Source organism: Chryseobacterium metallicongregator, assembly GCF_031324065.1.
Classification (GTDB): Bacteria; Bacteroidota; Bacteroidia; order Flavobacteriales; family Weeksellaceae; genus Chryseobacterium; species Chryseobacterium metallicongregator.
In genome coordinates, this window is record NZ_JAVIXS010000001.1 from 57,672 (window position 1) to 519,044 (window position 461,373).

The 461,373-nt window shown below is 35.1% G+C and carries 410 protein-coding genes, 3 tRNA genes and 1 other RNA gene (2 of these 414 running past the window's edge); 186 read left to right on the forward strand and 228 right to left on the reverse strand.

Going from position 1 to position 461,373, the window contains the following annotated elements; genetic code table 11:
- The 7 genes from REB14_RS00245 to REB14_RS00275 form a co-directional block, all read left to right on the forward strand.
- Positions 1 to 436, forward strand: partial view of a BspA family leucine-rich repeat surface protein gene (locus tag REB14_RS00245; RefSeq protein ID WP_309521185.1) — the 3' end only. Its footprint begins 1,058 nt before the window's first position; 436 of the gene's 1,494 nt are visible here — the last part of the coding sequence; its start codon lies off the left edge, out of view; it ends in the stop codon at positions 434 to 436.
- A gap of 147 nt (positions 437 to 583) precedes the next feature.
- The gene (locus REB14_RS00250) at positions 584 to 1,291 is read left to right on the forward strand and encodes a hypothetical protein (protein ID WP_145953236.1); all 708 of its coding nucleotides are present in this window, start codon (positions 584 to 586) and stop codon (positions 1,289 to 1,291) included.
- A gap of 393 nt (positions 1,292 to 1,684) precedes the next feature.
- Entirely contained in the window at positions 1,685 to 2,842 is a 1,158-nt protein-coding gene (locus REB14_RS00255; protein WP_309521186.1) for an alpha/beta hydrolase, read from the forward strand.
- 77 nt (positions 2,843 to 2,919) lie between these two features.
- A complete protein-coding gene (locus REB14_RS00260; RefSeq protein ID WP_309521187.1) occupies positions 2,920 to 3,912 on the forward strand; it encodes a phosphotransferase in 993 nt (330 codons plus the stop codon).
- 49 nt (positions 3,913 to 3,961) lie between these two features.
- Positions 3,962 to 4,711 carry a DUF2625 domain-containing protein gene (locus REB14_RS00265; RefSeq protein WP_309521188.1) on the forward strand — a complete coding sequence of 250 codons (750 nt, stop codon included), beginning with the start codon at positions 3,962 to 3,964 and terminating at the stop codon, positions 4,709 to 4,711.
- Between the two features lie 99 nt (positions 4,712 to 4,810).
- The gene (locus REB14_RS00270; RefSeq protein ID WP_309521189.1) at positions 4,811 to 5,725 is read left to right on the forward strand and encodes a DoxX family membrane protein; all 915 of its coding nucleotides are present in this window, start codon (positions 4,811 to 4,813) and stop codon (positions 5,723 to 5,725) included.
- A gap of 39 nt (positions 5,726 to 5,764) precedes the next feature.
- Positions 5,765 to 6,049, forward strand: a complete 285-nt coding sequence (locus REB14_RS00275) for a hypothetical protein (protein WP_309521190.1) — start codon at positions 5,765 to 5,767, stop codon at positions 6,047 to 6,049.
- A gap of 76 nt (positions 6,050 to 6,125) precedes the next feature.
- Here the strand turns inward: REB14_RS00275 and REB14_RS00280 are convergent, their stop codons facing one another.
- Both REB14_RS00280 and REB14_RS00285 read right to left on the reverse strand, forming a co-directional pair.
- Positions 6,126 to 6,533, reverse strand: coding sequence for a GNAT family N-acetyltransferase (locus tag REB14_RS00280; RefSeq protein WP_309521191.1), 408 nt, complete (start codon positions 6,531 to 6,533; stop codon positions 6,126 to 6,128).
- Positions 6,534 to 6,555: 22 nt separating this feature from the next.
- A complete protein-coding gene (locus REB14_RS00285; protein WP_309521192.1) occupies positions 6,556 to 6,900 on the reverse strand; it encodes an antibiotic biosynthesis monooxygenase family protein in 345 nt (114 codons plus the stop codon).
- An 85-nt stretch (positions 6,901 to 6,985) separates the two neighbouring features.
- Between REB14_RS00285 and pdxR the strand changes: the two genes are divergently transcribed.
- The 4 genes from pdxR to REB14_RS00305 all read left to right on the forward strand — a co-directional run bounded on the left by pdxR (position 6,986) and on the right by REB14_RS00305 (position 11,340).
- Complete coding sequence (pdxR, locus tag REB14_RS00290) at positions 6,986 to 8,443, forward strand: MocR-like pyridoxine biosynthesis transcription factor PdxR (RefSeq protein WP_309521193.1); 1,458 nt, start codon at positions 6,986 to 6,988, stop codon at positions 8,441 to 8,443.
- Positions 8,444 to 8,585: 142 nt separating this feature from the next.
- Positions 8,586 to 9,545: a DUF6624 domain-containing protein gene (locus REB14_RS00295; protein WP_309521194.1), complete on the forward strand. Its 960-nt coding sequence runs from the start codon at positions 8,586 to 8,588 to the stop codon at positions 9,543 to 9,545.
- Positions 9,546 to 9,682: 137 nt separating this feature from the next.
- Positions 9,683 to 10,291 (forward strand): hypothetical protein, encoded by a 609-nt coding sequence (locus tag REB14_RS00300; protein WP_309521195.1) that lies wholly within the window; start codon positions 9,683 to 9,685, stop codon positions 10,289 to 10,291.
- 590 nt (positions 10,292 to 10,881) lie between these two features.
- Complete coding sequence (locus REB14_RS00305; RefSeq protein ID WP_079241783.1) at positions 10,882 to 11,340, forward strand: hypothetical protein; 459 nt, start codon at positions 10,882 to 10,884, stop codon at positions 11,338 to 11,340.
- A 700-nt stretch (positions 11,341 to 12,040) separates the two neighbouring features.
- Here the strand turns inward: REB14_RS00305 and REB14_RS00310 are convergent.
- The 4 genes from REB14_RS00310 to REB14_RS00325 all read right to left on the reverse strand — a co-directional run bounded on the left by REB14_RS00310 (position 12,041) and on the right by REB14_RS00325 (position 15,173).
- Entirely contained in the window at positions 12,041 to 12,202 is a 162-nt protein-coding gene (locus REB14_RS00310; RefSeq protein ID WP_309521196.1) for a hypothetical protein, read from the reverse strand.
- Between the two features lie 62 nt (positions 12,203 to 12,264).
- Positions 12,265 to 12,534 (reverse strand): hypothetical protein, encoded by a 270-nt coding sequence (locus REB14_RS00315; protein WP_309521197.1) that lies wholly within the window; start codon positions 12,532 to 12,534, stop codon positions 12,265 to 12,267.
- Between the two features lie 196 nt (positions 12,535 to 12,730).
- Complete coding sequence (locus tag REB14_RS00320; RefSeq protein ID WP_309521198.1) at positions 12,731 to 14,299, reverse strand: hypothetical protein; 1,569 nt, start codon at positions 14,297 to 14,299, stop codon at positions 12,731 to 12,733.
- A gap of 4 nt (positions 14,300 to 14,303) precedes the next feature.
- A complete protein-coding gene (locus tag REB14_RS00325; RefSeq protein ID WP_309521199.1) occupies positions 14,304 to 15,173 on the reverse strand; it encodes an ABC transporter ATP-binding protein in 870 nt (289 codons plus the stop codon).
- Between the two features lie 982 nt (positions 15,174 to 16,155).
- On the opposite strand from REB14_RS00325, the gene REB14_RS00330 reads away from it, so the two are divergent.
- Together REB14_RS00330 and REB14_RS00335 are read left to right on the forward strand one after the other, a co-directional pair.
- On the forward strand, positions 16,156 to 17,040 hold the full coding sequence (locus REB14_RS00330; RefSeq protein ID WP_309521200.1) for an ABC transporter ATP-binding protein: 885 nt from the start codon (positions 16,156 to 16,158) through the stop codon (positions 17,038 to 17,040).
- Positions 17,033 to 20,731: a M1 family aminopeptidase gene (locus tag REB14_RS00335; RefSeq protein ID WP_309521201.1), complete on the forward strand. Its 3,699-nt coding sequence runs from the start codon at positions 17,033 to 17,035 to the stop codon at positions 20,729 to 20,731. Before REB14_RS00330 ends, REB14_RS00335 begins: the two co-directional genes overlap by 8 nt.
- A 132-nt stretch (positions 20,732 to 20,863) precedes the next feature.
- Here the strand turns inward: REB14_RS00335 and REB14_RS00340 are convergent, their stop codons facing one another.
- From REB14_RS00340 to REB14_RS00365, 6 genes are all read right to left on the reverse strand, one after another.
- The gene (locus REB14_RS00340; protein ID WP_425248761.1) at positions 20,864 to 22,045 is read right to left on the reverse strand and encodes an IS256 family transposase; all 1,182 of its coding nucleotides are present in this window, start codon (positions 22,043 to 22,045) and stop codon (positions 20,864 to 20,866) included.
- A gap of 831 nt (positions 22,046 to 22,876) precedes the next feature.
- Entirely contained in the window at positions 22,877 to 23,272 is a 396-nt protein-coding gene (locus REB14_RS00345; protein WP_309521203.1) for a hypothetical protein, read from the reverse strand.
- A complete protein-coding gene (locus tag REB14_RS00350; protein ID WP_309521204.1) occupies positions 23,259 to 25,340 on the reverse strand; it encodes a hypothetical protein in 2,082 nt (693 codons plus the stop codon). The genes REB14_RS00345 and REB14_RS00350 overlap by 14 nt, the downstream gene beginning before the upstream one ends.
- Positions 25,333 to 26,799: a site-specific integrase gene (locus REB14_RS00355; RefSeq protein ID WP_309521205.1), complete on the reverse strand. Its 1,467-nt coding sequence runs from the start codon at positions 26,797 to 26,799 to the stop codon at positions 25,333 to 25,335. Before REB14_RS00355 ends, REB14_RS00350 begins: the two co-directional genes overlap by 8 nt.
- Positions 26,789 to 27,946: a tyrosine-type recombinase/integrase gene (locus REB14_RS00360; RefSeq protein ID WP_309521206.1), complete on the reverse strand. Its 1,158-nt coding sequence runs from the start codon at positions 27,944 to 27,946 to the stop codon at positions 26,789 to 26,791. Before REB14_RS00360 ends, REB14_RS00355 begins: the two co-directional genes overlap by 11 nt.
- A 144-nt stretch (positions 27,947 to 28,090) precedes the next feature.
- Positions 28,091 to 28,291, reverse strand: a complete 201-nt coding sequence (locus REB14_RS00365; RefSeq protein ID WP_309521207.1) for a hypothetical protein — start codon at positions 28,289 to 28,291, stop codon at positions 28,091 to 28,093.
- A 533-nt stretch (positions 28,292 to 28,824) separates the two neighbouring features.
- Here REB14_RS00365 and REB14_RS00370 point away from each other — a divergent pair.
- The 3 genes from REB14_RS00370 (at position 28,825) to REB14_RS00380 (ending at position 31,259) form a co-directional block, all read left to right on the forward strand.
- Positions 28,825 to 29,220: a VOC family protein gene (locus tag REB14_RS00370; RefSeq protein WP_079241784.1), complete on the forward strand. Its 396-nt coding sequence runs from the start codon at positions 28,825 to 28,827 to the stop codon at positions 29,218 to 29,220.
- A 197-nt stretch (positions 29,221 to 29,417) separates the two neighbouring features.
- On the forward strand, positions 29,418 to 30,323 hold the full coding sequence (locus REB14_RS00375; protein WP_309521208.1) for a DMT family transporter: 906 nt from the start codon (positions 29,418 to 29,420) through the stop codon (positions 30,321 to 30,323).
- Positions 30,324 to 30,383: 60 nt separating this feature from the next.
- On the forward strand, positions 30,384 to 31,259 hold the full coding sequence (locus REB14_RS00380; RefSeq protein ID WP_309521209.1) for a YDG/SRA domain-containing protein: 876 nt from the start codon (positions 30,384 to 30,386) through the stop codon (positions 31,257 to 31,259).
- Between the two features lie 99 nt (positions 31,260 to 31,358).
- Here REB14_RS00380 and REB14_RS00385 read toward each other — a convergent pair whose 3' ends face one another.
- A complete protein-coding gene (locus tag REB14_RS00385; protein WP_309521210.1) occupies positions 31,359 to 32,141 on the reverse strand; it encodes a YdcF family protein in 783 nt (260 codons plus the stop codon).
- Positions 32,142 to 32,792: 651 nt separating this feature from the next.
- Between REB14_RS00385 and REB14_RS00390 the strand changes: the two genes are divergently transcribed.
- Complete coding sequence (locus REB14_RS00390) at positions 32,793 to 33,557, forward strand: class I SAM-dependent methyltransferase (protein ID WP_309521211.1); 765 nt, start codon at positions 32,793 to 32,795, stop codon at positions 33,555 to 33,557.
- Positions 33,558 to 34,258: 701 nt separating this feature from the next.
- Here the strand turns inward: REB14_RS00390 and REB14_RS00395 are convergent.
- Positions 34,259 to 34,498, reverse strand: a complete 240-nt coding sequence (locus tag REB14_RS00395) for a SymE family type I addiction module toxin (protein WP_034697863.1) — start codon at positions 34,496 to 34,498, stop codon at positions 34,259 to 34,261.
- 150 nt (positions 34,499 to 34,648) lie between these two features.
- On the opposite strand from REB14_RS00395, the gene REB14_RS00400 reads away from it, so the two are divergent.
- From REB14_RS00400 to REB14_RS00435, 8 genes are all read left to right on the forward strand, one after another.
- On the forward strand, positions 34,649 to 35,059 hold the full coding sequence (locus REB14_RS00400; protein ID WP_309521212.1) for a helix-turn-helix transcriptional regulator: 411 nt from the start codon (positions 34,649 to 34,651) through the stop codon (positions 35,057 to 35,059).
- A gap of 45 nt (positions 35,060 to 35,104) precedes the next feature.
- Positions 35,105 to 38,398: a hypothetical protein gene (locus REB14_RS00405; RefSeq protein WP_309521213.1), complete on the forward strand. Its 3,294-nt coding sequence runs from the start codon at positions 35,105 to 35,107 to the stop codon at positions 38,396 to 38,398.
- Positions 38,399 to 38,776: 378 nt separating this feature from the next.
- A complete protein-coding gene (locus REB14_RS00410) occupies positions 38,777 to 40,891 on the forward strand; it encodes a carboxy terminal-processing peptidase (protein ID WP_309521214.1) in 2,115 nt (704 codons plus the stop codon).
- 152 nt (positions 40,892 to 41,043) lie between these two features.
- Positions 41,044 to 41,370 carry an ArsR/SmtB family transcription factor gene (locus tag REB14_RS00415; RefSeq protein WP_309521215.1) on the forward strand — a complete coding sequence of 109 codons (327 nt, stop codon included), beginning with the start codon at positions 41,044 to 41,046 and terminating at the stop codon, positions 41,368 to 41,370.
- Between the two features lie 191 nt (positions 41,371 to 41,561).
- Positions 41,562 to 42,026 (forward strand): SRPBCC domain-containing protein, encoded by a 465-nt coding sequence (locus tag REB14_RS00420; protein ID WP_079241793.1) that lies wholly within the window; start codon positions 41,562 to 41,564, stop codon positions 42,024 to 42,026.
- A 217-nt stretch (positions 42,027 to 42,243) separates the two neighbouring features.
- Positions 42,244 to 42,822, forward strand: coding sequence for a YdeI/OmpD-associated family protein (locus REB14_RS00425; protein WP_309521216.1), 579 nt, complete (start codon positions 42,244 to 42,246; stop codon positions 42,820 to 42,822).
- 17 nt (positions 42,823 to 42,839) lie between these two features.
- The gene (locus REB14_RS00430; protein ID WP_079241795.1) at positions 42,840 to 43,238 is read left to right on the forward strand and encodes a DoxX family protein; all 399 of its coding nucleotides are present in this window, start codon (positions 42,840 to 42,842) and stop codon (positions 43,236 to 43,238) included.
- Positions 43,239 to 43,371: 133 nt separating this feature from the next.
- Complete coding sequence (locus REB14_RS00435) at positions 43,372 to 43,926, forward strand: DUF4256 domain-containing protein (RefSeq protein WP_079241796.1); 555 nt, start codon at positions 43,372 to 43,374, stop codon at positions 43,924 to 43,926.
- Positions 43,927 to 43,936: 10 nt separating this feature from the next.
- Here REB14_RS00435 and REB14_RS00440 read toward each other — a convergent pair whose 3' ends face one another.
- Positions 43,937 to 44,899, reverse strand: coding sequence for a hypothetical protein (locus REB14_RS00440; protein ID WP_309521217.1), 963 nt, complete (start codon positions 44,897 to 44,899; stop codon positions 43,937 to 43,939).
- A gap of 464 nt (positions 44,900 to 45,363) precedes the next feature.
- Here REB14_RS00440 and REB14_RS00445 point away from each other — a divergent pair, with 464 nt between their 5' ends.
- Positions 45,364 to 45,867: a hypothetical protein gene (locus REB14_RS00445; RefSeq protein ID WP_309521218.1), complete on the forward strand. Its 504-nt coding sequence runs from the start codon at positions 45,364 to 45,366 to the stop codon at positions 45,865 to 45,867.
- A 73-nt stretch (positions 45,868 to 45,940) separates the two neighbouring features.
- On the opposite strand, the gene REB14_RS00450 is transcribed toward REB14_RS00445, so the two are convergent.
- Positions 45,941 to 46,969, reverse strand: coding sequence for a threonine aldolase family protein (locus REB14_RS00450; RefSeq protein WP_079241798.1), 1,029 nt, complete (start codon positions 46,967 to 46,969; stop codon positions 45,941 to 45,943).
- Between the two features lie 85 nt (positions 46,970 to 47,054).
- On the opposite strand from REB14_RS00450, the gene REB14_RS00455 reads away from it, so the two are divergent.
- The 3 genes from REB14_RS00455 to blaIND all read left to right on the forward strand — a co-directional run bounded on the left by REB14_RS00455 (position 47,055) and on the right by blaIND (position 48,926).
- Positions 47,055 to 47,708, forward strand: coding sequence for a metal-dependent transcriptional regulator (locus tag REB14_RS00455; RefSeq protein ID WP_034697829.1), 654 nt, complete (start codon positions 47,055 to 47,057; stop codon positions 47,706 to 47,708).
- Positions 47,709 to 47,802: 94 nt separating this feature from the next.
- Positions 47,803 to 48,033: an Lrp/AsnC ligand binding domain-containing protein gene (locus REB14_RS00460; protein WP_262487992.1), complete on the forward strand. Its 231-nt coding sequence runs from the start codon at positions 47,803 to 47,805 to the stop codon at positions 48,031 to 48,033.
- Positions 48,034 to 48,197: 164 nt separating this feature from the next.
- On the forward strand, positions 48,198 to 48,926 hold the full coding sequence (gene blaIND, locus REB14_RS00465) for an IND family subclass B1 metallo-beta-lactamase (protein WP_079241800.1): 729 nt from the start codon (positions 48,198 to 48,200) through the stop codon (positions 48,924 to 48,926).
- A gap of 52 nt (positions 48,927 to 48,978) precedes the next feature.
- On the opposite strand, the gene REB14_RS00470 is transcribed toward blaIND, so the two are convergent.
- The 4 genes from REB14_RS00470 to REB14_RS00485 form a co-directional block, all read right to left on the reverse strand.
- Positions 48,979 to 50,154, reverse strand: a complete 1,176-nt coding sequence (locus REB14_RS00470) for an aminotransferase class V-fold PLP-dependent enzyme (protein ID WP_309521219.1) — start codon at positions 50,152 to 50,154, stop codon at positions 48,979 to 48,981.
- Positions 50,155 to 50,253: 99 nt separating this feature from the next.
- Positions 50,254 to 51,393 (reverse strand): hypothetical protein, encoded by a 1,140-nt coding sequence (locus REB14_RS00475; protein ID WP_034697821.1) that lies wholly within the window; start codon positions 51,391 to 51,393, stop codon positions 50,254 to 50,256.
- 26 nt (positions 51,394 to 51,419) lie between these two features.
- Positions 51,420 to 52,322, reverse strand: a complete 903-nt coding sequence (locus REB14_RS00480; RefSeq protein ID WP_034697817.1) for a TssN family type VI secretion system protein — start codon at positions 52,320 to 52,322, stop codon at positions 51,420 to 51,422.
- 54 nt (positions 52,323 to 52,376) lie between these two features.
- Positions 52,377 to 53,294, reverse strand: coding sequence for a type VI secretion system baseplate subunit TssG (locus REB14_RS00485; protein ID WP_238594413.1), 918 nt, complete (start codon positions 53,292 to 53,294; stop codon positions 52,377 to 52,379).
- 483 nt (positions 53,295 to 53,777) lie between these two features.
- On the opposite strand from REB14_RS00485, the gene REB14_RS00490 reads away from it, so the two are divergent.
- The 6 genes from REB14_RS00490 to REB14_RS00515 all read left to right on the forward strand — a co-directional run bounded on the left by REB14_RS00490 (position 53,778) and on the right by REB14_RS00515 (position 60,389).
- Entirely contained in the window at positions 53,778 to 54,569 is a 792-nt protein-coding gene (locus REB14_RS00490) for a S1/P1 nuclease (protein ID WP_047374592.1), read from the forward strand.
- Positions 54,570 to 54,907: 338 nt separating this feature from the next.
- A complete protein-coding gene (locus tag REB14_RS00495; protein WP_002979276.1) occupies positions 54,908 to 55,774 on the forward strand; it encodes a sigma-70 family RNA polymerase sigma factor in 867 nt (288 codons plus the stop codon).
- Positions 55,775 to 55,960: 186 nt separating this feature from the next.
- The gene (locus REB14_RS00500; protein WP_309521220.1) at positions 55,961 to 56,569 is read left to right on the forward strand and encodes a hypothetical protein; all 609 of its coding nucleotides are present in this window, start codon (positions 55,961 to 55,963) and stop codon (positions 56,567 to 56,569) included.
- Between the two features lie 15 nt (positions 56,570 to 56,584).
- Positions 56,585 to 57,085: a GNAT family N-acetyltransferase gene (locus REB14_RS00505; protein ID WP_079241804.1), complete on the forward strand. Its 501-nt coding sequence runs from the start codon at positions 56,585 to 56,587 to the stop codon at positions 57,083 to 57,085.
- Between the two features lie 78 nt (positions 57,086 to 57,163).
- A complete protein-coding gene (locus REB14_RS00510; protein WP_309521221.1) occupies positions 57,164 to 58,282 on the forward strand; it encodes an FAD-dependent monooxygenase in 1,119 nt (372 codons plus the stop codon).
- Positions 58,283 to 58,355: 73 nt separating this feature from the next.
- Entirely contained in the window at positions 58,356 to 60,389 is a 2,034-nt protein-coding gene (locus REB14_RS00515; protein ID WP_309521222.1) for a S9 family peptidase, read from the forward strand.
- A 300-nt stretch (positions 60,390 to 60,689) separates the two neighbouring features.
- Here the strand turns inward: REB14_RS00515 and REB14_RS00520 are convergent, their stop codons facing one another.
- The 8 genes from REB14_RS00520 to REB14_RS00555 all read right to left on the reverse strand — a co-directional run bounded on the left by REB14_RS00520 (position 60,690) and on the right by REB14_RS00555 (position 73,729).
- The gene (locus REB14_RS00520; RefSeq protein WP_309521223.1) at positions 60,690 to 63,347 is read right to left on the reverse strand and encodes a multicopper oxidase domain-containing protein; all 2,658 of its coding nucleotides are present in this window, start codon (positions 63,345 to 63,347) and stop codon (positions 60,690 to 60,692) included.
- 89 nt (positions 63,348 to 63,436) lie between these two features.
- On the reverse strand, positions 63,437 to 63,910 hold the full coding sequence (locus REB14_RS00525; RefSeq protein WP_079241807.1) for a DUF3347 domain-containing protein: 474 nt from the start codon (positions 63,908 to 63,910) through the stop codon (positions 63,437 to 63,439).
- A 116-nt stretch (positions 63,911 to 64,026) separates the two neighbouring features.
- On the reverse strand, positions 64,027 to 64,407 hold the full coding sequence (locus REB14_RS00530) for an HYC_CC_PP family protein (RefSeq protein WP_238594414.1): 381 nt from the start codon (positions 64,405 to 64,407) through the stop codon (positions 64,027 to 64,029).
- Between the two features lie 129 nt (positions 64,408 to 64,536).
- Positions 64,537 to 66,774, reverse strand: coding sequence for a TonB-dependent receptor plug domain-containing protein (locus REB14_RS00535; protein ID WP_079241808.1), 2,238 nt, complete (start codon positions 66,772 to 66,774; stop codon positions 64,537 to 64,539).
- Positions 66,775 to 66,817: 43 nt separating this feature from the next.
- On the reverse strand, positions 66,818 to 67,627 hold the full coding sequence (gene kdsA, locus REB14_RS00540) for a 3-deoxy-8-phosphooctulonate synthase (RefSeq protein WP_079241809.1): 810 nt from the start codon (positions 67,625 to 67,627) through the stop codon (positions 66,818 to 66,820).
- A gap of 367 nt (positions 67,628 to 67,994) precedes the next feature.
- The gene (locus tag REB14_RS00545; protein ID WP_079241810.1) at positions 67,995 to 68,522 is read right to left on the reverse strand and encodes a DUF1697 domain-containing protein; all 528 of its coding nucleotides are present in this window, start codon (positions 68,520 to 68,522) and stop codon (positions 67,995 to 67,997) included.
- Positions 68,523 to 68,660: 138 nt separating this feature from the next.
- Positions 68,661 to 70,154 carry an LTA synthase family protein gene (locus tag REB14_RS00550; protein WP_079241811.1) on the reverse strand — a complete coding sequence of 498 codons (1,494 nt, stop codon included), beginning with the start codon at positions 70,152 to 70,154 and terminating at the stop codon, positions 68,661 to 68,663.
- 89 nt (positions 70,155 to 70,243) lie between these two features.
- Positions 70,244 to 73,729 (reverse strand): glycosyltransferase family 117 protein, encoded by a 3,486-nt coding sequence (locus REB14_RS00555; protein WP_309521224.1) that lies wholly within the window; start codon positions 73,727 to 73,729, stop codon positions 70,244 to 70,246.
- 222 nt (positions 73,730 to 73,951) lie between these two features.
- Between REB14_RS00555 and REB14_RS00560 the strand changes: the two genes are divergently transcribed.
- From REB14_RS00560 to REB14_RS00570, 3 genes are all read left to right on the forward strand, one after another.
- Entirely contained in the window at positions 73,952 to 74,989 is a 1,038-nt protein-coding gene (locus REB14_RS00560) for a PLP-dependent cysteine synthase family protein (RefSeq protein WP_034697765.1), read from the forward strand.
- Positions 74,990 to 75,073: 84 nt separating this feature from the next.
- On the forward strand, positions 75,074 to 76,345 hold the full coding sequence (locus tag REB14_RS00565; protein ID WP_185117024.1) for an aminotransferase class I/II-fold pyridoxal phosphate-dependent enzyme: 1,272 nt from the start codon (positions 75,074 to 75,076) through the stop codon (positions 76,343 to 76,345).
- A gap of 65 nt (positions 76,346 to 76,410) precedes the next feature.
- Positions 76,411 to 77,289: a DMT family transporter gene (locus REB14_RS00570; protein WP_309521225.1), complete on the forward strand. Its 879-nt coding sequence runs from the start codon at positions 76,411 to 76,413 to the stop codon at positions 77,287 to 77,289.
- Between the two features lie 76 nt (positions 77,290 to 77,365).
- On the opposite strand, the gene REB14_RS00575 is transcribed toward REB14_RS00570, so the two are convergent.
- Both REB14_RS00575 and REB14_RS00580 read right to left on the reverse strand, forming a co-directional pair.
- The gene (locus tag REB14_RS00575) at positions 77,366 to 78,016 is read right to left on the reverse strand and encodes an NADPH-dependent F420 reductase (RefSeq protein WP_309521226.1); all 651 of its coding nucleotides are present in this window, start codon (positions 78,014 to 78,016) and stop codon (positions 77,366 to 77,368) included.
- A 130-nt stretch (positions 78,017 to 78,146) separates the two neighbouring features.
- The gene (locus REB14_RS00580) at positions 78,147 to 78,734 is read right to left on the reverse strand and encodes a Crp/Fnr family transcriptional regulator (RefSeq protein WP_309521227.1); all 588 of its coding nucleotides are present in this window, start codon (positions 78,732 to 78,734) and stop codon (positions 78,147 to 78,149) included.
- Between the two features lie 352 nt (positions 78,735 to 79,086).
- On the opposite strand from REB14_RS00580, the gene REB14_RS00585 reads away from it, so the two are divergent.
- Positions 79,087 to 79,848: a hypothetical protein gene (locus REB14_RS00585; protein WP_079241817.1), complete on the forward strand. Its 762-nt coding sequence runs from the start codon at positions 79,087 to 79,089 to the stop codon at positions 79,846 to 79,848.
- Between the two features lie 158 nt (positions 79,849 to 80,006).
- Positions 80,007 to 82,196: a B12-binding domain-containing radical SAM protein gene (locus tag REB14_RS00590; RefSeq protein ID WP_309521228.1), complete on the forward strand. Its 2,190-nt coding sequence runs from the start codon at positions 80,007 to 80,009 to the stop codon at positions 82,194 to 82,196.
- Between the two features lie 368 nt (positions 82,197 to 82,564).
- Here REB14_RS00590 and REB14_RS00595 read toward each other — a convergent pair whose 3' ends face one another.
- The 3 genes from REB14_RS00595 to atpD all read right to left on the reverse strand — a co-directional run bounded on the left by REB14_RS00595 (position 82,565) and on the right by atpD (position 85,352).
- Positions 82,565 to 83,383 (reverse strand): hypothetical protein, encoded by an 819-nt coding sequence (locus REB14_RS00595; protein WP_034697750.1) that lies wholly within the window; start codon positions 83,381 to 83,383, stop codon positions 82,565 to 82,567.
- 80 nt (positions 83,384 to 83,463) lie between these two features.
- A complete protein-coding gene (locus REB14_RS00600; RefSeq protein ID WP_034697749.1) occupies positions 83,464 to 83,745 on the reverse strand; it encodes a FoF1 ATP synthase subunit delta/epsilon in 282 nt (93 codons plus the stop codon).
- A gap of 98 nt (positions 83,746 to 83,843) precedes the next feature.
- The gene (gene atpD / locus REB14_RS00605; protein ID WP_034697748.1) at positions 83,844 to 85,352 is read right to left on the reverse strand and encodes a F0F1 ATP synthase subunit beta; all 1,509 of its coding nucleotides are present in this window, start codon (positions 85,350 to 85,352) and stop codon (positions 83,844 to 83,846) included.
- A gap of 285 nt (positions 85,353 to 85,637) precedes the next feature.
- On the opposite strand from atpD, the gene REB14_RS00610 reads away from it, so the two are divergent.
- The gene (locus tag REB14_RS00610) at positions 85,638 to 86,564 is read left to right on the forward strand and encodes a bifunctional riboflavin kinase/FAD synthetase (protein ID WP_034697746.1); all 927 of its coding nucleotides are present in this window, start codon (positions 85,638 to 85,640) and stop codon (positions 86,562 to 86,564) included.
- Positions 86,548 to 87,597: an acyltransferase family protein gene (locus REB14_RS00615; protein WP_309521229.1), complete on the forward strand. Its 1,050-nt coding sequence runs from the start codon at positions 86,548 to 86,550 to the stop codon at positions 87,595 to 87,597. The genes REB14_RS00610 and REB14_RS00615 overlap by 17 nt, the downstream gene beginning before the upstream one ends.
- 9 nt (positions 87,598 to 87,606) lie before the next feature.
- Here REB14_RS00615 and REB14_RS00620 read toward each other — a convergent pair whose 3' ends face one another.
- Together REB14_RS00620 and REB14_RS00625 are read right to left on the reverse strand one after the other, a co-directional pair.
- On the reverse strand, positions 87,607 to 88,098 hold the full coding sequence (locus REB14_RS00620; protein WP_079241820.1) for a hypothetical protein: 492 nt from the start codon (positions 88,096 to 88,098) through the stop codon (positions 87,607 to 87,609).
- A gap of 82 nt (positions 88,099 to 88,180) precedes the next feature.
- Positions 88,181 to 88,534, reverse strand: coding sequence for an MmcQ/YjbR family DNA-binding protein (locus tag REB14_RS00625; RefSeq protein WP_079241821.1), 354 nt, complete (start codon positions 88,532 to 88,534; stop codon positions 88,181 to 88,183).
- Positions 88,535 to 88,653: 119 nt separating this feature from the next.
- Between REB14_RS00625 and REB14_RS00630 the strand changes: the two genes are divergently transcribed.
- Positions 88,654 to 89,310: an NAD(P)H-binding protein gene (locus REB14_RS00630; RefSeq protein ID WP_309521230.1), complete on the forward strand. Its 657-nt coding sequence runs from the start codon at positions 88,654 to 88,656 to the stop codon at positions 89,308 to 89,310.
- A 49-nt stretch (positions 89,311 to 89,359) separates the two neighbouring features.
- On the opposite strand, the gene REB14_RS00635 is transcribed toward REB14_RS00630, so the two are convergent.
- The 13 genes from REB14_RS00635 to REB14_RS00695 all read right to left on the reverse strand — a co-directional run bounded on the left by REB14_RS00635 (position 89,360) and on the right by REB14_RS00695 (position 101,043).
- On the reverse strand, positions 89,360 to 89,875 hold the full coding sequence (locus REB14_RS00635) for a VOC family protein (RefSeq protein WP_309521231.1): 516 nt from the start codon (positions 89,873 to 89,875) through the stop codon (positions 89,360 to 89,362).
- Positions 89,876 to 89,954: 79 nt separating this feature from the next.
- Positions 89,955 to 90,530, reverse strand: coding sequence for a glutathione peroxidase (locus tag REB14_RS00640; RefSeq protein ID WP_079241824.1), 576 nt, complete (start codon positions 90,528 to 90,530; stop codon positions 89,955 to 89,957).
- 34 nt (positions 90,531 to 90,564) lie between these two features.
- Positions 90,565 to 91,227: a hypothetical protein gene (locus REB14_RS00645; protein WP_034697731.1), complete on the reverse strand. Its 663-nt coding sequence runs from the start codon at positions 91,225 to 91,227 to the stop codon at positions 90,565 to 90,567.
- A gap of 98 nt (positions 91,228 to 91,325) precedes the next feature.
- Positions 91,326 to 92,048, reverse strand: coding sequence for a 3-deoxy-manno-octulosonate cytidylyltransferase (kdsB, locus tag REB14_RS00650; protein WP_079241825.1), 723 nt, complete (start codon positions 92,046 to 92,048; stop codon positions 91,326 to 91,328).
- A 139-nt stretch (positions 92,049 to 92,187) separates the two neighbouring features.
- The gene (locus REB14_RS00655; RefSeq protein WP_079241826.1) at positions 92,188 to 93,174 is read right to left on the reverse strand and encodes a phosphatase PAP2 family protein; all 987 of its coding nucleotides are present in this window, start codon (positions 93,172 to 93,174) and stop codon (positions 92,188 to 92,190) included.
- Positions 93,175 to 93,302: 128 nt separating this feature from the next.
- Positions 93,303 to 93,893 (reverse strand): hypothetical protein, encoded by a 591-nt coding sequence (locus REB14_RS00660; RefSeq protein WP_309521232.1) that lies wholly within the window; start codon positions 93,891 to 93,893, stop codon positions 93,303 to 93,305.
- Positions 93,894 to 94,012: 119 nt separating this feature from the next.
- Positions 94,013 to 95,266: a pyridoxal phosphate-dependent aminotransferase gene (locus REB14_RS00665; RefSeq protein WP_079241828.1), complete on the reverse strand. Its 1,254-nt coding sequence runs from the start codon at positions 95,264 to 95,266 to the stop codon at positions 94,013 to 94,015.
- 22 nt (positions 95,267 to 95,288) lie between these two features.
- Positions 95,289 to 96,200: a tol-pal system YbgF family protein gene (locus REB14_RS00670; RefSeq protein WP_309521233.1), complete on the reverse strand. Its 912-nt coding sequence runs from the start codon at positions 96,198 to 96,200 to the stop codon at positions 95,289 to 95,291.
- 17 nt (positions 96,201 to 96,217) lie between these two features.
- Positions 96,218 to 97,933, reverse strand: coding sequence for a phospho-sugar mutase (locus tag REB14_RS00675; protein ID WP_079241830.1), 1,716 nt, complete (start codon positions 97,931 to 97,933; stop codon positions 96,218 to 96,220).
- 63 nt (positions 97,934 to 97,996) lie between these two features.
- Positions 97,997 to 98,698 (reverse strand): GIN domain-containing protein, encoded by a 702-nt coding sequence (locus REB14_RS00680; protein WP_079243930.1) that lies wholly within the window; start codon positions 98,696 to 98,698, stop codon positions 97,997 to 97,999.
- A 188-nt stretch (positions 98,699 to 98,886) separates the two neighbouring features.
- Entirely contained in the window at positions 98,887 to 99,276 is a 390-nt protein-coding gene (locus tag REB14_RS00685; protein ID WP_079241831.1) for a hypothetical protein, read from the reverse strand.
- 197 nt (positions 99,277 to 99,473) lie between these two features.
- Positions 99,474 to 100,424 (reverse strand): glycosyltransferase family 2 protein, encoded by a 951-nt coding sequence (locus tag REB14_RS00690; RefSeq protein WP_079241832.1) that lies wholly within the window; start codon positions 100,422 to 100,424, stop codon positions 99,474 to 99,476.
- A 16-nt stretch (positions 100,425 to 100,440) separates the two neighbouring features.
- Positions 100,441 to 101,043, reverse strand: a complete 603-nt coding sequence (locus REB14_RS00695; protein ID WP_079241833.1) for a DUF4199 domain-containing protein — start codon at positions 101,041 to 101,043, stop codon at positions 100,441 to 100,443.
- 130 nt (positions 101,044 to 101,173) lie between these two features.
- Here REB14_RS00695 and ffs point away from each other — a divergent pair.
- Positions 101,174 to 101,271, forward strand: an RNA gene (gene ffs, locus REB14_RS00700) — signal recognition particle sRNA small type.
- A gap of 117 nt (positions 101,272 to 101,388) precedes the next feature.
- Here the strand turns inward: ffs and REB14_RS00705 are convergent.
- The 6 genes from REB14_RS00705 to gyrA form a co-directional block, all read right to left on the reverse strand.
- Positions 101,389 to 102,075 carry a metal-dependent hydrolase gene (locus REB14_RS00705; protein ID WP_034697707.1) on the reverse strand — a complete coding sequence of 229 codons (687 nt, stop codon included), beginning with the start codon at positions 102,073 to 102,075 and terminating at the stop codon, positions 101,389 to 101,391.
- Between the two features lie 116 nt (positions 102,076 to 102,191).
- On the reverse strand, positions 102,192 to 102,638 hold the full coding sequence (locus tag REB14_RS00710) for an SRPBCC family protein (protein ID WP_079241835.1): 447 nt from the start codon (positions 102,636 to 102,638) through the stop codon (positions 102,192 to 102,194).
- Positions 102,639 to 102,654: 16 nt separating this feature from the next.
- Complete coding sequence (gene menA / locus REB14_RS00715; RefSeq protein ID WP_034697701.1) at positions 102,655 to 103,584, reverse strand: 1,4-dihydroxy-2-naphthoate octaprenyltransferase; 930 nt, start codon at positions 103,582 to 103,584, stop codon at positions 102,655 to 102,657.
- Positions 103,585 to 103,658: 74 nt separating this feature from the next.
- Positions 103,659 to 104,495, reverse strand: a complete 837-nt coding sequence (locus tag REB14_RS00720; RefSeq protein WP_034697698.1) for a 1,4-dihydroxy-2-naphthoyl-CoA synthase — start codon at positions 104,493 to 104,495, stop codon at positions 103,659 to 103,661.
- A 304-nt stretch (positions 104,496 to 104,799) separates the two neighbouring features.
- A complete protein-coding gene (locus tag REB14_RS00725) occupies positions 104,800 to 105,834 on the reverse strand; it encodes a tetratricopeptide repeat protein (RefSeq protein ID WP_079241837.1) in 1,035 nt (344 codons plus the stop codon).
- Positions 105,835 to 105,863: 29 nt separating this feature from the next.
- Positions 105,864 to 108,464 carry a DNA gyrase subunit A gene (gene gyrA / locus REB14_RS00730; RefSeq protein WP_309521234.1) on the reverse strand — a complete coding sequence of 867 codons (2,601 nt, stop codon included), beginning with the start codon at positions 108,462 to 108,464 and terminating at the stop codon, positions 105,864 to 105,866.
- Between the two features lie 150 nt (positions 108,465 to 108,614).
- On the opposite strand from gyrA, the gene REB14_RS00735 reads away from it, so the two are divergent.
- Positions 108,615 to 108,929, forward strand: coding sequence for a DUF4286 family protein (locus REB14_RS00735; protein WP_034697690.1), 315 nt, complete (start codon positions 108,615 to 108,617; stop codon positions 108,927 to 108,929).
- A 43-nt stretch (positions 108,930 to 108,972) separates the two neighbouring features.
- Here REB14_RS00735 and REB14_RS00740 read toward each other — a convergent pair whose 3' ends face one another.
- The 4 genes from REB14_RS00740 to REB14_RS00755 form a co-directional block, all read right to left on the reverse strand.
- On the reverse strand, positions 108,973 to 109,185 hold the full coding sequence (locus REB14_RS00740) for a hypothetical protein (RefSeq protein WP_309521235.1): 213 nt from the start codon (positions 109,183 to 109,185) through the stop codon (positions 108,973 to 108,975).
- A 125-nt stretch (positions 109,186 to 109,310) separates the two neighbouring features.
- The gene (locus REB14_RS00745) at positions 109,311 to 109,451 is read right to left on the reverse strand and encodes a quinol oxidase subunit 4 (RefSeq protein WP_407849198.1); all 141 of its coding nucleotides are present in this window, start codon (positions 109,449 to 109,451) and stop codon (positions 109,311 to 109,313) included.
- A gap of 185 nt (positions 109,452 to 109,636) precedes the next feature.
- Positions 109,637 to 110,128, reverse strand: a complete 492-nt coding sequence (locus REB14_RS00750) for a GNAT family N-acetyltransferase (protein ID WP_079241838.1) — start codon at positions 110,126 to 110,128, stop codon at positions 109,637 to 109,639.
- A 5-nt stretch (positions 110,129 to 110,133) separates the two neighbouring features.
- The gene (locus REB14_RS00755) at positions 110,134 to 110,646 is read right to left on the reverse strand and encodes a DUF421 domain-containing protein (protein ID WP_079241839.1); all 513 of its coding nucleotides are present in this window, start codon (positions 110,644 to 110,646) and stop codon (positions 110,134 to 110,136) included.
- A 122-nt stretch (positions 110,647 to 110,768) separates the two neighbouring features.
- Here REB14_RS00755 and REB14_RS00760 point away from each other — a divergent pair, with 122 nt between their 5' ends.
- Positions 110,769 to 111,311: a hypothetical protein gene (locus REB14_RS00760; protein WP_309521236.1), complete on the forward strand. Its 543-nt coding sequence runs from the start codon at positions 110,769 to 110,771 to the stop codon at positions 111,309 to 111,311.
- A 34-nt stretch (positions 111,312 to 111,345) separates the two neighbouring features.
- Here REB14_RS00760 and REB14_RS00765 read toward each other — a convergent pair whose 3' ends face one another.
- The 6 genes from REB14_RS00765 to REB14_RS00790 all read right to left on the reverse strand — a co-directional run bounded on the left by REB14_RS00765 (position 111,346) and on the right by REB14_RS00790 (position 119,301).
- Entirely contained in the window at positions 111,346 to 111,480 is a 135-nt protein-coding gene (locus REB14_RS00765; protein WP_079241841.1) for a bacteriocin-like protein, read from the reverse strand.
- A 114-nt stretch (positions 111,481 to 111,594) separates the two neighbouring features.
- Positions 111,595 to 111,999 (reverse strand): hypothetical protein, encoded by a 405-nt coding sequence (locus tag REB14_RS00770; protein ID WP_079241842.1) that lies wholly within the window; start codon positions 111,997 to 111,999, stop codon positions 111,595 to 111,597.
- Between the two features lie 247 nt (positions 112,000 to 112,246).
- Positions 112,247 to 115,078, reverse strand: a complete 2,832-nt coding sequence (gene uvrA, locus REB14_RS00775; RefSeq protein WP_034697674.1) for an excinuclease ABC subunit UvrA — start codon at positions 115,076 to 115,078, stop codon at positions 112,247 to 112,249.
- 305 nt (positions 115,079 to 115,383) lie between these two features.
- Complete coding sequence (locus tag REB14_RS00780; protein ID WP_309521237.1) at positions 115,384 to 117,267, reverse strand: type VI secretion system baseplate subunit TssF; 1,884 nt, start codon at positions 117,265 to 117,267, stop codon at positions 115,384 to 115,386.
- Between the two features lie 24 nt (positions 117,268 to 117,291).
- On the reverse strand, positions 117,292 to 117,732 hold the full coding sequence (locus tag REB14_RS00785; RefSeq protein ID WP_002979175.1) for a GPW/gp25 family protein: 441 nt from the start codon (positions 117,730 to 117,732) through the stop codon (positions 117,292 to 117,294).
- A gap of 156 nt (positions 117,733 to 117,888) precedes the next feature.
- Positions 117,889 to 119,301, reverse strand: a complete 1,413-nt coding sequence (locus REB14_RS00790; protein WP_309521238.1) for an APC family permease — start codon at positions 119,299 to 119,301, stop codon at positions 117,889 to 117,891.
- A gap of 142 nt (positions 119,302 to 119,443) precedes the next feature.
- Between REB14_RS00790 and REB14_RS00795 the strand changes: the two genes are divergently transcribed.
- Entirely contained in the window at positions 119,444 to 119,941 is a 498-nt protein-coding gene (locus REB14_RS00795; RefSeq protein ID WP_309521239.1) for a DUF4920 domain-containing protein, read from the forward strand.
- Between the two features lie 318 nt (positions 119,942 to 120,259).
- Here the strand turns inward: REB14_RS00795 and REB14_RS00800 are convergent, their stop codons facing one another.
- Entirely contained in the window at positions 120,260 to 121,369 is a 1,110-nt protein-coding gene (locus REB14_RS00800) for a M14 family zinc carboxypeptidase (protein WP_309521240.1), read from the reverse strand.
- A 967-nt stretch (positions 121,370 to 122,336) separates the two neighbouring features.
- Between REB14_RS00800 and REB14_RS00805 the strand changes: the two genes are divergently transcribed.
- Positions 122,337 to 122,873, forward strand: coding sequence for a helix-turn-helix transcriptional regulator (locus REB14_RS00805; protein ID WP_309521241.1), 537 nt, complete (start codon positions 122,337 to 122,339; stop codon positions 122,871 to 122,873).
- A 459-nt stretch (positions 122,874 to 123,332) separates the two neighbouring features.
- Here the strand turns inward: REB14_RS00805 and REB14_RS00810 are convergent, their stop codons facing one another.
- The 30 genes from REB14_RS00810 to REB14_RS00955 form a co-directional block, all read right to left on the reverse strand.
- A complete protein-coding gene (locus tag REB14_RS00810; protein WP_079241849.1) occupies positions 123,333 to 124,499 on the reverse strand; it encodes a proline dehydrogenase family protein in 1,167 nt (388 codons plus the stop codon).
- Between the two features lie 63 nt (positions 124,500 to 124,562).
- Complete coding sequence (locus REB14_RS00815; protein ID WP_079241850.1) at positions 124,563 to 125,492, reverse strand: UbiA family prenyltransferase; 930 nt, start codon at positions 125,490 to 125,492, stop codon at positions 124,563 to 124,565.
- Between the two features lie 10 nt (positions 125,493 to 125,502).
- Positions 125,503 to 126,429 carry a mevalonate kinase family protein gene (locus tag REB14_RS00820; protein ID WP_309521242.1) on the reverse strand — a complete coding sequence of 309 codons (927 nt, stop codon included), beginning with the start codon at positions 126,427 to 126,429 and terminating at the stop codon, positions 125,503 to 125,505.
- A gap of 203 nt (positions 126,430 to 126,632) precedes the next feature.
- A complete protein-coding gene (locus tag REB14_RS00825; protein ID WP_309521243.1) occupies positions 126,633 to 128,123 on the reverse strand; it encodes an MFS transporter in 1,491 nt (496 codons plus the stop codon).
- Between the two features lie 289 nt (positions 128,124 to 128,412).
- Positions 128,413 to 129,591, reverse strand: coding sequence for an acetyl-CoA C-acyltransferase (locus REB14_RS00830; protein ID WP_079241852.1), 1,179 nt, complete (start codon positions 129,589 to 129,591; stop codon positions 128,413 to 128,415).
- Between the two features lie 57 nt (positions 129,592 to 129,648).
- On the reverse strand, positions 129,649 to 130,059 hold the full coding sequence (locus REB14_RS00835; RefSeq protein WP_079241853.1) for a hypothetical protein: 411 nt from the start codon (positions 130,057 to 130,059) through the stop codon (positions 129,649 to 129,651).
- Positions 130,060 to 130,061: 2 nt separating this feature from the next.
- Positions 130,062 to 130,466 (reverse strand): hypothetical protein, encoded by a 405-nt coding sequence (locus REB14_RS00840; protein WP_034697646.1) that lies wholly within the window; start codon positions 130,464 to 130,466, stop codon positions 130,062 to 130,064.
- A 298-nt stretch (positions 130,467 to 130,764) separates the two neighbouring features.
- Positions 130,765 to 132,147 (reverse strand): nucleoside permease, encoded by a 1,383-nt coding sequence (locus REB14_RS00845; protein ID WP_079241854.1) that lies wholly within the window; start codon positions 132,145 to 132,147, stop codon positions 130,765 to 130,767.
- A gap of 22 nt (positions 132,148 to 132,169) precedes the next feature.
- Positions 132,170 to 132,769: a bifunctional nuclease family protein gene (locus tag REB14_RS00850; RefSeq protein WP_079241855.1), complete on the reverse strand. Its 600-nt coding sequence runs from the start codon at positions 132,767 to 132,769 to the stop codon at positions 132,170 to 132,172.
- A 184-nt stretch (positions 132,770 to 132,953) separates the two neighbouring features.
- Positions 132,954 to 133,901, reverse strand: a complete 948-nt coding sequence (locus REB14_RS00855; RefSeq protein ID WP_034697637.1) for an electron transfer flavoprotein subunit alpha/FixB family protein — start codon at positions 133,899 to 133,901, stop codon at positions 132,954 to 132,956.
- 41 nt (positions 133,902 to 133,942) lie between these two features.
- Positions 133,943 to 134,689 carry an electron transfer flavoprotein subunit beta/FixA family protein gene (locus tag REB14_RS00860; RefSeq protein ID WP_034697635.1) on the reverse strand — a complete coding sequence of 249 codons (747 nt, stop codon included), beginning with the start codon at positions 134,687 to 134,689 and terminating at the stop codon, positions 133,943 to 133,945.
- A gap of 199 nt (positions 134,690 to 134,888) precedes the next feature.
- Positions 134,889 to 135,596 carry an SDR family oxidoreductase gene (locus REB14_RS00865; RefSeq protein ID WP_079241856.1) on the reverse strand — a complete coding sequence of 236 codons (708 nt, stop codon included), beginning with the start codon at positions 135,594 to 135,596 and terminating at the stop codon, positions 134,889 to 134,891.
- 79 nt (positions 135,597 to 135,675) lie between these two features.
- Positions 135,676 to 136,599 (reverse strand): T9SS type A sorting domain-containing protein, encoded by a 924-nt coding sequence (locus tag REB14_RS00870; RefSeq protein ID WP_309521244.1) that lies wholly within the window; start codon positions 136,597 to 136,599, stop codon positions 135,676 to 135,678.
- Positions 136,600 to 136,811: 212 nt separating this feature from the next.
- Entirely contained in the window at positions 136,812 to 137,732 is a 921-nt protein-coding gene (locus REB14_RS00875) for a T9SS type A sorting domain-containing protein (protein ID WP_079241858.1), read from the reverse strand.
- Between the two features lie 200 nt (positions 137,733 to 137,932).
- Complete coding sequence (locus REB14_RS00880; RefSeq protein ID WP_309521245.1) at positions 137,933 to 139,312, reverse strand: dipeptidase; 1,380 nt, start codon at positions 139,310 to 139,312, stop codon at positions 137,933 to 137,935.
- 158 nt (positions 139,313 to 139,470) lie between these two features.
- Entirely contained in the window at positions 139,471 to 139,743 is a 273-nt protein-coding gene (locus tag REB14_RS00885; protein ID WP_047429856.1) for a hypothetical protein, read from the reverse strand.
- A 139-nt stretch (positions 139,744 to 139,882) separates the two neighbouring features.
- Complete coding sequence (locus tag REB14_RS00890; protein ID WP_079241860.1) at positions 139,883 to 141,028, reverse strand: class I SAM-dependent methyltransferase; 1,146 nt, start codon at positions 141,026 to 141,028, stop codon at positions 139,883 to 139,885.
- A 156-nt stretch (positions 141,029 to 141,184) separates the two neighbouring features.
- Positions 141,185 to 141,493: a GxxExxY protein gene (locus tag REB14_RS00895; protein WP_309521246.1), complete on the reverse strand. Its 309-nt coding sequence runs from the start codon at positions 141,491 to 141,493 to the stop codon at positions 141,185 to 141,187.
- A 278-nt stretch (positions 141,494 to 141,771) separates the two neighbouring features.
- Positions 141,772 to 142,935 (reverse strand): methylmalonyl-CoA mutase family protein, encoded by a 1,164-nt coding sequence (locus tag REB14_RS00900; protein WP_309521247.1) that lies wholly within the window; start codon positions 142,933 to 142,935, stop codon positions 141,772 to 141,774.
- An 84-nt stretch (positions 142,936 to 143,019) separates the two neighbouring features.
- Positions 143,020 to 143,376, reverse strand: a complete 357-nt coding sequence (locus REB14_RS00905; RefSeq protein WP_034697620.1) for an FtsB family cell division protein — start codon at positions 143,374 to 143,376, stop codon at positions 143,020 to 143,022.
- A gap of 3 nt (positions 143,377 to 143,379) precedes the next feature.
- Positions 143,380 to 143,994: a uridine kinase gene (gene udk / locus REB14_RS00910; RefSeq protein WP_034697618.1), complete on the reverse strand. Its 615-nt coding sequence runs from the start codon at positions 143,992 to 143,994 to the stop codon at positions 143,380 to 143,382.
- A gap of 209 nt (positions 143,995 to 144,203) precedes the next feature.
- Positions 144,204 to 144,509, reverse strand: coding sequence for an ATP-dependent Clp protease adaptor ClpS (locus tag REB14_RS00915; RefSeq protein WP_099049883.1), 306 nt, complete (start codon positions 144,507 to 144,509; stop codon positions 144,204 to 144,206).
- A 10-nt stretch (positions 144,510 to 144,519) separates the two neighbouring features.
- On the reverse strand, positions 144,520 to 145,878 hold the full coding sequence (locus REB14_RS00920) for a hemolysin family protein (protein WP_309521248.1): 1,359 nt from the start codon (positions 145,876 to 145,878) through the stop codon (positions 144,520 to 144,522).
- A gap of 272 nt (positions 145,879 to 146,150) precedes the next feature.
- On the reverse strand, positions 146,151 to 147,014 hold the full coding sequence (atpG, locus tag REB14_RS00925; RefSeq protein WP_034695417.1) for an ATP synthase F1 subunit gamma: 864 nt from the start codon (positions 147,012 to 147,014) through the stop codon (positions 146,151 to 146,153).
- A gap of 76 nt (positions 147,015 to 147,090) precedes the next feature.
- A complete protein-coding gene (gene atpA / locus REB14_RS00930) occupies positions 147,091 to 148,668 on the reverse strand; it encodes a F0F1 ATP synthase subunit alpha (RefSeq protein WP_034695418.1) in 1,578 nt (525 codons plus the stop codon).
- A gap of 16 nt (positions 148,669 to 148,684) precedes the next feature.
- The gene (atpH, locus tag REB14_RS00935) at positions 148,685 to 149,224 is read right to left on the reverse strand and encodes an ATP synthase F1 subunit delta (protein ID WP_034695420.1); all 540 of its coding nucleotides are present in this window, start codon (positions 149,222 to 149,224) and stop codon (positions 148,685 to 148,687) included.
- Positions 149,225 to 149,226: 2 nt separating this feature from the next.
- The gene (locus REB14_RS00940; protein ID WP_034695422.1) at positions 149,227 to 149,724 is read right to left on the reverse strand and encodes a F0F1 ATP synthase subunit B; all 498 of its coding nucleotides are present in this window, start codon (positions 149,722 to 149,724) and stop codon (positions 149,227 to 149,229) included.
- A gap of 82 nt (positions 149,725 to 149,806) precedes the next feature.
- A complete protein-coding gene (atpE, locus tag REB14_RS00945) occupies positions 149,807 to 150,001 on the reverse strand; it encodes an ATP synthase F0 subunit C (RefSeq protein WP_002979108.1) in 195 nt (64 codons plus the stop codon).
- 47 nt (positions 150,002 to 150,048) lie between these two features.
- Entirely contained in the window at positions 150,049 to 151,146 is a 1,098-nt protein-coding gene (gene atpB / locus REB14_RS00950) for a F0F1 ATP synthase subunit A (protein WP_079241864.1), read from the reverse strand.
- Positions 151,147 to 151,205: 59 nt separating this feature from the next.
- The gene (locus REB14_RS00955; protein WP_047374405.1) at positions 151,206 to 151,577 is read right to left on the reverse strand and encodes a hypothetical protein; all 372 of its coding nucleotides are present in this window, start codon (positions 151,575 to 151,577) and stop codon (positions 151,206 to 151,208) included.
- Positions 151,578 to 151,753: 176 nt separating this feature from the next.
- Between REB14_RS00955 and ffh the strand changes: the two genes are divergently transcribed.
- Positions 151,754 to 153,115, forward strand: a complete 1,362-nt coding sequence (gene ffh / locus REB14_RS00960; protein WP_034695428.1) for a signal recognition particle protein — start codon at positions 151,754 to 151,756, stop codon at positions 153,113 to 153,115.
- Between the two features lie 72 nt (positions 153,116 to 153,187).
- Here ffh and REB14_RS00965 read toward each other — a convergent pair whose 3' ends face one another.
- The 6 genes from REB14_RS00965 to REB14_RS00990 all read right to left on the reverse strand — a co-directional run bounded on the left by REB14_RS00965 (position 153,188) and on the right by REB14_RS00990 (position 158,146).
- Positions 153,188 to 153,856: a porin family protein gene (locus REB14_RS00965; protein ID WP_079241866.1), complete on the reverse strand. Its 669-nt coding sequence runs from the start codon at positions 153,854 to 153,856 to the stop codon at positions 153,188 to 153,190.
- 72 nt (positions 153,857 to 153,928) lie between these two features.
- The gene (locus REB14_RS00970) at positions 153,929 to 154,591 is read right to left on the reverse strand and encodes an outer membrane beta-barrel protein (protein WP_309521249.1); all 663 of its coding nucleotides are present in this window, start codon (positions 154,589 to 154,591) and stop codon (positions 153,929 to 153,931) included.
- A gap of 75 nt (positions 154,592 to 154,666) precedes the next feature.
- Positions 154,667 to 155,311: an outer membrane beta-barrel protein gene (locus tag REB14_RS00975; RefSeq protein ID WP_079241868.1), complete on the reverse strand. Its 645-nt coding sequence runs from the start codon at positions 155,309 to 155,311 to the stop codon at positions 154,667 to 154,669.
- A 460-nt stretch (positions 155,312 to 155,771) separates the two neighbouring features.
- Complete coding sequence (locus REB14_RS00980) at positions 155,772 to 156,272, reverse strand: hypothetical protein (RefSeq protein ID WP_079241869.1); 501 nt, start codon at positions 156,270 to 156,272, stop codon at positions 155,772 to 155,774.
- Between the two features lie 132 nt (positions 156,273 to 156,404).
- A complete protein-coding gene (locus tag REB14_RS00985; RefSeq protein ID WP_079241870.1) occupies positions 156,405 to 157,067 on the reverse strand; it encodes a porin family protein in 663 nt (220 codons plus the stop codon).
- 119 nt (positions 157,068 to 157,186) lie between these two features.
- The gene (locus REB14_RS00990; protein WP_002979097.1) at positions 157,187 to 158,146 is read right to left on the reverse strand and encodes a PhoH family protein; all 960 of its coding nucleotides are present in this window, start codon (positions 158,144 to 158,146) and stop codon (positions 157,187 to 157,189) included.
- A 133-nt stretch (positions 158,147 to 158,279) separates the two neighbouring features.
- Here REB14_RS00990 and REB14_RS00995 point away from each other — a divergent pair, with 133 nt between their 5' ends.
- From REB14_RS00995 to rplI, 7 genes are all read left to right on the forward strand, one after another.
- The gene (locus tag REB14_RS00995; protein ID WP_079241871.1) at positions 158,280 to 159,107 is read left to right on the forward strand and encodes an SAM hydrolase/SAM-dependent halogenase family protein; all 828 of its coding nucleotides are present in this window, start codon (positions 158,280 to 158,282) and stop codon (positions 159,105 to 159,107) included.
- A 63-nt stretch (positions 159,108 to 159,170) separates the two neighbouring features.
- Positions 159,171 to 160,478: a dihydrolipoamide acetyltransferase family protein gene (locus REB14_RS01000; RefSeq protein ID WP_079241872.1), complete on the forward strand. Its 1,308-nt coding sequence runs from the start codon at positions 159,171 to 159,173 to the stop codon at positions 160,476 to 160,478.
- Between the two features lie 270 nt (positions 160,479 to 160,748).
- Positions 160,749 to 161,372, forward strand: a complete 624-nt coding sequence (locus REB14_RS01005) for a hypothetical protein (protein ID WP_309521250.1) — start codon at positions 160,749 to 160,751, stop codon at positions 161,370 to 161,372.
- Between the two features lie 43 nt (positions 161,373 to 161,415).
- Positions 161,416 to 162,789 carry a chloride channel protein gene (locus REB14_RS01010; RefSeq protein ID WP_079241874.1) on the forward strand — a complete coding sequence of 458 codons (1,374 nt, stop codon included), beginning with the start codon at positions 161,416 to 161,418 and terminating at the stop codon, positions 162,787 to 162,789.
- A gap of 113 nt (positions 162,790 to 162,902) precedes the next feature.
- The gene (gene rpsF, locus REB14_RS01015) at positions 162,903 to 163,244 is read left to right on the forward strand and encodes a 30S ribosomal protein S6 (protein WP_034695444.1); all 342 of its coding nucleotides are present in this window, start codon (positions 162,903 to 162,905) and stop codon (positions 163,242 to 163,244) included.
- A 32-nt stretch (positions 163,245 to 163,276) separates the two neighbouring features.
- The gene (rpsR, locus tag REB14_RS01020; RefSeq protein ID WP_002979091.1) at positions 163,277 to 163,579 is read left to right on the forward strand and encodes a 30S ribosomal protein S18; all 303 of its coding nucleotides are present in this window, start codon (positions 163,277 to 163,279) and stop codon (positions 163,577 to 163,579) included.
- 110 nt (positions 163,580 to 163,689) lie between these two features.
- The gene (gene rplI, locus REB14_RS01025) at positions 163,690 to 164,193 is read left to right on the forward strand and encodes a 50S ribosomal protein L9 (protein WP_068945117.1); all 504 of its coding nucleotides are present in this window, start codon (positions 163,690 to 163,692) and stop codon (positions 164,191 to 164,193) included.
- 290 nt (positions 164,194 to 164,483) lie between these two features.
- On the opposite strand, the gene REB14_RS01030 is transcribed toward rplI, so the two are convergent.
- Positions 164,484 to 165,287 (reverse strand): helix-turn-helix domain-containing protein, encoded by an 804-nt coding sequence (locus tag REB14_RS01030; protein WP_114821331.1) that lies wholly within the window; start codon positions 165,285 to 165,287, stop codon positions 164,484 to 164,486.
- Positions 165,288 to 165,501: 214 nt separating this feature from the next.
- Here REB14_RS01030 and REB14_RS01035 point away from each other — a divergent pair, with 214 nt between their 5' ends.
- The 4 genes from REB14_RS01035 (at position 165,502) to REB14_RS01050 (ending at position 171,116) form a co-directional block, all read left to right on the forward strand.
- Entirely contained in the window at positions 165,502 to 166,758 is a 1,257-nt protein-coding gene (locus REB14_RS01035) for a TolC family protein (protein WP_309521251.1), read from the forward strand.
- A gap of 5 nt (positions 166,759 to 166,763) precedes the next feature.
- Positions 166,764 to 167,810, forward strand: coding sequence for an HlyD family secretion protein (locus tag REB14_RS01040; RefSeq protein ID WP_309521252.1), 1,047 nt, complete (start codon positions 166,764 to 166,766; stop codon positions 167,808 to 167,810).
- 281 nt (positions 167,811 to 168,091) lie between these two features.
- Positions 168,092 to 169,654 carry an MFS transporter gene (locus tag REB14_RS01045; RefSeq protein WP_309521253.1) on the forward strand — a complete coding sequence of 521 codons (1,563 nt, stop codon included), beginning with the start codon at positions 168,092 to 168,094 and terminating at the stop codon, positions 169,652 to 169,654.
- Between the two features lie 100 nt (positions 169,655 to 169,754).
- The gene (locus REB14_RS01050; RefSeq protein WP_309521254.1) at positions 169,755 to 171,116 is read left to right on the forward strand and encodes an aldehyde dehydrogenase; all 1,362 of its coding nucleotides are present in this window, start codon (positions 169,755 to 169,757) and stop codon (positions 171,114 to 171,116) included.
- Between the two features lie 103 nt (positions 171,117 to 171,219).
- Here the strand turns inward: REB14_RS01050 and REB14_RS01055 are convergent, their stop codons facing one another.
- The gene (locus REB14_RS01055) at positions 171,220 to 171,792 is read right to left on the reverse strand and encodes a thioredoxin family protein (protein ID WP_079241880.1); all 573 of its coding nucleotides are present in this window, start codon (positions 171,790 to 171,792) and stop codon (positions 171,220 to 171,222) included.
- Between the two features lie 81 nt (positions 171,793 to 171,873).
- Between REB14_RS01055 and REB14_RS01060 the strand changes: the two genes are divergently transcribed.
- From REB14_RS01060 to REB14_RS01070, 3 genes are all read left to right on the forward strand, one after another.
- Entirely contained in the window at positions 171,874 to 172,758 is an 885-nt protein-coding gene (locus tag REB14_RS01060) for a lysophospholipid acyltransferase family protein (protein ID WP_309521255.1), read from the forward strand.
- A 6-nt stretch (positions 172,759 to 172,764) separates the two neighbouring features.
- The gene (locus tag REB14_RS01065) at positions 172,765 to 173,745 is read left to right on the forward strand and encodes a glycosyltransferase family 2 protein (protein ID WP_309521256.1); all 981 of its coding nucleotides are present in this window, start codon (positions 172,765 to 172,767) and stop codon (positions 173,743 to 173,745) included.
- 226 nt (positions 173,746 to 173,971) lie between these two features.
- Complete coding sequence (locus REB14_RS01070) at positions 173,972 to 174,526, forward strand: 3'-5' exonuclease (protein ID WP_034695465.1); 555 nt, start codon at positions 173,972 to 173,974, stop codon at positions 174,524 to 174,526.
- Between the two features lie 72 nt (positions 174,527 to 174,598).
- On the opposite strand, the gene apaG is transcribed toward REB14_RS01070, so the two are convergent.
- The 7 genes from apaG to glgB form a co-directional block, all read right to left on the reverse strand.
- Positions 174,599 to 174,988 (reverse strand): Co2+/Mg2+ efflux protein ApaG, encoded by a 390-nt coding sequence (gene apaG, locus REB14_RS01075; RefSeq protein ID WP_034695467.1) that lies wholly within the window; start codon positions 174,986 to 174,988, stop codon positions 174,599 to 174,601.
- Between the two features lie 80 nt (positions 174,989 to 175,068).
- Positions 175,069 to 176,322: a 2-oxoglutarate dehydrogenase complex dihydrolipoyllysine-residue succinyltransferase gene (gene odhB / locus REB14_RS01080; RefSeq protein WP_034695469.1), complete on the reverse strand. Its 1,254-nt coding sequence runs from the start codon at positions 176,320 to 176,322 to the stop codon at positions 175,069 to 175,071.
- A 39-nt stretch (positions 176,323 to 176,361) separates the two neighbouring features.
- Complete coding sequence (locus REB14_RS01085; RefSeq protein ID WP_079241884.1) at positions 176,362 to 179,178, reverse strand: 2-oxoglutarate dehydrogenase E1 component; 2,817 nt, start codon at positions 179,176 to 179,178, stop codon at positions 176,362 to 176,364.
- A gap of 125 nt (positions 179,179 to 179,303) precedes the next feature.
- Positions 179,304 to 180,344, reverse strand: a complete 1,041-nt coding sequence (locus tag REB14_RS01090) for an SRPBCC domain-containing protein (RefSeq protein WP_079241885.1) — start codon at positions 180,342 to 180,344, stop codon at positions 179,304 to 179,306.
- Positions 180,345 to 180,597: 253 nt separating this feature from the next.
- Entirely contained in the window at positions 180,598 to 181,866 is a 1,269-nt protein-coding gene (locus tag REB14_RS01095; RefSeq protein WP_079241886.1) for a glucose-1-phosphate adenylyltransferase, read from the reverse strand.
- Positions 181,867 to 181,963: 97 nt separating this feature from the next.
- The gene (locus tag REB14_RS01100) at positions 181,964 to 183,370 is read right to left on the reverse strand and encodes a glycogen synthase (protein WP_079241887.1); all 1,407 of its coding nucleotides are present in this window, start codon (positions 183,368 to 183,370) and stop codon (positions 181,964 to 181,966) included.
- A gap of 3 nt (positions 183,371 to 183,373) precedes the next feature.
- On the reverse strand, positions 183,374 to 185,320 hold the full coding sequence (glgB, locus tag REB14_RS01105) for a 1,4-alpha-glucan branching protein GlgB (RefSeq protein WP_309521257.1): 1,947 nt from the start codon (positions 185,318 to 185,320) through the stop codon (positions 183,374 to 183,376).
- Positions 185,321 to 185,519: 199 nt separating this feature from the next.
- Here glgB and REB14_RS01110 point away from each other — a divergent pair, with 199 nt between their 5' ends.
- The 9 genes from REB14_RS01110 to REB14_RS01150 all read left to right on the forward strand — a co-directional run bounded on the left by REB14_RS01110 (position 185,520) and on the right by REB14_RS01150 (position 194,977).
- Positions 185,520 to 186,641, forward strand: coding sequence for an alpha/beta hydrolase (locus tag REB14_RS01110; protein WP_309521258.1), 1,122 nt, complete (start codon positions 185,520 to 185,522; stop codon positions 186,639 to 186,641).
- Positions 186,642 to 186,727: 86 nt separating this feature from the next.
- Positions 186,728 to 188,143 carry a M17 family metallopeptidase gene (locus REB14_RS01115; protein WP_309521259.1) on the forward strand — a complete coding sequence of 472 codons (1,416 nt, stop codon included), beginning with the start codon at positions 186,728 to 186,730 and terminating at the stop codon, positions 188,141 to 188,143.
- Between the two features lie 141 nt (positions 188,144 to 188,284).
- Positions 188,285 to 189,499 carry an ATP-grasp domain-containing protein gene (locus tag REB14_RS01120; protein WP_309521260.1) on the forward strand — a complete coding sequence of 405 codons (1,215 nt, stop codon included), beginning with the start codon at positions 188,285 to 188,287 and terminating at the stop codon, positions 189,497 to 189,499.
- 3 nt (positions 189,500 to 189,502) lie between these two features.
- Positions 189,503 to 189,781 carry a hypothetical protein gene (locus REB14_RS01125; RefSeq protein WP_079241892.1) on the forward strand — a complete coding sequence of 93 codons (279 nt, stop codon included), beginning with the start codon at positions 189,503 to 189,505 and terminating at the stop codon, positions 189,779 to 189,781.
- Positions 189,782 to 189,810: 29 nt separating this feature from the next.
- Positions 189,811 to 190,524, forward strand: coding sequence for an alpha/beta hydrolase-fold protein (locus REB14_RS01130; protein WP_079241893.1), 714 nt, complete (start codon positions 189,811 to 189,813; stop codon positions 190,522 to 190,524).
- Positions 190,525 to 190,577: 53 nt separating this feature from the next.
- Positions 190,578 to 191,531 carry an ATP-grasp domain-containing protein gene (locus tag REB14_RS01135; protein ID WP_079241894.1) on the forward strand — a complete coding sequence of 318 codons (954 nt, stop codon included), beginning with the start codon at positions 190,578 to 190,580 and terminating at the stop codon, positions 191,529 to 191,531.
- Between the two features lie 32 nt (positions 191,532 to 191,563).
- On the forward strand, positions 191,564 to 192,685 hold the full coding sequence (locus tag REB14_RS01140) for a carboxylate-amine ligase (RefSeq protein ID WP_079241895.1): 1,122 nt from the start codon (positions 191,564 to 191,566) through the stop codon (positions 192,683 to 192,685).
- Positions 192,686 to 192,718: 33 nt separating this feature from the next.
- A complete protein-coding gene (locus tag REB14_RS01145; RefSeq protein ID WP_079241896.1) occupies positions 192,719 to 193,552 on the forward strand; it encodes a type 1 glutamine amidotransferase in 834 nt (277 codons plus the stop codon).
- A gap of 246 nt (positions 193,553 to 193,798) precedes the next feature.
- Positions 193,799 to 194,977, forward strand: coding sequence for a hypothetical protein (locus tag REB14_RS01150; RefSeq protein ID WP_309521261.1), 1,179 nt, complete (start codon positions 193,799 to 193,801; stop codon positions 194,975 to 194,977).
- Positions 194,978 to 195,304: 327 nt separating this feature from the next.
- Here REB14_RS01150 and REB14_RS01155 read toward each other — a convergent pair whose 3' ends face one another.
- The 3 genes from REB14_RS01155 to cphA form a co-directional block, all read right to left on the reverse strand.
- Positions 195,305 to 195,724: an N-acetylmuramoyl-L-alanine amidase gene (locus REB14_RS01155; RefSeq protein ID WP_079241897.1), complete on the reverse strand. Its 420-nt coding sequence runs from the start codon at positions 195,722 to 195,724 to the stop codon at positions 195,305 to 195,307.
- A gap of 230 nt (positions 195,725 to 195,954) precedes the next feature.
- Positions 195,955 to 196,104, reverse strand: a complete 150-nt coding sequence (locus REB14_RS24185) for a bacteriocin-like protein (protein ID WP_425248757.1) — start codon at positions 196,102 to 196,104, stop codon at positions 195,955 to 195,957.
- Positions 196,105 to 196,507: 403 nt separating this feature from the next.
- Entirely contained in the window at positions 196,508 to 199,138 is a 2,631-nt protein-coding gene (cphA, locus tag REB14_RS01160; RefSeq protein ID WP_309521262.1) for a cyanophycin synthetase, read from the reverse strand.
- A 198-nt stretch (positions 199,139 to 199,336) separates the two neighbouring features.
- Here cphA and REB14_RS01165 point away from each other — a divergent pair, with 198 nt between their 5' ends.
- The 3 genes from REB14_RS01165 to REB14_RS01175 all read left to right on the forward strand — a co-directional run bounded on the left by REB14_RS01165 (position 199,337) and on the right by REB14_RS01175 (position 201,794).
- Positions 199,337 to 200,227, forward strand: coding sequence for a cyanophycinase (locus tag REB14_RS01165; protein ID WP_034695508.1), 891 nt, complete (start codon positions 199,337 to 199,339; stop codon positions 200,225 to 200,227).
- A 388-nt stretch (positions 200,228 to 200,615) separates the two neighbouring features.
- Positions 200,616 to 201,458 carry an isoaspartyl peptidase/L-asparaginase gene (locus REB14_RS01170; protein WP_309521263.1) on the forward strand — a complete coding sequence of 281 codons (843 nt, stop codon included), beginning with the start codon at positions 200,616 to 200,618 and terminating at the stop codon, positions 201,456 to 201,458.
- A 99-nt stretch (positions 201,459 to 201,557) separates the two neighbouring features.
- A complete protein-coding gene (locus REB14_RS01175) occupies positions 201,558 to 201,794 on the forward strand; it encodes a YtxH domain-containing protein (RefSeq protein WP_034695510.1) in 237 nt (78 codons plus the stop codon).
- A gap of 96 nt (positions 201,795 to 201,890) precedes the next feature.
- Here the strand turns inward: REB14_RS01175 and REB14_RS01180 are convergent, their stop codons facing one another.
- The 9 genes from REB14_RS01180 to REB14_RS01220 form a co-directional block, all read right to left on the reverse strand.
- A complete protein-coding gene (locus REB14_RS01180; protein ID WP_309521264.1) occupies positions 201,891 to 202,682 on the reverse strand; it encodes a class I SAM-dependent methyltransferase in 792 nt (263 codons plus the stop codon).
- Between the two features lie 20 nt (positions 202,683 to 202,702).
- Positions 202,703 to 203,230 carry a hypothetical protein gene (locus REB14_RS01185; RefSeq protein WP_145953241.1) on the reverse strand — a complete coding sequence of 176 codons (528 nt, stop codon included), beginning with the start codon at positions 203,228 to 203,230 and terminating at the stop codon, positions 202,703 to 202,705.
- A 197-nt stretch (positions 203,231 to 203,427) separates the two neighbouring features.
- Positions 203,428 to 203,967, reverse strand: coding sequence for a PH domain-containing protein (locus REB14_RS01190; RefSeq protein ID WP_079243933.1), 540 nt, complete (start codon positions 203,965 to 203,967; stop codon positions 203,428 to 203,430).
- A gap of 62 nt (positions 203,968 to 204,029) precedes the next feature.
- The gene (locus REB14_RS01195) at positions 204,030 to 204,677 is read right to left on the reverse strand and encodes a GNAT family N-acetyltransferase (protein WP_079241902.1); all 648 of its coding nucleotides are present in this window, start codon (positions 204,675 to 204,677) and stop codon (positions 204,030 to 204,032) included.
- Positions 204,678 to 204,695: 18 nt separating this feature from the next.
- Positions 204,696 to 205,544 (reverse strand): PH domain-containing protein, encoded by an 849-nt coding sequence (locus tag REB14_RS01200; RefSeq protein WP_309521265.1) that lies wholly within the window; start codon positions 205,542 to 205,544, stop codon positions 204,696 to 204,698.
- 11 nt (positions 205,545 to 205,555) lie between these two features.
- Entirely contained in the window at positions 205,556 to 206,419 is an 864-nt protein-coding gene (locus REB14_RS01205) for an SHOCT domain-containing protein (protein ID WP_309521266.1), read from the reverse strand.
- Positions 206,420 to 206,607: 188 nt separating this feature from the next.
- Complete coding sequence (gene hisS / locus REB14_RS01210; RefSeq protein ID WP_079241903.1) at positions 206,608 to 207,978, reverse strand: histidine--tRNA ligase; 1,371 nt, start codon at positions 207,976 to 207,978, stop codon at positions 206,608 to 206,610.
- A gap of 120 nt (positions 207,979 to 208,098) precedes the next feature.
- Positions 208,099 to 208,554, reverse strand: a complete 456-nt coding sequence (locus REB14_RS01215) for an HRDC domain-containing protein (protein WP_238594254.1) — start codon at positions 208,552 to 208,554, stop codon at positions 208,099 to 208,101.
- Positions 208,555 to 208,566: 12 nt separating this feature from the next.
- Positions 208,567 to 208,899 (reverse strand): single-stranded DNA-binding protein, encoded by a 333-nt coding sequence (locus REB14_RS01220; RefSeq protein ID WP_047429680.1) that lies wholly within the window; start codon positions 208,897 to 208,899, stop codon positions 208,567 to 208,569.
- A 350-nt stretch (positions 208,900 to 209,249) separates the two neighbouring features.
- Between REB14_RS01220 and REB14_RS01225 the strand changes: the two genes are divergently transcribed.
- Positions 209,250 to 209,627: a helix-turn-helix domain-containing protein gene (locus REB14_RS01225; RefSeq protein WP_309521267.1), complete on the forward strand. Its 378-nt coding sequence runs from the start codon at positions 209,250 to 209,252 to the stop codon at positions 209,625 to 209,627.
- Positions 209,628 to 209,697: 70 nt separating this feature from the next.
- On the opposite strand, the gene REB14_RS01230 is transcribed toward REB14_RS01225, so the two are convergent.
- From REB14_RS01230 to REB14_RS01240, 3 genes are all read right to left on the reverse strand, one after another.
- On the reverse strand, positions 209,698 to 210,483 hold the full coding sequence (locus tag REB14_RS01230; protein WP_309521268.1) for a GLPGLI family protein: 786 nt from the start codon (positions 210,481 to 210,483) through the stop codon (positions 209,698 to 209,700).
- A 593-nt stretch (positions 210,484 to 211,076) separates the two neighbouring features.
- Positions 211,077 to 212,102: a methyltransferase gene (locus REB14_RS01235; RefSeq protein ID WP_309521269.1), complete on the reverse strand. Its 1,026-nt coding sequence runs from the start codon at positions 212,100 to 212,102 to the stop codon at positions 211,077 to 211,079.
- Positions 212,103 to 212,246: 144 nt separating this feature from the next.
- Positions 212,247 to 213,038 carry a hypothetical protein gene (locus REB14_RS01240; RefSeq protein ID WP_309521270.1) on the reverse strand — a complete coding sequence of 264 codons (792 nt, stop codon included), beginning with the start codon at positions 213,036 to 213,038 and terminating at the stop codon, positions 212,247 to 212,249.
- Positions 213,039 to 213,356: 318 nt separating this feature from the next.
- Here REB14_RS01240 and REB14_RS01245 point away from each other — a divergent pair, with 318 nt between their 5' ends.
- From REB14_RS01245 to REB14_RS01310, 14 genes are all read left to right on the forward strand, one after another.
- Positions 213,357 to 214,262: an arginase family protein gene (locus REB14_RS01245; RefSeq protein WP_079241909.1), complete on the forward strand. Its 906-nt coding sequence runs from the start codon at positions 213,357 to 213,359 to the stop codon at positions 214,260 to 214,262.
- Complete coding sequence (locus REB14_RS01250) at positions 214,263 to 214,856, forward strand: HPP family protein (RefSeq protein ID WP_034695530.1); 594 nt, start codon at positions 214,263 to 214,265, stop codon at positions 214,854 to 214,856. It begins immediately after the preceding gene.
- A gap of 5 nt (positions 214,857 to 214,861) precedes the next feature.
- Positions 214,862 to 215,206: a hypothetical protein gene (locus REB14_RS01255; RefSeq protein ID WP_034695532.1), complete on the forward strand. Its 345-nt coding sequence runs from the start codon at positions 214,862 to 214,864 to the stop codon at positions 215,204 to 215,206.
- A 24-nt stretch (positions 215,207 to 215,230) separates the two neighbouring features.
- Entirely contained in the window at positions 215,231 to 216,136 is a 906-nt protein-coding gene (locus REB14_RS01260) for a TIGR01777 family oxidoreductase (protein ID WP_309521271.1), read from the forward strand.
- Between the two features lie 65 nt (positions 216,137 to 216,201).
- The gene (gene nudK, locus REB14_RS01265) at positions 216,202 to 216,783 is read left to right on the forward strand and encodes a GDP-mannose pyrophosphatase NudK (RefSeq protein ID WP_079241911.1); all 582 of its coding nucleotides are present in this window, start codon (positions 216,202 to 216,204) and stop codon (positions 216,781 to 216,783) included.
- A gap of 81 nt (positions 216,784 to 216,864) precedes the next feature.
- Positions 216,865 to 217,239: a hypothetical protein gene (locus REB14_RS01270; protein WP_079241912.1), complete on the forward strand. Its 375-nt coding sequence runs from the start codon at positions 216,865 to 216,867 to the stop codon at positions 217,237 to 217,239.
- Between the two features lie 40 nt (positions 217,240 to 217,279).
- Positions 217,280 to 217,738, forward strand: coding sequence for a DUF2750 domain-containing protein (locus REB14_RS01275; protein ID WP_079241913.1), 459 nt, complete (start codon positions 217,280 to 217,282; stop codon positions 217,736 to 217,738).
- Between the two features lie 14 nt (positions 217,739 to 217,752).
- Positions 217,753 to 218,415 (forward strand): DUF2306 domain-containing protein, encoded by a 663-nt coding sequence (locus tag REB14_RS01280; RefSeq protein ID WP_079241914.1) that lies wholly within the window; start codon positions 217,753 to 217,755, stop codon positions 218,413 to 218,415.
- Between the two features lie 284 nt (positions 218,416 to 218,699).
- A complete protein-coding gene (locus REB14_RS01285) occupies positions 218,700 to 219,080 on the forward strand; it encodes a VOC family protein (protein ID WP_309521272.1) in 381 nt (126 codons plus the stop codon).
- Positions 219,081 to 219,289: 209 nt separating this feature from the next.
- Positions 219,290 to 220,054 (forward strand): hypothetical protein, encoded by a 765-nt coding sequence (locus tag REB14_RS01290; RefSeq protein WP_309521273.1) that lies wholly within the window; start codon positions 219,290 to 219,292, stop codon positions 220,052 to 220,054.
- Positions 220,055 to 220,238: 184 nt separating this feature from the next.
- Positions 220,239 to 221,135: a retropepsin-like aspartic protease gene (locus REB14_RS01295; RefSeq protein WP_309521274.1), complete on the forward strand. Its 897-nt coding sequence runs from the start codon at positions 220,239 to 220,241 to the stop codon at positions 221,133 to 221,135.
- 149 nt (positions 221,136 to 221,284) lie between these two features.
- Entirely contained in the window at positions 221,285 to 221,731 is a 447-nt protein-coding gene (locus REB14_RS01300; RefSeq protein WP_079241917.1) for a KTSC domain-containing protein, read from the forward strand.
- Between the two features lie 176 nt (positions 221,732 to 221,907).
- On the forward strand, positions 221,908 to 223,590 hold the full coding sequence (locus REB14_RS01305; RefSeq protein ID WP_309521275.1) for an AAA family ATPase: 1,683 nt from the start codon (positions 221,908 to 221,910) through the stop codon (positions 223,588 to 223,590).
- A 1-nt stretch (position 223,591) separates the two neighbouring features.
- The gene (locus REB14_RS01310) at positions 223,592 to 224,539 is read left to right on the forward strand and encodes a hypothetical protein (protein ID WP_309521276.1); all 948 of its coding nucleotides are present in this window, start codon (positions 223,592 to 223,594) and stop codon (positions 224,537 to 224,539) included.
- A gap of 119 nt (positions 224,540 to 224,658) precedes the next feature.
- Here the strand turns inward: REB14_RS01310 and REB14_RS01315 are convergent, their stop codons facing one another.
- The 4 genes from REB14_RS01315 to REB14_RS01330 all read right to left on the reverse strand — a co-directional run bounded on the left by REB14_RS01315 (position 224,659) and on the right by REB14_RS01330 (position 230,962).
- Positions 224,659 to 227,847 carry an efflux RND transporter permease subunit gene (locus REB14_RS01315; protein ID WP_079241918.1) on the reverse strand — a complete coding sequence of 1,063 codons (3,189 nt, stop codon included), beginning with the start codon at positions 227,845 to 227,847 and terminating at the stop codon, positions 224,659 to 224,661.
- A 7-nt stretch (positions 227,848 to 227,854) separates the two neighbouring features.
- Complete coding sequence (locus tag REB14_RS01320) at positions 227,855 to 228,916, reverse strand: efflux RND transporter periplasmic adaptor subunit (protein WP_079241919.1); 1,062 nt, start codon at positions 228,914 to 228,916, stop codon at positions 227,855 to 227,857.
- A gap of 9 nt (positions 228,917 to 228,925) precedes the next feature.
- Positions 228,926 to 230,278 carry a TolC family protein gene (locus REB14_RS01325; RefSeq protein ID WP_079241920.1) on the reverse strand — a complete coding sequence of 451 codons (1,353 nt, stop codon included), beginning with the start codon at positions 230,276 to 230,278 and terminating at the stop codon, positions 228,926 to 228,928.
- Between the two features lie 90 nt (positions 230,279 to 230,368).
- Positions 230,369 to 230,962, reverse strand: coding sequence for a TetR/AcrR family transcriptional regulator (locus REB14_RS01330; RefSeq protein ID WP_034695556.1), 594 nt, complete (start codon positions 230,960 to 230,962; stop codon positions 230,369 to 230,371).
- Positions 230,963 to 231,252: 290 nt separating this feature from the next.
- On the opposite strand from REB14_RS01330, the gene REB14_RS01335 reads away from it, so the two are divergent.
- Positions 231,253 to 234,318: a T9SS type B sorting domain-containing protein gene (locus REB14_RS01335; RefSeq protein ID WP_309521277.1), complete on the forward strand. Its 3,066-nt coding sequence runs from the start codon at positions 231,253 to 231,255 to the stop codon at positions 234,316 to 234,318.
- 41 nt (positions 234,319 to 234,359) lie between these two features.
- Here REB14_RS01335 and REB14_RS01340 read toward each other — a convergent pair whose 3' ends face one another.
- On the reverse strand, positions 234,360 to 235,184 hold the full coding sequence (locus tag REB14_RS01340) for a CvfB family protein (protein ID WP_309521278.1): 825 nt from the start codon (positions 235,182 to 235,184) through the stop codon (positions 234,360 to 234,362).
- A gap of 135 nt (positions 235,185 to 235,319) precedes the next feature.
- Between REB14_RS01340 and REB14_RS01345 the strand changes: the two genes are divergently transcribed.
- On the forward strand, positions 235,320 to 235,766 hold the full coding sequence (locus REB14_RS01345; protein WP_309521279.1) for a hypothetical protein: 447 nt from the start codon (positions 235,320 to 235,322) through the stop codon (positions 235,764 to 235,766).
- Between the two features lie 29 nt (positions 235,767 to 235,795).
- Here the strand turns inward: REB14_RS01345 and REB14_RS01350 are convergent, their stop codons facing one another.
- The 10 genes from REB14_RS01350 to recQ form a co-directional block, all read right to left on the reverse strand.
- Positions 235,796 to 236,587, reverse strand: coding sequence for an SDR family NAD(P)-dependent oxidoreductase (locus REB14_RS01350; RefSeq protein ID WP_079241924.1), 792 nt, complete (start codon positions 236,585 to 236,587; stop codon positions 235,796 to 235,798).
- Between the two features lie 44 nt (positions 236,588 to 236,631).
- Positions 236,632 to 237,213, reverse strand: a complete 582-nt coding sequence (locus REB14_RS01355; protein ID WP_079241925.1) for a TetR/AcrR family transcriptional regulator — start codon at positions 237,211 to 237,213, stop codon at positions 236,632 to 236,634.
- Between the two features lie 59 nt (positions 237,214 to 237,272).
- Positions 237,273 to 238,193 carry a helix-turn-helix domain-containing protein gene (locus REB14_RS01360; protein ID WP_309521280.1) on the reverse strand — a complete coding sequence of 307 codons (921 nt, stop codon included), beginning with the start codon at positions 238,191 to 238,193 and terminating at the stop codon, positions 237,273 to 237,275.
- 17 nt (positions 238,194 to 238,210) lie between these two features.
- A complete protein-coding gene (locus REB14_RS01365) occupies positions 238,211 to 239,035 on the reverse strand; it encodes an SDR family NAD(P)-dependent oxidoreductase (RefSeq protein WP_309521281.1) in 825 nt (274 codons plus the stop codon).
- A gap of 126 nt (positions 239,036 to 239,161) precedes the next feature.
- Positions 239,162 to 240,016, reverse strand: coding sequence for a proline and serine-rich protein 1 family protein (locus REB14_RS01370; RefSeq protein WP_079241928.1), 855 nt, complete (start codon positions 240,014 to 240,016; stop codon positions 239,162 to 239,164).
- Between the two features lie 122 nt (positions 240,017 to 240,138).
- On the reverse strand, positions 240,139 to 241,542 hold the full coding sequence (lpdA, locus tag REB14_RS01375) for a dihydrolipoyl dehydrogenase (RefSeq protein WP_309521282.1): 1,404 nt from the start codon (positions 241,540 to 241,542) through the stop codon (positions 240,139 to 240,141).
- A gap of 130 nt (positions 241,543 to 241,672) precedes the next feature.
- Positions 241,673 to 242,059 carry a cupin domain-containing protein gene (locus tag REB14_RS01380; RefSeq protein ID WP_309521283.1) on the reverse strand — a complete coding sequence of 129 codons (387 nt, stop codon included), beginning with the start codon at positions 242,057 to 242,059 and terminating at the stop codon, positions 241,673 to 241,675.
- Between the two features lie 51 nt (positions 242,060 to 242,110).
- The gene (locus tag REB14_RS01385) at positions 242,111 to 242,461 is read right to left on the reverse strand and encodes a hypothetical protein (RefSeq protein ID WP_034695575.1); all 351 of its coding nucleotides are present in this window, start codon (positions 242,459 to 242,461) and stop codon (positions 242,111 to 242,113) included.
- Between the two features lie 79 nt (positions 242,462 to 242,540).
- Positions 242,541 to 243,623 carry a glycosyltransferase gene (locus REB14_RS01390; protein WP_309521284.1) on the reverse strand — a complete coding sequence of 361 codons (1,083 nt, stop codon included), beginning with the start codon at positions 243,621 to 243,623 and terminating at the stop codon, positions 242,541 to 242,543.
- 209 nt (positions 243,624 to 243,832) lie between these two features.
- Entirely contained in the window at positions 243,833 to 246,037 is a 2,205-nt protein-coding gene (recQ, locus tag REB14_RS01395) for a DNA helicase RecQ (RefSeq protein ID WP_309521285.1), read from the reverse strand.
- Positions 246,038 to 246,195: 158 nt separating this feature from the next.
- Here recQ and REB14_RS01400 point away from each other — a divergent pair, with 158 nt between their 5' ends.
- From REB14_RS01400 to REB14_RS01425, 6 genes are all read left to right on the forward strand, one after another.
- The gene (locus REB14_RS01400) at positions 246,196 to 247,155 is read left to right on the forward strand and encodes a KpsF/GutQ family sugar-phosphate isomerase (RefSeq protein WP_309521286.1); all 960 of its coding nucleotides are present in this window, start codon (positions 246,196 to 246,198) and stop codon (positions 247,153 to 247,155) included.
- A gap of 69 nt (positions 247,156 to 247,224) precedes the next feature.
- A complete protein-coding gene (locus REB14_RS01405) occupies positions 247,225 to 247,752 on the forward strand; it encodes a hypothetical protein (protein ID WP_309521287.1) in 528 nt (175 codons plus the stop codon).
- Between the two features lie 67 nt (positions 247,753 to 247,819).
- Positions 247,820 to 248,647 carry a twin-arginine translocase subunit TatC gene (gene tatC, locus REB14_RS01410; RefSeq protein WP_185116992.1) on the forward strand — a complete coding sequence of 276 codons (828 nt, stop codon included), beginning with the start codon at positions 247,820 to 247,822 and terminating at the stop codon, positions 248,645 to 248,647.
- Positions 248,648 to 248,874: 227 nt separating this feature from the next.
- Positions 248,875 to 251,835, forward strand: a complete 2,961-nt coding sequence (locus REB14_RS01415) for a reprolysin-like metallopeptidase (RefSeq protein WP_309521288.1) — start codon at positions 248,875 to 248,877, stop codon at positions 251,833 to 251,835.
- A gap of 135 nt (positions 251,836 to 251,970) precedes the next feature.
- Complete coding sequence (locus REB14_RS01420; RefSeq protein ID WP_309521289.1) at positions 251,971 to 253,602, forward strand: M1 family metallopeptidase; 1,632 nt, start codon at positions 251,971 to 251,973, stop codon at positions 253,600 to 253,602.
- A gap of 133 nt (positions 253,603 to 253,735) precedes the next feature.
- Positions 253,736 to 255,592, forward strand: coding sequence for a M61 family metallopeptidase (locus tag REB14_RS01425; RefSeq protein ID WP_079241937.1), 1,857 nt, complete (start codon positions 253,736 to 253,738; stop codon positions 255,590 to 255,592).
- 124 nt (positions 255,593 to 255,716) lie between these two features.
- Here the strand turns inward: REB14_RS01425 and REB14_RS01430 are convergent, their stop codons facing one another.
- The 4 genes from REB14_RS01430 to pepE form a co-directional block, all read right to left on the reverse strand.
- Positions 255,717 to 256,892 (reverse strand): sensor histidine kinase, encoded by a 1,176-nt coding sequence (locus tag REB14_RS01430; RefSeq protein WP_079241938.1) that lies wholly within the window; start codon positions 256,890 to 256,892, stop codon positions 255,717 to 255,719.
- 6 nt (positions 256,893 to 256,898) lie between these two features.
- Entirely contained in the window at positions 256,899 to 258,272 is a 1,374-nt protein-coding gene (gene dacB, locus REB14_RS01435) for a D-alanyl-D-alanine carboxypeptidase/D-alanyl-D-alanine endopeptidase (protein WP_079241939.1), read from the reverse strand.
- Between the two features lie 108 nt (positions 258,273 to 258,380).
- A complete protein-coding gene (locus REB14_RS01440; protein WP_309521290.1) occupies positions 258,381 to 259,232 on the reverse strand; it encodes a hypothetical protein in 852 nt (283 codons plus the stop codon).
- The gene (gene pepE, locus REB14_RS01445) at positions 259,232 to 259,924 is read right to left on the reverse strand and encodes a dipeptidase PepE (RefSeq protein ID WP_079241941.1); all 693 of its coding nucleotides are present in this window, start codon (positions 259,922 to 259,924) and stop codon (positions 259,232 to 259,234) included. Before pepE ends, REB14_RS01440 begins: the two co-directional genes overlap by 1 nt.
- A gap of 189 nt (positions 259,925 to 260,113) precedes the next feature.
- Between pepE and REB14_RS01450 the strand changes: the two genes are divergently transcribed.
- Positions 260,114 to 260,656 (forward strand): tetratricopeptide repeat protein, encoded by a 543-nt coding sequence (locus REB14_RS01450; RefSeq protein ID WP_034695599.1) that lies wholly within the window; start codon positions 260,114 to 260,116, stop codon positions 260,654 to 260,656.
- A gap of 123 nt (positions 260,657 to 260,779) precedes the next feature.
- Here the strand turns inward: REB14_RS01450 and REB14_RS01455 are convergent, their stop codons facing one another.
- Positions 260,780 to 261,268 carry a YdeI/OmpD-associated family protein gene (locus REB14_RS01455; RefSeq protein ID WP_309521291.1) on the reverse strand — a complete coding sequence of 163 codons (489 nt, stop codon included), beginning with the start codon at positions 261,266 to 261,268 and terminating at the stop codon, positions 260,780 to 260,782.
- Positions 261,269 to 261,472: 204 nt separating this feature from the next.
- Between REB14_RS01455 and fsa the strand changes: the two genes are divergently transcribed.
- Complete coding sequence (gene fsa, locus REB14_RS01460) at positions 261,473 to 262,126, forward strand: fructose-6-phosphate aldolase (RefSeq protein WP_309521292.1); 654 nt, start codon at positions 261,473 to 261,475, stop codon at positions 262,124 to 262,126.
- 72 nt (positions 262,127 to 262,198) lie between these two features.
- Here fsa and REB14_RS01465 read toward each other — a convergent pair whose 3' ends face one another.
- The 4 genes from REB14_RS01465 to REB14_RS01480 form a co-directional block, all read right to left on the reverse strand.
- Entirely contained in the window at positions 262,199 to 263,644 is a 1,446-nt protein-coding gene (locus tag REB14_RS01465) for a GLPGLI family protein (RefSeq protein WP_309521293.1), read from the reverse strand.
- A 161-nt stretch (positions 263,645 to 263,805) separates the two neighbouring features.
- Positions 263,806 to 264,696, reverse strand: coding sequence for a GLPGLI family protein (locus REB14_RS01470; RefSeq protein ID WP_309521294.1), 891 nt, complete (start codon positions 264,694 to 264,696; stop codon positions 263,806 to 263,808).
- 65 nt (positions 264,697 to 264,761) lie between these two features.
- Positions 264,762 to 266,645 (reverse strand): M56 family metallopeptidase, encoded by a 1,884-nt coding sequence (locus REB14_RS01475; RefSeq protein WP_309521295.1) that lies wholly within the window; start codon positions 266,643 to 266,645, stop codon positions 264,762 to 264,764.
- 5 nt (positions 266,646 to 266,650) lie between these two features.
- Positions 266,651 to 267,016, reverse strand: coding sequence for a BlaI/MecI/CopY family transcriptional regulator (locus tag REB14_RS01480; RefSeq protein WP_034695620.1), 366 nt, complete (start codon positions 267,014 to 267,016; stop codon positions 266,651 to 266,653).
- A gap of 499 nt (positions 267,017 to 267,515) precedes the next feature.
- Between REB14_RS01480 and REB14_RS01485 the strand changes: the two genes are divergently transcribed.
- The 8 genes from REB14_RS01485 (at position 267,516) to REB14_RS01520 (ending at position 274,024) form a co-directional block, all read left to right on the forward strand.
- The gene (locus REB14_RS01485; RefSeq protein WP_309521296.1) at positions 267,516 to 268,424 is read left to right on the forward strand and encodes a heme-binding domain-containing protein; all 909 of its coding nucleotides are present in this window, start codon (positions 267,516 to 267,518) and stop codon (positions 268,422 to 268,424) included.
- A gap of 3 nt (positions 268,425 to 268,427) precedes the next feature.
- Complete coding sequence (locus tag REB14_RS01490) at positions 268,428 to 268,901, forward strand: hypothetical protein (protein WP_309521297.1); 474 nt, start codon at positions 268,428 to 268,430, stop codon at positions 268,899 to 268,901.
- A gap of 55 nt (positions 268,902 to 268,956) precedes the next feature.
- A complete protein-coding gene (locus REB14_RS01495) occupies positions 268,957 to 269,850 on the forward strand; it encodes a hypothetical protein (protein WP_309521298.1) in 894 nt (297 codons plus the stop codon).
- A 104-nt stretch (positions 269,851 to 269,954) separates the two neighbouring features.
- A complete protein-coding gene (locus REB14_RS01500; protein ID WP_079241949.1) occupies positions 269,955 to 271,007 on the forward strand; it encodes a sensor histidine kinase in 1,053 nt (350 codons plus the stop codon).
- Positions 270,982 to 271,749, forward strand: coding sequence for a LytR/AlgR family response regulator transcription factor (locus REB14_RS01505; protein WP_309521299.1), 768 nt, complete (start codon positions 270,982 to 270,984; stop codon positions 271,747 to 271,749). Before REB14_RS01500 ends, REB14_RS01505 begins: the two co-directional genes overlap by 26 nt.
- 143 nt (positions 271,750 to 271,892) lie before the next feature.
- A complete protein-coding gene (locus REB14_RS01510) occupies positions 271,893 to 272,564 on the forward strand; it encodes a Crp/Fnr family transcriptional regulator (RefSeq protein WP_079241951.1) in 672 nt (223 codons plus the stop codon).
- Between the two features lie 35 nt (positions 272,565 to 272,599).
- Complete coding sequence (locus tag REB14_RS01515) at positions 272,600 to 273,166, forward strand: glutathione peroxidase (protein WP_079241952.1); 567 nt, start codon at positions 272,600 to 272,602, stop codon at positions 273,164 to 273,166.
- A 276-nt stretch (positions 273,167 to 273,442) separates the two neighbouring features.
- Positions 273,443 to 274,024 (forward strand): hypothetical protein, encoded by a 582-nt coding sequence (locus REB14_RS01520; protein WP_034695632.1) that lies wholly within the window; start codon positions 273,443 to 273,445, stop codon positions 274,022 to 274,024.
- Between the two features lie 346 nt (positions 274,025 to 274,370).
- On the opposite strand, the gene REB14_RS01525 is transcribed toward REB14_RS01520, so the two are convergent.
- On the reverse strand, positions 274,371 to 274,817 hold the full coding sequence (locus REB14_RS01525; protein ID WP_309521300.1) for a GNAT family N-acetyltransferase: 447 nt from the start codon (positions 274,815 to 274,817) through the stop codon (positions 274,371 to 274,373).
- 191 nt (positions 274,818 to 275,008) lie between these two features.
- Between REB14_RS01525 and REB14_RS01530 the strand changes: the two genes are divergently transcribed.
- From REB14_RS01530 to REB14_RS01550, 5 genes are all read left to right on the forward strand, one after another.
- Positions 275,009 to 275,722, forward strand: a complete 714-nt coding sequence (locus tag REB14_RS01530; protein WP_309521301.1) for a 2OG-Fe(II) oxygenase — start codon at positions 275,009 to 275,011, stop codon at positions 275,720 to 275,722.
- Between the two features lie 27 nt (positions 275,723 to 275,749).
- On the forward strand, positions 275,750 to 275,989 hold the full coding sequence (locus REB14_RS01535) for an Ada metal-binding domain-containing protein (RefSeq protein WP_079241955.1): 240 nt from the start codon (positions 275,750 to 275,752) through the stop codon (positions 275,987 to 275,989).
- Between the two features lie 209 nt (positions 275,990 to 276,198).
- A complete protein-coding gene (locus tag REB14_RS01540; RefSeq protein ID WP_309521302.1) occupies positions 276,199 to 276,711 on the forward strand; it encodes a hypothetical protein in 513 nt (170 codons plus the stop codon).
- A 35-nt stretch (positions 276,712 to 276,746) separates the two neighbouring features.
- Entirely contained in the window at positions 276,747 to 277,544 is a 798-nt protein-coding gene (locus REB14_RS01545; RefSeq protein ID WP_309521303.1) for a hypothetical protein, read from the forward strand.
- A 12-nt stretch (positions 277,545 to 277,556) separates the two neighbouring features.
- Positions 277,557 to 278,123: a DUF6705 family protein gene (locus REB14_RS01550; protein ID WP_309521304.1), complete on the forward strand. Its 567-nt coding sequence runs from the start codon at positions 277,557 to 277,559 to the stop codon at positions 278,121 to 278,123.
- Between the two features lie 223 nt (positions 278,124 to 278,346).
- Here the strand turns inward: REB14_RS01550 and REB14_RS01555 are convergent.
- The 3 genes from REB14_RS01555 to REB14_RS01565 all read right to left on the reverse strand — a co-directional run bounded on the left by REB14_RS01555 (position 278,347) and on the right by REB14_RS01565 (position 278,641).
- A tRNA-Met gene (locus REB14_RS01555) sits at positions 278,347 to 278,419 on the reverse strand.
- A 38-nt stretch (positions 278,420 to 278,457) separates the two neighbouring features.
- Positions 278,458 to 278,530: transfer RNA gene (locus REB14_RS01560), tRNA-Met, on the reverse strand.
- 38 nt (positions 278,531 to 278,568) lie between these two features.
- A tRNA-Met gene (locus REB14_RS01565) sits at positions 278,569 to 278,641 on the reverse strand.
- A 101-nt stretch (positions 278,642 to 278,742) separates the two neighbouring features.
- Between REB14_RS01565 and REB14_RS01570 the strand changes: the two genes are divergently transcribed.
- The 7 genes from REB14_RS01570 to REB14_RS01600 all read left to right on the forward strand — a co-directional run bounded on the left by REB14_RS01570 (position 278,743) and on the right by REB14_RS01600 (position 284,736).
- A complete protein-coding gene (locus tag REB14_RS01570) occupies positions 278,743 to 279,354 on the forward strand; it encodes an L-threonylcarbamoyladenylate synthase (protein WP_034696488.1) in 612 nt (203 codons plus the stop codon).
- 36 nt (positions 279,355 to 279,390) lie between these two features.
- Positions 279,391 to 280,092 carry a CPBP family intramembrane glutamic endopeptidase gene (locus REB14_RS01575; protein ID WP_309521305.1) on the forward strand — a complete coding sequence of 234 codons (702 nt, stop codon included), beginning with the start codon at positions 279,391 to 279,393 and terminating at the stop codon, positions 280,090 to 280,092.
- A gap of 4 nt (positions 280,093 to 280,096) precedes the next feature.
- The gene (yaaA, locus tag REB14_RS01580; protein WP_309521306.1) at positions 280,097 to 280,855 is read left to right on the forward strand and encodes a peroxide stress protein YaaA; all 759 of its coding nucleotides are present in this window, start codon (positions 280,097 to 280,099) and stop codon (positions 280,853 to 280,855) included.
- Positions 280,856 to 281,704 (forward strand): peptide chain release factor N(5)-glutamine methyltransferase, encoded by an 849-nt coding sequence (gene prmC / locus REB14_RS01585; RefSeq protein ID WP_309521307.1) that lies wholly within the window; start codon positions 280,856 to 280,858, stop codon positions 281,702 to 281,704. It begins immediately after the preceding gene.
- Between the two features lie 15 nt (positions 281,705 to 281,719).
- Positions 281,720 to 282,079, forward strand: a complete 360-nt coding sequence (locus tag REB14_RS01590) for a DUF4180 domain-containing protein (RefSeq protein WP_079241961.1) — start codon at positions 281,720 to 281,722, stop codon at positions 282,077 to 282,079.
- A 535-nt stretch (positions 282,080 to 282,614) separates the two neighbouring features.
- Complete coding sequence (locus REB14_RS01595; RefSeq protein WP_079241962.1) at positions 282,615 to 283,187, forward strand: hypothetical protein; 573 nt, start codon at positions 282,615 to 282,617, stop codon at positions 283,185 to 283,187.
- A 7-nt stretch (positions 283,188 to 283,194) separates the two neighbouring features.
- Positions 283,195 to 284,736 carry an L-type lectin family protein gene (locus REB14_RS01600; protein ID WP_079241963.1) on the forward strand — a complete coding sequence of 514 codons (1,542 nt, stop codon included), beginning with the start codon at positions 283,195 to 283,197 and terminating at the stop codon, positions 284,734 to 284,736.
- 17 nt (positions 284,737 to 284,753) lie between these two features.
- Here REB14_RS01600 and REB14_RS01605 read toward each other — a convergent pair whose 3' ends face one another.
- The 7 genes from REB14_RS01605 to REB14_RS01635 all read right to left on the reverse strand — a co-directional run bounded on the left by REB14_RS01605 (position 284,754) and on the right by REB14_RS01635 (position 293,560).
- On the reverse strand, positions 284,754 to 285,743 hold the full coding sequence (locus REB14_RS01605) for an NAD-dependent epimerase/dehydratase family protein (protein ID WP_309521308.1): 990 nt from the start codon (positions 285,741 to 285,743) through the stop codon (positions 284,754 to 284,756).
- A complete protein-coding gene (locus REB14_RS01610; RefSeq protein WP_309521309.1) occupies positions 285,740 to 286,525 on the reverse strand; it encodes an SDR family NAD(P)-dependent oxidoreductase in 786 nt (261 codons plus the stop codon). Before REB14_RS01610 ends, REB14_RS01605 begins: the two co-directional genes overlap by 4 nt.
- Before the next feature lie 158 nt (positions 286,526 to 286,683).
- A complete protein-coding gene (locus REB14_RS01615) occupies positions 286,684 to 287,772 on the reverse strand; it encodes a helix-turn-helix domain-containing protein (RefSeq protein WP_309521310.1) in 1,089 nt (362 codons plus the stop codon).
- Between the two features lie 31 nt (positions 287,773 to 287,803).
- Positions 287,804 to 288,445: a rhomboid family intramembrane serine protease gene (locus REB14_RS01620; RefSeq protein ID WP_034696498.1), complete on the reverse strand. Its 642-nt coding sequence runs from the start codon at positions 288,443 to 288,445 to the stop codon at positions 287,804 to 287,806.
- Positions 288,446 to 288,490: 45 nt separating this feature from the next.
- Positions 288,491 to 291,082, reverse strand: a complete 2,592-nt coding sequence (locus REB14_RS01625; RefSeq protein ID WP_309521311.1) for a DNA gyrase/topoisomerase IV subunit A — start codon at positions 291,080 to 291,082, stop codon at positions 288,491 to 288,493.
- Complete coding sequence (locus tag REB14_RS01630; RefSeq protein ID WP_238594258.1) at positions 291,057 to 291,563, reverse strand: hypothetical protein; 507 nt, start codon at positions 291,561 to 291,563, stop codon at positions 291,057 to 291,059. The genes REB14_RS01625 and REB14_RS01630 overlap by 26 nt, the downstream gene beginning before the upstream one ends.
- Before the next feature lie 110 nt (positions 291,564 to 291,673).
- Positions 291,674 to 293,560, reverse strand: coding sequence for a DNA topoisomerase IV subunit B (locus REB14_RS01635; protein WP_079241968.1), 1,887 nt, complete (start codon positions 293,558 to 293,560; stop codon positions 291,674 to 291,676).
- Positions 293,561 to 293,779: 219 nt separating this feature from the next.
- On the opposite strand from REB14_RS01635, the gene REB14_RS01640 reads away from it, so the two are divergent.
- From REB14_RS01640 to REB14_RS01655, 4 genes are all read left to right on the forward strand, one after another.
- Positions 293,780 to 296,608 (forward strand): sensor histidine kinase, encoded by a 2,829-nt coding sequence (locus tag REB14_RS01640; RefSeq protein WP_309521312.1) that lies wholly within the window; start codon positions 293,780 to 293,782, stop codon positions 296,606 to 296,608.
- Positions 296,598 to 297,329: a LytR/AlgR family response regulator transcription factor gene (locus tag REB14_RS01645; RefSeq protein WP_079241970.1), complete on the forward strand. Its 732-nt coding sequence runs from the start codon at positions 296,598 to 296,600 to the stop codon at positions 297,327 to 297,329. Before REB14_RS01640 ends, REB14_RS01645 begins: the two co-directional genes overlap by 11 nt.
- Positions 297,330 to 297,437: 108 nt before the next feature.
- Entirely contained in the window at positions 297,438 to 297,638 is a 201-nt protein-coding gene (locus REB14_RS01650) for a hypothetical protein (protein WP_309521313.1), read from the forward strand.
- Between the two features lie 117 nt (positions 297,639 to 297,755).
- On the forward strand, positions 297,756 to 299,471 hold the full coding sequence (locus REB14_RS01655; protein WP_309521314.1) for a hypothetical protein: 1,716 nt from the start codon (positions 297,756 to 297,758) through the stop codon (positions 299,469 to 299,471).
- Between the two features lie 59 nt (positions 299,472 to 299,530).
- On the opposite strand, the gene REB14_RS01660 is transcribed toward REB14_RS01655, so the two are convergent.
- The gene (locus REB14_RS01660; RefSeq protein WP_079243940.1) at positions 299,531 to 300,082 is read right to left on the reverse strand and encodes a DUF2867 domain-containing protein; all 552 of its coding nucleotides are present in this window, start codon (positions 300,080 to 300,082) and stop codon (positions 299,531 to 299,533) included.
- Between the two features lie 226 nt (positions 300,083 to 300,308).
- Here REB14_RS01660 and REB14_RS01665 point away from each other — a divergent pair, with 226 nt between their 5' ends.
- The gene (locus tag REB14_RS01665; protein WP_079241973.1) at positions 300,309 to 301,457 is read left to right on the forward strand and encodes a methionine aminotransferase; all 1,149 of its coding nucleotides are present in this window, start codon (positions 300,309 to 300,311) and stop codon (positions 301,455 to 301,457) included.
- A gap of 90 nt (positions 301,458 to 301,547) precedes the next feature.
- On the opposite strand, the gene cls is transcribed toward REB14_RS01665, so the two are convergent.
- The 3 genes from cls to REB14_RS01680 form a co-directional block, all read right to left on the reverse strand.
- Positions 301,548 to 303,014: a cardiolipin synthase gene (cls, locus tag REB14_RS01670; RefSeq protein WP_309521315.1), complete on the reverse strand. Its 1,467-nt coding sequence runs from the start codon at positions 303,012 to 303,014 to the stop codon at positions 301,548 to 301,550.
- A gap of 80 nt (positions 303,015 to 303,094) precedes the next feature.
- The gene (locus REB14_RS01675) at positions 303,095 to 303,859 is read right to left on the reverse strand and encodes an SDR family NAD(P)-dependent oxidoreductase (RefSeq protein WP_079241975.1); all 765 of its coding nucleotides are present in this window, start codon (positions 303,857 to 303,859) and stop codon (positions 303,095 to 303,097) included.
- A gap of 89 nt (positions 303,860 to 303,948) precedes the next feature.
- Positions 303,949 to 304,887, reverse strand: coding sequence for a helix-turn-helix domain-containing protein (locus REB14_RS01680; protein ID WP_309521316.1), 939 nt, complete (start codon positions 304,885 to 304,887; stop codon positions 303,949 to 303,951).
- A 279-nt stretch (positions 304,888 to 305,166) separates the two neighbouring features.
- On the opposite strand from REB14_RS01680, the gene REB14_RS01685 reads away from it, so the two are divergent.
- From REB14_RS01685 to REB14_RS01700, 4 genes are read left to right on the forward strand one after another with little or no spacing between them, the layout of a single operon-like run.
- On the forward strand, positions 305,167 to 305,355 hold the full coding sequence (locus REB14_RS01685) for a hypothetical protein (RefSeq protein WP_062675156.1): 189 nt from the start codon (positions 305,167 to 305,169) through the stop codon (positions 305,353 to 305,355).
- A gap of 30 nt (positions 305,356 to 305,385) precedes the next feature.
- Positions 305,386 to 305,583, forward strand: coding sequence for a hypothetical protein (locus tag REB14_RS01690; RefSeq protein ID WP_079241977.1), 198 nt, complete (start codon positions 305,386 to 305,388; stop codon positions 305,581 to 305,583).
- Between the two features lie 36 nt (positions 305,584 to 305,619).
- A complete protein-coding gene (locus REB14_RS01695) occupies positions 305,620 to 305,778 on the forward strand; it encodes a hypothetical protein (protein ID WP_167595391.1) in 159 nt (52 codons plus the stop codon).
- A 37-nt stretch (positions 305,779 to 305,815) separates the two neighbouring features.
- Positions 305,816 to 306,073, forward strand: coding sequence for a hypothetical protein (locus REB14_RS01700; protein WP_145953244.1), 258 nt, complete (start codon positions 305,816 to 305,818; stop codon positions 306,071 to 306,073).
- 160 nt (positions 306,074 to 306,233) lie between these two features.
- On the opposite strand, the gene ychF is transcribed toward REB14_RS01700, so the two are convergent.
- The 6 genes from ychF to REB14_RS01730 all read right to left on the reverse strand — a co-directional run bounded on the left by ychF (position 306,234) and on the right by REB14_RS01730 (position 312,552).
- Positions 306,234 to 307,325: a redox-regulated ATPase YchF gene (gene ychF / locus REB14_RS01705; RefSeq protein WP_034696517.1), complete on the reverse strand. Its 1,092-nt coding sequence runs from the start codon at positions 307,323 to 307,325 to the stop codon at positions 306,234 to 306,236.
- A 176-nt stretch (positions 307,326 to 307,501) separates the two neighbouring features.
- Positions 307,502 to 308,053, reverse strand: a complete 552-nt coding sequence (locus REB14_RS01710; RefSeq protein WP_079241978.1) for a ferritin — start codon at positions 308,051 to 308,053, stop codon at positions 307,502 to 307,504.
- Positions 308,054 to 308,294: 241 nt separating this feature from the next.
- Entirely contained in the window at positions 308,295 to 309,911 is a 1,617-nt protein-coding gene (locus tag REB14_RS01715; RefSeq protein WP_425248758.1) for a glycoside hydrolase family 10-like protein, read from the reverse strand.
- 128 nt (positions 309,912 to 310,039) lie between these two features.
- A complete protein-coding gene (typA, locus tag REB14_RS01720) occupies positions 310,040 to 311,845 on the reverse strand; it encodes a translational GTPase TypA (protein ID WP_079241980.1) in 1,806 nt (601 codons plus the stop codon).
- Between the two features lie 136 nt (positions 311,846 to 311,981).
- Entirely contained in the window at positions 311,982 to 312,188 is a 207-nt protein-coding gene (locus REB14_RS01725; RefSeq protein WP_079241981.1) for a bacteriocin-like protein, read from the reverse strand.
- A 109-nt stretch (positions 312,189 to 312,297) separates the two neighbouring features.
- Positions 312,298 to 312,552: a DUF1294 domain-containing protein gene (locus tag REB14_RS01730; RefSeq protein WP_309521318.1), complete on the reverse strand. Its 255-nt coding sequence runs from the start codon at positions 312,550 to 312,552 to the stop codon at positions 312,298 to 312,300.
- A 132-nt stretch (positions 312,553 to 312,684) separates the two neighbouring features.
- Here REB14_RS01730 and REB14_RS01735 point away from each other — a divergent pair, with 132 nt between their 5' ends.
- Entirely contained in the window at positions 312,685 to 313,041 is a 357-nt protein-coding gene (locus REB14_RS01735; protein ID WP_079241983.1) for a hypothetical protein, read from the forward strand.
- Between the two features lie 86 nt (positions 313,042 to 313,127).
- Here REB14_RS01735 and REB14_RS01740 read toward each other — a convergent pair whose 3' ends face one another.
- Together REB14_RS01740 and REB14_RS01745 are read right to left on the reverse strand one after the other, a co-directional pair.
- Positions 313,128 to 313,805, reverse strand: a complete 678-nt coding sequence (locus REB14_RS01740) for a YceI family protein (RefSeq protein WP_309521319.1) — start codon at positions 313,803 to 313,805, stop codon at positions 313,128 to 313,130.
- Between the two features lie 111 nt (positions 313,806 to 313,916).
- Positions 313,917 to 314,228, reverse strand: coding sequence for a hypothetical protein (locus tag REB14_RS01745; RefSeq protein ID WP_309521320.1), 312 nt, complete (start codon positions 314,226 to 314,228; stop codon positions 313,917 to 313,919).
- Positions 314,229 to 314,498: 270 nt separating this feature from the next.
- Between REB14_RS01745 and REB14_RS01750 the strand changes: the two genes are divergently transcribed.
- The 4 genes from REB14_RS01750 (at position 314,499) to REB14_RS01765 (ending at position 321,156) form a co-directional block, all read left to right on the forward strand.
- Positions 314,499 to 316,895 carry a hypothetical protein gene (locus tag REB14_RS01750; RefSeq protein ID WP_309521321.1) on the forward strand — a complete coding sequence of 799 codons (2,397 nt, stop codon included), beginning with the start codon at positions 314,499 to 314,501 and terminating at the stop codon, positions 316,893 to 316,895.
- Positions 316,896 to 317,012: 117 nt separating this feature from the next.
- The gene (locus REB14_RS01755; protein WP_309521322.1) at positions 317,013 to 319,136 is read left to right on the forward strand and encodes a Tex family protein; all 2,124 of its coding nucleotides are present in this window, start codon (positions 317,013 to 317,015) and stop codon (positions 319,134 to 319,136) included.
- A gap of 45 nt (positions 319,137 to 319,181) precedes the next feature.
- Complete coding sequence (locus tag REB14_RS01760; RefSeq protein WP_309521323.1) at positions 319,182 to 319,832, forward strand: HAD family hydrolase; 651 nt, start codon at positions 319,182 to 319,184, stop codon at positions 319,830 to 319,832.
- Between the two features lie 886 nt (positions 319,833 to 320,718).
- The gene (locus REB14_RS01765; RefSeq protein WP_079241989.1) at positions 320,719 to 321,156 is read left to right on the forward strand and encodes a transposase; all 438 of its coding nucleotides are present in this window, start codon (positions 320,719 to 320,721) and stop codon (positions 321,154 to 321,156) included.
- A 301-nt stretch (positions 321,157 to 321,457) separates the two neighbouring features.
- Here the strand turns inward: REB14_RS01765 and REB14_RS01770 are convergent, their stop codons facing one another.
- The 3 genes from REB14_RS01770 to REB14_RS01780 all read right to left on the reverse strand — a co-directional run bounded on the left by REB14_RS01770 (position 321,458) and on the right by REB14_RS01780 (position 323,662).
- A complete protein-coding gene (locus tag REB14_RS01770) occupies positions 321,458 to 321,706 on the reverse strand; it encodes a hypothetical protein (protein ID WP_309521324.1) in 249 nt (82 codons plus the stop codon).
- Between the two features lie 178 nt (positions 321,707 to 321,884).
- Positions 321,885 to 323,288, reverse strand: coding sequence for a tetratricopeptide repeat protein (locus REB14_RS01775; protein WP_158521360.1), 1,404 nt, complete (start codon positions 323,286 to 323,288; stop codon positions 321,885 to 321,887).
- A gap of 113 nt (positions 323,289 to 323,401) precedes the next feature.
- Positions 323,402 to 323,662: a hypothetical protein gene (locus tag REB14_RS01780; protein ID WP_309521325.1), complete on the reverse strand. Its 261-nt coding sequence runs from the start codon at positions 323,660 to 323,662 to the stop codon at positions 323,402 to 323,404.
- Positions 323,663 to 324,321: 659 nt separating this feature from the next.
- Between REB14_RS01780 and REB14_RS01785 the strand changes: the two genes are divergently transcribed.
- Positions 324,322 to 324,660 carry a transposase gene (locus tag REB14_RS01785; protein ID WP_079241993.1) on the forward strand — a complete coding sequence of 113 codons (339 nt, stop codon included), beginning with the start codon at positions 324,322 to 324,324 and terminating at the stop codon, positions 324,658 to 324,660.
- Positions 324,661 to 325,017: 357 nt separating this feature from the next.
- Here REB14_RS01785 and REB14_RS01790 read toward each other — a convergent pair whose 3' ends face one another.
- From REB14_RS01790 to REB14_RS01805, 4 genes are all read right to left on the reverse strand, one after another.
- Positions 325,018 to 326,589: a M28 family peptidase gene (locus REB14_RS01790; RefSeq protein WP_079241994.1), complete on the reverse strand. Its 1,572-nt coding sequence runs from the start codon at positions 326,587 to 326,589 to the stop codon at positions 325,018 to 325,020.
- Between the two features lie 189 nt (positions 326,590 to 326,778).
- Positions 326,779 to 327,927: a carboxypeptidase-like regulatory domain-containing protein gene (locus REB14_RS01795; RefSeq protein ID WP_309521326.1), complete on the reverse strand. Its 1,149-nt coding sequence runs from the start codon at positions 327,925 to 327,927 to the stop codon at positions 326,779 to 326,781.
- A 218-nt stretch (positions 327,928 to 328,145) separates the two neighbouring features.
- Positions 328,146 to 328,322, reverse strand: a complete 177-nt coding sequence (locus REB14_RS01800) for a histone H1 (RefSeq protein ID WP_002978882.1) — start codon at positions 328,320 to 328,322, stop codon at positions 328,146 to 328,148.
- Between the two features lie 307 nt (positions 328,323 to 328,629).
- A complete protein-coding gene (locus tag REB14_RS01805) occupies positions 328,630 to 330,045 on the reverse strand; it encodes an aminotransferase-like domain-containing protein (protein ID WP_309521327.1) in 1,416 nt (471 codons plus the stop codon).
- A 118-nt stretch (positions 330,046 to 330,163) separates the two neighbouring features.
- Between REB14_RS01805 and REB14_RS01810 the strand changes: the two genes are divergently transcribed.
- From REB14_RS01810 to REB14_RS01820, 3 genes are all read left to right on the forward strand, one after another.
- Positions 330,164 to 330,679: a hypothetical protein gene (locus REB14_RS01810; RefSeq protein ID WP_309521328.1), complete on the forward strand. Its 516-nt coding sequence runs from the start codon at positions 330,164 to 330,166 to the stop codon at positions 330,677 to 330,679.
- A 166-nt stretch (positions 330,680 to 330,845) separates the two neighbouring features.
- On the forward strand, positions 330,846 to 331,760 hold the full coding sequence (locus REB14_RS01815) for a helix-turn-helix domain-containing protein (protein ID WP_079241998.1): 915 nt from the start codon (positions 330,846 to 330,848) through the stop codon (positions 331,758 to 331,760).
- 88 nt (positions 331,761 to 331,848) lie between these two features.
- A complete protein-coding gene (locus REB14_RS01820) occupies positions 331,849 to 333,054 on the forward strand; it encodes an MFS transporter (RefSeq protein WP_079241999.1) in 1,206 nt (401 codons plus the stop codon).
- A gap of 12 nt (positions 333,055 to 333,066) precedes the next feature.
- Here the strand turns inward: REB14_RS01820 and REB14_RS01825 are convergent, their stop codons facing one another.
- Positions 333,067 to 333,426, reverse strand: a complete 360-nt coding sequence (locus REB14_RS01825; RefSeq protein ID WP_079242000.1) for a DUF488 domain-containing protein — start codon at positions 333,424 to 333,426, stop codon at positions 333,067 to 333,069.
- 211 nt (positions 333,427 to 333,637) lie between these two features.
- Between REB14_RS01825 and REB14_RS01830 the strand changes: the two genes are divergently transcribed.
- Positions 333,638 to 334,114: a MarR family winged helix-turn-helix transcriptional regulator gene (locus tag REB14_RS01830; RefSeq protein ID WP_309521329.1), complete on the forward strand. Its 477-nt coding sequence runs from the start codon at positions 333,638 to 333,640 to the stop codon at positions 334,112 to 334,114.
- The gene (locus tag REB14_RS01835; RefSeq protein WP_079242002.1) at positions 334,111 to 334,953 is read left to right on the forward strand and encodes a universal stress protein; all 843 of its coding nucleotides are present in this window, start codon (positions 334,111 to 334,113) and stop codon (positions 334,951 to 334,953) included. Before REB14_RS01830 ends, REB14_RS01835 begins: the two co-directional genes overlap by 4 nt.
- Before the next feature lie 28 nt (positions 334,954 to 334,981).
- Here REB14_RS01835 and REB14_RS01840 read toward each other — a convergent pair whose 3' ends face one another.
- Both REB14_RS01840 and REB14_RS01845 read right to left on the reverse strand, forming a co-directional pair.
- Positions 334,982 to 335,578: a Crp/Fnr family transcriptional regulator gene (locus REB14_RS01840; protein ID WP_309521330.1), complete on the reverse strand. Its 597-nt coding sequence runs from the start codon at positions 335,576 to 335,578 to the stop codon at positions 334,982 to 334,984.
- Positions 335,579 to 335,692: 114 nt separating this feature from the next.
- Complete coding sequence (locus tag REB14_RS01845; protein ID WP_079242004.1) at positions 335,693 to 336,049, reverse strand: winged helix-turn-helix transcriptional regulator; 357 nt, start codon at positions 336,047 to 336,049, stop codon at positions 335,693 to 335,695.
- A gap of 115 nt (positions 336,050 to 336,164) precedes the next feature.
- On the opposite strand from REB14_RS01845, the gene REB14_RS01850 reads away from it, so the two are divergent.
- Together REB14_RS01850 and REB14_RS01855 are read left to right on the forward strand one after the other, a co-directional pair.
- On the forward strand, positions 336,165 to 336,767 hold the full coding sequence (locus tag REB14_RS01850; RefSeq protein ID WP_309521331.1) for an FMN-dependent NADH-azoreductase: 603 nt from the start codon (positions 336,165 to 336,167) through the stop codon (positions 336,765 to 336,767).
- A gap of 156 nt (positions 336,768 to 336,923) precedes the next feature.
- Complete coding sequence (locus REB14_RS01855) at positions 336,924 to 337,340, forward strand: RidA family protein (RefSeq protein WP_309521332.1); 417 nt, start codon at positions 336,924 to 336,926, stop codon at positions 337,338 to 337,340.
- Here the strand turns inward: REB14_RS01855 and REB14_RS01860 are convergent.
- Positions 337,337 to 338,656 carry a M20 metallopeptidase family protein gene (locus REB14_RS01860; protein WP_309521333.1) on the reverse strand — a complete coding sequence of 440 codons (1,320 nt, stop codon included), beginning with the start codon at positions 338,654 to 338,656 and terminating at the stop codon, positions 337,337 to 337,339. The two genes, REB14_RS01855 and REB14_RS01860, sit on opposite strands and share 4 nt — an antisense overlap.
- A 470-nt stretch (positions 338,657 to 339,126) precedes the next feature.
- Here REB14_RS01860 and REB14_RS01865 point away from each other — a divergent pair, with 470 nt between their 5' ends.
- From REB14_RS01865 to REB14_RS01880, 4 genes are read left to right on the forward strand one after another with little or no spacing between them, the layout of a single operon-like run.
- Positions 339,127 to 339,573 carry a hypothetical protein gene (locus REB14_RS01865; protein ID WP_145953246.1) on the forward strand — a complete coding sequence of 149 codons (447 nt, stop codon included), beginning with the start codon at positions 339,127 to 339,129 and terminating at the stop codon, positions 339,571 to 339,573.
- A complete protein-coding gene (locus REB14_RS01870) occupies positions 339,570 to 341,645 on the forward strand; it encodes a GMC oxidoreductase (protein ID WP_079242009.1) in 2,076 nt (691 codons plus the stop codon). Before REB14_RS01865 ends, REB14_RS01870 begins: the two co-directional genes overlap by 4 nt.
- 4 nt (positions 341,646 to 341,649) lie before the next feature.
- The gene (locus REB14_RS01875) at positions 341,650 to 343,104 is read left to right on the forward strand and encodes a ferritin-like domain-containing protein (protein ID WP_309521334.1); all 1,455 of its coding nucleotides are present in this window, start codon (positions 341,650 to 341,652) and stop codon (positions 343,102 to 343,104) included.
- Positions 343,105 to 343,122: 18 nt separating this feature from the next.
- Positions 343,123 to 344,649 (forward strand): peroxidase, FMP-type, encoded by a 1,527-nt coding sequence (locus REB14_RS01880; protein WP_079242011.1) that lies wholly within the window; start codon positions 343,123 to 343,125, stop codon positions 344,647 to 344,649.
- Between the two features lie 67 nt (positions 344,650 to 344,716).
- Here the strand turns inward: REB14_RS01880 and REB14_RS01885 are convergent, their stop codons facing one another.
- The 5 genes from REB14_RS01885 to gndA form a co-directional block, all read right to left on the reverse strand.
- Entirely contained in the window at positions 344,717 to 345,355 is a 639-nt protein-coding gene (locus tag REB14_RS01885; protein ID WP_079242012.1) for a TetR/AcrR family transcriptional regulator, read from the reverse strand.
- A gap of 712 nt (positions 345,356 to 346,067) precedes the next feature.
- Positions 346,068 to 346,706: a TetR/AcrR family transcriptional regulator gene (locus REB14_RS01890; protein ID WP_079242013.1), complete on the reverse strand. Its 639-nt coding sequence runs from the start codon at positions 346,704 to 346,706 to the stop codon at positions 346,068 to 346,070.
- Between the two features lie 695 nt (positions 346,707 to 347,401).
- Entirely contained in the window at positions 347,402 to 348,112 is a 711-nt protein-coding gene (gene pgl / locus REB14_RS01895; RefSeq protein ID WP_309521335.1) for a 6-phosphogluconolactonase, read from the reverse strand.
- Positions 348,113 to 348,139: 27 nt separating this feature from the next.
- Positions 348,140 to 349,621 carry a glucose-6-phosphate dehydrogenase gene (zwf, locus tag REB14_RS01900; RefSeq protein WP_309521336.1) on the reverse strand — a complete coding sequence of 494 codons (1,482 nt, stop codon included), beginning with the start codon at positions 349,619 to 349,621 and terminating at the stop codon, positions 348,140 to 348,142.
- 13 nt (positions 349,622 to 349,634) lie between these two features.
- The gene (gene gndA / locus REB14_RS01905) at positions 349,635 to 351,053 is read right to left on the reverse strand and encodes an NADP-dependent phosphogluconate dehydrogenase (RefSeq protein WP_309521337.1); all 1,419 of its coding nucleotides are present in this window, start codon (positions 351,051 to 351,053) and stop codon (positions 349,635 to 349,637) included.
- 252 nt (positions 351,054 to 351,305) lie between these two features.
- On the opposite strand from gndA, the gene REB14_RS01910 reads away from it, so the two are divergent.
- Positions 351,306 to 351,665, forward strand: a complete 360-nt coding sequence (locus REB14_RS01910; RefSeq protein ID WP_034696561.1) for a hypothetical protein — start codon at positions 351,306 to 351,308, stop codon at positions 351,663 to 351,665.
- Positions 351,666 to 351,827: 162 nt separating this feature from the next.
- Here the strand turns inward: REB14_RS01910 and REB14_RS01915 are convergent, their stop codons facing one another.
- On the reverse strand, positions 351,828 to 352,553 hold the full coding sequence (locus REB14_RS01915; protein WP_079242016.1) for a response regulator transcription factor: 726 nt from the start codon (positions 352,551 to 352,553) through the stop codon (positions 351,828 to 351,830).
- Positions 352,554 to 353,334: 781 nt separating this feature from the next.
- Here REB14_RS01915 and REB14_RS01920 point away from each other — a divergent pair.
- Genes REB14_RS01920 through REB14_RS01930 form a run of 3 tightly spaced genes read left to right on the forward strand, consistent with a single transcriptional unit; the run spans position 353,335 to position 361,181 of the window.
- A complete protein-coding gene (locus tag REB14_RS01920) occupies positions 353,335 to 357,843 on the forward strand; it encodes a GEVED domain-containing protein (RefSeq protein ID WP_309521338.1) in 4,509 nt (1,502 codons plus the stop codon).
- Between the two features lie 50 nt (positions 357,844 to 357,893).
- Complete coding sequence (locus REB14_RS01925; RefSeq protein WP_079242018.1) at positions 357,894 to 360,716, forward strand: T9SS type B sorting domain-containing protein; 2,823 nt, start codon at positions 357,894 to 357,896, stop codon at positions 360,714 to 360,716.
- Between the two features lie 27 nt (positions 360,717 to 360,743).
- The gene (locus tag REB14_RS01930; RefSeq protein WP_309521339.1) at positions 360,744 to 361,181 is read left to right on the forward strand and encodes a hypothetical protein; all 438 of its coding nucleotides are present in this window, start codon (positions 360,744 to 360,746) and stop codon (positions 361,179 to 361,181) included.
- An 88-nt stretch (positions 361,182 to 361,269) separates the two neighbouring features.
- Here REB14_RS01930 and REB14_RS01935 read toward each other — a convergent pair whose 3' ends face one another.
- Positions 361,270 to 362,709, reverse strand: a complete 1,440-nt coding sequence (locus tag REB14_RS01935; RefSeq protein WP_309521340.1) for a helix-turn-helix transcriptional regulator — start codon at positions 362,707 to 362,709, stop codon at positions 361,270 to 361,272.
- An 832-nt stretch (positions 362,710 to 363,541) separates the two neighbouring features.
- Between REB14_RS01935 and REB14_RS01940 the strand changes: the two genes are divergently transcribed.
- Positions 363,542 to 366,544 carry a reprolysin-like metallopeptidase gene (locus tag REB14_RS01940; protein WP_309521341.1) on the forward strand — a complete coding sequence of 1,001 codons (3,003 nt, stop codon included), beginning with the start codon at positions 363,542 to 363,544 and terminating at the stop codon, positions 366,542 to 366,544.
- 352 nt (positions 366,545 to 366,896) lie between these two features.
- Entirely contained in the window at positions 366,897 to 368,132 is a 1,236-nt protein-coding gene (locus tag REB14_RS01945; RefSeq protein ID WP_309521342.1) for a PKD domain-containing protein, read from the forward strand.
- 100 nt (positions 368,133 to 368,232) lie between these two features.
- On the opposite strand, the gene REB14_RS01950 is transcribed toward REB14_RS01945, so the two are convergent.
- The 9 genes from REB14_RS01950 to REB14_RS01990 form a co-directional block, all read right to left on the reverse strand.
- A complete protein-coding gene (locus REB14_RS01950) occupies positions 368,233 to 369,399 on the reverse strand; it encodes an iron-containing alcohol dehydrogenase (protein ID WP_079242023.1) in 1,167 nt (388 codons plus the stop codon).
- Positions 369,400 to 369,466: 67 nt separating this feature from the next.
- Positions 369,467 to 370,342: a helix-turn-helix domain-containing protein gene (locus REB14_RS01955; RefSeq protein WP_309521343.1), complete on the reverse strand. Its 876-nt coding sequence runs from the start codon at positions 370,340 to 370,342 to the stop codon at positions 369,467 to 369,469.
- Between the two features lie 159 nt (positions 370,343 to 370,501).
- Entirely contained in the window at positions 370,502 to 370,909 is a 408-nt protein-coding gene (locus REB14_RS01960) for a DoxX family protein (protein ID WP_309521344.1), read from the reverse strand.
- Positions 370,910 to 370,972: 63 nt separating this feature from the next.
- On the reverse strand, positions 370,973 to 371,398 hold the full coding sequence (locus REB14_RS01965) for a nuclear transport factor 2 family protein (RefSeq protein ID WP_309521345.1): 426 nt from the start codon (positions 371,396 to 371,398) through the stop codon (positions 370,973 to 370,975).
- A gap of 9 nt (positions 371,399 to 371,407) precedes the next feature.
- On the reverse strand, positions 371,408 to 372,160 hold the full coding sequence (locus REB14_RS01970) for an SDR family oxidoreductase (protein WP_309521346.1): 753 nt from the start codon (positions 372,158 to 372,160) through the stop codon (positions 371,408 to 371,410).
- A 37-nt stretch (positions 372,161 to 372,197) separates the two neighbouring features.
- Complete coding sequence (locus tag REB14_RS01975; protein ID WP_079242027.1) at positions 372,198 to 372,683, reverse strand: DUF1097 domain-containing protein; 486 nt, start codon at positions 372,681 to 372,683, stop codon at positions 372,198 to 372,200.
- Positions 372,684 to 372,708: 25 nt separating this feature from the next.
- Entirely contained in the window at positions 372,709 to 373,449 is a 741-nt protein-coding gene (locus REB14_RS01980) for an SDR family oxidoreductase (protein WP_309521347.1), read from the reverse strand.
- A gap of 96 nt (positions 373,450 to 373,545) precedes the next feature.
- Positions 373,546 to 374,478: a helix-turn-helix domain-containing protein gene (locus REB14_RS01985; protein ID WP_309521348.1), complete on the reverse strand. Its 933-nt coding sequence runs from the start codon at positions 374,476 to 374,478 to the stop codon at positions 373,546 to 373,548.
- 174 nt (positions 374,479 to 374,652) lie between these two features.
- Positions 374,653 to 375,504: an SDR family oxidoreductase gene (locus REB14_RS01990; RefSeq protein ID WP_309521349.1), complete on the reverse strand. Its 852-nt coding sequence runs from the start codon at positions 375,502 to 375,504 to the stop codon at positions 374,653 to 374,655.
- A 207-nt stretch (positions 375,505 to 375,711) separates the two neighbouring features.
- Here REB14_RS01990 and REB14_RS01995 point away from each other — a divergent pair, with 207 nt between their 5' ends.
- The 5 genes from REB14_RS01995 (at position 375,712) to REB14_RS02015 (ending at position 379,793) form a co-directional block, all read left to right on the forward strand.
- Entirely contained in the window at positions 375,712 to 376,116 is a 405-nt protein-coding gene (locus REB14_RS01995; RefSeq protein WP_309521350.1) for a winged helix-turn-helix transcriptional regulator, read from the forward strand.
- A 105-nt stretch (positions 376,117 to 376,221) separates the two neighbouring features.
- Positions 376,222 to 376,809 carry a TetR/AcrR family transcriptional regulator gene (locus REB14_RS02000; protein ID WP_079242033.1) on the forward strand — a complete coding sequence of 196 codons (588 nt, stop codon included), beginning with the start codon at positions 376,222 to 376,224 and terminating at the stop codon, positions 376,807 to 376,809.
- Positions 376,810 to 376,904: 95 nt separating this feature from the next.
- A complete protein-coding gene (locus REB14_RS02005) occupies positions 376,905 to 377,711 on the forward strand; it encodes an SDR family NAD(P)-dependent oxidoreductase (protein ID WP_079242034.1) in 807 nt (268 codons plus the stop codon).
- A 276-nt stretch (positions 377,712 to 377,987) separates the two neighbouring features.
- A complete protein-coding gene (locus REB14_RS02010) occupies positions 377,988 to 379,286 on the forward strand; it encodes an epoxide hydrolase family protein (protein ID WP_309521351.1) in 1,299 nt (432 codons plus the stop codon).
- Positions 379,287 to 379,334: 48 nt separating this feature from the next.
- Positions 379,335 to 379,793 (forward strand): organic hydroperoxide resistance protein, encoded by a 459-nt coding sequence (locus REB14_RS02015; RefSeq protein WP_079242036.1) that lies wholly within the window; start codon positions 379,335 to 379,337, stop codon positions 379,791 to 379,793.
- Positions 379,794 to 379,904: 111 nt separating this feature from the next.
- Here REB14_RS02015 and REB14_RS02020 read toward each other — a convergent pair whose 3' ends face one another.
- A complete protein-coding gene (locus tag REB14_RS02020; RefSeq protein ID WP_145953247.1) occupies positions 379,905 to 380,474 on the reverse strand; it encodes a hypothetical protein in 570 nt (189 codons plus the stop codon).
- Between the two features lie 207 nt (positions 380,475 to 380,681).
- Positions 380,682 to 382,481 carry a hypothetical protein gene (locus REB14_RS02025; protein WP_309521352.1) on the reverse strand — a complete coding sequence of 600 codons (1,800 nt, stop codon included), beginning with the start codon at positions 382,479 to 382,481 and terminating at the stop codon, positions 380,682 to 380,684.
- 853 nt (positions 382,482 to 383,334) lie between these two features.
- Here REB14_RS02025 and REB14_RS02030 point away from each other — a divergent pair.
- Both REB14_RS02030 and REB14_RS02035 read left to right on the forward strand, forming a co-directional pair.
- Complete coding sequence (locus tag REB14_RS02030; RefSeq protein WP_309521353.1) at positions 383,335 to 385,728, forward strand: DEAD/DEAH box helicase; 2,394 nt, start codon at positions 383,335 to 383,337, stop codon at positions 385,726 to 385,728.
- A gap of 297 nt (positions 385,729 to 386,025) precedes the next feature.
- The gene (locus tag REB14_RS02035) at positions 386,026 to 386,511 is read left to right on the forward strand and encodes a hypothetical protein (protein WP_309521354.1); all 486 of its coding nucleotides are present in this window, start codon (positions 386,026 to 386,028) and stop codon (positions 386,509 to 386,511) included.
- Between the two features lie 57 nt (positions 386,512 to 386,568).
- On the opposite strand, the gene REB14_RS02040 is transcribed toward REB14_RS02035, so the two are convergent.
- The 7 genes from REB14_RS02040 to REB14_RS02070 all read right to left on the reverse strand — a co-directional run bounded on the left by REB14_RS02040 (position 386,569) and on the right by REB14_RS02070 (position 392,765).
- The gene (locus REB14_RS02040; protein WP_309521355.1) at positions 386,569 to 386,748 is read right to left on the reverse strand and encodes a hypothetical protein; all 180 of its coding nucleotides are present in this window, start codon (positions 386,746 to 386,748) and stop codon (positions 386,569 to 386,571) included.
- Between the two features lie 155 nt (positions 386,749 to 386,903).
- Positions 386,904 to 389,186 carry a catalase/peroxidase HPI gene (gene katG, locus REB14_RS02045; protein WP_309521356.1) on the reverse strand — a complete coding sequence of 761 codons (2,283 nt, stop codon included), beginning with the start codon at positions 389,184 to 389,186 and terminating at the stop codon, positions 386,904 to 386,906.
- Positions 389,187 to 389,280: 94 nt separating this feature from the next.
- A complete protein-coding gene (locus tag REB14_RS02050) occupies positions 389,281 to 390,087 on the reverse strand; it encodes a hypothetical protein (protein WP_079242043.1) in 807 nt (268 codons plus the stop codon).
- Positions 390,088 to 390,512: 425 nt separating this feature from the next.
- Positions 390,513 to 390,845: a transposase gene (locus REB14_RS02055; RefSeq protein WP_079242044.1), complete on the reverse strand. Its 333-nt coding sequence runs from the start codon at positions 390,843 to 390,845 to the stop codon at positions 390,513 to 390,515.
- A complete protein-coding gene (locus REB14_RS02060) occupies positions 390,821 to 391,240 on the reverse strand; it encodes a transposase (RefSeq protein ID WP_079242045.1) in 420 nt (139 codons plus the stop codon). Before REB14_RS02060 ends, REB14_RS02055 begins: the two co-directional genes overlap by 25 nt.
- Positions 391,241 to 391,271: 31 nt before the next feature.
- Positions 391,272 to 391,742: a hypothetical protein gene (locus REB14_RS02065; protein WP_079242046.1), complete on the reverse strand. Its 471-nt coding sequence runs from the start codon at positions 391,740 to 391,742 to the stop codon at positions 391,272 to 391,274.
- Between the two features lie 111 nt (positions 391,743 to 391,853).
- Positions 391,854 to 392,765, reverse strand: coding sequence for a hypothetical protein (locus REB14_RS02070; protein ID WP_079242047.1), 912 nt, complete (start codon positions 392,763 to 392,765; stop codon positions 391,854 to 391,856).
- 381 nt (positions 392,766 to 393,146) lie between these two features.
- On the opposite strand from REB14_RS02070, the gene REB14_RS02075 reads away from it, so the two are divergent.
- Positions 393,147 to 396,140, forward strand: coding sequence for a ligand-binding sensor domain-containing protein (locus tag REB14_RS02075; protein WP_309521357.1), 2,994 nt, complete (start codon positions 393,147 to 393,149; stop codon positions 396,138 to 396,140).
- On the forward strand, positions 396,133 to 396,771 hold the full coding sequence (locus REB14_RS02080) for a response regulator transcription factor (protein WP_079242049.1): 639 nt from the start codon (positions 396,133 to 396,135) through the stop codon (positions 396,769 to 396,771). The genes REB14_RS02075 and REB14_RS02080 overlap by 8 nt, the downstream gene beginning before the upstream one ends.
- A gap of 146 nt (positions 396,772 to 396,917) precedes the next feature.
- On the opposite strand, the gene REB14_RS02085 is transcribed toward REB14_RS02080, so the two are convergent.
- The 3 genes from REB14_RS02085 to REB14_RS02095 form a co-directional block, all read right to left on the reverse strand.
- Entirely contained in the window at positions 396,918 to 398,060 is a 1,143-nt protein-coding gene (locus REB14_RS02085) for a hypothetical protein (RefSeq protein WP_079242050.1), read from the reverse strand.
- Positions 398,061 to 398,630: 570 nt separating this feature from the next.
- Positions 398,631 to 399,140: an ankyrin repeat domain-containing protein gene (locus REB14_RS02090; protein WP_309521358.1), complete on the reverse strand. Its 510-nt coding sequence runs from the start codon at positions 399,138 to 399,140 to the stop codon at positions 398,631 to 398,633.
- Positions 399,141 to 399,145: 5 nt separating this feature from the next.
- Complete coding sequence (locus REB14_RS02095; RefSeq protein ID WP_185116993.1) at positions 399,146 to 400,669, reverse strand: catalase; 1,524 nt, start codon at positions 400,667 to 400,669, stop codon at positions 399,146 to 399,148.
- Positions 400,670 to 401,053: 384 nt separating this feature from the next.
- Between REB14_RS02095 and REB14_RS02100 the strand changes: the two genes are divergently transcribed.
- The 14 genes from REB14_RS02100 (at position 401,054) to REB14_RS02165 (ending at position 424,096) form a co-directional block, all read left to right on the forward strand.
- A complete protein-coding gene (locus tag REB14_RS02100; protein WP_079242053.1) occupies positions 401,054 to 401,467 on the forward strand; it encodes a lipocalin-like domain-containing protein in 414 nt (137 codons plus the stop codon).
- A 463-nt stretch (positions 401,468 to 401,930) separates the two neighbouring features.
- A complete protein-coding gene (locus REB14_RS02105; RefSeq protein ID WP_309521359.1) occupies positions 401,931 to 404,921 on the forward strand; it encodes a ligand-binding sensor domain-containing protein in 2,991 nt (996 codons plus the stop codon).
- Positions 404,914 to 405,549, forward strand: coding sequence for a response regulator transcription factor (locus REB14_RS02110; protein WP_079242055.1), 636 nt, complete (start codon positions 404,914 to 404,916; stop codon positions 405,547 to 405,549). Before REB14_RS02105 ends, REB14_RS02110 begins: the two co-directional genes overlap by 8 nt.
- A gap of 69 nt (positions 405,550 to 405,618) precedes the next feature.
- On the forward strand, positions 405,619 to 406,296 hold the full coding sequence (locus REB14_RS02115; protein WP_309521360.1) for a response regulator transcription factor: 678 nt from the start codon (positions 405,619 to 405,621) through the stop codon (positions 406,294 to 406,296).
- Complete coding sequence (locus tag REB14_RS02120) at positions 406,293 to 407,576, forward strand: sensor histidine kinase (protein WP_309521361.1); 1,284 nt, start codon at positions 406,293 to 406,295, stop codon at positions 407,574 to 407,576. Before REB14_RS02115 ends, REB14_RS02120 begins: the two co-directional genes overlap by 4 nt.
- An 84-nt stretch (positions 407,577 to 407,660) precedes the next feature.
- Positions 407,661 to 409,067: a hypothetical protein gene (locus REB14_RS02125; protein ID WP_079242058.1), complete on the forward strand. Its 1,407-nt coding sequence runs from the start codon at positions 407,661 to 407,663 to the stop codon at positions 409,065 to 409,067.
- Between the two features lie 11 nt (positions 409,068 to 409,078).
- Positions 409,079 to 410,365 carry an MFS transporter gene (locus REB14_RS02130; protein ID WP_309521362.1) on the forward strand — a complete coding sequence of 429 codons (1,287 nt, stop codon included), beginning with the start codon at positions 409,079 to 409,081 and terminating at the stop codon, positions 410,363 to 410,365.
- Between the two features lie 81 nt (positions 410,366 to 410,446).
- On the forward strand, positions 410,447 to 411,718 hold the full coding sequence (locus REB14_RS02135; protein ID WP_309521363.1) for a dicarboxylate/amino acid:cation symporter: 1,272 nt from the start codon (positions 410,447 to 410,449) through the stop codon (positions 411,716 to 411,718).
- Positions 411,719 to 411,907: 189 nt separating this feature from the next.
- Positions 411,908 to 412,414, forward strand: coding sequence for a TlpA family protein disulfide reductase (locus tag REB14_RS02140; protein WP_079242061.1), 507 nt, complete (start codon positions 411,908 to 411,910; stop codon positions 412,412 to 412,414).
- 166 nt (positions 412,415 to 412,580) lie between these two features.
- A complete protein-coding gene (locus tag REB14_RS02145) occupies positions 412,581 to 414,629 on the forward strand; it encodes a zinc-dependent metalloprotease (protein ID WP_309521364.1) in 2,049 nt (682 codons plus the stop codon).
- A gap of 997 nt (positions 414,630 to 415,626) precedes the next feature.
- Positions 415,627 to 416,097, forward strand: a complete 471-nt coding sequence (locus REB14_RS02150) for a hypothetical protein (protein ID WP_309521365.1) — start codon at positions 415,627 to 415,629, stop codon at positions 416,095 to 416,097.
- 449 nt (positions 416,098 to 416,546) lie between these two features.
- The gene (locus REB14_RS02155) at positions 416,547 to 420,929 is read left to right on the forward strand and encodes a choice-of-anchor L domain-containing protein (RefSeq protein WP_309521366.1); all 4,383 of its coding nucleotides are present in this window, start codon (positions 416,547 to 416,549) and stop codon (positions 420,927 to 420,929) included.
- 342 nt (positions 420,930 to 421,271) lie between these two features.
- Positions 421,272 to 422,579, forward strand: coding sequence for a hypothetical protein (locus REB14_RS02160; protein WP_309521367.1), 1,308 nt, complete (start codon positions 421,272 to 421,274; stop codon positions 422,577 to 422,579).
- A gap of 197 nt (positions 422,580 to 422,776) precedes the next feature.
- Positions 422,777 to 424,096: a reprolysin-like metallopeptidase gene (locus REB14_RS02165; protein ID WP_309521368.1), complete on the forward strand. Its 1,320-nt coding sequence runs from the start codon at positions 422,777 to 422,779 to the stop codon at positions 424,094 to 424,096.
- Positions 424,097 to 424,360: 264 nt separating this feature from the next.
- Here the strand turns inward: REB14_RS02165 and REB14_RS02170 are convergent, their stop codons facing one another.
- Entirely contained in the window at positions 424,361 to 424,543 is a 183-nt protein-coding gene (locus tag REB14_RS02170; RefSeq protein ID WP_309521369.1) for a hypothetical protein, read from the reverse strand.
- A gap of 248 nt (positions 424,544 to 424,791) precedes the next feature.
- Here REB14_RS02170 and REB14_RS02175 point away from each other — a divergent pair, with 248 nt between their 5' ends.
- The 11 genes from REB14_RS02175 (at position 424,792) to REB14_RS02225 (ending at position 444,462) form a co-directional block, all read left to right on the forward strand.
- Entirely contained in the window at positions 424,792 to 428,226 is a 3,435-nt protein-coding gene (locus REB14_RS02175) for a PKD domain-containing protein (RefSeq protein ID WP_309521370.1), read from the forward strand.
- A 568-nt stretch (positions 428,227 to 428,794) separates the two neighbouring features.
- Positions 428,795 to 431,947, forward strand: a complete 3,153-nt coding sequence (locus REB14_RS02180; protein ID WP_309521371.1) for a PKD domain-containing protein — start codon at positions 428,795 to 428,797, stop codon at positions 431,945 to 431,947.
- A gap of 72 nt (positions 431,948 to 432,019) precedes the next feature.
- Positions 432,020 to 432,664 (forward strand): MbnP family protein, encoded by a 645-nt coding sequence (locus REB14_RS02185; protein WP_309521574.1) that lies wholly within the window; start codon positions 432,020 to 432,022, stop codon positions 432,662 to 432,664.
- On the forward strand, positions 432,652 to 433,659 hold the full coding sequence (locus REB14_RS02190) for a cytochrome-c peroxidase (RefSeq protein WP_309521372.1): 1,008 nt from the start codon (positions 432,652 to 432,654) through the stop codon (positions 433,657 to 433,659). The genes REB14_RS02185 and REB14_RS02190 overlap by 13 nt, the downstream gene beginning before the upstream one ends.
- A 40-nt stretch (positions 433,660 to 433,699) precedes the next feature.
- Positions 433,700 to 434,554: an EboA domain-containing protein gene (locus REB14_RS02195; protein ID WP_309521373.1), complete on the forward strand. Its 855-nt coding sequence runs from the start codon at positions 433,700 to 433,702 to the stop codon at positions 434,552 to 434,554.
- A gap of 25 nt (positions 434,555 to 434,579) precedes the next feature.
- The gene (locus REB14_RS02200; RefSeq protein ID WP_309521374.1) at positions 434,580 to 435,485 is read left to right on the forward strand and encodes a TatD family hydrolase; all 906 of its coding nucleotides are present in this window, start codon (positions 434,580 to 434,582) and stop codon (positions 435,483 to 435,485) included.
- A 3-nt stretch (positions 435,486 to 435,488) separates the two neighbouring features.
- Positions 435,489 to 436,385 (forward strand): UbiA-like protein EboC, encoded by an 897-nt coding sequence (gene eboC / locus REB14_RS02205; protein WP_309521375.1) that lies wholly within the window; start codon positions 435,489 to 435,491, stop codon positions 436,383 to 436,385.
- A 15-nt stretch (positions 436,386 to 436,400) separates the two neighbouring features.
- Positions 436,401 to 437,573 (forward strand): 3-dehydroquinate synthase, encoded by a 1,173-nt coding sequence (locus REB14_RS02210; protein WP_309521376.1) that lies wholly within the window; start codon positions 436,401 to 436,403, stop codon positions 437,571 to 437,573.
- On the forward strand, positions 437,567 to 438,796 hold the full coding sequence (gene eboE / locus REB14_RS02215; protein ID WP_079242077.1) for a metabolite traffic protein EboE: 1,230 nt from the start codon (positions 437,567 to 437,569) through the stop codon (positions 438,794 to 438,796). Before REB14_RS02210 ends, eboE begins: the two co-directional genes overlap by 7 nt.
- 16 nt (positions 438,797 to 438,812) lie before the next feature.
- Positions 438,813 to 440,186 (forward strand): alkaline phosphatase family protein, encoded by a 1,374-nt coding sequence (locus REB14_RS02220; RefSeq protein ID WP_309521377.1) that lies wholly within the window; start codon positions 438,813 to 438,815, stop codon positions 440,184 to 440,186.
- A gap of 403 nt (positions 440,187 to 440,589) precedes the next feature.
- Positions 440,590 to 444,462, forward strand: coding sequence for an amino acid adenylation domain-containing protein (locus REB14_RS02225; RefSeq protein ID WP_309521378.1), 3,873 nt, complete (start codon positions 440,590 to 440,592; stop codon positions 444,460 to 444,462).
- Between the two features lie 249 nt (positions 444,463 to 444,711).
- Here the strand turns inward: REB14_RS02225 and REB14_RS02230 are convergent, their stop codons facing one another.
- The 16 genes from REB14_RS02230 to REB14_RS02305 form a co-directional block, all read right to left on the reverse strand.
- Positions 444,712 to 446,970, reverse strand: a complete 2,259-nt coding sequence (locus tag REB14_RS02230) for a reprolysin-like metallopeptidase (RefSeq protein WP_309521379.1) — start codon at positions 446,968 to 446,970, stop codon at positions 444,712 to 444,714.
- Positions 446,971 to 446,976: 6 nt separating this feature from the next.
- Positions 446,977 to 447,423, reverse strand: coding sequence for a hypothetical protein (locus tag REB14_RS02235; RefSeq protein ID WP_309521380.1), 447 nt, complete (start codon positions 447,421 to 447,423; stop codon positions 446,977 to 446,979).
- A gap of 113 nt (positions 447,424 to 447,536) precedes the next feature.
- Entirely contained in the window at positions 447,537 to 448,253 is a 717-nt protein-coding gene (locus REB14_RS02240) for a hypothetical protein (protein ID WP_309521381.1), read from the reverse strand.
- Between the two features lie 267 nt (positions 448,254 to 448,520).
- On the reverse strand, positions 448,521 to 450,194 hold the full coding sequence (locus REB14_RS02245; RefSeq protein ID WP_309521382.1) for an SGNH/GDSL hydrolase family protein: 1,674 nt from the start codon (positions 450,192 to 450,194) through the stop codon (positions 448,521 to 448,523).
- 254 nt (positions 450,195 to 450,448) lie between these two features.
- Positions 450,449 to 451,300, reverse strand: a complete 852-nt coding sequence (locus REB14_RS02250; protein ID WP_309521383.1) for an EboA domain-containing protein — start codon at positions 451,298 to 451,300, stop codon at positions 450,449 to 450,451.
- Between the two features lie 106 nt (positions 451,301 to 451,406).
- On the reverse strand, positions 451,407 to 452,249 hold the full coding sequence (locus REB14_RS02255) for a hypothetical protein (protein ID WP_079242083.1): 843 nt from the start codon (positions 452,247 to 452,249) through the stop codon (positions 451,407 to 451,409).
- Positions 452,250 to 452,301: 52 nt separating this feature from the next.
- Complete coding sequence (locus REB14_RS02260; RefSeq protein WP_079242084.1) at positions 452,302 to 452,883, reverse strand: hypothetical protein; 582 nt, start codon at positions 452,881 to 452,883, stop codon at positions 452,302 to 452,304.
- Positions 452,870 to 453,424, reverse strand: coding sequence for a hypothetical protein (locus REB14_RS02265; protein WP_079242085.1), 555 nt, complete (start codon positions 453,422 to 453,424; stop codon positions 452,870 to 452,872). Before REB14_RS02265 ends, REB14_RS02260 begins: the two co-directional genes overlap by 14 nt.
- A 27-nt stretch (positions 453,425 to 453,451) precedes the next feature.
- The gene (locus tag REB14_RS02270) at positions 453,452 to 454,006 is read right to left on the reverse strand and encodes a hypothetical protein (RefSeq protein WP_145953249.1); all 555 of its coding nucleotides are present in this window, start codon (positions 454,004 to 454,006) and stop codon (positions 453,452 to 453,454) included.
- Positions 454,007 to 454,035: 29 nt separating this feature from the next.
- Positions 454,036 to 454,626 carry a hypothetical protein gene (locus REB14_RS02275; protein WP_079242087.1) on the reverse strand — a complete coding sequence of 197 codons (591 nt, stop codon included), beginning with the start codon at positions 454,624 to 454,626 and terminating at the stop codon, positions 454,036 to 454,038.
- Between the two features lie 36 nt (positions 454,627 to 454,662).
- Positions 454,663 to 455,160 (reverse strand): hypothetical protein, encoded by a 498-nt coding sequence (locus REB14_RS02280; protein WP_079242088.1) that lies wholly within the window; start codon positions 455,158 to 455,160, stop codon positions 454,663 to 454,665.
- A 12-nt stretch (positions 455,161 to 455,172) separates the two neighbouring features.
- On the reverse strand, positions 455,173 to 456,033 hold the full coding sequence (locus REB14_RS02285; RefSeq protein ID WP_079242089.1) for a DUF4138 domain-containing protein: 861 nt from the start codon (positions 456,031 to 456,033) through the stop codon (positions 455,173 to 455,175).
- Complete coding sequence (locus REB14_RS02290) at positions 456,030 to 458,387, reverse strand: TraG family conjugative transposon ATPase (RefSeq protein ID WP_079242090.1); 2,358 nt, start codon at positions 458,385 to 458,387, stop codon at positions 456,030 to 456,032. Before REB14_RS02290 ends, REB14_RS02285 begins: the two co-directional genes overlap by 4 nt.
- A gap of 42 nt (positions 458,388 to 458,429) precedes the next feature.
- Complete coding sequence (traM, locus tag REB14_RS02295; RefSeq protein WP_309521384.1) at positions 458,430 to 459,587, reverse strand: conjugative transposon protein TraM; 1,158 nt, start codon at positions 459,585 to 459,587, stop codon at positions 458,430 to 458,432.
- 3 nt (positions 459,588 to 459,590) lie between these two features.
- On the reverse strand, positions 459,591 to 459,998 hold the full coding sequence (locus tag REB14_RS02300; RefSeq protein ID WP_158521364.1) for a M23 family metallopeptidase: 408 nt from the start codon (positions 459,996 to 459,998) through the stop codon (positions 459,591 to 459,593).
- A 135-nt stretch (positions 459,999 to 460,133) separates the two neighbouring features.
- A protein-coding gene (locus REB14_RS02305) for a type IV secretory system conjugative DNA transfer family protein (protein ID WP_425248759.1) crosses the window boundary here: on the reverse strand, positions 460,134 to 461,373 show its 3' portion. It continues 449 nt past the right edge of the window; the window shows 1,240 of its 1,689 coding nt (coding positions 450–1,689); its start codon lies off the right edge, out of view; it ends in the stop codon at positions 460,134 to 460,136.

Here is a 461,373-nt window from a genome sequence, read left to right on the forward strand (position 1 = left end):
CTTATCATGTACAAATTACAGCAATTTTCTCATCGCTCTGAATAATAATCCTACATGGACGAACTCAACAATAACATCCGGAACTATAGATGCAACAGGATTGGTTTATTCTACACCGCAAGCAATGCTGGCGAGAGCCCAACTGATCAACAAAGGCTTTAACATTATTGGAGATTCCTATATTTCCGGTTGTTATCTGTCAACAAGAGAAGCTTCACCAAAAACGAAAACTTCCGCTTATCCTAATCCAACGACAGGAGTGATCAATGTGGAATCCTCAGTAGACGAAAATGTTTATTTATATGATAATAACGGTAACCTCATTAAAAATATATTATTTAGAAAAGGGAAAAACACCATCGATCTGACTGAATATCCTGCAGGAGACTATATCTTTAAAGGTGATACTTTTTTCAATAAAATCACCAAGCAATAATAGGACAGCCGAAAGGTTAGCTATTTAAATTTAGCTCCAAAGTCATTGTACTTTGGAGCTTTATGGTTTTCCTCAATTTATATATAAATAAGTGTGTTATATTTGTGTAAAGTATGGATTGAATTCCAATATATTAAAATAACAATTATGAAAAAAACAATTACTTTTTTTACTATTCTTTTATCGATAGTACATATTCAGGCACAAGAAAATATTAATTTATTGACCTACGAAAACACTCAAGATATTAATTTTTTCAATACTATTAAAAACGGCGCTCAGGTTAAGGAATATCTTACAACGAGTAAAAATAGTGTGAAGGTGGGTGATACTTTAATATTAGGATCTCCTACCTCGGAAGAACTGAATACAAGAACTTATTCGGGGAGTTATGGTAATAAAGCAAGAGGGGGAATTTCACAATCAAGAAGTACTTCAAAAAAAACTTATGAATTTATACAAATGGGAAGACCCGCTGGATTTGGAAGTATTATGTCTGCTATGGGTGGTGAAGCACAAAATATGGCAGACAACAGCTTAAAAAACACTAAAGTTATTGTCAGAGAGATAAAAACATATCACAGAGGCAGTAAAAATAAGCCCTTGTATGTGGTAATGGTTTTGGGAGAAATAAATGACAGAGCTTTTGGAATCAATAAATATTTAAGCGTTATGGATACTGAGTTAGGAATTGAATCTGGTGAAATTCTTTTAAAAAACAGAAAAATGACCAGAGATGAAGCAATTGCAAAATTAAAAGAGGCAAAAGAGTTAGTGGAAATTGATATGATGAGCAAAGAAAAGTTTGAAGAATTAAAAAAAGAACTGGCTCCGATTATTAACAATAATAACTAAGAACATGTTTATCTTTTATAACAGGAGATCAACCTATAATCAATCTTATTGGCAATACAACTGATGATGAAGGATTTACTCAGTGAAAATTATTAAGTCCGCTTCCCGAAATTAATATTTCAGCCTGTGTGAAAATAACGATATAAATCAATCTCATTTCTGCACGTTAATAACTGCAGATTTTTTTAATCATACATGGACAAATTCAACAATAACATCCGGAATTATAGATGAAAGTAGGTCAGCCGAAAGACCAGTTATAAAATCAGCTCCAAAATCTACTGATTTTGGAGCTTTTTTGTGAATAAAATCGAAAAACATTATCATCATTGCAAATTTTATATAAACACAATCCGTACATTTGAGTCTTAACTGATATTTACACCAATTACCATGATAAAAAAGTATTTACTCTTTCTTTTAATTTTCACTTCAGTAAATTCTTCACTGCTTGCCCAGAACTATGAAAGATATAAAATACTAAAAGACACAATATTAAAATCAACGAGTCTTGGATTTGAGAAAAAAATTTCAGTAATGGTTCCCATAGAATGGCAGAAAAAGTCCGGGAACAAATTTCCTTTAATCATTATATTTGACAGGCAAAATAAAAGGAGTAATCATTATATTCTCAATACCATTGACTATTTAACGAGTAATGAACAAATTCCTTCCTCTATCATAATAAGCGTTGAATCAGAACAAAGATACCGCTATCTTGAAACACAGTATAAAATTTCTGATCCCAACGGCCTTGCCCTGGAAAATGAAAAATTTATTTTTGAACAACTCATCCCATTAGCTGAAAGAGAGTACAAAGCCTCTGCTTTTAGAGTGTTAATTGGTCATTCCCGATATGGGTATTTTACAACATCATTATGGAATTCAAGAATAAATGATTTGAATGCCATTATCTCTATGAGCCCGTTTTTTACTCAGAAAAATGTTGACTTAACAGATTCTATAAGCCAATTCAATAAGCGCTCTTTTCGTACAAAAAAATATTATCGTTTTGGAATCGGAAACGATTATCCTGAAGATTTCATGAAGATGGATTCTATCATTAAGAAAATTAACAATCCTTTTCTGGATATGAAAGGATATGAGTTTAAAAAAGCAGATCATAATGCAACGCCAGGCCTACTTATTAATACAGCTCTTTATGAAATATTTGAAGATTGGTCTGCCATTCAGTCGAAGTATATATCAAATAAGCAAACAGACTTGAGTATTAAATCATTATTGGATAAAGAAATACGATCCAATTACGGGGTTAATCTAAATTTTTCCCTGGGTATTTTAAATGGAAAAGGATGGGCATTTTATAATGAAAAACAATACGATAAAGCTCTTCAAGCCTGGAAAATCCTCACAGATTCTTATCCAAATTTTTCAGAGGCTTATTTGAATATTATAAAAGCTAAAATCTTACTACACCAGGATTATTCTGCAACTGTCAAAGAATTTAATATTTCCTTAGCAAATTCTGAATTTTATAAAGAAAAGGAAAAAAAGGATTTAGAAGTTGAATTGCAGGAAATAGTTAAATAAAAGGATTAATAGGTGTAAAATAGAAAAATGTTAACGAAATTGCACAAACTATATAACCAGCTACGAACGAGAATTAAATGACAGAGAAATTTCCGATCATAAACAGCACGCTTTCACCTGATAGACTTGGTCAACTTATTCAAGAAAAATATGGACTTACCGACAAAACGGAATGCAGCATCTTCCGGCTTGCAATGAACCATTTATACATTGTTCATGATGGCGAAAACAAATACGTTTTTAGAGTCTACACCCATCATTGGCGAACTGAATTAGAAATTCAAGAAGAATTAAGACTTCTCAACCATCTGAAAGAAGCAGACCGACAAGTTGCTTTTCCTATAGCAGATCAATCCAATAAGTTTATCCAGGAAATTGAAGCTCCGGAAGGAACAAGATTTGGGGTTCTATTTTCATATGCTAAAGGTATAAAGACAGCAAAATTCTCCCCAGAAACAAGCTTTCTGATTGGAAAAGCATTAGCGAAAGTTCATCAATCAACAGAACATGTCGAACTGATGAGAATGTCTTATAATTCTCAAAATCTGCTCAAGAACCCTGTTATAAGGACAAAAAATTTCTATAGTAAAAACACTGCCGAAATTGAATTTTTAGAGAACGTTTCCGATTTTTTAACGCTAAAAATGGAAAAAGCAGACCAACAGAACATGAGATATGGAGCGGTTCATCTTGACGTGTGGTTTGATAATTTACATATTGATAACGAAGAAGAAATCACATTTTTTGATTTTGATTTCTGTGGGAACGGTTATTTATGCTTTGATATTTCTTATTTTCTATTTCAGTTATTTACAACCCATTTGAACCAAGAAGAGTATGAGGCAAAAGCAGATCATTTCATAAGAGGCTATGAAACTGTCACTAAAATTAGTCATGAAGAGAAACAGTTTTTACCTTACGCATGTCTGGCCATTATGAACTATTATATAAGTGTTCAGTGCGACAGATTTGAATATTGGACCAATATTTTCCTGAATGAAGATCATTTAAAAAGAATGGTGGGCAATCTCAAACGATGGATTGCTTATCATAAAATTGAGGTAAAATAATGACAGAAAAATGTATACAATTAATTATCATTTTAGAAAACTAAACAACATGATAAAATATTTGACAATTATTATATTATCCTTATTCTCATTAACAACTTATGGACAAACAAAAATGCGCTCTATTGATGAATTAATAAACGATAAAGATCCAGGCTGGATTCTTGTAAAAGAATGGATAGACACCGCAAAAAATAAAGTGGAAATATTGCCAGTAGATAGCAACAAAGCAAAGGATGCTTTATATAAAACCCAAGTTACAACCAAATCTCCAATGGGTTCAATTGTATACATGACAGGGGGGCTTTTGGTTGATAATGGCTGGATAAGAATTCTTGGCTCAGGTAGTGAGAAGCTACGCAGGTCATTGCCGGAATGGAATAGAGGAAAAACATTTGAGGATTATGGGCAGCCCATTCCATATCTTTTAATTGCCGACGATGCAATAGGAGGTATTTTCATCCTTAATGGTGGAGGACTTGGAAACGATTTAGGGAAAGTGTATTATTTGGCACCAGATAATTTGGAATATGAACCTCTTGATATTACTTACACGGAATTTCTGAATTTTTGTTTTAATAAAAATCTTGATGAATTTTACAAAGAATACAGATGGGCAAATTGGAAAAAAGATGTAGCAAAACTTAAAGGCGACCAGGTATTCAGCTTTTTTCCTTACTTATGGACAGAACAAGGTAAGGATATTAGTAAAGGATCGAAAAAGGAAGTTCCAATTGAAGAAAGTTACAAGCTAACTCTTGAATTTAGAAAGAAGCTTGGATTTGATACAGAGAAATAAATGATAGAGCTTTTAAATTTTACCCAAAATATATCAAAAACGATCTAAAAATTTATATGATTAAAGCAAGCTTTTTTATCTTAAATAAATATTATTAATATGGATACAAAACCGATCAGTTTTCCCAATCAACGAAAGCACAATACTGTACTACGTTTCCTGCATTTGTTTGTTATTTCTTATGTGTATCTTTTTATTTTCACCTCCCAGTTTTCACCTTTAGCAGGAATATATAAGAGCGGAGTCTTGTGGTTGTGTAAAAATGTTTTTCAGCAAACACAGGTAGAATATATTATAATGACTGGCAGCGGCGATACTACATTAGATTATTGGGTAGTGATTGTCAATATTGGCTTAGCGCTGGTGGCTGCACTCATTATACTTCTTGCAGATAAAAAACAGCGGACATTTAAAGATCTTCATTGGTTTACGGTAGTAGTAGCACGCTATTACGTAGCTATGATAATGCTTTCATACGGTTTTGCAAAACTACACGACGGACAGTTTCCTCCTAATTCAATTGGCAGACTGGAAGAAAAGGTTGGAGATATGTCACCAATGGGCATGGTATGGACTATGATGGGAGCTTCCACTGGTTATACATTTGTTTCCGGATTGTTGGAAGTTATGGGTGGACTTTTACTTCTTTTCAGGAGAACCAAAACTTTTGGTGCGCTTTTTTCCATGACAGTGATGATTAATGTAGCTCTGTTGAATTTTTTTTATGATGTGCCGGTTAAAATATTTTCCAGTCATATTGTTTTGTTCTGTCTCTTTATTGTTAGCGGTGATACAATGGCGTTATATCGTTTTTTTATCTTGCATCAGCCATCGCAATTACGTTTTCAAAAAAGAACATTTGACAAAAAGTGGAAGAGTATTACCGTTATTGGATTCAAATGGCTTGTAATAGCTTTTTTCATATTGAGCTCTTCATCAGCACTGTTTTATACACCTCCTGCTGCTCCGATGGAGGGTGCGTATACTGTGGATAAATTTATCATAAACAACTAGGAAATACCATGCAATGATTCCATTGGCTGGAAAAAAATATTGATAAGCTCTCCAAGCCGGACAAAAGTAATCCTGAACAATGACAGTACTAAAGCGTTTCAGAGTGTTGTAGATACTGAAAAAAAGACACTTATGCTTCGTAAAGTGGATCAACAAGATCTCTATGCTTACCTGCATTACAATATTCAAAAAGATAGTATCATTTTTACGGGAAATAAGGGTCGTGATTCTGTAAAAATAAAAACAATAAGAAAGAAAAAGGAAGATTATCCTTTAAACAAGAGGAGTTTTCATTGGATTAATGAATATCCGTTTAACAGATAAGAGATATATCCAGGCTATTATACTTGAAAGAAGACATGTACTAAAATTACATGTCTTCTTATTTTCCGGGGTATTTTTATTTCAAATCCTCCACATTGTTCAGGATATAACACTGTTCCCATTGTTTCATCCCGATTTTAGGATAATAGCCTACAGCTTTTGGTGCTGCCAGTAGAATCAATGTAGCTTTTGGAGTGTGTTCTTTTGTCAATCGGATTAATTCTTTTCCAATACCTTTCTTTTGATAATTCTCATCTACAGCCAGATCTGAAAGATAAGTACAGAAGGCAAAATCAGTTAACGACCTTGATATTCCAATCAATTTACCATTATCCCGGGCTGTTGCAATAAGATTGGCATGCTGTAGCATCTGTGTAATTCTTTCCGGTTCGTTGACCGGACGTCTTTCTCCTAATGTAGAGTTTACCAACACCTGGATGAATTCTTCTATTCCAATGTTTTCTTCAATTTGGTACGTAATCATTTTTTATTTTTTTACTGTTATTTTAAAAGATATTATCTGTAGGTGCTTCCTGTCTTTCAGACATTCCATAATCCCGTATGACGGAAGCTACACGCAATCTGTAATCTTCAAATACAGAATTCCGTCCTGCCTGTTGTGCTTTCCTGTGCGTGGTTCTGTTGCGCCATTCTTTTATACTATATTCATCTTCCCAAAAAGACAGGGAGAGGATTTTCTTTGGATCTACAAGACTTTGAAACCGCTCAATCGAAATAAATCCAGGAATCATTTCCAGCTCAGATTTTAGTGATCTCGCTATATCCAGGTATTCATCTTTTTTTCCTTCTTCAGGAACGACTTCAAATATTACAGCTATCATACTTTTCATTAAAATTTATTGGGTTTGCAGGACAAAATTATAGGTAATTTGGACTACATTTGTATACCAGATTAAACATATAGAGTAGTCCAGAATGTTTCCTTTTGAACATATCATCAGTATTGATAAAGAAAAAAAGCTTCCTGTTTACAGACAGATAGCCATCTCTATTATTAATGCAATAAGAAATGGTAATTTAAAGGCTGGAATAGCTCTTCCCGGTACCAGAGAACTTGCAAAAACCCTGGGTGTGCATCGTAAGACGGTAATCGCTGCCTACGAAGAGCTCAATGCCCAGGATTGGATCTTGATTATTCCCCGAAAACAGGTCAGAGTATCTGAACATATTCCAATTCTACACCCTCAAAAGTGGAACGCTCAAGATTCATCTGTATCCTATGAAAATAATTTCGATCTTCTGCTTCATATCTCAAAGAAAGATCCGTCACAGCAGGAGCTGACTGTTCTTCCTGACGTTTTCATTGATGATGGACATCCCGATATTCGGCTTTCTCCTATAGATGAGCTGTTGAAAATTTACCGCAGTTATACATCAAAAAGCTTTACTATTAAAAAAGCAGTTGTCGGGACAACTCAAGGTACATTAAAACTAAGAGAAGAGTTATCGAGATATCTATCTGCAACAAGAGGACTGAATATTTCCGCTGATAACTTATTGATTACCCATGGTGCACAAATGAGTATTTATCTGGCGGCTCAATTGCTTTTACAGCCAGAAGACATTATTATTGCCGGAAAACCAGGATATCCTATGGCAAACAGTGCTTTTGAAAAAACAAAAGCGTCTGTGATAGAAATTCCTGTAGATGAAAACGGGCTGGACATTGATGTTCTCGAAAAAATATGTAAAAAGAAAAAAATAACTGCTGTATACCTCATTCCTCATCATCATTATCCTACAACAGTCACTTTGAGCGTTGAAAGGAGAATGAAACTGCTGGAGCTTTCCAATCAATATTCGTTTGCTATTATTGAAGATGATTACGATTATGATTACCATTATTCCTCCTCACCGTATCTACCTTTGGCAAGTGGTGCTCATAAGGGAAACGTCATTTATATAGGGTCATTTTCAAAAATATTGGGCTCTTCCATTCGTATTGGTTTTATGGTAGCTCCTAAAAATTTCATTCAGGAAGCGGTTCTTCTAAGAAAAGCAATTGATGTAGGAGGGGATGGATATATGCAGAATGCATTAGCAGAATTGATTAAAAGTGGTGATTTGGGAAGGTACCTGAAGAAAGCCAAAAAATCTTACCATCAACGCAGAGATTATCTGAATATACTTTTGCAACAACATCTGAGTCCTTATATCTCTTTTACTTTACCAGACGGAGGTCTGTCAGTTTGGATACAGCTCAAACATCCATACAGCGTTAATACATTGAAAACTCATTCACAATTGAAAATCAAGCAAATAGATAAAGAAGAGAATGCTTTTCGATTAGGTTTTGCTTCAAAGAATGAAAAAGAACTTGAAGATGCCGTTTTACTTATAAAGAAAATTCTTACAGATAGCTATTCAATATGATGATTTAATTTAAAAACAAAAAATTCGTCAATACAACGAAAAACTAGTATAATTTCTTTTTTGTGATCTCTTAACAATCCAATCATCAAAATAAATTTTATATTAGTAGAATAATAACCATAAAAATTTAAATACAGAAAACATGAGAAGCACTATTTATACTTTGTTATTATTATTTTTATTCGTAAACGTGAATGCTCAGGAATATTTAAAATTAATAAGTGAAGCTAATAAATTATATGAATCAAAAGATTATAAAATGTCTGCAGATTTATATAATAAGGCTTTTAAAATCGAAAGCGAAAATCCAAGTCATTTATACAATGGTGCATGTTCATCTTCTTTAGCAGGAAATGAAAAACAAGCATTTAAATGGTTGAACTTATCAATAGAAAAAGGCTGGACCAATCTAAAGCACTTAAATTCTGATACTGATTTAGAAAATTTGCATTCAAAAAAAGAGTGGGGGAAAACCATTGAAAAGTTAGAGAAAAAAATAGCGTCAATAGAAGCAAATTATGACAAGCCATTGCAGGCTGAATTATTGGCAATTCTTGAAGAAGACCAAAAATATAGAATGCAAATGAGTGAAACTCAAAAAAAATTCGGTCCAAATTCTAAAGAAATGAATGATCTTTGGAAAATAACCAATCAGAAAGACTCCATTAATTTAATAAAAGTAAAAAAAATACTAGATGAAAAAGGTTGGGTGGGTAAAGACAAAGTAGGCGCACAAGCCAATAGTACATTATTTCTTGTTATTCAACATTCAGATCTGGAAACGCAGAAAAAATATTTGCCCATGATGAAAGATGCAGTAACAAAAGGAAATGCAAGTCCAGGTTCTTTAGCTTTGTTAATTGACAGAATAGAAATTCGGGAAGGTAGAAAACAAATCTACGGAAGCCAGATAGGAATCAATCAAAGCAATAATACTTACTATGTTTTACCTTTAACTAATCCTGACAATGTAGATAAAAGAAGAACTGAAGTTGGCTTAGAGCCAATCTCTAATTATGTTAAAAATTGGAATTTAGTTTGGGACGTTGAAAAATATAAAAGAGAATTACCCGAATTAGAAAAATTAAATAAAATTAAATAAACAGAAAAATATCTGTTCATAGCAGTTTGTACAAGTGGCGGATTATGGCTTCATTTAAGATTTCTTAATCCGCCATTTATTTTGTAGGCTGTTTATACAATACCTAGATTTAATACATAGCTCAAAATTACACTAAAATGAAAAATATTATAATATTAACAATACTTTTTCTTTTTGTAGCTTGTGAACAAAAAGGAAAAAAAGCATTTAATCTGAAATATATTAACAGTAATAATGAACTGTCACTTATATTTGAAAATAATACTTCTCAAGATATTATTTTTCCCGCACCTAATACGCTTCAATTTAAAGATATAAATTTAAAAGATGATATGAAACATCGTGATCCAATTATAGTTTATGCAACAATAAAGGATAACCCATCTTCAAAATTTTATCAAAAAAAATTAGATAGTATTTATGATGGGTATTTGACTGAAATTGGTGATTCTGGTTTGATTACTTATAAAAAGCCTGATGAAGGCAATTCGATATTTTATTTAAAAGGAAAGGAAAAATTGAATATAAAATATAAGGTAACTGTCAAGAGATTTTATCCACTAAATTATTCTTCAAAATTTAAACAAAGTTATTATCCCTATGATAAAGGATTAAAGGGAAATTATTCTGAAACTGAATATTTAAGAAGGTTTTCAAAGCTAAATTTAGGTAAAGCAAAGTTTGTAGCACAACCTGAAATAGAGGATAGTTTGTTTTTGAATATCTCACAAAATGGTTATAAATAAATCTCACAACTCGGATTGATCAGAGCAACATTTTACAGGTATGCTAAAATTCTGGACCATCATACAGGTGAAGAAATTAATAATATAGCAGTCAAAAAATAATCAAAAAGATTTATTGTTTTTTTGAATATACCACAAAAGGGTTATTTCATATTGTAGATTTTGATTTTAACTTTAACAAACCTTTAAAATTATTTAATTGAATTTAAAACCAAATCCTTTTATTATAACCCACAGACCTTTTACCGTAGATCCTATTACAGGAAATTACAACTGAATACGCGAAGAAATAACATATTTGATATCTGTAATTTCGCAAACACTAGTTATTCATAAACAAATAATTGACGGCATAGGATCTCACTGCTACAGATTATACAGCTAAAGGCCTGGTAAAACCTGGTAAAAGTATCTGAAGAATATGCTGGAATCCTTAAACTAATAATACCAGATTCAATAGCTGATAGTGTTCGTGAAAATGTTTGTGAAAACCAATTAAATAAATAAGATAGATACGGTTTACCGTAAAGAAGTTTAATTTTTTAAAGATAATTTTAAAGACTAAAAATTAATACTAAATCTTAAAAAAGATGAAAAAACTAGAATTTATTTTAATTTTCTTTGCTTTTAATTTAGCACTAACTAATTCTAAAGCACAAACAAAGAAAATAATTTGTTATAATGTTCCTGTTCCTAAAGGTTATGTTATAATTGGAAATGCTATGGAAAGCAGTTGTCCCAATTTTGGTTCATATGCTCCAAATGCTAATGTAATTGATTTAGCGAAAGATAATCTCGAAATTTGTTATAATTCACCAATTCCCGAAGAATATGTTTTTGTTGCTTCTCTAAGAAGTTTATCTTGTAATACGTTAGGAACAGCAACAACCAACAATGCTATGATACTTAAAAAAGCTTTAGATAAAATGGAAATCTGTTATAATTCTCCAATTCCAAATGGGTTTCGTGTTATTTATTATGGAAATGGTATGCAATGTTCAAATTATACAGCAACAGGAAAAAACACAAAAATTATTTCAAATAAATAATCTCAAAAAATGATCAGAATAAAGTTTTATATTACTAATATAAATAGATTTACGAAAGTTATTAGATTACAATGAACAAATTATACACCATATCAAATTTAACAAATACACAGTGTTATTTGTTCATACTAACATAATAATTAATAGAAAAAACAGAAATAAAAGTTATTTAAAAACATTTTTCCATTTAATAAATTTCATTTCTGTTCATTTTGGGTGTTCATATTTATCAAAAAAATTTTTTCACAAATTAAAGTATTACAATTCGGTGGTTTTGTAAGATTTTATAATATGTAAATTTTCATATCTTATTTTTTTAAAATTCATTCAGAAGTTTTTGAAGATCAGAAAACAGAAGAAAAGATATATTTTACACATTTGGTGGGTCTAAAAGTAAAAGACATTACAACTTCAGAGCAGAGAACGAGAACCAAAGGAAGCTAGAAGAAACTATAATTCAATTTTAGCGTTCCAGAAGGGTGGGCTTTTCGCAGTCAATATTTTTTATATAGTAGCTTCAAACCAAAAATGGGACAAAGAAGTTGTTTAAAGTTTCCTGATTATAATATATACAAAAGCTAGAAGGTGTAAATCACGCCAGTGTATTTCCATTGTCTCATATCTTATTATTAGTGCTTTAAATCCGTCTATCCATACATTCATCCGCTCAATGACAAATCTTCTTTTGTAAAGTTCTTCATCAAAAAATTTCTTCTCTATCTGAGATATTGCCGTTTCTTTTATTGAAATCTCCATTAGCAAACAGCTCAAAGTTTCTCAATTCCCAAGCATCAAAACCTGCGTCTGCATTCAGAAAAAGGTAATCTGTCCTAATATTAGACATAATGTCTTTCAACATCATATCCAATTATTTCTCGATTTCAAAGACATCATGATGATTTCCGGAAATAACTTCCGAACAGCTTAATGGAAGTCCATTATTATCACAAATAAAAAGCATATTGCTTGTCTTCGCTTTTTTCTTTCCTGATAGCCAACGCTTTGACCTCCTCTTTTCGACAGGGTATGAAATCCATCTAACTGGCTCATATCCAAAAGTATTTTGTATTTTTCAAAAAGTTTCTGCTTGATCTTTTCCCAGCTTCCATTTTTACTCCATCTTGCAAAATGCTGGTAGACACTGTTCCAGCTATATTCAACATCAAAAAACTGCTTCAAAGGAAGGTCCGCCATTGACACTCTGTTTTTAATCTGTATAAAATGGTTCTTACAACATCTTCCAACAATACTTTGGCATAGTTTTTCTTTTCTCCTAATAATAAATACGAACAAATCTCTTTTTTATAATATCTTTATTTAACATTTTTTTTGAAAGAATGATACAGCTTTTTTACGAAGTTTTCATTCTTTTACTTTAAACAACTTCATATTATAAAGTTCTTATCTGATGTTTTCTGATCAAAAAGATCACAATCAAAAGTATTATATTGATGACCAAGAAAGTTGTGAGGAACGGATAACTGAAATTGCTTATTTTTCCAAGATAATGTGCATCAGGCATCTGAAAAGCAATATAAGTCAATAAGAAGAATAAAATTTCAAATAATTTTTTGCCACCGCTCAACAGACCCAAACAAACACTTAGGGCTACAATAAAAACAATTCCGTTTAACGCCTGCAAAATGAGGAGGAAATTATTAAAGTTTAGCAATAGACGTATGATAACCGGCAGCGCTAAAATTGTCAAAAGAGTAAATCCCGCAAGAATTTGTGCAGAAAGAAGTCTTCGCAATGGCTGGTACGATGCAAATGTGAAATAATGAAGACGGTTTGTTACTTCTTTAGTCGCCAAGTCTGATATTCTGTTAACCTGCAGAAAAAATAATGCAGGCAGCAAAAAAGAATATGCTACAAGCAAAGGGGAGAACAGGGTAGCAATCCACAATACAATATTGATTATCCAAAGCCATTTTGCATCTTTTCTGATCATTAACAACAGCTCTATTTTAATGAAAGGTATAATTCCGTAGGCTGGAATGATCTCAGGCAGCGCAGATCTTTGAAAACTGGAATAAGGGATTGAAGCAGTCTTTTCTTCTGGGGTTTTCAGAAGTAGACTTAATTTTACTGTTTGTTTGAAATCAAACCGATGAAAGAAAAATGATGAAATGTAGACTAATAAGCATATTAAACCAATCCAGACCAGTCTGCCGGCTACATAGTTAATGTTCCAAGACGGACCATTCCATTCAAAAGTTTTAAAATTTTTATCCTGCTGCATAATATAACCTACAGATACTTCTGTGATGTCTTCATTAAACTGTTTATTCACCTGATCCTTAATGCTGTTTGTTATAATTCCTAATCCTAAAGTGTCACCGGCGTAAGCTCCGAGGCTGTTAGCTTTTCTCATCATCCCTGTTATCATAAAAGTGAACATAAAAAAATAAATGACATTCTGAAGAATAGTTCTTTGGCTGAGAAAAACTTCTGCTGCTATTGCCAGTCCCGAAACAAGAATCACAGCAGGCACAACCATAAAAAGATAAGGACTCAGGAAATGTCCTATTTGAAAAGGATATCCCGAATTCTGGATAAAAAACATAATAATTCCTACTAATAGAGTAATACAGGAAATGGTAAACAGAATCATTATATTACCAAGGAATTTTACAAAGAGATAGCCGAAATTGGTAATAGGAGTAGCAGCGATAATCAGGCCTACCTCTGTATCAATATCCTTTTTGATCGCTCCGTTCACAAGATAGAATCCACATAGGGACAGCAATAAAGTAGCCATCAATGCACTGATGTGTCCTGCCCATGCAGAATTGTATACTCCTTTATATCCAGATAAATTGAGGGTAGAATAATTTGCTTCGGGTGGAGGAACAAAGGCATGAGCTACATACACCGCAATAGCTATAGTGATCAGGAAAGCATAGCTGCGGCTACGCTGAAGATAATCTCCTTTTAAGGTGTTGAATAATTTTCTCATGGCCTTAATGCTTATTTTTAGTTAAAAATAAATAAGCATCTTCCAAAGTTGCTGTCACAGGTCTTGAGTCTTGTTCATATCCTTCATGAGAAATATATCGGACCAATGTTTTATCTGAAAGCCTGGTGATATCTACCACCAGATATTTTGCTTTAAATTTTTCCAGATAGGTTTGTGGCAGGGAAATTTCAAATACTTTATTCTCTAATTTGCTGATAATGATGGGCGCAGTGTCCTTTTCAATAAGAGTTCCGTTTTTCATAATGGCTACCTGATCTGCTATCGTTTCTATATCGGATACAATATGCGAGGAAAGGATAACAATGGCATCACCGGCGGTTTCAGAGATCAGTTGTCGGAAACGCACTCTTTCTTCCGGGTCAAGCCCAACAGTGGGTTCGTCGAAAATTAATACTTTAGGATCGTTTAGTAATGCCTGCGCAATCCCTATTCTTTGCTTCATTCCCCCGGAGTAAGTGCCGATTGGTCGTTTTGCATCTGCGATAAGATTAACCCCTTCCAGGAGAATGTCAATCCGTTTACGAAGGCCACTTCCTCCAACTCCTTTCATTGCGGCAATATATTCCAGAAATTCATAGGCATTCAGATTAGGATATACACCAAAGTCCTGAGGAAGATAGCCCAGTATTTTCCGGATTGCATCCGGATTTTTCACAATATCTTCTCCATTCAAAAACAAATTTCCCTGAGTAGGCTTGCTTATGGTAGCAATAATTTTCATTAAAGTGGATTTTCCTGCTCCGTTTGGTCCCAGAAGTCCAAGAACGCCTTTTTCAATAGTCACGGAAAAATTGGATACCCCTATTTTTCCCCGATCGAATTGCTTGGTGAGGGTTTTGATTTCTAATTTCATTATATATGTTTTATTTACAAATGTAATAATTATGTCGAATATTATTTCATGCTAATATTAAATTTAAGTTGCTTTCTTTTGGTCGAGTAACCCCAGCAATATCAATACTTTTTTTAAACCTTAACTTCAAACCAAAAATAGGGTAAAATGTCCACTTCAGATGAGAATATTTTATTTAATAAAATCAATATTTCAATATTGTAATTAAATTATAGAAGAAACGAATGCAGATTAGTTGTACAAGCTATCAGAGCCAAATTACAATGATATCTAAATCTTGAAATATCCTGCAAGAATAACTTTCATAAAATACTTATTGAAAGTTAACACCTTTATAACCGAGATGTTGTAAATGAGCTGTAATTAGCAGAACCTAAACCTATAATGGAGCTGAATCTTTATTTGAATTAGCAAGATCTGTGTATACACTTCCTATAAAATTGTATTCATTCTGCCAGGAGAGTCCGATTCTAGTATCGAAATCTATTCCAACCAACAGTTTTGTTTTGGAGCTCCTACTACATTTTTATTATCATAAAGATTTACTATAGTGGCAGTTGCGTACTCTTTCAGATAGATACTGAACTTGGAATACTTAAAATCACTGTAGGTATAACTTATTAAAAGACGTATTTTATTATGAAGGAATTTTTAGATGTATAGGTATATCCTCATTCATTTCAAGTCCTTTATTTTTCTGTTCTCCACAATTGTTTCAGCTTGTCTTTAATATTAATGTTGAATAATGAGAACTAATAATCTATAGAAGTATTTCCGATCAATTACTAGATATTGAAATCCTACATGTTGCCCTTTTCTGCAATAAGATCATCATTGGTTAGATTAAGAGCTGTTGTATGTGAGTTAGCAGAGGTCGGTGCATTATAGCTTTCAGAGTAGCATAGATTAAAAATATTATTTTTTGTAACAAATAACAATAATAATTGTCTAATCAAATTATAATAATTCAAAAAATACAATTATGGAATTAAAAGTAAATAATATTAGTAAAACCTACATAAATGGTTTGAAGGCTTTGGATAATGTCAATCTTACGATTAGCAAAGGAATGTTCGGATTACTTGGTCCTAATGGTGCGGGAAAGTCTTCATTGATGAGAACGATTGCAGGCTTGCAAGCACCAGATAGTGGAGAAATTTTTCTGGGAGATCTAAATGCTTTGACCCAAAAAGAAGAACTTCGAAAAGTTCTGGGATATCTTCCCCAGGATTTTGGTTTTTACCCGAAAGTGAATGCCATAGAACTTCTCAATCATATTGCGATTCTTAAAGGAATTTCAAGAAAATCTGAACGAAAGGAAATCGTAGAAGGATTGCTTCATCAAACTAATCTCTTTGAAGCCCGAAAAAGAAACGTCAGCGAATATTCTGGTGGAATGAGACAGCGTTTCGGAATTGCTCAGGCACTTTTAGGAAATCCAAAACTGATCATTGTTGATGAGCCAACTGCTGGTCTAGATCCCATGGAGAGAAACCGTTTCCATAATCTCCTGAGTGAAATAGGAGAAAACACAATCGTTATTCTTTCCACTCATATTGTAGATGATGTGAAAAATTTATGTAATCGTGTGGTTGTTCTGACTTCAGGACAAATTATTTTAGACGGAACTCCGAAAGGCGTTATAAATGAATTCCAAGGAAAAATCTGGAAAAAACTAATTGATAAATCCGAAGTTGAAATTGCGAAAGAGCAATACCATGTTATTTCTACACACATTTCTGAAGGGAAAGTTGAGATTCGCGTCTTTGCGGAATCTCAACCAAATGCAGATTTCATTCCTGTAGAATCTAATTTAGAAGATGTGTATTTCTCCAGTATTACAAAAAAAATAACAAGCAATGTTTAAGGAACTATTCTCTTTCGAACTCAGAAGCGGTTTCAAAAAATGGAGTACGCAGATTTATTTTTTTGTATTTCTAACGCTTGGGGTGCTCTTAGGGTTGGCAAATACTGGTGCATTCGACACTTCTACTTCAGATTCTATTCTAACTAAAAATTCTTCTTTGGCAATCGCAAGATTAATTGTTGGGATGAGTGGCAATATTATGGTGCTTATTAATGGGATTATAATGATCAGTATTATGGCAACAGCCATCCAGAAGGATTATGAATATAATTTCCATGGTTTATTGTACACAACGCCGATTACGAAATCCGGATATTTCTTCGGAAGATTTTCAGCTAATTTTCTGATAGCAAATTATGTCTTTTCAGGAATATTGATTGGTTATTTTTTTGGATCTCTTTACGGAGTTGGAACTCCGCAGTTAGGCCCTATTAATATTATAAATTATATTTGGCCTTTTCTGGTTTTCACAGTAGCCAATACATTGATCATTGGATCCATATTTTTTTCATTGACAACCATTACCAGAAGTACTTTAGCAGGATATCTTTTCTGTGTTATTTTGCTTTTGTTATCCATATTGAGTGATAGTATTCTTTCTGATATTGAAAATAAAGATTTTGTTTCGCTTATAGATCCATTCGGGAATTTTGCATTGAGACAAGTCACTGAATATTGGACACCTTACGAACAAAATGAAAATACAGTTGCACTTTCTGGTGTTTTGCTTTGGAACCGTTTACTTTGGATAGGAATTGCACTTTTATGTGTTGGGGTAACGTATTTTAAATTTGATTTTAACCAGTTTTTACAGCCATTCTCTTTGTTTGGGAAAAAGAAAACAGTTTTAGAAGAAACATATGCCAATTCGGACAGGTCATTGCAGGAAATTCTCAATGTTCAAAAAGATTTTGGATGGATTGCGAAACTGAAAGAACTTTTTTATCTCTCCTTTTTCGAGGTAAAAAGAATTGTTTATACACCATTTTTCAGGATTATTGCTTTCATCTTTGGTGTTCTGTTGATTGTAATTTCTAATTATATGAAGTCAATGTATGATGCAGAATCCATCCCTGTCACTTTTTTAATGGCGGAACTGGGGCAGGATGGTTTATCTTATTTTCTGCTTTTGCTAATTGTTTTTTTCTCAGGAAATATCGTTGGGAGAGAGCGTGAAAGTAAGATTGATGAACTGATTAGCGTAACCACGGTTTCCAATTTCAATCTTATGTTTTCTAAGTTTTTGGGAATGGTTTGGATGGTGTTGATTATGCAGATTTTCACTAATTTAATTTGCGTAGGGATTCAATTTTATAAAGGATTTTATGATATTGAACCATTAACTTATTTGAAATTCGACCTTTATAATCTGCCTTATTATCTGGTTTTGATAGGCTTTAGTCTGTTTATTCAATTAATTGTCAATAACAAATATTTTGGATTCTTTTTAGCAATTTTCCCAGTTGTTTTCCTTCCGATTTTATATAATTATCTGGAAATGAATGACATTTTGTACAGGTTCAATTCCAATGGTCCAACACTTCCTTATTCAGCTTTGAACGGATTTGGACAAGTGCTTTACAGCTATTTCATTGTGAAATCGTACTGGATTCTGATGATGATGTTCTTATTATTCATTGCACTTTTAGTTTTTCCGAGAGGGAAGGAAAAAAGATTGTCCAAAAAATATCTTTTATCGAAAACATCATACAAATTAAAACATAAAGTTTTACTGTTTTTGTTCTTGTTCTCAACGGTTGGACTTGGTGCGTTTATCTATTACAATACCCACATTTTAAATTCACACTATTCAGAGGTCGAATCTGAAAAAATGAGATTTGAGTATGAGAAAAAATACAAGTATTTAGAAAAAATAGATCAGCCGAGAATCGTTTCTTCGAACTTAAAAATTGATCTTTCACCAGAAGATCAATCTTGGAAAGTGGATGGATATTACTACATAAAAAACAAGCATCAAAAAGCGATTGACAGCATTGTCATTAGATATCCGGATAATTTGGATGGTCATTATTCTTTCGAGAAAATACAAGTGTCGGGTGCAGGAAAAGAAATTTTCAATGATGAAAAATCGGGATTAAAACTTGTTAAACTCAATAATCCCATTCAGCCTGGAGATTCAGTTTCGATTCATTTCAAATACGAATTCAAGCTAAAAGGGTTTGCCAATGAAGCTATAACAGATATAGTGAAAAATGGTACGTTCTTTAATTCCGGTAATTTGCCTGGTTTGGGATATAATTCAGATGTTGAACTTTCGGAAAATTCTGCCCGAAAAAAATATGGTTTGAAACCAAAACCAAGATTGGCAAACGTGAACGACCAGACAGCTAGAATGAATAATTATATTTCAACAGATTCTGACTGGATTCGCTTCCAGACTCAGATTTCGACCGACAATAATCAGATAGCAATTGCGCCGGGCTATCTGCAAAAAGAGTGGAAAGCGAACAAAAGAAGGTATTTCACGTATAAAATGGATTCGCCGATTCTTAATTTCTATGCCTTTCTTTCTGCTGATTATCAGGTGAAAAAAGCAAAATGGAATAATGTGAATATTGAGATTTATTATCAAAAAGGACACGAATATAATTTGGACAAAATGATATTTTCCATCAAAAATAGTTTGACCTATTACACCAAAAATTTTGGACCATATCAGCACAGGCAAGTTAGAATCATCGAGTTTCCGAGATATGCTTCTTTTGCACAATCTTTCCCGAATACGATTCCATACTCTGAAAGTATAGGCTTTCTGACTAAAGTTGAAAGTGAAAAACCAGAAAAAATAGATGTTCCCTTCTATGTGACGGCTCACGAAGTAGCACACCAGTGGTGGGCACATCAAGTCATTGGTGGCAATGTGCAAGGAAGTGCTATGATGTCTGAAACATTCTCACAATATTCAGCTTTGATGGTCATGGAACATGAGTACGGTGCTCCAGTCATGAAAAAATTTCTGAGTTATGAACTCAATAATTATTTGAAAGGCCGAACCAAAGAAACGAAAAAAGAAATGCCTCTGATGCTGGTGGAAAATCAAGATTACATTCATTATAACAAAGGAAGCCTCGTAATGTATGCGCTCAAGGATTATTTAGGAGAAGCAAAGCTGAATTCTATTTTGAAAAAATATTTAAATCAAACCAAATTTCAAGAGCCACCTTACACCAATTCGGTTGAATTTGTAAATCTTCTGAAAAAAGAAACGCCTGACAGTTTGCAATATCTTATCAAAGATTTGTTTGAAACCATCACGCTGAACGAAAATTATATTAAGGATCTTTCGTACAAAAAAGTTGGGCAACAATATGAAGTAAAACTGACGGTTGGAAGTGTAAAGTACCGTGTTGATGGACAAGGAAAATCGAAGAAAATTCCTGTTAACGGCTATGTTGATATAGGAGTCTTTGGAAAAAAATCTATTAAGTTTCCTGAAGGTAAGGAATTGATTTTACAAAAAGTGAAAATAGATAAACCTGAGAAAAGCTTTACTTTCTTAGTGGATGAAGAACCTTTGCAAGCTGGAATAGATCCTTATGTAAAACTGATTGACCGGAATATGAAAAATAATGTTCACGACTTCAAATCGAAGCCAAACAAAGTAAATCTCGATGAAGATGAGAAATCTGGAGGCGTAGGAGTAGGCTTGACAGTGAGTTCTGATGATTAATTTCAGGACGGGACAATATAAAATAATAAAAGCCTGCTTTCTGACAAAGCAGGCTTTATTATTTGGGACACTATCCCACAAAGTGTGTAAGTTAAAAAGTTAGGGCTTGGATTTTATAATCTGAGCCTTTTTTCAAAAAATAAGCATAAACTGGTTGAGAACAATACCCCAATTTTGAATTGGCATGGTCCATTTTTTGGTAGCTTCTTTCAATGCAAGGTAAACAGATTTCAAAACCGCATCATCCGTTGGAAAAGACATTTTGTTTTTGGTGTATTTTCTGATTTTCCCGTTGAGATTTTCAATTAAATTGGTGGTATAAATGATTTTTCGGATCTCTAAAGGAAATTCAAAAAATACGGTCAGTTCATCCCAATTATTCCGCCAGGATGCAATAGCATAAGAATATTTGCTTTCCCATTTTGCTGCAAAATCACCCAGAGCAGCTTCGGCCGCCTGTTTTGTTGGGGCTGTATAAATATGCTTCATATCGGCAGAGAACTCTTTCCTGTCTTTCCAGACCACATATTTGCAGGCATTTCTGATTTGATGGACCACACAGATCTGGGTTTGAGATTCAGGAAAAACAGAACGGATGGTCTGGGTAAATCCGTTTAAATTATCGGTGGCGGTGATGAGAATATCCTCTACACCACGGGCCTTTAAATCTGTGAGAACGCCCATCCAGAAGGCTGAACTTTCATTTTTTCCAAGCCACATGCCCAAGACTTCTTTTCTACCGTCACGATTTAATCCCACAGCCAGATAAACTGTTTTATTAATGACTTTGGAATTTTCCCTTACCTTGAAAACAATCCCATCCATCCAAACGATCAGATACAGATCTTCAAGCGGGCGGTTTTGCCAGCTCACCACTTCACTGGCAACAGCATTGGTGATTCGTGAGATGGTAGAAGTAGAAACTTCAAAATCATACATTTCTTTGATTTGTTCTTCAATATCGCTTACACTCATTCCTTTAGCATAAAATGAGATGATAATATTCTCCAAACCTTCGATGATGTTGTGTCTCTTTGGGACTAATACAGGTTCAAAACTACCTTCTCTATCTCGAGGAACTTTAATTTCAGATTCGCCAAATGAGGATTTTATCTTCTTGGTCCCATGGCCGTTTCTGTAATTTCCAGTGATGGATTTCTGATGCTTTTCATTATCCAGATGGGTGTCCAATTCTGCATCAAGCATATGTTCTACAGCTCGTTTATGCATTTCTTTGAAGAAAGAGGTTAAATCTTCCCCATTTTTAAAGGACTTATAGAAATCCTTGTTGTTTAATAAGTCTTCTTTGTCTATCATAACTATGTAATGGTTAAAAATAATAAAAAGTTATTTCCGCAAAATTTTTTGAGCTATGAGGGCTCAAAATTTTCCAGAATAACTTTTTAACTTACACAGTTAGTGAGACACTACCAATTTGATTTTAAAAAATCATCTTTCTTCCTCTCTTTATACATATGCTTTTCTTTAGGTTTATTATTTTCATCCAACCATTCTTTTTTACCCCAAACAGTGTCTTTATATGCTTTAGAATATTTGTAACTTACTAAATTAGATATTGTTTTTTTCTTTTTATTAAGTATAATAGAGATCTTTCCTTTGTAGTCCTACAATATCATTGTGCTCCTTATTATACTTTAAAAAAAGTTGAGATATTTCTTTATTATGAAGAAATCTATTCTCCTTGTTTATTATAAAAAGTATCTGATCTAGATAATTGTTCTGAGGAAAAAGATGATGATCATTTTGCAAACTATTTTCATAGTTATACAAGTTTATTAAAATATCAATTCGTTCAATTATGCCTTGGTATAACTTTTTTTCATAATCTAAAAACTGAGGTACATCCATAGTAAATTTATTTAATATTAAATAAATAATATATTAAATAAAAAGCGTGGCACTAAGCACAGTCTGTGTAAGAGGTACCGCTAAGAACCCACAATCCAGAAAGACTTAGCCCACGCCGATATAAGGCACGGGCGTAAGTCTATCGAATTTGGATTGTTATGAAAATTAGCGGTTTTCTTACACCAATACGATAGCTTACGCTTGATATTAATTTCTTAAAAACAAAGATATAAAAAGATTTCGGTTTATATAAATTGAATAGGAGAGACAATTATATTAAATTCTCAATGGTATCATTATCTCTTCAACATCTAACCCCTTGGCATTTAGGTTATAAATTATTGCAGCCATTTTTAGAATTAAAACTTCTTTCTCTTTTTCAGATTCTTCAAGTCTTTCCTTATAATAATCAAGCTGTTCCTGTAAATTTTTCCTTTTTCTTTTACCTGTAGAATCTAACCCTATATTTTTCAGCTGCGTTATTCTGGCATTATCAATTAATTCGGCTCTATTATTTAACAACAATGTACTACGACTTTTTAGTCCAAGTTTTTTTAAAATAACTGAGCGTGAAATAGGAGAGAGAGCAAATCCATCATTTAGCATTTCATTTAAAATTTTCTTAAGATGAATATCAATTTCTTCTCCTCTTAACTTCTTATTTTTTTCCATTAATTAAATCCGTTTTTTTATTCGTATTCGAAAAATCAATTCCATTAGGAAATAATTGATGCTTTACACCCTTAGTTGCTAACTGCTGAACAAATTTCATATTTGACAATTTTTTTTCGATATCTAAAATCCAGATATCAGATCCAAAGTCTCCTTCACCTTGATTTTTCATTTGCTCTAAAGCTTTTTCAGTACTATCAATTAGCTTATTTAGATTATCAATTTCATGCTTAGATCCGGTCAAATTTAGATTATTACAACCATTCCAACACTGCAAATGTTTTGGACATGGACTTAGGCTAAAATCATTAGAGCATGCACCAAAAGGAGTAATATGTAATGCATTTGTATGGGTACTAATAAATTCCTCAGCTATTACCAGACCTTGACTTTGTTTTAGTTTATGATAAGTATCTGTTAAATCTCCAATAATTGTCTTATCTCTAATACCTGTACGGAGAAAATTAATTTTCTCTGCAACTGAATTAAACGTAATAAAGTCTTTATGTACTTGTGTTGTCTCTTTAACTGTTAAATGTTTATATACTGTATTTTGATCAATTAACTGCCTTCCTAATGCCAAAGCTTGGTTGATATTTGACATTCCTGCTAATTCATACAAAGTATTTCTCCAATGTCTTGGCTGGTGGCTTGTAATTTTTATTTTACTCCCATCTGCTTCTTTTAAACCACGTCTTTCAAAAATTGATTCTGTTTTAGAACCACTCCCTAATGCCGCATTTATATCTTCTAATGTCAACTTACAAGGAACAACTCGAAATGTGTTTGCTTTTCTCTTAAACCTAAATGCACCTTCAAATTTTATAGAAAGTAAATCTCCAACTCTAAGAATTACTTTATTATTATCTTTCAATATGATGTTGCTTTCATATTTTTTGAAAAATAAATTTTCAATATCACCTGCTAAATAATAATGCTGGCATATTCTTTTTCCAGAATTATTAATGGGGTGCTTAATCTTTTTATCAATAGAATGTATTGGAATATTATTCCTTTTTAAGTATAAACTAAGATTATACGTATTTTGAAATCCTAAATATTGCAATAATCTAACATCTGAAATAATTTCATCCTTGTCATATTTCCACATTCGATTATATTGCTCTTGAAACTTTGCAACTTTTCGTACTTCTTCTGTAAGCACTTTTAAATCATTGACTGCTCGATATGCAAATTGGATATCTTGCTCTGCAAGCCAGTGAACTCGTGATTCAAATTTCTTCTCAGCATAATATCTTATGCCTACATCTTTAATTGGTTTCTTTTTAGCATCTAATATTATTTTCCCATTCTCATCTTTTTTTTCTATTTCAACCCAACAATCATATGGAATATATGTTACCTCATTTGCTCTTTGTCCCATTGCAATTAGAAGGTCAATTGTTCTAAGAAGAATTTTTTCATCATTATTAATTGGTTTATTAGTACAAATTGCATAAGCAACCATTGCGTCATAAGAAGGAAGTTTTTCTTTACCTATTCTATCATCTTCAGAGTTTAATTCTGATAAACTTTTATAATCATGATAATAATGATTATTTTTCTCACAATTAATATAATTTATTGCTAGGGGAGTTATATTTAATTTGTCTAATAAGTCAGCTACTACTTTCAAATTAGCCGCTGCTTCATATATTTTTTTAAATTTATTTTCCTTTAAATCATCAATAACTTGATCGAAATGCCATTTTGTTAGCTGTACAGGGGAAACCTCATTTCTATTCTTCAAAACAACAGATAATTGTCTACATGCAATCACATAGTTTCTTATTGCCATAAATCCGACTTTTTTTGATCTATACAGATAGATTGCCAAAGCTTTTGTAAAATCACCAAATTCTTTCGGCATTTGAGAATCTAAAACTCTGGTTTTAAACTTATAAAGATTAAAATTAATGTGATGATCACTTCCTCTGTGAAACAGCCATTCTTTGGTATTCCATTGCATAGCATCCCAACTATCACTAATTGGGAGACTATTAAAGAATACTTTTTCTTTCTCTACAAAATTTACTAAGTTTTCATAACATACATTTATATTATTCATAATCTTTTATGTAGTTAATAATCTTTTTGACAGCAATAATTGTGTCTTCAAGCTGCCCAATTGTACGGTTATATTTTACATCCCCAGAACTAGTTCCTATATCAATAAATTTTTGGATATTTTCTTGTAATCCTTTTAATACTTTCTTATGTTCACCATCTTTAAAAGGATTAAATTTATCACATGTATAACAAGAATAAACTGGATTTTTGGGGCAAATCTTATCCAATGTACATCCACCTATTTCACCAATATATTGCATACCAGCAATGCCTTTGACCCATTTTTCTTTTTCAATATCAGATTTATTGATAATCTTCCCCGTGGTGAACATTTTCATTATATCAATATAATTATTATTTTTCCCTAAAGCTCTCGTTTTTATTTCAGCAATTTTGGGGGTAGCGGCAATGTATGCTCTTGCAGGAACAGTAGAGTTATGCCCCATTATATCGGCAATAATTTCAGCCGATGCACCTTGATCTGCTAATGACTGTGCAAGATTATGTCTAAGTGCTGTTGAAGTTAACTCTATATCTTTTAAACCTTGAATAATCAATGAACCTATTTTATTTGAAGAATACCTCTTTTTTGTTTTTAAATTAATGAATAGTGCATTAGAAGTGCTACCTAATTCTTTATTCATAGAAATCAATTTACTAATTTCAAATCCTAGTTTAGAACTAACTGCCCTTGTTCTTTTATCATACTTTTTTAATGATATTTTCTTTGTCATTGTTAAAGTAATAGAATAATATATATTTTCATTTTTAAAAATTTTCAAATCTTCGTTATTAAGAACATAAATTTGTGACGGTCTAGGAGCAAGTTCAAAACAAAGTCTCATAAGTATTCGAATTTGTAAATCAAATGCTTTAGTTAAATCAATAGGTTGATTTAACTTATTAATTATTATTTTAATTTTAGAATCCTCAATATAATTTTGCCTTAGAAAAATATTTTGATATGGTATTTTTTTTGAAGCTTTAAAATCACAAATTATTTCAAAAGTTTCTTTGGTAAAGTTTTTTATATTCTGTACAAGACACCATTTATAAAATAATTTTAAAGAACAAAGTATATCTTCACAAAGACCTAAATGATAAATTAACAATTCTTTTGACCATGGAAAATTCCGTAATTCCGAACATTTGCTTAAGTAACGTATAAAGTAAATATCCATACTTACAACCGTGTAAGGAGACTTATTTTGTAATCTATAAAAAATATAACCTTTCAGTAATTCTTTCAATTCATTAGAAAAATAGAACTTCCTCCAATCAAGCTTATAGATTCGTCCCTGCAAAGGCCACCTCCACAAGTCATCACGACAATAGCATTTATTATCAATATCTGCAGGTGTATTGTTAATAAATATATCTTTACAGGTATTAAATTCATAGTTTGTTACTTCTGGTAATTGATTTTGAGATGAAGCAATAATTTTATTATTTCCCATTATAATAATCATTTATTCTATTAATGTTATGACTATTTGCTATTTCCCAAATATATTTACCAGCATATAGTTCAGGCATTCGGGATGATGGTTTCCAGCCGCAAATTTGTTTTAGCTCATCTTTCGCTCTTTCTAGTTCAATATTTTTTTCTTCAACTAGATATTTTAAAAAATTATAAGCAAATGTATGTCTTAGCTTATGTGGTGTTAACTTCTCTATATCTAATTCATAATTCATTAATTCATTGTTTATTTTATTAAATAAATATTGAATTGAACTTTTTGATAAGGGATACCCGAACTTACTTATAAAAACAAAAGAGTGAATTATTTTTTTACTCTTAGTTTTATATACATTTCTTCTAAATGTAATTATGTAGTAATGCAGTAAATGTGATAATTCATCTGAAATATATAAAATTCGATTACTTTGTGAATTTTTTATCCGTGGCTTATCAAACCTTGTATCTAATAGAGTAGTGCCTTGTAAAATTTTAATATAAGAATTTTTTTTTCCAAAAATTATATCAGTTGTCTTTAAATTAAGTAACTCACCAATTCTAATACCCGTTTCTAATAATAATCTTATAATTAAGTAATCTTTAAATTTAGTACAATCTAATTTACTTTTATTTTCTAAAAAATTTAAAAGATCAACTATATAATTGTCTTCAATATTTTTAAATCCTAAATTTTTATGCTTTTTATTTCTTTCCAAAAAAGAAAAAGTATTCTCAATTTTATTATAATAAATAATATAAAATTCTTTATTATCAAAATAATTTAAGCTTCTTGATAAATATCTCTTAAGTGCCCATATAAAATATTCTTTTAAAAGTGAAACATGATTATTATAAGCCTCATTACTTAAGTTATATACCTGTAGATAATCAGTATAGAATTTTGATATTTTTTTTAACAAACAATCATAATCTCCATTGATTAACATTTCTTCTAAATTTAAGTTTTCCTCATTAAAGAAATTTATTGCTCGTCTTATGACAGTACAGATATACGAAAGTCTCTTTTCAGAAAGATTAATTTTAGAAGAAATAATATATAAATTAGGTAAAAAGGCCGGAGAGCCATCTTCATTTAAAAGTATTACTAATGACTTAGTTCCGATATTAATTACTCTGTTTTTCAATATATTAAATTTAGTAAATATTTATTAAATTTAAATACCTTATGAATATGAACAAAATAAACACTACATCTCATTTAACATAATATAAATTATAGGACTTTTATTATTATCCAGAAATAGAGTAATTAACCGCCTGAGAATCTCTTATTCTGTCATTTTCCCTATCAAATATTCTTTAACCGTTTCTAAGAACTCTTCCTGGGTCATAAAACGATCCAGAAACTCTTCCAGCTTTTCTTCATTCTCAATTTCCTGAAAATACATTTCATGATCCGTTCCGTAGATTTGTTGGATTATTCTGGTCAGGATCTGTTGTGCACACAAAAAAATGATCAGGATATCCATAAGAATAAAATATACAGATAAAATCCATCTCTTTACCTTGTACGATTTTTTTTACTTCATATTCCTCTACAAGTCCATCCAGTTCTTCATAATCCTCTGAGTTTTTTTTAAATGGCGTGAAAATCCAATCTTAAAAAAAATATTGACCGCACGGCAATTCATCGTCACAAAAATAATGTTCCAGTATGTTATTATAAAAACTTTTCTGATTCGCTGCATATAAATCTTTATACTCTTCATAATACTGTCTATACCATAGACATCCCAATCTTTGTCATAGAGATGATGACTAAAGCTGAGACTCTTCCAGTTTTCAACAAAACTTTGATCAAGATCTAAAGCCTCTGTATTTCCTCCTAACTGCTTAATCTTAATCTGCAATACTCTTATTCATGTATTATAATTTCATTATGTTATGTTAAATTGGAGCCGTTCAAAGTCTCTTACTGATCTTAAAATACAAAATCTTGCCACATGGCAGGTTTTCTTTTGTAAAAACAGAATACCTTTATCCTAACCAAAAATAAAATAGTATGAAACCTAAAATGATCTGGGCCAATCTGGCCGTAACCGACCTTGAACGCACGCAGAAGTTCTATACTGAGCTGGGATTCAAACCCAATAATCCTCACAGTTCCAATGAGCTGGTAAGTTTTTTTATGGCTGGAAATGAACTGATTGTTCACTTTTTCTTAAAAAATGTCATAGAAAACAACCTGAAAAGCATGAAATTTGGAGATCCGCAAAGCTCCAACGAAATTATATTCACCCTTTCTGCAGAAAGTAAAAATCAGGTGGATGAATGGGCTGAAGAAGTAAAAAATGCTGGTGGAACCATTGTTTCAGAGCCTGAGAGCTTTGGAGAAAACTACTATGGTTTTGTATTTGCAGATCCGGATGGACACAAATTCAATGTATTTTTTATGTAGACTTTCAACATATTTTTCCCTATATTTGACATTCAACAGATCAATATGAACCGCTCGAACTGTCTGCCTCCTCCGGCACCTTAATATTTTCAATCTAATTTGAAGCGTACTCATGTCGTTAACTTATTAACGACCTAGTTTTTCGTGCTTCACATTCTAACAAAAATATTAATTCCAATTTTACAGTTCATTCTCTAATGAAAAAATCATATTTATTATTACATCTGGCCGTAATTCTGGCCGGATTTACAGGTGTATTCGGGAAATTGATCACTCTTAACGAAGGTTTACTGGTCTGGTACAGACTCCTCTTCTCCTCTATTATTTTGTTCTTTATTGTAAGACTCTTGAAAATCCCAACGGATATTCCTTTCCGGTCGAAAATTCAGATTTCAAAAGCCGGCTTACTGCTTACGTTACACTGGCTTCTTTTTTATGCCAGTATAAAATATGCCAACATATCCATTGGTGTGGTATGCTACTGCCTGACAAGTTTTTTCACAGCCGTATTCAAACCTGTTCTTGATAAGGAGAAATTCAAACTTTCAGAATTGCTTCTCAGTACATTAACTATTGCAGGAATCAGTTTAATATTTCATTTTGATACTTCCTATCAGTTTGGGATTATATTAGGTGTCTTTTCATCGGCATTCGGGGCTTTGTATACGATTTATAACAAACGTCTGGTGAGTCATTTTGATACCAAAATCATCAACTATTATCAGATGATTGCCGGCACTTTATGCTGGGGAGCGTTTTTGCCCGTATATCTCCTCTATTTTAAGTCAGATAGCATAGTTCCTGACTTAAAAAACACAGCTTATTTGGGCGTTTTATCGCTTTTTTGTACCGTTGGCTTATATGTGATGTTTGCAGAGGTTTTGAAGAAAATTCCGGCATTTACCGTCAACTTAACCTACAATCTGGAGCCTGTGTATGCTATTATTATGGCGTTCTTATTTTTCGGAGAAAGCAAAGAAGTGAATCTTTCGTTTTACATAGGATTGGTATTTATTATTGCTTCCGTGGTTTTGCAGACGGTAATTTCTATTAAGAAAAAAAACATTAAACGTCGACATATAAATAAAAACATTCTAAAATAGTTTATATGCGGTTATTTTTTTTACCTAAAATTATAAATTTGTACTTAAATAAAAATAACCGTGAGTAAACCTATCATATTTGGTGAGATAGAAGGTATTGAAGAAGGATATCATTTTAAGAATAGAAGAGAAATGATGCCTACAAGTTTTCATAGAAATTGGGCAGCAGGAATTGATGGAAACTCAAACGAAGGCACTGCTGCTATTGTTCTTTCTGGTGGATATGAAGATGATTTAGATTTTGGAGAAGAAATTGTCTATACAGGAGCAGGCGGCAATGATAGTAATACTGGAAAGCAAATAAAAGATCAAGTCTGGGAAAAAGGAAATGCAGGACTAAGAATAAGTATGGACCAAGGATTACCCGTAAGAGTTATTCGAGGAGCATCTCATAAGTCTGAGCACTCACCTAAAGAAGGATATTTATATGCGGGGTTATATAGCGTTGTAGATGCATGGGAAGAAATTGGTAAAAGTGGCTTCAAAATTTGTAGATTTCGTCTAGAATATTCAGGTAATAATCAATCTAAAAAAACAGTACAGCAAATTGAATTAGACTATTCTGAAAGAGCCAAAAGAATTATAGAGAGTACTGTTCTAAGAATTGTACGAGATACAAAAGTCGCATGGCAGATAAAAAAATTATATGATTTTAAATGTCAAGTTTGCCAGATTTCTATTCCTACCAAATTAGGCCATTATGCGGAAGGTGCCCATATTAAACCATTGGGCAAACCTCATAATGGAGATGATAATCCTGATAATCTTATTTGCCTTTGCCCTAATCATCATATTATGTTTGACAAAGGAGTATTTTCGATTAATGATAACTTGCAATTAATTGGATGTTTATCAGGTCACTTAATAATTCACAATCATCATAAATTGAATCTCTCAAATCTAAAATATCACCGTCAAACCCACGGTTTGGAATAAAAAAATGGGCCACTCAATAAAATTATTGAGTGGCCTTTATATTTAATTTTTTATAAGATGTCTTATTAAACACCAGTCTTTATAAGCAAAAACATATAACTATCCATTCAATCCTAAACTATTATACAGCTGCACCTGCCATATTCCCAACACTTCTTTTAGCATCACAAAAGTAAATGCCGCATTATAGCTGTTAGGAAATACAGTAATTTCAGTATCTATAAAATCTGAGGCTTGTGGAACTGGGTTTAATCCAAATGTCTGAAACAAAGCCATAGACCTTTTCATATGAAACCCGGAAGTAACCAGGTATACATCAGAAGGAGCCATCTGTTGTAAGATCTTGCTGGAATATTTTGCATTTTCATACGTATTCATGCTTTTATCTTCTTTTATGATATCAGCATCTGATACGCCCATTCTTTTAAAATTTTCACTGAATAATTCTGCTTCACTTTTGTGCCCTCTTCCTTTTCCGGAAATCAGGATTTTACAAGTCAGATTATTGGCCTTGTATTCATGATACAGCTGATAAGCCATTACCATTCTGGAATAAGACATGGTATGCAGCTTTTCTGTATATTCAAAATCTACAACTCCACCACCCAATACAACAATAACAGGATTTTGAGGAGCTCTATTTTTACTCACAACCGTACTCACGTAATTTTTCTGCAGATATCTGGAAATCAGTTTTCCCAGAAAACCATTTCCTATAAACAGGACCATTAAAACAGCAAAAAAGCCAACTCCTATCCTCAGATTTTTGCTTTTGTTTTTTCTTTTGAGGAGAGCAATGATAACTACTGCAAGAAATACTAAAAAATAAGGTTCTGTAAAAAGCTGAACAACACGGAATAAAAGGTCTAATAAAAATTTCATTTTCGAATACTATTGATTAATGCCAGAAAGCATAGAAACCCCAAAGATAGGGCAATTTCCTGAGTATAGCTTTCCGCAGCCATAAACCCTTGAAAATTATCCTGATAATTTGGTCTCATTTTTCTTTCTGTTTATACAATTATTTTATACATTTGCAAACAACACACTTTTTAGTGTGTTAATGAAAAACAAAATACCTACCCCCAGTGAAAAAGCAGAATAGTATTGCCGTTTTTATGACCGTACTCCATATATTTTTGGACAGACATTTTTGTAAAGAGAAAAGCAAAAACTCTTCCTCCAATATAAAGAAATGATTTCTCCCTTAAACAGATGAGAATCAAAGAATACTATCTTTTGCGAATCAAAGAGATCCCGCAAGTTATTGTATAAACATCTGCCTAATCACCCAAATCTGCGAGCGACTCTCATAGCACGTTCACTTACCCATCATTAGTTTTTTTTAAACAAAGCAAATCAATGCTTTAAAACTTAATATTTATATCAAAATAAGATATTTCACTGATCTATTACCGGACTCTATTTATTAAAAAATCTTAAACAGATTTACTCTCAAAATTAATATTGCATCAATGTAATATGGTTTTTAATAGGATACATTTGTCTTGTAACTTTAATACAATCAATGAAATGTCAACAGTTCTCAAAACATTTGTAGCTTATCTTAAAAGACCTGCTCTTTATCCTGAACTGGGCAGAAAAATCATTAAAAATACGGTAAGCAGAAGAAGTCCATTCAAAGGAAAAGCAAAAACAAATTCATGGGCTGCCTCCATTGCAGTTTCCCAAAAAGAAGCAGTTTCCAGACTTTTCTCTATGAATACTGATCATTTCAGATCTACCTATGCTGATATCCTGGAAAAAGCCAACTCTAAAGAAAAAGAATGTCCTATTACAATGGGTGGACCTGGCGCTCTGGAGCTTATTTATTACGCCTGCGAATTTACCAAAGCACAAAACGTTCTGGAAACAGGTGTGGCTTATGGATGGTCTTCTTTGGCTATACTGCTTTCCCTTCAACAAAGAAATGGCACACTCTATAGTTCAGATATGCCTTATCTTGCTCAGGATGGTGATCAGTATGTTGGATATGTTGTTCCGGAAAGCCTTACAAAATATTGGCAGCTATTCCGTTTTGCAGATAGGGAATCCTTACCGAAGATTTTTAAAAAAGTTTCCTCTTTTGATGTTTTCCACTATGATTCTGACAAAAGTTACCACGGAAGAATGTGGGCTTATCAAAAAATGTATAAAAGATTGAAGCCTGGTGCTGTGTTTATTAGTGACGATATTGGTGACAATTCTGCTTATCAGGACTTTTGTATTAAAAAAAACATAGAAACAACTGTGGTAGAATACAATGGAAAATACATCGGTGTTTTTATAAAACAATAAAGAAAAACCACTCACATCTCTTCATCAGGCAAGTTCACTTGCCCATCCTTCGCCACCTTAAAATATAAAATCCTTCACTTGAAAACTTTGCGTTAAATTCAATGGTAATAAAATCTCCTGCAGATCAAGCAGATATCACAGATTATAACTCTAAAAAGATCAAAATCTACGAGAAACTATCATCCGCTTCATCAGGCAGGTTCACTTGCCCATCCTTCGCCACCTTAAAATATAAAATCCTTCACTTGAAAACTTTGCGTTAAATTCAATGGTAATAAAATCTCCTGCAGATCAAGCAGATATCACAGATTATAACTCTAAAAAGATCAAAATCTACGAGAAACTATCATCCGCTTCATCAGGCAAGTTCACTTGCCCATCCTTTGCTTCCTTAAAATATAAAATCCTTCATTTGAAAACTTTGCGTTTAATTCAATAATAGTAAAATCTCCCGCAGATCAAGCAGATATCACAGATTATAACTCTAAAAAGATCAAAATCTACGAGAAACTATCATCCGCTTCATCAGGCAGGTTCACTTGCCCATCCTTCGCCACCTTAAAATATAAAATCCTTCACTTGAAAACTTTGCGTTAAATTCAATGGTAATAAAATCTCCTGCAGATCAAGCAGATATCACAGATTATAACTCTAAAAAAATCTGCGTAATCTCCAAAATCTGCGAGAGACCATCAAAAAAATCATACTGATCCTTCATAATCCACTTCCCTTTCCAAAATAATCTGGTTTCTGCTCACCGTAACCAGTATTTTATCTCCTGCCTTAAAACCACATTGCTGTACCCACTTCCCTGCTATTCTTATTTCGGGGAAATAGACTATTTTGCCATACGCTCTTGAAAATGATTTGAGGAAAACCGTAAGGTAACGATTGTTCAGTTCATTATATTTGCTGCTGTTCATTCTTCTTTTTCTTTTCATAGGTGTTATTTTTCTACAAATGAAGGGATAATAAGAAGGATAAACCATCTCAGGAAAGGATATTTTATTCTGAAAGAGGGATATTTTAGAATAGTATTTATTTTAAAACAGCGCTTTATTTTTTTGATCTAAAGCTTTATATTTGTTATTATGAGTTACACAGATATGCAAAATAAAAAAATACACCAAGGTAGAAATATAAAGCGTTTCCGCGAAATGCTGGGCATCAAACAGGAAGCTCTGGCTTTTGAGCTGGGCGACGACTGGAACCAGAAGAAAATCTCCCTTTTAGAACAAAAAGAAACCGTAGAATCTGATATTCTGGCCCAGGTAGCGCAAATCTTGAAAGTTCCTGCAGAAGCGATTGAGAATTTTGATGAGGAACAAGCGGTGAATATTATTTCTAATACCTTCACAAGCAATGATACATCAACTTTAAATGCTATAAATGTACAACCCACTTTTAATCCTCTTGATAAGATGGTTGAGCTTTATGAGCGTATGCTTCAGCAGCAGAGGGAAATGATTGAGAAATTGGAGAGGTTGATTGAGAAGAAATGACTATAGTAATTCATAAATGATATAAAATTTAAAAGGTATATGTAAATGACCGACAAACAATTGAATATATATAAAGGTTTAAAATCAATTGGCCCTGAAATAGCTCAATTCTATATTGATGGTCTAGCAATAATAGATTCAAATTTAGGTACAAAATCAAACTTATTAGCACATACACTTAGAGAAATTGATGGAGGATTAAGAGATATTTTCGAACAAGAACAACTTAAAAAGGATATTCAAAAGAATCTCCAGTCAGAAGATCTCGAGAGGATTTTTCAGCAATTTAATGAATATTATAAAGATTTTGATTATTTAAGAGATCTCACATTTAATGAATTTAAAGAAGCTAAAGGTCATATCTCTTCAATATTAGTTTCATTTGGTTTCAGTATTGACCATCCTTTATCAATGCAATATATTAAAGCTGTAAGATGGTTAGCAAAATATGCACATAGAAGCGGAGCATACAATGAACCTCGAAATCCGAAAGATATTATTAATTTATGGAATGAATTTGAAGATGTCTTATCAAAACTTCTTGGTAATTACTATGCATTAACTGATAGAGTCGACTCATTATTAAGACACGAAGAACCTTCCTCTAGAATTCTAAAAACATTACCAAATTTACTCAATACACCCGCAATAATAAGTTATTTTTTCAACAATTTAAAATCCTATAAATGGTTGGTTCATTTAGAAAAAGAAGGTTACTTTGATGGCTCTAAAAATCCAGAACCCATTGAATTAGTAAACAATCCTAACCATTATTCTATTCCATACTGGGCAGCTCTTAGTTATTTAGAAAATATTACAGAAAATAGTCCCAATTCATCAGAAAAGGATACTTATGAATCAATAATAAAAATAATTGATAACATTTCTAATTTTAGAAATAAAAACGGGCAAAGAATTGAAAATTATCATACAGACTATGCAGTATTCAAAATAATATGTCATTTACCAGAACAATATCTTAATGAAAGGCATTTTTTATTTATCTATAATGCTTTAAAAAGCAAATGGCATGGTTTAATTGGTAGTAATTACGACAAATTTATTGATAGACTATTTACAATTGGGAATAATACCTTACTATTAAAGGGCATTGATTTATTATTAATGTATAAATTTCATGATGGTCCATTTTATAAAGTTGATTCAATTTTTACAAATTATGAACTTGAAAGAACTTTATCAGAATGTAAGTGTAAAATAATTTTAACGCTAGGATTGAAATTGCAGAAACTTACATTTGCAAGAATGAAGGAAGTAATAAATTTGGATGAATCCCTTTTTAATATTATATCTATTCAGACAATTGAAGATCATGAACAATCATTTGCTTGTGATCGATATGATTACCAACTAGTCCGTCTTTTAAGAGATATATTAGAAAATCTGGAAGCAAAAGATATAACTAAAATTATAAAAGAATTGCTTAATGAACAACATTCAATATTCAAACGATTGGCGATTCATATAATTCGTATAAGATACTCAGAATTACAAGAGTTATTATGGAGTTTAGAAGAAAATCCTTTAAACATGTCTTTTAAACATGAACTCTATGAGTTATTTCTTGAACATTCAATCAATTTTGATAATGAAAAAATTAAACAAACCATTGACTGGATAAATACAAAAGACTATTATATTAATGAAGATATTAAAGAAGATAAAGATATAATTGCTAAATCGATAGCTTATCAAAAAAAAGAATGGTTAACTTCACTTTTACCTAGCAATTCTGAAAATGTAAATAAATTAATTGCAGAAATGAATGCAATAAGTGACATTGAAATAGAACATCCCGGTTTTGACTCGTGGCACTCCACTCTTATAGGAACAATTTCCCCATTAACAAATGAAGAGCTTCAAGAACTTAGTATTAATGAACTTATTTCATATTATACTAATTTCAATAAGAAAGAATATTCTTTCATTGGTCCCTCAGTTGAAGGTTTAATTGATCAATTTACTTTAATTGTTCGTTATAATCCTGAAAAATATAATACCAATTGTAATCAATTTATTGATGCTCCGCCAGCCATTTTATATGCTTGGATAAGAGGACTTGAAGAAAGTTGGAGAAATGATAAAAAAGAATTTAAATATAATGAAATTATAAATGCAGTATTTAAAATCTTAGAAAAGGAAACGTTTTGGGATTCTTATAACTCAAATGGGGAATACAACAAATGGTTTGTTTCAAATTTCTTATTATTTATTGAAGGTGGCATTCGTGATGGTAATCAGGCTTTTGAGGTAAAATCATTACCTATAATAAAAAACATTTTATTCATCATCTTAGCGAAAGATTCAAATGACATATATGATTATCAAGATTTGTCAATGACCGTTTTGAATAATACAAAAGGAAAAGTCTATAAGATAATTTTCCAGTATTCATTAAGATTAGCTTGTATTGAAAATAAAAAAAATGAGAGATGGGATAATCAAATCAAAGAATTTATAACAACCGAGATTCAAAAAGATGAGAATAACCCATTACTTTTTTACATAATTGGTCAGTTTTTACCTGATATAAATTACTTAGATAAAAATTGGATGAATGAAGATTTATGTAGGTTATTTCCAATAGTATCAGAAATTAACTGGCTAGCCATTATGAATGGATACTTTTATTATCATAGACAACCTAATAAAAATTATTTAAAATTATTTACGTTAGAGAATCATCTTCAAAAAGCATTATCACTAGATTTACTAGAAAAACAATCAGTAAATAACATGGTTAGACAAATTTGTACTGCTTATTTATATAGCTTTGAGGGGATAAATTTAAAAGGTGAAATCATACAAATTTTAATCAAATCAAAAAGCAAAAAAATAATTTCTAATTTAATTTATTTTTTTTGGAGTCCAAATTTTCCATTTGAAAGTAAAGTAGTTAATAAAATAAAACTATTTTGGAAAGAAATTTATAATCATGCGATTAAGCTTGAAAATAAAGAAATTGATAAAGAAATACTTTCTGGTAGTTGCAAATGGTTAAACAGTATAGATATAATAGATGGAAAGATATATGAAATTTTACTTAATTCAATCAAGTATGTAACTCAAAGTGATAGATATTATGTAATTGAAGCTCTTTCAAACCATATATATAATTCACCAAAAGAAGTTGGATTAATTTTATTAGAACTATTTAAGATTGAAGTTACTTATGACATATCTCGTGGAAAATTGCAAGAAATAGTTCAAATTCTATATAAAGATGATTTTAAAGAAATAGCAGACCAAATTTGTATTTTGCACGGGGAAAAAGGATTCAATTTTTTACGAGACTTATACAATAAATTCAATAATTAATCCTTCTGAAAAGCTTCCACAATTCTATATTTAATTAATTATTCCACCTCTTTATTGGACATCAAAACTAATATATAATAAAAAACTTGTGTAAGCGAATAACCAAACAATAAACATAAGAAGAGGTGTATTTCAGACTATATTAGATTCTATAAAAAAATATACTTATTGAAGACAGACAAGCTATCAATCCTTAAACTTATCTTAAAATCCTCCTTCCCAACTCCTTATTATCAATATTTTTCATACATTCACATGATTTTATAAAAGCACATTGAAAACTCTTGTTTACTGCTATTTTCAATCATTACATTGAAAAAAGATCAATTAATGACAATAAAACAAGGATAGTTTTCAATTAAAAGCACAATCAGAGATATGTTGAAAAATTTTAGAACCGTTCGTTTATTACTTCTTCTTCCGCTTACATTTTTCGTGTTCGGTTTCCGTCCTCCCCTCAATGAAGAAGAAAAGATGCAGATCATTATGGTCAATACAAAGAATATTTTATCTTATCTGCATTACAGCCCCAAACCTATTAATGATGCGTATTCAAAAGAAGTGTATAAGCAATATTTTGAATCAATAGATCCTACAAAAACCTATTTCCTGCAATCTGATATGGATGAGTTTCGTAAATATGAAACCAAACTGGATGATTATCTGAACACCGGAGATTTGACTTTTTATAAACTGACAGTCGATAAATTGTACCAAAGGATTGATGAAATTGATAAAATGACGAAGGATATCTTCAGCAAGCCCATCAATCTCCAGGAGGATGAAACATTAACATTGGAACCCAAACTGAAAAATGCACCTGCCAACAAGCAGCAGCAATATAATGAATGGAGGAAATATGTGAAATACAATATTCTGCAGGAAATAGAATCCCTGAACAGGAAAAGCGAAGAAAAAAAGAAGGATGATTCTACCAATAAAGATAACAACAGCAAGCCCGAAGTACTGAGCCAGGATGAAAAGGTAAAAAAAGCGACAGAAAATGTGAAAGATCTTCTGGAAGAAAAATTTATCAGATTCAGGAAAAGACAAAAAATGGATTGGTTTACGGTCTATATGAATGCTTATACTCATATTTTTGATCCGCATACCAATTATTATTCGCCACAGGGAAAGAAAGATTTTGATATGGACTTCAAAGGAAAGATCATCGGGATAGGTGCAGTCATCCAGGAAAAGAAAGGAAACCTTTATATCGGTACATTATCCATTGGGGCTCCGGCATGGAAGACCAAGCAGCTGACAGAAGGTGATAAAATCTTAAAAATAAAATCTACCCCCGATACTGATCCTGTAAATGTTGTGGATATGCTTTCCAGTGAAGCCATCAAATTAATCAGAGGGGAAAAAGGAACTCCAATTACTTTAACGGTACAGAAAAAAGATGGAACGATTCAGGACGTAACCATGAACCGTGAAGAAATATCGATTGAAGATACTTTTGCTAAAAGTATTATCGTAAATGCGTCCGATAAAAAATACGGATTGATCAATTTACCCAAGTTCAATGCTGATTTTGAAGATAAGGACGGAAGAAATGCTTCTGATGATATTAAAAAAGAAATCATCAAACTTAAAGAACAAAATATCCAGGGAATTGTTCTGGATCTTAGAGGTAATTCCGGAGGTTCTTTAACGGAAGTTGGTGATATTATGGGACTTTTCATGGATGCAGGCCCGTATGTTCAGGTGAAGGATGGAAATGGAAAAATTACCACGTTAAAAAATAAAAATGAAGCGCCAATCTGGAACGGTCCGCTTGTGATTTTACAAAATGAATTATCCGCTTCTGCAGCAGAAATTTTAGCTGGCGTAATGCAGGATTACGGAAGAGCGGTTATCGTGGGATCTCCTGTATCCTATGGAAAAGGAACTGTGCAGGTATTTGTAGATTTGAACAGGTTTTTAAATACTGAAGAAGATTTCGGTTCGGTAAAACTAACTATTCAGAAATATTATAGAATCACCGGAGAGTCTACCCAGAGAAAAGGCGTAAGCTCAGATATCCAGATGAAAGATATCTTTTCTTATGCAGATATCGGGGAAAAATATGATGATTATGCATTAGCGTGGGATAAAATACCGGGAACGAGCTTCAACAAGCAAAACTTCCTCAATATTCAGGCTTTGCAGAAAGTAAGTGCAGAGCGAATTGCTAAAAATGATAATTATAAGCTGTTACTTGAGTACGCCCAATGGAAAGAAAATCTGGGTAAAGAAAAAACAGTGCCTTTGAGCATTCAGAAATACAGCGGCCTGATGAAGCAGAGAAAAACTCAGGATGACAAATTCAAAGTTTTAAAAACATTAGAAAGCGGTCTTACTTTCACTATGTATCCCAAGGATATTGAAAGAGAGAAAAGCGATGCAGCATTCAAAAACAAATCTGAAGTATGGGTGAAAAATCTTCAAAAAGATCTGTATCTGAAAGAAGCTATCAATATAGTTGAAGATTGGGAAATAAGATCTTAAGCATACTTCCTTATTCGAAATGTAAAAATTCAAAGCTCAACAATGTATTTCCTTACATTTTTGAGCTTTTTTTCATTAAAATCAAAAATTTATTACAAAATATTTGCGTAGCTAAATAACTACACATATATTTGTAGTCAAATAACTACACGATGAATTTAAGAAGAGATGTATTTCAGGCGATAGCAGATCCTACGAGACGATCTATATTGATGTTGGTGGCGACACAGTCGATGACAGCAGGAGCCATTGCCTCCAATTTTGATACGGCAAGACCCACTGTTTCAAAACATCTCCAGATCCTTACAGAATGTGAACTGCTGCGATCTGAACAAAACGGCAGAGAAATTATCTATCACCTAAATCCCAATAAAATGAAAGAAATAGCCGATTTTATAGAACCTTTCCGCAAGATGTGGGATGAAAAGTTCAACAAACTGGAGGATGTGATGAAAGCGTATCAGAATAGAGAAGCGTGATGCCAGGTGCGAGATACGTGTTTCGGGGTGCAAAGTTCCAAGATAAATTGGATAAATGAATTGCAATTTAAAAATCTACAATACCTCGAATTTCTTACCTCGAACCTCGCAAACACAAAACCCTGAAAACGTATCAAACTCTAACACTCTCAAACCCTCAAACCCTCAAACTTAAACACCAAACTCAAAATATGGAACTTAAAACAAAAATCCAGGCAGAAGACGGCCAGCAGGAAATCTTCATCATCAGAGAATTTGATCTTCCTGTAGAACTTCTTTTTAAAGCGTATACAGAAGCTGAACTGTTCGAACAATGGATGGGAACGAAAGTAACCCACTTCGAAAACAAACAACATGGAAGTTACCGCTTCGAAACCTCAAACCCTCAGGGAGATGTAGTTTTCAGTGCCAATGGAACTATTCATGATATTGTTCAGAATGAAAAAATTATAAGAACTTTCCAGATGGAAAATACTCCTTTTCCGGCTCAGATCGAGTTTTTAACATTTGAAAAATTAACGGATACCACCAGCAAGATTACCATCCAAACCATTTATAAATCTGTAGACTTCAGAGATCAGCATCTGAAAATGCCATTCGCACAAGGTATTAATATGGCGCATAATCGTTTGCAGGAATTGTTAGGTGGAAGGTAGCAGATTATAGATAAAAGATAATAGACGAAGAGATGATAGACGATACGAGTTTCGAGGTGCGAGGTTTATATACTACCCTGAATAACTTGCATCCCGAAACCCGAAACTCTCCCAATCAATACTCTCAAACACTCTAACCTGAATAACCCGAATCTCACATCCCGAAACCCCAAACTCTCTCACTCTAATACTCCCAAACCCCCAAACAAACCACACAATGAATCCAAAAGTTAATTTTTTCTTCGAAAATGCCGGACAGTGGCAGGAAGAATTTGAAAAGTTAAGAGCTATTGCCCTTCGTACTGAGCTTGTAGAAGATCTAAAATGGGGCTGTCCCTGCTATACCTATGAAGGGAAAAATATTTTCCTTATCCACGGTTTTAAAGAATACTGTGCACTTCTCTTCTTTAAGGGAGCTTTGATGAAAGATCCTGACAATATCCTGATTCAGCAGTCTAAAAATGTACAGGCTGCAAGGCAGATTCGTTTTACTGAGGTAGCGCAAATTAATGATTTGGAGGAAATTCTTCGGGCTTATATGTTTCAAGCTGTTGAAGTAGAAGAATCAGGTGCAAAAGTGGAAATGAAGAAAACAAAAGAGTTTGAAATGGCTGAAGAGTTTCAAGAGAAGCTGGATCAAAATCCTGCATTACAGGAGGCTTTTAAAGCATTAACTCCCGGAAGACAAAGAGCCTATCTACTCCACTTTTCTTCTGCAAAACAATCAAAAACCCGTGAAGCACGCATTGAAAAATGCATACCACAAATCATGGACGGAATAGGATTAAACGACTAATTATATAAAAAACAATCATGAACACACCACAACCATCACAAAAAAGAACAAAAATCATCTATTGGATATTCACCCTTTGGATGGCTTTGGGAATGGTTTCAACAGCCATCGTCCAACTAATGAAAAACAAAGATGAACTGGCCAATTTTACCAATCTCGGCTACCCTTCTTATCTGATGACCATCATCGGAGTCTGGAAAATTCTGGGCGTTATTGCCATCTTAATTCCTAAGCGTCTGCTTTTAAAAGAATGGGCTTATGCAGGATTTTTCTTTGTCATGTCAGGAGCTGTAATCTCTCATCTTATCGTGGGTGATACAGTTGGCAGAACTTTTCCGGCCGTATTATTATTGGTGTTGGTTCTTATTTCATGGTATTTCAGACCTGCAGACAGAAAAATCACTATTATTGATTAATAGTTTTAAAGAATAACAGTCAGAAATTTTATCGAAGATAAAATCTTTGCGTCTTAAGAAATATTCTCACTAAGAAAGTTGCGCCTTTGCGATTTCAAACAGCACAACACAATAAATTATAAAAAAATTTGACATGAAAAATAAACTAACCCAGGAACAAATCAACGAACTTTTAAAAACATTAAAAACCCGTTTCGAAAAAAATATGTCCCGTCATAAAGACATGAAATGGGAAAAAATCCAGCAAAAACTGGAATCCCACCCCGAAAAAATCCGGTCTTTACACGAAATGGAAGCCACAGAAGGTGAACCCGACGTGGTAGATTACAATAAAAAAACGGATGAATATTCCTTTGTGGACTGCTCTCCGGAAAGCCCAAAACGCAGAAGTTTATGCTATGATTATCATGCCTGGGATGCCAGAAAAGCCAACAAACCGGAAAGCAATGTCATTGATACCGCTTCCGAAATGGGTATTGAACTTTTGACAGAAGAACAATACCGCCATCTTCAGGAATTAGGAAAGTTTGATCAAAAAACTTCAAGCTGGATCAAGACACCCTCTCCAATACGAGAGCTTGGAGGCGCTCTTTTCTGTGACAGACGATACAACACTGTATTCACCTATCACAATGGTGCAGATTCTTATTATGCAGCAAGAGGCTTTAGAGGATTATTAAAAATATAAGGGAGAATTGTTAATTGGGATCTCTCAACCAGGGAGATTCCACACTCCAGAAAATAATGTTAACGCCAAGATAGTTTTCGGCATATTCTGTAAATTCTTCTTTGGTAAAAGGTTTCTTCGTTTTCGGATTTTTATAGGTCAACGTCGGCTCCTGAACGGCCATGGCTACCAAAGAAAGCTTTCCTTTGTATTGATTAAAAAAAGGATAAGAATTTTTCATTTGTGCTTTTTTATCCGGAACAATATCGGGTCCACCCAATCCGATATTATTTTTATAAGCAAACTCGAACAGCCTGGACATATACTGGTGATCATTTCCCCATTCACACGGAAAGAAATTGACATATTGCAAAACGTAAGAATGGTGGAAAGCAGTTCTTGCAAATTGTAAATTTTCCAATTCGGCCTGAAAATAACGGTCGCAGCTAAAACCTGTTTTATCCTTTTTCATATCAATATCGATCGCTGTTTCCGGAAGATTAATCCCCTGAATTTTTCCGTCAAATCGCTTTGCCAGCTCTCCTATCAGTTTCTGAAATCTCATTCGGACTGCTGGATTCCATTGCTGGGTAGCCCAGCCGTTTCCAACAGGTTTATTTTCACCCGGATTATCATACTGAGGAACCAGTCCTCCTGTATATTCTTTATCTTTCAACATATAGTCAGGGATATATTTTGCCTGTGGTTCAAAAAACCTGTCCTGAAGCTGGATAAATAGTTTTTTGTTGAGGCTCGTCAGATAATTCAGATCTTTCTCAATAACAGAAAAATCATACACATCTTTTGAAGTTTCCAAAGCCTTCCAGTTGTAAACAATCTGTACTCCGCCAATATCTTTGCGGGTAATCATCTTTTCAATTCCATGCAGATCTCCCGAGGACGTATAAATATAATTCTGAGGAGCCTGTCCTTGTACAAAGTATAAACCCAACATACATAATCCCAAGCCTAGTACTTTAGCGATCTTTTTCATTAAATCAATTTTAAAAAGTAGATCATTTTTCGTGCCTAAAAACATTAGACATTTTAAAGAGCATTAAAATAGTATTTCATTATGAGCAATATTTTTAAACATTGTTGTCCAATTAGATTAAAGTATAATTAACAGATCGCTCCTCTGGAGCTATAATTTTAAAGCGAATACGTACTATTAACAGTTAGCTCCTATTGGAACTGAATTTGATCCCATCGGAATCTACTGTTAATAGAAAAAATGAAGTCTCCGTAATAATAAAGCTCCGGAGGAGCGACCTGTTAATTCATGCCGTAAGTATTGATAATTTCAATGTATTTTTCAATTAATATTTTCCTTAAAATTCATTTTCTGAAATATTAATTTTCATCATAAAATCATTATCTCTTCATATCCTATTTTTAATATACAAATACTATTATTATTTTAGCAGAATAGAAATTTGATTTTTAACAATTAAGGATATGAAAAAATTAATCTTATTGGGCGCTGTATCAGCTTTTTTAATCAATTGTAATAAGAAAACTGAAGCACCGGCTCCCAAAGTGGAAGCAGATACCATTGCTGTGGAAGAACCTGTAATAGATACTCTTGGGCCAAAATCGTTCTGTTATATTGGCGCTACAGGAAAAGACAGTGTTTTTGCTTCTATTGATGACAATTTAGGAACAATCACCGGAAAATTATCTTATAAAAACAGTGAAAAAGACAGCTCAAAAGGAGATGTAACGGGTTTCAAATCCGGAGATACCCTGAAACTAACTTATGAATTCAGCTCTGAAGGAAAAAAGAGCAAAAGAGATATCTACTTCCTTCAAAAGGATAATGTTTTGACGGAAGGTATTGGTGATCATAAAGAAGAAGACGGACAGTCTAAATATGCTGATGAGAAAAAGATAAGCTATAAAGACGGACAGAAGCTAAGCCCTGCAGATTGTAAGGTCGTAAGTGAAGCTTTGAAAAAATAATCTGTTATAAAATAAAAAAAGGCTGTCTCAAAAGTTCTCTATTGCACTTTCGAGACAGCCTTTTCATTTTATATTAATTCTGTTCAATAATTTCAATAAAACGGTTTACAGCTTCATCTCCTGTGCTCCATGAAGTAATAAGACGAATGGCTGAAAAATTTTCATCTACTTTTTTCCAGACATAAAATTCAAAATTCTCTGATAATACCTCAATAAGATCATTATTTAAAATAGGAAAAATCTGGTTGGTATAGGTATCTGAAAGAAAAGCTGTTCCTTTTTCCTGCAAAGCCTTTTTAATTTTCATCGCCTGCTGATTGGCATGTCTTGCCAGATCAAAATACAGATTGTCTTTCATGAGTTCCATAAACTGAATTCCCAACAGTCTACCTTTTGCCAGTAACGCTCCTTTTTGTTTGATATTAAAAGCAAAATCTTCCTGCAGCACAGGATTATTTATTACAATTGCCTCTCCTATCAAAGCTCCGTTTTTAGTTCCTCCAAGATAGAAAATATCAGTAAGAGCAGCTACTTTTTCAAGGGTCAGATCACTGATCTCTGCTGTCAGTCCATGTCCCAGCCTTGCTCCATCCATAAATAGGTATAATTTATTTTCCTTACAAAATGCGGAGAGTTCTTCCAGTTCTTTTGCCTGGTAGATTGTTCCCAACTCTGTAGAATTCGAGATATATACCAGTTTAGGCATCACCTGATGCGGAACATTACTGTGCCCCTCTAAAATTGGAACAATATCTGAAGGTTTTATTTTTCCATCTGCTGTTTCAATACCCAATATTTTATGGCCTGTAGCTTCAATAGCTCCTGTTTCATTATTCAGTATATGCCCGGGAGCAGCAGAAATAACACACTGATAAGGTTTTAGAATGGCAGAAATAACAATTAAGTTAGCCTGTGTTCCTCCTGAAACCAAAAAAACTTCCGAATCCGGGTTGTTGATTTTTTCTTTAATTAATGCTTTCGCTTTTAATGAATACTCATCTTCTCCATAGCCAGCCTGCTGTACAAGATTATACTGTGAAAGTGCCTGTAAAATATTAGGATGGCAGCCTTCAGAATAATCGTTTTTGAATGAAAATTTCATAGAGTAAAAGTAAAAAAAGTTAAAATAACAAGAGTCAACTTTTCATTTTATTTTGTTAGATTTGTACTGAAAATCATCTAACATTTTGAAAACAACCCTAACAGAAGAGAATTACCTGAAAGCTTTGTTTCATTTAGTTGACAATGAAGGAAAGGTTACGATTAATGAGCTCAGCAAATTTTTAAATGTAAAAATGCCGAGTGTCAATAACATGATGAAGAAATTTGCGGAAAAAAAGTGGGTCATTTATGAAACCTACAAACCCTTAATCGTGACAGAAAGCGGGAGACGTGAAGCTGCCCTGGTTGTTCGTAAACACCGGCTTACCGAAATGTTCCTGGTTAAGAAAATGAATTTCGGCTGGGAAAACGTTCATGAGATTGCAGAACAGCTTGAGCATGTGCATTCTCAAATCTTTTTTGATAAAATGGACGAAATTCTGGATCATCCTAAATTCGATCCTCATGGAGAACCTATTCCTGATAAAGACGGTAATATTATCGCCCAGGATCTGCAGAAATTAAGCAGTTGTGAACCGGGAGAAAATGTAACTTTCGCCTCTGTTACCCTTTCCGATGATGCTTTCCTGACGTATCTGAACGACAGAAAATTACTTCTCAATACAAAAGTGAAAATTGTAAAAATAGAAAGTTTTGATAAATCAATGACGATAGAAATTGAGGGCAAAACAGAAATCTTAAGCAAAAAAGCGACTGAGAAAATACTGGTTAAGAAATAAGTCATTAAAACTGAGAAAATAAACCTCACACGTTTTTATAACCTGTGAGGTTTGTTATTTTACAAAAAGCATCATAAACAACTTAATTGACCAGATAGATCAAGCACAGACATTATTCACCTCTGCTCCTGAAGTTCAGCAATGTTACTACGTGACGGGAGAGTCAGATTTTGTATTGATTATTGTTGTTTCTTCTATGAAAGACTATGAACAGCTTACCCGCAGAATATTTTATGGTAATGATAATATCAAACATTTCAGAACGTTAGTTTCTATGAATACAGTAAAATCAGGACTTGAAATTCCTATTCATATGTTGTTGTAACATTATAAATGTGAAGAAGTAATTTTACCTGAAATCGTTAAAAAACGGTTAAACTCCCTTTTTACATTATCCGGAAAATTATTTTTAGTTAGGTTTGCAAAACAATCTACCGACTTTGTCTTTTCTGACAAATACAAACATTTTAATTATTACTTTAAAAAATTATGAAAAAAAGCATTCCGTTTTTTATTATTTCGATGTTGCTAAGCCCATTGGCAAATGCCCAAACCACTCAGATAAGAGACTTTGTAATTGAACCACAGATTCAACCCAATTTTTATATTTATAAAACTTTCGGGGTATTCGGAGGTAAAGAATATTCTACCAATGCCGTTTATCTGGTGACCAAAAAAGGGGTTGTTTTGTTTGATGTTCCTTGGCAGAAAACACAGTATCAAAGTCTTTTGGATACAATTCAAAAACGTCATCATCTTCCTGTGATAGCTGTATTTGCAACGCATTCACATGAAGACAGAGCCGGAGATTTAAGCTTTTATAATAAGAAAGGGATCAAAACCTACGCTACAGCGAAAACCAACGAGCTTTTGAAGAAAGATGGAAAAGCAACTTCTACAGAACTTATTAAAACAGGAAAACCTTACCATATTGGTGGAGAAGAATTTATAGTAGACTTTCTTGGTGAAGGACATACTGCTGATAATGTAGTGGTTTGGTTTCCAAAATATAAAATACTTGATGGAGGATGTCTTGTCAAGAGCAAAGCAGCCGTTGATCTTGGCTACACGGGAGAAGCCAACGTTGCACAATGGCCGCAAACCATGACAAAACTTAAAAACAAATATTCACAAGCTACCCTGATCATTCCTGGACACGATGAATGGAAAGGAGGCGGACATGTAGAACATACGCTTGATCTTCTGAACAAAAAATAAATTTGAAGCGCCCTGGCGAATGCCAGGGCGCTTCAAATTTTAAATCATCATATTAATAGTTACTATTTTCTAAAAGTTGTGATACTTTTTCAATTTCTTCCATCGTATTGAAGTAATGAGGGGATAAACGGATTGCATGATCTACATTTTTAGAGGTAAAATCTATTAAGGCATCCTGTCTGTGGTTTTCCTTAAAAAAAACCTTATGATCACTCAAAGCCTTATGGATTTTTTCTACATTTCCATCTGCCTGGCAAAAAGTCACAATACTGCCTAATCTGTTTCCTTTATCCAGAACTCTGAAACCATTATTCTGCAGATTAATTCTTAAAGTATTGGTCAATTTCCGGTTGTAATTTTCAATTTGATCCATTCCAATCGCATTGGCATAGCGTAAAGCCTCTGCAAATCCAGCTAGAGCAGCATAAGGTCTTTCAAAAAGTTCAAATCTTTTAGCTGTGTCATGAAGCTGAAAATCATCAAAAGCGGTCCATTGAGCACCAAAACTATCTAAAAACAGAGGATACAATTTCTGATTCAATACTTTATCCGAAACATATAAAAATCCAGTTCCTCTTGGTCCTCGCATAAATTTCCTTCCGGTTGCCGTCAAAAAATCACAATGAATTTTTTCTACATCCACCACGATCTGCCCTACAGACTGACAAGCATCCACAAGATACAGAACATCATATTGTTTACACAACTTCCCCACTCCTTCTACATTCTGAATTAAACCGGAATTAGTTGGAATATGAGTAACAGCAATTAATTTGGGATTATGCTTTTTGATCAGATTTTCAAAATCTTCAAGATCCAATTCATGGTCAGGAAGATTGGCAACCCGGATGATTTCAATATGATACCTTTTCTGCAAAGAAATAAAAGCAATCTGATTGGATATATAATCATCATTGGTTGTGATAATACAATCTCCTTTTTTAAAATCAATACTGGATAAAGCTTTTGCATATCCATCTGTAGAACTGCTTACAAATGCAATATGGGAAGGTTTTGTATTAATCAATTTTGCAGTCTCTTCATAAAACTGATTGATGATACCTGGGTTTTGCACCGCCGCTGCATACCCTCCTAATTCCTGTTCTTCATATAAAAACTTAATGGTAGTCTCCACAACAGATTTAGGCATTAATGAAGCCCCTGCACTGTTTAAAAATATCTTATCCGAACATCCCGGAGTATCCTGTCTTATAACCTCTAAATTCATTTTATCAATCCTTACAACAAATTTACTTTTAATTTTTCCTAAATAGGTCTATAAAAAATCCCGAATTTTCATCCGGGACACTATTTTTAATCAATAATTTTAATCTAAAACACTCCAACCTCTTTTTGGGTTCGTGTTCGTGGAAACTTCCTGCTCATTAACGATGATATTTTCTTTTCTCTGACCGATATAATCAAGCTCGCTCAGTTTAGAGAAGATAATTTCAAGACTTCTCAACATCTGTTGAATATAAAGCAATGGCTCTCCACAATTATGGTGATCATAGTTTGTTTCTGCTACAATAGACAACTGGTTCAATAAGGTATGAGGAGCAATCTCACTCCATTCCAAACTGTAGTTCAGCATTTCCTCCAATTCTGCAGGAACAAGAAGCTGGGTTGAATTGTATAAATGAAGCGCCAGTCTTGCAAAAGACTCAATTAAAAATACAGGTGGCTGCCAAGGCGTAATATTTCTGAACTGGAAATACATATCTCCAAAAGTATTCACCATGGTAGTACACAAGAACTTAACGTTTTGTGCCAACGCTGTATTCTGATTTTTATGAGATGCTTTCTGAATGATTTTAAAAGCATACTGCTGAAGATTTCCGATAGATTTCGCATAGCTGCTGTAATAATCTACCAAAGCCGGATGACTCTGTACAGAAGTACAGGGCGGAATAAAATTGGAATCCACCTGAGCAATATTTCCTTTTAAATCTACCTTACCAATGATAAGATAATTTCCACCTGAATAGCTGCTGTTTAAAGACGTTACAGGAAGAAGTTCAATATGGTGATTCGGTTGTGCACTTGGGTGGCGTGGTGGAATTTCCTCAGGATCAATATCTCCAAAAGGTACTTTATCAAAAGGATTTACAGAGATCAAAATATAATATTCCCCATCTGCCTGTTCTTCGTTCATTGATTTTGCCAATGATTTCACGCTGATTCGTCTGTCTGTCAACTCAATACGGTATCCTGCCATCGTAACAGCGCTGCAACGCTTAATGACAAGCTGTACATCATTGGTTGCCGTGTTATGAACATCAAAAATGGTACGGTCTGTAAATTCATTGGAAATAGGTAAAAGTCCGTAGTTATATGTAGTAATTCCAAGGGAATTGGAATCTCTGATGGTATCAATTAAGAAATTATCCTGATCATTAAGGTGCCTCTGGGAAACTTTCATCCCATCCACCCAATTGATTGCAAAATGTTTAATAGGCTGTATCATGTTTAATACTTTTTAATTTTTTGTGTTTATGATTTTCTTGTGACTCCCTCCTCTTCATGCTGAATAACTCTCTTACAAATCACCACTTCATTTTCAGAAATGTTGTTTGTCGTAATGTCGTGGTCGAAATCTATATATTTTCTAAAGCTGAAAAACGATTTTTTAGTGTAAAAGATCCAGTAGTAAGGCTCATTTCCTTCGTCTGAAAGGTGAATAATAGAACCTGGATTTTTGTGGTTGTAATCATCCACCACTCTGTAGAACCAATCTCCGAAAGTAACTCCTGTAGGAAGCGTTTTTGCTTTAATTCTGAAACGGTTGGTATCTTCTAATTTTTTGCTCAGTTCAACATTCAGTACCATCAATCTGTCAAAATCTGCACCTTCAAAATCAGGAAGTTTCTGCTCCGGTGAATATCTCCATGTTTTATAAATATCAAAAGGAATACTGATAAACTGAATATAGCAGTAATAAAATACCATCGGAACCACAAAGATGACCATACTTGTAGCTGCCATTACAGCATATCCTGTGCCTTTGCTCATCCAGTTAAAAATCAGAGTGAAAAGATATCCTCCCAAAGCCATACACGTTAATGAAAGAATAGACTCAAACAGAATACTCATTGCCAGAGAATCAATATGCTTTTTGAAATATTTATGTAACAGATTCACATGAATAATCCCAAAAATAAGATAAATAACCTGTGCAATAAGGTACCAGTACGGATTAAAAAGGTTTCCCGCAAATCCAAAAACACCCGGGATAGCCAGACATAAGCTGCAAAGCAGTACGTATATAATAATTACTTTAATTTTGATCGCAGGTTTATTTCTCCTGATTACACCGAGTATAACCATCATAATAATTGCGATTAAAGGCATTAAGATATACCTTAAAAAAATACCTTTTACTGAAGAAATTTCCATTTGTTTCTTTTCGAATTTATACTTTGTTGGTAGCTGTAAATATAATAAAATAATTTAGAGGAATGTAGAGTATCCAAGGCGGCTGGCATTTCTTTCATCGTCTTCAAGACTGAATGAATATTCCTCTTTTTCTGTAACAAAATTCTCTTCCACATCTACTGTTACAGGAAGAAAATAATCATACAGTGCCTGAAGCACATTTCTGAAAGGACTTCCAGGAATATACTTCTTCATATCCCCATAAGGAATAGGTCCAATGTTCACCACCCAATTTCGCTGTCCATCCATATGAGGCCCGCTTGGAATATAGGTGACTCCTAATCTCGAATTTCCCAATAACATGGAATCGTCATTTTTCTCAATTCCGTCAATAATATTAGGAGAAAAAGTAACTTGTACCGGTACCTGCAGAAAAGCAGTCATGCATCTTTCAAACCATCTTTTGTCTCCTCTTATCTGGTGGAAAAATGGTAAAATATGCATAAAAATATAGGCACTCTGCTTGTCCAGCATTTTGATCATAGGCCAAAGCTCACTTACTGTTTCCAGTAAAGAATCTGTACTGCTTGTAATATCAAATTCTGATTCTTTAAGCAAAGCACTGATTTCTGTAAAAAATACTTCCAGCTCAAAAGGTCGGAAAAACTTACGGGCATCATCTTCTACCCTTTTCTGTTTCCGGATTTCCCTTACCACAGTATCTACATTCTTTCTGGAAGCCCCGAGAGACGGCGGATGAAATAAACCTTCCGGAAGATAATCGTAAATACCTTCTCTGTAGCTCTCTATAGTAAAGACTTCCTCATCAAATCCTAAATAACTGCTTGAAATACTTTTAATGTCTTTCAGGTAAGCACGGTCGTTTACACCAACCCTCTCTATGAATATATTGCTTACCGCACGGTGGTATTTCAAAAGGTTAACAGCTACAGCTTCAGCCTTAAAGTCTGTCTGCAGCTTATTGTAATGCATATCTACAATATTACTCTCATACATAGTGTTTCCTCTGATTATGACTTGTAAAGATAATATATCTCATAAGTTTGAAAAAATATTTTTACAACAATTTTATTTTAAAAGTAGTAATTTATTGACATTAATAGGAATAATTTTCTACAAATTCCGTGAAAATACGGTAAATAGACTATTTATTTGTTTTTTAGAATTTAAAATTAACTATTCAGAACCAATTGTTTAGAGTGTGAGGTTCAAGGTTTAAGGTTTAAAGTTTAAAATTTAAAGTTCGGGAGTTAAGGTTTTAATTTAGGTTTATATAGAATATGAAGAGTTTTACACCTTTATCTTCAATGTTTTCTATTCTTTTCAAACCTAAGATTATTATGTATTTATTTACATTAAATTTTATTAACATTATCTTATAGAATAAATTCAGCATTATGTATGCTCATTCCGAAAGTGGGCCGTATCTTTGCAGACTGAAAATTGTTATTTAAAATGAAAAGTATTTATTCTAAAATTCTGATTTTAGCATTCATGGCCTCTTCACTTTATTCTTATGCGTGGGGATTAACGGGACACAGGGTGATTGCAGACATTGCACAAAACCACCTTTCCCGCAAAGCAAGAAGAGAGATTAAAAAAATCATGGGAAAAGAGCGTCTGGCTTATTGGGCGAACTGGCCGGATTTTATAAAATCTGACACTACAGGTGCATGGAAGCAGGCTTCTTCATGGCATTATGTAAACATTGATCCGATGACTGATTTTAAAGCTTTTGAACAAAATCTAAAAGCACAGGCAGGACCAAGCCTTTATACTCAGGTAAATACATTGTCCAGCCAGATCAAAGACAAAAACACTTCTGAAAAAGACAGAAAAATTGCCTTAATCTTCCTTATCCACATTATGGGAGACCTTGCACAGCCACTTCACGTAGGAAGAGCTGAAGATTTGGGTGGAAACAAAATCAATGTTACCTATTTCGGGGAAAAAACCAATTTACACTCTGTTTGGGATGGAAAATTAGTAGATTCTCAAAAATACAGCTACACTGAATATTCCAAGCTCTTAGATATCAAATCTAAAGAAGAAGTAGCACAGATTCAATCCGGAACACTGGAAGACTGGTTGTATGATTCTCATAAAATCGCCAACAAGATCTATGCACAGACTCCAAACGATTCTAAGTTATCTTATGATTATCAGTATAAATTCAATGAAACAATGGAAAGACAATTGTTGTACGGAGGATTGAGACTGGCAAAAGTATTGAATGAGCTTTTCTAAGTAGAATTTCGAGTTGCAGGTTTCGGGTTTTTAACCCAATACAATTTAAAATATAACTCTTAGAAATAAAAACGGGACTTCGGTTTCGTTTTTTTTGTTTAAAGTTTAAGGAATTGACAGGTTTCCCGAATGAATGCCAGGGTTTTAATTACTAATTTAAATTTTATTTTCAAAACAAGAAATAACATAAAACACTTTATATCAGTGAATTAAATTATTTTAAATGTACATTAATGTATTTTACTTTATATATTGTACAAAAAATATTGCACCTTGTGTAACCTTTTTACCTTTTCATACGTATATATTATAGTAACTCTTTTTTGAGGATAAAATAAATGAGACAATTAAAAATCACTAAGCAGGTTACCAACAGGGAAACTGCTTCATTAGACAAGTATTTGCAGGAAATTGGTAAAGTGGAACTGATCACTGCGGACGAGGAAGTAGAATTGGCACAAAGAATACGTGCAGGTGACAGAGCCGCACTTGAGAAATTAATCAAAGCCAACCTTCGTTTCGTAGTATCTGTATCTAAGCAATACCAAAATCAAGGTCTTTCTTTACCCGATTTGATTAATGAAGGTAACTTAGGATTAATGAAAGCGGCAAAAAGGTACGATGAAACTAGAGGTTTCAAATTTATCTCTTATGCAGTATGGTGGATCCGTCAATCAATCCTACAGGCATTGGCTGAACAGTCAAGAATTGTAAGACTACCATTGAACAAGATTGGTTCTATCAACAAAATCAATAAAGCATACGCTCACCTTGAACAGGAAAATGAAAGACCACCTTCTCCGGAAGAATTGGCTGAAGTTCTTGACATGAGCGAGGAAGATATCAAAGAATCTATGAAAAACTCCGGAAGACACCTGTCTATGGATGCACCTTTAGTAGAAGGTGAAGATTCTAATCTTTATGATGTATTACGTTCAGGAGAATCTCCAAGTCCTGATAAAGATCTGATGCTGGAATCTCTACAAATCGAGATTGAAAGAGCATTGAATACTTTGACGCCAAGAGAGGCTGATCTGGTAAGATTGTACTTCGGACTGAACGGAAAACACCCAATGACTTTAGAAGAAATTGGTGAAACTTTCGATCTTACAAGAGAGAGAGTTCGTCAGATCAAAGAAAAAGCAATTAAGAGACTAAAACACAATACCAGAAGCAAGATTCTTAAATCTTATCTGGGTAAATAATTTTAGCGTAAAAAATTTTATAGGCGGAGTCTGGTTTCAGGCTCCGTTTTTTTATTGATGTAACATTTTTCAAGGTTTGTTCAACTAATTAAAATCATATCCTTTAATCTCTTGTGTTAGAATTGAAATGATTAATTTTAGTTGCTTTGGATATGAAGCTGATTTTCAACCAAAACAAAACATACTATGAAAAAAATACTTTTCGCTTCTATTCTGGCTTTATCTCTGCTTTCCTGCGGAGAAAACAAATCGCAGCAGCCTCCTGGGGTAGAAAACGCAGTTGACAATGCTGAGTCTTCAGTTTCAGGAACTATTAAAAAAAATACCAGATACTCCTCACGTGAAGGAAACCTTGTTCATGAAATCTATCAGGAGCTGATAAAAAATGATAAAACTTTACAGGATCTTGATACAAGAATAGAAAATATTCAAAAGGAAGCTGAAAACTCCATTTCGGAATATGATGATATTATCGGTAAATCGGAAACCTACTATAATGATGCAATGGCACTATCAAATTCGGTAACCGATTCTGTTACAAAAAAACAAATTGAAAAAGAGATAAAAGCAAGCTCTGAAAAATACGATATAAAAACACAAACTATCCGAGACCTCATCGCCAAAATAAAAGCAAATAGGACCACACTTCATGATCAATACCTTGTATTCAAAATCAGAAAAACGCTTCCTGAAATTGAAAAATACCAAACCGCTCATCCACTGAAAGCAGACAACCTCAATCAATTTATCAATAAGCAGAATCAACTTCTAGAAGAATTGAAAAAATTAAAATAAAAACCATTACACCTCATGAAATATACTACCCAATGGCTTACCGATAAAAGCCGAGTGAAAGAACTCGTAGACTTTTTCATTACCCATAAAACAGATGCTTACATTTCTCATGGCGAAATGATGTCAGGAAGAGCTATAGATTCACACCACTGGAATCCAGATCTTGAACTGATTCTGACAGAACAACTAATCACTGATTTTAATTCTGACGGGAACTCCAAACTGAATATTCTGATCGCTGAAAATGAAAATGGAGAAATTGTCGGCATGATGGTTTTCAACGTCATCAACAGTCCTTTTAAAAAATACGCAATTCTGGAGGATATGCTCCTGGATCAGTCTGTGAGAGGTCAATCCCTGGGAAGTACTCTTTTGGAGAAAGCCATTCATGAATCTAAAAACTGGAATATCAGTTTCATTTTGCTGGAAAGCGGAGTCAATAATCATGGTGCTCACAACTTTTTCAGCCGATATGGTTTTAAAAAGGTATCAGAGAGTTATATTTTAACGCTATAAGTTACCATTAGACTGTCATAAAAAGATACACCAATAAGAATCTTTCACCTCTTTACGTTTTAAATAAAACTAAGCCTTATGAACACCATTTCAATCATCGGAGCCGGAATCGGAGGACTTACCCTCGGAAATGTACTGAAAAAGCATCAATATGATTTTACGATCTATGAATCTGCTCCCGAAATAAAACCTGTAGGAGCCGGAATTATGATGGCCGTCAATGCCATGCAGGTTTTTGATCGTTTGGGCTTAAAAGAAAAGATTGAAAATGCAGGTAATAAAGTTCATAGAATCGTTATCGCCAATGAATCTTTACAGACCATCACCAAAACAGAGATTATGGAACTGGAATTTCAGTACAATTCCTGTAACGTTGCCATTCACCGGGCTGAGCTTCAGAAAATTCTGGCTGAAAATTTAAATCCAGATTCTATACAACTGAACCATTCATTACAAAAAATAAGAAAAGAAGAAAACTATATTTTAGATTTTGAAAATGGAAAACGGATTGAAAGTACAATCGTTTTTGGAGCCGACGGTATAAAATCTCCTATCCGTAATCAGATCCTGAAAACAGGTATCATACGGAACTCTGGGCAGAAATGCTGGCGTGGCCTGGTAGATTTTGACCTTCCGGAAAAACACCATCAGGAAGCTTTTGAAATGTGGGGAAAAGGAAAACGTTTCGGTTTTGTAAAAATTTCTGATAAAAAAGTGTACTGGTATGCCTGTGTCAATGAAAAAAGCTTTGGAAAGGATTTGAAAATTGCAGAGATCTTTAAAGATTTTGATGCTTTGGTTTTAAAAATTATTGAAGCTACTACCAACGAAAATATTATCTGCAACACAATTTCTGACCTCGCTCCTATTCCTCAATGGTATTCTGAAAATCTTTGTCTGATTGGTGATGCGGCCCACGCTACAACTCCCAATATGGGACAAGGTGCCTGCCAGGCCATTGAAGATGCTTATATCATTGGAAGATTACTGGAAGATCATCAGGATTTCAATGCTATTTTCAAAAAGTTTCAAGGGATCAGAAGAAAAAAAGTTGACTCTATCGTCAATACAAGCCGTACCATCGGAAAGGTTTCTCAATGGGAAAGAGGAAATTCAATCCGGAATTTTCTGATGGGCTTACTACCGGAAAGTATGAATCAGAAAATGGCGAGAAAAATCATAGAACTGGAAATGTAGGTCATTATTGTTAGAATCGATAAAAATTAAAAAATCATAAACAATTTATTAATAACAACTAAAACTTAAAAACATGAAAAAAATCTTTTATGTATTGCTCCTGCTCATAGGAGTACATACAGCACGAGCACAGGAGGTCCCGGTACTGGACAGAGGTTTATTCTTTGGTAACCCGGAAATTTCAGGAGGACAACTGAGCCCGGATGGAAAATGGATTTCCTTTACAAAAGAATATGAGGGGATTATGAATATCTGGGTAAAAAAAATTGATGAGCCTTTTGAAAAAGCACGTCCTTTAACAAACAGCAAACGCCCGTTGAATGGATATTTCTGGACAGAAGACGGAAAATATATCCTGTATGTAAAAGATAATAACGGAGATGAAAACATGAATATTTTTGCAGTAGATCCTATGGCAAAAGTGACAAAAGGAGTTCCGGAATCAAGAAATATAACACCGCTTAAAGACGTTACTGCAAGTATTTATCTGGCAAGCAGAAAAGATCCTGATTTACTGATGATTGGATTGAATAACCGTGATAAAGCATGGCACGATTTATATTCACTGAAGATTTCTACAGGAGAGCTGAAAAAGATTTACGAAAATACAGACCGTATTACAAGCTATGAATTTGACTGGGATGAAAAATTGAGGGTTCTTTCTAAAACGGATGATAAAGGAACCACACAGTTTTTTTACAAAGAAGGCGATAAGCTGACTCCTATTTACGAAACACTGGTAACGGAAAGTGCTTATATATCAAACTGGAACGAAGACAATTCTAAGTTTTATCTGGTAACCAATAAAGGAGATCTGGATAAATCTGCACTATTCCTGATGGATCCGAAAACAAAACAGATTACAAAAATAGAAAGTGATCCTAAAGATAAAGTAGATTTTGGAGGACTGTTTATGGACAGAAATACAAGAAAGATGATTTATACGTCTTATACAGGAGATAAAACAGAATATTACTGGAAAGATAAAGCGTGGGAAGCTAATTATAAATTCCTGCAAAGTAAATTCCCAGGAAGAGAGGTTGGTTTTGCAAGTTCTACCAATGATTATTCTAAGTTTCTGGTTTCTGTGGGAGGAGATAAATATGCTTCAGAAGCGTATTTCTTCGATGCAAAGACAAAACAGCTCATATTCCAGTATACGCCAAGAACAGAATTGAAAAAGGTTGAGAAGTATCTGGCTGCAATGACTCCTATCAGCTATAAAAGCAGTGACGGACTTGAAATTCCGGCTTATCTGACTTTACCTGTAGGTTCATCTGGCAAGAATGTTCCTGTTGTTGTTTTGGTTCACGGAGGCCCAAAAGGTCCAAGAGATTATTGGGGATATAACTCAACAGTACAGTTTTTAGCCAACAGAGGGTATGCCGTGCTTCAGCCTAACTTCAGAGCAAGTGGCGGTTATGGTAAAAAGTTCCAGAATGGCGGAGACCTTCAATGGGGAAAACTGATGCAGGATGACATTACCTGGGGCGTAAAATACCTTATTGATCAGGGAATTGCAGATAAAAATAAAGTAGTCATCATGGGAGGAAGCTACGGTGGCTATGCAACACTGGCAGGTCTGGCTTTCACTCCGGATGTATATGCTGCGGGAGTAGATATCGTAGGACCAAGTAACTTATTTACGTTACTGGATTCAGTTCCTGCTTACTGGGAAGCTGCCCGTGCTTTCCTTTATGGGATGGTAGGTGATCCTAAAACGGAAGAAGGTAAAAAACGTATGCATGAGGCAAGCCCTTTATTCAGTGTAGATAAAATCAACAAACCTTTACTGATTGTTCAGGGAGCTAATGATCCAAGAGTAAAGCAGGCTGAGGCAGATCAGATTGTCATCGCGCTTCGTGATAAAGGTAAAAAGGTTAATTATATCTTAGCGGATGATGAAGGTCACGGATTCCGTAAACCGGTAAATAGTATGGCGATGTATGCTGAAACAGAGAAATTCCTCGCTGAAGTAATCGGAGGAAGATATCAGAAAGAAATGCCTGAAAATGTAGCAAAACGTCTGAAAGAAATGACGGTTGATATTTCGAAAGTTACTTATACACCAGCAAAGACTGAAAAAGCCGCAGGAGCTTCTAAATAAAAGCATTTGCATCAATTATATAAAGCCATCTCGTGAAAATGAGATGGCTTTTTTTATTGATTCCGGTCTATATAGAATATATCTTTAGGACCTATAAAAGGGAATAAACAAACTCTTTTTCTAAGCAAATGTATTACATAAAGCTTCTTCAGCGACGAAGTTGCTTCTTTGCCTTCTAAAATTAAACATTACAATTATCTATTCTTTGTGTTTATATACAGTTTGGCAATAACTAACATCTATTTGATCAAAAAAAGCTGCCTCAATGAGACAGCTTTTTTGAATATAATTTACTTGTAATTAATAAGTTAAAGTAACACCCGCACCCCAACCTATTTCTTTATCATAGTTTCCGGAAAAGGATAACCATTTCTGCACAATGTACCGAAGTCCTGTAGAAAACTCACCGTCCGAATTGATGCTAAAGTTCCCTCTCAGCCTTCTGGAAAGCGGTATATCTTCACGGCTAAGCTCCAATAAAACTTTTCCGTTTTGATCAACACTTGCGTCAGCAGTAATCAGCATTGGCAATACATACTGCATACCCACCATCAATGCAAATCTGTTTTTTGAAGCCTTCTGCTGTCCAAACCAGGTCTTTTTACCATGAAATTCCATTCCCAGATCTTCTGCCATCTGTCTCTCCATGATCTCATGATTTTTCTGCACTCTAATTCCTGCATAAGGTAATACCCATTGAAATTTACCTAAGAAACGCCCTACTTTTGCACTTCCTTCAAAATGATCAAAATTCCAGTTGGTATGAAATTCATTCAGATTGGCCCATCTCGGTCCAAACATCGTCATTGTTTCTGCATGGATCTTATTGCTTGCTATATCCAGCATTGCCATAGAACTGGTCATTTTATTATCCTGTATAAAGTTTTTCCAGGCCAGCTTTCTGTTCGGAAGCTGTGGATTGGGTTTCGAGTTTTCATAACTGAAAATTCTTCCCATCCCTGCCATCATATGGTATAGAATATGACAGTGGAAGAACCAGTCTCCGTCCTGGTTGGCCGCAAATTCTATGGTTACAGTTTCCATCGGCATGATATCCACTACATTTTTCAGCGGAGAATACTCTCCTTTTGAATTGATTAATCTGAAATCATGACCATGAAGGTGCATCGGGTGACGCATCATGGAATTATTATAGAGTTTAATTCTAAGGACTTCTCCTTTCTTGATCAGAATTTTATCTGTTTCTGTAACGGTTTTGTTATCCAGTGTCCACAGATAATGATTCATATTTCCTTCCAGTGTAAATTTCATTTCACGAAGACTGTCTGTGGGAAGAATTGTTTTCTCAGGAGATTTTAAAATATTATAAGAAAGTCTCTTGATTGTTTTCTCTTCCTTCATCTCCATTCCTGAGTGTTGAGAATGATCTTCTTTTTTATCTTCTTTGGTTTTCACTCCCATCATTTCATTGATATGCTTTGCTGTAGTTTTTCTTTGATTTTCAGATAATTCCGGATACATGACTTCGTTCATATCCATCACCTGATTTCCCATCGTCATATTCATCGGCTTCATATTTCCGCTCATCTCCATCATACCGTTCATCATTTTCATTCCTTCAAAAAGCATCAACCTTGGAAGATTGGGAGCTTCAACCTTTTCACCTGAACCCAGCCAGAAAGAAGCATGTCCTATTCTGTCTTCAGAAGTCGCTCTGAACTCAAAACTTTTGTTTTCTGGAATCGTAACTTCAATGTCATACGTTTCGGAAACTCCGACAATCAGACGGTCAACTTCTATAGGAACTACATCATTTCCGTCATTTCCCACTACTTTTATTTTTCCTCCGCCATAATTCAGCCAGAAATAGGTAGATGAACCTCCGTTCGCCACTCTCAATCTTACTTTATCACCCGCTTTTAAGTTAGAATAATCTGAACTTGGTGTACCATTGATCAGGAATTTATCGTAATACACATCACTTACATCCATGGCTTCCATTCTTTTCCATTCATTCAATGCCTTTGTTCCCAGGTTTCCCGACTTAATCGCTTCCCAGTAACTTTGTACAGCGTTTTTCTTTACCGCATACCAGTCTGTGTTGGCCATATGAAGTCTTCTTGCAATCTGCATGGGATCATCATCACTCCAATCTCCCAGTAATACCGGAATATCAGCATTGTATTCTGTTTTGGGTTCACCTTCTCTTTTCTTGAAAACCAGAATACCGTTCATTCCTATCTGTTCCTGAAGCGCTTCGTGAGAATGATACCAATACGTTCCGTTTTGAGAGATTCTGAATTTATATAAATGGGTTTCTCCAGGTTTTACAGGCTTGGTGGTAAGATACGGAACTCCGTCCTGTTCGTTGGGAAGAATCACACCGTGCCAGTGTAGTCCTGTATTTTCTTTAAGCATATTATGCAGATAGATCTCGGCTGTATCTCCTTCCGTAAAATATAGAGTCGGAGCCTGAAGCTTACCATTGATTGCAATTGCTCTTCTGTTTTTTCCTGTGAAATTCACAATAGTATCTTTTACATAGAGGTCGTAACGAACTGTTTTCCCTCCAAAGGTAATTCTCCCGTTTTCAGAGTTCCTTTTTAAAACAGAACCTTCTGCCTTCAGTTTATCTGTATGGGAATGATCCTCTTTCTCCTCAAGTTCCATCCCGCATTTAGGACATTTTCCCGGTTTGTCTGAAACTACTTCCGGATGCATCGGACATGCATAGGTAATTTGAGAATGGATTGTATTTATTTTTGTTTCTGAGGATTTTGCTTTTGCCTCTGTTATAGATTTCGCTTCCGGTTTGGTTACCGATTTTGACTTTACGGCAGCAGTTTTCTTCTCCAGAGTCATTCCGCATTTCGGACAGTCTCCAGGTTTAGAAGACACCACTTCAGGGTGCATCGGACAAGTATAAACGTTTTTTGTAGTTTGAGCGAAAGTTAATACAGAGAACAAAAGTATCAGAAACATTATCAGCTTTTTCATAATATTTCGAACTTCTTAGAAGTTGCAAAGCTTAAAGTTAATTATAGTTCAAGCCATGCAACTTATTATTTTAAAAAATAGTATGGTAATTATTTAATCTCCGACTTTACACTTCCACATGTAAGCATAGACTTTCCGTAATATGGATTAACGATCTGTTTTTCATCGCTTAGCCAGCTTCCGTCTGCCATTGGGCAATATTGAACATAAACTGGTTTTTCAGAAAGCTTGAACTGCTTGGTCAGAGCAATCATATTATCTGAAAGGTTTAAGAAAGTTTCTCTTTGTGCAGCAATAGTTCTTGCATCGGAAATAACAGAAGCATCTTTTCTTAGAACATTAAGATTTCCTTCTGAAACTACTTTATAATCAATAACAGAAGCTGTTTTAATGAATTCTGTTGCAGCTTTTGAAGTTTTATCCGCATCATCTGAAGCTAACGCTGATTTGATAGCAATATAATTCTGATATAGTTTAGAAACCTGAGCATCCTTTTTAGATTGTGCAGATAATGAAACGATTGAGAATAATGATAAAGCTGCTGTGATGATATATTTTTTCATTGTTTTAAATTTTAGAATTAATTTTTAATAAAGAATAATGGATTACGCATCAGTAAATGCGTCAGAACATGTCGCTCATAACAGTATATGCTTATACCGCAAACGACTGACAAATTCTAAATTCTAAAATTACAATGATTGATGTAGATAGCTATCAGACGGCCTTCAGGTGGTGCATTGATCTGAATTTGAGTAAATTTAGTGGCAGAAAAAGATTTATCAATGAAAGTAAACTGATGTTTCACCGGAATCTCTGAAACAGCACTTAAGAAATCAACATTCAGATAATCAGATTTCTGGGAATCGTCTACTTTTACGATTTTGATCTCCGTTTTGCAACATCCTTTCTTTTCTTTAACACCACATTTCGCACAGATGTCATCCGCTTTCTGACTTACAGAAATAAATTCTTTCATACAATAATGAATGCTAAAAGCTGCTCCGGAAGAAAATCCGAAGTAGAAAATAGAAAACAATATGGCAAGAATCTTTTTCATTAGTAAGACAAAGGTAAAAATATCTCTGAAACCGTTGTTATAGAATTTGGTAATGTTGTTATAAAATTCGGGTAAACAAAAAAGCTTCCGGATTTTCGGAAGCTTTTATTTTATTTTTTGATCTCAATTCTATAGTTTGAATTCCAGTTTCACATTAAAGAAACGCCCTGTAAGACGTACCGGAACAGGATACATATAATTGCTGTTATAGTCCGTGATCCATTGGTTAGCAACAGTGTTGTTGATGTTAAATGCATTGAAAACCTGAACACCTAATGTAAGTTCCTCGAAATTACCCCAGAAACCCGATCTCTTATTTTTTTCTTTCGGATCAATAAATACCTTTGTTAATCCTAAGTCTACTCTTTTATAAGAAGGCAGCGTCTGCTGATAATTATAAGCTGAACCAAAATCAGGTTGTCCGTTGCTGTTAAACATTACGGGAGCTCCTGTAGGCAATCCCATCGCATACACTAAGGTAAGGTTTACACGCATAGACGGAAAGCTTGGCATATAATCCTGATAGAACATCGCAAACCTCAACCTCTGATCTGTAGGTCTCGGGATATCTCCTCTTCCATCAATATTCTCATACACTCTTGCATAACTCGCAGATAGCCAAGAATCTACACCCGGAACAAATTCTCCGAATAATCTGGTATCAATACCATAAGCATATCCTTTAGAATTATTCTGCCCGGAATAACGGATCCTTACATTATCCATATAATATGGAATCAGGTTATCCATTTTCTTATAATAAAGTTCTGTAGTCAGCTTAAAGGGTCTGTCATACATCTGGAACTCGTAATCATTGGCAAGAATTACCTGGATAGAGCGTTGTGACTTTATATTGGAGTTAAAATTACCGTCCAAATCTTTGATCTCTTTATAAAAAGGAGACTGATAGTAAATACCTCCGGAAATTTTGAACAACATATCGCTGTCCCAATCCGGTTTGATCGCAAACTGTGCTCTTGGAGAAAATATTGTTTCTTTATTGAAACTCCAGTTCGCCACACGTACTCCCGCATTCACGAATACTTTACTGGCTCCCCAATAAAACTTCTGTGAATACTGTGCGTATGCTGAAAGTCTTGTAGGCTCAATATTATTTTGCCCGGCAATATAATAAGCAAGCTTAAGATCTCCTGTAGTTCCGGTTCTCGGATCAATGACTTCCGGTCTTGGAATGCTGTATCCTGCAGAATCTACTAATTTCCATTCATTGGTAAGATCTTTCAGATTTTCTTTTTCATATTTAAATCCAACCTCAAAGTCTGTATTAACATTGGGAGAGAATTTTGCTCTGAACTGTGTTCCGTATGTTCTTACAAACAAGTCATTTCTTGCATGTTCTATCTGCCCTCCAACATCGAAAGACGTTACAGGCTGCTGCGTCACAGGATCAAAAGTTTGAAGCTCGTAGGCTGACTGTATTGTGTAATACTCTCTTTCTCTGTTCTGATAAGCAAAGGCATCCAGTGTAAGCTTCCATTTGTCTGCAGGCTTATAGTTCATGGAAAATGTACCCATCATATTTTTATATTGGTCATTTTCCTGCCCTCCATAGCCAATATTTACAGTGATAGGCTGCTGAAGACTTCCAAACGTAACACTTTTCGCTTTAGGAATCATCTGATAATCATTCTTGGAATAATATCCGATGAATGACATCGTGAATTTATCACTCACATGATAATTCAGATAAGACTGAAAATCCCAATACGTCGGGTTAAAATCTGTATCTTCTTTTAAAGTATTAAGAACAAGATTGGTGTTTCTGTATCTTCCGGAAAATAAGGCTGTAAATTTTTTATTTTTGGAAGCCAGGCCTGTTGTCAGCCTTCCTCCAATTAAACTTGCCTCTCCTGAAACTTCAAATTTTTCAGGCTCACGGTAATAGATATTTAAAGCAGAAGACATTTTATCCCCATATTTGGCTTCAAATCCTCCTGCGGAAAAATTCACTGCGGAAACCATATCCGGGTTAATGATACTCATCCCTTCCTGCTGAGAGTTTCTGATCAGGAAAGGTCTGTAGATTTCAATATCATTAATGTAGATAAGGTTCTCATCATAGTTTCCACCACGAACCATATATTGTGAAGACAGCTCGGTGTTGGAGTTTACGGAAGGTAATGTTTTAAGCAATCCTTCAATTCCTCCATTAATAGAAGCTACTGATTTCGCTTCTTTCGCTGAAATTCTTACGTTGGTAAGGTCATTGGTTCTTCCTGTTGCTTTTTTCTGGAAGACAACTTCCTCTATATCGGTTACTTTAGTAGTCGCTGTATCTTTTTTCCTTTGTTGGGAGAAAAACAGTACAGGGACCATAAGGCTTAGCGGTAAAACTAGTTTTTTCAAAAGAAATGTTTTAGAATTTCTAAAATTAATGTTTTTTTAACAATTACAAAATCGATTCTCTAATTCTTGTCAATTTTTGTAACAAATCTTCTAATAAATCTAATCTTAACATGTTGGCACCATCAGATAATGCCGTTTCCGGTGTAGGATGCGTTTCGATGAAAATTCCGTCTGCTCCTACTGCAATTCCTGCTTTGGCAACGGTTTCAATAAGATCCGGTCTTCCTCCTGTAACCCCTGAACTTTGGTTAGGTTGTTGTAAAGAGTGAGTAACATCCAAAATCACTGGAGCGTATTCTCTCATCGTAGGAATTCCTCTGTAGTCCACAATAAGATCTGTATATCCGAAAGAATTTCCTCTTTCAATAATAGCTACTTTCTGATTGTTAGAATCTGTAATTTTCTGAACGGCAAACTTCATTGCTTCCGGTGAAAGGAATTGCCCTTTTTTCAAAGTCACACACTTTCCTGTTTGTGCTGCAGCCACCAATAAATCAGTCTGACGTACAAGGAATGCAGGAATCTGTAATACATCTACATATTGTGCTGCCAATGCTGCATGCTCATTCTCATGAATATCTGTAGTGGTAGGAATATTGAAGGTCTCTCCTACTTTTTTAAGGATTTCAAGAGATTTCTCTTCACCAATAGTTGTGAAAGAATCTACACGGCTTCTGTTTGCCTTTTTGAAACTTCCTTTGAAGATATAGGGAATATTATATTTATCTGTGAGACTGATTACTTTTTCAGCAATTCTTAATGCCATATCTTCTCCTTCAATGATACAAGGGCCGGCAATAAGGAAAAAGTTTTTTGAATCTTTGTGCGAAATATTATCTAAATACTGAATCATTTTGTTGTAATTAAAAAGTTCAGTAAAAATACTGAGAAAGTTTCACAAATGGAAATTATTTGTAGGGTTTAGGGTTTAGGGTTTAGGGTTTAGGGTTTAGGGTTTAGGGTTTAGGGTTTAGGGTTTAGGGAAAGTTAAGAAACAATAATCTGGGCAAAGTATTGCTTTGATTAATTTTTTACAATGCTTGTGGAATGCGAGATTAGATTCCTTCGGAATGACAAACTGTGAGTTTTATTCATTCCTTTATAAAAAATATACTATCTGTGGACTATTATTTATTCAATAGGAACGGGCTTTAGCCCGTTTAATAAAGATAAAATACTCAATTGGCTTTAGCCAAAACCTAAAATAAGCAGAAAATATTTTAATTCATCTTTTTCAAAACCTTCTCAAACGTATTCACATTCCTGCTGGTAAACTGATCTTTAAGACTTTTTTTGCCCAATACTTTTCCAAAGGTAGAATCTAAGGTATTGCCCTTCGGCACCTGCCAGTAAAATATATCATTGATAATCTCTGCCTTTTCATTTTCTGCCTGTGCAGCTTTCTGAAATTCTTCCATCAGAACTTTTTCAACCCCTGGAATTCCAACAAAACCATAAATATGAAGTTCATCATTTTTTTCGAAAGGAATACTGTTCCAGAAAACCTCAGTTTCTTCCTGAGATTTTACAAACAAAAAGGCTTCATAAGAAAAGTACTCTGACATTGCTTTTTCCAGAATGACCTTTAAATCTCCAATACTTTTATCTGAAGAAAATACAATATTTCCGGAAGCCAGTATTGAACTCACGTCTTTCATTCCGGCATCTTTAAAAACCTGGCACACATCAGCCATTTTCATATTGGTTCCTTTTACGTTGACACCACGGAGAAAAGCACAGTATTTCATTTTTTTCAGGGATTAGGGATTAGATGATAGGTTGCAGGTTGTAAGTTTGAGGGTTTGAGGGTTTGAGGGTTTGAGGGTGAAAAAATTATAAGAACTCCTTATTTTTTTAATCTTTAAATGCTTAAATATTTCAATCTTTTAATCAACTCTAATGTACAAATTATAGTCTGTTCCTGAAGGTTTCAGGTGGTAAATTTTTTCTAAAATCTTATTATTACTTTTCAGATGATCTTTCACCCGGAATTCTTTTAAAAGCCTGTAGTGAGTTTTATAATATTCTGAATTTGCCGTATTTCCTTCGTACAGATTCTGGTAAGAAAGAAGATATTTCGGTTTTCTTGTCTTTACGGTATTGATCCAGTAATTTACCTTATCTTTTTTTATTTCCTCCTGAATTTCTTTATCTACCAGCCCAACCTCATCAATCGTTTTTAACCCTGAAAAATAAGGAACATAACCTGCTGGTTCAAGCAAGATCCATTGATTTTTATCTTTTTCATATTGATGTAAAAAGGTACCAATTGTTCTGCGGTAGTTCCATTCCCCATTTCCTGTTGCGATACAGTGAACAGTCTGGAAAACAAGCATGGGGAAAATATAGAATATCACAAGCAATGACAGCCATAGATTTCTCTTTTCTTTCTGTTCCAATACAAAAATAAGAATAGGAACAAAAAGCAAAAGCTGCGGCACCCAGTAATACCAGTCGAACAAGCTTTTCTGAGAAATAAAAATGATTTGTTTTGCCCATCCGAAAAGAAAAATCATCCACAAGAAGTAGTTTCTCTTCTCTCGTTGTCTGATCAGATAAATAAAGCAAAGCAGTTCAAAAATCAAGACTACAATGGTGAGAGGATTAAAATCTCCCGGAACTTTCAGCATTCCCCAGAAGTTTCCGAAGCTCTTAAAAAAGTAACCAATATGCTGCTGGATCGTAAAGTTCTCGCTATAAAGAAGTTTTTTTGCAGTAATGGTATTATTAACCAGTTCGCCAAAGTAAAACCAGTTGAAGGCAACTGTGGCTAAGACTCCCAGCACTCCGCCAAAAATATAATTCCATCTGATTTTTCTGTTCCAGAATAGATCCACTAGAAATACAATTCCCAGGAAGATTACTGTATCAATCCTTGTAAACATGATTAAAACAGGAAGAAGTGTCACTACCCATTTTTTCCCTTTGTTAAATCCGTAGTACAGCAATGCCATCTCCAGAAAAAACAGAATTCCGTATTCCATTCCAAGAATTGAAATTTTAATGGATGGCGGCAAAATCCCTATCAAAAATATAAAGATAACTTTATGCCATGGATTTTTTAAAACCAAATGAGACAGCCATAACGTTCCTATGGTAAACAGTAAAGAATTAAAAATCAAAAGAGGTTCAATAAAGTTTTCTTTTCCAAAAACAAAATTGAAAATATAGGATACAAATACATACAGATGTGTGGTAGAGGCAGAAATCTTGGTATCTCCATTGAAGCCGATTACTCCATAATCCAACAGGTTCTGAGCAACCCTCCAGGTAATAAATGCATCTTCCTGAATGTAGTGCGTTAATAAAAAAAGAAGCTTAAAAAGAACCGTAGCAATGACGGCATAGATTGGGAATTTGCTATTTTGTGTTTCGGACATTATGTATTTTTACTTTCACAAATATAACCTTAATATTCAGGATTCCCAATAATAAAAAAACGGAACCGAAGTTCCGTTTTAAAGTATTTTTATTTTGTCGCTTTGATAATCGCGTTGGTAATCTGATTTTCCTTTTCTTTTGAATACGTAGAATCATATGGTTCCATGACATCAAATAAGTACTGATAGAACGGCGTGATCTGCTGAACATTTTCAGACTCTTTCATCGCCTTATCTCTGCCCATTTCCTGAAGATCTTTGATAAATACATTGAACTTCTTGTCAATCGGCTCTATGGATTTTACCAGATAAGCATAGGCTTTTTCTTTCTGTCCGATCTTTGTGTAAGCGTCTGTTACTGCAGAAACAACAAGAGAATATTCCATTGGTTTTGTTCTCATTTGTCTTCTCAGATAGCTTTGATCTGCTTTAGAAAGACTTAAATAATAATCATATTCTTCAAAGATCCCTTTCTTAAGTACCTCAGCAAGCTGAAGACCTTTCTGTTCCTGACCTGCAATGATGTATCCTGAAACAATTGAACTTAAAGAACGAGGATCATTATATTTCTCTGCTGGAATTTCTTTCGCTGCAAGATCCAGAATTTCTAATGCTTTAGCTTTCTGTCCGCTTAACGCAAGGGCTGCCGCCGCTCTGCTTGCTGACATTCTGTAGCTGATGATATTGGAAGTAGCCGTTTCATCAAAGTGAGCATTTAAATTCTTGAAGTTCCCCCATCTGAAGTTTTTCACTACATTATAAAGAGAATTAGTATCTACTCTTCCCATATCTCCATCAGCTGTCGGAGGCGTTTGGATAGGAATTAATCTGTAGCTGAATCCGTCAAACTGAAGGTAATCGTTCAGATAGAAAATATTCTCGCTGTCATAAATCCCTCCTGATGAGAAGTTGATCGGACGCTTCCAGTCGAAGTTCGCTAAAAGATCCATCAGAATAAGGTTGTTCTTATAAAGTGTATTTCCTTTGTAAGTAATCATGATTTGATTGGCTACATTCGGAAGATCTTCTTTGTTGATGATTCCAGCTTTTAAAGCATTTTCTTTATTTACAGGAAGGATGAATTTGTTTACCGGAAGGATATTGTATTTTTCGAATTTCTCTTCTCCAAAATACATTTTCAACAATTCGTCTTTTTCAGGAGATTTGAATTTAATGAATTCAATTGCTTGCTTCAATGTTAAAGAATCCTGAGTAAGATACTTTCTGAACGATTGGAATTCTGTTTCCGGAGCTCCCTGTTCTTTCAGCATAGAGAAAACACCTTCCCAATCTTCCTTCTTCATCATATAAATCTGGTCATTTACTCCATCTCTGTAATCATCGTGTGTCAACTGGCTAGGAATACCCATAGCGTTGTACGTTCTTCTTTTCACCTGATCCAGATTCCATGGCGTTGAAGCAAGGGTAAAGTTCACTACCTTCACATCATCTCTTAACTGCTCTGTTTCCTGAATAGCCCAAACCGGATAAGTATCATTATCTCCGTACACGAAAAGGATATCGTTTTTCGGTAATGATTTTAATACTGAATATGCATAATCATACGCTGTATATCTGTCGCTTCTGTCATGAACATTATAGTTTTGGAAGCCCATCATGAAAGGTACTCCTAATAAAACCACTCCTAAAGCAATGTTAGCTCCGTTTGATTTTATTTTAGACTGTAAGAACCATAGGATGGCTCCTGCTCCCAATCCAATCCAGATCGCAAACGCATAGAATGAACCTACCATTGCATAATCTCTTTCTCTCGGTTCAAAAGGTTTTACTCCTGTATAGAAAACAATCCCTACACTTGTCAAAATGAATAAAGATAACAAGGCATAGAATCTTCCGAAGTCTCTGTTCAATTGGAAAAAGAATCCGATCAAACCTAAAATTAATGGAAGGAAGAAGAATTTTACTGTACTTTCATTCTTGAATTTAGCAGGCATTTTATCCTGATTTCCTACAGTAGCATTATCAATGAAAGGAATACCGGAAATCCAGTTTCCTTTTGTGCTTTCCATGTTTCCTTCAAGGTCATTTTGTCTTCCTACGAAGTTCCACATCAGGTATCTTACAAAGTAATATCCGTTCTGGAAAGTAATAAAGTAATCCATATTCTGAAGTAATGAAGGCTTCTGAACATTGATCAGGTTATAAGGTTTTACTTTCAGATAATCTGAAGCGGTAATGGATTTGTCTTCATATTTAGCTCTCAGCTCATCAAAAATCTGCTTAGCCTGTGGATTGTCTGCCACATCTTCATTACCATAGTTGAATGTAAAATCAGGAGCACCATACATAGAAATATAGTTTGCCATTACATCCTTATCCTCATTAAACATTCTTGGCATTAAGCTCACCTGAGACTTGTTGAATACATAATTGAAACGGTCTCCGGTTTTTCTGTATGTTCCGGTTTTTTCGTCTTTTTCGTAGATCTCTCCGGTTTTTTGTGTTTTAAAACTTCCGTCTTCGTTCTTTTCAATTCCGTTAGCATCAAGGAATGCGGTGTAGTTTTGCCCGTAAATTGTAGGCCAGTCACCATACTGCTCTCTGTTATAATAATCCAGCATACCAATTGCTGTATCAGGATCATTAAGGTTCATCGGTGGATTTGCGTTGGCTCTGATAGGAATAACCATCCAGCAAGAGAACCCAATCATCATGAAAACTACAGATAATGCAGCGGTCTGATAGATATTTCTTTTTGCTTTTCTTGCATACTTAATTAAGAAATAGCAAATCGCTACCATTAAAATAAACGCTGCAATTGTTCCTGAGTGGAAAGGAAGTCCAAGACCATTCACAAAGAAAATCTCAAGTCTTCCGAACATCGTCATAATTAAAGGGAAGATAATTTTGAAAACAATAATCAAAATCCCCAGTGTAATAAGGTTTGCCCAGATAAAGTTTTTCCAGGTAAACTTATAATTTCTTGCATAGTAAACCAGACATACTGCAGGAATCGCTAGCATACACATCATGTGCACTCCCACAGAAAGTCCTAAAATAAAGAAAATAAGAATAATCCATCTTTCACTGTCTCCCGCTTGATACTCATTCTCCCATTTGGTGATTAACCAGACCAAAAGCGCAATAAACATAGAAGCCATAGAGTAAACCTCTCCTTCTACTGCCGAAAACCAGAATGTATCTGAGAACGTAAAGCAAAGTGCTCCTATCGCTCCGGCAAATAAAATAGAGATTTCCTGATGTTTTGTAATTTCTTCAAAATCTTTGTTTAAAAGCCTTCTCACAAAATGAGTGATCGTCCAAAACAAAAATAAAATAGTAAGCGCACTGAACAATGCAGACATCGCGTTGATCACGATAGAATAGTTTTCGCCTTTCCCTAATGCAAAAATGGCTGCCACGGCACCCACTATCTGGAACAAAGCAGCTCCGGGAGCGTGCGTTACTTCAAGTTTTACTGCAGAAGAAATGTACTCGCCACAATCCCAGAAACTGAAATTGGGTTCTATGGTGGACAAGTACGTGAAAAAAGCAACGACGAAAATCACCCATCCTGAAACGGTGTTCCATTGCCTAAAAGTCCAATTTTTCATAGTATTAAATCAATTATGCGAAAATAAGGCTTTTATCTTATTTTATGCGGGTTTTAACAAAATTTAAAAATTTTGGCGTAGTATTTGCGATTATACTCGTGTCAAAACTGAAAATACTAAAATATTTTTTTACAAACTATGCCCTAGAAATCAAACAAAAGTTTAGTAATTATTTATTTTTTTGTATTTTTGCAGTCAGATTTTTATTGAAAATAACAAATAATGAGTAATGTTTACGATAATATTCTTGGCCTAATAGGACACACTCCTATGGTGAAGCTAAATACTGTTACAAAAGATATTCCAGCAACCGTATACGCCAAGTTAGAATCATATAATCCTGGACATTCCACCAAAGACCGAATCGCACTTCATATTATAGAGAACGCAGAGAAAAAAGGCCTTTTAAAAGAAGATTCTGTAGTTGTAGAAACTACTTCCGGTAATACCGGGTTTTCTATTGCGATGGTATGTATCATTAAGGGATATAAATGTATTCTTGCAGTAAGTGATAAAACAAAACCTGAAAAAATTGCTTATCTGAAAGCATTGGGGGCCACGGTGTATATATGCCCGGCCAATGTACCGGCGGATGATCCCAGATCATATTATGAAGTAGCTAAAAGAATCGCTCAGGAAACCCCTAATTCTATTTACATCAATCAGTATTTTAACGAACTTAATATTGATGCACACTATCAGACGACAGGTCCCGAGATCTGGGAACAGACAGAAGGTAAGATCACTCACCTTTTTGCCTGTACAGGAACTGGTGGTACGCTGTCCGGTTCTGCCAAATTTTTGAAGGAAAAAAATCCTGATATCAAAATTATTGGTGTAGATGCTGATGGTTCTATCCTTAAAAGCTATCACGAGACAGGTGAAATTCATAAAGAAGATGTACATCCTTATCAGATCGAAGGAATGGGTAAAAACCTGATCCCTTCCGCCCTGCTTTTCGACAAGGTGGATGAGTTTGTAAGGGTAAATGATGAAATGTCCGCGTACAGAACCCGTGAAATTGCTTTGAAAGAAGCTATTATGGGAGGTTATACTACCGGAGCTGTAACACAGGGATTGATGCAGTATGCCCAGTCTCACGAGCTTACAGAAAATGATATAGTTGTTTTAATATATCCTGACCACGGTTCCCGATACATCACTAAAGTATACAGTGATAAATGGATGGCCGAACAGGGATTTGTCAACAACTGTGTTCACAATTACGACGAAGTTTTCAAAACAGAGTTTATCAAATAAGAACGAATAAAATCACGATACAAATAAAGCCTTTTGCGTGTTCAGACAAAAAAGGCTTTATTACTTAAAAATTACGATACAATGTTGGATATTTTTGAAAGAATAAAAGAAAATCCAGGACCACTTGGACAATTTGCAGATTATGGTGAAGGCTATTTTATTTTCCCAAGATTAGAGGGACCTATCGGCCCGAGAATGCAATTTCAGGGGAGAGAAGTAATTTTCTGGAGTGCCAATGATTATTTAGGGTTGTGTAATCACCCTGAAGTAATAGAAGCGGATGCAAAAGCGGCTGCAGAATATGGAATGTTCTATCCAATGGGAGCAAGAGCAATGTCTGGAGAAACAGATCAGCACCTTCAGTTGGAAAGAGAATTGGCAGACTTCGTAAAAAAAGAATCAGCATATCTATTGAATTTCGGTTACCAGGGAATGGTTTCTACCATTGATGCTTTGGTAAGCAGAAATGATGTTATTGTTTATGATATGGATTCTCATGCCTGCATCGTGGATGGAGTAAGACTTCATTCCGGTAAAAGATTTACCTACAAGCACAATGATATGGCAAGTCTTGAGAAAAACCTTCAAAGAGCAACCAAGGTAGCTGAAGAAACAGGAGGAGGTATTCTTGTGATTACGGAAGGTGTTTTCGGGATGAGAGGACAACAGGGAAAAATCAAAGAGATCTGCGACCTTAAATCAAAATATCAGTTCAGACTTTTAGTAGATGATGCTCACGGTTTCGGAACACTTGGAACAACAGGTGCGGGTGTAGGTGAAGAGCAGGACTGTAACGATCAGATTGACGTGTATTTCTCAACTTTTGCTAAATCTATGGCAGGTTTCGGAGCATTCCTTGCGGGTGACAAAGAAATCATCAGATATCTGAAATTCAACCTGAGATCACAAATCTTTGCAAAATCTCTTACGATGCCAATGGTAATCGGAGGATTGAAAAGACTTGAGCTATTGAGAACAAGACCTGAGATCAAAGCTAAACTTTGGGAGAATGTTTACAAACTACAGAACGGACTTACAGAAAGAGGATTCAATATTGGAGACACTAATACTTGTGTAACTCCGGTAATGATGCAGGGAACTCCGGTAGAGGCTACTCTATTGGTAAAAGATTTAAGAGAGAATTACGGTATCTTCACTTCTGTAGTGGTATATCCGGTCATTCCGAAGGGAATGATTCTTTTAAGGCTTATTCCTACCGCTTCCCATACGGATGCAGAGATCAACGAAACTCTGGCAGCGTTTGAAGCAATTCATGATAAATTAGTAGGTGGCTACTACAAAGAGCAGGAACAAAAATTACTGCAGGAACAAGGATTAAGTTTTAAACCGATTTAATCTTAAAAATAAAAAAAAGCCACTGATTGATTCAGTGGCTTTTTTATTTAATAACTATAAAGCAAATGAAACTTAGAGGTTACACACTGGGAATTTTATCAGCCGTTTCATATGGTTTGATTCCTATTTTTATCCTGCCTGTTAAGCAGGCATACTTTTCAATGGATATCACGCTGTTTTACAGATTTTTCTTTTCGGCTCTAATGGTGGGAGGATATTTGCTGTATTCCAGAGAAAGTTTTAAAATCAATAAAAAAGAAGCCTTAATTCTGGCCATCCTTGGAATCTGCTATGCCCTTTCTTCAGAGTTTCTGTTTTTAGGATATGATTTCCTCACGCCAGGAATTGCTTCTACCGTTTTATTTATTTATCCGATTATTGTAGCACTCATCATGCTTTTCTTTTACAAAGAGAGATTGACCAGGCTATCGGGAGCATCTTTACTTCTTGCTTTCGCTGGAGTCATTGTTTTATGTTTAAAAGGAAACGGACTGGAAATTAATTTTGCAGGATTGGGAATTGTAATGCTTAGTTCATTGTTCTATGCATTATATATGGTCATTGTCAACAAATCGAATATCAAGGTTTCCGGATTTAAGCTTACGTTTTATTCTATGCTTTTCACCTCAATGTTCTTTATGACCAAAGCTTTGATGGCAAATGAATCGTTTGCTATTCCTTCAACAGAAATTTTTATTAACTTCATTATTTTTGCATTTCTTACTACAGTTATTTCCAGCTTATGTTTGGTATTTGCGATCAAATATATCGGATCTACTCCTGTTGCTATTTTAGGAGCTTTGGAGCCTGTAGTTGCTGTACTGATCAGTGTCTTGATGTTTCATGAAAAATTTACGCCTAATTTGCTCATCGGGATTACTTTAATTCTTTTTGGAGTTACCCTGAATGTCATTGGTGATCAAAAGAAAATAGGTCATGCTTAACCTGATATAAAAAATAATATAAAAGCCGGGCTTCTTTAGGAGTCCGGCTTTTTGTATAACTTTAGCAAGTATTTTTCTATAATTTTGATTGAGCTTCTGCAAGACTTACCGTTTTTCCCAGTGCTCCAAATTCATGCAAATCTCCAAAAACTTCAATACGGATCGACTGATCAATTCCTCCTACTTTTAAAGGATCAAATCCTGCATTTCTAATAACATCTTCTATATCTTTGTCAACTGAGGTATCATCTGAAGCATAAAACAATACTGCTTTTTCAGGATTACTGTTGGAAGCTCCCGCAAGACTTCCTGCACCCAATGTTCCAAATGCCTTTACCAGCTTAGCTCCCTGAGGAAGCACAGCTCTGTTGAGTTCTCCTGCAGATTCTTTTTCTCCGATAATCTTTTTAAATCCTCCATTTCCATCCGGAGTAATAGGATTGGATACATCAATAATGATCTTCCCTTTCAGAATATTCCCATGATCATTGAAAAATTCTTTGAAAGCACCAAACCCTATTGCCGGAATAATAATATCTGCGGTATTGATTGCCTGATCAATATCCATACTTTGGGCAAAACCATTGGACTGTTGAGCAAAACCAGCGGACTCTTCATCATTTCTTGATGCTACAATCACGTTACGGTTATTATTAACCAAATCATCTGCAATTGCTTTTCCAATGTTACCAAGACCAATAACGGCCACTTTTTTTAATGTTTCCATTTTCTTTTGATTTTTAATAAATTATCTATGTCAAAATTAGTAGGAAAGCCATTCAAAAAAAGACAAACTAGTTTAAGAACTCATCTTGACATTTGGTAAGGCGAATGATGAAACTAGTTTCATATAAAAATTAGTTTTTTATTCTTCTCTGCCGGATTTTGCTTAAAAACTGTGGTGTGATTCCAAGATAGGAAGCAATCTGTGTATTGGGAAGCCGATTCGCCAGGTGAGGATAATGTTTGAGGAAAAACTCATATTTTTCTTCTCCCGTAGCACTTATATTTTGAAGCACCCGATTTTGCAGTTCAATAAATTTTTGCTCAATAATTACTCTGAAATTTTTGTCAAATTTAGGATAATAGGTGTAAAGAAACCAAAGGTCATTTTTTTCAATCTGTAGTACAGTAGAAGTTTCCAGTGCAGCAATGTATAGTTTACTGGGCTTTTTATTATGAAAACTGTCTATATCTACAATCCAGTCGTTTTCTACAGCAAACTGAAGATTGTGTTCTTCTCCGTTACCATGTATATTGTACATTTTTAAGCAGCCGGAGACTACAAATGTATAATACTGGCAAATCTCGTTTTCTTTAAGAATAAACTGTTTTCGCTTGATTCTTCTTTCAACAAACCGTTCATTCAATACCTCAATTTCATTCTTTGAAAGCGGAATATAGCTTTTAAAATATTCTATAAGCGGAGTGGTTTCTTTTGACATTGTAAATAAAATGTACTTGTTGTATAAATTTTTAGTAAATCATTATTACAATATATCAAAAAAACTGAACATTATAGGAATGAAAGACTCCCAAAAAACAAGTATCTAAAAATATTTTTACATTGTTCTTTTTTGTATCATAAATAATAAAATGCCACACAGGAGTTCGTAGAAGTGAGCTTATTGATAAAATAATATCATATTAAGCTAAAAAAATATTATGCTGGAAAACATTTAAGAAAATAAATCCTTTACTTTCTGGCATAACAAAATTTATCTGATTATATTGCATTGGTCTATTAATAGGTGTTTCCCCCACTGAACTGACCCATGTATATACTTTTAAAAGCCGATGAAAGAATTGCAAAAACTTACCAAAGATCAATTATACAAACAGCTCAAAGATAAATCGGAAAATCTATATAGCATCGCTCATGAAGCTTTGGAAAATAATTTTTTCAATGAAAGCTATTTAGATGAAGAAAGTCTTGCCGAATTTCTCGAAATGCTGGATGATGAAACAGCAGAAAAGATCAAAGATGCTTCTCTGTATATCAACAATGAGGATAATGCACCTGAAATTGTTCTCATAGAAAATGAAGACAGCATTTCTCTTGAATTAATTACCTCTGAAGATGAAGGATACAAAATAATTCTTATAGAAGGTGACCTTCGGTTATCCAAAAAACTGTTTGTGGAAGACTATATTGTTCTTATTGTTACCGGTAATATACAGGCTGAAAATATTATCGTCAACGGTTCATTATATTGCTCTGGAAATGTTACCTCAAAAGTATTGTTTGGTGCTTCAGGAAATGATAATGAAACATATATCGGAGGAAGCATTATGACTTCTCTCATTGCAGAAAACGGACATTACACGGTGGCCGAAGGAAATATTTATTCCAGATACTTAATCAGTTTTCATAATGAAATAATAGGGAAAACCGGAAAGTTTATTGAAAATATAAGCCTTGAAAGACCTGGTGAAATCGGATTGCTGAAAGCTGAAATTCTTGATGAAGACGGATATTTTGACGAAGATGCTTTCTTAACATTTATTGACAGCTATTCTCCGGATGCTTTGTTTAATAAACCTTCTAATTTATTCTAAAATAATTTGCTGCTTCTATGAATTGGAAATAAGAAGAATCAAGAAAATCGAATAGTAATAAAATGCAATATCTCTAAAGACTTTTCCTCACTGTTTATAATCAGGAGAAAAAATTTTTTTCTAAAAAAACTTTGGAATAACTTTGCAAAAAATTTCTGTTGAAAGACCTGCTTCTTATTACTCCGCCGTTTACCCAACTTAATACTCCTTATCCTGCAACAGCTTATATAAAAGGTTTTTTAAATACCAAGAATATTTCAAGCTATCAGGTAGATTTGGGGATCGATGTTATTTTGGAATTATTTTCAAAGGATGGAATTCAGAAGGTTTTCAATAAAAAAATTGACCTCCTGAACACCTCTGAAAACTCTCAGAGAATCTATGCCTTAAGAGAGGAGTATTTAAAAACAATAGATCAGGTTATTACTTTTTTACAGGATAAAACTCCTACACTGGCAAGACAGATCTGCAGCATGAACTTTCTTCCCGAAGCTTCCCGTTTCAACCAGCTGGATGATATGGAATTTGCTTTTGGAAATATGGGACTTCAGGATAAGGCCAAGCATCTGGCAACTCTGTACCTGGAAGATATTTCCGATTATATTGTAGAAAATATTGATGCTGATTTTGGCTTCAGCAGATATGCAGAACGCCTTGGAAAAAGTGCCAATTCTTTTGATGAATTATATTCTAAACTATCTGGTGAACCTACATTTATAGATGGGTTCACTTTAAAAATTCTTCAGGAAAAAATTGAAGCTGTTCAGCCAAAGCTTGTTTGTTTTTCCATTCCGTTTCCTGGTAATTTGTATTCCGGATTCAAATGTGCCCAATGGATCAAAAAGCATTATCCTCACATTAAAATTGCTATGGGAGGAGGATTTCCCAATACGGAATTAAGAGAAGTCAAAGATCAGAGAGTATTCGAATTTTTTGATTTTATTACTTTAGATGATGGTGAACTTCCTCTGGAACTTCTTTACCAGAATTTAGAAATTGCATCTGAGGAAGGTGAGTTTAAAAGAACTTTTCTTCTCGAAAATAAAGAAGTTGTCTACAAGAACAATTCTAAAAGACATGACTTCAAACAGTCTGAAGTAGGAACTCCTGATTATACAGATTTAAAACTTGATCAATATATTTCCGTTATCGAAATTGCCAATCCGATGCACAGTTTATGGAGCGACGGAAGATGGAACAAACTGACCATGGCACACGGATGCTACTGGGGGAAATGTACATTCTGTGATATTTCTTTAGACTATATTAAAATCTATGAACCTATCTCTGCTAAGATTCTGGTAGATCGAATTGAAGAATTAATCAAAACAACCGGTGAGACAGGATTCCATTTTGTAGATGAAGCAGCACCACCAGCTTTAATGAGAGAGGTTGCTCTGGAAATTCTCAGAAGAAATCTTGTGGTTACGTGGTGGACCAATATCCGTTTTGAAAAAAGCTTTACCCGTGATTTATGTTATCTCCTGAAACTTTCGGGATGTGTTGCGGTTTCCGGTGGTCTGGAAGTGGCCAGTGACCGATTGCTGAAGTTAATTGATAAAGGAGTTTCTGTGGAACAGGTTGCTAATGTAACCAGAAATTTTACAGAAGCAGGAATTATGGTTCATGCTTATCTGATGTATGGCTACCCTACCCAAACGATTCAGGAAACAGTAGATTCTCTGGAAATGATTCGACAGATGTTTGAGATGGGAATTCTTCAAAGTGGATTCTGGCATCAGTTTGCGATGACTGCTCACTCACCCGTTGGAATGAGCCCTGAAGATTTTGGGGTAGTTCCGGTAAAACAGGAAATTTTGTTTGCCAATAATGATATTGACTTTAAAGATAAAACCGGAATCGATCACAACAAGTTCAGCTTCGGATTAAAAAAATCTCTGTTCAATTATATGCATGGAGTAAATTTCGAGTTACCGCTTCAGGAGTGGTTCGATTTTAAAATTCCAAGAACAACCATTCATCCGGATTATATTCACGACTGTCTTTTGGAAGATGGACAGTTTAGTCTGAAAGCAAATTCAAAAGTTGTCTTTTTGACCAAAAATGTAATCGCTGAGAATCGCGTAAAAAATAAAAAGAAATATTCTGGTACGTATACGCTTCTTACATTCCACCTAAAAACCAATATTGTGAAGGTAGAGCTGGAACAGGAAAAGGCAGAATGGCTAATGAATGTATTGGAAGAGAATGCTATTGAAAACTCTAAAAAGCCTACAATTCAACAACTTAAGAGTCAATTTGAAGAAAATTTCGATGATTTTGAATTATTCTGGTTCTCAAAACCGATACAGCAGTTGAAAGAAAATGGGGTGATTTTAAGTTTATAAAAATTTCTGCTTTTTTCTCAGAGATTTTTAAAAAAACATAATTTTCTATAAATTTTTCTTTTTCTGAACGAATTACATCTGTTTCTATAGAATTATAATCTCCCACAGCTTACACGGATTTACACAGATTTTTATTTAAGAGAATAAAGTTTTTTTTCATTTCGAAAAAATCAAGTCCAAATTTTTAACTACTATATATAAACCGGCAAAATATTACCATCCTCTGGAGAGTGGCGAAAATTCAAAGAATTTTTGACGAGGTGGTTTAAAGTAAATTATATAAGTTTTGGCTAAAGCCAATGGAAATTTGATCCTTAATAAATAAACGGGCTAAAGCCCGTTTCTATTGATATAAAAATATATTTCTTTTAATTAGGCGTTTCTTTTGTTACAGTCCCCACTGATACTTTCTCCTGTATTTTAATAAAATTAGGATCCATAATCGCCATACGTTCAGCTAATGCTTTATAGGTTGGGAATTTTAAAATAGAAGCTCTCCCGGACATTTCCTTGTATATGGTAAATGACTTCCCTCCTGCTGTTTTTAATTGCTTTGTGGTCGTGATATATCTACCGATAAGTTTACTCTTAGCATCATAGATTTCAATGTCTATTGGAGTCTTATCCATGATGGTATCTTCTGAGCCAAAACTCACAGGAAGATTCGTAAAATATCCTACCGGAACACCATTACTAAGAATCTCTCCTACTTTATTGACCTCAATATTCATCTTATCAATTTTCTTTCTGATAGCATACGCATCTTTCGTTTTAGTATCCAGCTTTCTTTTGGGTACATTTGAAAAAAGTTCATCGAGATTTTTGACATTGATTCCTTTGTTATCAATGATTTTAAGATCTTTAACTGAAGTAAAGACGGCAGATTTTTCTTCTCCGGAAAATGCAGAAGGTGATGAATAATCAATTTCGATTGTTTTATCCCTGTTATATACTCTGTTGACACTGATATAGCTGTCGCGAACAGAATCAACGATGCTTTTATCAATGAATTTTATCGTATAGAGCGGAGTCTCTTTTAAATCCATAAAAGTATATTCGCTGGATTTGTTGGAGAGCTTAGCTACCGGAATACCGTCAAGATTAATAATTCCTCTCTTGGTTTTAATATTCTGAGCATGGAGGAAAACACCCAGAACTGTAAAGAATATGATTATGCCTTTCTTCATACCATCAGACTTTTACATAAATAAAAAAAGTGTAACACAAAGTTACACTTTCTTGAAAATATATTTAGCTTTTCATTTAATTATTCACAAAGGATAATACCTTTATTATGATTAAATTCTACAACACCGCTTTTGATAGCATAAGCAAAAACAGAGTCTTTTCCAGTTTCTTTAGTGAAGTTTTTAGCATAAGCCTCATCAATAGAATTAGCAAAAAGCTTTACATCACCTCCGATTAAAGAAGAAACAATTCCTGCGTGGTTTTTCATGATGTGAAATTCACCATTTTTTCCAGGCAATAATACTGAGTCTACTTCTCCTTCAAAAACTACGTATTCTGGTGTTAAAATTTTTATATTCATTTAATTTAGATTAAAAGATTAAAAGATTGAAGATTAAAAGATTTTTGACAAACATTATATGTCTCTCATCTCATGTCTAAAAATCTTATGTCTAATTATTAAGCGTTTTCAGCTAACATTTTTTGTCCTGCTTCGATAGCTTCTTCGATGGTTCCTTTCAAGTTGAAAGCTGCTTCTGGTAAGTGATCTAATTCACCATCCATAATCATGTTGAATCCTTTGATAGTATCTTTGATGTCTACCAATGATCCTGGGATACCTGTAAACTGCTCTGCTACGTGGAAAGGCTGAGATAAGAATCTCTGAACTTTTCTTGCACGGTATACAACAGCTTTATCTTCTTCAGAAAGTTCTTCCATACCAAGGATTGCGATGATATCCTGAAGAGCTTTATATCTTTGAAGGATTTCTTTTACTCTTTGAGCACAATTGTAGTGATCATTACCTAAAATTTCAGGGTTTAGGATTCTAGAAGTAGAAGAAAGTGGATCTACCGCTGGATAGATACCTAATGAAGCAATCTTTCTGTCAAGTACTGTAGTTGCATCCAAGTGAGCAAACGTAGTTGCAGGAGCCGGGTCAGTTAAGTCATCCGCAGGTACGTATACCGCCTGTACTGAAGTAATTGAACCATTTTTAGTTGAAGTAATTCTTTCCTGCATCGCACCCATTTCAGAAGCAAGTGTAGGTTGGTAACCTACCGCTGATGGCATACGACCAAGAAGTGCAGATACCTCAGAACCAGCCTGTGTAAAACGGAAGATGTTGTCTACGAAGAAAAGTACGTCTCTACCTTGTCCGCTTTCTCCACCATCTCTGTAGTACTCAGCCAATGTAAGACCAGAAAGTGCTACTCTAGCTCTTGCACCTGGTGGCTCGTTCATCTGTCCGAAAACGAATGCAGCTTTTGAATCTTTCATAGCTTCTAAGTCTACTTTAGAAAGATCCCAACCTCCGTTTTCCATAGAATGCATGAAATCATCACCATACTTGATAATACCTGATTCCAACATCTCTCTCAAAAGGTCATTTCCTTCTCTCGTTCTTTCACCTACTCCAGCGAAAACAGAAAGACCTCCGTGTCCTTTTGCAATATTGTTAATCAACTCCTGGATCAATACTGTTTTACCTACACCAGCACCACCGAACAATCCAATTTTACCTCCTTTTGCGTAAGGCTCAACTAGGTCGATTACTTTAATACCTGTAAATAAAACTTCTGCTGAAGTTGATAATTGATCAAATTTTGGAGCTGGTCTGTGAATTGGAAGACCACCATCCTTAGAAATATCTTGAAGTCCATCGATAGCATCACCAACAACGTTGAATAGTCTTCCGTTTACTGCCTCTCCGATAGGCATCATAATAGGATTTCCGTATCCAATTACGTCTTGCCCTCTTTTAAGACCGTCAGTAGCGTCCATTGCGATACATCTTACTGTATCTTCGCCAATATGTTGTTCTACCTCTAAAACTACTTTTTCACCGTTTTCTTTTGTAATTTCTAACGCGTCATAGATTGCTGGAACAGCTTCCACATCTGTGAAGACAACGTCGATTACCGGACCAATAATTTGAGAAATTTTACCTTTAATTTGGTTTGCCATTGCTAAATTTTTTCTTGGTGCAAATATAGTGATTCTTCATAAACCCGCAATTGGTAAAAAAAAGATTTTTATCATGCTTTTGAAGAGATGAATGAGTTTGTCATTTACTATGTAAAATTCAATATTTATCATTATATTTAACAGCAAATTTGCAATTCATTAAATTGTTATTATAGTATTATATAATGTAGGATTTTTTTCAAAATTTTTCATTTTCAAATTTTCAGATTCCCTCCGTTACATTAAAAATAAAGGTTTTATATTTGCAATCAAAATTTTTCCGTTTTGAAAGTTTTCAAGAATTTTACAGATTACTCCTCACAGAAGCCTTTAGCATTGTCTTTAGGAATGTTTGACGGGGTACATCTCGGGCACAAGAGTATTATCGATGAACTGACTAAAATAGGTACAGAAAATAATCTGGAAACAGCAATCCTTACGTTCTGGCCTCATCCAAGATTTGTTTTTAATCCTAATGAAGATTTAAAACTTCTGAATACACTGGAAGAAAAGAAACAACTGGTTGAGAAATATGGCATTGATAATTTGTTCCTGAAAGAATTTGATGAAGAATTCAGAAATCTGACCGGAGAAGAATTCGTACGCCAGATTTTAGTTGATAAACTTAATGTAAAGTACCTTATTATAGGATACGATCATTCTTTCGGAAAAAATAAAAGTGGAAATTTTGAGCTTCTTCAGAAATTATCAAAAGAACTGGATTTTGAAGTAGAACAGATGGAAGCGATTAATATTCATGAAAATAATATCAGTTCCACAAAAGTACGTAATGCCCTGTTAGCAGGAAATGTTAAAGAGGCCAATGAAATGCTGGGATATTCCTACTCTGTTTCAGGAACTGTAGTTCATGGAAAAAAGATTGGGAGAACCATCGGATATCCAACAGCCAATATTGACACTGAATCTATCAAGCTATTACCTAAAAAAGGAGCTTATATTGTAGAAGTATTCGTAAAAGGCAACCAATATAAAGGAATGCTGAGTGTGGGAACCAATCCCACGGTAAACGGAGAAAAACTAACTGTGGAGGTTTATATCCTTGATTTTGATGATGATATTTATGAAGAAAAGATTACGGTAAGTTTCAGGGATTTTCTTCATGATGAAATCAAATTTGAAGGTCTTGACAAATTGATTGAAAGACTGGATGAGGATAAAAGATTAACACAAATATATGAATTCAAGGAGTAATAATTTTGACTTTCTAAGGCTTATTTTTGCAAGCTTTGTTGTCATTTCCCATTCCTATGCTCTTTCAGGAGCGCCTCATGGTGATCTACTGTCACAACTTACCAACGGCCAGATGGAATTTTCTTATCTGGGAGTTCATGGTTTTTTTATTATCTCCGGATACCTGATTTTTAAAAGCCTGCTTCGCTGCAAAAGTCTTCCCGATTTTTACTGGAAAAGACTTTTAAGACTTTTTCCGGCACTATTAGTCGTACTTTTTCTTACGGTTTTACTGGCACCTGCAGTGTATGAAAATACTGTTCCTTACTTACAGAACAAATCTGTTTACACTTATATTCCTCAAAATATCACTTTATTTTTCCGTCAAAAAGGTATTGATGGAGTTTTTGAAAACAATCCTTACAAACACAGTATCAATGGGAGTTTGTGGACTATATGCTATGAATTCAGCATGTATGTCATGGTTTCACTACTCTTCTTTATCAGGGAAAAAACATTTGTGAAAACAGTTGTCATTCTGCTATTTATATCAAGTTATCTCTTAAGTCTTTTTCATCCCTATTTCCTTCACGGATTATTCATGAAAATGGAACTGGGAAGTAATCACTTTTACAATCTGATGTGCTTTTTCGTCGGAGGAATGATCATGACTTACCTGAATACCAATAAAAGAACAGAAAACATTCTTATTATTCTTTCTTTCACTGTTCTTATTGCCAGTGTATATTTAAATATTAATCAGTATACCTGCTATATTACCCTGCCTCTGCTGGTAATTCTTCTTGGGAAAAACTCTACCCGATATCTTAATAAAGTTGGAGATACTATCGGAGATACTTCTTATGGTATTTATATTTATTCTTTCCCTATACAGCAGACGCTGATGTATTTCTTTAAACTGGATACAGCTATGTTATTTATAATTTCATTACCGCTATCTATTCTGTTAGGATACGTTTCCTGGCATCTGATTGAAAAGAAAGCATTAGAATATAAAGATTTATTAACAAGAAAGGCTATTCTCACTGAATAGCCTTTTAGTTTATTTTAATACTTTTAAGTAGATTTTCTGGGTTTCATTGTTCAGTTTCACATTGGGGAACTGTTTGTCATAATCAATGAAGATATCACCCTTTTCATCTGCTTTTCCATTTCCATCTGAGTCCCAGCTTATGGTTACATAGTATTTTGCCGGACCAGCAGGTTTTGGATTGATTTTACTTTCAGCATCTTTTGGCACCGGAAGATCAATAGTGAATGGTACAGATTTCTGCTCAAATTCTTTCTCTGTAATTAAGCTGGCAGGAGCATCAGCCAGTTTTTCATCCATTCCGTACAGGCTAACCTTTAGTTTTGGATTTTTAATGGTAAAATTCTCCACTCCTGAAAATTCTATTTTAAGATTTTCAGAGGAAGCGGATGCTGCGGATGCTTCAGGAGTTGTAGTTTCTGTAGTACTTTTCTTTACCGGATTGGTACAGCTTGATAGCAGAAATGCACCTGCTGTTGCGAATAATAAAAGGTGGTTTCTCATTTGTTATTTATTTTATTAAGATTAAATATATTATTTCACCGGTAATAGATAACAAATTTCATACCTCAATTTATTTTATTTACTATAAAGAATTTACTTCATTTTGAGCCTTCTTGGTAAGAGATTTAAAAACCAGATCATAGGATTGGTCAATAAGTTTAAAGATCAAATCTCTTTTCAGTCCATCTACTGCCACGGAATTCCAGTGGGTTTTGTTCATATGATAAGCACCTGTGATCTGAGGATATTGCTCACGAAGCTCTGCACTCCACTCCGGATCTGTTTTTACATTGATTGCTAACGGCTGTCTTTCAAGACCCATCAGTAAAAACATTTTGGTATCTACTTTAAGTACAAGTGTTTCGTTATCAAACGGAAAACTTTCCGTAACTCCTTTTTTGGCAAGGCAATAGTCTAAAATTTCGTTGGCATCCATATTCAATATGAGTAATGAGTGATCAGTAATTCGTAATGATTAAATGATATAATTCTTTAATCTTTGATTCAAATTTAGTAAATTTAAGAAAGAAATAATCTCACAAAATCGCAATTATTATGAAAGCTCTGGTAATAGGTGCTACAGGCGCTACAGGAAAAGATCTGGTGAATCAGTTACTCAATGATAAAGAATTTGATGAAGTAGATATTTTTGTCAGAAAACCTGTCAATATTCAGAATGATAAACTGAAAGTTCATGTGGTGAATTTTGAAAAGCCTGAAGAATGGAAAAGTATGGTGAAGGGAGATGTGGCGTTTTCATGTCTGGGAACTACCTTAAAAGATGCCGGAAGCAAAGAAGCCCAGAAGAAAGTAGATTTTGATTATCAGTATGAATTTGCAAAAGCCGCAAAAGAAAATGAGGTGGAAGATTATATTCTGGTATCTGCTTATGGTGCAAATCCGCAGTCTAAAATTTTCTATTCCAAGATGAAAGGTGAACTGGAAGAGGCCGTAAAACAATTGCATTTCAACAAGATTACCATTTTTAAGCCAGGAATGCTTGAACGAAAAGACTCTGAAAGAACCGGAGAAGTATTGGGAAGCCGCATTATTAAATTTGCGAATAAACTTGGGCTGTTAGAAAGTCAAAAACCTTTGCCGACCGATATTCTGGCAAAGGCCATGATCAATTCTTCGAAAATAAAAAGTAATGGCTATTCGAGTATCAAGCTGGGGAACATTTTCTGCTTTGCAGAGAAGAGTAATGAATGATTCGGGATGCAGGATTCGAGGTAATACGTTTCGTGTTAAAAGGGATTACCTATTTTGTTGTTTTACTGCCCATTTTCTGTCCTAACTTTTCATATTCAATATCATTAGGTTCCCAAAGCTCTATTTTATTTCCTTCAATATCCATGATATGGACAAACTTTCCGTATTCATAAGTCTCTATCTTATCAACCACGCTTACATTTTCTTTTTTTAACTGTTCAACCAGTTTTTCAAGATTTTCCACTCGATAGTTAATCATAAAATCTTTCTCAGAAGGCTGGAAATACTTTGTTTTTTCACTGAATGGGCTCCATTGACTGAATCCTTTTCTAGAATTATCAGCACCCTGAAACCATTCGAATACAGCTCCGTATTCATTGGTATTGAGCCCAAGATGGTTTTCATACCATTCTCTCATTTTCTTAGGATCTTTACATTTAAAAAAGATGCCTCCAATACCGGTAACTTTTTTCGTATCATCAAATTTGTTTCCTGTAACAGCTTTAAAAGCAAATCCCAACATGAAAGAGGCTAAGACACAAAGGATAAAAATTATTTTCTTCATAAGATGAATTCATTGGATATAAAAATAAAAAAAGTGGATGTAAAACACACCCACTTGTAAAAATATATATTTTTTATCTTTATTTCAGATACTTTGTAATCGCCTGATCTGTAGGATTTGTAGTACTTACAAAAGAATCAATCAGTTTTCCGTTTTCGTCCACCAGGAATTTCGTAAAGTTCCAAAGGATACTTGTATTTTTTACTCCGTTTAATTCTTTCTCTGTTAAAAATTTAAAGATTGGTGCGGTATCATCACCTTTTACAGAAACTTTAGCAGCCATAGGGAATGTTACTCCATAGTTTTTCTGGCAGAAAGCTCCAATCTCAGTATTGGTTCCAGGTTCTTGTCCTCCGAAGTTATTAGCAGGAAAACCTATAACTACCAATTTATCTTTATATTGCTCATATACCTTCTCAAGATCTGCATACTGAGGGGTAAACCCACATTCTGAAGCTGTATTAACAATCAGGATTTTTTTTCCTTTGAAATCTGCAAAATTGATTTCTTTGCCATCAAGACTTTCTACTTTGAAGTCATATATTGTTTTTCCCATAAGTTCGTTGGTTTTAGCTTTTGAAATTTCACTTTTTTGATTGAAGCAGCTTTGCAGAAATGCCATGAAAGAAAGCAGCAGTAAAAAAATCTTTTTCATGTCTTATAAGTTTATGCAGAGAACTGCAGTTGAATTAAAACTTAAAAATATTAGCCGGGAATACTTTATTAATGTCTACTCTGTTTAATAACATCACATAATCTCCATCTTTTTTAGCACTTGAAGATTCAATTCTGAAAGGCATTACAATGTTTCCAACTTTTTTAAAATCAGAATAGATCAATGTTTCATCTTTTTTCACTTCTTTGATCAACATATAAGTTTTTGTATCAAAATAGTACATATTCTTATTCACATTCTTGGTAAGTTCTACCTTATGGCAGTAGATCTCTCCTACTTTTTCTTTTCCAAGGTATTTGGCATCAAATCCTTTATTTTCCCAATCAATGAAGTCATTATCAAAGCTTTCCGGCACATATTCAGGATATTCCTGAAGTTTGTTGGCCGCATAATTCATAGCATATCCTTTGGTACCATCAAAACCTTCAATTGCGGTTTCTTTTCCTCCGGTAGTAATCAATGTTTTAGTAAGATTTGGACGTTGCTGGAAAATTCTTATCGGATATTCATCTTTAATTCCCAGGATTACTTTTCCCTGAAGCAATACTGAATTTAACAGTTTCCAATTGGTTAACCCTCCGGATAATTCAATATTTTTGTCAATAATTTCCTTTGCGGTCTGTCCGAATATCACATGCGAAAATATCAGTCCAAATACTAATAATAACTTCTTCATTAATTTTATTTATAAATTCAAATATAGGGGGATTTATGTAAAATTGCAAAAACACAAAACAATTAAAAGGTCAATTTGTTTTGCTCATTCTTCTGATTTTAAATTAACTTCCGGGCTTTTTCCAGATCTTCCGGAGTATCAATGCCTACTCCTACAAAATTGGTTTCTATCATTTTGATTTTCATTCCATATTCAAGATAACGGATGCATTCAATCTTTTCTGCTATTTCCAATGGCTTCATAGCCAGCTTTGAAAATAGCAACAAGGCTTCTTTCCTGAAAGCATATACTCCAATATGTTTAAAATAACTTACATCATAAGAAACTTCTCTGTGAAAAGGAATTACGGAACGGCTAAAATACAAGGCAAAACCATTATTATCAGTAATCACTTTTACATTATTCGGGTTTTCAATTTCTTCTTTTTCATGCAGTTGTATTTTTAAAGAAGCTAAAGATATTTCCTGTTGGTTGTCATTTCTGAAAACTTCAATCAGCTGACATAAAGGTTCTAACTTAAGGAAAGGTTCATCTCCCTGAACATTGATCACGATATCACAATCTATATTCTGTACTGCTTCAGCAATACGGTCGCTTCCGGTCTCGTGCTGTCCTGTCATTACGGCTTTTCCTCCGTTTTTTACGATTTCATCAAAAATAATTTCAGAGTCTGTGGCGACAAATACTTCGTCAAACAGTCCGGTTTCCACAACATTCTGATAGGTTGTGGTAATTACGGTTTTTTCTCCTAAAATCTGCATTAATTTCCCTGGAAAACGGCTTGCTTCGTAACGCGCAGGGATGACAGCGATTATTTTCATTCAATACAATATTAAGTAATTCTTTTTAAATCAGGAGGTTCCATTCCGGCATTTATAAAAGCCAGGATAAACCTTTTATCCTGAGACCAAATGTAGTGAAAAGTATCTTATTTCCTCTACAAAACAGAGATTTCAGAGTTTAAAAAGAGAGTTTTACGCCTACCATATTGTATTCCCATTGGCGGGATGCAGTGAAGTTGAGACTATATTTTGTCTTTCCTATTGTTCCTTCTGAAGAAGTATATCTGCTTTTTGAGATTGTTTTTCCTATAAAATATCCCATTAATAAGGCTAACGGATAGTCTGAAGCCCAGTGAACTTTACTTTGCATCATTTGAAAGCATAATGCTCCTGCCAGTGTATATCCTACAGGTTTGATCCATTTGGCATCCGGATAGTTATCTGCAATAACTGTGATCCCAGCCATAAAGGTAGTTAAATGTCCTGATGGCATTGCATCATAATTCGATGTATTTTTACTGAATGCGGAGAAACTTGGAAATGGATTCCACGCGCCTCCTTTATGCCCATATTCTTCGGCAATAAATGGACTTTCTCTTCCGGTAATTCTTTTAAGGGTTTGAGTGAAAACTCCGGAAAGAATTAAACTTTCCATCAAACCACTCGCTGTAGCCTGTGCTCTGTAATCATTTTTAATCAATCCATAGGTACCAAAACCAATTCCTAGTAATACTAATGTGGAGCCATTTCCTATGAGATACAGAGTAGATCCGATATCTTTCGGAATTTTAAATACACCTCCGACTTTGTGGTAGTTATTATCCTTATCCATTCCCCATTGTTCTGCAAGCTCTCTTGAGTTGTCAATCAGTTTCTGATCAAATGGCAGAAGAATCAAAGTTGCCGCAACAGCACCTCCCAGATAATAAGCATGATCTTTGGCTACAAAGTCTTTATTGGTATCGATAAAGTTTCTGGGTAATTTGGTTACAAAATCTAATAATTTAGGTTTAGGATAGGTTCTGACAGATCCGTCTTTTAGGGTGTAAGTTTGTACTTTTGGCAATCCAAGTTCCTTTGGAAGCTCATTTACCTTCAATGTATCAACCTCTTGTGAGCATACCAATATTGAAACTGGTAAGAGTAGAAATCTCAGTTTTTTCATCGTGTAATTTTCGACTTTATTATATTCAGGTGTGTAAAAGTCTCAAAGATAATTCCTTGTTGTGTGTCGTACAAAGAGATTATTTAATTTTTAATATTTATTTAATTTTTTGATTAATAAACACAACTTCAATGCAAATATTTGATCAGAAAAATAATTCCATACATCCAGGAGATATAGAGAAAAGAATAAAAAAGTCCGAATCCAAAACTTTTTAGCAAATTGCCCTTGCATTTTCCTGAGTTTTTGAAAACCAACCTTAAAGCTCTGAAAAAAATCCAGTACAAGATAGCTCCTAATAATAATACAGACGACCAAAAGAAAAGACCAAAAAAGTAGGAAAGAAAAATGAGTAGAATTGAAACTACAATCCATAAAAGAATTGATAAAATAATACCTCCTATTCCATCACCAACAGCTGGTGGATCAAACTCAAAACCATCAAGTTTTGGTGTTTTATCAGCATATCTTTGTATTCTTTCTTTGTTTAAAATATTTCCGATATTGTCTTTTAGTTTCAACCCAAAATATAGTCCCAACGTAATAAATAGGAAAAATGCTCCAGCCAAAACAGAGGTTGATAAAATTGAATTCTGAAATAGTGAACGATGAGATCCTTTTCCTGAAAGCCAAACACTGAGAATCACTATTACAATGATTGCCAGCGTTGAAAAAAACACATATTTTGTTTTAAGAAAGAATTTCTGTGAAAGTTTCATGGTTTCATAAGGTGTGTAAAAAATGTTTCGACTTTGCTCAGCGTGACACAATTAAACTCATTTTGTTTTTAACAGTGTCATGCCGGACAGAGTCGAAGCATTTATATTTTATGTAAAGATTACTTTAATTTGTTCAAAGCACTTTCCAGTTTTGGAAGCATTACTTTAATCTCATCTACAGCTAATCCTCCTACAGAAGCACGGAACCAAGGTTCAGTTTTTTCTTCTCCGAAGGCTGAGAATGGCACTAATGCTACTCCTGCTTCATTAATTAAGTAGAATACCAGGTCTGAAGAGTTTTCAATTACTACGCCATCTGGTTTTGTTTTCCCGATATAATCTAATTTAATAGTAAGATAAAGAGCTCCCATTGGTTCAATACTGTCAACAGCCAATCCTTTTCCTTTTAAGTCCTGAACTCCATTGTGAAGTACTTTTAAGCTGTTTTCAAGTTTAGCTTTAAAATCATTCACGAAAGTATCTACATTCTCTGAATTTTCATAGAATTTAGCCGTCGCTTCCTGCTCTGGTTTTGGTGCCCATGCCCCAACGTGAGTAAGAAGCGCCTTCATTTTATCAAGGATATGAGCAGGCCCGAATCCCCATCCAACACGTACTCCTGTTGCTGCAAGGCATTTTGAAATACCGTCGATATAGATAGTGTAGTCTTTCATTTCAGGGAAAAGAGAAACTGGATCTACGTGCTCAGCACCGAATGTAAGGCAAGAGTAGATCTGGTCATACATTAAGTATAAAGGTTTTTGATTTTCCCCTCTTTTTTTGTTTTCAGCAATGACCAATTCGCAGATCTCAGAAAGCTGTTCTTTTGTAAACATGGTTCCTGTAGGGTTCAAAGGAGAACATAAAGCTAATAACACAGCTCCATCCAAATGAGGTCTTAAATCATCAGCAGTCGGAAGAAAATTGGTTTCAGGCTTTGTCTTTACTTCTACAGCATTGGCTGAAGTAAGGTAAGCATAGTGATTATTGTTCCAAGATGGTGTAGGATATACTACTTTATCTCCTTCATCTACGATCGTTTTGTATACAGCATAGATCAAAGGTCTTGATCCTGCAGTAATCAGGATATCTTCAGGAGAATAGTCAAGATTCCATCTTTTTTTAAGATCTTTGGAAACTTCTTTTCTTAAAGATAAAAGTCCGTTGGCAGGGGGATAGTTCGTCAGATTATTCTGATATGCTTTCTGAATCTCTTCCTTCAATAATGTTGGAATAGGATAGATATTAGAATTCAGATCACCAATAGTAAGATTGGCAATTTCTGCTCCTTTTGCTTTTAGATCATTTACTTCGTTACCAATTTTTACAATTTCAGAACCGATCAGGTTCGCTGCTAATTTTGAAACTTTCACTTTTTCTTATTTTAAATTTATATTATCGTTCTCCATGAATCTTCTCATATATTTGATCTACCGGTGTTTGTGCATCAAAAAGGGTGATTACTTCTTTTGCTTTTTTTGCCGTGTTGGAATTCGGATATTTTTTGATCATCCTGTTGAATTCCGCTCTGTTTTCATCGTTTAGTTTTCCGGTTTCTTTGTCTGGTTCTCTTTCGTAGGTTGGAGTATTATCCATTCCCAAAAGATAATCAGACAAATAGTAGTTATAGTCTTGTTTTACAGTCTTTATCAGCTTGCTTTCAGGATATTTATTCATAAAATTTTCCCAGAACATCAGCCTGTCGCCTAGTTGCTCCCAGCTGATTATCAATCCTGCATCTGCTGCATAATTAGCTTCACTTTCTTTATCCGTTTGTGAAATATAAGCTTCATAATCCGGAGTCAGTTTATTTTTAAAAAGAGAAGAATAATATCCCGGAATGGTCCATATTTCAGTCATTCCTTCTCCTACTTCTCTGAATTCAAGACCTGCTTTCTTTAGTTCTGAAGCTATTTTTTTAACGTTATCCGGAAAGTTGTACTGATCCTTATCATAGTTATAATAATTCGCATATTTATCCAAGACATCAGTATGAAGATTCATCAGACATTCTGTATACTTTCCTCTTATTTTTAAATAATCTTCGTATACTCTGTCATTCTGTTCCGGACTGTTAGCTGCCATCTCTTTTTCGATTTTGGTACGATACCATTGAAGAGATGTAATATAATCCTCCGTTTTGTTAGTGGATGAACAAGCTGTGTCTATGGGTTTGTACTGATCTTCTTCGGATTCAGTTTTGGTAATCGAATCGTTTACCTGTTTTACTTCTGAAACTGTAGTTTCCTTTTTACAGGAAACTACAGCTGCAGATAGTATGCATATTGCTATAACTCTTTTTATCATCTGCTGTTTTCAGCACATTAATCCAGTTTCAAATCTGTTTTAACGGCTCCTATTTTAACTTCCAATGATTTTAATTTGTCTCTGAAATCAGCTTCTGAAGTAACGGAATCCTTCACTGAAACATAGAACTTGATTTTGGGTTCTGTTCCTGAAGGTCTTACGCATACTTTTGTTCCATCCTGTGTGTAATAGATCAAAACGTTAGACTTCGGAATATCATTCATTACTTTTTTCTCGTTGGTAGAAACGGTAAGGCTTGTCTGTTCCTTAAAGTCTTTCACTTCTTCTACTAATGAACCAGCCAGTTCTTTTGGAGGATTCTCACGGAAGTCTTTCATCATATTCTGAATTTCTTCAGCTCCTTCTTTTCCTTTTCTTACGATATTGATCAATCCTTCATAATACATTCCAAGGTCTTCGTAGATCTCGATCATGTACTGATACATAGTTTTTCCATTGGCTTTGCACCATGCAGCAATTTCACAAGCTACAAGGATACTTCCGCAAGAGTCCTTATCACGAACAAAATCTCCGGTCATGAATCCGAAACTTTCCTCGCCTCCACACACAAATTTCTGTGTTCCTTCTGCTTCGCGGATCATTTTTCCGATCCATTTGAATCCGGTAAGACCTACTTTGCATTCTACCCCAAACTTCTGTGCAATATCAAAGAAGATATCTGAAGTTACGATCGTAGAACCAATAAATTCTTTTCCGGTAATTCTTCCCTGCTTTCTCCATTCATTCAGGATGTAGTAAGTAAGGATTGTATTGGTTTGGTTACCGTTCAGTAACTGCATTTCACCCTCAAGGTTTCTTACTGCAATACCTAATCTATCCCCATCCGGATCTGTTCCGATAACGATATCAGCATTGGTAATTCTTGCCAGATCCATTGCCATTTCCAATGCTGCAGGTTCTTCCGGGTTTGGAGAATCTACAGTAGGGAAATTTCCGCTTGGTATCATCTGTTCTCTTACAAGATCTATTTTTTTGAATCCAGCTTTTTCTAAAGCTTTTGGAATGGTCGTATAAGTTGTTCCGTGGATAGAGGTGAAAACAATATTTAGATTTTCTTTTCCAACATTCTGATAGGTAGAATTTTCAATACAGGCATCGATGTAAACATCATCCTGCTCCTCTCCGATCCACTCAATTAGATCGTCATTTCCGTTGAATTTAATTTCTTCAAATTTTACGGAATATACCTCATTGATAATAGCTTCATCATTAGGCGGAACAATTTGTGCTCCGTCGTTCCAGTATACTTTATAACCGTTGTATTCAGGCGGATTGTGAGACGCTGTCAATACAATTCCTCCATTACATTTTTTATCACGAACAGTGAAAGACAATTCCGGAGTCGGTCTGTGATCTTTGAAAAGTAATACTTTAATTCCGTTGGCTGTCAGAACATCTGCTACCAGTTTTCCGAATTCTTTTGAGTTATTACGAACATCATAAGCGATGGCCACTTTAATCTCTTCTCCTTTGAACTGCTGAAGCATATAATTGGCCAATCCCTGAGTAGCCTGTCCTAATGTATATTTATTCAAGCGGTTGGTCCCCACTCCCATTATCCCACGCATACCTCCTGTACCGAATTCCAGTTCTCTGTAGAAAGAATCTTCCAGGTCCGGAGAATTGCTGTCGATTAATGTCTGTACAGCATCTCTCGTTTCTTTATCGAAGGTATCACTTAACCAAAGTTTCGCTTTTTCTAGTGTATTCATATTCGTATCGTTGTTCTTTTATAGTTTGTAAAGTTCCTAGTTTCTGGTTTAAATAATACTGGTTTAATCCAGTTTTTTGTTTTCGACTTTCGTCGTTTTATCAATCTTAAATGCTCTGATTGGATCGTTATAGTAAATAAATTTTGCAGTATTCTGAATATGTCCTTTTAAAGAATCTTTTACATTTACTTCTGCATAATTTCCGTTTTTTGAATCAATATTCAGGTTGGTGATTTTCCAGTAAGGTGCAATTAAACTTGCTGTATCTGAAATCTTTATCACAGCATCTTTAGACAATCCCAAAAAGTTAGCGCGGCTTCTGTTGTGCATTTCCACTTCTGCCCTTCTTGTGTTGACAGACCCCATGAAGCTTGCATTATTCTTCATATTTAGCCTGAAATTGTCTGTTTTGATTTCACTTGAAATATTCACTTCCACAGAATCAGAAACAGCTACTTTTTCAAGATTATATTTGGAATAAATTGTCACATTATAAAAATCAACTCCTTTTGTCGCTCTTTTTTCTTTGATGAAAAGTGTTTTGTCTTTTACATCTACATCCAGATTACCCGCCACATTCGGATAGGTCTCTATTTCTACAAAATTCTTTGGACCTTTGGCATAAAATACACGGAATTTACCTTCCAGATCAAGGTTGACGAACTCCGAAACATCCACATCTTTCTTTTCAATATTTCCTTTTGGAGAAACTTTTCCACAGGAAACTACGGCCACCAGCATTAATGTGTATACAATTTTTTTCATATGTAATTTGAAATATTCAATATTATAATCGCAATCATTTTTACTGAAAATCTCTGAAAGCCTTTCTTCATGCATCTTACAGGATTTTCAATATTACTTTGAACAAAAATAGGATTAAAATTTCTAAAAATCTTTGTCTTTTGACAATAAAATACCTGATAATTTTCAATTTTTTGCTTTTCTGAAAACTATTTCTTATTCGTCTTTTCTTTTACTTTTTTATAAAACCACGTTTTAGGACTACCTGCCACTGAAAATAAAAGCAGATAATTTTTACTTACACCAGAAATTTTCATTGGGGTTACATTTTCATCATCATTATACTTCATTTTCAACAGATTATTTTCTATCTGATATGTCCCGTTGTTCCCCATTGAAGTAAAAGTTTTATCCTGATAAAAGGTCAGAATTCCTGTTCCATATCTGGAATTGTTTGTTTTATTTTTCAACGTATCTGTATTACAGATTTCTCCATCATAAATATCAATAAACTCCCATGAGCCGGAAAGTTTGTTGGATGAACAGGAAATGGTCAGGAATAAAAGAAAATAAAAAAGAATTGATTTGAGTTGAAACATTTAGATTAAAAGTTTTTATAAAATTACAAAAAAGCACCCTGTTGACAGAGTGCTTTTATTTATTAAGATGAAGTTATTATAATTGTGGTTTCCTATTATTTAGTTTAAAAACCACGAATCACACTAATTTTATCCACCAATATCACAAGCATACATAGTGCTATTTGTGAAACATTCGTGCCATTAGTGTTTAAAGATTATATCACTTCGTCAATATTATAGTTCTTATGTTCGCGGTTTGTTCTGATAATCATTTCTCCCAAGAACCCTGCTACAAACAGAAGACTTCCCAAAATCATCATGGTCAAAGCAATAAAGAACCAAGGATTATTGGTAATTAAATGTCCGTAAATTCCTCTTGCAACATCAATAAGTTTAGAAATTCCTAACCAAAGTGCTGAAAGAAAACCAACAATAAACATTAAAGTACCCACAGCTCCGAAGAAATGCATTGGTCTTCCTCCAAAACGGCTTACAAACCAAAGGGTTATCAGATCCAGAAATCCTCTGACAAATCTTTCTGTTCCAAATTTTGAAGTTCCGTAAGGTCTAGCCTGGTGCTGCACTTCTTTTTCCGTGATTCTTCTGAAACCAGCATTGGCAGCCAGTACCGGAATATAACGGTGCATATCTCCATAAACATCAACCGATTTTACCACCTGTCTTTTATAGGCTTTCAAACCACAGTTGAAATCATGAAGATAAACTCCTGAAACTTTTCTCGCTGCTGCATTGAATAATTTTGACGGAATATTTTTCGTCATGACATTATCAAAACGCTTCTTTTTCCAACCGGAAACGATATCATAATTATCATGAATCACCATATTATACAGTTCCGGAATTTCTTCAGGGAAATCCTGCAAATCGGCATCCATGGTAATCACTACATCACCGTTTGTTCTTTCAAAAGCGGCATGAAGTGCTTGTGATTTTCCATAATTTCTGGAAAATTTAATAGCGTGGATCTGAGGATACTGAACTTTCATATTCTCAATAATACTCCACGACAAATCCGTACTTCCATCGTCTACAAACCAGATTTCATAAGATAAATTACTGGTTGTGCATACTTTATCGATTCTTGAAAAAAGCTCTTCCAGAGAGTCTTCTTCGTTCAGTAACGGAATAACTATAGATAAATTCATTTAATTTTAATAAAAATTAGGCTTGATTTGTTTCTTCGGGTTGATGTATCGTTCTTGTTCTGAAAAACGCTCCGAAAAACACCGACAAAACTACGTAAAATATAAGAATTGCTGCAAAATATCCTGAAAAATGACTTGCGGTAAGCATATCTTTTCCTTTAACCGCCTCTGGTGTGAAGCTTTGCAATCTTTCTTTGTATTTCTGATCCAGCTCATCAATATCTTTCTGATGCTTCAGAATTTTTCTTGCTGAAGTATATTCTGTATCCAGTTCTGATTTTTGTCTTTGAACATATTGATAGTTCAACAGGCTTTTAGCTGCAGGATCTACAAAAGTTAAAAAAGCATAAATACTGAAAATGGAAAGAATTCCTCCGATGAACATCGGAACAAATGCTCTTTTGAAAGCTTCCTTGAATTTTACGACTCTATGGTTGTTCCAAAACGATTTTACAGACCAGAAAGCAACTCCGGCATATAAAAGAGGCAAAATAAAAGCGTTGGCTTTCAAAGAGATATCAAAATAATTGATTCCTGAGAAAAAAGTATACACTACAAAAAAAACAATCATTGTAGCGATAAAAAGTATAATTCCTAGTGTTGATGGACTTTTCGTCATATTTAAATTTTTAAAAAAAGTTGAAAATTTTTCCCTCTAAATGTCAGACGTTTAGCTTTACCACTGCATTTTTTCAACTAATTTTCTTTGATAAAGTTTTGAAGTTTATAAAATATTCCTACCTTTGCAACGGCAAGTCCTAAACAACCAGCTCCTGAGAATCCTCCAGGGTGGGAACGCAGCAAAGGTAATCGGTCGTAGCGGTGTGATTTAGGTAGCTTGCCATTTTTTTTTGGTTTAAAGTAAGAAGAGAGGTAATTTGATAATTATCTTTTTTTGTTTTTAATACCTTACGCATCATTTTCATTTTTCTAATTTTCAGATTACCTCCGGTTTCGTTATTGATTAAAATTCGAACGTCTCTCCTAATTTTGGTAAAACAAGTTCTACATTTTTATCAGCAAAATGTTGTAGTGCACTTTCATGATTGATTTCAATGGCAGGGAAAGTATCAAAGTGACATCCGATTACTTTCGGTGTTTTTAATAGCTCTGCTGCTGCAAAAGAAGCTTTTCTAGGGCACATTGTATAGTGGCTTCCGATGGGAAGAATAGAAAGGTCGATGTTTCCATATAGTCTCGGGAACAGCTCCATATCAGCCATTACTCCTGTATCACCTGCCAAATAGATGTTCTTACCTTCAGGAAGTCTGAAGATATACCCAACAGGAACTCCTCCATAGCTTCCATCCGGGAAAGAACTTGTATGGTGAGCCGGAACCATGGAAATTTTAAGATCATCGATTTTTGCTGATCCTCCTAAGTTCACATCGTCTCTATTTTTAGCCTGCTGGAAGTAACCGCATACTTCAGGAACTCCAATGATGGTAGCTTCCGGATAATGCTGTAATACTTCCGCTACATCGGCAATATGGTCACCGTGCGCATGGGTCAACAGGATGTAGTCGATTTTTTGAGCAGCGATATCAAAACCTGATTCTGCTTTTTTGTAGTTGTAAAAAGGGTCGCTCAAAATTGTTTTGTCCTTGTAGGTAAACAGGAAACAATTTTGCCCTAAGAATTGTATTTTCATTTTAAATTTTAGTTTAAATTTTTAAACACAAATGACTCAAATAATTTCACAAAGAGCACAATGAGATTAGTGACATTTGTGAAATTATTCGTGCCATTTGCGTTTTCTTTAATTTGTTATTTCGATGGGAATTTATCTTCAATTAATCTGAGATTAATCCCATGTTCCAAATAAGCTTTACACCCGTCTAAAACTGTCGTAAAACCTCCTGTATTGTCATTAATTACTTTAAGCAGATCTTCACCCGTTTGGCTAAATCCATAGCTTTTAACGATAACAAGAGTTCCTTTTTCCATGGTTTTGAATTCATAGTCCACGTTGGTTGAAGGCTCTCCCCATTCTGTTCTGATCAGCTGATTCGGAATGATCTCGTGAACCTTCACTACGTTTTTCACGCCGTACATTTCCCATTCCCAGGTAATAGTTTTACCTTCTTCCAATTTTCCGGTAGATTTTGTAAACCAGAAATGGGTGGTTACTTCCGGATTGATAAATGCTTCAAAAACATCTTCAATCGGTTTTCTGATAAGCATTTGAGCTTCAACATAGACATTAGAACTCATGATATAATATTTTGGATTAGTTAAATAAATTAAGTCCAGCTGCTGTAAGAATAGCCATCACAAAGGTCATGATTCCCACCTGCTTTAAATATTGATCTAATTCCTTCGGTTCTTTTACAGACAATATCTTTCTTCTTAATTTTGATAGTGGAAACAACAGAATCATTACGATGAAGACGTAATAGTTTTGCTGCTGCATAAATCCATTCATTCCTAAAAATACAAGAATAAGTAGTAAAGGAAGTTGCAAAAGAACCATTTCATAGATCATTGCATTTTTGAATCCGATCCTCAATGCAAAGCTGTTTTTCCCTGATAGTCTATCACTTTCAATATCTCTCATATTGTTCAGGTTAAGAACAGCCATACTCATCATTCCAACAGCTGTTCCTGGTAATAATATATCCCAGCTGAAAGTTTTTGTAAATAAGAAATAGCTTCCACATACAGAAACCAGTCCAAAGAAGATAAACACAAAAATATCTCCCAATCCCATGTATCCGTAAGGTTTTTTACCTACAGTATATCCAATTGCTGCAAGAATACATGCTACGCCCAGTCCTATGAAGATATAGAATTCATTCATATAGTTCGGAATGAAAGCTACGTATAGCAAAGCAATGGTAGCAATGAAAGATAATGCTGCGAAAAGGATTACCGCATTCTTCATTTGTTTCGCAGTAATTTTTCCTGATGCTACAGCTCTTGCTTCTGCTTCATTGATTCTTTTGGCGTCGGTTCCTTTTACTCCATCCCCATAGTCATTGGCATAATTTGATAAAATCTGGTATAAAAGGGTAACCAAAAGAGCAAGCGCAAGGATTTTCCAGTCCCAGATTCCTCCTTCTCCGTAAAGTCTCCATTTTGCAATGAAAGCCCCCATAATAATCCCGCTTAGGGAAAGCGGTAAAGTTCTTAGCCTTGCGGCTTTTATCCAATCCGTCATAAATTTATAAGTAATAGGCAATGGGTAATAAATAATGAAAAATATTGCTCATTACTTATTACTCATCACTCATGTTATGATATCCATTGATCTTCTCCGAAGTTGGGCTTTCTTTTTTCAAGGAAAGCATTTCTTCCTTCCTGAGCCTCTTCTGTCATATAGGCAAGACGGGTTGCTTCTCCTGCGAAAACCTGTTGCCCTACCATCCCATCGTCTGTAAGGTTCATGGCAAATTTCAGCATTCTGATAGAAGTTGGAGATTTAGCCAAAATTTCCTGAGCCCATTCGTAAGCAGTATCTTCTAATTCTGCATGAGGAACTACTTTATTTACCATTCCCATCTCGAAAGCTTCCTGAGCAGAATAATTTCTTCCTAAAAAGAAGATTTCACGGGCTTTTTTCTGTCCTACCATTTTAGCAAGGTAAGCAGAACCGTAACCACCATCAAAACTAGTAACATCAGCATCTGTTTGTTTGAAAATAGCATGTTCTTCACTTGCTAAAGTAAGGTCACATACTACGTGAAGTGAGTGTCCTCCACCAACTGCCCATCCCGGAACAACTGCGATTACCACTTTCGGCATGAAACGGATCAGACGCTGAACCTCAAGAATATTCAAACGATGCCTTCCATCTTCTCCTACATATCCCTGATGTCCTCTGGCTTTTTGATCACCTCCACTACAAAATGCCCAGCCACCGTCTTTAGGGCTAGGTCCTTCTCCTGAAAGTAATACAACTCCTATTGAAGGATCTTCATAGGCATCATAAAAAGCATCGTATAATTCTGAAGTTGTTTTAGGTCTGAAAGCATTACGCACCTCAGGTCTGTTGAAAGCAATTCTTGCTACTCCGTTAGATTTTTTATAGGTAATATCTTCGTATTCCTTGGCGGTTTTCCACTCGATCATCTTAAAAAAATTTTTCTCAAAGATACGGAATTACAGAGAAATTCTCAGGTTGAAATTTAAGGTTCATCTCTATAAAAAACAGAAATTTTGAATGCATGAATTCGGCATGAAGAATTTTCAACAGAAACTGCATAGCAGAGTTGAATAAATTAAACCTGTTAGGTTTATACATCATAACAGATCTAAAAACTCCTGCATAAAAAATAAAATCCGGATAAGAAGCTCAGTCAACACTTTCTGTTTACAATAAAAAAACCGGAACATTTCTGTTCCGGTTTTCATATCTGTTATTGTAAAAAAATGATTATTTTGCTCCAGCAGCTGTAAGTTCAGCTTCTTTAGCTTTCATTTCTTTAACTTTATCCACGTTTTTAGTTACTACATAAATTTCTTTTAGAGCAGTAACAGCTTCAATATTTTTTGGTGCTACTTTATACCATCCTTCTGCAAATGGTAATGCTTTAGCAAATCTTTCTCTTCTTGCATCAATTAATTTAGAAGCCTCGTCTGGCTTATCTTTTCTTAATGCATTAATATCTGCTACTACTTTAGAATCATCACCAATTGTAGTATAAACCAAATTCTGGTAAGCATCAGCAAAATCAGGTTTTAATTCGATTGCTTTCTTAAATGCTTCTAAAGCATCTGCAACTGTTTCAGGTTTTTTGCTCTGCATTACACCTAAATTAAACCAGCTTACTGCATCATTTGGGTTTTTAGCCAATTGTTCTTTCAATCCTGCAACAAATTTTTCTGTGTTTCCTGACTGAAGATATGCTGTAGTTTGAGCTTCTTTAAGCTTAGCATTGTTCGGGAATTTAGCTAATCCCTTATCAATAACCACAAGTGCTTCATTAGCTTTTTTAGCATTCAGAAGTAATGAAACTAAGGTTTCATACAAATCAGTCTCTATACTCTTAGATTGTTCAGTTTTGAAATCAGTATAGTCTGAATTTTTCTTCATCACCTCCCAAGTTGCTTTATCAAAGTTCACAACCTGACCACTTTTCTTTTCTTTTGCAGTATATGTAGTTTCTACACCTGTAAACCCTGAATTCACAAGATCTGTATATATTTTGATAGACTGGTCACTGTTATTAGCTAACGCGTGGCTAAGTCCTGCATAATACATATATATTTTATTGTCCTGACCGCTGGATTTTAATAAGTCATAAACTTCAATAAACTTAGGTGCTGCTGCTGCATAGTTTTTTGCATCATACGCAGCCATCGCTGCTTTGTTGGCTTCCTGAAGCTTTGCATTCAGAGCATTTGCATCTTTTTGTCCGAAAACAAAAGCAGACGCCACGATAGCCATTCCTAAAATTAGTTTCTTCATAATAACTATTCTATATTTAATTGTACAATTTATTCTTCAGAATCAGAATTCTCATTTTCCTCTGCCGAATTTTCATTTTCAGCCTGAGGTGTTACATTGTCATTTTCCTGGTTATCAAATAGCGATCCTACAACTCCTTCTTCTGTTTCTTCAAGTTCTTCAGAATCTTCTTCTACATCTTTATCCATTTCTACTTTTGCAATGGCTGCAATTTCGTCATTTTTCTTAAGGTTGATCAGTTTCACTCCCTGAGTATTTCTACCCATCACTCTCATTTCATCCATTCCCATTCTGATCGCAACACCGGATTTGTTGATAATCATCAATCCGTCTTCGTCTCTTACATTCTGAATAGCGATAAGATTTCCTGTTTTTTCAGTGATATTAAGGGTAATAACTCCTTTTCCTCCTCTGTTGGTAATTCGGTAGTCTTCTACTGCAGTTCTCTTTCCGTATCCTTTTTCAGATACTACAAGTACTGTTTCGTTCTCTACATCGTTCACAACAATCATACCAATAGCTTCGTCACCTTCTTCAAGCAAGATCCCTCTTACACCGATAGATCCTCTTCCTACTTCTCTTACTTTCTCCTCAGGGAAACGGATACATTTACCATTTTTAGTAGCAATCATAATCTGAGATTCTCCGTTGGTAAGGTAAGCACCTAATAACTGGTCATTATCTCTAATTTCGATAGCATTTACCCCGTTTACTCTTGGTCTTGAATATGCTTCCAATGATGTTTTCTTGATTGTACCGTTTTTGGTTACCATCACAACGCTCATTTGATTTACATATTCAGAATCCTTAAGGTTGTTCGTTCTGATATAGGCTTTAATCTTATCATCCGGTTCGATGTTGATTAGGTTTTGTACTGCTCTTCCTTTTGCTGTTTTAGAGCCTTCAGGAATTTCAAATACTCTTAGCCAATAACATCTTCCTTTTTCTGTAAAGAATAACATGTACTGGTGGTTGGTTGCAGAAACAATATACTCAAGGAAGTCAGAATCCCTTGTTGTTGCTGCTTTGTTTCCTACACCGCCTCTACTTTGAATTTTATATTCTGAAAGTGAAGTTCTCTTGATGTATCCTGCGTGAGAGATCGTAAGAACTACAGATTCGTTAGGGATGATATCTTCGATAGACATTTCTCCTCCTGAATAATCAATTTCAGTTCTTCTTTCGTCTCCGTATTTTTCTTTGATTTCGATCAATTCTTCCTTGATGATCTGGAATCTTCTCGGCTCGTTAGCTAAGATGTCTTCCAAATTTGCAATTTCTTTCATGATCGCATCGTATTCATCACGGATCTTATCAAGCTCCATTCCTGTTAAACGAGCTAATCTAAGATCTAGAATAGCCTGAGCCTGAATGTCTGAAAGTTCAAATGCTTCGATCAAGCCTTCTTTTGCAGCCTGAGGGTTTGCACTGTGACGGATAATAGAAATGGCTCTGTCCAGAGAATCCTGAGTTCCAATTACTTTCATGAATCCTTCAAGGATGTGCGCTCTTTCTTTTGCTTTTTTAAGCTCATACTGAGTTCTTCTTACGATTACCTCATGTCTGTGCTCTACAAAGTGATGAATGATATCTTTAAGGTTCAACTGCTCCGGTCTTCCGTGTACCAGTGCAATATTGTTTACACTGAAAGAAGTCTGAAGTGCCGTATATTTATATAATAAGTTAAGAACTACATTTGGGATTGCGTCATTTTTCAATTCGTAAACCACACGAAGTCCTTTTCTATCCGATTCATCTCTGATCTCGTGGATACCAGGGATTTTTTCGTCTTTAACAAGCTCTGCTGTTCTGGCGATCATTTCAGCTTTGTTCACCTGATAAGGGATTTCAGTAACGATAATCGCGTTTCTGTTTCCGATTTCATCAAAGTTAACTTTAGCTCTTAAAACAACTCTACCTCTTCCTGTATGGAAAGCATCTCTTACTCCGTCATATCCATAGATGATACCACCTGTAGGGAAATCCGGCGCAATAATGTGCTGCATCAGCTCATCAATCGTAATTTCTTTATTATCGATATAAGCACAGATTGCATCTACGGATTCTGACAGGTTATGAGGCGCCATATTGGTTGCCATACCTACGGCAATACCTGAAGTACCGTTTACCAAAAGATTTGGAACTTTAGTAGGCATTACTGTCGGCTCCTGTAAACTGTCGTCGAAGTTATTCTGAAAATCAACTGTTTCTTTGTCTAGGTCTGAAAGAACCTCATCAGAGATCTTTTTCAATCTTGCCTCGGTATAACGCATTGCTGCAGGCGGGTCACCATCCATAGAACCGAAGTTACCCTGTCCGTCTACCTGAGGATAACGCAAGCTCCAATCCTGTGCCATTCTTACCATAGCATCATATACAGAGGAATCTCCGTGTGGGTGGTATTTACCTAATACATCCCCAACAATTCTCGCAGATTTTAAATATTTTCTGTTAGAAAATACCCCTAATCCATACATACCATAAAGTACTCTTCTATGAACGGGTTTCAAGCCGTCTCTTACATCCGGTAACGCTCTTGAAACGATAACCGACATCGAATAATCGATATAAGACGACTTCATTTCATCAACAATGTTGATAGGAATCAGTCTTTCTCCTTCTTTTTGCATAAACAAATTTTATTGTAATGATATTCAAACTCTTAGCTGTAAGTCTGAAAATTATTTATTTCCAATTTTTATTAACGGGCTAATTTACGAAAAAAATGCCGATTTTTGCTGTAGAATTTATCCAAAAAAATCTTAAAAATTCATAAAAATATGAGCGTATTAAGTATAACTTTCCACTGCACGAAAGATAACCTAGAAGAATGGGAAAATTATATTGATGAAACACTGGTTTTAATGACTGAAAACCTGATGGATGTCAACAAGTATATTCTTTCTGAGGTGCACAGTGACTTTATCGAGGAAGGAAAAAATTATAATCTCCTGTTAATTTTTGATAATGAAGAATTACGTGAAGATTTCATTAAAAGTGAGCTTTTAAATATTTCTGAAAGAATTGAGAAAAAGTTTGGGCAGGAAGTGATGGTATTTAACACTTTCCTTAATCCGAAAAAATCGAGATTATAATTAGTCATAAAAAAAGCACTGAAAAATTCAGTGCTTTTCTTTTTTATCTGTGATGTCCATGACCGCGACCTTTGTGATGGTGACCACGATCATCATAAATATACACTTTCTTTACCTGGCCGGGTGCATAGTACCTTGCACTTCCGCCATAATACCTTTTGGCATGCCCGGGTGGCATTCTTCTCCCATGATGCTCATGTACCACGCAAGAGGACATCATTAAAACAACTACTGCTACCCCAGCAATTTTCAACATACTTTTCATTATTTTCACTTTTTCAATTTCGATAGCGAAATATATCAATGTTAATGCCAAAAGAAATTGAAATTAAGCTAATGTATGTTAAAACTAACGGCTCATGTTTTTATTTTATATGTTTATTAATAACCACTTCTCTTTTTCACCTGTCCCGGAGCATAATCTTTTGCACTTCCTCCAAACACTTTCTTAGCCTGTCCTGGAGGGATTGTATTTCCTCTGGCTCCATTGTCATGAACTACGCATGATGACAGCATAAACATCACAATAAGGACTCCTGTAACTTTAATCAAATTTTTCATTATTTCTATTTTTTCACTTATTAATATAACAAGGGTAATGCCAAAAGTTCAAAGTTTAAGGTTGGTCAATTTTGTTTCGCAAGTCAATTGTGAATTTTGTTATGAGACTAGTATGCTTATCAAACAAATTCATCATTTATAATTTTTTAAATGACTTCGCTTCTTTTTTCCATCAGAACAAGGTCTTTCCACTCACCATTAAGCTTTCCGATTTTTTTACGGACTCCTACCATTCTGAAACCGTTTTTCTGATGAGATTTGATGGCCATTTCATTTTCGGAGAAGATATTGGTCTGTAATGTCCAGAATCCGTGATCCTCGCTATCCAAAATTATCTTTTTAAGCAATACCGAACCCAATCCCTTACCTTGGTATTCGTTATCAAAATAAATGCTTACTTCTGCGACTCCTTTAAAACATTCTCTTTTGCTGACCGGTTTCAGGGCACACCATCCTACTACTTCATTATTTTCATTTTCCAGCACCCAGCGGCAGTCATTGAAATATTCCATGCTCCAGGCTTCAGCTGTGGGAACTTCTGTTTCTAAAGTTGCGATACCGCCATCTACACCCTGCTTGAAAATCTCAAGCACGCGGGCTTCATCACTGGGAAGCATTTCTCTTAATTCGTAATTCATTGTATTTAATGGTATTTTCTTTTAAGTTTTCTTTTAATTCTTGAATAGTGGGTCTGTTTACTTTTTTCGTCCTGAGAAACAACACTGATATTCCCATCCACTTCCAACACAGAAAGCTTTACATTGTGTATGTTTTCAATTCCATGTTCTCTTATGGCTTCTTCCAATTCGCTTTCTGTAATTTTAACCCGATTCAGAGCGGCCTGATCTGCTACTCCGTCTCTGATAAGAATTACCGGTTCATCTTCCATAAAAGCCTGAAAGGAACGACTTGAAAACATGATCCTTTTCAAAATAAAATTAGCAACAAACAAAACCAATGCCGCAATAATTCCTCCCTGAAGAGAAGTGTCCGGGCCAACCATTGCATTCTGAACGGCATTTGAAATTAATAGAAGCAGCACAACATCCCCTGCATTGAGCTGAGAAAGCTGATTTTTACCAAACAAACGGATAGCGATCACCATAAAAAGGTAAACGCAGAGGGAACGGATGGCAACGTTAAGAATAGGATCCACATTTTTTTTTATCTACTCAAATGTATCGATTTTTGCGATTCGTAAAAAATATTTTATGGACAGATTTTGGTATACATTTTGAGCTTGGGATTCTGATAAACACCACAAAAAAATAATATCAAATGAAAAAACTACTCCTCTGTTTAGGAATATTCCTGTTCTTTGTGTCTTGCAAAAAAGACAAACCACAGCCTGTCATATCTCCAGAGTCGGCCATCACTGAAAAAGTAAATGAGCTTTATACTCAATACGGTAAATCTAATGAAGCAATTTACAACCAGCCTATTCCGGATACTTTGTTTTCTCAGGATTTAAAAAAAGTTTTAGACAATGCTATAAATGCCTCAAAAGCAGATATTGAAAGGGTAAAAAAGAGTGATCATCCTGATGAAAAGCCATTAATTTTTGAAGGAGCTATTTTCTCCAGTTTGTATGAAGGATTTACCAGTTATACAATTAAATCTGTCAAGATACAGGATAAAACTGCTGAAGCATTGGTATCCTTTGAATATGATATGGGTTCACCTAAAGAAATCTGGATGGATACAGTACACCTGACCCATACAGAAAAAGGTTGGAGAATAGATAATGTTACTTTTGATAAAATAGGGAATTCTAAAGATCTTAAAGCAAGATTAACAGAATTTGTTGAAAGTACAAAATAATAGAAAAGCCGCTTATAAAAGCGGCTTTATTTTTTTAGGGGCACTGAACAATTGGAACGTCGCTGCAAATTACTTTATTTGCCCATTCGCAAAATGTACAGTATTTTACAGGTGCTCCTCCGTACACTGACTTCAAATCTGATTTTGTCAGCTTCTTTAAATTTTTCATATAGTTTTAATTTTATGGTAGCCCAAAACTAAAACTTTACGGTTTATTGTTTATTACAACTTAATCTGATAAGTTTTCATTATTCACACATTATTGAATAATATGCAATGAATACTATCTGCTGTGGATCTCTACTGTCACAGGCATTACGTAAGTATAGGCAACCATATTTTCAGTCAGTTTTTTACGGTCTACTTTATAATCAAGGTCGCTTAATACCATTTCAATTTCTTTGCTTACGGTTTTACAGTCTCCTGTGGAGTGTACATTTACAATTTTACCATTTTTTGCAATATCAAACTTCACCACCGAATTTACGGTTCCCTGTTTGTAATCAGGATTGGTAAGGTCAAAATTGGCTTCTAATTTATTTCTGATATCGTTAAACGTTTCACTTCTACTCAGTTGAATTTCCTGAATGGTATTATGATCTGTAGTTTGAGCTTTAGCAGTGTTCAAAACAGCAGCAAATCCGCAAACGAAAAGTGAAGCCATCAATATTTGAATTCTATTTTTCATAACTAACTGATTTTAAATATTATACTAACCTATTTTTGTATCTCTTACCCAAAGTTATTAAAAATAATTCATATTAATTTTACATTCGGTTAACATTGAGTTAACATTAGAATTTAATTAACTGATTATCAGCGAAATAAATTTTTAAAATAATTGAAAATTTAATATTGGAGAGTTATTTTAAGCATAAAAAAGGCTAAACTATTTAAGTTTAGCCAATAATTATCTCTATTTTTTATTCTGATATCTACTCCAATTCCCTCTTCAAAAACTTCCCGGTCAAACTCTTCTTAGACTTCACAATTTCCTCAGGGGTTCCCTGTGCTACAATCTGTCCTCCATATTTTCCTCCTTCCGGTCCAACATCAATAATATGGTCTGCTAATTTGATGACGTCCATATTATGTTCGATGATGATGAACGAGTTTCCAAGTTCTACCAATTGGTTAATGGCATCCATCAGGATTTTTACATCTTCAAAGTGTAATCCTGTAGTAGGTTCATCAAGGATGTAAAGGGTATTTCCGGTTTGTCTTTTTGCCAATTCGGTTGCTAACTTGATACGCTGTGCTTCGCCTCCAGAAAGGGTTGTTGATTGCTGTCCCAGGGTAATATATCCTAATCCAACATCCTGCAGAGTTTTCACTTTTGCAAAAATCTTAGGAATCGGCTGGAAGAAATCTACTGCTTCATCAATCGTCATATCCAGAACGTCAGAAATTGATTTGCCTTTGTAACGTACTTCCAGGGTTTCCCTGTTGAAACGTTTTCCGTTGCAGGTTTCACAATGAACGTATACATCCGGAAGGAAATTCATTTCAATCACTTTCAATCCTCCTCCCTGACAGGTTTCGCATCTTCCGCCTTTTACGTTGAAAGAGAATCGGCCTGGTTTATAACCACGGATTTTACTTTCCGGCAGCTCTGCAAAAAGGTTTCTGATATCGGTAAACATTCCGGTATAAGTAGCAGGATTCGAACGTGGTGTCCTTCCGATTGGTGTTTGATCTACATCTACAATTTTATCAATATTATCTAACCCTTCAATTTTTTTGTACGGTAACGGCTCCTGAACCGCTCTGTAGAAATGTTTGTTAAGGATCGGATACAATGTTCCGTTAATCAAAGAAGATTTTCCACTTCCTGAAATTCCGGTTACTACAACCAGTTTTCCAAGAGGAATATCCAGGGTTACGTTTTTAAGGTTGTTCCCTGTAGCTCCTTTTAAAACAATATTTTTACCACTTCCCGCTCTTCTTTCTTCCGGAATTGCAATTTTTCTTTTTCCATTGATGTATTGAGCAGTGATGGTATCTGCCTTCAATAAATCTTTCGGTTTTCCCTGCCAAAGGATCTCTCCACCGAACTTTCCGGCTCTTGGACCAATATCCAGTACCTCATCGGCTTCCAGAATCATGTCTTTATCATGCTCTACCACCAATACAGAGTTTCCGATATCTCTAAGGTTTTTCAGAGAATGGATCAGCCTTTCATTATCTCTCTGGTGAAGTCCGATACTTGGTTCATCAAGGATGTACAACACATTCACCAATTGAGACCCGATTTGAGTCGCCAGACGAATCCTTTGTGATTCTCCTCCCGAAAGGGTTTTCGAACTTCTGCTCAGACTTAAATAATCCAACCCTACATCCAGCAAAAACTGAAGTCTGGTTTCAATCTCTTTTAAGATTTCATGAGCAATGATTTTATTTTTTTCTGAAAATTTATCTTTAACGTCAGCTAACCAGTCTTTTAAATCTGCTAAGCTTAATCCATTGACCTCAGCAATATTTTTTCCGTCAATTTTAAAACTTAAACTTGAAGGCTGAAGACGGGTACCATGACACTCCGGGCATGTTTCTTCTGTGGTGAAATGTCTTTCCAACAAAATGGCTTCATAAGATTCTCTCTCATCGATAATTTCTTCCATGAAAGCAATAAGACCATCGAAACCAATCTTTATTTTCTTGGTAATTCCTGCGTATTTCAGGTCTTTATTAAATTCTTTGTGACAACCGTTGTAGATATAATCCAATGCTTCTTCCGGAATATCCTGCAAAGGAGTTGTTAACCCCAATCCAAAGATTTCAAGGATATTTTTAATTTGTGACAGAATCCATTTATTCGATTTGATATCTTCCAACGGCAATAATCCTCCCTGATTGATGGATAATTTTGGATTGTCTATGAAATAATCCGTATTGATCTTTTTGATTGTTCCCAATCCTTTACAGTTCGGGCAGCTTCCTTTGGGTGAATTGAATGAGAATGTGTTGGGTTCAGGCAACGCCAAAGAATGTCCTGTTTCAGCATCCATCAGGTTTTTAGAAAAGTATTCGATGTCTGTACTTCCCAGTTTCTGAATTCCAATAATACCTTCTCCCATTTCCATCGCTGTACGCAATGATTTTTCCATTCTTCCTTCCGAAGCATTCTCTCCGATAATCCAACGGTCGATCACAATATCGATGTCGTGGGTTTTATAACGGTCAAGTTTTAAATCATATTCAATATCCTGTAATTCACCATCAATTCTTGCCTGTCCGTAGCCTTTTTTAGCCATCTGGACAAAAAGTTCATGATAATGTCCTTTTCTGGAACGCACCACTGGCGCCAAAAGCATGATTTTTTCTTTTTTATAATTTTCTTTGATGGTTTCAAGGATCTGATCTTCGGTATAGCTCACCAACTTTTGCCCTGTAGACAAAGAGTAAGCATCCGAAACTCTTGCATACAAAAGACGCAGAAAGTCGTACAGCTCAGTAACTGTTCCTACAGTAGAACGTGGATTTTTATTGGTTGTTTTCTGCTCGATAGCAATAACCGGTGAAAGTCCTTCAATTTTATCTACATCAGGACGCTCCAGTCCGCCTAGAAACTGACGTGCATAGGCAGAGAATGTTTCAATATAACGACGCTGGCCTTCCGCAAAAATGGTATCAAAAGCCAATGACGATTTTCCACTTCCGGAAAGGCCGGTAATCACGACCAATTCATTACGTGGAATTTTTACATTAATATTTTTAAGATTGTGTTCACGTGCTCCGTAAACTTCTATATATTCTGTTGATTTGCTCATAATTTGGAGTGACTTTGCCTGAAAATCACAACGTGCAAAAATACGAAATTTTATAGACTTTTTTGGAATATAAAAGGGATAAAAGTTTCATAAAAAATTCTTAGGTTTTGTTAAGACACTGAACCCGATATTATTGCATTTTTCTCAAATCATTTCGGTATTTTTGGATCATTATGTTTGGGCTGAAGCCAATGGAAAACTCATTTATTAAAAAACATGCTAAAGCCCGTTCCTATTGATATCATTCAAAAATGCCGCAATTGATACGGCATTTTATATTTTAAACTGATTTATTTTTTAAAGAATTACATATCCTGGAAATCAACATCTTCATTGGTAATTCTTACAATATATTCAATTCCGTCAATGGCTTTGGCAATAATCTGGTTTCTGATGATATTGGCCATATTCTCCCAATAGGCTCTTCCATAAAAAGAATAGTTTTGAGGAACAATTTCTACCTCAACAGTTCTTACAAATCCTTCTTTTGGTTTATTGCTGATCATGGTTCCTCTTCTTACTCTTACTTCTCTTACCTCATCTTTCAGAATCATGCGGCAATAATTTTTAACGTCTTCCAAAGAAATGATCTTATCTCTGGTCGTCAATGCATATTTGTAAGCCTGAATACTATCAGTTCCTTTCTGCTCTTCAGATCCTCCTAATGTTTCTGTAAGCAATACCACAGTCTGAGATTTCAGCTGATTGGAAAGTTCTGTTCCTGGTCGCATATGATTAGCCAGCGTACAATGTGTTACCCAGAAAGAAGCGTAAGTATGATCTGTTTTTTCTACAGGTTCCATGATGACATAATTCAGTTCCTGTCTGATATTCCTTTTGGCATTGTTTACTTTCTGCACCATAGTTTTCATTTTATCAGACATTTCGCTGAGAACTCCTTTTACATTATCTCTGTTCAAAAGGGAAAATGCAGCAATTTCGTCTCTGGTCAGTTCCAGAACATTGGCTATCATATCGACTGCATTTCTGCTGGTGAATCGTTCCATTCCTCCTTTTCTTACGGTATACAATCCTTTTTTAAGATCATCAGCAGGAGTAAAAGGAATTTCAGTATATTTTCTTCCGTCACCATCCTGTACTTCATCTACATAAAGGAAATGTTCTCCTTCGTCTGTTACTAAAGGAATATTATTTCCCATGATATCAAGGCTGTACTCTGTTTTTTTCCAGCCTCTATTGTAGACTGGAAAGGCATTCAGAACAAAAGAGAAGTTATCCAGGATTTCTGCGGAAAATTGTGGCGGAAACTCAAAAGTAAGCCACAAATAACTTTTATTGTCCAGGAATTTAGTAATTTCTTCTTTTCCTGCAAGAAAATCAAGATTCTGAGGAAGCTGTCCCGGTTCTGAAAAAAGACTTTGAGAAATTCCTGTTACTTCAATAAATTTATGGCGATAGATACTTTTAATATCCTCAATTACTTTATTTCTGATGGATTGTTCTTTGAACATCTGTTCATAACCATCATTCTGACTTTCTGCAAGATAGCTTAATCCTTCTCTTACAAACAGAGGATTACCATTACTTGATACAGAGATATAAGGCAATAATTTGTATACGAAATCAAGATGCTCAAAAGCAGGATTGGAGCAGAATATGCTCAGATATTTCGGAAAATTTTCACTTACATATTTGCTTACATCTACTCCGATTGTAATTTTCCTGTAATCTTCTGGTTTTCCCTGAAATCTTGCAATAGGAATTTTATTGAATCTATCATCGATGCTGTAGCAGGTATTTCCTACAAACATGATAGAAGTATGAACTTTATTGATTCTTACATTTCCTACCGGAGTAAAAGGAATGTTCAGCTGCTTATCTGATTCTGATTTTACAGTGGAAGTCATCTGTTTACGGAAAAAGAATTCCGTGTGCTCCAATAAAATTTCAGAAGACTCATAAGGTTGTGTAAAAGCTACGGAATGAGCCGGAATAGGATGTGTATAGATGGACGGTGTAAGTAATTTTGCCAGTTTTTCCAGTATACGGGCATTGACCGTCTGTATTTCATTATTCGCTTTAAAAACTTCTGTACTGAATGCATCTATCAACAGTTTAACAAAAGGATCCAAAGACTGCGGACTTCTCAATCCCCATACCTTTGTTGCATTCTGCAGCATTCGTGCTTTTACAGATTCTTTGGAATAAATATTCTGATCTAAATTCATAATTTTCTTTCGCTGTTAAAAATATTAATCAATAGACATTGGACTTAGAAACAATTCTGTTGAAAAACTAAAGCGTTCTCCTGTTTCTTCCATTTTTGCATTGATGGCAATTCTTACTTTCTTTTTAATTTCGGTGTGTTCTTTAGTATCATAACTGTGCTCTACAAATTGTATATGAGCATCAATCTGCGGGTTTACGATTCTTGGTTCATATTCCTGAATCTGTCTCCTTAAGCTTTTGATAAAAACGCTTTCCCAGATGGCACTTGTAACTCCATTATCGAATTCAAGGTTCCAAACATCATTTCCATAGTTTTCATCATATCTGTTCTCCCCTTTTTTGGTGGTGATCAGCAGCATAATATTGTGGGCAATACTTTCTCCCATATCGCAGGTATCGATACTTCCGCCTTCGGTCATTAAAGTAGACGGTACGAAAGGCATTCTGTAATTTGGTGTATCCATAGCTTATTGTTTTTACTTCATGGTCCTGTTTTAAAAACGAAATACCAAATTACACATTTTCGACAAATAATGATTACAATACTTTAAATATTATTCAAAAATAAGGGCCTTCAAACTGAATTGAAAGCCCTTTAATCTGTTATATTTTTATGTTATTTAAGAATTTGCTTTTTTTCGGTTGATAAAATAGTACACGGGAAGTCCCAGTAATACCAAAACAAAACCAGGCCATGTATACTGCTGTTTGTAAATAAGCAACAGGATGCAGAAACAAGTTCCGATGACAAGGTAAATAACAGGTGTTACCGGATAAAACCATGTTTTATAAGGTCTTTCCAGTTCCGGCTGTTTCATTCTTAAATAAATAACTCCAAAAACCGTAATCATATAGAACAGAACGATCACGAAAGAGATCATATCCAATAAATTTCCATACTGTCCGCTCAGACATAGAATTGAGGCCCAAACTCCCTGCATCCATAAAGCATTTTCAGGAACTTCATTTTTATTATTTTTTTCTGCTGACTTAAAGAACATTCCGTCTTTTGCCATCGTCTGGAAAACTCTTGCTCCTGCCAGAATCAATCCGTTATTACATCCAAATGTAGAGATCATGACCAATAAAGCAATGATGATAGTTCCCGCACTTCCGAAAATATTCTGGGATGCTGCTACTGCTACCCTGTCATTGGCTGCAAATGCAATCCCCTCTCTGTCCAGTGCATTTAAGTAGACATAATTCACCGCGATATAAAGAATCATTACAGCAGAAGTACCGTAAATCATAGACTTTACTACATTCTTTTTAGGATTTTCAATTTCTCCGGAAACGAATGTTACACTTTCCCAGGCAACGGAACTGAAAACAGAACCTACCATTGCAGCAGCAATTCCTCCTAAAAGAGTCATTCCTCCGATGGGTTTCCAACCTTCTTTAAGGAAATTACCAGTTAAATCTTTTTTAAGATTATTGAAAGAATCTGTTCCCCAGCTGAAATTTTCTGCTAAATGAGAAACGTCTACCAATATAAAACCGGCAGCAATCAAACCTAATAATGCGATAATTTTGGAACCGGTAAAGATATTCTGAAGGATTTTTCCACTCTCTACTCCTCTGGTATTGATGTACGTAAGCAACAGAATTACAGCAATTGCCAGAATCTGTATCCAGGTAATTTTAAATTCACCGCTCTGAAAAATAGGGGCAGCATCGTTTAATGAAGGAATCAGATATGCTGTAAATTTACCAAAAGCCATTGCTACAGCAGCAATTGTTCCGGTTTGTATTACGGTAAACAATCCCCATCCGTAAAGGAAACCCATTCTTTTACCGAAGATCTCTTTCAGGTAAGTATATTGCCCTCCGGCTTTCGGAAACAGTGCGGACAGTTCTCCATAGCTTATGGCTGCGGCTACTGTCATTATTCCTGTGATGACCCACACCACAATGAGCCAGTATCCTGATCCCAGGTTTCGCATCATATCAGCACTTACAATAAAGATCCCGCTTCCGATCATAGATCCCATCACAAGCATGATGGCATCCCATAGTTTCAGTTTTTTTTGCATAGTCAAGTATAGGGGTCAAATATAATCAAATCTGCCTTTGATTTTCAATTTTGTTGAAAATTCATCAAAACACCTGTTTTTTGTTATTTTTTATTCCTTTATGATTCAATTTTAATTAGTATTTTTGAGAAAAATATTAAACATGAAATTTAAAGTTTTATTATTTGCTGCCGCTTTAACAGGTTCTTCATTAGCATTTGCTCAATCCGGACCGCCAGAAGGGAAAGCTTTGGTAGGTGATACTTATGGAAGTCAGGTAACTTCATCTGCTGAATCCAAAGCGATTACCGTAGATAAATTGAATAAGCAGCTTAAAAAAGACAACAAAAAAGTTGAGAATGTATCTATTAAAGGAAAAGTAACTGACGTATGTGACAAAAAAGGTTGCTGGCTTACGATCCAGACAGAAGATAATTCTAAGTTTTTTGTAAAAATGAAAGACTATGCTTTCTTCGTACCTACAGCGTTAAAAGGAAAAAATGTAGTATTGGATGGCAATGCAGAAAGAAAAGTAATTTCTGTAAATGAGCAAAAGCATTATGCAGAAGATGCTAAACAGCCTCAGTCTGAAATTGATGCTATCACTCAGCCTAAAGAAGAGATCAGATTTGTAGCGAATGGAATTAAAGTGGTTAAGTAAACTTTAATTATTGAATAAAATTTATTTATAAGATTAGGTTTTGGCTAAAGCCGGATGAATGTTTATTTAAATTAAATGGGCTAAAGCCCATTCCTATTGATATTAAATTAGTTTATATTTTCAATTGGGTATGAACCAGAATAAGAAAATATAGAAAACAATAAAAAAGCCGATAATTTAAATTATCGGCTTCATTTTTAGAGTTGTGTTGGAAATATAATAAAAACATTAAGGAAGACTTTAAGATACAAAGGATAGTTAAGCTTAAAGCGAAGCTTCTCTTAATACTCTTATTACATCTTAATGGTTTTAAGTTTTTTAATCTTCAATTTTAAATTCTACCACAGCATCCAGTTTCGGATATTTAGTTGCAGAAATAAATTTCTTTCCCGTACAGTCAATTTCCAGCCAGCCCTTCTTTTGTTTTACATCACCTGCTTCCATTACAAAAGGAATAAAAGAGATTTCATTTTTCCCTTCTTCTTTCGTCTCCCTGTACTGAACTGCAATATCCAGGATACATTCATGCTCTGTATTTAGCTTTACATTTCTGTAAATAATATCATAATGCGTTTCCTGATTCTCAGGAATTTCAAGGTAAGTTTCCCAGCCTGCAATATCAGAGTTCAGTTCACTGATTGCTTTCAATGCATAATAAAGAGCAATTGTATAATATTTTCTTGTTCCTGTTCTGGTATAATCTTCTACAAAGTGCCCACCTTCGAATAAGATGGTTGGCATTCCCGCTTTGATAAAATTATCTCCGGTAGAAGTCGGATAAAATTCATCAGAATATCTTCCGATCTGGTTGGGAATCATTTCTTTTAAATGATTGTATACGCTTCCAATTACTGCCATACATTTTTTTCTGTTTTCAGTAACGGTACGTTCTACATTTTCTGAAGGTGCCAAAAAGGAAAGCGTAGCAGGATGAATTCCATCTGTAGTAAATATGGTTCTCTGCTCATGAAGGTTGAGTGCATAATCATATTTTTTTGAAGCGGCTGCTTTCTTCAGAAATTTAATCTCTTTACTGGCTTCGTTATGAAAATCTCTGTTCAGGTCAATATCGGATGCATTCAGTCTGGTCCATCTTTCAGATCCGTCCGGATTCAGCATGAATATAAAATCAAGCTTTATTTTACTGAATAAATCCTCTTTCATTTCGGGTACTTTATCAAGACTTACCAAAAGGTCAAGCATAGCATGAGTAGCATTGGATTCATTTCCGTGCATTTGTGACCAGGCCAATACCTGAATGTTTCCGGTTCCGATGCTTAACTGATAAATAGGTTTATCTAAATAGGATGTTCCGATCTCTTGAATATAATCGCTGAGATTGGTCTGTAGATAAGAAAATAATTTTTCAGGGGAAATATAGCGATTTGAGAAATCGGGGTTTTGAGAATAGATCTGTTCAAAATTCATTTTAGGAATAGTTTACAAGAATCAAATTTAGCCATTTTTAGCCAAAAACTTAAATTAACATTTGTAAATATGACTAAAATTAACAAATTTACATTTGACATCTGATTTTGAGATTGTTTACAAAGTTTAAATTAGGCAATTTCAGAGTTATGCAGACAAGTTAACACTTGTAACATTGTTAAACATTACTGAAGGACAAATTGTCTGTGGATAAAATTGTGGATTGCGAATAATTTAATTGTATATATTTAAACAACTGTAAATCATATATTTATAAAATTTATCTCAATTGTATTTGTAATAGTACTTTAAGTGCATAAAAAGGCTTTTTTTACTAATTGAGAGTTATTTTATTAAACATAAAAATTGTAGAAAACATGGATGTTTAATGAAATATACATATGTAAAACGAGTAAAAATCAAATGGATCTCTGAAAATTACTCAAATTGCACTTTTTTTAGGATCCTTAATCTTCGATAAAAAGAGTTGTTTAACAGAAACACAATTTTCACCTCAATTTAGCCAAATATGGGCTTAAAATGGTGTGTTTACATCAGTAATTTACCTATGTAATTCTATTAAAAGTGCTTTTATATGCGTTTTATGAGGTATTTATCGATAATCTTATTTCTGAAAATGATTTAAGTAGTTTAATAATGTATATTCTATTTTTAAAGATATCTAATGGACAAAATAGCTCATAAATGGGCTGAATTTACATTTTTAAACCAATATTTTGGAAAAATATAAGTCCTTTAATAGATATAAACTACTTGTGCAGAACTTTAATGATGGATAAGTATTATAAGTAAATACAATTGTAATTTAACTGTAAATAATTGATTTTAAAATAATTAAAATAAAGTTACAAATGTATACAAAGAATATTTTCAATTGTTTACATTTGTATTTTGCATTTGTAAATTATATATATTACATTTGTAAAATAATTAATGACTTATTTTTATGAGTTTAAATGAAAGAATTTCCAAAATTATAGAGTATTCTCATCTTACTCCTTCCGAGTTTGCTGATGAGATTGACGTACAACGTTCATCCATTTCACATATCACATCAGGAAGAAACAAACCGTCTCTTGAGTTTATCATAAAAATAAAATCCCGTTTTCCGGAACTTCTTTGGGACTGGCTGGTTACCGGTGAAGGTGAAATGTTGAAATCCCAGCTACCTGAATCAGAAACTAACGAAGAACATCCCGAAGAGGAAAAAATAAAGACAACTCCACTACCCGACCTTTTTACGATGATGAATGATGATGATGAATTCGGAAGTGATGAAACGGAAACACAACCTTCAATATCAAGTCCTGGAGAATCGGTTATACCAACCCATGATAAAGCTCAGGAAAAAATATCGGATTCTCAGCGATTAGAAAATTCTGGCGATCATATTTTTGGTCAACTATTTGGTAATCAACAAAGTAAAATAAAACGTATTGTTCTGTTCTACGAAAACGGAAAATTCGAAAGTTTTGAGCCTTAAAAAAACCTGATCAAAAAAAAATGATCAGGTTAAAAAATATTTGAAGAAGAAAACTAAAGCTATTGCTTTATTTTATTTTTAAAATTTTTACAGGATACCAGTTGATAGAGTTTTTTTTTTATGATCATCTGTTCCTATAATTTAATTATAGTTTTTACAATTTGGGCTATTTAAAAGGATAATATAGTACTGGGTTATTATATGGTTAGGATTCTATTCTAAGACAGAATTATAACAGTAATTGAAAATATTTTTTTTCATTAGTTTTTATGGTTCTATCAAATATAATTATTTAAAATTAAATCAGCAATAAAAATAAAATTATTTTACTATATAATCACAACAACAGACAATTGTTTCGATTATTATTAATTATCATATTTCCCCAGTCGCTTAGTTCCAATAAAAAAGACCCACACAACTGCAGGTCTAGTAATAGATATATTGAGAACAATATTATTATTTCTTTCTTCTTTCAAGTTCTTTTTTGATCAGTCCAAGCTCTCTTCCGGTTTGTCCGGCCACAGAGGTATTTTCCTGGGCTCTTCTCGTCAAATAAGGCACAACATCCTTTACAGGTCCATATGGAAGATATTTAGCCACATTATAGCCTTTATCTGACAAATAGAAAGTAATATTATCACTCATTCCGTAAAGCTGTCCAAAATAAACGTGTGGATTACTGCTTTCCAGAGATTTTGCTTTCATTTTATCCATGATCAGCTCAGAAGAGATTTCGTTATGGGTTCCGAAGAACGCTGAAACTTTATCCAAATGATCCATTACGAAGTCAATTCCTGCATTATAATTTTTATCTGAAGCCTCTTTGGTTGGCTGAATAGGATCTGCATACCCTTTTTCTGCAGCTCTGGCTCTTTCTTTTTCCATATAAGCACCACGAACGATCTTGTAACCAATGAAGTAATTCTTTTCTCTTGCTCTTTGAAGGTTGGCTTCCATATACTCCAGTCTTCCGGTTCTGTACATCTGGATGGTATTCCAAACAATAGGTTTCTGCTGGTTATATTTCTCCATCATCTCTTCGCAAAGATGGTCTGCTGCGTCCTGCATCCAGGTTTCTTCAGCATCTACCATTACTTTTTTATCATGTTCATGGCAAAGACTGCATACTTCATCAAATCTTTTTACGACTCTTTCCCATTCTTCTTTCTGGCTGGTAGTAAGCTCCGCTCCTTTTCCAACAGCTTCATAAAGATCAATTCTTCCGAAAGCGGTAGGTTTAAATACAATAAAAGGAATCGCCGGATTTCCTACTGAGAATCTTACAATGTCCTTAATTTCTTTGCAAACCGCATCAAAGGTTTCTTCATCTTCTTTCCCTTCAATGGAATAATCAAAAATACTTCCGACTCCTCTTTTGAATAGCTGCTTTACAACTTTCATACTTTCTTCACGGGTTTCACCACCACAAAACTGCGCAAATAAAGTATTTTTTACAATTCCGGTTACGAAAGGAAAATTATTGTGTACTGTGAAATTCAGAACAGATGTTCCAAGGCTTGTAAGAGCGGGCTGTTCAATCATTTTAAACATCCAGTAAGCCTTTCTCAATTGTGCATCAGACTTGTCTGCAAATGCAATTTTAGTATCATTAAAAATGGGCATTCCTATTTATTAAATTTAGTTATGCAAAGGTAATAATAACCTCAGTTTATTTAAAGATTTTTTTTACAATTTATGCTCTATTCCATTTAAAAGCATTGCTATGATTCCAACGAAAACCCAGAATCGTAATATATTTAATGTGAAGATGTTACTTCTTCGGGAAGCGTTTAACAGGAGATAAATGCATACGATCATGACAAAAAGCCCTCCGGCAAAATAATAGGCCATGAATCCGGTGATACCGGTTTTTGTAATAATCTTCATGGAAACTACCATGGTAAATATCAGTAAAGAAGTCAGAATAATTTTTGTATTTCTGCTTTTAAAGTAATTGGGAATTGTGGTATATCCGAATGTTTTATCCACACTTCTGGTAAGTGTATCTTTCACAATATCAATACATAGCAGGATAAGAAACAGAAAGACAGCCATCAGGAAAACCTTTTTGGAAAAGGTTTCGTAATACACCATCATTCCAAAGAACGGATACAAAGTGAGACTAACAAAAGTAAGATTGTTCAGGATCAGTATTCTGCTCAATTTATGGCTATAAAACCACATAAAGAATTGATAGACCACAAAAAAAACAAATACATTGTGAGAAATCATCCAGGCGACGCCTAAAGAAATAGCACTGAGTGCCAGATAGGCATAGAGAAAATATTTCTGTTTGATGAAGCTCTGAACTCGTGTTCTGAAAGGTTTTACTACATGATCTTTTTCCAGATCGTAGAATTGGTTGATAATACCACCGGCCAGAATCGTAAGGACGGTACAAAAAATAATACCGTGAACTTTAAAATCAAAGACAAATTTTCTGAAAGATTCATCCTGATTGAACAGGAAAAAAGTAGAAACATAAAGAGCAAACGTCAAAAGAGCAGCTACAAAAAAACGTGCTCCAAGCAAAAAGCCCACGAATTGTGAAAATCTGTAAAATAGAGATTTTGAGAGATAGTTTTTAGATTGGAAAGGTTCTTTTTCAGAATTCATTCCAATCTATTTAAAATCTGTAAATCACTTCTTTTTGGAAGCCATCAAGCATTTTTTCTGCTTTTGCATAATCTTTGGTAAATCCTAAGATATAGCCGCCTCCACCGCTACCACACAGTTTCAGATAATAAGCGTTAGAATCCAGTCCTTTTTTCCAGATATTAAAAATACTTTCAGGAATCATAGGACGGAAATGTTCATAAGCCCAATGAGAAAGCTTTTTAAGATTTCTGAAGAATGGGTTCATGTCTTTTTTAAGGAAAGATTCGATACATGCGTTGTTGTAACGGATGAACTCTTCCTTCAGGGTTTTACGGAAACCTTCTGTTTTCATTTTTTCGAAGAAAATCTGGATCATAGGTCCTGTTTCACCTGTCATTCCGGAATCAATCAGGAAAATAGCTCCTTTTCCTTCTTCACCTTCCGGAATATCTACCCTGCCTAAATTTTCTTTATTTTCGATAAGAATTGGCAGATTCATATAACAGATCAGTGGATCCATTCCCGAACTTTTTCCATGGAAATAACTTTCCATTTCACCAAAAACAGCTTTTAATTTTTTAAGATTATCTTTTGAAATGTTTTCAGGGTTCAGTTTGCTGACTGAATATTTTTCAAAAATAGCAGCTACCAAAGCCCCGGAACTTCCCACTCCATATCCCTGAGGAATATTGGAATCAAAGAAAAGTCCGTTTGAAATATCATTTTTGAAGCTCTCGATATCCAACTTAAAGTCGTCAGAAAGATCAAGTGCTGTAAGAAATTCAGAATACTTCTGCAGATGTCTGTTGGAATTAAGTTCAAATTCAGAACTCAAATCTGAAAATTTTAAAGTTCCTTTATAGAAGCTGTAAGGTACTACAAGCCCCTGGGAATCTTCAATCATTCCATATTCTCCAAACAGGATTATTTTTGCATAAAATAAAGGGTTGGTCATATTGACAATAAATCTTTTTGCAAAGTTAAAAATTATTCCGCTGAATATAAGCAAAACTCAGGCCGAATTGTCTTCTATTTTACTTTATTCAATTCTTCTATTAAAAATACGAAAAAAATATTGTAAATAAATATAATTTTATAGATAAAATTCAATGAATTACCTTGATAAAAAAAGACGTTAAAAATAACGTCTTTTCAATTTTATAATGTTTCTCTGTCTTTTCTCATTTTAACGTTCAGGAAGCGTATTAAAATTAATCCTGCTCCAAAAAATATGGTCATTGATAAGGCTGCAATACGCATATTATTGAAATGTTCAATCAATGTTGCAAAGATGAATGTTCCGATAATAATGGCAATTTTCTCCAAAACATCATAGAAACTGAAATAAGTAGTATTTTCCATTGAGTTCTCCGGAAGCAGTTTTGAGTATGTGGATCTGGACATCGCCTGAAGACCACCCATTACCAAACCTACTACTGCTGCCACTCCATAAAACTGATATTCTACGGTTGGATTTTCTTTATTCAGGAAATAAGCCCAAAGACAAGCTATAATCCAAAGGATGATCGCAATTGAAATAACATTTCTGTTTCCGATTCTCTTTGATAATCGGGAGAAAATAACCGCCCCAATGATTGCTTCAATCTGAATCACCAAAAGAGTTCCGATCAGTTTATCCTGAGCAAGATTAATTTCACTTTTTCCAAATAATGTAGCCATCAGGAAAATCGTCTGCATTCCTACACTGTAAAAGAAGAAACTGGACAGGAAGAATTTCAGATTTCGATCTTTGAAAAGTTCTCCTCCTACTTTAAACAGTTCGTGGAAACTTTCTTTGGCTATATCTTTATAGAAGCTCAGATTATCTTTAAATACTTCAAAGAAGCCACCCTGCTCTTCATGTTTTTTGAAGATATTCTTATAGTTCAGTAGTACTAAATCTTTAGGAAGTTTATCTTTCACATCCCCAAATTGAGGAAGATGTTTGAATGTATATTGAGAAAACCCGAACCACCATGCTCCTGTTAAAAGGAAACTGATTCTTGTAAACAGGAGCTGCTGGGCTGCTCCTTTGGCAAAAACCTGAATCAGCACCAAACAAATCACCACTAAAACTACAGAACCAATATATCCGTAAACATATCCTCTTGCAGAAAGTGCATCCTGCCTGTCTGGTGTGGCAATATCCGGGAGGAAAGAGTTGTAAAACACTAAACTTCCCCAGAAACCGACACTGGCTGTAATACTGAATAAAAGTCCTAAAAATACATTATGCATTCCTGTAAACATGGCCAATCCCATACAAGATGTGGCACCAAGATAACAGAAAAACTGCAGGAAAGATTTTTTGTTTCCAATAGTATCCGCTAATGAAGATAAAAATGGAGACAGTAATACCACAACAAAGAATGATATGGTAAGGGAATATCCATACACCGCATCCGGCTGATATTCTTCGCCAAAAATTTTAATCATATGCCTTACCGGAACATCAATCCAGGTTTTTGTTTCCGCTACATATTCTTTTTTCTCGTAAGCGGTGGTCAGGATAGAGTAATAAATGGGGAAAATGGTAGAGGTAATCACCAGGGAATAAACAGAATTTGCCCAGTCATATACCGCCCAGGCTTTCATAATTTTCGGATTATTCTTTATGTTTTTAGGCTGTCGATTCTCAGTTTCAGACATTTCAAATATATATTAGTAGCACAAAAATAGAAAAACTACGGAATATTCTACGGTTTTTAATGTTATTTTGAAAATAATAATTGTAGGGTATTGAAATCATTCAGCAAAGTTTTAATCTTATTTTATACTTTATAGGGGCTGAAAATCCTTAATCTATGTTGGTAAATAATGTGTTGACCAATCTGAATATATGATTGAAGATCTCATCATTCTATTCTGTAACGAAAAAATCGGGGTACAAAGACCCCGATTTTTATATTTTAAATACACAATGTGTTTGTATGTGTAATTATAAGTTTTCAATCACAATTGCAGAAGCACCACCACCACCATTACAGATAGCAGCAGCTCCATATTTCGCATTATTTTGCTTCAATACGTTGATTAATGTAACGATGATTCTTGAACCTGAACTTCCCAGTGGGTGTCCTAATGCTACAGCACCTCCGTTTACGTTTACTTTAGCAGCATCTAATCCTAAGATTTTGTTGTTAGCTAATCCTACTACTGAGAAAGCTTCGTTGAATTCGAAGAAATCGATATCTGAAACTTCTAATCCTGCTTTTTTAAGAGCGATAGGTAAAGCTTTAGCCGGAGCAGTTGTAAAGTTTTCAGGCTCATGGGCTGCATCAGCGTAAGAAACGATTTTTGCTAGAGGTTTCAATCCCAGTTCCTCCATTTTTTCTTTGGAAACAAGGATTAATGCAGAAGCTCCATCGTTCAAAGTAGATGCATTAGCTGCAGTTACTGTTCCTTCTTCTTTTTTAAATACAGTAGGAAGTGTTGAAATTCTGTCGAAGTTTACCGCTTTATATTCTTCATCTTCAGCAAAGATTACAGGTTCACCTTTTCTCTGAGGAATAGAAACCGGTACAATTTCTTCGTTGAATTTACCTTCGCTCCAAGCTTTTGCAGATCTTTTGTAAGATTCTACAGCGAAGTTATCCTGATCTTCTCTTGTAATATTATAGTCTACAGCACATTTTTCTGCGCATACTCCCATATGTACTTTGTTGTATACGTCTGTAAGACCGTCAAGTACCATTCCGTCAAGCATTTTGATATCGCCTAATTTTGTAGCGACTCTTGCATTGTAATAATGAGGAACTAAAGACATATTCTCCATACCTCCTGCAACTATTACATCAGCATCACCAGCTTTGATAGCCTGAGCTGCCATTGTTACAGCTTTCATTCCTGAAGCACAAACTTTATTTACTGTAGTAGAAGGTGTATTGATTGAAAGACCTGCTCCTAAAGCAACCTGACGAGCCGGCGCCTGGCCTTCTCCTGCCTGAAGAACATTTCCCATATAGATTTCCTGAACATGATTAGGATCTAAACCAATTTTATCTAATGCTCCTTTTACGGCAGTTGCTCCCAGTTTTGTAGCCGGAACTGTTGATAAGCTTCCCATAAAACTCCCCATAGGTGTTCTTACTGCGGAAACAATGAATACTTCTTTCATGTATATAATTTTATTTTAGCTAAAACGGAATAAAGATTCCATTTTTATAGTTAGAATTTATTTCACTTTTACGTATACCAGATCAAACTGAGTCCCTTCAATTTTGGTATTCACTTTCAGAAGATTATCCTGAGTGGCTACTATTTTATTATTGAAGACATCTCCAATCTGTGCGGGATCATTTTTATCGGATTTTTCCATCACGATTGCTTTATAATTGCAGTCGTCCACAAAAACCAATGTTGACTTGATATAATCTTTTCCATTATTGAAATATTCAGTTTGAACATTATCTTTAATAGTCATATACCATATTGCTTCCGGGTAATTGGGTCTTGTAAACTTCCCTTCTTTTATATTCACACATTTAGGCGGATTATCCGGTTTTTTCTGTTCTGTTGTCTGAGCATGCATCTGTGTAGCTGCTGTCAACAAAATACCTGCTGAAAATATTTTTAAGAAGTTCATATTTATATTTGTGTTCTGTTGTTAACTTTTTTATTTCCTCCGGCAAAAACCATCAGAAAAGCGCCTAAAAACTCTACAGCCCAACCCCATTTCAATTTAACAATTCCTGCAAAAGTTTCCTGCCAGGATTTGAAAGGTAAAAAGCTAAAGTATTGCAGTGACTGCATTTTCACGGCAATCAGGGTGAATCCGAATAAAAGAATAAGCAGAATACCAAAGAATCTGACAATTTTAGCACTGTTATTTACAATTCCAAAAACTGCACATGCCGAAAAAATCCAGCACGCAATAGCAAGATAATGATCAAGCTTCCAATAGTTCCAGTTCCCGATAACAGGCACATGCACCAAGGGTAAAAAGCTGCCTACAATTACTAACAGTAATCCTAATAACTGAATATTTTTCATATTTACTAAAGTGCCAAAATACAAAAAAAAACACACTTTTAAGTAGTGTGTTTTAAAAATAGAAATTCCATACCCGAACACTTGTTAGTTACAAAAAAGCTCCGGAGTTTTTGATTATTATATAAATAAAAATGGAATTTATTATCAAATTAAAAATCACCACCTGAAGTTTCTATCACGATGGAAGTCCATATTTTTCTTCTGCAAAGCTTTATTGTATAAAAGGATATCTCAAAATAAAAAAATTGCATTTTTTTTCAAAAATGCAATTTAATATCTTAATAAATATACGTTTCAATTAGTGTTTCACTGATGAAACATCTTCCGGGTTATGTTTATGTTTAAACAGTACGGCAAAGAAAACCGCCAGTATTAACGCATAGATTGCAAAAGAAAGCCAAATCTGCTGCCAGTCTTTTACCATCACAACAGAGGAAAGAGTTCCGTCTGAATTGACAGCAGCATTAAAACTCTTCTTTAAAATATTCAGGAAAGTAGGATTATCAGGGGTTGTCTGCAGGTAAGCAGAAAGATCTGAAGCTGTAGAAAACTTATGCGTAAAGAACTTATCAATAGCCCAACCTGCGGCATAACTTCCGAAAACCGCTCCAAAACCGTTGGTCATCATCATGAATAATCCCTGAGCCGAAGAACGTATTTTTTTATCGGTAGTCGTTTCCACGAAAAGTGACCCTGAGATATTAAAGAAATCGAAAGCCATTCCGTACACGATACATGAAAGAATGATTAAAGAAAGGCCAAATCCGTCCGGCACCCCATAAGCAAAGAATCCGAATCTTAAAACCCAGGCCAGCATCGATATCAACATTACTTTTTTAATTCCAAATTTCTTCAGGAAGAAAGGAATTGCCAAAATAAACAGGGTTTCTGAAACCTGAGAAATTGACATAATGATGGTAGATCTCTTTACTACAAATGAGTCTGCATATTTAGGAAAATGAGCAAACTCACTTAAAAATACATCACCATATGCATTGGTAAGTTGAAGTGCTGCTCCCAAAAGCATTGAAAACATAAAGAATAAAGCCATTTTATAGTTTCCAAAAAGCTTAAATGCATTCAAGCCTAACTGCTCAGATAATGGTGAATGTTTGTCAATCAGTTTTTGTGGGGGACATTTTGGAAGTGTAAGGGCATAAATTCCTAAGAAAATTGCGACAACACCTCCGATATAAAACTGACCTTCTGTTTCTTTATTCCCACTAAGGTTTGTGATCCACATCGCAACAATAAAACCAATAGTTCCCCATACACGAATCGGTGGAAAGTCTTTCACCACATCCAGATTGTTATTTTTCAGGATCGTATAAGAAATTGAATTGGCAAGTGCAATGGTAGGCATGTAGAAACACATGGCCAGAAGCATTACTGAAAAGAAGGAATTCGGGTCTGTAGAATGAGGTAAAATAAAAAGAATAACCCCATAAAGGATGTGTAATACTGAAAATATGCGTTCCGCATTTACCCAGCGGTCAGCAATAATTCCAGTAATGGTTGGCATAAATATAGAAGCAATTCCCATTGTTCCGAACACAGCTCCAAACTGAGTTCCATCCCAATGTTTTGTGCCAAACCAGAAGTTTGCCATCGTAATCAGCCAAGCTCCCCAAACGAAAAATTGGAGAAAACTGAGGATGGTCAGTCGTAATTTTAAATTCATAGTTTATATAAAAAGTATCTCTTTAATCAATTTTCTTTTTCCTCCTCTTGATTTCTTCCTGGATTTCAAGGGCGGTATCATAGTCTTCTTCTTTAACGGCTTCATCTAGTAATTTCTGAAGCTCTTCCATAGAAAGAGATTTTAAGTTATCTTCTGTTTGTACAGTTTCTGAGAATGATTGTTCTTCTTTTGAAACATCTTCCAGTTCCAATAAAATCCCGGCTTCATTTAAAACCTGCTGCGTTGTAAATATGGGCGCATCAAATCTTACAGCCATTGCAACAGCATCGGAGGTTCTGGCATCAAGGATCAGTTCTTCGTCTGTTACTTTATTTTTAAAGTTGATATTTGAAAAGAATACTCCGTCTACAATCTGATAGATAATGACAGAAATCAGCTCATAATTGGCAGAAACTATAAATTTTGTAAATAAATCATGAGTAAGAGGACGCGGTGGATGAATATCTTTCTCCAATCCGAGAGAGATAGACTGGGCTTCGAAATTTCCTATAACAACAGGTAATTTTATGTGTGTTTCTTCATGCTCCAGTAACAATGCGTACGCCCCCGACTGGGTCTGACTGTACGATATTCCGCGAATAATTAGCTGCTTATAATCCATAGCTACAAATATAGATTAATTTTTTGTTGTGTTTTCACTTTTTTACGCAAAAATAAAAGCCCGGAAAGCCGAGCTTTTATCTGTATTGTTGATGATTGTCAAACGTCAATAGTGAATTTTGCTTTGCAAGTATTTACTTAAAAATTGACGAGCAAAGCGAATTGACTATTCACAATTCACTTTCTTATCCTTTAATTGCTTTAATTTTCTCTGTTAGTGCAGGAATAATCTGGAAAGCATCTCCTACTACTCCATAATCAGCAGACTTGAAGAACGGTGCTTCAGGATCACTGTTGATTACTACGATTGTTTTTGAAGAGTTTACTCCGGCAAGGTGCTGAATAGCTCCTGAAATTCCTACTGCAACGTAAAGATTAGGGGCAATTGCTTTACCTGTTTGTCCTACGTGCTCTGTGTGAGGTCTCCATCCGATATCAGAAACAGGCTTAGAACATGCTGTAGCTGCTCCTAAAACGTTTGCCAAATCTTCGATCATTCCCCAGTTTTCAGGTCCTTTCATCCCTCTACCAGCAGAAACAACAACTTCTGCTTCTTTAAGGTCTAATTTACCTGAACTCTGCTCGTGAGAAATCACTTTAGTATCTTCATTAGCAACAGATAAGTTTTTCACTTCTTCTGAACCTGATACTGCGTTTTCTTTAACACCGAAAGCATTTTGAGAAACAGTAACAATTACTCCGTTTCCTTCCGCTTTTGCATGCATGAAACCTTTTCCTGAGAATGCTCTTCTTTTTACCTGGAAAGGAGAAAGGCTTTCAGGAGCTTCCAATGCATTAGTAATTAAAGAATAGTTCTTCATTACCGCAAGCATAGGAGCAATGGAAGAAGCGTCAGTAGTGTGAGGGAAAACGATGATATTTCCGTCTGCTACTTCACTTACAGCCTGAGCGAATGCTTTTGCTGAGAAATTTTTAAGACCTTCGTCTTTGATATTGATAACATTTGATGCTCCATATTTGTATAATAAATCTGAAGAATCTGTTGGGTTTACAGAGATTGCTGTAACGGTATCTCCTGCTTTATCAGCGATAGCTTTAGCATAAGAAACTGCTTCAAAAGCTGCTTTTTTGTAAACTCCGTTTATATTTTCTGCGTATACGAATACTGCCATTGTTTTAAATTTAAAAATTAAAAGATTGAAAAATTTAAAGATTAGATTACTTTAGCTTCTTCGTGAAGTAATCTTACCAATTCATCAAGATTATCCGGAGAAACCATTTTCACAGCAGCTCTTGGCGGAACGCTGTCATAAGATACTCCCTGAACTTTTACTTCTGAAGAAGAAGGTTCTACTACCTGCAAAGGTTTTGTTCTTGCAGACATAATTCCTCTCATATTCGGGATGATAAGATCTTTCTCATCTACTAATCCTTTCTGACCTGCAATAATTGCCGGTAATTTTACAGAAATAGTTTCTTTTCCTCCTTCAATTTCTCTTACTGCAGTAGCTTCGCTTCCGTTTACGTCTAATCCTACTGAAGCGTTTACGAAAGGTTGGTTTAATAACTGAGCTACCATTCCAGGAACAGAACCACCGTTATAATCGATAGATTCTTTTCCGCAAAGGATAAGATCATATCCTCCGTTTTGAGCTACAGCTGCAATTTCTTTTGCTGTAGAATAGCTGTCTTTTGGATCAAGATTTACTCTTACTGCATCGTTAGCACCAATTGCTAAAGCTTTTCTGATTACAGGTTCTGTAGCAGCATCACCTACGTTGATTACTGTTACTGTTGCTCCCTGAGATTCCTGAAGTTTAACCGCTTTTGTCAACGCAAATTCGTCTAGAGGGTTAATTACCCACTGAATTCCGTTTTTGTCGAAAGCAGATTTGTCTGCTGTAAAGTTAATTTTGGAAGTAGTATCCGGAACACTACTAATACAAACTAATATTTTCATATGTTGTTCTTAATTTTTTTATGGGTCATATGTAACCTTAAGGTTTCATGTGTACTATTTTATTTTTTCCCTTTTGGCGCATAAAATCATGACAGTTTATGCAGAGATTTTGTTTGAATTAATTTTTGCTAATATAAATAAAAAATATATTATGCATGCATAATACTTATTAAATTATTATTCAATACATTAGATGTAGTTACTTAGCTGGTTTCGTTGCCCTAAACTCTATTTTACTTGGCAAAACTCTTGGATTCATCTTTAAAATATCCAATATAAGATTCCCCATATCTTCAGGCTGGATCTTCCAACTGTCCTTTTCAGACGGAATATTTCCGTTAAAATGAGTGGCTACAGAACCCGGCATGATCACAGTAGATTTAATATTGTATTTCCTTAGATCAATCATGGCAGCCTGTGTAAAACCTACCACTCCGAATTTTGAAGCATTGTATCCTGTCCCATTTTCAAAGAAATTCGCCCCTGCGAGACTGGAAATGGTAATATAGTAGCCTTCTGTCTTTTTCAGTTCTTCCACAGAGGCTTTCAAGGTATAAAAAACACCTGTAAGATTCGTTTCTATCATATCATTCCACTCCTCTGCCGTCAACTCATCTACGGGCTTAAAAATGCCCAATCCTGCATTGGCAATAATATAATCCAGTCTTCCGAACTTTTCAACGGTATATTTTACAGCTTCCTGTTCGCTTTCCAGACTTCTTACATCAGAAACAATCCCCAAAACATTTTCTGAATATTGCTTAAGTTCTTCTTCTGCCTTCATTACATCTTCTCTTTTTCTTCCTGAAAATGCTACAGAAATGCCATTTTCAAGTAAAATTTTCGCAATCCCGAAACCTATTCCTTTGGTTCCTCCTGTTATATAAGCTGTTTTATTATCTGACATATGATTGAAATTTTTAATTCTCTAAAATAACAAAAACGCTCCAATTGGAGCGTTTTGCTGATACTAAGATTTATCAGTATTATTTTTTGATGAACTTCTCTGTGAAGTTTCTTCCTTCTGTTTCTACATTCAGTAAATAAGCTCCGGCAGACAGGCTTCTGACATTTACCTGATCTCCGTTTAATGTTACATCTACTCTCTTTCCAGACATATCATATGCTTCAACATGTTTGATTTTGTTTGGTGTTGTGATTTTTATAACATCAGTAGCCGGGTTTGGATAGATAGACAGTTTTATGTCATTTTTAACGGCGTCTTTTGTAGATAAGGCTGCTTCATTATTAATTTTGATATTATCGATATAAGCAGAACCTCCATAGTTATCATGTACAAAATCCATCCTGTTAATATTATTGTTACTGAATGGTTGTCCTGTGTAAATGAGAGCATCATTCAGGTAATATTGGATTCCCGTAGCCGTAGAAACTATTTTTACCCTGTACCAGGTATTGGCATTCCAGGTTTGATTGGTATTGACTAAATTATTTGAACCTGCTGTTGCAATCAGAATGCTTCCATCATAAGAGAAGTCAATATAAGTAACGATTCCTCCTGTACCTACTGTATTTACAGTTCTAAAAACAAAGTCTGAACTTGATGTACTTTTTTGAGTCAGTCTTACATCAAATGATTGTGTAAAGCTATTATACGTTAATGGTGTCGTAAAGGTATAAAAACCACCCATTACAGGACTTTGCTGTGGCCCATAAGGGGCATCTGTTGTTATTTTAAAACTGTTTGATCCCTGGCTTGCCATTTCACCTGACACCAATTGACTTGTCAGATATACTGGCGGTGTTGCTCCATTATTAGTCGTAACCCAGCCCTGCTGTCCATTAATGTTTCCTGCTGTATACCCTTCACCGGCTTCAAAAGAAATAGTCTGCTGAGCAAAAGATGATATTGAAATCAACGAAATTGCGAAAATGTAAAGTTTCTTCATGATATTTTTTTAGTTTCGAACAAATATATACGTTTTAAATCTAAAAAGCAAAATATATGAATATTTTACACCTATTAACAAATTAACATAATATTTTTAATCAAAAATAATGAAGATATTAAATCTAAGAAAGAATAGTAATTCCGAAAAAATCATCCATAAATATATCAAAACACTAAACAGAGCACATGTTTTCAGCGGTGTGAAATAATTTATCTGACGATCACTTTTTCTGTAAAATTTCTTTCTTCAGTTTTTACATTGACCATATATACTCCTTTGGGTAAGCCTTTTACCTCTATTTTATTATGGTTTATTTCAGTCTTTATAAGCTTACCTGTTTCGTCATAGAGTTCTATACTTTTTACTTTGGCAGCAGTATTGATATTGATAAAATCAGTTGCAGGATTAGGATAAAGAGATATTTTTTTAGTATTTGCATTGGAATCCTGAACACCCATTGTTCCCAACTCGCTATTAATTTTAATATGATCAATATAAGCTGATCCCAGCGAATTATTATGAACAAAACGAAGCTGGTTTATATTCAATGAACTTGCTGCTGTACCTGTATAGATCAGCAAATCATTAAGGTAATACCGTACATCTGTGGCGCTTCCTACTACTTTTAACCGATACCAGGTATTCGACAGCCAGGCGGAAGGTGTAGAAATAAGATTCTGTATGCCAGATAACATATCCAGGATCTTTACCGACCCGGTTTTTCCAAAATCCAATCTTACTACAAACTGGTCATCCATATTGTTTACAGCCTGAAAACCAAAATCAGAACCGTTGAGCTGTGACATATTAATATCGAATGATACAGAAAAATTATTGTAAGCAAGAGGAGCCGACAGATTATAAAAACCTCCTATGATTGGCTCAGCCTGCGTTCCATAAGTATTTTCTTTGACAATTCTCAGGGAACGGCTTCCATCACTGGCTTTATCAAAACTGATGCTTTGATGGGTAACATTTTCCGGCACCCCTCCGGTAGGAGTACTGATCCAACCAGCCTGTCCATTGATATCTCCAACGTTGAATCCTTCAATAGGCTCAAATGATATGGCTTGTTGGGCGAAAAAACATATTGATGATAGCAAAAATGCAATTGAGTAGTATTTTTTCATAGTAAATCAAGTTTTGTATTAAAAATATAAACTTTCAATGAATAGTGAAATAACTTATTGCAAATAAAAAATTAACCCATTTATTTTCAGCGAATTTAATTTTCAAAACCTTGAAAAGACTTCGTTAATAATTGATAAAAGAGCAAAAAAATAAGGTATTTCTTTGCAGAAATACCTTATCATATCTTGTTTTCGATTAATTATTTTGAATAATTCTCAAAGAACAAAGGAATACTTTCAATCCCTTTATAGAAATTAAATAGTCCATAATGTTCGTTTGGAGAGTGGATCGCATCAGAATCCAATCCGAAGCCCATTAATACAGACTTAGCTCCTAAAATCTGCTCAAACATTGCTGTAATCGGGATACTTCCTCCACCTCTGTAAGGGAGAACTTCTTTTCCGAATGCTGATTCCATTGCTTGTTTTGCCGCAGCAAATTCTTTTGTATCCGTTGGTAAAACGTAAGGCATACCTCCGTGGTGAGGGGTTACTTTAATTTTTACCGTATCGGGAGCAATCTTTTCAAAATATTTTGTGAATTTCTCCGTAATTTCCTGAGGAGTCTGGTAAGGAACCAAACGCATTGAAATTTTAGCAAAAGCTTTTGAAGGAATTACTGTTTTTGCTCCTTCTCCTGTATAACCGCCCCAGATTCCGTTGCAGTCTAAAGTAGGGCGAATAGAAGTTCTTTCTAAAGTTGTATATCCTTTTTCCCCTTCGATATTGCTTAATCCGATTGATTTTTTGAATTCTTCCGGATTATCTTTCAATTTGTTCATATCAGCTCTTTCAGCATCTGAAACAGTTTCTACATTGTCGTAGAATCCGTCTATAGTGATATGCCCGTTTTCATCAATCAGATTGGCGATCATTCTTGAAAGAACATGAATAGGATTCGGAACTGCTCCACCGTAAAGGCCTGAGTGCAAGTCTCTGTTTGGACCTTCCACTTCTACTTCTACATAACTTAAACCTCTTAAACCTGTTGTTACAGTAGGTTGTTCATTACTATAAATGTGAGTATCAGAAATTAAGATACAGTCGCAAGCTAATTTCTCTTTATTTTCATTGACCCAGTCTCCTAAGCTTACAGATCCTACTTCTTCTTCTCCTTCTAAGATAAATTTAACATTGCAAGGAAGAGCATTGGTCTTCATCATCGCTTCAAAAGCTTTCAAATGCATAAAGAACTGTCCTTTATCATCAGCAGAACCTCTTGCGAAGATAGCTCCTTCAGGGTGTAATTCAGTTTTTTCAATATAAGGCTCAAAAGGTGGCTTTGTCCATAATTCCAATGGATCTGCCGGCTGAACATCATAGTGTCCATACACCAAAACTGTAGGTAAATTTTTATCTAAAATCTTTTCCCCGAAAACAATTGGATATCCTTTTGTGTTGCAAACTTCCACATTATCAGCGCCTGCATTTTTAAGATGTGCTGCCACTACATCTGCGCATTTCAAAACGTCATCTTTATACGCCGGATCTGCAGAAATAGAAGGAATTCTCAATAACTCAAATAATTCATCCACGAAACGCTGTTTGTTTTCGTTAATGTAATTTAATGTCTCTTGCATTGTAAAAATTTATTTTGTTAAAATTAAAAAAAATGCCCGGCAGGAACAAACAAAAAGCAAGGATTTTACGAACCTCCTGTTAATGAACCTCGTAACCCTCTTTTTTAATAAAAAAATGCCCTGCAGAAACAGGGCACTTATATATTTTGTACTTCTAATTAGTGTTCAGCTTTTGGTGCTTTATCAGCTTCAGCAGGTTTCGCAGCTGCAGTACTGTCTGTTTTTGGAGCAGCAGCTTCTGGTGTTGCATGAGCCTCTTCTTTATGCTCTGCAGCTCCAGCTTCATGTCCGTGAGCTTCTCCCTGAGGGTCGTCAGAATATCTTTCTACTCCTTCTTCAAGTTTCAAAGTACCTCTGTTTCCTCCTTGTGGAACTTTCTTACAGCTTACCGCTACCGTTGCAATCGCTAAACATATAACTAATTTTTTCATATGTAAAATTATTTTTTTTAAAAGGTAATATGAAACCGCACTATTTTTAACTTATTTGATCCTCCAAACAGCAAGCGATTTCATGCTTAAATTTTTGATTGCCCAAAAGTAAGAAATCCTGCTTTTTTCGGCAACATTTTTATACTGATTTTAATATTATTTTCCCTTTTTTGGATTGGGTAAAAATAAGATACTGATCTCCTCCGTCTTTTAAACCATATTTCTTTTTGATTTCTTCAGGTTTTAGAGGATAATTTTTTGTTATAATATTAAACTGACCTTTCTTTTTAATGCTTTTAGAATCAACAGATTCCATCTCTAAAATTCTTCCCGGGAAGTTTTCAATTCTTTCGCTGGAAGTATAAAGATGACTATTGGGATGAAGTTTTTTTAATCCAAATTTCTGAGAGATCAGATTAAAGACTCCAGCCTTTAAAATGGAATGATTGGGGATGTAAATGTATCTTTCGGGTTCAGAATATTCGGATTGGGCAGTTTCTTCTTCCCCAAATGTAAAGCTAAAGACAGATTCTTTGCTTTCAAGGTTCACACAATTACAGATGATTTTATCCGTATTTTCGTTGGAAAGAAATACTACAACTTCTTTCACATCATTTTTCAGAGCGATAATATCCATTCTTGAAATACCCGGCAATACTGAAACAAGATACTTAAGATCAATAAGCGGGGAAAGCTTTATCACCACAAGATCGGATATAGAGCATAATTTTTCCTGAATTTCAAGAATATCAGGAGAGAGATCTTCCAAAAGAAAAACTTTGTTTTTTTGCTCGTCTCTTCTGGCCGGATCAAGATAAATGACATCAAAGTGTTCCTGATTTTCATTCAAAAAATCTTCAAGCTTTAGATTGATAAATTTCGCCTTACGATTTAAAATACCCCAGTTATTTTCAACAATCTCTAAAAGCTCTTTATTCTGCTCTATTAAAGTGATATTATCAAAATTTTGAGACAGATAAAAGGCATCAATCCCGAAACCACTTGTAAGGTCAATGAATGTTTTCCCTTTCAGTATTTCAGATTTATAAAGTGCCGTTTTTTCTGAAGAAGACTGTTCAAGATTAAGCTGTGGTGGGAAGAGAATGCCTTCTTTTAAGAGAAATGGAAATTTCCTTTCCGCTACCTGTTTTCCTTTGATCTGCTGTACAATTTCATGCATGGAAACTTCTGGAAACGGAGATTTTTTTAATAACAATGAGTGCAGATCTGTTTTTAGATTTGCATTGATATAATTTTGAATTTCTTTGTTTAGTAATTTAACCACAGATTTTCACAGAATTACACAGATGATTATGTTTTATATTTTAAAGGATGCCAAATAAATTATGTGCAATCATCTGAGGAAATCCATGTAATCTGTGGTGAAATTAAAGTATCCTACAGTTTTCATAAACTTTCGAAGATGATTATTCTTTATTTTTTAGTCTAACTTTCCATTTATCTTTCTAAAAATACTTTTATCAATATAGTCTGTATTAAAGTTAACCAAAATCCCTAATTTCAAATTTGTTAGTTTTAAATATGTTAATAATTGCTGATGATGGATATTTGATATTTCAGTAACTGCCTTAACTTCTATGATTACTTTATCTTCAACAATTATATCTGCTATAAAACCTGAATCAATAAATACATCTTTAAATTTAATATTCATTGAAACTTGGGTCAGTACTCTTAAACCATTATTTTCCAGTTCATAAGCTAAGGCTTTTTCATAAACTTTCTCCAAAAGACCTGGACCTAGTTCGTTGTAAACAGAAAATATAGATTTTCTGATATAAAACTTATCTCATTTTCTTTCATTACATTGTATTTGTATCAAAAGTACAATATTATGAGATACACTATAGTTTCTTAATTTAACCAAAATTCAAATAGAATTTATATTTCAACTTAAACTGGTTTTAATTTTATATAATTGTTCGTATTTAAACTTTTGATAAAAAAATTCACAGAATATTATGAATAATCATCTGTGAAAATCTGTATAATCTGTGGTTAAAAATATTATTCAAACATTTCGGCCCAACGAACGGCTTTTATTTCTTTTTCGTTGTAAAGATCTGCAATAGACTTTTTAATGTCTAATTTAGGGTACAGATTCACTCCGATAAGCTTTATTTTCCCTTCTTCAATCCATTGCTGCTCTTCAATAGCATGATCATAGATTTTTTTCTGAACGACTCCCTGTTTCAAAAGCTCTAAATATCCTCCCGCTTCTTCAATTTCAACGAACAAAGCCCATGCTTTTTCAGCAAACTGCTGAGTAATATCTTCAACATAGTAACTTCCGTTAGAAGCATCTTCAAATACATTGATAATACTTTCGTAAGCCAGAACGATCTGTTGTTTGAAAGAGATCTCTTCTGAATTATCGGTACTTCTGTCAACAAGATAATTGTTAGAGAAAACAGCATCTGCCCCACCAATCATGGCAGAAGCAAGCTCCAGTGTAGAACGGATAAGGTTATTTTCGTTATCAGCAACCGCTTTATTTCGCAGCGAAGTTTCGGCAAAGATGTAAGGAACTTCGTCCAGTCCGTATTCTTTAGAAAGCTGATTAAAAATGATTTTAAAAGCTCTCAGTTTGGCCATTTCAAAGAAATAACTTCCTCCTACAGCTATTCTGAAGATCAGTTTGTTTAAAACTTCAGCACCATATATCTCTGCCAGCTCCTTAGCTTTTGCAAGGGCAATTCCCAGCTGTTGGTAAATAGCAGCTCCAGCATTCTGATGAAGTGAAATATCTATACAAATATTTCTTTTAAAATCTTTTGACAGCAATTCTTTTACCATCTGATCATCAATACTTCCTTCTTTTTCATTAAAGACATCAATCAGCGAAAAATACTGGTCTTCTTCTTTAGGACTTATATGCCCTGCAAGATCTTTATTATTCACAAAAAGAGTTTTCTGATCAAGATTTTCGACATTCTGATCAAGGATGAATGCAAATACTTCTTCTTCCAGACTTTCATGGTATCTAGCTACCAAATGGGTGCTTTCTTCCACTCTGGGCAGGTTTACCAAAGGTTTCTGAACCTCTGTATAAAAAGGCTTTACCTCTACTCCTTCCAGATTCTGTTTTTCTAAAACAGGGTAAATATCTTCTGTTTTAAGCTGTTTTTTGACTAGATTTTCCCAGTTTGAAAGTATATCTGTATTTGACATTAGTTTTTTATTTGTGAATGGTCAATGTGAATTTTTAAATATTCAAAATACATTTCCTCATTGACGTCATTCTATTCAACTTTATTACTTTTTAGCGACTTTTGTACTGTCTACTACCAGAATGAAGATCTCTTCATTTGGTTTTTTCATAAAATAATTTTCTCTTGCGTACTTTTCTTTTTCTGACTTGTTGTTCATCAGTTTTTTATAAAAAGCATCATTTTTCTCATATTCTTTTTTATAATAATCCAGCTGATCTTCATATTTATGAATCTCACCATTCAGTTCATTAATTACAAGAAATGAGGTTTTATCGAAAAAAATCATCCATACCAAAAACAGACAGATCGTAATGGTATACTTATTCAAAACATATTTCTGGATAAGTTTGAATGTTTCAGATTTCGGCTGAATGTCTTTGATAAGGTTGTTTTCTTCCATTTTTTAATGTTTTTTCAACGAATTTTTAATAACGGTAGTTAAAAAATCAATCGCTACGGAATTCTGCTTCATATTGGGGATAATAAGATCGGCATCATTTTTAGACGGCTCGATGAATTCCTGGTGCATTGGTTTCAATGTGGTCTGATAACGGTGTAATACTTCGCTCAGATCTCTTCCTCTTTCCTGAGTATCTCTTCTGATCCTCCTGATCAGTCTTTCGTCAGAATCTGCATGAACAAATACTTTCAAATCAAATTCCTTCAGCAATTCTTTGTTGGTTAAAACAAGAATTCCTTCTACTACCAATACGTTTTTAGGTTCTACAGTAACATGATCTCCTGTTCTGGAATGAGTAACAAAGCTATAAATCGGCTGTTCAATAGACTCATTGTTTTTTAAAGCTTTTACATGTTTTATCAGTAAGTCAAAGTCTATAGATTTCGGATGATCATAGTTTAAAGCTTCTCTTTCCGTCAGTGTAAGACCCTGGTTGTCGTGATAATAATTATCCTGAGAGAGGATATTCATTCCCTCAATATCAAGCTGCTGAAGTATCTTATCAACAACTGTAGTTTTGCCGGATCCTGTACCACCGGCAATTCCTATTACAAGCATTGTTTTTTTGTTTCTTTATAGTTGGTACAAATATACTATTTTAGATAAAATATGGCAATGTAAGTGTATTGAGAAATTAAAAGATTAAAGCATTTAAATATTAAAATATTTTCGGGAAAGCTGCCAGTCTTTATGATTTATTGTTATTACTCAAATTTACTCTCTTGATTTAATAAAAAAATCCGACAATTAATTTGTCGGATTTTATTTTATACGATTTCGCTTGTTAATTCACGCGAAATTAATTTTTCATGCATAGGCTTCAAAACATCCATTGAGCCGGTTTTTACGGTACACTTGCCTTTGTAATGAACCAGAATCGTACATTGCTCAGCTTGTTCCAGGGTATGCTTACATATTTCGATCAGACAGTCTATGACATAATCAAAAGTATGAATATCGTCGTTATGCAATACCAGTTTATAAACTTCATCCGTATCATCTAAAACGAGAACTTCTTCTTCGTACTGACGTTTCGGATTTTCGTAATCTTTTATGCTGTTATAAAAATTCATTCTCATTCTTTTAAACTTCTCCTATTTTATCTGCCAGATGATCTATAGCATTAGGTTCCTGATAAATCAATTCCACAAGTTCCACACTCTTGTTGTTCATTTTCAGAATTTTGAAGTGATAATCCTCAAGATCAAATTCCTGGTTTTCTTCAGGGATTTCTTCCAGCTCATAAAGAATGAATCCTGCCAGTGAGTTGTACTCGCTTTCTTCGGAAAGAGGAAGCTTTTTAGGCAGAAACTCATTGATTTCGTCCAACGGCTGTGTAGCCTGCACCCAATAGGTATTGTCCGCTATTTTATCAACGATTTTTTCTTCATCGTCTTCTTCATCCTGAATTTCTCCTACAAGTTCTTCAAGAATATCTTCTAATGTAATAATACCTTCTGTTCCTCCAAATTCGTCGATAACAATGGCGATATGTTGTTTTTTAAGCTGGAAAGTCTTCAGTAAGTCTGAAACTTTTTTGCTTTCCACCACGAAAAAGGCATCACGCATTAGATCTTTAAGGTCTTCATGATCCAGATCTCCTTTTCTCTTCACAAATTCTCTTATAATTTCCTTTGTGTAGAAAATTCCGATCACGTTGTCAATAGAATCAATATAAACAGGAATACGGGAATAACCGCTGTCCATAATTTTATTGATGATATCATTAACATCTTCTTCAAAGTCTATGGAAGTAATATTCTGTCTTGGAACCATGATCTGCTTGGCAGAATGATCGGTAAAATCAAATGCATTTTTGATGATCTCATAGTTTTCCTCCTCAATTTCTCCACTGTCTGCACTTTGTTTTACCAAAAGCTGAAGTTCTTCCGTAGAGTGAATTTCCTGTTCGGAAGCAGGGTGAATTTTTACAAGTCTTAAGAAACCATTTGACATGGAGTTCATCAACCAGATAAACGGTTTAAAAATAGTATAGAAAACTCTCAACGGAACCGCTGTTGCCATTGTAGTTGCTTCAGATTTTCTGATAGCGATTGATTTTGGAATAAGTTCACCAAACACAATATGCATGATGGTAATCAATACAAAACTTGTCACTACTGAAATGGTAGTAATGGTTGTCTGAGTCAAATTAATGCTCAAAGACGTAAAAATATTTTCAACAATATGATGCAGGGCGCTTTCTCCTACCCAACCAAGGGCAAGGGATGCTAATGTAATTCCTAATTGTGTAGCGGAAAGATATTCATCAAGATGTTTGATGATATGTTCTGCCTGCTTAGCCATAGAGTTTCCTTCTGCGGCTTTTAACTGAATTTGTGAATAACGAACTTTAACAATTGAAAATTCTGCGGCTACGAAGAAGCCATTTAGTAAAACAAGAAATAAGGCCAGCAAAAGCCTGACTATGTCCGAGTCCATTTAGAGGTTGTATAAATTTTATTAGCTACAAAGATATGTAAAATAAAAATAACCTGCCTGAATCCGGGATTGATTATTTCGATGAAGGAATTTTCTTACAAAAATATGGCTTGATATAACATGGCTATTTTTAAATAAAAACAATAATTGGAACAACTGCTCATTTTCTGATGGAAACGGGATTTTTGAATAACCAATGACTGTTTCATCACTATGTAAACAAAAAAGCACCGATAATTTCGGTGCTTTTATTTGTATAATAAAATAATTCTTTATGAATTTTTCAAAGCTTCTGCTCCGGAAACAATTTCCAGGATTTCGTTGGTAATTGCAGCCTGTCTTGCTTTGTTATAGAAGATCACTAGATCATTCTTTAAAGCTTGAGCGTTGTCTGTTGCTTTGTGCATTGCAGTCATTCTCGCTCCGTGCTCAGATGCTACTGAATCTAAGATGGCTTTGAAAACCTGAGTTTTGATAGACTTTGGAATCAAATTATCAAGAATCTCAGTTCTGTTAGGTTCAAAGATATAATCTGTTTCAACCTGTGGCTCAGTGTTTTCCGGCATTGAGATAGGAAGAAGTTTTTCTGTAGTTACTTCCTGAGTAGCAGCATTAACGAATTTGTTATAGATAACATAAACTTCGTCAAATTTACCTTCTCTGAAGCTTGTCATTACCCCTTCAGTGATATGAGCAACTGCATCAAAGTTCAGATTATCATACACAGAACTTCCATTAGCATATACCGTACGGTTTCTTCTTACAGCATCAAATGCTTTTTTACCTACAGGTAGAATTTCAATCTCATATTGAGAATTATTCTGAGACTGAAGGTTAAGCTCTTTTACGATAGAAGAGTTAAAAGCTCCCGCAAGACCTCTGTTTGAAGTAACAGCGATGAATAGTACTCTTTTAACCTCTCTTTTCTGAGCATATACAGAAATCTGATCAGGGTCAGAGCTAGAATTTACATTCTGGATAAGCTCCTGTAATTTTTCAGAATAAGGTCTTAACATTACGATTGCGTCCTGTGCTTTTTTAAGTTTCGCTGCGGAAACCATCTTCATAGCACGTGTAATCTGCATCGTAGATGAAATTGACGTAATTCTGCCTCGTATTTCTTTTAAGTTTGCCATTAATTTGGGTTCAAAGTTTAAGGTCTAAAGTTTAAGGTTTAAAACACTATATTTCAAACCTTAAACATTGAATTTTTTAGTTGTATTTAGAAGCTAAATCGTTAGCTGCCTGCTTAAGAACACCTGTAATATCGTTATCGATTTTTCCAGACTTAATAGCAGCCATTGTATCAGGGTGCTTAGACTTAAGGAACTCGATATATTCGTGTTGGAATTCTTTAATCTTGTTCAATGGAACGTTTCTCATTAAGTTTTCTGTTCCAGCGTATACGATCGCTACCTGACTTTCTACAGGAAGTGGTGCATTTACCGGCTGCTTAAGGATTTCTACGTTTCTTTCTCCTTTAGAGATAACTGCTAAAGTAGAAGCATCAAGGTCAGAACCGAATTTAGCAAACGCTTCTAGTTCTTTATACTGAGCCTGGTCAAGCTTCAATGTACCAGAAACTTTTTTCATTGATTTGATCTGAGCGTTACCTCCTACCCTTGATACAGAGATACCTACGTTGATTGCAGGACGAACCCCTGAGTTGAATAGATCAGACTCCAAGAAGATCTGTCCGTCTGTAATAGAGATTACGTTTGTAGGGATATATGCAGAAACGTCACCAGCCTGAGTTTCGATAATTGGAAGGGCTGTTAATGAACCACCACCTTTTACGATTGGCTTAAGAGACTCTGGCAAATCGTTCATTTGCTTAGCAATTTCGTCATCAGCGATTACTTTTGCAGCTCTTTCCAATAGTCTTGAGTGAAGGTAGAAAACGTCTCCAGGATAAGCTTCACGGCCCGGTGGTCTTCTCAATAGTAGAGAAAGCTCACGGTAAGCAACAGCTTGTTTAGATAAATCATCATAAACGATAAGTGCTGGTCTACCAGTGTCTCTGAAGAACTCACCGATAGAAGCTCCTGCCATTGCAGAATATACCTGCATTGGAACTGGATCTGATGCGTTAGCTGCAACGATTACCGTATAAGCTAAAGCTCCTTTATCAGAAAGAGTTTTAACGATTTGTGCTACAGTAGAAGCTTTCTGACCGATAGCAACATATATACAATATACTGGTTTACCAGCATCAAAGAATTCTTTTTGGTTGATGATCGTATCGATAGCAACAGTCGTTTTACCTGTTTGTCTGTCACCAATGATAAGCTCTCTCTGACCTCTTCCTACAGGGATCATCGCATCAATTGCCACGATACCAGACTGTAAAGGCTCAGTTACCGGCTGTCTGAAGATAACTCCAGGAGCCTTTCTTTCCAATGGCATTTCGTATAAATCCCCAGTAATAGGACCTTTACCATCGATTGGGTTACCAAGAGTATCTACTACTCTTCCTAACATACCTTCTCCTACTTTGATAGAAGAGATTCTGTTTGTTCTTCTTACTGTATCACCTTCTTTTACTAATTTACTTTCACCAAGTAGAGCAACACCCACGTTGTCTTCTTCAAGGTTAAGTACAATACCTTCTACATCACTAGAAAATTTCACCAACTCTCCGTATTGTACGTTTTCTAACCCGTATACACGAGCAATACCATCACCGATGGTTAAAACTGTACCTACTTCCTCAACGTTTGATTGAGTATCGAAGTTGGCCAATTGCTGTTTTAAGATCGCAGATACTTCTGCCGGATTTATTTCTGCCATTGTATGGTTGTTTTTCTTAATTTAATTGGAAATCTTTTTTAACTTGGTTCAATTTTGTCTTCACAGACGCATCTACCTGCTGGTCACCTACTCTCAGAACATATCCTCCAAGAATTTCAGGCTTCACATTTACTTTCAGATCAAAGTTTGAATCAGCATTTACAAGATTGGTAGATCTTAAAATCTGATCAAGGTTTTCTTTTGAAAGCGGAGTTGCTGTTGTAAGTGTTACTCTCTGTACACCACTAAGGTCTTCAACTTTGTTGATGAATTCCTGAGCGATATTTTTCAATTGGTTTTCACGTCCGTGCTTAATAACCAATCTGATCAGGTTCTGAGAAGAGACAGATAAACCTTTGAAAATTTCGTTTGCTACTTCTATTTTCTTTTTAGAATCGATGTAAGGAGTCATGAAAAATTTATTTAAGTCCGCAGACTCTTTCATGATCTTTACTACATCTTTCATTTCAGAAAATACAGTAGCCGTTTGACCTGATTCGTTGGTGAAGTCAAGTAAACCTTGTGCGTATCTTTTAGCTACTTTAGATGTAAGCATTCTTAGTTAAGGTTTGATTTGTTTAAATAATTTTGAACTAATTCGTTTTGAGCTTCGCTGTTGTCTAGCTTTTGCTTCAAGATAGACTCAGCAATGTTTACAGATAAAGTACCAATCTGAGTTTTGATGTCTGCCATTGCAGCATTTTTCTCAGCGTTGATAGTCTGTTTAGCAGCTTCGATCATTTTGTCTCCTTCAGCTTTAGCAACATCTTTAGCTTCTCCTACGATTCTGTCTTTAATTTCTCTGGCTTCTTTAAGGATAGCATCTCTTTCGATTTTAGCTTCACGAATGATTCTTTCGTTATCCTCTTTTAAAGTTTCCATTTCTTTTCTAGCTAATTTAGCTTGATTAAGAGCGTCAACAATAGATGTTTCTCTGTCATTGATAGACGTTAAAATAGGTTTCCAAGCGAATTTACCTAACAAAAATAATAATGCTAGAAAAATTACAGACTGGATAATAAATAACCCTGATGAAAACTGATGAATTAATTCCATTATATAAATGTATAAATAATTATTACTTTTTTAAAGAACCATTACCTGTAACCAACCGTCACAGATAATGGTTTGAATTTAATTAGTTTACTGCGAATAGAGCAGCAAACGCAACACCTTCTACAAGTGCAGCTGCGATAAGCATAGCTGTTTGGATTTTTCCAGATTGCTCAGGTTGTCTAGCGATAGCTTCAAGAGCAGCAGCTCCGATTTTACCAAGACCGATACCTACACCTAGTACTACGATACCAGCACCTACAATTTTAGGGATTTCCATAATATATAATTTTAAAAAATTTGTTTTACTTTAATTTATAATTTCAATTAGTGAGCTGCATGATGTTCGTGCTCGTGCTCTTCTACTGCCATTCCGATAAACAGTGCTGATAACATTGTAAAAATATAAGCCTGTAGGAATGCTACCAATACTTCCAGTAAATAAATTACTAATGTTAAGAATGGGAATGCAACACCTGCGATGAAATTCTTGAATACATAGATCAATCCGATCAAACTCATTACTACGATGTGTCCTGCAGTCATGTTTGCAAAAAGTCGGATCATCAATGCGAATGGTTTAGTGATTGTTCCCAACAATTCGATAGGAAGCATGATCAGTTTCATTGGAACCGGCACTCCTGGCATCCAGAAGATGTGTTTCCAGTAATCTTTGTTCGCTGAGAATGTTGTAATCAAATACGTAAGGATAGCCAGGAAGAATGTCATTGTAATATTACCTGTAACATTGATTCCGAAAGGCATTAATCCAAGAACGTTAAGGAAAAGGATAAAGAAAAACACTGTTAATAAATAACCCATGAATCTCTTATACTTGTGCCCGATATTAGGAATAGCAACTTCGTCTCTCACAAAGATGATTAGTGGCTCTAAGAATCTTGCTACACCTGTAGGAACTGCAGACTTCTTATAAGATTTAGCCATTCCAACAAATAATACAAACATAAAGATTGACACTAATAAAATGATCAATACACTTTTTGTAATAGAAAGATCTAAAGGTTTTACGTTAGTTGGATGACCGTCTTCACCAAGTGTTAAAGTTCCAGCTGCATCAGTCTTGTAGATTTTCTCATGGTGCAATACATAAAAAGAACCGTCTACTTCAGTAGGCTCTCCGTGCATGAACCCTTCTTTGTTACTCATGAAAGAGTGGAAACCGTTATCATAGATAATAACAGGAAGAGGGAAACCGATGTGGTGACCATCTTTATCAACCATCAATGTGAAATCATGTGCATCTAATAAGTGATGATCGATGAACTCTTTGTTTTCTTTGCTTACTTTGTCTTTCTCTGAAAGCTCTTGAGCAGGAGCTGCGCCAGCAGTAGCCTCACCGTGCTGTGCAGACACTAAGTTTAATACAAAAATACTGTAGAATAAAACTGCGAATTTCTTAAACATTGATAGGTTTTTTTCGTTGTGCAAAAATATGATATTTTTTCTAGTTTCAATAAATTATTTTACTGTTTTTTATCATGATTAATCAGCTTGATGGCATAGTATGTAAGCAGGGCTGTCAGGACAAAATAGGGTATAATAAAATGAAATTTATAGCCGGGAATCACTTCAAAGTTCAGTTTTTTTCTGATTAAGTACATCAAACCGAATTTTAAAAGGATCAAACCAATAACAGACAATCCTAAAAATTCCGGTGCTACTCTATTGATTAAGATAATAAGAGTGATCATCATCATAAACATGACGCTTAGAAAAAGGTAAAATTTAATGATCACAATTTCATCCAGGTGAAAAACAAATTTCCAAAGGGAAAAATGCACCAGGAAAGTCAGAAAGAATAAAATGACAACAAGAATATTGGGATTGATTTTCATTCTATATTTTAATTGATCGCAAAAATAGACTTTTTCTATCGGATTATACCATGATTTGATATTTATCATTTTTCTTGTCTATAATAATATTACGTATATATATAATATTACGCGATCAAACACTTTAGATATGCTAAAAATTCCTTATTTTTGCAAACCTATAATTTACAATAAATATGTTTAATAGTTTACAGGATAAATTAGACAAGGCATTACATAATATTTCCGGAAGAGGAAAAATTACTGAAATCAATGTTGCGGAAACCGTAAAGGAGATCCGTAGAGCATTGGTGGATGCCGACGTTAACTATAAAGTTGCCAAAGATCTTACAAAAAGAGTTCAGGATAAAGCATTAGGAGAAAACGTTCTTACTTCCCTTACTCCGGGACAATTGATGACAAAAATTGTTCATGATGAATTGGTAGACCTGATGGGAGGTTCTCAGGAAGGAATTAACCTTTCAGGAAAACCTACTGTAATCCTTATTGCGGGTCTTCAGGGTTCTGGTAAGACAACTTTCTCAGGAAAGCTTGCTAATTATTTACAGACAAAAAGAAATAAAAAACCTTTATTGGTAGCATGTGACGTATACCGTCCTGCAGCAATTGACCAGCTGAAAGTATTAGGAGGACAGATCAATGTTCCTGTTTTTACTGAAGAAGGCTCTACAAATCCTTCTACCATTGCTGAAAATGCAATTAATTTTGCAAAATCAAACGGTCATGATGTAGTAATTGTGGATACGGCAGGTCGTTTGGCCATTGATGAGCAGATGATGAACGAGATTAAATCTGTTCATTACTTCATTAAACCCAATGAAACGCTATTCGTAGTAGACTCCATGACAGGTCAGGATGCTGTGAATACAGCAAAAGCATTCAATGATGCTTTGAACTTTGACGGAGTTGTTTTAACGAAATTAGATGGTGATACAAGAGGTGGTGCTGCACTGACAATCCGTTCTGTTGTTGAAAAACCAATCAAATTTATCTCTACAGGAGAAAAAATGGAAGCTTTAGATCTTTTCTACCCGGAAAGGATGGCAGACAGGATCCTGGGAATGGGAGACGTTGTTTCCTTAGTAGAAAGAGCTCAGGAGCAGTTTGACGAAGAAGAAGCTAAAAAACTTCACAAAAAAATTGCTAAAAACGAATTCGGTTTTGACGATTTCCTTAAGCAGATCAATCAAATCAAGAAGATGGGTAACATGAAGGATTTGATGGGAATGATTCCCGGAGTTGGAAAAGCGATTAAAGACGTAGAAATCAGTGATGATGCATTTAAGCACATTGAAGCGATCATCTACTCTATGACTCCTGAAGAAAGAAGAAGACCTTCTATCATCAATACACAGAGAAAAGGAAGAATTGCCAAAGGTGCCGGAAGAAAAATCGAAGACGTGAATCAATTGATGAAACAGTTCGATCAGATGGGTAAAATGATGAAGATGATGCAGGGACCTCAAGGAAAGCAAATGATGCAGATGATGAGCAAAATGCCAAATATGCCTGGAATGGGTGGAATGTTTGGAAAATAAGAAAGACAAAAATCATTCATAAAAAAACTCTCAGAAATTCTGAGAGTTTTTTGTTTTTATATTGAGATCTGTTTATTTAAACTTATACCCTACTCCTAACTGAAAGAAATTCATTTTTAATGTTTCACCATCCACAGGATTCTTGATCATATTTGTAAGACCAAAACTATAGCGTGCATCTACAAAGAATCCTTTGTATACTTTATAATCTGCCCCTAAGAACAAACCGAAATCAGTAGATTTCAACCCGTCATTCAATTCTCTTTCTAAATAACGCTCCCCTTCTTTAAGTCCTGAAGGATCTACCATACCGGCATTAGGACCACTTATTTCAAATTTTACTTTATTATTTGTTTTAAAGCTTACATAAGGACCTGCGTAAATTCCCAGCTCCGGAGTTGCGTAATACCTTGCGGATACAGGAATTACAATTCTGTTAAGATTCATCTTTTCAGTTACAGTAATGCCTGTGCCTGGTATTCCAACCTCTGCCTTTCCTCCAAGATTAGCATATTCTACTTCTCCCTGAACCGCAAATTTAGCTGTGAATTTGTGCTCAACCAAACCTCCGATATAAAACCCTGATTTTGATTTTAAATTTGCTTCTACCCCTCCCAATTCAAGATCTCCTTCACTGGAATTTAATTTTGATAAAGCATATCCTGCTTTTACACCGAATGTCGTTTGTGCATTCAAACCTGCAAATAAAGCAATTGCAGATGCCAATAAGATTTTTTTCATGATTATTAAATAGTTTTATAGTAAAGAAGCCCTAAGGTGGCTATCTCAGGGCTAATATATCTATTTTATTTATTATTTTGCAAATACATATTTAACTCCAAAAGTCACGGACGTTAAACTGATACCAAATTTGTAATCATCAGTTCTTTTTGCCCCGTCAATATCTCTTTTGTGAGTATTGTACCCGAACTCTCCTATTGTAGCTTCAATTGACCAGTTCTTCGTGATGAAATAGTCCAGCCCTGGCTTGATATTCACCCCAATATTAGTATAGTTATTTTCTCTGTTCAAAGCAGCTGTAAGTAATGGATCCGCATCGTTAATATTACTGTTTGCATTCATTTTTTCCTTACCAAACTCTAATGGAACCTGTAACTGCCCGAAGATGTATAATTTATCCGATAAAGTCCAGTATTTTCTCACGAATGGAGCTACCACAAAAGCATTATCTGTATATTTAACTTCAAATACATTACTGATGGCAGGATTGCCCAATTTGTATTTTGTAACAGCACTTTTATAGCCTATACCAAGTCCCACAGCCAGATTATTAGTAACGAAATACCCCGCTGTAGGAAGGATTCTGATCACATCATCCTTTCTATTGGTTTCAAATTCGTTTTTCTCATTGTGATAATATCCTACCTGACCTGAAAGATAAGAAGTTCCTTTTGCAATCTGTGCATTTGATAAACCGAAAAGCACCACAGCGCCCATCAATACGATTTTTTTCATGATTATTATATTAGTTTTATATAGAAAAAAAGCCCTAAGAGTTTCTCAGGGCTTTCTTGCTATATGCTTTGTTTATTATTTTGCAAATACATATTTAACTCCGAAAGTTACAGAAGATAAATTCAATCCGAAGTTGTAGTTGTTTGTAGCATCACCATCTTTTGGCTTGTAGTTGCTATAACCGAACTCACCGATAGTAGCTTCAATAGACCAGTTTTTGTTTAAGAAATAATCTAAACCTGGTTTAACAGTAACACCGATTTTAGTGTATTTAGCTTCAGTTGAAGTTGAAGTTGAAACTGTATTGTTTCCTATTGTAGTTACAGAGTTAGTTTCAGTTTCAGTTTTTCCAAATTGCATTGGCACTGCTAATTGACCGAAGAAATATAACTTGTCAGATAAAGTCCAGTATTTTCTTACGAATGGAGCAACAACAAAAGCTGGTTGCTTAGTGATGCTTTCCCCTACTGTGTTACCAAGAGTAGTTGTTATAGTGTTCTTTTCAGTTTGGTATCCAACTCCTAATCCAATTGCTAGGTTAGTGTTTACGAAATATCCAACTGTAGGTAATACATTGAAATTTTCTTTTTTATCGTTACCGTTGTTAGATTCTACCTGAGAATAACCAACAGATCCTGATAAATATGTAGTTCCTTTAGCAATCTGAGCGTTTGATAAACCAAAAAGTGCAACAGCACCCGCTAATAATATTTTTTTCATTTTAAAAAATTTTAATACTTTCTGAGGGCAAATTTACAGTGGTCCCCACTAATATTAAAATTTGTTAATGTGATTAATATCATTGTTAAAATTTGGAGTTTTATAAAAATAAATCCTAGTTAAGAGAACTTATTAAGTTTTTCACAAGATTATGAATAAAAAAATCACTTTTTTTCAACAAGAGACAAATATATTTAACTTTTTAAATTTTGCGATTTTTTGCAAAACCCCACCAATTCTGGAGAAATGCTAAAATTAATTAACCTAAACCATTAATTTTAAAGTTATTAACTCTTAAAATTTAAACAAATGTTTATTATTCAAAGCTGTTTTTCCTTATTTCTAATCGTTATACATCCACTCTATTAAAAATTCATGATCAGAAATCCGTACAGTCTATATATAAGTAATCAAAAAACTCCGGCCTTCGGCCGGAGTTTTCATATACAATTGCTTTTCCTTATTTCAAGAAGAAATTATAACCAATGTTAACAGCTCCTACATTCCAGCTATAGCTTCCCCATCCTGGCAGGTCACGCTTGTTGCTGATAGATTGGTAACCGATGTACAACTCCCCTTTAGACATTTGATATCCAAATTTAGGCTGTGCATAGAAACCACCATCTACACCATCTTTTGTAGAAATACCGTATCCAAGGTCTAATCCTACAAAGATAGGAGCTCCTTTAAATCTATATTTCCCGGAAACAGCTACAGGAACAAATCCGAAATCATCAAAGTGATCTTTTCCGAAGAAATGAGAATATCCTGTGGTTACCCCAAGATCAAGACCTTTAGCAATATTCCACATATAAGCTGCATCTACTCCTAATGTAAACGAAGATACATCACTTGCATCTGATACGGGAACACCAATATGTCCACCGATTTTAAAACCTTCCTGCGCTTGAGCAGCACCTCCTAAAAGTGCAAAAGCACCTAGTAATAATAGTTTTTTCATTTTTTTAGTAGCTTTGAATTACCGTGCAAAAATACTAATTATTTTTATTATTAGAATAAACCATACTACAACAGGAAAAGCAGGACAAAATTTGTCCTGCATTATATTATTTGATAGTAAAAAATTTCAGAATTAGTTTCCTCCGAATTTGAAACCCACACCCACCTGAGCAAAGCTGTTCTTTACAGTACCTCCGCTGTTGTCATTGGATAGGTTGGATACTCCTAAGCTGTATCTTGCATCAAAGAAAAGACCGTTTTCCAGCATATATTCAACACCTAAGAACGGAGCAAGGTTCAATGATTTGATATCTTTTTTAATATCTACATCACCGCCTTCACCTTCCATTTCTACATCAAGGAAATCTGAACCGATGACAGTCTTTTGTTTAGCGGTAAGAATAATTCCCACGTTAAGACCTGCAGCTACAGAGAAGCCTTCTGTAATAAAGTATTTTGCAGAAACAGGAACCAAAAGAGTCCCGAAAGTCACTTTAGTCGACTCCCCGAAATACATTCCTCCGGCGTTTACTCCATCAATCTTTTCTTTAGCTCCAAGTGGTGAATACAACACCTCTCCCTGAACAGCAAAGTTATCATTGAATTTGTACTCAGCCATTCCACCGATATAGAAGGTATATTTAGGAGACATTTTTCTTCCGTCAAGATCATCTTGCTTATCGTCTAGTTTAATGGTAGACATTGCGAAACCGGCTTTTGGACCAAATCGAAATTCTTGTGCGTTGGCACAAATTCCCATAGCAGCGACTGCCGCAACAAGTAAAAGTTTTTTCATGTTTAATTAGTTTTTACATTTAAAGGTCTGCAAAACTAATTATTTTTTTCAAATTAACAAATTTTAACTAACCAATTTAAGGTTAATAAAAGGTTAATGGAAACTTTTACTCATTCTCCCTAGTCGTTTCTTAGTCTTTTTTCCTCATCGTTATAAGCCAGGATAATCTTTCTTACTACCGGATGCCTTACCACATCCTCTTCTGTAAGATGTACAAATCCTATTTCTTTCACTCCATTTAAAATTCTCATGGCTTCTTTCAATCCGGACTGTTGATTTTTAGGAAGGTCAATCTGACTTGGATCTCCTGTAATAATGAACTTGGCATTCATCCCCATTCTGGTAAGGAACATTTTCATCTGAGCATGAGTGGTGTTCTGTGCTTCATCAAGAATCACAAAAGCATCATCCAAAGTACGTCCTCTCATGAAAGCCAATGGTGCTACTTCAATCACTTTCTTCTCCATGAAACCTTCCAGTTTCTCATGCGGAATCATATCACGAAGTGCATCATACAAAGGTTGTAAATACGGATCAAGCTTTTCTTTAAGATCACCAGGCAGAAATCCCAGACTCTCCCCTGCTTCTACAGCCGGTCTTGTCAGGATAATTCTTTTCACCTCTTTATCTCTCAAAGCTCTTGCCGCCAATGCCACACTGGTATATGTTTTTCCGGTACCTGCAGGTCCAATGGCAAAAACCATGTCCTTTTTCTCCGTCTCTTTTACCAGCTTTTTAAGATTGGTTGTTTTAGCTTTAATAACTTTTCCGTTAACTCCTTTTACAATGATATCCTGATCGAATACCAGTTGCTTCTCATTTTCGTCTTTAATATTCAATATATTTTCAACATCTTTCAGCCCTATTGAATTGTTTTTGGAGATAAAACTGACAATATCATCCAGTTTTTGTTTCAGTATGTCTAAAGCTTCCTGATTTCCCATGGCAAAGATAAAATGATCTCTTCCTGTAATTTTAATGGTTGGAAAGCTTGATTTTATTAAGTTGAAATATTGGTTATTAACTCCATAGAAGATTTTCGCATCGATATCTTCCAAATCATATGTTAATTCAAACATGCAGTATTTTTATTTTTAGATTTTAAAATTAAAGCTTTTTTTCAAATTTATATCAAATTCTTTTCAACAATCTTTCGGGCTTTCTTTTTATTTTAAATAACTTTGCAATACTACACTATTCTATAAATTGCTCATGTCAATTATTACCCTTACTTCGGATTTCGGAAATTTAGATTACAGAGTTGCCGCTGTGAAAGGCAAAATTCTGTCCCTAAACCCTGAGGTTAATATTATTGATATAACCCACGATATCCAGGCATTCAACCTTATACAGACTTCGTATATTGTAAGAAATGCTTATAAATATTTTCCTAAAGGAAGCATTCACATTCTTTCTGTAGACAGTTTTTACAACAAATCAAGAAAGAATCTCATCTATAAAGCAGACGGATCTTATTTCCTGGCAGCAGATAATGGTCTTTTAAGCCTTATATTTTTTGATATTAAACCGGAAGCGATCTACGAACTTACGCTGAACAATCGTTTTGACGACGTTATCAACTTTACTTCTACAGACATTTTTGTTCCTGCAGCAGTACATCTTGCCAATGGCGGACTTCCTGAAGTCATAGGAAGGAAAATAAGCACCGCAAAACAACTGATGTTTCCACGAGCGGTTTATAATGAATCGGAAGGGATGATTATTGGTGAAGTGACTTATATTGACAATTTCGGAAATATAATATCAAATATCAATAAAGATTTTTTTGAAAACATCAGTAAAGGTTACAGTAGTTTTACTATAAAATTCAGAAATTTAAGCCTTTCAAGAATATTTTCAAGTCATACAGAAGTCGTTTCAGACTGGAAAAGGGAGACTGAATTCCACGGACAGTCTGCTGCAATCTTCAATGATAGCCAGTTATTGGAGCTTACCATCTACAAAGGAAGCAAGAAAAACGGTGCTAAAAGCCTGTTTGGCCTGAATGTAGGTGAAAATATTTATATCGAATTCAGCTAAGATTATATATTTCTTAAAAAAACCGATTTTTTTTATATATTTGTCAAAATCTAAAAATCAAAAATGGCAGAATACAAATTATTGCTTCCATCCATGGGAGAAGGGGTTATGGAAGCGACAATTATCACTTGGTTATTCAATGAAGGTGATAACGTAAAGGAGGATGACTCCGTAGTAGAAATTGCAACAGATAAAGTAGATTCAGATGTACCGACACCAGTTTCGGGGAAAATTGTAAAAATTTTAAAGCAAAAAGATGAAGTTGCAAAAGTAGGTGAAGCCATTGCTATTTTAGAAATTGAAGGAGAAGGTTCAGCTTCTGAAGAAGTAAAAACTGAAACTCCGGCAGCTACTCCGGATGCTGAAACTTTAAAAGCGATTGAAGAACCTCTACAAACAGTAGCTGCTTCAAACGTAGAATTCTCAGGAGACCTTTATCTATCTCCACTGGTAAAATCTATAGCACAACAGGAAAATATTTCTGAAACTGAACTGAAATCTATCAAAGGAAACGGTTTAGAAGGAAGAATTACCAAAGAAGATATATTAGCGTATGTTGCTAACAGAGGAAGTAAGCCAGCTCAGCAAGCGGCTCCTGTACAGGCAGCTTCTACTCCACAACCAGCAGTATCTGCTCCTGCAGCTACCATTCCGGTAAATGCAGGTGATGAAATCATTCCAATGGACAGAATGAGAAAGATCATCGCTGAAAACATGGTAAAAGCGAAACAAATTGCTCCACACGTTACTTCATTCATTGAAACAGACGTTACCAACGTTGTAAAATGGAGAAATAAAAACAAAGCAGTATTCGAAAAACGTGAAGGTGAAAAACTGACTTTCATGCCTATTTTCGTAAAAGCTGTAGTGAAAGCAATCCAGGATTTCCCAATGATCAATGTTTCTGTTAATGGTGAAAACATCATTAAAAAGAAAAACATCAATATCGGTATGGCTACTGCTCTTCCGGACGGAAACCTTATCGTTCCTGTCATCAAAAATGCAGATCAGTTATCTCTTTCAGGTCTTGCAAAAGCAATCAATGACCTGGCTTACAGAGCAAGAAACAAGAAATTGAGACCAGAAGATACTCAAGGGGCAACTTATACAATTTCTAACGTAGGAAGTTTCGGAAACCTGATGGGAACACCGATCATTCCTCAGCCTCAGGTAGCTATTTTAGCCATCGGAGCAATCGTTAAAAAGCCTGCAGTTCTTGAAACAGCTGACGGAGATGTAATCGCAATCAGAAACTTAATGTTCATGTCTCACTCTTATGACCACAGAGTGGTAGACGGTTCTCTCGGAGGAATGATGCTGAAGCACGTTCACGACTACCTTGAAAACTGGGATCTGAACACAGAAATATAAGTAATAAATAATCAGTAATAAGTAATTTTGCTTATTGCAGATCATATAAAATGAAAACCTTCGATTAAATCGGAGGTTTTTTGTTTTTTACCAGTTAAGTTTGATAAACTTTCAAAAGACCAAATATTTCACAAAATAAATATCAAATACTCAATAAAAACAACAATTACCAAACAAATCAACAATTATCAAAATCATTTATATACTATACTAACTTTTTTGGAAATTAGATTGATTAACATTATTTTTAAACAAATATTATTTGAGAAAATGGATCCGGATTACAGAAAATATGACGTTACACGATTTTTTGATTTCACAGAGGAAGATGAAAAATTAATTACTGAGGTTTTTGATCTGCTTTCTGAGTCATATGATATTTCAGTAATTGATAGTAAAGAATCCCCTTATGAACAATTCAGCTCTCATGATATATATTCATTGTTTATCCCACAAATCTGCTATTTAGTAAAAGGCAAAACCCAAAAAAGTTCTTTCTATCTTTTTATTGTCAGTAAAGTTGGAATAACTTCCAGAGGTGGGCGTTTAGGACGTAAATATGACACTATTCAGCTTTGGGGATTAAAAGAATTAGATGAAAATTTTGGATATATTTTTCTCAATAAAAAGAAATTAATGGATAAAATTGCAGGAATTTTCAGCAGTTTCAATGTCAATTTTAAAGACCGTGATTTTAAAGACTTTTATGTAGTAGGAAATGATCAATTTAAAGTCATGAACTTTTTAACCCAGCAAAGAAAAAATACCATCAAAAGTTTCCCCAACAAGGATTTTAAACTTGAAGTGAGAAACACTATTTTAAGTTTTGGCATTCCTGATATTCTTACGGTTGAAAGTGCTGAAATCATTTCAAAGTTTTTAAACGAAATATAATTTCCAAAAATTTTACCGTAATTTCATCCCTCAAAACCTGCAAATGCTGAAAATTTTCGCCCTAATAAAAAGATCTCTCAAAAATTCCTTCGATAACATACGGAATGAACAGCTGAAACACAACCTGCTTCAGGCCATCCCTTTTTGGATAGGATCTGTAATTACAGGCTTTTTTGCTGTAATGTATGCACAGGTATTTGCATGGGGTGAACATCTCATGAATTTTATTTTCGACTGGCATGCATGGATGATTTTTATTATTGCTCCCCTTGGATTTGTTTTATCGTGGTGGTTGGTGAAAGAATTTGCTCCCAATGCCAAAGGAAGTGGTATTCCTCAAGTGATGGCAGCTGTAGAACTGGCCAATCCGAAAGAACATAGGAAAATCCGGAATCTATTAAGTATTAAAATTATTTTTTTCAAAATACTTTCTTCCGTGATCCTCGTAATCGGAGGAGGTGCTGTGGGGCGTGAAGGCCCTACCATTCAGATAGCAGGTTCAGTTTTCAGAAAAGTGAATGAATATCTTCCGGAATGGTGGCCGAAAATTTCCAAAAAAAATATGATTATGACAGGAGCAGCAGCCGGACTTGCAGCTGCGTTCAATACTCCGCTTGGAGGAATTGTGTTTGCAGTTGAAGAATTGTCAAAAACCCATATCAATTACTTTAAAACGGCTTTATTTACAGCAGTAATCATTGCAGGTCTTACCGCTCAAACATTGGCAGGATCTTATTTATATCTGGGATACCCCAAAACCAATGATGTTTCTTTAATGGTTATGTTTCCCATTGTATTGGTTGCTGCTACTGCTGGCATTATGGCTAGCCAACTATCTGTTACCATGCTTAAAATCAATAGCTGGAAGAAGAAAAAACTGAAAACGGATAGAGCCAATGTTGTTTTTCTTATTGCTTGTGCTTTAATTATTGCTTCCATCGCTTATTTCATCAACAGAGAAGTTCTGGGATCAGGAAAAGAAATCATGGAACGCGTTCTTTTTACTAAAGACAAGCACGAAGACTGGTATGTTCCTATCCTCAGAATGCTTGGCCCTGCACTTTCCTTTACTTCAGGAGGTGCTGGCGGAATTTTTGCTCCAGCTCTTACTGCGGGTGCAAGTATAGGTTCTGTTATTTCAGGAATTATTCATTTAACACCTAACGAAACCAATGTGGTGATTCTGGCGGGAATGGTAGCTTTTCTTACCGGTATTACAAGAGCTCCGTTTACTTCAGCCATTATTGTGCTGGAAATGACGGACAGACATTCCCTGATATTCCATCTGATGCTTGCCGGAATGGTATCTTCTATTGCCTCTATTCTGGTGAGCAGACATTCTTTGTATGATGTTTTGAAGGTGAATTTTCTGGCGGAAATCAGATCCAAAGATGAAACTGAATCCAGAAATCAATAAAAAGATGAATAAACATTCTCAGGAAACGTCAACTATTTCACCGATACTCTTGCATATAAGAAATATATTTTCTACTTTTGCACCTCGAAATAATTAACAAATTTTTTAACATTATGAACAATTACGAAACTGTTTTCATTTTAACTCCCGTTCTATCTGAGGCACAGGTAGAGGAAGCAGTGAACAAGTATGTAGATCTAATCAAAGAAAAGAACTGCGAAATCGTTGCTAAAGAAAACTGGGGATTAAAAAAATTAGCTTACCCAATTCAATTGAAAAAGAATGGGTTCTATACTTTAATCGAATTTAAAGGAGAAGGTACTGTAGTTGCTGATTTAGAATTAGCATTTAAGCGTGACGAAAGAGTAATCCGTTACCTTACTACAAAACTTGACAAGCACGCTGTAGAGTACGCTGTAACAAGAAGAGCTAAAGTAAAAGCAGCTAAAGCTTAATTATTAACCCTATTTTTTAAAAAAGACAAGACATGGCAATAGATGAAATGGCTAAACAAGCCTCAGCAGGAGGAGAATCAGAAGTAAAATTCCTTACTCCACTTGATATCAATACAAAATCTGAAAAGAAATATTGTAGATTCAAAAAATACGGAATTAAGCACGTTGATTACAAAGATGCTGATTTCTTATTACAATTTGTAAACGAGCAAGGTAAAATTTTACCAAGAAGATACACTGGAACTTCTTTAAAATACCAAAGAAAAGTTTCTGCTGCTATCAAAAGAGCAAGACACCTTGCTTTACTACCATACGTAGCTGACTTATTGAAATAAGACAAAAAATAAATAAAAGAAGAGGTCTCCTCTTCTTTTGTTGCTGAATACATCATTAATTCTAACTTGATTTTAGATATAAAACTAAAATCTTAAAAAGGACAACAACAATGGAAATTATCCTAAAAAAAGACGTAGAAAACTTAGGACTTGAGTTTGATACAGTAAACGTAAAGCCAGGTTATGCTAGAAACTTCTTAATTCCTCAAGGAATTGCTCTTTTAGCTACCCCTAAAAACAAAGCTGCTTTAGAAGCTACATTAGAAGCTAGAAAAGAAGAAGAAGCTAAATTAATCGCTGCTGCTAACGCTGTAGTTGAGCAATTGAAGAAAACTTCTATCACGATCCCTGCAAAAGTAGGTACTGGTGACAAATTATTCGGATCTATCAACAATGCTGATCTATCTGCTGCTTTAGAAAAAGCTGGTGTTTCTGTAGAGAAAAAATACATCAAAATTCCTGGTAACACAATCAAGAGAACTGGTAAATTCGCAGCTCTTATCAGACTTCACAGAAATGTAGAGTACAACTATGAGTTTGATATCGTATCTGACGCTCCAGTTGTAGCTGCTCCTGCTGCTAAGAAAGAAGAAGCTAAATCTGAAGAAGCTTAATATAAGCAACTGAGATTTTCTCACAATACAAAACCACTTCAATTTATTGAGGTGGTTTTTTTATGTAATTTAGAAAGAGTTACGCAGAGACTACCCCGTACTTTTGCTTGGCAAAAATCCACCTCTTCTGAGAAGGGGAATGTAGGAGATCTTAACTGCTATTACTCGTTACATTGGCTTTTTAACAACCTTATATGTAAGAACAGGCAAGAAAGTTTATCCCGTATTATAAAAACCTGTTACCACGCAACACGCAACCCGAATCTCAAACTCTCAAACGCTCCTACTCACTACTTATCCCCTCTCAATTTGTGCTGATACTCCGTAGGGGCAATACCGATTACCTTTTTGAAAATATTACTGAACGACGAGAGGCTGTTGTACCCTACCATCATAGCAATTTCGTACATATTATATTTTCCTTCCAGCATCAGCTCAAGGGAGCGGGTAATTCTCAACGCTCTTAGAAAACGAATGTAATTCATGCCCAGAATCTCTTTAAATTTCCTGGAAAGGGTTCTCGTACTCATTCCAAATTCTTTTGCCGTAGATTCGATTGTAAGAGGCTTCTCAAGGTTAGCATGAATATATCTTGCAATTTTCAGTAAAGTTTCATCTTTGGGAAACGGATGCTGTATGGGAAAGGCAAGGTGTTTGTGTTTTTTCTCTTGCAAGACACCTTTAAGAGCTTTGAGAAAAAAATATTTAGACGTGTCATTTTTTGTGATTTTCCCATCCCATTCTTTAGTATACAAAATCATCTCCCGCAGTAAATTATTTACAGAATAAATATTGATTTCATCAAAAAAGCCACTTTCATTTTCTTCTTTTTTAAAATAAAAGTTATATAAATCAACCTTTGGACTGGTAGAAAAGATATAGTGAGGAGTTCCGGCTGGAATCCACATAAAACATCTGGCAGGAAGATACCAGTGTTTCTGATCTGTAAAAACATGTACAATACCGCCTTCTGCATAGACTAACTGTGCAGAACTGTGATAATGAATTTCCGTGGTTACATTTCCGGTAAGTACATGATAAACGTAAAATTCGGTATCATCTTCTTCTACTTCTTTAAAATGGCTGTTGTTCATCCCATAAAGGTAAGAAGAATTTCTAAATTGGCGTAAATGAGCAAATCTTTTTCTGTTTTCACAAATAGGGTCTGTGGCTTCTCATCGTAACTTTGCTGCATCAAAATCATTTTAGCAAAAATCTTTTAATTAATTTATGAATATCATATTTAACGCATGCCGGTATATGTGCATTGCGTTGTGCTTATTATTGAGCAATTTTTTACACTCACAGATGATCGATTACCAGCATCTCGGCTTACAACAAGCTGTAGAGATTGGTCTGAAAAACAATAAAAACATACAGATAAGTCATCTCAAACAGGAAATGTCCGTTACCAAAGAAAAAGATCTCAAAATGGAAAAGCTTCCGGACATTGAGTTTCATACAAGCTACAATCAGGTAACGAACCTGTTTCAGCATCAGAATGGTGTATTTAATAAAGCCACCAAGTACGATGTGATTAATGGAATGTACGATTTTACATTATCTGCTTCAATCCCGGTTTACATGGGAGGAAAAATTAAAAATACAGAGAAAAAAGCGGCTATAGATACTGAAATTTCAGCTTTAAAAACCCATCTGGACGAAAGACAGCTTAAAATGGCCATCATTACTGCTTTTCTACAAATCCATCATTTAAAAGAGCAACAGAGTCTTATTAATGATAAAATGAAAGAAGATTCTGTAAACATCAAGCAGGTAAAAGCTTTGAAAGCTAATGGTGTTGTAACGGTAAATGAAGTCTTAAGAACTTCACTGCAGCTGTCAAACCATAAAATGAGCTGGACGGAACTGGATAATGATATTCAGATCGCAGAACATAAATTGAAGACGATTCTTTCTCTTCCTGAAAATCAGGAAATGCATGTGAATACAGAAGATTTGATTTCAGACAATGCAACGATTCCCTATGTTGATGAACTGACAGAAACTGCTTTAAACAAAAATGAGTCTGTTGAAATCACTCATAAGAATCTTTCTCTTAAGGAGCTAGATCAAAAGATTATCAAAGCGAATTATTTACCCAAAATTACAGCTGGTGGAGAATATTTTTTAAAATATCCGAATATGATGTTCTTTCCTCCTGAACCCTATGCATATCGTTTGGGAATGGTAGGTGTAAATCTTACCTATCCTATCGAAAATCTGTACAAAAACAAATACAGAATGCAGGAAGCACGGGAAAATATTGATCTTGCCAAACTGCAGATTGAAGAAAACGAGGAAAATCTAAGACATAATGTTTATGAGGCTTATAAAAAGTTTGAAGAGACAGACCAGAAGGTGAAAATTGCTGAAGAAGCGATTAATCAGGCTAAAGAAAATTACCGTATTGTAAGAACTAAATACGCTAATAAACTAAGTCTTATCACTGAACTGATAGACGCCGATAATACTTATCTGGAAGCTGAATCTAATCTTATTTCCGTAAAAATCAACAGACAACTTAAATATTACCAACTCCAATATACGATTGGAAACTTATAAAAACTATGGCACAGAAACAATTGACACAAAAGGAAAAAAGAATCAACAAATCCATTACTTTACTGGCCTGGATCCTTATTATCAGCGGAATCACAGGAATGGTAAGCTTTTATCTTTTTTCTAGAAAAAATGTGACGACGAATGATGCGCAGATCGAGCAATATATAACGCCTGTATCCAGTAAGGTATCGGGTTTCATCAAAACGATACGATTTAACGAAAATCAGTTTGTACATAAAGGAGATACTTTAATTGTCATTGACAACAGAGAGTTTGTGAATCAGGTACACATGGCTGAAGCGAATCTTCATGCCAATACGGCAACCATCAGTACCATTGAAAGTGGTGTCAGCACCAAAGAAAGTGACACAAAAATTATTGATGCTAAAATTGCTTCCGCAAAAATTGATATCTGGAGAACAGAACAGGATTACAAAAGATATAAAAACCTTTTGACAGAAGATGCGGCTACAGAGCAGGAATTTGAAAATGTAAAAGCATCTTATGAACAGTCAAAAGCCAACCTTTTAGCATTGGAACAGCAGAAAAATGCAGTAAAAGCCGGAGCGAACGAACAACAGACGAAAGTTGCTCCTGTAAAAAGCCAGATCCAACAGAGTTCTGCAAGTCTTAATAATGCGAAACTGTATCTTTCTTATACTGTCATTACGGCTCCTTATGACGGGAGGGTTGGAAAAAAGACCATTCAGGAAGGGCAGTTGATTAAAGAAGGTCAGGCCCTGGTTCAGATTGTCAGCAAAGAAAAATGGATTATTGCTAATTATAAAGAAACACAGCTTGGGCAGATTGACCAAAGCCAGGAAGTAATTATTACTGCAGATGCTTATCCCGATGTTGAGTTTAAAGGAAAAATTCTTTCCGTTTCTCCAGCTTCAGGTTCTCAGTTTTCCTTAGTAAAACCTGATAATGCAACGGGAAACTTTGTGAAAATTGAACAGAGATTTCCTGTGAAAATTATTCTAGATAACAATAAAGACAACGAAAAACTGCTTTCCGGAATGAATGTTCTGGTAAGTGCGAAGAAGATATGAGTTTGAGTGTGGGAGGGTTTAGAGTATTAGAGTATAAAAATATCCGGTTTTATTATCATTTTCAAATTCTCTCATTTTCAAATTTTCAAATTAAATTATTTTTTTAGCGAAAAGACAAACTGCAAAATAGCGAATCTGCAAATTTTTTCGTACGCATATTTGCCATTTTACCTTTTACTTATTTACACCTTTGCCCTTTGTCTTTTCGCATTTTTAAATCTGGTTCAATGACAATTTGTTCATGTGCCATCTCCTTTTTCTAAGCTTAATGCTTACAAATTATGCAACATAATACAGTTTATCATAAATGGGTACCACAATGGCTGAAACTGCCACTTCTTATACTGGCATTGTTTCCCCACCTGATGTTGTTGTCGCTTTTACATTCGAACAGCGCCTTCACATCTTCTTTTATGGATGTAGATTCAGATGACATCCAGTATTTAATGATTTTGATGTATGGGACATTTGTGGTTACCCTTTTAGTTTTACAGCGGTTTATGGCCTATTTCAGTGTCAAATATTATGTACTGTTGATGGCTTCCATTTCCGTTATTATTCTTTACGTTTTATCAGTTACCCATGATTATCATGTTATATTGGTGATTCGGTTTTTAGAAGGAATTTTCGGGCTGCTGGAAGGGGCTATTTTCCTTCCTTTAATTATTGCTGAATTAAAAACAAAACACGCCAAAGTTTTAGCATACCTCTTCATGTATACGATCATGCTGACAGGAGGAACAATTACCACTTCCCTGCTAAAATCAAGCATTGAAGATTACGATTTTCAGCATATGATTCTGATGATGGTGTATTTTCATGTATTTGTACTGATTATAGGCATTGCTTTATTCAACAGAAACAGATTCTTTCCTAAAAAACCTTTATACCAATTGGATATTACAAGCTGGTTTTTGCTTTGGGTTTGTCTGCAGGCTGGTGGTTATGCCATTATTTATGGGAAAAGACTCATGTGGTTTGAATCTGATATCATTATTATGTGTCTGTTTATATTCCTGCTTTCAGGAGGCTTATTTATGCTTAAACAAAGAAATTCTAAGAGACCTTTGTTTCATTTTGAAGTTTTCAGCTCCAAAAATGTCATTGCGGGAATGATTCTGTTTTTTATTTTTTATTTGATCCGTTCAGGGCTAAATAACGTCTACAGCATTATGGCTACGGTATGGAAATGGCCCTGGGATTATATTGTGAACATCCAGTACTGGAATGTGGCAGGAACTCTTGTGGGAATACTATTATCAGGAATCTGTCTGGTTCGTGGAATATCTTCAAGAATTGTTTTCTTTACCGGATTTCTTTTACTAGCCATAGATTGTGCCTGGTTTACCTATACTTTTTATCCTGACACTACCCTTTCCACCATCTGTCCGCCTTTATTTCTGCAGGGAGTAGCTCAGGGATTATTATTTACGCCGCTTGTTTTCTTTTTAATTTCAGGAACTCGTGAAGAATATGTATCCAACGCTACGGCACTGGGAACGACAACCCGTTTCTGGACAACTGCGATCGGTTACGCTTTGATGCAGAATCTGATGTTATTTTTAACATTAAAACATTCTGATACCCTCAGTGCTAATCTTACAGATACCAATCCCGTTTTTTACAGTCAGTGGAATCAAATTTTCGGAGCTCATATTTCCAAACTGTCAGTGAATGATTCTTTATCCATGACAGCAGGAGCTTTTAAGGCTAAAATAACAGCCCAATCTATTCTCCTTTCCAATATGGAAATTTTCACAGGATTGTTCTGGCTGGCGCTTGTTACCGCAATTGGTCTGTTGCTTTACCATCCTGTAAAAATAGCAGTGAGGAATATTATGTAAAAGAAAGAAGTTTCGCTTAAAATTTTTTGGCCGATTTATTGTTCGTATTTTTAAACCGCAATATTGCGCAGATGACTACGTTTAACACAAAAGCCTACCCATGGAAATTGAAAGTATTTTACTGAAGCAAAGAGATTTTTTCACTACCCAACAAACCAAAAGCCTTGCTTTCCGGAAAATGTATCTTGAAAAGCTTAAAAAGCTTATTATTTCTAATGAAAATATGCTGTGTGAGGCGATTTATAAAGATTTTGGAAAATCGAGATTTGATACCTTCACAACAGAGCTGTCTTTCATTGTGAATGATATTAATTACTATATTAAAAACTTAAAGTCCCTTTCAAAACCTAAAAAAGTAAGCACCAACCTTGTCAATCAGCTGGGAACCAGTAAAGTTTATGCTGATCCGCTTGGCTGTATACTCGTCATCGGAGCCTGGAATTATCCTTATCAATTATCACTTTCTCCTATTATTGCCGCAATGGCTGCCGGAAACTGCTGTATTCTTAAGCCCAGCGAAATAGCCGAAAATACAATGAAAGCTATGGCATCCATGATCAATGAAAATTTTCCCCCTGAATATCTTTATGTGTATGAAGGAGGAATTGAAGAAACAACAGCTCTTTTAAGATTAAAATTTGACAAAATATTTTTTACAGGAAGTACAAAAGTTGGAAAGATTGTTTATAAAGCGGCTGCAGAACATTTAACTCCCGTAACCCTTGAACTGGGTGGAAAATCTCCGGCTATTGTTACAAAAAATGCGAATCTCGAAATGGCTGCCAAAAGAATTGTGTGGGGAAAATTTCTCAATGCCGGGCAGACCTGTGTAGCTCCCAATTATCTGTTGGTGGAAGAAACTATTCAGGAACAGTTTCTGGAAATGTTGAGAAAATACATCAAAGAATTTAAATATGATCAGGATTCTGAACAATATACAAGAATTATTAACCTAAAGAATTTCCAGCGCCTTATCCGCCTTATTGATCAGGAAAAAGTATACTCAGGAGGTCACTTCAACGAGGAAAAACTGTATATAGAACCTACTATTTTGAATCCAGTAGATTGGAATGATGCAATCATGCAGGAAGAAATTTTCGGACCGCTGCTTCCGGTCATCAGTTTTCAAAATTATAATGCTGCACTCAACTCTATTGTAGAACTTGAAAAACCACTGGCAGCTTATCTTTTCACCAACGATTCTGAGGAAAAAGAGAACTTTACCCGTAAATTGTCGTTCGGAGGAGGCTGTATCAATGATACGGTGATGCATTTAAGCAATGATCATCTTCCGTTTGGAGGAGTGGGAAGTTCCGGTATGGGAAATTACCATGGGAAATATGGCTTCGAAACCTTTTCTCACGCAAAATCAATTCTTGAAAAAGCGACATGGGGAGAACCGAATATTAAATATCCACCTTATTCTGAGAAAAAATTAAGCTGGATCAAAAAATTAATGTAATACTGAAGTCCCTATTTACAGATTACACTCATTGTATGGTAATTATATAAATCAACTCAATAGAAATAAAAAACTGCCTCATTGCTGAAGCCGTTTTTATATTTTATCCTTTTTTAGGAGCCCAGGTTGTAAAGAATTCTTTCACTTTTTCTTTACTATATCCTTTCCCTTCTTCTAAAACATCACTTTGCTGAACTTTGATCATTTTCCCATCTTTATCTAAAACAATAAAAACCGGATAACCAAATTTATCCCCTGGATTGCCATATTGGGCAAAAACCTTTTCATTCTTGTTATCAGGAGAAAAGTTTAAATGATAGTAGACATAGTTCTTATCTACAATTTCCTTCAGTTCAGGGGTAGTCTGAACGTAATTATTAAAACGAAGACACCAGATACACCAGTTTCCACCAGCCTGGATCATTACATTCTTGCCTTCTTTCTTAGCCTGAGCAACTAATTTATTAATATCAGCCTGAGCATCCGCTTTTGGATCATATGGCTTTGGAAGCTTCGCTTTTTCTTCAGCGGCCTTTTTCTGAGCTTCTAATTTAGCTTGCTCTGCAGGCACTATAAGAGCTGTTTTTTGTTTTCCTTTATCGGGCGAATTCTTTACATCTTGCGAAAAAGCGAAAACACTTAATCCCAAGGAAGCGAATATTATCAATTTTTTCATAATATAAAAGTAAAAAAAATAACATATATCCCTCTGCAAAAATAGAACCATAATTTTATTATCACTAAATTTGCGTGTTTTATGAATTTTCTAATCAAAATATTAACTCTGATCTCTAAGCTTCCGCTTAAAATATTGTATATTTTTTCGGACGTTATCTTTTTCCTGAATTATTATATTGTAGGATACAGGAAAGAGGTTATTACTCAAAACCTTAGAAAGTCTTTCCCTGAAAAATCCGAAGAGGAAATAAAAGAAATCCGAAAGAAATTCTACCTTAATTTTTCAGATTATCTGGTAGAAACTATTAAATCTTTCACTATTTCAGAGACAGAATCCAGGGTGAGAATGCAGCATATCAATCAGCATTTATTTCACGAAGCTAAAGAAGAAGGTAAAAATATTATCCTTTTGGCAGGGCACGTTTTCAATTGGGAATGGATCAATGCATTAGCAAGAATTATCCCTCAGGCACATTGCCATCCTGTGTACAGAAAGGTAAACAGTGATTTCTGGGAAAATCAGATGAAAAAAGTCCGAAACAAATTTGGAAACGAAGCACTGGAAGCCAATGAAGTTATTCTGAATATTTTCAGATCTAAAAACAACGGAGATTCAGCCTATATGTTTGTAGCTGATCAAACACCTCACCATGCTCATGTCACTTACGGACTGGAATTTCTGAATCAGCGTACTCCTGCTTTTATAGGCTATGACAGGCTTGCCACAAGGATGGATCTTGTCTTCATCTATTGTGAAATGAAAAAGGTAAAACGCGGTTATTATCAGGTTAATTATCACAGAATATATCCGGATGGTGAAAAGTTTACAGAAAATGAAGTAGTGAGAAAATTTCATAAATTATTGGAAAACACTTTACACAAATATCCGGACAACTATCTTTGGTCACACAGAAAATGGAAATACCAGGATTCTATTAAAAATTTTGATTCTGAAAAAAAATAAATTGACATGCAGAAAAAACTGGCAGTAGCCATCTTAAACTGGAACGGCAGAAATTGGCTTGAAAAATTTCTTCCGGGAGTGGTTCAATTTTCTCAGAATACAGATATCTATGTAATAGACAACCTTTCTACAGATGATTCCATTGAATTTCTACAAAAGAACTTCCCAACAGTAAACATTATTAGAAATGATAAAAACTATGGGTTTGCAGGAGGTTACAATGAGGGATTGAAAGCAATCAAACATGAATATTACTGTCTTCTCAATTCAGATGTGGAAGTTACAGAGAACTGGACAGAACCTGTGTTGGAATTATTGGAAAAAAATCCTTTAATTTCAGCAGTACAACCTAAAATTTTATCTTATCATAACAGAAGTCATTTCGAATTTGCCGGGGCTGCCGGTGGATTGATTGACAACCTTGGATATCCTTATTGCAGAGGAAGGGCTTTTGATGATCTGGAAGAAGATAAAGGCCAGTATAATGATGAAACAGAGATCTTCTGGGCATCAGGATGCTGCTTTTTTATCCGTTCAACAGATTTTTGGGATCAGAATGGTTTTGACGCAAGATTTTTTGCTCATCAGGAAGAAATTGACCTTTGCTGGAGACTTATCAACTCAGGAAAAAAGATTTATTATACCGGAAAAGCCAGTGTTTATCATGTAGGTGGTGGAACGCTCAACAAACAGAGTGCACAAAAGACTTATTTAAACATCAGAAATAATCTTTCCATGATGCTTAAAAATCTTCCTTTTCCACAACTGATCTGGCTGATTTTTTTCAGATTATGTCTGGATGGTGTGGCTGGAATTTATTTTGGATTAAAGCATGGTTTTCCACATCTGTGGGCTGTAGTAAGAGCTCATTTTGGATTTTATGCTCAGCTTCCCGGAACATGGAAACTTCGCCAGAAACATCAGAAGAATGACTTCTACCAATCAAAATGGTTGATTTTTAAACACTTTTTGGGAGGAAGGGAATAGGTGGCAGATGATGGGTTATAGGTTGCAGGGATTAGGGATTAGGGAAAATTGCCACTTTCTATACCTATTTTGAGCTAAGACGCATTAGAGTAAAATTTCATAACTTCAATTAACCTTAAACTTTAAACCCAAAACCTTGAACCTCCAATTCTAAACAAGAGAACCAGTAACCAGCAACAAAAACAACCAGCAACCAGCAACAAAAAACAATTTATAATTTAAAACAATGGATTTCTGTGCAATAGATTTTGAAACGGCCACTCACGAGAAAAGCTCAGCTTGCGAGATGGGAATTTGTGTCGTACAGGATTCTAAAATTGTAGAAACAAAGACCTGGCTGATAAAACCACCAAGTTTTCCTTATTTCAGTAAATTCAATATTGCTGTACACGGTATTCATCCTGAAGATGTAAAAGATGCACCTACCTTTGATGAAGTATGGTATGAAGCTCAGGATATGATGTATGGAAGTCTTATGATTGCTCACAATGCAGGGTTTGACGCTTCTGTTTTAAGAGGATGTCTTGAGCATTACGGAATGTTTACCCCAAAATTGAACTATCTCTGCAGCATACAGCTTGCTAAGAAGTCCTGGAATTATCTTCCGAAATATGGTCTGAAGCCATTAGCTGAATACCATAAAATTGATTTTACCCACCACAGAGCCGGGGCAGATGCTGAAGTATGTGCCAAGATTTCTTTACTGGCATTTGAGAAACTCTTCCTCACCAGTAATGATGAAGTAAACGAGTATATGAAAGCAAAAATTAAAAGGCTTTAGTAATTTTATAAACAAATAAACCCGGGTTTTTATTGATCTGTAAAACCTGTACTTTTTACAGGGCATCAGTTTTTAATTACTCAACACTTCAGACAACAAATTGAATTTTGGAATATCAATCTCAAAAGTTTCCTGTGTCTCCATGTTTTTAACCAGGTATTTTCCGCTCATATTTCCTACTCCGGAACGAAGCATTACATTGGAGAAATAAGCAAAATTTTCACCAGTTCCTATCTCAGGGGTCAATCCAATCACCCCGTCGCCTATAATTTCTGTGTATCCGAATCCGACATCGAAGATCAACCATTTTCTTTTCAATACTTTGATAGGAAAGCTTCCGTCATTTTCTATCGTGATATTGTATTTAAAAACGTAACGGTTTTCGGAAGGATAACTGTTTTTACTATCATATTCAGGTATAACTGAAACTTTGATATTGGAAGTCATTTTTGAAAACATCATTGTAGCATTTTCTTAATAAATACAAAAATCTCGCCTTTTTTGAGGCGAGATTATATATTATGTTATAATTTCATTAAAAACTATAATCCAAGGCCTTTTCTTTCGTCACCTCCCATTAGAATTTCAACAGGATTGTCGATACCTTCTTTTACCGCTACAAGGAATCCTACAGATTCTTTACCGTCGATAATTCTGTGGTCATAAGACATTGCAACGTACATCATTGGTCTGATTACTACCTGTCCGTCAACAGCTACTGGTCTCTGGATAATGTTGTGCATTCCTAAGATTGCAGATTGTGGAGGGTTGATGATTGGTGTAGACATCATAGATCCGAAAGTACCACCATTAGTAATAGTGAAAGTACCACCAGTCATTTCATCAACAGTAATTTTACCGTCTCTTACTTTTACAGCAAGATCTTTAATGTTGGCTTCAACACCTGCAAAAGACATATTTTCAGCATTTCTCAATACCGGAACCATTAATCCTTTAGGACCTGAAACGGCAATTGAAATATCACAGAAATCATAGTTTACTTTAAAGTCTCCGTCGATAGATGCGTTTACATCCGGATACATTTGTAATGCTCTTGTTACTGCTTTTGTAAAGAAAGACATGAAACCAAGTCCTACTCCGTGTTTTTGAGCAAATTCTTCTTTATATTGCTTTCTTAATCTGAAGATTTCAGACATATCCACTTCGTTGAAAGTTGTCAACATTGCTGTTTCGTTCTTCACAGAAACCAATCTCTGAGCGATTTTTCTTCTTAAAACTGAAAGTTTAGTGGTAGTGGTAGTTCTGGCACCTGTAGCAGTCATAGGGCTTCCTCCTAATGCAGGAACTGCCGCTAATTCAGCATCAGTTTTAGTGATTCTTCCATCTCTTCCTGTTCCTGAAACCTGAGCAGCATCCATCCCTTTTTCGTCAAGGATTTTCTTAGCAGCCGGAGATGGAGCTCCTGTTGCGTAAGTTTGTGGAGCAGCTACCGGAGCAGCTGGTTTTGGAGCTTCTTGTTTAGCAGGTTCAGCAGCTTTCGGAGCTTCTTCCTGTTTTGGAGCTTCAGCAGCAGGTGCAGCACCTTCTGGTCTTGCAGCATCCATATCAATTAAACAAACTACCTGACCTACTTGTACTACATCACCTTCTTCTGCCTTTAAAGTGATAACACCACTTTGTTCTGCAGGCAATTCAAGAGTTGCTTTATCTGAATCCACTTCGGCGATAGGTTGATCTTTTTCTACATAATCACCATCTTTTACAAGCCAAGTTGCAATTTCAACTTCTGTAATTGATTCGCCCGGTGAAGGAACTTTCATTTCTAAAACTGACATATCGAGTATTTTTTATTTTTTAATTGATTATTATTTAAATTAAGCTGTAACTGGTCTTTTTGCAGGAGCATCATCTCTATCGAAAACTCTATTGATCACTGCATTTTGGTTTTTCTCAAACATCTTGTGGCTACCCGGAGCCGGAGCACCGCTTGGTACCGGAGCTACTACCTGGATTCCTGTATCTCTGAAGTTTCTCAGGATATAAGACCAAGCACCCATGTTTTCAGGTTCTTCCTGAGCCCACACTAATTGTTTTTTGTTTTCATACTTATTGAAGATCGCTTCGATAGCATCTGCCTGAAGCGGATATAACTGCTCGAATCTTACTAAAGCAATGTTTTCACAGTTCAGTTCTTCTTTCTTCGCTAATAATTCGAAGTACAGTTTACCTGAACAAAGAACTACTTTTTCTACTTTTTTAGGATCTGCTGTAGGATCGTCTAAGATTGGCTGGAATGAACCTGTTGCGAAATCTTCAAGTGGAGAAACTACTTTAGGGTGTCTCAATAAAGATTTAGGGCTCATTACAATTAATGGTTTTCTGAACGCCCATTTCAACTGTCTTCTCAATAAATGGAAGTAGTTGGCAGGTGAAGTAATATTCGCTACTACCATATTTTCGTTAGCACAAAGAGTAAGGAATCTCTCCAATCTTGCTGAAGAGTGCTCTGCTCCCTGTCCTTCTGAACCGTGAGGCAATAACATTACCAATCCATCCTGAATTTTCCATTTTTCTTCTGCAGCAGCTAAATACTGGTCAACAATAATCTGAGCACCGTTCACGAAATCTCCGAACTGAGCTTCCCAGATGGTTAAAGTATTTGGAGACGCCATTGCATATCCGTAATCGAAACCTAGAACACCATATTCTGAAAGGTGAGAGTTGAATACATCAAATCTGTTTTCAGAAACATGTCTTAATGGGATATATTCTTCTTCTGTATCTTCAGTTTTTACCACAGCATGTCTGTGAGAGAATGTTCCTCTTTCCACATCTTCTCCGGAAATTCTTACATTGTGACCTTCTACAAGCAGAGTTGCATATGCTAACCACTCTCCTAGTGCCCAGTCTAATGAGTTTCCTTCAATCGCTTTGATACGGTTATCGAAAAGTCTTGTAATTTTATTGATGAACTTTTTGTCTGCAGGAAGTGTTGACATTTTAAGCGCCAATTCTTTCAGCTTCGCTAAGTCATATTTTGTATCTACCGGTAACTGAACTGCTCCTCTCTTACCAATTGGATAATTTACCCAATCTTCAGCCATGAACACATCCATTACGTTTTTCTCAATTTCTTTAGAAGCGTCAAAGTCTTTATCTAGAAGAGCTTTAAATTCCGTTTCCATTTTAGCAATTACATCGTTTGAAGTAACACTGTCTTTAAGCAATTTATCTTTATAAATTTCTCTTGGATTCGGGTGTTTTGAAATAGATTTATACAAGTTAGGCTGAGTAAATCTTGGCTCATCACCTTCGTTGTGACCATATTTTCTGTATCCTAAAAGATCGATGTAGACATCTTTTCCGAATTTTGCTCTGAAGTCAGCAGCAAAGTGGATAGCATGAACAACCGCTTCAGCATCGTCAGCATTTACGTGCATTACAGGAGATTCTGTAACTTTTGCAATGTCTGTACAGTATGTTGAAGATCTTGCATCCATATAGTTCGTTGTAAACGAAACCTGGTTATTAACAACGATATGAACTGTACCTCCTGTTCTGTATCCTTCCAAAGTCATCATCTGAGCAACTTCATAAGCGATACCTTGTCCGGCAATAGCTCCGTCACCGTGGATGATAATTGGCAATACTTTAGAATAATCTTTGTATTTGTCGTCTACTTTTGCACGGCAGATACCTTCTACAAGAGCAGCAACCGTTTCAAGGTGAGACGGGTTTGGCGTAAGGTTGATACACACTTCTTCTCCTGAAGCAGTTTTGATCTTTTTAGAAGAACCTAAGTGATATTTAACGTCACCAGAGAATACATCTTCTTCAAATTCTTTCCCTTCAAATTCTGAGAAGATCTGCTTGTAAGATTTTCCGAAAATATTCGTAAGAACATTCAGTCTACCTCTGTGAGCCATCCCTAGTACGACTTCATCTACTCCTAGTTGAGAAGATCTTGAGATCAGCTGGTCTAAAGCAGGGATTAATGTTTCCCCTCCTTCTAATGAGAATCTTTTTTGTCCTACAAATTTTGTGTGAAGGTAGTTTTCAAAAGCAACCGCCTGGTTTAATTTTAATAAGATTTCTGTTTTTTCATTTGCAGAAAGACTTGGATGGTTTTCGTTTACCTGAAGCCATCTTTTGATGAAATCTTTTTCTTCAACATTGTTGATGTGCATGTATTCTACTCCGATAGAATCACAGTAGATGCTTTCAAGATGCTTGATAAGGTCTGCTAAAGTAGCAGGCTCTTTCATTCCTGTTTCAACGGCACAGTTGAATTTTGTATTTAAATCTTCTTTAGAAAGACCGAAATTTTCGATGTCTAAAGTAGGTGTATAGTGTCTTCTTTCTCTAACAGGGTTAGTCTTTGTAAAAAGGTGTCCTCTTGTTCTGTAAGCCTCGATAAGGTTTACTACTTTAAATTCTTTCTTGATATGCTCAGGAACTTCTCCGTTTGATACTGCCTGAGAAATCTGTTGTTGAACTGCCGGGGCAGCGTTGGCCGAAGCCTGAATAAACTGGATGTTATCGTCATCTCCGTAGTTCTCCAAAGCAAAATCGAAGCCTTGAAAGAAAGCTTTCCATGATGGTTCTAGAGAGTCCGGGAATTTTAAGTACTGTTGGTATAAATCCTCAATTAACTGAGAATGAGCTGCGTTTAGGAATGAAAATCTGTCCATTATTACAGTTTATCTATTTATTAAAATTTATTTGTAGAATTAATCTTCAAATTTAATAAAAAAAACCGAGTTAGAACAGTCTGAAACCGTTAAAAAAACTTAAGAAAAAATAAAATAAAAAAAAATTACTTATACACTGATAATGAGAGCTTAACATTTACTTCCTGACCTTCCATCGGACGTTCAATAAAGGTCTGACGGATATCTCCGAAGCGCATCTCGTCTTTTTTGGCTTTCTGAATGAGCTGCTGGATTGCCCGAATTCGTCCCTCATAGTTCCCTTTGTAGTACATTACGTAATTTTGAGACGGATTTACGGACCTAAAATTGAAATTATTATCAGACACTCCGATTTTCTTAGAAAGTGGAATTCCGAGGAAATAAGAAACCTCCTTGTCTTTGTAATTATCTGCATCAGTAATCAAGACCGGATACCCGAATTCATCATCTCTTTTGCCAAGATCCATCGTTACGAAGTTATAGACTTTATTATAATTCATCACGATATTTTTGTACAGTGCATCTTTTTTGTTTGAGGTACTTACATTGATTCCCAACAACAATTTGTCCTCTTCATTTTCTACCATCAGACTATCATATTTGATGGCTGCCATCTGGTTATCTTTTTCCACTTTATTTCCTAAAGAGTTTTTAAGATTCACCATACTTTTGTTGATATTTTCAGCAAAACGATCTTCAGTCCAGAAGTTTTCTACTCTTCTCCAGACCGCGAGTTTTGGGGTATGAACATACCAGATAATCTTTGTCTTTTCAGCAGAAACCGGCTTGAATTTAACATCAACCAATGTCGGATTTTCATTTTCGTCCTCAAAAAGCTGATATTTCAATGTTTTATTAAGATTTTCATACCTGATGAACATTTCTCCGTCGGTGTCATTTTTAGGATCTACATAGCTGATGGCACTTCCCTGTCCTTCATATGGCGTATAATAATCAATGTCTATAGATGGTGAGCTGGTAAAAAAGTTATTCCATCTTGTAAAATTCTGAAGGTTATTAAACTGGGAAAAAACTTTATCCACGGGATAATCGATCTCTTTTTCAATCGTAAAGTTTTTACTTTCATCTACAAAATAATACATGGAAGCAGCATAAGCTCCCCCCAAAAGAATAATGATTACCGCTAAGATTTTAAAAATACGCATCGCACAAAAATAATACAAATAAAAAGAGTGAACAATACGCTGATCACTCTAGTTGTATGTTTAACAATAATTAACCTGTTAAAGGCTGGAAGCAGGGTGAGGGAAGCAGGAGGATACTGTTAGCCAGAAATCATTCGTGAACTTATGATTGAAAATTATTGAAATAATTGTATAAACCGGAATTTTATATAAAAATTTTTGTATCTACTCCGGCTTTCATAACTTCAATCTTCCAGCATCCATCTCCCTTTCTCTACCCTATATGTGTTCCCGGAGCAATCACTGCTCCCTTCTTTACCACGACAATCCCATCCTGTACGGAATAAGTCCCATAATCACCATCCGGAATATGTTTTCCTCCAATGATTTTCACATTGTCACCGATGTAACAGTTTTTATCAAGGATTGCTTTTTCTATGTAACAGTATTTTCCAATTCCCATATTAGGACGGCCACCTCTGTCATTCAGAACAATTTCCGTTGTGTTTTGATAGAAATCAGCTCCCATGACGTAGGAATTTACGATGGTACTTCCTTTATCAATTCTTGTTCTGTTTCCGATCACGGAATTTTCAATTTTATCTGCCATTATGATACATCCATCTCCAAAAACAGCCTTACTTACATATGAACCATTAATTTTTGAAGGCGGAAGCATCCTTGCTCTGGTATAGATAGGAGAAGAAGAGAAAAGGTTAAATTGAGGCAGATCCAGACAAAGGTCCAGATTGGCTTCGTAGAAAGACTCTATGGTTCCGATATCCGTCCAATAGCCTTCGTACTGATAGCTTAATGTCTTATATTTTCCGATAGAGCTTGGAATGATATCTTTTCCGAAATCATCTCCTGCTCCTTCTTCAAACATCTTTTTAAGGATATTCTTGGTGAAAATATAAATTCCCATGGAAGCAAGAAACTCTTTTCCGGTATGTTTATTTTCTTCTGAAACTTCAGATTTCAGGCCTGGCAGCATATCGTAATCTGGCTTTTCATAAAATGAAGTGATATTTCCTTCATCATCGGATTTCAAAATCCCAAACCCTGTGGCATCTTTTGCATTAACCGGAATGGTAGCAATGGTAAGGTCACCTCCGTTTTCAATATGAAAATCGAGCATTTCCCTGAAATCCATCTGATACAACTGATCCCCTGAAAGAATCAGGATATAATCATAGTCATATTTTTCAAGATGTTTCATAGACTGGCGCACGGCATCTGCAGTTCCCTGATACCAACTTTCATTTTCTACATTCTGCTCAGCTGCCAGAATATCAACAAAGCCTTTGCTGAAGATATCAAAGTGGTAAGAGTTTTTAATATGTGAATTGAGGGAAGCAGAATTAAACTGCGTTAACACCAGAATTTTATTCAATCCTGAATTCAGGCAGTTTGAAATAGGAATATCCACCAGTCTGTATTTTCCTGCAATAGGAACAGCCGGTTTTGATCTGGTATACGTTAACGGGAATAATCTTGTTCCTCTGCCTCCTCCTAAAACAATGGAGATTACATTTCGATTCATAAATATCTTGCGTTTTTTATTGTATTAAGTTTACTGTTCGGTTCTTAGTGTTTACTGCTACTTTAAAGCATTCTTTGTTTTCATGTAAGAATGCTTATCAGCTATTATATAAAGCTATGTATTTTTCTGCAGATTTCTCCCATGCAAAGTCAAAATTCATGTTGGCATGAATAAGATCATCCATCACTCCTTTTTGATTATAAATCGCCATTGCCCTGTTCATCGCATGTACAACATCATCTACGCCCGGATAAGTAAAATTAAGTCCTGCTCCACCTGTTGAAATATCTTCCACCGTATCTCTGAGACCTCCTGTATATCTTACCACCGGAACGGTTCCGTATCTCATGGAATACATCTGATTCAGTCCGCAAGGCTCTACTCTTGAAGGCATCAGAAGGAAATCTGCTGAGGCATAAATCTTATGGGAAAGATGTTCTTTATATCCCAGATCGAGAGCAAAATTGGTGTAGGTATAATCGTATTCTTTCAGTTTATTTTCAATATAGGTATTTCCTGACCCGAGAATCATAATATTTAAAGCACCATAGCTCTGCTTAATACTTCGCCACACAACATCAGGTAGCAGGTCTGCTCCTTTTTCCGTGGCAAATCTTCCGATAAAGGCGAACAAAGGAAGTTCTGGTTTTAATCCATATTCTTTGCAAAGCTTTTCTTTGTTTTTCTTTTTCTGAGCTATTGCATTTTTGCTGTTAAAATTAAAATCCAGCATCGGATCAGTTTCAGGATTCCAGACTTCCGTATCAATACCGTTGATGATTCCATATGCTTTTCCGAATTCCTGACGAACGAGACTTTCCAGCCCACGAAAGCTGATGAAAAGTTCTTCAAGATAGCCTTCGGAAACAGTGGTAAAAGCATCGGCACATTTAATCATACTTGCCAGAGGATTCATGAATCCGTTCCAATCCATCAGCCCCCATTTGTAATTATCAAAAGCAGGCATATAGTTAGCCATGCCCCAGCTCATCATTCCCTGATATTCTCCGTTATGAATAGTTCCTATTGTCTTTACTCCTTTTAAGAATCCGAATTCCGGACAGTTTTGTACCATAAAAGGAACCAATCCGGTATGATAATCATGGCAATGCAGTACATCTGGGCGAATTTCCATAGCACATAACCAATGCAGCACTCCATGCTGAAAAGCCAGAAACTGGAAGCTTTCGTCCTGATACCCGTAAGGATTGTCTCTGTCTAGCAACCCGGGAATTCTTACCATATACAGTTCAAATCCCAGCACATTACTCTTTTCCTTCAATATCTGAACCTGCAGCATATTCGTTCCCTGATGAATAAAACCATCAAAAACAACTTCAAATTCATGATCATGGATAAAAGGTTTATTGTACCATGGCATCACTACTTTTGCCTCTATTCCCTTTATTTTATTCTGATACTTTGGTAACGCTCCCACCACATCTGCCAGGCCTCCCACTTTTGCTACGGGATAACATTCTGTACTTAAATGATAAACAACCATTCTTTATCTCTTGTGTTTAATTCTATGTAATTTATACTTTTTATCTTTCTTTTGTCGTAAAATAATTCCAGCCAATGGAGGTAACTTAATCGTCATTGTTTTCGGATATCCTCGCCATTCTTCATACTTTTCTTCCACAATTTCGGGTTCTACTCCGCTTCCGCTGTATTTTTCATCATCGGAATTTAAAACAACTTCCCAATGGGTTCCTGCAGAAATCCCGATTTTATAATCCAATACTTTTGGTGCCAGATTTAAAGCTACCATCAGGACATCATCTTTTCTTTTTCCTTTTCGAAGGTATACATACACTGAGTTTTCCAGATCATCCGCTTCTACCCATTCAAAACCATTTTTATCAAACTGATTTTCATAAAAAGCAGTTTCTGACCGGTACAAATGATTCAGTTCTTTCACTATATCCTGCATTCCTTTATGAACAGGATATTTCAGCAAATGCCAGTCGAGGCTTCGGGTAAAATTCCATTCACTGGTCTGCCCGAATTCATCGCCCATAAAAAGCAGCTTGGCTCCGGGATGGGTATACATGTATACATATAAGGTACGAAGATTGGCAAATTTCTGCCATTCATCGCCTTTCATTTTATAAATAAGACTTGCTTTTCCGTGTACCACTTCGTCGTGCGACAAAGGCATCATATAATTTTCATTATACATATACATGGAAGCAAAGGTTAGTTTATGATGATGAAATTTGCGGTTAATAAAATCTTCTTTGAAGTAATCCAGTGTATCATGCATCCAGCCCATCATCCATTTCATTCCAAATCCTACACCACCGTCATGGACAGGTTTTGTAAGCATAGGAAAATCTGAACTTTCTTCCGCTATGGTCATGATATTATTCCCAAATTCTTTATAAACAGCCGTATTAAATTCCTGAAGAAAAGCTTTAGCTTCCAGATTAACATTATCCCCATAGATATTAGGTTCCCATTCTCCTTCATTTCTTGAATAATCAAGATGAAGCATTGAGGTTACCGCATCCACACGCAGTCCGTCCGCATGATAACGATCCAGCCAGAACATGGCATTTGAGATCAGAAAAGATTTAACTTCATTTCTTCCGTAATTGAAAATATGTGATTTCCAATCGGGATGAAAGCCTTTTCTCGGATCTTCATGCTCATACAGATAGGAGCCATCAAAACGGTGAAGACCATTAGCATCTCCCGGAAAATGGGACGGAACCCAATCCAGAATAACGCCTATTTCATTGTTGTGAAGTTCATCAATAAGAAACATCAGATCCTGCGGCGAACCAAAGCGCGAAGTGGCTGCATAAAAACCGGTAATCTGATATCCCCAGCTGGGTTCATAAGGATATTCCATCACGGGCATCAATTCCACATGGGTAAACCCCATTTCTTTGATGTAAGGGACCAGTTTTTTAGCAATATCTCTGTAGTTTAAAAATCTTTTAGGTTGATCTTCTTCCCTCACCCAGGAACCCAGATGAAGTTCATATACTGATAGGGGAGCTTCAAGTCTGTTGTTTCCCCAGCGGTTATCCATCCACTTCTGATCGTTCCATTCATACCATGTGGTAGAAACCAGAGAAGCCGCCTGTATATTCTGTTCCCAGCTTACAGCATAAGGATCACTTTTTTCCAGAATTTCACCTCCTTGTGTTTCTACAGCATATTTGTATAACGTTCCCCAGGTTAATCCTTCAATAAATCCTTCCCAAATTCCAGATTCGTCCCATCTTGGAAACAAAATATGATCTTTGTGATTCCAGTTATTAAAATTTCCAATCACGGAAACCTTCTTTGCATTGGGTGCCCAAACTGAAAAATAGACACCTTTTACACCATCTTTTTCCGCAGAATGCGCTCCAAATTTATTATACAGCTTATAATGCCTACCTTCTTTGAAAAGATACACATCATGATCAGTGAAAAGTGTGTAGGTCTTAACAGAATTCATCAAGATCAGTTTGTATTTATATTTTCCCTGAAACTACGAAAAATACTGACAACAGCGATGAATTATTCATCAAATAATTGTCAACATCACTTCGTGTTTTGTCTATCTATCAAATATATCATTTTTTACTTCACATTTTTATGATTTCAAAACAATCTTTTTTTATAAATTTAACATCAACATTTTATTAAACACAACGATGAGGTTTGAACTTTATACAGCAGAAAAAGACGACAGACCGGTATTTATTACCGGAAATTTCAATACATGGAACCCTAAAGATTTCCATTTTCAGCTTAAACAACTTGATGCATCCAATTATTGTATAGAAATCGAAGATCAGGCACTTCCTGATGAAATTGAATATAAATTCACAAAAGGCGGATGGGAGAATGTGGAACTGGATCAGTATGGAAATATCACCCCCAACCGGAAAATCAAAAAGACTGCAGGTAAAACTTCAGATTCGGTGGAAAAATGGAGATTAAACTGGGGACCTTTCAAAGAAGAATATTATCCTATAGCAGAAGTTATTTCCGAAAATTTTTATATCCCGCAGCTTGACCGTTACCGCAAAGTCTGGGCTCTTCTTCCCTACGATTATCACACAACCGATAAACGATATCCCGTTTTATACCTTCAAGATGCACAGAATTTATTTAATGAAGGAAGTGGTTTCGGGAACTGGGAGATTGACAAAAAGCTGTCTATTCTTGCAGAGTACGGACGTGGTGATCTTATCATCATAGCAATAGAACATGGCAGTGAAGAAAGAATCAAGGAATATATTTTTGATAATGATCATGTAGCCAACGGTTCTGAAGGAAAAAAATACATCCGCTTTATTGCAGATACTTTAAAACCTTTTGTGGACGAAAATTACAGGACTAAAAAAGACCGTGACAATACCGGAATCGGAGGCAGTTCACTGGGAGCGCTCATCAGTATATACAGTGGATTTCTTTATCCTGAAGTATATTCCAAATTATTGATCTTCTCGCCTTCGCTTTGGGTAGAACCGAACAACAACTTTCCGATGATGAATTTCAGAGTTCCTTTTAAAACCAAAATTTATCTTTATGGCGGAGGTCAGGAAGGATCAAAAATGGTCAAAAGAATTCATATTTTTGAAGAATATCTGAAAAGATGGGAAGAGAAAAAACTTTTTGATTTTGAATTTAAAACCAATATCAATCCTGAAGGCACTCACAATGAATTTTACTGGTCTCAGGAGTTTCCAAGGGCTATTGAATGGCTCTTCTATGATAATACGGAAAATCCTGTAGAAGTAAAACCACAACAACAAAGCATAAAAAACTAAATATAAAATTGCTGTAGAAGATTTCAGTCAGACAGATGCAAATGAAGACAGCAATCTTTATGAATTTAGAAATATAACATCTATTTATGAAACTAATCAATAAAAAAAACAAAAATTACACTCAGGTTTTTCACCTGTTTACCGAGGAAGAATGGACAAAAACCAGTAAAAATTTCAATAAAAATATTTCCACTTTTTTTACAGGAAAAAAATATGAAGTTTTTGTCAACGCTCATGAAGAAGGAATTACTTATTTCATTGGATTAGGGAAATCTACTTTACAAAATTTCGAAATTCAGCAGGTAGCAGCCAAGTTTTCACAGACACAGAAAGAAAAACTACAAGCAGTGCCTACGTTAGCCCTTGCCGATTTCATGAACGAAAAACAGTTCGAAGAATTTATAAAAGGACTTTTGGTTGGAACTTACAACTACCCTTTTGATAAGAAACATACTTTCTGGAATACAAAATTTGAGTTGCATTTTGAAAATTTAAGCCAGAAAAAGCTAGACCATATCAGCCAGAAAGCTGAAGCACTGGTTAACGGACAGACTACCTGCCAGGACTGGCTTAACAAACCAGCCAATCTTAAAAAACCTGATATTTTAAGTGCATACCTTAAAAATATGGCTAAAAAATATGACTTAAAATACACTGCATTCAACAGAAAGAAATGTGAAGAACTTGGATTAGGTGCTTATCTTTCTGTGAACCAAGGAAGTGCTTACGATGCTGCTTTCACTATTTTAGAATATAAAACTACCGTTAAAAATGCCAAAACTTTCGGAATGGTAGGAAAATGTATCTTATTTGACACAGGAGGAATATCAATAAAAAGCTCTGCCAATCTGCATTATATGAAATCCGATATGGGAGGCGCTACCGCTGTTTTGGGAACGCTAATCTATGCCGCTGAAATGCAGCTTCCTGTGAATATTGTTGCTGTACTACCCATCACAGATAATGCCGTTTCAGAAAAGGCATTGCTTCCAAGTGACGTAATCACCGCTTATAACGGAAAAACTATTGAAGTTCTTGATACCGATGCGGAAGGCAGACTGATCCTTGCAGATGGTTTATCTTATCTTTCTAAGAACTACAAAACAGATTTCCTGATTGACCTGGCTACTTTAACGGGAAGCTCGGTAAGAATGTTCGGTGACACTTGTGCTGCCATGTTCTCCAATAATGAGGAACTGAAAAATAACCTGATCAAAACAGGAGATCAAACCAATCAGAGAGTATGGAATCTGCCTTTATGGGATGTATGGAAAGACGATATTCAGTCTGATGTAGCCGATATGAAAAACATCTCTCTGAAACCTGTAGGAGACTGTATTATTGCGGCAAAATTCCTGGAACAATTCATTGAAAATCACCCTAAATGGGCTCATCTGGACATTGCCGGAGTAGCCTTTGGAAGTGTAGGATATGCTAAAGAAAAAGCAGCAACAGGTTTTGGAGTTCAACTCCTCGTGAATTTAATTGAAAATTATCACTAAAAATTAGTTTTTTACAAAAAAACTCTGTATAATTGATTAGTGGATTTTCAAAACCATACAATATTTCATTTTTTTCTATTAATAAAATAATAAATAAATGCTTTTATTTTTGAAAATTCACTAAATCTTAAAAAACATTATATGGAGAAGAAAACCATTGTGTGTATTTCGTGCTATTATAAAGGCTACGATTTTATGGACGAAATGAAGAAGCTCGGTAATAAAATCATCCTTGTAACCTCCGAAAACCTCAAAGAAAAAAACTGGCCCTGGCATGCTATTGATGAGGCATTTTACATGCCGGAACTAAAGCCGTCTGTATGGAATCTGGAACATTTAATTCAGGGATTTTCCCACCTGATGAAAACCAGAAAAGTAGATGCTGTAGTGGCTTTGGATGATTATGACGTAGAAAAAGCTGCATTAATCAGGGAAACATTCCGTATTCCAGGGATGGGACAAACTACCCACCGCTATTTCAGAGATAAACTGGCTATGCGCCAAAAAGCAAAAGATTCCGGGATCAGTGTTCCTGAGTTCACCGCTGTTTTCAATGATCATGAAGTGGATGAATTTACAGACCGTGTTTCTGCCCCTTGGGTACTGAAACCCCGATCCGAAGCATCAGCATCAGGAATCAAGAAAATAACCTCTAAAGAACAGCTTCTTGAAGCATTGGAAACTCTGGGAGAGGAACGTCATCTTTTTTTACTGGAAAGCTTTAAACCGGGAGACGTTTACCATGTAGACAGCCTTACTTTCAATAAAAAAATAGTATTCACTTCTGCTTCAAAATATCTTGCTCCTCCTATGCAGGTCTCTCATGAAGGCGGAGTATTCCGGTCCAAAACTTTAGGAAGATATTCTGAAGAATTTAAAGCACTGGAAGAAATAAATGCTAAAGTATTGTCCAATTTCGGGCTGATCAACGGAGCAACCCATACAGAATTTATCCGTGGAAAAGAAGACGGAAAATGGTATTTCCTTGAAACGTCATCACGAGTTGGTGGTGCTCATATTCCGGACCTGGTTGAAGCATCAAGCGGTATCAATATCTGGAGAGAATGGGCCAAAATTGAAGATGCCCTTCTGAGAGGAAATGATTACAGTGTTTCTCCGCCTACAGGATACTACTCCGGACTGATTGTCGCCCTGATCAAAGATAAAGAACCCAACTACAGCAACTTTGAGTGCGAAGAGGTGGTAAAATTCCTTCCGATAGACTATCATGTAGGAATTGTATATAAATCCGGAGATGCCACCGTTGTACAGGACAGATTAGATTCAGCTGCCGAAATAATTCATGCAGATATGCTGAACATCCTTCCCCCCAAAAGCAACAAATTGAGTTCTTAAAAAATGCAGCGTGATATTGATATTCAAAATGTTATTGAATTCATAATATACAATCTGCCTGAAGATTCCATACTAAAATGTAATTTAGAGAGCATAAGTTCTGGAAAATGGCAAAGCAAAGCATATTATAGGTTTGTAGATTCAACTTATGCTAACAAACCTCGATCAAAATGGATCTTTAAAGAAAATATAATCCTCGAACATCCTACATTAGGAACCATCGTACTGGATATTTTAGAAAAAGATCAGCTTGGAGGAATTGAATTTATTACACTCATATAAAGCACAATATTAAAACCAAACAAGGAAAAATGCCTCACATAGAACATACAGAGTATTATTCAAATATATTGGGAACAAGTCTCAAGGTAGAAGTGACCGGACATTACGGCCATCCTATCATCATGTTTCCAACCTCCCAGGGACAGTATACCCAGAATCATGATTTTCATCTCAACGGAAGTATCAACTGGTTTATAGAACAGGGAAAAGTAAAGCTTTACAATGTACAGACCATCGATAGCTGGAGTTTTTATGATGACAACATATCTCCTCAGCAAAGAATAAGAAACTACGAAAGGTATGTACAGTTCCTGATCAAGGAATTTGTTCCTTATATCCAAAAGCTTCACAAGACCCATCGTGTGGCCGTAGCAGGCGCTAGTTTCGGAGGATATCATGCGGCTAATTTTGCATTCAGATTTCCGGATGTGGTTTCTCATCTGTTCTGTCTTTCAGGAGCATTCAGCATAAGAAACTTTATGGATGGTTATTCCGATGATTTGGTCTACTTCAACTGTCCAAGGGAATTTGTAAGAAATGATGAAGCCTGGAAATACAAACATATGCACATTGTACTCAGCACTTCTGATCAGGATATCTGCAAGGATAAAAATATTGAAATGTCCGAAATCCTGAGGATAAAAGGCATTGACTTCTGGTATGATGAAAGAAAATGGATTGGCCACGACTGGCCGTTGTGGAGAATGGTCTTCCCTACATTTATAGGAGCATTTTTCTCTTAAAAACAATAAAAAACAAATAGAAAAAAATAACACCCACCTTAAAAACAAAAATTATGACAAAAAAAGTAGGAATTCTTTTCGGTATGGAAGACACTTTTCCCTGGGCATTTATAGACAAAGTAAATGAAATGGGAGGTGGAGATATCATCGCTGAACCCGTTACTATTGATAAATTGGAACAGGGTGCAGATTATGGTTATGCAGTGATTATCGACAGAATTTCACAGGACGTTCCCTTTTACAGAGCTTATTTAAAAAATGCAGCCCTTAACGGTACTTATGTAATCAATAATCCATTCTGGTGGAGTGCTGATGAGAAATTTTTCAACAATGCCCTGATGTCAAAACTGGGAATTCCGCTTCCTAAAACGGTTCTCCTTCCATCGCACGAAAGACCGGACAATACTTCAGAAACTTCATTCAGAAACCTGAAATTTCCTCATGACTGGGAATATATCTTCAATTATGTAGGGTTTCCTGCATATATGAAACCTCATGACGGTGGAGGCTGGAAAAATGTGTACAGAGTAGAAAATCCGGATGATCTCTGGAACAAATTGGGAGAAACGGAACAGCTGGTGATGATGGTACAGGAAGAAATTATCTTTGATGATTATTACAGAGTGTACTGTCTGGGTCAAAAATATGTCCACATTATGCCTTATGAGCCGAGAAATGCACCTCATCTCAGATATGCCACCACTCATCAGACCCAAGGTGAAGAACTTGAAAAATTATTGAAAACCATTCATGATTATACGATTAAAATGAATCAGGCTTTAGGATACGATTTCAACACTGTGGAATTTGCTGTAAGAGACGGTATTCCTTATGCCATCGATTTCTGTAATCCCGCTCCTGATGCAGACCGAAATTCTGTAGGAGAAGAAAACTTTGCATGGATCATAGAACATGCTGCCAAACTGGCTATTGAAAAAGCTAAAGAATATGTTCCGGGGAAACCTAACATTGCCTGGGGAACATTCGTGAAGGATTCCATTAAATAACATTGAAAAAGAATTAAAAAACACAAAAGTACATGCATCATCAGTTTACTATTGGAATTGAAGAAGAATATCAGATCATCGATGTTGAAAGCAGAGATCTGGTTTCTCACGTTTCAAAAATTATTGAAGGCGGCAAAGCGGTTTTAAGTGAGAACTTAAAGCACGAAATGCACGAATCCATGATTGAAATGGAAACGGGAATCTGCCAGAACATTCAGGAAGCCAGAACAGAATTAACGAATTTAAGGCGTCACCTTATCAATATAGCCCATGAACAGGGACTTCGTGTTTCCGGAGGTGGTACTCATCCTTTTTCGCATTGGTCAGACAACAGTATCACTCAGGGAGAAAGATACATTAAAATCGTAGATGATATGGGAGATGTGGCCCGTGAAAATCTTATTTTCGGACTGCATGTTCATATTGGAATTCCCAATCGTGAAGAAGGCGTAAGAATTCAGAATGTGATGAGGTATTTCCTTCCTCACGTATACGCCCTTTCTACCAATTCACCTTTCTGGATTGGAAGGTATACAGGTTTTAAATCGTACAGACAGGAAATCTTCGTAAAATTCCCAAGAACCGGTATTCCGAGTTACTTCAACTCTCTGGCAGAATTTGACAGTTATGTAGATCTCCTGGTAAAAACAGGAACCATCGACAATGCCAAGAAAATCTGGTGGGATCTACGGGTACATCCATTCTACCCTACAATTGAATTCAGAATCTGTGATATGCCGCTAAGAATTGATGAAACGGTATGCCTTGCTGCTATCATGCAGAGTCTCGTTGCCAAAATCTATAAACTTCACCAGCAAAATCTGAGCTTCAGAAGCTACAGAAGACTGTTATTGAACGAAAATAAATGGCGTGCCTCCAAAAGCGGTATCGAAGCCCATCTGATCGATTTTGGGAAAGAAGAATCCGTTCCTTATCCTCATTTATTGAAAGAACTTTTAGAGTTTATTGATGATGTGGTAGACGATTTGGGATGCCGTCATGAAGTGGAATATGCATGGAAAATTCTTGAAAACGGAACCGGTGCAGACCGACAGCTTCAGATCTTTAAAGAAACTGGTGATCTGACGAAAGTCGTTGATTATATGATCTCTGAAACCGAGTATGGCATAACCCATGGTGAACCTGCTTCATAATTTTTTTGGTAACTTTACAAAAAATATGATGTAATGAAAGATATTCGAATTGCTCTGCTGGACATGAACAATAATCATGTGAACCAAGGCTTTAGAAACATTAAAGAAATTTCTGAATCTTTTCAGCAGAACTCTGAAGAAAATGTTGTTATCAAAACATTTGATGTAAGATTTAAAGATGAAATGCCGGAGATTGGGGATTTTGATATTTTCATTTCTTCAGGCGGTCCCGGAAATCCACATCGGGAAGGTCTTGCCTGGGAAGACAGATTTGCTTCTTTTTTAGATGCTGTTCTTGAGCATAATAAATACCATGAAGATAAAAAATATCTTTTCCTGATCTGCCATTCATTCCAGCTGGCAAGTATTCACTGGAATCTGGGAAATATCTGCAAAAGAAAGTCTTATTCTTTCGGAGTAATGCCTGTTCATAAAACAGATGAAGGTAAAGAAGAATTCTTGTTCAAAAATCTTCAGGATCCTTTTTATGCGGTAGATTCGAGAGCCTACCAGTTTATTGAACCGGATCATGAGCGTTTTGAAGAATTGGGCATGACCATCATGGCGATTGAAAAATTCCGACCTCATATCAATCTTGAGAGAGCGGTAATGGCCGTTCGTTTTTCGGAGGAAATATTCGGAACACAGTTTCACCCGGAAGCCAACCCTGAATCTTTGATCGAAAACCTGAAGGATGAAAAGAATAAAGAAGCTATGATTGAAAGCTTCGGAATGGAAAAATATCTTGAAACAATAGATAGAATAGACGATGAAGATAAAATCATTCTGACCAGACATCAGATTCTTCCGAGATTCCTTCAGTTTGCAAAAAAAAACATTTTGAAAGAAGCTAAGACTTTGGCTTAAAAAATTAAATCAATATAAACCACAAAAGTCACAAAAGAGATTTGGGCATTAAGTCTAATAAGCAATCATAAAAGCTGTTGAAAAGAACACATAAGCTTTCTTGAAAATCAAAGATTTCCCAATTAAATAGATATTTTATAAAAGTGTATTGTAAACTTTTATATTCTAAAAACTTTTGTGCCTTTTGTGGTAAACTCAAATCGGGCAGAAATGCTCGATTTTTTTAACATCACAAAGAAAAAAAATATGATTCCAAAATATAGAAAACAGTACAATCAGGCGTTTTCAGATGAAAAATACAATCAACTCAAAAGTATCCTGACAGAAAAGGGAGGAACAGAACCTACGTTCAGAGTTTCAGAAAGTCCTATTTTTTTGACCAAAGAATTTGAGAATAAGCTTATAGAAGCCAGTGAGAGTATTATCAGCCAGATTAAGTCAATGCCGGCAGAACTTCTTCAAAAAGCCATTCCTGAAAACTGCAGAGTTCCCAATGATACCCTTCAACCCCATTTTTTCACCATAGATTTTGGAGTCTGCAAAAGTGAAAACGGAGCAATAGAACCTCAGCTGATCGAGCTTCAGGCATTTCCTTCTTTGTATGCTTTCCAGAAAGTATATGAGGAAACGTATTGTGAAGTCTACCCTTTTCTTGCAGAGATCAGAAATCCTATGCCGCATGAAACTTTTAAAAACTATTTAAAAGAACTGATTGTAGGAGATGAAAATCCTGAAAATGTAATCCTGCTTGAAATTTTTCCGGAAAGACAAAAAACAGCTATTGATTTTGCTTTGACAGAAAAATTAATAGGAATTAAAACCGTATGCCTGACGAAAGTAAAGAAGGAAGGACGAAAGCTCTATTATGAAAATAATGGTAAGCTAACTGAAATCAAAAGAATCTACAACCGTGTGATATTTGACGAGCTGGACAATATTCCTGATCTTACTACAGAATTTGATTTCCGTGAAGAAGTGGATGTCAAATGGATCACCCACCCCAATTGGTTCTTTAAAATCTCAAAGTTCCTTTTGCCATTACTGAAGCATGAGTTTGTTCCAAAGAGTTATTTCCTGCATGAATTCCCGGAAAATGAAAACCTGGATGATTTTGTATTAAAACCTTTATTTTCATTCGCGGGAAGTGGCGTTAATTTAAATCCTACAAAGGAAGTTACAGAGGCTATTCAGGATAAAGAAAACTATATTTTGCAGAGAAAAGTGTACTATGAACCCATTTTTGAAGATATCAACGGAGATTTTTCAAAAGCGGAGATCCGTTTGTTGTATATTTGGCGGGAAAATGACGACCGTCCTATTCTATTGGAAAATCTTGGAAGAATGACAAAAGCCGCCATGGTCAATGTAGATTTCAATAAAAAAGATGCCATCTGGATTGGTAGTTCTAATGCTTTTTTCGGATAAAATCAGCTTCACCTCAGATTAGAACGTATTCCTTTATTTTTATCTTAAAAATGCAGAGTATAAAGAAAACCTGGGAAAACGTATAGAAACAAACCTCCGAAATGTCGGAGGTTTTATCTTTTACTACTGAAGATCTCTCCGGGATTAAAAAAAAATCCCCCAACAAAGGAGGATAAAAAAATTGACATGTACGCTGTGTTTTCACAAACATTGTAAATATACGGATAGGCTGTTGGGATATTCTACGGGAAACCGTAATGACTGATTTTTAATTGTTTGTATATTAAGTTTCCCATAATGTTATTTTAAAAACGCTTTTGCACGAGTTCATGTTATTAATAACCCAGCATATTCTTTCTTAGCATCAAAACTAGGGCAAGCTTTATGAACATTGGGAAAATCTCTATGTCCTTGAATTTTAGCTCTGGGAAATTTTGATTTTAATTCTCTTAACAGCTTTATAATAGATTTTTTTTGCTCTTCCGTTCTTGTGTCTTTTGGATGGTTGCTTTTATCAATGCCTCCGATGTATGATATATTGATAATTTGAGAATTCCACCCTGCAACTCCATTGGATACCTGATCGATGGGCAAAGTGTTGACTACTTCTCCATCCGCTTTTATCATATAGTGATACCCTGGATTTTTCCATTTCAGGTTTTCCTTCCAATACCTTTTAATGCTCTCTATTTTAACATCTGGCTGTGTTGCGGTACAATGTATAACGATGTAATTGATTGTTCTCATGGATTCATTTTATTTATTTTGAGCAAAATTAAACCTGTAACTCCCAAAATAGTGAAGGAAAAACACCCTATTTTAAATTGACAGGCCCGGACGCCTGAAAACCAGGAAAAGCTGATTAAAAACTATTTAGAAAACAGTAGATCTCGGGAAGAAGTCTATAAAGTCTGAGTGAAGATGTTTAAACTTTGAAATATAAGAACAAAAAATCCCTCTCAGCGAGGGATCGTTTTTTATAAATCGGGACATGCCATTTCATTGTCATGCGGAATGCATACCTTAACATTCCATGGCACCGGGCAATCATGCCAACCTGGAGGACATCCTCCTTTTCCGTTGATACTCCTTAATTTCTCCTTAGAGATTTTCTTTAAATTTTTCATGGTTTTGATTTTAGTTTAGAAGTCAAATATAAAAACTATTCTCCATTTAGAGATTTAATATAAAGAAATAATGGTTACGGGTTTCCGTAAAAAAAGAAGGTTTAAAAATAACTATAGAATCCCCACTCTCAACTCATAATAAAAAATCCTCCCAAACAGGAGGACATTAAAAAAACTTGACTTGTACTTTTAGTTTATACAAACGATGTAAATATACGGAGAGACTGTAGGTATACTCTACGGGAAACCGTAATGATTAACTTTTAATTGTTTGTACAATAGTCATCACAGATATATCATCTGTTTTTAATCAAACAAACTCTACTACAACACAATAGATAAAAAAATTGCAATACGTTTTTTTGTTCCGTATTGCAATTTTAGTAAGTTTTATATAGATGTATTACACGTTTTTATCATCTTCCAAAAGTTCTTTGGCCTGATATTCCTGAACCAGATCAATGGCATTGGAAATAACATCACTTAAGGCAGTAATAAACGTTCCTTCTTCTGCCATTCCAATCGCATGCTTTAAAGCTTCAATCTCTTTAGGAATAATCTCATAACTAACGTCTCTGCCTGCAGAATTAATCCCGTCAATAATCAATCCGTTGATTTCTTCTTCCGTTCTTCCACGTAGATGTTTCTCATTTCGGATAATAATATAATCGAACATTCTTCCGGCAATTTTTCCGCATTCTCTGATATCATTATCTCTTCGGTCTCCGACACCGGAAATAATACCGATTTTCTTTGTAGACTCTACGTTTTTCAGATAATCTTCAATGGCTTCGTATCCTGAAGGATTATGGGCAAAGTCAATCAGAACTTTAAAGTTTTTGAATTTAAAAACATTCAGTCTTCCAGGAGTAAGCTGAGCACTTGGAATAAACGTTCTCAAAGAGTTCGAAATATCCTCAATTCCAAATCCATAAAGATAACTTGCCAAACTGGCTGCCAGTACGTTTTCAATCATAAATCTGGCCTTTCCTTCCATCGTAATCGGGAAATCTTTGGCTTTTCCTATTCTGATTTTCCAGTCTCCTTTTTTGATGGTTACAAAACCTTCTTCAAACACACAGGTGATCTTTCCTTCTTTGGCAAATTTTACAATATGAGGGTTGTTTTCATCCATACTGAAAATAGCCACATTAGAATCGAGATCACTAACAATCTTCATGGAATATTCGTTGTCGGCATTCAAAACACTCCAACCACTCTTTTTCACGCTATCCAGTACAACACGTTTTACTTTGGTAAGATCTTTCAAACTGTGAATATCATTCATTCCCAGGTGATCTTCTTCAATATTGGTCAGAACTCCGATATCGCATTGTGAAAAACCAAGACCGGATCGTAAAATTCCGCCTCTGGCTGTCTCCAGAACTGCAAATTCCACCGTAGGATCTTTTAAGATAAATTCTGCAGAAAGCGGCCCTGTAGTATCTCCTTTTGACAGCATGGTATTTTGAATATAAATTCCGTCTGAAGTCGTAAATCCTACTCTGTAACCATTACTTTTTACAATATGAGAGATCAGTCTCGTTGTGGTTGTTTTTCCATTGGTACCTGTTACCGCAATGATTGGGATGGTAAAAGGTTTTCCTGGAGGATACAGCATATCAACCACCGGAGCAGCTACATTTCTTGGTAATCCTTCACTTGGAGCAAGGTGCATTCTGAACCCTGGTGCTGCATTCACTTCAATAATAGCTCCACCACTTTCTTTTAAAGGCTGGGTAAGGTTTTCTGCCATCACGTCAATACCGCAGACGTCCAACCCGATAATTTTAGAAATTCTTTCAGCCATTGTGATATTTTCCGGATGCACCATATCTGTTACATCAATGGAAGTTCCTCCGGTTGAAAGATTAGCCGTTGATTTCAGATAAACCACTTCTCCCCTTTGAGGAATAGTTTCCAGCGTATACTGAAGCTTATCAAGCAGTTCTAAAGTGTCTTTATCAACTTCAATTTCAGTAAGGACATTTTCATGACCATAGCCTCTTCTTGGATCTTTATTTTCTTTTTCAATAAGCTGCTGAAGGTTCAGTTCTCCATCTCCTACAACATGGGCAGGAACTCTTCTGGCAGCAGCCACCATTTTATTATTGATGACCAGTATACGGAAGTCGTAGCCTGTGATATATTTCTCAACAATTACTTTTCTTGAATATTTCTGAGCATGTTCAAGACCTATCTTAGCAGCATCCCAGTCGTTGACATTAATGGAAGAGCCTTTCCCGTGGTTTCCATCCAAAGGTTTTAAAACAATAGGATATCCAATTTTTCTGATAACTGCGTTTAAATCTTCTTCATCAACTACCAAATCCCCAATCGGTACGGGAATCGCAGCATCGTGAAGCATTCTTTTGGTTAATTCTTTATTACAGGCGATGTCAACCGCAATAGAACTTGTTTTCCCTGTAATAGTGGCTTGAAATCTTTGCTGATTTACTCCATAACCCAGCTGTACCAATGAATTTGTTCCCAATCTGATCCATGGGATTCTTCTGGAAGCAGCTTCTTCCACAATACTTCCGGTAGAAGGCCCCAAACGGACACGCTCTCTGATTTCTTTTAATCTATGGATACATGCATTCAAATCATAGTCTTTGCTTTCAACCAGAGCTTCTGCAATCTTCACAGATTCTTCTGCAGCATAAATTCCGGCATTTTCTTCGATATAATTAAATACCACATTATATACTCCCGGAGTTTTTGTTTCACGGGTTCTTCCAAACCCTACATCCATTCCTGCCAGGGTTTGTATTTCCAAAGCAATATGCTCAATGACATGTCCCATCCATGTTCCCGTTTCCACTCTGTGGAAAAAGCCTCCTTCCACTCCTTCCGAGCATCGGTGCGTCATCAATGATGGGATTAATTTTTCAATCCTTTCCCGGAATCCTTCAATTTTATTGGTAGGATAATTCTCCATTTCTTCTAAGTCCAACCTCATCTGTATCAGCTTCTTTCTTCTGATGCTCCAGATGTTAGGACCTCTTAGTGCCTGAATCTTTTCGATTTTCATAGTCTATTGGCATTTTAACAGTTAACAATAACTCCTTTCAAAACCAAAGATAATGTAAAACCCTAAACGAAACTATACCACATTTAAAGATTCGTTAAAAAAAAATTAATTTTAATTAACATTCCTAAAACATTAAAAATCAACTAAAGATGGCACGAATTTCGCCAAAGAATGTTAATTATTTTTTAATTTTGTACCATGACGAAACCTGTTGGAAAATTAATAGTTATCGGAGGCGCTGTAAACAAAGGAAGTTTTGCTGAAACCGATTATGATCAGAATATCGAAAAGAATCTTAATTTTTTTGAACGTGGGATCTTAAGAAAGATCATCAACGAATCAAAACTGAAAGAAAATTCTGTGATTGAAATCGTTACCACTGCATCTCAAATTCCCCAGATCGTAGGTTCTGAATATAAAAAAGCATTTGAATTTCTTGGGGCTAAAAATGTAAATGTTCTTGACATCCATAATCGTGAGGAAGCCAATTCTGATGCGATGGTAGCCAGAGCCAATGCTGCCGATGTTATGATGTTCACAGGAGGAGATCAGTTGAGACTGACTTCTATTCTTGGAGGCACAAGATTCCACGATACGGTTTTATTAAAATATCAGGAGCAGGATTTTATTTATTCCGGAACTTCTGCGGGAGCTGCTGCAGCTTCTGAAAATATGATTTATCAGGGAAGCAGCTCTGAAGCTCTATTAAAAGGAGAAATTAAAACCACTCAGGGATTAGGTCTGATTGATAATGTTATTATTGATACGCATTTTGTACAACGAGGAAGAATCGGCCGTCTTTTCCAGGCAGTAGTCAACAATCCGAGAACTCTGGGAATCGGCCTGGGTGAAGATACGGGACTTTTCATTCATAACGATGTCATGACTGCTGTGGGCTCAGGCCTTGTGATCTTAGTTGACGGAAGATTTATCAAAGATACCAACCTTACTAATATCAACCTTGGAGAACCTATTTCTATTGATAATTTAACGGTACATGTGATGTCTATGAATGATCATTATGATCTTACAACGAAGACATTAACAATTGAAAACTCTCAGTTTAATCCGATACCACAGGATAAATAGCTGATATAATCAAAAAAATATTAAAAGCGTCTAAACTTTTTGCAATGATTATTTTTTAACCATAAATTTATAATATTTTAAATACTTAAGTTTTTTATAGTTAAGCTTCATGTATAATAAGTACACTTAAGTATTCTGAAAATCTTTGATTTTCATCTTATGTAAACTTTTATCCAGAACCATTTTAAACCTACTGAGGTGAGCTAATGTGTTTTAACATGAAAACTTTTGTGACGTTGTGGTTTTATAAAATTTAAACAACTTCATTATTGATGAATATAAAATGGAACTTCGGTTTCATTTTTTTGTTTAAAGTTGAATGTTTAATTAGAATATATAAATTAACTTCGTAAAAGAATATCATTTATCAATCATCATCTATAATTTTATGAAAGTAATTATCCACGGCGGTTTTTTCTCTGAAAGCGACCAAAGTCATGAAGTAAAAATAGCAAAACAGAACTCTTTAAAAGAAATTGCTCAAAAATCGTTTGAGTATCTTAAAACTCATTCTGCATTTGATACGGTTGCCTATGCCGTTTCATTACTGGAGGATGATCCTTTATATAATGCAGGAATCGGTTCTCAGATCCAGAGTGATGGTGTTATCCGTATGAGTGCTGCCATTATGAATGGAAATACTCAGAGACTAAGTGGTGTAATTAATATTCAAAATGTACAGAATCCTATTTTTGTGGCTAAAGATCTTATCAATGAAGATGACAGAGTTTTAGGAGGAAATGGTGCCAAGATCTATGCTACAGAGAATGGATTTGAGAATTTTTCTACAGAAACACCTCAGAGAAGAAAAGAATATGAAGCCAAACTTGCTAATGGAGGTAAAGGAACTGTGGGCTGTGTAGCCATTGATCAGGAAGGAAAACTAGCTGTTGCCACCTCTACGGGAGGGAAAGGTTTTGAGATTCCAGGGAGAATTTCGGATTCTGCCACAGTGGCCGGAAATTATGCCAATGCTTTTTGTGCCGTAAGCTGTACCGGCGTAGGTGAAGATATTGTGAGTAATGCTACTGCTGCCAAAATTGTAACGAGAGTTACAGATGGTATGAACCTTGAACAGGCTTTTAGCAAGACATTTGAAGAACTTGCAGTCATTGATGGGTTTGCAGGTGCTATCGCTATTGATAAAGAGGGAAATATTTATCATCAGGATTCATATCCCACTATGGTTTTCGCCAGTTTTGATGGTGAAAATTTTGAAGTCTTCTCTTAAATTTAACATTTTTTTATAAGTCCAGTTATTTTTTTGGCACGTATTTTACATTATTCATAACAACAAATTTTAATATTAATACTTAAAAAAATAGAAATCATGGGAAACAAGACAAAAGGATTATTAGCTTTACTAGGACTAGGTGCATTAGCTTATTGGAAATATAAGAATTCAAGCCCTGAAGATCAACAAGCTGTAAAAGATAAAATCAATACTGCAAAAGATAATCTTAATAAGTGGGGAAATGACCTTAAAAGCAAAGCAAATGACGTTGCTTCCCAGGTTCAGAATAAAGTAGACGAAGTAAAGACAAAAGCAGAGGATTCCCTAAGCTAATCAACACAGAGCAGTTTTTTTAACATTCATATATAGGAAAAAAGTCATCGTAGTAGTACTACGGTGACTTTTTATTGTAATACAACCCTTAAGGTTTTATTTTTTCTGTGCTATAAGCGCATAGACAAGAGGTATTTTATTTCCGAACTGTGGAATTCTCCATTTTCCTGTTTCAAATTCTTCTACATGCCTGAAACAAGGATATGGTGACCAGTTAAACTCCAGGAAAGTATTCAGTTGCAAATCTTTCTTTATCAAATTATCGAGAACTTCTGATAAAGAGTGATTCCACATGACGTATTCCTGCTCAATAGGTGCAGACTGATCCGCATAAGTACCTTCATAGGTTTCTACAATCGGTTTCTCATTGAAATAATTGTAAGCCACTTTTGTAAAGTCATCGTCAAACATCCAGACAACAGGATGGAATTCTGCCATAATGAACTTTCCTTCCGATTTTAAGAAATGATTGATAATTCCAGCCCATTTTTCAAGATCAGGAAGCCATCCTATTGTACCGTAGCTTGTATACACAATATCAAATTTCTGATCCAGAACATTGGGCAGATTATACACATCTGAACAGATAAATTCTGTATCAGCACCACATTTCCGGGCAAGCTCTCTGGCAGTATCAATAGCTTTATCAGAAAGGTCTATCCCGGTAACTTTAGCTCCCATTCTTGACAAGGAGATAGAATCCTGACCGAAATGGCACTGCAAATGCAGAATAGTTTTCCCTTTTATATCCCCAAGAATATCTAATTCTATTGAGTTCAGAGAGGTTCTTCCTTTTAAAAATTCATCCACAAAGTAGAAATCCGATTTCAGATGAGGTTCTACTTTAGCGTTCCATGATTTTTTATTGATTTCTAAGTAATTTTCCATAGTTTAATTCTTTAAATCATCTATCTCATCCAGCCTTGAACAATATAGTTTTTTGTGATTAATTTTCTTTCAGGTTTATTGACATCATCTGGTTTAAACCAAACCTCAATTCTACCCCCATAAAACTGTCCCCAATCGCCTTCATAGATTGTAAAGTCATCTTTTAATTCAAATCTTTTTAATTCATCTGGCTTATTTTCAACTTCAATCTGGCTTTTCTTTTTTATACTTTCCTCAGAAAGAATCTGGTTTTTAGTAATTTCAAATATTTTCAGATATACTTTCCCTTTTTCAATCTTATGTAAAAACAGATCATATTTATACATCCCCGGCTGGAAATAATCGTAAAGAATAAAGTCCCGCTGATGAATATTTATTCTGTCATTTTCATCATTAAGCTTCAAAGGTTTTTCAAATTTAATATTTCCGGGAATTTTTAATCCTTCCGCGAAATAATCATAAGGATAAAACATCAATGCAAAAGTGAAGTAACCAAAGGTAACCGCCGCCAATGCTACTGTAGAAAGAATCTGCAAAATTCCTTTCAAATAATCTTTCTTTACAATCCTGATGATACCCAGAACAAAAGTAATCAGAAGAAAAATAAAAGGAAGAAAACAGCAGATATACAATGTATACCTATTAAATAGAGAAAGTCCAAAAAAAAGCAGAAGAAAGCTACAAGGACCGAAACTAATACAGAGTTATACCAATTATTATTAAAAACTTTCCACATATTGTATGTTTATGGCAGTTTCTCCATCAATTTTTTCTTTTGCTCCAGAAATTCTTCTTCGCTTAATACTCCGGCTTCCCTTAGTCTGCCCAATTGTTCCAACTGATCTAAAACGCTAGGTTCGGATTTGCCTTGAAAGGATTTTTCAGGTTGGGACATGAAATCCCTTACTTTTTCGCAAAACAGCTCAGCATGATACTTTCCTACTCCATCAATCTCTACAATATCATCAGTAACCTGAATATCTATAGAAGCCAGTAAGAATTCCGTTTCATATTGTATGGAGCTTATTTTGCTGTAAGAAAAATCTTCTACTTTCAGTCCGTACATGAACTCCTTATCTACAAAAATCAGCCTTCTCTCTGTAGCTACTAAGATGATATGATGATTGTTCAGTTTGTTTCTACCTTCTACGAGATAGACAATTCTTTCATCTGATGATAGGATATCCGGCAATTCATGAATTTCTTTTCGGGCAAATATGGTAGGGCTTATATCGAGATTTTTAAGTTCATCTCTTATTTCGTCAAGTCTTGATTTTTCACTCATAGCATTAGTTTATGGGTCTAAATTACTGTTTATTAGTAATAAAATTTAATTCAATAAAAATATTAGTCTTCTGATGGTATCACAATGGAAGTATGCAGACTGTACAGCTTCCAGCCTAAGGTTTCATACAATAGTTTACCTTCTTCCGTAGCCACTAAAAGATTATTGGGACATCCTTTGGACAAAGCGATCTTCTCCAATTCTTTCAATAAAAAACGGGCAAGCCCTTTCCTTTGATGATTTTTTTCGGTAATGATCCTGTCATAGATAGCACAACCATCTATAAGAGAGACACGCCCTATGGAAGCCAGTTCGCCATTTTCGGCTACAATTCTGATCACGAAGGTAGTGTTATATTCAGAAAACATAAAGTGATATCCTTCTGCAAGACTGGTTTCCGGAAATTCCATCGGGTGAAAACAGGTCATCAGATATCCCTGTGACTGCAGTTGCCATCTTTCAGGGATTTTCTCTATAAACTCATCAGGAGAAGTGGATACCTTCAGATAAATCCAGGGCTCATCAATTGAATCGGCAAGCTGGAAAAAATCCTCATTAAGCTCAGGAAATACGAAACGTTCTTTCTGTTTTTCATCTCCTACAGTCACATGGAATCCTGATTTATAGGACACAGGAAAAGGTGTTTCTCTTGACAGGCACCATCCTTTCAGCCAGTTTTCAACTATTTTTGAAGATACTTTATCCTTCATGATTGGGTGTTAAAAGTTTTATTTTAATTGCTCCAATAATTTCTTTTTTTGCTCTGCAAATTCCGCATCGGTTAAAATTCCGTTCTCTCTCAGCTTTCCTAATTTCTCAAGTTGATTAAAAACTTCTTCTGATGAAACTGAAACACCTTTGTTTGCAGAGCCGATTTGTTTTGAAGGTTGTTCCTGAGGACTATTATAAGTACTTTTTATCTTATCGTAGAATTTTTCTGCATCTTCTTTATCCATGAAACATTCAAACTCTACCACTCTTTCATCAAGATGCAGCTTAATAATGGGGGATCTCGGATCTGTTACAAAGCTTATAGCTTTAATAGTTTCATTAGGGTAATCATTGATTTTTGCGTCGCCAAACATAGCTTTTGATACAGAAATTAATCTCGTAGGGGTTGCCACTAATATTCCGGCAGCTAAGGTATTGACAAACTGTGCATCTGTAATTGCAATGATCTGTTCTTCTTCAGAGATAAGATAAGGAAGTTCCTTGATTTCTCCTTTGGTAAAGATGGAAAGATTCGCATTCAGCATTTCCAGTTCATTCTTTATTTTCTGGTGTCTTCGTTTGTAAATCTCTTTTGAGATTTGATGAGAGCCATAATTTATCGCTGCAGGAAGATTCTGTTCTGCTATCATGACTGCCTGAACTGTTTCAGTTTTTTCTGCACTCAGCATGGTATTGATATCTTTAATGCTGAATTTATTAAGATTATAAAGCAACTCATCATTGATATCGGTTACTTTATTTAAACATTTATTACATAAAATATTACCGTCTGAAAGCTTATTTGCACCCAAAAGCGTATCCATGGATGTTAATTCTGTAGTACACAATGCACAATTATTGTTCATTTCTTCTTCTTTTATAATTTATCAAGCAGTTTTTTCTTTTGTTCTGCAAACTCTTCATCTGTTAAAATTCCGTTTTCTCTTAGTTTTCCCAATTTTTCCAGCTGTTCAAAAATTGTATTTGAATCTTCTTGAGCTGCAGAATATACATCTTCTTGTACCAGATCCGGAATTGTTTGAGTAAATGCCTGTAATGGACTAGACTCTTGTCTGAATTCATTTTCAGTATAAGTTGTACTTCTGTTTTGAACATTGGAAAATGCTCTTCCATCATTTTTATTATGCAGTTTAAACTGTGCAGAACCTCTATAAGTATTGATTTTCAGTATTGAATACAAAAGGTTTTCAGTATGATCGATAGAAGAGATATCCTGAATGAAGAATTCATTTTTTGCAACACCACCCAGAAATTTTTTATCAATAAAAGCAATTCTTTTCTGGGTTGAAAATATAATCCCTTCTCTGTTACTCTGAAGGTCTATACCTTCTGCAATGGCCAATAATCTTTCATCTCTATCCAACACATTCGCCAATTCATTCACTTCCTCATTCGCCAAAACGCTCAGTCTTGCATTAAGTGCAACAATCTGATCTTTTATTTCATCCAGTCTGGTGGGCGCATCATATTGGTCGTGATGATTGGTCGTGGAATGAGATCCTCCCGAGTTCTGGCCGGCATCAATTTTACTTTTCAGAATCATTCCTGTAATTTCTGCAAAATAGAATTGGTCAAGATTATTGATAAGGTCTCTATTGATCGTAATAGCTTTAGTAAAACATCCTGCACACAAATAACCACCATCAGCAAGTTTATTTTTACCAACGGACATATCAGTAGCCGTCAGCGGTGTTCCGCACAATGCACAAATAATATTCATCTGGTTTTTATGTTTAAAAGTTTTTATGAATACAGAGCGTCATTTCACCCTGTTTTATAATATCGACTCCAAATTACAAATTCTAAACCGATTGTACAGGTTAAAAATATTTAAATCTTAGCATCCATCAAATAAAACAACCACAAAATTACTTTTGTGGTTGTTTTATTTTTTATAGGTGTTTACTATTATTCTCCTAAAAACTCTTCTAAAGAAACAGTTTTCTGTTCTCCAGCCTCAAGATCTTTGAAAGTAACTGTATTATTTTTAATTTCTTCTTCACCCAGGAAAACAAGATTTTTTATGCCTTTCTTTTCAGCATAGGTAAACTGCTTGTTGATCTTTGCATTTTCAGGATATAATTCAGCTGAAATACCTTTTGCTCTTAGCTTCATGATCAGCTTTAATGCATCAGTGATTCCTTCACCTCCAAAGTTAGCAAACAGATACTCTATTTTGGCTGATGCTTCTTCAGGGAAAAGATTCAGTTCTTCCATTACCAGGTAAATTCTGTCTAATCCGAATGAAATTCCTATTCCCGGAATGTTTTTCACTCCAAAAACTTCAGTCAGGTTATCATATCTCCCACCACCTCCAATGGACCCCATGGCAACCTCATCTGCTTTCACTTCGAAAATAGCTCCGGTGTAATAGTCCAGACCTCTTGCCAAAGTAATATTGAAAACCAGGTTTTGAATATCCACACCCAGGTTCAGAGATTGTGTAAGAACAAATTCAAGTTCTTCTACTCCTTTCAGGCCGATTTCATTTCCTGTAAACTTTTCTTTCAACTGAAGAAGATTTTCCAACGCATCGTCTGACTGGCTGAATAAGAAATCCAGTTTATCAATAGATTCCTGAGAAATTTCTCTTTCCAATAATTCTTTTACAACTCCGTCTTTACCAATTTTATCCAGTTTATCCAATGCTACAGTAAAATCAATCAGTTTATCTGTGATTCCTGCATATTCTGCCAATCCGGAAAGAATCTTTCTGTTGTTCATATGAATGGTTACTGGAACTTTCAGATCGGCAAATGACTTCAGATATAACTGAACCAGCTCCACTTCCTGTAATAAACTCTCACTTCCTACAACATCAGCATCACACTGATAAAACTCTCTGAATCTTCCTTTCTGGGGTCTGTCTGCTCTCCAAACCGGCTGGATCTGAGAACGTTTGAAGGGAAATGTCAGTTTACCATGATTCATTGCCACGAATCTTGCAAAAGGTACGGTAAGGTCATAACGAAGGGCTTTATCTGTAAGACTTTCCGCACTGAATGGTTTGTCTAATGCTTTCTGAAAGTCATGAAGCATCTGATTCTTTTTCTCTTCTTTTGCTTCGTTGATACTTGAATTTAAAATTTTAAAAATCAAGCGGTCACCCTCTTCTCCGTACTTTCCTGTCAGTGTAGACAGATTTTCAAAACTTGGAGTTTCCAGTGGCTGAAACCCGAATAATTCGAAATTATTCTGTAAAATATTGATGATATATTTTCTTCTGGAAACTTCCTGTGCCGTAAAATCTCTCGTCCCTTTTGCTAAACTTGGCTTCATTTCTTATATGTCATTTTGATAAATGCAAAAGTACGGAATTACAAGGACTTTACACAGTATAAAAAGCTGAAGAAAATCTTCCCTCAGCTTTTCTTGTTGTGTTATCAATTATTAAAAAAATCATACGCTTTCAAGAATCTCAAGGATCTCTTCACCATAGTTTTCAATCTTATGCTTTCCAAATCCCTTGATCTCCAGCAATTCTTCTTTTTTAGCAGGTTTATACTTGGCTACAGATATCAGTTCTTTATTGCTCGCGATGAAATAAGTGGGCAGGTTCTGTTCTCTGGCTTTTTCTGATCTCCAGAGTTTCAGAGCATCCAGAATCTTTTCTTCATCTGTATTCAAAAGATCATTTTCTGCAGAATATTTAATTACCTTAGGTTCTTTTATTGTATTTTTTATCAATTTTAAGTCTTCAAAATACAATATTACAGACCAATATTTTTCTTCACTCACAAAAGCTGTTTCCACTTTCATGATCTCATTGCCTTCCAGAAAATCATCCAGCATTTTCTGATCTTTATAGAGAAACTCTTCAGGCAGCCTGATTTTAAAAATTTTCACTCTCATCATTTGTGTTTTTTATTATTTACCTCCTAATAAAAGAATCTCGTCTACACGAATTTCTGTGATATACCGTTTTACCCCATCTTTATCATCATATGATCTGTAGGTGATTTTTCCTTCTATGGCAATTTCTTTTCCCTTAGATACATACTTTTCAAAGATTTCTGCTGTTTTCCCAAAGGCAATCAGGTTGTGCCATTGTGTTTCTTCTACTTTTTCTCCTTTAGCATTCGTGTAGTGATCGCTGGTAGCTAAAGATACACTTGCTTTTACATTTCCGTTGTCGAAGTTTACCATTTCAACTTCTTTTCCTGTGTAACCAATTAATGTTACTTTGTTTCTTAGTGACATAACTTTTATATTTTAAAGATTAATAAATTCAGATAAGAGACGTTCACTTTTTTTCTCAAATCTCTGTTGCAAAGATTGCGATGTTCCGATACCACAGTCGGTTATAAACTATTTAAATCCGTTTGTAGTCGTTTGAAAACGAATAATAAAAAAAACAGAATTCCGTAGAAACAATATTTATAAAGATTTAAAAGCATTAATCATCACTTTTAAAGTAAAAATTAAATGATGAAAAACCACATCTTAAAATATTTTTCTCTTTCTAAAAAACATTGAAAAATAGATGCGTTACAAGGATTTTTTTTCTCTTTAATTTAATTTTTTTTTGCAAATTTGTAAAAATGTCTGATATGCAAAAAGAAAAACTCCGTACAGTAAGAAAGATGAAGGGCTTCACTCAACAGCAAATGGCTGAAGTGATTCCTACTGACGTCTCCAATTATAGCAGAAAAGAAAGCGGTGCTGTATCTATAACACAGGCAGAATGGAACAAGCTTGCCCAGTATTTAGAGGTTCCTGTGGAAGAAATCTACGAGGAAGAGGAAGCTAAAATTGTTATTGAAAATCCTGTTTTTAATGACAGTCCAGGATCTTCTGTAAATGCTAATAATGGTGGTGATAATAGCAATGTTACAAATATTGGTCATGAACTAAGCATAGAAATCATAAAAACGATGCAGGAATATATTGGTTTGCTTAAAGAAGAAATTGAAAGACTTAAAAAATAGAAAGCATCAAAAAAATTGACAGATTAAAATTAATTCTTTTAATAAAAAAAACATCTCCTAGAGATGTTTTTTAGTATATGCTTAATTCGATGGGATTGTAATTTTTTGCTCTACTTCCTGCTTTTTTAAGGAGAGAACGACGCTCTTCAGTATCTTCAATGAATTTGTTATAAAGAGTGGGATCAGTTAATTCTTTTCGTTGATAGTCAAATATTTTTTCTTTCTTCACTGGTTTAGCATTAGAATGCAAATTAGCAGAAATACAATAATATTTCCTTTTTTTGAAATTATACATCGTAAAATGATAATCATCTTTGTCATCAAACACTTCCAAAATCAACCCTGGTAATTTACTAAACTTGTATGGACCAAAAGGAAAGGGTATTTCTTTTGTAAAATATGCAATCCAGGTTCTACCATATTTTTTTGTTATAGCTTTTTGGCATTTATACTTCCCAATTGTTTTAAAGTCATTTGTAAGTTGCCAATTGATATTATTTGTTTCTTCGTATTTAAAGTATTCATTAGATGTTTTAAAAGTTACATAAATCTTTCCTGTTGTTGTTCCTATATTTTCCGGAAAGTCGGAAATATATTTCATTTGCTCGTCAATCGGACTATTTTCATGAAGTTTTTTTTCTAAACGCAATGAGTCTCCGACATATTGATTAATGTTTTTATAGTAAGATTCTTTTTCGTTCATCAAAAGAGCAAACGCAGCATCCTGGATAATAGCATTTTTGGTTTGATTTTTATAAACTAATTTGTAATCAGCTTCATATACTACATTAAAACCTCCTTGAGATTTAATAATGATTATAAAGAAAAAGAAAAATAGACTGCAGTAAATTTTCATAGTTTAAATAATACAAGCAAAGCATAAATAATACTTTGCTTGAAATTTTGAATTAGTAATTAATGAATATAAAGAGTTATTCCTTTGGGCTTAGTACCACATTCATTATAATTAACAAATTGTAAAAAGTTGGTTATTTGCTCCATTGTATATCCTTCTGTTTGCGTTACATTTACAACACTCCCACACTAGGTTCTGAAAGGGAATGCGCTAACTATACCAGCTAGCAAAATAGCACCTAATAAAATTGTTTTTTTTCAGAATTTGTTTTTTTTAATGATTAATAATAAATTTAAATTAAACATTTTAAAAATAGAAAATAAATCAAAATTGATGTGAATTATTTCATTATGTTAAATGTTTGAAAAACAATATTTTAAATAAAAAAAATCACATGTATTTAAAAATTACAGCTTTATATAATTTCTGTAAAATATAATTTCTAATTATAATTAAATAAGAATATAAATTTAAAATTATGTGGGAAATTTTCTGTTCTGACTTTCATCTAAAAAAATCCAACAAAAAAGGCACTCAACAAAATTGTTGAGCGCCTCCTACTTAATCATGCAACTAAAAATAAAATTTGAAATCTATATTTTTTCACATTCAATAATGCTTTTTGCTTCTGTTCCGATATGAATAAGCTGATTAAACTTTAATCCTGCTTTTTCAATGATTATTTTAAACTCACTTAAACTTCTTTCTTTTCCTGTAAGGCAGGCCAGCATAACAATATCCAGAAGTTTGGCCATATGGGGTTTATTTAAAGAATCATCAGGGATAACGGCATCTATGATTAATAGCTTTGCCCCTTTAGACATGGCATTATAACAGTTTTTCAGAATTTGTACACATTCATCATCACTCCAGTCATGCATAATCCATTTCATGGTATATAAATCTGCTCCCTGCGGAACTTCATTAAAAAAACTTCCTGTAGCGACAGAACATCTTCCTTTCAGATTTTCAGGAATCATCTTAATTGTTTTCTCAATCACATTGGCTTCATCAAAGATAATCCCTGAGCTTTCCGGAGCATTATTCAGAATGGTATGGATCATTATCCCATTGCCGCCGCCTATATCAACAATTTTTTTATAAGGTTTAAAATCATAGTTTTCTATAATGCCTTTCAGCTCCATTCCGGACATTCCCGTCATTCCTTTTCCAAAGTTTTCCCCTATTTCAGGAAATTCTTTATAAAAACCCCAAAGATCTTTCCCATGAATATGTTCAAATGGTATTTTCCCTTTCTGAACTGCATACGTCAGATCCCCATAACCAGGAAAGTGCTCATTCATAATGGTTAATACAAAGTTTTTTGCAGTTCCTGGCGCATCAGTTTGCAAAGCAGCTCCAAAATCATTCAAAATAAAAGTTCTGTTTTCTGATTCTTCAAATATTCCGGCACCACTCAATGCTCTCATAACCCGGTACAGTTGCGTTTCATGTGATTGAGTTTCTTCAGCAAGGAAGGAAATTGTTTTCGGACCAGAGGCCAGCAAATCTGCAATATTGAGTTCAGCAGCTGTTTTTACACATCCGGTTAACCATAAACCTCCTAATATTTCATACATTTTAAAAGTAAACTCAGGTTTAACGGCTTGTTTTTCCATAGTAAGCATTTTAATTGAATAGTATTTTTATGGGTTTTAATGTTTAACAAATTATATCTGTCACCATGAAAACAAGAACAAACTCTTTAAGTTTGTTCTTGTCTGACATCTGTCAAATTTGAAAATAAGCTTTTAATAATGAGATTAATCTTTGGCTTGAGAAATCCTTGTAACACTATCAATAGTAGCATCTAATGTGGTATCAGATTTTATTTTAATAAGATACCCGCTGCCTATAGATAAAGGATCTGCAACGCTCACCAGATAAAAGACAAGATTTCCGGAAGTTACCCCGTTGGGAGCCACAGCAGTCTGATCTATAGAAAATGTTGAAGGAGGAAGTGGATTGGAAAGATTTACAGTCACAAATGCTACAGAGCCGTTATTCTTATTACTGTAGCTCACAATAACCCTCCACATGTGAACCTGACCTGCAATAGGATTTTCCAAAAACTGTCCTGTAGAAGGGTTGTATATATCTCCCGGCACCGGGCTTGCAATATTTTCCGGCCATGTGGTAGTAGGAGGTGCCGCAAAGTCTGTTACAATATTCATCGGTGTCTGATAAACAATATTCTGATACGTCATTAAAGGAACTCCTCCTGAAGATTTGAAGGCAAATGTGGGTTTCACACCTGCTCCACTATTCAGTTTAACAACTCCTTCATTCGCTGTTGTTAAGGTTGCTGAAGAGATCACTGTACTCCATTGGGTCCCATTATAGTACCTTAAAGTCTTATTGGTGGAATCGTAGATGATCATTCCCGCAGTGGGTGTGGTTACGTTAGCCGGAGGATTGGCATTTCTTGAGAGTACAACTGCTGAATTAGCTGAGGTGACATCAAGAACTCCTTGTGGAGAAGTGGTGTTAATCCCTACCTGTCCAAACATAAATGAAGAACACAGAATACTGAGTAATAAATTGGATTTTTTCATGGTTTGTTTTTTTTGAATGTTTGATATCAAAATTACAAAAAAACACAATACAGTGAAATAAAAATTAAATTTATTTACTGAAAATAAGACTGTTATACATAACAATATAGGTTTATGAATGAATATTTTTTCATAAACACCGATCAATATTACATTATTCAAAACACAGAGAAGTACAAAAAAAGTTTACATGTTTTAAAAACTGATCCTATAAATCAAAATCCTTTATTTTCATAAAATAGAATGAAATACTGATGAGTGCTTTTTTAATTATCCATTTACAAACGGATAATTCCTTATCTTTGTGAAAATTCATCTATGAAAAGGAGCATCAATATTTTTGAGTTTCCTCTCAATTTGGGACTTACCAAAAAGGAACATGAGACAGAACCCGGAGTTCGAAAGCTTCCGGAATGGCTCAGAAAATTTGGTTTTCATAGCAGAATTAATCCTGTCAATGTTTTCAGACTGGAAGCTCCTGAGTATTCTATGGACTTTGATGAGGAATCGAAAGTCAGAAATGCCAATCAGATTATTGAATATGCTAAAAAACAGGCAGACTGTATTCTCCATCATTACGAAAAGAATACATTCAATATTATTCTTGGAGGCGACTGCAGCATTCTCATAGGAAATGCCATCGCTCTGAAAAAAACAGGGAATTTCGGACTTTTTTATCTTGACGGGCACACAGACTTTATCCTGCCGGAGCTTTCTGAAACCGGAGGTGCAGCAGGAATGGATCTCGCCATTATTACAGGTACCGGACATCAAAAACTGACTAATATTGACGGTTTAAAGCCTTACCTTTCCGAGGAAAATATCTTCTGCTGTGGAAATGCAGAAACTGATGATAAAGAATATGTTGATCAGATGATCAATTCCAATATTCATTATTTTGATTTATACCGTCTGAGACAAAATGGTTTCAGAAAAACGGCTGTAGACTTTCTGAAAATGGTAAACGATAAAGGGTTGGATGGATTTTTCATTCATTTTGATGTTGATATCCTGAAAGATGAGATTATGCCTGCTGTAGACAGCAGAATGGAAGACGGAATCAGCTATGATGATCTCGGGGAAATGCTGAAACCTTTATTCGAAAACCCTTTATGCTTTGGAATAGAGATTACCATTTTAGACCCTGATTACGATGAAAACGGAACGTACACCCGTCCGTTTGTAGACAATTTAATTCAAATTATAAAAAATAAAGAAGAGTAAATGAAGAAGACAATCAAAAGAACATTCAGAGTTTCAAAATATGTGATCTATAAAGAAACACTTGTTGACTATAAAGAGCATTTCTGGTCATTTTTAGGTGCATTTTTTGGCATCGGGATCATTGCATTTATCCAGTCTCACTCACTTACAGAAACGGAGAATATATTCCTGATTGGTTCTTTTGGAGCATCAAGTGTTCTTATTTATGGAGCAATACAGAGTCCTCTGGCACAACCGAGAAATCTTATCGGCGGACATGTTCTGTCTGCATTGGTAGGAGTTACTGTTTATCAGTTTGTTCCGGATATCATCTGGCTTTCGGCACCTTTGGCAGTAGCATTTTCCATAGTATTGATGCAGTATACAAAAACTTTGCATCCACCAGGCGGAGCTACTGCTCTGATTGCAGTAAGTTCTACAGGGAAAATTCCGGAATTGGGATATTGGTATGTTCTCTCTCCTGTTCTTTCCGGATGCATTATTCTTTTGATTGTTGCATTATTTTTCAATAATATTACACCTAACAGAAGTTATCCTACCCACAGCATGTTCAAAAAACTGCTGAAAAAAAGACACAACCATCACTTAAAATAAAAATCATGAATTGTCTGGAATGTGGCGAGAAAATCATCGGAAGATCAGATAAAAAATTCTGCAACGATGCCTGTCGAAACGCCTATAACAATAAGCAGAATAAGGACTCTAGTAATCTAATGCGGAATGTTAATAACAAACTCCGTAAGAATTACCGTATCCTGATGGAAATAAATACCGATGGCAAAACAAAAGTCCCAAAATCCAGACTGGATGGCTTAGGTTTTGATTTCGATTATTTTACTAATCTGAAAGTTTATAAAAACGGCTCTGAATACAAATTCATTTATGATTACGGTTATAAACTTCTGGAAGATGATTTTGTACTGATTGTAAAAAATCAGGCATAACCTATCCACCACAAATATAATACTATGAAAGAAGTTGTTCTGATCACCGGTGCCAGTGGTATGATTGCCAAAGAACTGGCAAAAAAAATAGGCAAGGAATACGAAATCCGGTTTCTGACCCGAAAAAAAGTGCATGATCATGAATATGAATGGGATATCCAAAAAAAGGCTATAGATGAAACTGCCTTTGACAATGTTTCTCATATCATTCATCTTGCAGGTGCCAATATTTCGGAAAAGCGCTGGACTCCGGAAAGAAAAAGAGAATTGATTTCCAGCCGTGTGGATTCCGCAGAATTGCTTCGAACAACTTTAAGAAAAAACAAAATCAAGCTTAAATCCTTTATTTCAGCCTCAGGAATTAATTTCTACGGTACAGAAACTTCAGAAAAAATTTACACAGAAACTGATCCACCAGGCAACGATTTTCTAAGTGAAGTGGTTGTTTTATGGGAAAGAGCCGCTGATGATTTTAAAGAACAGTATCTGGCGGAAAGAGTTGTGAAAATACGCACTGCTGTAGTGCTTTCTGAAAAAGACGGAGCATTAAAGAAAATGATTCCCACTGTTCAATATTATATCGGATCTCCACTGGGAAGTGGCCAACAATATATGCCATGGGTTCATATTGAAGATATCTGTTCTATATATGAATTTGTTTTAAAAAACCCAGCAATAGATGGCGCTTATAATGCTGTATCTCCACAGCATGCCACCAATAAAGATCTTACAAAAAAGATTGCCCAGGTGCTTGAAAAACCTCTATTTATGCCTAATGTTCCCGGATTTGTGCTAAAACTCTTATTCGGAGAGCTGGCTACTGCAATATTGGAAGGTTCAAGAGCTTCCTCAAAGAAACTTCAGGATGCAGGTTTCCATTTCAAATTCCCGGATCTGGAGAATGCTTTAAAAGACTTATTAAAGAAGTAAATTCAAGAAAAATTAATTAAAAAAATATTTCAACACCTATTTATTATAATACAGAAAATATTCTCATGAAAAACCCGAATATCACCTTATTAAACACAGAAATCCTTTCAGACAACTGGTATACTTTAAACAAAGTCACCTACTCTGTTTTGAAAAAAGACGGAACTACAGAAACTCAGAGCAGAGAAGCCTATGACCGCGGAAACGGCGCAGTAATCCTTCTTTACAATACAGATTCAAACACTGTTATTCTTACCCGCCAATTCCGTTTACCGACTTATATCAACGGAAATTCTACAGGCATGCTCATTGAAGCCTGCGCAGGACTTTTAGATAATGATAATCCGGAAGACTGTATCAAAAGGGAAACTGAGGAAGAAACCGGATATAAAATTTCAAAGGTTGAAAAAATATTTGAAGCCTATATGTCGCCCGGGTCTGTGACGGAAATTCTTTATTTCTTCATTGCAGAGTATTCAAATGAAATGAAAATCAATGACGGAGGCGGATTGGAAGAAGAAGGTGAAAATATCGAAGTTCTGGAATTATCGTTCGAAGAAAGCCTGAAAATGATTGATACCGGAGAAATCAAAGATGCAAAAACCATTATGCTTCTGCAACATTTGAGGATCAAAGGAATCATGTAGAAATCAATGATGATTGATACTTGAAAACTGCATATCTAAATAAAAATATTAACTTATAATTCATATTTAAACTATTAACAGATGATTGAACATGTGAAGCTTGCCATTAATCCCAAATTTCAGGATTGGGTTCTTTTTGAAAATGGCACTTATATTATTTTTGATGATATCAGTATTATCGAAGATATAAAAAAGGAAGCATTACAATTAATGAAAGAATTTGGTCCGGTTTATGCCGGAGGCCCTGCCGGAGATTTCAATGTAATTCATTTAAACCTTACTGAAGGATGGCTGGTTTCCGGGCATGGATATGGTATGTATACGTATGTACATCCTTCCGAACTGGACAGTGATTCTCCAAATGATCTTGAAATAGGACTTTATGGTAGATCTAAAAGAGATTCAGATGGTCAAAATCCCGAAATTATTCATATCAACAAGAGTGAAATTTCATAAGACCTACAATTCATCACTCATAATTTATAATTCAATAAAAATGCTCCAAGATCATATTACGGTAGAGAATCGTCATAAAGACTTTATTAAAAAAATTACTGAGACAGAAACAGTCTATGCTTTAAAAGATGGTAATGGCTATGCTACCTCCTACTCCAACGAGTCAGAATACGAAGACGGTGAAGAGGTACAGATCATTTGCTTCTGGTCTGATGCTGTCATAGCAAAATCATGCATAGAAAACCAGTGGAATCATTATGAGCCCTCTCCTATTCCTCTCAACGAGTTTGTAGAAAACTGGTGTCTGGGAATGAATAGTGACGGATTATTGGTAGGAACTAATTTTGACAGCAATCTGTTTGGCTACGAAGCTGAGCCTTTAGAATTAATCCTTGATATTATTGCAGAGCTCAGATCTTCAGGAAAGTCACTGGAATTGAGAAAGTTTGAAAACATGGAAGATCTTGAAAAACAGATCAGAGAAGTATTGGAAGATTAATCGTTTTATACCATATGAAGTCTTTGGGAATAAAGATCATTAAAGTAAGTGCTTTATTTTTGGTCCTTCTTTTCAGTATTCTGATGCTGAAAACCATTTCCCAGTATACTTCTTTTGAAAAAAATATAGGATTTCTGGCTTTTAAGCAGCAGGTAGTGAATAATCCGTACTGGATGACTTTTTTCTACATTCACATCTTTTCCATAACGCTTTGCCTTCTGGCAGGTCTGACACAGTTTTCAAATCGATTTTTGACTGAAAATAAAGGACTTCATAAGATAATTGGAAAAATATATGTTTATAATATTCTGATCATCAATGTTCCGGCTTGCTTTGTACTGGGACTTTTTTCCAATGGCGGCATTATTGGAATTACAGGATTTCTGATCCAGGATGTCCTTTGGGCTTATTTCACTATTGTAGCCGTACTTTTCATCAAAAAAGGAAATGTGAACAGACACAGGATGCATATGATCTTAAGCTATGCAGTTACCACCACAGCCATTACGTTCAGAATTGTTAAAAATCTGTTTTATAATGAAACCCGTCATGATTATGAACTTTTTTATGGTCTGAATGTCTGGGCAGCCCTTATGATCAATCTTTTTATGGCTTATTTAATTCTCAGAAAAGAATCATTATTACCTGGAAAAATCAACGGTGGAAAAGAAGATTAAAAGACTGATAAATGACACCAGAAAAAATGATGCAATAAATATCAGGGTATTAAAAAATGCTCCATATTGACTATTTCGGGTCCATTTACTGAAAAAACGCATTATCAGATAAGAGATTCCTCCCAAAACAGCAATAATAAAAAGAAGAAAAAAATAATATATCATGGCTTCGTGTTAATGTGTGTAAATCTATTATTTTAAATCTAAAAAAACAATCAATTACAGGACAACAATCGTCTAAATAGCCTTAATTTTGATCTGCATTATTATCTAAAAATTAATGTATGAAAATTAAAAACCTTGACCATCTTGTTTTAACGGTGGCAGATATTGATAAGACTATTAAATTTTACACTCATGTTATGGGATTTGAAGTCGTTACTTTTGGAGAGAACAGAAAAGCACTCATTTTTGGAAATCAAAAGATTAATCTGCATCAGAAAGGATATGAATTTGAACCTAAGGCAAAGACTCCAACCTGTGGTTCTGCTGATCTTTGCTTTATTGCAGAGACAGATGTTCATGAGATAATGAAAGAGCTCAGACAGAAAAATATAGAAATTATTGAGGGAGTTGTAGACAGAACCGGAGCGGTAGGAAAAATCAAATCAGTTTACTTCCGTGATCCGGATTATAATCTTATTGAAGTAAGTAATTATTATTAATGAAAATAACTCTGTATCAGTTTATTGCTATTCATTTTTTAGAATTTAAGGAGCTTGGATTTTTAAAACATAAACCATTCAGTATAAAATTCATATAAAATTTGCAAAAACCATTGAGAAAATCTATTTAATCCTTTATATTTCGAATTTAAAGCCTTAATTTTGCATAGAAATTCAGAAAATTCGGATTCTTTCAACAGGTTATGTACATGAAAAAAATGATGATCGGGCTTGCTTTGGCCTTATCCATTACTATTTGGGGGCAAAAAACTCCTGCAAAAGCAAACAATCTGACCCCTTACAGCTATCAGACTTTTAATTGTGACAATAAAGGGTATTTTGACCCGGCTAAATATAACAAGGAAGAAATAGACGGGGTAAATAAACTTTTGTATCAGTTCAATGGTGTTGTATTTGACACCCAACCTGTTTTTAAAATTACCCAGCTTGACGAGATCCGCAAAAACAGAGAAACTTATTTACAGGAACTGGAAAAGCAGTATGAGGAAAAGAAAAAGGAATTGTACAGCCTTAAAGTCATTGATCTTCCCCAATGGAAAAAATTAATGGAAGAAACCATTGATTCTTTTGAAAATGAATACCAACTTAACAAAGAAGAAATCCTAGCCTATTCTGATCCTTCCACGCTGAGAAACAGTAAATATTATAATACCTGCAGAGAACAGATTGATGCTATATCTTCTCCTGACAGAGAAAAGATGTTTGCAGCCTGGAGAGCGTATACTGAACTTAAAAGCAAAAATAATGCTGACCCGAAAGGCGTAATGGCAAGGTTTGATGCCAAAATGAACGACCCCCAAAAAGAAGATTATGCATTAATTGATATGATCGGTCTTGGTTTTCACAACTGTGCCAACAGCAGTTTCAGACAAAAGCGTAATAATGAAGAGACAACTTATAAGGATTTTGATAAGATTTTCACCAAGTTAAAAAGAACTTGTGATCAGCCATAAACTTATTAAAAAGATTGAAAGATTGAATCATTAAAAAATAGAATAGCAGCACTCAGATTGGGTTCTGTTTTTTATTGGTTAAGTCTGCAGAGAACGGTTAAGGAACGGTTAAAAGTGGGTTAATGGCCTGTTATTTCTTTGTAAAAGCCGTCATTACCTCTATTTTCGTCTTTAAAACTACTCCATGAAGCCAATTGTTATTCTCCTGACCTTGGTATTGTGTCTAACAGTATCTGCTCAAAAAACACCTACTATTCTTCCCTTTTCCCTGGAAAACAATTCCGTCTATGTGTATTGCCAAGTAAACAAAACCGACAGTATTAAGTTCCTGTTTGACACAGGTGCCGATGGCTCTGTGATTAATAGCAATTCAAGGAAAAAGATCCCAATGAAAATTGATGGAAAGTCTGAAAACAGAGGTTCTAATGGAGTGAATACTGTAGATTACAGCAGCCACAACACAATACAGTTTGGAAATTTTGAGAAAAAGGAAATACAATTTACTCTTATTCCTTATGAATCTACCCATTTTGATGGGGTCTTCGGAACGGATATAATGAAGAGCAAACTCATTGAAATAAATTATCATAGAAATGAAATCCGGTTTTATGAAGAAGATGACCTGTCTGTGGATTTAACAGGATATGAAAAGGTAAAACTCCATATGATCGACAATTACCCTGCCGTAGAAAGCAGTATCCTTGTGAATGATAAAGAATATTCAGGATTCTTTGGGCTCGACAGCGGAGCGGATGATGTGCTTACGATTGCTTCTCCTTTTGCAAAAAAGAATGTTCTGGTAACAACCATGAAAACAATAGGTAAAGCCACAGCACAAGGTTCTGACGGATCTGTGTATGAAATGCCTGTTGTTATTTGTCCGACTGTTAAATTCGCTCAGAAATATCTTTATAATCTTCCGATTACACTTTCGGGTTCTACAGAGGGAATTGATTCCACAGAAAAAATGGCGGGATTTTTTGGTAATCAGTTTTTAAAAAGGTTCAATACAGTGATTGATTTTAAGAATGGATTTATTTATTTTAAACTGAATAAAAATTTGTATTCTGCGTTTAATTAGCTGTAAAAGTTAATTTTACGCTCTGTACTTACCTCTATCCATTATAAATTTCCAACTTCAAAAATGTTCAAATAAATTAATAATGAATAAGTTATGATTTTATGGATTTAATTTCTTAATTTTGCACCCCGAAAATAAGGATTAGAGATATGAAAAAAATTGGTGAGCACAGAACACTTCTTGGAGTTGATAAAAACGTTACTTTAAGAGAATTAAAGACGATTTACAGGAATGTAATGAAAGATACCCATCCTGATAAATTCATTAATGATGAAGCAGGAAAGCAGGAAGCAGAAGAAAAAAGTAAATCTGTGATTGAGGCATACCACTTTTTGGTAAGTATTAATCCTGAAACACAGGAAAAGTACAAAGAAGAATATACTGAAACCATTACAAAATCGAATATTCAGGATTTTTATCTGGAGAAATCAATTTTAACGGTTCAGCACTTAAACGGAAATATGTATGAGTATATGGGAGTTCCTAAAAACACTTACATTAAAATGATCAACGCTGATTCACCAAGCCGTTTTGCAAGAAGACATATCTACGGAAACTTCGTTTACAGAAAGTCCGGAGAGGCTATGGCAGATTAATTTTTTCTACTACAATATAGAAGAGCTTCCAGTTTTACTGGGAGCTTTTTTTGTTCCATGAAAATATATTCTATTTAAAGATTTATATTTTTTTGGTTGGTTACGGATTCCCGTAAGGGTTTTTTTTAAAAAAAATATACATTAGTTAAAATTACATAATAAATTAAACTAATGTCATGATAGAAAATTTATCCTTAACCAATTATAAGGCATTTGAAAAAGAAAATTTAGATATCAAACCAATAACAATTTTACTTGGAACAAATAGTTCAGGAAAAAGCAGTATTATTCAATTTTTATTAATGTTAAAGCAAACTATTAATAATGTTAATGACTATGAGTCTGCTTTGAAACTTAATGGAAAATTTGTCAACCTTGGCGAGGTTGAAAATATATTCAGAAATAAAAATACTAATAAAAATCTGCGTTTTTCATTACAATTTAATATTTCACAAAAGAATCATTTTTTTACGGAATTTAATTTTTTGAAACGTTCTATGGAAAATGATATTATTGATCTTCATTATCGCCTAACCCAATTAGATGAAAGATTTAATAGTATTACTAATCAAAGACACTTTTTTTCAACTAAGAATTTCAAAGATATTGACACAAGTAATATTTTCCTTGTAATTAAAGATGTAAAAAGACTTAAAAAAAAATATTTAAAAGAAGATTTAGATATTTTTTTTAAAAACTATAAACTGTCAAATAAAACATTTTCTAAAAATATTCGATTTCAAAAAGAAGAAATCAAAGAATTATTAATTAGCAAAAATATTAACGAAATTGAAGATTCGTATTTCTTTATTGATCAAGTTTCAAATAAAATTTCAGGAGAAATAAATATAGAATATGAAATTAGACGTAATAAAAAAAACGATTTATTGGAAGTTGTTGAGTTATGCTGGAAAAATAGTTCTCAAATACTATTGAAATTTAGTATAAAATACAACAAAGGACACAAAAAATACATCCTTGAAAGTGATTTAATTGAAAGTAAAATTTTAGAAAAATATAGAGTTGAGTTTGGGAAAAGTATAAAATTTGAAAAACTATCAATAATACCTTCAGCAGACACTCCAATAAATCAATTATTTAGAAGAAAGCTCTATAATAAAAATTATTTTTGCAATAACACATTTAATATTTTTTCATTATTAAATAGGATCTTATCTAGTAATTTTAGTATCGATAAAATAAATTATATAAGTCCACTTAGAGCTTTTCCAAAAAGATATTATTTTCTAGATGAATCCAACATTTCCAATTCATTAGACTCCATTGATGGTGATAGTATAACCGAAACACTAAAAAAGCATTCAAGTCTAATTTCAAAAGTTAATTTATGGTTCGAAAAATTTGGTTTATCTGTAGGTGTCGAAGATGTTAAAGAAGTAATACATAGATTAAAAATTAACCAAAATGGACTTAGTTTGGATATAACTGATGTCGGTTTTGGTATATCTCAAGTACTACCGATTATTGTACAAGGCTTTTTATCAAAACCAGATTCACTAACAATCATTGAACAACCTGAAATACATCTTCATCCAATGATGCAATCAGAACTTGCAGACTTATTCATCGACATTGTTGCTGATAAATCACAATCAAAAAAATTATTAATAGAAACTCATAGTGAATCTCTATTGAAAAGATTAAGAAGAAGAATAGCTGAAGGTAAAATTAATAATAATGATGTAGCAATTTATTTTATCCAAGGTAGTAAGAAAAAAACAACAAGTGCAAGAATACAAAAATTGGAAGTCAGTAGTAGAGGTTCTTTTGATTGGCCAATTGAATTCTATTCAACAGATTTAGAAGATACTACAGAATTTTTAAAACATCAAATTTAATATGCAAGAATATACAGTTTGTCCCAAATTATTAGAATATTCATGTATAAACAAAAAAAGCATTCTTGATTTATTATTTGTTTTTGTACCAGAAAATTCAAAAAAGATTTGTATTGATAATGATGAGGAAATTATTGAAATTTATAAAGGAATTATTGAAAAAGATAAAGATTTATCCGACTGGTTTAGATTTTTAAATATGCGTAAGGAATCTTCTTTTTTTAAAGTTCCATTGAAAAATAAAACGAAAAACTTAATATTAAATATATGTTCAAGCTCTCTATCAAAAAATTTAATTTCAGATGCGATTATAAATTATAGTGACGAGTTTGATTTTCTTAATAAAGAAAATATAAAAGTATTAGATTTTAATGAAGCTAAAATAATTCTTAATTATGGGAATTCAACATTTCCGAGTGTTGACCTGTCAAAATTTAATCCTGTAACAAAAGATAATATTTTAGAATTAATCGTTGAGATTTGTAAAAATTTCAAGGAATTAATTGAATCAAATGGCTTATATAAATTATTATATGAAATTAATGGGAAAAGAGTTGAAGAAAAAAAAGCACAACTTTTATTTTACGCCGTCGCTTTTACTTATTGCTCTGCTAATAATTTAAAACTATCTCCAGAAGTAAACTCAGGAAATGGTCCTGTGGATTTTAATATTTCACAGGGATTAAAAATTAATGTAAATGTTGAAATAAAATTTGCTGATAACCCGAAATTAGAAAATGGCTTTTTATACCAATTAACAACTTATGATAAAGCTGAAAAAACTGACAAAAGCATTTATTTAATATTAAAAAATAACAATAAATTCGATGATGAAATTGATAAATTAAAAAAAATAGCTGATAAGTGTAAATCAAACAATGAATATTCTCCCATTGTTTTTGAAATAGACTACAGAAAAAGGCCTTCAGCAAGTAATCGAACTGAATAATAATAATAATAATAATAATAATAATAATAATAATAATAATAATAATAATAATAATAATAATATCAACAAAAAAGCGCCTCAGAAAATCTGAGGCGCTTTCGGTTAATTAAAGGTTTAATTTATTTATCTAAATGCTTCGGAGTAAATCCGTCTTCATTCAGTTCTCTGTGTACATAATCTGCTTTCATTTCAGCTTCGTAATCTACTTTAGTATCTTTACCCATTCTTCTTAGAACAGAATCAAATAAAGAGTATACTACCGGTACAATGATCAATGTAAGGAATAGTGATGATGTTAAACCACCGATTACTACCCATGCAAGACCTTTGTTCATCTCAGCTCCGGCACCTGTTGCCAATGCGATCGGTAACATACCGAAGATCATCGCAATGGTGGTCATCAGGATCGGACGAAGACGTGCGTGGTTGGCTTGTACCAAGGCATCGTGAGTATTGGCACCTGCTGCCTTTCTCGCATTCGTAAAGTCAACGATAAGGATCGCATTCTTCGCTACCAGACCAATCAACATGATCATCCCTAACATCGTGAAGATGTTCAACGAGTTAGCCGTTAAGGCAAGGATTACCATTACCCCGATCATCGCTAACGGGATTGAGAACAATACCACGAAAGGATATACGAAACTGTCATATAGTGAAACCATTACCAGGTATACCAATACGATAGCTGCCAATAATGCAATTCCTAACGTACCGAAACCTTCCTGTTGGTTTTCCATATCTCCACTCCAGATGTAATCTACCCCCACAGGTTTTTTGGTGCTGTTCATGAACTGATTTGCCCATTCATTAGCTACGTCCCCTACTGGTCTACCTACAGCTTTAGCTCTTACTTTTACAGATGGAGATTTATCTCTACGTTCAAGCAAACTTGGTCCTGAACCCATTTTCACATCCGCAAACTGGCTTAAACGAACCTGCTGTCCCTGAGGGTTTGTAAACATAAGGTTTTTAACGTCATCAATAGACTGTCTGTTCACATCTCCGAAACGGATATTGATGTCATATTCATATTCCCCGGCTCTGAACTTTCCGTCAGTATTTCCGTTGAATGCCGTCTGCATTGTCTGTCCTACACTTGAAAGGTTTAAACCTAAAGCAGACATTTTATCTCTGTCAATACTTACCTGAACTTCCGGGCTACCTGTATCGGTTGACAATTCTGCATCTACTGCTCCGGGAACTTTTTTCAATAGTTCAAGGATTCTTGTAGCTTCTTTTACTGCTGTAGCGTTATCCGGAGCGGTTACCACCATTTCAATAGGAGCATTTTCAGCACCCATGATACCGATTGGAGCGGTTTTAAATTCAACTCCTGTGAATTTCTCCTCTAACTGTCTTTTAATTTTTGCAGCTTTGATATTGGTACTTTCAGAACGTTCAGACTTATCTGTTAAGTTTACCTGAACCTCAGACTGATATGTTGTTGCCTGAGCACCACCAAAACCTGTAGACTGCTGTCCAACTGTTGTAATAAGATCTACAACATCTTTATCATTTCTTAAAAACTTCTCAACGTCTAATGTTAATTGGTTTGTTTTTTCAACGGTTGCATCTTTTGACAATTCCATTTGTACTAAGAACTGACCACGGTCGATTGGCGGGAAGAACTCACCTCCAATGAATCCGAATGCTACCAGCATGAATGAACTGATTAAGACAATGAATGTAATTACTACTGTTGAAATTCTTCTTAATGTTGTTTTCAGACACCATTCAAGGATTCCTGTGATCCAGTGTGTGAATTTGTCAATTAATCCTTCAAACCAAAGGATGAATTTCTCAAACCAGTTTTTACCTGTTAAATGTTCCAGTTTACCGAATCTTGATGATAACCAAGGAATGATGGTAAATGAAGCCAATAAGGATAACAAGGTGGCAATAACTACCGTGACGCAGAACTGTGCCAGGATGTTGGCTACAAGACCTGAACTCATTGCAATCGGTAAGAATACCACCACAATTACCAGGGTAATCGCAGCAACGGTAAATCCAATTTCTGAAGCTCCGTCATAAGCCGCTCTGATCTTACTTTTACCCATCTCCATGTGACGGTAAATGTTTTCCAGTACTACAATTGCGTCATCCACCAGGATCCCTACCACGAGTGAAAGTCCCAGTAAACTCATTAAGTTCAAAGTATATCCCATAAGGTTCATTCCGATGAACGCTGCCACCAATGAAGCCGGGATAGAAACCATTACGATGAATGCGTTTCTGATACTGTGAAGGAATAATAACATCACAATGGCCACGAGGATAATCGCTAAAAATAAGTCGAAAATAACGTGGTTGGCGGATTCAAGGGTAAATTCTGTAGTATCGTTTACGATTTTTACTTTTACTCCCTGAACTTTATAAGCTTCTTCTACTGTTTTAATTGTTTTCTGAACACTTTCAGATACCGCTACGGCATTCGCATCAGATTGTTTTTTAACCTGCATTAAAATGGTAGGAAACTGGTTGAATCTCGCTACTTTTTCAACATCCTTCTGAGAGTCGAAAACGGTTGCAATATCAGATAAACGTACTTGTGCTCCATTTTTGTTAGAAACAACAAGGTTATTCATTTCCTCTGTAGATTTATACTTTCCTGAAAGTCTGATCGTAGATTTTGTAGTTCTCGTTTTCAAACTTCCTGTAGGGAAGTCAAGGTTTGATGAAAGAATTGCCTGTTGTACGTCTCCGATTGAAAGTCCGTACCCCTGTAATTTTTTTTCATCAAGATTCACCTGGATTTCTCTCTCCTGTCCACCTACAAGGTCAACCTGAGCCACACCGTTTACACGGGAGAAAATAGGTTCAATCTTTTTATCCAATAAGTCATAAAGATCTTTACTGTTCAGTTTATCCGATGAAATACTCATCGTGATAATAGGTAAGTCATCTAAGGAGAATTTATTCAAAGACGGTGCTTTTACATCCTCCGGAAGATCTGCCAGAATCGCATTTACCTTTCTCTGGGCATCATTCAAGGCGTAGTCTACATCGGCACCATCGTTCAGCTGAACCATGATTACGGATAAACTCTCGTATGAAGAAGATTCTACTTTTTTAACGTTTTCCAAAGACCCTACGGCATCTTCAATCTTTCGGGTCACGGAGGTTTCCACCTCTGCAGGTGAAGCTCCCGGATAAACCGTAGAAATGGTTACCATGTTGGTTTCAAACTTTGGAATCAATTCGTATCCCATGAGCGTATAACTCAGGATACCTCCCAACGTCAGAATTGTAAATAATACAATTACCAGCGAGGGTCTTTTAATCGATATTTCTGCTAACTTCATAGATCTACTACTTTATAATGTTCACTTTAGATCCGTTATCCAGATTGATCTGTCCGCTGGTTACCACCTGCTCTCCTCCATTCAATCCGCTTAACACCTGAACTTTATCTCCGTAAACTTTTCCAATGGTTACTTTGATCAATTTAGCAACTCCATTCTGAACAACGAATAATTGTCCTGAGCTTACTCCATTTACAAACGCTTCTGCAGGAACTGTCAGCATATTCTGAGTCTCGGCACCGTTGTTTGTACTGAATTTAGCAGTTGCGTACATACCTGCTTTCAGGTTTCCTCTGTTTTGTACTTCAATTTCTACAGGGAAATTCAGAGAAGCATCACTTTTAGGAGCGATGAAAGTAATTCTACCTACGAAAGAATCTTCAGGTAAAACATTTACTTTAATCGGAACTTCCTGACCTAACTGGATTTTTCCGATCTGGCTTTCATCTACTAAAACAGAAAGTTTAAGGCTGTTGATATTTACGATTTCAAACATGGACGTTCCAGGAGAAACTACTGTTCCCGGTTCAACCATTTTCTTGTTGATTGTTCCGCTGATTCCCGCACGGATGCTTGTGTCATTTACTTTTACGCTTTGTGCTCTAACTGCAGCCTGCATATTTTTCAGCTGTAATCTTGAGTTATCAAGCTGTTGCTTTGTAACTCCGCCTGTTTTGTAAGCGTTTTCATAGCGTTGGTTATCCATAATAGCATTCTGAAGATTATTCTGAGCCTGGGTAACATCAACTTCAATAGCATCTCTTTTAATTGTTGCTAAAACCTGACCAGCTCCAACTCTTGAACCTTCTTTTACCAAAACACTTACGATACGTCCTGAGATTTCAGAAGACTGGTTCATTTCCTGCTTAGGAATGAAAGTTCCGTTGGCTGAATAGTCTGTATCAATATTTTCTCTTGTAACCGTTACAATATTGACATTGATTTTATCTACCTGCTTGGCAACTTCTTTTACTTCCTGCGTCTGCTTTTCTTTGTTACCAGCAATCTTATACGCGGCTAACCCTACCAGTACAGCTGCTACGATGATATATATTAAAGTTTTTTTCATTTTAGTTTATTATAAGTTTTGTAGTGTGTTTAGTTCACCCTTAGCTTTTATCAGTTTAATCTCTGCCTGTTTGTAATCTAATAGTGCATTAGAATAGTTCTGTTTTGCTTGTGTCAAAGCATTTTCAGAATCCAGTACTTCTGTAAGGGTAGCCAGGCCATACTGATAGTTAGACTGAGTATTTTTCTGAACTCTTTCTGCCAATCCTACATTATCTTTCATGCTTTCGATATTAATCAATGCATTTTCCATATTGGTAACTGCATTTTTATAATCTAAACTTAAGCTCAACTGAGTATTTTCAATATCAACATCAAGATCCTGAATATCGATTTCTGCCTGGTTGATCTTTGCTTTTGTAGCTCCTCCAGTGAAAATAGGAATATTTACATTCAAACCAATGGCTGAATAATCACTCCAAAGAACGCCTCTGCTAAGACCATTTGTCAACGGGAATTTTGCACCGTTTGCTCCCCATCCATAGTTCGCTGTAAGATTTACTGATGGATAAAGATAAGCTTCAGTCGCTTTTTTATTGAAAACCAAAAGTTCCCTATTTTTGTTTAAAACTTTAAGCTCTGTACGATCATTAAGATTTACGTTGCTCGCAATCAGCTCAGGCTTTGGTTCGATTTCTTTTTCTTCAAGTTCGATGTCTGTAGAAATCGGGATTCCCATATAAAACTTCAGGGCATTTTTTGAAAGTTCAACAGAGTTGATTAAGGTCTGTTTATTAGAACCAATATTGGTAAGCTGAACATTTGTTCGGTCTAAATCGATTGATTTTGCCAAACCATTATCAACCAGACTTTTAATCACATTTCTTACTTTTTCAGTGTTGGCATAGCTTGCAGTTACCGTTTTAAGATTTTCCTCCTGTACAAACACCTGATAATAAGCTGTTGCTACATTTTCAATAATCTGTTCATTGGTTAACTGAGCATTCAGTACATAAAATTCTCTTGTTGATTTTGCAGCTTTCAATCCTGTAAATACTCTTTGATCAAAAATCGCCTGTTGAAGTTGTACAGAAGCTGTTGAACCCCAAGGCTGACCAAATTGAGCTCTGATTTTCTCTCCTCCAAATTCCAGTAAAGATTCCTGAATAATCGGATTATAGGTTAAACCTGCCGTTGCAGTCACCTGCGGAAGGGCACCAGCTCTGGCTTCATCAATTTTAAATTCGGCTTTTTTGACCTGTAAAGCAGCCTTTTTAGCTTCTGCTTTATTTTGAAGTGCCTGCTTTATTGCTTCCTGCAGGGAAACCTGCTGCTGGGCAGACATCAGTGTAGAGCCGAAAATCATAAATGCTGAAGCTATCCCAATTTTTAGCTTTGTAGCAGTTATACGTTTTCTATTCATAATTTTATACTTCGTTTATTTTTTATTTAATTTTCAGTCATTATTTATTTCTATTTGACGAATCATTTTCAGAAATACTTTAGTTTTTTTTTAGTTTTTGAACAACATATTGATAATAATCTCTTTTCTTTCAGAAATAATCTTATCATATTCTTCATCATTAATTAAAAGATTTTCCATAAATAATGGTCTTATTGCACTTGGGAATACCAATAGCGCAACCATATTCAGAATAAACTGAACAGGTGCCATTTTCTCAATATTTCCCAATTCCATTTCCTTTTCAATATCCTTGTACATATCGTTCAGGATATCTTCTTCAATTTCTCTCTGATGGCAGGTTCCTTTATTGATCTGGGATACGATATACGTTTCCAGATATGGATACTGAAGACTTGTAGAAAGACTGCTTTCTATGAATTGGCTGATCTTCTCTTTAAAAGGCAGATCAGAATTCTGAATGATCTTCGATTTTTCCTGTTCTACTCTTTGTGCTTCATCAAAGATGATCTGGATAAGCTTATCCCTTGAACGGAAATAGTAATTAATAAGGGTTCTGTTCACTCCAGCTTCATCTGCAATCTCCTGCGTAGTAGCATCAAATTTTCCTTTCACAAAGAATAAATTCTTCGCTGTCTCTTTGATCAATTCCTGTGTTTGGTCTTTTTTTGCTTGATTTGACATTTTTGTTAAACAAATTTGTGCAAATTTATAGTAAAAAATATTTTTGACAAAATTGTTAAACAAAAAAATTAAACAAAATTGTCATGATATCCATCATATTTGTTCACAAAAGTTTGTTATTACTTACTGTTTAATGAGAAGTCTATTTTTATATCTTTGCCGCAAAAATTAATAACCCAATGCGAAAACTTCTCTTGCTATTCGTTCTATTGATAGCAACTCTGTGTTATTCACAATGTAATAACTGTGCAAAAAATTTTGGGGGCTGGATTGAGGATAATATGGTAGGCATGAAAAAAACAAATGATGGTTTTTTATATGTTTATCAGGCTGACCAGTCTTATACGTATGCCAAAATGCTCAAATATGATTTTAACTGTAATCTGATTTGGGAAAAATATGATGTAATACAGGCTTTAACAGTAGACAATGCCGGGAATATCTATACGCTTGGAACGTCTGGTTATTATATGAACTATGTCAACAAATTAAAAAAATACAGTGCAGACGGTACTTTAATTTGGGAGAAACAATTCACTGGAGAGATTGGAAGACTGGCAAAAAACATATTTGTTCATCAGAATGATGTTATTGTAACAGGTGTTTTCAGTTATACACTGGATTTTTTCAATCAGGTTTCATTAACCAATAACAGCGGTCTTACGCAGCCTTATCGCAGAGGATTTCTAGCCAAATTTGATACCAATGGAAATTTCTACAATGCGATCCAGCTAGGTCAGGATATGGAATTTTTTAAAGACTCTGAAATGGATAATGCCGGTAACATTTATATATCAAAAGTTCATGCGAATTTTGCATATAGTAAGATTGAAAAATTTGATCATAACCTACAGTTGATCCTTTCTAAAGAGATCTCCAACAATACGGGAGTTTACTGGGCATATTGCCCCACAAATCTTCATTATAACAAAATTAATGATAAGATGTATGTTTATGGAACTTTTGCTATTTCAACAAAAGTAGACAACACTTCATTTTCTACAGGCAGTACCAGTAATGGAGTACAGCAAAGTATTATTACCGAGTTTGATATTAATAATTTAAATCTACTCCGGTATTTAAAGTTTTACAACAACAGTTTCTTACAAATCCCTCAGGAATCCAATAATAATACAAGAACTTTAAATAATGCCTATTTTGCTGAAACCAATGATTACCTATACACCTTTGGAACCTTTTCAAAAACGATGACACTGGGCAATACTACGATTACCAGTTCTAATACCAATAACATTTATTATGGTGAAGATTTGGTTTTCTTTAAAATTAATTTAATCAATTTTGAAGCTGAATATCTGTTCAAATCTGATGCCCCGCAAAATACTCCTTATCAAAACTTAAATGCAGCAAACGAAATCTTCATCAATAATGATAATGTCTATCTTTCATCAAACTTTAGAAATATACCGATCATACTGAACGGAACAACAATTAATAATAACAGTGGAAATGGTGCTGAGGATGTGCTACTGTATAAATATAGTACAACCAACTCTTCTAATACACTCTCATCAAACTCTCCTGTTTGTACTAACTCTACTCTTCAACTTAATGCCTCTGGCGGAACAAACTATAGCTGGACAGGCCCAAATGGTTTTACATCAAACCAGCAGAACCCAACCATACCTAATGCGACAACAACTCAGGCAGGAACTTATACTTGTCAGGTTTCAGGAGGAACTTGCAGTGGAACATTTACCATAAATGTTATTGTAGGTGATCATATTGCCCCTGTTCCGAATATTCCTGCTCTGGCAGACATTACCGGAGATTGTCATACAACGGTTACTACTATTCCTACTGCTACCGATAATTGTGCTGGCTCAATTACTGCAACAACAACAGACCCTTTATCTTATTCAATCCCTGGAAACTATATCATCCACTGGACTTATAACGACGGAAATGGTAATACAACAACTCAGAATCAAAACGTAATTGTATCATCTCCTGCTCTTCCGACAACAGCAAACGCTCAGCAAACGTTCTGTGCTACCAATAATCCTAAGATTTCCGATATTCAGATCACAGGACAAAACATCAAATGGTACGATGCAGCAGGAAATATTTTAGCTGCAACAACTGCTCTTGTCAATGGACAAAATTATTATGCGTCTCAGACTATTAACGGATGTGAGAGTAATAAATCAGCTATCCAGGTAACGGTAAATAATACGCCTAAACCAACAGGAAATGTAGATCAGGATTTCTGTGCTTCTGCAAATCCTACAATAGAAAAGATCGTTGTAACAGGAACATCCCTAAAATTCTATAATACAGCAGGAAATATAATTCCGGTGACAGCTCCTCTTGTAAGCGGACAAACGTACTTTGTAACCCAGACAATAAACAACTGTGAATCTGAAAAACTGGCAATTACAGTAACTTTATCTACCGATAATGTGCCCGCAAAAGACATTACGCAGGTACAGTGTAATACAACTACTGCTAATTCAATGGTTGTTAACCTTCACTCATATGAAGCAAGTATTATTAATAATCCAGGGAATTATATTTTCACTTATACTGACACTTCAGGAAACCCTATTTCTAATCCTTCAGCTTATATTTTGAATGTCGGGACAACCCTTATCCACGTAAGGGTTTCAACTCCGGACGGATGTTTTAAGGTGGTAAGATTAAACCTTACGCTTAATCCAAAACCTATTGTTCTGCTTCCTGATATGCTTGATTTCTGTGAAGGGAAATCAGTTGTTTTAGATCCGGGTCCGGGATTTAAGTCTTATGAATGGAATACCGGAGCAACCACTCAAGCTATTACAGTATCTACTCCGGGAACATATACTGTGAAAGTAATCAACGTTTTCGGATGTGAAAGTACAAGCTCTACTCAGGTGAGTTATTCTGTTTTGGCTCATATTGTTTCTGTGAATATTACAAACAATACAGCAACAGTGATTCTTTCTCAGAGCGGAAATTATGAGTTTTCTTTAGATAATTTCACATGGCAGGATTCTAATATATTCACTAATTTAAAGATGGGAGAATATACTGTGTATGTGAGAACAAAATCCGGATGTATTATCGGGCAGAAGAACTTCTCAATATTCAATATTCCAAATGCTATCAGCCCCAACGGTGATGGCATCAATGATACATGGAGAATCGCAGGGCTGGAAAATTATCCGGGAACAGAGGTAAGCTTATATGACAGAAGAGGCGCTGTGATCTACAAAGAGATTATTAAAAAGAATCCTTTTCAATGGGATGGAAAGTATGAATCTCATGCCATCTCCACCGGAAATTACTGGTACACGATCAAAGTTTCTGATGGAAGAATCTACAACGGATGGCTTCTGATTAAGAACAGATAGTAAAATAAAAGCGAGCAGAAATTTCTGCTCGCTTTTTTGTTTTATAATAATTTGATCTTATCGTCTGAGATATCGATGATCTTATCTTTGTAAAGTCCTCCGATTGCTTTTTTGAAGTTTTTCTTACTCATTTGAAGTTCATCCTTAATTTCTTCAGGTGAAGATTTATCTGAGACATACAGAAGTCCGTAGTTTTCTTCCAGTTTGTTCAGAATTTTCTGTTTGAACTCATCAATATTTTCAAACCCTTCCGGTTGTAAAGAGATATCAATTTTCCCATCTTCACGGATTGTTTTGATATATCCTGTTTCTTCTGACAATGGATACAGTTTTTTGAAAACATCGGAAGCGTAGATCAAACCAATGTATTCCTTGTTGATGATCACATTCCAGCCCAGTTCACTTTCATTCATCATGATCAGGTCTACTTTGTCTCCTTTTTTGAAAGGAAGCTCATCATATTGAGGATTTCTCTTGAACTTCGTGGTCCCGGTAATCAGTTCCATATCTTCATCTACATAAATATAAACCAGATATCTTTTCCCTTCGATAATTTTTGTTTTCTGCTGCTTGTAAGGAATAAATAAATCTTTAATGATTCCCCAGTCCATAAAAGCTCCGCTTGGAAGACTTTGTACACAGCTCATTACTGCAAATTCACCTACTTCAGCTAAAGGAATTTCAGTAGTAGCTTTTAATTTATCGTCATCCTGATACACAAAAACTTCAACCTCCTCACCTGTTTCTTTTTCATCCTGAATAAAGATTTTAGGCAGAAAAGCCTTTTCACCGGATTCATCCACAAGGATCCATCCTGAATTAATTTTTTCTGAAATTGTTAAAGTTTGAGTTTTTCCGAGTTGCATTGATGATAAAATTAGCTGACAAAGGTACGGAAATTTGAAGATGCCAACCTAGTCAATCCCATGATAATTCTTTTCAAGGCTTATCTTCATCTTTTATAAAGCCCCTAAAACCTTTATATTTGAACAAAAATATTTATGAGAAAGTATTTAATCCTTCCTTTTATTCTTTTGATGGTTTTTTCAAATGCTCAGCTATTGGAGAAAACAGCAGTGAATATTTCATATCGCTATACCGGTAGGAATGTTTTGCAGGCAGGATTAGAATACAGATTTGGAGAGTGCTATGAAGGTTCTATTATTGCGGGCCCCTCTTTGCTTTATACCCGTGTTAATGAGACAGATAAATTGATTCCCGAGATGAATATCAATTTTCTCCGTGCCGGATTGTTGATTGGAGCTTCCGCCAACCCCTATTCAGTGGAACCAAGAATAGGAGTATCATTATTTAATGCTGTATTTCTCAATACCGGATATGCTTTTCCTATTCACAGAGATAAATATTTTAAAGGAATAACCTTTGGAATACAGCTTAATATCGCTCCGAAACATTCTAAGTTTTATGACAAGCTGAAAATAATGTAAAAGAACAACTTCAGATGCATTTTTATTGATTAAATGATCTTTAAAACTCCGCTATCTGCTCGTAAGCTTGCTCCATTTACCGCAACAGAAAGAGGACTGGAAAGATATACAGCCAGACTGGCAATTTCTTCAGGATTTATAAATCTTTGTAAAAGAATATGCGGATTGGAGGTCTGGATAATAATTTCTTTCATTTGATCCACAGTCAGATTTTGAACTTCGGCTATTTGCTCTACAGTATGAGCAACCCCATCGCTATAGGTAGGGCCACCTAAAATGGTATTAACCGTAACGGCACTTCCTTTTGTGAGTTTAGATAAACCATTACTTAATGCTGACATCGCAGCTTTTGTCATTCCATAATGAATCATATTTTCAGGAACATTGACCCCTGATTCGCTGCTGATAAAAATAATTCTGCCCGAGTTTTTTCTGATCATCCCGGGAAGCAGCTTTCTTGATAAACGCATCCCGCTCATCACATTGATTTCAAAATAATGATACCAATCTTCATCTTTCAATTCATAAAAATCACTGATTCCGAAAACGCCGACATTATTAATAAGAATATCAATATCCTCCAACTCCTCAAGCAGCTTGTTAAGATCTTCTTTTTTAGCAAAATCTGCCGCAATTCCAAACACATCAGCTTCTGGAAATTCCTGTTTGAGTTTTCTCTTTGCCTCTTCCGTTTTCTCAGCATTTCTTCCATTGATGACCACTGATGCTCCTTCCTGTAATAATTGTTTTGCAATTGAAAATCCTATTCCTTGTGTAGAACCACTGATAAATGCTTTCTTTCCTTTTAGTTGTAAATTCATTGTTTTATTTTTGTAATGATCGTTAAATAAATAATTAAAAAAATTTAATGCAGTAACTGTAATTGTAATTCAATCTGAGTTTTCAAAATCTTCCGGTCCGGATAGATTCTTCGAAGGGAATTAATCCCACACCAAAAAGTAATCAGATATTTCCCCAAAATATCAGCCGGTAATGATGACTTCAGGTTTCCCTTTTTTTGCTGAGTTTCTATGACAGAGGTATAGAGTTTCTCTGTTTCTTTTAATATTTCCGCAGCTTCCTCTTTCAAGTCTTCATCTACGAATGTCATTTCAACAAGCGTATTGGCAACGATACAGCCTTTCCTATGCTCATCATATTCAGCATTGGCAATATTTATAAAGAAATTTTTGATGACTTCAATAGGATTCTCACTGTTTTCCAAGGTGTGTTTAAAAGTTTCAAAATCTTCTCTTCGCTGTTCCAGGCTTTTCTTAAAAAGCTCTTTTTTACCTCCTTTGAAAGTATTATACAAACTACCGGCACCTGCTCCTGTTGCATTGCTCAGATCAGAAAGTGAGGTTGCAGTAAACCCTTTTTCCCAGAATATTTTCTGCGCTTTTAGAATCAATTCTTTGTCCTGATAAATATTGGGTCTTCCTTTCATTTATTTTTGTAATAATTACTACAAAAATATAAAAAAAGAAATTATCTGACTTATTTTTTTTAATTAAAAGATTTCCGGAACTCCAATGGAGTTTGTTTTGTACTTTTTTTGAATAATTTACTGAATGACTGAGGATATTCAAATCCCAGTTGATAAGCAATTTCTGTAACTGTTAAATTGGAAGCCGTTAAAAGTTCCTTAGCTTTTTCAATTAAATGTTCATGAATATATTGTTGCGTATTCTGCCCTATCGTATTGCGCAGCAGATCGGTCATATAATTGGGTGAAAGGTGAAGTTCATCCGCAAGAAACTGAACGGTGGGCAGCCCTTTGGCAAAAGTTTGTTCATTATTAAAATAATCCTTCAAAATTTGTTCAAGCCTGGTAAGAATATCATTATTCACTGATTTTCTGGTAATAAACTGTCGGTTATAAAAACGGTTGGAATAACTCAGCAAAAGATCCAGGTAAGATACTATAACATCTTGACTGTAATGGTCTATATTATTCTTCAGTTCCTGCTGTAACTGCTGTAGCAAAGATGAAATTACCATATTTTCTTTTTCTGAAAGATGCAGTGCTTCTGCTATGGAATAAAAGAAGAAGCCATATTGATCTATATTTTTCCCTAAAGAATATGAACGGATTAACTCAGCCTTGAATACTAGCATATATCCTTTAACAGGATTATTTTTTATTGATGTTACGGAAAATACCTGTCCTGGTTTTGTAAAACTCATCATCCCTTCATCAAAGTCATAATCTTTAAGACCGTATTTAAAATTCCCGTTGCTTCCTTTTTTAAGAACAATGCAATAAAAATCATTGGTAAAATGTTTCCATATATCGCTATGCTCGTAGCTTAATAATTCAAAATCAATTACACTTATCAAAGGATGATCCGGCTGAGGAAGAGCAAACAAACGATGCAGTTCTGAAATAGATCTTATGACATAAGGTACTGAATAAGGCTTTTTCATTTACTCAAATTTACACATTATTTAAAATCCGTAGAAAAGGAAAGGTGTTTCCATTCTTCTAGTTCTTCTGTTTCATTTTTTCTATGTTCAATAATTGATTCATAACTATCCTTTCCTAATATCAGATGCAATGGCGGATTATTCAAAGTACTAATATTATAAAGTATCTGAGCTAGTTTTACGGGATCACCAGGCTGATGACCATTGAAGCTTTGAAGCATATCAATATGTTTGTCCAAGTGATAATCTTCAATCTTATTTTCTGCAGCCATTAAAGTTGCCTCACTCATAAAACCTGTACGGAACATCCCGGGAGCTACTACTGTAACATTGACCCCGAACATGTTGACTTCGTGCGCAAGGGCTTCTGAAAGTCCTATGACCGCAAATTTTGAGGCGTTATAACTTCCGGTATTGGCATAGCCAACATATCCCATGTTGGAAGAAATATTGATAATATGCCCTGAACCCTGCTTTCTCAGAAATGGCATAGCATGCCTTATAACATTAACCATCCCAAACAGGTTTACATCCATTGTTTTACGGAATTCTTCATCCTTTATTTCTTCTATACTGCCTGCTAAATAATAGCCTGCATTATTAAGAACCACATCAATACTACCAAAATACTTAATCCCTTTTTTTACAGCATTTTTTACATCCTCATCATTAGTAATATCAACCTGTAAAGAGAGGAAATTTTCTGTATCTCCATTATGGGTAGGTTGTATGTTCCGGGAAACTGCTATTACTTTATCTCCTTTATCTAAAACTTCTTTTACCACCTGCTGTCCCATTCCTCGTGATGCTCCGGTTATAAACCATACTTTTTGCTTATTCATAATATATCTTATTAATGAGGCAAAGTTCGGATTTCGGAAAGATCAGGACGTGTTCAAATCATTGTTTGTTGTATTCAAATACAGGATTTTCAATTATTCCAGGGAGAAAGATGAACAAGATTCTTATTATAAATTAGAAATATAATCCATCAGTTCCCGTTTGCTGCTTTCAAAATCAAAGGCATCATACACCATGAAATATCTGTCTTTATCGGCACAATTTCGGTACATAGACTTCGCCAATGCCAATTTTTTATTATCAAAACTAAGGGCTTTTACCAGATCTCTTATTTGTGCAGAAGTAAACATAGAAGTACGCATCTGCTGATTGATCATGGCTACTTTCCCGTCATCAAACTTTTCATTTCTCATCATCATATCAAAAAACTGGCGGAAAGAATTGTTATCCATCACATTTCCTTGGTTATTCCAGTCTCCAGGTTGATTTCCGTAAGGATTGTTCCAGATGTCATTCCAATCATTAAATCCATACTGATTCTGAACAGGATAAGAATCCAATAAAAAGAGACCTTCATTGGTGAAAAAATCCAGCACCATTCTGTTGTTGTTACGAAGCATCAACGTTGTTCTGTACACCAGGAAACCATTTTCATAAATTGAAATAGGCATTCTCCCTGATGACAAATCAAAGAATCTGTATTTTCCGGAACCATTGGCCATCATCTGATCTCCAACCTCAACGGTAAAAAAGCCCTGCTCAGGAATTCTGAGAAAAACTTCTGCATATCCGTAGTTTCTGTTCCACTGATAATTTGGATTATTATTTCTATTTCTCTGAGGAATAGTATTATTTCCAGGTCTCATCCCATCAGGAGTTTTGTTTCTTTCATTTAAGATTTTGGGAGATCTCATTTCTGTAGCAGAAGCTTCATTTTTTAATAATTCCCCTGCTTTTCCTGCTTCCTGTGCCCATGCGCTTATTCCCGCCAAAAGCATCCAACCGATAAAAATCTTTTTCATACATGAAATTTTCAAAAACCATCTCCATTTTCATGCCAAAAGCAGTACAAAAAAAGGCTGCTTCCATAAGAAACAGCCATGAGTTTTTAAATATTTAAATGATTAAATCTTTTAATCAAATATTACATATGAATAGGTCTTTTTGCTGTAGCATCCAATGCAGCCTCTTTAATAGCTTCTGCATACGTTGGGTGAGCGTGAGAACTTCTTGCAATGTCTTCAGCACTTGCACGGAATTCCATAGCAATTACTCCTTCTGCAATAAGGTCGGCAGCTCTTGCTCCTATGATGTGCATTCCTAAAACCTCGTCAGTTTTTTCGTCTGCAATAATCTTAACAAGACCATCGATATCACCACTTGCACGGCTTCTACCTAATGCTCTCATTGGGAAAGATCCAACTTTGTAAGCTACTCCTTCCTCTTTCAGCTGCTCTTCAGTTTTACCAACTCCTGCCACTTCCGGCCATGTATAAACAACACCTGGAATAAGGTTATAGTTGATGTGAGGTTTTTGTCCAGCTAATGTTTCAGCTACAAAAACACCTTCTTCTTCAGCTTTGTGAGCCAGCATCGCTCCTTTGATAACGTCACCGATTGCGTAGATATTCGCAACATTCGTTTGTAGGTGGTCGTTTATTTTTACTCTTCCTCTTTCGTCAAGTTCTACTCCTGCTTTCTCAAGGCCAAGACCATCTGTGTAAGGTTTTCTTCCCACAGAAACTAAACAGTAATCTCCTTCTACTACTACTTCTTCTCCTTTTTTATCTTTAGCCGTGATCTTTACAGTATCTCCGTTTCTTTCAACCGCAGAAACCGCAGTAGAAAGCATAAACTTCATTCCTTGTTTTTTAAGAACTTTAGTCAATTCTTTGCTTAAAGCTCCATCCATTCCAGGGATGATTTTATCCATAAATTCAACAACTGTTACCTGAGCTCCCAATCTTAGGTATACAGAACCTAGCTCAAGACCGATAACTCCACCTCCGATTACTACCAAATGCTTAGGAATTTCTTTAAGATTTAAAGCTTCCGTAGAAGTAATCACTCTTTCTTTATCTAAAGAGATGAAAGGTAGTGTAGTTGGTTTAGAACCTGTTGCAATGATTGTATATTTAGATTCGATCGTTTCAGAAGAACCGTCGTTTTTCGTCACTTTAATCTGAGTAGCAGATTCGAAGCTTCCTACTCCTTCAAAAACAGTAATCTGATTTTTATTCATCAGATAGCTGATTCCGTCTGTATTCTGCTTGATCACTTCGTTTTTACGTTCGATCATTCTAGCGATATCTGCTTGAGGCTCGTTGATGATGATTCCGTGACCTGCAAAATTGTGTTTTGCATTTTCGAAATGCTCAGAGCTGTCAAGAAGCGCTTTTGACGGAATACATCCAACGTTAAGACAAGTTCCGCCTAAAGTTGAATATTTTTCAATAATTGCTGTTTTGAAACCTAATTGTGCTGCACGGATAGCAGCAACATAACCACCGGGACCAGAACCTATTACGGTAACATCGAATTGACTCATGTTATTGTATGAATTTGTTTATTATTATCTATCTTAATTCTCACAAATTTACATATAAATTACCAAGCACCAAAGTGAGTTTTATCAATTTTAAAAATGATAATTATATGCTTTAGTTTTATGAAAAGTGTTATTTTATGAACTTTATATTTTCTTCATTCCCTTCTTTGAGATAAATTGCGGTAAAGACAAGTGGCTTTTCGGCAGAGGCATTATCAAAATGAAGAATTTTCACATTTTTAGGTTCATAAAAGGCATCTCCTTCATGAAGTACCACTTTTTCTTTTCCTTCGATCTGAAAAACAGCTTCACCAGAATTGATGATTCCCAAAACAGGACAGGGATGCAGATGTGCAGGAGCTCCTTGTCCGGCAGCCATTGTTATTTCCTGAATTTCTGTAGATTTCACTTTCTGATCAAGAGCTGTTTTTAACAGTTCTTTTCTGGAGATGGTCCTTTGCTGAGCCGTCATTACAACAGCATTCAGCATTAAAATAACAATGATAAATGGCTTCATTGATTGGATGTTTATTTTTTATGACTTATTCTAATTCAATCAGCATAAATTTCACAAACTTATATTCAATTTTCCTTGTCCAAACTCGCCTGTACTTTCAAAAAACGAACCGCCATACACATACCATTCAAGGCTTTCCAGAAATTCTACTGCATTTTCCGGAGTGATTTGAGGACGGTCTTTTTTCGAAACAATTCCTTTGTACCATCTTCCTGATTTTGAAAAGCTTTCATATTCCACAAAATAATGAATCCATATTCTTTGGCACAACTTGCACTGTTGAATGGTTACTTCTCCATATCTTCCGTTGGTATGATCAATTCCTAATGCCGAGCTTCTATATTCTGTATAACTGGAGTTCGGTTTCTCACAGGCGCATCCTAATTTTTGGATTTTATTCATGAATGAAAAAATTGGTTTTCAGATAAAATTTATAGCTCCAAAAGTAAGAAATTAACACCCTATAAAACAAATGGAGCTATCAGGGCTTGATCAAGTCCAGTAGAACCTTTTCGTATTTATCCATAATAATATTCTTAGAGAACCTTGATTTAATAGAGTTTTTTATGGCATCTCTGTTATAGTTATTCTGAAGAACATTCACAATCTGTTGGGCAAAACCGTCATAGTTTTCAATATTGGCAACTTCACCGTTTACATTGTGCTGGATAATCTCATTAATTCCTCCGGGACAGTTATTGGCGAGAGAATAAGTACCGCAGGCTCCTGCTTCCAATAGAACGTTGGGAAAACCTTCGTATCGCGAAGAAAGCACAAATAAATCAGCATATTTCAGATATTGGTAGGGATTCTCTTGTCTTCCATGGAAAATCACTTTTTTTAATCCTAAAAGTTCCTTTGTCTGAAGCAAAAGGTCTTTGTCTTTTCCATCTCCTAAAATATGAAGCATAATGTTTTCATTCTTCAGTCTTGAAAAAACTTTCAGCAGGTTATCAAACCCTTTTCTGGAAGACAGATTTCCAATGGCCACTACATTTTTATAATTGTATTTGAAACATTCCGGTTTTAAAGAAATAGACATTTTATCTTCAATAAAGTCAAAGTCTACAGGATTATTGATCTTGACAATTTTTTTCTTTTTAATATTGAAATTATCAACAAGATCTTTCATCATATCATCACTTTGAGCGATAATTCTCTGATAGTTATTGTAAAAATTATAGAAAAACTTAATCTCTTTGCGGGTTACATGCTGTGTGACAACATTAGTTTCTCTCGCAATAAATTTTGTTCTTGGAAAAAGTCTTATAAACAATGATAAATAAGCATTTACTTCACCAAAACCGGAGAATACAATATCAGGTTTTCTTCTGTAGATTTCTCCTAAAATAGGTTTTAAAGAATGTCTTATTCTTTCGGTATTGATATCGATAATTTCGACATCTTTTTTCAGAAAATTCAAATATCCGCCTTGTTTACGTAACAGCAAAATCTTAGGCTCAAACCGATCTCTGGAAAGATGATTCGCTATTGTGGTAACAATCCTTTCTGCGCCCCCGGTTTCTAAGTCCGGCAGAATAAATATGACAGATATTTTTTTCATCTTATCAAAGTTACTAAAAAGTTTGGTTAAAAGTCAAATATAGGAAGGGTGAAGATTGCTGTTTTGATGGTAATTAACAGAAATTAACTAAGCTTTAAAATCTGATTTGATTTTACTATTTACTGTAGACGTAGCACGCTATAAAAATAAAGTAAGCCTTCCTGATGAAAAGCTTACTTTATTTAATTATTCTAAAAATATTGATTTTTTTAATTCGCTACGTCACTAATGAATTTAATTCTCAACATTCTTACTTCTTCATCAGACAGTTCATCCCCGAATTCATCCAGCAATACTTTCATACTGTCGCTTTCAGATTCGTTCATGAATTCCATGAACCCGTCTACAATGTCTTCATCAAAATTATCTTCAATATAATAGTCGATATTCAGCTTTGTTCCCTGATAAACAATCCTTTCCATTTCTTTCAGAAGTTCATCCATAGAAAGATTTTTAGCTCTTGCTATATCTTCAAGGTCAATTTTCTTATCAGTACTCTGGATGATGAAAACTTTATGGCTGGATTTATTGGCCACCTGCTTCAATACCATATCCTGAGTACGTTCGATGTTGTTATCTTCTACGTATGTTTTGATGTAATCTGCGAATTCTTTACCGTATTTTTTGGCTTTTCCTTCCCCTACACCATAGATTTTGGTGATCTCATCTACACTTATTGGATATTGAACTGTCATATCCTCCAAACTTGGATCCATAAATACTGTATAGGGTGGAATCCCATGTTTTTTGGCTACTTTTTTTCTCAATTCTTTCAACAGATTGAAAAGGTTCTGATCCAGTCCTCCTCCAGCCTGCTGCTGTACCTGATCACTCTCAGCTTTTGCCTGAGTAAGATCAAATTCACGGTCTTCAGCAATTAAAAAGATGTCTTTAGATTTACCATTCAGGACACTTTTCCCTTTCTCTGTAATTTTTAAAACCCCGTAGGTTTCAATATCTTTCTGTAAAAAATTCTGAACAGTCGCCTGTCTCAAAATTGTTTTCCAGTAATTATCTTTTTCGTCTTTTCCAAAACCAAAGTGAGAACTTTGTTCAAGCTTATAAGATTTTGTTACTGCATTTTCCTTTCCTACGATAACGGAAATCAGATCTTTAGATTTGAATTTTTCTCCTGTATCATTGATCAACGCCAATGACTTTTCGAGATCTATCGTAGCATCTTTTAATTTTGGAGGATTGGATGAGTTGTCGCACATTTTAGCTCCGTCTCCGTTTACCGGATCGAAACTTTCTCCAAAATAGTATAGAATATATTGTCTTCTGCTCATGGAAGTTTCGGCATACCCTACCACTTCATTCAAAAGCTGTAATCCGATTTCTCTTTCTGAAACAGGTTTTTGAGCCAGGAATTTCTCCAGTTTTTCAATGTCTTTCGGATCATAGAATGCCAGACAATAGCCTTCTCCTCCGTCTCTTCCTGCTCTGCCGGTTTCCTGATAATAGCTTTCCAGTGATTTCGGGAAGTCGTAATGAATTACAAAACGGACATCAGGTTTATCAATTCCCATCCCGAAGGCAATGGTGGCCACAATTACATCCACTTCTTCCATCAGAAATTTATCCTGATTCGCTACTCTCACTTTTTGGTCAAGACCGGCATGATAAGGAAGTGCATTAATTCCATTCACCTGCAAAAGCTGGGCAAATTCTTCAACTTTTCTACGACTCAGGCAGTAAACAATTCCTGATTTTCCTTTATGTTGATTGATAAATTTAACGATTTCCTTATCTACATTGATTTTAGGACATACTTCATAATATAGATTAGGACGGTTGAAACTTTCTTTAAACACCAACGCATTCGTCATTCCTAAAGTTTTCTGGATATCATCCTGAACCTTAGGAGTAGCAGTAGCCGTTAAAGCAATCACCGGTACATTGGCGATTTTGTCAATAATCTGTTTCAGATTCCTGTATTCCGGTCTGAAATCATGTCCCCACTCTGAAATACAGTGAGCCTCGTCGATAGCAAAGAAAGAAATTTTCACCTCTTTCAAAAAATCCAGGTAATCATCTTTAATTAATGATTCAGGAGCTACATACAGAAGTTTGGTTTTGCCGCTTTTGATATCGTCAAAAACCTGCTTGGTCTGCGTTTTGTTTAATGATGAATTCAGGACGTGTGCTACTCCATCATCTGATGAAAGACCGTTCACCGCATCTACCTGATTTTTCATTAACGCTATTAAGGGCGAAACTACTATTGCTGTTCCTTCCGAAATAAGTGCCGGAAGCTGATAACATAATGATTTTCCGCCACCTGTAGGCATTAAAACAAATATATCCTTCCCATTCAATAGGTTGTCTATAATTTGTTCCTGCTGGCCCTTAAATGTAGAAAACCCAAAATACTTTTTCAATTCGCCTGATAAATTGGCTTTTTTTGCGCTCATCTAATTTTCTATTGCTAAATTTGCATCTCACCCAAAGTTATAAAAATTCTGCTTAAAATAAAAGCGAACGAATTTATAAAAAATAAAATTTATATTAAATATTCTTTTTAAAATATAACGTTTTTTATAAACTTTTTTGTATACCTTATCATCGTAAAATGGATAGAACCAACATTATATCAATTGCAAAAAGCACTTTAGAAATAGAAATTTCTGAACTAGAAAAATTAAAAAACAGAATTGATGACCAATTTGCACAGGCTGTAGAGATCATTCACTCGGCAAAAGGAAAGCTCATTGTAGTAGGAATAGGGAAATCTGCCCATGTGGGTAACAAAATTGTTGCTACGCTGAATTCTACAGGTACGCCTTCTCAGTTTTTACATGCTTCAGAAGCTATTCATGGTGATCTTGGAGTCATTCAGAAACAGGATGTTGTTTTATGTATCTCCAACTCCGGAAATTCTCCAGAAATTGCCAATCTGGTTCCTTATTTAAAGGATTATTCTTCTGCTCTTATCGGAATGACAGGAAATAAGACGAGTAAACTCGCTGAGTTTTCTGAGGTTATTTTAGATACTCATGTGGACGTTGAAGCCTGCCCTAATAAACTGGCTCCTACAAGTTCTACAACTATACAAATGGCTTTGGGAGATGCTTTAGCTGTTGCTTTAATGGAACTGAATGATTTTAAAGCTAATGATTTTGCCAAATTCCACCCTGGAGGAAGCCTAGGAAAGAATCTTACTTCTAAAGTAGAACAGTTTCTTTCTTCCCAAAAACCTCAGGTTACAGAAGACTCTTCCATAAGAGACGTCATCATTTCCATCAGTGCTTCAAGCCATGGAATCACTGTCGTAACCAAAGAAGATCAGATTATTGGAGTGATCACAGATGGTGATTTGAGAAGAATGCTGATGAAGGGAGAAGATATAAGTAAGGTATCGGCTAAAGATATTATGTCTGCCCGTCCGAGAACAATTGAAAAGGAAGCTCTGGCGAAAGAAGCCATGAAAGTTCTGAAAGAAAATAATATCGGCCAGCTTGTAGTAACGGAAAACGGAAAATATTTTGGGATTATAGACCTGCATAAACTGTTAGACGAAGGAATTAACTAGAATTCAAATAAAGGATTTCAGGCATTGTACCTCCAGATCAGCATTTTAATTAAATATTTTTAAGGTATCATGATGATTATTCTTTATTTACTGATTCTATTCCCTATATTTTTGAAAAAATATCTTGACTATCAGGATTCACAAAGAAATAAAGTACATCATCTTCCGTTGGAACCTGATCATAGCCCTGAATATCCTACTCATGATAGAAATTTATACTATGATCAAAAAAGTCAGGACTATTTTGACCTCGTTGTCCGATGTCTGATCTTCTGTACTTATGATGATAAAAAATTCAATTCTGTTGCAGACTGCCTGTCTCTGACAGATATCGGAGATGATTTACATATATTCTCATACAGCGAAGAAATAGAATCGTTATTCAGAAATAAGTTCATCAACGAATCACTGAGACAGAAAATATCAGATTTTAAAAAGGTTACTGATGAAGTCACAGAAGAAGAATGGGTTTTCGAATCAATAGATCTTAGCCATGATGAAAGGTGGAAAAAAATCAACGCAGCTGCAGAAGACCTTTTAACAGAAATGAATATTAAAGAAAGGGATTTTGATTTTGCTTTATATGTACCACGATAATTTTAGAATCCAACATCGGTCATTTAATTAAATATTTTATAAATTTGCGCTTTAAAAATTGTATTCTGTGAGTGATGGTAAAGACATGTCCTTCCTTGGACATATAGGAGAATTAAGAGGGCATCTGATCCGTTCGATTATTGCTATCATAATTGCGGCTTTTGTGGTGGGTTTTAATATCAACTGGATTATGGACCATATCTTTTTTGGACCCACCAGAAATGATTTCCCGACTTTCAGAGTTGTTAATCATTTTTCAAGAATGATTTTAGGAGAAGACAGTATTCATCTTCCAAAGGACTTCCCTGTTCGTGTACAAAGATTGTATCAGCAGTTCAACGTAATGATGGCTGTTTCTGTTTTTGGAGGAATGGTAGCTGCATTTCCTTATATTGTCTGGGAACTGTGGCGTTTTATTGGTCCTGCTTTACATCCGAGAGAAAGAAAAAATTCTATTTATATTATTAATGCGGTATGGATTCTTTTTATGACCGGAGTATTATGTGGTTATTTCCTGATTCTTCCGTTTGCCGTTAATTTCGGGGTCATTTTTAAAATCTCAGACATTATCGTTCCGCTTTATGATTTAAGTGATTATACCACTTTATTTTTACAGGTGGTTTTGGGTATGGGTGTTATTTTCCTTTTCCCGATTTTGATCTACTTCCTTACCAGCATCGGAATTCTGACGCCTACATTTATGAAGACCTACCGTCGTCATGCTATTGTTCTGATTATGGTAGTGGCTGCAATCATTACTCCGGCAGATGTTTTAAGTATGCTGATGGCTGCATTCCCGCTGCTTATCTTATATGAATTCAGTATTATGATGTGTACATTCACCTATAAAAAAGTACAGAAGAGCAACGGAAATCTTCCTGTAGTACAGAAATAAACAGTATTTTTTACTAATAAAAGCTTAAACGCTACCATTTGATTGAATGGTAGCGTTTTTTTATTTAAAAAATCAACCTTAATTATATCTATTCTTAATATAATTAAAAACAACGATAAAATTCAACTAAAATTATAAAGTTGGGAGCAATTAACAATGTATCACCAGCTAAAGATTTAAAAAAATAAACTATCTTTAAAAACTTTAATAACAATCAATAAAAAAATATGAAAAAGAAAATTATTTTCGTCTGTGCATTGGCTCTAAGTCTAAGTGGTTTGCAGGCACAACGCTGGGAACCTGTCTCGGAAAAAGTTACGCCAGTAAGAAAAGAAGTAAAAGTAGAATATGCCTACAAATTTGATCTTTCTGCATTAAGAGATCAACTAAAGAATGCTCCTGAAGCAGGAAAAGGAGGAAGTGCTGTAATTGTTTCCCTTCCTACAGCAGATGGAAGAATTGAAAGGTTTTCAGTGTACAGTTCGCCGGTAGTAGAAAAATCTATGGCGGACAGATATGAATTGGGAGCATACTCAGGTATCGGGCTGGATAATCCGCATAAACAAATCCGATTCAGTACAGCACCAAACGATTTTCAGTCTATGACATTTAATACTGATACAGGAAAATACGAATTCATAGAACCGATCAATAAAGAAAAAGATGTATATGGAGTCTTTTTCAAATCTAATAAATCTCATGAAGATCCTTTCGAATGTAGAACCTCTGAACCTGAGAAGGTAAAGAAAGAAATGAATAAACTGCTTAAAACAAAAAATGTTTTAAAGGGGTTAGGGAGCGCTAATAAAAGTAATGAACAAAAATACAGAACCTACAGAATTGCAATCTCTGTAAACGGTGAATATACGCAACTTGCCGGAAGTGTTCCAGCAGCAGCAGCCCGTATTAACGCTACAATGAACCGTGTAAATGGTGTTTTTGAAAAAGATTTCGGAATCCATATGATTGTACAGGATCTTCCCCAACTTATATTTGCAGATCCCGCTACTGATCCTTATTCAAATGTAATCACCAATTCAAACGGAACCTATAGTGCTCCCGGTGCATGGAACCTGCAGCTTCAGCAAACACTTACCAATACTGCCGGTGTAGGTAACGCTGCATATGATATAGGACATTTCTTTGGCCATAGAGGTGGCGGAGGAAGTGCCGGAGATGTAGGAAATGTCTGCAGAAACCCTGCAAGTAACAATGATGCAACCTCTAAAGGAGCGGGAATTACTTCTCCTTCTACTCCGGATCAGCCTTTTGGAGATAATTATGACATCGATTTTGTAGCTCATGAAATCGGCCACCAGTTCGGTGCAGCACATACCATGTCTATTGCATTGCACGGTGCCCATATGGAGCCGGGATCCGGATCTTCAATTATGGGATATGCTGGTATTACCAACTATAATGTTCAGATGCATTCTGATGCTTATTTTCATACCAAAAACATTGAAGAAGTAGGTACCTATGTTAATGCTCAGGACTGTGGAATTATTACGAATGTAGCCAATACACCTCCTTCTATTCAGCCAATGGCTAATAAAATGATTCCTAAAGGAACAGCTTTTGTGTTAACAGCTTCTGCAACAGATACACAAAATGATCCTATGACTTATACCTGGGAACAATATGATCTGGCTACATCTGCTTTTGGGCCAGTAAGTGCAACCAGAAATAATGGAGCGAATTTCAGATCTCTAATGCCTACAACCTCGCCTACCCGCTATTTCCCTAAATTCACCAATGTTCTTAACGGTGCTCTTACCAGTGCAGTAGATTGGGAGACTGTATCCAATATCCCGAGAACAATGAATTTCAAGGTAACGGTAAGAGATAACAATCCGGATGCTGCACAACAGCAAACTCAGAGCAGTCTGATGAAAGTGGATATAGGAAATGAAGGACCTTTCAAAGTAACTTCAACTACCGTTTATAATAATACAGCTGGAGCCGTGACTTGGGATGTGGTAAACACCAATAATGCTCCGTATAATGTACAAAATGTTAAAATAGATTATACTACAGACAACGGAACTACATGGACCGTTATTAGTCCGTCTACAGCTAATGACGGATCTGAGCCGTTTTCTTTTTCTTCTTTGGCAACAGGTTCGAGTGTAAAAATAAGAGTAAGCGCCATTGATAATGTATTCTACGCTGTTGGAAATGCTACCGTATCCGCATCTGCGAGTGCTTGTACAACATCTGCTCCAACAGGAATTACTGTAACCGGTATTACAAGAACTTCAGCATCAGTAAACTGGACCGCATTAGTAGGAGCAACATACTCTGTAATGTATAGAAAAGTAGGAACAGCAACATGGACTACAGTACCTGTTTCAACAAATGCTTACAACATTTCAGGGCTTACTGAAGCTACTCAATATGAAGTACAGGTAGCTAATGTTTGTAGTGCTTCGGTTGGTTCTTATTCAGCATCAACGAATTTCACAACATCTCCATTTGCTAAATGTTCAATAACCGGAACAAATGCTGCTGATGAGTATATTTCCAATGTTACAGTAACTGGTGCCGGAATGAGCCCTGTTTCAAACAGCAGCAGTAATACTCCTTACACAGACTATACTACAGATCCTTCAAAACTAATTACGCTTATGTCCGGATCTACTGGGAATAATGTAAGTATAACCAAAGGATGGACAGGTGCTCAGTATAATGACGGAGTAACAGCATGGATAGACTTTAACAAAGACGGAGTATTCTCTTCTTCTGAAGTCATCTACACCAGCGCAGCTAGTACCATATCACCTGTTTCCGGAACATTCTCCGTACCGGCAGATGCTTATACCGGAGGAAACGTAATTATGAGAGTTGTATTAGGCTATGAAAGCCAGCCAAACAGCGGATGCAGCAACCAGCAATATGGTGAAGTTGAGGATTATCCGGTACTGATTCAGCAACAGCTTTCTACCAGTGAGACTGTGAAAGATAAGAACTCAATTCAGATCTACCCTAACCCGGCAAGTGATGTATTGAATGTAACTCAGATTTCATCTAAAGCTCAGTATATCATTACCAATATGGCGGGTCAAAAAGTAATGAATGGCCAGATTAATGATAATAAAATCTCTGTATCCAACCTAAGTACAGGAGCTTATATTATTTCAATTGAAGATAAAGGAACGACTTCAAATCTGAAATTCATCAAAAAATAAAATCTAATCAGTTTTTACAGCCCGGCAATGACCGGGCTTTTTTTATGTCTTCTTAAAATCTGTATTTAATTTGATTTCCGGCATGGGGCTATTAATTTAATTTTATACTTTTGAAAAGATTTAATATAAGTTTAAATGAAAAAATTATCATATACACTCTTATTTGCATCAGGGCTGGTTTTCGGACAGTTCTTTGAGAAGGGTAAGGTTTTCACCAAACAGGATACATTAAAGGGTTCCAATACCGAATTCAGAAATTTTTGGGATGTCAAAAAATATGATCTTTCTGTAGAGCCCGATTTTGAGCAGAAAAGCATTAAAGGAAATAATAAAATCAGTTTTGAGATCATCAAAGATATTACCAATCCTGTTTTCCAGATTGACCTTCAACAACCAATGAAAGCGGATAAGCTGGAAGGAAACTTTCCTATTGCCAATTATAAGCAGGATGGAGACTTTATTTTCATTACAACAAATAAAAAATTCAAAAAAGGTGAAAAATATACAATTAACGTTACCTATTCCGGAAAGCCTACCATAGCTAAAAAAGCACCGTGGGATGGCGGATGGGTTTTCACTAAAGATGAAAAAGGGAATCCATGGATGACTGCTGCTGATGAGGGAATAGGAGCTTCCATATGGCTTCCTACCAAAGATATCTGGAGCGATGAACCTGATAACGGGATCATTATGAAAATTGTCACTCCCAATGATCTGGTAGGTGTGGGTAATGGCAGACTCACTGATAAAAAAACAACCGGCAGTAAAACTACTTATACCTGGGAGGTCAAAAATCCTATCAACGCCTACTCCATTATCCCGAGCATAGGGAAATATGTAAATTTTAAAGATACATTTGAGGGTGAAAAAGGAAAACTGGACCTGGATTACTGGGTAATTGACTATAATCTGGACAAGGCAAAGAAACAGTTTGAGCAGGTAAAACCTATGTTATCAGCTTTTGAATACTGGTTTGGTCCGTACCCGTTTTATGAAGATTCATACAAGCTTGTAGAATCACCTCATCTTGGTATGGAACATCAAAGTAATGTAGCCTATGGGAATAAATATCAGAACGGCTATCTCGGCAGAGATCTTTCTGGGACGGGAGTTGGGCTAAACTGGGATTTCATTATTATTCATGAAAGCGGACATGAATGGTTTGCTAACAATATTACCGCAAAAGATCAGGCTGATATGTGGATCCATGAAAGTTTCACCAATTATTCCGAGACTCTTTTCACGGAAAAATATATGGACAAAAAATCTTCTGAAATTTATGTTCAGGGGATCAGGAATTTGATAGACAATGACATTCCTATTATTGGCCAGTATGGTGTAAGAAATGAAGGCAGCGGAGATATGTATCCGAAAGGAGCCAACATGCTTCACACGATAAGGCAAGTTATCAATAATGATGAAAAATTCAGACAGATTTTAAGAGGTTTGAATAAAGACTTTTATCATCAGACTGTTACCACTCAACAGATAGAAGATTATATTTCTTCAAAATCAGGAATCGATTTTTCAACGGTTTTTGATCAGTATCTGAGATCCATAAAAATACCAACCCTTGAGTATGCTCAAAATGGGGATACTTTAAAGTTCCGTTATACGGATGTGGTAAAAAACCTGAAATTACCTATCATCATCAATGGTGATCAAACCATAAATCCAACGGAAGAATGGCAGACTGTAAAGCTTAAAAAGAGCACTTCGGTTGAGCTAAGCCCGAACTATTATATCAATTATAAGGAAACTAAATAAAGAAAAAGGCAAATCCGCACATCAGCAGATTTGCCTTTTTGCTTTTTGCTATTAAAATTTTAAGAAAAGTTTAATACTTTCTTCGTAACAAACTCAGAAAAAAAGCAACTATTTAACTATTAATTTAAGCCTAATGAGAAAAACAGTACTTAGCCTTGGTATTTTTGCTGCTTTTTTAGCAAATGCTCAGTCTATAAAAACTACTATTGACCTTGTCAATGTAAAAGATGATAAAGTAGCCGTTACCATGGAATTTCCGAAAATGAAATCCGGAGACATTAAATTTCATTTCCCAAAAACGGTTCCAGGTACTTATTCTGTAGACGACTATGGAAGATTCATCGAAGGAATCAAATTTTACGACAATAAAGGAAAAGAACTTACTTATACTAAAGTAAATGACAATACTTACTCCTTGAAAAATGCTCAGGCACTTTCCAAAATCTCATATCTTGTGAATGACAGTTTTGATGATGAATTGGATACATCAAAGCATAAAGCAGTATTTTCTCCTTCAGGAACGGATATTGAAGAAGGAAAAGTATACATGATCAATACCCACGGATTCATAGGATATATTGAGAATATGCAGGATGTTCCTTATCAGCTTGTCGTTCAGAAACCAACTGATTTCTACGGAACCACAGCGTTGGTGGATCAGGATAAATCTGAATCTACAGATACCTATACTCTTGCCAATTATGCTAAGGTGACAGATTCTCCATTAATGTATACAAAACCTGATTATATTACCTTCAACGCAGGAGGAATGGATCTTGTATTGGGTGTATATTCTCCAACAGGAAAATATAAAGCAGCAGATTTCAAAGACAATCTTGAAAAAATGGTTGTTGCCCAGAAGAAATTCCTGGGAGATATGAACACGAATAAAAAGTATGCCATCATGCTTTATCTTTCCGGTGGTGACGGACCTAAAGTAAAAGGTTTCGGAGCATTGGAACACCACGAATCTACAAGTGTTGTTCTTCCGGAAGCAATGCCAAAAGATGCTATTGACAATACTATTACAGATGTAGTTTCTCACGAATTTTTCCATACTGTAAATCCTCTGAAGACGCATTCTGAAGAAATTCACTATTTCGATTATGCAGATCCTAAAATGTCTCAGCACCTATGGATGTACGAAGGCGGAACAGAATATTTTGCCAACTTATTCCAGATTCAGGAAGGTTTGATTAATAAAGATCAGTTCCTTGAAAGAATCGGTGAAAAAATTGCCAACTCCAAGAGTTATGATGATACAATGCCATTTACGGTAATGAGTAAAAATGTATTGGTAGAGCCTTACAAAGATCAGTACAGAAACGTATATGAGAAAGGAGCGCTTTTAGCCATGTGTTTAGACATCGAGCTTAGAAAATTGTCCAACGGAGAAATGGGATATCGTGATATGATCAGAAAACTGTCTCAGAGATTTGGTGAAAACAAACCTTTCAAAGATGATAAACTGATTGACGAACTGGTAACAGTTACGGGATATCCTCAGGTAAAAGATTTCTATAACAAATATATTGCAGGAAACCAGCCAACCCCTTATGCACAATATCTGAGCATGGTAGGTGTGGATATTAAAAAGCAGGAAAGCCAACCTCTTTTCTGGTTTATCAAAGACCCGAACCAGACTGGTTTTGATGAGAAGACTAATGCTTTTGCTTTTGATGACCATTCTGCATTATCTCCATTTGCAAAAAGTATCGGATTCAAAATTACAGACCAGGTACTTGCTTTAGACGGAAGAACAGTAGACATCAAAAAAGTACAGGATTTTATTGGTTATACCAGAACCATTAAAGAAGGCCAGGAAGTAACGGTAACTATTTTAAGAGATAATGCCGGGAAGAAAGAGAAAATGACATTGAAAGGAAAGGCTATTCTGGATAAAATGACTATGGAAACTCCTTCATTTAAGGCGAATCCAACTCCGGAAGAACTGAAACTACAGACACAGTGGCTTACTGGTAAAAAATAAAAACAAAAGCGGGGAAAATTTCCTCACTTTTTATTTTCTTACTCGATAGCTTTATTCTTGAATATTCAAACCTAACAGGTTTTGAAAACCTGTTAGGTTTCTTATTTGTAAAAGAAATTTGCAGTTAAAGAGTTTCTTCCTTTCTGATTGTTATCCTGAAAGTACTTCCCTTTCCTACTTCAGTCTGAGAAATTTTGATATCTCCGTTGTGGTATTCATGAATTACCCTTCTTGCTAATGACAACCCCAATCCCCAGCCTCTTTTTTTGGTAGAATACCCTGGATTAAAAGCATTTCGGGCCTGTTGTTTTGTCATCCCGCTTCCGTTGTCCTTTACTTCAATGAGAATATTTTTATTTCTTTCAAAAACAGACATGGTGATAGCTCCTTCTCCTTTCATTGCATCCACAGCATTTTTTACAAGATTTTCAATCACCCAGCTCATCAGAATTTTGTTATGAGGAACCAAAACGGTATATGTTGGAAGATTAAGTGTAAAATTGATTTTCCTTGAAATTCTTGTTTTCAAATAGTCATAATTCTCCTGAATGGTTTTATTAAAATTTCGGTCATTCAGCTCAGGAATAGAACCAATTTTTGAGAATCGTTCTGAGATCGTTCTGAGTCTTTCAATATCTTTTTCAATCTCATGTACGCCATCTGAATCCGGATTATCCAGCTTCATAATCTCTATCCAGCCAATCATAGAAGACAAAGGAGTTCCAATCTGATGCGCTGTTTCCTTAGCCAACCCAGCCCAAAGATAACCTTCATCTGTTTTCTTTATCGTTCTGAAAAACCAGAAAGAAAAACCAAAATACAGTAAAATAAACAGCCCTAAAATATAGGGTGAATACCTAAGATTATTAAGCAGACGCGAATTGTCATAGTATACAAACTGATTATTGCCATCTGGTACCTTAATCTCAATAGGATCATAGTTTTTCTCCATATTCCGGATCAAATCCTGCAATTTCTCAGGATCCTTAATTGTACTTTCAGGAATATTTCTGTAGTATCCGAGATCAAGGATTGGATTTTTATACTTATCTGTTACGATGAACGGAATAGTATTATTGATATTCAGGATATCTGGCAACAAATCCAGAACGTCTGTGTCTGGAGTTTTCACTTCCTGTTGTATTCTTATTGCTTTGGAAAGAAGACTGATCCTTTTGATCTCCTCTTTTCTGAGAAAATTAATAAGCGATGTTGAAGCTACTACAATAGCAATCACCAAAGTAGTCATCACCACAAAAATGATCCAGTTATTCAGTCTGGTGAGTATGGATTTTCTCAAAGTATTTTATTTTAAAACATTCAGGATTTTCTGCAGCTCTGTATTTCCACTTCCCTGATAATTGTTTATGATAATCGAAAATACATATTTTTTTCCATCTTTTGCAGTGTGATATCCAGCGAAAGATTTGGTATCTCTCATCGTCCCGCTTTTCATCTTCATTCCATTATCCTGAACCGGGAATCCGTCGTAATAAGCCTCAAACCATGATTGTTTTTTAGCATATAAAAGTGCCTGTACTTCTGCTTTTGCAGCCACATAATTTTGTGGAGAAAGTCCGCTCCCATCAGCAAAATTGATCATATTAGGATTAATTCCCTTTGATTTCCAGAATTCTTTCAGATAAGAAACACCGCTTTTGAAACTTGAATTTCCTTTTTTCTCTTTTCCTAATGTTTTAATCAGGGTTTCTCCGTAAAGATTGATACTTTTTCTTAAAAACCAGTAGACAATTTTATCTAAAGTCGGAGACTGATAAGTAAGGAGAATATTATTTTCCGGAGCGACTAAAACCTGTTTTCCTTCTATTTCAAGTTGAGAATTTGTTATTGCTTTTCCTGAAAGTTCAATTCCGGCTTCTTTTAACCATTGTTTTACTTCTGTGGCTAATTGTAATGGAGGATTAGGAGTAGAACCGGAAACGGTAACGGTTTTTCCTGCCGGAAGCATTCCATTAATCAAAGCAACATCAGAATGAGGAGCGGTAAAAATCAGACTTTGATCCGAGTTTCCTCCTGCTTTAAGATCATTGAGCCACTTTACGCCTTCCAGCGGATAAGAAAACCCTTTAAAATCAGTTCCGTTAATATTGATATCAAACTGGTTTTCTCTCCAGTTGATTCCCCAGACTCCAGCTCCGTAGTAATTACCAAGATCATCCCAAGGCCACCCTCCCGGAATCGTCTGATGATCAAAATAAGAATCATCAATCACCAGATCTCCTGAGATTTTTGTTATTCCTGAGTTTTTAATTGCCTCAATCAGCTTCTTTTTAAAATTTTCAGGTTTATACCCATCATACCTCCAGCTTCCTAATGTAGGATCACCTTTGGAGCTGATGAAAAGATTTCCGTTCAGCGTTCCTCCGGAGATATTTCCGGAATAGCTTGAAGTAGTAGTGAAAGTATAATTTTTCCCTAAAGCTTCCAATGCAGCACCTGCCGTAAAGATCTTCTGTGTAGAAGCTGTAGAAAGTCCTCTGTTTCCCTGATATTCGTATATAAAACTGCCGTTTTCATCTGAAACATAAAATGATAAACTGGAAGAAACTGCTCCAGAAGAATCCATAAGATCCTTTGTTACTTTATCTAATTTTTGGGTTATATTCTGAGCAGTAACAATTTGTACAGAAAGTGTGAGAACAGCAAGTGTTTTTTTCATTGAATTGTTGTTTTGATCTAAGCAAATAGTTTCAAATACAGTTCACAACAATAGTAATGTTACCTGTAGCTGAATCTTTTGCCTACATTTAATTCTAATCAAATATAGTTAAAATAAAAGCTTTTTATACTCAATGAGGTCATCGGAAGTGAAAAGAATCTGATGGTCAGGAGATTTTTCAAATGAACGATCATGTTTGAAATATTTCTCATAATCATCTTCATCTATGAAAATATCCATCTGGCATTCTTTGATATAATTTGATTTTTCTCCGTAGTCCTGAATAAAATATCCGGAATCATTCCAGGGTTCATGATGACAGCGTAAACAGTTTTTTTGGTAAACTGCTTTATGACCACATACTTCACAATCCTGTAAGTTTTGAAACAATACCGAAATCTCATGCTGGTTTTCTTCCGAAAAAAGGGAAAGAGGAATTGTTTTCAGAAGCAGATAATAATTCGGTTCCTGCCATGAAAAATACACCGACTCCGTTTTATTTATAAAAAGCCATAGCCTTTGAAGGTCATATTCTACCTCAGCTTTAACAATATTTTTAATATTCAGAACAGTCTCATTGCTTCTTTTGATATTCTGTTTGTCATCAATTTCAATAACAGGTTGCTGCTCCAGAAAGTGATTCAGACACAATGTTGTCTGCCATGAACCAATTGTTCTTAATTTACCTTCTTCTCCACAGATCTCACACGTCTTGACAGACAACTCTGAATATTTTTCTTTGATTTTTTTTAGTTGGGCATTAAGTGTTTCATCTTCAGAATAGGTGTAGCATCTCAATTCTCCAAACTTTTCCTTTCCAAAGACACGATGTTCCATGTTCCAGCCCGCTGCAGCAAATTCATACAGCAATTTCCGGATAAGATCACTCCATCCGGTACTGTTCACTGAAAAATTAGTCAGATTACGCTCTATAAAAAGGTTTATTTCTTCTTTGTTCATTAAAGGCTGCTTCCTGATTCTATTTCGTAAGGCTCTTTCCCTTTTTCAAAAATTCTTGTCAGTTCACTTCCTTCCACTGTTATTGATTCTCCCGTTCTCCTAATCCAGTTTCCTTCTCTAAGACCAACTACTTTGATATCATTTTGAGTAAGGAATTCCTGAATACGGGTTTCTCTGGTTTCTCCATTATGTTTCAAATCCGGATTAGGGTCAAGGTAATGGGGATTGAGATTAAAAGGAACCAATCCCATACAATCGAAACTTGGCGGATATACAATCGGCATATCATTCGTAGTTTTCATATTCTGACCTCCGATATTACTTCCTGCACTACATCCAAGATAAGCTTTTCCTTCAGATACATTTTCTTTCAGAGCAGACATCAGCCCTTCTTCATGTAAAGTTTTAACCAATAAAAAAGTATTTCCTCCTCCGGTAAAGAACCCTTTTGCCTGATGAATGGCTTCTTTTTTATCTTCAAATTCATGAAGCCCTTTTACTTTTATATTGATGGTTTCAAAGAAAGAACGTGCTTTAGTCGTATAATCATCATGGGAAATTCCGCCTGGTCTTGCGAAAGGGATAAACACAATTTCGTCAATTCCTTTATAGAGTTGGATTAATTCTTCTCTTAAGTATTCCAGATATTCTCCACCAAAAAGTGTGGATGTTGAAGCTAATATAATGTTCATATGGTGAAATTATAGGTATTAATAAAAAAATGAATTACAAAGATAGCTTCAAAGATGAACGAATCAAAAATTAAACTAAAAAAAACACGAATCCCGTTAATATTTTCTAAAAAAACTTAAAGCCTCTAAAATTTTAGATTTTGTGGAATTATTATTGAATTTTAGATTTCGAATTTAAAATATAAGATTATGAAAATGAGTAAAATTAATAGTAGAAGCCTATTTTTAGGATTAATACTAGCAGGAAGTGTAAGTCTTGTAAACGCACAAACGACTCAGCCGGAAACTTCGGCATCAACGAGTCAAACCACTAATCCAACTATTGAGGGTCTTAAAAAACAGATTGCAGCCAATCCAAAAGATGCAGAATCATTAGCAAAACTGGCGAATGCTTATCAGGAAGCTTCAGACTGGCCCAATGCCATTGATACCTGGAAGAAAATATCTGTTTTATTACCAGACTGGGCTCCATCTTATTACAGCCAGGCCTATGCCTATCAGTCTGCAAAAGATGATGCCAATGCAAAAATTGCTTACGAAAAGTATATTGCAACAGTAAAACCTGAAGAAGTAGAGCAAAATAAGAAGAATCTGGCATACGCTTATTTCTATCTTGCCTTTACAGAACAGCAAACTGATCCTAATAAAGCAAAAGAACACATTGCAAAATCCATACAGTATGACCCAACCAATGAGGATGCTGTAAAGCTTAGCAAAACATTAAATTCTTAGTAAATAAAAAAGACCGGAAAATTTTTCCGGTCTTTTTGTTTTTAATTATAAATGATAAACATGTTTAATTTATCACTTGTTTATTCATTCTTTATAATTTGATCTCTTGATTCCTGGTTTACGCTACTCAATCTTTTTTCCGAAAAAATCTGTTTCACCATGCAGATGTCTGATAATTTTATCAATGTTTCTCTGAATACTGACTTCGGTCTTTAAATTATTGATATACCGGATCAGCTCATGTCTTCTTGAAGGAATCAGGTTTTCAAAATTTGCTGTTGCCACAGTACTTTCTTTAATTGCTTTTTCTAATTGAGGATGGATAGAAATACTTCTGTCAGAATCATCATATTCCAGAATAACTTCAATAACTTCTCCTATTCTTTTCGGAGAATTTTTCAGCATTATCAGGTTCACATACAGCCTCCATTCTCCCAGATATTTCATCAGGTTTTGTTTAAACTCTTTCCCGTTCACAGTTCCTTTTACAGCAATGGGGCTTTTATTTCTCCCTGATTCATTAAAAATTTCTTCCAGAATTTCTTCAGGAATAAAAACAAAAGGATTGATTCCTATAATTTCCAATGTGGCGGTGAAGCTGTTGTTTTTCATGGATGGCAGATTTAGTTAGGCTAGAAACAAAATTAACTATTTGGTTTAACATCAACATATTTTTTTTCCTCTATAGCCTTCCTACTCTAAAACCCTCCTACACTCAAACTCATTTACTCTAAATCCCATCCCTCGTAACTCAAAATTCATACCTCAGAACCCAATTAATTCCCTATCTTTGTATCAATAAATCTATTTATCAAAATGAAATTTTTTATTGACACAGCTAATTTAGAACAAATCAAAGAAGCAAAAGATCTTGGGATCTTAGATGGTGTAACTACCAATCCTTCATTAATGGCAAAAGAAGGAATTCAGGGAGCTGAAGCGATCAAAAACCATTATAAAACGATCTGCGAACTTGTAGACGGAGATATTTCTGCAGAAGTTCTTTCTACAACGTATGAAGAAATGATTAAAGAAGGAGACGAATTGGCTGCTATTCACCCAAATATCGTTGTTAAAATTCCGATGATCAAAGACGGAATCAAAGCTTTAAAATATTTTTCTGATAAAGGAATCAAAACAAACTGTACTTTGATCTTCTCTCCGGGACAGGCTCTTTTGGCAGCAAAAGCAGGAGCAACTTATGTTTCTCCATTTCTAGGAAGATTAGATGATATTTCTACAGACGGTCTTAACCTTATCCAGGAGATCAGATTAATTTTCGATAACTATATGTTCGAAACTGAAATCTTAGCAGCTTCTATCCGTCACTCAATGCACATTATCGACTGTGCTAAAATCGGAGCAGATGTTATCACGTCTCCACTTCCTCCGATCTTGAGCTTATTGAAGCACCCGTTAACAGACAGCGGATTGGCTCAGTTTATTGCAGATTCTCAGAAATTAGCATAATCACTGATCCTTATTCAGATATAAAAAATCCCGGAATGTTGTTCCGGGATTTTTTTTTATAATGTTTTAAGTTTATTTCAGCAGATCCAGTTCAAGAATATTATTCTGTTTTTTAATATTGGCTTTGGCCATCGCTTCCTGATCTCTGCTTGCCTGTACCGGGTCCAGTATTTTTCCTGTACTGTCTCTCATCTCAATGATGGTGCCCTGTGCCAGCATTTGTTTTTGACTCTTCATAGGATCCTGGCGGTAATCATTAAAAGCTTTTTTAAATTTGGCTTCGTTAAGTGTGATAAGAGTATGATAACGTTCTTTATCTTTGGTACTTTTCCATTCATATCCAGCCGGAAGTTTCTGGCTGCCTTTTAATTCGAATGAATGAGAATGGGTATTATCTTCCACTTTTACAATTAATCCCGGAAGTCCATAAAATTTGTAGGGCCCATCCTGAATGGGAAGATCAGTAGTGAACCATGCCGTCCATTTTCTACCAGCAAAATCACAAACAGCTTTCTGTGTATTAAATTCTCCTATTTTTTCTTTTTCAGGAAGAATCTTCCAGTTCTGCTTTCTCTTTTCCTCTACCTGGTATTCATCAGAACCCAGAGTAGTAAAGAAGTTGGTAGAATAGTCAGGATACATTTTTTCAATGTTGTAGCGTATTTTGCCTTTAAACTTAAAGTTTCCGAGGTTAATGTTTAAGCTTTGAGTATCTTTTTCAGTGATAGCTCTCATCGTGGAGTCGGACTGAAAATAATCTTTACTGTAAAATTTGGATCCCTTGGAAGCTACTTCAAGGTACATAGTTTCACTTAGCTCTTTATCTCTCGCTGTAGAGTCTGTGATAAATTTGTACTCGTAGATAAATCTTTGATTCTGTGCATTAGTCATTACAGCCAATATAAGGCTGAAGAGAATGATCATTTTTTTCATGGTTAGTTTACTATATTTTTTAGTTTTTTCTGTTATAAATTTAACAACCTTACACGGATTCCCCACAGCTACTGCATTATCCGGAATATCTTTTGTGACAACACTTCCCGCTCCAATCACCGAATTATTTCCGATAGAAACACCCGGAAGTACAACCACATTTCCTCCCAACCATACATTATCACCAACTTTGATCGGATGTGCATATTCTAGCCCTTCATTCCTTTGCTGTACATCAAGCGGATGGCCTGCTGTATAAAAACTGCAGTTGGGCCCGATAAACACGTTATCACCAAACTTTACTTTAGCACAGTCCAGAATAACAAGGTTATGATTGGCATAGAAGTTCTCCCCTACTTTTATATTATATCCATAGTCGCACCAGAAATTGGGTTCTATACAGATATTTTCTTTTATACTACCAATAATCTTTCTGAGCAGTCTGTATCTGTTTTCTGTATCTGAGTTTTTCAGACCATTATATTCCTGACACAGATCTTTGCAGGCAATACGTTCCTGAATCAGTTCTTTATCATAATTGGCATTATATAAAAGCCCGGCTGCACATTTTTCCTTTTCTGTCATGAGATATAACGTTGGTTGCTATTACTTATTGTTCATTGAAAATACTAAATATATCATAACATGATGAATTGATATTTATCACCCTTTTTCTTAATGTCTTTTGTTAAAATAAAAACAGGATGACAAAATGCCATCCTGCAGATATTAGAAAATATATAATTTTACTTGAACAAATCCGGTTCTATTTTATTGTTATTTTTTAATTGATCTTCTTTTGCTCTTTTTTCAATATTCCTGTACATTTCATTCATATCAATGCTTTTACCATCCTGATTTTTCATATTTACAACAGCTCCTGCCGGAAGAGTACTCATGGTTTGCTTCATATCTTTTGTAGGATCAACAAGATAATCTTTCCACGTTTTTTTAAACTGCTTTTTGCTGATCTCTATTTCTTTACCCCCCAAACCTATTGTAGTGAGGCCGGGTATTTGAATATCTTCCTGCGATGCAGCTTCTGTTTTCTTATTCCCGATCAGGGTCATTATATGTGAGCCTGTGGTATCCTCAATTTTAACAATAAGTCCCGGCAATCCATAGAATTTATAAGGACCATCCTGAAAAGGAATATCTGTAGAAAACCATGCTACCCAACTTCTCCCTCCATAATTGGTGGTTGCTTTTTGCGTATTATACTCTCCGATTTTCTGCTTTTCAGGAAGTATTTTCCATTCAGGTTTTTGATCTTCCGGCATTTTATAGCTGGTATTCCCAATGTTTTCTGAGAATGAAACACTGTAATCCGGATACTTTTTTGTAACCGTTGAAGAAATTGTTCCTGGTTTTATATTTCTTTTGATATTAATACTGCCTCCGAATCCTCCTTTCATCTGCTTTGCAATATCTGCTTTTGTTGCAGAATCTGAAACAAATTTTTCTCGGCTGTAATATTTAGACCCATTTTTATCAATGTCCAGAAACATTACATCATTTTTCACATCTGCTTTATTAGTAGAATCAGATATATATTTATAGTCATAAAAAAACCTGTTGACTTGAGCGTTGGCAAACACTCCTAAAAATACCAGTAAAATCAAATATTTTTTTCCCATAGTGTATGTTTAATTGTATTAAAAAAGGCTTTGCCAATCTGAAACAGACAAAGCCTGATGGAACTTTATTTCTTTGTTTCAATTCTTATCTCCCCTTCTGTCCCTTTTACTAGACTTCCTTTAATAACTCTCATACTTGAAATACTTTCAGGTTTTAAAGTATTAATATCTTCTTTGGAACTCTCTCTTCCGTCTATATAGTATTTGTATCTGAAATCATCTCCGGCACTTACATTAAATTTTTTAACTCCATTCATTGAAATATTGCCATTTCCGTCTTTTTTAATAAAATCAGCACGCATTACCATGACGTTAGGAGAAGAACTCACCATCGTAAAATTACCTCCTCTGAAATTTTGCGCTGTTTTTTCCGCTTCCAGGCGGGCTTTCTCAGCTTCTTTTCTGATTCTGTCCGCATCAATCCTGATTCTTTCGCTTTGTACTCTGATTCTATCTCCTTCAGCACGTGCTCTGTCACCTTCTACTCGTGCTTTTTCTCCTTCTATTCTGGCCCTAGTTGCTTCTTTCATTGCTTTTTTAGCTTCGGCCATTGCTTTGCGTATCTCTTCTTTTTCCTGAGCACTCAGATCACTATAATTAACAACTCTGTTTGTTTTAAAATAGGTTATTTTTGGTTCTTTTGGCGCTTGAGGTGATGCTTGAGGAATTGGCAACTCTCCTATTTTTGCAGCTGCTTTTTCTGCTTTTTTTGCTGCTCTTTCTATTTTTCGAAGCTCTTTTTTACTAAGAGGTTCCATATTCTCGAGCTCCTTCATCTGATTCTTCCATTCTACAGAATTGAAATACTTATCAACTTCAACTTTTGAAGCAATTTCACCTATCTCTGAAGCCAGATTGCTTATTTCTTCTATTTTATCGCTGAAGAGGTCACTTTCGGGATCCAAACCTTCCAGCTCTTTCTCTTTTTCTTTTATTTTCTTTTCAAGCCCGGTTATTTTGGTGTGGTCTTCACCCGATACCGTTTTTAGTTCTGCAATTTTTTCCTGACCCGATTTTTCAGGTCTTATCGTATCTTTTTTGATTTCTGAAACTACTTCTTTTATAGAAAGGTTTGTTTCTTCAATTTCTCTGTTTTTAGCATTTACCAGATAAGCAAAAGCGATAGAGAATACAACCGGTAAGGCAAAAATTCTTCGCGCATATCCGAATTTGGTTTTTGGTTTTTGTAACATCTTAAGTCTTTTTTTAAGGTTTGAACTTAGAAACGGACTGGTAACAGGCAACTGTGTTCCGGAAAAGTGGCTTGCTAAAAGCATCTGCGCAAATGCTTTGGTGTCCGATTGTTTTACGGCTTTTTTATCAGCCAGATATTCATGGATTAGATTAATTTCTCTTTTAATGAGATGAAAGAACGGATTGAACCAGAAAACAGAGGTAATAATCTCGATAAAGATTTTATCAAAGGAATGTTTCTGCTCAATATGTACCATTTCATGCTTTAAAATCTGTTTTCCTATATCAGAATGCAGTGTAATTGTATTCTTCCAGAACAGGTTTTTAAAATAAGAAAATGGAGCTTCAGTAAGGTCTGTACGGTAAAAATTGATCCCGTCAAAACTTTCTTTCTGAAATTGGTTTTTAAACTGCTGGATTTTGAAAATCCCATACAACAGCTTCCCTAAAAAATAGAGAGAAACCAGTCCCAGAGCTGAAAAAATAATGTTAAAATAAAGGTTACCATTGTCTATGTTTTTTTCTGTGTTAAAATTCTGAATCTTGTCAAGAAGCATATACATATCATTATTTACCTCTATCGTAAAATCATCTATTCTGATAAGTGGTAACAAAAGTGATATCACAATTGCACCCAGCAGATAAAATCTGTTATAATGATGGAATGTCTTGTCTTTTAATGACAACTGATAATACAAAAATGTTACACCTGAACATAAAATAGTTTTCCCAAAGTATAAAAGTATGGCTTCCATAGGTCTTAGTCTTTCTTTTTGAGTTCATCTAATAACATCTCAAGATCTTCTACTGTCATTTCATTTTTTTCAACTAAAAATGAAACGGCACTTTTGTAAGAACCTTTAAAATAGTTTTTCACAAGGCTCTTCATGGTTTTCCCGGAGTACTGTTCTTTTGAAACCAGCGGAAAATACTCATGCTGTCTTCCATAGACATGATAGTCTACAAATTCTTTATCCTTCAACACTTTTAAAATAGTAGAAACAGTATTTGTGTGTGGTTTTGGCTCCGGGAAAAGATCAAGCACATCCTTCAGGAAGCCTTTTTCTAATTTCCATAAATACTGCATTACCTGTTCTTCTGCTTTTGTCAGAGTCTGAATTTTCATATTCCGTTCATTTATCAATTAAAGTGATATACAATCATCTCATTCTATATCACTAATAAATTAGTTATACAAATGTAGAAATAAAAATGAATCAAACAACTATTTTTTTAGTGATAAAATATATTAAACAATAATCACTTGAAAATCAACACAATAGAAATAGTTAAAATTTATTAAATTTTTAATGAATAGATTTATTGGCTGTTTATTGTGCAAAAAACTATTCAATAGAGTTATTATTCTATACTAAATAGATCTGATTATTCTAAGATCTTAAACTCTTTTTCATCCTTGTCAGGGTTTTAAACCTTGACAAGGATAAGACTGATCAAAAATAAAGGTTAAAAAAATTCATAATCACAAATGTCAGATTCAAAGTAAAATTTGTCCGATTGATCAAATTTTCAGAAAAACATACTTCAAAAAGTCCTGAAATTTGAATAAAAAACAAAGAGATATGAATCGTTTTTTGAAAAAATTAAAAACAAAAAATATCCTGGTGATAGTACTGATTGTCTTTACTGGAATTCAGTTTTACAGACCTGAAATTGTACAAAAGCCTGTGACGGGTGAGATTCATGTGCCTACTGAAGTAAGAGCGATCCTGCAGCGCTCGTGTTTCGATTGCCATTCTAATCAGGCAGATCTGAAGTGGTTTGATCAGATTGCACCTGCTTACTGGCTGGTAGCAGACCATATTAAAAAAGGAAAAGAAGGACTCAATTTTTCTGAATGGGATAAACTGGCTCCTCCTGCACAAAATGCCAAACTTTGGGAAGCTTTTAATCAGATTAATATGAAAGCAATGCCTCTAAAAAGCTACGAATTACTTCATCCCGAAGCAAAACTTTCTGAAAATGATATCCGCATCCTTAAAAACTATGTGACTTCTCTTGCTCCAAAACAAAAGCCTGATACAGCAAAAGTTTCTGCATATAACAAACAGCTTCAGCAAGTCGTCCATACTCAGGTATCCAAAGTCTCCTTCCCTACTGCACTGAATGGGATCAGCTATATTCCTGATTATAAAAACTGGAAACCGATCAGTTCTACGGAAAGGTTTGATAATGGTACCATGCGTATCATATTCGGAAATGATATTGCTGTAAAAGCAGCAAAAGAACATAAAACAAATCCATGGCCGGACGGAACCATATTCGCGAAAGTAGCATGGGATCAGATTATAGATAGTGATGGGAATGTTACTACCGGAGCTTTTAAACAAGTGGAATATATGATTAAGGATTCCAAAAAATTCGCCTCTACAAAAGGATGGGGATGGGCAAGATTTTTATCTCCCAAACTTGAACCGTATGGAAAGACAGCAGATTTCGCCAACGAGTGCATCAGCTGCCACCGCCCTATGAAAGACAATGATTTTGTATTTACCTCTCCTCTTAACCATTAAGCTATGAAGAATCTGATTGTTTATTTAATAATGTGCGTATTTGTTGTGAGCTGCAATTCCAAAAAACAATACGAACCCGTGAATCAAAATGCCTCCCTTCCTGAAAGCTTTGATTTTAATGTCATGAATTTAAAGGTGGTAACCTCTTCCATCAATCATAAAAAACAGACGATGATGACGCTGTACGGCACTGATTCAGCAATTGATGATTTGAAGGATAATGCTAAAAAAGTCAATGGTAAGGAAAGAATACTGGCATTGGTTACCTGGTCGCAGAAGGATGATCCTTATTGGTATGGAGCCAAAGTCCCCAATAACCTTCTGTCTGTAGAAGTTATCAAAAGTAAATTGCCTTTCTCCGAAAACTCAGAAATTCTATATCAAAAATATGAAGGGAAAGAACTTAAGAAAGTGAAGGCAGATGGGGCAAACAGAGTTTCTACAATTCTAAGTATGAAACCTTCAATAATGCCTTAACACAGGATTTTAAAATCACATATAAAAAAATAATATTCATTAAAACTATTAAAAAATGGAAAAATTTACATTCAGTTCAAGCCTGGTAACAGGATGTATTTCAGCAGCATTACTGCTCTTCACCTCTGTTGCCTGTTCGAAGGATAATCAGGATGAGTCATCTGATCCTGTTGTTAAAGAAGTACAATTGAGAAATGACGCCATTCTTGGAAATGTCCTGACTGATAAAGAGGGTCACACTCTTTATTATTTTGCCAATGATGCTACCGCCACTAACAATTGTACCGGAGGATGCGAACCGGTATGGCCTATCTTCAATGCAGATAACCTTTCTGCTGAAAAACTAGGTTCCGGATTGGAACTTTCAGATTTTACAACAATAACAACAGGTTCAGGGAAAAAGCAGGTAACCTATAAAGGAAGACCTCTTTATTACTATGCGCCTTTGGTGAACGGAACCAATGTAAAAGAAGATGCAGGGAAAACCGGCGGAGAAAACGTAGGAGGCGTATGGTTTGTTGCAAAACCTGATTATACTATTATGCTTACCAATGCACAACTTGTAGGACATGACGGAAAAAACTATACTTCAACTTATACGGAAGGCACGGGAAAAACGCTGTATTTTACAGATGCTAAAGGAGTAACACTTTATACCTTTAAGAATGACAAACAAAATAAAAACAATTTTACAGCCTCTGATTTTTCGAATAATGGAGTTTGGCCTATTTATGAAACAGATAAAATTGTAGTTCCTTCCGGGCTGGATAAAACGCTTTTCGGATCTATTACAGTATTCGGAAGAAAACAGCTTACGTATAAAGGATGGCCTCTTTACCGTTTTGGACAGGATAATATGGTGATGGGTTCTAATAAAGGCATTTCATTTCCTACTCCAGGCGGTGTTTGGCCTGTACCTGTGAAAAATATGGCAGCAGCTATGCCCTAGTTTTGTGTTTTTATAGAAATCTCAGTGCTAAATAACGGACATGCTGCCGTGCCGTTATTTAGCTTTTGTATCTTTGTGACTGCTTAACTGCCTGATTTTTATTTATGATCTATGCAAAATATATAAATACCAACGGAAGAAAGGTATTCAGGATTGATCCGAGAATCATTCTCTTCAGTGCTCTTTTTATGGGGATTCTGGCTTCAGTACCCAAAATACTTCGTATGCATATTACATTGGGAGAGCTGACGATAGATTTTTCCATCTCCTTTTTATTCTCATTATTTGTATGGTATTTTAATATCTATAGTCTGCCGAAGTTTTCTATTCAGAATATATCTACGAGATTTTTCAATAAAAAACTGGTGGTCAGCTTATCCATCGGAGTAGTTGTCATGGCAGCCATAGTGCTCATTCATCATATTATATTTCCCAAGTATGGATTTAATACTATGGTACTGATGTACGAATTCCGGGGAGTACTGATCAATCTTACGATTTATATGTTCCTCTACCTTTTGTATCAGACTTATAATTCTCAGCAGATTAAATTTGAACTTGAACAAATCAGAACGGATAATCTCAATGCCCAATATGAATTGCTGAAGCAGCAGATTAATCCTCATTTTTTATTCAACAGCCTCAATACACTGAAGTCTATGATTGACATAAAAGATGAAAGTTCGGGAGATTTTGTGGTGAGGCTTGCGGATTTCTATCGCTTCACTTTAGACAACAGAAAAATGGAGCTTATTCCCTTAAAAAAGGAGCTTACAATACTGGATGCCTACGTTTTCCTTCTGACATCTCGGTTTGAAGATGGTATAGAGTTTAAAATAGATATTCCGGAAGAGATCTTAAATTCTTACATTCCTCCGTTTACACTGCAGCTTTTGTGTGAAAACTGTATCAAACATAATATCGTGTCACTGGCCAATCCGTTAATCATAAAACTATACAGCGATAACGAATATATTATTATTGAAAATAATTTCCAGCCCAAGAATATTCCTCAGGAATCCGCCGGAATAGGAATTGAAAATATCAGAGAACGCTATAAGCATTTTGCTGAAAAGGAACTTACCATATTGCATAATGATCATAATTTCACAGTCAAATTACCCATAGTAGATGAAAGTTTTAGTAATAGAAGATGAGATAAAAACTGCAAAGGCATTGGGACGGATGATCGTTGCAGTACAGCCGGAAGCTACCATAGTACAGTACATTGAAAGCGTTGCTATGGCTGTGGAATATCTTTCTGGCACTGAAACTCCGGATATTATCTTTATGGATATTCAGCTGGCGGACGGAAATTGTTTTGAGATATTCAGTAAGGTCAGGATAAAAGTGCCTGTTGTTTTCTGTACTGCCTTTGATGAATATGCGATAGAAGCTTTTAAAAGTAACGGAGTGGATTATATCTTGAAACCTTTTGAGAAAAAAGATATTCAGTCCGCTTTTGAAAAGATCAATGATCTTAAAAACTTTTTTCAGCACGCTCCTTCTCCCGACCGGAAACTGGAAGATATCCTGAATAATCTGACAACAGGAAGAGGAAAAACCAATTTTCTGGTCTTTTCCAATAATAAATACAATAATATTCCTGTTGACAAAATTGCCTGCTTTTACAGCCAGTTTGGAAGTACAGTACTGGTGACTTTCGATCAGAAAGAATATTCAGTTCCACAATCATTGGATGAGATCGGGCAGCTCGTTTCAGGAGCTCAGTTCTTTAGAATTAACAGACAATATCTGATCAACTTTACAGCTATTGTTGAAGTGGAACATTATTTCTCCAGAAAACTTCTTGTCAGCCTGAAAATTACCACTCCGGAAAAGCCATTGGTCACCAAAGACAAAGCTTCCCGTTTTCTTCAGTGGCTTGAAGAGCGGTAAACAATTAACTAAAAGCTGTATATAAAATAATTTAATCTCTGATTATCATCGGAGAAAGCTAATATTTTGCCTGATCAGAAATAATTTTTGCACAGCAATAAACAAACGAGCTCAACTCCAGCTCAAAATAAAGAATAAATAAAATGGATCAAAAAAATACTATTGCAGACGGATTTATTCGCCGTAAATTTGGTTTTCTTGGTGAGGACTTTCTGAAAGAGCTCAAAACCCATGGAATCTACGACAAAATAGAAGCCAGGCAGGAAATTATCCGCGAAGGAGACCGCGTCAAGTATGTTTTGTTTTTAATAAAAGGAGCTATTAAAGTATATTCTCTGAATGATGGCCGTGAACTTGTATATTATTATATCAGTGATGAAGAGAACTGTCTGATGACCTTTTCATCAATTTTTAATAATAACATCAGTAAGGTCTATGCCACTACGGAAGAAGACTCTGAAGTTCTTCTTGTTCCTCTGGCAGTGATGAGCAAGTGGCTGGTAGCGTTTCCTGCCATTAATGCAATATTTTTTCATGAATATGAAAGAAGATTTTCAGCTGTAATGGATATGATTAATGAAGCGATGTTTCATCATCTGGACACACGTGTTTTGAATTATATTAAACGAAAAGTGATTTTAGCAGGAAATCAACCTGTAAAAATCAAACACAGAGAAATAGCAGGAAGTCTGGGAACCTCACGGGAAGTGGTAAGCAGAGTGCTGAAAAAAATTGAAAATGAAGGAAAAATCTTTAAAGATGAAGAAGGTAAAATATGGGCAGCAGATCAAATGCCTTTACTATTAAATAAATAACATAATATATACATTAATATTAAAATCTTTTCTCAATGAAAAAAATACTTTTTATCGGAATGGTGCTTATAGGGATTATAAGCCTTTCATCATTTATTAAATCGGATGACTCCAGAGGTACGAAACCTGCAAAATCAATTTATGATTTTAAGATTGAATCCATCGATGGAGGAAAAATTGACTTTTCTGAATACAAAGGAAAATACATTCTTATTGTAAACACAGCATCCAAGTGTGGATACACGCCTCAATACAAAGGATTGGAGCAGCTTTACAAGGATTATGGTGATAAACTGGTTGTGGTTGGCTTCCCTTCTGATAATTTTGCAGATCAGGAATTTCATGACAATGTTGATATCAAATCTTTCTGCGAAAAGAACTATGGGGTAACCTTTCCTCTTACCACTTCAGTGGATGTAAAAGGTTCAAAAATCACTCCCGTATTCGATTATCTTACTCATAAATCTCAAAACGGAGTAATGGACGCTGCCATAAGCTGGAATTTCAATAAGTTTCTGATCAGCCCAGAAGGAAAATTACTGGAGCATTTTGACTCTAAAGTAGTTCCTGAAAGTGATAAAATCACTCATTATTTCAAATAAATAATCTTTGCAAAACACTACTATCATTATGAGTAGTGTTTTTTTTATCCATGCACATAAAAATATTTTGATAGTGAATGACTATTCAAATGCACAAATTGAATTATATTAACATTTTAAATTACAAAAATCATGTCAATAAAGACCCTGAAGACGTCATTTTTACAACAATGATTCATATACATTATAGAATTGTTAAATTTTATTAAATAAATATTAAAATGTATTTGTTTTAACCGGGAAATTATATTTATTTTAGTGCTTTAAAAATTTCTCATGAAAAGATATAATTTATTGATTGTACTATTACTGCTTATTTTCAATGTTACTACAGCACAAAAGAAGGGTTCTCCTGCTGCCGATCTTAGTATATTAAAAGATACAAAATCAAAAATCGAAGCTACCGTTCCATTGGTTATTCAGCATCTTCAAACGATCTCTACAAAAGAAGGAGATAATAATATTGTGAATAACGGAAAGATTGCTTTGGGTAGAGAATATGGTATTTTAGAGTCTGAATGGTTTTTATACAGAAACAATATGAAAAACTGTATCCTGAACAATTCTTCTAAAAAAGCTAAGAAATGTATGGAATACCACAACAATATGTTGAGAGGTACGATGATCAATTACAACAATTATATTACCAACCTTACAAGAAAGAACGGATATCTGGGTGTTGAAGGAGATACAAAATTTGAATTCAAACCTGCTGATATTGCTACAAAGCTAAGTGAAGCGTATTTCAATGCAAACGATGCTGCGGGAAGAATGAAAGCGGATCAAAAAAGAGACTTTTTAGGACAGACAATGTCTGATGACAACAAGCTTACTCCTTACGCTCAACTGGCACAATAATATTTAAATCATATTTAAAAATAAAAAGAGAACCGCAATTGTGGTTCTCTTTTTTTATTCAAAAGCAAAAAATCTCCGCCGGAAAAAGCAGTTTTGTGGTACTAATCATAAAACCCTTGGGGAAAAAGTAGAAAATTAGGCAGAGATTTTTTTGCATACACTCTACAGATCAACTGTCCTACCCATGATCTGTAAGAGCTTTACAAAAATAGGATTATAGCCATCTGCTGGCTGAAAATACCTGTAGAATTAAATGTTCAAAACTGTAGAACTAATACTACTTCTCATTATAGAAGTAAAGCACCTCAAAAAAGGTGCTCTACAATTACGTTTTACTCGCTTTATTCTATTTCCACCAATGGTAGTAATTATGCAGTCCGTCATATTCAAACCCGCAGCGTGGATACAGCATGTTTCCTATATCATTGGTTTTTTCGGTTTCAAGCATCAGCCCACACGCTCCTGTTTCTTCACACCATTGTTTACTGCGGTCAATTAGTGCCACAGAAAGTCCCTTTCCTCTATAATCAGGATGAACAAAAAGATCACTTAACAGCCATTGTTTTTGCAATCTGGTATAATGAAATAATTTGTAAAGCTGCACGAATCCTACTGCTTTTCCGTCTGCTAATGCAAGGAAAATATCAGATTCACTGTTTAAAAACCGTTCTTTGAGAAAAGCCTTCCCTTTTTCAAGATCCGATTCCTGTCTGTAAAAAATACGGTAAAGATTGAACAATTCAGCCGTTTCATCAAGATCCTCAAGACTTGCCTTTTTAATCATGTAATTCATCGTTATATCTATTTTTATTAACAGGGCAAAAATAGCCTTAAACAGGACCAGTGATATCATCCAGAATCATATTAAAACTATAGGCCAGACAGACTTACTCTGATCTTTATTAAATTACACAATGAATATCGCACGTTTCGGATTGTATTGTTCTGAAGAACTATAGATTTTTGCAGAATAAAATCAAACCAATGAAAAATATTGTTCATACAATCAAAAATACAGACTGGCAACAACTTACAGAAGCAATGCATCAAAACGGCTATGCTATCATTCCTGATCTGCTGTCTGAAGAAGAATGTGAACTATTGAAATCAGATTACGATCATTCTTCTCTTTATCGTAAAACAGTTGTAATGGCCAGACATCGCTTTGGATTGGGTGAGTATAAATACTTTAGCTATCCATTACCAGAAATTATTCAAACCATACGAACAACAATCTACCCCTATCTGGCTTCTATTGCCAATACGTGGTTTAAAGCTTTACATATTGACACTCAATTTCCTTCAGATCATCAGGAGTTCCTGAACCTGTGTCATTTTAACGGCCAGCAAAAAGCTACGGTTTTAATTTTGAAATATGGAAAAGATGGATTTAACACCTTACATCAGGATCTATATGGAGATGTATACTTTCCTATTCAAATTGTATTAATGCTCAGTGAACCTGATACAGATTTTACAGGCGGAGAGTTTGTGCTTACCCAACAAATTCCGAGAGCGCAATCAAAAGCTATTGTTTTAAAACCTAAAAAAGGGGATGTACTTATTTTTACAACTCAATTTAAACCGGAAAAAGGAACAAAGGGGTACTACAGAGTCAATATGAAACATGGAGTAAGTGAAGTTAAAGAAGGAAACCGCTATACTTTAGGTATTATTTTCCATGATGCAGCCAGTTAGTTATTAAATGTTATAAAAAGATGAATCATGATTCAGCATTCTCAACTATCATCTGAAAATCTGAGAAGTAAAATCCACAGCGGAGACATTTGTTTTGGAGGGAATAAAAAATTGAAAATCTACGGATTACTCAGCTGCCGATCAGGAAAAAGAATGAAGATGGAAAACAGGGTTTTCTTTGCAGATGAAAAAGAAGCTTTAGAAAATGGTTATCGTCCGTGTGGTCATTGTATGAGAGAAGCTTATCAACAATGGAAAAACAAATGAAACAATAATTAATAAATGAAAAAGTGAAGCAATAAATATTGCTTCATCCTGCATGTATAATATACATTTGAAAAAGTTTTAAAAATTACGGAATCCCGTAGTGGTATGTAAAATATTTGTTGCAAAATTGTCCTGTATCATATTCATTAAAATTATTCAATTGAATGTGAAAAATATATTATATTTAAAAACTAAAAAAACAAATGCTTATGAAAAGAAAAATGCGTGTAACAAGAATATTTCTGGTGATTGTAACATTATTCAGTATGAATTCTTGTATCCGCGATGATCTCGCTGTTGAAAGTCAATCCCAGCAAAATTCAAAAAATATGTCTGCTAAATTTGCTTCACGGAGTTTTTGGAAAGAAGATAATGTGTATATCAGCAAAGTACAACAGATATTCCTAAAAGTTGCCAATCTGGAACATGTAAGGACTAGATATGGGGAATTGAACTGGGATTATGCCATGACTTTTGGCAATTTTAATGAAACGTATGCTTTAGTACCTATTATTAAAGACAATAAAGTAGTACTTTTAATGGAGGCGGTTAGAACAGGAAATAAAGTATTTTTTTACGAAAAAGATAATAAAGACCTCATTGAATTTTTTAATCTTGCCATGTATTCAAATGTTATAAAGTATGAGGAAGTAATTAATATGAAAAGAAATATATCATCTAAGACAATATCTGCTTTCGTATTACTAGATGGTTATCAATAGGATGTTCTGATAATGAGCCTAATTGTGTGCCTTATGTGAAATCAGTTACCAATTGTGAATATCAGGGAGGCACCGGCATCCCACCAAAGTCATTCGATCCTATTGGAATGGATGATGGGGGAAACGGAAATAATGGGTATGAATATCCTGAAATACCTGAAGAGCAAAATCCATGTTCGAAATTGAAAATACAAACGACCAATACTACTTTCAAAAGTAATATTACTTCCTTACAAGATAAAACAGGAGAATCTTACGAAAGTGGATATAGAATTGGACGTAACCCTGATGGTACCCTGCAAAATCAATTGTTGCAAAATAAGCCAGGAACCAGCCAGGTAGATATGAAAATATTTCCAAATACCACTACCTTAATGCACTCTCATTATAATACATTATATCCTATGTTTTTTCCAGGAGACATTATTTTATTTAATCAATGGATTGTTTGGGCTCAAAATTGGAACGCAGTAGCAACAAATACTCCTAAAATCCCTTTAAATAATCTTACTCTTACTGTAGTGACTAGTAATGGAAATTATTCATTTAATTTTGACGGATCATCTGCAACTGCTTTTCCTAATTATACGCAACAACAATATGATGAGCTAAATGAATTATATGCAAAAATGTTAAGTGAAGCAAGAACTGTTTCAAATGTGAGTGGAACTGTAAATTATGATATGGAGAAATTGGAAAAACAATTTTTAAACTTTATGAAAATTAAAATGAATATGACTGGACTTGTATTATTTAGAAATACAGATACTGGAAATACAAAACTTGGTCTGAATACTAATGGAACTTTAAACGCATCGGAGTGCCCTGAATAAAAACATAAAATTATGAAACAAATATTCTTAATCATACTTTCAATCATTACAATTTCTTGTAAAGCACAGATTTATCCTTTAAATACTAGTTTGGATAATCTTCCTGATAATGCGTACTTAAAAGACACCAATAATGAACTTGATCAATATGTAGGCCTATGGAAAGGAAATTGGGGAGGTAAAACACTATTTTTAGAATTAAAGAAAGTGAAATATTATTATAGTGGTAACAAGCCATTTTACGAAGATAAAATATTTGGTGAAAGAAAAATAATAGCATCAAATGGAGCGATAGAAATAGATAGGATTACAAATTTTGACTACCAATCTCCTGAATTTAGAGGTATTGAAAATAGTTTAGTAAATGGAAACTGGAAAAGAATATATTTTTCTCCAAAAAACATGTGTAATAAAAAAGCTTTTCTTGATATTACAAGTTTTTCAGGTAACCAAATGACTTTACATTTCGAATATTATCCAAGTTTTATTGATGAAAATTGTCAACACAATGCCTATGTCAACCAATATGGTGATTTCCCAATAAATTTTCCAAAAGATATTGTGCTGACAAAGCAATAATTGATAATTAGATAGATATTAAATTGTAAAAAAACTTCTGCTACTAGGAGTTTTTTTATTAAAAATTACCCCGAAGTCTTTCAAGTTTTTAATAAACTCTTCTATTTCTTCAACTACTGTATTCCCAATGTTCCTAAACAAGAATTAAATCAAAGTTTATTAATTCTAAAAAAATATACAAAAAAATCGGCATAACAATAAGTCATACCGATTTTTTGTTTAGTAGCGGGAACCGGACTCGAACCGATGACCTTCGGGTTATGAGCCCGACGAGCTACCTACTGCTCCATCCCGCGGTATATTTTTAGAGTGTTTACCGAAAACACTTGCTTAGTAGCGGGAACCGGACTCGAACCGATGACCTTCGGGTTATGAGCCCGACGAGCTACCTACTGCTCCATCCCGCGGTGTATTTTTAGAGTGCTTACCGAAAGCACTTGCTTAGTAGCGGGAACCGGACTCGAACCGATGACCTTCGGGTTATGAGCCCGACGAGCTACCTACTGCTCCATCCCGCGATATTGGATTGCAAAGGTACGAATATTTTTTACAAATCCTAATTTTTCTTTTAAATAAAGGACTTTTATGAAAACTATTTTATTATTTGTATCTTTGTTTTATGGCAAAAATATTAAAAATTTATCCGGACAACCCACAGGAAAATCTTGTGAATGAGGTTATTAAAACGTTAAACAACGGCGGGCTGATTATCTATCCTTCTGATACAATTTATGCTTTAGGCTGTAATATTTTTGATATAAAAGCCATGGAAAAACTGGCCCAGCTCAAAAAAATGAAGCTTGAGAAGTCAAAATTCTCAATTATCTGTAATGATCTTAGCCATCTTTCGGACTTTACAAGACCTATCGATACCTCTGTTTTCAGATTTCTGAAAAGTCATCTTCCCGGACCATTTACTTTCATTCTTGAAGCCAATAAAAGTTTACCTTTAGCTTATAAAGGACATAAAACAATTGGTATCCGTGTTCCTGACCATCCGATTCCACAGCTTATTGTTGAAAAACTGGGCCACCCTATTGCATCTACTTCCATTAAAGACGATGATGAAATTATTGAATATTCTACCGATCCTGAACTTATTGCTGAAAAATATGATCATCTGGTAGATATTGTTATTGATTCAGGGTATGGAGATAATGTGGCTTCCACGATTGTAGACCTTACGTCAGGAGAACCGGAGATTATTCGTCAGGGAAAAGGGATCATTTAATTCAAAGTTTAAAGTTCAAGGTTTAGGGTGCTGAATATGAGTCTTATCGGGAAATATGCTGTAGGGATTTTACTCACGTTTACTATTTTGGCTGCTGCTATGCTGTATGCCTTTCCAGTTGTTGCAATGGTAACCGGAATAAAAGGAATTACAGAAGTCAATTTTTTTCTCAGCAGAATTACGTTATGGATAATTCTCATTCTCGTATTTCTCTACACTGTTTTTATTGAAAAAAGTGCTTTTTTACTTAAAGAAGAGAAAAAATATTCAGCTGCATTTTATATCAAAGCTGTACTGAGCCTATATTTTATCTGTTTGATTGGCGGAGGGATTCTGAATGCAGTCATCCTTTTTTTTATAGAGGAAAAAATAAGCACCAAACTTCTCAACCTTGTCCCCATTTTTAGAAATAACTATTTTTTAGCTATTTTTACATGCCTTACAGCTGCTATTGTAGAGGAATTCCTGATGCGGGGCTATATACAGTCCAGGCTTGAAAAAATCTACAACAATCCCACCGTTGCAATTGTTATTTCATCGGTCTTATTTGGAATTTTACATAGTACTTACGGTACCATAAGCCAGGTTCTCGGACCTTTTTTTATCGGAATCGTATTTGCTATATTTTATAAACGTTATTCAAATATTAAAATTCTGATCATCTGTCATTTTATGATTGATTTTATTGCCATGATGATGATGAATTTTATTGATATTAAACACTTATCTGTATTTTAACATTATGAAAATTATAACATCTCCTGCCAAATTAATGAACACAGAAAATTCAACAGATCTGTTGAAATCTTCTACCCCAAGATTCATTGAAGATGCAGCATTGATACAATCTTATTTAAAAGAAAAATCGCCAAAATATCTTTCCGAGTTGATGGAAATATCACCTAAGCTTGCTGATGAAAACTGGGAAAGAAATCAAAAATGGAAATCCAAACCTACAGCGAAAGAATCTGCTCCTGCCATGTTTGCCTTTACAGGAGAGGTTTACAGAGGGCTGGATGCCAAAACACTGGATAAAAATGCTGTAGATTACCTGCAGAAAAACTACAGAATGCTTTCCGGGCTATACGGTTTACTGAAACCCTCTGATAAAGTGATGCTTTACAGACTGGAAATGGGCCGCCCTTTTGAATTTGAGCAATACAAAAACCTATACGAATTCTGGAGAGAAAAAATTACAGAACAACTGAATGCTGAGATGAAAAAAGGAGAAATCCTTCTTCACCTTGCCAGTAACGAATATGGGAAAGTAATCGACAGAAAAAAACTGAACCACAAAGTTATTGATTTCGATTTTTACGAATTAAAAGACGGAAAACTGAAGACCATTGTTGTGTATACCAAACATGCCAGAGGCCTTGTAGTGAGATTCTGTGCAGAAACCAATGCCAAAACACTGGAAGATGTGAAAGCCTTCAATTATGAAGGATATAGAATTGATGAAGAGAAGTCTACAGATACAAAACTGGTTTTTACAAGATAAATGACAATTTCAGCATTTAAAAAACATTTCAAAACAGAACTTTCCGGCCTTTATACAGAGTCGGAAAGTATGTTTTTATCGTCTTTGTTTATTCATCAAATCGTAGGTTTTGATCCATTTCAGCAAAGAAGATTCGCTGAGCAGGAACTTCTGATTGATGATGAAGAAAAACTTTATCATCTTGTTTCGGAACTTAGAACAGGACGACCTTATCAGCAGATATTGGGTGAAACGGAATTTTACGGAATGAAATTCTTTGTGGATGAGAATGTCCTGATTCCACGCCCTGAAACTGAGGAGCTGTTGGAAATGGCTATCAGGGAGATTAAAGATTCAAAGTTTAATGTTCAAGGTTTAAAGATTTTAGATATTGGAACCGGAAGCGGAATTATTCCTTTGGTTTTAAAAAAACATTTTCCAGAAGCGGAAGTTTCATCCATTGATTTTTCTGAAAAAGCTTTGAATACAGCTAAAAAAAATGCGGAGTACCACCAATTGAAAATCCGGTTCATTCATGCTGATTATCTCAATTTTGAACTGGCTGAAAATTATGATATCATCATTTCAAATCCTCCATACATCGGGATTGAAGAAGAGATAGAAATTGCTGATTCTGTAAAAGAGTTTGAACCTAAAATGGCTCTTTTTTCTCCTACTTCAGATGCCTTGATATTTTACAGAAAAATTGCAGAAGATGCTAACAAGTATCTGAAGAATAATGGACTTCTGTTTCTGGAAATCAATCAGAAACTGGGCCCTGAAACGCTGAAATTGTATCAGGATTTTTCTGACGTTCAATTATTGAAGGATTTATCTGAAAACGACAGGTTTATTTATGGAAAGAAATAATTAATTGCGAGTACCATGCTCATCAAATCACACGAAATCAACACGATAAAAATTGCAGAAATTATTTCTGATGACATCATTATCCAGTCTGCACAAGACGGGCTGGATCTAATGGGAGATATCTATTATCAGGGGTTTGATAAAGTTATTCTTCACGAAAAAAACATTACCTCTGAATTCTTTGATTTAAAAACAAAAATTGCCGGAGAGATTCTTCAAAAGTTCTCAAACTATCGTATAGGATTGGCTATTGTAGGTGATTTCGGTAAATATGAAAGCAAAAGCATGAAGGATTTTATGTTTGAAAGTAATAAAACAAGACATGTCAATTTTGTAAGCACTCTGAATGATGCGTTGAATAATTTTTCAAAATAGACTCTTTTTCAATTCTTTGTATTTAAAAATGTGATTTTTTCCTTCGTTTTTTACATATCAACGTCTCAATTTCATCTGTTTTTTAGGATTTCCTAATACAATAGCAAGATTTGCATAATAAAAATAATCTTATCGATTTATAAATTATGTAAAAAATTAAACTAAAATATGTTAATTATTAAGAGGAATTTAGAATTAATTCTATAAACATAAACCTGTGGATATTTCTTTGTATATTTGCAAAAAACACGAGGGAATATGAATCTTACTTATTTAAGAGCTTATACGGCTACATAATCAATTTATTTTTTCGACTAACCGCCCAGGTAGGCATAAGATATTTCTTTATGAAGTATACTTGCTATATCTGTTGATGAGCTTTTGAACAAAAGGTCTCATTTGGCTATTATTTGAGCAGAACAATTCATTGTTTTAATGAATTTGTCAGTGATAACTATTGCCTTTGTAGAATTAAGCCTAAAAATATTCTTTTCCCTAAAAAAACATACACACAGATAAAAATTATTAAGACATCATGATTAAAAAATTATTTCTACCAATCATTTTTGCCAGTTCATTTTCTTTCGCTCAAGTAGGGATTAATATAGCCACACCTGATCAAAGTGCAATTCTGGATGTTTACAGCCAAAATAAAGGAATGCTGATACCTAGGTTAACCACAGCAAAAAGAGATGCAATTGCGAATCCGGCCAACTCGCTTCTTATCTATGATACCGACAAAAAATGTTTAAGTCAGAATATTGGAACTCCTACTAAACCTGATTGGCTTTGTATCAGCAGTAATGCAGTAAAAATGTTTTATATGCCTAGTGTTTCTTTTGACACTTCCACCACAGCCAATGGTAGAACCAAAGATTTATATACATTGTATAAAACTCAGTTTGGCTCTCCAAAAGCAAAGAGTACCAGTGCTCCCGCTTCAATTCCTTTTTTCCCGTCCAGTAAAGATCTTTACTATTATGTAACAGATGCAGATCCTAATGTATTCAGTAATATTTCTATTTCTGATGATGGAGTGATGACTTATGATGTAAAAGCTGCAGCAACGGACTGTTCTTTTATCAATATTGTTTTCGTTGTTAAATAATTGAGTGATGATAAAAAACAGCTCAATTTTACGATACAAAAGATTTCTGTTTATTTTTTCCTTATTTATTTTCTCACAAAATATTAAGGCACAAAATGAACAGGGAACCGGTTATCCGTACTTTGTTAATTTCACACAGGGATTACAGCCTCAGGAAGCCTATAAGGTGGCTACCAGTGGTGTTCAGAATGATGCAACGTTTACTACAGACGGGCTAAGACTTACCCGAAGTGTCAATAATATTTCGGGAGGAGTTATCCTTGCAGATAAAATTTTCAAAAGTGATCAGGGAATCAAGTTTGAATTCGAATTTGCTATTTATGGAGGAAATACCAACGGAGGTGATGGTATTTCTATATTCTTAGTAGATGGATCTATTCCTAAAGACCAGCTTAATCTCGGATATTTTGGTGGAGGATTAGGATATAGTTTTGTACGTGGCGGAGAATCCACGGAAGGGCTGAGAGGAGCCTATCTGGGAATAGGTCTGGATGAATACGGAAATTTTAAAACAAGTTTTAACCAAGGTGAAAGGGTTCGGAATGGAATATTTGGGGTAACATTAGCCGATGGACGAAGCAATATATCTTTAAGAGGTAAACGTGGAAACCAATATCTTTCGTCTGCAGAACCGGTAGGATATAATGGCTATCCTTTACTTTACAGTACAGCCACCAATGCCTCCCCTTCCAGCAGCAACCGAACGGCTTATCTGGATCCTGCAACTGGAAAATATATTGGTATTAAAAATACGACTCTTCAACAATTCAGCATTGAAAGTGGCGGAACAACAATCCCTCAAAATGAAAATGATGCAAGATTCCGTAAAGCCTATATTACATTAGTTCCCAATCCTGCCGGCGGTTACAATATAACCCTGGAAATACAGCATGGAACTGTAAAAGAAAAAGTGATTGACAATTATTACTATCCAACATCTCTGAAGTACACTGAAACTACTATATCCAACACTACAGTAAGAACTCTGGATACCTCAGCTCCTTCTACTTTCAGAATTGGGTTTGCCGCTTCTACCGGAGCTGCAAAAAATATCCATTTATTGAAAAATTTGGGAGTTACAAGGCCTTATGCTGCGGAAGTAACAGATGATTTGTTTGCAGGATGCCCTGGAATAAAGTCAATCTACTACCCTTTGCTTAATGATGCTGCTTATTCTTCAGCAAGTGGCCAAAACCCGCCAACACTTTCGTATAACAACCTTGATTTTAATTCATTCCGTTTTTTAGATAACAACGGAGCTGTAATTCCTAATATCACAGGAGGTGTTTATACCAACAGCCAGGGAACATGGACCTATTTCCCTACTACCGGAGCACTTTCTTTCAAACCTGCAACGGGATTCACAGGAGTAGCCCAGGTACAATATGATATTAAAGGTGGCGGAAGCAATGGTACTGAAGCACCTTACAATAAGGAAGAATACAGATCATTACCGGCATTGGTACAGGTTAATATTTCAAGTGCCAATAACTGCAGTAAAGCCTGCGTTATTTCCAACAAAAATGTAACTCAGAAAATCACAAGATAACCTGATAAAACCAGCTTTTAAGAGCTGGTTTTTTTATTCCTGACAGAATTTTCAATAAAATACTGTACAGCCTCTTCAATAGCTTTATCAATCGATTGATATTGAATCCCAAACTCCTCTATTGATTTCTGATTAGAATAATAATTAAAGATCTGCAGGGATTTCATATTGGCAGAACTCAGATCCGTTTTTATTTTTAATTTTCTTAAACCACCACCCATTAATCCAAGGAAACTCAAAAGCTTGTTTGGAATGGGGATCATGATTGGATTTTGCCTGGTAATCTGGTTTACTTTCTTAAAAAAATCTCTGTAGCTTAAGTTTTCATTAGCTAGAAGATATTTTTCGCCATTCTTTCCTTTTTCAATAGCATTTACTATTCCGTTGGCTGCATCTTCCACATGTACAAAGTTCTTCCCTCCTTTCGGATAGAAAACCAGTTTCTTTTTCCAGGCCCAGAAGATGATTTTCCCGGAACTCGGTTTGCTGTCATAGGCTCCAATCATAAAAGTTGGATTAACAATGATAACGTCAGTATTCTTACCGTTTTTTAAAAGATAATCTTCAGCAGCCAGTTTACTTTGCGCATAGAATGAATGAGTAAAAGGATAAATCTGTGGTGCTTTTTCACTTCCCCAGAAGGCTGTGTTTCCAAATCCTAAAGTATTTGCAGTACTTACAAACAAAAACTTTTTTATACCCATCAATTCTGCATGGGTAAACAGATTCACAACTGCTTCATAATTCACTTTTCTGTATTCGTCATAACGGATGAGATTCTGGCGTGTTTCTGCCGCAATATGAATGATACAGTCAATATCGGTAAGATATACTGAGATATCGGACGAAAGGTCGGCTTCCACCAGCTTCAGATTTTTGTTTTCTTCGCCCGGCCAGCTGCTTTTCTGACGCACCAGAGCAGTAACAGAATAACCATTTTGTAATAATTTAAGGATAACATTAGTTCCCAGAAGTCCTGTTGCTCCGGTTACACAAACTTTTTTCATGCTTCGATTTCTCTTTTTATAGCCTGAGTCATTAATGGCAGTTTGATCCATATGGGTAAAATTTTCATCACCAGCCAGCTGATTGGGTTCACCATAATGACGGAATCTTTTTTAAACAATTGCCGGATGCAGTATGAAGCTACTTTATCAGGATTTAAAAGTGTTAATCTTCCCATAAGGCCTTGTTTTTCTATTCTTTCACAAACATCTTTATTCGTTTTCATGGCTCCCGGATTCACAACGCTTACAAAGACATTGGTATCTTTTAGTTCTTCATGAAGTCCTCTCGAAAATGAATGGATAAAACTTTTAGAAGCCGGATATACGGTTTTAAAACCTATGGGTGAAAAGGCTGCCATACTTGAAACATTAAGAATATAGGCTTTGGGTTGTTTTAAAAGGTTAGGAAGCAGCTGATGCGTAATTAGTGAAGTGGCTGCTACATTCACCTGTAAAATGGTGTTGATATAATCAGAAGAAGCTTCTGTGAATTTCTTTGTTCCGCCAAGTCCTGCATTATTAATCAGAATATGAATATTAAAAGAACTGTTGAGCCATTCTGTAAGCTTCATCACATTTTCATGAACTGAAAGATCTGTTTCATAATAATCCACTTTTATCTCATACAATCTTTTGAGATCCTCGGAAAATTCTTTGAGATTCTGATCCGGAAGGCTGATAAGGATGACATTGATCTTTTGTTTTGCCAGATGTTCAGCGAATGATTTTCCGAGTCCCTGACTTGCTCCCGTAACGACAGCATAGGATTCTTGGGTATCCATAAGTTTAAATTTTATGGTACAAAACTATGATGGAAGGTAGGTTTGAATGTTCCGGATTATCCGAACGAACCGATTTTCAAGAAAGAAATTTAAAACACGTAGTGTGCTTAAAATCAATTATTTAAATTAATAAAAAGTAAAAGTTTATAAACCGGAACTTATTTTTTGAACTCAGAAGGAGTTTGTCCGGTCACTTTTTTAAAGGTTGTATTAAAAGAAGTTTTAGAATTGAACCCGGATTCGTAAGCAATCCCGAGAATGGATAATTTACTGTTGGGTTCTTTCAGAAGTTTTTTGGCGTAGTCTACTCTGTATTCATTCACATATTGGAAGAAATTTTTTCCAAAGCCTGTATTAATCACATAAGAAAGATGATGGGTAGAAACAGACAGCATTTCAGCCAGTCTGATCAGGTTAAGTTCGCTGTCAAGATAAGGTTTTTGAACTTCCATAATCCCTTCCAGTGAGGTTTTTATCTTCAGTAATTCTTCATCAGAAATAAGTTTTCTTTTAACTTCTTCCTGATCGGAATCTTCATCTATAGAGATCAATTCCTGTCTTTGTTTTTCTTCTAAAGGATAAATTTCCTTCTGTTTCAGAGAATAATATCCAACACAGTAAATAACAGATAAAAAGACCGTATTGATAAAGAAATTCAGTGATTTTGGATCATAGAACAGATTATAAATCACGTAAATGATATTCACTATAAGAAGCACCAGAATAATATATTCCAGCCAGTTCAGATTGATTCCTTCGGTATTGGAAGAAAACTGCTGGATCTTTTTCTGATGTTTTCGGATGGTAATATAGGAAAGTGCCGTATAGAAGAGCGCCTGAATAAGGATCAGAATAATACTGAGATATTCAAATGGTTTTGCATATCCCAATTTGATCAATACAAGACAAATCAGAAAAGCTGCCGGAAGGATTAAAAACTTAACCGCTGTAAGTTTAAAAGTAAAGGAAGGATTGGTATAAAACAATACACTAAAGTAAAAAACGATGGGAGTAAAAAACTGAATAAACCTTACCCAAAACAGGGAATGAAACTCCACAACTGAACCGGTGATCAAAAACAGCACCTCATCCAGCCAAAAGGTAGACCACAGAAAGAGAAATATTCCGAACCAGAAATTGGCTTTATGATTTACTTGTAAAGGATTGGCCAGCTTTAGCAGAGAAAGCAAAACCAATGAACCATAGATAAGTATCACGATGAAACTGTTTAACTCTGATGTGTTCATTGGTTTTGATATTTTGATTAAAAATAGTCTTTTATCCTATTCGCTTCCTTACAAAAATTTCATATCCTAAATAAATGAGTGGAAGTGACATGATTCCCAGGAAAAGAATATTGCTCATGGCCAGCTGCGGATGCATTACAATAGAGTAAACCAACCCGAAAAATGCTCCTCCAAGGTGAGCTGCATGCCCCAGATTATCCCACTGCTTAGGATTCAGCATCATATACACTGAGTATCCGAAATACAGGGTTCCAAATAACCATCCCGGTAAGAAATTGACGCTGATCTCATTTGGAGCCATGGCTATGGATGCAAAAATAATTCCTGAAACCGCTCCTGATGCTCCAATTGCAGAGTACCAAGGCTGATTTTTATAAATCTGTAGACTAAATAAGTTTCCAAGAATCATAGATCCAAAATAAAGAATCAGAAATCCTATTTCTCCAAAGAAACTAATAACTACTCCCTGGAAAAAATACAGGGAAAGCATATTAAAAAATAAGTGCATAAAGTCTGCATGCAAAAATGCCGAACTGATAAGTCTTACATACTCTTTACGATTCGCAATTGCTCCGACATTGAATTTATATTTTTCAAATAATGCTGTATTATTGAACCCCATGTAACTAAAAATACATGTAGCTGCAATGATAATGATAACAACTATATCCATTGTGTTCTTTTTATTTTATATCTGAACAGACATCTTTAGTTTTGTCTATTCATTTTCATTATTCCCGTCATCCTGGAACAGATCTCCAATCATTCCTCCATCTTCATCCATATCTCCTGTTGGTTCAGGATCTTCGTATACTTCAGGTTCTTCTTCCACAGGTTCAGGAATGGTAATATTGATGGCTTTTACTTTGAATTTCGTAAACTGGTTTCCAATGGCTTTTATACCTTTTACCGCTATGAATTCATCAATATTGATGGTTTCCGGATCACGTTCTTTCCCTTTATCTTTAGCAAAAATGATTTCTGCAGTAACGTCGTTAGCAACAATTACATTTTCGATGAATGATTTCGGGTGTTCAGAAGGCATAAAAGTCTGCACATTCACTGTATTTTCCAGTAAGAATCTCTTAATGAAATAAATATCTTTTTCTCCTTCGTAATAGATACAGGTGATTGGCTGTGCAGGTCTCCATTTTTCCAACACCAGATATTCATCATCAAAACGGTTACCCAAATCAAAAGACACCAGTTTTACTTCACCATTTGTATTGATGGTCAGGATTTTGTCATCTCCTTTGAAGCTTCCCAGTAGTGTACCTCTTACATCTGCATTCAGCCTTCTTACCGTATCATCAAACCAGATTTTTCTAGGAGCGAGAGTAGAAACTCCTTCTTCCTTCATATCTACTTTCTTTACAGCATACTTAGTCACAAGGTTTCCTTTGGAATCACGTCCTTTAATGGCAAGATCGGAGAAATTGATCTCCATTTTGTTCTTCCTGATTCTAGGATTTGGTTTTAAAAGAACTGTTACAGTTTCTGCTTCCCCATTAGGGTTGGCTGAGAAATAGAGTGTTTCCGAGCCTTTTTTATCTGAAGCTAAAGGATAATCTGTATTTCGGGTAACTCCGGTTACAGAGAATCGTTTCATATAATACGGACCTTCCCTTCCTTCACGATAGATCATATTATAGACGGTTCTCTTGTCGTTTTTCTTCCAAATGGCAACGTGAAGAATATCTTTACCAATGAAAGTTTTCGCTTCCACTTTTACGACCTTCATGCTTCCGTCTTTTCTGAATGTGATGATATCATCAATGTCAGAACAGTCGAACAAATACTGATCTTTTTTCAGAGATGTTCCAATGAAGCCTTCTTCGAAATTCGCATAGAATTTTTCATTGGCTACAGCTACTTTTGTAGCGTCAATAGTATCAAAGATTCTAAGTTCAGTCTTTCTTTGTTTGTCTTTACCGTATTTTTTCTGAATATTTAAATAGTAATCGATAGCATAAGCAATCAGGTTAGCAAGATGGTATTTCACCTGTTCTATTTTACCTTCAAGTGAGGCTATATTTTCTTTAAATTTATCTAAATCGAATCTTGAAATTCTCTTGATTCTGATTTCTGTAAGTTTTAAAATATCTTCTTCTGTAACAGCTCTTAAAAGATGTTTCGTATGAGGTTTTAATCCTGCATCAATAGTTTTTATTACCTCTTCCCAGGTTTTCACTTCTTCAATATCGTGGTAAATCCTGTTCTCAATGAAAATTCTTTCCAATGAAGAAAAATGCCAGCTTTCCTGAAGTTCATGAAGTTCTATTTCCAATTCTTTCTTCAGTAAGGATACGGTATGATCTGTATTTGTTTTCAGAATATCAGATACCGTCAAAAACATTGGTTTATCTCCTACAATCACACAGGCATTCGGAGAGATTGTCACCTGACAGTCTGTAAATGCATACAGCGCATCAATAGTCTTATCCGGAGAAACATCATTATGAATATGAATCAGGATTTCTACTTTATCTGAAGTATTGTCCTCAATCTTTTTGATTTTGATCTTACCTTTCTCATTGGCTTTTAGAATAGAGTCAATAAGATCCGTTGTTGTTTTGGAGTAAGGAAGTTCAGAAATGACTAATGTATGCTTATCCGTCTGGGTAATTTTGGCTCTTGCTCTTACTTTTCCTCCTCTGTGACCATCGTTATATTCGGAAACGTCAAGATAACCGGCTGTTAAAAAGTCCGGATACAGTTCAAATTTCTTACCTTTTAAATAGGCTACGGATGCGTTAATAAGTTCATTAAAGTTATGAGGAAGTATTTTTGTGGAAAGTCCTACTCCAATACCTTCTACTCCCTGTGCAAGAAGCAAGGGGAATTTTACCGGTAAATCAATAGGTTCATTGTTTCTTCCGTCATAAGACTTTGTCCAATCTGTAGTTTTAGGATTAAAGACTACTTCCAGGGCAAAAGGAGTCAGTCTTGCTTCAATATATCTCGCGGCAGCTGCAGAGTCACCTGTATAAATATTACCCCAGTTTCCCTGAGTATCTATTAACAGTTCTTTCTGTCCAATCTGTACCATGGCATCTGTAATGGAAGCATCACCGTGTGGGTGATATTTCATGGTATTTCCCACGATGTTGGCCACTTTATTGTAACGGCCGTCTTCCAGCTCCCGCATGGAGTGCATAATTCTTCGTTGAACGGGTTTTAAACCGTCATATATTGAAGGGATAGCTCTATCCAGAATTACATAGGAAGCATAATCAAGAAACCAGTCTTTGTACAGCCCGGAAACTTTTTTTAAGCTTTCACCCTCATGCGAATATTCTTCTGTCGTCATCTATTTTATCTTTTTTCTCTTTATTAGCTTTCACTACTTTGTTCAGAGAGAGTTTTAAATCGTTTACTTCTTTGTTACTCAAATAAGAGATCTGGTATTTGAGTATGGTAGAACCATTATTCTTACTGGAAACGGTAATGTATAATCTTTTGAAAAAGAGAATACTGACCACATCATATTTTATCAGTTTGTATTTTGGAAATTCGTCATGAAGAGGCTTGTTTAAAAAGGGAATAACATTCCTGTTTTTAAAATTCAAAGCTTCTCCGTCACTGTCATATTCAAAAATCTGTCTTCCGCTGATATAAAAGATAATCAGCAGCAAAACAGGAACAATAATTAATAAATAACTTTCTTTACCCATCGCATGAAATCTGTATTCATTAGCTGCAAATACAGTTATCCCAAACACTGCAATCATCAAAAGCAGTGTACTCAAAGAGTTATAAATTGATGCTTTATTACGGTTACTTAGTCTCATTTTATTTTTTTGGCTGTGTAAGTATTATAATTTCCTACTTCATCCAAAATTGTGCTTTTTTTCAGTCTGCAATGGCTCTTACAACCAGTTTTTAAGTTATAAGTTTTTTTTTAATTTTCTACTTCATTCAGTATTTCTTTTTTATCAATATCAGTATCATCCTCTACCACAAGGTTTTCCAGGATGAAGGTTTGTCTGTCCGGTGTATTTTTCCCCATGTAGAATTCCAGAAGTTGATCAATCGTCTGGTCTTTTCCTACTACTACAGGTTCTAAACGGATATCTTTACCAATGAAGTGCTTAAATTCGTCCGGAGAAATTTCTCCCAATCCTTTAAATCGGGTGATTTCAGGGTTTTTCCCCAATTCGTTTAATGCTTTTATTCTTTCTGCTTCTGTATAGCAATATCTTGTTTCCTTTTTATTTCTTACTCTGAATAACGGAGTCTGAAGGATATAAAGGTGTCCGTTTTTAATCAGATCCGGGAAGAACTGCAGGAAGAAAGTAATCATCAGCAAACGGATGTGCATCCCATCCACATCGGCATCAGTAGCAATAATTACCTGATTGTATCTCAGATCTTCCAGACTTTCTTCAATATTTAATGCGGCCTGAAGAAGATTAAATTCTTCATTTTCATATACTACTTTCTTGGTAAGACCATAACAGTTCAGTGGTTTACCCTTCAGTGAAAATACGGCCTGAGTTTCTACATCTCTGGATTTTGTGATAGATCCGGATGCAGAATCTCCCTCGGTAATGAAGATCTGGCTCTCTCCTTTTCTTTCGGCTTTCTGATCGTTATAATGCTGTCTGCAGTCACGAAGTTTTTTATTGTGAAGAGATACTTTTTTAGCTCTTTCTCTTGCCAGTTTCTGAATTCCTGAAAGTTCTTTTCTTTCTCTCTCGGAAATTAATATTTTTCTCTGAATTGCTTCAGCTATTTCCGGATTTTTGTGCAGGAAATTGTCCAGTTTACTCTTCAGGAAATCAATAATGAATGTTCTTACGGTAGGTCCGTTTGGCCCCATATCATTAGATCCTAATTTTGTTTTGGTCTGGGATTCGAAAACCGGTTCTTCTACATTGATGGAGATTGCAGCAATGATAGATTTTCTGATATCAGAGGCATCAAAGCTTTTATTGAAAAACTCACGAATCGTTTTTACATATGCTTCACGGAATGCATTAAGGTGTGTTCCTCCCTGCGTTGTATTCTGTCCGTTCACGAATGAGAAATAGGTTTCAGTCTGTGATTTATCAGAATGGGTAATGGCAAGTTCAATATCTTCATCCTTCAAATGAACAATCGGATAAAGAATCTCACTCTCCAGTTCTTCTTCCAACAGGTCTTTAAGACCATTTTCAGAATAATAGGTTTCTCCGTTGAAAAGAATTTTAAGTCCCGGATTCAGGTACGCATAGTTACGGAGCATTCTTTCGATATACTCTTTCCTGTATTTGAAATGCAGGAAGATTTCTCCATCAGGAATAAAAGAAATTTCAGTACCGTTTCTGTCTGATGTTTCTTTCTCATCAAAGTTTTCTGTGATCATCCCGCGGGAGAATTCAGCAACTTTCATTTTTCCGTCACGGAAAGAACGAACTCTGAAGTAATCTGAAAGGGCATTTACCGCTTTGGTACCGACACCATTCAAACCTACAGATTTTTTAAACGCTTTACTGTCGTACTTACCACCGGTATTCATTTTTGAGACAGCGTCTACCACTTTCCCTAGTGGAATTCCACGTCCAAAGTCACGGATGGTAACTTTACCATCGTCCAGCTTTATTTCAATTCTTTTCCCTGATCTCATCCTGAACTCATCAATAGAGTTATCAAGGATTTCTTTTAACAGGATATAAATACCGTCATCAGCGGAAGAACCATCACCGAGCTTCCCGATGTACATACCGGGGCGCAAACGGATGTGTTCCTGCCAATCGAGGGTTCTGATATTATCTTCGGAGTAGGTTGGATTTATTTCTTGTGACATATATGATTTCAGCAAACATACAAAAGTACAAAATTGTCCAAAATTATCCGAATTTTTTCCTCTTGTTTTTTTTCAATATTCTACTACAAACATTGTATTATTCTTAATCAAATTATATATTTACGAAATTATCATTATCATGTGAAAAATTTATTTACTTTCCTCACATTATCTGCAATTTTATTCTTTCCCTCATTATTTTCTTCACAGATCCCCGGGATGGTGAACTATAGCGATGAGGAAGGATTAAACTGCTCCTATACCTATCATCTGAGACAAGATAAAAATGGTTTCATCTGGATAGGCAGCGATAACGGCTTATTCAGATTTGACGGAAAAGAATTTAAACAATACGGTAAGAAAGAAGGTTTAAAGAATATTGATATTATATCCTGTGAGCCTTTGCCCAACGGCGAGGTATTCATTCTTCCCTTCCTGAATGATTTTGCTTATTTAAAAAACGGCCGTGTTATCAATCTGAACATTAATGACTATGTAAAAAATCAGTTTTCAAGCTCTATTCCGAAAGTTACCCGTAATGGAAACCGACTTTATTTTTATGGAAATTTAAACCCTCAGAATATTTTCATCTATGAAATCGGAAAAGTTAAAAAGATCTCCATCCCATTAGATTACGGGAAAAGATATTTTGCAACGCTCAGGTTTGAGCCGCATACTTACAATCTCTATTTGCATGATTCTCATCAGGGAAATATACTTGTCTACAATATCCTCACCGGAAAAAAGCAATATTTGAAGGCAGAAACCGGAAGTATGATCTGTGAGAAAGATGATCTTTTTGTATTCTTAAATAAAAATACAATTGAAGTGTATCAACTCTCTGCACCCTCAGGCATAAAAAAGATCCTATCTTATGATTGTGGCACACAAGAGAATGTTTTCTACGGACTTATTGATAAAAACAATAAACTATGGCTGAATATAAGTAATGGAGGCGTTTTATATTTCAACGAATCACTGACTGAAAAAAAGATAAACCTTGGTACTCCCATCAAAATACTGGACCGTTATGTGATCAATAATGTTCTTGTAGACAAAGATGATAACGTATGGTTCAATTCACGGAATAATGGTGTATTTTTCATATCAAAATCCCTTTTTGCCAATCATATCAATTTGCCTGTAAAAAGTAATTCTGAGTATATAAAAGCCATTACAAAAGATAACGGAAATATTCTTCTCGGCTACAATCAATCTGCCGGTGCGCTTATCAGTAAAAACAATAAAATACAAAATATTATCCTGGATAAAGGTGATAAAGATGAAAACATCTCGGTATATTTAAAAGGCAATATTTCCATTTTCGGTTTATCAGGTAAAGTTATTGTTCATGATATGGTCAATAATACTTCTAAAAAGATATATTGTTCCTTAAAGAACATTGTCTCTTACACACAGGATTCCTTATTTTTCTGTACATCTGGCGGCTTATTGACCTACAGTTTAAAGACTAAAAAAACAACCACCCTTTTTCAGGAGCGGGTATACACCGTTTTTCCCTACGATAAAGAGAATCTGTTTATCGGCAGCTTCAGTGATCTGTACAAATACAATATCAGAAACCGGAAAAAAACTTTATTTTTAAAGGGATACTATTTTACAGATATTAAAAAATTAGATGATTATACTTATTTGGGAGCAACTAACCTCCACGGGATTATTCTTTTTAATACTCAAGGAATTATAAGAAAAATCGGAAAGAATGATGGATTAATCAATGACCAGGTAAAAAAAATAGAAGTAGAAAATAAAAATACATTCTGGGCAAGCACCAATTCAGGGATATCCAGAGTTGAACTGACAGCAAAGAATCAACATATCAATAACTTCACCCAGACAGACGGACTTCCCTCTGATGCAGTGGCAGGTTGTGTGATAAAAAATGACACCATCTTCATTGGAACTTCTAAAGGACTTGGAATATTTTCCATCAAAAAACTACTGACTCAGGAAAAATTCATTCATAAAAAGGTCGTCATTAATTCAGTATCTATTGAAAATAATGAGCATTATGACCTGCAAAAAAGCCTGACTGCTTATCCCCACAATACCGTTATTTTCAATCTCAGCTTTCTGGATTACACCTCATTGGGAAAAATAAGCTATAAATATAAGTTGGAAGGTCTTAATAACTCATGGCAGATCAATAATTCTTCTAAAGTCATCTTCAACTCTATTCCGCCAGGTAAATACACCTTCCGGGTTTACGGTTTAGGATATAACGGAAAACAATCCTACGCCTCTTCCGATCTCGCTTTTTATATAAAACCTCTGTTCTGGCAGACATGGTGGTTCAGGCTGATATTGGCCATCATCACCATCGGAACTCTATTGATGATTGTCTTTTCTTACCTGCATAAAAAAAGAAATAAGAAAATGGAAAAAATGGAATATGAAAAGAAGATTGCCGAACTTGAACTTCAGGCCATTAAAGCTCAGATCAACCCTCATTTTATTTACAACTGTCTGAATTCCATCCAATTTTTATTGTATAAAAAAGATTACCGTGAAACAGAAAACTACCTGGATATTTTCGCCAAGATGATCCGAAAAACGCTTTATTATTCAGAAAAAACCTTTATGTCTATTAAAGATGAAGTGGAATATCTCACGCTGTATCTTGATATGGAAAAGCTTCGTGTAAAAGATCTTTTTGAGTATAAAATCATCATTTCTGAACAGGTAGATCAAAACTGGAAGATTCCTTCTTTACTGATACAGCCCTTTGTGGAAAATGCGATAAAGCATGGCATTTCAGGATTAAAAGACAGGAAAGGAGAAATTCTTATCAGCTTTGATTATACGAATGTTTCTTTATGTATTACCATTGAAGATAATGGTATAGGAATTTCCAACCAGGAAGCTTTGAAAAAAGACAACTCCTTCGGGGTAAAACTTTCTCATAAAAGGATTGAGACTTTCAAACAGCTTTTTGATACCAATATTTTTTTAGAAATCAATGCGTTTCCGGAAAGCAACAGACAGGGAACGCAAATAAAACTTTATATAAAACCTTATGAGAAATAAAATACAGGCATGCATTGTTGATGATGAGCAAGATGGCAGAGATTATATTGCATTACTTATGGAAAATGAATTTCCTGAAATCAACATAGAATTCCAGGCTTCCTCCGTGGAAGAAGCTTATATTTACCTTATCAAAAACTCTCCCGACATTCTGTTTCTGGATGTTCAGTTAGGTGATGGAACCACTTTCGATTTACTCTCAAAGCTGAATGAAGTTCATTCCCAGATCATTTTCATCACAGCTTACGAAAATTTCGCTATTCAGGCGATTAAAAATGGAGCTACAGATTATCTTTTAAAGCCTATAAAAAAAATGGATTTTATGATTGCTGTCAATAAAGCCCTGGACAATATCAAAAAAATACAGACTCCCAATCATACTCTTCTTAAAGATAACAAAATTGTTCTTTCTACCCTTCAGGGATTTAAGTTGGTAGAAATATCCAATATCATCCGCTGTGAAGCAGATTCAAGCTATACCCTTTTTTATCTTGCCGATAAATCAAAAATAATGGTATCCAGAACGCTTCATGAGTTTGAACCCATTCTGATGGAACATCATTTTTTCAGGATACATCATAAGCATCTTATTAACATTAATCATCTTCAGGAATATATTAAAGGCAGAGGCGGACAGGTAGTAATGAGTGACGGATCCGTTCTGGATGTCTCTTACCGCAAGAAGAATGACTTCCTTTCCACCATAGGAAAACCCGAATAAAATATTTTCTTTCGCACTTACTTATTCAACCTCCGCACTTATTAGTTGGAGCTGTTTTTTGTTAAGACTCTTCTCTATTTTCGTCATGTTAAACAAAAAAAAATTATCATGAAAATCACTAGAAAAGTACTCAAGAGAAATCAAATGAGACCCATTGCTGGAGGAACAGCATTTGTTACCCCAAGCAACCCCGGAACAATCCCTCAACCTCAGCCTCCCATTGCATCTAACCCGCAACAACCCATTGGAGGACTTCCTTTTATTTATACCATGCCATGGAATGGACTTCCATGGATTGAACCTAAATAATAATGATTTTAAAAATACATTCCAGTCTGCCGATTGGAATGTGGTTTTTAAAAGAAAAAGTTTCCGGCAATCTTATTCCGGACCAGAAAATAATGTAAAAACTGAAAAAATTAACCCATGAAAAAAATAGTACTCTACATGGCTTTGGTTTCTCTTTTATCCGCATCCTGCTCTGATGTGATAGAACAGTACGAAACTGAAGCTTCCAATTCCCAACTCATGAACAGGGATCTCACTTCAGAAGATGAAACAAAATATGCTGAAGAGGGAGAACCTACCGTATTAGGAGAACAGCTTCCTATTCCGTACACGATTGAAAACATGATGGCTGCCTACAAATCATTGCTGGCTGAGCCAAAAGCAGAAGGCAACAGATCATTGACTGCTGTAAATATTCGCTCTACACACAAATACATTAAATTCAATCCGGCAACGGAAGATGAACTGGAAACACTACAGCAATCCGATCTTATTCTTTATGATTATCCACTTGATAAAGAAGTATTGATAGTCGGTAAATTCTATCATGATCCTGATGTTCCCGCCGATCAGCCTACACCGCAATATGCAACGGTGAGGAATGAGACAGCCTTACCTGCCGGGATTAGCTATGAGATTCTTCAGGAGGTGTATCTTCCCGAAGAGGATCTTGAGCTCTTAGGCACTGGTAATATGAATTATAAATTCGTCTATAGCCTGGTCCATAGGGCAGAAAATATATCCGGTTTCACACCTTGGGAGCCCAGCGACTATAAGCCCTGGGATAACATAGGAGAACCTGGGCAATGGTATCCCAATCCAAACCCAAATCCCGGAGGAGGAGGAGGAGGCGCTCCAATATATGGTACCATCCGAATTTTCGATACAAGATTAAATACACTGATCCCTTTTGAAGGCGCCAAAGTTACCGCTAAAAGAGGTTTGAGAACAAGAGAAGGTATCACCAATGCAAATGGCCAGTACGGATTGAGCGGCACCCCTTTTCCCAACAACAGAAATGTAGATTTTAAACTGCATATGGATAGAAAGCATTTTGTAATAAAGGATAACATGATCAGCCCGTCCAATGTAGTCCGAAATAATATCAAAAGTAATCATTGGAGTCATGACATTATGCCTGGCTATGAAAATATGCAGGGCCACATGTTCAGAGCAGCTTATCGCTATTTTTATAAAGATATAGGAGGCCTGCAAAGGCCTGTCAGACCTGGTGGAAACCGTTCACACATCATAGCTAAAAATACCGCTAAAAATTGGCAGGGAATCAATTATGTTCTTTTTCCTTACCTAAAAATAGCAAGGTTTCAGCCCGGATCAACAACGGAATATCAGTCTGATGATTATTTTTCAACCACTGTACATGAACTGGCCCATACATCTCATGTGATCAAGATGAACACCGGTTTAGTTCAGTATTCACAGGTTAATTCTATGTTGCAGGAAAGCTGGCCATGTGCTGTAGAATGGTTTGTAACAGGAATAGAATATAGAGAAAGAGGCATTGCAAATTATGGAACGCCAAATTATAATCCATCTAATCCTCCTGTATTTCCTAATCGTTTCGGATATCAGTTCTGGAGTTTGAATACAAGTTCTGACTACACCAGCTTATTCATTAATTTAGTTGATAATTTCAATGAATTGGGACAGTCATTTAGCCCTCAACCTATGGGAACGGTCAATGATCAGGTTACCGGCTATACCTTAGCAAATATTGAAAATAATTTCCTAAAATATTGTTATGGATTAAGCAGTCTAAGTGTTCAGCTTAAGGCGAACAGGCCCGCTGGAGTAAGCAATGCACAGATTGATTTACTATTAAGTTCCTATTAAATTTATTCCTTTTAAAATAATGACCATCCTTTTATGAGGATGGTCATTTTATATCAATTTTACATTGTATACAATTTCTTCTTTTCCAGCTGCCCAATCATATTTTTCAGCATTGCTGGTACAATCAGTCTATGGAAAGGCCGAACGGGTAAAAAATAGAGAACTCCCAGCCAGTTATGAAATTTTACCGTCGTTGATATGGTAAGGGAGTTTTTATTGATCTCTTTTTTATTCTTGTCTACGAAAAGAGAAACTCTGAAATCCAGATGCTTATCATCTTCTCCCAGAACAATTTCGTTATTGGTTTTATCAAACACCTTAAAAAGTCCTATACGCTCTCCTATTTCGCATTGAAAATCCTTCTCGGTTTGTTGTTTTTCTGCTTCATATCCGGTTTTCAACCCGAATAATCCCATTATTTTATTTCTGAAAGCAAACATTTTCTTTCCCCATTTTGGTCCGCTTGTAAAGAAAGTTTTTCCTATTTCCGAGATATCAATATTTCGACCGTCATTGGCAAGTTCTCCCTGAAAGCTATCCATATAATCGAAATCTTTTTTCCCTTGAAACAAAATAGACCTTTCAGGAAACCCTGTCTTCTTAATCTTCATTGTCATTGTTTTTATGGTTGTTGGTCTAACAAATGTAAGTATCTTTTCATTGGTTTAAAAGGAAAATTCAAACAATTGTTTAAACCATTTCTATAATCTGGAACTTACTATTTGATCTTAAAATTTTTCTAAAAACTTCATTAAACCTACTGTTTGCTAATTTTTATCTCCTTAACTTCAAACTGTTTTAATTATTTCATTAAATTCGGTCCACAAAACTGTTTTTATGATACAACTTCCTTTATCAAAACTTTCCAATGTAGGAACCACTATTTTCAGCCAGATGACTCAGCTTGCCAATGAAAATGAAGCCATCAATCTGTCTCAGGGTTTTCCTGATTTTATGCCAGATTCAGAATTATTAAATCATGTAGATCATTTTATTAAAAAAGGCTTCAACCAGTATGCACCTCTTGGCGGAATGATTAGCTTAAAGGAAGAAATTGCACGAAAAATTGAAAACAGCCATCAGGCAGTTTACCATCCGGACTCTGAAATAACAGTTACTGCGGGTGGTACTCAGGCAATTTTCACGGCTATTGCATCATTTATTAAAAAGGATGACGAAGTAATTATTTTTGAACCGGCGTATGATTGTTATGAACCTACGGTAGAACTTTTCGGAGGTATTGTCAAACGATTTGAAATGAAAGCTCCCGATTATGAAATCAACTGGGCGGAAGTAAACAATCTTATCAGTGAAAAGACCAGGATGATCATTCTTAATAATCCTAACAATCCTTCAGGAAAAATTCTGAAAGAAAATGATATCCAAGAACTTATTACGCTGGTAAAAGGAACTTCTATTCTTATTTTGAGTGATGAAGTGTATGAAAATATTATTTTTGATGGAAAACAGCATTTAAGCATCTGTAAATACCCTGAATTGAAAGAAAGAAGTCTTCTAGTGGCCTCTTTTGGTAAGCTTTTCCATGTTACCGGATGGAAAGTAGGCTATTGTGCAGCACCTGAAAGCCTAACGGAAGAATTCAGAAAAGTACATCAATTCAATGTGTTTTGTGTAAACACTCCTATTCAGCTGGCTCTGGCAGAATACATGAAAAACGATGAACATTATACTTATCTGAATCAGTTTTTCCAGGAAAAAAGAGACTTTCTGAGAAAAGGTCTTACAGGTACATCGTTCGAGCTTCTGGATTGTGAAGGGACTTATTTTCAGGCGGTGAAATATGATAAGATTTCGGATAAAAATGATTTTGATTTTGCTTCAGAACTTACCATCAATCATAAGGTGGCCAGCGTTCCTTTCTCTTCATTTTATAAAAACAAGCTGAATGAGAATGTGATCAGGTTGTGCTTTGCCAAGAAGCAGGAAACCCTGGAAAAGGCTCTTGAGAATTTATCAAAGATTTAATACTTTCTGATTAAAACAAAGAGGTAAAGAGATTATGCATAAAACTCCGGAAATGTTTCCGGAGTTTTTTTTTCTATTCACAGGTGAATTTTAAATTAGCGGAGAAAGCAGTCTGGCCAGATGTTCAAAAAAAACTTTGAATTTTGACCTTTTTTTCCAGGTATCAAGGAAGATTTCTTCACAATCATTCATATCCTCAATAAAAAGGTTTTTAAGCTTCTGATTAATTTCAGCATCAAAGATTAATGTATTCACCTCAAAATTAAGTTCCTGACTTCTGACATCCATATTCGCGGTTCCTACAGATGAGAAATGGTCATCAACAATCATTGTTTTGGCATGAATAAACCCTTTTTTGTAAAAGAATACTCTCACTTTGTTCTCCAGAAGTTCATCATAATAGGAATAGGCTGCGGCATTCACCACCACAGAGTCTCCTGATTTTGGTACCATAAGCCTTACATCAAGTCCGGAAAGACCAGCCTGCTTTATAGCGTTCAATACCGTTTCAACAGGGATAAAATAAGGCGTTACAATATATACTTTTTTTTGGGCAGAAAGAATTGCCGAACTGGTGCTCAACATAATGGAAGGTCTGGTATCAGGACCACTTGCAGCAACCTGAACAAGAGAACTTCCTGCTTCTGCTTTTTTATAATCGAAATACGAAGTTGAGATTTCGGGAAATTTTTCAGTAGCAAAAACCCAGTTGCTGAAAAACAAAAACTGAAAATAAAAAGCGGCTTCTCCTTTAATATAAAGATGAACGTCTCTCCAGTACTGTTTTGGATTAGGATTGATGTATTTATCCGAAACATTGATGCCACCTGTAAAAACCTCAGTCCCATCTACAATGATGATCTTCCTGTGATCTCTGTAATTTACTCTGTTCGCAAGAAGCCTGAAAGTAATTTTGTTGACCGGAGATACTTCCACTCCTGCTTCCTGTAACTTTCTTAAAAACTTCCGGCCTAATTTTCCACTTCCCAGATCATCATAAAGAAAACGTATTTTAACACCTTGCTTTGCTTTCCTCATCAACAGATCAGCAAGCCTGTTTCCGACGTCGTCATTATCATAAATATAATATTCCAGATGGATATGATGGGCTGCCTTTTCAAGTACTTCAAAAACCTTTTCAAATTTAGCCTCACCATTGATCAGGATTTCCGTATGATTTCCCTGAGAAACAGGTGCATTACCGGCATTGTAAAGAAAATTAACAGTGAGCAAAAAATTCTGTAATTCTTCCTGATGAGCAATCAGTGTTTTATGATGGGTTTCTTCAATATATTGCTGTACTTTTTGATATATCTGCTCATTGCGTTCTATTTTGAAGGTATAAAATTTATTCTTTCTGAAATTGACTCCAAAAACAAAATAAATGATGATTCCTACCACCGGAAGAAAAATAATAAGGAGAAGGTAAGCCAGTGTTTTGCTTGTATTTCTGGTATCCATAATGATCTTAGCTGCCAGGAAAATAACCCCGAGAAGATAAAGGGCCTCAAGTCCCAACAAAATGTATGGATATTGATCAAGAAATTCTTTAACCATATTGACTGATCTCTAGGTTAAAGATAGTGAAAAAGGCCAAAAAGGAAATTAAAAATTTCTCTTTTTGGCCTTTTAAAGTTCTATAGAAACATTCCTCCTGAAACTTCTATTCTTTGTCCATTGATCCATCTTGCATCTTCTGTACACAGGAAGGCAACCACTCCACCAATGTCATCCGGAAGACCTACTCTTCCCAGCGCTGTAGCACCTGCCACCATGGCATTAATCTCTTCATTGTCTCTTACTCTTCCGCCACCAAAATCTGTTTCAATAGCTCCCGGAGCTACAACATTGGCTTTGATTTTTCTCGAACCCAGCTCTTTAGCCATGTATTTCGTCAGCATTTCTACACCTGCTTTAATTGATCCATAAATAGAAGATCCCGGTGTTGCAAATCTCGCCAACCCTGAAGAGACATTAATAATACCTCCTCCATCATTGATAAACGGCAATAATTTTTGAGTCAGGAAAAATACCCCTTTAAAGTGAATATCTACCACATCGTCCAATTGTTCTTCCGTTACTTCTGTAATCGGGGAATATAAGGCTGTTCCTGCATTATTGATCAGGTAATCAATATGAGTACTTCCTGTATTTTGCTGCAAATGATCTGTTACGTTTTTTACAAAAGCATCAAAGCTTTTAATATCTTTTGTATCAAGCTGAAATGCTACAGCATTTCTTCCCATTGATTTGATTTCATTAACAACAGCATCAGCCTCTTCTTTGTTACTTCTGTAGGTAATAATAACATCTAATCCTTTTTGAGCAATTTTAAGTGCTGAGTTTTTCCCTAATCCACGGCTTCCTCCGGTTACCAGTGCAATATTTGTTTTTGTGTTCATTGTATTTTGATTATTTTGATGGTACAAAGTTGGGATATTTTCAGACTGAAGTGTTTGCTTGAATCAATCTGAAATTTGCAAAATTCAAATCAGGAACGAAATTCCAATGGGGTAAATGTTGTTTTCCTTTTAAAGAAATTGGAAAAATGGGCAATCTCCTCAAATCCCAGCGCATATGATATTTCTGAAACATTCCATTTCGTTTGTTTTAAGAGTATTTTAGCTTCCTGAATAATCCGGTCCGAAATAAATTCTGTGGTTGTCTTTCCGGTGCTTTCTTTTAATCTTTTGTTTAAGTAATTGACATGAACAGCCAACCGGTCTGCATAATCTTTTGCGGTCTTCAGTTGAAGTCTCTGTTCCCATGATTCAATAGGAAACTGTCTCTCCAGCAGCTCTATAAATAAAGAAACTACTCGCATGGATGCATCATTTGAAGCCGATATTTTGGATGCAGGCTGTAATTTCTGTCCATAATGAATCAGCTCCAGAACATAGTTTCTGATCAGATCATATTTAAATACATAATCTGAATCTATTTCTTTTTTAATTTTTTTAAAGAGGCTTTCAATCTCTTCTGCTAGTTCATTATCAATTTCAAAGACAGGCACTCCTCCCGGCTGAAAGATAGGAAGATCTTCAAGATTGTAGTAAGATTTATCCTTAATGAAGAAGTCTTCCGTAAATACACAGAAACTTCCGGACTGATCCGGATCTTCAGGAACCCAGTGATACGAAACTTTAGGAGTTGCAAACAATAAGGCATTCTGTTGTATTGAAATTACTTTGTCTGCATATTCTGCTCTATTTCTTCCTTTTATAAAGCTGATTTTATAGTATTTCCTTCTGTTATAAGGCATTTCGGAAGTGGCCTTTGCTCTTTCTATCGTTTGGGCAATATCAAAAACATTAAAGTGACCGATGTCTTTATGCAATCCTTTTGGAAAAATACTTTCGAGATCTTTTCCCAGCTTGGCTGCCATCTCTTTATAAAAATCTTCCAGTGAAGTGTGTGCTATTTTTTCCATTACAAATGATTTGTAAAATTCAAATATACAAAGTTATGAAATAACCTACTTTGAATTGATTTTGGATGCCCTATCTGAACTCTAAACTTATTTTTAAATTTCAAAACCATCCACTCAATATGTCAGTTTAAAACTTCAACGAATTTATTAATCCAACTTAATATTAACCATCAATATCCAAAACAACATTAAAAAAATATTTATTTTTTCTATACACAGTGATATAACTCATTTATTTTTATTACTTTAGTCAAAACTAACCTATTAAAAATCAAATCAATGAGAAATCAAATCAGTCAAATCGGAAAAAAATTAAACAAAAAAGAATTAAGAACTATTAAAGGAGGTCTTATCAACTGCATGGAACCAGTTCTTTGCCCTACCCCTTGTGAGCCTTCTTCTGATCCCTATGGATGCACAATCATTTCTCCAAAATGTGCACAGAAAGAGTGCAGACCACAATTATAATTAAAGGGCCATTTTATAAACAAAAAAACTATGAAAAAGATTGAATTAAGTAAAGGTAAAAAGCTTGAAAAAAAACAATTAAAAATGATTCAGGGAGGTATGCTGGATTGCATGGAGCCAAGACCATGCACAGAATTCCCATGTGAAACCTATCCTCCTGACGATGTCAGAAACTGCACCAAGATTTCTGTTGGCTGTGCCCAAAAAATCTGCAGACCACAACCCTAAAGATAGCATTCATTACAAAAACAAAAATTAAACAGTATGAAAAATCAAGATTTAACTCACGGAAAAAAATTGAACAAAAGACAATTAAGAGTAATAACCGGAGGAAAAGAAATGTGTCTTCTTCCAGACCTTACCTGTAAGAAATTTTCTTTTGCCTGCGCAGAATTACAGTGCCAGCCAGGTATTGAATTGTAATAAGTCAAAAAAAACTAAACCATAAAAACTTTAACGAATGAAAAATCAATATTTAAATAATGGTAAAAAACTGAATAAAAAACAGTTGAAAACCATTAAAGGAGGTGTCATGATATGTAGTACAGGTGGAGCAAACGGCAGAGTATGCGCACAAATCCATCCATCATGTTATGAACCAGAGTGTAGAAGTGGCCAGGCAGAATTAAGATGCACAGATATAACTAATAATTGTGTTGTCTTCTCTCTATCCTGTATAGAGCCAAAATGCCGGTTTGATATAGGTATCCCACTTTAAAAATAAAAATGCTGCTCTCTAACTTCAGGGAGCAGTAATTTTTAGTACCTGTTCCAAACATCAAAATATAAACAGACAGCCAACATTATTAATTTAAAGCAAAAAACGCTCCCAAATACATGGAAGCGCTTTTTTAATATAACTAACTTTAATACTTTTCTTATACGTTGAATCTAAAGTGCATGATGTCACCATCCTGTACGATATATTCTTTACCTTCTACAGAAAGTTTTCCGGCTTCTTTTATCTTTACTTCAGAACCGTAAGTAATGTAATCGTTATACTTGATTACTTCTGCACGGATAAATCCTTTTTCAAAGTCTGTATGGATTACTCCTGCAGCTTGTGGAGCTGTCCAGCCCTGTCCGATAGTCCAAGCTCTTACTTCTTTTACCCCAGCTGTAAAATACGTCTGAAGTTTCAAAAGATCATATGCTTTTCTGATCAAACGGTTAACTCCCGGCTCTGTAAGACCAAGTTCATCAAGGAAAATTTCTCTTTCTTCGAACGTTTCAAGTTCATTGATATCAGCTTCGATCTGTGCTGCCAGTACTACTACTTCAGCACCTTCGCCTTTAGCCATTTCTTCAATCTTAGCAATCCACTCATTTCCGTTTTTGATAGAGTTTTCATCTACATTACAAACGTAAAGGACCGGTTTATTTGTCAACAATTGAACTTCTCCGATGATTGATTTTGTAAAGTCATCAGTCGCAAATTCTCTTGCATTCTTACCGTCTTCAAGAAATTTCTGTAAATTCTGAAGGGTTTCGTAAGTAAGAATATCTTCTTTCTTCCCTGATTTGATGAATTTTTTAGCTTTTTCAACTGCTTTTCCTACGGTTTCAAGGTCTTTCAGCTGAAGTTCTATATCAATAATTTCTTTATCTCTTAATGGATCTACTGAACCTTCTACGTGAACGATATTTCCATTATCAAAACATCTTAAAACATGAATAATCGCTTCACACTCACGGATATTAGCCAAGAACTGGTTCCCCAATCCTTCTCCTTTGCTGGCACCTTTTACAAGACCCGCAATATCAACAATTTCAACTACAGCGGGTAAAACTCTCTCAGGTTTTACGATTTTCTCCAGTTCAAACAATCTCTGATCTGGTACAGAAACCGTCCCAAGGTTCGGTTCAATAGTACAGAAAGGATAGTTTGCTGATTGAGCTTTTGCATTGCTCAGACAGTTAAAAAGAGTTGATTTACCTACATTCGGTAAGCCTACGATTCCACATTTCATATTGTAAAATTCAAAGTTTAAGGTTTAGGGCAACTCAAGGTATCTTCAACTTTAAACATTGATCTCAGAACCTTGAATTACGAGTGTGCAAAGATAGTGATTTTTAAGAGAGTTTCATAATAAAAAAATCTGTCAGTATTCTGACAGATTTAAAAGGCTTAGGTTCACCAGGTGTTTTATGGATTGTCTCCTGTGGCATTCTGAGCCAGCGGAACATCATTAGGTGCTTCCTGTAAAGTTTTATCTAAAGTAAATAAAGATTCGTCAGTAGCTCTGTCGCCGCCTGCGATTTTCAGTTTATCAATTAAATTCTGAGCTAATGTTTCTTCTTCAATCTGTTCCTGTACAAACCATTGCATAAAATTCCAGGTAGCCCAATCTTTTTCCTCCATAGAAAGGTCTACAATTCTGTAAATAGCGGTGGTATTGTCAACTTCATGTTTAAATACACCATCAAAGCAAGCGGTAAGACTGTCCGGATCTGCAGGAGGAGCAGGAATAGCATCTACTTTTGGTTTTCCACCTCTGTTTAAGATGTATTCCATGAATTTTATGGAATGATTTCTCTCTTCCTGAGCATGGCGGTAAAGGAAGTTTGCAATCCCCTGATAACCTTTGTCATCAGCCCAGATTCCATACGATAAAAAAACGTGTGAAGCATGAATTTCCTTGTTCATCTGGTCACTAAGTGCTTTTTCCATGTTGGTGGAAAGTCTTTTAGTATTCATAATGTTATATTTTGGTGATTATGGAATTAATCATGCAAAAACAGTTCCGATAAAGTTCTTATTATACTTAAAAACACATCTACAACCCATAAACAATATTGATTATCAATGATTTAAATTAATAATTTATAGTTATTCTAAAATAAAAACCAGCTCTAGAGAACTGGTTTTTACATTTATTATTGAGATTGCTTCACTTAAAGGTTCACAATGACATATTGGGAGCAGATTTTTAATCCAACTATTTAATTTTTCGAGCTGTATAATCACTTTCATTCCCTAATCTGTCGATGGCTTTGATTGCGACTGCATTCAATTTTTTTCCGTCTTTAGATTTAGGAATTTCTTTTGAAAGGGTATCCAGCGTTAAAATTTCTGTTTGCCATACACCGTTATATTGAGTGAAAAGTACCCATAAAAATACATCAGCGACATTTTTTGTGCTCCAGCTTGTCTGAGCAAAGCTTCCATTATCAGCAATAAACAAAGTAGGAGTTTGCAATGGAACTGTTTTGATCCATGGAGATTTCGGAACTAACGCTTTTTCATTATATGGCCCGGTTTTCAAAGCAGGAAGCATATTGGGGTTTCTGGTCAATCCGGCAATGCTCCAATGAATTTCTCCGGCATCATTTTTAAGGATATTTCTGGAAATAGCGATCTGATTTTTGATTTCGGCAGGACGGTCTGATACTTTAATCTCAACAGTATTCAACCCTGGCCAAAGGTGGCGGTTCATTGTATTTTCAGATTGCCACCAGCTTAACAAGGCTTCAAAGCTTTGACCTTTGGAATCTACAGGCCAGTACAACTGTGGTGAGAAATAATCTACCCAACCTTTATTTAACCAAAGTTTAGCATCTGCATACAGTTCGTCATACTGAGAAGACCCTACAATTCCTGCAGGATATCCGGGTTTCCAAATTCCAAACGGGCTGATTCCAAATCTTACATTATTTTTTTCTGCGTGAATTTCTTTATAGATACGTTCTACAAATTTATTCACATTATCTCTTCTCCAGTCTGCTCTGGATAAAGTTCCTCCACTGCTAACATAGGCGCTCCAACTTGCATTATCAGGAAAATCCGCACCTTTATTATAGGTAGCATAAGGATAGAAATAATCGTCGAAATGCACAGCATCAATATCATATCTTTTTACAATATCTTTCACCACATTGGACACATGGCCTTGCGTTTTCGGATTAGCCGGATCAAACCAGTACATTCCGTTCTTTAATCTTACTACAATATCAGACAGCTTATTGGCCATCGACAGGTTATTAACAGCTCCGCCATTCGTATGGTGTGCACGGTAAGGATTTAACCAGACATGCAATTCCAGCCCTCTTTTATGAGCTTCTTCAATCCAGAACTGAAGCGGATCATAGTTTGGATATGGAGACTTTCCTGTTTCTCCGGTCAGAAAGTAAGACCATGGTTCGATATTACTTGTATAAAGTGCATCTGCGGAAGGTCTGATCTGGAAAATAGCGGCGTTGAAATTATTGTCTTTCAGCATATCAAGCATACTGATTGCCTCTGCTTTCTGCTGTTCCACCGTGAGATCATTTCTTGAAGGCCAGTTGATATTGGCAACACTGGCAATCCATGCTCCTCGGAATTCTCTTTTGATTTCAGGAAGATTGGTTCTGAAGTTTTCTTCCGTTGAAGCTGCTGTTCCTGTTGTAGGTTTTGTAGCTGTTGAATTTATTTTTGGAGGATTTGTATTGTTGGTTGGTTTTGTCGGATTCTTTGTGGAAGGTGTTTTTACAACATTGTTCTGAACGGAACATGAGGTAGTGTAAGATGCAAAAAAGCCCAGTAAAACGATAAGTTTTAATTTATTCATTCTCATAGTCACAAAACTACATTAAAATTTATTTTTATTCTTAGAGATTATTATGCCAAAATAAGCATTTTAATGGGTTGGCATAGAAAAAAGCCCCGAAAATCGAGGCTTTATTATATTTTAAGAATTTTAGATTATGCTTTCGCTCCTCTTTCAACTCTTTTTCTTTCTTCTTCAGAAAGGATTTTCTTTCTCATTCTGATGAAGTTTGGAGTAACCTCGATAGCTTCATCACCCTGGATGTATTCCATACATTCTTCCAGAGAGAATAAGATTTTTGGAGCAACACCAGTATCTTTATCTTTTCCAGAAGCTCTCATGTTATTCAACTGTTTTGCTTCAACGATGTTTACTACTAAGTCACCAGGTTTGTTTTGTTCACCGATGATCATTCCTGTGTAGATTTCCTCACCCGGATCAACGAAAAACTTACCTCTATCCTGTAGTTTAGCAATAGAATATTCTGTAGCAGGACCTGTAGTTTTGCTGATCAGAACCCCATTGTTTCTTCCTGGGATAGCACCTTTGAAAGGCTTATATTCTGTGAAACGGTGTGCCATGATAGCTTCACCTGCAGTAGCTGTCAACATCTGAGAACGTAATCCGATCAAACCTCTTGAAGGAATTTCGAATTCCATGTGCTGCATTTCACCTTTAGTTTCCATGATGTGAAGGTCACCTTTTCTCTGAGTTGCCAGGTCGATAACTCTTGAAGCAAATTCTTCAGGAACATCAACAACTAAAGATTCATAAGGCTCACATTTCTCACCGTCAATTTCTTTGAAGATAACCTGCGGCTGACCAATTGTCATTTCGTACCCTTCTCTTCTCATTGTTTCGATCAAAACAGATAAGTGAAGGATCCCTCTACCAAATACCAGGAATGTGTTTGCATCATCAGTCTGTTGAACTCTTAATGCAAGGTTTTTCTCTAATTCTTTAGTTAATCTTTCTTTAAGGTGGTTTGAAGTTACATATTTACCATCTTTACCGAAGAAAGGTGAGTTGTTGATAGAGAACGTCATGTTCAACGTAGGTTCGTCAATTGCCGTTCTTTCCAATGGCTCAGGATTTTCAAGATCAACGAAAGAATCACCAATCTGGAAAGCATCAAAACCTACTACAGCACAGATATCTCCTGCTTTTACTTCAGTTACTTTTTTCTTTCCTAATCCTTCAAAAACGTAAAGTTCTTTTACTTTTCCTTTTACAATTTTACCTTCTGCCTGAGCAAGACCGATCCATTGAGATTCTTTGATCTCACCTCTTGTCACTTTCCCGATGGCAATTCTTCCTAAGAAAGAAGAGAAGTCAAGAGAAGTAATCTGCATCTGAAGATTTCCTTCTGTTACTTTCGGTTCAGGAACATATTGTAAAATACCGTCTAATAGTGGTAAGATATCTTCAGTTTGCTCTAATGAAGTGTTGAACCATCCTTGTTTTGAAGATCCATAGAACGTAGGGAAATCCAATTGCTCTTCTGTAGCTTCAAGGTTGAAGAATAAATCAAATACTTTATCATGAACTTCGTCAGGACGGCAGTTTGGCTTATCTACTTTGTTGATAACCACTAATGGTCTCAATCCTAATTCCAATGCTTTCTGAAGTACGAATCTTGTTTGTGGCATTGGTCCTTCGAACGCATCCACTAACAAAATAACCCCATCAGCCATTTTCAATACTCTTTCTACTTCTCCACCAAAATCGGCGTGACCAGGAGTATCAATTACGTTAATTTTTGTGTCTTTATAAGTAACAGAAATATTCTTGGATAAGATGGTGATCCCTCTTTCTCTTTCAAGATCGTTGTTATCCATAATTAACTCCCCACTCTCCTGATTTTCTCTGAAAATATTGGTAGCGTGAATGATCTTGTCAACCAAAGTCGTCTTTCCGTGGTCAACGTGTGCGATAATCGCAATATTTCTAATGTTTTGCATAAAAGATTTTTACGGGTGCAAAAGTAGTGATTTTTAATGAAAAAATATTTAGTTATCTAAATATTTAATAATTTGTTTAAAATACTTATTTACAAGACAAAAAAAAAAGAGTGTCGAAAAACACTCTTTAAGTTATTTATACACAAGCTTGTATTTCGCATGGATCTATTACTGGTGGTTCTCCGCAGATGATATCAAATTCTGCACAATTACTGGAGAATCCGGTTGCCCATCCCCATCTTACAGCACATGTATCGGCATCTTTGCATCTTACCATTCCTTTAATGATTCCTCCCTGAACTGATTTCATTTCAGTTCTGGAAATTTTTCTAAGATTTCTCATGTTATTTTGTTTATGTGTTATTAGCATGATAAAAATATAAAAAAAACATAACAATTAATATGTTATTCAAATATTTAACATTTCGAAAAACTATTTTTAACATTCACAATCAATGCCTTATCAACCTGTAAAACACGACAAGGTCAATTAAAACAACCAGTATAAATTTCATGAGAAAAGACTTTTTAGAAACTTTATGATTGAATAGAATCATTCCGGAAGCGGCTCCTAAAATTCCACCTAAAAGAGAGAGGACCAAAAGAGTGTTTTCTGAAATTCTCCATTGATGTTTTTGGGCTTGCCATTTATCAAAACCAAAGACGCCAAAAGTAATCAGATTGGCTATAAGGAGAAAAGGAATCATTCTAAAATTAATTTGCAGCAAAAGTAAAGCTTAATTTGTACATAGAACAACTCTAAAATCTACATCCATTTACCATGTTGGTGTATTATCAGAATAAGATTTTTTAAATTTGTCCTTCTTAAAAACAATTCAATGACAGTACAGGATCTTGCAGGAAGCTATTCAATTGAGGGAAGTAATCAGGAAGAATCTTCCCATCCATCTTATCATGGGATATTAACCTTAACTATTGATGAAAACAACCGTATTATTGCCCAATGGATGATTGGTGACCATCAGCAAAATGGAACAGGGTTTTATAAAGACCAAATTTTAGTGATTAATTTCAACTATGAAGGAGAAGACGATAAAATCTATAAAGGAGTTGCTGTATATCGCTGTCTGAGTAAGGACATACTGGATGGATTCTGGTCTGAGAAGCACGGGAATCCTTTATATCTGGGAAGTGAATATTGTGTAAGAATCCTGAATTCCAAGATTGTAAATTAGTTCCTTTATCCATTTAAGGAAAAAATCCAAATAAAAAGAGCTGTCTTCATGAAGACAGCTCTGGTAGTTATTAAAGTTTAAATAACTTATTTTTTAGCTTTTACGTCGATTGCAATCTCGATATCTTTGCTGATCATCCATTCTGCAGGATCTGCTTCAGAAGTACCGAATTTAAGCCCCCAATCTGCTCTGTTTACAGTAAATTTAGCCTGAATCGCTGCTGAATTTTCAGCTACTTCTACTTTCGCAGGGAAAGTAACATTCATTGTTTTTCCTGATAAAGTAAGGTTTCCGCTTACTGTTTTATTAGCACCAGCTACTGCATCTTTTGGCGCTTCTTTCAAATCTGCAACACTTGTAATTTTGAAATCTGAAGTAGGGTTTTTCGCTACATCAAAGAAATCAGGATTTTTAAGGTGAGCTTCAAGATCAGCCGGTTTTTTATCTTTTTCTGTTACTGAAGCCGGATCTACTTTGATAGAGGTCATATCAATCACAAAGTTTCCTGCAGAAACCTGACCTGCATCAACACTGATATCTCCAGACTTCACCGTAAGTGTTCCCCAACGAGGTGCCATTCCTCCTTTGTGGAAAGCTTTCCAGTTTACTACTGAGCCTACTGTATCTACTGCCAATGTTTCTCCTTTGCTCTCTGCTACAGTTTGTTCCTGAGCCGTAGCTGCTGTTTCTGCTGTTTTTCCTTTACCACATGATGCCAAAAGCAAACCTACTCCTACTAATGCAATTACGCTAATTTTTTTCATATTGAACTGTTTTAAAAAAGTTTATTGAAATTTTGTTGTTTTCGGGTACAAAAATAGAAAAACCTATTTGGAGGAGCCTTAACATACATCAAGAAATGTGGTATTTTGATATTATTTACAATCATAGATCCATTTACGATATACATCCCATCTGTATTGAGAATCATAACTACTGGAGAATTCCGTATCCTTTTGAGTTCCATTCCTGGAGCATTCAACGGAATTATCTTTCTGTGGGTTTCCTTTAACCACCCATCCTGTATCAGAGTAATCAGTATAAGTACCATCATTCCCGTTTTTTAAAATCACGGTCTGTCCATATTCCTGTACTGTGCAATTGCACTTTTTAGGCTCTTCATATTCTGTAACTGTACAAGATATTATAAAAGAAAAACAGATGAATAGTATAAATATTTTTCTCATGTTTATTATTGCGGTTATTAGGTTTTAGCAAAGCATAAATAAGTAAATATTTAAACATTATCATATATCAAACAAAAAATTAAATATTAGTTTTCTATTATTTAAGATTAAATTAATAAATATCCACAATAACTCTTCGATACACCATCAAAATATTTAAAAAAATTAGTGTTTTTGTTTTTTCAGTTGAATTTATTTTTTTCTGTTTTAATTTATTACAAAAAATGTAATTTTACCGCCTCGTACAAAAACACAAACTTTCATACAAACATGTCAAAAAAACTAATAACTGCACTTGCAATAAGCACAATGTATTGCATCAACGCACAAACAAAAGCTGAAGAAGCAATTAAAACTCTTGAACAAAAATATCCTCAGGAAAAAATACATTTATTATTGAATAAAAACAGTTTTGTTGCAGGAGATAATTTATGGTTTAAAGCTTTCGTATTTGATGGATATACTACCACAAACACATCAAGTTCTCTATTTATAGAACTGTATGACAAAAATAAGAATCAAATTAGTAAAAAACTTTTTCCATTAATAAATGGAGAAGGAAATGGAAGCATTTCTTTACCGGATTCTTTAAAGGAAGATATATATTACGTCAGAGCCTATACCACCTGGATGGCAAACTTTAGTGAAGATTTTCAGCTCGTAAAGCCTATTCCCATATACAATCCCACTTCTCCCGAAAAATTAACCGCAAACAACGATTCCCATTGGACAGCCTCTGTGCATCCTGAAAGTGGAAGCTTCATAGATGGAATCAACACCAAATTTGCTGTAAGACTACAATCAAATGGAGAAGCTCCTTCCAATTGGGAAGGCTATATAACCGATACAGACAATCCAAATGTAAAGATTTCAACATTCAAAGGGCTGGACCAAAATGTTGGTTTATTCAGCCTTACCCCAAAGAGTGGAAAAAAATATCAATTGATAGTTCAGGATAGTCAGGGACAAACTCAAAACATTTCTCTTCCAGATGTTTCGCCATCAGGAATCAACCTTCAAGTAACCAGCGATAAAAATCATCTTACTTATTCCTTACAATCAAAGAACCTACCGGAGAGCTCAAAATATTTTAAAATTATAGGAACAATGGCCAATCAATTGGTCTATAAAGCCAAGATTAGCAAGATTTCAAATGATACTCAATACCCTATTTCTTACAATCAACTTGTTAATGGTATTTTACAGCTCACAGTTTTTGATGATAAAGAGAATATTATAGCAAGCAGGTTGTCTTTTGTACAACCACAGTCTTTACAAGTCAAAAAGCCCGCCTTAGAATCTATTTCTTTAAGCAACAGCCCTCGGGGGAAAAGTTCATTTGATATTTCTAAAAATTCAAATCACCCTAATTATACCGTATTAATAACTGATTCAGGGGTTGGTAACACAGAAGAAGATCAGAATTTGCTAAGCTCTTTTTGGCTTACCGGAGATATTACCTCAAAAATCACCAAACCCGCTCAGTATTTCTCTCCCCGTGCTAATACAGATGCATTGGATGCCCTTCTAATTTCAGAAAAATGGAAAAGATTTGACTGGCAATCTATAATGTCTGGAAACTACCCTGTTATTAAATATGAGCCACAAAACTTTCTTTCTTATAAAGGAAAGATCAATGTTCAGGGAAAACCTTCTCCTAATACAGATTTAAATTTAATTTTTGACACCAACTCAGGTCCTCAGATCTTTCAGATAAAATCTGACAGCAATGGTTTTTTTACATTGAACAATCTGCTTTTTGAAGATTCAATGAAATTTTCTTATCAATTAAACACCAAACAGACTGACCCTAATTATACTGTTTTTTTTCAGCCTAGTTATGAGTTTATTCCTTATCAAAAGAAACTACCTTTAACACCCTATCAATTAACACCTCGATCTGCTAACGAACAACCTTCTAATGAAGTTACCAGAGCTATTACAGCCCTTAATACTCAAAAAGCCATCAGCGATAAAGTTATCAATATTGCAGAGGTAAAATTAAAGGGAGAATTAAAGGATAAAACAAAAAAATTAAATAAGCAATTAAGTAGTTCTCTTTTCACAAGTATTAACGAAAGCGTCTTTGATTTTGTTAACAGTCCAAATCTCCAAGGTTCAACCAATATCTTGCAGTGGTTGCAGGGTAAAGTTGCCGGTCTTAATGTTCAATTCCAAAATGGAGACTATATACCTTACATCAGAGGAAGTGCAGCCGGTGTATTCCTAGACGAGGTAAATGTTGACCCTGGACAAATATCTAGTTTACCTATGTCTGAAATTGCTATGGTAAAAGTAAGCAAAGGGTCTATTGTAGGAGTTTTTGGAGGAGAATTAGGTATTATTGCAATTTATACCAAAAGAAGTGGTCCTTCAGGAAAAACAATCGATAAAAGTTTACCTTCACAGTTAAGAAAAATAACATTAAACGGATATAATAAAGAGATTCCTTTTGACAATCCTGTTTATGAAAATGACAGTTTTAAGAGTATTCCACAGGACACCAGAAGTATTCTTTACTGGAATCCTTATTTAGAAGATCAATCTCCAGAACCTTCAAACATCCAGTTTTACAACAATGATGATGCTAAGAAATATAAAATCATTATAATGGGATATGATAAAAATAGTGAAACTCCTCTTTATTATAATGAAGTTCTGCCTTAATTAATTTAAAAATTATCATACAGCCTGATTACATTTTCTGTAATCAGGCTTTTTTTTATATTTCAATTTCATTTTTTCCATTCCAAAACCCTATTTTAGCTATCCGAAAACAGAACAATGACGACCGTAGAATTTATACAGAAACAGCTCAATATTTCTGAAAAGAGCATCAACAATACTTTACAATTATTATCCGAAGACTGTACCATTCCTTTTATTTCCCGTTACCGAAAAGATAAAACCGGAAATCTTGATGAAACACAAATCGAACAGATCTCAAAAATCAGCAAGCAATTTGATGACATTGTCAAGAGAAAAGAATCTATCTTAAAATCAATAGAAGAACAGAATTCTTTGACTCCTGAACTTCAACAGAGAATAGAAGAAAGCTTTGATATCCAGGAGCTGGAAGACCTTTATCTGCCTTTTAAAAAACGTAAGAAAACCAAAGCTGATACGGCCAAGGAAAAAGGACTGGAACCTTTAGCTAAAATCATTATGAGCCAGAAAAGTAATGACATTCAGTTTCTGGCTTCAAAATACCTGAATAATGATGTTGCTTCTGAAGAAGAAGCCTTACAGGGAGCGAGAGACATCATGGCAGAATGGATTAACGAAAACATGTATGTTCGTAAGAACCTTCGCAGACTATTTCAGCGCAAAGCAGTAGTTACCTCCAAGGTTGTAAAAGCTAAAAAAGATGAAGAAGAAGCCCAGAAATTCTCTCAATATTTTGAATGGGAAGAAAGCCTTAGCAGAACACCTTCTCACAGACTTTTAGCCATGCTCAGAGCTGAAGCAGAAGGTTTTGTAAAAACAAATGTAGGAATAGACAAGGAAGAAGCCATTGATTTTATTGAAAAAGCCATTATCAAATCTAATAATGAAAGTTCTGAACAAATTGCACTAGCCATAAAAGATAGTTATAAAAGACTTCTGGAACCCGCTATTTCCAATGAAGCCCTACAGGAAGCTAAAGAAAAAGCAGATAAAAAAGCCATTGAAATTTTCTCTGAGAACTTAAGCCAACTCCTTCTCGCCCCGCCTTTAGGAGAAAAGAGGATTCTGGCAATAGATCCCGGATACCGAAGCGGATGCAAAGTAGTATGTCTGGATGAAAAGGGAGATTTATTACACAACGAAACCCTCTACCCTCACGCTCCACAGAATGAAAGTGGAATGGCCATGAAAAAGATCCGTTCCATGGTGAATGCTTATAATATCGAAGCTATTTCTATTGGTAACGGAACAGCAAGCCGTGAAACAGAATTCTTTATCAAAAAAATTGCTTTTGATAAACCTTTACAGGTTTTTGTAGTTTCAGAAGCAGGAGCATCTGTTTATTCTGCAAGTAAAATTGCAAGAGATGAATTCCCGTCGTATGATGTAACGGTGCGTGGGGCAGTTTCTATCGGAAGAAGACTTTCCGATCCGCTGGCGGAATTGGTAAAAATTGACGCCAAATCCATCGGGGTTGGACAGTATCAGCATGATGTAGATCAGACTCAGCTGAAAAATGAACTGGATTCCACCGTAATGAAATGTGTAAACTCTGTGGGAATTAACTTAAATACCGCCAGCAAATCACTCTTAAGTTATGTTTCCGGAATTGGAGAAAAAATGGCAGAAAACATTGTGAATTACCGTACTGAAAACGGTGCTTTTGAAGATAGAAAACAGCTTAAAAAAGTTCCAAGACTTGGAGAAAAAGCTTTCCAGCAAGCCGCTGCTTTTGTAAGAATCACAAATTCCACAAACCCATTAGACAACTCTGCCGTACACCCTGAAGCTTATGGAATTGTAGAGAAAATGGCAAAAGATTTAGGCATTAAAACTAATGAACTGATAGCCAATAAAGAAAAAATAGCACTGGTAAAACCCGAGAACTATATTACAGGTGAAGTTGGAATCTTAGGAATCAAGGATATTTTAAAAGAACTTGAAAAACCAGGATTAGATCCCAGAAAAGCAGCAAAAGTATTTGAATTCGACCCGAATGTTAAAAGTATTAAAGATTTAAAAGCAGGGATGATTCTGCCGGGAATTGTCAATAATATTACCGCTTTTGGGTGTTTCGTGGATCTTGGAATCAAAGAAAGCGGACTAGTTCATATTTCCCAGCTGAAAGAAGGATTTGTATCCGATGTCAACGAGGTAGTAAAACTTCATCAACATGTTCGTGTAAAAGTAACGGAAGTGGATGAGGCAAGAAAAAGAGTCCAGCTGAGTATGATTTTGTAATTTTAAATATTACCCTATTTAAATTTAAACCACAAATTAATCATTTTGAAAACAAAGAATCTAATCTTCGATCTGGATGGAACATTATGGGATTCCAGAGCTACAATCATCAAAATATGGAATGAGGTATTGGGCAAACATCAGTTGATCAAAAAAGCCCTGAAACCAGAAGACATGGATCAGTATATGGGACTGTTAGCCCACGATATTGTAAAAGATATTATTCCCGGCATTTCGGATCTGCAAACCAAAGAAATCCTTTCTGAAATTGTAGCCGAAGAAAATAAAACACTTCACTTACAAGGTGGGATTTTATACGATGGAGTAGAAAACACTTTAAAGAATCTAGCCAACACTTATTCCCTTTTCATAGTGAGTAACTGTCAGGATGGCTACATTGAATCATTTTTAGATTATTATCAATTCAATGATCTGTTTGTTGATTTTGAGTCTCACGGACGAACCCAAAAGCCAAAGTCTGAAAACATAAAGCTTCTTATGGAAAGAAATCAACTATCCACAGATGATTCCGTATACATTGGTGATACCCAAACCGATTATGATTCAGCAAATTCCAACCAATTACCATTTATTTTCTGTAAATATGGATTTGGAAAGCTTACTGATCCTCTGTATGAACCTGAAATCCTCACCTTTTCACAGCTGGAATTTTATATTTCCAGTGACACAAAATAAATAGCATAAAATAAAAGGTTTCTTTTAAGAGAAGCCTTTTATTCATACTTACCAAACTGTAAATAGTGATCGCCTATCATAGAATTGATAATTGGTGCTGGTTTTATTTCTAAAGCTTTGTGTAAATAAAGTAGTGAAGAATCAATTGAACTGGCAGTTTTTAATAGGCTGATTAAATACCATACAACAAAACATTATTAACAGTGAAATAAATAAAACTAAAATTTCATTGTAAAATTGACTTATATAGAATTTGCTTTTTAAATCAGTTGCGATCCTGTAACAAAAACACATTCATATAATATGACTTTAACACCAACCGAAAACCATTTTATCAATACCAAAGGTGCTTTATTTACCCCTATAAAAAACTGATGTACTTTTGATGTATCTATTATTTTGCTTGGTTTATATATCAAATCTAAATTTACAGCAAGAAAATTTCTACAGGATAAGTTTGACACATGAGCATAAAAACCTTATTCATTTAAGAATCTGGTAAGAAAATAAGAAAACCTATTTAAAGCTTTTAGTCCTTCCTGTATCATGAAAAAAAATCTAGCGCATTTTTAATAACAAAATCAGTTTTCATTTTTGATTTTATAGAGATCTATAATACTGATCAAAGTTGCTACTCCCGTTTTTCGGGAGTTTTTTTGATCCATATACATTTGATAAAAAATGATGTACTTATGCTGTATGACTATTTGATTAGAAGCGAATAATCAGTGCTAAATTTGAACAAAAGAATTAATATCAACTGTATACCATTGAGTAAAATATTCATTAACATTCGGAGCTGCTTTTTCTTTAACCAGACAAAAAGAGGTTCTAAGACTTTTACTTTTTTTGAAAAAATTTAATCATATAAAAAACACCTTTTATTTTGAACTTTAAAAAAATACATATTGGCAGTATTATTAAAGCTAAGTTTCTGGAAGAAGCATTGGATATGCAGAGAGCATGTAGTTTTATGAAATGTACCGAATCTGAAATTGAACAAATGTTCCTTGAAAATGATCTGACAACAGATAAATTATTAAGATGGAGCAAACTGTTAGAATATGATTTTTTCAGAGCCTACTCACAGCACCTTATACTCTTTTCGCCTCCTAAAAAGGAATTTCCTGCTAATGCTTCCCATAAAAAAACATCTTGTTTACCTGAGTTTAGGAAAAATATCTACACCAAGGAAATCATAGAATTTATTCTGGAACAAATTGAAACAGGAAAAAAAACAAAGCTAGAAATAATAAATGATTATAAAATACCAAAAACCACATTATATAAATGGATAGCGAAGTATAGTGATGGAAATAATTAATTTATCAATTTAATTTTACCATAATTAATTTTATACCATACTCCCCTTTAAAATAATATTCAAGATCACCTTCATGTTAAGAATTATTATATTATTTTGTTACAGTGAAATAGTTTTAAATTATAATGTACAAAAAGGGAAGTAAACCAATTATAGTTCTAATTGCAAAATTACCCGGCTATAAAAATACAGTACAGGAAATAAAGAAGTATATAACAAAAAATAGACTAATTTTTTAGTCTATTTCCTGTATTTGGATTTATTTTTCAAATAAATCGAAGCATAAAAAATCATAATTTCTCTATTTCAATCGCTTTAAAGACATTTGCGTAATGGGGCCAGACCCTGTAGACCCTGAGCTTAAATACTTAACCATTACATTCTCTGTATTATAAGCCCTGAATGAATATGTATGAGAAGCCAACATAGGAATAGAATTAAGCAGCGTATAGGTTTGCAAACTCCCCGTTGTTGCTGTATACAGGTCATTAACATGGGCAACCCATTTATCAGATATATCATCCCAGATCCCTATCACAGGAGTGTGCATTCATTGTTATCTGGTACACACCGTCGGCAGATACTCTAAATGAATTACTTGTTTAGAACCCGTATACTGGTTTTACAGCAAACATACGTCATAAAAAAAAACAATTATAAAACTTTAAAAAACAAAGCATATAACTTTTTAAAGATACAATTACACCTACCTTACACATCCTTCTCTCCTAATTATCAGAAAGATTTTTAAAGAAAAAATACAGATCTATATCTGACGAGATATTCATTTTTTTCCTGAGTCTATGCTTTTTATTTTGCACAGACCGATGCTCCACAAAAGTATACTGTGCAATTTCTTTTGATGAAAACCCTAACCATATCATTGTACAAAAACTTAAATCAGATTTTGATAAATTAGAATTTATGGTAAGTAACTTCTTAATAAAGCATGGATATATTTCCTGAAATTTGTTAAGAAAATTAGGGTCATTTTTTTTAGCCAGTTCAATAATGTAATCACAGGAATTATTGAGTTTTTCTTTTAAAACACTCGCTTCAAATTCTTTTTGACTTATTATAATTTTGTTTTTTTGGTATAAGATATACGCAATACATAGAATAACTATAAGGCAGACAACCACGATATTGTAAATGAAAAAAATATTATTCTTTGAAATATTCTCAGATTCTTTTTCTTTTAAAGTTTCGCCCACAGAAATATTAATACTTTCATTACAAATTCTGTTTAAACTGTCTTTTAGTTTTGTATACTTATTAAGATATTCTTTTTCTTTCTCTTCATCATTTAAAATCCGATAAGTATTAGCTATTGTTTTGTACAACTGAGGAATATTATAGACCCTCTTTGTTTTTTCCAGAATGGAAACAGATTTCCCATAGTACACCAATGCTTTCGCGTAATTATTCTTTTTACAAAATAAATTACCGTAGTAGTAATAAGTCTGCCCTCTCTGAATATTCCAGTAATTCATTTTACGCAATAATTTTAATGCATTATTCAAATAGTATGAAGATGAGTCTGTGTCTTTTTTATAAACCATGTAATGATCTGCTATCAACGAATTGATTACCGGACTTGATTTTATTTTCAATGCTTTATGCAAATAGATCAATGAAGAATCATTTTGGTGGATATCATGCAAAAAATCCGCCCTATTAGCATAAACAGCAGATAACACTTCTTTTTCATACTGCTTAGAAAGCATCCTTCCATAATAAATAGATTGTGAGTTGTATTTCAACGCCTTTACATACAAACCAATAACATAATTAAGCTGCCCATATTCCTGATAAAGTCTTGCAGATAAATAAGCATTATTAATTTTTTTTATTTTCTCTTCCGCTTTCTGTAAATAGCAAAAAGAATGTTTATAGTCTCCTATGGTAGCACAAATATTAGCAATATTGATGTAACCTAAAATCTCTCCTTTTAAATAGTTTTGATTTCTGGAAATAACAATATAATTTTGATTTAAAGAAATTAATTCTTTTTTTTGTCCTCTTATTCTGAGTTTCTCGGATTTAATTATTAATGCATTGTCTATTTGCTCCGGAGTATAGGTCTGAGAATATAAAACAGTAAAAATAGACGAATGGGTAAATACCATCATTAAAAATTGAAATATTCTTTTTATGCTCACTATGATCATACTATATATTCAATTATAGTTCTGTCGATGTTAGATTGAATTGATAAGGAAATAACTCCAGTTATTCTTTTATTTTATGAAAAATTGGTTTTAGGATAAACAGAGCCAATACATTTCCTTTGAGGGGTAAATACAATAGATATAGGTTTTCCATCTGCTTCTATTGTTATTGAAGTCCAAAAAATATAATCCAACTCTACGTGTGAAGTAATTAATCTTTCTGCAAAATCTCTTTTATCGTAGGCATTCTTAATAAAATAATTCCTGGCTGATTTATAAGAAATATTTTTTTGAGGAGTATTTACAGCACACAAGAAAGTGATTATAATACTCATTAAAATGATAATTTTTTTTTTCATTTTTCTATGATTAAGCATAAAAGTTATACTAATGAACGTTCTATTGAGTATTAATCCCCACTTGGGAATACATGCTACACAAACACTATACGAACCTGGTTTTCTCCATATTGTTTTTTGTTTTTTAGGTTCGTACCAAAAGTATAAAATAAGTATCCCGAACTCTCAAATACCACATACATCATAGATACAGCATCACAAAACACACATGTTTTCAATCAAATAGATCCAGCCTATATTAAAAAAGGAAGAGATTCACATTAGACTATAATTTAACTTTTTTTGATTTTTAGCAAAAGATGTACACCTGATGTATTCAAAATTTTGCAGTGTATAGAACAAAAAATATAATTTTACACAAAACACAAACTACATACTTCTTATTAGCTTAGCATGCTGTTTTGCTAGTATTAAGGATCAAATACTAGAGTTGTAAACCACATAAAGAATAAAACTCTATGTAAGATTTTAAAAAAATAGTCTTACCATATTATTTTAAAATTTTAAAGTATTCTTACAATTTATTAGAGATCCCTCGTTCTTTAATTAATTTATAAACTCTAGTATTTATTATGTTTCAACTGCAGCTCCTACATAGGGCTATAAAATAAAAAATAAACATCAATATAATACAAATGGACAATCCAAGACAACCTCATTCAAATACTCCGGATTACAAAAAGATTTACAGTGATCTTGTTGACCTGAAATATCCGGAGAAAAAGCATGAATGTGCAAAAATTTTATCGAAGAAAAATCTATCAGCGTTTGATGTAATAGAAATCAATAGGATCATATTTAGTTATAATCAGAACATTAAGTCTAATCAGTCCCATCGTTCTTACAATAAGGAAACGATATTCAAAATTCTTGAATATCAAAAAAAGAATTATCTTAATAATACGCAGCTTGCCCTACATTTTAAATTAAGTCGTAACACCGTTGCGAAATGGAAAACTTTATTCAGTATTTAATCAATTCACACTCATATACCGTTATTATGAAATTTATCTGTATTTAAAAATATTATACTTTTTATTTTAAGAATATATTTTATACAGAGGATAAAAGAATATTATCTCTTTCTTATTTAGATAGTAAGGAATATTCCATTTCTTAGGAAATTCATAATAAAAAATGCCATCATTGGCTAAAACATATATTATTCAACTAGATAAATAAATGTTTTTAGCCAATAACGGCAAAAAAAGAATAGGATAAATTATAGGGCTTTACTGTTATATATTCAGAGAAATTTAAAATTATCCTGAATTAATATCTCTGTTCCACCCCATATATCTAATCTTTTATCTGTTTCAAATAAAGAATACCTATTTGTAATCTTTAGAACTTCTTCTAGGTTCTTTTACTTCCGACCATTTTACGACCTCTCCTTTTTCATCCCGAGGCATTACTCTTTTTTCCCTGTCGCTAAATTCAGGATCTTCGGAAGCCATATAGGCTAATGCTGCCGTTAAAATCACATTATTTTTTACTTCATCAAAAACGATCTTGTCATAAGTATCTTTCGTTGTATGCCACGTATATCCGAAATATCCCCAGTTCAGAGAACCTAAAGAAATTCCGGGTACTCCTGCTGCCACAAATGAAGCATGGTCAGAACCTCCTCCGCCAGGCATCCCCGGAAAGTCAGTTTTGATATGGCTTCTTACTGCTTTGGGAACACCGTCAAGCCATCTTCCTACGTAATCATAAGCTTTTACAAATCCCTGACCGCTGATGTTCACAACACGTCCGGTTCCATTATCCTGATTAAAAGCAGCCTGTACCCCTTTAATAATCTGAGGATTATCCATTACGAAACCTCTCGATCCGTTTAATCCCTGCTCTTCGCTTCCCCAAAGCCCGATTACAATAGTTCTTTTATTATTCGGATAATATTTCTTCAGAATCCTCATTGTTTCGAGCATGGTGATTGTTCCGGTTCCATTATCCGTAGCTCCCTGCGCTCCATCCCATGAGTCAAGGTGAGCTGAAAGGATCACATATTCATCCGGTTTTTCCTTTCCTTTGATCATTCCGATTGTATTGAAGCTTTTGGCTTCAGGAAGTATTTTGGATTGAGCATCAATTTTTATTTTAGGCTGAGTTCCTTTTTCTGCCATTCTGTAAAGCATTCCATAGTCTTCCACATCGATATCGATCATTGGAATTTTACTAGTTTTCGCTCCGAATATTCTGTTAGCTCCCATGATACCAGTCCAGTTTGAAATGACAATACCTGCCGCTCCAGCTTTCTCTAAAGCTTCAGGAAGACTGTTGTTATCATAACCGACATTCTTTATATAAGCAGCAAAATCTTTGGCAGCCTGTTCTTTTTCCGCTTTAAGCTTTTCATACAATTCAGGTGTTGCAAATTCTTTGATTTGTTCATCAGAACGACCGATTTTCTGGTACTGTGCCATCAGCACAATTTTTCCTTTCGCGGAAGGAAGCCACTGGTCAAATTCAGCTTTAGAAGACACTTTTGGAAGGATAATCACTTCGGCTTCAATTGCTTTTTTAGTAGCCGGACTCCATGCAAGTTGTGTTGCTGAAAGAGATTTTACACGAGGATATGTCATATCAACATGAGTCGTTCCTCTCTGCCATCCTTTCCATGTTCCGAATTGTTGAAGATTAGCCTCTATTCCCCAAGAACGAAGTTTATTGGCACTCCATTCGTTTGCCTGTAGCATTTCGGGAGTTCCTACAAGACGGGGGCCGATCCCATCTAGCAGCTCCGACGCAAGGTTTTCCAGCTGGGAATTATTATTTACTTCATCTACAAAACTTTTTACGATAGGGTTAAGCCTTTCTTTTGGGTCAACCTTTACCTGAGCCCATGAAAACTGGGCAGCCAGCACTACTGCAGGAACTGCAAAAAATCTATTTATCCTCATACTATTTATTGATTGGTTTAAAGATAAAAGAAATTAGGGAGATAGTGAAGGATTAAGCCTAAAAAAGAGGTTTTTCAATTATATTATCAACAGTTTTATCCAAAAGCAATAATAAAATTCTAAAAGCAACCATAATTAATAAAAAAAGACCATCAATACGACAGTCTTGCGGTCTTTAGAAATGACACTTTATTTTTCATTGAGAAACGCCTGTTCCTCTTTGGAAAGCAGTGTTATCCCAGCTTTTTTTTCATTTACAGGAACATTATTCCAGATACTGATATTAAAATCAACCTTCGGATTAAGTCCTTTCTTATTGGTTTTGGTAAAAGTAGTATAGATAATTTCACGACTGAATTTCCTTACATGGGTCTCATCTTTATAAAAAACGGTAAAACCATCTCCTTCCAGCTTCGTCAATGCAGGTACATAGACACCGTCTTTCTTATAAAAATCAAAAATTAATGTGGCATCACCAAGTTTGTATTGAAATTCTCTTCCATCTGTTGTAGTTTTCTTCATGGTAGGAAAATCTGTCTGATAATAATGCGTTTCAAAATAAGTAATCACTTTATCAGCTTTATTATATTTAAATTCACCTTTCATCTGAATTCCTCTTACTGACTCTATTTTAAAGGTAATCAACTGTTCATCGCCTTCCTCAAAAATCAACCTTCCGGTATATTTACAATCCTTCATTCTCAAATGCTGAAGTGTTCTGTAAAGTTCATAATTCAGAAAGAGGTTTCCTAGATATTCATGTGAAAACTCATTGGTTTTTCCCGTGAAAATACTATCAGTATTTACTTTCTTCAGGTATTTAACGTTATTCAGCTGCATCTGAAGGATTTCATCATAGTTTTTACGAAAACCATCTTTAAAATTATATTGGTTATTTTTACTCCAGAACTTGGCTTCCGCAATGACCAGAAAGTAGAGCTTATTATTATCAAAGCCTTTTTCCTTATATACAATGTCATAAAGAGAAGGATCATCATAATATTTTTTATGATAATTTTTATTGATGTCTTCAAATATTTTTTTGATGTCTACATTGATGATTTTGATCTCATCGATATTTTTATAGACAGGTTTAAGTTTTACCTGAGCGTTATAGGCTTGTATTTTCTCTTTTTGAAAACCTGAAGCAGAAATTTCAAAATTGACAGCATCTGAGTTTACTGGAGCAAAACCATCTTCATTGGTATAAATGATTTGATCCTGAAGGATAATTCTTGCATTGGGAATAGGATTTCCGTTTTCGGAATCCACTACTCTTAATTTCTGTGCAGAAAAAAAACCGAAAAAGAAAATGAATAGAAGATAATAGGACTTCATGGTTATTTGTAATATTAGTTTTAATTAATAACACAAATATAGACCTGGAAGTACATAGAAGAACAGAAGTTTAGTACACTTTAATACTATTTAACATTAAATACTTAATTTCCGCAAAATACATTCTAAAACTGGGGATTTTTAACATCTTTCATATTAAAACACTTTTTGTATTCCGGAAATAAAAAAACCGGCTTCAAAAGCCGGCTAAAGGTGAATTATTTCTTAGCTTCTTCTACAGAAACTTTTCTGAATTCTTTGAACAATTTGCTTAGTTCTAAAGCTGCTTTACGTGCTCTTGTACCAGCTGCTTTGTTTCCTTTTTCCGCTTGTTGGTTTGCCTCAGTTGTGAACGCTTCAAATTCTGCGTTGATTTTTTCAATTAGTTCTTTCATTTATTTAAAAATTTAGGCTGCAAATATAGGTTTTATGGTGATTCCAGCCTAATTGTGTTGAAAAAAAATAGTGGATTTAATCATTTTTTCTAAGTCTTTCTTAAATTCAATTTAATTTTTAAAATAAAATCAAATTATTGTAGAAAATCAGCCACGTATCTGGGGTTTATATACAGAAGAAATCAATATTTAAATAAACCACTCAGAATCAATAAGAATCAACAAAAACAGCAAACGAGATTGTCTTAAAAAAGTTTATTAACAAAGTCATTTGATTTCCTTATCATACTTAATTATTTTTAACCGTTCAAAACTGTAGTTCTTTTGCTCTCTTGCCTGCATTTTTTAATAAAATAATGCTTTCAGAAGTAATTCTTTCGGCAAAAACAATCCTGAAATGGTAATGGTATTTGTCTGTGAAGGAAAACGTGTCTCCGGGAGTAAATAAAATCTGATGCAACTCACAATACTGATAAAATCTTTTCATATCCATATTTTCCGGAAGCTGTCCCCAAATGCTGTAACCTCCCAGTGGTCTATGAAAATAAGCCTCTTCCGGAAAGAATTTCCTTAATGCTTCCAATACCTGAACAGCCTGCTGATTGAGCTTTTTCCGAAATGAACGGAGATGTCTTTCATAACGACTCCCCTGCAGCAGTTTCAACACCAGTTCCTGATAAATGGGAGAAACTGTACGTCCTAAAGCAAATCTTACTCTTTCAGATTTTGCATAAAAACTTCCGGCATGTAACCAGCCTAAACGAACCCCTGGAGCTAACGTCTTTGAAAAGGATGAATACGTCATCACGATTCCCTTTTTATCAAAACTTTTGATACTTCGCGGTCTTTGTTCTCCAAAATAAAGATCGGAATACATATCATTCTCAATAATACAGAACTGATGAATTCCTGCGATGCTCAGAATTTCTTTTTTTGTTTCATCATTCATTACAACACCTGTGGGATTGTGAAAATTGGGAGTCGTGACAAGAGCGCAGATTTTATTTTCCTTACAGATCTTTTGAAAATATTCAGTATCAAAGCCTGTTTTATAATGCACAGGAATCTCAATGACTTTTAGTTCGAGATGAGCAAGCACTTCCAATACAGAAAACACGCAGGGACTGTCAACAGCGACCACATCACCAGATTTTGTAACTGATTTTAAAGCAATTGTAAGTGCCTGCAAAGCACCATCAGTAATAATTATTTCTTCAGGGTTTAATGCACAGCCATAGGTTCCCATTTGTTTTGCAATATGCTTCCTCAGTGCTTCCAAACCGTTTGAAGGATAATATCTGAGCAGTGCCGCTCCCTTCTCGCGAATGACTTCCTGCATTGTTCTGAGAATAAGCTTTTGCGGAATCAGAAGATCTCCGGGCACCACCGTATTGAAAGAGCTGAATTCTGAAGTTCTTTTGGAAGTAAGCATCATATTTTTCATAAATACTTCATCCCTCACTACGGTTGGAAGTTTAACTTTTGCTTCCGGAATATTCTCCTCCTGGATTCCTGTGACAAAATAGCCAGACCGAGGATTACTCCTGACCAACCCTTTAATCATAAGGTATTCAAATCCACTTTGTACAGAGCTTGTACTCAGTTTGTATTTTTCTTTGATGTAACGAACGGATGGAAGCCTGTCATTTTCCTGTAAAATTCCACTGTAGATCTGCTTCTCTATTTCAGCCGTAAAAACTTCGTACTTATAAGGTTTCATCATAGCACTTCAACTGTACTGAACAAATTTACAAAAATACCTTTCTGTACCGATTATATTTTAGCGAACTGTACCCCTTTTGAACGGATTAATCTTATAATTTTGAATAAAAAAAAATCCCATGGATATCATTTCAAAATTTACAGTAGGTTCTGAAGAGGGAATTTCTGATCTTATAACCATTATAGATTCTTCCGTTTATAGATTGCACAAAGAGTTTGTAAGCGAAGAACACATAAAAAAATATATTCAGCAAGAAATTGATCCGAGAAAGATGATCAATGATCTGAATGATCTTTCCAACCAGCTGATCATGACTTATGCCAATCAGAAACCTGTTGGATACAGTATTATAAAAAGCGGTTCTCTGCATTCAGGAATTCCAGATGGAAAAAGAGCAACAGAAATAAGTTTTGTAATTCTTTCAGAGTTTGACACTCCGGAAACAAGAGATTCTCTTTGGAAAAAATGCAGATCTGCAGTAAGTTTCACAGATATTATTTGGATCAATATACTGGATCATGATCCGCTTACTGGTTTTTTAAACGAGTGTGGTTTTATAACTGCGGAAAGTTCGAAGACTGGCCCTTTTCAAATGCCTTCCCACATTTTGGAATTGGAAATCAATAAAAGTTAGTTCTTAATGGCAAATCGTACAGGTATTTGTGTATGCTTATATAGTAGTTCTTCCTTTCATATTATTGATATTGAGAAAGACTATAGTTCTTATTTTTATTATCTCACTTAAAATCATTTTATGTAAGCAATTGTTTACCTATCTTTGATTTTTATAATTTTTACCTATGAGTGATCAGCTGGAAACGATAGAAGATTATTACAGACGTATCCGTAACAATCAGATTAAAATGTTTGATTCTGAGGATTTTGAAACCGGAAAATCTCATTTCAACATTTCGATGCGAAGATACTGCAGCTTTAAAAGCCCTTACAACCGTCGTGATTATTATAAAATCAGCTTCATCATCGGAAAAGGCACGATCCATTATGGTTCACATCAGCTGTTTATAGATGGTCCTGCCCTATTCTTCCCTTCTCCAAGCATTCCTTATTCCTGGGAATGTGAAAGCGATGTACAGGAAGGATATTTCTGTCTGTTTAATCAGGAATTTTTTAATGGAAATTCAGAATTTAATCTGTTTAAAAAGACTTCAATGTTCAAGGAATGGAGCAAACCGGTTGTTTTTCTGACGGAAGAACAGACCCAATTAGCCACTCTTTATTTTGATCAGATTTACAGAATGAATAACTCTACCTACCCTTTCCGCTGCAGCAGCATCAAAAGTAATCTTGCTTCTGTTATGCATCTGGCATTGGAAAACCGTGTGGAAGACATCAATCCCAATGAACTTCCTGCCAATGTTCGTCTGTACAAACTTTTTGATGAATTACTCAATAAACAGTTTCCTTTGGATTCCCCTGCTTATCCTCTTGCGCTAAAGACGCCTTCCGATTTTGCAGAGCATCTGAATGTACACGTCAATCATTTGAACTCTTCCGTAAAATCTGTAACACACCTTACTACAACTCAGATCATTAAGGAAAAAATGTTTGAAGAGTCTAAAAATCTGCTGAAGTATACGAATTGGGATATTGCCCAGATAGGGTATACTTTAGGGTTTGATCAGCCTGCACATTTTAATAATTTCTTTAAAAAGCATGCCCGGACTTCCCCATTAAAGTTTAAGAATTTATCTTAATATTTGATTTTTGTAATTTTTACTTTGTCTTTTAAAATTCAGTTTTGTATTTCTTGACTTATTTTTGCATAGTAAAAAATGAATGAATATGTTGAGAGAAGCATCTGAGCAACGAATCAGATTAATTACTATTATGGCGTTTGTGTCTATCCCGCTTTCAGGGTTTGTCACAGATATTTATTTGCCATCATTTCCTTCTATGGCCAAAGAAATGATGGTATCGGAAAAAGATATCCAGATTACATTAACTTCATATCTTCTTAGTTACGGGATTTCACAGTTGTTTGTTGGAGGAATTCTGGATAGCATCGGGCGCTATCGTCCTAAATTGATAGCATTATTCCTATTGATCCTGACCAGTATTTTAATTACGATGACGAACAGCATTTTACTGATTTGTCTGCTTCGTATTCTTCAGGGAGCTGCGGTTTCTGTACTTGTTGTGGCTACTCGTGCTATTTTTGTGGATATTTATGATGCTGAAAGGGTAAAACATTACCTGAGCTATTTTACCATTGTATGGTCTTGCGGACCTATTCTGGCTCCTTTCCTCGGAGGATATCTTGAGAAAATATTTAACTGGCATGCTAATTTTTATTTTCTGGCCGGATATGCCGGATTTCTATTTCTTTTTGAATGGTTCTTCAGTGAAGAGAGTCTTCCCCAGAAAAAGAAACTGGATCTTTCAGAGAATATCAGCCTTTACAAAATGATGCTTAAAAACAGGATTTTCATGCTGGGTATTTTTATCTTAGGACTGAGCTATTCTATCGTGATGTTATTTAATATTACAGGCCCTTTTATTATTGAAAACACCTTTCATTTTACCCCTGTAGTTATTGGATACTGTACACTGATCTTAGGATTTTCATGGATGATTGGAGGGTTTATTGGAAAACGCAGACTGACTCTTGATTTTAAACCAAGAATTTTACAACCCATCCTTCTTCAGCTGATTCTGATCTCAGCCTTGATCGTCACCAGCTATTTTACAGAAAGTCTTTTCATTATGATTCCTTTTGCATTTTTTATTCACATCTGTTCCGGAATTTTATTTACCTCCTTTTTTACGACAAGTATGCTTTACTTTCCTAAAAATGCAGGAACTGCCGGTGGATTAATGGGTGGATTGGTATACGTAATCACTTCTGTAACAAGTTTTATCATTTCGGTAAGCGGAACGGTAACAGATCAAAAAGGTCTCTCCTGGCGCTATCTAATCATTGCATGTTTCCTTTTGGGAATTATCCTTATTATGCATCAGGCCGTTAAAAAAGAAAAAGCAGGGAATTAATCTCTGCTTCTTTTATACCTGTGATATACTCTCAAGGTATTTTTTCAAAATAATCGCATGACAATGTTCTTCGTCTTTAGCAGCATATAGCAAGGTAATTTTTTCCTGTTTCTTGTGGTGTTTCAGAAAATCTTTCCCAAGATTACTTTCATCAAGTTCCTTCCTATATTTTTCTGAGAATTCTTTCCATAGCGCAACATCGTGATGAAACCATAGTCTTAATTCTGTTGACGGAGCAAGATCTTTATTCCATTCATCAAGATCAGCATTTTCTTTTGAAAGACCTCTTGGCCAGAGCCGATCTACCAGAACACGGTATCCATCACCCGGAGATGGAGTTTCATAAACTCTTTTTAATGCAATTGTGGACATTATTTTAATTTTTGAGTTAATACTTTTCAAAAGCCTGTGATCATCAAAGTACAAAATCTGTTCCTGTAGCTTTCTTTTTCCTTTTACTCGGTATGTAATATTTCATCATTAATTAGTTTTAATTAAAACTAATTTTCAGTATATTTGTTAGGATAAGTCAGTTTAAAATCCTTTTGACAAACACCTTATCCTGCTATATTATTATAAAAGTATGTCCGTAAAACTGAATAACATATCGGAACTTGCTCTGGAGCTTGGCCTTGCAATGAGTGAAATGAAAAGCCGTCTTCGACAGAAAATCCAGACTACTATTAATGAATATGATCCGGATCTGTCTTTTGAACTGATTGAAATCCTGGGATTGCTTTCACGCAATAGTGGTATCAACCAACAGGAAATAGGAAATAAGGTAAGCAAAGACAAATCAAGTATTACCTATCTTATCAACAGTCTTGTCAAACGAAACCTTGTGGAACGGATCGCTGATAAAAACGACCGGAGAAATAAGCAGATCTTTTTAACTCCGAAAGGAAAACAGATTGTAGAAACTGTTTATCCCTGGGCATTGGATCTTTATAAAAAAGCAGCTGATGATATTCATGAAGAAGAGATCATTAAAGCACTGCTTTTGGTAAAAAAAATGACAGCCAACCTGGAAGAATCAGGACCAAAACATAATACAATATGAGAACAATCCTTGTACCCATTGATTTTACATCAACTACGGAAAATGCAGTAAGAATTGCCGCAGATTGGGCAAAAACCTACGAATATCAAAACATCATCCTGCTCAAAACAGCAGGAGAATCTGAGTTTGATTATCTGCATATTGCAGAAGGGCATTCATTTGTGAATGAAGAAAGTGTCAATACTTTACTGCAGAGAACAGAATCATTATTTGATGAGCTAAGCAGTATTATTACAGAAAAGTCAACTGAAGTTAAAGTTTCCAGAGTTTTAAGTGATTGGACTCTTACCAGAAGTATTAATGAGCTTTTAAAAAACCAACCGTCTGTGGAACTGATTATTCTGGGCAGTGATGACCAGACTTCATCCACTGATAGTTTTGTTTCTGACAATATTATAAGTATTGCAAGAACAAGCCCTGTAAAGACTTTAATTATACCCAACAGCTATCATTATACTCCTATTAAAAATATCTTTATTCCCTGTGATATAAAAGATATTAAAAGATTAGAGAGACTTTTTCACCACAAATCTGTTATTCATAAACAAGATGTACGACTGTCATTTTTAAATATCAACACCAGTGAAAAAGAGGATGAAGGCAAAAAAAGGGAACTGGAAAATTATATCCGTGAGCATTTAACAGAAATTCCGAGCAGTATTCATTATTCTCATGATGAAAATGTCATCAATGGTATTCTAAGTTTTGCAACCTCCAATGAAGCTGACCTTATCATTGCTTTACCGGGTAAGCATAGCTTTCTCTATTATCTGGCAAGCAGAAGTATTTCTGAAGGAATTTACCAGAACACCCATCAGCCTGTTTTAATTTTAAAATAATAAAAGAGCTCAATAATGTGAATGAAAGCTAATAATAAATTTTGGTACTTTCAATTTTAACCATCTTCTGCTCCTCCATTTTCTTGACGTATCGAATCACCGTCTCCACGCGAAGACCGGTTAAGGTTGCTATTTGCTGTCTGGTATAAGGAACCAGAAATGAATAAGGTTCTTCAAATCCGAAATATTTTTTAATATGATCAAAAAGTTTCATGAGCTTTATGATAGGATCTGAAATTGCCAGAAAGCTGGAAATCATAAACCTGAAATGCATCCTGTCTGCCATATATTTATTAATTTCAAGCATTAATTCAGGCTTTTCCAGCAGTATTTCGAGAAGTTTAGTTTTGGAAATTTTAATAATTTCACAATGCGTAACAGCAATGGCATTAATGGCATAATGATGTTCAGTAAATAAGTAGCTTTCACCAATGCAATGTCCATCAAAAGGTAGCCCATGAACAAATTCTTTTCCGTCTTCCAAAAAGGTATTCAGTTTCACAGTACCATGCCTGATCTGGAAATAATATTTTGCTGCGATACCTTCCTGAAAGATAGCATCTCCTGCTTCATAGTTTTCCAGAGTGGCTCCGTAAGAAAATAATAAGTCTTCATTTATGACCATCTTGTTATTATTAATTTGAATAAAAAATACTTAAAGCACAAGCAATGCCGTAACCCATCAAATACCCCAAAACATGGTATATTTTAATATCAACACTACTCATCCAGCCTGATATCAGGCTGTAATTTTCTTTTTATGTTTTGCTCCCCAATCTGCCAGTGCAGCAATAACCTCTTTCAGTGACTCACTGTATTCTGTGGGAACATATTCTACCAACACCGGCTTTTGATCCGTAATAACGGTTCTTTCAACCAAATGATTAACCTCCAGCTTTTTTAATTCACTGGATAATACTCTTGCTGAAATACCACTGATGGTTCTTTGAAGTTCATTGAAGCGCGTATGCCCACCCAGAATAGCAATCATAACCCGAATGGTCCACCTGCCTCCCAAAACGTACAAAGCATCCTCTGTAGCAGCCAGATGAGTACTGCATTGCGGCCTTGAATACACTATTTTTTCTTCTTCCATTGTCTCTTTTTCTGTTGTTACTAACCTAAATGTTATTACTAACCTTTCGGTAACTACTATCTTTTTATTAGTAAATATAAATAATTTTGAAACATCAATTTTAAAAAAAATAAAAATGAAACGAGTACTTCATATTACTTCAAGTCCAAGAAGCGAGTCATCAATCAGTAAAAAACTGGGAAATGCTGTTGTAGAAAAAATTACAACCAAATATCCTGACAGTGTTTTAAAAAAACGCGATCTAGCCAATCCTCTTTTTCCTCATTTGGAAGAAACGCATATCAATGCATTTTTTACTCCCGCTGAAAACCGTACTTCTGAGCAGTTGGAAACAGTAAAACTTTCAGACACGGTAATTGATGAATTGCATGAAGCAGATATCATCATTATTGAAGCTCCTCTTTACAATTTCAGTATCACATCTACATTGAAATCCTGGCTCGATCATATTGCCAGAGCAGGAAAAACATTTAGCTATAGTGAAAATGGTCCTGAAGGATTGGTAAAAAATAAGAAAGTATATCTTGCTTTTTCCAGTGGCGGAGTATATTCTGAAGGAGAAAGACAAGCTTATGACTTTGTAGTTCCTTACTTAAAACAAACTCTTGGATTCATGGGAATGACAGATATTTCCGTTGTCCGTGCAGAAGGACTTTCTGTTCCGGTTATCCAGGATACAGCTTTGCAAAAAGGGATTGAAAGTATTGTTGTAGAGTAAAATTAAAAATGCTGTTCAGAGGAACAGCATTTTTTGTATCAGAATTTAATGATATACCAAAGCAATATTTACAGAATTAAAAGAATATTTTTCTCAACATATGTAAAGACTTTTTCGATTTTTTTCTCTCATTTTTACTTTATTAAATGAAAGATTATGGAAAACAATAAACAACCCAAACTGATTAATCCCTCTGAATTATTCAATCCCAGTCCTTATGGCTTCTCACACAGTATTTCTGTGGAATCTCCCTCCATAATATGTTTTATATCCGGCCAAAGCGGTGGTGTTGGAGAAAGCCATTCATTGGCAGCTGACTTTAAAACTCAGGTTCAGGATGCTTTGAATAATCTTGAAATAGTATTACAAAACCATTCTATGACGTTTGATAATATTGTCAAAATTACTCTTCTCATTGTTGACCACAATCAGGAAAAACTTCAGATATGGACTGAGGAAGCCAAGAAAGTTTGGAAAGAATCATTCCTGCCAACTAGCACGCTTATCCCTGTAAGCCAACTTGCCTTACCAGGAATGTTGTTTGAGATTGATGCCATTGCAGTGAAAAATTAGTTTCTGTTAAGACGTTCAATGATTAATGATGAAAAACTTTTAACTCCCATTCTGATACTTTCTTCATCCACCTGAAAATTGGGAGAATGATTCATAGCGATCACACCTTTTTCAAAATTGGAACCACCCAGGAAGAAGTACACTCCTGGGATTTTTTCTTGAAAATAAGAAAAATCATCATTAAAAAACGGAACCTGACCATAATCCGGAGCAACTGCATTTTTGCCATACAGATTCCGAAGAATTTCTGTTGCTGAACGGGTCAGTCTTTCATCATTGACGATAGTCGGATTTCCCTGAACAAATGAAACGGAAAGAAGCTGATCTTTATACCCGCTGTCTTCAATCACTTTTTGAACTGTAGGAATTATTTTATCTAAATTAAAGGAATTCGTCTCATACAGGTACGTTTCAAGAAATGATTCGTTGTTTTTGGAAAAAATGTTGAATTTTCCGTCTGTGAACAGATAATCTTTGAAAATAGTATCAGGATTTGTCAATCCAATTTTAGGATCAACAATAGATTGTAATTCCCAGGGTTTGCCTCTGTCAGAAGTCCTGAATAATGAATTGCTGATCTTCTTTGCCAGCCCATTGAGCTCTTCTTCTGACAATCCGTTTTTTAACTGAATCCTGATTCTCTTCTGATAAGCAAACATTTCATTGGGTTTCACCATGATCTGCCCGACAGGTGTAGCGGTCACATGCAATCCATAGATTTCATCTGGTTTTATTTTGGAAAGCAATCCGTTATGAAGCATTTCTTTTGCTCCTTTAAAAGTTTCTTCTTCGGGCTGGAATATAAAATAAACTGTCCCTTTTAATTCTTTCTTATTTCTGGATAGAACCTCAGCAATTCCCAATCCGATCGCCATATGGATATCATGACCACAACCATGCTGAATTCCTTTTATTTTTGATTTGAAGATTTCAGGATCGGGATAATCATTCGGAAGGGCATCCATATCTGATCTCCAGGCAATTTTTTTTCCTGCCTTACCTCCTTTCAGAATCCCTACAACACTACGTCCGTAACTCTCTGTTTGAACTTCCATTCCCAGATCCAACAGATACTTCTTAATTTTTTCCTGAGTTTGCGTCTCCTTCCCTGCCAGTTCTGGGTTTTCATGAAAATCCCGTCTGATATTCACCAATTTATTGAATATTTTATTTGTTTCCTGTTCAATAGATTGATGTACGGACAGCAAACTTCTATTTTTCGAAGAATGAACAGCTGTTTCCTTTTTATTACCCAATCCCTGAGCAGACAAAAGAGAAGAAACAAAGCATAATAAAGTTAAGGTAAGGCGTTTCATGGCTATCAGTAATGGGTTTTATCTTTTATAATCGTTAAGTCAAAGGTTTAATTATATAGATTAGACATATGCCGTTTCGCTTTCGTTACATGCTGATCATCAATTTATTATTATTTTTTAAGTTATGGACTCCTCCGACATTAAAATCCTGTTTTATATTCAATACCAAATTATTTAAAATAATTCTAAACTAGGTGAAAACAAAACCTTCTGAAACAGCCTAATACAAAGGGTTTGTTACAAAAAATTAAAATTAAATAAACACAAATTACGTAGAAATACTGAATCCCATCTGCTGAGTTCTGATTAATTTCGGATAAACAAAATTGATAACTATGGATCGCTTGAAAAACATTCAATCATTTCTGAAAAAGAGGTGCTATCTGAAAAATCCGGCAACTGTAGATCGATCGGCATGATAACCTCCCATTAAAAGGAGTTGAAGATATCTAACCCAAATTTTTAACGAAATGAATATTATTAACAAAATCCTCAACGTCGACGATTATTATTTCGACGTGTTTATGTCTATCTCGGAAGCACTTGCCGGATTTACAGTAAATGAACTACAGTCAACAGGGCTTGCAGAAACGTATTATACTTATGTTTTAAAAAGCATGGAAGCAGCAACTTTCGTGGAATTCCTTACCGTTTCTAAAAATATTCTTGAAAATCATTCAGGTAAAGAAGAAGTAAACAAGGCCATTCAATCTGAAATTATCAGCAATCCGGGAATGAATGACATTGCCGGAAAAGTAATCACCATGTGGTATTTGGGAACCTGGGAAGGAGCCTATATCAATGATCTTTCTTACAAGGAAGGTCTTGTATGGAATCTTATGCACTCTCATCCTCCGGGAGCCAAGCAGCCGGGATATAAATCATGGAATATTAAACCTGTAAACAGTAACTCATGAGCCAGACCAATAACAAAAAAGATGTGATCATCGTAGGAACGGGGATCGCAGGATCATTGATCGCGAAGCTATTGTCCGATCATGTATTTGATATAACCAAAGGAAAAATGATCCACCGTGCAGATGCCGGAAAATCGGATAATATCAAGGAAATATCAATCCTTATGTACGAAGCAGGTCTGGAAGCTGGTATCGAACTGGATTCCGTATCCTCAATGACCACTTACAATGAATATATCCGTACTTTTTACAGAGAGGAAGCCAAAGTTCCCAATTCTCCTTATCCGAACTTAAAACAGGCACCTTCTCCCAACGTTCTGGATATGGAACACATTGTGCAGCCGTATCCGGATAAAAAGGGATATCTGGTACAGTTTGGGCCAATGCCTTTTGCAAGTGATGCGATAAGAGTAGGTGGTGGGACTACCCTTCACTGGCTGGGAACTACACCAAGAATGCTTCCCAATGATTTTAAACTTACAGAAAAATATGGCATTACCATTCCAAAGCCGGATTCTGATGAAAAAACTTCTATCAACTGGCCGATAAATTATGAAGAACTAAGGCCTTATTATGAAATGGCAGAATTTGAAATCGGGGTTTCTGGAGATGTTTCAAGGCAGGAATATCCAATTACGGAGAAAACGGAAGAATATTATGGGAATTATGTATTTCCGATGGAAGAAATTCCTCAGAGTTATATGGATCATAAGATTATCGAAGGGCTTAAAGGCACAAGTGTGAAACTAAGTTCCGGAGAGATTCCTTTAATGATGGTGCCTTCTCCACAGGGAAGAAACTCTATTCCGAATCCAAAATACGGGAAAACAAAGATCATCAAAGCTGAGCCAAAAGATTCCGGATACAAACTGGTTTTAGACAGCTCTGAAAAAGAAGAATACAAAGCACTTGGTTCTGTTTGGAATCCTTATATGGGAGAACGTTGTGAAGGAAATGCGTCATGTGTTCCTATCTGCCCTGTTCAGGCTAAATATAATGCTTTAAAAACCTTGAAAAAAGCTTTATATAAACTTAATGACAACGAAAATCTTAAGCGTAATCCACACATGCAGATTCAGGCGCAGAGTGTGGTTTACAGATTAAGTATTGACCAAAATGATAAAGATAAAATCTCCAAGGTTCATTTGAGAAGATATACTTCAAAAGAGAAAACAGATTTTGTTGAAGAATCTATTGATACTTCAGAGGCTATTGTGATTTTGGCTGCTAATGCTTTTGAAAACCCAAAAATTCTACTGAACTCCAAATATACGGTTAACAACGTTGTCAAAACAGCGGCTAACAGCAGTGATCAGGTGGGAAGAAACCTGATGGATCATATGGTAATGCTTACCTGGGGACTTTTCCCTGAACCGGTTTATCCTTACAGAGGCCCAGGTTCTACCACAAACATTTCGTCTTTCCGTGACGGAAGCTTCAGAGATAAATTTTCAGCATGGATCTCTCCTCTTGACAACTGGGGTTGGGGATGGCCGGCATTTTCTCCGGGTTCTGATGTAGCCTACTTTATCAAAGAAAAACATTTTGGAGCAAAATTAAGAGAAAAGCTCACCGACAGACTTTCCAAGCAGGTATTATTTCATTTTGAAATTGAACAGCTTCCAAATCCTAATAACAGAGTTACGATTAACGATCAGTATCTGGATGTAATGGGAATTCCGCGCCCTGTTATTCACTATGAACTGACAGAGTATGAAATGAAAGCAATGGAACAGGCAAAACATGCCTCTGATCAGATGTTTAAAAGATTAAATATTGAGAATTTCACAAAGTATACTGCGGAAGACAAAAATTCTGTGATGTACAACGGAGAAAGATATTCTTATAACGGAGCTGGCCATATCGTAGGAACTCACAGAATGGGTTCTACAGCAGAAGATTCTGTAACCAACAGCTATTGCAAAACCTGGGATCATCCGAATTTATACGTCGTAGGCGCAGGAAATATGACGACTCTGGGAACTTCAAACCCTACTTTAACCTTATCAGCATTCACGATCCGTTCTGTAGAATCTATTCTTGCTGATCTTGAAATTCAACTAAAAAAATAACATCATGAGACAAAGACTTATCAATAAAACAGCACAACCACAGGAAACGTTATTAACCGCAGGAAGGATGGCTGCAAGAAGCGCCGTTGTTACTGAAACCATTTCATTACCTTCTTTATTATTTGATTCAACACTTGGCAAAGAAGATTGGATAGAAGGGTTAAAACATCACAGCAAAACCTTAACGAATCTTTTGCTTAATGATCAGATCAAAGATTTCAATGCTTATCTGGAATCTGAGTTGGGTTCTGGAGTTTCAGAATTAAAAAAAGGGATAACGGAAATTGATTATAAACCGGTTTTACAAGATCTATTGCAAACGGCCATTCTTATCGAACACTCTACAATCCCTCCTTACCTTACGGCTTTGTATTCAATCAAGGATGGAACTAACGCTTTGGCTTCACAAATTATCAGAAGTGTTGCTGTAGAAGAAATGCTTCATCTGATTATGGTTTGTAATGTTCTGAATGCCATTGATATTCAGCCTTCTGTCAACAAACAGGAAAACTACCCTACTTATCCGATGAAATTACCTATGAATGTTGATTTCTATGTAGGGTTGGAAACATTTTCAAGCAATAGTATTGCCACATTTATCGCAATTGAAAGTCCAAGCCAGCCTTTGGTAAAAGCTCCGAAATATGATCACGAAGCTGACACTTCTGCGTTATATTCTCAAAGAACGGCAGTACAGGAAAACAACTTCTGGACGCTTGAAAACATGAAAGCTTTCATCATGGAAAATGTACACACCATTGGTGAATATTATGATGTTTTATTCTTCTATATTGTTATTTTCCAAATCATTGCTTATTACAAAAAGCATGGCAGCCTTCCGAAGACTTTTGAGGAATTAAATACAGGTGGAATTTTTACAGGAGATTCAAAAAAACAGATCCGTCCGGAACAATATTACGGAAGTGGAGGAAAATTACATTCTGTAGAGGCTTTGGCCGGAGTAATTGCTGTTTTCCAGGAAATCAAAGGGCAAGGTGAAGGTGCTGATGATTCTATTTTTGATGTTGACCCATCCCAGTTTGAAGAAGGGGTTGAACTGGCACATTATTTCAGATTCAAAGAAGTTTTCCATGAGCATTTCTATCTGGGAGGAAACTATGAGCCTTTCATGGATGAAAACGGAATGATGCCTGTAACGACACCACCTACAGGAAAAGATCTTCCGGTAGACTGGAATGAGGCTTATCCGATGAAACCTAATCCGAAGATGGAAGACTATATAAAAAACAAAGAATTACATGCACAGGCTGTTGAGTTTAATAAAACTTACAGACGTTTATTAGACGCTATACAAAGTGCTGTAGAAGGAAATCAGAGAGAACTTGAAAAATCTATTATGTATATGTACGCCCTGAAAGAGCAGGCTGTTAATCTGATGAAACAACCGTTGGATGCGCAGACTAACGCTGGGCCAACATTCGAATACATCAATCTATAACCATAAAAACGATATATCATGTTAAAAAGAAAAAAAGAAAGTCCGGAAGCGGGAGGAGAACAGTTATTCCGCAAAATGCCGGGTCAGAAGGAAGTTAATCTGGCTGAAGTAATGGATGGATATTCAAAACTTCTTATTGATGATCCGGTAAGACCATTCAGAGAAGACAACCTGCAGGCTATTGAAAATAATGTAGATTATGGAGTTCTGGCTGCACTGGATGGTACCTGGGTAAGCTATAATGTCAATTACAATAAAGACGTTCCAAAACCATCATTAGCAAGCGGAGTACATACTACCATCATGCCTTCCCCAGGAACCAATTCAGGGACAATACCTGGAAAATTCGCTTTTGACAGTGAAGAATATATTGAGAAACTGACATTCTCCATCGTTCCCGGAGGAGTGCGTAACCGTGGTGGTGCAAGCGAACTTTTCTGCGGAGCAGTTAAATATGAACAAACCATTAAAAGTGTTAATGCTGTTCCAGGGCAGGATGCCCTGAAATATACACCCATCCACGAAGAAAACGGAATGTACCTATGGCTGAGTGATGTCTATAATCATGCAGCAACGAAAGAATCTATTGAAAGAGACCGTGGTATTCATGCTATTTCAACAGAGGATGCTAAATATGGATACACCGGCGAATACAGAGATGAGCCTTTGCTAAGGATAACACCAGACGGAGAGCCCAACCCTAAATATATTCTTCAAAGCCAGCTGGAGCCGGGACAGCCTTATTATGAAATTATTCCGGCACAGGAAATAAAGCCGGGAGCAGGACTTGATGGTCCTTATTTTATCCCGGACTACTCTATCTCAAGAAGCGGTGTTATTCCTCATGGAAGTACCATTACTTTGCTTGGAGATATCATCCCTCAAAATAAAGATAAAAAGACGTACTATTTAATTGATGGCTCTCCTCAGTTCCCTTATGGTAAAGAAGCCTGGGAAACCAATCATCTTTCAATTTCACGTACAATGGGAAATGCAGGAGTAACTCCTCAGGAAATCATTGATCTTGATCAACCAGCACCGGAGTGGGTTCATCAAACGCTTGATGATGATAATGATCCGGGTTCAAACAAGATTTATACCCAGAGAATACTGGCTGATGATCTTTATCCTTACTCTGTGCGCCCTGATTTGAGATTAAGAGATACGCTAAGAGGCCAACACGTCAGCAATCATGTTCATGTGAGAATGTCTTCAAAAATGAAAACCGGAGCGCAGGGAGGAGTTTTGAACGTTCCTTTTGTCAACCGTTTCGTCCCGACTGTTGAAGTGGATATGGACATGTGGATTGAAACCATCATTGAAGACGGAAAAGAAATTCTTCAGCTTCAGTACGAACAAATCGTATTCTTTGAATTTGATTTCGGAAACGATGGAGGTACTACGAGCTGGCCTCATATTCAGGTTAATACTCTTCGTAAGATACAGGATATTCCTGAGGATCAGAGAAAGGTTATTGAAGAACAGTTTTATAATACCAACGGAAATCCTGATGCAGCTTCAGGATGTCCTTATCATAAAGGATAGACTACCAGGTATCATACAAAAAAGGGGCAATAATTTTGCCCCTTTTTTGTATATTATTTATAATAACTTATAGATTATCATGGGTCTGTTCTACCATGAAAGATATTGCCTTTTTAATTTTTTCCCGTCCTTCAGGTGTATTCGTATCTATACCACAGAAAAGACTACCATTCAGAGATGCAAACATATTGAGGTAGTATAGTCCTGAAACCATGATAGCCATAATAGAACGGTAGGTATCCATTTTATCTTTAAAACGGGATTCCATCAATAATTTGAAGATATATTCTCCATTTTCTTCCTGAGTATCAATCAGTTTTTTTAATGATTTTCGGGGCTCAGAAATAGTCCACAACAATAGTTTTTGAGCTTCTTTATTGGCGTATACGTAATCAAACTGTGAAAGAAGCATATGTTCGATAAATTCTCTGCCTCCATCTTCAAGATTCGGTTTCATCTTTTCCACTTCCTCGCTGGTTACTTTTACCCAGAAATCCTGTGTACGGACATATTCGTCCATCAGGCCATCCATTCCGCCAAAATAGGTATAGATCATTTTTTTATCTACTCCGGCAGTAGCAGCGATATCATTAATCTTCAACCCTGCATGTCCCTTCGTTTTGAGTATTTTTCCAACGGCATCCAAAAACTTTTTTTTGCTGCGTTCTTTATTCCTAATACTACCTGATGCTGACTTTCTTTCCATGACTAAACATTCAATATACAAGTTTAAGAAATTTTTTTATCATTTTAGACACCTACCAGTGTCTAATTTAATCTATTTGTATATATTTGCACAAACTAAAACCATTTTATATATAAAACACTATTGAAGTTGAAAAATTAAAAACTATTCAGATTGTATCGTTAGTTCCCTCAGTTTAAAATATTTCGAACATCAACGACTGAGGTAAAAACACAACTAGCAGCATCATTTTTCTATAGTGATGCTGTTTTTTTATCTCAAAAAATGGAATGATATTAAATAAAATACTTTTTTATAGATATTTTTTATCACTTATTCTTTTTAGGAAGTATATACTTACTATAAGATAGAAATACTGTTGTATTTTACAGATTAAACCTATTGAAAAAGATTAATTAATAGAATTTCTTACTCTTAAAACAAAAATAACATTCTGAATTTCAAAACATTAAATAAAATTAAGAAAAATTTTACTATTTTACACACTTCAAAGTGTCTTATTTTATATATTTGTACAAACTAAAACCAACTATATATTTTAAAACACTATTAGGTTGAAAAATAAGACAATCAAATTGTATTATTGAGTTCCCATACTTTAAGACAATTTCAAATACGAAACAACTAAGGTAGAAACACAACTTATAGACAGACCATTAGATTTCTAATGGTTTTGTTTTTTATAGAAAGTTCAATTTTCAAAATTAAAAATCTAGAGGTTTTCATAGGTATGATGCAACATGAAAGAAATAGCTTTCTTGATCTTATCCCTTCCTTTAGGCGTGTTCACATCTATTCCACAGAAAATGCTTCCATTAAGAGAGGAAAACATATTCAGGTAATAAAGTCCGGAAACCATAATTGCCATAATAGAACGAACATCTTCAGCATTATCTTTAAAATGGGAATCCATCAAAAGTTTAAAAATGTACTCTCCGTTTTCTTCCTGTGTTTCTGTAAGTTTTTTTAAAGATTTACGAGGTTCTGACAAGCGCCAAAGCAGGAGTTTTTGCGCTTCTTTGCTGGAATAAACATAATCAAATTGAGATAAAAGCATTTCTTCCATGAAAGATTTCCCTCCATCATCCAACTTGGGTTTTATTTTGCCGATTTCTTCAATGGTTACTTTGCTCCAGTAATCCTGCGACCGGATATACTCATCAATCAACCCGTCTATCCCTCCAAAATAAGAATAAATCATTTTCTTATCCACCCCGGCTGTAGCAGCAATACTATTCACTTTCAAGGCAGTATACCCTTTTGTTCTCAGTATCTTTCCCACTGCATCCAAAAACTTTTTTTTACTGCGTTCCTTGTTCCGGATACTTCCTGCTACAGACTTTCTTTCCATGGTAAACTTTCAATCGTACAAGTTTATGAATTTTTTTTCGTTTTAGACACTTTTTAGTGTCTAAATTTATATATTTGCATAAACTAATAACCATTTTTAAATAAACAGACAATCAAAGTTGTGAGGTTGAGAGAGATCAGGTTGTACCGTTAGTTCCCTCAGTATAAATATTTTAATATTCAATACTGAGGCAAAACATTACTTCAGCAGCATCATTATGTATGTAATGGTGTTGCTTTTAGTAATGATGATATTTTTAGCGGTCCCCTGTTATGCTGTCGTTTTTATATACTTCAATCTACTTTTTACAATTTTATTATTCTCTTATAATGCTGTATGTGAAAGGGTTTTCTTGAGGTTTCAAATTGCTGATCAAAATATTTTTCATTTTTTTAAACTTTTAGACACTACGAAGTGTCTTATTTTGTATATTTGTTCAAAACTAATAACCATTTTACATAGAAGCACTATTTGAGTTGGAAAAATTATAAGTTTCGAACAAAAAGCAACTAAGGTAAAAACACTAAATGCTGCAGCGTCATGAGTTCTCTAATGATGCTGTTTTCATTTAGCGTACCTTATTTTCGTTTTAATGTACAGAAAATTGTATTTACCGGGAATCCGGTAATAGAATAGTTGATATGAAGAGAGACTGTCCAAGGACAGTCTCTTATTTTTTTCAAGATTGAAGTATATTAACCTCTGGCTTTTTCGTCTGTAAAAAACTGAAATCCATTCTTCTTCTCAATAAGCTGCATTGGATATAATGAAGGATTATATTCACCATTCAAAACTTCATTCAGCGCATGTTTTTTGGATTCACCAAATGCAATAGCCAGAATATGATCTGCATTATTGATAATAGGTGCAGTCAAAGTAATTCTGAACATTTCCTGAGGTTTAAGATAATAGGCAGAAACCCATTTTTCTTTTTCATTTAAAACTTCTTCTCCAGGAAATAATGAAGCCGTATGACCATCATCTCCCATTCCCAGCAGGATAAAATCAAAAACACCTTCATCGTCAAGAACAGTTCTGATCTGCTGTTCATAAGCTTTAGCATAGTCTTCAGGAGTGATTCCTTCAGCATACATAGGAAAGATATGGTTTTGATCTACCGGAACCTGATTGAGAAGTGCCTCATCTGTCATTCGGAAGTTGCTTTTATCATCGTTCAAAGGAACCCATCTTTCATCTACCCAAAAAAAGTAGACTTTATTCCACTCAATCTGTTCTTTATATTCTGGTGTCGCCAGCAGTTTGAAAATGGCTTTAGGCGAAGATCCTCCACTGAGAGCCACTACAAAACGGTCATTTTTCTGAATAGATTTTTTTGAAAGGTCAACAAATGTATCTGCAGCCTTTGCGTACAGTTTTTCCAGATCGTCAAATACTGTAATATTCATTTTCTGTTTGTTTAAATTTATATTGTTTTATACCCAGCTGTGTCCTTGTCTTTCTACCAAAGCATTCACGTCTTCCGGTCCCCAGCTTCCTGCTTTATAGTTTGGAAAAGAAAGGTCTTTATTATTTTCCCAGGCTTCCTGTATGGTGGTGACAACATCCCATGCTTCTTCCACCTGATCGGAACGCATAAATAAGGTAAGATCTCCCAAAAGAGCATCCTGTAATAAGGTTTCATAAGCTTCCGGAGTATCATCCTGACAGGCAAAATTATCGAAAATCATTTCAGCAGGCTTCAAATCCAACGTCAGCCCTGGTTTTTTAGTCATGAACTGTAATCTGATATCCATCATTGGCTGGATATTAATAATCAACCTGTTTGCTGACAAAAGATGTGGACTGTCTGAGAACGTTGAGTGAGGAAGCGGTTTAAATTGTATGGTAATGTAAGAGTGTTTTTCTTTCATTTTTTTCCCGGTACGAACATAGAAAGGAACATCCTGCCATCTTTCATTATCCAGATAAAATTTTATGGCAGCAAAAGTTTCTGTATTGGAATCCGAAGCAATTCCATCTTCCTGACGGTAACCTTTCACTTCCACTCCGTTTATAGTACCTTTTGCGTACTGACCTCTTACCGCATAATGATCCACCTGATCGGAAGATATTCTACGAATTGATTTAAGAACGTCTACTTTTCGGTCTCTGATTTCACCAGACTGCAATGAAGCAGGTGGTTCCATTGCTACCATACACAGGATCTGCAACAGGTGGTTCTGGATCATATCCCTTAATGCTCCTGTCTGTTCATAGAAAGCTCCTCTTGTCTCTACCCCAACTTCTTCCGCTACTGTAATCTGTACAGATTCTATGTATTTATGATCCCATAAAGGTTCAAAAATTGAATTCCCAAACCTGAACGCCAATATGTTCTGCACTGTTTCTTTCCCCAGATAGTGGTCGATACGATAGATTTGTTCCTCTTCAAAAGTTTTAGCCAAAAGACTGTTTAATTCAATCGCAGACTGTTTATTATGACCAAAAGGTTTTTCAATAATAATACGGTCCTTTTTCGGATCAGAAGCCAATGAAGTTGTTTTGATATGATTGGATATCGTGGTAATAAAATTAGGTCCAATGGATAAATAAAATAACCTGTTTGCTCTTATCCCATACACGGAATCAAAATCCTGCAATTTCTGCTGTAGATTCTCATAAGAACTTTCTTCATCCAGCTGATGCTGAAAATAAGTAATATGAGCCTGAAACCCTGCCCAATCTTCAGAAGTCACTTTTTTTCTGGAGAAACTCTCAAGGTTTTCTTTGATATAATTTCTAAAATTTTCGTTGGTATTTTCTGCCCTTCCCAATGCTACAATATTAAAGCCTTTGGGCATTCTGCCATCGATATATAAGTTATAAAATGCCGGAAAAAGTTTTCTTTTTGCCAGATCTCCTGTAGCACCAAAAATAACGATAGTTGTTGGCTGCAAGATTCTATTTTGATTCATTTCTTCCGAATTTTTAATTGTTTGCACTTTGCCAAGAAGTATGGAAAACCCCCTCTCTGTCAATACGCTGATACGTATGAGCTCCGAAATAATCACGCTGAGCCTGGATCAGATTCACAGGAAGAGATTCTGTAGTATAGGCATCAAAATATCCCAAAGCCGTCTGGATTCCCAAACTTGAGATTCCGTTGGTAACGGCATAGCCTGCAGTTTTTCTTAAAGCTTTGATTTTTGATTTTACCAATTCAGAAATATCGTGATCAAGAAGAATATTAGAAAGATTAGGATTCTGGGTATACGCTGAATAGAATTTCTCCAGCAATACAGAACGGATAATACATCCTCCTCTCCAGATTTTCACCACATCTTTCAGCGGAATTTCAAAACCATATTCTTCAGATGCTTTTACCAGTAAAGATAAACCTTGCGCATAGCTGATTAAGGTAGAAAGGAAAAGAGCATCACCCACTTCCTGAATGAATAATTCTGTATTTTCCGGATTTGTAATTTCGCTTTCAGTATAGATTTTTGAAGCCTGAATTCTTTCGTTTTTATAGGCAGATAAAATTCTTGAAGTTACAGCAATATCAATAGTAGGAATAGAAACTCCTATTTCCATAGCTTGCTCAGAAGTCCATTTTCCGGTTCCTTTCGCTCCTGCTTTATCTAAAATCTGATCTACAAGATAGCTATCTGTTAATGAATCTTTTTGGGTGAAGATATCTCTGGTAATTTCAATAAGGAAAGAGTTCATTTCGCCATTATTCCATTCTTTGAAAACCTCATAAAGCTGTTCGTTATTTAGACCTGCTCCTCTTTTAAGAAGATCATAAGCTTCACTGATAAGCTGCATAATTGCATATTCAATACCATTATGTACCATTTTCACATAGTTTCCGGCAGCCCCTTTTCCCATATAAGCTGTACATGCTTCGTTGTCTACTTTTGCTGCAATGGCTTCCAGCATTGGTTTCAGAAGTTTGAAGGCTTCCAGATCACCTCCCGGCATTATACTTGGTCCTGTTCTGGCACCTTTTTCACCTCCTGACACTCCCATTCCCATAAAATGCAGTTTTTTGGACGCCAGATCAGCAACACGTCTGTTGGTATCTTCAAAATAAGAATTTCCTGCATCAATCACGATATCGCCTTCACTTAAAAGTGGGGTAATATTTTCCAGCACAGCATCTACAGGTTTTCCAGCAGGAACCATAAGAATAATTTTTCTTGGAATTTCCAGTGCGGATACGAAATCTTCTAAAGAGCCTGTACCTTTTACCTTCATTTCTGAAGCAGCTCCACCTTCTAATTCTTTCACTTTTTCCTGATCAAGGTCGAATCCTGCGATTGAAAATCCGTTGTCAGCAATATTATAAAGCAGATTCCGCCCCATTACTCCAAGGCCAACCATCCCATAACTATATCTTTCCATTATATTGGTATTAATATGAATTTTGTTATACAGACAATAAAATTACGGAAATGCCTAGTATGAAAAAAATAAAAGGAAATAAAAAGTTGAGAGCACTTTTGTTTTTCCCTCATTTATAAGCCCCTAATATTCACATTTTCACATGATTTTGTGTTTACAGAATAAAATTCAATCATTAATATGGGAATGATCTATTAAAACAGTCTGTTTTTTGGCATAATTAAACTTATATTTGCCAAAATTTATAAAGTAATGAACTATAAACTTGAACTCAACACTCAGGAGCCTAATTCTAAAATCGTTTTTAATAATATCATATTTGATTCGTTCAAGATTAATATAGTTGAAAGATATATTGGGTCAATGAAGGCTCGTCCTACATTATGTGAGGTTTTATTTAAAGTAAGAACTTTAGATAATGTCATTATCAACAGAAAAGATGGTAATATAAGAGTAAAGATAAAGGGTGATGATTTTGAAACATATCAGAAACTATCCAGAGACCTGAACTCTTATGAATACAAAAACAAACTGATTAACAGAAAAGAGGTAGAACAGAATTATGTTCATTTCATCCTGAGTTTAGTAATTACAAATTATCAGCTTAATTAAGCTGTTCCGGGCACTCTCCTTCTATCATTTTGCAGAGGGAGAATGTTCAGAAAACAATACACAGAAAGCAAGCAGTTTTTTCATTAAAAACTGTAAGTTACACTGAGCGTTCTATTTTGATTCTCAGCCATTTCGGCCTGGAAGCATTTAAAAAAGTATAGTTTAAATCAAATTATTCGTTATTACGTAGGATATTGCTTCGATGATATTCTTTACTCCAATTCTCTCAAACAATTTGCTTCTGTGAAACTTTATGGTACTTGGTGACACAAACAATTGTTCTGCAATTTCTTCTATTTTTAATCCCTGAAGGTAAAGTCGTATTATTTCTATTTCCCTTAATTTTAGGGCAACTTTAGATTCTTCTGTCCATTTTCCCGTGAAGAGATTATACTTCCAATAGGTCTCTGAGGTATTGGAAACAATCCTGATATTTCCTGCAGACCGGTTGAGAGAATAAGACACTACACAGACTATTTTGGAAATTTCTCCATCATCAAATAGTTCTATAGGTGTAATCTTATGATTGACAAGCACATCTACACTATTGGCATATTTCAGATGAAAATCATAGGTAATGGTGTGTACTTTTTTTTCTTCAGGTGAAAGGCATTCAAAAAACTTTAATCCGTAGGTACTTACTTTCTTTAATATGTCAAGATCGGCCTTCTTAGTGTATTTACGAAAAAAATTATAACCCATTTTTTCAACTTCAGCAGCACTTAAACCAGAAAAAAGAAGAGGATTCTCAGAAATAAACTCTAATTTTTTTGTTTTAAGATCTGCAATGTAAACACAGCCCAGACTGGTTTCTGATACCGCTTTTAGTACATTAAGATACTTCTCTGATGCCTTTGCGGCATATAATGAATTATTTTTATCACTCATATTTTTGACATGATAATAAGATATAAAACTTTTTTATTAGACGACTTTTGCAAACATATTCATAATTAAGCTAAATAAAAAATCTATTAAAACTTAATTATAATTAAACTAAAAACTACAAATCACTTATTTTTATAATAAAAAAAACTACATAGATTCATTTTATTACATTTTTAATACCTTGAAATTATATATTTCCACTTTGTACGGAGATGAAAAAAGAAAAAAAGCAGAAGAATGAAAGAAAGATATTTATATAAGTCAATATTTTAAAAGGAAACTTATATTTTTTCTGTTTTTGAAAGCATTTTTGGAGGATCAGTTTCTAATTAATTCATCAAGCTTTGATTTAAAACTATACGAAAGTATAGTAACATTCAATTTTTAATAAATTAATTTTACCCAAGCCATAACAATAAAAACTAATCAAAGAGAACCATCTAAAAATGAAAGATTCCAAAAAAAATTAAAAACTACAACAACTTATACGCAGAAAAGTGAGCTTTTTTATAAAATAGATTAAACCATCACTCATCTGCAACCGAAATTATTCCCACTCGCTTAGTATTCTACTATTTTTCCTGTTTATCCATTGATCACTTTTGTTAAAGAGGTGATGTGGAAGTACAGTAATATGCTTTAACCCACTTATCGTCTCTGTGAATTGAAAACACAGTTTTTCTATGAGTTTCTGAAACGAATCCCATAAAAAAGCACGTGTACTTTTCAAAAGGACACTTAAGTAAATTGAATAACAGACTCTAACTTAAAATGAAACTATATGAGAAAAATTCTACCCATTATCTTATTTTTAATGATTTTTGCGCATGCCCGGGGACAAACCTGTTCTCCTGTTCCTGTGCCTTTTTCACAGTCATTCAGCAGTGGTGCACTACCAGCATGCTGGATCAGCCAAAACCCTTCTTCAACCTCAACGAACGCTAATGTTAAGTGGAAATTTTCCGGATCAGCGGGATATGGAGCTACCGGAAACGGAGGGAAACCTGCCGGAACTTTTGCATGGGTTGATGCATCTTCACCTTATGCAGGTGAACACACCGTTGAACTGATTAGCCCTCAGATCAACTTAGCCGGATTAACGAATCCTTATATCAAATTTGAATGGTTTAAGGATCATTTGACAGCACTCAATGGCACAGTGCCTGCTGCCGACAACAATCAGCTAAAACTTGCCGTAAATAACGGTTCCGGATGGGTACAAGTCTGGTCCGGTGATACCAATTCTCCTGAATGGAGAACAGTTGGTGTTCCTTTGGCAGCAAGTTATGTCGGAACAACTATTCAGCTAAAGTTTGCCGTTGATAAAGATGTAGCAGGAAATGGTGATTTTTATGACGATGTATTATTAGACGAAGTTCAGGTAATACAAGCTCCTACATGTTTTGAACCTGTTACTTTGCCTGCATCTAATATTGCACCTACTTCTGCAACACTGAACTGGACTGCTCCGCTTGTACCTGCACCAGCTCCAGCCAATGGATATGAATATTACTACAGTACAAACAGTACTCCTCCTGCAGCTGCAACACCAGGCACACCCAATCCCGGAACAAGTGCTAATATCAGCTCTCTTACTTCGGGTGCTACTTATTACTGGTGGATAAGATCTGTCTGTTCTGCAACGGATAAATCACAATGGGTAGCAGGTAATCCTTTTACACCAGGACAAATTGGTGGAGGTGCTGCCACTCATGCTTTCCTACCCGTTTATTCCTGTTCTGGATTCAATTATTCCCAGCAGATTTATATGGCTTCAGAGATTGGAGCCGCTGTCGGAACGAATAATTATATAACAGCTATCAGATTTTTTGTTTCCACAACTGCAGCTACCCAAGCTAATTATAATCAATGGGTAGTGTATATGGGAAACACTTCACAAGCAGATTTTGCAACCACTTCAAGCTGGATCCCTTCCCCCTCTTTAACACAGGTATATTCTGGAACTTTACCGGCAATGGTAGCTGGTACCTGGGTGGAAATTCCTCTAAGCACACCTTTCCTATGGGACGGTGTCAGCAATGTGGTGATAGGTGTTGATGAGAATTCAACAGGAACATCATGTACCGCCAACTGGGGAAGTTATTCTGCAGGAAATAACCGTGGAATGATTTATTACAATTCAACTACCAATCCGGACCCGGCAAATCTTCCTACTGCAACAAGCAGATATGCTGTATTACCGAGGGTACAATTGACAGGTACAACGTTACCAAGTTGTACCAACACTCCTCCAGCCAATATTGCAATAAATAATATTACAGCTACCTCAGCCAATGTTACATGGACTGCAACAGCCAATGCAACTTATGTGGTAAGATACAGAATACCTCCTTCCCTTACATGGCAAACGATCAATATAACGACTCCTTTTACTAATAATGTAACGCTTACCTCTTTAACTGAGCAGACTCAATACGAGGTAGAGATCGCAACCATTTGTGGAACGCAAGGGACATTTTCTACCCCGGTCAGTTTTACAACACCTGCACTCACTTACTGTAATGCTGCAACAGCAACAGTTACGAACGGTTACATTAATAACATTACGATGATGGGTACCAATGTACCTTTAACCAGTAATAACTCAGGGCCAACAACATATACGGATTATTCTACAGATCCTACAAAGACCATTACACTCCTGAGAAATTCAGTTAACAATACATTGTCTGTAGGAAGATCAATTATATCAGGAACCTATTCTACCAATGCGTGGATAGATTTTAACGGGGATGGTATTTTTGATAACAACCCAACAACCACTGCTGGCGGAGAAAGAATTATGAATCTTGGTTATTCCAGCACAACTCCTGTTACTGCTACTTTTGATGTTCCCGCAAATGCTTATTTGGGAACAAGTAAAGTAAAAATGCGTGTCATTGTATATTCTCTCACTCCAGCCAACGCCTGCGGACCTTTAACAAGTAATGGAGAGGTGGAAGATTATTACGTAAAGTTCATTGATCTTCAGCCTTGTACTACAGCTGCTCCTACTACTATTGCAGTGAATAACCTTACTCATAATTCTGCGTATGTCTCATGGATACAAACCGCCAACGCAACTTACGTTATCAGATGGAGACAAGGAAATACAGGTGCTTGGCTTCCAAGTGCAACAGGACAAACACTTCCGGCAGGACAAAGCTTTTATACAATAACAGGACTTACCGAGCAAACCGGATATCAGGTACAAATTGCCACAATCTGTAATGGAAGTCAGGGAGCATTTTCTCCAAGTATAAGTTTTACAACTCCGCCATTAACGTATTGCAGTATGACCGGAACAGGAATTAACGATTATATTTCAAATGTGAAAGTTACCCCTGTCAACTTCCCAGTAATGGACAACACATCTGTTCAAACGAATTACATCAGTTACACATCTGCTACTACACTTATCAATCTTGAAATCGGTTCCCAGGGAAATCAATTATCGGTTTCTAAAGAATGGGCAGGTACTCAGTATGCTGATGCCGTAAACGCTTGGATCGATTGGGACAGAGACGGAGTTTTCACAGATGCTGAAAAAATAATGACTTCTACTGCCAGCACAACAACTCCAATAACAGCAACTTTTAATGTTCCTGCAACAGGAATTTATACAGGTCCACTAACCACTACGATGAGAGTGGTACTGAAACGAACCAGTGCTCCTGTAATGTGTGCAGATGCAGCCAATGGAGAGGTAGAAGATTATGCTGTAAGATTAAGACCTTGTAATAATACAACACCGGGAAATCCTGTATTTACCAATATCACACATAATTCAGTGAATATAAACTGGACTGCTGCAGCCAACAATAATGCGTTTGTTCTGGAATACAGACCTGTTACAACACCTGCTTCTGCATGGACCACTTTAAACCTATCTGTTTTAGGAGGAAACCCGCCTGTAACAATCAATGCTTTAACTTCTGCTACTACTTATGAGGTAAGAATTGCAGCGGTTTGTGGCAGCACAGGAATCGGAGTATATACTCCAATAAAAACATTTACAACAAGATGTGATCCTACTCCACCATTTGTAACGATCAGTAATGTAACATCAAACTCAGCCTTAATCACCTGGAATCCGGTTGTTCCAAGTGCCTCTTATATTTTAAGATGGCGGGAAGTAGGCGCTGGCCCATGGAATACACCAACGATCCCTCAACCACCGGCAAATTCATATACGATTCCAAACCTTGATTCATTTAAAACATACGAAGTACAGGTAGCCAATATTTGTAATGGAGAAACAACAGCCAATCCGTGGTCTAATCCAAAAGTATTTACCACAGAAAGAATATGTGAAATTTCTCCTCCGGGGCTTATGATCACTCAGATTATGCCAACAACGGCAGAAGTGGTATGGGATCCTTTTCCGGGAACTACTTATATACTGAAGTACAGAAAAGTAGGTATTCCGAGCTGGACAGAGGTTGTGGTTCCTACGAATACTTACACCATCACTGGTTTGCTGGAACTCACTAAATACGAAATGCAGGTAGCCAATCTCTGTAACGGAGTACCGGGAAATTTTACAAAACTGTATTATTTCACTACTCCAACCGTCATCTACTGCCCGATGTCAGCAGCTAATTCTACGACAGAATTTATTTCAAAGGTGACCGTGAAACCTAATGGTAATAAGGAAATGATAAATGAATCTCTTGCATCTACTTATTCAAACTTCACAGGAAATCCTTTACAATTTATTGAGTTGATCCAGGGATCAAAAGGTAATCAGATTACTATTGAAAAAACTTTAAGTTCAGGAACTAACGCTGGCGTAGCGGTCTGGATTGATTTTAACAGAAACGGAGAATTTGACATCAATGAAAGAATTCTGGCAGACGGGCCTAATGGAAACCTAACAGCAAGTACTACTTTCTCTGTTCCTGACAATGCCTTCATAAGTATGACAGATTATAAATATGTAGTCATGAGAGTCGCTTTACAGAAGGATGGTATTCCTGTGAACTGTACGAATTTCAAAGACGGCGAGGTGGAAGATTATACGGTCAGAATTTCAAAACAACCTGTACCAAATTCTCTTAATCAAGCAGACATCCACATTTATCCCAACCCGGTAAGCTCAGTATTGTATGTAAAAAATATAAGCTTCAAAGCTCAATATAAAATTTACAGTGCTGCTGGAAGATTGATATCAAGTGGAATCATCCTGAACAATGCTATTGATGTGAGCAATCTTATCCATGGAATGTATATGATCGAGATAGAAGATGGAGGAATAACCGTTCAGAAGAAGTTTATTAAAGAATCTTAATCTCTTTTGTCAATGAAATTTCAATTTTTAGAATCAAAATTTAGTAATTCATGAAAAACATCATACTCAGTTTATTATTCATTATCTTGGGCATTCAGATTTCGGCACAAAGAGATACAGATCACTGGTTTGCTCCTTATTATGCCTCCACAAGTTACACACAGGCATTATACCTTTCTACAGATTCCGCAACCCCTTTTGTTGTTACAATTAACAATAACAATACTCCGATTGGCACTGTCACAATCAGCAAAAATGCCCCACAAACCTTTGTTGTACCCATTTCTGCTATCGCCGCCAATGTTACATCAGACGCTTATAGTGTTATCACGAAAGGGTTACATCTACAAGGGACAAAGCCGTTCTACTGCTCATTAAGAATAGTAAGCAACACTACACACGCCGAAATCATCACCAGTAAAGGGAAAGCCGGGATTGGTAAGGAATTTTACGTAGCCGGAACTCCTACAACCTCATCACTTACCGGATATAATTTTACAGCAGGAATACTGGCCACTGAAAACAATACCGTAGTAACCGCTACATGGAGTGGAAACGTAACGTTCTTTGGAGCAGCACCAGCCACCAATACTCAGACCATTACACTTAATAAGGGACAGTCTTTTATTTTTGCAGGAGGTCCCGGAACGGGAGGTCAAAATCAGTCTGCTTTTATCGGAGCTAAAATTGTTTCTGACAAACCCATTACGCTTACCAACGGAAATGTAAATGGAAATTTTGGAAATAATACCGGATCTGGCTCTGATGCCATCCTTGATCAATCTGTACCTACAGAAAGGCTTGGAAGTACTTTTGCCATGGTAAGAACCAGATCTTCCGCTGATGATCTGGAAGGAGGTATCATTATTGGAACGGAAGACCATACCCAAATATTCATCAATGGTTCCAACACTCCTATTGCCACCATAAACAGTGGTGATTTTTACAGGATCACTGGGAACAATTATGTACAGCAGGGGAATTCAGGGCATTTTAATATGTTTATTACGACTTCAAAAAATGTCTATTTATATCAATTGGTTTCAGTAAATAACAGCAGTGCTACCTGTGGTTACAACTATATTCCACCATTGAACTGTTTTTTACCCCGAAAAATTGATGAAATCGGAAAGATTAATGAAATGCCTACCGGAACAGGTACCACAAGCACTGTCCCGAATGGAACTATAGTAAAGCTGAATATTTTAACTGAAGCCGGAGCCAATGTAATGGTAAACGGAGCTCCGCCACTCGCTTCAGAAGGCCCTTTTCCGCTAACAGGAAATAGCAGCTGGGTAACGTATGCCATCCCCTCTATCACCGGAAATGTAACAGTTATTTCGGATAAAGCGGTAACCGCAGGGATTAATGGAGGATACAGTACTTCCGGATATGGAGGATATTTTGCCGGGTTCTCCTCTATCCCATTAATTGCAAAACAGACAGGAGAATGTATTCCTGGTATTGTACTTGAAGTGGATGACAGCTATGATACTTACCAGTGGTTTTTGAATGGAAACCCTATTACAGGAGCCAATGCGAATACTTATACTCCGTTGGTTTCCGGAAATTATACCGTAAAAATAGCAGTAGGATCATGTACGCCGGCCATCACTCCGGTTTACAAAGTATTCACATGTCTTGAAGAGTCTACCAAAGCAATGACTGTCTGCGAAGGGTATCAGTCTATAGTACCTCAGTTTACCAATTCTACTCAAAGCTATGTTCCCGGCACGGTAACAATTCTTACACCTCCGGCAAACGGTACAGCAACCATCGATCCGGCAGGAGTAATTACTTATGTTCCTAATTTCGGTTATATGGGTACAGACACTATTGTTTATAAGTTTTGTGGAAACAATCCTGACTTTACAGATTGTGAGCAGGTAACTTTAACGTTAACGGTTTCCGAAAGCCCAATTGTTAAAGATGCAGCCTTAAGGTCATGTTTTGAGCCTTCCAATCCTGTCCTTGGCATATTTAATTTAACCTCAGCAGGAGTGAATGTACAGCCGGGAACAATTAAACAATATTATCCTTCTCCTGCCGATGCCCACAGTGGAACCAATGAAATCCTGAACCCAGCCAGTTATATTGCTCCTGACGGAGTGGTTTACATTAAGGTAAGCAATGCCAACGGATGTTACAGAATTGCAGAGGTTACGCTTACGGTTATTCCTCCTACCTACTCGGAGGTACTAAAGGATAAAATTATCTGTATGGAAAATACCACCACACTGGATGCCGGCCCCGGATATACTTCTTATCTATGGAGTACTGGAGCAACAACACCATCCATCAGCAATGTGGGAGTGGGAACTTATTGGGTAGATCTGAAAACGAGAGAATGTACTACAAGACAAACCGTAAAGGTTTATCCATCAGAAAATCCTGTAATTTCAGATATTAACATCAGCAATAATACGGTTACCTTAACTGCAATTGGAGGAACAACACCTTATCAGTATTCGATGGATAATATCAACTGGCAGAATGAAAATGCATTTACCAATGTTCCGCGCGGAAGCAATACTTTTTATGTAAAAGACGGTTATAACTGTACTCCTGTAGAGGTAGAAATTACAGTTCCTAATCTTATTAATATCATTACGCCTAATGGTGATGGAATAAATGATGTACTGGACTATTCTGCTTTGGCAGGGAAACCCAATTTCACATTCAGTATTTATGACCGATATGGAAGCAAAATTCACGAAGGAAGCAAATTAAACAGCTATCAATGGGATGGCAGCATTGGCGGCAAGAAAGTATCTACCGGAAACTACTGGTTTGATATGGGCTGGAATGAGACCAACAAAAAACAGACTCCGATAAAATATACGGGATGGATTATGGTAAAAAACAGAAATTAATCAAACTTTTAAACCTCTATTTTAAGTATGAAAAAGCTATTATATATTTTCCTTATATTATTTTCCGCAGTACTTTTTGCTCAAAAAAACAGTAATGTAAGGTTTGCAGTGTACAATAATGTCATCGGAACTTCCAGTATGTTTGATCTTTATAAAAGCAGTATTGAAAAGACAACTATTTTTAAAACCAAAGCCCATTTACCTTCTCATTTAAAGAAGTTTGATTATCTGGCTGACAAAGGTTTAATAGAAATTAAGTTTAAAAAAAATGCAGGCTTTCCCGATAGTTTATCTCTGGAAATGCTGAATGAGCAGAACAATCTTCCAAAGGACAGAACTGTGTTTATTGAAGGTTATCCGTTCAATGATACCACAACCCTGGTCTACAATGATATGATCAGCAATATTGAGCTTATAGATTCCAACGGACAGAAAAACATCCATATTTCAACAATAAGAAATTAATTACTGATATGAATCGGAAGTTAATTTAAAAGCTGAGACTATTTCGAAATGAAATAGTCTCTTTTGTTTTTCACTATATTCGTAATCTTTATTTCAATAGTTTTGAAAACCAGACATAAATATCCATATTACCAGGAATATCCAGTTTTTTTCGCAGATTGTATTTTTTGGTCTGGACTGTTCGTACTGAAGTAAATGTATATTCGGCAATATCTTTGGTAGAAAAATTCAGGTATATATAGGCACAAAACCTGATTTCTGAAGTTTTTAACGGAGAAACCTTCAGAAGCTCCTCTGAAAAGCGGGGACAGTATTCATTGAATCGGGTTAAGAATTCAGAGCTGTTTTCTTTGGCAAGCTGTATGACTTCTTTAAAAATACTTTCCTGAGCTGGTGACTGATGGGGCATATCAATCTTATCCAGACTTTTACTTTTGTGTTTTCTGTAGTAATAGAGGAAAAGAAAAATAAAAAGAATACATACTGCAATACTTCCTGATAAAATAAAAAAAAGTTTTTTTGATTCTTTCTTAATGTTGGTTGTTTCTATTTCACTCTGTTTATCAACAGCATCATTCAACATTTGATTTTGCTCACTGTTCGATGCTTCTATCTTCAATAACCATTGAGAATAATAGCTGAGACTATCTTTTTGCCCAAGGTCCTCATACAAACTTTTCAGTTCTTCCGCTACAGCAATTTGATAATTTTCACTTTTATAATAATTATTGGCAATATTTTTACAAATCCATAAATAATGCTGAGCCTGCTCAATATTTTTTACCGCCCTAAAATAACGCGCAGCATAAAAAGCCGTAATATACTGTATACCAATATCATCAATTTTCTTTTCATTCCGGAGAGCTTCATCAATATAGATTTTTGCAGAATCCATTTTATGAAGATCTGTATATGCTCCCGCAAGATAAGCAGAAGTTTTATAGCTGTTACTCAGCCTGTTTTTGTCTATTCTATAAAGGTTACCTTTATTTTCTCTATAAATTTTGGAATATTTGTAAGCGATTCTGGAATATTTTAGCGCCAGTTCTTTTTTATTCTGATCACCATATTTACTTGCATACTGCCGATTGATCAGATAAATAAAATAGGCATTACCCGTTTTCATGGTCTCATCATAGATTTCATCCAATTGTTTTAAAGAGGCTACCCTTTCATTCAATTTCTGGTATAAAAAAGATTTTTGAATATGAAGGTAAAATATGACTTCAAAATCTGTATCCGAGCTAATAAGGTTCTCCTTTTCTACTTTATCTATATAATAAAAAGACTTCTTGAAATCATTCATTCTGTCATAGATATTCGCAATCTTGAGATATCCTAATGCAACACAGTCATTATAAGAGTTTTTTCGGCACACCGCAATAAGGCTGTCAATTTTTTTTATTTCTTTTGGCCCGGCGGTAGAAAATTCGATGTCAAAGATGATATTCTTAAATTGCTTCTCCGTATGCTGTGAATAAAAAAAAGAAAAGATAAAGAAAAAGAAAAAAGACAAATTTTTCACCATACTCCACTATAATTAAAAATACAATATTACTACTACACCGCCCTACATTACGCAAAATACATACGTATTACATACACAAATCAATAAAAACGCAATAAAATATTATTTACTTTATAAAATTAGCAATTAATTTTGAATACCGGAATATTATTTTAAGGCTCAAAAAAAATTGTTCAATCCTCATTTATTCACGATAAAATTTTGCTCGCTAGGAATATTAACCTTCTGTTTTTCAGAAACTGCTAGGTAGGTAAGGTTTAATACTATTTCAAAAATATATTTCTAAATAATTAGTTTTTCTTAATCATCCTTAGTAGCGTACCTGCAGCATAGACAAAGTCTGTAGGTACTTTTTAAAAGAATACATTGTACAGATAATATCAGCTGATACAATTCGAATACTTTACCAATATTCCCAGAGATGAAGTCAAAGTATAAAAAACGGATACAATTGCACTCCCGGAGAAATGAATTGTACACTCCCTAATATCATTACTCCAAATGACTCTGGTATTAATAATTATATTGACAATTCTTGCTATACATATTGAACAGATTAAGGATATCTTTTTTGAACTCTTCCTCAGTATGATGTGAAAGAAAATACAACATAAAAAAAATAGTTTTTTTAGTCGCAACCACTCAAATATAAAATACAATATCAACACTAAAAAACTCCCGAGTAAACAAAATCACATACGTATTACGTACACAATTTAACAAAATCATAAAATATCATTGTTTGCAATACAAAATTAGCAATTACTTTTGAAGACCCGAATTTTTATATTCATTCTTCGCAATACCACTATTTAAATACCTAATTTTTAAAATGAGAAAAACTCTATTATCATTATTTTTGATTTCTGGTTTCTGTCTTTCCAATGCCCAAAGATGGGAAACCTCTTCACAAAAAGTGTCTGAGATCAGAAGAGAGGTAAAAATCAAGTATGCTTACAAAACTGATATTAATGCTTTAATACACTTATTAAAAAACGCTGAGGAAACCGGCGCAAATGCAAGAGCAGTAACGATTCAATTACCGACAGCAGAAGGAGCCATAGAAAGCTTTGCAGTGTACAGCAATCCTGTGATGGAAAAATCTTTGGCTGAAAAATATGGATTAGGATCTTATGTAGGAGTGGGAATTGATGACCCATCCAAATATGTAAGATTCAGTACATCTCCTACAGAAATACAGTCAATGATTATTAAAGACGGTGTTTTTCAGTTTATAGAACCGATTACAACAGATAAAAAGACCTATGGTGTATTCTATAAAACAGAAAGAACAGAGTCTGAGCATGGCTTTAGCTGCAGCATGGAAGGTAAAAAAGGACTGGACATCAAATCTTTAAAGAATTCCGGAAAAAATAAACTTGCCGGAATCAATATTACCGGAAGACCGGCTGCCTCAAGATACAGAACCTACAGACTTGCCTTGTCTGCAACGGGAGAATATACAACCCTTTTTGGAGGGGTTGCAGGAGCACTTGCCCAGATGAATAATACCATGACCAGGGTAAACGGTGTTTTTGAAAAAGAATTTGCGATTCATTTGAATATACAAAACCTTCCCAATATCATTTATGCCAATCCTGCCAATGATCCTTATACAAACGATTTGAATGGCCAGCTGCAACAAACCTTAACGGCTCAGGTAGGTAATGATAATTATGATATCGGACATGTTTTTAATGCGGCAGGAGGAAATGGAAATGCAGGCTGTATAGGCTGCATATGTACCGACCCAACAGCAGCGGAACCGCTAGGAAAAGGTTCTGCATTTACACAGAATGGCAACCCTGTGGGAGATACCTTTGATATTGATTATGTAGCCCATGAGATGGGGCACCAGCTTGGAGGTAATCATACATTTTCGACTGTTACAGAAGGCTCAGGAGTCAATATAGAACCTGGCGGAGGAACAACCATCATGGCCTATGCAGGAATCACAGCCAATAATGTTCAGATGAACAGTGATGCTTATTTCCACTATTCATCCATCAATCAAATTCTTACCAATCTTGAAGGTAAAGTGGGGTGCGGTGTAGCAGAAAATATCGCTAACAATAATGCACCAGCTATTACTCCGCTTATTTCCTATAATATTCCTAAAGGGACAGCCTATTATCTGGATGCCAATGCAGTTGATGCAGATGGAAATCAGTTTACCTATAACTGGGAACAGTATGACAGCGTAGGCTCAACGAGTTCCATCTCAGGAGACAGCGGCTGGGGATTCAATCCTGAGGGTTCACTTACCCGTTCTTTTCCTGCAGTGGCTTCCGGAAGAAGATATTTCCCGAGCCTGCCTGTAGTGATGAGTGGGAAACTGACCAATAAAGATACATGGGAAACAGTTTCCTATATTCCCAGAGTGTTACATTACGCTGTAACTGTACGTGATAATAATCCAAACAGACCCTTAACTATTTCTGCAGAAAATACAGTAACCGTTGGAAATGACGGACCTTTTAAATTCAAAGGATTAACTCCTTCTACTACGCTTTATAATAATGCAAACAATACCATTTCATGGGATGTTGCCAATACCAACCTCGCCCCATACAACACAGCCAATGTAAAGATTGAATATACAACCGATCTGAATAACGGAGCAGCATGGACAGAACTGGTAGCTTCAACTCCGAATGACGGAAGTTTTGAAATACAAATGCCTGCTGCGCTTCAGGGAAATATTAAACTGCGAATTTCAGCGGTAGGAAATATATTTTATGCGGTTTCTCCTACACTGACTGTAGGAAATGCTCCGGCTTCTTCAAACAATCCACCAACGGGGCTTGCTGCGTTCGACAATGATATATTAAAAACCTCAGCAACTGTTTCATGGAATCATGTACCGGGAGCAACCTATTCTGTGAATTACAGAAAAACAGGAGGAGCAAACTGGTCCAATGCTGCCAGTCCGGTTAGTTCTGTGTTATTAAATAATCTTGAAGATGAGACCTCTTATGAAGTTCGTGTAGCATCTGTGATTAATAATGTTCCCGGGGCATTTTCATCTGTATATAATTTTAAAACCAAAGGATTACGCACCGGATATGACTACTGCCTGATGACTACAGGAGGAAACACGACAAACAGCCCGTATTTCAGCGGAATATTAAGAGTGACTTTAGCCAATGTGGATTTAGCTGGAAACGGGACAACCGTTCAGCACGCTTATAAAGATTATTCGGAAGATCCTGCCAGACTGATTCAGCTTACTCAGGGTGCGCAATACAATATGAACTATATTGTGTATGCTAACCGTGCCGGAGGAAACTTTCAGGATTGGGTACAGGTGTGGATTGATTACAACAGAAACGGAGTATTTGAAGCTTCAGAAAGAGTAGGCATTAACGGAGCTGTTCCCAATGCCAATAAAAGACACCAGGGAAGTTTTGCATTTACAGTCCCAGCTGATGCTTATAATGGCGACAAAACATTAAGAATGAGAGTTGCCAGTGGTTTTTACAATGCTTCAGTTGATGCGTGTACAAGCCCATCTTTAGATGATAATGGTGACCTGTTCTCCCGTGGCTCAGTATGGGATTTTTCTGTAAAGATCAATGCGGCACTTGGGATTAAAGAATCAGCTCAATCCTCATCTGATATCGAAATTTATCCTAATCCTGCAGATACATTTATAGAAGTGAAAAACCTGAAAGGTAAAGCTGTCTACAAAATTTACAGTGCAGACGGAAGACTTGTTCAGGAAGGGCAACCGGACGGAAAAAGAATCAATGTTGCGTCATTGATCAAAGGAATGTACGTCATCACCATAAAGGATGATAAGACGACTTATAATACAAAATTAATCAAGAAATAGTTGTAATAATTAGTGTACCGTACCTGCAGGTATTACAGATGACCCGCAGGTACTTTTCCAAATTTATTTTAAAAAGATAAAACCCAGTCATTAACTCATAATAAAGCAAAAATCTCTAACAAAGTAAATAAACTAACATTTTCATTTAAACACCTTTTAATCTTGTGCCTGCAGTATAGATTGGGTTTCCTGCAGGTACTTTTTAAAGCGTTTAATAATAAAAACAGATAAAGAAAAGTATAATTCTATATTGATAAAAAAACATTTTTAATCATCGTTTGTATTGTGTACCTGCATAATAAGTGGTTGTTTGCAGGTACCTTTTTTACATAAGAATCTAAAAAAATATGATATGCTAAAAAAACTACTTCTTCTGATATGTACTGGTTTTTCAGTCTTATCTTTCTGTCAATCTGATGAGGTTCTGTTTATAGGAAACAGTGTCACGTATTTTAATGACATGCCTGAAATTTTCAAAAATATAGCTGCTTCAAAAGGAAAGAATGTTTCCATAACAACCCATACGCCGGGAGGAACCGGATTTGTTAATCACGTAGATGATCCTGCACTGTACCAAAAAATAAAATCAAAAAACTATAAGTATGTTATCATGCAGCCCGGTACTGGTGAATCTGCAGGTCATTCTTATCCTGTTTCCGTGACAGCAGAGCGTGGCCGCAAAATCAGGGATTCCATCCGAAAATACAGCCCATGTTCCAAAATATTCTTATATGAAATTCCGTATGGAGTACCCTCTGCTAATGAATATAATGTATATTTTACTTTTCAGCAGAAAATAAAGGACTCCATTACTAAGATGTCTAACCTGATGCAGGTAGAAATGGTTCCTGCCGGAGAATCAGCAAGGCAGTATTACACTTCATCGCAGGATCTGGCTCTTCATGGATCGTATAATGATATTCATCCGGGGCCGAAAGGAAGTTACCTTGTAGCAGCTTCTATGTATTCTGCGGTTTTCCAGGATCATGTTTTCCCTTCTGCATTTTATAACGGACTGCCTCAAAACACTGCTGAAAATTTTCAGGAGATTGCTGATCAGGTCTTTTTTAATAATCCTGCACAATGGAACAGCAATGCGTTTCATCTTCATTCGGATTTTATCGCAGGAATTAATGGAACCACTGTGAATTTCACCAATCATTCCGCCAATTACACTTCAATATTATGGAGTTTTGGTGATGGTACCACAGATTCCTCATCAGATCCGGCTCATCATTATGCCTCTCCCGGAAGTTATACCGTCACCCTGACAGTTAATAAAAATACCTGTTCAGAAACGTTAAGTAAGGTTATTACTATCGGTTCTCTGGGAACTGCAGATCTTGCCATTGAGTCCGAGCTTACCTTTTACCCTAATCCGGTCACCGATTTTTGTTACCTGAAAAGTAAAGGAAAAATAAAGAATATCATCATTTATGATATAGCTCAAAGGAAGCTTGCCGATTGGAAAAACCTGAATGTTTTTGATCTCAAAATAGATTTTTCAACGTATGAAAAAGGAGCTTACATGATGAGTATTCTATATGAAAATGATCGTAGGGAAAACATTAAAATCATGGTCAAATAATTAAATAACTGAAGAAAGAGAACTCAGATTGAGTTCTCTTTCTTTTTACCATATAAATAGTGTATTTCTAGATATCAACACATTGAAGTGTTATCAAATCTTATCCTGCAACAACTTCCTCTGCATATACAGCACCTTCATAACAGGCATTGTAAATTGCTTTCAGTTCCTCTAAAACAGGCACTCTCGGATTGAAACCTGTACAAGGGTCTGCTAAAGCGTTGGCTGCAATATAGTCAAGGTTTTTCTCCCAATCTTCTTTTGAAATTCCGAAATCTTTGATCGCTGAATGATTGTTAACTTCAGAACGTAGTGTCTCAATAGCCTGAGCCAGTTCTTCGGTAGTTTCTTTCCCAATTACTCTTGCCAGATCAGGATAACGTTCTGTAGCCAGAGCATTGTAACGGATCACATTCGGAAGAAAAATAGCATTTGAAGCTCCGTGAGGAATTCCATACAGCGCTCCTACCTGATGAGAAAGAGAGTGAACAATTCCCAACCATGCATTATTGAAGGCTAAACCAGCCATAAATGATGCATCATGCATATTCTGACGGGCCTGAATATTATTTGGGTTTTCTACGGCTTCTTTAAGGTTATCAAAAACAATCTCTAAACCACCTTTAGATAAGGCATCTGCAATATTGTTATCAATATTGGAGACATAGGCCTCCACACAATGTGTCAGAGCATCAAGCCCTGTATTGGAAGTTACATGTGCCGGCATTGAAGCGCAGATTTCCCCATCAATAATAGCAATATCCGGTGTTAATTCATAAGAAACCACAGGATATTTTACGCCTTTCTCTCTATCCGTAATCACCGCAAGCCCCGTAGTTTCCGTTCCCGTACCACTGGTAGAAGGAATAGCAATAAACTTTGCTTTATTTCTCAAAACGGGAACTGTGAAAGGTTTAATCAAAGCATCAAATTCCACCTCAGGATATTCGTAAAATACCCACATAATTTTTGCAGCATCAATGGCGGAGCAGCCACCTAAACCGATAATCCAGTCAGGTTGGAAAGTATTCATCACCTCTGCACCTTTCAGACAGGTTGCTGATGATGGGTCTTCTTCTACCCCTTCGAAAATCTGTGTTTCGATTCCTGCTTCATGAAGATAGGCTATCGCTTTATCAAGGGTTCCGCTTTTTCTCATGGAACTCCCTCCTGTTACAATAACTGCTTTTTTTCCTTTGATATTTTTTAATTCATCAAGACTTCCTGCACCATGGAAGACTTCGCCTGCAATAAATAATTTGCTCATTTTTCTTATCTGATTTTAATGATACAAAATTAGATAAGCCTTCACAAGCCCTGTTATACAAACGAGACTATACGTTATACATTTGCACCAGTTCCTGTTGAAGTTCTGTGGGAGTTTCTTTGAGTTTTGCTTTTACAAATTTATTGAGGGCAGATGGAGAATTAAATCCCAAATCAAAAGCAATTTCCTTATGGGAAAGATCTGAAAACATCAGCTGCCGTTTAATTTCCGTTAAAATACGGTTATGGATAGCCTGAATAGCAGTCTCTCCACAATGTTTTTTGGTAATAGAGTTTAGCTTTTTGGAAGTAATGGCCAGTTCTTCTGCATAGTACTGAACCGTTCTGTGTTGTTTATAATGTTCATTCAACAGCTTTTTAAATCTTACATACAGGGGTTGATCTGCTGTTTTTTCATGCAGAACCGGATGCAGTCCGTGAATCGATTCAATAAGTCCGAGAAGGACAATTTTAATGTAAAATCTGGCCTGTTCTTTCTTTATAAGGGTTGGCTGTTCGTAAATTTCTTTGATGATTGAAGTGTTGCATAAGCTTTGTTCAAAGTCTTCCCGTGAAAGTATTGTACAGTTAAGCTGTGTAGAAAGATTAACATTATAGGTACTTAGTTCATTTTTCAGAATATCAGAACAAAACAATATTTCTTCAAACAAAATAATCTTCCCGATGAGATCTTCGCTGGAGGCTGCCACAAAATTTACCTGTTCCGGAAATATCACAGAGATTTTTCCCGCTTTTATCCAATGAATTTTATCTTCAATACAAACCTGAAGTTTTCCCTCTTCTACAATAAAAATACAAAAATGGTCTTTTTTGTGAGGTTTTGCATATTGGGCCAAATGGTCTTTATTCAAATCAAAAACCCGGAAAGACAGATTTTTATCTTCCTGTTTCTGAATATTTTTTTTAATCTCCAGTTTCTTCATAGTTCCTTTTACCGCAGCAAAGTTAGGATTAAAAAAAGTTATACGTCTATCTGCCCTAAATAAAAAGCCCCTAAATAGGAGCTTTTTGTAAACTTAGAGTTAAATTGTTCTCTTATATTAATCCAGCTTATCAGCTAATGATTTGCATGGACAAATTAATCACTCTGCTTTCTTCATGAATTCATCCAGGCTGTATATCCCAGGACCGGTAAAAAACAGGAGTAAGGAGCTGCTAAAAAATAAGAGGGCAATTTCTCCTCTGAAGGTGGTTACATCTCCATGCTGAACCAAGATAAACGCAACCAAAGTATTGAATGCAATTACAAAAGAAGCGATTTTCGTTTTGAAACCTAATAATAAAAGTAACGCACAAAAAACATCGGAAAAAGCAGCAAACAAAAGCCCCGGTAATTTTCCTATATGCAAAGGGTCAGCAATTTTCGAGAGCATTTCAGAGAAGTGAAACAGTTTTTCATGCCCATGATTTATATAAAGAATCATACTGATCATCATCCTGAAGAAGAATAAGCCTTTGTCTCTGTTAAAAAAAATCGTGATCTTTTTCATAGTTCATTCCATACAAATAGAAACTCCCAAACAATGTATTGAGAGAGAGTTTCTCATGAGTTTTTAATTATCTGTCTGCCCTATTTCAAGCTTGTTTATTTTCCCATCTTTATTAAAATGGAATTTAAAATAGGCTTTAAAATCTCCGTATTTATCACTGTGGAATGCTCCATACACTGAGTTTCCGTTATCCTCCACTTTATCAATGCTTACGAAATTTTCAATAAGAATGGCATGGGTTGAAAATTCTTTCAGATCTCTTGGGTTACCATCGTCAAGCAATACCGCATCTTTTGCAAAAAGAGAGATCCATTTTTCTATATCATTTGCCTGGAAGGCTTCAATAGCCTGTTTTACTTTTATATTTATAATTTTCGAAGTATCCATACTCTTTATTTTTTTGTGTTGATGGTTTTGATACCGCTGTCCACAAGCATTCAGACTGCAAGCCATCATCAATACCATACTTAATAATTTAAAAATATTCATAGTAGTATTTTACTGATTAGCTCCGCCATTGACTAATAAATGCTGCCCGTTCACAAATGAAGAAAGATCACTGGCAAAGAATTCGGCAATATTGGCTACATCTTCTACTTCCGCCAGTCTTCCCATCGGACAGCTGTCAATCAGGGATTTTCTCAATTCAGGATAGCTTCCTTCTTCGGCAAAAATTCCCGAATGATCTACAGCGAAAGGGATAATCGTGTTTACAGTTACTCCACGATGCCCAATTTCTTTTGATAACACATCTACCAGATACCTTGGGGTGGTTTTACTTCCTCCATATACTGCCATACCCGGCACAGGAAAAGCTGTGGTACTGGATGCTACATAAATAATGCGTCCATTGTCTTCTACATTCAAAGCTGCCTGCTGCATGGTAAAATAAGCCCCTTTGGTATTGATGGAGAAAAGTCTGTCAAACTGTTCTTCCGTGAACTGCGTTACTGGAGTTTCCACCATTTCAATTCCGGCATTGGCAACAACGATATCTATTTTCCCAAAAGCTTTTTTTGCTTCATCAAAAAGATAGTGTATTTCAGATACTTTGCTCACATCTGCCTGAACGGAAATAACCTTTCTTCCCATAGCTTTGATATTGCTTTCTACCTCATCTGTGGAAGCTTTGTCACGGGAATAATTTAATATGATATCTGCACCCAGCGCAGCATAACGTTCTGCAATAGCTTTTCCCAAACCTCTTCCTGAGCCGGTAATAACGGCTACTTTATTTTGTAATGAATTCATTTTTTTAAATTTTAATAATGATTGTGTGTAATAGTTGTTATTGAACAGTTGATTTTGATGTCTGTCTTTCATGAATCATATCAACTACCTTATTGTTCAGCCAGGCAAATAGAAATCCTGCTAAAATGGGTATTAATAAGTTGAGTACAGGCAATGGTTCCAGTGGAGGGTGAACTCCAAACAGGATGATTAAGCCCAGAAACCAGGCAGGAATGTTGTTCAGTTTTTTTGTTCCCGCAAAGTAGGCTAATGATCCAATGTACAGGAAAACAGCCAAAGGAAAGCCTAACCCTCCGATCAGCTGCTGCAATCCGCCTGCAGTAACCTGTATCAGAATTGCCATCATCATTCCCAGTACAATCTGTAAAAGTGCCCAAAGTGAGGTTTCTATCTTTTTACCGAAAATATAGAAACTGACCCAGGCTACAAACATCACCCATGTAGGCCACTGCATCGAAAAGGAAACAGTAACGGCAACCGCTCCGAAAAATCCGAAAGCAACTGCTATTGGTAAAGTCTTCATAATGTAATAGTATTGGTGTATGATATTAAGCCATAGCCCCATTGGCTCCAATCGTTTGTCCGCTGATCCATTTGGCATCATCACCAGCCAGAAAGACAACAATTTTGGCAATATCAGCAGGTTCTCCCAAACGGTTAAAAGCATTTAAAGAAGCCAGTCTGTCTATTACTTCCTGAGGTTTTCCTTCTGTAAACAATGCGGTGTTAGTAGGTCCCGGAAGTATTGCATTCACATTGATTCCTCTGCTTCCCACTTCTTTAGCGAATACTCGGGTTAGCTGTTCTACAGCTCCTTTGGTAGCTACATAAGTTCCATACGTTGGCATCATCACTCTCGTAGTTGTTGAAGAGAAATTAATAATACTTCCGTTATCAGCAAGCTGGGTTGCTGCTTCTCTTAAAGTATTAAATGTTCCCCTTACATTGATGTCGAACTGACGTGAAAAGTCTTCATCAGTAGTATCTTTGATCAATTTGGTAATCATGATTCCTGCATTATTAACCAATACATCGATTTTTCCATAATGGCTGATCGCCTGATCAAATAATTGCTTTACAGCTTCTGAATTACTTACATCTGCCTGGATTGCAATAGCGTCACCTCCTTTATCTTTTATAGAAGCGACAACCTGTTCTGCGGCATCTTTTCCGCCTGCGTAGTTAACGATTACTTTTGCTCCCGTTGAAGCTAACTGTTGAGCGATTTCAGCTCCGATTCCTCTTGACGCTCCGGTCACAAGGATTACTTTGTTGTTTAATGTACTCATATTACTTTGTTTTTATCAATGTTAATTTGATAGGACAAAGTTGATACATTATGCTCCTCAGGAACGTACAAGAATTATAGGAGATGTTGCAAATTTCTAAGATTGCTTTCCAAAGTACTGTTTTCTATATTCTGCAGGGCTGATTGAAGTATTTTTTTTGAAATAATTGCTGAAATGGGATGTTTCAAGAAAGCCTAAACGGGCTGTAATTTCTTTAATGCTAAGGGTTTCATCCTGAAGCATTACTTTTGCTTCGGTAATTGCTTTATCAGCAATCCATGAAGTGATTGTTTTTCCGGTTTTGCTACTGATAACGCTTGATAAATAATTAACATGGAGAGCCTGCAGGTTCGCATAATCCTGAACCCTGAACTGGGTATTGGTCTTTCCACTGATCAGATCTCTGAAATGCTGTTCAATATTTTGTTTGAAATTTTTTACAATCCGTGAACTGCGGTTCCCTTCATAAATAGGATTATAGTCCTGAAAGAAATATTCTTTGATTTTAAGCAGCAGCGTGATCACAAGAGCACCGATAATTTTGTTTTTATATAATGAATGTCCTTTATATTCTTTATGAATCAAAGCATATAATTCTTCTATCTGGCTAAACTGGTCAGGAGTCAAAACACGGGGTGAAACTACTTCTGATAAAAGAAAAGAGAAATCATTATAGACATCTTCATGCACATATTCTTTCAAAAATCCTTCTCCGAAGGTAATCAGACAGGTATGCTTTAGTTTTTCCCATTCAAAAATTCTGTAATTGCCGGGGTTGGTAAAGTAAACAGTATCTGAAGTCACTTCGAATCTCTGATCATCGATTGTGTAATGCCCAAATGCACTTTTAATAAACAAAAAGCTAAAGTAGTTAGGACGAAAAGGTTCTGAACGAAACGGCAAATCCTGGAATGTTTCTTCCAGATAATGAATGGTAAATCCGGATTCTTCCTCCAGATAATCCACAGGAAGTCCTAGTTGCTGATAAAGTTCGCGCAAAGTGTGCACATTCAGGTTACCGTTGGCCATTGCATTCAATTTCGGGTAAATTTAGAAATTAAATTGAGGTTGTCTTCATTTAAATTTCAATAAATAGCGTTTATTTATTCTCTGTATATTCAAAATACAAAAGGAAAAGTACCGTTTATTAGTACTTTTCCTTTTCTATGGGATGTATGGACTACAATAATTTAATATTATATTTTATAAACCATAAGCTTCTATCCACTTTTGTTTTACCTGTTCTGTAATCAGATTGTATTCTTTATCTACTCCATTGGAAAGAGGATCTAAGGGCGTACGGAGCGGTCTTTTTCCTTTTTCTGTATTTACCAGTTTAAGCGTTCCATCTGCAATGATTTGTGGATCCGGAGCTGATTCCATAAAGAGTTTACCAAATACGGTCTGAATTTTCTGACTGATATCTGCCACAGCAGTACCATAAGATTCCTGAATGCCCTCGCGGTCTCCATTAATATGCGCCTTACCGATAATTTCCGTCATGAATCCTCCCGGCTCAAGCAGTACTGACTCTATTCCCTGCCCTATCAACTCTTCATACGAACCTTCTATAAGGCCTTCCAATGCAAATTTTGTAGAATTATAAGCAGACTGTAATGGAAGTGAAATTCGGCCTACCTGACTGGAAATGGTGATGATAAGACCATCTTTTGCAGCTCTCATAATAGGTAAAACTTCATTATTCACTCTCAATGTTCCCCAAACATTCACATCAAAGAGTTTCTGGATCTGTGGTATTGAATAAGATTCAAGAACTCCTGCTCCATATATTCCTGCATTATTGATCAAAACATCAATTCTGCCATACTTTTCATGTACTAAAGCAACAGCTTTTTTTACAGACTGATCATCTGTGATATCCATATCTACTACTTCTGTATTCTCCAGCGTATTCAGATTTTTTGCGTGTTCAGCATTGCTTCCAGTAGTATTTCGCATCGTAGCTATGACGATATGCCCTTCTTTGTTAAATGTTTTTACCATTAATGCACCAAAACCGGTACTTGAACCTGTAATTAAGATTACTTTTTTCATTCTTTTTGTTCGTCTCTTTTTAATTATTGACTCTTTTTAACTCAGAAGAATACCGGCCGGAATTCTTTTCATTATTACAATATTTCCTTCATACGGTTTATTGTGTCTCAGAAGGAAATACCTTAAAAATGATGTTGCAATTTAGCACAGATTTACTTTCCTTTGTATAGTACTTTCCCAAAGGAAAGCGAAATAATTTGTAAGCGTATGTCTGTAAAAAAAATTAAATCAAGCTGCCTGGAAACGATCAAGCCTGTACGGGATGCTTTGGACGTTTTAAGTGGCAAATGGAAGCTGGCCATCATGGTATCTGTATCTGTAGGTAATGATCGCTTTACTGATATACAGGACAGTATACCAGGTATTACTCCAAAGGTTCTGGCTAAGGAACTCAAGGAACTTGAACAACATCAGCTCATCAAAAGAACTGTTATTGATGATTATCCTGTTAAAATCATTTATCAGCCTCTGTCTTATTCTTCAACTTTAAATCCTATCATATTTGCTCTTAAAGACTGGGGAATTAATCATAAAAGAAAACTTTTTGAAGAAGGATTTACAATGAATGAAATAGGAGAAATTCCTCAATGTCTTCCTGAAGAAGGACAATAAACAACTGATTTAGTTGACATTAAAACAATGCAATATAAAAAAAGCATAAAAAATTTGTTTTTATGACCAATCGGTCATATCTTTGCATTATTATTTTATATTATCATGACAAAAGGTGAAGAAACCAAACAATTCATTATAGAAAAATCGGCTCCTATATTTAATACAAAAGGGATCGCTGCTACTTCTATGAGTGATATTATGGAAGCCACCAAATTGTCTAAAGGTAGTATGTACGTTCATTTTGAGAACAAGGAAGTACTTGCCTGCGCTGCTGTTGATCATAATCTTAAATTACTGAGTGAAAGACTTTTAAACAATTTAAGGAAATTCAAAACTTCTAAAGAGCAGTTATTCGCATATATTGATTTTTTCAGTGATCCTAATCATCCGCCAGTAACCGGAGGCTGTCCTTTATTAAATTTCGGAATGGAAGCCGACGATACCAATCCGGTTGTCAAGGAAAAAATAAACCGTGCTATCAAGCAGGGGCAGGAATTGCTTTCCGATATTATTGAAAGAGGCATTTTCAATAAAGAATTCAGAGCAGACTGGAATCCTGCAGATTTTGCAACGGTTCTTTTCGCAATGCTTGAAGGTGGACATTTGATCGCAAGAATGTCCGGTAACAATGTGAGAATGGCAGTTATTACGCAAAGTCTAAAAAAAATAATTGAGGAAAATTGTGTCTAAATTTTTTTACCCAAAATATGACCGTTCGGTCATTTAAATTTGAAAATAAAACTTTTTAAAAAGTATAATCATAACAATCAATTAAAAACAAAACAATGTCAAAAACAGTTTTAATTACAGGAGCATCAAAAGGTTTTGGAAAAGCATGGGCAGAAGCTTTTTTAGCAAAAGGATACAAAGTGGCAGCAACAGCCAGAAATGTAGAAACACTTAATGATTTAAAAGAAAAATATGGAGATTCCGTATTGCCTTTAACCTTAGATGTAGATAAAAGAGAGGAATCATTAACAGTAGTTCAGAAAGTTCATCAATACTTCGGCAGCATTGATATTCTGATCAATAATGCCGGATATGCATTAACGGGTGCAGTGGAAGAAACCAACGAACAGGAAGCAAGAGCACAGTTTGAAACGAATTTCTTTGGAACTTTATGGCTTACACAGGCGGTACTTCCCATCATGAGAGATCAGAAAAGTGGTCATATCATTCAGGTTTCTTCTATTTTAGGATTGGCTACTTTACCAACCATGGGACTTTACAATGCGTCTAAGTTTGCACTGGAAGGCTTAAGTGAAACTTTAGCAACGGAAGTAAAAGGCTTTGGAATCAAAGTAACGTTGGTAGAACCTAATGGCTATGCTTCCAATATCTGGCATACAGGAATTAATACACAAAGCAATCCGGTTTACGATGGTGTTAAAAAGGCTTTCTCAGAATCTGAAACTTCTTTTGGAGATGTAGAAGCTACAGCTCCGGCACTGATAAAGTTAGCAGAAACTGAAAATCCTCCATTGCGCTTATTGCTTGGAAAAGTAGCACTTCCTTTTGTAAAACAAAATTACGAGCAACGTTTAAAAGTATGGGAAGAATGGAATGATGTATCTGTAGAAGCTCACGGATAACATCGAAAAAGAGTGTTTTCACAAAATAAGCTCCGTTTTATAGAAGAACGGAGCTTATTTTTTATCCTTTTTTGAGATCAACAACTCACTCACTTTTCTTAGCGTTACTTCCATCTGCTTCATATTGATACTGTTTTCCTGTTCACCTCCTGCAATGTCTATTTCGCTGTGAAATATGACTACTTGAACAAATTACTCATTTCTCAAGGGTTTCCAGGAGCATAATTTTGTCTCATCAAAAAGAAAAACAGATCTACAATCTAATACAATAAAGCAATGAAAACAACAATTTCAACCATCCTTTTAGCAGTAACTTTTACTTTAAGTACACCTGCTATTTCTAAAGCACAAAACAACAAGACCACTACTCTATCATCAAAAAATGACACAAGTATCCGTCCTTTTCACATCAGTATTCCGCAATCTCAACTGGATGATCTTAAAAAACGTATTTCCGAAACCCGTTTCCCGGATAAAGAGACAGTGAAAGATGCTTCTCAGGGAATTCGGCTTGAACAGTTAAAAGAACTCATAACCTATTGGGGCAACGGATACGACTGGAGAAAAGTGGAAAATAAGCTGAATGCTCTTCCACAATTCGTAACCAATATTGACGGACTTGATATTCAGTTTATCCACGTTCGTTCAAAGGAAGCTAATGCAATGCCTGTGATACTCACTCATGGCTGGCCGGGCTCTCCGCTGGAGTTTATCAATACAATAGGTCCTTTAACTGATCCTGTAAAATATGGAGGAAAAGCGAGTGATGCATTTGATGTGATTATACCAGCAATTCCGGGTTATGGTTTTTCAGAAATCCCTACCGAACTGGGATGGAATCCTGACCGTGTTGCCCTTGCCTGGGATGTTTTGATGAAAAGGCTTGGCTACAAAAAATATGTTTCTGAAGGTGGTGATCATGGTTCTGTAATATCTGATGCTCTAGCCAAACAGGCTCCTTCAGGCCTTCTAGGAATTCATCTTACCATGCCGGCTACTATTCCTGCTGAACTTGTAAAGCCAATCAATGCCGGGGATCCTGTCCCATCAGGACTTTCTGCATCAGAAGCAAAAGCTTATCATGCAATGAGTACATTCTTTGGAAGAAATGCAGCCTATGGAGGAATGATGGTAACAAGACCACAGACAACAGGTTATTTACTTTCTGATTCTCCAACAGCTTTAGCAGCATTCCTTTACGAAAAAATTGCAGAATGGAGTGAAAGTGATCTTCATCCTGAAAATGTAATTGGTCGTGATGCCATCCTAGATGATATTACACTTTACTGGCTTACCAATACCGGAGCGTCTTCTTCACGCTTCTATTGGGAAAATAACAAGAATAATTTCAGTGCAGAGGCACAGAAAACAAAAGACATTAAGGTTCCTGTAGCTATTTCGGTATTTCCTCACGAAATTTATCAGGCTCCGGAAAGCTGGTCAAAGAAGGCCTACCCTACCTTATACTATTATCATAAAGCTTCGAAAGGCGGACATTTTGCAGCCTGGGAACAGCCACAGGTATTTACTGAAGAGCTTAGAGCAGCTTTCAAAGATTTAAGAAAAAAACTTTAACAATCATAGGATCAATCAACAAAATCGTTTAATCTAAATAATAAAAATATGGAATTAAATACCATTCAGGAAGTAGAAAATACAACTGTAGTCAATATCAGTAAAGTATTATATTCTGGTAATGTCATCGTAACGGGCGGCCGTAACGGAGAAGCAAAAAGCAGTGACGGCAAACTTGATATAGAACTGACTCCTCCCGGAGCCAAGGGAAACGGAACAAATCCGGAACAACTATTATCAGCAGGATGGTCTGCCTGTTTTATCGGAGCGATGCAATTAGGCTCTGCAAAGCTTGGAATTACACTTCCTCCAGACTTATCTGTCAATACCTCTGTAGATTTGGCCACCAATGATGATGGATTTTTCCTGCAGGCACATTTACAGGTACTTTTACCGGGACTTGCAATAGACGAAGCAAGAAAAGTTGTGGAAACAGCTCATGCGACATGTCCTTATTCAAAAGCAACGCGTGGAAATATTAATGTAAAAATAGATGTAGTAGTTTAGTTTTCAGAATGTGGATTACATTTTGATTAAAACCTTCCCTGCCAAAAGCAAGGAAGGTTTCTATTGTATTAAAATCTGCCTGATGTAAACAATCTGGATATAAAAGTCTATCTATTTAGCAGCTGTAGTGATTTTATTGAATGCATAAGGCACTACTCCTATTCCCAATGTAAGTAAAACACCAACGAGATCATTCAGATTGGGAAAATCACTTACATCAAAATAGTTCCAGATGGCGAATGTCGTGAGAACACACGCAAGACCTACAGACACTAACCCACTTATAAACGCAAGAAAACGACTTACACTTGTATTAGGTTTTTCGGTATTAGAATCTGAAGTGTTATTAAGTGTTGCAGCGGCTCCCTTCATGACCTGCTGACTTTCAGGAGAAGCGGCTAAAAAAGCTTCTGTTTGTTTTGTTTTTTCTACCTCTATCTGAACATTAGCATCTTTATCCAAAAGAAGATCTTTTAAAGAGACTTTATCTTTTTTTAGTTTAAAAAAGACAAGACAGGTAATTAACAGGAAGAGCAAAATAGGCGAAATTGCAATCCATTTTTCAGCATCTGTTATAGGCATTGGCTTTGGTACAGGTAATGTTTTACCAGTTGGTTGTCCATACATAACGACAGAAGTAAAAAGTGTGGTCAATAATAAAAGAAAATTCAATGGTTTCATAGGGATTAGTTTTGGGGTTGTTATTATTTTTTAAACTTCATCTGAATATACTTTACAGCATACAATGTATTTCATCACAAATTTTGTGATTATATAACAACCAGTCAATTACCCAAATGGGTAATATCCTATCAAAAACAATCCTGATATATAGCCTGAAAAACGAAGTATTTACAGATAGTCAATTACAGAGTTAACTTTCTATTATCAATTTCCAAAATTGACAAAATGAGGAACATCCGTGGCAAAGCTGTTCATAGGTAAAAGATTATTTCTGTTACTGTTAAAATCAAAAACAGAATTATTATCAAAAGGAACACGTGGATAATACATGAAAGAAATCTGAATCCTGTTGAAAACCAGATAGGGATTATTAATTAAAACACCTATTCCGATTTTTGTATTGGCTTTGGTTTTCAATAGTTTATCATCGGGCATTCCCAGCCAGCCCACTGCGGTAGTTAAATAAGGACTGAAATGGAAATTCTTCCATGTTTTATTAATAAACAACTGGAGCTGATATCTTAACACTATTTTTTTGGTTCCGATATAATCTGCATTATAAACAGGAAACTCGTCTGCAGAAGAAAGGTTTATCCTATCCTTATAAGAGTAATTATGCTGCGGATTTCCAAGGGCTAGTGTTGGAGAGAAAAAATGTCTTGCTTTGGCAAATTTCCAGTCCATAAGGTTGGTAAAATAAGTTCCGTCAAAGCGGAAAGATTCCCTATTCTGGCTATCTTCATTAAAAAACCTTCCAAACTGTGCTTTTACAGTGAAATACCCCAACTTTGTAAAACGGCCGTAAGATGCTGAAATCCCCACATACGGATTCACTTCTTTATTTCTTGATAAGCCTCCGGCAATAACGTTTACAGAATTACCATAAGCAATATCCTCAGGCAAATCATACTGGAAAATATTCTTCTGAACTGAAAAGTTTCTCTGAATAAACCCAACAGACATCAGAAAACTGTTGTAAGAGCTGAAATATTTATACTGATCAATTCCAGGGCTGTCTTTGTACTGATAATTCTGGAATCTTCCTATAATGGCAATATTACTGGATATTTTTTCACTAGGATCAGAGGAAACCGGAATCTGATAACCACCCCATAAATCCTGACTGTATACTTTGATCTGAACTTCAGGAAAAGTGGTATCCGTATCTATAGGAAGTAAAACTTTTCGTAAAAAATATTCAAAAGTAAAACCTCCCGCCCACTTCGTTAAAGGTGAGAAAAAGTCTCTTCTAAGGCTGAAATTAATTCTTTCATTTCTCGAAAAATCCCTTTCCCCAAGAATCTGGGCATTGATATAAGTCCCAAAAAGATTATAAGTGGTATAGCTTCCTAAAAGATAATCCTGCTTTTCTTTAGAATCGTTTCTGTAAAGGAAGTCCAGAGTATGTCCCAGTCCCAGTACATTCTCTTCAGTAACTCCCAAACCAATTTTACTTCCGGAATAACTGATTCTTGGTTTCAGGCTCCAGGAATCAAGGACCTTTACAACAACATCTATAGAATCTTTACTGGAAGTACTGTCTGAAACACTGATATTAACTCTGTTTATAAAAGGCATTGCTCTCAGCAAACGTTCAGATTCATAGAGCTTTTGGGCATTATATTCTTCTCCTTCTTCAAAAAGCAAAAAATTATTAACTGTCGATCTTCTCGTACTGGAATGAAGGTGATCCTTTATCCAATCATACCATTTCCCTATTTCCTTGCTGTCTTTAGAGCCATAGCCAAAAGGGTCAATGGTTTCTATCCTGATATTTCTGATAATTTTTTTGTTATATGTGTTTTGCAAAAGTTTTTCAGTATTGGACTTAACGGATGTAGAATCCGGCTCTCTACGGAATATAAAGCGGTGAATGAATTTGGTAACTTTTCTTTTATCTGAAAATTCTTCTATTTTATAATAAAGTGAATCTTTCTTCTCCTGTGCATTTAAAAAGAAAAAACCACTTAAAAAGAAAATCAGAGTTATAGTCGTTTTAGTCATTAGTCATCAAAATTCAATTCAGTTTGTAGTATCAATTTATACGCCAATAAGGCTTAAACACCTACCACATTTAGGAAATTTTTCTATGTACAACTTACTTTATTTAATAGTCACATTTTTTTATATAGCTTTATGTCAGATGATGCCTAACATCGTTATTACATTCAGCGTGAGAGAAAACAATAGTAAAACAACCAATTCTTTCGAAAAATGGTTCTCTTTCTTGTAGATCTTGTTTATTATGAATGATAACCCTATAAATAGTAATCCTGCCACCACCAAAAAAATACTTCGGACTATTAATGCCGGAATACATTCATTTTCTATCATCTGATTCCAATTTTCATTTGATCCTATCCAAAGTCTTGATATCCCTATTAAGCTTAGAAATCCAACTGCATAAATAACACTTTTTAAAAGAAAGAAAGTACTTGTTTTATTGATGTATTCCATTCAGATTATAAAATATAAGCTAAAATTATAAAAAAAATTCCTTCTATAGCTTAAAAAAGAAATACATCACTGCAACCCAATCTTTTTTAATGCCATGGGCATATCTTATGGTACTGTGGCTGCTTGACTCAATGATTTATACCTTGGTTATTATCATGTCTACCACCGTAATTATTTATAAAGAATATTATTTTTTCCATTTCTTCTTTTTTTAACTGTTTTAAATCCTTTTAAAAAGCTCCAGAACCTAAATAAATACAGTGAAAATACGTATTCTTACTTTTAATAAGATCAATAGTTTTGTTTTTACGGAAAACCATAATGAGATAAACCCATTACAAGTTAATTTTACAAACACTATCCCACAAATAGCAGAATAATATTTATAAATGTCAAATAAATGACGACAGAAGAAATAAGAGAAATAGCAATAGACAGTTGCCAAAACTATTATGAATATCTACAGAATAACAATAAAGGTATCCAGGAAGTTGATGTTTTTGATTTAGAATATTTGCCAGGCAGGCATACCGTGATTAAGCTTCGTTTGTCTGCAAAGCTTTTTGATACAGAAGCTGTTTTTTTCAGGAATTTCCGCAATGGTAAAGATTATGATTCCACAGAAATTAAAATTATTGAATACGACAATGATAAAAATATACTTTTAATTAAGCCTTCTGACAATATATCCCCGGATTTCACTGGACTACATAAAAATGACCTTAAAGTAGTCTCTGATCTGAAGTTCCTGGTTGAAAGAGTAAAAGGCTGGTATGTACATAATGGAAGCAAGCTCTCCTTACCTACTAGAGCATCAAAATACTCAGAGGACTTTCAGAATATTGATTTTTTTCCGGAGAAAAATCTTCAACCTTCCGAAAACCAAAAACAGTCTTTAAAAAATATTTTCACATCTCCCTTTTCTTATATCTGGGGAGCTCCCGGTACAGGGAAAACCCAATTTGTTCTTGCCTATGCAGTGCTCCATTATATCAAAAAAGGGGATACAATTGCCATTTTAGCTCCCACTAATAATGCGATTGAGCAAGTGTTAAAAGGGATCATTAAAATGACTGATAAGGCAGGGATCGACAGAAAACAAATTATACGTCTGGGAACACCCTCGAAAAAATTTGCTGAGGAATTTCCGGAAGTCTGTGAAGAAAAAGGGGTTCAAAAAAAGCTGGCTGAAATAGATAAACAAATTGATATTCTGGAGCGAATGTTAAATTTTCAAAATCAGCAGCAAGCCATTGACAGATTTATAAACTTAACTCCTGAATTTGATGATTTAATTGAACTTTCTGAGCGTACAAAACAAGATACAGACTCATTGGCTGAGGTGAATATCGTATTCAGAAAAAAGGAAATAGATGTTAAGTTACTTTCTGAAAACAGCATTAAAGAAGCTCAACAGCTGGAAAAAAATATTGTTAAAATAAATTCTATTTCCCATAAGATTATCAAAGCATTCAGCAGTAAACCAACGCGTGCAGAAAAGGAAGTTTATGAGATTAGAAAGAGAATTTATGATTTCAATAAAGATCTGGAATATTCGAAATATGAACTCTCTGAAATCAGTAAGAAAAGAACGGTTCAAGAGAGAGATTTAGCTGAGATTCAGAAAAAAGTATCTGTAAAAATCACTAATCTGATTGACCAGACCAAATTTCTTCCGGAAGTTCAGTCGGTTCTTTCTAAACTGTCCGTCACAAATATAAAAGAAATTAAAAAAAAGGCAGATACTATACTCCTTCAAAAAAGAGATAAGTTAGAAGTTGACACGCATCTATTTTCAGAATATAAAAATCACAGCTCAGTTGTAATAGAATCTGAATTGGAAAGATATCTGCATTTAAGAGCTAAGCTAGCTATTTCATCTACTGAAGAGCGTTTGAAATCCGTCAATATAATTGCATGCACTTTAGATGGCTATATTGGACGTTACGCAGAATCAAAGTTGAATGTTGAGCATATTTTTCTGGATGAAGCAGGTTATGCCAATATTATTAAAGCTTTGACATTGTTTAATCATTCAACGCCCATTTCATTTCTGGGGGATCACAAGCAATTACCTCCGGTTTGTGAAATCAATGATAGCAGTATTGAAAGGGATGGCAAGTTTTATAATATGTTTTTATGGGCTCAGTCTGCCATTTTCCTGGACACTCTTTTTTCAAAATCAAAGGATTTCTCCAGAAATCAGTACCTGGACAATTCGGAATTCAAATCTGAAAATATTTCAAAGACTTCTTTAAATGCGACCTATAGATTCGGGAATAATCTGGCTCAAATTCTGTCTAAACATGTTTATGAAAACGACTTTAGCTCCAATAATCCGAAAGGTGAAACCCAGATACAGTATATTAATGCTAAAAAAGCTGAAGGACCAAAATCAAGAGTATCAATGAATGAAGTTTCAGAAATAAGCAAACTTGTTCATAGCCTTAAAAAAAATGGAACGGAGGACTTTGTCATTTTAACCCCTTATAAAAAACAAATAAGATTACTCAACAATTCTTTACCACAAGAAAGAAATGATTTGAAAATCCTCACTGTTCATGGCTCTCAGGGCAGAGAATGGGATACTGTAATTTTAAGTATTGTTGACACTTATGATAAATGGTTTGTTGATACTACCATTCCTATTTCCAAAGGCCTTAATCTGGTTAATACTGCTGTGAGTAGAGCTAAACGAAATTTAATTGTAGTGTGTGACAAAAATTATTGGGCAGCGCAAAGTGGGCAGCTTGTCACTGAACTTATCAATTGCGGAAAAGAGATAAAAAATTAATATGATCTCACTCATAACCGATGGAGTAGAATTATTTTATTTTTAAGTCTTGTTTATAATTACATTTTACCTAAAACTGAATAAGCTTTCTGTCAGCGGAAAGCTTATTTTAATTTTCAGTCATAAATTCTGCAAAACGCGCTACAACCTTCTATCAAACTATTTTACAGTGTTTTATGATTTCATTTTGATTTTCGCTGCACCATTCATCAGTGGAAGCTAACTTAAATCATAAAACAATAGCATCCGGTACGACCTTTTTTGCTTATTTTTACTCATTATAAATAAAAATAATACATGAGAAAAATCGTACTTACGGGAATAGCAGTTTTAGGAGGGTTTCTAACAGCAAATGCGCAGTGTAAACCCGTAACCGCCCTTGCAGAAAATTTTGATGCCTGGAAAGATATTAATAAATGCTGGACTGCTCAGGCTGGGAAAGCGATGCTGTATGCAAGTGATAAAAGAATTATATTCTATTCAATGAGCAATCCTGGAGAAAATATGTATCTGGTAACACCGGAAATTAAAGCCGGAACCTATACGCTGTCTCTTGATCTTTCTGATAATGGAGGAGAAACTACTTTAGAACTTTTTTCAGTGGACAACCCTTCTGATGTAAAAACCTATGTTTCAATCACTAAACCTTCCAAAATAACAGGTGAGAAAAAAACATTTACTGTTTCTTTGAAAAAAGATTCCCATTTAGGTTTGAAAGTTATGCTGAATGGAGTACATCAGGCGGTTTATATGGATAACTTGTCTCTACAGGCAAAGAAATAGAGACTTATGCTCTATTTTTCACTCATAAAAAAGCATCTGTTTTTACAGATGCTTTTTCTAATTATTATGCTGTACCATTCCAGTTTGAATGATAAATAGTAAATTCAATTGATCTGGTATTGCTGTACTCAGGTTATAGAGAGAATGATAAATTGTATTCTCATTACCATCATTACACATTGCCGCTTCATATCCGGACTGTGAAGGTTGTAATGACTCTATATAAGCGACAGTCATTTTATACTGTTGTCCAGATACCGTTATCTGAAGTACCAGATAAAAAAATAATTGTTTTTCATAGCTTATAAAATATAATCAAATTTATTCTTACTGTTAATATGGCAATGCATTATAAACAAAAAAACAGCATTTCTGCTGTTTTAATATATACATTACTTAACCAAAGTAAACCTGTCCAGATTCATCACCTTCGTCCATGCTGCGACAAAGTCTTTCACAAACTTACCTTGTGCATCAGCACTTCCGTATACTTCTGCTATGGCTCTCAATTCAGAATTAGATCCGAAAACAAGATCCGCACGTGTTGCTGTCCATTTCGGCTGACCTGTTGAGCGGTCAGTTCCCATGTACAATTCTCTATCGTCTGACATTGCTTTCCACTGCGTTCCCATATCCAGGAGATTCACAAAGAAATCATTGGTAAGAACTCCAGGACGGCTGGTGAATACGCCATGTTTTGAACCGTCAAAGTTCGTATCTAAAGCACGCATTCCTCCTATCAACACAGTCAATTCTGGGGCAGTAAGAGTTAAAAGCTGTGCTTTATCAATCAATAAAGATTCGGTAGACACCGTGTATTTTCTTTTCAGATAATTACGGAATCCATCCGCTGCAGGCTCAAGGTATCCCATAGATTCTACATCCGTCTGTTCCTGAGAAGCATCCATTCTTCCCGGAGCAAAAGGAACTTTTACCTCCTGACCAGCATTTCCTGCGGCAGATTCTACAGCAGCATTTCCTGCTAGTACAATTAAGTCTGCCAATGATATTTTTTTACCTCCGTTTTGAGAATCGTTGAATTCTTTTTGGATGCCTTCCAGTACGTTTAATACTTTATTAAGTTGTGAAGGATTGTTTACCTCCCAATTTCTTTGAGGCTCCAGTCTGATTCTGGCTCCGTTGGCGCCACCACGTTTATCACTTCCTCTGAAAGTAGAAGCAGAAGCCCAGGCTGCAGAAATCAGTTCAGCATTGCTTAATCCTGAGTTTAATACTTTTGATTTCAATGTTTCTACATCATTGCCATCAACCAATTCATGATTCACTTCCGGAATAGGATCCTGCCAGATCAGTTCTTCCTGCGGAACATCCGGACCTAAATAACGGACACGTGGTCCCATATCTCTGTGCGTTAATTTAAACCATGCTCTTGAAAAAGCATCGGCAAACGCATCAGGGTTTTCATAAAAATGTCTTGAAATTTTTTCGTAAACAGGATCCTGTCTCAACGAAAGGTCTGTGGTAAGCATGGTGGGTTTATGCTTTTTGGAAGAATCAAATGCGTCAGGAATAATATCTGCTCCATCCTTAGCTACCCATTGGTGAGCTCCGGCAGGACTTTTCGTCAATTCCCATTCATTTTCAAAAAGATTTTTAAAGAAATAATTACTCCATTGCGTTGGTGTTTCTGTCCAGGTTACTTCAAGACCGCTGGAAATAGCATCTCTTCCGCTTCCTGATTTATAAGTGCTTGCCCAGCCAAGTCCTTGCTGCTCAATTCCAGCTCCTTCAGGTTCTTTTCCTACGTGATCTGCAGGACCTGCTCCATGGGTTTTACCAAAAGTATGTCCTCCTGCAATCAAAGCTACGGTTTCTTCATCATTCATCGCCATACGGCCGAAAGTATCACGGATATCTTTAGCGGCAGCAATAGGATCCGGATTTCCGTCCGGCCCTTCAGGATTTACATAAATAAGTCCCATCTGTACGGCAGCCAATGGATTTTCAAGATTTCTTGAATGAATATCACCATCCGCATTATCATCGGTAGGAAGCACGGCTGATTGTCCTTCTACAACTCCTTCTGAGCCGTGAGCATAACGCAGGTCACCTCCCAGCCATGTTTTTTCTGATCCCCAATAGATATCAGCATCCGGCTCCCAGACATCTGCACGCCCTCCGGCAAATCCGAATGTTTTAAAGCCCATTGACTCAAGAGCAATATTTCCGGTAAGAATTAAAAGGTCCGCCCATGAAATGTTTCTTCCATATTTTTGTTTGATAGGCCATAGTAACCTTCTTGCTTTATCAAGACTTACGTTATCTGGCCAGCTGTTTAATGGTGCGAAACGCTGTTGTCCCGCTCCTGCTCCACCTCTTCCGTCACCTACACGGTATGTTCCGGCACTATGCCAGGCCATACGGATAAACAGAGGACCATAATGACCAAAGTCTGCCGGCCACCAAGCCTGGGAATCTGTCATTAATGCATGAAGGTCTTTTTTTACAGCTTCCAGGTCAAGGCTTGCAAATGCTTGGGCATAATCGAAATCCTTGTCCATAGGATCTGAAAGGGAAGAATGCTGGCGCAGAAGATCTACTCTAAGCTGATCAGGCCACCAGTCAGAATTCTGGGTTCCTCCGCCTGCTACGCTCTTCTTCATTGTTCCGTTATGAAACGGGCATTTACTGATGTCATTCAAATCTTTTTCCATTGTCGTTTTTTATTTATTTTTATGTGCTACTTAAGTATATGATTATTATAAACATATTTCAGCACTAATTGACTCTATTTTCCAATTAACAGTCTTAATCAGATACTTTAAATACCGATACAGAAACCTTTCCATCGGTTAATAAGGTTAAATTAACTCCTCCAGTTTCAATAGCAAAAGCAATTGTTTCCCCGGCATTAAGTTTAATAAGACCAGTCAAAGTTGTAGAAGTTACGGGAACCGCAGCAAGGGTAACTCCTAATATGGAAACCCGTACTGCATCAAATACTTTTTCCTCAAATACCATCGTTCCATTTTTTAAAATCCCCATTTTTTTACCTCCCAGAATACTCAAATCTATACCTCCAGCCAATTGCGTTTCAAATGACACTTCATAAATTCCATTTTTAGCTGCTGTATACACTCCAGTATTGAGAAGGGAAGCAGTTCCTGTCTTCACATCTTGCGAAGAAAGATCGATCTTATTCCAGTTAGTACCTGAAATTCCAAGATTTACTAATGACCAGGCTCCATCTTTGGATGCATATAAAGACGTTCCTGAATTACTTGAATTATCTTTTAGACCTACCCATACTGCATTTACTGCATCATAATAATAAAATCCTGCAGAAGTAACATTAATGGTTTTGGGAGAAACTGTGGTTACAGCAGATGTAGCAAATACCATAATCCCATTTTGTGCCATATTGTAAGCAAGATCTTTACCCTTTAACTGATCACCAGTAAGCCTTGGAGGTAAAAAGCCATCCTGAACTGCCGGGTCAGTAGCTTTTCCAACAACGTCAAACGTTCCTGCTGGTGTAGCCGTATTTATCCCAACCTGGCTATAGGATACGGTAGAATAAAGAAATGAAAGTAGTACAAGATAAACTTTTCGCATATTTTTAATATTTAGAATTGAAAAATTAAAAGCACAAATCCTGATTAATAGTTATTAAGTAAAAATTTACTTTCTATCATTACTCCTGTTTTCTAGACTAAAAAATATTTAGAGAAAAAATTTCTCTCTAAATATTTCATCTTTAGTTTTTAGAACCACATTAACTATTACACAATATCTAATCATTAATCTAATTCAAATTTCCACTAATTATCATATAGAAGCAAAATTAGCATGTAGAGATTAATGGCTACAGATGTATGATAAAAACTACATCTTGTAAATAAAATACGACACTATATAGACTTAATCTGTTTTTACTATGAGAATAAAAAAAGAGTATACCCATCAGATATACTCTTTAAAAACTTAGAAAAAAACGAAGTAATATATACCCTTATTACTTTAGGATGAAAAGATGCAGATTATACTAAAAAGATACGTTTCCATTTTGTAACAGTATTTCTGCTTAATTTAAAATGCTTGGCTAGCTGACTATTATTTAATTTATGTGTTTTTTGATAATCAAGAATTTCAAAAATGGTCTTCTTATCATAAGATTTGAACTTCTGGCTTTTAGATAATACATCAAAAAAAATAATATTATTAATCTTTAAAACATCAGACAGGGACATGGTATCTTTTGATAAATATTTCTTTACATATTCCCTTTTATCCGGACATTTAGACTCTATGAAATCATGGTAAATCCTTTTATAATTAGGTCCCGTATTTATTGTTTGTACTTGCTTATCCATTTATTCAATGTTGATTTGGGAATTCCGTAATGATTAATGATTTCAAGTTGGGTTTTCTGTTTATTTTCCAGGAGCTCCAACATATAGTCTATAATTTCCTTTGTATATAAACTTTTCCGGAACTGAGGCAGTTTTGATTTTACTATATTTTTATTCTGACTGCCAACTGGAGCATATAATATTAAATGATTGGAATAGAGACGGAAAAAATCATATTCCAATAATTTTGACCATTTTAGCAGTACATCCACATCCAATGATTTCATGGAATACATTTCCAGAATCTCTTTTTCTGTTGAATGTAAGAATCTGCATATTCTGCTCATATCAATATCTTGTTCATTTACACGCTCATATACCAAAGCTCCGATATGAATATCTTTTAAATTTTCCATTTTAAATATATTTATATTCAAAAAACAACTGTTATATCTTGGAAGTAAGCTCTTGTGTTTTCGCGGTTAAACTTCTCGTAATATCACCTAAAAGCTGGTTTATTTGACTTTGATTACAAAAAGTAATATCAATACTTTTTTTCAATATCTTTCCTGAAGAATTTGAAAAAAGAATAATTAAATATTTCCGAAAGATTCTTTCCTTTATTTCTATCCTAATAATTTTTGTTTGAGGCATTTCAAAGACCGGCATTTTTTTTCCACCTGAAAGCCATTGATAATTTTTAATGGAAACCACTTGTCCGGAATTCTCATATTCGAATATAAACCGGTTCTTTAATGCAGCATATATCAATACAAGTAAAGCCGTTAAGAAAAATATTCCTGAAAATAAATGATAACCAAAATACCCAAGACTAATAATGATCAAAAAAAGCAATGTAGATATAACTAACTGAAAAGTCATATAATTGCTTACTTTTTTCTTATTATTTATTTTCATTAACCTCAAATTATTAAAATTGTTTATTCTTATTTATTTTCTCTTTTTACATTCTTGAATTCAAATGGCGGAATATTGCTATTCCGCTCATTCAAAAATGTAATTAAAAATCTAATTCTTATAAAAACTATATCCCACGGATTGTACTCCCCAGTTTTTCAAAAGTTGTGGATCAGTAAGAGTTTGTCTTGTTGAAAGGTTTTCAATTCCATATAACAATTCTACTTTATATTCACTATCTGGGTCAATACTAACAGCTGTACCATCTCCAATACTATAGAAAGCAGATAAGAAATATCTAAGATTTGCATTATTAGAAGCTGTTGTTGTATATGGAACTCCTGAGCTATCATTATTGGCAGCTTCACTCAAATACGGTGAAATCTGAGTGGTTTGCATTGTTACAGTAACTACATCAACAACATTCCAGGCAGTACCCGTTTTTTTATACAATCTGGCATATGCCCTGCTATGAAAGAAAAGTGGCACTTTGATTCTTCCTGTACCCCCTTCTATATTTACTTGAGAATAATTAAATCCGTAACTCATTTCAAACCATGTATTCCATGTTGCCGTTCCTCTCCTTATCGACCCTGCAGGAAATTTAAATACAACTTCCGAATTAGGTACCACCCAGCAGTTAGCAGGTTGAATAGTAGTCCCGGTCCCTCCATCCTGCGCATTTGTTTGCATCGTATTTAATATAGATGTTAAGGGCACGTTCGCGCTAGTGTTTTGTCTCACATTACTATCAATATTATACAAAACAAAATCATTCGGATTTACAGGCTTAAACACCCCTACATTTCCATTTCCATCAGCAACCATAGGAGTTCCAGCCGGAATAACTGGCAAGTCTCTAACTCGCAATTGTCCATTAATATCCAATGTTTTTGTAGGAGACGTTGTATTAATTCCAACATTTCCTGTTTGCGCAAATACGCCAGTTGACAGCCCTAATAATACAGCTGCAAAAGATCTAACTTTTGTGTTTTTAATCATATTTAGGTTTATTTTTTTCATTCATTTGCCTGTTATTCAACTTTGTTTTTTTAAGATAAAATAATTTAATCAAGTAAAACATATTATTTCTTTAAACACAAAGGAGAAATTATCTCCTCTGTGTGAAATAACCTTGAAATTTTTGATTAAAATGTTTGGGAACATATTTAACTTAAATTGTTAAATCAAGTAATAAATTATTGTTGCAAATATCTGATAACCTTAATAAAACCTAAAATAATTTTTGTAAATATATGTTATCATTATTGTAATTTTTAATAATATAGCATGTAGTTTATAAATGACATTTAATTTTTTCAATAGTAATTAATTTTTACTACATTTATAGCAATAATTAAATATAATAAATAAAAACATAAAAATAAAACACTAAAATTAGCAATGTCGCACAGAATACTTACATCCCTGCTATTAATTTTTATACAGAGTTGTTACGGTCAACTAGTCGATACTGCATGGTATGACACGGATAACGGACTTCCCCAGAATAGTGTAAAAGATATCATTAAAGATAAACATGGGTTCATATGGCTGAGTACAGAAAATGGTTTAGTACGTTATGACGGATATAGTTTTGTTACTTATAATCATCTTAATCTTAAAAACAACAGGTTTACCACATTTTTTGGCAGTGTAGAAAAAGACTCTATTTATAATTTTACTGCTTATACAGAAAACATAGTTTTACTCAATAAAAGAAACATAAACACTTTACGTTATCAGACAGATTGTGTAAGAAAAGCATTGCATGAAAGCAAGTTATATGGATTATTTGTAAAAAATGGAGCTCCTGAAAAAATAGATCATAAAGACTTCTTTATTTATTTTGGTAAAAAAAACACCTATCATCTATTTAATAATGGAATTATACAATATAATGATAGAAAGATAGTACCCATAAAGAAACTGCATAAGAATTATATAACCAATACTTTTTGTTTAGGACAAAATATTTTTATCATTTCCAGAACATTAAAAAAAATTATCAAAATTTCGTCAGGGCAAGTCAGATATTTAGATGCCTCGGATATTTTTTTCCAAAATAATGTGAAAGTATATTGGAGCCAAATTAATGATCAATGCTTTCTTTTTCATGACAATACCTTGTATAGAGTATCCTTTCAGCATAATGAAATTGGTTTAAAAAAAATGATTCATTATGATCTTAATGAAAACTCCTTAGCTTCCATTTATCATGATGAAATCAACAATAAATTATATCTCGGAACATTATCAGATGGATTGAATGTCATCAAGTTTAATAATTTTCATGTAGCTAACCGATCTGATAAATCCTATGAAAATATTTTTTATTCAATACTTCCCTTTGAAGATAATAAAGTAATTACCCCTTCCGGAGATGTATACAATGAAAACGGATTGATAAAACAGTATCATTTTAATACGACAAGCCGATATTTCTTGTTGTATGACAGTAAAAAAAATATTATTGTTCAAAATGGGGCTTCATTACTCCGTTTTTTTCAAAACTCCAACTACTCGAAAAGTGAATCTATATATTTTGAGAAAACACCATCTCATGTATTGAATGTCAACAATTACTATGTTATTGCATTTCATGAGCAACCTTCATTACAATCTCAGCTCACCTTCTATAAAGACTCCAGTTTTAAAGATCCCTTTTTACAATTTTGGGTTCCAAATATTGTCACTTCAGTACAGAAGTTGGCTCACAATAAATGGCTGATAGGGAGCAGAGAAGCTTTATATACAATAGAAGCACCAACATTTACCCCTAAAAAAATTTCCACCGAGCCCTTACACATAAGAGAAATTACAAAGACAAAGGATGGAAATTTTTGGATCATGACTCAGGGAAACGGTTTTTTCCTTTATAATAAGGGCCAACTTATTAAAATGCCGGAAGATAAAAACGGATACCTTTTATTTGCCCATACTATTCTGGAGGACAACAAAGGATTTCTTTGGATCAGTACTAACAATGGTTTATTCAAAGTATTCAAAAACAACTTACTGCAATATGCTAAAGATAAGAAAACTTTACCTAACTATTACCGATATAGCAAGGAAGACGGGTTTAATACGAATGAGTTCAATGGTGGATGTGCTCCCAGCTCTTCAGTTCTTCAGAATGGATATTTTGTATTTCCATCCATCAAAGGCCTGGTGTTTTTTGATCCTCAGAAAATAAGAAGTTATTATCCTAAAAACTTCTTTTTGGAGCGGGTTATTTTTTATGACTCCAAAAGCAGTATAAAAGGGCAGAATATTAATCTGGAAAACAATTTTTATAAAGCAATTATATTATTGGATGTGCCTTATTATGCCAACAGAGCCAATTTGGTTATCGAAGCAAAACTAAAAGATTCCAAAAATGAGAAATGGGAAAGGATAAATAGTGATGGTAAATATTATATCTCAAACCTGGAACCAGGCCAATATCAACTTATTGCGAGGGTATTAATTTCTCCCGAAGGGAAATATCTATACAAAACACTCAATATCAATGTAAAATATTTATTTTATCAAACACTTATTTTTAAATTCTTTATTGCTTTACTATTAATTCTTATTGTATTTACCCTTTTTAAAATAAGAATAAAAAGACAGGAAAAGAAAAAAAGGGAACTTGAAAAAATTATCGCAACAAGAACCCGGAAACTGTCAAAAACAGTTTCAAAATTAGAACATACCAAGGAACAGCTGCGAAAAGAGAGTATACAACAGAAAAAATTATTAGAGACGATTAGCCATGATATCATTACTCCTATAAAGTTTTTATCCGTCACAGCTCAAAAGTTATACGAGACTGACGAGCATGATCGTTACATTCAAAAGAAATATTTTGAAAGTTTCTATAAATCTTCAGTAGAATTTTACAATTTCGTAAAAACCTTAAAAGAATACGCGGAGATATATAATAATTCCGAAAAGAATGAAATTTATAATATTTACGAACTGGTAGAAGTCAAAAAAGCTCTTTTTGAAGGTGCTGCCAAAGAACAAAACGTCGTTATTATTAATAATATAAAAGATCCTACCTATTCAAAAATCAATCAGAATGTACTAGCAGTTATCATCCACAACCTTATAGATAATGCAGTTAAAAATACTACCAGTGGAATCATAGAACTTTCTATGTTTGAATATAGCCGTACCTTCTTCCTGGAGGTAAAAGATACGGGCAAGGGAATGAGTAAGGAACAAATGATCTATTATGAAAAGCTTCAGGATAATATTGAAAATGAAAAACTGGTTTTACAAAAATACAGTTTAGGATTACACCTTATTCTTCAGTTACTCATGATGATCAATGGCAAAATTGAATTTAAAAATAATATACCGCAAGGAACGATAATATCAATCAAAATAAAAAAACAAAAACATGAATAAAAAAATTATTATTGCAGATGATCATTTTGTAGTAAGATTTGGCACTACACTGATTTTAGAATCCCACTACAAAGATGTACAGGTTTCCTGTGCAGAATCCTATACGGAACTCATAGAAAAGCTACATATTGAACAATTCGACCTACTAATCCTGGACATCAATATGCCGGAAAGCAAATATTTAAGTATGATTGGTGAATTAAAAACGATGCATCCCCATCTTAAAATTCTGGTTTTTTCTGTGTATGATAATGATATTGCAGTGCAGTATATCATAGAAGGCGCCGATGGATATATTAATAAACTATCTGACGAAAACAATATCCTGGAAGCAGTTCAGCAAATCTTTGAAACCGGAACCTATTATTCTCCGGATATTGTAAAAAAACTCGTTTCTTCAGCTAAAAAAAACAATCCTGTAAATCCACTTGAAACATTATCAGAAAGAGAAAAAGAAATATTTGACCTGTTGGTTAAAGGGTACGGGAATATTGAAATATCAAATGAATTAAACCTTCACCTTTCTACTGTGAGCACCTACAAAGCAAGAATTTATAAAAAGTTGAATATTAAAACCACGGTTGATCTTGTAAGACTAGGCGATAAAAACCAGACACACAAACATAAATAAACTCCTATATTTAGTTTTTTCTAAAAAATAATCTATTGAAGTACCTACTGAATGAATGTATGTAAATAAAAAAAACGGAATAAATATTCCGTTTTTTTTAATCATCTGTATTCTATAAGAATCGTAAAGTTGTTAATACAATTTTATTAATGCTTTTTTGACTTAATTTTCTTTTGTAATTTTTGGGTTAAGTCAAGTAGTTTATTGATTTGTTCTTTTTGAGCATCAATCTGTGTTTGCTGTTTGATAACATGCAAGTAAAGTTCTTCTACTTTCTCCAATGTCTGGGTTGAAAGTTCTGATAAATTAAATGAGTAAAGTCCATTTTCTGTTTTTGCTAAATCATTAATAGAAGTTACCCCAGGTAAATGGTTGTTCTCTTTAATAAATTTTTCTGTATCATAAATATTTAAAAATTTATATTTAGAATTCAGTAAAGATTTTCCGTTGTAATACTCTTCGAATACATAATCGGGATAGGTAGTTGTTGCTGTCGTAATACTTCCGCTTACTTTTAATTTTTCACCTGGCGCAAAAGTAGTAGTTGAATATCCAACACCCACATTCTTAACAAAAAAAGCATTTCCATCAGGTTCGATCTTAGCTTGTGTAACTCCATTAACTCCAGAAGTTGGAGTTGTCAGAAAACTAATACCTGTAGGTGCATTTGTACCACCTGTCCCAATAGTAAGTCCAGAACTATTTCCTGCAGCTACAACTTGTGCTTCTGAGTTGGTATCACAATAAATAAACAATGAATAATTTCCACCATTGGAAAAGCCCATTGAAGATCTTGTTCCCGTTCCTGAATCCTGTACGATACCCAGCCCCACACTATTATTAATAGTTGTAGTTTGTTGATTCACAAATTTCAGATCCTTTCCATTTTGTGTAACCGTTCTCGTACTGGTAAGAGTGCCATCTGCATTATAAATATTGTTATAAGAACTGATCAGTTTCTGCCATACTGAACCATCAAAATAATAGTAGCCAATACCGTCAATATTTACTCTTGGTCCGGTATTGTTACCTGCTGAGATATCTGTAATATATATCAATGCTCCTTTTTGATTAGCTCCATAAAGTACATCTCCTTTAGCGGAAAGCTGTGCACGGGTAAGCCTCGGTGCCTGAAGTCCGTCAAGATCAGTAGCCCCTAGTTTTCCATTAACATCCAATGTGGAGTTAGGCGTTGTAGTATCAATCCCTACACCTGCCGTCTGTGCAAAAATGCCAGCAGAAGTTACCATTAGGGCTGCCATAAATAAATTTGTTAAATTTTTTCTCATTGTTTTAATTTTAATATTTAAACTTTTTTGAAGTGAAAAATATGGGATAAGCAAGTAACCCTGATTCTTATATCCACTTGTGCATTGTTAACGTAAGACAGAAAAACATTCCATTACTTAAAAAGGGAACTGGAAAAATGATTTTTTGTTTTAAGCGTAAACAAAAAGTAGAATTAAATCTTTACAGAAGTGCATTACCTGATATAAAATTGTTCTACAGATAGTTTTTTAATGTTTTTGGGAATTAAAATATATTATGTTTTTATTTGCAATTCGTCATTACTGACTAATAATTCTTTTATTTTTCAAGAATGGAACTAATCCATTTTGATGTAACAAATTTAAAATACGGAATGTGAAAAATTTAACTTTCCCATGTAAAAACAAATTGCCGCCAATGTAGTATTATATCTTGTTTATGTAGTTTAAAAACTACGTAACTCTGTAGATGGTGAAATATATTAAAATATAAACTCTATTTTACAGGGTGATATCATTACAATAATCCTCCGTCAGATTGACAGGAGGATTATTATGGAAGTTAGCAGACAATAAAACAATTCTCCGAAATTATAATGATTGAAGCAGCTTTACAGCCTCTTCATTATTTTGCATTACGGCATGCTGCAAAGCCGTATTGCCTCTATTATCCTTAGCATTTTTATCTGCTCCGTTCTCTAAGAGCAGTTTTAGGATTTCTGTTCTTGCAAAAACAGCAGCATAGATAAGAGCCGTTGCATCATTATAGTTTTTGATGTTTATATTTGCCTTATGGGAAATCAACAACAAAATCATTTCTTTATATCCTTTAAACGTAGCTCCCATTAGTGCCGTATTACCACTATTATCCTGAAGATCAGGCTGAGCTCCATTGTCAAGCAACCACTTTATCGCCTTTTCATGATTATGATATACGGCAAGTATTAAAGGAGTATATCCTTCCTCATTTTTAGAATTGACCTCTTTTTTAAACTGAGAAATTGCTTCTACATTACCTGTCTTTGCATAAGAAAAAATATCCTGTGCACTCATTTTGCTCATTGCAAAAAACATCATGATGGTAGAAAAAAGATATTTCATTATTTCTATTTTGAAGACAATAAAGATTCCAGTTGCTGACGATCCATTTTAACATATTGAGCCAGTCGCTTTCCATATTCTGCATCTGCCTGATAGAAATAGGAGATCATTTTCGCCACTACTTTTTTATTCTCAACACTGCTCAGAGCACTACCCAGATTTTTAATCAGGTTATCCTGATCTTTTTTAGAGAAAGACCGATAAAGTTCTCCCGCTTGTTTAAAGTTGTTTTCTTTATCGAGTTTAGCTTGTGCTGTAGATGTACCGGCAGGGAAAACAGTTTGGGAGTATTTGAATTTTTTATTATCAGTAACTTCAGGCTTAGTTGTTGAAGGCTGATAGTTTACCTCTCCGTTCTGAGCTCTCATAGACATATAGCCGTTTTGGTTATATGTTGTCACATTATTTTTTGCTGCATTAATTGGTAACTGTTGGAAGTTCCCTCCAATTCTGTGTCTTTGGGTATCAAAATATGAGAATAATCTTCCCTGTAACAGTTTATCTTCTGATGGTTCTATTCCCGGAACAAGAGTACCGGGAGAAAAAGCAGCCTGTTCTACCTGCTGAAAATAATTTGTTGGATTTTGATTAAGGGTCATCGTTCCCACTTTCACTGATTTTGCGATAGATTCCGGCCATACTTTAGTTACATCTACCGGATTAAAATCGAGCTTTTCAAAATCATCCTTTTTCAACATCTGCACATATAAATCCCATTTTGGAAAGTCTTTATTCTGGATAGAATTATATAAATCTCTTGTTGCATGTTCTATTTGTGTAGATTGGATTTTATCAGCTTCTTCCTGCGTAAGATTTCTTTCACCTTGCTTGGGAATCCACTTGTATTTTACATAAGTTATTTCTCCTTTTGTATTGATCCATTTAAAAGCATGTACTCCATTTCCTTGCATCTCTCTGTAATTGGCAGGAATTCCATTGTCAGAGAACAACCATGTCAGCATATGAGTAGCCTCCGGGATATTAGCCATAAAATCAAAAACCCTGTTATTATCGGAAGCATTATTAGTAACCGGAGAAGGTTTAAAAGCGTGTACCATATCTGGAAACTTAATTGCATCTCTGATAAAAAACACCGGTAAATTGTTACCTACCAAGTCATAATTTCCCTGATCCGTATAAAACTTAACAGCAAATCCTCTTGGATCTCTAAAAGTTTCCGGAGATCCCTGCTGATGTACTACGGTAGAGAATCTTACCAATACCGGAGTTTTCTTACCAGCCTTTGATAAAAAATCAGCCATTGTAACATCAGAAAAATCAGCATCTGCAACAAATTCACCTATGGCTCCTGCTCCTCTTGCATGCACTACTCTTTCAGGAATTCTTTCCCTGTCAAAGGCAGCCAGTTTTTCGATTAAATGAATATCCTCCAGCAATACCGGTCCGTTATTACCTACTGTTTTAGAATTTTGGTTATCTCCTACAGGGCTCCCTGTGTTAGTCGTCAACTGCTGAGAATAGACTGTTGATGCTATCAGGATTCCCGCTAACAAAACATTTTTTTTCATAATTTTTTATTTTATAGTGGGGCAAATATAGAAAGATGATTTACTGGATTCATCTTAATAAATTCAATCTCATTAATTCACCAAATCTATCAAACAATTAAATAATAATAGATGCCATCTACTATATTTTATAAAATAAATTTATTTTTTTTTCAAACAAATTTCTTTAAGACACTTTAAATAGCGTATCGTGTAGTTTAATAACTACACTCATTTAAACATACTTTAGAGAACAATTACTTAATTTTGCCAAATCAAAAAAAATTAAACACTTGATAAAAAACATCAGGGTTAATTAGACATAGCTAGAAGCAATTGATAGGTTGGTATAAGAAGTTTATAACGAAGACATTTACAAGGCATACATATAAAAACATAAACATTATGAAAAAAAAGGTATTATCACTAATTATCTTGGGTATTTTGACAGCGTGCACTTCTCCCAAAAAAGAAAATACAGAAGTTACTTCAAATAAAGCATCAGATATTAAAGCTGAACTTGTAGGAAAATGGGTACAACCTATTCCAGGACAGGAAAAGGAAAAGCAAGGTATTGAGCTTCGGGACAATGGTACCGCAGCATCAATAAATATGCACACGTTGCTGTATGAACAATGGAAAATTTCTCATGATACCCTATTTCTATGGAGTCGTACTGTAGGAGTAGCACAGCCTTCCACCTCTAGCGATATTGACACCTTACTTATTCAAAAACTTGATAATACATCGTTAACGGTTGTATCTTTAATTGGAGACCCTAAAAATAATGTTGCTCAAACTTACAGTAAAGAAAAATAGGTATTTAATTGCTAACAAATTCTTCTTTAGCCAGAAATTCTAACATCGAAGAAATTTATACTAAAGAAAAATAGATTCTAGGATCTATTTTTTTTTACCTATTGAGAGTATAATAATCTTTCTTCAAAATGCAAAAAATCAGTAATTTGATATTCGTCTGATATCTACTGATTTTATTTTATAATAAAGAGAACAAATATTGTTTATCACATCATTATTATCAATAACTTTCTCAACAAGATATCAAAACAAATTCTATATCCATTACGGAACACCAAGTTTACCAAGTATTTAATTAACATCCACCAAACACTCTAAAAAAGCCATGGAAATCGACGTGGCTATCATTTTAAATTTAAAAGCATGTAGTTTTAAAACGACATCCAACACTTCTACTGGCTCTCAAAATTTATTAATTTTATAATACTAGACCATGAATACTTTATAATTACAAGTATTAAAAATGTTTAATAAACAACTTATATTTATATTTTTCATAACTATACAACTGTACTACAGTCAGCAAACAGCTTCAATATGGTATGATACAGACAATGGCCTTCCTCAGAACAGTGTAAAGGATATCATTAAAGATAAGTACGGATTCATCTGGATCAGTACAGAAAACGGATTGGTACGTTATGACGGAAATAATTTTGTCACCTATAATCATCTTAACTTTAAAAACAACAGATTTACCACTTTTTTTGGAAATTCAAAGAAAGATACCATTTACAATGCAACAGCTTTCGACGAAAATACGGCATTAATATCTAAAAGAAATGTAAGTATTCTCACTCGTAAATCAGGTTGCCTGCAAAGAGTATTACGTAAAAGCAAATCGAACTTTATTTTTACTAAGAATGCCATATCAGATCAGTTTGAAGATAAAGATTTCTTTATTTATTTTGATAAGAACAACTATTATCAATTGTTGCATGATGGAACCGTACAATATAAGGATCATAAAGTTACAACGCTGAAGAATCTACCTAAAAACTATATTTCAGATACATTTTGTTTTGACCAGACTATTTTTATCATTTCCAAATCATTAAAAAAAATAATTAAAATTTCTCCTACTCAGATAACTTACCTGGATGCACCTGAGATTTTCTTTAAAAATGGTATAGAAATGTACTGGAGCCAGATCAATAATCAATCTTTTATTATCCTGAATCATACACTGTATAAAATAGGCTATGAGCATAATACTTTTAGTTTAAAAAAATTAGCAGATTATGATCTTAATAAAAACTCTTTAGCCGCCATTTATCATGATGAAGTGAACAATAAACTGTACCTTGGAACATTATCAGATGGATTGAATGTAATAAAATTCAACAATTTTCATGTTGTCAACAAATCAGATAAATCCTATGAAAACATCTTTTATTCAATGCTTCCTTTTGAAAATGATAAGGTAATCACTTCCTTAGGTGATGTATACAATGAAAACGGATTGGTAAAACAGTATCATTTTAATACAACAAGCAATTTTTTTTTACTGTATGATAATCAAAAGAATATTCTTGTTCAGCAGAAATCAAGTTTACTTCGTTATCTTAAAAAATCTAATTATTCTAAAAAAGAAAAACTTGCTTTTAAAAAGGAACCCTCTTATGCATGGAGGGCGAAAAATTTTTTCATTGTAACGTTCCACAAACCTATACTGAAATCTCTCCTTACCTTTTACAAAGACTCCGATTTTAAAACCCCATTCTTACAATTTTCCATTCCAAATATTGTAACCACAGTTCATGAATATGGCCATGATAAGTGGCTGATAGGAACCAGGGATGCTTTATATTCAATAGAAACGCCCACTTTTATTCCTAAAAAAATATCTGCCACCCCGTTACATGTAAGAGAAATTACAAAAACAGAGGGTGGAAATTTCTGGATTATGACCCAAGGAAATGGCTTCTTTTTATATAAAAACAAGCAACTCATTAAAATGCCGGAAGATAAAAACAGATATCTTTTATTTTCACATACTATTCTGGAGGACAAAAATGGGTTTCTCTGGATCAGTACCAATAATGGATTATTCCAGGTACTGAAAAACAACCTTCTGCAATATTCTAAAGACAGAAAAACATTACCCAACTATTACCGATATAGCAAGGAAGACGGCTTTAATACCAATGAGTTCAATGGTGGCTGCTCACCCAGTGCTTCGGTTCTTCAAAATGGAAATTTTGTATTTCCTTCTATAAAGGGACTTGTATTTTTCCATCCTGAAAAAATAAGAAGCTACTACCCTAAAAACTTCTTTTTGGAAAGAGTCATATTTTATGATTCCAAAAGCAATATTAAAGGAAAAAATATTACTCTTGAAAATAATTTTTATAAAGCAATTATATTAGTTGATGTTCCCTATTATGCCAATAGAACCAATTTAGTTATCGAAGCAAAACTAAAAGGTTCTAAGAATGAAAAATGGGAAAAAATAAACGGCGATGGTAAATATTATATTTCAAATCTGGAGCCGGGACAATATCAACTTATTGTGAGGGTATTAACTTCTCCGAAAGGGAAATACATGTACAAAACAATTAATATTAATGTAAAGCACCTTTTTTATCAGATTCTCATCTTTAAGATTTTTATTCTATTTTTTATATCAGTATTTACATTAAAAATGATAAAACTTAGAATAAAAAGGCAAATATTAAACAAGAAGGAACTTGAAGACATTATTGAAATAAGAACCCGGAAACTATCAAAAACAGTTTCAAAATTAGAATATACCAAGGAACAACTGCGAAAAGAGAGTGTACAGCAGAAAAAACTATTGGAAACCATAAGCCATGATATTATTACTCCTATAAAGTTCTTATCTATAACCGCCAAAAAGTTATATGAGACTGACGAACATGATCGTTATATACAAAAAAAACATTTTGAAAGTTTCTACAAATCTTCGGTAGAATTTTACAATTTCGTGAAAACCTTAAAAGAATACGCGGAGATATATAATATTTCTGAAAAGAATGAAACTTATAATGTTTACGAAATTGTGGAAGCTAAAAAAACACTTTTTGAGGTGGCTGCCAAAGAGCAAAATACTCTTATTGTCAACAATATTAAAGACCCTACTTATTCAAAGATCAACCAGAATGTGGTAGCAGTTATCATCCATAACCTTATAGATAATGCAATTAAAAATACCACTAATGGAGTTATAGAGCTTTCTACCATTGAAGATGATACTATCTTTTTCCTGGAAGTAAGAGATACCGGTAAAGGAATGAGCAAGGAACAGATGACTTATTATGAAAAGCTTCAGGACAATATTGAAAATGAAAAACTGGTTTTACAAAAATACAGTTTAGGATTACATCTCATCCTTCAGCTGCTTATGATGATCAATGGTAAAATTGAATTTAAAAACAATATACCACAAGGAACTATAGTATCGATTAAAATAAAAAAACAAAAATATGACTAGAAAAATTATTATTGCAGATGATCATTTTGTAGTAAGATTAGGCACTACACTGATTTTAGAATCCCACTACAAAGATGTACAGATTTCCTGTGCAGAATCTTATACGGAACTCACAGATAAGTTATACGCAGAACAGTTTGATTTGCTCATCCTCGATATCAATATGCCGGAAAGTAAATATTTAAGCATGATTGGTGAATTAAAAAAAATACAGTCCAATCTGAAAATTCTGGTTTTCTCTGTATACGACAATGACATCGCAGTACAGTATATCATTGAAGGCGCCGATGGATATATTAATAAACTATCTGACGAAAACAATATTCTGGAAGCAGTTCAGCAAATCTTTGAAACCGGAACCTACTACTCGCCGGAGATTGTGAAAAAACTGGTTTCTTCTGCAAAAAAAGACACTCCAATAAATCCACTGGAAGCTTTATCAGAAAGAGAAAAGGAAATATTTAATCTACTGGTTAAGGGTTACGGAAATATTGAAATATCAAATGAATTAAACCTTCACCTATCTACAGTCAGCACCTACAAAGCAAGAATTTATAAAAAACTGAATATTAAAAACACTGTTGATCTTGTTAGATTGGGAGACCGAAATCAAGTACATAAAAAATAATTAAAAAACCTTGTGTCCATTTGAAACACCATGTTTTTATTGTTATGCTCAACTCAGATAATATTTACTATGAAAATCTTAATTATAGAAGACCATAAAGATTTGATCATCAATATCACTGATTATCTGAAAAATGAAGATTATATCTGTGAAATTGCATCAGATGCTCAAACAGCATTCGAAAAGATTGAACTTTTTGAGTATGATTGTATTCTTCTTGATCTGATGCTTCCCGACGGAAATGGTCTGGATATTTTAAAACATATTAAAACCTGCTCTACGGGAACAGGTGTAATCATTGTATCAGCAAGAGATTCATTAGACATCAAATTAGCAGGACTGGATGAAGGTGCCGATGATTATATTACGAAACCTTTCCCACTTCCTGAACTTCATTCCAGGATAAAAGCTGTTTTCAGGAGGAAAACCCCGGAAACCCACCGACATCTTATCTTCAATGAAATATCAATAGATCTTGAATCTAAGGCATGCAGTATCTGTAATCAGCTGATCAGTTTAACCAAAAAGGAATTGAACCTTTTGATCTATTTTATCAACAACCAAAACAGGATGCTGACCAAGCAGGCTATCGCCAGTCATTTATGGGGAGATTACACCTATAGTATTGACAATATTGATTTTGTATATCAACATTTGAAAAATCTAAGAAAAAAACTCATAGAATCAGGAGGTAAAGATTATCTGCAGACTGTCTATGGATTGGGCTATAAGTGGATTGACAAATGAGTTTAAGTTTACAATTTGCAAGGGCTTTTGCCTGTTTGGTATTCTTTGTTCTCATGATGGGTTTTATCATTATGTATTTTGCACTGGAAAGAACCATCGTCCGTTCTGCTATTCTAAAACTACAAACCCAGAATATGAAAGTCGCCCAGCAGTTGGAACAAAATCCATCCTATGACTATACTCTTTTTGGCCAGAACCCCGCTGTAACTATGCTTCCTGATTCCCAACATATATCCAAGAGAAAACAAATTGCAGAAAAATATATTTGGAATAGTAATTCACAATCTTACATTAATAAGATAGAAGTAATGGATTATCTTGTTATTCACAAAAAAAAATATTCCATAAAAAGCATCCGTTACATTACGATCATTGAGCACCGGTTTCTAACAAGTATTCTGATGGTGATTGCATGGATAACAATATTTCTGATCATCCTAACGATCATTGTCAGTACAATTGTTTCAAAAAGTATTCTGGAACCGTTCTATTGTTCTCTGGATGAGATTAAAAAATTCAATTTAAAAGATCATTCTCAGATGAATCTTATGGAGACCAACATCAAAGAATTCAAACTGCTTAATCAGTTTCTGCTGAAAATGTCTGATAATTCAAAAAAAGATTATAACCTGCTGGAAGAACTTTCTGAAAACACTTCTCACGAACTCCAGACTCCTCTGGCTTCTATGAAAGGGAAGATAGAACTGCTAATGGACAGTCAGCTTTCTGAGTACCAGCTCACCACCTTAGATATGATGAATAATGAATTGGACAGACTCTCTTCTATCAATCAATCTCTTATTCTTCTGGCAAAACTGGAACATTTTGAGAAAAGAACTACCGATCCCATTAATTTTTCAGAAGTATTACGGGAAAGACTGCAATACTTTGAAGAAATATTTACTCTTCAAAACCTCACTATTATTACTGATATTCAAGATAATATTTTTTTAAGCCTTGATAAAAATCTGGCAGCCATCATCATCAATAACCTTATCAGTAATGCCAGAAAACACAATATGGATAATGGGGATATTCGCTTAAAACTTACAGAACATTTTTTTGAGATCTCCAACACCGGCTATCCTCCTACTCTGCCCACTGAAGAATTATTCCAGAGATTCAAGCGTGGTAATCCCAACCAAAACTCTATCGGGATTGGTTTGGCATTGGTAAAGAGAATTTTGGAGATTTACCACACTAAAATCTCTTATCATTTTAACAACAGTAGACACACTATCATAATATATTTCACAAATCAATCCATTGAAAAACAATAATTTAATAACAAATTCAGTACATCAGTAACAACTTCAGATTTTCTTCAGAATTTATGTCTTGTTTAGGTGCAAATAAAACCACCTATGAAAAGAATGCTATTAATTTTAGGTTTAATAGGCGCTCCGATGGCTTACAGTCAAGATACTCTTAAGCTTAAGAAACCTGAAATTACGACTGAAAAAAATCCCTTAGATATTGGTGAACTCAAAATCAACCTTAATCCTAAAGGAGATAAATGGTTAAAATTCAGTGTTTCCAGCCAGATATGGCTTCGAAGCATTGAAAATAATCCGGGTACAGCTGTAAACTCTGTTCCTCAGCAGGAAACTTATGATGCAGGAATGCGAAGAATGAGACTCACCATTCAAAGCCAGGTCACTCCTTTTTACTCTGTATTCCTTCAGATAGGAGCAAACAATCAAAATTTTATCTCTGGAGGAGGCTCAGGTACAGGCACGAATGGAGCAGGAAAAAAGGCTGCCTTCTTTTTCCATGATGCCTATAATGAATTAGCAATTATTCCAAGAAATGATTTTCAGACAGGGTTACCTAATAAAAGCAACCTTTACTTCGGTGTAGGGCTTCATTCCTGGAATGGAGTAAGTAGAATGACAAACGGAAGTACCACTAAAATGCTGGCAGGAGATCTTCCTATTTTTAATTTTCCCACTATTGAAATTTCAGATCAGTTTTCCAGACAGTTTGGTGTATTTGTACATGGAGAATTTGACAGACTTAATTATAGATTCAGTGTCAATAAACCTTTTGCTACAAACATAAAGCCTATTGTAGGAAGCGGTGCTGTAGATAATAATCAAAATGGTAAATTATCCTTTGCAGGATATGCCTACTATCAGTTTTTCAATAAAGAAATTACAGCAACCTCTTTTCTGGCTGGAAACAACCTCGCTGTAAAAAAAGTACTGAATATAGGAGCAGGATTTTACGCCAATAAAAATGCTACACTGACCCAGCCCAAAGAAAATGTTTTTGAATCTCATAATGCTTCTATTTTCGGCACTGATATCTACTCTGAAATTCCAGTTGGAGATAAAAAGAAAGAAATGGGGCTTACTATATATGGCGTCTTCTATAATTATAACTATGGTCCTAACTATTTAAGAACAAGTGGTATTATGAACCCTGGCACAGCAGATCCTGAATTCACAGGACAAAAAGCTCTGGAAGGAGCAGGAAATAACCGGATTTTAATGGGAACAGGAAATATATTCTTTACCCAGGCTGGTTTCGTACTTCCTAAATTCAGTAAAATCCTGAAAGTTCAACCCTTCTTCAGCTATGCTTTAAAAGATATGAAAGCCTTACATGAAAAAGGAAGCTACTATGACATGGGTGCCAATTTCTTTCTCTATGGCCAAAATGCAAAAATTGTAGCTCAGTATAGCAGCAGACCGATATATGATGCTGTTTCAAAAACGATTTTTGACAGAAAGGGAGAATTCCTGCTTGGACTTTACATCGTACTTTAAAATTACTTTCTATGAATACAACTCAAATTACAACTTCGCAGAGAATCAAAGCCATCATTGGTGGTTCAATAGGAAATCTGGTAGAATGGTATGACTGGTATGCTTATGCCGCATTTGCCATCTATTTTTCAAATTCATTTTTCCCGGATTCTGACCTTAATGCACAGCTGCTTAATACTGCCGGAATTTTTGCTGTAGGTTTCCTCATGCGTCCTGTTGGTGGATGGATGTTTGGAAGTATTGCAGATAAAATTGGAAGAAAAAGAGCTATGACCCTTTCCGTTTTACTGATGTCTTTCGGATCATTACTGATAGCCCTTACTCCTACTTATGAAACTATAGGAATCTTAGCCCCCGTAATGTTATTGATTGCAAGACTTCTTCAAGGATTAAGCGTAGGCGGAGAATATGGCGTTTCAGCTACGTATCTGAGTGAAATGGCAGATGAAAAAAGAAGAGGTTTCTATTCAAGTTTTCAATACGTAACTTTAATTGGTGGACAGCTTATAGCCTTAGGAATCCAGCTCATTTTACAGAAATTAGTACTCACAGAAACACAGCTGGAAAATTGGGGATGGAGAATTCCTTTTGTAGTAGGAGCTTTTCTTTCCGTGATTGCCTTATATCTTAGGTCAAGCCTTCATGAAACTGAGGCTTTTAAAAATAAAGCTTCTCAAGAAAAGAAAGGAACAATCAAAGAACTCCTTAAGCATCCCAAAGCCATCCTTACTGTAGTTGGGCTTACATTAGGAGGAACTCTGGCGTTCTATACCTATACAACGTACATGCAAAAGTTCCTGGTCAATACAGTGCATCTTAGCAAAGAACAGTCTACTTTGATATCATTTATTTCCTTATTTCTTTTTGCATGTCTGCAGCCAGTATTTGGAATGGTATCTGACAAAATAGGCAGAAAACCTTTACTGATTGGTTTTGGAATTCTTGGAACAATATGCACAGTACCTCTTCTCACTATGCTGAGTGTCATTAGCTCTGCATGGGCTGCATTCTCTTTAATTATGATTGCCCTGGTTATTCTTAGCGGATATACTTCAATTAATGCGGTAGTAAAAGCAGAACTCTTTCCTTCAGAGATCCGGGCTTTGGGAGTAGGTCTTCCTTATGCCCTTACTGTTGCTATTTTTGGGGGAACTGCTGAATATATTGCCCTATGGCTCAAAAAGATAAACATGGAATCATTATTCTATTGGTACATCACAGCATGTATACTTTTTTCTCTGATTGTATATGCAAGAATGAAAGACACGAAAAAAACTTCAGAATTAGATAAAGATTAAATGCAGCTATATCGGTAAACCACAATATTTATTCGGCATTCTATCCCTTAACATATTACAAGTATAATAATTTAAACACTTATGAAATCAAAAAAAATATATCAGCAGCTTTACTTTCAAGTTGTTATAGCTATCATTGGCGGAGTACTTTTAGGTCAGTTTTATCCTGAAGTTGGTGAAAAAATGAAACCATTGGGTGACGGTTTTATTAAACTGGTTAAAATGATTATCGCCCCGGTTATTTTTATTACCCTTACATTGGGAATTGCCCACATGACAGACCTCACCAAAGTGGGTCGGATTGCTATAAAATCAATGATCTATTTTCTTACATTCTCTACCCTGGCTCTTGTCATTGGGCTTATTGTAGGAAATCTATTACAGCCAGGGTCAGGATTAAATATAGATCCGGCTAATCTTTCCGGTGATATTTCCCAGTATCAACAGAAAGCCCATGAAACAACGATCACTGGATTTCTCACTAATATTATTCCTGACACTTTGTTTAGTCCTCTTGTAGGCGATAACATTCTTCAGATACTGTTGGTATCTATCTTAATGGGAGTTGCTTTGGTATTAACTAAAAGTAAAAGCCAGAAGATCATTGATTTTATCCAGGATCTATCAGCTCCCATCTTTAAAATTGTACATATGCTGATGAAGCTTGCACCTATCGGAGCTTTTGGTGCAATGGCATTTACTATCGGGAAATACGGACTTTACTCGGTTTTAAATCTGATTTTTTTAGTAGGTACTTTTTACATCACTTCTATCCTGTTCATCATTATCATATTAGGAGCAGTAGCCTGGTATAATGGATTTAATATTTTCAAGCTCATCGTTTATCTTAAAGAAGAAGTTCTTCTGGTATTAGGAACAAGTTCTTCAGAATCTGCACTGCCAGGGATTATGGAGAAGCTTGAAAAAGCAGGCTGTTCGAAAACTATTGTAGGTTTTGTTGTTCCTACCGGCTATTCTTTTAATCTTGACGGAACTAATATTTATATGACTCTTGCTTCACTTTTTATTGCCCAGGCTCTTAATATTCACCTGCCTATTGAAAAACAGCTGGCACTCCTTCTGATTGCTATGCTAAGTTCTAAAGGAGCGGCAGGGGTTACAGGAGCAGGTTTTGTCACTTTAGCAGCAACATTGGCTATTGTACCGGAAATTCCTATTGCCGGAATGACGCTGATTTTAGGAATCGATAAATTTATGAGTGAATGCAGAGCCATCACAAATGTTATTGGTAATTCTGTGGCTACTGTTGTAGTGGCTAACTGGGAGAATCAACTTGATAAAAAACAACTTCAGTTATGTCTTAATACCCCTCATAAAAACCCTACCGAATAATAAGAGCATTTCTATATTTAACTTCATATTAGTAAAGCCTTGTTTTAAAATTTTTAAAACAGGGCTTTTTTACAGATATAAATCAACAATAACCACTATAAAAACCGTCATTCCTATCGTTAAATAACTACAACCTTAATGCCTTTGTAAGCAAATTTATTATATAGCTTTGCTCATAAAAGAAGTTATATGAAAAGGTGGTTTTTATTTTTCATTATTCCAATGGGAATAATATTAATTGGTTTATTATTCCTTAGGTCCAAGAACACAAATAGTTTAACTCAACAGCATAAATCACCTGATATTAAAAATAGTCCTTTCCATAAAGAATATCTTAGTAAAGGGGGAATAACTGTTGTTAATGTATGGGCAACCTGGTGTCAGCCATGTGTAGAGGAAATCCCCGCCTTTCAAAAAATAGCAACCGAAAATAATCATATCAAATTTGTTTTCTTATCGCTGGATGAAGATCAGAAAAAATTAGAAATGTTTCTTACAAAACACCCTATTAATGATATAACGTTTAAAAACAAAGATTATATAGAGACAATCAAAACATTTCTTGGCGGAAATGGCGTCATGGGATATAGCGTTATACCACAGACTTTTATTATAAAAGATGGCAAAGTTGTAGACAAAAGCATGGGAGGTATTGACTATCAGAATTTTACAGACAAGTTAAAATCATTCTACTAGATCCAATTAAATAGGTTGATTAAACCCCAAATAATTGGATTATTCAAATAATTTATTAACATAAAAATCCAAAATTATGAAATTTAAATCATTACTATTTATGTCCCTATTTCCAATAATAGGTTTTGCACAGCAAAATAGGCCTCATGAGTGTAAAGCAGATGAAATGATGAAAAAACATTTTGAACTGCATCCTGAATCAAAGGCTGAATATGAAAATTTTGAGAAATACACCAAAGATTTCATAAAAAAAATGAAATCAAACAAAAATTCATTGAATAATACAATCAATAATCCAACCTACATTATCCCTGTGGTTTTTCATGTGTATGGAGAATCTCAGAGTAATGTAAAAGTAAATTATCAAAAAGTAGTTGACTTACTGGAACAAATTAACTTAAATTTCAATGGAATCAATACTGATTCAAACACTGTAGATCCTGACTTCCAATCTATCAGAGGAGCGTTAAGCATTGAATTTCGATTAGCTAAAATTGATCCAACCGGAAAAGCAACAAGTGGAGTGGTATTTCATCCTTTCAAAGGTGGATACGGCAACGGTGGCGGATATGATACAGAAATTGGCACAGATGCCTGGGATAATTCAAAGTATATGAATGTGTATATCCAAAATGACCTGTATGCTAATAAGGATTTATATCAATCAGGTGTTGCCTGGTATCCGGATTCATACATGACTTCAGTAAATACAGCCAGAGTTGTTTATAATGGACGTTATATATTTAATGCTGCAGGAACAGTGGCTTCAAACGAGTTTTCTGATACATTCACTCACGAATTTGGACATTGGCTAAATCTTCAGCACACGTTCAATGTTCTGTGTTCAACTGCCAACCCTGGTAATGATGGTGACGGAGTGGCTGACACTCCTGTAGAAAATATGTCTTCCGGATTAGGATGTACAGTGGGCAATAATTGTCTAGGACAAAAAGTGAACGTAGAAAACTATATGGGATACAACGGTTCTTCCGGTTGTTATAAAATGTTTACTAATGGACAGGTTGACAGAATGATAGCTGCATTAAACCATGCTTCAAGAATAAATTTATGGCAGCCTGCCAACTTAGCTGCAACCGGAGTTGCTAATACTCCACCAAGGCTAACCCTTAGCAACAGTACATTTACAGAGAACTTAGACAATAACGGAGCTGTATCATTAGATGGAACAGTAGCCTCTGCTCCTACATCAACAATTACATTAAATTCAGCAACATTTGCCGTACCAAATGGAACAACTCTTACTGCAGGAACACATTTCACTTCTTCATTACCCGCAGGATTAACAGCAGCTATAGTAGTTACAAGCCCTACTACTGCTACACTTACCATAAATGGTGCGGCAACCAGTCACCCTAAAAGCCAGGTCCTGAATTCATCAATTACATTCCTTAATCCGGCTATAACAGGAGGCACAACTTCACTAGGATCAACAACAGCTTTAGCATTAACTTTTTCTTATAAAGATCCTTATAAAATAGTTACAGGGACTCCTCTGGAAAGCTATGCCAACCCAACAGCAACAACCGTAACAACCAACTCCGGAGCACCTTGGAAATATTTTATCATTAACCCGGAACTTAGTGATGATGCAGGATATGGCGCCTGGTATTATGCTGCAAATCAATTAAAACTGGAAACCTATTGGAAAGGATTAGTATGTGAAACAGGAACAAGAAATATCAGTTTAATTCCAGCCTGTACCACCATAACTAATGCAAATAATATAGGCTATCCTATTGGTACTCCCGGACAACTGGATGTCTACACTCCTACATACACTACCTGGTCTGGCCAAACCGCTTATGTTGGTTTTAGAAACCAATTCGATGGCTACAACATTAACGGTTATTTCAAATTGATTGTGGGGGCAAATGGTTCAAATTATTCTGTAACTGAATTTGGATATAATACACAACCATATGGCAGTATTACAACACCTTGTGCATTATCTACTGTAGATGTTGATACAACAAACTCAGAAATTTCCATTTATCCAAATCCGGCTTCTGATGTATTGAATATTAAAACAAAAGGGAAAATTAAATCAATTGCTGTTTATGATATGTCTGGAAGAAAAATGAATGCTAAAGTTATTGGTGATAAGGTGGATGTTAAACACTTCCTAAGCGGAACTTATTTAATTGATATTGAAACCACTTTAGGAAAATCTTCCCAAAAATTCATTAAAAAATAAGATCAACACTGTATCAATAAAACATGATATCTAATAAAGGGGGCTGAATATAACTTCGTTTAACATTCATATTTTTTAATTTCCTGTATTTTATGAGATGGTACAGGATCAGGATGGGCTCATTGAGCCCATCTTTTTTATATAACATCCTTAAAAATATGTTATATGACAATTTATAGCTTCATTGGTATAGTCTAATGTTTACAACATATACTTCTTATTACTTAAGCTATTTCAATAAGTTTGTCATTATTAAACTGTTTATTTCATCTTTTAAATTTCGCTCATTTAAATTTAAAAGTATAATATAAGTCAATTACATAATCCTTTAATAAAAAGATATCATTTTTAAACATAAATTCGTCAAACATTCATATTTTAACTTTCTGTATTTTTGAGATGGTACAGGATTAAGATGAGCTCAATGAGCTCATCTTTTTTATATAACATTCTAAAAAAAGATCTTATATGACAATTTATTACTTCATTGATATAGTTGAATATCTACAATCTATACTTCTTATTACTTAAGCTATTTTAATAAGTTTGTCTTATTAAGTTGTTTATGTATACTTTACTAGTAATATTTTAAATAAGTAAAAGATAGGGGACATCTTTTGAGAACCAACTATATCCACATCTTCAATTTCCGATTTTTAGTACTATTGACATTATTCATAATATTAAATTTCACCCTTTTTTAATTTAAAAGTATTACATAAATCGGATATAAAGTCCAGTAACTTTTTTAAGGATATAGTACGTATTATTAGTATTTAAGTGTACAATGGAAGATGGGCAATATGCTCATCTTTCTTTTTTATACCACAGCCTTCTTTATAAATCTATTAAGATCAACAAAGGATATTACTTGTTTTTATCATTAAAAAGGCAGGATTTCATTGATTAATATTTTCATAAGTGTAGTATAATGCCTACGATTCTGATTCTCTGTTATAGAAAAGCATTAATATTTTTGTCACACATTGAAGAATTAATGAAATCCATATTTACTCTGGTCGTTGTGGCAGCCCTTAATCTGGCATGTACCCATACTGAACCAAAAATATTTACCAATAAGAACTCCTCTCCTATTTATCATAAAGTTTACCAAATTTCGGAATTGGCTGCTGTTCCAGACTTTGCTGCACCAATTAAAGAATCGTGGGAAATTCGGAAATTCACATTGATCAAGGATGACTGTAAAAAATTAAATTTTGAACTAAAAGGTACATCCTCAAGCTTTTGGAAGGAAGACAATACCCTGACTGGTTTTGTGATGACTGATATAAAAACAAAAGAAAAAGCAGTGATGACAATAGAAGAAAACGGATATGAACTGATTTATACAGATCATTGCAAAATCTTCAAATTACAAGGTAAAACTGACATCAATAATAAAATATTGACCGATCCGGTGAGTATTCTCAAGAATAAACTTCTAACCTATGCAAGAAACAGGAGATAATACACTTTACCCAACAATGAGATTTCTAAATCGATTTTACATGATACCCATGTCATAAAAAACAGAAAAAATAACACTAACAATATTTTCACAATCGTAGTTCAACAACTACACTTTAAATTCTTTGTTACACCTATTACATTCTTAATTTCATCACTAAAAAAGAATTAATATGTGAAAATTATTATGCTGGGTTGCATTTAAAACCCATTATTCACTACATCGGATATTTAAACATTCAAACTGCCATTCAATCAGTAATGGACATGTATGAATAGATCAATATCAACTTATTCATCTTAAAAAAGAATGAGATGTCTAGATTTCCAAATCCGTCCAATGTAAAAAAAGGATGAGCAAAACCACTCACTACTCAAAGAAACTTATCAAGATCATCATCTATTTTACCAATAAAGTTATAAGTCATAAAACATAATAAAAACAATAATATGAGAGAAAATTTACTTTTAGCGTTATTTTTAGCTTTCCTGGGAAACTTTGTTTTGGCTCAAAATAAAGGAAGGGTAGAGATTGCGGCTAAACCTAAGGCTGCATCTTTGAGAGCTGGTGCTTTTATAGATGTAAATGCACCAGGCTATCCAGAGTCGAACTATCCAATAAATCAGCTGATCAGTGATGTTCTTATATCAGGAGGCACCACTTGTATCAGTTCAAATGTAAGCAATGTAACTGTTTCCCCAAACTTACCGGCCACTGATCCGAACCGAAGCTGGGGATATTTCAATAAATCAAGTACAAACTTTCCTTTCACTAAAGGAATTGTACTTTCAACAGGATATGCAAATAAAGCAGGGAATACTTTCCAGCCTAATTTAAGTGATGACCTTGGAACCGGAGGAGACGCAGATTTATCTGCTGCTATAGGAACCAACAACTTAACCAATGCCACTTCTATAGAATTTGACTTTGTGGCTGCTTCTACTGAAATTACTTTCAGATATTTATTTGCTTCTAAAGAATATCAGGGCAACTATCCTTGTTCCTATACTGATGGCTTTGCCTTACTCTTAAAAAAAGTATCTGATCCTACTTATACCAATCTTGCTATACTTCCAGGAGGAGCAGGGCCTGTAAGTGTAACCAATATTCACCCTCAATATCCAAACTGCGGACCTCAAAATGAAGTATATTATGGGGGTACCAATACTGCTCAGATTGAGACTAATTTTAACGGACGTACTATTCCACTTACTGCAAAAGCAACAGTAATTCCTGGAGAAACTTATCATTTTAAAATTGTACTTGCAGATTATAATGATACCGCATATGATTCAGCAGTATTTCTTGAGGCAGGATCATTCGATATCGGGGTGAAAATGATGGATCCGGCAAATGTACAGCTTCCAGGAACTGTCAATATGTGTGATAATACGCCGCAAACGTTTACTGCTTCTGTTCAAGGATCTAATATAACCTATCAGTGGTATCAGGGAGCCAATGCTATTCCCGGAGCGACGAACGCAAGCTATACAGCAACACAGCCAGGTGTATATACTGTTAAGGTTTTTATTCAGGGAAACAACTGCCCCGGAGAGGCTACTATTACTGTAATAGGCGGAACTTCGCCTGTCGTCCAGAACGCAAGCTTAAGTGAATGTTCCAGCTCCACAACAGCTAATTTCGATTTAACATCCGCACAAACTTTAATAAGTACTACTCCGGGAACTGTGTTTTCATATTATACGACTTTGGCAGACGCCAATGCAGGAAATACCAATACCATTGCCAATCCTGCAGCTTATCTTTCCGGAAATGCAACCATTTATGTCCGTGTCAGCTCAGGAGCATGTTTCAAAGTGGCTCAATTGCAGCTTACAGTAACACAGACTGTAAATCCTGTTATCACTCCTTCATCAGCTACCATTTGTTATGGTGGCAGCGTGACTCTTACCTCAAACCAAACTACTGGAAATATATGGTCTACAGGGGCAACAACACAATCTATTACCGTAACTTCTCCGGGAACCTATACCCTATCCAACAGCAATGGATCATGTACAAGTACTTCTACTTCTGTTACCATCAATGCTGAAAGCAATCCTGATGTACAGATTACAGGAAACCTGATTCTTTGTGAATCTTCAGCAACTACTTTAACAGCCACTTCTACAGGAACCGGAAATACTTTTTCCTGGTCAAACGGGGTAAATGGATCTACCAATACCGTTACGGCAGGAGGTGTGTATACAGTGACTGTTACTACGCCTTCAGGTTGCCAATATCAAAAATCCGTGACCGTAACTCAAGGTGTGGTTCCGGTAGTTCAGAACGCAACCTTAAGCGAATGTTCCAGCTCCGCAACAGCTAATTTCGATTTAACATCCGCACAAACTTTAATAAGTACTACTCCCGGAACTGTGTTTTCATATTATACGACTTTGGCAGACGCCAATGCAGGAAATACCAATACCATTGCCAATCCTGCAGCTTATCTTTCCGGAAATGCAACCATTTATGTCCGTGTCAGCTCAGGAGCATGTTTCAAAGTGGCTCAATTGCAGCTTACAGTAACACAGACTGTAAATCCTGTTATCACTCCTTCATCAGCTACCATTTGTTATGGTGGCAGCGTGACTCTTACCTCAAACCAAACTACTGGAAATATATGGTCTACAGGGGCAACAACACAATCTATTACCGTAACTTCTCCGGGAACCTATACCCTATCCAACAGCAATGGATCATGTACAAGTACTTCTACTTCTGTTACCATCAATGCTGAAAGCAATCCTGATGTACAGATTACAGGAAACCTGATTCTTTGTGAATCTTCAGCAACTACTTTAACAGCCACTTCTACAGGAACCGGAAATACTTTTTCCTGGTCAAACGGGGTAAATGGATCTACCAATACCGTTACGGCAGGAGGTGTGTATACAGTGACTGTTACTACGCCTTCAGGTTGCCAATATCAAAAATCCGTGACCGTAACTCAAGGTGTGGTTCCGGTAGTTCAGAACGCAACCTTAAGCGAATGTTCCAGCTCCGCAACAGCTAATTTCGATTTAACATCCGCACAAACTTTAATAAGTACTACTCCCGGAACTGTGTTTTCATATTATACGACTTTGGCAGACGCCAATGCAGGAAATACCAATACCATTGCCAATCCTGCAGCTTATCTTTCCGGAAATGCAACCATTTATGTCCGTATAGCATCAGCTACCTGTTCGAAAGTTGTAGAATTGCAATTGATAATCAATATAAACCCTACTCTAGTCATTTCTACATCAGCTCCGGCAATCTGTAGTAATGGGAGTGTAACTTTAACATCGAATTTTACAACGGGAAATACATGGTCTACAGGAGCAACAACTCAATCTATCACCATAACAGCTCCCGGAATTTATACTTTAACTAATACAAGTGGAAACTGTGCCATTGCTCCTGCATCAATTACTGTTGTAGCAGATGTGGATCCCAATGTGCAAATTACTGGGAGTTTAGCCTTTTGTGAAGGTTCATCTACAATTTTAACGGCAACGGCATCAGGCACAGGAAATACTTTTTCCTGGTCAAACGGGGTAAACGGAACTACAAATACAGTTACAGCAGGAGGTATTTATACGGTGACTGTTACTACACCCGCAGGTTGCCAATATCAAAAATCGGTAACCGTAACCATGGACCCTGCTATTATCGTCAATATTGCTACTCCTTCGCAAATTACATGTACTGTTGCACAAATTACACTGGATGCTACAACATCTGTTTATCAGCCTGGAGCAACATTCTTGTGGACAGCAACCAATGGTGGAAATATTATTTCAGGAGCAAATACTTTAACTCCAATAGTTAATAATGGTGGAACTTACACCCTTACGATTACAAGTGCTAATCCATTAGGTTGTGTGAAACAAGCTACAGTAACCGTAATAAATAATACAACCCCACCTATTATTTCTATCACCGCACCTGCTCTTACAATTTGTAAAGGGCAATCTGTTACTCTAACTGCATCCGGTGCTATAACCTATACATGGACTGGATTATCAGGTAACGGAAATACTCAAACAGTTTCCCCTACTTCCACAACGACCTATACCGTAACCGGAGTGGGAACCAATGGTTGTGGTTCACAAACAGCTGCAACCATTACCATCAATGTGATTCCTGAAATAACATCCTCTCTGAACAATATAGAAATCTGCAAAGGAGATATGGGTATATTAGATGCAGGATCAGGTTTAAACTATACTTATAACTGGAATACCGGAGCGACAACTCAGAAAATCAATGTAACTGCTACCGGTACTTATACAGTAACCATCAATAATGGAACTTGCTCTAAATCCTTTACCGCTACAGTTTCATATATTCTTACTCCAGAAATTACCGGTATAGTTTACAATAACAATACCTTAACTATTAATGCAAAAAATAATGGAAGTATTTCTCTTGAATATTCTATTGATGGAGGGGTAACCTGGCAGACTTCAAATGTTTTCACCAATGTTCTTAAAAACACTCTATATTCTATTCGAGTTAGAAACAAAGAGACTTCTTGTGATACAAATGTAGAATATTATACTTTCTTTATGGCTAATGTTATTACTCCCAATAGTGATGGCATTAACGATGTAATAGATTTTAGTGAGATCAGTAAATACGGAAATTTTGAAGGAAGCATATTCGACAAATATGGTAAAGCAGTATTTAAACCAACCTCCAAAACTCCAATTTGGAACGGGAAATATATTGGAAACCCTCTTCCAACCGATACGTATTGGTACAAACTATTCTGGCAAGATAAAATAAGTAAAAAGAATGTTGAACTATCAGGTTGGATCCTATTAAAAAACAGAGAGTAGATCTGATGAATATCGATATGGATCAATCTGCTCATTAGCGTCAAGGTTTCATTTTCTTTAAAAAAGAATAAAACCATCACAAAATGGAATACCCCAAAAAGTCAGAGACTTTTTGGGGTATTTTTATGGAAAGTTCAGGTATAGTTTAAATTTTAAGAATAACCGAGTAGAAAACTATAAGTATCCTTACTCAATATGAATATACTAACACTGCATTCAATCTAAAAAAACATAACAATAAAGACCATAAATACCTTCATATCTGTAGTTTAATCTTTACGACTGGTATTTTTCACATCACAATTAAGTTAATAAATTTATCACCGATTAAAGAATTATATTATGAAAAAGATTATGATTTCAATGGCCTTTGCAGCCACTCTGTTTATTTCTTGTAATAATGAGAATCTTGAAACCAGTTCATCTGCAGATAACGGTGTTGTAACCAACAATGGCAGTATGTACAAAATTTCAGAACTACCGCTAATACCGGATTTTGCAAAACCTATTGAAAAAGAAGGCGAAGTAAGAAAGTTTACTTTGATTAAAAACGATGGTTCAAAACTCTATTTTGAACTGACAAGTAATAGTGATACGCTGTTTGGAAAAAAGAGAACTTTTACAGGTTCCGTGAATACTGATGGAAAAATTAATGAGAAAGTCATCATGATTGTTGGTGAAAATGGTTTTGATTTATTTTATAAAGACAAAGATCAAGACTTCAGACTAAAGGGAAAAAGCGAACTAAATATTGGTTATAAGCCCATAGAGTTTAACCCACAAGGGAAGCTGAAAACACAATTTTTAGCTTATGCCAAAAAAAATGAAACCGATGGACAGCAATTGCTAAATCAGTTTAATAAGAAAAGGGGTAATGACAATAATCAATATAATACGATTATTGAAAACTCAAATCATTATGTACTCTTAAATGAGACTGCAGGTTTACAAAAAAGAAGGTCAGCAGAAAGACAAGGGAAATGTGGTATAGACCACCTTACTTCTACTCAACATGAATTAAACAATAAAGTAGAAAATGTTGAAAAAAATACAAAAGTAGGAGCTTACAATATAGAAGTTATAGGCATCATGGGAGACGTGGACTTCGATAACCAATATGCTAAGGTAGTCCTATCATTAAAAGCTATATATCCAAACATGCAAATCAACTGGTGGCAATATCAATTCACTAATTCTCCACAAAATTCAGACGGAACCATTAATCAAAATTATATTGAAGAGCTGGCAGAATGGACTAATGCATTAGAAAAAGAAGCCGATGCCTACAAACAGCTAGAAAAGTTACGGGCTTTTTCCGAAAAACATCCTTATAACACTAAAAGACGTGTAAGAATGGCAGCATATGGAGATAGCTGGAACAATTATTTAGAAGGTTTAGCTGAGTTGAATTATTATAAAACTAGTACTGAAAGCTCTTATCGGAATGGACGATCTGTTCTAATAATATCTGATAATTACAATACTACATTGGCTCATGAATGTGGCCATAATTTAGGAGCTATACATGTTAACAATACAGAGGATGTTATGCATCCCGAAGCAAAGGGTTTCTGGGGAGCATACAATGCTTATAATCATCATGACGTTACCAATATCTCCAAAATAAAAACATCATTAATAATTAATTAATCCGGATCTTAAAATCAGTACATTGTAAAAAGGATGAGCAGTTTTGTTCATCCTTTTATTGTATGATGACATGTCTATTAAAAAATACGATAAGTAAGATCATTAATTCTTTCATCCATGTAGTTTTATATCCACCCGTATATTTTTTTATATCACAATAAAGGGATTAATTTTATCACCTATTAAAGAATTATTTTATGAAAAAAATTATGATTTCAATGGCCTTTGCAGCCACTCTGTTTGTTTCATGTCACAATGAGAACCTTGAAACCAGTTCATCTGCAGATAACGGTGTTGTAACCAACAATGGCAGTATGTACAAAATTTCAGAACTACCGCTAATACCGGATTTTGCAAAACCTATTGAAAAAGAAGGCGAAGTAAGAAAATTCACGCTTATCAAAAATGATGGTACAAAACTCTATTTTGAACTGACAAGTAATAGTGATACGCTGTTTGGAAAAAAGAGAACTTTTACAGGTTCCGTGAATACTGATGGAAAAATTAATGAAAACGTTATCATGATTGTTGGTGAAAACGGGTTTGATCTGTTTTATAATGATAAAAATCAGGATTTTAGACTAAAAGGAAAAAATGAACTAAATATTGGTTATAAGCCAATAAAGTTTAACCCACAAGGGAAGCTGAAAACACAATTTTTAGCTTATGCCCAAAAAAATGGAATAGATGGACAGCAAATGCTAAATCAGTTTAATAAGAAAATGGTTAATGACAATAATCAATATAATACCATTATTGAAAATTCAAATCATTATGTACTCTTAAATGAGACTGCCAGTAACCAAAAAAGGAAGTCAGCAGAAGGTCAAGTAAAATGCGGTACAAATCACCTTACTTCTACTCCAGGTGAACTAAACAATAAGACAGAAGATATCGCAAAAAATTCCAACATAGTACTCACTTATAATATTGAATTAATAGGCATGATAGGAGATCCAGATTTTGATAATCAATATACACACTTAGCCACTTCATTAAAAGGTATAGATCCAAACATACAAATCAACTGGTGGCAATATAAGTTCACTAATCACTCTCCTCTCAATCCTGACGGAACAATTAATTACGGTTATCTTGATGAGATAATAGAATGGACAAATGCACTATCAAAAGTAGACAATTCACTTGACCAGATAAAAAAGTTACAAATATTTTCGGCTAGTCATCCTTATAAAAACCCTAAGATGAGACATGTAAGAGTCGCATTATTTGGAAATAATTGGAATGACGCTAACGGAAGAGCAGGCCTTAATGTGTATAAAGGAACTAATAGTGACTACCCAAACTTTTATAGAGAAAATTCTGTTGCAATAGCCAATGATAATTATAATAGTACACTAGCTCATGAATGTGGTCATAATTTAGGAGCTGATCATGCAGATAATACCGGGGATGTTATGTACGAAAAACTAAATGGTTTTTTCGGAGCATACAACGCTTATAATCATCATGACGCTACCAATATCTCTAAAATAAAAAATTCATTTACTTATTAATAATAAATTTCATTTAGTATAATCCGGATCTTAGAATCAGTACATTGTAAAAAGGATGGGCCATTGCTCATCCTTTTAATTTAACACCAATTAAAATTTATTCATAATACAGCAATAAATAACTTCCTGTTCGTAGTACAATATCTACAGTTTTCATTCTCTGCTGTTTTAATTTTTTCAATAGGTTTGTAAAAATTAATTCACTTACAAAATATCAATAAAAATGCTTGACAAAGCTCATCGTCATAGAAATATTATCCTGGTTTATTCCGGAGTTTCATTAAGAATGATATTATCTGTATTTATTTCAATATGTTCCTGGTTTAGAAGATACCCTTTTCCGGATATAGACCATAGGTTTTTTTGTAAGTGTTTGTAGAAAGATGGACAATAGTCCATCTTTCTTTTTTGAATTAACGGACAAGCAATGAAAATAAAATTATCCATACATTTAACAATACAAATTGCTGACAAAAACATTCTATATTCTTTGCCACTATAACTAATAATTTTAAAAAGACTGTAGTTTTTTAACGATATTATTACATTTTATTTCAGGTTTTAATCAATTTATTTCTACATATATTATTTTCATTCAAAGATATTTAATAAGACATTTACAACAAACAAACTCTCTACAAAGGGAATTATATTGATATTTTTTATACAGCATCAATCTTATAAATATAAAAATTATGAAAAAAATGATGTTTTTGTCACTATTCCTATGTGGATTGTGTGATGTGTACAGTCAAAATTTTGAACTTCAAACATACAAAGCGGGTTTTGATCTGCCAGTTGGAGTAGTCTTTGACAGCAGCGGGAATGCTTATGTCTGGGAAAAAGCCGGTAAGGTAAAACAAATTGCCCCGAATGGAGGCAATGTTACCACAATCATTGACATTTCAAGTGAAGTGATGAATCCCAGTGGTGATGATCATGGATTATTAGGATTTACTCTTGATCCTCAATTTGCTACTAATGGTTATGTATATTTATGGTATACGGTAGAGCCCCGCACCTTATTCTCCGGAATAAATGCGGATGATCAGTTTTCAGCAACAATTGGAAGATGTACCCGGTATACTTACGTAAACGGTGTTCTTGATCCTGGTACCAGGAAGATATTGGTAGGAGATCATACTCAATATAGCTTTAGAGATGGACCTCCTATTTTAGCAACGGCACATGGAGTCGGAAGTGCATTTTTCGGAGCAGACGGCAGCTTAATGCTTTCTGTTGGGGACAGCTCTCTGGGTGATCAGGCAGGAGCACAAGGCGTTGCAAGAGGTATTCTTCCTCAGGCTGAGCAATCATTAATACAAATGAGGGTTCAATCAAAATCTTCTCTTTCCGGTAAGATTTTAAGGATTGATAAAGAAACCGGAAATGGAATACCCGGCAATCCGTATTATGATTCAACACAACCGAGAAGTGCACAATCCAGGTTGGCCGTAATGGGGCTTAGAAATCCTTACAGGGTTACTGCCATTACACAGAACATTGTCGGAAACGGACCCGGCCAGTTTTTAGTAAGTGATACCGGAGAGAATGCCTGGGAAGAAGCAGCCCTATACTCTATGGGAGATAATGGAGGATGGCCTCATTATGAAGGGTTTGATCATGCAAGGATCAATGAGCAGTTTACCACTTTTCCCAAAGACCCTTCTTATACCTTCAAATACCCTTTATATGCATGGGCCCATCCCGATAATGGCAACCCTAACAAACTCTGGGGAACAGACAGTAAAATCAACAAAGACGGCAATCCGGTCCTTTGGTACAATCTTTCTTCTGATTCATACAATCATAAAGGAACCTCATCTACCGCCAATACTTTTTATCCAAAAGAAATTAGTATTGACAGATATGGGGGTTCCTTAACCAACACTATTCTGGTTGGTGATTATACAGGAAGTGATCTTATGGCTATTAAATTTGAAGAAAATAACTCAGCAGCTAATTTCTCACGTCCAGCAAAGGTATATAAGGCTCTTAGTGCTGGTGGCATTGTCCATTTATATACTAATCCATATGACGGATATATTTATACTGTAAATTATGCTGGTAACGGAAATTCGATTTCAAGATTGGCTATAACAGGTAATTATGCTCCAACAGCAATTATTAAATCTGATAAAAACTCTATTAATCAGACTGGAAATACGGTACAATTTTATGGTGATCTTTCCTATGATAAAGAAACTCAAAACTTACAGTATTTATGGAATTTTGGAGACGGAACCACTTCTACTGAAATAAATCCGGTACATACTTTTTCTATTCCAAACTCTGCCCCGGATAAAAGAGTGGTAACACTTACTGTTACTGATGCAGGAGGAGCTACCAATATTGCGACCAAAGAAATTTATCTTAATAATAATGCCCCTGTTATTCAGGATGTAGTAATTAGGAGAACATCTGATAACACAATTGTTCAAACCTTACCTAATACTCACCCAAGCTCTACTAATGTTAATATTAGCGTTGCGGCCACTGATGATCTGACAAGTGCGGGTAACTTAACCTATACCATACAGGTGAACAGACACCATGACGATCATATCCATTATGGCTCAGTAATCAACGGCTCAACAACTAATACCACTTTTGTACCGGAAGGAGGCTGCGGAGAAGGAGCAACCTATTGGTTTGAGGTATTGGTAAAAGTAAAAGATGCACAAGGTGCTGAAAATGAATTCAGCAAACAGATTTTCCAGACATGTAATGGACTGCAAAGCCAGACCATTACTGTTTCCAATCCATTAACAAAAATCAGCAGGAATGCCAATCCATATCTATTGAATGCTACCGCATCTTCAGGGCTGCCGATTTCATTCAGAAGGGTTTCCGGACCTATCAATGTGGATAATAGTGGTAAAATCACCTTTACAGGAGGAGCCGGAGCAGCAAGAATCATTCTGTTACAGGCCGGAAATACCACCTATGGTAATGCCACTCCTGTTTACATAGACTTTGAAGTCAATAATGATGCTATGCCGGTTGCTAATTTTACAGATCCATTTGAAGTGTGCACAGACAAAAGTGTAAAAGTAATCAATAATAGTACGGGCGGATCTTCTGCATCTTATACGTGGAGATTATATGATGGCAATAACCATGTTGTTCTTACCAGCTCAAACAAAGATTTTGATTTCACTATTCCTAACAGCCCTTCTGCATTGTTTAGAGTAGAACTGACAGCTGCTAATTCGTTGGGAACAAATACGAAATCAGGTGCATGGATAGCTAAAAAAGTATGTTCTGCCACAACCTCCCTTCTTGCCAGCTTTATTACCCCCAATACATTATGTACTAACAGCAATAATACAATCGTTAATACAAGTAACGGTGGATCTGATACCACATATGAATGGACGCTGAAAGAAGGAAATACTTATCAAAATATCCTTACAAGTACCAGCAAAGATTTCGTATTCACATTACCAAACCATCCTGCTTATTACTATGAAATTACTCTGAAAGCAGCCAATGCATCGGGAACAAATACAAAAACCAGTGCATGGATTTATAAGAATCAATGTTCTGTTAAATCCTCTCCCCTTGCCGACTTCGCTGCACCCAATACATTATGTACTAACAGTAATAATACTATCATTAATACAAGCAATGGTGGATCTGATACCACATACGAATGGACTCTTAAAGAAGGAAATACTTATCAAAATATTCTTACCAGTACCAACAAAGATTTTGTATTCACATTACCTAATCTTCCCGCATACTATTATCAGGTTACTTTGAAAGCAACCAACTCATCAGGAACCAACTCAAAAACCAGCGCATGGATGTATAAGAATCAATGTACAACAAAAACAAGTCTTAACAATAAAGTAATTTATGCTTCAGAAAGAGATAAAGCAGAACTTCCAATAGACAATGATCTTGTTTATCCAAATCCAACAAGTTCAAGCTTTAACTTCAGCGATAATGCCTTAAAAAGTTATACCGAGTATAGTATTTACGATATGGCAGGAAGAGAAATGAATAAGGGTTCAATACAGGATGCAGCAGTAGATATTTCTAAATATCCTAACGGAAATTATACTATTGTATTGATCAACACCTCAACTAAAGAAAGAATCACCAGCAAAATTATTAAAAAGTAGAATTCAATTACCATGGTGCGCCTAAACGGCGCACTTTTTATATTATGAAAAATGCTGAAACCTACTTAAAAGGCAATACCGAACTTAAATCTATTCTTAATTTCCTGAGACAGGATAAAAAATATGTCTAGCAATGTTGGTTCTTTCCCTTTCACAAACAGAGGTTTCGGAAACAAAATATAATGTAAAAGAAAATCTTTTATAGACAAAAGCATATCATCAGAGGAAAAAAACTCTTCCAAAGTCCTGTCCTCATTAATAATTCTTTGGAAATGAATGAAAATTTGGACAACAATAATCATAAAAATTCCCAATCATTTACCAATATATAGATAAGGAAAGCAAAATGATCTATTTCTTCACCGCATAAAAAAAATACCCATAATTCCTGTAGTTTTTTAACGATATTTTCACATTTTATTTCTGTATTCAATCAAGTTATTCCTACATACATTATTTCTATTTAAAGTGATTTAAGAAGGATATTTGTACTACAAATATTCATGACCCGGGGAATTTCTTTCACATTCGTATACACCATGAATATTAAAATTATTATATAAAAATCATGAAAAAAATTATGTTTTTATCACTCTTCCTAGCCGGATTATGTGATGTGTACAGTCAAAATTTTCAGCTCCAGCCCTACAAGTCAAATTTTGAACAGCCGGTGGGTGTTGTTTTTGACAGCAGTGGAAATGCTTATGTCTGGGAGAAAGGTGGTAAAGTAAAACAAATCGCTCCCAATGGAGGTAACGTTTCTACGGTTATTGATATTTCAGGTGAAGTCATGAGCCCGGATGGTGATGACCATGGATTATTAGGATTTGCTCTTGATCCTCAGTTTGCCACTAATGGCTATATTTACTTATGGTATACTGTAGAGCCGCGCACCTTATTCTCAGGAATAAATGCCGATGATCAGTTTTCAGCAACTATTGGAAGATGTACCCGATATACTTATAAAAATGGAGCTATTGATTATAATTCCCGAAAAGTATTAGTAGGAAATAATACCCAATATGGCCTTACTGACGGACCTGCTATTTTTGGAACAACCCACGGAGTCGGAACTGCCTTTTTCGGAGCAGATGGCAGCTTAATGCTCTCTGTTGGTGATGGTTCTTTGGGGGACCAGGTAGGAGCACAAGGGGTTACACGAGGTATTCTTCCTCAGGCTGAGCAATCATTAATGCAGATGAGGGCTCAATCAAAATCTTCTCTTTCTGGTAAGATTTTAAGGATTGATAAAGAAACCGGAGATGGAATGCCTGGAAATCCATATTATAATTCAACCCAACCAAGAAGCGCACAATCCAGAATGGCAGTAATGGGACTTAGAAACCCATATAGAGTAACTCCTCTTACACAGAATGTTCTTGGAGGGGGACCCGGACAATTTTTGGTAAGTGATACCGGAGAAAATGCCTGGGAAGAAGCGGCCCTATACTCTATGGGAGATAACGGAGGATGGCCACATTATGAAGGGTTTGATAATGCAAGGATTAATGAGCAGTTTACCACTTTTACAAAAGATCCTTCTTACACTTTCAAATACCCTTTATATGCATGGGCTCACCCCAATAATGCTAACAAAGGCTGGGGAACGGACAGTAAGATTAACCAAAACGGTAACGCCGTTCTTTGGAATACTCTCGCTGGTTCATACAACCATATGGGTACCTCTTCTACCGGAAACACCTTTTATCCTAAAGATATTATTACTGACAGGTACAATGGTGCACTGGCAAACACGGTTTTGGCAGCAGATTATGTTGGAAATGAAGTAATGGGTATCAAGTTTAATGAAAATGGTGCAAATGCCAATTTTTCAAGTCCAACAAAGGTATACAAGGCTTTTGAAGCAGGTGGTATTGTCCATTTATACACCAACCCATATGACGGATATATTTATGTTGTAAACTACAACGGAACGTATGGAAATTCGATTTCAAGACTAGAGATAACCGGTAATTATACTCCAACAGCAATTATTAAATCTGATAAAAACTCTATTAATCAGAATGGAAATACGGTACAGTTTTCAGGTGGGCTTTCTTATGATAAAGAAACTCAAAACTTACAGTATTTATGGAATTTTGGAGATGGAACTACCTCTACTGAAGTAAATCCGGTTCACACTTTTTCTATTCCAAGCTCTGCTCCGGATAAAAGAGTGGTAACGCTTACTGTTACTGATGCTGGAGGAGCTACCAATATTGCCACCAAAGAAATTTATCTTAATAATAATGCTCCTGTTATTCAGGATGTAGTGGTGAAAAAGTCATCTGACAACTCTGTTGTTCAGGCCTTACCTAATACTTACCCAAGCTCTACCAATGTTAATATTAGCGTTACTGCCACTGATGATCTGACAAGTGCGGGTAACTTAACCTATACCATGCAGGTGAACAGACATCATGATGATCATATCCATTATGGCTCGGTAATCAACGGCTCAACAACTAATACCACTTTTGTACCTGAAGGAGGCTGTGGAGAAGGAGCAACCTATTGGTTTGAGGTATTGGTAAAAGTAAAAGATGCACAAGGTGCTGAAAGTGAATTTAGCAAACAGATTTTCCAGACATGTAACGGATTGCAAAGTCAGACCATTACTGTTTCCAATCCATTAACGAAAATCAGCAAGAATGCCAATCCATATCAATTGAATGCTACCGCATCATCAGGGCTGCCAATTTCATTCAGAAGGGTTTACGGGCCTATCAATGTAGATAATAGCGGTAAAATCACCTTTACAGAAGGGGCCGGGGCTGCAAGAATCATTCTGTTACAGGCCGGAAATACCACCTATGGTAATGCCAATCCTGTTTACGTAGATTTTGAAGTCAATAATGATGCTACGCCGGTGGCTAATTTTACAGATCCATTTGAAGTGTGCACAGACAAAAGTGTAAAAGTAATCAATAATAGTACGGGTGGCCCTTCTACATCTTATACATGGAAATTATATGATGGAAACAATCAGGTTGTTCTTACTAACCCAAGCAAAGATTTTGATTTCACTATTCCTAACAGTACTTCTGGATGGTTTAGAGTTGAGTTGACAGCTGCTAACTCGTTGGGAACAAATACAAAATCAGGTGCATGGATAGCTAAAAAAGCATGCAATGCCACAGTAACGCCTGTTGCCAACTTTGCTGAGCCAACAACATTATGTACGAATAGAAGTAATACGATTATCAATACAAGCGCCGGAGGAGCTGCTACTACTTATGAGTGGACTATTCAGGAAGGAAATCAATACCAGAATATCCTAACCAGTACCAGCAAAGATTTTGTATTTACATTACCTAATTATGCTGCCAGCTTCTATAAAGTTTCGTTGAAAGCAACCAACTCATTGGGAACTAATACAAAAACCAGTGCATGGATATCTAAGAGTCAGTGTACAACTACTGCAAGAATGGGTAACAATACCAAAGCAATTTCTGCTCCAAACGGAGATAAACCAGAACTTCCAATAAACAAGGATCTTGTTTATCCAAACCCAACCAGTTCAAGCATTAACTTCAGCTATGATGCTGTAAAAAATTATACCGAGTATAGTATTTACGATATGGCAGGAAGAGAAATGAAGAGAGGTTCAGTACAGGATGCGACAGTAGATATTGCTAAGTATCCGAACGGAACTTACACTATTGTATTTGTCAACTCTACAACTAAAGAAAGAGCTACTAAGAAAATTATTAAAAAGTAGAATTCAATCACCATGGTGCGCCGTTAAGGCGCACCTCTTTATATTATGAAAAAAATACTGTTTTTATTGACTATGTTACTTCTTAGCCACAAGGGATATTCAGCCACAAGGGATAGTCTGAACATTAAGTTTAATCCCCTTCTTAACGGTGAAAAAATCACACACACTCCCCAACACCACCCTAAAGATCAACTGCTCACAATCAAGTTATTCAAATTTTATGTTTCTAATTTCATGATCAATTATAAAGATGGCTCATCTGAAATTATCGACAAGGTCTTCCTTTACAGTCTAACAAAAAAAGAATCGTGGATGATACAACTGCCTAAAAGCAGTGTTAAAGAAGTAGAATCAGTCTTATTTACCATCGGACTGGACAGCCTTACCACCAAAAACAGCAATATGGAGAATGAGCTTGATCCTATCCATGGTATGTTTTGGTCCTGGCGTACCGGATATATTAATTATAAAATTGAAGGATCTTACGGAAATAACAAGAACAACCAGCCCTTTGTCTTCCATATAGGAGGCAATTCCCAAGACTACAATACAACATTTACCGTAAAAAAAATATATCAGGGAAAAGATACCCTTATGACAGATATTGAACTCAAGCCTATTCTTGATTTCCTTACTCATAATAGAAAAAAGACCATTATGTCTATCAATGACGATTCGCTTTCCTTTTCACAATTCTTTAAAAAATGTTTCCAATAAAATTTTTAAGTCTTCTCACACTTTCTTTTCTTATGGTAGAAGATTTCAATACTACTCCATTGTACTTCAACGTTCCTATAGGTTTTCCGGAAACAAAATATAATTTCAAAGAAAATCCTCTATCTGCCGAGACCTATAATCTGGGAAAAAAACTCTTCCATGATCCTATCCTTTCCAGAAACAATACCATTTCCTGTGCAAGCTGCCATACCCAGGAGATGTCATTCACCCATGTCGACCACAATCTGAGCCATGGAATTGAAGATAAATTTGGTAAACGAAATGCTCCGGCTCTCATCAATCTGGCCTGGATGGATCAATTTATGTGGGATGGCAGAATCAATGATATCCATGTGCTGTCAGTCTCTCCTATTAATGATTCTTTGGAAATGGATGAAAATCTGGATAACATCAAAAAGAAATTAAAAGCCAATGAGTATTATCTGTCTTTGTTCAGAGAAGCGTATGGCGATGACCAAATTACCAATGCCAGAATACTTCGTTCTTTATCACAATACATGCTTATGCTTGTTTCAGCCAATTCAAAATATGACAGGGTACAGCGCGGATCGGAACAATTTTCTGAGGATGAACAAAAAGGCTATGAAATTTTTAAAACCAATTGTTCTTCCTGCCATACAGAACCTTTGTTCACCACCAATCGATTTGAGAATAACGGACTTCCTATGGATAAAACTTTAAAGGATTATGGCGTGTATCAGGTTACTCAAAAAAAAGAGGATCGATTTAAATTTAAAATTCCCACCCTTAGAAATATCTCTTATACCTATCCTTATATGCACGACGGAAGGTATGAATCTCTGGAAGAAGTCATCGCATTTTATACTAATAAAAAGAACAAAAATGCTTCGTTCCAAAACAAGACTCTGAAATCAATTAATTTACAAAAAGAAGACATTTCAAAACTTATCCTGTTTTTAAATACCCTTAATGACAAAGAATTTACCCGAAATGAATTTTTTGGCAGCCGATAAATACCTCTACCATTATATAACAATTTAAAAAACTACCGGAATGACTGAGAATATTATAAAAAATAATTCCTGCGAAGCATTATACTCATTGATCCAAACCAGGCTTTCTGAAGATCAGATGGATTGGATGAAAACGGTAATGCTATTTGAAAATGAAAACCTTTTCTTTCAGAACTTTGGGCGGATTTCGCGAATGATTCCCTCTACTTCACTACAATGGAGCCCATCGGAGAAAATCGTCCTTGAACAGTTGTATCCAGGTCTCACTTCCGGTCAATGGAATCTCCAGCAAATCTGCCGATGTCTGCTTATGGTCTATATTCCCGAAGATCAGAATGTAGCCATCATCCAACAACTGACACAATCAGCCGACATTGGCGAGCTTATTTGTATTTATAAAGGAGTATTCTTTCTGGAAAATGCATTTGAGTTTGTTCCTCTGGTTGAAGAAGGCATCAGAACCAATATCACCTCTGTTTTTGATGCCATAGCGCTTTTAAATCCTTTTGCTGCCAAATATCTCTCTCTGAATTCCTGGAATCAGCTGGTTCTTAAAACATTGTTCATGGGACGGCCACTCTATCAGATTACCAATCTGGATCTGCGTAAAAATGAGATGCTAGCTTTTATTGCCACAGATTTTGTTCACGAAAGATGGGCTGCAGGAAGAACAGTATCTCCGGAGATCTGGCGATTGATGGATGGATTTGTCAATAAAGAAATTACATCAGATCTGTTGAAGGTTATTGAAGCTGGTGACCCATTGTCAAAACACGCAGCCATCATCGTACTCAGAGAAAATGCTTCCAACACCTGCAATAATATATTAAGACCCATAAATACCACCTTATGGAATTATATCGGAGAACAATATTACATCCAAATAAATAAATAAATAAATAAATAAATAAATAAACACTATGTATTTCATCGATCCACACATTCATATGGTTTCAAGAACCACTAATGATTATCAGGCAATGCGCGCAGCAGGAATAGTTGCCGTGATTGAACCTGCATTCTGGCTGGGCCAGGCCAGAACAGAAGCATCCTCTTTTAAAGATTATTTCAGTACGCTGGTAGGATGGGAAAGATTCCGGGCGTCACAATTCGGTATAAAACATTACTGTACCATTGGACTGAACTCTAAGGAAGCCAATAATGAAGCTTTGGCGGAAAAAGTAATGGACCTGCTGCCTTTATTTGCGGCCAAAGAAGGTGTTGTTGCCATTGGAGAAATTGGCTATGATGATCAGACTCCTGCTGAAGACAAATATTTCAGACTACAGATTGAGCTGGCCCTAAAATTTAATTTACCCATTATGGTTCATACACCGCATAGGGACAAAAAAAACGGTACAATCAGAAGTATGAATGTACTGAAAGAGCATGGAGTAAGTCCAAACATGGTTGTAATAGACCATAACAACGAAGAAACAGCAAAATGTGTTTTGGACAACGGATACTGGGCTGCCTTCACTATTTATCCTAATACAAAAATGGGCAATGAACGTATGGTAGAAGTTGTAAAACAGTATGGGTCTGAAAGGATTATTGTAGACAGTTCTGCAGACTGGGGCGTAAGCGATCCGTTATCTGTTCCTAAAACAGCAGATTTAATGCTTGAAAGAGGCATATCCAGAGAGGATGTACATTTAACCTGTTACAAAAATGCTCTTACGGCTTATTCACAAAGCGGGCAGATGAATGAAAGTGACTGGTCAAATGAAATGACCATCCAACAGGATTCCCTGTTCGAAGGCAACAGCATATTAAGAGGTCAGGAATCACAGGAAATCACCTTTAACAATATCATCAAAAACTAACCAATGTCTGGTAAAATATATTATTTATTTGCTTTACTGCGCCCGGCCAATATTATTACTGCCATATCTGATATTCTGGCAGGCGTTGCAATTTCCGGAATATTGATTCATCAGTACCAGGATTATCCTCTTTTACTTCATGTCCTTTTGCTTGTAATCTCAACAAGCGGTCTGTATGGCGGAGGAATTGTTTTCAATGATGTTTTTGATCTGGAATCAGATATGATATCCCGACCGGAAAGGATCCTTCCCCGTCATTTGGTTTCAAAAAAAGAAGCTGTCATACTGGGAATTTTCATGTTTGCTGTAGGCATTATTTCAGCCTTTTCAGTATCGGTATTAAGTGGTTTTCTGGCATTAAGCATCTGCATTCTGGCTCTTTTTTATAATAAAGTAAGTAAATATTATTTTTTTGCCGGTTCTCTTAATATGGGATTATGCAGAGGATTCAACCTCCTGCTGGGTATCAGTATTATCAACAATGAGGTTTGGAGTAACGGGTTAATAGCCATTATATCCACTCTCTTTATTACAGGGGTAACTTTTATTTCAAAGAAAGAAAACCATGGAAACAATAAAAAAGTGATCCTCTCGACTTTTTTACTGGATTTTCTGCTCATCTTCCTGTATACCTTTATCGGAAATCTGATTGGTTTGAAAATTCTCAACCTGCTGCCTCTTTTATTTTGTTGGTTAGCAGTTAATTTTCTAGCCAAGCTCCTGGCTATTCGTTTTAACCAGCCTGATTATATTAAAATAGCTGTAAAAACAGGTGTCTTATCACTTATTCTCCTTAATGCCAGCTATATTGCAGGTTCCACAGATTTACTGCATGCCCTGCCTGTACTGATCCTGCTCCCGTTATCCACTACATTATCAAAAAAATTTGCAGTTACATAAGTTATTTTTCACAACATGAACGATCAAAAAACTATACAACAAAACTTTCTGGTTCCCTTTCATTATGACGTGATATTCAGCCGTTCCATTTTTAATTTGGACAATCTGTCATTGATCAATAGTATCAAACAGGAACATCATTATCAAAGGCGTAAAATTGTTTTTATCATAGATAAGGGGGTTGCTGATTCCAATATTGAACTTATAGATGCCATTACTGATTATTTCAATCATTATCATATCGGTATTTCGACTGAACAATTCTTAGTTGTGGAGGGTGGAGAAGCCATAAAAAACAATCAGGATAACCACGAAAAAATTCTTCAATTTATCCATGATAATAAAGTTGACCGCCATTCTTTTGTCGCAGCTATAGGCGGCGGCGCTGTGCTTGATGCAGTGGGTTATATGGCTGCTATTGCCCACCGTGGAATCAGGCTGATTCGTATCCCTACAACCGTTTTATCTCAAAATGATTCAGGAATTGGAGTAAAGAACGGCATCAATTACTTTGGGAAAAAGAATTTCCTGGGTACATTTGCTCCTCCTTATGCAGTAATTAATGATTCTGATTTTTTAAAAACGCTTGATGTCCGCAACTGGAGATCCGGAATTTCTGAGGCTATAAAAGTTGCACTGATAAAAGATGAAAACTTTTTCTGCTGGATAGAAGATCATGCTCTGGCTCTGAATAATGGAAAAATCGACATTATGGAAGAATTAATCTTCCGTTGCGCCGAACTTCATGCACACCACATTTCCAAAAATGGAGATCCTTTTGAAAATGGTTCTTCAAGGCCTTTGGATTTTGGTCATTGGGTAGCACATAAGCTGGAACATATCACCAACTATGAACTTTTACATGGTGAAGCCGTTGCCATTGGAATTGCTCTTGATTCTGCCTACTCTTACCTGTCTAATAAAATTGATCTGGATAGCTTAAATAGGATCCTGGACTGCCTTCTTGCATTAGGTTTTACTATAACACATCCATTTTTAATTACTCATTTTGATGAGATATTGTCCGGTATCGATGAGTTCAGAGAACATCTGGGAGGAGAGCTCACCATTACCCTATTGTCTAAAATTGGTAAAGGTGAAGAAGTACATACCCTCCTGAGTACTACCATAGCCAACTCGATTCAATATCTATCTTTCTATTCACAATCTGTACATGTATTATGCTAGTTACACCCAATAGTCACTTAAGTTATTGTACGAATATCCACAGTGGAGAATCCTGGGAAGAAATATTTTCTAATATAGAGTCCTATTGTATTCCGGTTAAAAAGAACATTTCCCCGGATAAGCCTTTTGGCATTGGTCTGCGGCTTTCTAATCTGGCAGCAATAGAATTGCTGAGCGGGAACAGACTTTCAGATTTTAAATCATGGCTTCATAAGAACAATATGTATGTCTACACCATCAATGGATTTCCCTATGGGAGTTTTCATGGTGAACCGGTTAAAGACCGTGTTCATCTTCCGGACTGGGCAAGTACAGAAAGATTCGATTATACGGTATTGCTGGTAAGCATTCTTAAAGAACTGCTGCCTTCCGGCATTGAAGGCAGTATTTCAACATCTCCATTATCTTACAGACATTGGTTTAAGACTGACGAGGATTTAGTCACCGTAAAACAAAAATCTACTCAGCATCTGGTAGAAATTACAGCCTTAATGGTAAAAATAAACCGCTTTTGCAAAAAGAAACTGCATCTCAATATTGAGCCTGAACCAGACGGAATTATTGAAACCAGTGATGAGTATATTCAATTTTTCACAGATTATCTTCTCAAAGAAGGAGCTTACAATCTCGCTGCCATTCTAAAATGCACTTTTACGGAAGCACAGCAACACATCCGGGAACATGTTCAGCTTTGTTTTGATGTCTGTCATTTTGCGGTTGGCTTTGAAAAAAGTGAACATGTTTTGAAAAAAATGGAAAATCATGGTCTGAAGATCGGAAAAATACAGATCAGTGCAGCCCTGCAATTCAATATTTCTGAACAAGTTTCTGTAAAAGAAGCTCAGGATTGTCTGATTGCTTTTGATGAAAGTACTTATTTGCATCAGGCTGTTATCAAAAATTCTGATGGAAGTATCCTGCGATTTGAAGATCTTGGACCAGCTATTGTTTCAATGGGGCTTCCCCGGTTTGAAGAATTGCGTACCCATTTCCATGTTCCCATATTTCTTGATCGGTTTGAATTGTTGGGTACCACTCAAAATGAAATTATCAATACCCTCCGATATTGGTATGCAACAGAATGTTCTCTGCATTTGGAGGTAGAGACCTACACCTGGGACGTTCTTCCGGATCACTTCCAAACCAATATCACAGAATCTATAGAAAGAGAACTTAAATGGGTAACTGATACGATGTGTAAAATAAAGAACAAACAGCTTTAAGAATATAATACATACTATGCAGCAGACAGTTGTTATTAATGTGGTAGGCCTTACTTCTGCCCTACTTCAAGATTCTGATTTATTTATCAGTCAATGGATGAAAAAGAATAAGCATTTAAGTATCATAGAACCGGTAATTCCAGCGTTGACTTGTTCGGCCCAGGCTACTTATCTAACTGGTAAATGGCCATCTGAACACGGAATTGTAGGTAATGGTTGGTATGATAGAATCGATTGTGAGATAAAGATGTGGAAACAATCCAATAAGCTGGTTCAGTCCCCAAAAATTTGGGATCTGGCTAAAGAAATCAATCCTGATTTTACTTGTGCCAATTTATTTTGGTGGTACAATATGTATTCAGATGCTGATTTCACTGTTACCCCACGTCCACAGTACAGAGCCGACGGACAAAAAAAGCCGGACTGTTATTCTAAACCATCTCTTCTTAGAAAGCGTCTTCAGCAACAGCTTGGAGTCTTCCCTCTTTTTGATTTTTGGGGTCCTAAAACGACCATTCGTTCAAGCCAGTGGATTGCCAATGCATCGAAATTAGTGTACACCTGGTACAAACCAACTCTAAATCTGGTGTATTTACCTCATTTAGATTATTGCTGTCAAAAATTTCCTTCCTCTTCTAAAGAAATCTATGAAGAAGTAAAAGCCATCGATAAAGTAGTTAAAGATCTGATTGAGTTCTACGAAAGTCATGGAGTAAAATGCGTCATCTTATCAGAATATGGGATTACCAATGTCAGCAAACCTATAGATATCAATAGAATATTACGTTACAAAGGATTGTTACAAATCAGGGAAGAAAACGGCCGTGAGCTTTTAGATCCCGGGGAATCCAAAGCATTTGCTCTCGCTGATCATCAGATAGCCCATATTTATGTAAAAGATAAAAGCATCATTCCGGAATTAAAAAATTCTCTGGAAAAAAGATCGGATATTGCAAAAGTACTCACTGATGATGAAAAAAAAGAATATCATCTGGATCATGAACGCGCAGGAGATCTTATTCTTCTGGCAGAAGAGAACAGCTGGTTCACTTATTACTATTGGCTGGAAGACAAAAAGGCTCCCGACTTTGCACGAACTGTTGAAATTCATAAAAAACCAGGCTATGATCCTGCAGAGCTTTTTTTGGATCCTGCAAAAACAATGATCAAGCCAATCATTATTTTTAAACTCCTGCAGAAAAAACTGGGCTTCAGGACTCTTATGGATGTAATACCTCTGGATGCATCATTGGTAAATGGCTCACATGGAATTATACCAAAGGATGACCATAATAAACCTATTTTCATTAGTGAATTACAATCAGATTCAACCATTGAAAGCATAGAGGTTTGCCAACATCTGCTGGATATTATTTTTAATAACAATTAAATTTTATTATTCTGCTGAATATACTCTATGAGCCTAACTGATGCTGTAGAAGATGAGCATTCCTGAATTTCTGATTTTAACAGAGATAGAATAAAATTTATAAATCTTCCATTAAAAACGGGAGATTCACATTGAAATCAGATTTAACTTAAATATTATTACCGGATCTCCTGCCTGTTCTCATATGCAGGAGATCTAATCTATTATTGCTCTATAGCATTTTTTGTTTCAAAAAATTAAAATAGAACTCTATGATCAATTTCATTCAGAAATTGTGCATCCTTCGTAACCTGTAGCTCAAGAAAAAACAGAAAATAATCAAAATTCAGGAGATATTTTAAGATCAGAGTTATGGGAAAATAGAATACTCCGATTACCTACCCACTCAAAATTAAACCTAGTAATGAACAGAACTATTACTTCCAACAATTTATTAATAAAATCTTATTTGGATAGCAACTATTTCAAAAAAAATTATTCAAAAGACACTCTTCCTTATCTCCTTTTTTCACAACAAAGGAATTACAGTGACAAAATATACTTAAGAGACTCTCAAAAAGAGCTTACTTTTAATGAAGTCTGTATCGAAAGTCTTAAAATCTCATTGTATTTACGGCTCTTATCCTTATGTAAAGAACCTGTTGGGCTTTATATGGAACCATCGGCAGAAATGTGTTTAGGAATTTGGGGAATTTTAATGGCCTGTAAATCTTATATCCCATTATCCCTTGATTATCCGGAAGAACGTCTGCAGTACATGATTGATAATAGTGGTATCAATTATATATTAACAAGCAGAGAATGCCAAAAAAAACTACACGTTTTTAATTTGAGAAATACAAAGATAATCTGTTTAGAAGATGCAGAGAGTTTTCTCAGTGAATATAAACTTACCAATACTGAACTAGATTTTTGGAGCTCAGAAGAAGATCTGGCATATATCATTTACACTTCGGGCAGTACCGGGAGTCCCAAAGGTGTTATGATACAACATAAGAATATATCTCATCAGATGAACTGGCTAGAAAGTCAGAATAATATTGGTCTTTCTACTAAAATACTCCATAAAACTCCTATTAGTTTTGATGCAGCGCAATGGGAAATTCTTTCAGGATGTAATGGAAGTGAAGTTGTAATAGGCCCTGTCGGGATTCATAAAGATCCGGAAAAAATAACGAGCATGATAAAACAATATGGGATCAATACTTTGCAGGGCGTTCCCACTTTACTTCAGGCACTTACAGAAAATGATTTTTTCGGGGACTGTAAAACATTAAAATATATTTTCAGCGGAGGCGAGGCATTAACCAAGAAATTAGCTGCGAGCATTTTTAAGCAGCTTCCCAATGCTAAAATCACTAATCTTTATGGTCCTACAGAATGTACAATAAATATTAGCTCTCATACACTTGTAAAAGATAGTATCGAAAACTATAAAGATGCTATACCTATTGGTAATATTGTAAATAATCACAGTTTTATCTTGCTAAATAAGAAGGGCGACCATTGTTCAAATGGAGAAACAGGAGAACTTTATATTTCAGGAATACAGGTTTCAAACGGATATTATAAGAATACAAGGCAAACCCTTGAACGATTTGTTACAATTGACGATCAATATTATTATAAAACCGGAGATTTAGTAGTTCAGGATGAAGACCTGAATTTGTACTTTGCCGGACGATTGGATAATCAAGTAAAATTAAGGGGATACAGACTGGAACTGGATGAAATAAAGATTAATATTGAAAAGCATCCATGGGTACGTCATGCAGCAGTAATCATGTCCGAAAACACTTCAAATTCGGCACAGCAGCTGATTGCTTTCATAGAATTGAATCCAAATGAAGCAGCTCTAATGGATCAAGGAGTAGAAAATGCACACCATCACGCCTCCAAATCGGATCAACTTCAGATAAAGGCCCAATTATCCAATGCCGGATGCAAGAACGATAAAGAACTTACCGGGAAAGAATCTGTAAAACTTCCAGGATATTATTCGGATAGTTTTCAGACTGAAAAGGTTTTCGCAAGGAAAAGCTATCGGTCATTTGAAGGCGGTAATGTTAACAAAGAACAGGTTTTGAATTGCCTTAACAAAATTCTGACCAGTAAAACTGACAGGTTTGTTCCTTCTTCATATAAAGACCTGAGTTTTCAGGATTTCAGCTATATAATGCGATATTTCGGAGCTTTTTACAGTGAGGAAAGAGTACTTCCAAAATACAGTTATGCTTCACCTGGTGCCTTATATGCCACACAGATTTTTCTAGAGATTGCTAATATGAAGGGCTTGAAAAATGGTTTTTATTATTACCATCCTGTTATGCATGCTTTATTCCTCATTGATGAATATAAAGAATGTTCAGATAATGAAAAATCCCCTATTACTCTTCATTTTATAGGAAAAAAGAGCACTATTGAGTCTGTTTATAAAAATAATATCAAAGAAGTTCTCGAGTTTGAGACGGGGCACATCATTGGTGTCTTTGACAATGTTTTAATGCAATTTCAACAATGTATCGGAAAAGGATATTATAGTGAAGAAATAGATCATTCCAAAGAAAAATTATTTGGATGCCGTAAGGAGGATTATTATCTGGGATCTTTTCCAATCATAAAAGCAGACAGCAAAAAAGAGAAGGATAATATTGCGATTGAAATTCTGATTCAATTTAATAAAGAAACCTTGGAGAATAAGGGGATTTATCAATATATCAATGGAGAATTGATCGCACTTTCGGATGAAAAAATAGAAAAAAACGATGTTATTGCTATTAATCAACGAATATATGAAAATGCAGAAATCGGTGTATGCTTTCTGAATCATGTGGAGACATGGGATCAGTATATAGAATTGGGAAGACTCCTGCAGATTTTTCAAATGAATGATCAAATGATGGGCTTTGTATCTTCGGGCTATAGTTCAAAAAGTGGAAATGATCTTAAAGCAGCGAAGAAAATAAAAAAAATACTTAAACTGAACGATAAGACGGGAATTTATTTTGCGTTAGGAGGAAAGATATCTCTTGAGCAAAAATACTCCAGAGGGATGAAAGAAGATACTGTACATATGGCAGGCCCCGCAGAAATTATTAAACAGGATCTTGCCTCATTTTTACCGGATTATATGTTACCCGGCAGGGTTGTTATTCTGCAGTCCCTACCGAGAACAAGCAATGGAAAAATTGATCTTATCAAAATTCAAAATAACGCTCAGGAAATAATTAATCATCGTGTTACTCCATTTGTTTTGCCTAACAATGAAACTCAGTTTCATTTGCTGGATCTGTGGAAAAATCTTTTGAAGATTGATAAGATTTCCGTAAAAGATGATTTTTTTGAATTAGGAGGAAATTCACTCTCTGCCCTATTATTAATTAACAGGATTAATAAAGAATTAAAATGCAATCTTCCTGTCCAGATTTTGTTTGAAGCAAGAAATATTATATCGTTATCTGAAGCTGTTATTCAGAATACCCATATCACAAGCAGTTCAAGAATGATTTCTCTTAATAAAGCCACAGGAACACAACCTGTCATTTGCTGGCCGGGATTAGGGGGTTACCCTTTAAACCTGGAAGCGCTGGGAAAAGAAATTTCTTCTACTCCAGTATATGGATTTCAGGCTTATGGGCTGAATAGTAATGAAATTCCCTATACGAGTTTAGAAGAAATGGCTTTGGAGGATATTAAGGTATTAAAGGAAAGGTATCCGGAAGGCCCTTATACCTTAGCAGGATATTCTTTTGGTGCGAAGCTTGCCTATGAAATCGCTTTTCAACTGGAAAAAATGAATGATACGATTAACAAGCTAATACTGATTGCTCCCGGTTCCCCCAATCATAGAACAATCCATGAGAGAAAGCAGGAAAGTATTTCCTTCGATGATCCCTATTTTATTACCATTTTATATTCTGTATTTACTCGTAGTATTGAGGATACAGCAATAAAAAACTGCCTTGAAAAATGCAAAGACAGGGAAAGTTTTATTCATTTCATCAATCAGAAAAATGCAGATCTGGGGATAGATAGTATTAGAAGAATAACCCATATTGTGGAGCGTACGTTCCACTTTGTTTATAATGATCTGTCAAATAAAAAGCTTAACACTGAGGTTATCCATATTAAGGCGGCAGGTGACCAGGATTCATTTATTGAAAATAATATAAATTCTATCAATAAAATTGATTTTTTTGAAAGTACTTTTGACCATTATGCAATTTTAAAAGAAGAAGGAGTTACCGAAATAATGAAAATGATCCGTTTGAATTGAAAAAACTCTGCTTTCATGATTATAGAATCTGTAAAATTGACACCCCGTTCTGACGAATTTCAGATATAGTAAAAAGATAGATATATTGTACTGCAAGCAATGCTACGTGCATACAGCCAAGGTTTAAGTAAAAAAAAACAGATCGAAAATGATCTGTTTTTTTATCGGCTGTATCTTTAATGTATCGTCTTTTTAAGCTTCTTCATCATTATCATTACACAGTAAGATCTTTTATAGTAAAGTCAATTACTACCTTTTAATAATCAACTTCTTTGAAATCTTCTGTCCGTCTTTTTCTACCTGAACAATATAAACCCCTGAAGGTAGGTAAGATAAATTAATTTCTTCATGGATTTTTTTACCTTTAAGCTCTTTTTTTACATTGATCAGCTTTCCGTCCATTGCAAAAACACTGTATGTCATACCATTCGACGCTTCGGTTTCAATCGTGAAAATTCCTTTTGAAGGATTCGGATAAATTTTTACTCCTGCTTCAGCTTTTTCAGTTTCACTGATTCCCAATGTAGAATTGATCGTGAAATTGGTGGTATTTACATTTAAAAATACATTATCAATAGCTTTAACCATAATTCTTGCCGTAGAACTCGTTCCCAGACCTCCAGGAACATTAAATGTATAGGAACCATTGTTGGGGGTACTGTCTACAAGCGTATATGGGAAGGTAAGCCCTCCATCTTTAGAAAGTAAGATCGTAACATTAGCTGTATTTACAGGAGCTGCATTGGTATTGGCAACATTCCAAGTAATCGTCTGGGGCGTGCCTATGTCCCATACAACGCCTGTAGTATTTTGAGAGCTTACGGTAAAGGGGCCTGCAGCAGTAGATACGGTCAGCTGGATATCATCACGTCCCGTCTGTCCGCCAACCGGTTTATTATCTCTTACTAATAAAGAAAAATTGAGAGTTCTTGCTACAGTAGACAATTTTTCCCATGATTTAGGATTTGTAGCTGTAATAATGGTGGAATCATATCCTTCAACAATGGTTGAAAGCTTTGGAAAATATCTTGTTGGAGATGTGGAAGCCCACAGCGATCTGAACATAGGCCCTTGTATATTTTCTGCTCTTGGAGGCATTGTAGCCGCACCAAAATCAATTTGCTCCCAATTGTAGGTAATAGCATCCCCGTCAGGATCAGTCCCCAGACCTGTTAAGGCAAATGGGGTTCCCATAGGGATTGTTCTGTCCGGTCCTGCATTGGCAGTCGGCTCATTATTTCCTGTCGCTGTATTTACCGAACAGTTTCCTGCTCCGGTAATTCTTGTGTACATTTCACGGATACTCACGGCATGAAAATATGCATCACTGTTGTTCTGTACATTTGGAGAACAGATTCCTGCATATCCCATAATAGAACTTGCACTTCCAGGTTCTACTGAAGTATTATTATTTCTGTTACAGTTATTATTCTGTGTATGATTCGCTCCAAACTGATGCCCCATTTCATGGGCTACAAAATCAATGACAAAAGGATCTCCCACAGGAATTGCGGAACCTGTAACTCCGCCCGCTTTTACACTGCTACATACTGATGGGGTATATGCCAAGCCATTATCATTTCCTTGAGTGGCCTGAAAAAATAAATGTCCCAGATCATAATTATTAGTACCAATTATATTATTGGTCACTACAACATTTTCATCAATCATCTGGCCAGCATCCAGTGCATTAAAGGTATCTGCAGAAGTAAAAAATAACAGATCTGTATCAGGTACAAGCTGCAGAGATACGGAAATTTCATTTTCAAATACCTGATTAAGCCTTGCTACTGCCAAATTAACTGCAGCAAGTACAGCTGCTTTTTTTTGGGCATCAGTTCCGGCTCCTACACCAGCCTGCTGAGCTGCATAAGCCGTATATTCTGTTGTAGTAGTGATCGCGAGACGGTATCTGCGCATCAAGCCATCTGCAACCGTTTTTCCCTGTATATTTGGGGCCAGCTCACTTAAGGAAGAATCCCCTTTAAACAAACAGCCGAAGCGGCTTTGTGAGGTAGCATTTTTACGGTCATATACCATATAGGTTTTATTGTCCTCAGAATAGGAATCGATATAATAGGTTCCTTTATTACCTCTCACTACTGCATTCAATCCAAAGTACGGATCGTAAGTAAATCTGATATTGGTATCAGGTTCTCCTACTTTTTTTCCCACATAAGATCTTATTTCAGAATATCTTGCCTGCAGATCCGGATGCATTGTGGATGCTTCATATACTTCATAGGTATCAAATGTTCCCCGATCATTAGGGAATTTCATCAGAATACCTTTTTCCGAAGTAAGTCTATTTCTGTCAGGAGCCATAGTAAGCTGAAGTTTCAGTTCTTCTGTATTCAAACTTACTAATTGATACTCTGAAATTCTTACGTTTCTTTCTCTTGATTTCTCCACCGTATTATCTCTGTTTCTGCTCCACATATTGTGTTGGGCTGCAGTTGTACCTGAAAGAAGTACAAGGCTCGTAAGAAATAATAGTTTTTTTCTCATTATATTTTAAATTGAAATTAATTTAATTTTTTTGGGGTTGTCCAGGATTTTGAGGATCAGGACAGGATTCGACTGTTTTTTTTCTGCATATTCCAGATTTTTCACCTCTTTGTAAAAAACAGTTAGTATGGATCCGTTTGCTTCCAGCTTTTTTATTTCAACATCTCCGTAGGGAATATTTTTCAATTTGGGCCGTAAGACCAGAAAATATTCACCTTCGTCCAAAACAGGTATGGGTGCAGATTTAGAATATCTGGAATCATTGAATTTCTTATAAAGTTCTTTTATCTCTTTTGAGGAGGTTATGATCGTATATTGATTGAGATCATTATTAGAGTTCAGTCTTCTTATTTCGGTGAATTCCACCTTCTGGTAATTTTCACCTTCCTGGCGCATTGAAGCAACATTTTTATATTCAGTACCATACAGTACTAAAAAACTAAAAAAAAACAATGAAAGAAAATTTTTACTATTTAACATGCTCATTAAACTATTCACTTACCATTAATTTAGTTTTTATCCTTCTATACAAGCATTTCACTGCATAAGATAATTTATTACATACATTACATTGTATTGCGTCTCATTCCCATATTTTTACCAGTACTCTGCGTTTCTTTCTGCTGTACTTTAGGTTTTGAAGCAGCAGCAGATTGTTTCATATCAGGATTAGGGCTATTTAATGGCTTAGTAAACATTGCCAATCCGGATTCATTAGTATTTTTTATTGCAGATTTTCCAGCTTCACGTCTATTATCAGTTTCATTATACTGTTTCAGATCATCCTTACTGCCGTTCTTTTTTTCCTGTTGTTGAGTTTCTTCTTTATCTTTTGATAATTTTTCTTCCATTAACTCTTTAACAATCTCGCGAAGTATTTCAGCCTTTGGTTCAGTACTTTCTTTATGATTCCTGTTTTCCTCTTTTGCTTTGGCATAACTGTATGCTACTTTCCCTCCGATGGCTGCAACACCTGCTATTGCAGAAATGGCCATGACTGCAATTCCTAATGGTGGAAAAAGTAATGCAAGTCCAAATCCTACAGCTAATCCAATCCCGGTAGCTTTTAAAGCCTTCTTAATAAAAGAACCGTTTTTCGCAACAGAATCTAGGAACCTCAAGCCTCTTCCCTTCTGAGGTTTTTCTATTGGAGAGCTGCGTTTCTTTTCGTTTTCATTTCTGGAATCAATATTATCGTGAAAATCTGTTTGTTTTGCGTGAGAACCAGTTTTTTTTACATTCTCTAAATGTTCGTTTAGTTCTTCGTTTTCTGTTTTAGGCATGTTATATATATTAAAGTTTTAAAGAACTGTTATATGATCTTGGTTTTAATACCCTTCTAAGCTACATATCATCTCCTATGGCTTGTCATTTGCTGAAATAGCCGGAAATAGGTAAACTCTAAAGTTGAGATGGATGTTTTTAAACTAATAATTATAAAAGTTTACAACGTTAATAATAACATGTACCACTTAAATTCTAAGTATACTTGATGTTGAACATTAACGCTGTAAACTTAAATGAATCTCTCAAATCGCTTTATATTACCTTTAAAGGCTTGTATGATGCGTCTTAGTAGTAGGTTTTTCTTGTTTTATACCTTTTTGCTGCTGCTGTCTTAAGGCTTCAGCAGAAAGAGCTGCCGCCTTTGGATTTGCCTTCACAGTAGGGGTAGTAAATTTACTAAGGTCTGATTTATCATTGGAACGGGCAAGTGGAATATTTACCTTATTCTCAAAAATCTCAGCCTCAACGAGTGCGTCTTGTGCATTCTTTATAAAATCAGGGCCTGGCAAAACAGAAAAGCCTTGAATAAGGTGAGAGGCCATAGTTAAAGCAATCGCTTTGTAAGCTGCCTCAGTAGGGTGTGCTCCATCCGATGTCGCTACAAATCCCAGATTATTAGCGGTTACATTATCTAATAATTTTCTGAAAGTACTGTTATCTCTATTCTGTCCTCCTTTATTAAGTCCGTCATTCAATATAGAGCCAACCGTATCATATAGTCCGGTGTTGGCTATATTTAAATTATCATCCAGCTGTTTCACAAGATTTTGTGAAAATACTTTATCAAGTTCTCCCTGAAGTTTCGCAATATCTTCCTTATGTTTTTCGGGTTTGATTTGTTCGTAATATTTTGTTACAAATTCGATCTGGCTTGGATATGTTCCGGTAGCCATTAATGCATTTTTAACAGCCTTTATGCTTTCCAGCTTTTCAGCAGATTTGTTACCTTCAGCCAGTTTCTTAATGATTAAATCACCCACTTCCCTGTGAAGTGTAATCTCATTATCCTCTCCAAGTGCCTTATGTAAAAGCGGTTGGATTTCATCAAATATTTCATTACCTCCTTTATCCTTATATATTTCTTTAAATTCTTTCAGGGTATTTGCAAGAGAAGTATCCATATTGTCCTCCGACTCGTTGAATTTTACTTTTCTTCCGCGGTGCTGTGCAGCTTTTATGAGGCGTAAATTATACAGGTTGGTTTTAAGTGCTTCATACATATCAACCACCATCGTATCATCATATTTATTGGGAAATGCTTCTTTGAGATGTTTGTTAAACTCCAAAGTAGCTTCCTGGGCTTTAAGTGCAGCCGGATCATTTGGTTTTTTAACATAACGTACAGCTTCTACCGGAGCAGGATTATTGACCACCATAAAATAGGCTTTGCCTCCATCCTTAGCAACACGATCACGAATCTCATCAGTCATACCTTTGATCTGAGCAACGATTTCCTTCATTTTTGAAGCGTCTTTACCATCGGTAACCGTATCGTTAAGACCAATCCAGACAATATGCATTGTATTTTTAGCCTTAAACGTATCACTGTCTAATTCTTTGAAATACTTTTCTTTCTGCTCCAGTATAGTGGTCAGTGCTAATTTGTGTGCCAGCTTTTCCCTTTCATTAACTACTGCACCACCTACCGCATAGTTTACGAAAGATAATCTGTTATCCGGGCTTCCATGAGTTGACTCTTTCAGAGAAAGATGTTTCGCCGTTAAGGCATCTGTTTGTTTCTTATCTTTACCATCTATCAAACTCTCCATACCGGACCATTCCGAAATAAAGTCGCCCCAGTTTTTTGAGTCACTGAAACGTCCCACAGCATTAACACGCATCGCACCGGCAGCCCTTGCTACCATGCCCATAAGGGTATTCTTTTTAATACCAAAGTCTGACATACTGTCTCCTAAAATTACTATTCTATCTATCATAATTAAAAAATTTTAAATTACTCTATAAATATTTTTATCCTATGTATCTTCTAACAAATTTATTTTTTTTGGTTAACCGATTAACACATTCCCTGTCCAATTAAACCTACACTATTGTAGTTATAAATCAAAACTTTAAAGAAAAAAATCCTGTTCCTATTAGTTTAAAATATTCATGGACTCATTAAAGATCTAAGCCATAATTGATAAATCTTGAAAACCGTGATATTATTCTACTCTCAGTAGATTTTATATCATTTATTTTGAATGTAATATTGCTCTCCGATATAGTCCCATAAAGTGGTATTTATGGGTCTTAATATATTATTGCAGGTATTGGAAGCATTTTCTCTGAGTAAGATGATAGCTGCATTTTTTGAAAGTGGGTCACCAAATTCGATAACTTTTAATAAGCATGCTGTTACGTCTTTATTAAGAAACCCATCCATCAATCGCCAGATCTCCGGGGATACTGCTCTTCCGGCAGCCCACCTTTCATGAATGTAATCAGTAGCTAAGAAAGCCAGCTTTTCGTTTTTACGCAGATCCAGATTAGTAATCCTGTAAAGTGGACGCCACATGAACAATGCTTTAAGAACAAGCTGGTTCCAGGAATCCAGAGGCAGGTATTTGGCAGCAAAAGGATTTAAAAGCGCTATAGAATCGAAAACAGAAGTCATATTGGTTCTGAGGCCTTCTTCAACAAGAGGAACAAATTCAAAAGCATTTTCCAGAAAGAATATTCCTTTGTAAATACAGGTAAGCTCGCCAATGTCTGCAGATTGAGTCAGTTGTTTGATGATGATTACATTCTGATCTTCAGGGATATGAGCCATCAATAAACACCGGCAAAGCTGCTGCAGATTCCATTGGCCGGAGGTAAGACCTGGATACAGCTGTTCAAGGATGATTTTTTCGGATGGCTCCCATTCCGGTGAATCGGATGGAATCATACGAGGGATCAATCCAAAATTTAGAAAGAAAAGATCCTCATTTTCAAATAACATCACAGTTTTCATCCAATTCAACCGGGCTTCAGAAAGTCTGGTTGGGAGCAATGAATATAAAATTTCGCAGGCAGTATTTTTAAAAGTATTCTCAGTCATTCCATTCGTGTTTTTTGAATTGTTATATAATTATAGACGTATTTATAAAATTTTTCATAAAAAAAACTTTAATAACCAGCCTAAATACATCTCATCCGGAGCTATGTTATTTAGATTTTAATGCATTGAAAGCTTTCCCGGGCAAACCTCTCAGAACAGAACCAGTCTTATTACCAAATTTATTACCAGATTCCGGATCTACTAAAAGATTAGCGAAATGGGGAACTTTTAATACCATAAATATCATTACAAGCTGAAGAGCAATAGAAAGCAGGACATTCGTAAATTCTGTCTTATCAACAGGCAAAAGAACGATCATTACTTTTAGAATCGTTAATATGGGTTCCCATAGCAGTATAGACAAAAAGCCAAAGAACCATGACTTCAGAATCCTTTCATTAGATACAATAAGAGAAAAAGGCAAAACAAATATCCCCAGAACATAATAAACAAATATCATCAATAATTGTCTCAATAATATATATCCTCCTGCAACAGAAGCTAAAAAGTAAATAATGATATGGAGAAGTTCTAAAAAGGGATTGATCTGCAGGACATCATAGACTCCGTTTCCATCTGCCCCTGTTCCCTGCACATGGGTAATAGAAGTTTGAAAGGCCTGTTCAAAATCAGCAGCGCTGCGTCCTGTCACTTTATAGGCTCCGTGTTTTACTATATCTGATAAAATATCTACCGTATCAAATAATAATAATTTGACCAGAGGAATATATAATGTAATCGCCATAAGCGTGAGGATGGGCCTTAAAAGCGTATCCCGCCCAATTTTTTCATCCGGATCAGCCATTGCTTTCATTACTTTATACCCCACAAAAACAAAAGTAAATGTAACCGCTATGAGAAGAACATAGGGTTTCGACTCGTTAATATAAAGATCAAATCTGGTTTTAAGAATTGTTCTATACTGATTTAAAATTTCATCTATTGTCATTTAGCTTGTCGTTTTTAACCATCAATAACTTTGTATTTTACAGATGTTATTATTAATTATTTAATAGTACTTTATTGATAACCGATAAGGATTCAATATCTTTCTTGATAGACAAAACTGTGGCTTTGATTTTCAGAATTCTTATTAGCAGCTTTCCGAAAACAGTATAAACCTGCCCCACACCTCCGGAAAGAATTCCTGATGCTAAGTATCTGTAATAGTCAGATTGGGCTTCATCTAAATATCTGTCTTCAATGATCAGTTCATCATATTTCCTTAGTAATGAATGTTTAAGAAATAATGGATTGAACTTTATGATGTTAATGACCTTTTTTATATTTTTTATATCTTTTTTGGTCGTCTCAATCGTAGCGATAGAAGCAGCAGCAAGCGCAAGGCTATTGATGTTTGCCACACTCTTTTTATCATCAATCTCTTTTTCCAGCTTTATAAGTTTTTCCAGCAACTTATTCTGTTCGTCCTTTAGGGCAATTTCTCCCCCTAAGCCTGCAGCAATTCCAGTTTTGGTTCCTGCAACTACATAATCGGTAATATCAAAAGACCATGTCTGCGTATAAAAAAAACTAAAGCTAAAAAGAAAGAGGAATGTAGATAGGTATTTAATAGTTTTCATCTTCAAGTGTTACTCTTATTACTTTATCTAATGCCTGCTGAATTAAACGTAACCGCTCTCCTTCAGGAATATAGTTGGTTGTATCCAGATAGTTTGTAATGTTCTCTTTCTCGGAATCATATTTCTTTTTGAATCTTCTTCTTACTAAAAGGTTTGACAGTTTACCACTTGAAAGAGGCGAAATAGCCACTATCGGATATTTGTCCTCTATATAACTATAACTTGTTTTGGATACGAATTTTAATATATCGTCTTTTTTTGAAGTTAAATTAGATGAAATACGGGTAAGTTCCTTGTTAGGTTCTATATAAATATCCTTTGTTCTTGCAACAACAGCACTTTTCGCTATGGCATACCCTTCCAGTTTCCGATGTGCTGAAACAATATCTTTATACAGCTCCTTTGACAGAAGATCATTAGCTGACCAACTCCAAGTTAAATTAATGACAATCTGAGCTTTGAAGATTACAGACAATAATAATGATCCTACGAAAAATATCTTAACACCAAATGATCTGAAATCAAAATATAGTATATTCATGACTCTGAAAAATTTATATTAACTATTTTATTTAACAAATTGCTGAACTAATTTCTTCTTGAGATTACTCTGTTTTATATTATCATCTACTCTATCAAGTTCCCGGTTAATGGCAGACAGGGATGCCCTTAATTCTTCATACAGATTAATTTTTTCGCCCAGAATGGTAAGCTTTTCACCATTTAAGAAATTTGAAGACATATTCTCAATCTGGTTATCTGCTGAAAGTAAATACACTCTATTCTCTTTCTTTTTTGAATAAAACAGGAAAGAAAGTTTTTCATTATCTTCCTTAAGTTTACGGGCTCTGTCTTTGACATTATTGATAATGCCATTTACTGTAGAAAGCCAGGCAGCACCTCCATAATATAGAAGCCTTTTTCTATACTCTTTTACAAAATCTTTAGTCCTTTTCTCTGTTGTTTCTTCTCTTTCTTTTAAAAAAATATTTTCTACAATAATTGCAGCTGATCCAAGGTTCGAAGGTACATCCGAGATTGGGCCAATAGGATTATTGGCAAACGGTTGGGAATAAGTTCTTATTGAAGTAAATAATAACATTACTATTAAAAACCTGTACATATTGGAATAAATTTATAGTTGATAGAAAACTAAAATACAATTTCAAGGTTCTTGATCAATTGGATGAGATCCGGATTAGATTGTATCAGAAGTGCCAAAGCAGGCAAAGTCATAATACCAAAAACGTCCTTATCATTTTTAGAATATACCCTTACCAACAGATCACGAACTCTATAGATTTCCTGTCTTTCAGACGCTTTAATTTTTGAGGCATCAACATTTTGGAGAGCAAGAAGAACTAATTTATCTAATGCTAAAGATTGTAAATAATCATTCTTAACATTGGTTATATAAGGAAGTTTTTTAAACTTGTTCAATATAACAGGTCCGACCCCTAAAGCCCCGGTAGTTAAAGACTTAATAATAAAACTATTTTGCTTATCAAATTTGCTGGACTTTTTATAATTCCTTTCTAAAAATTCTTCATCATTCTTAATCATTTCTTCCAGGTAATCATTTTGGAGCTTCAGCTGTATAGCTCTTGCAGCAGTGTGTCCAAGAATTTCCACAAGCTTTTGTCTTGTATCTGAATCTGTATTATTCAAATGAATAGCAACATGTACAAACTGAGCTGAAAATAGCTGAAATGTGAAAAAAAACAAAAATGGTAATGCTCTCATAATACTATATTGTTAAAACTTATTATATAAATGAAATTACTTAGGTATAAGACCTAATTTGTAGAATAGATTGCTTTGTTCCGCCTCATATTTCATTTCATCCAATTCCTTAGTCAGAAAATTTAAGGTACTTATAAATCCTTCATCCAGCTTTTCTCTGTTTCCGCGGTTAATCTTTATTCCTACTCCTGCTATAAATGCATCTTCTAATATGCTGTTTGCGGCTTTAATATATTCCAGCTTCTTTCTGCACTTGCTTTTTTTAACAGGATTAAGGTAAGGCTTGCAAACGTTGGAGTACTTGGAAAAGTTGATAAGATCCTTTTTAGAGATCGTAGTTCTGGCCGAATTTTCAATTTCATTAACAACCTCAATCTGAGCCAGCTCATCTAAGCTTTTTTTTGTAGCTTTTTCATAATCATCAGTGCCTTTTTTCTCAATGATTCTCTCCACTAAACCTATGGGATCAATGTAGGGTAACTGTCCCTTATACTGTAGTGAAAAAAACAGGAATAACAGAATCAGATATTTCATAACTGAATATATTTATATGTATTCCGGAAATAAAAGCTTCTTTCTGGGAATGCGGATATTTACGCTTCTGCCTCCGGCATGCTCCCCTACTTCAAGACTCAATATCTCATCTTCGTTTAAGGTGAACTTATCAAAGATGAAGGTAAGAACTCTTGTTTCACCCAATTTTATATTTCGCTGGTCGCCACAGGATTTTACCGGTGTCAGTATTCTCTCCTGATATACATAATCTTTCTTTGCCGCATTATTATTTTTAAGTTTTGATCTGAAAAGAATCTGGTCTATATCCAGAGTGATTTTAGAGGTATTATAGATTTCTACGCGTAAGACAATTTTATTCTGAAAATTTCTGTAATAGATTCCATTTAAAGTCAGGTTCAATCCATCATTATTATCTTTAATTTTTACGGTAGAAGGAGCATTTTCAGATAACATACACAATTCCTGAAGATCTTGTGCTGTTCTTTCTTCCTTTTCAATTTTGTTGATATTTTCCTTTGCAAAATAATCTATCTTAGTAAGGGTTTCCACTGCCTTATACGTTGTAATATTCGGGTCTCTGTTGTACCCCATATCAATAGAATAATAGCTTCCTTTACCGTTAATAACCGTAAGATTTGCCTGTTGGCTTTTCGGATCATTCAGCTCTTCCCCCGTATGCTTTAATTTTAGCATATTTCCAATGGTATCTGCAACGAAATAAGTAGATCCCACATCCACATACTTTATTTTTTCATCAAAAATAATGTGTGTTGTTTTCACATCTGAAACTTCAATTGCCTGGCGTTGAGATAAAGGCTCCAATATTTCCTGGGCGAAAGATCCCTGAGAGCACATAAAAAATAGAATAAATAATACAATGTGTTTTTTCATTTCTTTTGAGAATTTAAATCAATAAAATCATTAATAGCCACAGACATGTTTCCTTTTGCTTCGTATATACCCCTGATTATTTTGTTTTCATCAGCATTGGAAGAATAACATGCATATCTTTCGGGGGATACTTTGACTTTATATACATTAGACATACTTCCTACTTTAACATATACTTCTCCTTTGTCTGTAGAGTAAAGTTTTTGAAGATCAGATTCACTGAGTGACAAATATTTGGAAAACTTATCTTTAGATGCCATTTTCTTTTTATGGGAGAGCATAATCAAGGTGTCTGTATTATTTACCATGGCAGGGCCCGCAGCAGTATCTAAAATATCTTCCAAATCCTGAGTTGCAATAGCAACTTCTCCATAAAACTTACGAACGGTCTTATACAAGTATTTAATAAACTCCGCCATTTCACCTTTAGAAATAGGTTTCCAACACTCATCTATAAATATTGATTTTTTCTCTCCGGGAATCTTCTGAATCTTAGTCATCACCAGATTAATACACAACATGGTAACTAAAGGGAATAGTATAGGATGGTCTTTGATATTGTCCATTTCGAATACAATAAAACGCTCATGAATCAGGTTCGCAGGTTCTGCTGCATTGAGTATATCTTTATAATGTCCGTCATAAAAATCTTTGAGAGAGAGTTTAAAGCTGACTTTATCAAAATAACTTGATTCTTCTTCAACAGCTGTATTTTCTGATATAAACTCATAGAAAGTAGACATACAAGGAAAAATACCATTTTTGACGACATGTTCGTAATAAAGATCCAGATAGCTGGACAGTATTTGTTTTTCTTCTCTGGAAGCTCCTTCTTCTCCTTTCCATAAGAAAAAGATCAGTGAAAGCAGGAAGGTTTTCTTATCTATGTTAATTTCATCTTCGTCATAGTAATAGAAAGGATTAAATTGTAAAGGTGAATTTAAGTCATACGTAAAGTAAACACCCTCCACCAATTCACATAGCTTTTTATAGGAGTTTCCTATATCTATCATTACAATATGGTGACCTTGCTCATAATACTGACTCGCAATATGATTGATCAAAAATGACTTCCCGGTTCCTGAAGGCCCGAAAATTAATCTGTTTCGGTTCACGATGATTCCCTTTTTAACAGGTTCGTCCCATAAGTCAAGACGTAAAGGAGATTCATTTTTACGGTCACAGAAAAGAATTCCGTCTTTATTACTCTCGTAATAGGACTCAAAATTCAATAATGAAGAGGTTTGCTCGGATATACCAATAAATTTATGATTCTCTGAAATATAAGCAGGTGCCCCAGGACAATTATTCATATACAATTCCTTTAAGGCATACTTAACCTGATAAGGCGTAATTCCTAAATCCCTGAAAGCATTTTCTAATAAGTTGACGTCATTCTCTAATTTCTTCTGCGAAACATTCCAGACGATCACACTAAAGTGCTGATAAATAAATGTTAATTCCCGTTCCAAAACATCTTCTACCAGATCTTCTACCTGTTGGTAAGTAACCTGATTTTCTCTTGAAAGTATCGCCATACTTTTAAATTGATTCATTTTGGTCTTCAGGGAAGAAAAAACTTTTTCTGAATCCTCAATAAAAATGACCTGATTGTAGATATGGTTTACATCCAGCCCTGTAGATACCGGCTGTATAAAAGGAATTCTGAAATCAGTTTTAGGAGTAGAATATTCAATACTTTTGATGGTACTATTAATGGTAATAGGAAGTTGATTATTAGAAGAAATGGTATACAATTCTGCGAATTTATTTCCTACCTGCAAGTTCCTATCAAAAAACATATCTCTCAGGTTAGTCTCTCCTTCTTTCGAAAGAGATAAATATTTTCCTAAAAGAGCAATAATCTGATCACTATTCAATCTTTCCACAGTGAAAAAGCTTTCCTTTGTTAAAAATGAAAGACTCGATTCTACTGCCTTGATAAAATCATCTATTCCGTCTAAGTATTTATTATACTGACTGGAATTATTAAGTATACTTACTTTACTTTTAGAATCCTTTATGATTGTAAGATAACACTCATGGCTCATAGTCGGCTTTTCATGAAAAAACCTGTTATCACTTGCTGATAAAAAATTAGGACTCTCAGATACATGTTCTGTGATGGAATCTACAAAAAAGAAATCCTGTTTCTGCAAAATTGTTCCGGCAGGTAAAGATCTGATTACTTTGTCGAAAATTACACTAATCTGCTCAATCTGCTCGCTATCAAGCGAATATATCTGAGGAAGCATAACCTTATAGACCAGGCCAACATCTCCTTTTTTACTAATTAGCAAATCATCATCTACAGCTAATATGTTAAATATTTTTTTGATATCTATATCTTTCATAATCTTAGGAAATAATTCTTAATACCATTTTATAAGACTTCTCTAGTTAGAAACAGAGTTATTATTGGATGCTCTTATATTGATCCATAATTGGTATTTTTTAGGTAAAAACACTCTTTTTTTCTCAAATACTTCTTTGCTGATTTCTTTCCCAGCTGATAAAATTGCCAGGTTTCTGGCCTCTTTTAAATCAATCCCAGTATTATTACCTCCTAAAATAGAACCGTTTGCATTTGTTCCTCTTTCAATGGCGTAATCAAAAACATCTTTCGAAACTGTTGATGGTATTTTAAGCCAGGAATGATTATTCATATGAATACCTTCTCTTCCATCATAGTCGTAAACTCTAAAGTTTAACAGATAAAGAACATTATCTTTTTTATAACTTTCAATATCAATATTAATACGGTCTTCGCCTAAAGATATTCTTCCATAAACAATTGTATTCTTAGGAATTACCAGTCCACCCGGGACATCTGTAAGCCTCATATCTTCTTTTATTCTGATAGGAATAATACTTTTGTCTAATATTCTCTTCTGCTCTATAGTTTCTGAAGGAATCAGCTGTAAAACCTTCTTATTACTTCCTGCTGTTGTTCCCTGGAAAAAATTCTTTTGATCTCTATTATCATTTTTAGCCAGATTCTTTTTATTTTCTCTGGTTTTTGAAGTATTAACAGAATCTACAGAATTGCCAGAGACTGCGTTTTCCGCTAATCCTGAACGAATCTTATTCTGAAGCTCAAATATTTTGTTCAAACTATTTTCAGAATCAGAACCATAGCCTGAACCATAACCAGAATTGGAAGGATAGCTCCTTTCTTGTGAAGAAATTTTAGATAAAGCTTTCATGTAACGTTCCTGCCGTTTGGCATAGTCATTTTCTTCACTCTGCCCATCAAAATTCTGCATTTGTTCCTGCAATAATTTTTCATCTTCCGGAACTTCGGTATCTATACCATACTTTCCATCTTTTGAAAAATACTTCTTTAAATCCCTTTCATCCTGATTATAAATTTCTAATTTTGATTTTTCTTCAAGCTGTTTCTCATCTACATTGGGAGTTAAAATCAATTTATCATTGGACTCCTTCATTTTTGGGAAGAGTATGAGGCTCATAATCAAAATAAGAATCCCTAAGGCAGCCACAAAAACAACCCCAATGATGATCTTTTTTTTCTTGTCTAGATTTGCAAACATATTTTATAAACTATTATTACACATAATATTCAGAAACAATAAAGGGTCTATTCTTTTACCTTCAACTATTATTTCATAATGTAGATGGGGTCCTGTAGAATGTCCTGTATTCCCACTTAATCCTATCAGTTGTCCAGGCTTTACATATTCACCTTTTCCAACAAATAGGGCCATTAAATGTCCATATCTGGTTCTAAAACCTCCTTGGTTATCAATTAAAATTGTATTTCCATATCCTCTTTCGTATGTTGAACTTAATACGATACCGTAATAGGTAGAAAAAACAGCAGTTCCTGTAGGTACAGAAAAATCAACACCTTGATGCTTTTTAATTACTCCATCAATAGGATGTTTTCGATATCCGTAATGGGATGAAACAATTTTGTCATAGGATTCCACCGGTGGTATCATCTTTTGTGATTTTATTTTTTGACAGGTAAATACTATAAGAAAAACAACATACACAGGAAGTAACCTGTTTTTTCCGCTAAATACTCTATACATAAGAAGTTACCATCATTATACATTTATTTCAATTACAAAAAATCAATCCTCCTGAGTGGCTATATCTGACAGTGGCTCACTGGCCATATCTGCTTCTTCCTCCTGGGAAATTCTATATAATTCGTTTTCAATAAGAATATCTACCTCTTTTACAATTCTTTCAAAATTTCCATTCAGAACCTCATTGATCATTTCTCCTTCTATGATTGTTGGGATCTCCTTCTTGATCTGATCTGTACGCTTCTCTACTTCTATTTTTCCCCTAAAAATCTTTCTGTTGATTTCTTCTCCGAAATTATCAGCAACAACCCCTACAAACTCTCCCTGAGAAAGCTGAGATATAGTAGATACCGGAATGGCATACTCCAAATTCTCATTGATAGAATATGAATTATTGGTATCTATTGTTACGTTTTTTAATTTTTGTTTTTTCTTTCCAAATATTTCCTGAAGCTTGTTTGCCGTCTCACTTCTTACCGAACCGCTGAAAATATTTCCTACGATATTAAATATGGTTTCAGCTACTTTATCACCGTAATCTCTCTTCAGCTGTTCAAGATCCTGCATTCCAATGGTTGTAGAAACTTTATTGGATCTCGCCGTTGCAATCAGGTTATCTAACCCCATAAAATACATGGTTGGTAACTCATCCAATATGACCGAACAAGGCTGCCTTCCTTGCTGATTAATTTCTTTTAGAAGTTGGGTAACCACAAGCCCTAAAGCAGGAGAATTAGTGGTTTGGGTACTTGGTGAGTTAGCAATAATTAATATGCATGGACTTTCCGGATTATTGATACTTAATGAAATATTCTCTTCAGGGAAAACATTATTTCCCATTACCCAAAACAATTCCTTTGTTGCCAACTGAGACAGAGGTATTCTCGCAGAAGCCGTCTGACCTGAAAGCTGCTCATAAGCCTGCTTTGCCAAAGCATCTGCAAAAGGAGTCATAAAGAACCTTAGTTCTGAGTATTTCCCAAAAACTTTAAATACTTTTTCATCCGGCAAAGAAGCTAAAGATATGGCATGAGGCAACGTACAAAACTTCCCATCTTCATAAATTCTCAAGAAATAAATACAGGCTGCGAAATAGGAAATAGCAGATTGAGCAAAAAAGTCTTTTTCTGTAATCCATTCTTTATTCAAATTAAATAAGATGGTTTGTGATGCTTCAATGGCATCTGCTGCTTTCCTTATCAGTTGAGGATCCAGAGGATTCACAAAATTGGATTTCTCCAAATCATCTAAAGAAACTACACAAAAACGAGGTTCAATTTTG

Coding starts and splice junctions, on each gene's coding strand:
- REB14_RS01170 (WP_309521263.1), top strand. CDS start 200,616: ATGAAAGTAATTATCCACGGCGGTTTTTTCTCTGAAAGCGACCAAAGT.
- REB14_RS01240 (WP_309521270.1), bottom strand. CDS start 213,038: ATGAAAAAATCCAATTTATTACTCAGTATTCTGTGTTCTTCATTTATG.
- REB14_RS01835 (WP_079242002.1), top strand. CDS start 334,111: ATGAGAACAATCCTTGTACCCATTGATTTTACATCAACTACGGAAAAT.
- REB14_RS02040 (WP_309521355.1), bottom strand. CDS start 386,748: ATGACTGTCGCTTATATAGAGTCATTACAACCTTCACAGTCCGGATAT.
- REB14_RS01570 (WP_034696488.1), top strand. CDS start 278,743: ATGGCAAAAATATTAAAAATTTATCCGGACAACCCACAGGAAAATCTT.
- uvrA (WP_034697674.1), bottom strand. CDS start 115,078: ATGAGCAAATCAACAGAATATATAGAAGTTTACGGAGCACGTGAACAC.
- REB14_RS00260 (WP_309521187.1), top strand. CDS start 2,920: ATGACAGAGAAATTTCCGATCATAAACAGCACGCTTTCACCTGATAGA.
- REB14_RS00860 (WP_034697635.1), bottom strand. CDS start 134,689: ATGAAAATATTAGTTTGTATTAGTAGTGTTCCGGATACTACTTCCAAA.
- REB14_RS00410 (WP_309521214.1), top strand. CDS start 38,777: ATGTTGAAAAATTTTAGAACCGTTCGTTTATTACTTCTTCTTCCGCTT.
- REB14_RS00265 (WP_309521188.1), top strand. CDS start 3,962: ATGATAAAATATTTGACAATTATTATATTATCCTTATTCTCATTAACA.
- REB14_RS01730 (WP_309521318.1), bottom strand. CDS start 312,552: ATGATTCCTTTTCTCCTTATAGCCAATCTGATTACTTTTGGCGTCTTT.
- REB14_RS02070 (WP_079242047.1), bottom strand. CDS start 392,765: ATGAAAAAAATAAACCTAAATATGATTAAAAACACAAAAGTTAGATCT.
- REB14_RS00470 (WP_309521219.1), bottom strand. CDS start 50,154: ATGAATTTAGAGGTTATAAGACAGGATACTCCGGGATGTTCGGATAAG.
- REB14_RS01870 (WP_079242009.1), top strand. CDS start 339,570: ATGAGCCAGACCAATAACAAAAAAGATGTGATCATCGTAGGAACGGGG.
- blaIND (WP_079241800.1), top strand. CDS start 48,198: ATGAAAAAAAGCATTCCGTTTTTTATTATTTCGATGTTGCTAAGCCCA.
- REB14_RS01250 (WP_034695530.1), top strand. CDS start 214,263: ATGAAGAAGACAATCAAAAGAACATTCAGAGTTTCAAAATATGTGATC.
- REB14_RS00445 (WP_309521218.1), top strand. CDS start 45,364: ATGAAAAAATTAATCTTATTGGGCGCTGTATCAGCTTTTTTAATCAAT.
- REB14_RS02085 (WP_079242050.1), bottom strand. CDS start 398,060: ATGAGAAAAAATTTAACAAATTTATTTATGGCAGCCCTAATGGTAACT.
- REB14_RS02265 (WP_079242085.1), bottom strand. CDS start 453,424: ATGAATATACTATATTTTGATTTCAGATCATTTGGTGTTAAGATATTT.
- REB14_RS01640 (WP_309521312.1), top strand. CDS start 293,780: ATGGTGAACTATAGCGATGAGGAAGGATTAAACTGCTCCTATACCTAT.
- REB14_RS02145 (WP_309521364.1), top strand. CDS start 412,581: ATGATGAAAAAACATTTTGAACTGCATCCTGAATCAAAGGCTGAATAT.
- REB14_RS01600 (WP_079241963.1), top strand. CDS start 283,195: ATGATAAAAAACAGCTCAATTTTACGATACAAAAGATTTCTGTTTATT.
- REB14_RS02060 (WP_079242045.1), bottom strand. CDS start 391,240: ATGGAAAATTTAAAAGATATTCATATCGGAGCTTTGGTATATGAGCGT.
- REB14_RS00630 (WP_309521230.1), top strand. CDS start 88,654: ATGAAAGCTCTGGTAATAGGTGCTACAGGCGCTACAGGAAAAGATCTG.
- REB14_RS01535 (WP_079241955.1), top strand. CDS start 275,750: ATGATTCAGCATTCTCAACTATCATCTGAAAATCTGAGAAGTAAAATC.
- REB14_RS00900 (WP_309521247.1), bottom strand. CDS start 142,935: ATGTCAAATACAGATATACTTTCAAACTGGGAAAATCTAGTCAAAAAA.
- REB14_RS02245 (WP_309521382.1), bottom strand. CDS start 450,194: ATGATAGATAGAATAGTAATTTTAGGAGACAGTATGTCAGACTTTGGT.
- REB14_RS00270 (WP_309521189.1), top strand. CDS start 4,811: ATGGATACAAAACCGATCAGTTTTCCCAATCAACGAAAGCACAATACT.
- REB14_RS00480 (WP_034697817.1), bottom strand. CDS start 52,322: ATGGAAATTTCTTCAGTAAAAGGTATTTTTTTAAGGTATATCTTAATG.
- REB14_RS01370 (WP_079241928.1), bottom strand. CDS start 240,016: ATGAAAAAGATTTTTATCGGTTGGATGCTTTTGGCGGGAATAAGCGCA.
- REB14_RS01505 (WP_309521299.1), top strand. CDS start 270,982: ATGAAAGTTTTAGTAATAGAAGATGAGATAAAAACTGCAAAGGCATTG.
- REB14_RS00645 (WP_034697731.1), bottom strand. CDS start 91,227: ATGAAGAAGTTATTATTAGTATTTGGACTGATATTTTCGCATGTGATA.
- udk (WP_034697618.1), bottom strand. CDS start 143,994: ATGCTTGTAATAGGAATTGCCGGTGGTACAGGATCCGGCAAAACTACA.
- REB14_RS01330 (WP_034695556.1), bottom strand. CDS start 230,962: ATGTCAAATCAAGCAAAAAAAGACCAAACACAGGAATTGATCAAAGAG.
- REB14_RS00350 (WP_309521204.1), bottom strand. CDS start 25,340: ATGAATAATATAAATGTATGTTATGAAAACTTAGTAAATTTTGTAGAG.
- REB14_RS01495 (WP_309521298.1), top strand. CDS start 268,957: ATGGAAAAATTTACATTCAGTTCAAGCCTGGTAACAGGATGTATTTCA.
- REB14_RS01715 (WP_425248758.1), bottom strand. CDS start 309,911: ATGAGAATGAATAAATTAAAACTTATCGTTTTACTGGGCTTTTTTGCA.
- REB14_RS01785 (WP_079241993.1), top strand. CDS start 324,322: ATGGACAATCCAAGACAACCTCATTCAAATACTCCGGATTACAAAAAG.
- REB14_RS02110 (WP_079242055.1), top strand. CDS start 404,914: ATGACTAGAAAAATTATTATTGCAGATGATCATTTTGTAGTAAGATTA.
- REB14_RS00505 (WP_079241804.1), top strand. CDS start 56,585: ATGAAATATACTACCCAATGGCTTACCGATAAAAGCCGAGTGAAAGAA.
- gndA (WP_309521337.1), bottom strand. CDS start 351,053: ATGGAAAGATATAGTTATGGGATGGTTGGCCTTGGAGTAATGGGGCGG.
- REB14_RS00575 (WP_309521226.1), bottom strand. CDS start 78,016: ATGGAAACATTAAAAAAAGTGGCCGTTATTGGTCTTGGTAACATTGGA.
- REB14_RS01380 (WP_309521283.1), bottom strand. CDS start 242,059: ATGAAGCCATTTATCATTGTTATTTTAATGCTGAATGCTGTTGTAATG.
- REB14_RS01970 (WP_309521346.1), bottom strand. CDS start 372,160: ATGAATTCATTACAAAATAAAGTAGCCGTTATTACCGGCTCAGGAAGA.
- REB14_RS01920 (WP_309521338.1), top strand. CDS start 353,335: ATGAGAAAAATTCTACCCATTATCTTATTTTTAATGATTTTTGCGCAT.
- dacB (WP_079241939.1), bottom strand. CDS start 258,272: ATGAAAAAAACACTTGCTGTTCTCACACTTTCTGTACAAATTGTTACT.
- REB14_RS01475 (WP_309521295.1), bottom strand. CDS start 266,645: ATGGAAGCCATACTTTTATACTTTGGGAAAACTATTTTATGTTCAGGT.
- REB14_RS00250 (WP_145953236.1), top strand. CDS start 584: ATGAAAAAAACAATTACTTTTTTTACTATTCTTTTATCGATAGTACAT.
- REB14_RS00635 (WP_309521231.1), bottom strand. CDS start 89,875: ATGAAGAAAATAATTTTTATCCTTTGTGTCTTAGCCTCTTTCATGTTG.
- REB14_RS01365 (WP_309521281.1), bottom strand. CDS start 239,035: ATGAATAAGCAAAAAGTATGGTTTATAACCGGAGCATCACGAGGAATG.
- REB14_RS00420 (WP_079241793.1), top strand. CDS start 41,562: ATGGAACTTAAAACAAAAATCCAGGCAGAAGACGGCCAGCAGGAAATC.
- REB14_RS00765 (WP_079241841.1), bottom strand. CDS start 111,480: ATGAAAAATTTAAAGAAGCTGACAAAATCAGATTTGAAGTCAGTGTAC.
- rplI (WP_068945117.1), top strand. CDS start 163,690: ATGGAAATTATCCTAAAAAAAGACGTAGAAAACTTAGGACTTGAGTTT.
- REB14_RS02170 (WP_309521369.1), bottom strand. CDS start 424,543: ATGGATAATTTTATTTTCATTGCTTGTCCGTTAATTCAAAAAAGAAAG.
- REB14_RS02180 (WP_309521371.1), top strand. CDS start 428,795: ATGAAAAAAATTATGTTTTTATCACTCTTCCTAGCCGGATTATGTGAT.
- REB14_RS02135 (WP_309521363.1), top strand. CDS start 410,447: ATGAAATCAAAAAAAATATATCAGCAGCTTTACTTTCAAGTTGTTATA.
- REB14_RS00850 (WP_079241855.1), bottom strand. CDS start 132,769: ATGGATTATAAGCAGCTAATTATTCGCGGAATATCGTACAGTCAGACC.
- REB14_RS01550 (WP_309521304.1), top strand. CDS start 277,557: ATGAAACAAATATTCTTAATCATACTTTCAATCATTACAATTTCTTGT.
- REB14_RS00365 (WP_309521207.1), bottom strand. CDS start 28,291: ATGGATATCCTGATCATTTTTTTGTGTGCACAACAGATCCTGACCAGA.
- REB14_RS01510 (WP_079241951.1), top strand. CDS start 271,893: ATGGATCAAAAAAATACTATTGCAGACGGATTTATTCGCCGTAAATTT.
- REB14_RS00625 (WP_079241821.1), bottom strand. CDS start 88,534: ATGGATGCCAACGAAATTTTAGACTATTGCCTTGCCAAAAAAGGAGTT.
- REB14_RS00980 (WP_079241869.1), bottom strand. CDS start 156,272: ATGAAAAAACTATTATTACTAGGTGCTTTTGCACTTTTAGGAGGTGCT.
- katG (WP_309521356.1), bottom strand. CDS start 389,186: ATGGAAAAAGATTTGAATGACATCAGTAAATGCCCGTTTCATAACGGA.
- cphA (WP_309521262.1), bottom strand. CDS start 199,138: ATGAAAATCGAAAAGATTCAGGCACTAAGAGGTCCTAACATCTGGAGC.
- REB14_RS01385 (WP_034695575.1), bottom strand. CDS start 242,461: ATGAATAAAATCCAAAAATTAGGATGCGCCTGTGAGAAACCGAACTCC.
- REB14_RS00660 (WP_309521232.1), bottom strand. CDS start 93,893: ATGAAACTTTCACAGAAATTCTTTCTTAAAACAAAATATGTGTTTTTT.
- REB14_RS00345 (WP_309521203.1), bottom strand. CDS start 23,272: ATGGAAAAAAATAAGAAGTTAAGAGGAGAAGAAATTGATATTCATCTT.
- traM (WP_309521384.1), bottom strand. CDS start 459,587: ATGTTTGCAAATCTAGACAAGAAAAAAAAGATCATCATTGGGGTTGTT.
- REB14_RS01525 (WP_309521300.1), bottom strand. CDS start 274,817: ATGAATTACATGATTAAAAAGGCAAGTCTTGAGGATCTTGATGAAACG.
- REB14_RS00300 (WP_309521195.1), top strand. CDS start 9,683: ATGAAAAATATTATAATATTAACAATACTTTTTCTTTTTGTAGCTTGT.
- atpG (WP_034695417.1), bottom strand. CDS start 147,014: ATGGCAAACTTAAAAGAAATACGAGGCAGAATTACGTCAATTTCATCT.
- REB14_RS01985 (WP_309521348.1), bottom strand. CDS start 374,478: ATGGCCAACGGTAACCTGAATGTGCACACTTTGCGCGAACTTTATCAG.
- REB14_RS00770 (WP_079241842.1), bottom strand. CDS start 111,999: ATGAAAAATAGAATTCAAATATTGATGGCTTCACTTTTCGTTTGCGGA.
- REB14_RS01820 (WP_079241999.1), top strand. CDS start 331,849: ATGTTGAGAGAAGCATCTGAGCAACGAATCAGATTAATTACTATTATG.
- REB14_RS00720 (WP_034697698.1), bottom strand. CDS start 104,495: ATGATCGAGTGGAAAACCGCCAAGGAATACGAAGATATTACCTATAAA.
- REB14_RS02275 (WP_079242087.1), bottom strand. CDS start 454,626: ATGAGAGCATTACCATTTTTGTTTTTTTTCACATTTCAGCTATTTTCA.
- kdsB (WP_079241825.1), bottom strand. CDS start 92,048: ATGAAAATAATCGCTGTCATCCCTGCGCGTTACGAAGCAAGCCGTTTT.
- REB14_RS01260 (WP_309521271.1), top strand. CDS start 215,231: ATGAAAGAAGTTGTTCTGATCACCGGTGCCAGTGGTATGATTGCCAAA.
- REB14_RS01890 (WP_079242013.1), bottom strand. CDS start 346,706: ATGGAAAGAAAGTCTGTAGCAGGAAGTATCCGGAACAAGGAACGCAGT.
- REB14_RS01990 (WP_309521349.1), bottom strand. CDS start 375,504: ATGAAAAAAGTAATCTTAATTACAGGTTCAAGTACCGGTTTTGGTGCA.
- REB14_RS01215 (WP_238594254.1), bottom strand. CDS start 208,554: ATGATGAGAGTGAAAATTTTTAAAATCAGGCTGCCTGAAGAGTTTCTC.
- REB14_RS00970 (WP_309521249.1), bottom strand. CDS start 154,591: ATGAAAAAAATCGTATTGATGGGCGCTGTGGTGCTTTTCGGTTTATCA.
- REB14_RS01120 (WP_309521260.1), top strand. CDS start 188,285: ATGGAGAAGAAAACCATTGTGTGTATTTCGTGCTATTATAAAGGCTAC.
- REB14_RS01825 (WP_079242000.1), bottom strand. CDS start 333,426: ATGTCCACAATTGCATTAAAAAGAGTTTATGAAACTCCATCTCCGGGT.
- REB14_RS01000 (WP_079241872.1), top strand. CDS start 159,171: ATGGCAGAATACAAATTATTGCTTCCATCCATGGGAGAAGGGGTTATG.
- REB14_RS01455 (WP_309521291.1), bottom strand. CDS start 261,268: ATGAAAAACAACAGCTTCACCGCCACATTGGAAATTATAGGAATCAAT.
- zwf (WP_309521336.1), bottom strand. CDS start 349,621: ATGAATCAAAATAGAATCTTGCAGCCAACAACTATCGTTATTTTTGGT.
- REB14_RS01605 (WP_309521308.1), bottom strand. CDS start 285,743: ATGAAAAAAGTTTGTGTAACCGGAGCAACAGGACTTCTGGGAACTAAT.
- REB14_RS01340 (WP_309521278.1), bottom strand. CDS start 235,184: ATGCAACTCGGAAAAACTCAAACTTTAACAATTTCAGAAAAAATTAAT.
- atpA (WP_034695418.1), bottom strand. CDS start 148,668: ATGGCAGAAATAAATCCGGCAGAAGTATCTGCGATCTTAAAACAGCAA.
- REB14_RS01795 (WP_309521326.1), bottom strand. CDS start 327,927: ATGAAGTCCTATTATCTTCTATTCATTTTCTTTTTCGGTTTTTTTTCT.
- glgB (WP_309521257.1), bottom strand. CDS start 185,320: ATGAATTCTGTTAAGACCTACACACTTTTCACTGATCATGATGTGTAT.
- REB14_RS01140 (WP_079241895.1), top strand. CDS start 191,564: ATGCATCATCAGTTTACTATTGGAATTGAAGAAGAATATCAGATCATC.
- rpsR (WP_002979091.1), top strand. CDS start 163,277: ATGGCAATAGATGAAATGGCTAAACAAGCCTCAGCAGGAGGAGAATCA.
- REB14_RS00310 (WP_309521196.1), bottom strand. CDS start 12,202: ATGATGTTGAAAGACATTATGTCTAATATTAGGACAGATTACCTTTTT.
- REB14_RS01610 (WP_309521309.1), bottom strand. CDS start 286,525: ATGGATACCCAAGAATCCTATGCTGTCGTTACGGGAGCAAGTCAGGGA.
- REB14_RS01745 (WP_309521320.1), bottom strand. CDS start 314,228: ATGAGAAAAATATTTATACTATTCATCTGTTTTTCTTTTATAATATCT.
- REB14_RS02000 (WP_079242033.1), top strand. CDS start 376,222: ATGACAAAAGGTGAAGAAACCAAACAATTCATTATAGAAAAATCGGCT.
- eboC (WP_309521375.1), top strand. CDS start 435,489: ATGTCTGGTAAAATATATTATTTATTTGCTTTACTGCGCCCGGCCAAT.
- REB14_RS01675 (WP_079241975.1), bottom strand. CDS start 303,859: ATGAACACAAAAACAAATATTGCACTGGTAACCGGAGGAAGCCGTGGA.
- REB14_RS00495 (WP_002979276.1), top strand. CDS start 54,908: ATGAGACAATTAAAAATCACTAAGCAGGTTACCAACAGGGAAACTGCT.
- REB14_RS02165 (WP_309521368.1), top strand. CDS start 422,777: ATGAAAAAAATTATGATTTCAATGGCCTTTGCAGCCACTCTGTTTGTT.
- REB14_RS00735 (WP_034697690.1), top strand. CDS start 108,615: ATGAGCGTATTAAGTATAACTTTCCACTGCACGAAAGATAACCTAGAA.
- REB14_RS01685 (WP_062675156.1), top strand. CDS start 305,167: ATGAGAAATCAAATCAGTCAAATCGGAAAAAAATTAAACAAAAAAGAA.
- REB14_RS01575 (WP_309521305.1), top strand. CDS start 279,391: ATGAGTCTTATCGGGAAATATGCTGTAGGGATTTTACTCACGTTTACT.
- REB14_RS02285 (WP_079242089.1), bottom strand. CDS start 456,033: ATGAAAAAACACATTGTATTATTTATTCTATTTTTTATGTGCTCTCAG.
- REB14_RS01980 (WP_309521347.1), bottom strand. CDS start 373,449: ATGAGTACATTAAACAACAAAGTAATCCTTGTGACCGGAGCGTCAAGA.
- REB14_RS01165 (WP_034695508.1), top strand. CDS start 199,337: ATGACGAAACCTGTTGGAAAATTAATAGTTATCGGAGGCGCTGTAAAC.
- REB14_RS02115 (WP_309521360.1), top strand. CDS start 405,619: ATGAAAATCTTAATTATAGAAGACCATAAAGATTTGATCATCAATATC.
- REB14_RS00330 (WP_309521200.1), top strand. CDS start 16,156: ATGGAATTAAAAGTAAATAATATTAGTAAAACCTACATAAATGGTTTG.
- REB14_RS02125 (WP_079242058.1), top strand. CDS start 407,661: ATGAAAAGAATGCTATTAATTTTAGGTTTAATAGGCGCTCCGATGGCT.
- REB14_RS01595 (WP_079241962.1), top strand. CDS start 282,615: ATGATTAAAAAATTATTTCTACCAATCATTTTTGCCAGTTCATTTTCT.
- REB14_RS02025 (WP_309521352.1), bottom strand. CDS start 382,481: ATGACTAAAACGACTATAACTCTGATTTTCTTTTTAAGTGGTTTTTTC.
- REB14_RS01650 (WP_309521313.1), top strand. CDS start 297,438: ATGAAAATCACTAGAAAAGTACTCAAGAGAAATCAAATGAGACCCATT.
- REB14_RS01830 (WP_309521329.1), top strand. CDS start 333,638: ATGTCCGTAAAACTGAATAACATATCGGAACTTGCTCTGGAGCTTGGC.
- REB14_RS24185 (WP_425248757.1), bottom strand. CDS start 196,104: ATGAAAAATTTAAAGAAAATCTCTAAGGAGAAATTAAGGAGTATCAAC.
- REB14_RS01940 (WP_309521341.1), top strand. CDS start 363,542: ATGAGAAAAACTCTATTATCATTATTTTTGATTTCTGGTTTCTGTCTT.
- REB14_RS00615 (WP_309521229.1), top strand. CDS start 86,548: ATGAATTCAAGGAGTAATAATTTTGACTTTCTAAGGCTTATTTTTGCA.
- REB14_RS00320 (WP_309521198.1), bottom strand. CDS start 14,299: ATGAGAAAATTATTCAACACCTTAAAAGGAGATTATCTTCAGCGTAGC.
- REB14_RS02190 (WP_309521372.1), top strand. CDS start 432,652: ATGTTTCCAATAAAATTTTTAAGTCTTCTCACACTTTCTTTTCTTATG.
- kdsA (WP_079241809.1), bottom strand. CDS start 67,627: ATGATTCAGTATTTAGATAATATTTCGCACAAAGATTCAAAAAACTTT.
- REB14_RS00885 (WP_047429856.1), bottom strand. CDS start 139,743: ATGAAAAAATTAGTTATATGTTTAGCGATTGCAACGGTAGCGGTAAGC.
- REB14_RS01335 (WP_309521277.1), top strand. CDS start 231,253: ATGAAAAAAACAAATGATGGTTTTTTATATGTTTATCAGGCTGACCAG.
- atpH (WP_034695420.1), bottom strand. CDS start 149,224: ATGCTTACATCTAAAGTAGCTAAAAGATACGCACAAGGTTTACTTGAC.
- REB14_RS01995 (WP_309521350.1), top strand. CDS start 375,712: ATGTCTGTAAAAAAAATTAAATCAAGCTGCCTGGAAACGATCAAGCCT.
- REB14_RS00880 (WP_309521245.1), bottom strand. CDS start 139,312: ATGCAAGAGACATTAAATTACATTAACGAAAACAAACAGCGTTTCGTG.
- gyrA (WP_309521234.1), bottom strand. CDS start 108,464: ATGCAAAAAGAAGGAGAAAGACTGATTCCTATCAACATTGTTGATGAA.
- REB14_RS01030 (WP_114821331.1), bottom strand. CDS start 165,287: ATGAACAACAGCCATTTTAAAGAAGTAGAAGAAGATGATACCGAATTT.
- REB14_RS00585 (WP_079241817.1), top strand. CDS start 79,087: ATGAAAGAATTGCAAAAACTTACCAAAGATCAATTATACAAACAGCTC.
- REB14_RS01710 (WP_079241978.1), bottom strand. CDS start 308,053: ATGAATACTAAAAGACTTTCCACCAACATGGAAAAAGCACTTAGTGAC.
- REB14_RS01270 (WP_079241912.1), top strand. CDS start 216,865: ATGATTGAACATGTGAAGCTTGCCATTAATCCCAAATTTCAGGATTGG.
- REB14_RS01590 (WP_079241961.1), top strand. CDS start 281,720: ATGCTCATCAAATCACACGAAATCAACACGATAAAAATTGCAGAAATT.
- REB14_RS00560 (WP_034697765.1), top strand. CDS start 73,952: ATGAGTAATGTTTACGATAATATTCTTGGCCTAATAGGACACACTCCT.
- REB14_RS01005 (WP_309521250.1), top strand. CDS start 160,749: ATGGATCCGGATTACAGAAAATATGACGTTACACGATTTTTTGATTTC.
- REB14_RS00335 (WP_309521201.1), top strand. CDS start 17,033: ATGTTTAAGGAACTATTCTCTTTCGAACTCAGAAGCGGTTTCAAAAAA.
- REB14_RS01875 (WP_309521334.1), top strand. CDS start 341,650: ATGAGACAAAGACTTATCAATAAAACAGCACAACCACAGGAAACGTTA.
- REB14_RS02090 (WP_309521358.1), bottom strand. CDS start 399,140: ATGAAATATCTTTTTTCTACCATCATGATGTTTTTTGCAATGAGCAAA.
- REB14_RS01735 (WP_079241983.1), top strand. CDS start 312,685: ATGACAGTACAGGATCTTGCAGGAAGCTATTCAATTGAGGGAAGTAAT.
- REB14_RS01315 (WP_079241918.1), bottom strand. CDS start 227,847: ATGAAGTTAGCAGAAATATCGATTAAAAGACCCTCGCTGGTAATTGTA.
- REB14_RS00280 (WP_309521191.1), bottom strand. CDS start 6,533: ATGATTACGTACCAAATTGAAGAAAACATTGGAATAGAAGAATTCATC.
- REB14_RS00835 (WP_079241853.1), bottom strand. CDS start 130,059: ATGAACTTCTTAAAAATATTTTCAGCAGGTATTTTGTTGACAGCAGCT.
- REB14_RS00425 (WP_309521216.1), top strand. CDS start 42,244: ATGAATCCAAAAGTTAATTTTTTCTTCGAAAATGCCGGACAGTGGCAG.
- REB14_RS01945 (WP_309521342.1), top strand. CDS start 366,897: ATGCTAAAAAAACTACTTCTTCTGATATGTACTGGTTTTTCAGTCTTA.
- pdxR (WP_309521193.1), top strand. CDS start 6,986: ATGTTTCCTTTTGAACATATCATCAGTATTGATAAAGAAAAAAAGCTT.
- REB14_RS01345 (WP_309521279.1), top strand. CDS start 235,320: ATGAGAAAGTATTTAATCCTTCCTTTTATTCTTTTGATGGTTTTTTCA.
- hisS (WP_079241903.1), bottom strand. CDS start 207,978: ATGAAGCCAAGTTTAGCAAAAGGGACGAGAGATTTTACGGCACAGGAA.
- REB14_RS00530 (WP_238594414.1), bottom strand. CDS start 64,407: ATGAAAAAGATTCTTGCCATATTGTTTTCTATTTTCTACTTCGGATTT.
- REB14_RS01060 (WP_309521255.1), top strand. CDS start 171,874: ATGAATTTTCTAATCAAAATATTAACTCTGATCTCTAAGCTTCCGCTT.
- REB14_RS01360 (WP_309521280.1), bottom strand. CDS start 238,193: ATGAAAAAGCCTTATTCAGTACCTTATGTCATAAGATCTATTTCAGAA.
- REB14_RS01630 (WP_238594258.1), bottom strand. CDS start 291,563: ATGAGACTAAGTAACCGTAATAAAGCATCAATTTATAACTCTTTGAGT.
- REB14_RS01400 (WP_309521286.1), top strand. CDS start 246,196: ATGGATAGAACCAACATTATATCAATTGCAAAAAGCACTTTAGAAATA.
- REB14_RS00405 (WP_309521213.1), top strand. CDS start 35,105: ATGACCGACAAACAATTGAATATATATAAAGGTTTAAAATCAATTGGC.
- REB14_RS01255 (WP_034695532.1), top strand. CDS start 214,862: ATGAATTGTCTGGAATGTGGCGAGAAAATCATCGGAAGATCAGATAAA.
- REB14_RS01740 (WP_309521319.1), bottom strand. CDS start 313,805: ATGAAAAAAATTAGCGTAATTGCATTAGTAGGAGTAGGTTTGCTTTTG.
- REB14_RS00690 (WP_079241832.1), bottom strand. CDS start 100,424: ATGAATTTATCTATAGTTATTCCGTTACTGAACGAAGAAGACTCTCTG.
- REB14_RS00790 (WP_309521238.1), bottom strand. CDS start 119,301: ATGCAAAAAAAACTGAAACTATGGGATGCCATCATGCTTGTGATGGGA.
- REB14_RS01755 (WP_309521322.1), top strand. CDS start 317,013: ATGACGACCGTAGAATTTATACAGAAACAGCTCAATATTTCTGAAAAG.
- REB14_RS02120 (WP_309521361.1), top strand. CDS start 406,293: ATGAGTTTAAGTTTACAATTTGCAAGGGCTTTTGCCTGTTTGGTATTC.
- REB14_RS01810 (WP_309521328.1), top strand. CDS start 330,164: ATGGATATCATTTCAAAATTTACAGTAGGTTCTGAAGAGGGAATTTCT.
- lpdA (WP_309521282.1), bottom strand. CDS start 241,542: ATGAGTCAATTCGATGTTACCGTAATAGGTTCTGGTCCCGGTGGTTAT.
- REB14_RS00670 (WP_309521233.1), bottom strand. CDS start 96,200: ATGATAAAAAGAGTTATAGCAATATGCATACTATCTGCAGCTGTAGTT.
- typA (WP_079241980.1), bottom strand. CDS start 311,845: ATGCAAAACATTAGAAATATTGCGATTATCGCACACGTTGACCACGGA.
- REB14_RS01855 (WP_309521332.1), top strand. CDS start 336,924: ATGGAAAACAATAAACAACCCAAACTGATTAATCCCTCTGAATTATTC.
- REB14_RS02105 (WP_309521359.1), top strand. CDS start 401,931: ATGTTTAATAAACAACTTATATTTATATTTTTCATAACTATACAACTG.
- REB14_RS02065 (WP_079242046.1), bottom strand. CDS start 391,742: ATGAAAATAAATAATAAGAAAAAAGTAAGCAATTATATGACTTTTCAG.
- REB14_RS02270 (WP_145953249.1), bottom strand. CDS start 454,006: ATGTACAGGTTTTTAATAGTAATGTTATTATTTACTTCAATAAGAACT.
- REB14_RS00305 (WP_079241783.1), top strand. CDS start 10,882: ATGAAAAAACTAGAATTTATTTTAATTTTCTTTGCTTTTAATTTAGCA.
- REB14_RS00855 (WP_034697637.1), bottom strand. CDS start 133,901: ATGGCAGTATTCGTATACGCAGAAAATATAAACGGAGTTTACAAAAAA.
- REB14_RS00875 (WP_079241858.1), bottom strand. CDS start 137,732: ATGAAAAAATACTACTCAATTGCATTTTTGCTATCATCAATATGTTTT.
- REB14_RS01910 (WP_034696561.1), top strand. CDS start 351,306: ATGAACTATAAACTTGAACTCAACACTCAGGAGCCTAATTCTAAAATC.
- REB14_RS01045 (WP_309521253.1), top strand. CDS start 168,092: ATGCAACATAATACAGTTTATCATAAATGGGTACCACAATGGCTGAAA.
- REB14_RS01520 (WP_034695632.1), top strand. CDS start 273,443: ATGAAAAGATATAATTTATTGATTGTACTATTACTGCTTATTTTCAAT.
- REB14_RS00435 (WP_079241796.1), top strand. CDS start 43,372: ATGAAAAATAAACTAACCCAGGAACAAATCAACGAACTTTTAAAAACA.
- REB14_RS01680 (WP_309521316.1), bottom strand. CDS start 304,887: ATGGAAAAAATAGCACACACTTCACTGGAAGATTTTTATAAAGAGATG.
- REB14_RS01040 (WP_309521252.1), top strand. CDS start 166,764: ATGGCACAGAAACAATTGACACAAAAGGAAAAAAGAATCAACAAATCC.
- REB14_RS02195 (WP_309521373.1), top strand. CDS start 433,700: ATGACTGAGAATATTATAAAAAATAATTCCTGCGAAGCATTATACTCA.
- REB14_RS02175 (WP_309521370.1), top strand. CDS start 424,792: ATGAAAAAAATGATGTTTTTGTCACTATTCCTATGTGGATTGTGTGAT.
- REB14_RS01465 (WP_309521293.1), bottom strand. CDS start 263,644: ATGACAGAAAAGGAAAAATGTGCAGCCGGGCTTTTATATAATGCCAAT.
- REB14_RS00975 (WP_079241868.1), bottom strand. CDS start 155,311: ATGAAAAAAATATTATTAGCGGGTGCTGTTGCACTTTTTGGTTTATCA.
- REB14_RS02055 (WP_079242044.1), bottom strand. CDS start 390,845: ATGGATAAGCAAGTACAAACAATAAATACGGGACCTAATTATAAAAGG.
- REB14_RS00745 (WP_407849198.1), bottom strand. CDS start 109,451: ATGTTTATGCTGTCATCATGCGTAGTTCATGACAATGGAGCCAGAGGA.
- REB14_RS02150 (WP_309521365.1), top strand. CDS start 415,627: ATGAAATCCATATTTACTCTGGTCGTTGTGGCAGCCCTTAATCTGGCA.
- REB14_RS00545 (WP_079241810.1), bottom strand. CDS start 68,522: ATGAAATACTGTGCTTTTCTCCGTGGTGTCAACGTAAAAGGAACCAAT.
- REB14_RS02010 (WP_309521351.1), top strand. CDS start 377,988: ATGAAAACAACAATTTCAACCATCCTTTTAGCAGTAACTTTTACTTTA.
- REB14_RS01195 (WP_079241902.1), bottom strand. CDS start 204,677: ATGAAGGATAAAGTATCTTCAAAAATAGTTGAAAACTGGCTGAAAGGA.
- REB14_RS00990 (WP_002979097.1), bottom strand. CDS start 158,146: ATGTTTGAATTAACATATGATTTGGAAGATATCGATGCGAAAATCTTC.
- REB14_RS01350 (WP_079241924.1), bottom strand. CDS start 236,587: ATGAATTTACAACTAAAAGGAAAGAAAGCATTTATCAGTGGTTCTACA.
- REB14_RS02030 (WP_309521353.1), top strand. CDS start 383,335: ATGACGACAGAAGAAATAAGAGAAATAGCAATAGACAGTTGCCAAAAC.
- REB14_RS00315 (WP_309521197.1), bottom strand. CDS start 12,534: ATGGCGGACCTTCCTTTGAAGCAGTTTTTTGATGTTGAATATAGCTGG.
- REB14_RS00355 (WP_309521205.1), bottom strand. CDS start 26,799: ATGGGAAATAATAAAATTATTGCTTCATCTCAAAATCAATTACCAGAA.
- REB14_RS01425 (WP_079241937.1), top strand. CDS start 253,736: ATGAGAAAAACAGTACTTAGCCTTGGTATTTTTGCTGCTTTTTTAGCA.
- REB14_RS01615 (WP_309521310.1), bottom strand. CDS start 287,772: ATGAACACATCAGAGTTAAACAGTTTCATCGTGATACTTATCTATGGT.
- REB14_RS01325 (WP_079241920.1), bottom strand. CDS start 230,278: ATGAATAGAAAACGTATAACTGCTACAAAGCTAAAAATTGGGATAGCT.
- REB14_RS02080 (WP_079242049.1), top strand. CDS start 396,133: ATGAATAAAAAAATTATTATTGCAGATGATCATTTTGTAGTAAGATTT.
- REB14_RS00655 (WP_079241826.1), bottom strand. CDS start 93,174: ATGAAAAAACTGAGATTTCTACTCTTACCAGTTTCAATATTGGTATGC.
- REB14_RS02250 (WP_309521383.1), bottom strand. CDS start 451,300: ATGACTGAGAATACTTTTAAAAATACTGCCTGCGAAATTTTATATTCA.
- REB14_RS02220 (WP_309521377.1), top strand. CDS start 438,813: ATGCAGCAGACAGTTGTTATTAATGTGGTAGGCCTTACTTCTGCCCTA.
- REB14_RS00845 (WP_079241854.1), bottom strand. CDS start 132,147: ATGAATTTAAAATTACGACTGACCATCCTCAGTTTTCTCCAATTTTTC.
- REB14_RS01965 (WP_309521345.1), bottom strand. CDS start 371,398: ATGAATATTTTTAAATTATTAAGTATGGTATTGATGATGGCTTGCAGT.
- REB14_RS01645 (WP_079241970.1), top strand. CDS start 296,598: ATGAGAAATAAAATACAGGCATGCATTGTTGATGATGAGCAAGATGGC.
- REB14_RS00395 (WP_034697863.1), bottom strand. CDS start 34,498: ATGAAAAGAAAAAGAAGAATGAACAGCAGCAAATATAATGAACTGAAC.
- REB14_RS01450 (WP_034695599.1), top strand. CDS start 260,114: ATGAAAATGAGTAAAATTAATAGTAGAAGCCTATTTTTAGGATTAATA.
- REB14_RS00760 (WP_309521236.1), top strand. CDS start 110,769: ATGAAAAAACTACTCCTCTGTTTAGGAATATTCCTGTTCTTTGTGTCT.
- REB14_RS01770 (WP_309521324.1), bottom strand. CDS start 321,706: ATGCACACTCCTGTGATAGGGATCTGGGATGATATATCTGATAAATGG.
- REB14_RS00780 (WP_309521237.1), bottom strand. CDS start 117,267: ATGAATTTAGATCAGAATATTTATTCCAAAGAATCTGTAAAAGCACGA.
- REB14_RS00965 (WP_079241866.1), bottom strand. CDS start 153,856: ATGAAAAAAATCTTATTGGCATCTGCAATTGCTTTATTTGCAGGTTTG.
- atpE (WP_002979108.1), bottom strand. CDS start 150,001: ATGGAAATCCCTAAAATTGTAGGTGCTGGTATCGTAGTACTAGGTGTA.
- REB14_RS01155 (WP_079241897.1), bottom strand. CDS start 195,724: ATGAGAACAATCAATTACATCGTTATACATTGTACCGCAACACAGCCA.
- REB14_RS00285 (WP_309521192.1), bottom strand. CDS start 6,900: ATGAAAAGTATGATAGCTGTAATATTTGAAGTCGTTCCTGAAGAAGGA.
- REB14_RS00515 (WP_309521222.1), top strand. CDS start 58,356: ATGAAAAAAATCTTTTATGTATTGCTCCTGCTCATAGGAGTACATACA.
- REB14_RS01530 (WP_309521301.1), top strand. CDS start 275,009: ATGAAAAATATTGTTCATACAATCAAAAATACAGACTGGCAACAACTT.
- REB14_RS02095 (WP_185116993.1), bottom strand. CDS start 400,669: ATGAAAAAAAATGTTTTGTTAGCGGGAATCCTGATAGCATCAACAGTC.
- REB14_RS00695 (WP_079241833.1), bottom strand. CDS start 101,043: ATGACGAAAAGTCCATCAACACTAGGAATTATACTTTTTATCGCTACA.
- REB14_RS01815 (WP_079241998.1), top strand. CDS start 330,846: ATGAGTGATCAGCTGGAAACGATAGAAGATTATTACAGACGTATCCGT.
- odhB (WP_034695469.1), bottom strand. CDS start 176,322: ATGTCAGTTTTAGAAATGAAAGTTCCTTCACCGGGCGAATCAATTACA.
- REB14_RS01085 (WP_079241884.1), bottom strand. CDS start 179,178: ATGGACAGATTTTCATTCCTAAACGCAGCTCATTCTCAGTTAATTGAG.
- REB14_RS00915 (WP_099049883.1), bottom strand. CDS start 144,509: ATGAATTTTTATAACAGCATAAAAGATTACGAAAATCCGAAACGTCAG.
- prmC (WP_309521307.1), top strand. CDS start 280,856: ATGACAATTTCAGCATTTAAAAAACATTTCAAAACAGAACTTTCCGGC.
- REB14_RS01800 (WP_002978882.1), bottom strand. CDS start 328,322: ATGAAAGAACTAATTGAAAAAATCAACGCAGAATTTGAAGCGTTCACA.
- REB14_RS01725 (WP_079241981.1), bottom strand. CDS start 312,188: ATGAGAAATCTTAGAAAAATTTCCAGAACTGAAATGAAATCAGTTCAG.
- REB14_RS00620 (WP_079241820.1), bottom strand. CDS start 88,098: ATGAGAAACCACCTTTTATTATTCGCAACAGCAGGTGCATTTCTGCTA.
- yaaA (WP_309521306.1), top strand. CDS start 280,097: ATGAAAATTATAACATCTCCTGCCAAATTAATGAACACAGAAAATTCA.
- REB14_RS00500 (WP_309521220.1), top strand. CDS start 55,961: ATGAAAAAAATACTTTTCGCTTCTATTCTGGCTTTATCTCTGCTTTCC.
- REB14_RS00955 (WP_047374405.1), bottom strand. CDS start 151,577: ATGAAAATCAATCCCAATATTCTTGTTGTCATTTTATTCTTTCTGACT.
- REB14_RS01480 (WP_034695620.1), bottom strand. CDS start 267,016: ATGAAAATTCAGACTCTGACAAAAGCAGAAGAACAGGTAATGCAGTAT.
- REB14_RS00520 (WP_309521223.1), bottom strand. CDS start 63,347: ATGAAAAAGCTGATAATGTTTCTGATACTTTTGTTCTCTGTATTAACT.
- REB14_RS01690 (WP_079241977.1), top strand. CDS start 305,386: ATGAAAAAGATTGAATTAAGTAAAGGTAAAAAGCTTGAAAAAAAACAA.
- REB14_RS00810 (WP_079241849.1), bottom strand. CDS start 124,499: ATGCCCATTTTTAATGATACTAAAATTGCATTTGCAGACAAGTCTGAT.
- REB14_RS01805 (WP_309521327.1), bottom strand. CDS start 330,045: ATGATGAAACCTTATAAGTACGAAGTTTTTACGGCTGAAATAGAGAAG.
- REB14_RS01090 (WP_079241885.1), bottom strand. CDS start 180,344: ATGCGTATTTTTAAAATCTTAGCGGTAATCATTATTCTTTTGGGGGGA.
- REB14_RS01390 (WP_309521284.1), bottom strand. CDS start 243,623: ATGAAAAAAATATCTGTCATATTTATTCTGCCGGACTTAGAAACCGGG.
- REB14_RS01405 (WP_309521287.1), top strand. CDS start 247,225: ATGATGATTATTCTTTATTTACTGATTCTATTCCCTATATTTTTGAAA.
- REB14_RS02075 (WP_309521357.1), top strand. CDS start 393,147: ATGTCGCACAGAATACTTACATCCCTGCTATTAATTTTTATACAGAGT.
- REB14_RS01440 (WP_309521290.1), bottom strand. CDS start 259,232: ATGAACAAAGAAGAAATAAACCTTTTTATAGAGCGTAATCTGACTAAT.
- REB14_RS01470 (WP_309521294.1), bottom strand. CDS start 264,696: ATGGGAAAAAAATATTTGATTTTACTGGTATTTTTAGGAGTGTTTGCC.
- REB14_RS00510 (WP_309521221.1), top strand. CDS start 57,164: ATGAACACCATTTCAATCATCGGAGCCGGAATCGGAGGACTTACCCTC.
- REB14_RS00375 (WP_309521208.1), top strand. CDS start 29,418: ATGAAAAAATCATATTTATTATTACATCTGGCCGTAATTCTGGCCGGA.
- REB14_RS01300 (WP_079241917.1), top strand. CDS start 221,285: ATGAAAAAAATTGGTGAGCACAGAACACTTCTTGGAGTTGATAAAAAC.
- REB14_RS00295 (WP_309521194.1), top strand. CDS start 8,586: ATGAGAAGCACTATTTATACTTTGTTATTATTATTTTTATTCGTAAAC.
- fsa (WP_309521292.1), top strand. CDS start 261,473: ATGAAATTTTTTATTGACACAGCTAATTTAGAACAAATCAAAGAAGCA.
- REB14_RS00920 (WP_309521248.1), bottom strand. CDS start 145,878: ATGGACTCGGACATAGTCAGGCTTTTGCTGGCCTTATTTCTTGTTTTA.
- REB14_RS00450 (WP_079241798.1), bottom strand. CDS start 46,969: ATGAAATTTTCATTCAAAAACGATTATTCTGAAGGCTGCCATCCTAAT.
- REB14_RS01790 (WP_079241994.1), bottom strand. CDS start 326,589: ATGAGGATAAATAGATTTTTTGCAGTTCCTGCAGTAGTGCTGGCTGCC.
- REB14_RS02255 (WP_079242083.1), bottom strand. CDS start 452,249: ATGACAATAGATGAAATTTTAAATCAGTATAGAACAATTCTTAAAACC.
- REB14_RS00705 (WP_034697707.1), bottom strand. CDS start 102,075: ATGAAAATACAATTCTTAGGGCAAAATTGTTTCCTGTTTACCTACAAG.
- REB14_RS02185 (WP_309521574.1), top strand. CDS start 432,020: ATGTTACTTCTTAGCCACAAGGGATATTCAGCCACAAGGGATAGTCTG.
- REB14_RS00995 (WP_079241871.1), top strand. CDS start 158,280: ATGTCAATTATTACCCTTACTTCGGATTTCGGAAATTTAGATTACAGA.
- REB14_RS00750 (WP_079241838.1), bottom strand. CDS start 110,128: ATGAATTACGAATTAAGAGAAATGCTTCCCAGTGATGAAGCCCGCGTG.
- REB14_RS01125 (WP_079241892.1), top strand. CDS start 189,503: ATGCAGCGTGATATTGATATTCAAAATGTTATTGAATTCATAATATAC.
- REB14_RS01190 (WP_079243933.1), bottom strand. CDS start 203,967: ATGAGTGAAAAATCAAGACTTGACGAAATAAGAGATGAACTTAAAAAT.
- REB14_RS00805 (WP_309521241.1), top strand. CDS start 122,337: ATGAGTTTAAATGAAAGAATTTCCAAAATTATAGAGTATTCTCATCTT.
- REB14_RS01950 (WP_079242023.1), bottom strand. CDS start 369,399: ATGAGCAAATTATTTATTGCAGGCGAAGTCTTCCATGGTGCAGGAAGT.
- REB14_RS02290 (WP_079242090.1), bottom strand. CDS start 458,387: ATGAAAGATATAGATATCAAAAAAATATTTAACATATTAGCTGTAGAT.
- REB14_RS01035 (WP_309521251.1), top strand. CDS start 165,502: ATGATCGATTACCAGCATCTCGGCTTACAACAAGCTGTAGAGATTGGT.
- REB14_RS00415 (WP_309521215.1), top strand. CDS start 41,044: ATGAATTTAAGAAGAGATGTATTTCAGGCGATAGCAGATCCTACGAGA.
- REB14_RS01100 (WP_079241887.1), bottom strand. CDS start 183,370: ATGGTTGTTTATCATTTAAGTACAGAATGTTATCCCGTAGCAAAAGTG.
- REB14_RS01620 (WP_034696498.1), bottom strand. CDS start 288,445: ATGGATATAGTTGTTATCATTATCATTGCAGCTACATGTATTTTTAGT.
- REB14_RS01780 (WP_309521325.1), bottom strand. CDS start 323,662: ATGAGTATTATAATCACTTTCTTGTGTGCTGTAAATACTCCTCAAAAA.
- REB14_RS01750 (WP_309521321.1), top strand. CDS start 314,499: ATGTCAAAAAAACTAATAACTGCACTTGCAATAAGCACAATGTATTGC.
- REB14_RS00785 (WP_002979175.1), bottom strand. CDS start 117,732: ATGGATACACCAAATTACAGAATGCCTTTCGTACCGTCTACTTTAATG.
- REB14_RS01500 (WP_079241949.1), top strand. CDS start 269,955: ATGATCTATGCAAAATATATAAATACCAACGGAAGAAAGGTATTCAGG.
- REB14_RS02155 (WP_309521366.1), top strand. CDS start 416,547: ATGAGAGAAAATTTACTTTTAGCGTTATTTTTAGCTTTCCTGGGAAAC.
- REB14_RS02240 (WP_309521381.1), bottom strand. CDS start 448,253: ATGCCTAAAACAGAAAACGAAGAACTAAACGAACATTTAGAGAATGTA.
- REB14_RS01095 (WP_079241886.1), bottom strand. CDS start 181,866: ATGAATCGAAATGTAATCTCCATTGTTTTAGGAGGAGGCAGAGGAACA.
- REB14_RS01655 (WP_309521314.1), top strand. CDS start 297,756: ATGAAAAAAATAGTACTCTACATGGCTTTGGTTTCTCTTTTATCCGCA.
- REB14_RS01540 (WP_309521302.1), top strand. CDS start 276,199: ATGAAAAGAAAAATGCGTGTAACAAGAATATTTCTGGTGATTGTAACA.
- REB14_RS00390 (WP_309521211.1), top strand. CDS start 32,793: ATGTCAACAGTTCTCAAAACATTTGTAGCTTATCTTAAAAGACCTGCT.
- REB14_RS02100 (WP_079242053.1), top strand. CDS start 401,054: ATGAAAAAAAAGGTATTATCACTAATTATCTTGGGTATTTTGACAGCG.
- REB14_RS02260 (WP_079242084.1), bottom strand. CDS start 452,883: ATGAAAACTATTAAATACCTATCTACATTCCTCTTTCTTTTTAGCTTT.
- REB14_RS00550 (WP_079241811.1), bottom strand. CDS start 70,154: ATGTCCGAAACACAAAATAGCAAATTCCCAATCTATGCCGTCATTGCT.
- REB14_RS01065 (WP_309521256.1), top strand. CDS start 172,765: ATGCAGAAAAAACTGGCAGTAGCCATCTTAAACTGGAACGGCAGAAAT.
- REB14_RS01150 (WP_309521261.1), top strand. CDS start 193,799: ATGATTCCAAAATATAGAAAACAGTACAATCAGGCGTTTTCAGATGAA.
- REB14_RS00570 (WP_309521225.1), top strand. CDS start 76,411: ATGAAACTTAGAGGTTACACACTGGGAATTTTATCAGCCGTTTCATAT.
- REB14_RS01230 (WP_309521268.1), bottom strand. CDS start 210,483: ATGAAAATTTACTGCAGTCTATTTTTCTTTTTCTTTATAATCATTATT.
- REB14_RS01865 (WP_145953246.1), top strand. CDS start 339,127: ATGAATATTATTAACAAAATCCTCAACGTCGACGATTATTATTTCGAC.
- menA (WP_034697701.1), bottom strand. CDS start 103,584: ATGACGGATTGGATAAAAGCCGCAAGGCTAAGAACTTTACCGCTTTCC.
- REB14_RS01925 (WP_079242018.1), top strand. CDS start 357,894: ATGAAAAACATCATACTCAGTTTATTATTCATTATCTTGGGCATTCAG.
- REB14_RS01960 (WP_309521344.1), bottom strand. CDS start 370,909: ATGAAAAAGATCACGATTTTTTTTAACAGAGACAAAGGCTTATTCTTC.
- REB14_RS01625 (WP_309521311.1), bottom strand. CDS start 291,082: ATGACGACAGAAGAATATTCGCATGAGGGTGAAAGCTTAAAAAAAGTT.
- REB14_RS01860 (WP_309521333.1), bottom strand. CDS start 338,656: ATGAAACGCCTTACCTTAACTTTATTATGCTTTGTTTCTTCTCTTTTG.
- REB14_RS01975 (WP_079242027.1), bottom strand. CDS start 372,683: ATGAAGACTTTACCAATAGCAGTTGCTTTCGGATTTTTCGGAGCGGTT.
- REB14_RS02050 (WP_079242043.1), bottom strand. CDS start 390,087: ATGCGAAAAGTTTATCTTGTACTACTTTCATTTCTTTATTCTACCGTA.
- REB14_RS01305 (WP_309521275.1), top strand. CDS start 221,908: ATGATAGAAAATTTATCCTTAACCAATTATAAGGCATTTGAAAAAGAA.
- REB14_RS00485 (WP_238594413.1), bottom strand. CDS start 53,294: ATGCATTACAATAAGCTGCAGACAGACTTTAAGGCTGAAGCTGTAGCT.
- REB14_RS01775 (WP_158521360.1), bottom strand. CDS start 323,288: ATGATGGTATTTACCCATTCGTCTATTTTTACTGTTTTATATTCTCAG.
- REB14_RS00685 (WP_079241831.1), bottom strand. CDS start 99,276: ATGTTTCAACTCAAATCAATTCTTTTTTATTTTCTTTTATTCCTGACC.
- REB14_RS02140 (WP_079242061.1), top strand. CDS start 411,908: ATGAAAAGGTGGTTTTTATTTTTCATTATTCCAATGGGAATAATATTA.
- REB14_RS00800 (WP_309521240.1), bottom strand. CDS start 121,369: ATGAATTTTGAACAGATCTATTCTCAAAACCCCGATTTCTCAAATCGC.
- REB14_RS00815 (WP_079241850.1), bottom strand. CDS start 125,492: ATGAATTCTGAAAAAGAACCTTTCCAATCTAAAAACTATCTCTCAAAA.
- REB14_RS00825 (WP_309521243.1), bottom strand. CDS start 128,123: ATGTCTGAAACTGAGAATCGACAGCCTAAAAACATAAAGAATAATCCG.
- ychF (WP_034696517.1), bottom strand. CDS start 307,325: ATGAAATGTGGAATCGTAGGCTTACCGAATGTAGGTAAATCAACTCTT.
- REB14_RS00400 (WP_309521212.1), top strand. CDS start 34,649: ATGAGTTACACAGATATGCAAAATAAAAAAATACACCAAGGTAGAAAT.
- REB14_RS02005 (WP_079242034.1), top strand. CDS start 376,905: ATGTCAAAAACAGTTTTAATTACAGGAGCATCAAAAGGTTTTGGAAAA.
- atpD (WP_034697748.1), bottom strand. CDS start 85,352: ATGGCAAACCAAATTAAAGGTAAAATTTCTCAAATTATTGGTCCGGTA.
- REB14_RS01010 (WP_079241874.1), top strand. CDS start 161,416: ATGCTGAAAATTTTCGCCCTAATAAAAAGATCTCTCAAAAATTCCTTC.
- REB14_RS01420 (WP_309521289.1), top strand. CDS start 251,971: ATGAAAAAATTATCATATACACTCTTATTTGCATCAGGGCTGGTTTTC.
- REB14_RS00640 (WP_079241824.1), bottom strand. CDS start 90,530: ATGAAAAAGATTTTTTTACTGCTGCTTTCTTTCATGGCATTTCTGCAA.
- REB14_RS01355 (WP_079241925.1), bottom strand. CDS start 237,213: ATGAAAGGAAGACCCAATATTTATCAGGACAAAGAATTGATTCTAAAA.
- REB14_RS00725 (WP_079241837.1), bottom strand. CDS start 105,834: ATGAAGAAACTAATTTTAGGAATGGCTATCGTGGCGTCTGCTTTTGTT.
- REB14_RS01930 (WP_309521339.1), top strand. CDS start 360,744: ATGAAAAAGCTATTATATATTTTCCTTATATTATTTTCCGCAGTACTT.
- REB14_RS01660 (WP_079243940.1), bottom strand. CDS start 300,082: ATGAAGATTAAGAAGACAGGGTTTCCTGAAAGGTCTATTTTGTTTCAA.
- REB14_RS01135 (WP_079241894.1), top strand. CDS start 190,578: ATGACAAAAAAAGTAGGAATTCTTTTCGGTATGGAAGACACTTTTCCC.
- REB14_RS00865 (WP_079241856.1), bottom strand. CDS start 135,596: ATGTCAGATAATAAAACAGCTTATATAACAGGAGGAACCAAAGGAATA.
- REB14_RS01935 (WP_309521340.1), bottom strand. CDS start 362,709: ATGGTGAAAAATTTGTCTTTTTTCTTTTTCTTTATCTTTTCTTTTTTT.
- REB14_RS00580 (WP_309521227.1), bottom strand. CDS start 78,734: ATGTCAAAAGAAACCACTCCGCTTATAGAATATTTTAAAAGCTATATT.
- REB14_RS02035 (WP_309521354.1), top strand. CDS start 386,026: ATGAGAAAAATCGTACTTACGGGAATAGCAGTTTTAGGAGGGTTTCTA.
- REB14_RS01700 (WP_145953244.1), top strand. CDS start 305,816: ATGAAAAATCAATATTTAAATAATGGTAAAAAACTGAATAAAAAACAG.
- REB14_RS00595 (WP_034697750.1), bottom strand. CDS start 83,383: ATGAAGAAAGGCATAATCATATTCTTTACAGTTCTGGGTGTTTTCCTC.
- recQ (WP_309521285.1), bottom strand. CDS start 246,037: ATGAGCGCAAAAAAAGCCAATTTATCAGGCGAATTGAAAAAGTATTTT.
- REB14_RS00830 (WP_079241852.1), bottom strand. CDS start 129,591: ATGAAAGAAGTATTCATTGTTTCCGCAGTAAGAACACCTATGGGGAGT.
- REB14_RS01295 (WP_309521274.1), top strand. CDS start 220,239: ATGAAGCCAATTGTTATTCTCCTGACCTTGGTATTGTGTCTAACAGTA.
- REB14_RS00870 (WP_309521244.1), bottom strand. CDS start 136,599: ATGAAGAAACTTTACATTTTCGCAATTTCGTTGATTTCAATATCATCT.
- REB14_RS02210 (WP_309521376.1), top strand. CDS start 436,401: ATGAACGATCAAAAAACTATACAACAAAACTTTCTGGTTCCCTTTCAT.
- REB14_RS01130 (WP_079241893.1), top strand. CDS start 189,811: ATGCCTCACATAGAACATACAGAGTATTATTCAAATATATTGGGAACA.
- REB14_RS00325 (WP_309521199.1), bottom strand. CDS start 15,173: ATGAAATTAGAAATCAAAACCCTCACCAAGCAATTCGATCGGGGAAAA.
- pgl (WP_309521335.1), bottom strand. CDS start 348,112: ATGAATATTACAGTATTTGACGATCTGGAAAAACTGTACGCAAAGGCT.
- REB14_RS01145 (WP_079241896.1), top strand. CDS start 192,719: ATGAAAGATATTCGAATTGCTCTGCTGGACATGAACAATAATCATGTG.
- REB14_RS01235 (WP_309521269.1), bottom strand. CDS start 212,102: ATGGAAAAACAAGCCGTTAAACCTGAGTTTACTTTTAAAATGTATGAA.
- REB14_RS02300 (WP_158521364.1), bottom strand. CDS start 459,998: ATGATACCACCGGTGGAATCCTATGACAAAATTGTTTCATCCCATTAC.
- REB14_RS00710 (WP_079241835.1), bottom strand. CDS start 102,638: ATGAGTTCTAATGTCTATGTTGAAGCTCAAATGCTTATCAGAAAACCG.
- REB14_RS01915 (WP_079242016.1), bottom strand. CDS start 352,553: ATGAGTGATAAAAATAATTCATTATATGCCGCAAAGGCATCAGAGAAG.
- REB14_RS00840 (WP_034697646.1), bottom strand. CDS start 130,466: ATGAAAAATATTCAGTTATTAGGATTACTGTTAGTAATTGTAGGCAGC.
- REB14_RS00370 (WP_079241784.1), top strand. CDS start 28,825: ATGAAACCTAAAATGATCTGGGCCAATCTGGCCGTAACCGACCTTGAA.
- REB14_RS01635 (WP_079241968.1), bottom strand. CDS start 293,560: ATGTCACAAGAAATAAATCCAACCTACTCCGAAGATAATATCAGAACC.
- REB14_RS00680 (WP_079243930.1), bottom strand. CDS start 98,698: ATGAAAAAAATTGTATACACATTAATGCTGGTGGCCGTAGTTTCCTGT.
- REB14_RS02130 (WP_309521362.1), top strand. CDS start 409,079: ATGAATACAACTCAAATTACAACTTCGCAGAGAATCAAAGCCATCATT.
- REB14_RS00940 (WP_034695422.1), bottom strand. CDS start 149,724: ATGGAATTAATTCATCAGTTTTCATCAGGGTTATTTATTATCCAGTCT.
- apaG (WP_034695467.1), bottom strand. CDS start 174,988: ATGATGTTTTCAAAAATGACTTCCAATATCAAAGTTTCAGTTATACCT.
- REB14_RS00740 (WP_309521235.1), bottom strand. CDS start 109,185: ATGTTGAAAATTGCTGGGGTAGCAGTAGTTGTTTTAATGATGTCCTCT.
- REB14_RS01225 (WP_309521267.1), top strand. CDS start 209,250: ATGCAAAAAGAAAAACTCCGTACAGTAAGAAAGATGAAGGGCTTCACT.
- REB14_RS01220 (WP_047429680.1), bottom strand. CDS start 208,899: ATGTCACTAAGAAACAAAGTAACATTAATTGGTTACACAGGAAAAGAA.
- REB14_RS02225 (WP_309521378.1), top strand. CDS start 440,590: ATGAACAGAACTATTACTTCCAACAATTTATTAATAAAATCTTATTTG.
- rpsF (WP_034695444.1), top strand. CDS start 162,903: ATGAACAATTACGAAACTGTTTTCATTTTAACTCCCGTTCTATCTGAG.
- REB14_RS00430 (WP_079241795.1), top strand. CDS start 42,840: ATGAACACACCACAACCATCACAAAAAAGAACAAAAATCATCTATTGG.
- REB14_RS01885 (WP_079242012.1), bottom strand. CDS start 345,355: ATGGAAAGAAAGTCAGCATCAGGTAGTATTAGGAATAAAGAACGCAGC.
- nudK (WP_079241911.1), top strand. CDS start 216,202: ATGAAAAACCCGAATATCACCTTATTAAACACAGAAATCCTTTCAGAC.
- REB14_RS02280 (WP_079242088.1), bottom strand. CDS start 455,160: ATGAAATATCTGATTCTGTTATTCCTGTTTTTTTCACTACAGTATAAG.
- REB14_RS00440 (WP_309521217.1), bottom strand. CDS start 44,899: ATGAAAAAGATCGCTAAAGTACTAGGCTTGGGATTATGTATGTTGGGT.
- REB14_RS01880 (WP_079242011.1), top strand. CDS start 343,123: ATGTTAAAAAGAAAAAAAGAAAGTCCGGAAGCGGGAGGAGAACAGTTA.
- REB14_RS00385 (WP_309521210.1), bottom strand. CDS start 32,141: ATGAAATTTTTATTAGACCTTTTATTCCGTGTTGTTCAGCTTTTTACA.
- REB14_RS01275 (WP_079241913.1), top strand. CDS start 217,280: ATGCTCCAAGATCATATTACGGTAGAGAATCGTCATAAAGACTTTATT.
- REB14_RS00600 (WP_034697749.1), bottom strand. CDS start 83,745: ATGAATATAAAAATTTTAACACCAGAATACGTAGTTTTTGAAGGAGAA.
- REB14_RS02015 (WP_079242036.1), top strand. CDS start 379,335: ATGGAATTAAATACCATTCAGGAAGTAGAAAATACAACTGTAGTCAAT.
- REB14_RS00525 (WP_079241807.1), bottom strand. CDS start 63,910: ATGAAAAAATATATCATCACAGCAGCTTTATCATTATTCTCAATCGTT.
- REB14_RS01245 (WP_079241909.1), top strand. CDS start 213,357: ATGAAAAGGAGCATCAATATTTTTGAGTTTCCTCTCAATTTGGGACTT.
- REB14_RS00795 (WP_309521239.1), top strand. CDS start 119,444: ATGAAATTTAAAGTTTTATTATTTGCTGCCGCTTTAACAGGTTCTTCA.
- REB14_RS01415 (WP_309521288.1), top strand. CDS start 248,875: ATGAAAAAGAAAATTATTTTCGTCTGTGCATTGGCTCTAAGTCTAAGT.
- REB14_RS01290 (WP_309521273.1), top strand. CDS start 219,290: ATGAAAAAAATGATGATCGGGCTTGCTTTGGCCTTATCCATTACTATT.
- REB14_RS01175 (WP_034695510.1), top strand. CDS start 201,558: ATGGGAAACAAGACAAAAGGATTATTAGCTTTACTAGGACTAGGTGCA.
- REB14_RS01055 (WP_079241880.1), bottom strand. CDS start 171,792: ATGAAAAAATTGATAATATTCGCTTCCTTGGGATTAAGTGTTTTCGCT.
- REB14_RS02160 (WP_309521367.1), top strand. CDS start 421,272: ATGAAAAAGATTATGATTTCAATGGCCTTTGCAGCCACTCTGTTTATT.
- REB14_RS01070 (WP_034695465.1), top strand. CDS start 173,972: ATGGATTTCTGTGCAATAGATTTTGAAACGGCCACTCACGAGAAAAGC.
- ffh (WP_034695428.1), top strand. CDS start 151,754: ATGTTTAATAGTTTACAGGATAAATTAGACAAGGCATTACATAATATT.
- REB14_RS01845 (WP_079242004.1), bottom strand. CDS start 336,049: ATGGAAGAAGAAAAAATAGTGTATTCAAGGCCGCAATGCAGTACTCAT.
- REB14_RS00675 (WP_079241830.1), bottom strand. CDS start 97,933: ATGAATACACTAGAAAAAGCGAAACTTTGGTTAAGTGATACCTTCGAT.
- REB14_RS01515 (WP_079241952.1), top strand. CDS start 272,600: ATGAAAAAAATACTTTTTATCGGAATGGTGCTTATAGGGATTATAAGC.
- REB14_RS02020 (WP_145953247.1), bottom strand. CDS start 380,474: ATGAAACCATTGAATTTTCTTTTATTATTGACCACACTTTTTACTTCT.
- REB14_RS01285 (WP_309521272.1), top strand. CDS start 218,700: ATGAAAATTAAAAACCTTGACCATCTTGTTTTAACGGTGGCAGATATT.
- REB14_RS01850 (WP_309521331.1), top strand. CDS start 336,165: ATGAAACGAGTACTTCATATTACTTCAAGTCCAAGAAGCGAGTCATCA.
- REB14_RS00555 (WP_309521224.1), bottom strand. CDS start 73,729: ATGAAAAATTGGACTTTTAGGCAATGGAACACCGTTTCAGGATGGGTG.
- REB14_RS01840 (WP_309521330.1), bottom strand. CDS start 335,578: ATGGTCATAAATGAAGACTTATTATTTTCTTACGGAGCCACTCTGGAA.
- atpB (WP_079241864.1), bottom strand. CDS start 151,146: ATGTTTAAGAAATTCGCAGTTTTATTCTACAGTATTTTTGTATTAAAC.
- REB14_RS02200 (WP_309521374.1), top strand. CDS start 434,580: ATGTATTTCATCGATCCACACATTCATATGGTTTCAAGAACCACTAAT.
- REB14_RS00905 (WP_034697620.1), bottom strand. CDS start 143,376: ATGGAAGAAAACAACCTTATCAAAGACATTCAGCCGAAATCTGAAACA.
- REB14_RS01310 (WP_309521276.1), top strand. CDS start 223,592: ATGCAAGAATATACAGTTTGTCCCAAATTATTAGAATATTCATGTATA.
- REB14_RS00820 (WP_309521242.1), bottom strand. CDS start 126,429: ATGACCAACCCTTTATTTTATGCAAAAATAATCCTGTTTGGAGAATAT.
- cls (WP_309521315.1), bottom strand. CDS start 303,014: ATGGTTAAAGAATTTCTTGATCAATATCCATACATTTTGTTGGGACTT.
- REB14_RS01320 (WP_079241919.1), bottom strand. CDS start 228,916: ATGAAAAAAACTTTAATATATATCATCGTAGCAGCTGTACTGGTAGGG.
- REB14_RS00985 (WP_079241870.1), bottom strand. CDS start 157,067: ATGAAAAAACTTTTACTTGTTGCGGCAGTCGCTGCTATGGGAATTTGT.
- REB14_RS00475 (WP_034697821.1), bottom strand. CDS start 51,393: ATGATACAGCCTATTAAACATTTTGCAATCAATTGGGTGGATGGGATG.
- eboE (WP_079242077.1), top strand. CDS start 437,567: ATGCTAGTTACACCCAATAGTCACTTAAGTTATTGTACGAATATCCAC.
- REB14_RS01180 (WP_309521264.1), bottom strand. CDS start 202,682: ATGGAAAATTACTTAGAAATCAATAAAAAATCATGGAACGCTAAAGTA.
- REB14_RS01695 (WP_167595391.1), top strand. CDS start 305,620: ATGAAAAATCAAGATTTAACTCACGGAAAAAAATTGAACAAAAGACAA.
- REB14_RS01110 (WP_309521258.1), top strand. CDS start 185,520: ATGAGGTTTGAACTTTATACAGCAGAAAAAGACGACAGACCGGTATTT.
- REB14_RS01955 (WP_309521343.1), bottom strand. CDS start 370,342: ATGAAGAAACTGGAGATTAAAAAAAATATTCAGAAACAGGAAGATAAA.
- REB14_RS01200 (WP_309521265.1), bottom strand. CDS start 205,544: ATGAACAATAATTGTGCATTGTGTACTACAGAATTAACATCCATGGAT.
- REB14_RS01490 (WP_309521297.1), top strand. CDS start 268,428: ATGAAGAATCTGATTGTTTATTTAATAATGTGCGTATTTGTTGTGAGC.
- REB14_RS01115 (WP_309521259.1), top strand. CDS start 186,728: ATGAAACTAATCAATAAAAAAAACAAAAATTACACTCAGGTTTTTCAC.
- REB14_RS01050 (WP_309521254.1), top strand. CDS start 169,755: ATGGAAATTGAAAGTATTTTACTGAAGCAAAGAGATTTTTTCACTACC.
- REB14_RS01665 (WP_079241973.1), top strand. CDS start 300,309: ATGATACAACTTCCTTTATCAAAACTTTCCAATGTAGGAACCACTATT.
- REB14_RS01280 (WP_079241914.1), top strand. CDS start 217,753: ATGAAGTCTTTGGGAATAAAGATCATTAAAGTAAGTGCTTTATTTTTG.
- REB14_RS00255 (WP_309521186.1), top strand. CDS start 1,685: ATGATAAAAAAGTATTTACTCTTTCTTTTAATTTTCACTTCAGTAAAT.
- REB14_RS01205 (WP_309521266.1), bottom strand. CDS start 206,419: ATGAATATTATTTGTGCATTGTGCGGAACACCGCTGACGGCTACTGAT.
- REB14_RS00490 (WP_047374592.1), top strand. CDS start 53,778: ATGAAAAGTATTTATTCTAAAATTCTGATTTTAGCATTCATGGCCTCT.
- REB14_RS02230 (WP_309521379.1), bottom strand. CDS start 446,970: ATGAGAAAAAAACTATTATTTCTTACGAGCCTTGTACTTCTTTCAGGT.
- pepE (WP_079241941.1), bottom strand. CDS start 259,924: ATGAACATTATATTAGCTTCAACATCCACACTTTTTGGTGGAGAATAT.